At 37.6% G+C, this 373314-nt stretch carries 337 protein-coding genes, 8 tRNA genes, 5 pseudogenes and 6 riboswitches; of the genes and pseudogenes, 271 read left to right on the top strand and 79 right to left on the bottom strand.

Going from position 1 to position 373314, the window contains the following annotated elements:
• Window positions 1-48 precede the first annotated feature (48 nt).
• The 21 genes from BN999_RS19820 to rpiB all read left to right on the top strand — a co-directional run bounded on the left by BN999_RS19820 (window position 49) and on the right by rpiB (window position 14613).
• Window positions 49-125, top strand: a tRNA-Arg gene (locus tag BN999_RS19820).
• Window positions 126-131: 6 nt separating this feature from the next.
• A tRNA-Pro gene (locus BN999_RS19815) sits at window positions 132-208 on the top strand.
• Window positions 209-220: 12 nt separating this feature from the next.
• Window positions 221-293 (top strand) — tRNA-Ala (locus BN999_RS19810).
• A 15-nt stretch (window positions 294-308) separates the two neighbouring features.
• A tRNA-Ser gene (locus BN999_RS19805) sits at window positions 309-401 on the top strand.
• A gap of 474 nt (window positions 402-875) precedes the next feature.
• A tRNA-Phe gene (locus BN999_RS19800) sits at window positions 876-951 on the top strand.
• Between the two features lie 165 nt (window positions 952-1116).
• Window positions 1117-1190 (top strand) — tRNA-Gly (locus BN999_RS19795).
• A gap of 9 nt (window positions 1191-1199) precedes the next feature.
• Window positions 1200-1273, top strand: a tRNA-Ile gene (locus tag BN999_RS19790).
• Between the two features lie 69 nt (window positions 1274-1342).
• A tRNA-Arg gene (locus BN999_RS19785) sits at window positions 1343-1416 on the top strand.
• 297 nt (window positions 1417-1713) lie between these two features.
• Window positions 1714-4101, top strand: coding sequence for a penicillin acylase family protein (locus BN999_RS19780; RefSeq protein ID WP_096274411.1), 2388 nt, complete (start codon window positions 1714-1716; stop codon window positions 4099-4101).
• A gap of 267 nt (window positions 4102-4368) precedes the next feature.
• The gene (locus tag BN999_RS19775) at window positions 4369-4863 is read left to right on the top strand and encodes a PTS sugar transporter subunit IIA (RefSeq protein ID WP_096274409.1); all 495 of its coding nucleotides are present in this window, start codon (window positions 4369-4371) and stop codon (window positions 4861-4863) included.
• A 47-nt stretch (window positions 4864-4910) separates the two neighbouring features.
• The gene (locus BN999_RS19770) at window positions 4911-5735 is read left to right on the top strand and encodes a PRD domain-containing protein (protein WP_096274407.1); all 825 of its coding nucleotides are present in this window, start codon (window positions 4911-4913) and stop codon (window positions 5733-5735) included.
• A gap of 18 nt (window positions 5736-5753) precedes the next feature.
• Entirely contained in the window at window positions 5754-7202 is a 1449-nt protein-coding gene (gene nagE, locus BN999_RS19765; protein ID WP_096274405.1) for an N-acetylglucosamine-specific PTS transporter subunit IIBC, read from the top strand.
• Window positions 7203-7264: 62 nt separating this feature from the next.
• Window positions 7265-8185: a DUF7916 family protein gene (locus BN999_RS19760; protein ID WP_096274403.1), complete on the top strand. Its 921-nt coding sequence runs from the start codon at window positions 7265-7267 to the stop codon at window positions 8183-8185.
• Between the two features lie 21 nt (window positions 8186-8206).
• Entirely contained in the window at window positions 8207-8413 is a 207-nt protein-coding gene (locus BN999_RS19755; RefSeq protein WP_096274401.1) for a hypothetical protein, read from the top strand.
• Between the two features lie 372 nt (window positions 8414-8785).
• Window positions 8786-9091 (top strand): hypothetical protein, encoded by a 306-nt coding sequence (locus BN999_RS19750; RefSeq protein ID WP_096274399.1) that lies wholly within the window; start codon window positions 8786-8788, stop codon window positions 9089-9091.
• A gap of 300 nt (window positions 9092-9391) precedes the next feature.
• Window positions 9392-10426, top strand: coding sequence for a LacI family DNA-binding transcriptional regulator (locus BN999_RS19745; RefSeq protein ID WP_096274397.1), 1035 nt, complete (start codon window positions 9392-9394; stop codon window positions 10424-10426).
• Window positions 10395-11327, top strand: a complete 933-nt coding sequence (gene rbsK, locus BN999_RS19740) for a ribokinase (RefSeq protein ID WP_096274442.1) — start codon at window positions 10395-10397, stop codon at window positions 11325-11327. The genes BN999_RS19745 and rbsK overlap by 32 nt, the downstream gene beginning before the upstream one ends.
• Entirely contained in the window at window positions 11327-12304 is a 978-nt protein-coding gene (locus BN999_RS19735; protein ID WP_096274395.1) for a TRAP transporter substrate-binding protein, read from the top strand. Before rbsK ends, BN999_RS19735 begins: the two co-directional genes overlap by 1 nt.
• Before the next feature lie 43 nt (window positions 12305-12347).
• Entirely contained in the window at window positions 12348-12833 is a 486-nt protein-coding gene (locus BN999_RS19730; RefSeq protein WP_096274393.1) for a TRAP transporter small permease, read from the top strand.
• Window positions 12834-12859: 26 nt separating this feature from the next.
• Window positions 12860-14134: a TRAP transporter large permease gene (locus BN999_RS19725; protein WP_096274391.1), complete on the top strand. Its 1275-nt coding sequence runs from the start codon at window positions 12860-12862 to the stop codon at window positions 14132-14134.
• Between the two features lie 26 nt (window positions 14135-14160).
• Window positions 14161-14613, top strand: a complete 453-nt coding sequence (rpiB, locus tag BN999_RS19720; RefSeq protein WP_096274389.1) for a ribose 5-phosphate isomerase B — start codon at window positions 14161-14163, stop codon at window positions 14611-14613.
• A gap of 110 nt (window positions 14614-14723) precedes the next feature.
• On the opposite strand, the gene BN999_RS19715 is transcribed toward rpiB, so the two are convergent.
• Complete coding sequence (locus BN999_RS19715; protein ID WP_096274387.1) at window positions 14724-15179, bottom strand: hypothetical protein; 456 nt, start codon at window positions 15177-15179, stop codon at window positions 14724-14726.
• A gap of 204 nt (window positions 15180-15383) precedes the next feature.
• Between BN999_RS19715 and BN999_RS19710 the strand changes: the two genes are divergently transcribed.
• Together BN999_RS19710 and BN999_RS19705 are read left to right on the top strand one after the other, a co-directional pair.
• Complete coding sequence (locus BN999_RS19710) at window positions 15384-16568, top strand: DUF2628 domain-containing protein (RefSeq protein ID WP_096274385.1); 1185 nt, start codon at window positions 15384-15386, stop codon at window positions 16566-16568.
• 173 nt (window positions 16569-16741) lie between these two features.
• The gene (locus tag BN999_RS19705; protein ID WP_096274383.1) at window positions 16742-17428 is read left to right on the top strand and encodes a copper homeostasis protein CutC; all 687 of its coding nucleotides are present in this window, start codon (window positions 16742-16744) and stop codon (window positions 17426-17428) included.
• Window positions 17429-17645: 217 nt separating this feature from the next.
• Here BN999_RS19705 and BN999_RS19700 read toward each other — a convergent pair whose 3' ends face one another.
• Both BN999_RS19700 and BN999_RS19695 read right to left on the bottom strand, forming a co-directional pair.
• Window positions 17646-18470 carry a PucR family transcriptional regulator gene (locus BN999_RS19700; protein WP_096274381.1) on the bottom strand — a complete coding sequence of 275 codons (825 nt, stop codon included), beginning with the start codon at window positions 18468-18470 and terminating at the stop codon, window positions 17646-17648.
• A gap of 27 nt (window positions 18471-18497) precedes the next feature.
• The gene (locus BN999_RS19695) at window positions 18498-18854 is read right to left on the bottom strand and encodes a sugar diacid recognition domain-containing protein (protein WP_096274379.1); all 357 of its coding nucleotides are present in this window, start codon (window positions 18852-18854) and stop codon (window positions 18498-18500) included.
• Window positions 18855-19039: 185 nt separating this feature from the next.
• Here BN999_RS19695 and BN999_RS19690 point away from each other — a divergent pair, with 185 nt between their 5' ends.
• Window positions 19040-20206: an NAD(P)/FAD-dependent oxidoreductase gene (locus BN999_RS19690; RefSeq protein ID WP_096274377.1), complete on the top strand. Its 1167-nt coding sequence runs from the start codon at window positions 19040-19042 to the stop codon at window positions 20204-20206.
• A gap of 96 nt (window positions 20207-20302) precedes the next feature.
• Here BN999_RS19690 and BN999_RS19685 read toward each other — a convergent pair whose 3' ends face one another.
• Window positions 20303-20599: a hypothetical protein gene (locus tag BN999_RS19685; RefSeq protein WP_096274376.1), complete on the bottom strand. Its 297-nt coding sequence runs from the start codon at window positions 20597-20599 to the stop codon at window positions 20303-20305.
• A 305-nt stretch (window positions 20600-20904) separates the two neighbouring features.
• Between BN999_RS19685 and BN999_RS19680 the strand changes: the two genes are divergently transcribed.
• A complete protein-coding gene (locus BN999_RS19680) occupies window positions 20905-22578 on the top strand; it encodes a glycoside hydrolase family 13 protein (protein ID WP_096274374.1) in 1674 nt (557 codons plus the stop codon).
• Between the two features lie 53 nt (window positions 22579-22631).
• Here the strand turns inward: BN999_RS19680 and BN999_RS19675 are convergent, their stop codons facing one another.
• Both BN999_RS19675 and BN999_RS19670 read right to left on the bottom strand, forming a co-directional pair.
• A complete protein-coding gene (locus tag BN999_RS19675; RefSeq protein ID WP_096274372.1) occupies window positions 22632-23744 on the bottom strand; it encodes a C40 family peptidase in 1113 nt (370 codons plus the stop codon).
• A gap of 111 nt (window positions 23745-23855) precedes the next feature.
• Window positions 23856-24899 (bottom strand): YkvI family membrane protein, encoded by a 1044-nt coding sequence (locus tag BN999_RS19670; protein WP_096274370.1) that lies wholly within the window; start codon window positions 24897-24899, stop codon window positions 23856-23858.
• 163 nt (window positions 24900-25062) lie between these two features.
• A riboswitch (cyclic di-GMP riboswitch) is annotated at window positions 25063-25145 on the top strand.
• Window positions 25146-25831: 686 nt separating this feature from the next.
• Between BN999_RS19670 and BN999_RS19665 the strand changes: the two genes are divergently transcribed.
• Window positions 25832-27097 (top strand): cation:dicarboxylate symporter family transporter, encoded by a 1266-nt coding sequence (locus BN999_RS19665; protein WP_096274368.1) that lies wholly within the window; start codon window positions 25832-25834, stop codon window positions 27095-27097.
• A gap of 278 nt (window positions 27098-27375) precedes the next feature.
• On the top strand, window positions 27376-28119 hold the full coding sequence (locus tag BN999_RS19660) for a DUF4230 domain-containing protein (protein ID WP_096274362.1): 744 nt from the start codon (window positions 27376-27378) through the stop codon (window positions 28117-28119).
• Window positions 28120-28160: 41 nt separating this feature from the next.
• Here the strand turns inward: BN999_RS19660 and BN999_RS19655 are convergent, their stop codons facing one another.
• Entirely contained in the window at window positions 28161-28619 is a 459-nt protein-coding gene (locus BN999_RS19655) for an SRPBCC family protein (protein ID WP_096274440.1), read from the bottom strand.
• A gap of 271 nt (window positions 28620-28890) precedes the next feature.
• On the opposite strand from BN999_RS19655, the gene BN999_RS19650 reads away from it, so the two are divergent.
• From BN999_RS19650 to BN999_RS19640, 3 genes are read left to right on the top strand one after another with little or no spacing between them, the layout of a single operon-like run.
• The gene (locus tag BN999_RS19650; RefSeq protein ID WP_096274360.1) at window positions 28891-30417 is read left to right on the top strand and encodes an ABC transporter substrate-binding protein; all 1527 of its coding nucleotides are present in this window, start codon (window positions 28891-28893) and stop codon (window positions 30415-30417) included.
• Between the two features lie 14 nt (window positions 30418-30431).
• The gene (locus BN999_RS19645) at window positions 30432-31388 is read left to right on the top strand and encodes an ABC transporter permease (protein WP_096274358.1); all 957 of its coding nucleotides are present in this window, start codon (window positions 30432-30434) and stop codon (window positions 31386-31388) included.
• Window positions 31385-32209 carry an ABC transporter permease gene (locus BN999_RS19640; protein ID WP_096274356.1) on the top strand — a complete coding sequence of 275 codons (825 nt, stop codon included), beginning with the start codon at window positions 31385-31387 and terminating at the stop codon, window positions 32207-32209. The genes BN999_RS19645 and BN999_RS19640 overlap by 4 nt, the downstream gene beginning before the upstream one ends.
• Before the next feature lie 164 nt (window positions 32210-32373).
• Here BN999_RS19640 and BN999_RS19635 read toward each other — a convergent pair whose 3' ends face one another.
• The gene (locus BN999_RS19635; protein ID WP_096274354.1) at window positions 32374-33741 is read right to left on the bottom strand and encodes a DUF6880 family protein; all 1368 of its coding nucleotides are present in this window, start codon (window positions 33739-33741) and stop codon (window positions 32374-32376) included.
• 247 nt (window positions 33742-33988) lie between these two features.
• On the opposite strand from BN999_RS19635, the gene BN999_RS19630 reads away from it, so the two are divergent.
• From BN999_RS19630 to BN999_RS19595, 8 genes are all read left to right on the top strand, one after another.
• Window positions 33989-34366 carry an SET domain-containing protein gene (locus BN999_RS19630; RefSeq protein ID WP_096274352.1) on the top strand — a complete coding sequence of 126 codons (378 nt, stop codon included), beginning with the start codon at window positions 33989-33991 and terminating at the stop codon, window positions 34364-34366.
• Between the two features lie 69 nt (window positions 34367-34435).
• Window positions 34436-35161: a hypothetical protein gene (locus BN999_RS19625; protein WP_096274350.1), complete on the top strand. Its 726-nt coding sequence runs from the start codon at window positions 34436-34438 to the stop codon at window positions 35159-35161.
• 786 nt (window positions 35162-35947) lie between these two features.
• Window positions 35948-36916: an FHA domain-containing protein gene (locus tag BN999_RS19620; protein ID WP_096274348.1), complete on the top strand. Its 969-nt coding sequence runs from the start codon at window positions 35948-35950 to the stop codon at window positions 36914-36916.
• Between the two features lie 18 nt (window positions 36917-36934).
• Complete coding sequence (locus tag BN999_RS19615) at window positions 36935-37702, top strand: PP2C family protein-serine/threonine phosphatase (protein WP_096274347.1); 768 nt, start codon at window positions 36935-36937, stop codon at window positions 37700-37702.
• Complete coding sequence (locus tag BN999_RS19610) at window positions 37686-39416, top strand: serine/threonine protein kinase (RefSeq protein WP_255247537.1); 1731 nt, start codon at window positions 37686-37688, stop codon at window positions 39414-39416. Before BN999_RS19615 ends, BN999_RS19610 begins: the two co-directional genes overlap by 17 nt.
• Before the next feature lie 15 nt (window positions 39417-39431).
• Window positions 39432-40124, top strand: coding sequence for a hypothetical protein (locus BN999_RS19605; RefSeq protein ID WP_096274343.1), 693 nt, complete (start codon window positions 39432-39434; stop codon window positions 40122-40124).
• 74 nt (window positions 40125-40198) lie between these two features.
• A complete protein-coding gene (locus tag BN999_RS19600) occupies window positions 40199-46804 on the top strand; it encodes a hypothetical protein (RefSeq protein WP_096274341.1) in 6606 nt (2201 codons plus the stop codon).
• 12 nt (window positions 46805-46816) lie between these two features.
• Complete coding sequence (locus BN999_RS19595; protein WP_096274339.1) at window positions 46817-47071, top strand: hypothetical protein; 255 nt, start codon at window positions 46817-46819, stop codon at window positions 47069-47071.
• 135 nt (window positions 47072-47206) lie between these two features.
• Here BN999_RS19595 and BN999_RS19590 read toward each other — a convergent pair whose 3' ends face one another.
• Window positions 47207-47956, bottom strand: coding sequence for a CBS domain-containing protein (locus tag BN999_RS19590; protein ID WP_096274337.1), 750 nt, complete (start codon window positions 47954-47956; stop codon window positions 47207-47209).
• A 485-nt stretch (window positions 47957-48441) separates the two neighbouring features.
• On the bottom strand, window positions 48442-48741 hold the full coding sequence (locus tag BN999_RS19585) for a hypothetical protein (protein WP_217988507.1): 300 nt from the start codon (window positions 48739-48741) through the stop codon (window positions 48442-48444).
• A gap of 43 nt (window positions 48742-48784) precedes the next feature.
• On the opposite strand from BN999_RS19585, the gene BN999_RS20825 reads away from it, so the two are divergent.
• Both BN999_RS20825 and BN999_RS19580 read left to right on the top strand, forming a co-directional pair.
• Window positions 48785-48952, top strand: coding sequence for a hypothetical protein (locus tag BN999_RS20825; protein WP_176482050.1), 168 nt, complete (start codon window positions 48785-48787; stop codon window positions 48950-48952).
• 19 nt (window positions 48953-48971) lie between these two features.
• On the top strand, window positions 48972-49283 hold the full coding sequence (locus BN999_RS19580) for a PepSY domain-containing protein (protein ID WP_096274333.1): 312 nt from the start codon (window positions 48972-48974) through the stop codon (window positions 49281-49283).
• A 146-nt stretch (window positions 49284-49429) separates the two neighbouring features.
• On the opposite strand, the gene BN999_RS19575 is transcribed toward BN999_RS19580, so the two are convergent.
• The gene (locus BN999_RS19575; RefSeq protein WP_096274331.1) at window positions 49430-49855 is read right to left on the bottom strand and encodes a ribosomal maturation YjgA family protein; all 426 of its coding nucleotides are present in this window, start codon (window positions 49853-49855) and stop codon (window positions 49430-49432) included.
• A gap of 163 nt (window positions 49856-50018) precedes the next feature.
• A riboswitch (Lysine riboswitch) is annotated at window positions 50019-50199 on the top strand.
• Between the two features lie 198 nt (window positions 50200-50397).
• Between BN999_RS19575 and BN999_RS19570 the strand changes: the two genes are divergently transcribed.
• The 6 genes from BN999_RS19570 (at window position 50398) to BN999_RS19545 (ending at window position 58096) form a co-directional block, all read left to right on the top strand.
• Window positions 50398-51792, top strand: coding sequence for a YfcC family protein (locus BN999_RS19570; RefSeq protein ID WP_096274329.1), 1395 nt, complete (start codon window positions 50398-50400; stop codon window positions 51790-51792).
• 56 nt (window positions 51793-51848) lie between these two features.
• A complete protein-coding gene (locus tag BN999_RS19565) occupies window positions 51849-53009 on the top strand; it encodes a M20 metallopeptidase family protein (protein ID WP_096274327.1) in 1161 nt (386 codons plus the stop codon).
• A 298-nt stretch (window positions 53010-53307) separates the two neighbouring features.
• Window positions 53308-53874: an REP-associated tyrosine transposase gene (locus tag BN999_RS19560; RefSeq protein ID WP_096274325.1), complete on the top strand. Its 567-nt coding sequence runs from the start codon at window positions 53308-53310 to the stop codon at window positions 53872-53874.
• 279 nt (window positions 53875-54153) lie between these two features.
• Complete coding sequence (locus BN999_RS19555) at window positions 54154-54858, top strand: endonuclease/exonuclease/phosphatase family protein (RefSeq protein ID WP_096274323.1); 705 nt, start codon at window positions 54154-54156, stop codon at window positions 54856-54858.
• Window positions 54859-54869: 11 nt separating this feature from the next.
• A complete protein-coding gene (locus BN999_RS19550; protein WP_096274321.1) occupies window positions 54870-56504 on the top strand; it encodes an alpha-glucuronidase family glycosyl hydrolase in 1635 nt (544 codons plus the stop codon).
• A complete protein-coding gene (locus tag BN999_RS19545; RefSeq protein ID WP_096274319.1) occupies window positions 56501-58096 on the top strand; it encodes an FAD-dependent oxidoreductase in 1596 nt (531 codons plus the stop codon). The genes BN999_RS19550 and BN999_RS19545 overlap by 4 nt, the downstream gene beginning before the upstream one ends.
• A 59-nt stretch (window positions 58097-58155) precedes the next feature.
• Here the strand turns inward: BN999_RS19545 and BN999_RS19540 are convergent, their stop codons facing one another.
• The 3 genes from BN999_RS19540 to BN999_RS19530 all read right to left on the bottom strand — a co-directional run bounded on the left by BN999_RS19540 (window position 58156) and on the right by BN999_RS19530 (window position 60677).
• A complete protein-coding gene (locus BN999_RS19540; protein WP_096274317.1) occupies window positions 58156-59238 on the bottom strand; it encodes a DUF4030 domain-containing protein in 1083 nt (360 codons plus the stop codon).
• Window positions 59238-59810 (bottom strand): sigma-70 family RNA polymerase sigma factor, encoded by a 573-nt coding sequence (locus BN999_RS19535; protein ID WP_096274315.1) that lies wholly within the window; start codon window positions 59808-59810, stop codon window positions 59238-59240. The genes BN999_RS19540 and BN999_RS19535 overlap by 1 nt, the downstream gene beginning before the upstream one ends.
• Before the next feature lie 237 nt (window positions 59811-60047).
• Window positions 60048-60677, bottom strand: coding sequence for a YesL family protein (locus BN999_RS19530; protein WP_096274313.1), 630 nt, complete (start codon window positions 60675-60677; stop codon window positions 60048-60050).
• Window positions 60678-61026: 349 nt separating this feature from the next.
• Between BN999_RS19530 and BN999_RS19525 the strand changes: the two genes are divergently transcribed.
• From BN999_RS19525 to BN999_RS19510, 4 genes are all read left to right on the top strand, one after another.
• A complete protein-coding gene (locus tag BN999_RS19525; RefSeq protein ID WP_096274311.1) occupies window positions 61027-62268 on the top strand; it encodes a sugar ABC transporter substrate-binding protein in 1242 nt (413 codons plus the stop codon).
• A 70-nt stretch (window positions 62269-62338) separates the two neighbouring features.
• Window positions 62339-63271, top strand: a complete 933-nt coding sequence (locus BN999_RS19520; RefSeq protein ID WP_176482049.1) for a carbohydrate ABC transporter permease — start codon at window positions 62339-62341, stop codon at window positions 63269-63271.
• A 14-nt stretch (window positions 63272-63285) separates the two neighbouring features.
• The gene (locus BN999_RS19515; protein ID WP_096274309.1) at window positions 63286-64089 is read left to right on the top strand and encodes a carbohydrate ABC transporter permease; all 804 of its coding nucleotides are present in this window, start codon (window positions 63286-63288) and stop codon (window positions 64087-64089) included.
• 83 nt (window positions 64090-64172) lie between these two features.
• Window positions 64173-65075 (top strand): Gfo/Idh/MocA family protein, encoded by a 903-nt coding sequence (locus BN999_RS19510; protein WP_096274307.1) that lies wholly within the window; start codon window positions 64173-64175, stop codon window positions 65073-65075.
• A gap of 39 nt (window positions 65076-65114) precedes the next feature.
• Here the strand turns inward: BN999_RS19510 and BN999_RS19505 are convergent, their stop codons facing one another.
• A complete protein-coding gene (locus BN999_RS19505; protein ID WP_096274306.1) occupies window positions 65115-66473 on the bottom strand; it encodes a hypothetical protein in 1359 nt (452 codons plus the stop codon).
• A gap of 300 nt (window positions 66474-66773) precedes the next feature.
• Between BN999_RS19505 and BN999_RS19500 the strand changes: the two genes are divergently transcribed.
• Genes BN999_RS19500 through BN999_RS19445 form a run of 12 tightly spaced genes read left to right on the top strand, consistent with a single transcriptional unit; the run spans window position 66774 to window position 79415 of the window.
• A complete protein-coding gene (locus BN999_RS19500; RefSeq protein WP_096274304.1) occupies window positions 66774-67790 on the top strand; it encodes an NAD-dependent epimerase/dehydratase family protein in 1017 nt (338 codons plus the stop codon).
• Complete coding sequence (locus BN999_RS19495; protein WP_096274302.1) at window positions 67791-68846, top strand: dihydrodipicolinate synthase family protein; 1056 nt, start codon at window positions 67791-67793, stop codon at window positions 68844-68846.
• A gap of 17 nt (window positions 68847-68863) precedes the next feature.
• Window positions 68864-69865: a zinc-dependent alcohol dehydrogenase gene (locus BN999_RS19490; protein ID WP_096274300.1), complete on the top strand. Its 1002-nt coding sequence runs from the start codon at window positions 68864-68866 to the stop codon at window positions 69863-69865.
• Between the two features lie 13 nt (window positions 69866-69878).
• The gene (locus tag BN999_RS19485; RefSeq protein WP_096274298.1) at window positions 69879-70931 is read left to right on the top strand and encodes a Gfo/Idh/MocA family protein; all 1053 of its coding nucleotides are present in this window, start codon (window positions 69879-69881) and stop codon (window positions 70929-70931) included.
• Between the two features lie 35 nt (window positions 70932-70966).
• Window positions 70967-72019 carry a Gfo/Idh/MocA family protein gene (locus BN999_RS19480; protein ID WP_096274296.1) on the top strand — a complete coding sequence of 351 codons (1053 nt, stop codon included), beginning with the start codon at window positions 70967-70969 and terminating at the stop codon, window positions 72017-72019.
• The gene (locus BN999_RS19475; RefSeq protein WP_096274294.1) at window positions 72020-73585 is read left to right on the top strand and encodes an FAD-dependent oxidoreductase; all 1566 of its coding nucleotides are present in this window, start codon (window positions 72020-72022) and stop codon (window positions 73583-73585) included.
• 18 nt (window positions 73586-73603) lie between these two features.
• Entirely contained in the window at window positions 73604-74578 is a 975-nt protein-coding gene (locus tag BN999_RS19470) for an acetylxylan esterase (RefSeq protein WP_096274292.1), read from the top strand.
• Between the two features lie 35 nt (window positions 74579-74613).
• Window positions 74614-75447, top strand: coding sequence for a sugar phosphate isomerase/epimerase family protein (locus BN999_RS19465; RefSeq protein WP_096274290.1), 834 nt, complete (start codon window positions 74614-74616; stop codon window positions 75445-75447).
• A gap of 16 nt (window positions 75448-75463) precedes the next feature.
• The gene (locus BN999_RS19460; RefSeq protein ID WP_096274288.1) at window positions 75464-76156 is read left to right on the top strand and encodes a hypothetical protein; all 693 of its coding nucleotides are present in this window, start codon (window positions 75464-75466) and stop codon (window positions 76154-76156) included.
• Window positions 76153-77127: a Gfo/Idh/MocA family protein gene (locus BN999_RS19455; RefSeq protein WP_096274286.1), complete on the top strand. Its 975-nt coding sequence runs from the start codon at window positions 76153-76155 to the stop codon at window positions 77125-77127. Before BN999_RS19460 ends, BN999_RS19455 begins: the two co-directional genes overlap by 4 nt.
• 37 nt (window positions 77128-77164) lie before the next feature.
• Window positions 77165-78325 (top strand): N-acetylglucosamine-6-phosphate deacetylase, encoded by a 1161-nt coding sequence (gene nagA / locus BN999_RS19450; RefSeq protein WP_217988506.1) that lies wholly within the window; start codon window positions 77165-77167, stop codon window positions 78323-78325.
• 1 nt (window position 78326) lies between these two features.
• Window positions 78327-79415: a GNAT family N-acetyltransferase gene (locus tag BN999_RS19445; RefSeq protein WP_176482047.1), complete on the top strand. Its 1089-nt coding sequence runs from the start codon at window positions 78327-78329 to the stop codon at window positions 79413-79415.
• Window positions 79416-79483: 68 nt separating this feature from the next.
• Here the strand turns inward: BN999_RS19445 and speD are convergent, their stop codons facing one another.
• Window positions 79484-79897: an adenosylmethionine decarboxylase gene (speD, locus tag BN999_RS19440; protein ID WP_096274281.1), complete on the bottom strand. Its 414-nt coding sequence runs from the start codon at window positions 79895-79897 to the stop codon at window positions 79484-79486.
• A gap of 226 nt (window positions 79898-80123) precedes the next feature.
• Between speD and BN999_RS19435 the strand changes: the two genes are divergently transcribed.
• The 5 genes from BN999_RS19435 (at window position 80124) to BN999_RS19415 (ending at window position 84651) form a co-directional block, all read left to right on the top strand.
• Window positions 80124-80636 (top strand): DUF4178 domain-containing protein, encoded by a 513-nt coding sequence (locus tag BN999_RS19435; protein ID WP_096274279.1) that lies wholly within the window; start codon window positions 80124-80126, stop codon window positions 80634-80636.
• Window positions 80637-80701: 65 nt separating this feature from the next.
• The gene (locus tag BN999_RS19430) at window positions 80702-81370 is read left to right on the top strand and encodes a PspA/IM30 family protein (protein WP_096274277.1); all 669 of its coding nucleotides are present in this window, start codon (window positions 80702-80704) and stop codon (window positions 81368-81370) included.
• Window positions 81371-81432: 62 nt separating this feature from the next.
• Complete coding sequence (locus tag BN999_RS19425; RefSeq protein WP_096274275.1) at window positions 81433-82044, top strand: DUF4247 domain-containing protein; 612 nt, start codon at window positions 81433-81435, stop codon at window positions 82042-82044.
• Window positions 82045-82064: 20 nt separating this feature from the next.
• Window positions 82065-82460 carry a DUF350 domain-containing protein gene (locus BN999_RS19420; protein WP_096274273.1) on the top strand — a complete coding sequence of 132 codons (396 nt, stop codon included), beginning with the start codon at window positions 82065-82067 and terminating at the stop codon, window positions 82458-82460.
• Between the two features lie 640 nt (window positions 82461-83100).
• The gene (locus BN999_RS19415; protein WP_096274271.1) at window positions 83101-84651 is read left to right on the top strand and encodes a polyamine aminopropyltransferase; all 1551 of its coding nucleotides are present in this window, start codon (window positions 83101-83103) and stop codon (window positions 84649-84651) included.
• Window positions 84652-84927: 276 nt separating this feature from the next.
• Here the strand turns inward: BN999_RS19415 and BN999_RS19410 are convergent, their stop codons facing one another.
• Window positions 84928-85896 carry a sugar phosphate isomerase/epimerase family protein gene (locus BN999_RS19410; protein WP_096274270.1) on the bottom strand — a complete coding sequence of 323 codons (969 nt, stop codon included), beginning with the start codon at window positions 85894-85896 and terminating at the stop codon, window positions 84928-84930.
• Between the two features lie 178 nt (window positions 85897-86074).
• Here BN999_RS19410 and BN999_RS19405 point away from each other — a divergent pair, with 178 nt between their 5' ends.
• The 11 genes from BN999_RS19405 (at window position 86075) to BN999_RS19355 (ending at window position 98499) form a co-directional block, all read left to right on the top strand.
• The gene (locus tag BN999_RS19405) at window positions 86075-87061 is read left to right on the top strand and encodes a LacI family DNA-binding transcriptional regulator (protein WP_096274268.1); all 987 of its coding nucleotides are present in this window, start codon (window positions 86075-86077) and stop codon (window positions 87059-87061) included.
• A gap of 32 nt (window positions 87062-87093) precedes the next feature.
• The gene (locus BN999_RS19400) at window positions 87094-88104 is read left to right on the top strand and encodes a Gfo/Idh/MocA family protein (RefSeq protein WP_096274266.1); all 1011 of its coding nucleotides are present in this window, start codon (window positions 87094-87096) and stop codon (window positions 88102-88104) included.
• Between the two features lie 70 nt (window positions 88105-88174).
• On the top strand, window positions 88175-89161 hold the full coding sequence (locus BN999_RS19395; RefSeq protein WP_096274264.1) for a Gfo/Idh/MocA family protein: 987 nt from the start codon (window positions 88175-88177) through the stop codon (window positions 89159-89161).
• A 54-nt stretch (window positions 89162-89215) separates the two neighbouring features.
• On the top strand, window positions 89216-90190 hold the full coding sequence (locus BN999_RS19390; RefSeq protein ID WP_096274262.1) for an ABC transporter substrate-binding protein: 975 nt from the start codon (window positions 89216-89218) through the stop codon (window positions 90188-90190).
• Window positions 90191-90811: 621 nt separating this feature from the next.
• On the top strand, window positions 90812-92332 hold the full coding sequence (locus tag BN999_RS19385) for a sugar ABC transporter ATP-binding protein (RefSeq protein ID WP_096274437.1): 1521 nt from the start codon (window positions 90812-90814) through the stop codon (window positions 92330-92332).
• Window positions 92329-93396, top strand: coding sequence for an ABC transporter permease (locus BN999_RS19380; protein WP_096274260.1), 1068 nt, complete (start codon window positions 92329-92331; stop codon window positions 93394-93396). The genes BN999_RS19385 and BN999_RS19380 overlap by 4 nt, the downstream gene beginning before the upstream one ends.
• Window positions 93397-93579: 183 nt before the next feature.
• A complete protein-coding gene (gene murQ, locus BN999_RS19375; RefSeq protein ID WP_096274259.1) occupies window positions 93580-94473 on the top strand; it encodes an N-acetylmuramic acid 6-phosphate etherase in 894 nt (297 codons plus the stop codon).
• Between the two features lie 128 nt (window positions 94474-94601).
• Entirely contained in the window at window positions 94602-95879 is a 1278-nt protein-coding gene (locus BN999_RS19370) for an ABC transporter substrate-binding protein (RefSeq protein WP_096274257.1), read from the top strand.
• A gap of 78 nt (window positions 95880-95957) precedes the next feature.
• Window positions 95958-96899, top strand: coding sequence for a carbohydrate ABC transporter permease (locus BN999_RS19365; RefSeq protein ID WP_096274255.1), 942 nt, complete (start codon window positions 95958-95960; stop codon window positions 96897-96899).
• An 11-nt stretch (window positions 96900-96910) separates the two neighbouring features.
• Entirely contained in the window at window positions 96911-97735 is an 825-nt protein-coding gene (locus BN999_RS19360) for a carbohydrate ABC transporter permease (protein WP_096274253.1), read from the top strand.
• On the top strand, window positions 97735-98499 hold the full coding sequence (locus BN999_RS19355; RefSeq protein WP_096274251.1) for an HAD family hydrolase: 765 nt from the start codon (window positions 97735-97737) through the stop codon (window positions 98497-98499). Before BN999_RS19360 ends, BN999_RS19355 begins: the two co-directional genes overlap by 1 nt.
• 216 nt (window positions 98500-98715) lie before the next feature.
• On the opposite strand, the gene BN999_RS19350 is transcribed toward BN999_RS19355, so the two are convergent.
• The 4 genes from BN999_RS19350 to tkt all read right to left on the bottom strand — a co-directional run bounded on the left by BN999_RS19350 (window position 98716) and on the right by tkt (window position 103475).
• Window positions 98716-99465 (bottom strand): LamB/YcsF family protein, encoded by a 750-nt coding sequence (locus tag BN999_RS19350; protein WP_176482046.1) that lies wholly within the window; start codon window positions 99463-99465, stop codon window positions 98716-98718.
• Window positions 99465-100433, bottom strand: a complete 969-nt coding sequence (locus BN999_RS19345) for a biotin-dependent carboxyltransferase family protein (protein WP_255247536.1) — start codon at window positions 100431-100433, stop codon at window positions 99465-99467. Before BN999_RS19345 ends, BN999_RS19350 begins: the two co-directional genes overlap by 1 nt.
• Before the next feature lie 2 nt (window positions 100434-100435).
• Window positions 100436-101122 carry a 5-oxoprolinase subunit PxpB gene (pxpB, locus tag BN999_RS19340; RefSeq protein ID WP_096274247.1) on the bottom strand — a complete coding sequence of 229 codons (687 nt, stop codon included), beginning with the start codon at window positions 101120-101122 and terminating at the stop codon, window positions 100436-100438.
• Window positions 101123-101474: 352 nt separating this feature from the next.
• Window positions 101475-103475, bottom strand: a complete 2001-nt coding sequence (tkt, locus tag BN999_RS19335) for a transketolase (protein WP_096274245.1) — start codon at window positions 103473-103475, stop codon at window positions 101475-101477.
• A 244-nt stretch (window positions 103476-103719) separates the two neighbouring features.
• On the opposite strand from tkt, the gene BN999_RS19330 reads away from it, so the two are divergent.
• From BN999_RS19330 to BN999_RS19245, 19 genes are all read left to right on the top strand, one after another.
• Entirely contained in the window at window positions 103720-105777 is a 2058-nt protein-coding gene (locus BN999_RS19330; RefSeq protein ID WP_096274243.1) for a BglG family transcription antiterminator, read from the top strand.
• Between the two features lie 37 nt (window positions 105778-105814).
• Complete coding sequence (locus BN999_RS19325) at window positions 105815-106303, top strand: PTS sugar transporter subunit IIA (protein ID WP_096274241.1); 489 nt, start codon at window positions 105815-105817, stop codon at window positions 106301-106303.
• Window positions 106303-106587 (top strand): PTS sugar transporter subunit IIB, encoded by a 285-nt coding sequence (locus tag BN999_RS19320; RefSeq protein ID WP_096274239.1) that lies wholly within the window; start codon window positions 106303-106305, stop codon window positions 106585-106587. Before BN999_RS19325 ends, BN999_RS19320 begins: the two co-directional genes overlap by 1 nt.
• A gap of 98 nt (window positions 106588-106685) precedes the next feature.
• Window positions 106686-107945 carry a galactitol-specific PTS transporter subunit IIC gene (locus BN999_RS19315; protein ID WP_096274237.1) on the top strand — a complete coding sequence of 420 codons (1260 nt, stop codon included), beginning with the start codon at window positions 106686-106688 and terminating at the stop codon, window positions 107943-107945.
• An 82-nt stretch (window positions 107946-108027) separates the two neighbouring features.
• Window positions 108028-109059: a zinc-binding dehydrogenase gene (locus tag BN999_RS19310; protein ID WP_096274235.1), complete on the top strand. Its 1032-nt coding sequence runs from the start codon at window positions 108028-108030 to the stop codon at window positions 109057-109059.
• 30 nt (window positions 109060-109089) lie between these two features.
• On the top strand, window positions 109090-109761 hold the full coding sequence (gene deoC, locus BN999_RS19305) for a deoxyribose-phosphate aldolase (RefSeq protein ID WP_096274233.1): 672 nt from the start codon (window positions 109090-109092) through the stop codon (window positions 109759-109761).
• A gap of 133 nt (window positions 109762-109894) precedes the next feature.
• Window positions 109895-110053, top strand: a complete 159-nt coding sequence (locus BN999_RS20820) for a hypothetical protein (protein ID WP_176482045.1) — start codon at window positions 109895-109897, stop codon at window positions 110051-110053.
• 23 nt (window positions 110054-110076) lie between these two features.
• A complete protein-coding gene (locus tag BN999_RS19300) occupies window positions 110077-111123 on the top strand; it encodes a galactitol-1-phosphate 5-dehydrogenase (RefSeq protein ID WP_096274231.1) in 1047 nt (348 codons plus the stop codon).
• Window positions 111124-111243: 120 nt separating this feature from the next.
• On the top strand, window positions 111244-112182 hold the full coding sequence (locus tag BN999_RS19295; RefSeq protein WP_096274230.1) for a sugar-binding transcriptional regulator: 939 nt from the start codon (window positions 111244-111246) through the stop codon (window positions 112180-112182).
• Window positions 112183-112351: 169 nt separating this feature from the next.
• On the top strand, window positions 112352-112834 hold the full coding sequence (locus BN999_RS19290; RefSeq protein ID WP_096274228.1) for a PTS sugar transporter subunit IIA: 483 nt from the start codon (window positions 112352-112354) through the stop codon (window positions 112832-112834).
• A 37-nt stretch (window positions 112835-112871) separates the two neighbouring features.
• Window positions 112872-114221, top strand: coding sequence for a PTS galactitol transporter subunit IIC (locus BN999_RS19285; protein WP_096274226.1), 1350 nt, complete (start codon window positions 112872-112874; stop codon window positions 114219-114221).
• Window positions 114222-114223: 2 nt separating this feature from the next.
• Complete coding sequence (locus BN999_RS19280; RefSeq protein ID WP_096274224.1) at window positions 114224-114871, top strand: L-ribulose-5-phosphate 4-epimerase; 648 nt, start codon at window positions 114224-114226, stop codon at window positions 114869-114871.
• A gap of 21 nt (window positions 114872-114892) precedes the next feature.
• Window positions 114893-115177 (top strand): PTS sugar transporter subunit IIB, encoded by a 285-nt coding sequence (locus BN999_RS19275; protein WP_096274222.1) that lies wholly within the window; start codon window positions 114893-114895, stop codon window positions 115175-115177.
• 236 nt (window positions 115178-115413) lie between these two features.
• Window positions 115414-116403 carry a thiamine pyrophosphate-dependent dehydrogenase E1 component subunit alpha gene (locus tag BN999_RS19270; RefSeq protein WP_096274220.1) on the top strand — a complete coding sequence of 330 codons (990 nt, stop codon included), beginning with the start codon at window positions 115414-115416 and terminating at the stop codon, window positions 116401-116403.
• 12 nt (window positions 116404-116415) lie between these two features.
• Window positions 116416-117399, top strand: a complete 984-nt coding sequence (locus BN999_RS19265) for an alpha-ketoacid dehydrogenase subunit beta (protein WP_096274218.1) — start codon at window positions 116416-116418, stop codon at window positions 117397-117399.
• Window positions 117400-117411: 12 nt separating this feature from the next.
• A complete protein-coding gene (locus BN999_RS19260) occupies window positions 117412-118770 on the top strand; it encodes a dihydrolipoamide acetyltransferase family protein (protein ID WP_096274216.1) in 1359 nt (452 codons plus the stop codon).
• A gap of 12 nt (window positions 118771-118782) precedes the next feature.
• A complete protein-coding gene (gene lpdA, locus BN999_RS19255) occupies window positions 118783-120159 on the top strand; it encodes a dihydrolipoyl dehydrogenase (RefSeq protein WP_306419020.1) in 1377 nt (458 codons plus the stop codon).
• Window positions 120160-120319: 160 nt separating this feature from the next.
• Window positions 120320-121144 (top strand): aldo/keto reductase, encoded by an 825-nt coding sequence (locus BN999_RS19250; protein ID WP_096274212.1) that lies wholly within the window; start codon window positions 120320-120322, stop codon window positions 121142-121144.
• Window positions 121145-121584: 440 nt separating this feature from the next.
• A complete protein-coding gene (locus BN999_RS19245; RefSeq protein ID WP_096274210.1) occupies window positions 121585-121914 on the top strand; it encodes a hypothetical protein in 330 nt (109 codons plus the stop codon).
• Between the two features lie 62 nt (window positions 121915-121976).
• On the opposite strand, the gene BN999_RS19240 is transcribed toward BN999_RS19245, so the two are convergent.
• Window positions 121977-122462: a hypothetical protein gene (locus tag BN999_RS19240; RefSeq protein WP_096274208.1), complete on the bottom strand. Its 486-nt coding sequence runs from the start codon at window positions 122460-122462 to the stop codon at window positions 121977-121979.
• Between the two features lie 95 nt (window positions 122463-122557).
• On the opposite strand from BN999_RS19240, the gene BN999_RS19235 reads away from it, so the two are divergent.
• The 5 genes from BN999_RS19235 to BN999_RS19215 all read left to right on the top strand — a co-directional run bounded on the left by BN999_RS19235 (window position 122558) and on the right by BN999_RS19215 (window position 127535).
• Window positions 122558-123136: a vWA domain-containing protein gene (locus BN999_RS19235; protein WP_255247535.1), complete on the top strand. Its 579-nt coding sequence runs from the start codon at window positions 122558-122560 to the stop codon at window positions 123134-123136.
• A 306-nt stretch (window positions 123137-123442) separates the two neighbouring features.
• Window positions 123443-124483 carry a TRAP transporter substrate-binding protein gene (locus BN999_RS19230; protein ID WP_255247534.1) on the top strand — a complete coding sequence of 347 codons (1041 nt, stop codon included), beginning with the start codon at window positions 123443-123445 and terminating at the stop codon, window positions 124481-124483.
• A gap of 17 nt (window positions 124484-124500) precedes the next feature.
• A complete protein-coding gene (locus BN999_RS19225) occupies window positions 124501-125004 on the top strand; it encodes a TRAP transporter small permease (RefSeq protein ID WP_096274202.1) in 504 nt (167 codons plus the stop codon).
• The gene (locus BN999_RS19220; protein ID WP_096274200.1) at window positions 125001-126302 is read left to right on the top strand and encodes a TRAP transporter large permease; all 1302 of its coding nucleotides are present in this window, start codon (window positions 125001-125003) and stop codon (window positions 126300-126302) included. Before BN999_RS19225 ends, BN999_RS19220 begins: the two co-directional genes overlap by 4 nt.
• Before the next feature lie 246 nt (window positions 126303-126548).
• On the top strand, window positions 126549-127535 hold the full coding sequence (locus tag BN999_RS19215) for a M28 family peptidase (protein ID WP_096274197.1): 987 nt from the start codon (window positions 126549-126551) through the stop codon (window positions 127533-127535).
• Between the two features lie 73 nt (window positions 127536-127608).
• On the opposite strand, the gene BN999_RS19210 is transcribed toward BN999_RS19215, so the two are convergent.
• From BN999_RS19210 to BN999_RS19180, 7 genes are all read right to left on the bottom strand, one after another.
• Window positions 127609-129111 carry a tripartite tricarboxylate transporter permease gene (locus tag BN999_RS19210; RefSeq protein ID WP_217988505.1) on the bottom strand — a complete coding sequence of 501 codons (1503 nt, stop codon included), beginning with the start codon at window positions 129109-129111 and terminating at the stop codon, window positions 127609-127611.
• A gap of 27 nt (window positions 129112-129138) precedes the next feature.
• Window positions 129139-129621, bottom strand: a complete 483-nt coding sequence (locus tag BN999_RS19205; RefSeq protein WP_096274195.1) for a tripartite tricarboxylate transporter TctB family protein — start codon at window positions 129619-129621, stop codon at window positions 129139-129141.
• A gap of 57 nt (window positions 129622-129678) precedes the next feature.
• Window positions 129679-130647, bottom strand: coding sequence for a Bug family tripartite tricarboxylate transporter substrate binding protein (locus tag BN999_RS19200; RefSeq protein ID WP_096274193.1), 969 nt, complete (start codon window positions 130645-130647; stop codon window positions 129679-129681).
• Between the two features lie 296 nt (window positions 130648-130943).
• Window positions 130944-131261: a phage holin family protein gene (locus BN999_RS19195; protein WP_096274191.1), complete on the bottom strand. Its 318-nt coding sequence runs from the start codon at window positions 131259-131261 to the stop codon at window positions 130944-130946.
• 132 nt (window positions 131262-131393) lie between these two features.
• Window positions 131394-132566 (bottom strand): peptidase, encoded by a 1173-nt coding sequence (locus tag BN999_RS19190; protein WP_096274189.1) that lies wholly within the window; start codon window positions 132564-132566, stop codon window positions 131394-131396.
• 120 nt (window positions 132567-132686) lie between these two features.
• Entirely contained in the window at window positions 132687-133868 is a 1182-nt protein-coding gene (locus BN999_RS19185; protein WP_096274187.1) for an HD-GYP domain-containing protein, read from the bottom strand.
• Window positions 133869-133946: 78 nt separating this feature from the next.
• Window positions 133947-134585: a GGDEF domain-containing protein gene (locus tag BN999_RS19180; protein ID WP_096274185.1), complete on the bottom strand. Its 639-nt coding sequence runs from the start codon at window positions 134583-134585 to the stop codon at window positions 133947-133949.
• 204 nt (window positions 134586-134789) lie between these two features.
• Here BN999_RS19180 and BN999_RS19175 point away from each other — a divergent pair, with 204 nt between their 5' ends.
• Window positions 134790-135563: an HAD family hydrolase gene (locus tag BN999_RS19175; protein ID WP_096274183.1), complete on the top strand. Its 774-nt coding sequence runs from the start codon at window positions 134790-134792 to the stop codon at window positions 135561-135563.
• Window positions 135564-135591: 28 nt separating this feature from the next.
• Here BN999_RS19175 and BN999_RS19170 read toward each other — a convergent pair whose 3' ends face one another.
• Complete coding sequence (locus BN999_RS19170) at window positions 135592-136056, bottom strand: divergent PAP2 family protein (RefSeq protein ID WP_255247533.1); 465 nt, start codon at window positions 136054-136056, stop codon at window positions 135592-135594.
• Between the two features lie 185 nt (window positions 136057-136241).
• Between BN999_RS19170 and BN999_RS19165 the strand changes: the two genes are divergently transcribed.
• The 11 genes from BN999_RS19165 to BN999_RS19115 all read left to right on the top strand — a co-directional run bounded on the left by BN999_RS19165 (window position 136242) and on the right by BN999_RS19115 (window position 157047).
• The gene (locus BN999_RS19165) at window positions 136242-137066 is read left to right on the top strand and encodes a hypothetical protein (protein ID WP_096274179.1); all 825 of its coding nucleotides are present in this window, start codon (window positions 136242-136244) and stop codon (window positions 137064-137066) included.
• A gap of 81 nt (window positions 137067-137147) precedes the next feature.
• Window positions 137148-137588, top strand: coding sequence for a hypothetical protein (locus tag BN999_RS19160; RefSeq protein ID WP_096274177.1), 441 nt, complete (start codon window positions 137148-137150; stop codon window positions 137586-137588).
• A gap of 115 nt (window positions 137589-137703) precedes the next feature.
• The gene (locus tag BN999_RS19155; protein ID WP_096274175.1) at window positions 137704-138690 is read left to right on the top strand and encodes a LacI family DNA-binding transcriptional regulator; all 987 of its coding nucleotides are present in this window, start codon (window positions 137704-137706) and stop codon (window positions 138688-138690) included.
• Between the two features lie 207 nt (window positions 138691-138897).
• A complete protein-coding gene (locus BN999_RS19150) occupies window positions 138898-140298 on the top strand; it encodes a sucrose-specific PTS transporter subunit IIBC (RefSeq protein WP_096274173.1) in 1401 nt (466 codons plus the stop codon).
• Window positions 140299-140313: 15 nt separating this feature from the next.
• On the top strand, window positions 140314-141768 hold the full coding sequence (locus BN999_RS19145; RefSeq protein WP_096274171.1) for a glycoside hydrolase family 32 protein: 1455 nt from the start codon (window positions 140314-140316) through the stop codon (window positions 141766-141768).
• A 28-nt stretch (window positions 141769-141796) separates the two neighbouring features.
• Window positions 141797-142759: a carbohydrate kinase family protein gene (locus tag BN999_RS19140; protein ID WP_096274169.1), complete on the top strand. Its 963-nt coding sequence runs from the start codon at window positions 141797-141799 to the stop codon at window positions 142757-142759.
• A gap of 134 nt (window positions 142760-142893) precedes the next feature.
• A complete protein-coding gene (locus BN999_RS19135) occupies window positions 142894-143055 on the top strand; it encodes an aspartyl-phosphate phosphatase Spo0E family protein (protein ID WP_096274168.1) in 162 nt (53 codons plus the stop codon).
• Between the two features lie 722 nt (window positions 143056-143777).
• The gene (locus tag BN999_RS19130; RefSeq protein ID WP_096274166.1) at window positions 143778-145118 is read left to right on the top strand and encodes a short-chain fatty acid transporter; all 1341 of its coding nucleotides are present in this window, start codon (window positions 143778-143780) and stop codon (window positions 145116-145118) included.
• 62 nt (window positions 145119-145180) lie between these two features.
• Complete coding sequence (locus BN999_RS19125; protein WP_141249095.1) at window positions 145181-145618, top strand: hypothetical protein; 438 nt, start codon at window positions 145181-145183, stop codon at window positions 145616-145618.
• A gap of 127 nt (window positions 145619-145745) precedes the next feature.
• Window positions 145746-145831, top strand: a riboswitch (cyclic di-GMP riboswitch).
• A 225-nt stretch (window positions 145832-146056) separates the two neighbouring features.
• Entirely contained in the window at window positions 146057-151435 is a 5379-nt protein-coding gene (locus BN999_RS19120; protein ID WP_096274162.1) for a diguanylate cyclase, read from the top strand.
• 263 nt (window positions 151436-151698) lie between these two features.
• Entirely contained in the window at window positions 151699-157047 is a 5349-nt protein-coding gene (locus tag BN999_RS19115; protein ID WP_096274160.1) for a diguanylate cyclase, read from the top strand.
• Between the two features lie 713 nt (window positions 157048-157760).
• On the opposite strand, the gene BN999_RS19110 is transcribed toward BN999_RS19115, so the two are convergent.
• Window positions 157761-159005 (bottom strand): TraB/GumN family protein, encoded by a 1245-nt coding sequence (locus BN999_RS19110; protein WP_176482044.1) that lies wholly within the window; start codon window positions 159003-159005, stop codon window positions 157761-157763.
• Window positions 159006-159208: 203 nt separating this feature from the next.
• Here BN999_RS19110 and BN999_RS19105 point away from each other — a divergent pair, with 203 nt between their 5' ends.
• From BN999_RS19105 to cbpA, 3 genes are all read left to right on the top strand, one after another.
• On the top strand, window positions 159209-160147 hold the full coding sequence (locus BN999_RS19105) for a DMT family transporter (protein ID WP_255247532.1): 939 nt from the start codon (window positions 159209-159211) through the stop codon (window positions 160145-160147).
• A 273-nt stretch (window positions 160148-160420) separates the two neighbouring features.
• The gene (locus BN999_RS19100; RefSeq protein WP_096274154.1) at window positions 160421-160927 is read left to right on the top strand and encodes a hypothetical protein; all 507 of its coding nucleotides are present in this window, start codon (window positions 160421-160423) and stop codon (window positions 160925-160927) included.
• Window positions 160928-161206: 279 nt separating this feature from the next.
• On the top strand, window positions 161207-161833 hold the full coding sequence (gene cbpA / locus BN999_RS19095) for a cyclic di-AMP binding protein CbpA (protein WP_096274152.1): 627 nt from the start codon (window positions 161207-161209) through the stop codon (window positions 161831-161833).
• A 102-nt stretch (window positions 161834-161935) separates the two neighbouring features.
• Here cbpA and BN999_RS19090 read toward each other — a convergent pair whose 3' ends face one another.
• Window positions 161936-162328: a ribonuclease HI family protein gene (locus tag BN999_RS19090; protein ID WP_096274150.1), complete on the bottom strand. Its 393-nt coding sequence runs from the start codon at window positions 162326-162328 to the stop codon at window positions 161936-161938.
• A gap of 167 nt (window positions 162329-162495) precedes the next feature.
• Between BN999_RS19090 and BN999_RS19085 the strand changes: the two genes are divergently transcribed.
• From BN999_RS19085 to menC, 6 genes are all read left to right on the top strand, one after another.
• Window positions 162496-164097 (top strand): amidohydrolase, encoded by a 1602-nt coding sequence (locus BN999_RS19085; RefSeq protein WP_096274148.1) that lies wholly within the window; start codon window positions 162496-162498, stop codon window positions 164095-164097.
• Window positions 164098-165011: 914 nt separating this feature from the next.
• On the top strand, window positions 165012-167522 hold the full coding sequence (locus BN999_RS19080; RefSeq protein ID WP_096274147.1) for an ABC transporter permease: 2511 nt from the start codon (window positions 165012-165014) through the stop codon (window positions 167520-167522).
• Between the two features lie 22 nt (window positions 167523-167544).
• A complete protein-coding gene (locus BN999_RS19075; RefSeq protein WP_096274145.1) occupies window positions 167545-168237 on the top strand; it encodes an ABC transporter ATP-binding protein in 693 nt (230 codons plus the stop codon).
• Between the two features lie 153 nt (window positions 168238-168390).
• Entirely contained in the window at window positions 168391-169554 is a 1164-nt protein-coding gene (locus tag BN999_RS19070; protein WP_255247531.1) for a M20 peptidase aminoacylase family protein, read from the top strand.
• 9 nt (window positions 169555-169563) lie between these two features.
• The gene (locus tag BN999_RS19065; RefSeq protein ID WP_096274141.1) at window positions 169564-170337 is read left to right on the top strand and encodes a GNAT family N-acetyltransferase; all 774 of its coding nucleotides are present in this window, start codon (window positions 169564-169566) and stop codon (window positions 170335-170337) included.
• 22 nt (window positions 170338-170359) lie between these two features.
• On the top strand, window positions 170360-171469 hold the full coding sequence (gene menC, locus BN999_RS19060) for an o-succinylbenzoate synthase (RefSeq protein ID WP_096274431.1): 1110 nt from the start codon (window positions 170360-170362) through the stop codon (window positions 171467-171469).
• 103 nt (window positions 171470-171572) lie between these two features.
• On the opposite strand, the gene BN999_RS19055 is transcribed toward menC, so the two are convergent.
• Window positions 171573-172706: an N-acetylmuramoyl-L-alanine amidase gene (locus tag BN999_RS19055; RefSeq protein ID WP_096274139.1), complete on the bottom strand. Its 1134-nt coding sequence runs from the start codon at window positions 172704-172706 to the stop codon at window positions 171573-171575.
• Window positions 172707-173375: 669 nt separating this feature from the next.
• On the opposite strand from BN999_RS19055, the gene BN999_RS19050 reads away from it, so the two are divergent.
• The 7 genes from BN999_RS19050 (at window position 173376) to BN999_RS19020 (ending at window position 178367) form a co-directional block, all read left to right on the top strand.
• Window positions 173376-173789 carry a hypothetical protein gene (locus BN999_RS19050; RefSeq protein WP_096274137.1) on the top strand — a complete coding sequence of 138 codons (414 nt, stop codon included), beginning with the start codon at window positions 173376-173378 and terminating at the stop codon, window positions 173787-173789.
• Window positions 173790-173791: 2 nt separating this feature from the next.
• Window positions 173792-174571 (top strand): hypothetical protein, encoded by a 780-nt coding sequence (locus BN999_RS19045; protein WP_096274135.1) that lies wholly within the window; start codon window positions 173792-173794, stop codon window positions 174569-174571.
• Window positions 174572-174674: 103 nt separating this feature from the next.
• On the top strand, window positions 174675-175238 hold the full coding sequence (locus BN999_RS19040) for a hypothetical protein (RefSeq protein ID WP_096274133.1): 564 nt from the start codon (window positions 174675-174677) through the stop codon (window positions 175236-175238).
• Window positions 175239-175328: 90 nt separating this feature from the next.
• Window positions 175329-175865 carry a signal peptidase I gene (gene lepB, locus BN999_RS19035; RefSeq protein WP_096274131.1) on the top strand — a complete coding sequence of 179 codons (537 nt, stop codon included), beginning with the start codon at window positions 175329-175331 and terminating at the stop codon, window positions 175863-175865.
• Between the two features lie 228 nt (window positions 175866-176093).
• Window positions 176094-176867, top strand: coding sequence for a basic amino acid ABC transporter substrate-binding protein (locus BN999_RS19030; RefSeq protein WP_096274129.1), 774 nt, complete (start codon window positions 176094-176096; stop codon window positions 176865-176867).
• Between the two features lie 46 nt (window positions 176868-176913).
• A complete protein-coding gene (locus BN999_RS19025; protein ID WP_096274429.1) occupies window positions 176914-177642 on the top strand; it encodes an amino acid ABC transporter permease in 729 nt (242 codons plus the stop codon).
• A gap of 2 nt (window positions 177643-177644) precedes the next feature.
• Window positions 177645-178367, top strand: a complete 723-nt coding sequence (locus BN999_RS19020) for an amino acid ABC transporter ATP-binding protein (protein WP_096274127.1) — start codon at window positions 177645-177647, stop codon at window positions 178365-178367.
• A 634-nt stretch (window positions 178368-179001) separates the two neighbouring features.
• On the opposite strand, the gene BN999_RS19015 is transcribed toward BN999_RS19020, so the two are convergent.
• From BN999_RS19015 to BN999_RS19005, 3 genes are all read right to left on the bottom strand, one after another.
• A complete protein-coding gene (locus BN999_RS19015; protein ID WP_096274126.1) occupies window positions 179002-179976 on the bottom strand; it encodes a proline dehydrogenase family protein in 975 nt (324 codons plus the stop codon).
• Between the two features lie 86 nt (window positions 179977-180062).
• The gene (locus tag BN999_RS19010; RefSeq protein ID WP_096274124.1) at window positions 180063-180869 is read right to left on the bottom strand and encodes a cytochrome c oxidase assembly protein; all 807 of its coding nucleotides are present in this window, start codon (window positions 180867-180869) and stop codon (window positions 180063-180065) included.
• Window positions 180866-181327: a DUF2243 domain-containing protein gene (locus tag BN999_RS19005; RefSeq protein ID WP_096274122.1), complete on the bottom strand. Its 462-nt coding sequence runs from the start codon at window positions 181325-181327 to the stop codon at window positions 180866-180868. The genes BN999_RS19010 and BN999_RS19005 overlap by 4 nt, the downstream gene beginning before the upstream one ends.
• A gap of 166 nt (window positions 181328-181493) precedes the next feature.
• Between BN999_RS19005 and BN999_RS19000 the strand changes: the two genes are divergently transcribed.
• The 6 genes from BN999_RS19000 to lhgO all read left to right on the top strand — a co-directional run bounded on the left by BN999_RS19000 (window position 181494) and on the right by lhgO (window position 189126).
• Complete coding sequence (locus BN999_RS19000) at window positions 181494-182558, top strand: AbrB family transcriptional regulator (RefSeq protein WP_096274120.1); 1065 nt, start codon at window positions 181494-181496, stop codon at window positions 182556-182558.
• 335 nt (window positions 182559-182893) lie between these two features.
• Window positions 182894-183871 carry a TAXI family TRAP transporter solute-binding subunit gene (locus BN999_RS18995; RefSeq protein WP_176482043.1) on the top strand — a complete coding sequence of 326 codons (978 nt, stop codon included), beginning with the start codon at window positions 182894-182896 and terminating at the stop codon, window positions 183869-183871.
• A gap of 19 nt (window positions 183872-183890) precedes the next feature.
• Entirely contained in the window at window positions 183891-184382 is a 492-nt protein-coding gene (locus BN999_RS18990) for a DUF1850 domain-containing protein (RefSeq protein WP_096274116.1), read from the top strand.
• A gap of 18 nt (window positions 184383-184400) precedes the next feature.
• Window positions 184401-186377, top strand: a complete 1977-nt coding sequence (locus tag BN999_RS18985) for a TRAP transporter permease (RefSeq protein ID WP_096274115.1) — start codon at window positions 184401-184403, stop codon at window positions 186375-186377.
• Between the two features lie 88 nt (window positions 186378-186465).
• Complete coding sequence (locus tag BN999_RS18980) at window positions 186466-187911, top strand: SLC13 family permease (protein ID WP_096274113.1); 1446 nt, start codon at window positions 186466-186468, stop codon at window positions 187909-187911.
• Between the two features lie 18 nt (window positions 187912-187929).
• Entirely contained in the window at window positions 187930-189126 is a 1197-nt protein-coding gene (lhgO, locus tag BN999_RS18975; protein WP_096274111.1) for an L-2-hydroxyglutarate oxidase, read from the top strand.
• Window positions 189127-189648: 522 nt separating this feature from the next.
• On the opposite strand, the gene BN999_RS18970 is transcribed toward lhgO, so the two are convergent.
• The 4 genes from BN999_RS18970 to BN999_RS18955 form a co-directional block, all read right to left on the bottom strand.
• Window positions 189649-190575 carry a nuclease-related domain-containing protein gene (locus BN999_RS18970; protein ID WP_096274110.1) on the bottom strand — a complete coding sequence of 309 codons (927 nt, stop codon included), beginning with the start codon at window positions 190573-190575 and terminating at the stop codon, window positions 189649-189651.
• 94 nt (window positions 190576-190669) lie between these two features.
• Window positions 190670-191461: an SDR family oxidoreductase gene (locus BN999_RS18965; RefSeq protein ID WP_096274108.1), complete on the bottom strand. Its 792-nt coding sequence runs from the start codon at window positions 191459-191461 to the stop codon at window positions 190670-190672.
• Between the two features lie 124 nt (window positions 191462-191585).
• Window positions 191586-191846, bottom strand: a complete 261-nt coding sequence (locus BN999_RS18960; RefSeq protein ID WP_096274106.1) for a DUF3006 domain-containing protein — start codon at window positions 191844-191846, stop codon at window positions 191586-191588.
• Window positions 191847-191864: 18 nt separating this feature from the next.
• Window positions 191865-193136 carry an MBL fold metallo-hydrolase gene (locus BN999_RS18955; RefSeq protein WP_096274104.1) on the bottom strand — a complete coding sequence of 424 codons (1272 nt, stop codon included), beginning with the start codon at window positions 193134-193136 and terminating at the stop codon, window positions 191865-191867.
• 293 nt (window positions 193137-193429) lie between these two features.
• On the opposite strand from BN999_RS18955, the gene BN999_RS18950 reads away from it, so the two are divergent.
• On the top strand, window positions 193430-193795 hold the full coding sequence (locus tag BN999_RS18950; RefSeq protein ID WP_096274102.1) for a DUF3006 domain-containing protein: 366 nt from the start codon (window positions 193430-193432) through the stop codon (window positions 193793-193795).
• Between the two features lie 55 nt (window positions 193796-193850).
• On the opposite strand, the gene BN999_RS18945 is transcribed toward BN999_RS18950, so the two are convergent.
• Entirely contained in the window at window positions 193851-194717 is an 867-nt protein-coding gene (locus tag BN999_RS18945; RefSeq protein WP_096274100.1) for a YitT family protein, read from the bottom strand.
• Window positions 194718-194862: 145 nt separating this feature from the next.
• Between BN999_RS18945 and BN999_RS18940 the strand changes: the two genes are divergently transcribed.
• From BN999_RS18940 to BN999_RS18930, 3 genes are read left to right on the top strand one after another with little or no spacing between them, the layout of a single operon-like run.
• Window positions 194863-195351: an NUDIX hydrolase gene (locus BN999_RS18940; protein WP_096274098.1), complete on the top strand. Its 489-nt coding sequence runs from the start codon at window positions 194863-194865 to the stop codon at window positions 195349-195351.
• A 28-nt stretch (window positions 195352-195379) separates the two neighbouring features.
• Window positions 195380-195997 (top strand): hypothetical protein, encoded by a 618-nt coding sequence (locus BN999_RS18935; protein WP_096274096.1) that lies wholly within the window; start codon window positions 195380-195382, stop codon window positions 195995-195997.
• A gap of 19 nt (window positions 195998-196016) precedes the next feature.
• Window positions 196017-196274 carry a hypothetical protein gene (locus BN999_RS18930; protein ID WP_096274095.1) on the top strand — a complete coding sequence of 86 codons (258 nt, stop codon included), beginning with the start codon at window positions 196017-196019 and terminating at the stop codon, window positions 196272-196274.
• A gap of 42 nt (window positions 196275-196316) precedes the next feature.
• Here the strand turns inward: BN999_RS18930 and BN999_RS18925 are convergent, their stop codons facing one another.
• From BN999_RS18925 to BN999_RS18915, 3 genes are all read right to left on the bottom strand, one after another.
• The gene (locus BN999_RS18925; RefSeq protein ID WP_096274093.1) at window positions 196317-197093 is read right to left on the bottom strand and encodes a hypothetical protein; all 777 of its coding nucleotides are present in this window, start codon (window positions 197091-197093) and stop codon (window positions 196317-196319) included.
• Between the two features lie 854 nt (window positions 197094-197947).
• Window positions 197948-200422, bottom strand: coding sequence for a tetratricopeptide repeat protein (locus tag BN999_RS18920; RefSeq protein WP_096274091.1), 2475 nt, complete (start codon window positions 200420-200422; stop codon window positions 197948-197950).
• Window positions 200423-200563: 141 nt separating this feature from the next.
• The gene (locus BN999_RS18915; protein ID WP_255247530.1) at window positions 200564-202153 is read right to left on the bottom strand and encodes an esterase/lipase family protein; all 1590 of its coding nucleotides are present in this window, start codon (window positions 202151-202153) and stop codon (window positions 200564-200566) included.
• 270 nt (window positions 202154-202423) lie between these two features.
• On the opposite strand from BN999_RS18915, the gene glcT reads away from it, so the two are divergent.
• The 3 genes from glcT to BN999_RS18900 all read left to right on the top strand — a co-directional run bounded on the left by glcT (window position 202424) and on the right by BN999_RS18900 (window position 206061).
• Complete coding sequence (glcT, locus tag BN999_RS18910; protein ID WP_096274089.1) at window positions 202424-203266, top strand: glucose PTS transporter transcription antiterminator GlcT; 843 nt, start codon at window positions 202424-202426, stop codon at window positions 203264-203266.
• Window positions 203267-203523: 257 nt separating this feature from the next.
• A complete protein-coding gene (gene ptsG, locus BN999_RS18905; protein ID WP_096274087.1) occupies window positions 203524-205578 on the top strand; it encodes a glucose-specific PTS transporter subunit IIBC in 2055 nt (684 codons plus the stop codon).
• Window positions 205579-205818: 240 nt separating this feature from the next.
• Entirely contained in the window at window positions 205819-206061 is a 243-nt protein-coding gene (locus tag BN999_RS18900) for a hypothetical protein (protein ID WP_096274085.1), read from the top strand.
• 167 nt (window positions 206062-206228) lie between these two features.
• On the opposite strand, the gene BN999_RS18895 is transcribed toward BN999_RS18900, so the two are convergent.
• Complete coding sequence (locus BN999_RS18895) at window positions 206229-206690, bottom strand: YndM family protein (RefSeq protein ID WP_096274083.1); 462 nt, start codon at window positions 206688-206690, stop codon at window positions 206229-206231.
• A gap of 104 nt (window positions 206691-206794) precedes the next feature.
• On the opposite strand from BN999_RS18895, the gene BN999_RS18890 reads away from it, so the two are divergent.
• Window positions 206795-207058: a YciI family protein gene (locus tag BN999_RS18890; RefSeq protein ID WP_096274081.1), complete on the top strand. Its 264-nt coding sequence runs from the start codon at window positions 206795-206797 to the stop codon at window positions 207056-207058.
• 66 nt (window positions 207059-207124) lie between these two features.
• Here the strand turns inward: BN999_RS18890 and BN999_RS18885 are convergent, their stop codons facing one another.
• Window positions 207125-207589, bottom strand: a complete 465-nt coding sequence (locus BN999_RS18885; protein ID WP_096274079.1) for a CoxG family protein — start codon at window positions 207587-207589, stop codon at window positions 207125-207127.
• A gap of 349 nt (window positions 207590-207938) precedes the next feature.
• On the opposite strand from BN999_RS18885, the gene BN999_RS18880 reads away from it, so the two are divergent.
• From BN999_RS18880 to BN999_RS18870, 3 genes are all read left to right on the top strand, one after another.
• A complete protein-coding gene (locus BN999_RS18880; protein ID WP_096274078.1) occupies window positions 207939-208130 on the top strand; it encodes a hypothetical protein in 192 nt (63 codons plus the stop codon).
• Window positions 208131-208321: 191 nt separating this feature from the next.
• Window positions 208322-210175: an asparagine synthase (glutamine-hydrolyzing) gene (gene asnB / locus BN999_RS18875; RefSeq protein WP_096274076.1), complete on the top strand. Its 1854-nt coding sequence runs from the start codon at window positions 208322-208324 to the stop codon at window positions 210173-210175.
• Window positions 210176-210238: 63 nt separating this feature from the next.
• A complete protein-coding gene (locus BN999_RS18870) occupies window positions 210239-211282 on the top strand; it encodes a C39 family peptidase (protein WP_176482042.1) in 1044 nt (347 codons plus the stop codon).
• Window positions 211283-211890: 608 nt separating this feature from the next.
• On the opposite strand, the gene BN999_RS18865 is transcribed toward BN999_RS18870, so the two are convergent.
• Window positions 211891-212202, bottom strand: coding sequence for a hypothetical protein (locus BN999_RS18865; RefSeq protein ID WP_096274073.1), 312 nt, complete (start codon window positions 212200-212202; stop codon window positions 211891-211893).
• Window positions 212203-212425: 223 nt separating this feature from the next.
• On the opposite strand from BN999_RS18865, the gene BN999_RS18860 reads away from it, so the two are divergent.
• The 3 genes from BN999_RS18860 to BN999_RS18850 all read left to right on the top strand — a co-directional run bounded on the left by BN999_RS18860 (window position 212426) and on the right by BN999_RS18850 (window position 215469).
• Entirely contained in the window at window positions 212426-212923 is a 498-nt protein-coding gene (locus BN999_RS18860) for a hypothetical protein (protein WP_096274071.1), read from the top strand.
• 91 nt (window positions 212924-213014) lie between these two features.
• Window positions 213015-213881, top strand: coding sequence for a chemotaxis protein (locus BN999_RS18855; protein ID WP_096274070.1), 867 nt, complete (start codon window positions 213015-213017; stop codon window positions 213879-213881).
• A 247-nt stretch (window positions 213882-214128) separates the two neighbouring features.
• Window positions 214129-215469 carry an FAD-binding oxidoreductase gene (locus BN999_RS18850; RefSeq protein ID WP_096274068.1) on the top strand — a complete coding sequence of 447 codons (1341 nt, stop codon included), beginning with the start codon at window positions 214129-214131 and terminating at the stop codon, window positions 215467-215469.
• A gap of 20 nt (window positions 215470-215489) precedes the next feature.
• Here the strand turns inward: BN999_RS18850 and BN999_RS18845 are convergent, their stop codons facing one another.
• A complete protein-coding gene (locus BN999_RS18845; protein WP_096274066.1) occupies window positions 215490-217502 on the bottom strand; it encodes a helix-turn-helix domain-containing protein in 2013 nt (670 codons plus the stop codon).
• Between the two features lie 217 nt (window positions 217503-217719).
• Between BN999_RS18845 and BN999_RS18840 the strand changes: the two genes are divergently transcribed.
• The 9 genes from BN999_RS18840 to dhaM all read left to right on the top strand — a co-directional run bounded on the left by BN999_RS18840 (window position 217720) and on the right by dhaM (window position 225869).
• Window positions 217720-217920 (top strand): alpha/beta-type small acid-soluble spore protein, encoded by a 201-nt coding sequence (locus BN999_RS18840; protein WP_096274064.1) that lies wholly within the window; start codon window positions 217720-217722, stop codon window positions 217918-217920.
• Window positions 217921-218099: 179 nt separating this feature from the next.
• A complete protein-coding gene (locus BN999_RS18835) occupies window positions 218100-218810 on the top strand; it encodes a gamma-glutamyl-gamma-aminobutyrate hydrolase family protein (RefSeq protein ID WP_096274062.1) in 711 nt (236 codons plus the stop codon).
• 51 nt (window positions 218811-218861) lie between these two features.
• On the top strand, window positions 218862-219812 hold the full coding sequence (locus BN999_RS18830; protein WP_096274061.1) for a dipeptidase: 951 nt from the start codon (window positions 218862-218864) through the stop codon (window positions 219810-219812).
• A gap of 195 nt (window positions 219813-220007) precedes the next feature.
• A complete protein-coding gene (locus BN999_RS18825) occupies window positions 220008-220586 on the top strand; it encodes a hypothetical protein (RefSeq protein ID WP_176482041.1) in 579 nt (192 codons plus the stop codon).
• 856 nt (window positions 220587-221442) lie between these two features.
• Window positions 221443-222249: an MIP/aquaporin family protein gene (locus tag BN999_RS18820; protein ID WP_096274058.1), complete on the top strand. Its 807-nt coding sequence runs from the start codon at window positions 221443-221445 to the stop codon at window positions 222247-222249.
• 43 nt (window positions 222250-222292) lie between these two features.
• On the top strand, window positions 222293-223789 hold the full coding sequence (glpK, locus tag BN999_RS18815; protein WP_096274056.1) for a glycerol kinase GlpK: 1497 nt from the start codon (window positions 222293-222295) through the stop codon (window positions 223787-223789).
• An 84-nt stretch (window positions 223790-223873) separates the two neighbouring features.
• Window positions 223874-224863, top strand: coding sequence for a dihydroxyacetone kinase subunit DhaK (gene dhaK, locus BN999_RS18810; RefSeq protein WP_096274054.1), 990 nt, complete (start codon window positions 223874-223876; stop codon window positions 224861-224863).
• A gap of 15 nt (window positions 224864-224878) precedes the next feature.
• The gene (dhaL, locus tag BN999_RS18805) at window positions 224879-225496 is read left to right on the top strand and encodes a dihydroxyacetone kinase subunit DhaL (protein WP_096274052.1); all 618 of its coding nucleotides are present in this window, start codon (window positions 224879-224881) and stop codon (window positions 225494-225496) included.
• A 1-nt stretch (window position 225497) separates the two neighbouring features.
• Window positions 225498-225869 (top strand): dihydroxyacetone kinase phosphoryl donor subunit DhaM, encoded by a 372-nt coding sequence (gene dhaM, locus BN999_RS18800; protein WP_096274050.1) that lies wholly within the window; start codon window positions 225498-225500, stop codon window positions 225867-225869.
• Between the two features lie 584 nt (window positions 225870-226453).
• Here the strand turns inward: dhaM and BN999_RS18795 are convergent.
• The gene (locus BN999_RS18795) at window positions 226454-227800 is read right to left on the bottom strand and encodes a trypsin-like peptidase domain-containing protein (protein WP_096274048.1); all 1347 of its coding nucleotides are present in this window, start codon (window positions 227798-227800) and stop codon (window positions 226454-226456) included.
• Between the two features lie 167 nt (window positions 227801-227967).
• A complete protein-coding gene (locus BN999_RS18790; RefSeq protein ID WP_096274047.1) occupies window positions 227968-228417 on the bottom strand; it encodes an Lrp/AsnC family transcriptional regulator in 450 nt (149 codons plus the stop codon).
• A 198-nt stretch (window positions 228418-228615) separates the two neighbouring features.
• Here BN999_RS18790 and BN999_RS18785 point away from each other — a divergent pair, with 198 nt between their 5' ends.
• The 3 genes from BN999_RS18785 to BN999_RS18775 are packed head-to-tail and all read left to right on the top strand — an operon-like array spanning window position 228616 to window position 231350.
• The gene (locus BN999_RS18785; RefSeq protein WP_096274045.1) at window positions 228616-230229 is read left to right on the top strand and encodes a gamma-glutamyltransferase family protein; all 1614 of its coding nucleotides are present in this window, start codon (window positions 228616-228618) and stop codon (window positions 230227-230229) included.
• A gap of 30 nt (window positions 230230-230259) precedes the next feature.
• Window positions 230260-230820 carry a chromate transporter gene (locus BN999_RS18780; RefSeq protein ID WP_096274043.1) on the top strand — a complete coding sequence of 187 codons (561 nt, stop codon included), beginning with the start codon at window positions 230260-230262 and terminating at the stop codon, window positions 230818-230820.
• Window positions 230820-231350, top strand: coding sequence for a chromate transporter (locus BN999_RS18775; RefSeq protein WP_096274041.1), 531 nt, complete (start codon window positions 230820-230822; stop codon window positions 231348-231350). Before BN999_RS18780 ends, BN999_RS18775 begins: the two co-directional genes overlap by 1 nt.
• Before the next feature lie 63 nt (window positions 231351-231413).
• Here the strand turns inward: BN999_RS18775 and BN999_RS18770 are convergent, their stop codons facing one another.
• Window positions 231414-232205, bottom strand: coding sequence for an HAD family hydrolase (locus tag BN999_RS18770; protein WP_096274039.1), 792 nt, complete (start codon window positions 232203-232205; stop codon window positions 231414-231416).
• 223 nt (window positions 232206-232428) lie between these two features.
• On the opposite strand from BN999_RS18770, the gene BN999_RS18765 reads away from it, so the two are divergent.
• The 3 genes from BN999_RS18765 (at window position 232429) to BN999_RS18755 (ending at window position 234397) form a co-directional block, all read left to right on the top strand.
• Window positions 232429-232881 (top strand): GNAT family N-acetyltransferase, encoded by a 453-nt coding sequence (locus BN999_RS18765; protein WP_096274037.1) that lies wholly within the window; start codon window positions 232429-232431, stop codon window positions 232879-232881.
• 593 nt (window positions 232882-233474) lie between these two features.
• A complete protein-coding gene (locus BN999_RS18760; RefSeq protein ID WP_096274035.1) occupies window positions 233475-233762 on the top strand; it encodes a TIGR04104 family putative zinc finger protein in 288 nt (95 codons plus the stop codon).
• Between the two features lie 65 nt (window positions 233763-233827).
• On the top strand, window positions 233828-234397 hold the full coding sequence (locus tag BN999_RS18755) for a VanZ family protein (RefSeq protein ID WP_096274425.1): 570 nt from the start codon (window positions 233828-233830) through the stop codon (window positions 234395-234397).
• Window positions 234398-234443: 46 nt separating this feature from the next.
• Here BN999_RS18755 and BN999_RS18750 read toward each other — a convergent pair whose 3' ends face one another.
• A complete protein-coding gene (locus tag BN999_RS18750) occupies window positions 234444-236141 on the bottom strand; it encodes a M3 family oligoendopeptidase (RefSeq protein WP_096274033.1) in 1698 nt (565 codons plus the stop codon).
• Window positions 236142-236758: 617 nt separating this feature from the next.
• Window positions 236759-237961 carry a dicarboxylate/amino acid:cation symporter gene (locus tag BN999_RS18740; protein ID WP_096274029.1) on the bottom strand — a complete coding sequence of 401 codons (1203 nt, stop codon included), beginning with the start codon at window positions 237959-237961 and terminating at the stop codon, window positions 236759-236761.
• A gap of 199 nt (window positions 237962-238160) precedes the next feature.
• Here BN999_RS18740 and BN999_RS18735 point away from each other — a divergent pair, with 199 nt between their 5' ends.
• Complete coding sequence (locus BN999_RS18735; RefSeq protein ID WP_096274027.1) at window positions 238161-238457, top strand: hypothetical protein; 297 nt, start codon at window positions 238161-238163, stop codon at window positions 238455-238457.
• An 81-nt stretch (window positions 238458-238538) separates the two neighbouring features.
• Here the strand turns inward: BN999_RS18735 and BN999_RS18730 are convergent, their stop codons facing one another.
• The gene (locus BN999_RS18730) at window positions 238539-239387 is read right to left on the bottom strand and encodes a CvfB family protein (protein WP_096274025.1); all 849 of its coding nucleotides are present in this window, start codon (window positions 239385-239387) and stop codon (window positions 238539-238541) included.
• 626 nt (window positions 239388-240013) lie between these two features.
• On the opposite strand from BN999_RS18730, the gene BN999_RS18725 reads away from it, so the two are divergent.
• From BN999_RS18725 to BN999_RS18680, 10 genes are all read left to right on the top strand, one after another.
• The gene (locus BN999_RS18725) at window positions 240014-241015 is read left to right on the top strand and encodes a LacI family DNA-binding transcriptional regulator (protein ID WP_096274024.1); all 1002 of its coding nucleotides are present in this window, start codon (window positions 240014-240016) and stop codon (window positions 241013-241015) included.
• Between the two features lie 41 nt (window positions 241016-241056).
• The gene (gene hxlB / locus BN999_RS18720) at window positions 241057-241611 is read left to right on the top strand and encodes a 6-phospho-3-hexuloisomerase (RefSeq protein ID WP_096274022.1); all 555 of its coding nucleotides are present in this window, start codon (window positions 241057-241059) and stop codon (window positions 241609-241611) included.
• A 20-nt stretch (window positions 241612-241631) separates the two neighbouring features.
• The gene (locus tag BN999_RS18715) at window positions 241632-242267 is read left to right on the top strand and encodes a bifunctional 4-hydroxy-2-oxoglutarate aldolase/2-dehydro-3-deoxy-phosphogluconate aldolase (protein WP_096274020.1); all 636 of its coding nucleotides are present in this window, start codon (window positions 241632-241634) and stop codon (window positions 242265-242267) included.
• Window positions 242268-242297: 30 nt separating this feature from the next.
• Entirely contained in the window at window positions 242298-243329 is a 1032-nt protein-coding gene (locus BN999_RS18710) for a TRAP transporter substrate-binding protein (protein WP_096274018.1), read from the top strand.
• A gap of 75 nt (window positions 243330-243404) precedes the next feature.
• Window positions 243405-243884: a TRAP transporter small permease gene (locus BN999_RS18705; protein WP_096274016.1), complete on the top strand. Its 480-nt coding sequence runs from the start codon at window positions 243405-243407 to the stop codon at window positions 243882-243884.
• Window positions 243884-245170, top strand: a complete 1287-nt coding sequence (locus BN999_RS18700) for a TRAP transporter large permease (protein WP_096274014.1) — start codon at window positions 243884-243886, stop codon at window positions 245168-245170. The genes BN999_RS18705 and BN999_RS18700 overlap by 1 nt, the downstream gene beginning before the upstream one ends.
• Before the next feature lie 76 nt (window positions 245171-245246).
• Window positions 245247-245927: a ribose-5-phosphate isomerase RpiA gene (gene rpiA / locus BN999_RS18695; protein ID WP_096274012.1), complete on the top strand. Its 681-nt coding sequence runs from the start codon at window positions 245247-245249 to the stop codon at window positions 245925-245927.
• A 36-nt stretch (window positions 245928-245963) separates the two neighbouring features.
• The gene (locus BN999_RS18690) at window positions 245964-246914 is read left to right on the top strand and encodes a sugar kinase (protein ID WP_096274010.1); all 951 of its coding nucleotides are present in this window, start codon (window positions 245964-245966) and stop codon (window positions 246912-246914) included.
• Between the two features lie 15 nt (window positions 246915-246929).
• Window positions 246930-247565: a 3-hexulose-6-phosphate synthase gene (gene hxlA, locus BN999_RS18685; RefSeq protein WP_096274008.1), complete on the top strand. Its 636-nt coding sequence runs from the start codon at window positions 246930-246932 to the stop codon at window positions 247563-247565.
• A gap of 64 nt (window positions 247566-247629) precedes the next feature.
• Complete coding sequence (locus tag BN999_RS18680) at window positions 247630-248613, top strand: Gfo/Idh/MocA family protein (protein WP_096274006.1); 984 nt, start codon at window positions 247630-247632, stop codon at window positions 248611-248613.
• Window positions 248614-248710: 97 nt separating this feature from the next.
• Here BN999_RS18680 and BN999_RS18675 read toward each other — a convergent pair whose 3' ends face one another.
• The 4 genes from BN999_RS18675 to BN999_RS18660 form a co-directional block, all read right to left on the bottom strand.
• Window positions 248711-249373 (bottom strand): ABC-2 transporter permease, encoded by a 663-nt coding sequence (locus BN999_RS18675; protein ID WP_096274004.1) that lies wholly within the window; start codon window positions 249371-249373, stop codon window positions 248711-248713.
• A gap of 520 nt (window positions 249374-249893) precedes the next feature.
• Complete coding sequence (locus BN999_RS18670; protein ID WP_096274002.1) at window positions 249894-250535, bottom strand: ABC-2 transporter permease; 642 nt, start codon at window positions 250533-250535, stop codon at window positions 249894-249896.
• A gap of 1 nt (window position 250536) precedes the next feature.
• A complete protein-coding gene (locus tag BN999_RS18665; RefSeq protein WP_096274000.1) occupies window positions 250537-251388 on the bottom strand; it encodes an ABC transporter ATP-binding protein in 852 nt (283 codons plus the stop codon).
• The gene (locus tag BN999_RS18660) at window positions 251385-251765 is read right to left on the bottom strand and encodes a GntR family transcriptional regulator (RefSeq protein WP_096273999.1); all 381 of its coding nucleotides are present in this window, start codon (window positions 251763-251765) and stop codon (window positions 251385-251387) included. The genes BN999_RS18665 and BN999_RS18660 overlap by 4 nt, the downstream gene beginning before the upstream one ends.
• A 605-nt stretch (window positions 251766-252370) precedes the next feature.
• Between BN999_RS18660 and BN999_RS18655 the strand changes: the two genes are divergently transcribed.
• The 12 genes from BN999_RS18655 (at window position 252371) to ric (ending at window position 264711) form a co-directional block, all read left to right on the top strand.
• Window positions 252371-253051, top strand: coding sequence for a GntR family transcriptional regulator (locus tag BN999_RS18655; RefSeq protein ID WP_255247529.1), 681 nt, complete (start codon window positions 252371-252373; stop codon window positions 253049-253051).
• 364 nt (window positions 253052-253415) lie between these two features.
• Complete coding sequence (gene hpaI / locus BN999_RS18650) at window positions 253416-254336, top strand: 2,4-dihydroxyhept-2-ene-1,7-dioic acid aldolase (protein WP_096273995.1); 921 nt, start codon at window positions 253416-253418, stop codon at window positions 254334-254336.
• Between the two features lie 12 nt (window positions 254337-254348).
• Window positions 254349-255836 carry a 5-carboxymethyl-2-hydroxymuconate semialdehyde dehydrogenase gene (gene hpaE / locus BN999_RS18645; protein WP_096273993.1) on the top strand — a complete coding sequence of 496 codons (1488 nt, stop codon included), beginning with the start codon at window positions 254349-254351 and terminating at the stop codon, window positions 255834-255836.
• Between the two features lie 14 nt (window positions 255837-255850).
• Window positions 255851-257317, top strand: coding sequence for a 4-hydroxyphenylacetate 3-monooxygenase, oxygenase component (hpaB, locus tag BN999_RS18640; RefSeq protein ID WP_096273991.1), 1467 nt, complete (start codon window positions 255851-255853; stop codon window positions 257315-257317).
• A gap of 13 nt (window positions 257318-257330) precedes the next feature.
• Window positions 257331-258314, top strand: a complete 984-nt coding sequence (gene hpaD, locus BN999_RS18635) for a 3,4-dihydroxyphenylacetate 2,3-dioxygenase (protein WP_096273989.1) — start codon at window positions 257331-257333, stop codon at window positions 258312-258314.
• A gap of 602 nt (window positions 258315-258916) precedes the next feature.
• Entirely contained in the window at window positions 258917-259393 is a 477-nt protein-coding gene (locus BN999_RS18630; protein ID WP_096273987.1) for a flavin reductase family protein, read from the top strand.
• Between the two features lie 32 nt (window positions 259394-259425).
• Entirely contained in the window at window positions 259426-260574 is a 1149-nt protein-coding gene (locus tag BN999_RS18625) for a Leu/Phe/Val dehydrogenase (protein WP_096273985.1), read from the top strand.
• 3 nt (window positions 260575-260577) lie between these two features.
• Window positions 260578-261822: a dihydrolipoamide acetyltransferase family protein gene (locus BN999_RS18620; RefSeq protein ID WP_096273983.1), complete on the top strand. Its 1245-nt coding sequence runs from the start codon at window positions 260578-260580 to the stop codon at window positions 261820-261822.
• A 101-nt stretch (window positions 261823-261923) separates the two neighbouring features.
• Window positions 261924-262715 carry a fumarylacetoacetate hydrolase family protein gene (locus BN999_RS18615; RefSeq protein ID WP_096273981.1) on the top strand — a complete coding sequence of 264 codons (792 nt, stop codon included), beginning with the start codon at window positions 261924-261926 and terminating at the stop codon, window positions 262713-262715.
• Window positions 262712-263467, top strand: a complete 756-nt coding sequence (locus BN999_RS18610) for a fumarylacetoacetate hydrolase family protein (RefSeq protein WP_096273979.1) — start codon at window positions 262712-262714, stop codon at window positions 263465-263467. Before BN999_RS18615 ends, BN999_RS18610 begins: the two co-directional genes overlap by 4 nt.
• Window positions 263468-263480: 13 nt before the next feature.
• Window positions 263481-263855 (top strand): 5-carboxymethyl-2-hydroxymuconate Delta-isomerase, encoded by a 375-nt coding sequence (locus BN999_RS18605; RefSeq protein ID WP_096273977.1) that lies wholly within the window; start codon window positions 263481-263483, stop codon window positions 263853-263855.
• A 166-nt stretch (window positions 263856-264021) separates the two neighbouring features.
• On the top strand, window positions 264022-264711 hold the full coding sequence (gene ric, locus BN999_RS18600; RefSeq protein WP_255247528.1) for an iron-sulfur cluster repair di-iron protein: 690 nt from the start codon (window positions 264022-264024) through the stop codon (window positions 264709-264711).
• Between the two features lie 93 nt (window positions 264712-264804).
• On the opposite strand, the gene ytaF is transcribed toward ric, so the two are convergent.
• The gene (gene ytaF / locus BN999_RS18595) at window positions 264805-265428 is read right to left on the bottom strand and encodes a sporulation membrane protein YtaF (protein ID WP_096273973.1); all 624 of its coding nucleotides are present in this window, start codon (window positions 265426-265428) and stop codon (window positions 264805-264807) included.
• Between the two features lie 220 nt (window positions 265429-265648).
• Between ytaF and BN999_RS18590 the strand changes: the two genes are divergently transcribed.
• From BN999_RS18590 to BN999_RS18570, 5 genes are all read left to right on the top strand, one after another.
• A complete protein-coding gene (locus BN999_RS18590) occupies window positions 265649-266062 on the top strand; it encodes a hypothetical protein (protein ID WP_096273971.1) in 414 nt (137 codons plus the stop codon).
• A 134-nt stretch (window positions 266063-266196) separates the two neighbouring features.
• The gene (locus tag BN999_RS18585) at window positions 266197-268371 is read left to right on the top strand and encodes a DNA topoisomerase III (protein WP_096273969.1); all 2175 of its coding nucleotides are present in this window, start codon (window positions 266197-266199) and stop codon (window positions 268369-268371) included.
• Window positions 268372-269601: 1230 nt separating this feature from the next.
• Window positions 269602-270243: a hypothetical protein gene (locus tag BN999_RS18580; protein WP_096273967.1), complete on the top strand. Its 642-nt coding sequence runs from the start codon at window positions 269602-269604 to the stop codon at window positions 270241-270243.
• Between the two features lie 224 nt (window positions 270244-270467).
• Window positions 270468-270875: a hypothetical protein gene (locus BN999_RS18575; protein WP_096273965.1), complete on the top strand. Its 408-nt coding sequence runs from the start codon at window positions 270468-270470 to the stop codon at window positions 270873-270875.
• A gap of 173 nt (window positions 270876-271048) precedes the next feature.
• Window positions 271049-271288 (top strand): DUF362 domain-containing protein, encoded by a 240-nt coding sequence (locus BN999_RS18570; RefSeq protein WP_096273963.1) that lies wholly within the window; start codon window positions 271049-271051, stop codon window positions 271286-271288.
• Window positions 271289-271433: 145 nt separating this feature from the next.
• Here the strand turns inward: BN999_RS18570 and BN999_RS20815 are convergent, their stop codons facing one another.
• Window positions 271434-271574: a hypothetical protein gene (locus tag BN999_RS20815; protein ID WP_176482032.1), complete on the bottom strand. Its 141-nt coding sequence runs from the start codon at window positions 271572-271574 to the stop codon at window positions 271434-271436.
• Window positions 271575-271875: 301 nt separating this feature from the next.
• On the opposite strand from BN999_RS20815, the gene BN999_RS18565 reads away from it, so the two are divergent.
• The 8 genes from BN999_RS18565 to BN999_RS18530 are packed head-to-tail and all read left to right on the top strand — an operon-like array spanning window position 271876 to window position 279686.
• On the top strand, window positions 271876-272220 hold the full coding sequence (locus BN999_RS18565; RefSeq protein ID WP_096273961.1) for an SCP2 sterol-binding domain-containing protein: 345 nt from the start codon (window positions 271876-271878) through the stop codon (window positions 272218-272220).
• Window positions 272221-272259: 39 nt separating this feature from the next.
• On the top strand, window positions 272260-273399 hold the full coding sequence (locus BN999_RS18560) for an acyl-CoA dehydrogenase family protein (RefSeq protein WP_096273959.1): 1140 nt from the start codon (window positions 272260-272262) through the stop codon (window positions 273397-273399).
• Complete coding sequence (locus BN999_RS18555; protein WP_096273957.1) at window positions 273396-274601, top strand: acyl-CoA dehydrogenase family protein; 1206 nt, start codon at window positions 273396-273398, stop codon at window positions 274599-274601. Before BN999_RS18560 ends, BN999_RS18555 begins: the two co-directional genes overlap by 4 nt.
• 18 nt (window positions 274602-274619) lie before the next feature.
• A complete protein-coding gene (locus BN999_RS18550; protein WP_096273955.1) occupies window positions 274620-275423 on the top strand; it encodes an enoyl-CoA hydratase/isomerase family protein in 804 nt (267 codons plus the stop codon).
• A 16-nt stretch (window positions 275424-275439) separates the two neighbouring features.
• Window positions 275440-276282 carry an SDR family NAD(P)-dependent oxidoreductase gene (locus tag BN999_RS18545; RefSeq protein WP_096274423.1) on the top strand — a complete coding sequence of 281 codons (843 nt, stop codon included), beginning with the start codon at window positions 275440-275442 and terminating at the stop codon, window positions 276280-276282.
• A 15-nt stretch (window positions 276283-276297) separates the two neighbouring features.
• Window positions 276298-277431, top strand: coding sequence for a thiolase family protein (locus BN999_RS18540; RefSeq protein WP_096273953.1), 1134 nt, complete (start codon window positions 276298-276300; stop codon window positions 277429-277431).
• A gap of 15 nt (window positions 277432-277446) precedes the next feature.
• Complete coding sequence (locus BN999_RS18535) at window positions 277447-277794, top strand: SCP2 sterol-binding domain-containing protein (protein ID WP_096273951.1); 348 nt, start codon at window positions 277447-277449, stop codon at window positions 277792-277794.
• Window positions 277795-277847: 53 nt separating this feature from the next.
• A complete protein-coding gene (locus BN999_RS18530) occupies window positions 277848-279686 on the top strand; it encodes an AMP-dependent synthetase/ligase (RefSeq protein ID WP_096273949.1) in 1839 nt (612 codons plus the stop codon).
• Here BN999_RS18530 and BN999_RS18525 read toward each other — a convergent pair.
• Together BN999_RS18525 and BN999_RS18520 are read right to left on the bottom strand one after the other, a co-directional pair.
• Window positions 279677-280126: a hypothetical protein gene (locus BN999_RS18525; protein ID WP_141249094.1), complete on the bottom strand. Its 450-nt coding sequence runs from the start codon at window positions 280124-280126 to the stop codon at window positions 279677-279679. The two genes, BN999_RS18530 and BN999_RS18525, sit on opposite strands and share 10 nt — an antisense overlap.
• 73 nt (window positions 280127-280199) lie before the next feature.
• Window positions 280200-281681 (bottom strand): response regulator transcription factor, encoded by a 1482-nt coding sequence (locus BN999_RS18520; RefSeq protein ID WP_096273945.1) that lies wholly within the window; start codon window positions 281679-281681, stop codon window positions 280200-280202.
• Window positions 281682-282080: 399 nt separating this feature from the next.
• On the opposite strand from BN999_RS18520, the gene BN999_RS18515 reads away from it, so the two are divergent.
• Genes BN999_RS18515 through BN999_RS18505 form a run of 3 tightly spaced genes read left to right on the top strand, consistent with a single transcriptional unit; the run spans window position 282081 to window position 284978 of the window.
• Window positions 282081-282695: a DUF6230 family protein gene (locus BN999_RS18515; protein WP_176482040.1), complete on the top strand. Its 615-nt coding sequence runs from the start codon at window positions 282081-282083 to the stop codon at window positions 282693-282695.
• Between the two features lie 28 nt (window positions 282696-282723).
• Window positions 282724-283197: a DUF6114 domain-containing protein gene (locus tag BN999_RS18510; RefSeq protein ID WP_176482039.1), complete on the top strand. Its 474-nt coding sequence runs from the start codon at window positions 282724-282726 to the stop codon at window positions 283195-283197.
• 29 nt (window positions 283198-283226) lie between these two features.
• Window positions 283227-284978, top strand: a complete 1752-nt coding sequence (locus BN999_RS18505) for a hypothetical protein (RefSeq protein ID WP_096273941.1) — start codon at window positions 283227-283229, stop codon at window positions 284976-284978.
• Between the two features lie 37 nt (window positions 284979-285015).
• Here BN999_RS18505 and trpB read toward each other — a convergent pair whose 3' ends face one another.
• Window positions 285016-286188 (bottom strand): tryptophan synthase subunit beta, encoded by a 1173-nt coding sequence (trpB, locus tag BN999_RS18500; RefSeq protein ID WP_096273939.1) that lies wholly within the window; start codon window positions 286186-286188, stop codon window positions 285016-285018.
• A gap of 226 nt (window positions 286189-286414) precedes the next feature.
• Between trpB and BN999_RS18495 the strand changes: the two genes are divergently transcribed.
• Window positions 286415-286780: a carboxymuconolactone decarboxylase family protein gene (locus BN999_RS18495; RefSeq protein WP_096273937.1), complete on the top strand. Its 366-nt coding sequence runs from the start codon at window positions 286415-286417 to the stop codon at window positions 286778-286780.
• Between the two features lie 27 nt (window positions 286781-286807).
• Here the strand turns inward: BN999_RS18495 and BN999_RS18490 are convergent.
• Window positions 286808-288886, bottom strand: a pseudogene (locus BN999_RS18490) (thioredoxin domain-containing protein).
• A gap of 256 nt (window positions 288887-289142) precedes the next feature.
• On the opposite strand from BN999_RS18490, the gene BN999_RS18480 reads away from it, so the two are divergent.
• Together BN999_RS18480 and BN999_RS18475 are read left to right on the top strand one after the other, a co-directional pair.
• Complete coding sequence (locus BN999_RS18480) at window positions 289143-289436, top strand: YjcQ family protein (RefSeq protein WP_176482038.1); 294 nt, start codon at window positions 289143-289145, stop codon at window positions 289434-289436.
• An 80-nt stretch (window positions 289437-289516) separates the two neighbouring features.
• Window positions 289517-290389, top strand: a complete 873-nt coding sequence (locus BN999_RS18475) for an RNA helicase (protein WP_096273929.1) — start codon at window positions 289517-289519, stop codon at window positions 290387-290389.
• Window positions 290390-290580: 191 nt separating this feature from the next.
• Here BN999_RS18475 and BN999_RS18470 read toward each other — a convergent pair whose 3' ends face one another.
• Window positions 290581-290922, bottom strand: a complete 342-nt coding sequence (locus BN999_RS18470) for a hypothetical protein (RefSeq protein WP_096273927.1) — start codon at window positions 290920-290922, stop codon at window positions 290581-290583.
• Window positions 290923-291019: 97 nt separating this feature from the next.
• Between BN999_RS18470 and BN999_RS18465 the strand changes: the two genes are divergently transcribed.
• The gene (locus BN999_RS18465; RefSeq protein ID WP_096273925.1) at window positions 291020-291451 is read left to right on the top strand and encodes an SRPBCC family protein; all 432 of its coding nucleotides are present in this window, start codon (window positions 291020-291022) and stop codon (window positions 291449-291451) included.
• 18 nt (window positions 291452-291469) lie between these two features.
• Here BN999_RS18465 and BN999_RS18460 read toward each other — a convergent pair whose 3' ends face one another.
• Entirely contained in the window at window positions 291470-292474 is a 1005-nt protein-coding gene (locus BN999_RS18460) for a tetratricopeptide repeat protein (RefSeq protein ID WP_096274421.1), read from the bottom strand.
• A gap of 312 nt (window positions 292475-292786) precedes the next feature.
• Here BN999_RS18460 and BN999_RS18455 point away from each other — a divergent pair, with 312 nt between their 5' ends.
• From BN999_RS18455 to BN999_RS18445, 3 genes are all read left to right on the top strand, one after another.
• Window positions 292787-294283 (top strand): peptide MFS transporter, encoded by a 1497-nt coding sequence (locus tag BN999_RS18455; protein ID WP_096273923.1) that lies wholly within the window; start codon window positions 292787-292789, stop codon window positions 294281-294283.
• Between the two features lie 287 nt (window positions 294284-294570).
• Window positions 294571-294966, top strand: coding sequence for a hypothetical protein (locus BN999_RS18450; RefSeq protein ID WP_096273921.1), 396 nt, complete (start codon window positions 294571-294573; stop codon window positions 294964-294966).
• A gap of 38 nt (window positions 294967-295004) precedes the next feature.
• The gene (locus tag BN999_RS18445; RefSeq protein WP_096273919.1) at window positions 295005-295760 is read left to right on the top strand and encodes an acyl-[acyl-carrier-protein] thioesterase; all 756 of its coding nucleotides are present in this window, start codon (window positions 295005-295007) and stop codon (window positions 295758-295760) included.
• Window positions 295761-295797: 37 nt separating this feature from the next.
• Here BN999_RS18445 and BN999_RS18440 read toward each other — a convergent pair whose 3' ends face one another.
• Together BN999_RS18440 and BN999_RS18435 are read right to left on the bottom strand one after the other, a co-directional pair.
• Window positions 295798-297324, bottom strand: coding sequence for an alpha-amylase family glycosyl hydrolase (locus tag BN999_RS18440; RefSeq protein ID WP_096273917.1), 1527 nt, complete (start codon window positions 297322-297324; stop codon window positions 295798-295800).
• Window positions 297325-297356: 32 nt separating this feature from the next.
• Complete coding sequence (locus tag BN999_RS18435) at window positions 297357-299123, bottom strand: glycoside hydrolase family 13 protein (RefSeq protein WP_096273915.1); 1767 nt, start codon at window positions 299121-299123, stop codon at window positions 297357-297359.
• A 263-nt stretch (window positions 299124-299386) separates the two neighbouring features.
• Between BN999_RS18435 and BN999_RS18430 the strand changes: the two genes are divergently transcribed.
• The 6 genes from BN999_RS18430 (at window position 299387) to BN999_RS18405 (ending at window position 308435) form a co-directional block, all read left to right on the top strand.
• Window positions 299387-300670 (top strand): sugar ABC transporter substrate-binding protein, encoded by a 1284-nt coding sequence (locus tag BN999_RS18430; RefSeq protein WP_096273913.1) that lies wholly within the window; start codon window positions 299387-299389, stop codon window positions 300668-300670.
• 220 nt (window positions 300671-300890) lie between these two features.
• The gene (locus BN999_RS18425) at window positions 300891-302189 is read left to right on the top strand and encodes a carbohydrate ABC transporter permease (protein WP_096273911.1); all 1299 of its coding nucleotides are present in this window, start codon (window positions 300891-300893) and stop codon (window positions 302187-302189) included.
• Window positions 302190-302194: 5 nt separating this feature from the next.
• On the top strand, window positions 302195-303037 hold the full coding sequence (locus tag BN999_RS18420; RefSeq protein ID WP_096274419.1) for a sugar ABC transporter permease: 843 nt from the start codon (window positions 302195-302197) through the stop codon (window positions 303035-303037).
• Window positions 303038-303334: 297 nt separating this feature from the next.
• Window positions 303335-304987: a glycoside hydrolase family 13 protein gene (locus BN999_RS18415; RefSeq protein WP_096273909.1), complete on the top strand. Its 1653-nt coding sequence runs from the start codon at window positions 303335-303337 to the stop codon at window positions 304985-304987.
• Window positions 304988-305056: 69 nt separating this feature from the next.
• Window positions 305057-307390, top strand: a complete 2334-nt coding sequence (locus BN999_RS18410) for a glycoside hydrolase family 31 protein (protein ID WP_096273907.1) — start codon at window positions 305057-305059, stop codon at window positions 307388-307390.
• A 25-nt stretch (window positions 307391-307415) separates the two neighbouring features.
• Entirely contained in the window at window positions 307416-308435 is a 1020-nt protein-coding gene (locus BN999_RS18405) for a LacI family DNA-binding transcriptional regulator (protein ID WP_096273905.1), read from the top strand.
• Between the two features lie 279 nt (window positions 308436-308714).
• Here the strand turns inward: BN999_RS18405 and BN999_RS18400 are convergent, their stop codons facing one another.
• Window positions 308715-309443, bottom strand: a complete 729-nt coding sequence (locus tag BN999_RS18400) for a D-Ala-D-Ala carboxypeptidase family metallohydrolase (RefSeq protein ID WP_255247526.1) — start codon at window positions 309441-309443, stop codon at window positions 308715-308717.
• 522 nt (window positions 309444-309965) lie between these two features.
• On the opposite strand from BN999_RS18400, the gene BN999_RS18395 reads away from it, so the two are divergent.
• From BN999_RS18395 to BN999_RS18355, 9 genes are all read left to right on the top strand, one after another.
• Complete coding sequence (locus BN999_RS18395) at window positions 309966-310430, top strand: tetratricopeptide repeat protein (RefSeq protein ID WP_096273904.1); 465 nt, start codon at window positions 309966-309968, stop codon at window positions 310428-310430.
• 12 nt (window positions 310431-310442) lie between these two features.
• On the top strand, window positions 310443-310943 hold the full coding sequence (locus BN999_RS18390; protein WP_373453645.1) for a tetratricopeptide repeat protein: 501 nt from the start codon (window positions 310443-310445) through the stop codon (window positions 310941-310943).
• A 489-nt stretch (window positions 310944-311432) separates the two neighbouring features.
• Entirely contained in the window at window positions 311433-312737 is a 1305-nt protein-coding gene (locus BN999_RS18385; RefSeq protein WP_096273900.1) for an ABC transporter substrate-binding protein, read from the top strand.
• Between the two features lie 417 nt (window positions 312738-313154).
• Entirely contained in the window at window positions 313155-314021 is an 867-nt protein-coding gene (locus BN999_RS18380; protein WP_096273898.1) for a carbohydrate ABC transporter permease, read from the top strand.
• A gap of 11 nt (window positions 314022-314032) precedes the next feature.
• Window positions 314033-314884, top strand: coding sequence for a carbohydrate ABC transporter permease (locus BN999_RS18375; RefSeq protein ID WP_096273896.1), 852 nt, complete (start codon window positions 314033-314035; stop codon window positions 314882-314884).
• Between the two features lie 15 nt (window positions 314885-314899).
• Window positions 314900-316054, top strand: coding sequence for an exo-beta-N-acetylmuramidase NamZ family protein (locus BN999_RS18370; RefSeq protein WP_096273894.1), 1155 nt, complete (start codon window positions 314900-314902; stop codon window positions 316052-316054).
• 4 nt (window positions 316055-316058) lie between these two features.
• Entirely contained in the window at window positions 316059-316958 is a 900-nt protein-coding gene (gene murQ / locus BN999_RS18365) for an N-acetylmuramic acid 6-phosphate etherase (RefSeq protein ID WP_176482037.1), read from the top strand.
• Between the two features lie 6 nt (window positions 316959-316964).
• Window positions 316965-317939 carry an N-acetylglucosamine kinase gene (locus tag BN999_RS18360; protein ID WP_096273890.1) on the top strand — a complete coding sequence of 325 codons (975 nt, stop codon included), beginning with the start codon at window positions 316965-316967 and terminating at the stop codon, window positions 317937-317939.
• A gap of 22 nt (window positions 317940-317961) precedes the next feature.
• The gene (locus BN999_RS18355; protein WP_096273888.1) at window positions 317962-318837 is read left to right on the top strand and encodes a MurR/RpiR family transcriptional regulator; all 876 of its coding nucleotides are present in this window, start codon (window positions 317962-317964) and stop codon (window positions 318835-318837) included.
• Between the two features lie 153 nt (window positions 318838-318990).
• On the opposite strand, the gene BN999_RS18350 is transcribed toward BN999_RS18355, so the two are convergent.
• Window positions 318991-320532, bottom strand: a complete 1542-nt coding sequence (locus BN999_RS18350; protein WP_096273886.1) for a SpoIID/LytB domain-containing protein — start codon at window positions 320530-320532, stop codon at window positions 318991-318993.
• Window positions 320533-320876: 344 nt separating this feature from the next.
• On the opposite strand from BN999_RS18350, the gene BN999_RS18345 reads away from it, so the two are divergent.
• From BN999_RS18345 to BN999_RS20810, 16 genes are all read left to right on the top strand, one after another.
• Window positions 320877-321596, top strand: a complete 720-nt coding sequence (locus tag BN999_RS18345; RefSeq protein ID WP_096273884.1) for a PIG-L deacetylase family protein — start codon at window positions 320877-320879, stop codon at window positions 321594-321596.
• 20 nt (window positions 321597-321616) lie between these two features.
• A complete protein-coding gene (gene nagZ, locus BN999_RS18340; RefSeq protein ID WP_096273882.1) occupies window positions 321617-323209 on the top strand; it encodes a beta-N-acetylhexosaminidase in 1593 nt (530 codons plus the stop codon).
• Window positions 323210-323215: 6 nt separating this feature from the next.
• Window positions 323216-324421, top strand: coding sequence for an anhydro-N-acetylmuramic acid kinase (locus BN999_RS18335; RefSeq protein WP_096273880.1), 1206 nt, complete (start codon window positions 323216-323218; stop codon window positions 324419-324421).
• Between the two features lie 64 nt (window positions 324422-324485).
• A complete protein-coding gene (locus tag BN999_RS18330; RefSeq protein WP_096273878.1) occupies window positions 324486-325844 on the top strand; it encodes an extracellular solute-binding protein in 1359 nt (452 codons plus the stop codon).
• Window positions 325845-326035: 191 nt separating this feature from the next.
• A complete protein-coding gene (locus BN999_RS18325; RefSeq protein ID WP_096273876.1) occupies window positions 326036-326953 on the top strand; it encodes a carbohydrate ABC transporter permease in 918 nt (305 codons plus the stop codon).
• Window positions 326954-326964: 11 nt separating this feature from the next.
• A complete protein-coding gene (locus tag BN999_RS18320) occupies window positions 326965-327930 on the top strand; it encodes a carbohydrate ABC transporter permease (protein WP_096273874.1) in 966 nt (321 codons plus the stop codon).
• Window positions 327931-328786: 856 nt separating this feature from the next.
• Complete coding sequence (gene murQ / locus BN999_RS18310; RefSeq protein WP_373453644.1) at window positions 328787-329704, top strand: N-acetylmuramic acid 6-phosphate etherase; 918 nt, start codon at window positions 328787-328789, stop codon at window positions 329702-329704.
• 13 nt (window positions 329705-329717) lie between these two features.
• Window positions 329718-330665: a GNAT family N-acetyltransferase gene (locus tag BN999_RS18305; RefSeq protein WP_096273868.1), complete on the top strand. Its 948-nt coding sequence runs from the start codon at window positions 329718-329720 to the stop codon at window positions 330663-330665.
• Window positions 330666-330723: 58 nt separating this feature from the next.
• Window positions 330724-331566 (top strand): MurR/RpiR family transcriptional regulator, encoded by an 843-nt coding sequence (locus BN999_RS18300; protein ID WP_096273866.1) that lies wholly within the window; start codon window positions 330724-330726, stop codon window positions 331564-331566.
• Window positions 331567-331622: 56 nt separating this feature from the next.
• A complete protein-coding gene (locus BN999_RS18295; protein ID WP_096273864.1) occupies window positions 331623-332576 on the top strand; it encodes a GNAT family N-acetyltransferase in 954 nt (317 codons plus the stop codon).
• Window positions 332577-332578: 2 nt separating this feature from the next.
• Window positions 332579-333625 carry a serine hydrolase domain-containing protein gene (locus BN999_RS18290; protein ID WP_096273862.1) on the top strand — a complete coding sequence of 349 codons (1047 nt, stop codon included), beginning with the start codon at window positions 332579-332581 and terminating at the stop codon, window positions 333623-333625.
• An 18-nt stretch (window positions 333626-333643) separates the two neighbouring features.
• Window positions 333644-334195 carry a DUF402 domain-containing protein gene (locus tag BN999_RS18285; RefSeq protein WP_096273860.1) on the top strand — a complete coding sequence of 184 codons (552 nt, stop codon included), beginning with the start codon at window positions 333644-333646 and terminating at the stop codon, window positions 334193-334195.
• A 39-nt stretch (window positions 334196-334234) separates the two neighbouring features.
• Entirely contained in the window at window positions 334235-334858 is a 624-nt protein-coding gene (locus BN999_RS18280; protein ID WP_217988503.1) for a CPBP family intramembrane glutamic endopeptidase, read from the top strand.
• A 17-nt stretch (window positions 334859-334875) separates the two neighbouring features.
• Window positions 334876-335334, top strand: a complete 459-nt coding sequence (locus BN999_RS18275; RefSeq protein ID WP_096273850.1) for an ASCH domain-containing protein — start codon at window positions 334876-334878, stop codon at window positions 335332-335334.
• 173 nt (window positions 335335-335507) lie between these two features.
• Window positions 335508-336212, top strand: coding sequence for a hypothetical protein (locus tag BN999_RS18270; protein ID WP_096273848.1), 705 nt, complete (start codon window positions 335508-335510; stop codon window positions 336210-336212).
• 22 nt (window positions 336213-336234) lie between these two features.
• A complete protein-coding gene (locus tag BN999_RS20810) occupies window positions 336235-336408 on the top strand; it encodes a hypothetical protein (protein ID WP_096273846.1) in 174 nt (57 codons plus the stop codon).
• 51 nt (window positions 336409-336459) lie between these two features.
• Here BN999_RS20810 and BN999_RS18260 read toward each other — a convergent pair whose 3' ends face one another.
• Window positions 336460-337272: an alpha/beta fold hydrolase gene (locus BN999_RS18260; RefSeq protein ID WP_096273844.1), complete on the bottom strand. Its 813-nt coding sequence runs from the start codon at window positions 337270-337272 to the stop codon at window positions 336460-336462.
• A 1123-nt stretch (window positions 337273-338395) separates the two neighbouring features.
• Between BN999_RS18260 and BN999_RS18255 the strand changes: the two genes are divergently transcribed.
• The 3 genes from BN999_RS18255 to BN999_RS18245 all read left to right on the top strand — a co-directional run bounded on the left by BN999_RS18255 (window position 338396) and on the right by BN999_RS18245 (window position 341530).
• Complete coding sequence (locus tag BN999_RS18255; RefSeq protein WP_096274415.1) at window positions 338396-339715, top strand: ABC transporter substrate-binding protein; 1320 nt, start codon at window positions 338396-338398, stop codon at window positions 339713-339715.
• Window positions 339716-339781: 66 nt separating this feature from the next.
• Window positions 339782-340675: a carbohydrate ABC transporter permease gene (locus BN999_RS18250; protein WP_096273842.1), complete on the top strand. Its 894-nt coding sequence runs from the start codon at window positions 339782-339784 to the stop codon at window positions 340673-340675.
• A gap of 12 nt (window positions 340676-340687) precedes the next feature.
• A complete protein-coding gene (locus BN999_RS18245; RefSeq protein WP_096273840.1) occupies window positions 340688-341530 on the top strand; it encodes a carbohydrate ABC transporter permease in 843 nt (280 codons plus the stop codon).
• A 462-nt stretch (window positions 341531-341992) separates the two neighbouring features.
• Here the strand turns inward: BN999_RS18245 and BN999_RS18240 are convergent, their stop codons facing one another.
• Both BN999_RS18240 and BN999_RS18235 read right to left on the bottom strand, forming a co-directional pair.
• A complete protein-coding gene (locus BN999_RS18240) occupies window positions 341993-342313 on the bottom strand; it encodes a hypothetical protein (protein WP_096273838.1) in 321 nt (106 codons plus the stop codon).
• A gap of 24 nt (window positions 342314-342337) precedes the next feature.
• Window positions 342338-342814, bottom strand: coding sequence for a hypothetical protein (locus BN999_RS18235; protein ID WP_096273836.1), 477 nt, complete (start codon window positions 342812-342814; stop codon window positions 342338-342340).
• 103 nt (window positions 342815-342917) lie between these two features.
• Between BN999_RS18235 and BN999_RS21130 the strand changes: the two genes are divergently transcribed.
• Entirely contained in the window at window positions 342918-343661 is a 744-nt protein-coding gene (locus tag BN999_RS21130) for a TOTE conflict system archaeo-eukaryotic primase domain-containing protein (RefSeq protein WP_255247525.1), read from the top strand.
• 41 nt (window positions 343662-343702) lie between these two features.
• Complete coding sequence (locus BN999_RS21125) at window positions 343703-344956, top strand: DEAD/DEAH box helicase family protein (RefSeq protein WP_255247524.1); 1254 nt, start codon at window positions 343703-343705, stop codon at window positions 344954-344956.
• 266 nt (window positions 344957-345222) lie between these two features.
• Here the strand turns inward: BN999_RS21125 and BN999_RS18225 are convergent, their stop codons facing one another.
• From BN999_RS18225 to BN999_RS18210, 4 genes are read right to left on the bottom strand one after another with little or no spacing between them, the layout of a single operon-like run.
• A complete protein-coding gene (locus BN999_RS18225; protein WP_096273834.1) occupies window positions 345223-345633 on the bottom strand; it encodes a DUF3021 domain-containing protein in 411 nt (136 codons plus the stop codon).
• A complete protein-coding gene (locus BN999_RS18220; protein WP_255247523.1) occupies window positions 345626-346090 on the bottom strand; it encodes a LytTR family DNA-binding domain-containing protein in 465 nt (154 codons plus the stop codon). The genes BN999_RS18225 and BN999_RS18220 overlap by 8 nt, the downstream gene beginning before the upstream one ends.
• Before the next feature lie 30 nt (window positions 346091-346120).
• The gene (locus BN999_RS18215) at window positions 346121-346867 is read right to left on the bottom strand and encodes an ABC transporter permease (protein ID WP_096273832.1); all 747 of its coding nucleotides are present in this window, start codon (window positions 346865-346867) and stop codon (window positions 346121-346123) included.
• Window positions 346864-347808, bottom strand: coding sequence for an ABC transporter ATP-binding protein (locus BN999_RS18210; protein ID WP_096273830.1), 945 nt, complete (start codon window positions 347806-347808; stop codon window positions 346864-346866). Before BN999_RS18210 ends, BN999_RS18215 begins: the two co-directional genes overlap by 4 nt.
• Window positions 347809-348982: 1174 nt before the next feature.
• On the opposite strand from BN999_RS18210, the gene BN999_RS18205 reads away from it, so the two are divergent.
• The 15 genes and pseudogenes from BN999_RS18205 to BN999_RS18145 form a co-directional block, all read left to right on the top strand.
• Window positions 348983-350044, top strand: coding sequence for an ABC transporter ATP-binding protein (locus BN999_RS18205; protein WP_255247538.1), 1062 nt, complete (start codon window positions 348983-348985; stop codon window positions 350042-350044).
• Window positions 350045-350053: 9 nt separating this feature from the next.
• Window positions 350054-351145: an ABC transporter substrate-binding protein gene (locus BN999_RS18200; RefSeq protein ID WP_255247522.1), complete on the top strand. Its 1092-nt coding sequence runs from the start codon at window positions 350054-350056 to the stop codon at window positions 351143-351145.
• Window positions 351146-351248: 103 nt separating this feature from the next.
• Window positions 351249-352034 carry an ABC transporter permease gene (locus BN999_RS18195; RefSeq protein ID WP_096273825.1) on the top strand — a complete coding sequence of 262 codons (786 nt, stop codon included), beginning with the start codon at window positions 351249-351251 and terminating at the stop codon, window positions 352032-352034.
• Window positions 352031-352882 (top strand): ABC transporter permease, encoded by an 852-nt coding sequence (locus tag BN999_RS18190; RefSeq protein ID WP_096273823.1) that lies wholly within the window; start codon window positions 352031-352033, stop codon window positions 352880-352882. Before BN999_RS18195 ends, BN999_RS18190 begins: the two co-directional genes overlap by 4 nt.
• A 140-nt stretch (window positions 352883-353022) precedes the next feature.
• A riboswitch (cyclic di-GMP riboswitch) is annotated at window positions 353023-353107 on the top strand.
• Window positions 353108-353215: 108 nt separating this feature from the next.
• Window positions 353216-353779, top strand: coding sequence for a PilZ domain-containing protein (locus tag BN999_RS18185; RefSeq protein WP_096273821.1), 564 nt, complete (start codon window positions 353216-353218; stop codon window positions 353777-353779).
• A gap of 220 nt (window positions 353780-353999) precedes the next feature.
• On the top strand, window positions 354000-354782 hold the full coding sequence (hag, locus tag BN999_RS18180; protein WP_096273819.1) for a flagellin Hag: 783 nt from the start codon (window positions 354000-354002) through the stop codon (window positions 354780-354782).
• A 347-nt stretch (window positions 354783-355129) separates the two neighbouring features.
• Window positions 355130-355243 (top strand): annotated as a pseudogene (locus BN999_RS18175) (flagellin); the annotation flags it as partial.
• A gap of 225 nt (window positions 355244-355468) precedes the next feature.
• Entirely contained in the window at window positions 355469-356299 is an 831-nt protein-coding gene (hag, locus tag BN999_RS18170) for a flagellin Hag (RefSeq protein ID WP_096273817.1), read from the top strand.
• Window positions 356300-356646: 347 nt separating this feature from the next.
• Window positions 356647-356760, top strand: a pseudogene (locus BN999_RS18165) (flagellin); the annotation flags it as partial.
• Between the two features lie 224 nt (window positions 356761-356984).
• Window positions 356985-357800, top strand: coding sequence for a flagellin Hag (hag, locus tag BN999_RS18160; RefSeq protein ID WP_096273813.1), 816 nt, complete (start codon window positions 356985-356987; stop codon window positions 357798-357800).
• A gap of 78 nt (window positions 357801-357878) precedes the next feature.
• On the top strand, window positions 357879-358049 hold the full coding sequence (locus BN999_RS20805; RefSeq protein ID WP_176482035.1) for a hypothetical protein: 171 nt from the start codon (window positions 357879-357881) through the stop codon (window positions 358047-358049).
• A gap of 98 nt (window positions 358050-358147) precedes the next feature.
• Window positions 358148-358261 (top strand): annotated as a pseudogene (locus tag BN999_RS18155) (flagellin); the annotation flags it as partial.
• Window positions 358262-358468: 207 nt separating this feature from the next.
• Complete coding sequence (gene hag, locus BN999_RS18150; protein WP_096273811.1) at window positions 358469-359227, top strand: flagellin Hag; 759 nt, start codon at window positions 358469-358471, stop codon at window positions 359225-359227.
• Window positions 359228-359305: 78 nt separating this feature from the next.
• The gene (locus BN999_RS20800; RefSeq protein ID WP_176482034.1) at window positions 359306-359476 is read left to right on the top strand and encodes a hypothetical protein; all 171 of its coding nucleotides are present in this window, start codon (window positions 359306-359308) and stop codon (window positions 359474-359476) included.
• A gap of 98 nt (window positions 359477-359574) precedes the next feature.
• Window positions 359575-359688, top strand: a pseudogene (locus BN999_RS18145) (flagellin); the annotation flags it as partial.
• A gap of 79 nt (window positions 359689-359767) precedes the next feature.
• On the opposite strand, the gene BN999_RS18140 reads toward BN999_RS18145, so the two are convergent.
• Entirely contained in the window at window positions 359768-360703 is a 936-nt protein-coding gene (locus BN999_RS18140; RefSeq protein ID WP_096273809.1) for an endonuclease, read from the bottom strand.
• A 201-nt stretch (window positions 360704-360904) separates the two neighbouring features.
• A riboswitch (cyclic di-GMP riboswitch) is annotated at window positions 360905-360989 on the top strand.
• Window positions 360990-361063: 74 nt separating this feature from the next.
• Here BN999_RS18140 and motA point away from each other — a divergent pair.
• The 6 genes from motA to BN999_RS18110 all read left to right on the top strand — a co-directional run bounded on the left by motA (window position 361064) and on the right by BN999_RS18110 (window position 368601).
• Window positions 361064-361846: a flagellar motor stator protein MotA gene (gene motA, locus BN999_RS18135; RefSeq protein ID WP_096273808.1), complete on the top strand. Its 783-nt coding sequence runs from the start codon at window positions 361064-361066 to the stop codon at window positions 361844-361846.
• Window positions 361839-362600, top strand: coding sequence for a flagellar motor protein MotB (motB, locus tag BN999_RS18130; protein ID WP_096273806.1), 762 nt, complete (start codon window positions 361839-361841; stop codon window positions 362598-362600). Before motA ends, motB begins: the two co-directional genes overlap by 8 nt.
• 23 nt (window positions 362601-362623) lie before the next feature.
• Window positions 362624-364318, top strand: coding sequence for a methyl-accepting chemotaxis protein (locus BN999_RS18125; protein ID WP_096273804.1), 1695 nt, complete (start codon window positions 362624-362626; stop codon window positions 364316-364318).
• A 140-nt stretch (window positions 364319-364458) separates the two neighbouring features.
• Window positions 364459-364545: riboswitch (cyclic di-GMP riboswitch) on the top strand.
• 118 nt (window positions 364546-364663) lie between these two features.
• A complete protein-coding gene (locus BN999_RS18120) occupies window positions 364664-365296 on the top strand; it encodes a response regulator transcription factor (RefSeq protein ID WP_176482033.1) in 633 nt (210 codons plus the stop codon).
• Between the two features lie 254 nt (window positions 365297-365550).
• Window positions 365551-366540 carry a TAXI family TRAP transporter solute-binding subunit gene (locus BN999_RS18115; protein WP_255247521.1) on the top strand — a complete coding sequence of 330 codons (990 nt, stop codon included), beginning with the start codon at window positions 365551-365553 and terminating at the stop codon, window positions 366538-366540.
• 78 nt (window positions 366541-366618) lie between these two features.
• A complete protein-coding gene (locus BN999_RS18110; RefSeq protein ID WP_096273798.1) occupies window positions 366619-368601 on the top strand; it encodes a TRAP transporter permease in 1983 nt (660 codons plus the stop codon).
• Window positions 368602-368728: 127 nt separating this feature from the next.
• Here BN999_RS18110 and BN999_RS20915 read toward each other — a convergent pair whose 3' ends face one another.
• Window positions 368729-368890 (bottom strand): hypothetical protein, encoded by a 162-nt coding sequence (locus BN999_RS20915; protein ID WP_217988502.1) that lies wholly within the window; start codon window positions 368888-368890, stop codon window positions 368729-368731.
• A gap of 305 nt (window positions 368891-369195) precedes the next feature.
• Between BN999_RS20915 and BN999_RS18100 the strand changes: the two genes are divergently transcribed.
• The 3 genes from BN999_RS18100 to BN999_RS18090 all read left to right on the top strand — a co-directional run bounded on the left by BN999_RS18100 (window position 369196) and on the right by BN999_RS18090 (window position 373220).
• Window positions 369196-369729, top strand: coding sequence for a sigma-70 family RNA polymerase sigma factor (locus BN999_RS18100; protein ID WP_096273796.1), 534 nt, complete (start codon window positions 369196-369198; stop codon window positions 369727-369729).
• Complete coding sequence (locus BN999_RS18095) at window positions 369710-371041, top strand: DUF4179 domain-containing protein (RefSeq protein WP_096273794.1); 1332 nt, start codon at window positions 369710-369712, stop codon at window positions 371039-371041. Before BN999_RS18100 ends, BN999_RS18095 begins: the two co-directional genes overlap by 20 nt.
• 949 nt (window positions 371042-371990) lie before the next feature.
• Entirely contained in the window at window positions 371991-373220 is a 1230-nt protein-coding gene (locus tag BN999_RS18090; protein ID WP_096273792.1) for a CynX/NimT family MFS transporter, read from the top strand.
• Window positions 373221-373314 lie beyond the last annotated feature (94 nt).

Below are 373314 nucleotides of genomic sequence, written 5' to 3'. Positions count from 1 at the left end.
CGGTAGGTGACTACCGTACCGGTTCGATTCCGGTCCTCGGCACCATATGCGCCCGTAGCTCAATTGGATAGAGCGTTTGACTACGGATCAAGAGGTTAGGGGTTCGACTCCTCTCGGGCGCGCCATAATAACGGGAAGTAGCTCAGCTTGGTAGAGCACATGGTTTGGGACCATGGGGTCGCAGGTTCGAATCCTGTCTTCCCGACCAGTATTTTATAACGGGGCCTTAGCTCAGCTGGGAGAGCGCCTGCCTTGCACGCAGGAGGTCAGCGGTTCGATCCCGCTAGGCTCCATATTATTATATATTCGGAGGTATACCCAAGTCTGGCTGAAGGGATCGGTCTTGAAAACCGACAGGCGGGTCAAACCGCGCGGGGGTTCGAATCCCTCTACCTCCTCCATACATATAATAATTGGCTCGGTAGCTCAGTCGGTAGAGCAACGAGCATTACTTCCACCGAATAATCTGCGAGTAACCCCGAAGAATAAACATCTTCGAATATGCTTGTAGATGCAGGGGTCAGCACATGGCCTGAGATATTTGTTTTCTAATAGATATATTTTTGTATGGCTCGGTAGCTCAGTCGGTAGAGCAACGAGCATTACTTCCACCGAATAATCTGCGAGTAACCCCGAAGAATAAACATCTTCGAATATGCTTGTAGATGCAGGGGTCAGCACATGGCCTGGATATTTGTATTCTTATAATTATATTCTTGTATGGCTCGGTAGCTCAGTCGGTAGAGCAACGAGCATTACTTCCACCGAATAATCTGCGAGTAACCCCGAAGAATAAACATCTTCGAATATGCTTGTAGATGCAGGGGTCAGCACATGGCCTGGATAATTGTATTCTTATAATTATATTCTTGTATGGCTCGGTAGCTCAGTCGGTAGAGCAACGGACTGAAAATCCGTGTGTCGGCGGTTCGATTCCGTCCCGAGCCACCACTATATTTTGCGGGTGTAGTTTAATGGTAAAACTCCAGCCACGAGCGGTACTTCCACCGAATAAGCTACGAGTTGCCCTGAGAAATAAACTTCTTCGAATTAACTAGCAGACGCAGGGGGCATGTACTTGAGTGATTAAAATAATATATCAAATCTATATCTTATGCGGGTGTAGTTTAATGGTAAAACTCCAGCCTTCCAAGCTGATGTCGTGGGTTCGATTCCCATCACCCGCTCCATAATATTGTGGGCCTGTAGCTCAGCTGGTTAGAGCGCACGCCTGATAAGCGTGAGGTCGGTGGTTCGAGTCCACTCAGGCCCATTACATAGATAGAACTCTTTAAACTCATACAAATTCCATACCATTGTATGTTGATATATTTTCTGATTTGCGCCCTTAGCTCAGCAGGATAGAGCAACAGCCTTCTAAGCTGTGGGTCAGAGGTTCGAATCCTCTAGGGCGCGTTACTCCAAGAAAGATTAAAATTAGGTAAACCTAATTTTAATCTTTTTTTTATTTTTCTAACTAAATCTATACACTGTTTAGCTGTTACATTATATATCGAAAAATCTTGCTAAAAAGAGGCATTTCTGACTCCAAAATCATGCTTTTAACGAATATAGAAGTGAATCTTACATGTTCAGTGTAATAACAATAATAACTTCACAAATTTTAGACATGACACTCTTAACAATGGACCCTTTATGATAAAATAAAACTATCTGAATTTTAATAATACTCAAAAGGGGGGAAGTACATACATGCAGGAACCTATTCAAACAATAACTCTTCCACAAAAAAAGAAAAGAAACTGGAAGAAAATAAGCTTAATAGTTGTTGGGAGTTTCATATTACTCTGTGTTATTGCTTTATTTCTTGTAAATGCATACATAAATAAGTCACTTCCGCAAATAGAAGGAACGATTCAAATACCCGGATTACAAGAAGAAGTTGTGGTGACGACTGATGAACATGGGGTTCCTCATATTTATGCATCCAATGACCATGATTTATATATGGCTCAAGGGTATATGCAAGCGCAAAACCGGATGTTTCAAATGGAATTATCCAGGAGACAAGCATCGGGGACGTTGAGTGAAGTGGTTGGGGAAGCAGTTGTTGACCAGGATAAGTATTTCCGGACTCTTGGTTTACGACGGGCTGCAGAGAAGTCATATGATATTTATACAGAGGAAAGTAAACAGGTGTTGCAATGGTTTGCTGATGGGGTGAATGCCTACATAGATGAAGCAACAGAATCGAATTCGTTACCAATTGAATTTTTATTAATGGGAAGTAAGCCATCTGAGTGGACGCCGATTGACTCGCTAACGATTGGGAAGTTCATGGCATTTGACCTTGGTGGACACTGGGAAAGACAGGCATTTAATTATTATGTATTGAATGAATTTGATGAAGAAAAGGCATATGAGTTGTTTCCAGTATATCCAGAAGAAAGACCGACCATTATTCATGATGAAGAAGTGGTCGATGTTGTAGCTAGTTTTGAAAAAGCGGTAATTCCGCATGCTTTTAATGGGAGTAATAACTGGGTTGTGAGCGGGGAGAAAACAGAGTCAAGGTTACCACTACTCGCTGATGATCCACATTTAGGATTAGCAACACCGTCTATTTGGATGCAAATGCATCTGCAAACGGATGACTTGAATGTGAGTGGAGTAATTTTTGCTGGTGTTCCTGGTATTATCCTTGGCCATAATGACAAGGTTGCCTGGGGTGTAACCAATACTGGCCCGGATGTACAACAGCTATATTTAGAAAAAAGAAACCCGGATAATCCACAGGAGTTCCTATTTGATGATAAATGGGAAGAAGCGACGATTATTGATGAGCCCATTCATGTGAAGGATGGGGAGACGATTGACTATCAAGTAGTGGAAACGAGACATGGTCCGGTTGTATCGGAATTTGCGGAGGAAAGTGGGCAAGATACGGTGTTGTCATTACGGTGGCCAGCATTAGATGCAACGACAGAACTGGAAGCTATTCTAGAAATTAATCGTGCATCTAATTGGGAGGAGTTTGAGAAAGGATTAGAAAAATTCCTGGTCCCAGCGCAGAATTTTGTTTTTGCATCCGTTGATGGCACCATTGCCTATAAAGCCAATGGTAAAATACCGATTTATGACAATAGTGAGGATGCGTTATTACCACTTCCCGGCTGGGACTCTACGTATGTACTTAACGACTATATCCCATTTGATGAATTACCAACCGTAGTAAATCCTGAGAAAGGGTTTATTGCAACCGCTAATAATAAAGTGGTCGGTGATAATTATCCGTATCACATCAGTAATGTTTGGGCTCAGCCTTATCGTTATGAGAGGATTGCGGAGGTACTCGAGTCAAATGATTCCTTGTCTGCCGGGGATATGATGGACCTGCAGATGGATCAAACCAATTTACAAGCTAGGGAATTTGTACCGATTTTCTTAGAGGTACTGGAGCAGTCGAATTTAAGTCAAACGGAAGCAGTGGCAGTATCTCTATTAGAGGATTGGAATTATGTTGATGAAGTGAACATCGCACAACCACTTATCTTTCATCATTGGATGGATGAGATTGAGGCAATCTTATATCAGGAACTTCCTGATGGTGTGATGGATTTATTTAATAGCCGAGGACAGACGACAGATGAACTACTTCGACATGCGATAAGTGGTGATGGTTCTATTTGGGTTGAGGATAATGGAGGCATAGAAAGTGTGCTTCACCTCGCCTTACAGAATACGTTAAATAAACTTACCCTAGAGTATGGCGATGATATGTATACTTGGGAGTGGGGAGATTATCACCAAGTAGCATTCCCACACCCATTATCAGCGGTGCATCCCGTATTAGCGTACTTTTTTAACAATGAAGATTCGATGCCGGTAGGGGGAAGTTCTGTAACCCCGATGGCTGCAGCTTATGATACTGGTACTGGCGAGGTTGACCATGGTGCATCCTGGCGATTTGTGATTGATATGAATGATCCAAGTACAGGTTACCACATTGTCGGGCCGGGGCAAGAAGGACATTTTAAGAGTGATTGGTATCATAATCAGATAGATGATTGGGTAGAGGGAACCTATCATGAAACGAGTCTAAATGCAGATAAAGGGAAAACACTTTACTTGGTTCCATAAATAGGACAGAAAGACTCTTGCTGACATCGCTTACAAAAACTTATTGAAATAGACAAAATACTATGGTACGATATAGACAACATTGAATATGATCACATGTGACTGATACGATCAGGCATGGGGTAACCGGAGAATAGTTTATACTATTCTTAGTTCCTCATGCTCTTTTTGTTTTCTAGTTTTTAAAGTAAAGAAACACAAACTGGGAAACACTACTAACTAATTAATAATAACAACTTTGTTAGACCATACAAGGAGGAATTATATATGTTTAAAAAGCTTTTTAATAAATCAAACGATACTAGTGAATTACAAGTGTATGCACCACTTACAGGTAAGTTGGTAGCAATCGAAGAGGTACCAGATCCTGTTTTTGGTGAAAAGATGATGGGGGAAGGAGCAGCGATTATTCCAACGGATGGAAAAGTGGTTGCCCCAGTTAATGGTGAAATTATTTCAGTAGCTCCGACAAAGCATGCCATTGGTATAAAAGCGGAGGACGGTTCTGAGATTTTACTTCATATTGGCCTAGAAACGGTAGCTTTAAAAGGTGAAGGATTCACGGTGCATGTTAGTGAAGGGGATAAAGTCAGTGTTGGTGACCATTTACTAGACGTAGACCTGAACTATATTAAGGAACATGCGAAAGATATCATTACACCAATTGTGTTTACCGATAGTGGTAATTCGGGTAAAAGCTACACCAAAGGACAAGTAGAGGCTTGTAAGGCAGGAGAAACAATTATTTATAACGTCAAATAATGGCTCTCTCTACTTATCCCTAGAATTAGGAGAATAGAGGGTGGAACGTGAAGATAAAAAAGGTGCTAAATAATAACGCCGTGATTGTGATTGATCAAGGTCAAGAAAAGATTGCGATTGGTGCAGGTGTGGCCTTTCAAAAGGGAAAAAATGATCCGGTGAGCGTAGATAAAGTGGAAAAGTTATTTACGCTCACGGAAAATGATAAACTCCAGCAGCTATTGGAAAGAATTCCAGAGGAACATTTTATTTTGGCGGAAGAGATCATTGCTTATGCAGAGAAACAACTTGGTACTAAGCTAAATGACCATATTTATCTTGCATTAAGTGATCATATTTCCTATGCCCTTCAACGTTTTCAAGAAGGAATAGAAGTGAGAAATAAACTCCTACAGGAAATAAAGGTTCTGTATTCTACTGAATTCTCCATTGGGGTATGGGCTGTCCATTATATTCAGGAAAAAACTGGGGTAGCATTACCAATTGATGAGGCAGCGTTTATAGCACTGCATATTCATACCATGAAAATTCAAGGAGGTGATTTGCGCACAACCGTCCGGCAAACATCGATTCTAAAAGATATGGTCGAATCAATTCAGGACTATTTAAATCTTACCATTAATGAAGACCATCTTTCTTATGAACGGTTGATTACGCATCTACGTTTTGCTTTAACAAGGGCAGAACATGGCAATATGAGTACATTGGATGAGGAAATGTTTGTCATGATTAAAAGGAAATTCCATGATTCTTACCAATGTGCTTTGAAAGTGAGTAAAGAATTGGCGGATGTGCATGATATTCAGTTACCTGAGGAAGAATTAGGATATATCGCACTTCATATTGAACGTATTAAGAAAATGCATGATTAAGTTAGGAGGACAATTATTATGATGAAATATTTACAACGACTAGGTCGTTCATTAATGTTACCGGTTGCAGTATTACCTGCTGCGGCGATATTAATGGGTATTGGATATTGGATTGACCCAGAAGGCTGGGGAGCTGGGAATCCAATTGCAGCATTTTTAATTAAAGCCGGGGGATCCATTATTGATAATATCCCAATTCTATTTGCAGTGGGTGTTGCACTCGGAATGGCAAAGACAAAAGATGGATCGGCAGCTTTAAGTGGATTAGTCGGATTTCTGGTTGTTACAACCTTACTATCTCCTGAAACTGTTGCAATGCTTCAGGGTGTTGAGGTAGATGCAGTTGATGCTGGATTTTCAAATATTAAAAACGCATTTATTGGTATCATTTCTGGTCTTGTAGCTGCAAGTATGTTCAATCGCTTCAGTGAGGTTCAACTTCCAGATGCACTAGCTTTCTTTAGTGGTAAACGCTTAGTGCCGATTATGACATCTGCAGCAATGCTTATTGCATCCGCAATTCTATTCTTTGTATGGCCTATTGTATATGGTTGGTTAGTATCTTTTGCAGAAGCAATTGTAGGCCTAGGTGCTGGTGGAGCCGGTTTATATGGATTCTTTAACCGTTTACTAATACCTACAGGACTACATCACGCATTAAACTCTGTATTCTGGTTTGATGTTGCAGGTATTAATGATATCGGTAATTTCTGGTCAGGTAATGGGGAAAAAGGTGTAACTGGTATGTATCAAGCTGGTTTCTTCCCTATTATGATGTTTGGTTTACCTGCTGCAGCACTTGCTATGTACCATACGGCAAAAACTAAACGTAAAAAACAGGCTGCATCATTATTATTAGCAGCTGGGGTTGCAGCGTTCTTTACAGGGGTTACAGAACCACTTGAATTCTCATTCATGTTCTTAGCTCCAGCACTTTATGTAGTACACGCAGCACTTACTGGTATTTCACTATTTATCGCTGCAACATTCCAATGGACAGCAGGATTTGGCTTCAGTGCAGGTTTCGTTGACTTCTTCTTAAGTTCTCGTTTACCACTTGCGAATGAGCCTTACATGCTGTTAGTACAAGGTTTAGTATTTGCAGTAATTTACTACTTCTTATTCCGTTTCTTAATCACGAAGTTCAACTTAAAAACACCTGGTCGTGAAGATGATGAAATGATCGAAGAAGAAGGTAAAGAAGAAGCAGGTAACAAACAACAAAGATTTGCTACAATGGCTGCTGAGATTTACGAAGGTCTTGGTGGAGATGAAAACGTAACTTCTCTTGATAACTGTACAACACGTCTTCGTTTAGAAGTTCGTGATACAGATAAGGTAAACCAAGCGAAAATCAAAGCTACTGGTGTACCAGGTATCAATGTCATTGACAAAAATAATATTCAAGTAGTTGTTGGTACGAATGTACAATTCGTAGCCGATGAAATGGCGAAATTAAGAAAATAAATGGGGAGCATGGGGAGTAATTTCCTCATGCTTCTTTTCATATCGGAAGGGAGAATTTATGTATGAAACGTATATTAGATTGTACCGCATCTGATTTTCAACAAATGAATGGACAAGATTTGAAACAATCGATTCGAGCAAGTGAGGGGAGAGTCATGCTATCGGAGACGATAGCTTCTGTCGCACCATTATATCCAAGTGTTACGAATGCTGAACTCGCAGCTGCTTTCGGTGCTGATTTATTGTTAATAAATGTATTTGATGTATTTCATCCCGCCATTCAAGGTCTTGATGGTGGTGCGGAGAGTGAATCAGTTATTCAGAAAATAAAAGAATTAACGGGCCGACCTGTTGGTCTTAACTTAGAACCAGTCGATCTTCAAGCGGAACAACTGGAGAAGTTGGATACTGTTTCTCGAGGTAGATTGGCGACAGAAGAAGCATTGGCCGAAGCGAAAAAATTAGGTTTCGATTTTGTTTGTCTTACTGGGAATCCTAAAACTGGCGTGACCAATGAGGAAACAGTTGTTGCCATTCAGAAAGCACGTGAAGTCTTTGGTGAAGATGGCTTGATTATTGCTGGGAAAATGCATGGAGCCGGAGTTGCTAATGAAACGGGTAGCGGAATAATTTCAGAAGCAATTCTGTCTAGTTTTATTGAAGCGGGTGCGGATGTTATTTTAATGCCTGCACCAGGAACCGTTCCAGGAATTACATTGGAAGCGGCAGAGAAATACGTTCGTTTCGTTCATTCAAAAGGTGCTCTAGCTATGCTTACTATTGGGACAAGTCAAGAAGGTGCGGATGAATCAACGATCCGGCAAATTGCCTTGAATAGTAAAATGGCTGGTGCAGATATTTATCATATTGGGGATACTGGTTTTTATGGAATTGCTGTGCCTGAGAATATTATGACCTATTCAATCGCGATTAGGGGGAGAAGGCATACTTATGTGAGGATGGCTGCTTCGGTGAAGCGGTAGAAGGTTTTTGAGTTTTGGCGCATGGTTGAGGTTTTAGGTAACATGGTACTGAGGTTTGGGCTCATGGTTCTTGGTAATGGGCTGAAGCTTATGCATTTAGGTCACAAGGTCCAAGGTATTGGGGAGATGCTCGTGATTACTGGTCACAAGGTCCATAATATTAGTCAGATGCTCGTTAACTTCGGTCACATGTTTTTCAAATTCAAACCTATTATTTATATAAATTAAAGTAGTTTTTTATAAAAGGCTCATCTCTACTTGTGACTGTGAGGTAATGTCGTGGCAAGATATGCGGATCGATTAAATTTTGCGAGCCAAATGAAAAAAAGTCGCGTTGGATCTTGTATCTGGCGCGACTTTTTGATTTCCCCGGATGATTTCTTCTGGCGTAAATTATAGTAGAAATCACCCCAGATGAATTTAAGCAGCTTTATTGAGAAAGTAACGCAAAACTTCATCAGGCTAATTAATATGCACTAGATCCACCACCACTTTAAAGAAACTTCCAATAAATAGACAATTATATCGTGACAAGTAACGATTCAATTAAAAGAAAAATGAATATTGTACTGGTAAATAGTAAAAGGAGGAATAACAAATATGGGAAGAAGAAATATTGGTGGTGAAGTGCAAGGGATAAGAAATAACAGATGCAGAAGACGAAATAATAATGTTCTAGGAGCAATGGACGATAGGCGAAAGGAAAGAGATGATAATGACGTTTTAGGTGAAATGGATGATAGACGTAATAAACGAAGAGATGGCGATGTACTAGGTGTGAGAACTAACAGATGCCCAAGACGAAATAATAATGTCCTAGGAGCAATGGACGATAGGCGAAAGAATAGAAGTGATAATGATGTACTAGGGTTAGATGATTCTAGGAGAAGTAACAGAAGACACTAATTTGTGGGGAAGCATGGGGGCAAGTAGTTTTCCATGCTTTTTCTCTGAGCTGAGAAGTAGTGCGAGGACGGTAGAGTAAAGTGCATTAGAGTATTACGCGGAACTGGCCATTCTAAATATACTCAGAGGAATTGTCTTCTACCTTTAGTAAAAAATTAATATTATTTTTTGAAAATTATATATTGACAAATTTCGCAATAACAAATAAAATGGTAAACAGGATTATGAAACCGGTTACAGAAAAGGAGGTCTTTTTTTTAGAGGTAATATGGTACCGGTTACATGTTAAGGGGAATACATATGGTAACGATAAAAGAAGTAGCAAAAAAGGCAGGGGTTTCAGTAGCAACTGTCTCCCGTGTAATAAATAAGAATGGTTATGTTAAGGAAAGTACTTTTGAAAAAGTGCAGCATGCAATACAGGAGTTAAACTATAGACCAAGTGCTATAGCGGTTAGTTTAAATAATAAGAAAACGAAGACAATCGGTCTAATCTTGCCGGATATTACAAATCCTTTTTTCCCAGAACTAGCTAAGGCGGTAGAGGAAGTGGCAAATAGTAATGGTTATACCATGATCCTTTGTAACTCTTCTGGGACATTGAAGAATGAGATTGAGCAAATTGAAATGCTTCAAAGTAAATATGTAGATGGAATTATTTTAGCGTCAGATTCTTATGTAGAAGAGGATTATAAGCATGTCAATCTTCCTATGGTACTACTGGATCGTGGGGCAAATCCTAGAAATTCAAGTATCCGAGTTAATAATTATTATGGTGGGGTACTTGCTACTGAACATTTACTGGAGCAAGGATGTACCAAAATTGCACATCTGGCAGGACCGAAAGATGTGTTCACTGCCCAACAGCGTTTGGAAGGGTACCAATCTGTCGTGGAAGATATGGAATGGTTTGATAAGAAATTAGTGGCTTATGCTAATTACCAATTGGAGGATGCAATAACAGCTACTAAGGAGTTACTGAACCAGAACATAGGTATTGATGGCATTTTTGCTGGAAATGATTTAATGGCGATTGGTTGTTTAAAGGCTATTCATTCATTTGGATTAAGTGTTCCAGAAGATATAGCAGTCATTGGTTTCGATGGAATATCGTTAACCAATATGATTATTCCAGAGCTAAGTACTATCAAGCAACCAATCTATGAAATGGGAAAAGAAGCTACCAATCAAATTATTAAAGAAATTGAAGGCAATGAAACAGAGAGTAGAGATATAGAATTTGATGTGACGTTAATTCAGCGTGAGTCAACGAATAGAAAAAGGAGACCAGGATGCGAAGATGGTGCAAAATCCAAAGATAACGGTAATCGGTAGTGCCAATATCGATTTAGTAACAGAAACAAACCGATATCCAAAACTTGGTGAGACATTATTAGGTAAAAGATTTCATCAGTTTCCTGGTGGAAAAGGTGCAAACCAAGCTGTAGCTGCATCTAGATTGGGTGCAGAAGTAACATTTATTGGATGTGTAGGGCAAGATGACTATGGAAAACAAGTCATCGATAATTTAACCAAAGAAAGTGTCAATGTGAATCATGTGGTTGTTAATTCCAGAGTAGAGACTGGTATTGCTAATATTACGGTAGCTGAGGATGACAATGCGATTATTGTGGTTCCTGGGGCTAACTCCTCACTTAGACCAGAACATATACAGGCTTTAGAAGAGATAATACACAAATCAGATGTTGTGGTTCTGCAGTTGGAGATACCGATTGAAACAGTGGAAGCAGCAGTACATATTGCTTATCAAAAGGGAGTACCAATTATTTTAAATCCTGCTCCTGCAGCGAAGTTAACAAAGGAGATACTAAGGAAGATTACTTATATTACACCAAACGAGTCCGAGATTGCTTTTTTAACTTCTGAATCTGAGGAAGCAAGTCTGGAATCATTATTTACTAACATGTATAACCTTGGATCTAATTATGTCATTATGACTTGCGGAGAACGTGGTGTGTATTATGGAGATTCATCTAGTAGTCTACAGCATGTTGAAGCTTGTTCAGTTAAAACAATCGATACGACTGGAGCGGGAGACACTTTTAATGCAGCTTTTGCTGTATCGATTGCAATGGGTAATTCAATCCAGGATGCGATTGAATATGCCAATTCAGCAGCAGCTTTGTCTGTTACAAAACTAGGTGCGCAGACAGGAATGCCTACTATTGAAGAAGTTGAAAAGTTTATATCTAATAAAGAAAAGGGGAATTTTTAATGAAAAAGTTATTATTAATAGTTAGTTTAATTACTTTAATTGGGTTTCTTGCAGCCTGTGGTTCAGAATCATCAGGTGATGATGTAGTTGAAATTAAGTACTCGTTAGACCAGCCTGCGAGTCATATCTGGGTTGAAGCAACTAATAAGTTTGCTGAGTTAGTAGAAGAAAAGACAGATGGAAGTGTTGTTGTAGAGGTTCATGATTCCGCATCATTAGGAACACAAAGAGAAGCATTAGAAGGTATGAAAAATGGAACTATGGGCGGTACTGTAAGTTTAGAACCAGTATCTGCTTGGGTTGAAGAGATTGGTATTTTTGGGATTCCATACTTATTTGAAAATCAAGATCATTTAGGTGAATTTTTGGCAAGTGAGCATGGGGAAGAGCTCGATCAACTTATGATTGAAGAAGGTTTCCGACCACTTACGTATTTCATGCGCGCTCCAAGACAAATCTCTAGTAACGAGAAGATTGAATCAGTTGAAGATTTAGAGGGACTAAATATTCGTGTACCAGAGTCTCCAACAGCACCACCAGCATTTGAAGCAATGGGAGCAAGAGTTGTGACATTGCCGATTTCAGAAGTGTATTCAGCATTACAACAAAAAGTTATTGATGCACAAGAGAATCCATTAACACAAATTTATTCTGATAAATTCTATGAAGTGCAGGACTATATCACTCTTTCGAATCACCAATTCCAAGCTGCATACTTACTAGTAAGTGAAGATATCTATAGCAAGCTAACAGATGAACAAAAAGAGGCAATCCAAGAAGCGGCAGAAGAAACACAAGCATTTGAAAGTGAGCTTCATAAGAAGGAATTAGATGAAGCTATTCAAGGTCTAGAAGATGCTGGTGTTGAAATCACAGAAGTTAATACTGCAGAATTTGCTGAAAAAGCAGCTGAAGCATACACAGGTTACGATGATCTAATGCAAGAATGGATTGAAAAAGTAAACAGTATAAAATAGTGCGAGGGGGGATTTCCCCCTGCACTTGTAAGGAGGAACTAAGATGAAAGAAAAAATCAGCCTCATGAAGTTCCTAGAGGTTCTTGCTTTTATCATAGTAATTGCTTTAGTAGGCATCATGTTTGTTCAAGTTTTTTCAAGACAATTTTTAGATCGAATTCCAGTGTGGAGTGGGGAAGAAGTTGCCACACTTCTCTTAATTTGGTTAACCAATATTGGTGCTGCGATTGCTGCAGGTAATAATACTCATTTAAGTATGGATTACTTTTTTGAAAAATTACCAGAAAAATTTCGCTCTTATATTCAAGTTGTAGTTTATGGCATCATTTGTGTATTTTTAATTTTTATTGCTTATGTAAGTATTGACCTAGCATGGAGCGGACGAACTGCTTTTTCTGCTAGATTAGATATTTCAATGTTTTGGTATCAAAGTAGTATCTTTGTTGGGATGATCATTATGTTCTACTATTATACGAAACTATTTGTTCGATCCTTCCTGGAGATAAAAAATACGAAACGTACTACATAATCTATTAATAAAGGAGGGGGATTCAAATGGCATTAGCAGTCATGATCATTAGTTTTATAGTCCTTCTAATCTTAAGGTTTCCAATTTTTATTGTCATTGGTTTGTCGTCTTTACTATATATTCTATTAAATGATATCCCTTCAGTGCTGGTGGCACAGCGGATTACAACCCAGTTAACATCATTTTCCCTGTTAGCTATTCCATTTTATTTATTGCTAGCTGCAATCCTGAATTCGGGCAGTGCAACCCAACGTCTTATTACCTTTGTCGTTTCCATTGTCGGGTTTATTCGTGGTGGACTTGGTATCGCCAACGTTGGGATTAGTATGTTATTTGCAGGTATTTCTGGAACAGCTGTAGCGGATACGGCTGGATTAGGGAAAACATTAATTCCTGCTATGAAAAAAGAGGGCTATCCGGGCCCATATTCAGCAGCGGTTACTGGGGCTTCTTCGGTTGTAGGGCCGATAATTCCGCCAAGTATTAATATTATTATTGCCGGTGTAACGGCAGGTTTGTCAGTCTATGAACTGTTTCTAGCTGGAGTCATTCCAGGAATATTAATGGGTATTGCGATGATGGTTACGGCATACATAATAGCGGTTCGTCGTAAGTTTCCGAAGTCTAGTCGATTTGAGTTGCAAAAGGTTTGGGTAGCTTTTAAGAACTGTATTTGGGAACTGTTAGTTATAGCGTTTGTTTTATTTGGAATTCTTAGTGGTTTATTTACACCGACAGAAGCGGGTGCGATGGGTGTATTTGCCGCTTTAATATTAGGTTTTATTATCCGACGAGATGTAACATTCAAGGCTTTCTATAAATCTTGTATTGAGACGGCTACTTTTACCGGAACCGTTTTAGTAGTTGTAGGATTTGCTGCAACGTATGGCTGGATTATAGCAAATGAAAGAATTCCGCAGTTGGTATCCGAGTCTATCTTATTAATTACGGTTGTCCCAATCATTGCACTTTTATTAGTAAATCTAGTGTTATTTGTTGTTGGAGCAGTAATGGAAACTATCGCAGCCATTGTTATTGTATTACCAACGGTCTTAACATTAGGTGGAATGTTAGGTATTGATCCAATTCAGATGACCATGATTGTGGTTATTAATCTGACGCTTGGATTGTTAACACCGCCTATTGGAGTGGTCTTGTTTATCGTCACTTCGATAAGTAAAGAAAAAATAGGTGCAGTTATTAAAGAAACCATGCCGTTCTTCCTAGCGAATGTAGTTGTGTTATTACTAGTTATTCTAATTCCAAAGTTGACGTTATGGTTACCTGAAATACTAAGATAATAATAGATGAAAAAGGAGAGATTATGATGCGTATTTCGATTGGTTCAGATCACGCTGGTTTTCCATTAAAAAAACCTATTGTTGATTTTTTAGAGTCTCAAGGACATGAGGTGACAGATTTTGGTTCTTATAATCCAGAACCAGTTGACTTTCCAGTAATTACAAAGAAGGTATGTCAATCTATTCTGGACGGGGAAGCTGAAAGAGGAATTATGGTATGTGGTACTGGTGTTGGGGCTAGTATTGCAGCTAATAAGGTACCTGGAATCAGGGCTTCTGTATGTCATGATATCTATAGTGCCCACCAATGTGTAGAGCATGATAACGTGAATGTGATGGCTATTGGAGCGCAGATCGTAGGCGACAAGTTAGCCCTTGATTTAGTGAAAACATTCCTAACAGCAGAATTTAGTACAAAAGAAGAATTCAGACGTCGAGTTGAAATGCTAAATGAGATGGATGCTCAAAATAGCAAGTAGTTATAGGAAACAACTTGGGAAGTGTAGATGATAGTTAAGCGCTTACACAATAATTATTATAATGAAGCTCTAGTATGGAAGTTACTAGAGCTTTTTTTGTATCTGGAATTCTAACTACCTGCACCTCTCAACAATTCTGTTATATTCGTCGCTAGCCCATCTGCCTCATCATTCTTTGTCGTTTGTTTCATTGAATTAATCAATTTCCTTACTTCACTCTCCTGATTAAACTGTATTTGTCGACTAATACTTTCTAAATAAACTTGATAAATCATTGCTTCATAATAGAATGGGTTCTCCGAATGAATTATCTCATCTCTTAACCTATTGACTTCGCCTGCTTCCACTTCATTAAGCCAATCTCCTAGTTTCCATTTTTTCTTTTTATTTCGTTCAATTGCCATTAAATAAATATTTAATATTTCCTTTTCAAATTTAAGTTGTTCGCTTCTTTTTGTAGTGCTTGTGAATTTACTTTCCAGCTGCTTGATTCTGGTAATTTCAAGATCTGTTAAGAACTCTACTATTCTCTTATCTCCTGGATCTATTAGTGGGTTCCAATTCATGTCATTACTCCTTTATTTGCCTCTACTATACATATTCTAAAAAAAATCTCTGTTTCCTTCTTTATTTTAAAAATTGGCTTGGATGGATTTCGTTCGACAAAATTCGGGGAGTGACAGGCACCGTACTCACGGGCTGTTTACTTGCCATGCTATAATTATTAGGTACTAGTTCAAAAGTAGTGGTAACTAGATGGGGGTGGGTTTTTGTATTGTATTCATTGTGGGAAGAGGCAGAGTGAGGATGCTAGGTTTTGTTTCTCCTGTGGGAAAGAGTTATTTAATGGTGATACATATGAAGGGAGTAGACATGAGGTATTACATAGTGATGTGAATAGGGAAAAAGTGGTGCAGAGTACGAACGATGTTCCGATGACGGATGATGAGTTATTAGTAAATTATGTTGGAAAGTACAAAGCGGATTACTACTTAGGAAAATGGTTGAAGGGAGGAATTACTTGGAATTGGGCTGCTTTCTTTCTGACTATATTCTGGGTCGGTTACAGGAGAATGTATGGTTTTATTATCGGACTTTTTACGTTTTATATTTTAATAGATTTAACTGTGCAACTCTTGGCGATTGAAAGTATATTAATTGATGTGGGAATTGGAGCGGCTTTGTCTTTATTTCTAGGAATGAATGGAAATAACATGTATGAGAACCATGCGAAGCGGAAAGTGAAGAAGCTGAAGCAAAAATATGGGGATAAGGCTGGGGCAATATTAAAGATTAGTAGTGGTCCAAGCTGGGGTGGCTTTTGGCTAGGTGTTTTAGCATATGTGGTTTATGGAATTATCACGTTTGGCATTTTTTATATTCCTCCAATTGTCGAACCAGAACCGAAGGAATTTTATACAACTGTAGAAGAGTATGATGTATCAGAAGATGAAGTCACAGAAGCTGTGGTAGATGAAAGCGAAAGTTTTGATGAAAGTGCGGAAGTGGAAGATGCCGGATGGGACGATGCGCCTGATGGCTATTATTACGAACTGGTAGCTCCATCTGTATTTGATTTCTCTGTTTCTAAGGATGTTGATATTAACTTTGATGGTATTTATGAGATGGTTACCTTAAGTGGTGGGCCTGTCTTGGATGATCCGTATCTAAACAGTGAGGTATATATCACCCTTGAGTTTGAAGGAGTAGAGATGTATGAAAAATTCCTATTAGATGGTGAGTCTATTCTGATGTTATATGATATTAATGGAGACGGCTGGCTTGAACTGCTGTATGAGCATAGTGAAGGTGGCATCCTGGTCGATATTTTCCAGGTTAGAAACAATGAATTGGTATTCGTACGGGCTTTGCCAGGTGGAGTGGTTGAATTGGATTATAATCGGATTATGACGGAAGATGGCGAGTTTATATTTGAGGATTGGTGGTGGGAGTAGAGAAATATAATGGTTAATTATTCGCCTTTTTTTATAAAGACTCCTTCTCGATTGAGTGATACTCCATTAGATAATTTAACTGAGTATCCTTAAGTTAATAACCTATAATCTTTAGTTCAAGTAAAAGGTAGGATATAATAAAGGGATTAGAAAAATAAAGAGGTTGATTACATATGATAGTGGAATTGATTGTACAGAATAAGGAAGAAGCCATTCAGGCAGAACAATTAGGTGCAGGTCGGTTAGAGTTAGTCTCCGCCATGAAAGAGGGGGGACTCACGCCTAGTTACGGAACGATTAAGCAAGTATTGGGGAGTGTAGAAATCCCGGTACAAATTATGGTTCGGCCACATGGGTATCATTTTTTCTATTCGGATTCTGATTTTCAAGTAATTTGTAATGATATTCGGATGATTACGAAGCTTGGAGGTAATCGTATTGTCTTTGGTGCACTTCATGAGGATGGTACTATAAATGAAGAAATGCTACAGGAAATTATTCGACTTTTCCCGAGTATTGATATCACGTTTCACCGTGCTTTTGATGAGGTGAAGTCACAAGAAGAAGCATATCATACTTTACGCCAATACAAGAATGTGAAGAGGATCTTAACATCTGGTGGGGAGTCAACTTGTGAAAATGGTAAGGAGCAGTTGGCGAAATTAATCACCCTTTCGAAAGAGTATGATGGGCCAACGATTATGCCTGGATCCGGTTTATCCCCTGATAATATTGCGTCTATTCATCAAGTCGTTGGGGCAGAGCAGTATCATTTTGGGAGTGCAGTGAGAATGGGTGGATCGTTTGCCAATGGGTTTTCGGATAGTGCCATGGAGCGAGTTCTAACGGAATTGCAGTAGGCTGTGAGTGATCGCGCTGTAATTATTAAAATTCACGCGACAACAAGCAAAAGTTGCGCGATGTTGAGTGAATGTAGCGAGAACTTACCTGAGACTCGCACGGCAACGAAGAGTTCTCGCGACTTGTATTCATCGATGCGTGACAATGAAGATTCATCGCGTGACTTCACTAGGATTTTGCGCGATATATCTAGAAACCCTCGTAACCTAAAAAGGTTCAGTTATAATCAACTGAACCTTTTTCATATTCCACCATATCCATCCGTTTTAACGTAAGATAAAGCAAGGTGCAATCTTCAAACGAGTTTAAATCGAGATTGGTTAGCTTCTCTATTTTCTTCAATCGATAGATTAATGTATTGCGATGGATGTACAATTTTTCTGCGGTTTTGGTGATATTCATGTTGTTTTGACAATAATGAAGGAAGCTCTTTGCTATATCAGTAAACTGCTTTTCTTTGATGAGTGCTTTTATCCGAATTTTAACATTAGTGCATATGTCGTCATCTAGTTTGTATGGTAGTAGCGATGTGAGTATATTCCATTGATGATAGGAAAATATCGGTGGTTGTATGTTTAGTTCTTTTCCGTAATATAGAAGGGTTTCCGCCTCGTGATAGGAGGTATGCATGGATTCTAAATAGGATAAGCTGCCTGCTGCGATACCGATGGTTTCTTGGGCTGCTAGTTTCTCTAGTAATTTACTGCTTTGTTGATAGAATTGTTGAATTTGTTCCATATACTGTTCTTCGGTTGGTACAGCTTTGATTAAGAGAATTTTTTCTGTATTTAAAAAGGCAACAAGATCGTTTTTCTCTTTTTCAAAAGCAGTACTCACCATGTCGAGGAGTTCTTCTTTGAACTGGGCTGTCTTGGAGAGTTCGTCCTTTTGGTACATTCGACTGATGATGGCATCGCCTATATCGATTAAGATACAGTATCCTCGTAAATATGGGTTGATTTGAAGCATGCTGCAATAATCTCTAAACTTCTCTTGACCCCCACCTTTATCGATTAATATATAGTGAATAAAAGCATCCAACAGCGATGTCTCTAATTCACTAATTTGTTAGCGAACAGTATCTTCCCACATCATTTCTACATGTTGTTTAATTAATTTGGCATATGGTAACACTTCTTCTGGTTTTCCGATTATCCCTAGAACACCTTTTGTTTCTTTATCGAAACATAGTGGAATCGCCACTCCAGGTAGGACATTCTCCATGTTTTTCGTGGTTTCTTCATCAAATGACAATAAGCAATTCTTCTTCAGTACTTCAACAGATGGGGAGTGTAAGGTACCGATTCGGTTAGGATTACTATCACCTATGATATAGCCTTTTTCATCACTAATACTAATGGAGAACGGAGATATTTTTGAAACCGCTTTCACTATTCGTTGTATGAATTGCACAATATCCTTCATACCAATAACCTCGCCCTTTTTCGTATTTTATTATTTTCATTATAGCATTATAGATGCAAATGTTAACTTAAAATTATAAAAATTCATGATATTTTTGTGTAGGTTGACCATAGAATTGCGTTTTATTGGTGTGCTATAAAATAGTTAACTATTTGAAAGTATCAAATTTCGCTTGAGGTGATGGGATGAAACGTAAGGCAGACATTATCATTGTTGGTGGTGGCGTCATCGGATCGAGTATTGCGTACAATCTGATGAATGACGGTTATCAGGGTCAAATTACGGTATTTGAAAAAGATAATATATATGAGTATTCATCCACTGGAAGAAGTGCTGGAGGGATTCGCCAATTATTCACGACGAAGGTTAATATTGAAATCAGTCGTTTTGGGTTAAAGAAATATCAAACATTTGCTGAAGATATGGCTATTGATGATGAAAAAGCGGAAATCGATTTTAGGCAAAGAGGATATCTTTTCTTAGCTACACATAAAAATGTGGAAGGGCTAAAACAACAAAAAGAATTGCAAAATAGTTTAGGAGTACCGTCTGAATTCTTATCCAAAGAGGAATTAAAAACGATTATTCCTGAAATAAATACCGAAGACCTACAGGGTGGACTTTACTGTGGTGAGGATGGATATTTAGATCCCTATTCGGTAATGCAAGGCTATGCTAGGAAGGCGCGGCAATTTGGAGTGGAGTATATTTATGAGGAAGTAGATCGGATTTTAGAGAATGGTGGCAAGGTTACAGGGGTGCAATTAGTTAATGGGGATACATGGGAAGCACCTATTGTAATCAATTGTGGAGGTCCTTGGGCTGCTCAATTAAGTGAGCAAATGGGCTATTCTATTCCAGTTGTTCCATTAAAAAGACAAATCATTCAATTTGATATTGAACAACCACTTTTAAAACCCCTTCCATTGACAGTTGATCCAACAGGAGTCTATTTCAGACATGAAGGAAGCTCCCTAATTACTGGTTTTAGTGAAAAGGTGAAGCCAGGGATTAATTTTAATTGGAGTAGAGATTTCTTCCTAGAGCAATTATGGCCGGTTTTAGCAGAGCGGATTCCAAACTTTGAACGAGCAAAAATTGTACGAGGCTGGGCTGGGATATACAGTCATAATACAGTGGATCAAAATGCCATTGTTGGAGAACATCCTCTGGTGAATGGCTATTACCTAGCATGTGGATTTAGTGGCCATGGCATGCAGCAAGCGCCTGCCGTTGGAAAAGGATTATCGGAGTTAATTCGGACCGGGGAGTATGAGACACTGGATTTAGCACCGCTTAGGTTTGAGCGTTTTGCGGAGAAGGATTTGGTTATTGAGGGTGCAGTGGTTTAGAGCTAGTTGAAGTGTGATATGCAAAGTTAGATAAAAACCCGCAAGATATCAATCAAAGAAATTATTTGATATCTTGCGGGTTAAACTATAAGTTTATTACACCGTCTCCGTATCTTTTCTCCCTACAACCATTCGATATATCCCAATAACAAGCAACACATAAGCAGTTAAACGCAATAACCCATTGAAACTACTAATCAGTGTTACGGCATTATAAGTATCAAATGCCTGATTTTGAAATAAAAAGTTAGTCATCGCTGGCATAAACAATGAAAAGATTTGCGTAAAGAAAAGAAGTGAAAAAGCAATGATTGCGAGTACGAACTTTTTTAAAGAAGAAATTACAATACCTAAAACTAACACGATCATTTGTAAAACGCCAATTACAATCATTATAGCTTCCAATAGTATCAGCTCCGATTTAGAATTAATAAGCTATCAAATTTTATCACACTTTTCAAATTATTTATAGTCTTTTGGTAAGTGATAATGCTAACTTTGAAATACTTTAATGTAACTAGAAATCATGAAAATACAAAAAGATGTTCAGTGCTTCTTCTACTTGTCAATTCCCTCTAATCTATGATACGTTTTCCTAGGTAAAACTTTTCTTATAATAGATTTTTTGTAACCGTTTTATTTTTGGGGATTTAGTTAAATAGAATTGGATAACTATACGACTATAGGGAGTTGGCATGATGGAAAAGCAATGGTGGAAAGAAAGTGTGGTTTACCAGGTATATCCTCGTAGTTTTAATGATAGTAATGGGGATGGAATTGGTGATATTAAAGGGATTACGGAAAAACTAGATTACTTGAAAGAACTTGGTATAGATGTCATTTGGCTGTCTCCTGTTTATAAGTCACCAAATGATGATAATGGCTATGACATTAGTGATTATAAGGATATTATGGACGAGTTCGGAACCATGGCTGATTGGGAAGAGCTTCTTGCGGAGGTTCACAACCGTGATATGAAGCTCATTATGGATTTAGTGGTCAACCATTCTTCTGATGAGCATGCTTGGTTTGCGGAATCTCGCAAATCAAAAGATAATCCATATCGAGATTACTATATTTGGCGTCCGGGTAAGGATGGGCGAGAACCAAATAACTGGGAATCGACTTTTAGTGGATCTGCTTGGCAATATGACGAGGCTACGGATGAGTATTTCTTGCATATCTTCAGTAAAAAGCAGCCAGATTTAAACTGGGAGAATGAAACCTTACGTCATGAAGTATATGACATGATGAACTGGTGGTTGGATAAAGGAATTGATGGCTTCCGTATGGATGTTATTAATTTTATTTCGAAAGAGGAGGGCCTCCCAGACGCTCCAAATCCTGAAGGGAAAAAATATGCTGGTGGTGGACAATTCTATATTAATGGTCCTAAAATCCATGATTACTTGCAGGAGATGCACCAGGAAGTAATGGCTAAACATGATATTTTAACGGTTGGAGAAATGCCGGGTGCAAGTGTGGAGGATGCGAAGCTTTATACGGATCCGAATCGTAAGGAACTGAATATGGTATTTACGTTCGAACATATGGACTTGGATTCTGGTCCTGGAGGGAAATGGAATTTCAAGCCTCTTCGTTTACGTGATTTGAAAGAGAATATTACGAAATGGCAAACGGGCTTACATGGTATTGGTTGGAATAGCTTATACCTGAATAACCATGACCAGCCAAGGATGGTGTCTCGCTTTGGGGATGATACGAGATATCGTGTGGAATCAGCTAAGATGCTTGGAACGTTCTTACACATGTTGCAAGGAACTCCATACGTCTACCAAGGGGAAGAGATTGGTATGACGAATATTCGTTTTGATTCCATTGATGATTACCGGGATATTGAAATTCTGAATATGTATAAGGAAAAAGTGGTGGAAGGTAATGAGCCACATGACAAGGTGATGGAATCCATTCATGTGAAGGGCCGTGACAATGCAAGAACGCCAATGCAATGGGATGCTACTGAAAATGCAGGATTCACGACTGGAACACCATGGATTCAGGTGAATCCAAATTATACCGAAATTAATGCAGAACAAGCCGTTCAGGATGAGAATTCCATTTATCATTATTACCGTCAGCTTATTCAGTTACGGAAGAAAAATCCAACCATTGTATATGGGGATTATACGTTACTAGATGAGGAAAACGAGAAGGTTTATTCTTATTTGAGAACGTATCATGATCAAAAACTCCTTGTTGTAACCAACTTCAGTGCAGAGGAATTGAATTATGAAGTTCCTGCAGAGATTACTGAAGGTGAATTGTTGATTGGTAATTATATTGATGTAGAAGGCAAGCTTGAAAAGACGATTGCGCTCAGACCTTATGAATCGAGAGTCTATATTGGTTAAATGAGAAAAGGCATCATTAGCAGGGATATTGCTAATGATGCCTTTTATTATTTTTAATAAAAACGCTTAAACCCTTCAAAATGCTTCTTCCAATATGCATTATCTAAACTAGTAATCATGACACCGCCACTGGAACTTGCATGGATGAATTCATTATTTCCTACATAAATTCCAACATGAGAAATACCAGATTTATAGGTTCCTTCAAAGAAGACTAGATCGCCTACTTTCGGTGTATCGACGTAATAGGAACGCATATGGTAGCCTTCACTTGAATAGCGGTTAATATCCAGTCCGGCTTGTTTATAGGCGTAGAAGATAAACCCACTACAGTCGAATCCATTTGGTGTTGCACCGCCCCATGCATAGGCAACTCCGAATTGGTTTTTCGCAGTTTTAACCAGTTTATCAACATTGTAGCTAACATCCTTTGGTGGTGTTTCCACTTTTGGAGTTTCTACTTTTGCGCCGTCTCCAATGTTCAACTTCTGACCAATATAGATCATATCAGATGTTAAGTTGTTCCATTTTTTTAAGTTTGCAACGGTTACCTTATATTCGATTGCGATTCGAGATAAGGTATCCCCGGACTTAACTGTGTAAACAGAAGTAGTTGATGTCTTTTGTTCTTTAGGTTTTTCTGTTTTTGGTTTAGAAGTGTTTGCTGGTTTCTCGACTTTCTGTTCCGTTGTGTTATTTGGCTTCTCCGTTTTGACTGATTCAGGTTTGTTTACGACAAACACATTTCCAGGATAGATCAAGGTCGAATTTAAGTTATTCCATTTCATTAAATCCTGGAGAGAGACCTTGTGTTTAGAGGCAATACCACTTAATGTATCACCTGATTTAACCGTATATGTAGTAGCTTTAGTTGTATTTGGTTTTTTGACTTCTTTTGGTTTAGTTGTTTCGTTTTTAGTACTGGTATTTTGATTTGACGTACTTTTTTCTGTCTTTAAGATTTGGTTTGGGAAGATAATGTCACTTGTTAAATTATTTAGCGATTTCAATTGTGTCACACTTACATTATGTTCTTGTGCAATCTTCCAAAGGGAATCCCCACTCTGAACTTTGTACGAGCTTGCTTCTGCTTCATCTACACCGAATAATGCAGATGCTATAAAAGCAGTCGCGGTTACGGACATATAAATTTTCTTATTACCCAATACGATACCTCCTCATAAAAACTAGTATTCTATGAAGATAGTATACTATAGTTTTGTCGAGGATAGTAGATTAATGTGGAAATATAGGTAAAAATAGCCAGATGATAAGACCTAATTGCTTGGAATTCTCTTCCAAACTAACACCACAAGATAAATCAACCCAATATATCCAAACAACGGATATAGTATAGATAGTAATTGACCATATCCATACTGCTGACTAATCAAAAAAATAATCAGTAGAATACCTATTACGGCGTGATTATATTTTACCCCGAAACTCATCTTTATTTGGCGACTTATCCCATAAACATTCGCTGTTACGGTATTGAATATCTCACTAAAGATAATAAGTAAAAACATTACATGTATTAGACTGCCGAACTGCTTTACAATCTCTGCCATTGGAATTTCAAATGGGAATGTTGCTGGGTTGACTAGTAAGGAAAAGTGGCTTAATAGTAATAAAATAAGTAGACCGAGTCCACCTATGAAACCACCCCATCGCAATACCTTTTCATCTTTCATTTCCTTCCCTAAAGGGACAAGAACAACCATGGCAGTAATCACATTAAAGGATGCGTAGGTAAAAGGTGATATTGCCCAAAACGGATGTTCCGGAATACTGATGGATAAAAAAGGTGTGAGTAATTGTGCTGGATCCTCATCAAATATCGAAATAAATATAAAGAATCCAAACAGAATGATTAGTGGGACGATGTAAGAATTAATAGCAAATAATCCCTTCAAGCCTTTCATGACAACTAGATAAACAAGAAGAATTGTTGTTAATATCCCAACAAAATACGGAACTCCTATTTGTTCATGAAAAACAGCCCCTGCACCGGATAACATCACCGAGGTTACAGACATTACAATGATGAAGATCATGATATTGATCAGTTTTCCCCATGCTTTCCCAAACAAGTATTCATTGAATTCTTTATAGGAGTAGGCCTCGATTTGAGCAGAGATTAGCATGATCTTTGTTCCAAAATAGGTTAGGAGATAACAACTAACAATAATTCCTATTGTCCCAAGCGCTCCAAAGTTACTAAAGAATGTTACAATTTCCTTTCCCGTAGCAAAACCAGCACCAATCACGGTTCCAATATACGTTGCTGCTACAAGCAATATTGCTGTCGATTGTTTCATCTCAATACCTCCCGCTATCATATATATGATTTTTGCTGGGAGAATAGACAAGCTTTGTGGAAAGTACATCATGGAATTTATTGGTGGATACTGAGTACTTTTGCCTACTTTCACTTGACATTAACTTCGTACCATAGAATAATAGGACTTAATAACGAATAATCGTACGAAAGGGCAAATTCACTGAAAAGTGAAGACGCAAAGCTAAAGGGGCTAACGTTTATACTATGCCAGCCAGCTACCGAATACATTAACCTCCGTACGATTCATCAACTATACTGGAGGTATTTTTTATGCGATGGGTACATAGATTTTTGTATTCCTACTATTCTACCGTTAGTAAGGATTGTATTGATCCGGAATACAAGTTGGTCCTTAAAAAGCGAATGTTCTATCATGAATTAAAATTATAATGCCAAGGCGGTTTACTTGTTCTTTGAAACGAGTGGATCGTCTTTTTTTATAGGTGTGGGTGTTAGGAATGAACGTGAGAGACGGAGCATGATTAGCTCTCAGATATTTATGTGAAGGAGTTCACTATTTACAAAAATGGTGATTTTAGGTTAAAATAGGTAAGTATTTCAAAAATGTTTATCTCAATTTGTGTATCTTCATGTTAAATTATGTAGTTCTGCATAATGGAATGCACTCTTCTTTAGGGCTTATTTTTCCCCCACGGGCCCGATTATGTCATCGTTTGATTAAAAAGAAAACGAAATATGTGGAGAATATCAATCGACACTACTGGTTTGTCTTTTTTTTGCAAGGATTTTATAAGTTGTATTCTGCTTAGTAACGCACTGATATATTAGATGTTGCCGAACTTAAAGGCTAACGTCAAGTTTACTATTGCTTGTTTAAAATAGAATAGTCTTTTTTACCTTGCCAAAGCTCATTTTTACAAATACATCAAGAAGGTAGGGCGATTTTTTATGAAAAAATTCAAGATAAGTTTAGCAAGTCAAATTTTCATTGGGCTAATATTAGGGATTATCGTAGGTGGGATATTTTACGGAAGTGAAACGGCACAAAGTATCTTACAACCATTTGGTGACCTATTTATCCGTTTAATTAAGATGATTGTTGTTCCGATTGTTTTATCTAGTATCATCGTTGCAGTAGCTGGTGTTGGTGATATTAAATCCGTTGGGAAATTAGGAGCAAAATCATTAACATATTTCATTGGGATGACATTAGTAGCAATTGCTATTGGTCTTATCTCTGCTAATATATTCCAACCTGGTACTGGTTTAAATATGGACAACCTTGAGCAAACAGATATATCAGGCTATGTTACGACTTCAGAAGAACAAGAAGGTAAATCAATTGCCGATACACTACTTCATATCGTACCAACCAATCCTGTTCAGGCAATGGTAGAAGGCGATATGTTAGCTATTATCTTCTTCTCTGTCGTATTTGGTTTAGGAGTTGCTGCCATTGGTGAGCGAGGTAAACCAGTACTACGAGTCTTTGAAGGTGTGGCACATGCCATGTTCTATGTGACCAATTTATTTATGAAATATGCACCAATCGGGGTCTTTGCTTTAATTGGGGTAACCATTTCTAAATATGGATTTACCTCCCTAATTCCATTAGGGAAGTTAGCCATTACGGTTTATGGAACGATGATTTTCTTTGTGGTAGTTATCCTTGGATTAATGGCTAAGTTGATTGGTCTTAATATCTTTAAATTATTAAAGTTGATCAAGGAAGAATTACTATTAGCATTCTCGACTTCTAGTTCGGAGACAGTGCTACCAAGGATTATGGATAAAATAGAAAAAGCAGGTAGTCCGAAGCATATTGCATCGTTTGTTATACCGACTGGATACTCATTTAATTTGGATGGCTCGGTTTTATACCAGGCAATTGCATCACTATTTATTGCACAAATGTTTGGGATTGAACTGAGTATCTGGCAACAAATTACACTAATGCTAGTCTTAATGGTCACATCAAAAGGAATGGCCGGAGTTCCAGGTGTATCCTTTGTCGTACTACTAGCCACATTCAGTACCATCGGTTTACCTGCAGCGGGATTAGCCTTTATCGCCGGAATCGACCGTATCCTAGATATGGGACGCACCGCCGTAAACGTAGTAGGAAACTCCGTAGCAGCCCTAGTCATCGCCAAATGGGAAGGACAATACAACCCACCAACTGAAGAAATAGTAGAAGACGGAGTCACCGCTTAAGCTGAGTTTTTGAGGTGCCTGTCACTCCCCGAATAAGCTCGATATTTGTCGAATAAATTTATTGACAGATAGATAAAAATTTCTTAACCCGATTTGCTAATCACGGCTTAAAGCATTAAGCTGCTGTGTCAGCAAATCGGGTTTTTAAATCGACAAAATCTGCAGACAAAGTGAGAATTATTTAGTACTATTATAGAGGCACTAGGAATGACTAGTTAGATAGAGTTATAGAAGCCTATTATTCTATTGGAGAAGATAAAAACATTAGGGGGAATCCCATGAAAAATAATCAAGATGCGTTAAAAGAAATCGAGCGTATAATAGAGGAACTTAAAAGTGGCCAGGAAGAAAGTGCTGCCACAGCTATGGTCGGACAGAAGCGAGAAAAACATAATATTTCTGGGGCTATATTTAAGCTGTTTTTTAGATTTTGGGGTATCAAGTTTCTTGTAATCGCGCTTCTACTTATCGCGGCGACAGCGGGAAGTATTTGGGCTTTTTCCGGGAGTACGTTTAAACAAGAAAGTACAACCTTCGTGGAACAGGTTCAGGAGCTTGCGACACTTGCTACGGCTGAGGCTCATTTGAAAGTTGTCATAGAACAAGAGGATAATAAGCTGTTCGGTAAGGATATTTCGGTTAATTTTCCTGGTACGAAACGTGAGGTAATATTAATTGTTCCAACTACAGTGGTTGCTGGGGTTGATTTAAAACAACTAGATTCTAAGGATATTAAGGTGAACGATAAGGAAAATGAGATTAAGATCTCATTGCCAAAGGCAGCCTTGATACAGGAGCCGACCATTCAGATGGATAAGGTGAGAGCATTTTCCGATGAAGGATTATTCCGTGGGGATGTTAAATGGGGAGAGGGTTTTGACCTAGCTGCTGAAGCACAGAAGCTAGCAAAAGACGAAGCGATTGAAGTCGGTTTACTACAATCTGCTGAACAAAACGCTCAAAAAGTTCTTCAAGAATTTTTCTCAAGCCTTGGTTATCAAGCAGAGATTACGTTTAAATAGAGGAGGGTACTGTCTATAAGGACAGTACCCTCTTTTCTATATTAATCAAAATCTCTCATTTCTAAGTACTCTTTTAATCTTTGAACTTGTTCTTTATATAAGAACTTTCCTAGTCCTCCAAACAGTTTCATTATGATTCGATAGTAAAGATTGCTTGGAATAATACTGGATTCCATTACAAGCTTTGTCCCGTCATATTCTCGGTATAGAAAATATCTAGTAAATGCTTTACCTTCCTTGGAGTACCCTTCCATAATAATTTTATTAGGAGGATCGTACTCGGTTAACACAATTTCAGTTCTAATCGTTTTCTTTTCAATCCGTTGAACCGATGTGAATCTAGTACCTGGCACATTTTCTTGCTTACCATTTTCATAGATATTCTCCACAAAAAAATCATTCCATCGCCTAATCTTCTCATCATCATCCAAATAATCAAACACAACATCAATCGGTGCAGCAATAAACTCTTCCAAACGAAATAATAATTTTTCTTTCATCATGTTCCCTGTCTTTCTACCATATTATAGGGGGAAACGAAATCCCTTAGGAAGATTATACTTGGGAATTTGGTGCCTGTCACTCCCCGATATATGTCATATTCTGTCGACTGGATAGAATAATCGTACGCATGGGGGATGTTCGACAATATGATACAAAAATCGGGGAGTGACAGGCACCCACAAACAAGGGTATAATTATGGTTAGTTTGTTATGTGTTTTTCTGTAAACGGTATCAGTTTTGAACTTTGTTAGCAGAGGAGTTTTGGTATGCGAACTTTTTATAAGTTTTTGAGTTTAATAGGTATTTTAATGTTGATTGCTATTTTCGTTAGTGCTTGTTCTGATAATGAGGTTGGTGATCAGGCTGAGGATCGAAATGAAGTGAATGTTCGGATTAATAATGATCCAGATTTTTTGGATCCACATATGGCTGAAGCATCGATTACATTCCAAATGCTTCTTAATATCTATGATGGATTGTTAGTTGGGGATACGGATGGGTCTTTGAAACCAGCTCTTGCAGAAGATTATCGTATTTCTGATGATGGACTAACGTATACATTTACTATCCGTGGTGGAGTAACATTCCATAATGGTGATCCATTAACGGTGGAGGATATTCAGTATAGTTTTGACCGTTTAATGGGTACGGAAACTGGTGAGCCTTTATCATCTGATTTCGACAATATTGCTTCACTGGATACACCAGATGATAAGACGTTTGTTATCACTTTAAAGGAACCGAATTCAGCGTTTCTTTCTTATCTAACTGCATTAAATTCTGCTATTTTGCCAAAAAGCAATGATGGTAAACATAATGAACAGCCAATAGGGACTGGGGCATTTGCATTTAATAGCTATAACCCAGAAAACAACCTGGTGTTAGATAAAAACGAAAACTACTGGAAAGATGGTCTTCCTTATTTAGACAAGGTGACCTTTACATTCCAGCCAGACGATCAAACGGCACTGCTTTCGCTACAAGCGGGGGAAATGGATATTGTCGCAGTTGGATCGCACCGTGTTCCTGAGGTAGAGGATCAATTTAATCTGGAATATCAAGACAGTAATTCGGTATTACTTGTTGGCTATAACCAAGAGAGAGAACCATTCCAAGATGTTCGAGTTCGTCAGGCAATCAATTATGCAGTGAATAAAGATGATGTCATTGAGGCAGCGTTTTCTGGTTACGCTACAAAGCTTGGATCTAATATGAGTCCTGCTATGGGCGATGTTTTTAAGGCAGGCTTGGAAGATACATATAAGCGTGATGTAGAAAAAGCCAAGGCTTTACTAGCAGAAGCAGGATATGCAGACGGATTCAACACAACCATATCTATCTCTTCCCATGCAGCACTGTACACCAATGTTGCTCAAGTTGTAGTAGAGAACTTAAAAGAAGTGGGTATCCAAGCAGAAATTGAAGTAGTTGAGTGGGGCGTTTGGTTAGAGAGAGTTTACCAAGGAAGAGACTATGACCTGACTATTATTGATTTTACTGGGGTTCTTTCTCCATATGAGACAATTAATCGTTATGTGTCGGATGCGGGGAATAACTTCTTTAACTTCAGTCATGCAGAATATGACCAGTTGATGGATGAGGTTCTTACTGAATCAAACCCGGACCGTCAAAAGGAAATCTATTACCGATTACAGGAAATTTTAAGTGAAGAAGCTGCTGCGGTGTATTTAGCTGATTATCAAATTATCTGGGCGTTAAATCCTAAGCTGGAAGGATATAAGCTATACCCTTATTTCTATCATGATTTATCTGAAGTGAAGTACACCGAATAGAAGGGGATATCAACATGGCCTATTTCGTTCGAAGGTTAAGTTTGCTTATGGTAACGGTATTCCTTGTTTCATTCATTACCTTTGCCGTTTTTCAAATCATACCAGGGGATCCAATCCGAATAATGTTAGGTCCGGAAGCCGATGAAGCAAGGGTAGAAACCTTGGAACAACAACTCGGATTAGATCAGCCCCTTATTACCCAGTATGGAAACTGGATGAGTGGTGTTTTTACAGGTGATTTAGGGGATTCTATTCGGTTTTCCCGACCGGTTTCAGAGTTGATTGCGGACCGATTGCCGGTTACCCTTTATTTGGCATTTCTTTCAATTGCGATTGTCATTATGGTTACGATTCCATTAGGGATTTACATTGCAAAAAGACCGAACACCTTACAGGATCTAGTTCTTTCTTCTGTTACACAAGTTGGAATGGCGATTCCTTCTTTTTGGCTTGGGATGCTGTTAATGCTTGGATTGGGTATGACGTTTCAGTTTTTCTCAATTAGTGGCTATGTTCCTTGGTCTGAAAGTATAACTGGTGCGTTCGGGTCATTACTTTTACCAGCGATCACGATTGCCATTCCGCAAATCGCGATCTCTTTTCGATATATTCGTAATACAATTTTGGAGCAATTACAGCTAGATTATGTACGAACGATACGAAGTAAGGGGATCACGGAGCGGGCAGTAATGTATAAACATGTGTTACGAAATGCGATGATTCCGATACTTACTGTATTCGGTTTGATTTTTGCTGAGGTGGTTGCGGGAACCATTATCGTGGAGCAGGTTTTTGGACTTCCGGGGTTTGGTAGTCTCTTGATTACGAGCATTAGTTATCGTGATTTTCCATTGATACAGGGAATTGTCATGTATATTACCATTGTGGTGGTTGTGATTAATTTTGTAATTGATATGCTATATGCAATCTTGGATCCTCGCATTCGGTTAGGTGAGGGAGTAGGGCAATGAAACAAATTCAAAGACATGGGAAAAATATAAACCTTGTGATTGGTAGTTCTATCCTACTTGTTTTTCTACTCATGATGGTTGTAAGTTTTTTTTACACACCATATGATGTCAATGCCATGGATATTGCGAATAAATTGCAACCTCCAAGTGCAGAACATTGGTTTGGAACCGATGAGTTTGGTCGTGATATATTCAGTCGAATCATGGTCGGAACACAAACTGCATTTTTCGTTGGTACGGTTTCTGTTGGGATTGGCATGATTTTTGGAGTATTGATTGGTGGATTTTCAGGTTACTTTGGTGGATGGATTGACGAAATTATTATGCGAATCATTGATGCTCTCATGGCATTTCCGGGTATTATTTTGGCATTAATGCTAGTTGCCGTTTTTGGTTCTGGAATGGTAAATACATCGATCGCGCTTGGGTTGATGGCGATTCCAGGGATTGCGAGGATTGCGAGAAGTGGATTTTTACAGAGTAAGGATGCGGAGTATGTGCATGCTGCTCGGTTGATGGGGCAGTCTCAAGTCAGGATAATGACGAAGCATATCTTACCAAATGTTATGTCTCCATTGATTGTAGCTGCGTCCATTGCCTTTGCAGTTGCCTTGTTAGCGGAAGCGGGTTTAAGCTATTTAGGGTTGGGTGTTCAACCACCAGATCCAAGCTGGGGTAGAATGTTGAAGGATTCTCAAGGGTATCTAGCCAGTTCACCGTGGTATACCTATGCACCAGGTGTTGTAATTACATTGATGGTATTAGGGTTTTATATGTTGAGTAATGCGATACGGGATATTAGTGATCCAAGGTCGAGGTAGATATTTTGTTTTAAATCCATATTATATTAGAAAAGCCACTTTCCCTTAAGGCTTGGGGAAGTGGCTATTTTTGATTCTCAAAATGATTCATAAAGGAGTCTCACGATTCAGTTCAATTATGTCCTGCCTCTAAATAGTTTATTAGTCATTTAACCCCTACTCAATCACTTTTCAATCTTCTCCAATTCATTCACAAATGCAGGCTTACGCTCATACGTTTTCTTCAGTGCCATTACTAAGTCTTCAAACTTAGCTTCTCCAACTGCCTCTTTATAGATCTTTAACTTTCTACCAATATTCCGGTATTCCTTCCGATTGGTGGCAAGTTCTGCTTCAGATAAAATATAATGACGGAAAATTTCCTCCACTCTATCCTCATAATTATCCAATATGTAGGAATAGAGCTCTACAATAGTTGAGGGTGATTGTTCCACGTATTTTAGTACTTTATCACTTCTGCTTTCTGCTTTTGCAATATACTCATATACATGTGGAAGACCTGCACGCTCTTCCATTGAATGGAATATCTTTTCTAACGCATCTTCCCATTCTTCTTCAGAATACAATTCCTTCAATTTACTATAGGCTTCATACTCGTTATCCAATACAAACTCCATAAGTATTTCTTTTTGTTTTTCCAGATCCTCGATGGCCTCGTAAACTTGTAGTCTATATTCCTTCCATTTTTTCACCAGGCCAGGATATAAACTATCATTCTCTTCTCCATCTTCACAAAGTCTTAGAGCGGTTTCATAATTTTCATTTTCTATTTCTTTTTCGATAGCCATTTGTCGAAACTCATCATAGTTTAGATGCTTATTGACGAACTGATTAGCTGTATCCATTTCGCCATTTCGTTCTAAGATCTTCAATTGCAGTTGTAAAATAGCTTGTTTATCTCGTTCTGAGGACCATGTAGAAACTGTTGATACTTTACTTAATTGGTTCTCTAAGATTTCCTCCAGCTTCCGTCTAGCAGATGAAAGTGCAGAATAGATAGAACAAACATCTAATAATGCATAACGTGTATCATTCCATCCGTCATAACGCTTGTTCATTGCTTCCTTTAGGATTAAATCAAAGGTACTTTCTTGTACACGATGATCAGTGGAAAGTAATATGAGTGAAGATGCATCTTTCAGTAAGGTGATACTTTCATTAATGACGTACCCAATTTCGCCACCTGTATCATCTGTGTACTGTAGCATATCAATAACAATCGAGAGCACGGCAATTCCTAATTTGACCGCGGTCTCCTCTTCGCCATTGTTTAATTTATTTCTACCTTTATCAAGCACCATCTCAGCACCTTGGAGTGCTGTATGCACATTTCGCCACGAAATAAATCCTTGTCTCTTATTTTCATTTATATATTTTCTAATCAATTGCTTACTAGCTTTCACTTCGTCATTTGGGGTAACTAGTTTATACTCGACCTTCTTCTCTACATGTTGGTCACTTTCGACTAGTTCCATGACTAATTCAACTAATTCCTTTTTCGAAAGCTTTGTAACTTCTTTCTTTAAATCCACAGTTGGACTCCTCTCATCACATTCGTATTATTAAGTGTAGCATAACCTCATATGGCAATCGCAAGTGATTCGTGCACGCAGTGTATTAAGTTTCCTGTTAAAGTACACATTAAGAATTGCAATTAACACAATATAATTTATGAAATAGCAAGGTTACATAGACTTTTTTCCTTTGCAATTGTTCGCTCATTCTGGAGTTTCGTGTTACAGTTAGTAGACAATTTAAAGATAAGAGTAGGTGAAATTCTTGATCGAAATAAAAAAATCATTAATTAGTGAAGGGGAATTTAACAGAGGCGTCTTTGCTACGCAGGATATTAAAAAAGGTACACTGTTTCATGAAGCGCCTGTCATTCCCTATCCCAATGACCAGCATGAACATATCGAAAAAACGCTCCTTGCTGATTATACATTCGAGTATGGGATCAATCACTCTGCTATCCTACTTGGCTATGGCATGTTGTTTAACCATTCTTATGAACCAAATGCTAATTATAAAATTAACTTTGATAATCATACCTTTGAATTCTATGCGTACACCGATATAAAAGCGGGAGATGAGATTCTAATTAATTATAATGGGAATGTAGATAATGATGATCCGCTTTGGTTTAATGAAGACTAAGGTCATGATTGAATATCTCTATTGAATAATGCTCATACTAAAACCACTTAAATTAAGGAGGGATTTAGTATGGCTGAACATGATAAAAAGCCCTTTTATAAAAAATGGTGGTTTTGGTTAATTGTAATTATCGTATTATTGTTTGCACTATTCGGTGGTGGTGATGAGGAAGACGAACCACAAGAAACCGATACAGGGACAGAAGATGCCCAAAGTAAGGAAGAGGAGGAAAACACCGGTGATGAAGGTGCAGAAGAAGAGCCTGATGAAGAAGCACCTGAACGTGACAACTCTTCAGCTGAGGAGACAACCTTAAATGCTGGTACGTTCGCAGTGGGAACCGATATCCCAGTAGGACGTTATGTTATTACTGGAGAAGGAATGGGAAATCTATTTGTGTATGATGAAGCTGGATTGCCGGTTGTGAATGAGATCCTAGATAATAGTACAGAAATGGGCGTAGCTAGTGTGACAACGGATTTGGAAGATGGTCAAGAAATTGAGATTTCAGGCTTAGATGCTGTGAAATTCACACCTGCTGAAACCAACATGTCTAACACGTTATCTGCTGGTACATGGGAAGTCGGGTTAGATATTGAGCCAGGTAGATATGATGCTACAACACCTAGTGGAATGGGTAACTTTGTTATCTATAATGATATGGGATTACCAAGTACAAATGAAATACTGGACGCTTCTGGTGACATGGGGGTAAAAAAGGTAACTGTTACGTTAAAAGAAGGGCAACGAATATCCATCAGTGGATTAAATGAAGTAAATTTTGAAGCAAAATAATATATAGGTAAAAAGGACAGTCTCTCATCACTTTAATAAGTTCTGTTGATGAGGGACTGTCCTCTTCTTGTTTTTTCGACAAATTAACCTAAGACTTTAGTTTGGTTTTGGGTAAAAATGTAAAATTTTATAGTGATAATTTCACAAAAGATGAAAGGGGGAATGAGGCCTTTAGCCTCAGTGACAAATTTTGAACTAGCATGGTAGAATTTTACTATATCATGGTACCGTTATATTGGTTTAACATGGCGCAATACAAAGGAACTAAATTGTCATGATCTTGAAATAAACATATACCTTTTTGATTTTTATGATGTATAAAAAGGACTACATTGACATATATAACTATTTTAGTGCCTACTACCTACAGAAGAAAATGATTTCATTATTGATGCCCCGGATTAAAAGAATGGTTCATGCAACCTTTTGATAGACTCACCATCACTAGATGAATTCGGTGAAGAACTCCCTTAATGTTAGTATACGGTCCCATCAAGACAAAAGGAATGGGGCATTTATGAAAACCGCTATTGCGGCTTTGTATAAAGCCAAGAAAAAAGAGAACGTATAGAGGAAATCCTTGAATACGTGTTTTATAACTTTATATTAAGCAAATCCCCTAAGATATTACACCATATCCCAATCACACTATTTTGAAGACCACAGTACGGGTGATGAGCAGTCAAACGAGACTCAACTATTTATTATGCCTATCAAAAAGGGAAGTACATATGAATTTAAGACGAATAGTTTATTAGATTCAAATATTGATAGTAGGAGATACTCATGGGAAAAGCAGAAGAGGAACGTAATCAAAATCAATACGTTGTAGCCAAAAGGTTAGTCCAAAATGAGGCGATTAACAAACGTGAATTACGTGCTATTGCGAATGGATTATTTCCGAGTCTTCTTCCTGTTTATGTGGAGTATGAGAAGAGCAATGTTCTCTTAAAAAGCTCCATAAAAGGCATGTTGCCGTTGAATATATATTTTAGTGGTATTGTCCATAAGAAGATGTTTCTAGAAGTCATCTATAACATAGTGAGGATTGCCAAACATTGTGAAGTGAACTTAATGAATATGAACAACATGATGTTAGAGCTAGATTGTATCTTTCTAGACCCTGGGACGAAGGCAGTAAAATGTATATTTTGGCCAATTGTAAATAATCATAATCCGGTTTTCCCTTCTGAGTTTTTCAAAGATATTCCATTTCAACTCGTATTTAATAAGCACGAAGATCATCATTATGTCTCTACCTATTTACAGTATTTTAATGAACATACTTCTTTTTCCATTCATCACTTTGAGAAGTTCATCTTAGAATTGATGGGGAGAAGTGGGCGTGAAGAACATAGGATGGGGCAAGTTGAACAGAGAAACAGTCTAGAAACGACTGTGTTAGATGAAGAAGACCTAAGTGGGACGACGGTTATAGGTGTTGATTTGCAGAAAGAGCCATCTTTCCCTTATTTAATTAGAGAAAGTAATCAAGAAAGAATCTTGGTAAATAAGCCTTCATTTCGAATTGGTAAGGAAAGAAGGTATTGTGATTATTTTATCGCTAATAATCAAACGGTCAGTCGAAGTCATGCTGATATTATTACGCGCGGTGACCGCTATTATATCATCGATAATAATTCTACGAATAAGACATTCGTAGACCAGCGGGTTATCCCGGTACTGAAAGAGATCGAGATATTCTCAGGTACCAAAATCAGGCTTGCCGATGAAGACTTCGTATTTTACATATAGCAAGGGGGCCAATAAAAAATGGAAATTTTAACGGCCGTACATACTGATACGGGCTTAAAGAAAAAAAACAATGAAGACAGCATATGTATAAAGGTTGCCGATACCTCAATCGGAAAGGTTGTATTGGCTGTGATTTGTGATGGCATGGGTGGACTTTCCAAGGGAGAGGTTGCAAGTAGCAATGTCATTCATGCTTTCTCCGATTGGTTTGAAAACGAACTACCTATCCAACTTTCCCAATCAAACTGGGGGGATATTCAGTACCGTTGGGATCGTATAATTAAGGAACAAAATCAACGAATCGCCTCTTACGGGAAAAAGATAGGCAGTAATCTTGGCACAACATTAACAGCCATGTTAGTAGTTGGTTCTGAGTATATGCTCATCGCCCATGTAGGTGACACCAGATTATATCGTTTGGATTCTGGAATCCATCAATTAACAGAAGATCAGACGTTAGTTGCTAGGGAAATTAGAAAAGGGCGATTAAACCCAGAAGCGGTAAAGACGGACCCGAGAAGAAATGTCCTCTTACAATGTATTGGGGCATCGAGAATTGTGGAACCCGATTTTATCCAAGGTAGGGCTAAGCCTGGCGAGGTATACATACTTTGTTCGGATGGGTTTCGCCATATGATTACGGAAGAAGAAATGTATCATGCCTTTCTACCAGAAAGCATACAGGATGAGATAGAAATGGAGAAACAAGCAAAAAGACTGGTGGAGTTAAACAAAGAACGACAAGAAACGGATAATATATCGGTTGTCGTTGTCAAAATACAGTAAGGATGGGGAAGTTGTTTTGGCGGATATTGGTTCAGTAATAGATGGTAAATATGAAATATTAAAGATGATTGGAAAAGGCGGTATGTCCAAAGTATACCTGGCTATGGATCAACGCCTTAATAAGCAATGGGCAGTTAAAGAGATTGATAAAAGTGCAAGAGACAAAACGAATAATGAAGTGGTCATTCAAAGTGCCATTGCAGAAGCAAACTTAATTAAAAGGCTAGATCACCCGGCACTACCTCGAATTGTAGATATTATTGATAATGATGATGTCATTTATGTCATTATGGACTATATCGAAGGGGAGCCACTGAGTAAAGTAATTGATGAGTACGGGGCACAACCACAGGATGTTGTTATTGATTGGGCCATGCAATTATGTGATGTGCTGGACTACTTACATACATGTGATCCACCAATTATTTACCGAGATATGAAGCCTGCCAATGTCATGCTTAGACCAGACGGAAGTCTTAAGCTCATTGACTTCGGGATTGCAAGAGAATTTAAGGAAACGAATTTAGATGATACGGTAAGCCTTGGTACAAAAGGATATGCAGCACCAGAACAATTTGGCGGGAAGGGGCAAACAGATCCCCGTACAGATGTCTATTGTCTCGGTGTAACGATGTATCACCTTGTAACCGGACATAATCCAAGTGAACCACCATATGAGCTCTACCCAATTAGAAAGTGGAATTCGAATTTATCTGGTGGCCTGGAAAAGATTATTCAAAAATGTACGCAGTTAAATCCAGATGATCGTTATCAATCCTGTGCAGAGCTGTTATATGCATTAAATCATTATGAAGAGATTGATGATGCTTATCGGACAATGCAGAAATCCCAACTACGGAAATTTAGTGTGATGACTGGTTTAGCTTTCTTATGTTTGTTTGTTGGGATATTTGGTCAGGGGATGAAGGTACGTACGGATAATTCGGATTACGAGCATTATATGCAATTGGCAGAGACAGCAACGGATGAATCAAGTGAAATCGAAAATTATCTAAATGCCATCGACATTAAACCAAGTGATACAAAAGCTTACATAGAATTAATTAAAACCTTAAGAAGTGATACAGTTTTCACCACCGAAGAAGAAGCTAAATTAATGAAGAAAGTAAATCCTAATTTAGCAGTTCTAAAAGAACAAGAGAATTACGCCGAACTAGCTTTCGAATTAGGTAAAAACTACTGGTATTATTACGATTACGGTAAGTCTGAAACAACGGACAATCAGATTACTAGAATGACAAACTCCATTCGGTGGTTTGATGATGTCGCAGCTGTTGGGGTAAATGATAATGAAAATGTTGACCATCAAATGGCAGAGATTTATCGAAATATTGGAATCTTCAATGATGAGATAAATCTCCATATAGAAGAGGCATCTGATAAAGGTAAATATCAGGATTATTGGGCAGATTTGACTGGTTTACTGACAATGATTTCAGACGATGATCCAGATGAATATGAAATCGTAATACTAGAAGTCTATCGGTTGGCCATGAACTCCATTGAAATGTATGCTAGAAAGTTTAAAGCAGATGGGGTAGAAGAGGCAGATATTCGTTCTGTGTTTGAATTGATCACAGAAGGTACCGAACAAGTTTCCGTTACAACCGATAAGACGGAAGCAATGAAAGAAGATATTATGAACCGCATTCTAACAACTGAAAAGGCAATTGACAATGCATTTGAAAGGTAAATGGGAGGGGTATGGATGGACACAGCAACAGCATGGCAGATTGTTTCTATAGTTGGCTATTCCCTTTCAGGAATACTATTTATTATCGTTATTATTATGTTTTTCAAAATGAATATCCGGGCTATTTACGGGGATTTGACTGGTAAAAATGCAGAAAAACATATCCAGGCAATTAGAGAGCAATCTGGTAAGAGAGTATACAGACGCTATGAACCTAGTCCTTATAATCTAGAACGCGGTGAATTAACCGAGCCAATACCGAAATCTAAAAGACTATGGAAGTCTGGAAAGCTGAGAAAAACTGGTCCCATGACTAGTGAGAATTTAGATGAAAGAATTCAAACTGGAAACTTCGCAACTTCTCGGAAATTAGAACGGATGAAAGTAGGAGCAACTCCTGTTCCATCGACACCAATTGCAACTAAGCAGCAATTGGACGAAACCGAATTACTTGTGGATGAGACGGAACTTTTACTAGATGAAACCGAGCTGTTGGTAGATGAAACTCAGGTTTTAGCGGATGAAACTCAAGTTTTAGCTGAAGGTACACAAGTGTTAATAGATGACGATGAAACGGTGTTGTTAGGAAACACGGATGAGTTATCCCCAGAAGATCGTCCTAAGAGACGAGAGATTAGTTTCACGATGGTGAAGGATATGAAGATTACGCATACAGATGAAAATATTAATGATGATGTAAGAGATTAAGGGGTTAGAAGTTTATATAGATGAGTTGAGTCATATTTGTTATCACAAGTTTTTTAAATGGGGTGGAGAAACAAATGAAAGCGAAGAATAAGCGTAGGTTAAATCGTATGATGTCTATTATTCTAGTCTTTATGCTGATGTCTTATTATGTTCCGATAGGATTGGTGGTTGCGACTGCTGAGGGGGCTGGGGAAGACACTGGGGAGTCTGGTGTTTTTACATTGGAACTTTTGAATGACGGTAATCCTGTAGATGGAGCAACTGTAAATGGAACAAATGGAAATATTGATGTAAGTGGTACTACCAATCAAAGCGGTATAGTTTCGTTTGGGAATGTTACTATCGAGGATATAGAAGTAAATAATACATTTAATTTTGAAGTAGTATTACAAGATGGTAAATTGCATGAATTTAGTATTGTTGTAGATAATGGATTTACAGAACCTTACGTTTATGAAGTGCCGCTAGAAAAAGAGAAATTTAAAGTTACAATGAGTAATCTATCAAGTTCTGGTTCTGGTACAGTCAGGATTAATGGTAATGATTTTACCGAGGAAGATAATCCGCTGGAATTTGCGGAAGGCGAGAAAATAAAAGTTGAAGTAGAAGCATCGTCAGGATCAAAGATTAAATCTTTATCTATTGGTGGAGAAACTAAAACTACTATTCCCGAAGAAGGAAGCTACATAGAAACCGTTACTGTTGTTAAAGATACAGACATTATAGTCGAATTTACTAAGGTATACACCATTAACTTTACAAGTAACGAAAATGGAGAAATTGATGGTGATGGATATCAAGAGATTAATGCAACAGAAGGAAAGATTATTGCTAGTAAAGGCTCTTCTCCATCTTTTATAGCGACGCCAGCACTAGGTTACCTTATATCTGAAATTAAAATAGTTGGTAACGAATATAACGAATATATCGATTTATCAACTCTTTCAGACGGAGATAGTTATACTTATACCTTTGATGAAATAGATGATAATTATGAAGTATCTATAACATTTGCCAAGAGAAGTTATCAAATTACTACTAATGTAGTTGGAGAAAATAGTGATAAGGGAGATATTTCTAAAGGTGAATTAGTTGAACACGGTGGAAGTAGTACAATTATTATTACCCCTAGCGACAACTACAAAATCAAAACTTTAACTAATAACAGTGTTCGTGTAGAAGATGAAGTTATTCAAGAAGATGGCAATTACAAGTATGTACTGAAGAACATCATAGGAAAGCATGATATAAATGTTGAATTTGAAAAGGTACCTCCTGCTGAAAAAAGTTGGGATCATTATGTAACTATTGAAGTTGTGGATTCAACAGGAGAATTAATAGATTCAAACATAGAAGATAATATCCATATTTACTCTAAAGATACTAAGGTTAAAATTAAAGCAAAAGATTCATGGACTTGGATAAGATTCGGAGAAAAGTGGTGGAATAAGGAGATTATTATTGAAAACAATAGCAATACAACAATAGACGAAATACAACTTGGAAAGCTATGGGGGTCGGAGAGTATTACTATCGATCCTAATCTACAAATTCTCTTTGATACTAAAGGACCTGAATTAAGCGAAATACAATTTCAGGGAACAGGAGAAAAGTATACTGATGAAGATAAGAATTGGTATAGTGGCGGAGTTATAAGGGGCAATATTACAAACGTTGAGGAATTGCATAATGAGAGTCCATTTTCCACTGAAATTGAAGGTATTTATTATAAAAAGGAAAACTCCTCAGAAAAAATAAAGCTAGAAACATATAATTATCAAGACAATACTTTTGAAATTACACTACCTAAAGAGGATTATAGCGGTACTTATAGTATTTGGGCTGTCGATAAAGCAGGAAATTCATCTGAGGTAATACAGGTGAATGATGTAAATATTGATAATACAAGCCCAGTTATAAAGGGTATTTATATAAATTCAATCGGAGATGCTGGAGAAGGAAGTATCAGAGAAGATATAAAGGAAGATGAAATCGAGGAGTATGTTGAATTAGAAGAGTATGGTTATTTCTTTAAACAGCCACTTCGAGTAACTGTTGTTGCAAAAGATAAATCAATAGGTGGTAAAGATGGTACTGGTGTTGAATCCATGGTTGTTTATCTAAAAGACTATGAAAAAAATAAATATTATGCAGTTTTAAGTGATAATCCTGAACCGGTAGAAATAACTGAGGAAGGAATTAAGAGCATTATTCCTATCGAAACTGAAGGGGATGTAACATTTGACATCCCTAATTCCTTCAAGGGACAAATAGTTGCAAAAGCAACAGATAAAGTTGGGAATACTGGTCCTTTTGAAGCGCCAAAAGGTGCAATTCTTGAAACCCCAGAACAACATAGTCTTGAAGTTGATCATATAGTCTTTAGTAAAGAAGATGCACCTCATAAAGATACTAATGGTGGTGCTTTACATGCTGATGATGTTGACGTTGAGTTTACGGTAAAAGATACTTATTCTGGAATTGAAACAATTGAATGGTCTGTAGTGGCACCTAATGATAAAGAAGATGACCAGTTTGGTAGCTTAACCATTAACGAAAATGGGGAAATTGTGGATGGAAGTGACAATAATTGGGAAATTAAACAAAAAGATCGTAACCTTGTAACTGTGATGAGTAAAAAAATAACAGTTAATCATAACAGTAACGATATTGTGGTCAACGTCAGAATGACAGACAGATCAGGTAATACTTCTGAGGAACAAATTATGTTCAGTGTTGATAAAAAAGCTCCAAAACTTGAAGTTGAGTTTGATAGTAATTCACCAGATGATGAAAATGACTATATTTTTAAGAGTAATCGAACTGCAACCATCACAATTACAGAGCGTAACTTTAATCCAGATGATGTTACGTACAATGTAACTAAAGATGGAAAAAAATATCCAGTAGTTGGAGAATGGACGACAGTAACCCCTGAAGATGGTGAACATCCCGATTTAACAACCCATACAGCATTGATTATCTTTGAGGAAGACGGGGATTATACTTTTGATGTTAGTTATAAGGATAATGCAAAACATCCTGCACCAGACGTGGAAGCTCAAGAATTTACCATTGATCAAACTGCGCCTGTGGTGAATGTGACCTATAATAATGAAGATGTAGCAAATAAAAAGTATTATAATAAAAGTAGAAAAGCAAAGATTACAGTAAAAGAGCATAATTTTGATCCAAAGCGTGTTGAGATTAATGGAACAACTACAATAATTGGTAAAGGTGAAAAGGAGCTCCCAGCTTTGAGCGCGTGGTTGGAAAAAGAGGATGGTGTCTACGAAGCAACGATAGAATTTGAGGAAGATGCATTGTATCAATTCGATATCGTTGTAAGCGATAAAGCTGGTAATACATTTGAGGATTTTGAAGATGAATTCTATATAGATCAGACAAAGGCCGTATTAGCTGACGGAGAAGCTGTAACGTTTGAACAGGTAAACGATGGAAATCTTGCAAAAGTACTAAATTTCCTAACGTTTGGTACCTTCTTTAACAAGGAAGTTCATATTACGGCTCGGGCTTTAGATGGGACAGCCGGGATAGAAGAAATTCAATTAATAACAGATAATGGTGAGATAATTCCACTTGAGGAAATAACCATTGTTGAAGATAAATTAACAGGAGAAGCTGTATTCAAGCTTAATGAAGATAAATTTGAAGGTAAGTTTAAAGTTAGAATAATAGATCTGGCTGATAACAAAGAGACATATGATATCACAGCAGAAAACTCAAACATCAGTTCTGAAACAAACTTTATAATAGTAGTAGAAAAAGAAAAACCTAACGTTTCCATCAACGTAATACCAGATGAAGGCGTTAAATCCTATAAAAACCAATACAATGGTGACGTAACATTTGAAATTACAGCAGAGGATAACGATTCTGGTATCAACACCGTTATCATTGATGTCAATGGCAAGAAGTATGAATACGACTACTCAGACTTAGCTGAAATGCAGAAAAACCCTGATGCTTATCGTATTAATACAAATCACAAGGACATTGTAGGGAATGAAGATGGATCGTATCTCATTTCAGTTCATGTAGTAGATAATGCCGGAAATGAAAATGAAGCGGAAACTAAAATCTATATCGACAAAACGAATCCAATTATTACGAACTATGAATTCTCGATTAAAGGGAAAAATGGTTTTGTTAAAGTGGATGAAACTGATAAATTCAAGAAGTCCCTTGAACTGACCGAATATGGCTATTACTTTAAAGAGCCAACTCAGGTGAAAATCAGTGGGGAAGACCCGAAAGTAGATAAAGAGTTTACTAGTAATTTGAAGACTATTACCGTTTATTTGAAGGACCATGAAAATGGAAAATACTATGCTGCTCTTAAAAATGGTTCATTGAAAGAAATCAAAGAATCTGAGATTGGTAGTATTACTCCTATTCCAACTAAGAACAGTGTTACTGTCAATGTTCCGAAAGCATTTAAGGGACAGATTTTTGCTCAGGCTACAGACTATGTTCAGAATACAGGTGCCTATATTGCACCAAACGGCATGGTAGTGGAAAACAAAGCACAGCATAACAAAGAGACACATATCAAACTTGATCGTGCAAAAGCCCCATATAAAGATAACAATGGAGTAGATCTCTATTCGAACAATGTAAATGTTGAATTAACGGTAACTGATTCGTATTCTGGAATTGAGGAAATTGAATGGTCTGTCATTGCACCTTACGATACTGGTAACAACCAGGGTGGTAAGCTAAAACTAAATAATGATAAAACATACGCAGATGGTAGTAATACAAAGGGCTGGAAACAGACTAGAACACAATTGAATCTAGTAACAGAAATGAAGAAAACCATAACTGTAAATAACAATAGTAACGATATTAAGGTTAGAGTGAAAATGACGGATAGAGCGGGTCATACGTCAGAAGAGGAGATCACATTTAGTATTGATAAGACATCTCCTTCCATTAATGTAACGTATGATAATAATTCGCCAGATCCACAGAACCAAGATTATTATAAAGATAATCGAACGGCTACCATTATAATTACAGAACGAAACTTTAAACCAGAAGATGTAGTCCATGTGGTGACGAATACGGATAACGTTATTCCAGTTCTAAATGGTTGGTCAACTAGTAGAAACAGTAATAATCCAGACTTAACCACACATACTGCGACCATTACCTACAGTGCAGATGGAGACTATACATTCGATATTCAGTACACGGATAATGCTGGAAATAAAGCAGCACCGGTACCACAGGATTCCTTTACGATTGATAAAACAAAACCTGTGATTAATGTGTCTTATGATACGGATGATGCAGTGAATGGAAATTACTTTAATACTACAAGAACAGCTACGATTTCCATTACAGAGCATAACTTTGATCAAAGTCGTATTGAAGTGATTGGCACAGCATTCCATGACGGGGAAGTAGTGAACTTCCCATCCCTAAGTGGTTGGACTCGAAGTGGTGATGTTCATACTGCATCGATTGTCTATAGCAATGACGCCCTATATACCTTTGATATTGACTACACAGATATGGCAGGGAATGTTGCAGATGATTTTACACCACAGGAGTTCCATGTCGACCAAACAGAACCGGAGTTAACCATTGTAGGTGTTGAGAATATGTCTGCTAATAATGGTGAAGTCGCTCCAATTATTCGATATTCTGATACGAACTTTGATCCAGATTCGGTGGAGATTGAACTTACTGGATCCAATCGTGGAGATGTAGAACTGAAGGGAGAATATTCAGGCCGAAACAATGGTCAGGTGTTCATCTTTGATGACTTTGCAAGAACAAAAGAAAATGATGATCTATACACCTTATCAGTATCCTTAGTTGACTTGGCAGGTAATGAATCCACAGAAGAAATTCGATTCTCTGTAAACCGTTTTGGTTCTGTTTATGCCTTTGATGATTCTTTAGATGGATTAGTAGGTAAATATGTCCAAAATGAACAGGATATTATCATAACGGAAACCAATGTAAACAGTCTGGATAAGGATTCCATTAATTTAAAAATGACACATAATGGTTCACCATCTGACTTAAAAGCTGGAGAAGACTTTACGATTAGGGAGACTGGTGGAGAGGATACGTGGAGTCAATACACGTATACGATTCACAAAGAATTATTTGCTGGAGATGGTAGGTATACCATTACTCTTTACTCAGAAGATGCCGCCGGGAATACTAATGAAAACATCGATGAAAAGAAAAAAGCGGAGATTTCATTTGGTATTGATAAAACAAGTCCAGTTGTTGTTCCGATAGATATTGAAGAAGGGGAACAATATGCGGTTGATAGTAAAACGGCAACTATTTCCGTAAAGGATAATCTAGTATTAGAACAAGTCAAAATAAGCCTAAATAATGAAGAAATTGCCTTTGAAGAAAATGGTGAAAATTACACATTTGTTATTCCGAATTCTAACTCAACACAGGAAGTTACGATCCTTGCAACAGATGCTGCAGGAAACGAAATAACTGCTGAAGTGAGAGACTTCCTTGTAACAACGAACCTATTAGCTCGTTGGTATAATAATAAGCCATTATTCTTTGGATCACTTGGTGGAACTGGTGTCATTGGCGTAGCTTTAGCTGCATTCTTCCTTTACAGAAAGAGAAATAATGTTCCAGATGAAGTAGAAATGGAAGAGAAGGCAGGCTAAGGGGGAAGGCATATGTTTGAAGATTCAACATCACTGACAAACATACTTCTAATAGTAAGTTTAAGTGTGAATGTCATTACCTTACTTATTGTGTTACGTCTGCGCTCTAATGTGATAAAGAAAGAAGAGCCTGTTCCTGCACCGAATCGAGCAAAAGTGAATCCTATAAAACCAGCAGTAGATGTGGGTGTAGTGTTCTGCCGTAACTGTGGTAATCAATATGAATCAACGGAAGGATTATGTCCTAGTTGTGGAACACCTAGATAAGATTACTTTTTGAAAAAGATTGTTAGGAATAGAAAAGGGAGTTGCCTAGTCGCAACTCCCTTTTACTTTGTATATCTTTGAATAATATAGAAACTTACTGGGTTACAACTAGCTAGACCAAGTAAAGATAATCGTTTATACCTGACTTACAATCGACAATATCGTCTGATCAATTTGCACTAAATCCCAAGAAGTCACAATCCCAATAGGTTTTTGAGTTCTTTTTCCCGCTTGGGTAATGATGACAGCCTCTAACTTGTCATTATTGTCAAAAGCTTCTTCAAACACGTCTTCTAAGTCGTATATGGTACTTTCTCTGCTAATAAAGTGGACATTATGTTTCTTCTCACAAACCAGGATATCTTTAGCCACTACATTTTCTAAAGAAATAAAGTCACTAACAATATTCTTAGACATCCATTTGGCAATGCCACCTTCTGTCAATAACCCAACAAAGTTCGTTTCATCGTATATTGGAAATTGAGAAAAACCAGATCTCTCTACCTCATGTAGGATCTCCCTAATGGGTGTATCTGGATTAAAACAAACAACAGGTTGGGATGCAATGGATAATGCCAGTGGCGGCTTCATTAGTAATGTTTCCACTCGTTCGATTTCTTTTACCGTGTCTTCATGGGGAACTGCAATATAATGATCTTTATCGAACCTTTGATGTACAAGTGCATTACGTAAATGGCCAAATTGCTTCAGTAATTCATAATGATGACGAACTACATTATGGCGCACCCGGCTTTTGTATAATGCTTCACTATACGAAATATGATCACTTGTTCCGGTAGTTAGTTCTTTTAATTTCACATGGATTCTATTAAATGCTGCTTCAAATCGCGCTACTAGGCCTTTTTGGGTCATTAGATTATTCATATTAGTAGTTCCTTTTTTATATATTTACTATTAATTTACCATATTTATACTATCAAAGTTAGATGTTTTATCCGTATTTTAATAGACTTATTGTCCTATGTCTTCCTTGGAATTTTTGTCATAAAATGTCCGGAAGATAGGCATCATGCCCTTCTTGACCAACAGTATAGCGCTTACATAAAATAATAGTAAGTGTAATAAATAAATTCAGTACAACTCATTGTCCATGAAATGGAGGTACTTTTATGAAAACTATCCATAAATTTTTACACTCCTATTATTCAATGTTAGTCAAAGATTGTATTTGTCCAGAGTACCGGATAAAACTGCAGAGGCGAATACTGCATCATGGATCTAAATTCTAAGAGGGTTTGGTTAGGGTTAACAACTAGCAATATACTTATTATGGTAATAGAATTAAAGATTAGTATAAATGAAAAGGAGGGCAACTATCCATGCTATGCATAGTTGCCCTCCTTTTCGTATTAGAATTGACGTTTTCCTAAATCCAATTCCATCCAAACGGACATTCTACCTCCTTGTCCTGATGCTGACATTTTAACAATTCTAGCTCCTCCACGCTTGGCATAGGATTCAATCTCCTGTAGTTCTTCCTTACTGTACACTGACCGGCAAATTTCAATTGTTTTTCTACTTTGAAGACTTTGTACGTACATCGTTTTCCCCTCCGTAAAAGATTGTGGGCCAAATCCTTTAACAGTACCGTTATTAATTCTCTCTCTATGGACATTTTCTAACATAATCATAGAATGATATATACCCACTGAATTGATAGTATTTCTATTTTATGTAAGACCCGCCAATTTCATGAATACTAGGTTTGTAGGGTATTCGGACACACAACATGAGCTAGAAGCTTACTACTATTCGGTAGCAGAAGAAGTTAGTTGGAATATCACAAACAGTTGGTTACAGGCTTCGTCTAATTGTTTTTACGCATTTTCATACTATGTTAAAATGTATGAAAATGCATAAAAAAATTGAGGGATATATTTTGAAAACTGAATCAAGCAAATCGCCATGGATCATTGTACTTGTATTAACTGCTATTCTGGTAATTGGTTTACTACTTAATCAACCGATATCTAAAGATGAAGCAATTGAAATCGCAAAGGATTTAGCACCAAGTGAATATACAGAAGTTGGTTTTATTGAGTTCGTTCCAATGACTGAAACAGAATTTGGAGGAGATATCTGGCATATACAACTAGAAAACAAAAAAGCAGACAAGACCGTACTAAAGATAAACGCAAGAAACGGCAAACTAATTGAAAAAACAATGGAAGAAAGTGAAACCGGAGAATAAGGTGCCTGTGGAGAATAGGTGCCTGGCACTTCCCGAATTTTGTTCTTTTTTGTCGAACAGACAGTGGGAATATTTCTATCACATAATTCCAATAATAAAAAACTCCTCATGTAACCTGTCCCAAGGAGCAGATTATGTGAGGAGTTTTAATTTTTCCTACTGTTCAACCATGTTTGTAATACATTATCCAGAGCCACAGCAATAATAATTCCCAGAGAATACCGTACAAGATCAATCACTAAAAACCCTCTACCTAATATTAGCGCTCCAATAGAATGACTACGAATTTGATTGATCCATTCCGCCTGATACAATTGACTAAATTCGATTCCGAAGCTAAACAGGATGCTTAGGATAACTGAAAACACCATACCACGGCGACCTAGAAATAATCGAAATCCAAAATAGACCATCATGGCCCACAGTGCGTCACCAGAATGCTGTGCAAGAACTTCTGGAAGATGATGGCCATATCTTCTACTGGCTAAGCCGAGTAGGATCGTTATCACGATCGCTATTCCGTATACTAATTTCCCTGGGAATTCTTTCGTCGTTTTATGGTCAGTATTCATTGACATCACTCTTTAGCAAGTATTTATATGTCAACTATACAGGTAGCTTTTGGATAGGGCAAGAAGGGGATGAATTTCTAAGATTAATAGAATTTCTTGACATATTGATAGATTCTGCTAATATTAGTTACAATATTTCAATTTCATATTGAACCTTGTCATTCGATGAGGTAGAGGTGCGATTAATATGAGTAAGCAGTCGGAGTATGACATCGATGAGGATTGCTGAAAGGATTATTTGCCGAAGCGTAATAAAGGTCGACTTTATTACCGCTGGGATGCTTTCTGAATAAGGAGCATACTGTCATGCAGTTTTACAACGTGCATGGAGAACTACTGATCAGGATGGAGGATAACGTATTGTATCTAAAGACAATGTTAGGTTATTTTCCTATCGTTGTCTTTTTTTGTTTTCTTAAGTGTTCTAATACAATGGGCCCTGTATTGGAATGACTTGTTGAAACAAGGGATGTTCAACATACATACTTCTCCAAGTTTTCTATGCACACCCAAAAAGTTAAACACGGAAAGGGATGTGCATCATGAGTACACAAAAAGAAAATCGGAAAAAATTTGAATTTCCACATAGTTTTATTATTTTATTTGGATTAATGGTGATTACCGCAGTTTTAACGTATATCATACCGGCAGGACAATATGAACGAACGGTTGATGACCACGGTCGTTCCCTCGTTGTGGATGGAACCTATCAAACTATGGAAGCTAGCCCAACTGGGTTTATGCAACTATTTGAATCGTTGCATCTAGGTATGGTCGATGCGGCAGGTATTATATTCTTTATTTTTATCGTTGGTGGGGCCTTTGGTATTTTAACGGCAACGAAAACAATTGAAGCGGCTTTTGGCACGCTGACAAATAAATTAAATGGAAAAGAAATCTTAATTATACCGTTTATCATGGTGTTCTTGGCCATTTGTGGCGGAACATGGGGGATGGCAGAGGAAGTTATCCCGTTTATTCTAATCGCAGTTCCATTAGCAATGCGATTGGGATTTGACTCCATCACAGGAACAGCTATGATTATCGTTGGGGTATATGCTGGATTCGGAGCAGCATTTATGAATCCATTTACTGTCGGTGTGGCACAAGGAATTGCTGGACTACCGACATTCTCTGGGATGGGCGTTCGTTTTGTATTTTGGTTAATCTTTGTTGGAGTGACCATTGCTTATGTGATGCTATATGCTAGAAAAGTTAAAAAGGACCCAGCAAGAAGTATCATGTTTGCAGCTGATCAGAAGCGGGATATAAGAGTGGATGTTCAGCAGCAGACATTAACTAAAAGACAGATTATTATTTTAATAGTGCTAGGGCTTACCATTGTTGGATTGGCGCTAGGTGTAATTTTAGAAGGTTGGTATATCACGGAAATTGCTGCGTTATTCTTGATTATGGGAATAGTGGTAGGCTTAATAGCAAAATTTAGATTGAATGACATGGCTAATGCATTTATAAAGGGCTGCGAAGAAATGGTACAGGGTGCATTAATTGTTGGTTTTGCCTATGGTGTATTACGAATTTTACAAGACTCTAATACGATTGATACGGTTCTTTACCATATTTCTAATGCCGTTGCTGATTTACCGACAGCATTAGCTGCAATTGGCATGTTCGGTGTGCAAAGTCTGCTTAACTTTATTGTTCCGTCTGGAAGTGGACAAGCAGCGATTAGTATGCCGATTATGGCGCCACTTGGTGATTTAGTTGGGGTTAGTCGCCAAACAGCCGTACTTGCATTTCAGTATGGTGATGGGATTTCTAACACGTTCACACCAACGGCTGGAGTACTAATGGCTTCTCTTGCCCTTGCTAAAATCCCATGGATTAAATGGATGAAATGGATTCTTCCATTAGTATTGATTCAATATGCTTTGGGTGCCATTTTTGTAATGGTGGCACATCTATTTATTTGGTAAATTTACAGAAAGGGCAGTGCACCTGCCCTGATTCAAGTCACCGGAGGTAAAGTAGAATGTTAGAGAAATTGTTTAATAGATTAGAAAGTATCTATCCAGAGTTAGTAGAAATTCGTCGTGATTTTCATATGTATCCCGAGCTTTCAAATACAGAAGTACAAACACCGAAAAAGATTGCAGCGTACTTAGAAGATCTTGGATTGGAAGTACGGACTGAGGTTGGTGGTAGAGGAGTTGTGGCTACACTACGAGGCGGTAAGCCAGGAAAAACGGTTGCCTTACGTGCAGACTTCGATGCCTTGCCAATTCATGAGGAGACAGATGTTCCGTTTAAATCTCGTGTCCCTGGAGTGATGCATGCATGTGGTCATGACCTTCACACTGCAGCATTACTAGGAGTTGCCAAAGTCCTATCTGAGCATCGGGAAGAGATTCCTGGTACGGTTAAATTTATTCACCAATTTGCCGAGGAAGTGACTCCTGGTGGAGCAGAACCAATGATTAAAGATGGTGCACTAGATGGTGTGGATGTCATGTATGGAGCCCATGTTATGTCAACGGAGGCACTGGGTACGGTCAGTGTGAAAGAAGGGTATTTCTCTGCTGCTCAAGATGATTTTAACATTACGGTATATGGCAGAGGTGGACATGGGAATCAACCACATTTAACCATTGATCCTCTTGTAACTGGAAGTCAATTAGTAGTTAATTTACAGCAAATTGTAAGTCGTCGAGTTAATCCACTCCAAGGAGCAGCACTTACAGTCGGTTCCTTCCATAGTGGAGAGGGAAATAATATTATTCCCGATACAGCAGTAATTAAGGGAACCGTTCGTACCTTTGACGAGGAAGCGCGTACTGTAATTGAAGAAGCATTGAAAAATGTCACACAATCAACCTGTGCTGCGAACGGTGCAGGAGTGGATATCGAATATATTAAAGACTGTCCTTCCATTTATAACAATCCTGAAGAAACAAAACGAGTGATGGAAGTAGCCAAAAGATTATTTAGTGAGCAAAATGTATTAACCGACTCCCCAATGATGGGAAGCGAAGACTTTGCTTACTATACAAAAGAAGTACCAAGTGTCTACTTCACCGTAGGAGGCAGAAACAAAGAAATAAATGCAGTCTACCCACACCACCATCCCAAATTCAATATCGACGAAAGAGCAATATTGAATATAGGGAAGATGTTTATATCATTGGTGATGTAAGTTTGGGGTTTTGGTTTGGGGGTGCCTGTCACTCCCCGAAATAGCTCGAATTTTGTCGAATAAATAAATGAAGCTATTTGATTTATGAGTATGAATGTTTTCATGCTAAGTTAAATCAAATAGCTTTTTTTAACAAAATGTAATTTCTAGGGTATTATTCTGACTAAAGTTCTCACCACTGGACGCATATTTAGATAAATGTCCCCGTTTGAGAGGGCAATTCCTAATTTTAGAGTTTTGACGTGAAGATACCAATAGGCTATTTTAGGAATGAATAATCAAAAGGAGGAGTTCAATATTGCCAAGAAAGAAAAGAATATGGATGCCGAACGCGTTCTACCACATTGTTTGTAGAGGGAATAGACGAGATGACCTCTTTATGGATAAAGGTGATTATAAAACCTTTCTTTACTTACTTCAAACAATCCACCAGAAAACCCCTTTCGAACTTGCTTCCTACTGCCTCATGAGCAACCACTTTCACTTACAATTACGTTCCAAAGATCAACCAATATCAAAGGTGATGTCACTGATCAATAAAAGATACGCCGATTATTATAATACAAAATACAAACTTAGTGGTCATGTGTTTGAAAGACGGTATTATGATGAAATAGTCGAACCTGGTGCAGGAATGATAAAAGTTAGCAGGTACATACACCTAAATCCAGTTAAAGCAAAGATGGTGGAAAATCCTGAGCAATACCCCTGGAGTAGCTACCGGTATTTTTTGCACACGTTAGGGAATGAGATGTTGGCAATGGATGAAATTTTAGCATATTTCCCAGGTGATGGTATGGAGAAGCGAAGGAAGTATAAGGAATTTATGGAGAAACAAGAAGAAACAGAGGAGATTTCTGTATAAAGGTTTAGGAATAAATGTCGAATATTTCCGGGGAAATAATTTGTTATTTGTAGTATAAAGGGGAAATATGTCTTATCCACTTGATAGAGAGTATTGAGAAAATTTTTATGGTCCATTCCAATAACTGCTATTGGAATGGATTTTTTTCGACAAAAGTCGGGGAGTGACAGGCACCTCAGAACCAGGCGCCACTCTCTTAAAGACATTTAAAAGACTTTTGTTTCTGGTACATTTAAGGTAGGTGTTGGTTGGGGGGATGTTAGGTTGGAGGTTAGGGTTTTGACTTTTAATATTCATCATGGTGTTGGGATGGATGCTGTGTTAGATTTAGGTCGAATTGCGCGGGTTATTCAGGAGACGAATGCTGAGGTTGTTGCATTACAGGAGGTTGATCGTTACTTTAGTGTGCGAAGTGACTATCAGGATCAGGCGAAGATACTTGCTGAGTTACTTGGATATATATATTGCTACGGTGCGAACCTTAACTATGGACCTGAAGAGGGTCACACTGAAAACAGGCAATACGGTTTGGCGATTTTAAGTCGTTATCCAATTACCAACGTTAACCATTATTTACTTCCTAGTGTTCAGGAACAAAGAGGCTTACTCCACGCAAAAGTACAGATACACGGAAGACATGTTCACATATTTAATGTACATTTAGGCTTATCCACTTCGGAAAGATTAGAACAAATACAAACCATACATAGCATAATACAACATATCAAAGAACCTTTTGTGGTCATGGGAGATCTTAATGCAGAGCCAGGAAGTAACGAATTACTTTTACTGGAGAAAATGTCTTTATTGAATGTAGCGATGCATAAACCTTTCCATAGTTTTCCTACAAACAATCCAACGCAAAGAATAGATTATATTTTCACCTCAAAAGAGCTTAAGAAAATCCGGGAGCAAGCTATCCAATCCATGGCATCTGATCATCTCCTTGTATTAGCAAAGGTCAAAATTAAGGAATCACAATAGGAGTGCTAAACATGATCATTTACTTTTCTAACCATCAAACTATATTGTTTGCTGTAGCGGAACTAAGAAGATTACATATGAAATTGAATATAAATCTAGCTATTCAGTTTTCCAATAAAGTAAATTTACTTGTAAGTACGGAAAGACGTATCATACTCATGCTAGAAAAAGATTTCCAATTGGAGAAGTTGCAACTAGCTTCGGATGGCTTTTACATCACGCAGATTAATGAAGACGTGTATATTGTGGGGGAGTCTGAGCGTGCAATACTTTATGGTGTATATCAATATGCCGAGGAACAATTAGGTTATCGTTTTGTCGGATTAAAAGAAGTTGTCCAGGATGACTTCACTCCAACAGACATCCAAACGAAGGTCTATAATCCTAGACTAAAAAGAAGAGGAACAATAGTTGAGACCATTCGCGACCCACAATATATAATACAATTAATTGATTGGGGAACGAAGAATGGCTTGAATGAATTCTTTTTTACATTCTTCCTATGGGATGAAATTGGGACCTATTTATATCGAGAGTTGGAAAAACGAAATTTTAACATTACACTAGGTGGCCATAGTTTATCCTTTTTACTCGGAGAAAAGGTCCAGGAACTAGAGGAAGGAGCTGCATTCTTCTCTAAAGGAAGTGAACTTCAAGAATATGTGATTCAGCAAATTATTGCAAATTGCCAAAGAAACCCTATTGTTCGTCGTATCTCCTTATGGCCGGAGGATGTAGGAATAACTGAAAAGGATTATTCGACATTTATGCCGAATTATATTTCTTTTGTGGAAGATTTGAAAGAAGGACTTTCAACCAATCACTTAGATGTAGAAGTAGAGCATATCGTTTACAATGCAGGATTAGAATGGAATATGCTTGAACGTAATATGAACACACAGCCATCTTCAGAAGTGGATGTGCTTTATGCATTTTGGGGTAGAAATTATGGAGAGTCATTACTAACCCAAGAAGAAAACCAATCCAGAGCATACCAAGCATTAGAGGATTGGAAAGCACAAGTAGACCAAAAACACACTTCTTTAACCGTACTAGAATACTATAGTGACCACTTTATGCTAAGTGAATTATTCCCTCCACTCATGCAACGAATTGAAGCGGATATGAAGGTGTACGAGGACCTTGGTGTAGAAGGCGTATTGAATTTAATAGTTCCTGTTCATCAAAAACAAGATAGCTTAGAAGTCAGGTACGCATGGAAATGGGTACAAATGATGAACCATTACTTTTATGCAGGACTTAGTTGGGGAAAGGATTTCCATATATTATCTGATCGATTCTTTCACTCCTTTGGGGAACGTGCTAATTTCTATCGCGAGGTCTTACGTCAATTAGAAGGAAAACTAGCAAGCCATACAGCATACAATATTCCACTCTTTCCTGCTAGAGTAATCGACCCGGAAAAAGTAACGGAATTGAGTAATGTATCAGAAATAGTAAGTTATTTAGACGATGTATTAGGCATTATTAAAGAACAATCTATAAACTTAGATCCATCGTTAATACCAATTCAACAGAATGATAATTTTTCAAGCTTTACTCAAGAAGAGAATCTATTATTCTATTTGCACCATATTAAAGTGACATTAGAATTGATACGAGATAAATGGAGGAACAAGCAATGAGTGAACAGCATTTTCCAATATATTATGAAAAGCCTAAGCAAATATATTCAAGAAAATATGAAGCACAACTTATTATTTATGGCGCAACACCTGCAGGGATTACAGCTGCTATACAGGCAAAAAAACAGGGGTTAGATGTCATCATAGCGGAATTCAGTAACCATATTGGGGGAATTACCTCTAATGGATTAGGTGCCACGGATTTTGGTGCGAAGGAAGCCATTGGAGGATTATCTCGTGAATTTTACCGGAAAATTGGTGGCTATTACGGTAAGGACGAACAATGGACATTTGAACCAAAAGTTGCTAAACAAGTCTTCCAAGATTGGCTTTCTAGCTATGAAATACCCGTATACCTAAAACAACATCTACAAGATGTTCATGTGGAAGATGGTAGGATCAAAATAATTACGATGGAAGATGGCTCAACTTATCAAGGGGATTATTTTATCGATGCTAGTTATGAAGGAGACCTAATGGCAAAGGCAGGAATCACTTATACGGTTGGGCGTGAGTCGAATGCCACTTATGGTGAGACCTATAATGGTGTCCAGTTTGGTCATCCACATCATCAATTTAAGACGGAGATTGATCCTTATGTCATTCCTGGAAATCCAAATAGTGGACTTCTAGAAGGGATTACGGAGATAACTACTTCAGAAAAAGAAGTTCAAGGCTCTAGTGATCACCGGATTCAAGCTTATAATTTCCGCCTGTGTTTAACAAAGGATGAATCTAACCTGGTTCCATTTCCCAAGCCACCCAACTATCATCCAGGGAGATATGAGTTATTACTGCGCTATTTCGAAAGTGGTGTTTGGGATGCGATGAATTTACATACGATGCTTGTGAATGGGAAGACGGATTTGAATAATTATGGTGGTTTCTCAACGGATTATATTGGAATGAATCATGAGTGGCCAGAGGCAAGCTATGATGAGAGAGAGCGACTATTTCAGGATCATTTAAATTACCAATTGGGTATGCTTTATTTTCTTGCCAATGATCAACGAGTACCCCAGGAGATTCGCGATGAAGTAGCTGCTTGGGGTCTTAGTAAAGATGAGTTTGAAGAGACAGGTCATTGGCCAGAACAGCTCTATATACGAGAAAGTAGAAGGATGATTACGGACTATGTCATGACAGATCGAAACTGTTTGGGGGAGGTAGTGGTAGAGGATTCTATCGGACTTGCATCCTATCAAATGGATTCCCATCATTGTAGGCGAGTGGTTCTAGATGGAAAAGTAGTAAATGAGGGGGATGTGGAGATTCCGATTTCACCATATCCAATATCCTTCCGAGCTGTATTACCGAAAAGGGAAGAGTGTCAAAACTTAATTGTACCAGTATGTCTTTCAAGTTCCCATATCGCTTTTGGTTCAATTCGAATGGAACCTGTATTTATGATTCTTGGGCAATCGGTTGGTACCGCTTGTGCCTTGGCAGCTATGCAAGGGATTGCGGTTCAAGATGTGAGTTATTCAAAACTTAAACTGTTATTGCTCGAAGAAGGACAGGTACTAGAATGGGATTCTTCTATTGAGGATGACCCGTTGAAACGTATGGAGGAAACCTTTGGAAAAGAGTAATAATGTTTAGTAAAGCACTGCAGTTGATAGATTTCCATCAACATGCAGTGCTTTATACGTTACTTTATTTCTTTACCATCTTCATCCCGTACGACGACTTTGTAAGGAGTATCGCCAACAAGTTCTTTTAACTCATCAGATTGTAGGAAATCGTCGATGGCTGTTTCGATTCTATTTGCTAGTTCTAGTGCATCGTTGTCTGATTTATCGATGGATGTTTTGAAATACAAGTTCATCGTGCCATCCTTATAAGAGTACCCAACACCTTCTGTTTTGAATTCTTTATTACTCAATATACCTTCCCAAATTACTGGCAGTATTTCAGTGGTCCATTTCTGGTCAATTTCTCTTTCTTGTACATTAAACGGGTGGAACTTGATGGTGTAATCGACAGCAAGACCTTCCTTTTCTATCTCTTCAACGATTGCTGCTTCAATCTCTTCAGTTCGCTTTTCGGTATCTTCAATTTCCAAATCCAGTCTAAGCTCTTCTGAGTCAGGACTAGGAAAGCTTATGCCGTATGTGTCAATATTATATCCTTCTTGTTGTAAGTAAGGTATTACTTTATTTAATACCTCGTTTACTAATTGGCTCTGTTGATATTTAGGGTCATTTTCTGGATTGAAGTCGGCATCAGACTCTAGTTTTCGTACCATGTTCACGTCAACCTTAAAACTATCATAACCCCGTGCAGTAATAACCTCTTCTGCCAATCTCTTAATGTCATCTTTTACTTGGTTATAATATTCCTCTGACCCGGCTACCGTGATATGATATGTTTTACCTTGGACAGTATATCCAGTCCCAGCAATATCATAGCCCTTATTATTCAGTTCCTTTGTAAGAACTTCATGTATCGGCTCTTGTTCGAAAATTTTACTTAAAAATGGTATTTTAGAGGCAACCTCTGCCATTGCTGGTGAGACAAATGCAGACCCCACAAAAAGCCCGAACAATACAAGACAGGCTGCAGTTGCATAGATAAACTTTCTTGCAACACTAAGTTTTTGTTTCTTCATTGGCCCGTCTAGTTCCGAATTTCTTATCGTTTCCTGAACATTTTCTTTGATTCGATTCGCTATTTCATCATTAAAATAATTCTCACGGTAATATTCATAAATTTTTTTTGACTTCTTTTTCACTAAAATATCTCTCCTTCCTTGTCTTCAATTTTACGTTTCAATAAGTCTCTTCCTCTTGAGAGTCTGGTTTTTACCGTATCGTTATTCAATTTTAATACAGTAGAAAGCTCACTAACTTTTACATCATAAAAGTAATGGAGGATAATGACCTCTCGATATTTGATAGGCAAAGACAAAATAGCTTGTAGTAACTCCTCATTCCGGGATTCTTTAAGAAATGAAGTCTCCGTGCTTTCTGTTTTGTTGAAATTTTCCAGGATGCGCCCCTGTAATAGCATCTGTTTCAAGTTCTTTTTCTTCAAAAAGTCCTTAGATGTATTAACAGTAATCCGATATATCCAGGATGATATAGCGGCCTCTCCTCTAAAACGATCTAAATATTTATAAGTCTTTAGGAATACCTCTTGGGAAATGTCCTCAGCTAATCCGCGGTCCTTCACAAAGGAAAAGGCAAGGAGATAAACCTTTTCGGAGTATCGCTGCATTAGTATCTCTATTGTATTTTCTTTCTTAGTGATATCGATATCAATGTCATCCTTTGGGTAGATTGCATGCAAATCTTTGTTTCCCACTGTGTGCCTCCTTTCTTACACTTTTTAGACATAGCTATGTTGTTTTTGGTTTCACTTATTATTAAAAAAGTATTCACTTTAGTTTATTAGCTAGTAAAAATTATTTATATACTTCTTTCTAAAAAGGACAAGTCCCTACATGTGTCTCTAATTAGTCCATAAATGGTAGACAACCAAATTCCTCCAAAAGACATAGATTAATTTAGTCTAAAAGTAATAAAATAAAACAAGTGTAGACTATTCCACACTTGTTTCATCTACTGCTATTCCTTTTTTAATTGCAATTCTTTTAAATGCTCGTTGACTTAAAAATGTAATCGCAACTGCTAAAACACTTCCTGTAAATAGTGGAATGGTTCCTGGTAGAAGTACAACCATCCCATATAAAAGGAATATACTAGCAATCATCCCAACTAACTCTAAGATGGAGGAGATGCCAATAAGTAGTGCTTGTTTTATATATTGAAAGAATGATAGTTTAAAATGTACAAAGACCGGAAAGAAAAATAGCAATGTAATCATAGATCCTGTAAATATTAGAATAATAACAGGGATTAGGAATGAAAACTTTCCAGGATTCAACTGGATGAATGTAATGTCGTAATAAATAAAGTAGCCCACTAGTAGGAAAATCAACCCATATCCATTTTGCTTCAGAAAATCATGTTTGTAGGCAGTCCAAAACGTCTTGAATAACTTCAGATTCCGTTCTCCAAGAAAAATCCATTTCCTAGTAATCGTAAACATGGCGGAGGTTGCTGGAAATAATCCAAAGAAAACAAGCCCGACTAAAGTAAAGAATAGCCATAATATATTTAAATACGCTAAACGTAGCATCCATGTAGCTAGTATGTAAAATCTATCCATGTATTCACTCCTCTACGACACAACTATACACTGTATGCTAACTTTCATTCAAACATTTTTTACAAGATTCTACAATATTTCAATAAGTGAATTAAAGACAATTTATAGACTTGTCTATTGTTAGGAAAAGAAATAAGATAGTGATATAAGTAAATGAAAATTTCAGTCAAGTCAAACTTTTCTAATGATGCTTTCCGGTAATGGGCTATTTCGGAATTTATTTTTAATGTTAATTGTTAACGCTTACAACAAGTGTGTGCATGATCTGATCCAGTTTGAAAAAGGAATAGCAAGTACTTACTAGATTTGACTATGACTTGAAAACAAAAAGTTTGAGAGGGGATTCAATATGAAAAAGTTTAGTTTGCTTGTCTTACTACTAGGCTTCCTTCTTGTTATGGCAGCATGTTCTGATGATGCTAGTAATGAAGCAGAAGGAGAAGTTGGTGGGGAAATAACAGTTTGGGTTCATCCTTACACAGGTGATGCAGAGAAAGAAGAAGAAATGTGGGATACCATTGTAAAACGTTTCCAAGAAGAACATGATGCTGAGGTAAAGATTGAAGTTATTCCTTGGGCAAACCGAGACCAAAAGATACTAACAGCACTTGCAGCAAATAATGGTCCTGATGTTTTCTATGCAATTCCAGACCAAATGCCACAATATGCAAATGAAGGAATGCTCTTAGAACTTGATCCTTATCTAGAAGACTTTGATTTAAGCGATTTTGTTGATACGGCCTTAGTATCTACTAAATGGCAAGACAAGACTTATGGTCTACCAATCTTACAAGAAGCTTATACTTACTTTTATAATAAAGAAGTAATCGAAGCAATTGGAGAAGATCCTGAGAATCTACCAGAGACTTGGGATGAGTTTAAAGCTTGGGCAGAAAAAGCAAAAGCAAATGGCTTCTATGCAACAACTTTCCAAGGTGGGGGTTCCATGAATGGAACACTATATCCATACCTATGGCAAGCTGGTGGAGAAGTGTTAACACAGGATGATGAAGTATTAATCAATAACGAAGCTGGTGTAGAAGCATTTACCTTTGTTAACGATATGTATGAAAATGGATGGATTCCAGAAGATTCTATTACAGCAATGGAACATGATGCAATTTGGAATAGTGGAGACATGTTAGCTGTACTTGGATCTGGTATTACGTTAAGCAATCTGCAAAAGAATGGTGAGATTGATTTCGTAATTGGTTCACCATTAGAAAATAAAGAAAAAGTAACATATGGTACAGTTGGTATGTTTGTTATACCTTCTAACACGGATAACCCTGCCACTGCAGCTGAGTTTGTAAAAGTATTAACGAATGCTGACAACCAACGTACATTTAATGAAGTTACACAATACATTCCAACTAGAGAATCTGCGAAGGATATTTTTGATGAGCAGCCATACCTAGCTCAATTAGCATCGTATACACAATATGCACTTCCTGGTGTTATTCACCCTAAAGGACGTGACATCATGCCGATGATTCAAGCTGAATTACAGACGATGATGGAAGGTAAGAAAACACCACAAGAAGCAGCTGATTCTGCAGCAGAAGCAATCGAAGCTGCTGTAAGCCAATAATGTAGGAAAAGGACAGAGGGGGTAAAGTCAACATGCTCACTCTGTCTTATCTTATACAGGAAATAAGGTGATGACACTGAAGAAGAACAATCCAAACATAAACAAAAAGAAGAATAAATTACCTTTTAAAGAGCGTTTTCGTAAAAATGCCATCGTTTATCTGTTCTTATTTCCAATCTTAATCCACTTTGCGATATTTCAAGTTTTTCCCTTTTTATTTAGTTTTGTTCTTACTTTTATGGACTGGAAAATTATCGGAAACCATGAATGGGTTGGCTTGAAACATTGGATGCATTTCTTCCAGGATAAACTAGCGTGGAAAGCGCTTTGGAATACATTTATGTTTTCCGTTTACTATATTGTACCGACTATGGCTTTAGGGCTAATACTTGCGTTAATTATTAATTCCGGTGTGCGTTTTGCTGGGTTCTTTAAAGGAATTTTCTTTCTGCCAGTTGTTACATCCTTTGTTATCATTGCTGGATTATGGGGATGGTTATTCCGTGGTACAGAATCTGGTCTAATCAACTGGATTATCGGTTTTTTTGGCATAGAACCTCAATTATTTCTATCGGACTCTAGTCAAGCACTAATTGTACTTGCTGGACTTAGTATTTTAAAGGTAGCAGGGAGTACGATGATTTATTATTTTGCTGGGCTACAGTCGATCCCTAAGGAATTGTATGAAGCTGCAAAAATTGATGGAGCATCAAAGTCAAAGATTTTTTGGAAGATTACCTTTCCATTACTAAAGCCGATCCACTTCTATGTTGCTATTATTACAACAATCGGTTCGTTCCAAATCTTTGATTCTGCGTATCTATTAACCGGTGGTGGGCCGAACTATGCAACAACTACCATTGTGTTCTATCTCTATCAGCAAGGATTTACTAACTTGAACCTAAGTTATGCAGCTGTATTATCCTATGCCTTATTCTTTATTATCTTAATTGTTTCGTTAATTCAACGTAAATATATTGGCAAGGATACAGCAATCTACTAAGGGGGTTCAGAAGCATGAAAAAGATTATTAAATACTTATTATTATTTATACTTGCATTTAGTTTTCTGTTGCCATTTCTCATTATGCTACTTGGCTCACTGAAGGAAATTGAATATGCACTTCTGGACCCGTTTTTCTGGATTCCAGAAGATCCATCCTTAGGTAACTATTTGTACATTTTCCGGGATGGTGTGTTTATGCGCTGGATATTTAACTCGGTTGTAATAACAGTTATACCGGTATTTAGTCAGATGTTCTTATGTGCTATTTTGGGATATATATTTGCGAAGAAACAGTTCCCGGGTAGGGAGACTATTTTCTGGGTATTCATGGCCGTTATTATGATCCCACAGCAATTGTTAATCATCCCGAAATATATTATGTTTGCACAATTTGAGTGGATCAACACTTACTGGGCATTGATCGTACCGGAATTATGGGGAATTATGGGTGTGTTCCTTGTACGTCAATTCCTACAAGGTATTCCGAATGACTTTGAAGAAGCAGCATATATTGATGGTGCCAATGATGTTCAAATTTTCTTCAAGATTATTCTACCGCTATCATTACCGGTAGTCGCGACGGTTGGTACATTCTCATTTATTTCCAATTGGAATGACTTATTCCAACCACTTATCTTTATGACACAAGAAAAAATGTATCCGGTAACTGTCGGACTTGCGTCATTACTAGGTAAGGAAGGAAACTTTGGTATTGAGATGGCAGGTTCAACCTTGTCGTTTATACCTACATTTTTGATTTTCTTATTCTTCCAACGTTATTTCACGGAAGGGATCCAAATGTCTGGTCTTAAATAAGTGGACTAGGGTGGTGCCTCGTCCTAATAGGATGAGGTGCCTTTCTTTGCTTTCCCTGAATTTCTAGTTAGAGGGTGTATGGGATGTACGAAATAAAACTTGGCATAATTGGCTTAGATACTAGCCATGTTACGGCCTTTACTAAATTATTGCATCATCAAGACGAAAATTATCATATTGCTGGTGCTCGTGTTACGTTAGCATATCCCGGAGGATCCCCGCATCTTTCCCTTAGTAGCTCCCGGTTAAAAGGATTCACGGAGGAGATGAGGCAGACATATGGAGTGCCCATTACAGATTCCATACAAAAGGTTGCTGAGGAATGTGATGCTATTCTAATAGAGTCGGTAGATGGAGGTACTCATCTGGAACAACTTAAAGAGGTGGTGTCCTATCAAAAGCCGATTTTCGTGGATAAACCTTTTGCGCTGAACACCGAAGAGGCACAAGAGATGTTACGGCTTTGCAGGGAGTTTCAAACTCCGATAATGAGTACATCAGCGTTACGTTATGCAGAAGCATTAACAAGATTACTAGAAAAACATTCACACCGGAGAATAGTAGGGGCAGACTGTTTTGGTCCGATGGAGGTATTGGAAGAAATACCTGGCCTATTTTGGTATGGAATTCATACTGTGGAGATGCTTTATACGATTATGGGTCGAGGTGTAGATACGATACAGGCAGTTAAACTAGATGAACACGATAGTATAACAGCTGTATGGGAAGATGGCAGAGTTGGAACGATTCGAGGGAATAGGGTTGGTAATCATCAGTTTGGAGCGGTAATTCATTATGAGGATGGTACCGAGTTTGTTGTAATTAGGCCAGATGATAAACCATTCTATGCTAGTCTTTTGGAAGAGATTATTGGATTCTTTCGGGATGGAATAACCCGTGTACCGTTAGAAGAAACGGTGGAGATTATACGTTTTATTGAAGCGGCTAATGAAAGTCGGGAAACTAGGGAAGTTGTTCGTCTATAGAAGAGCCTCCATGGTGCGTGAGAGAGGCTCTACATGAGGTTAATTTTTTGCTAGATGCTCTTCTTGGATGAAGCTTAGGCGGTAAATACGTCGTGGTCTTCCTTTATATGTTACTTTTTCCTCGCCAACGATATCAACCAGCTCTGCGTCCATCCATTTAAGAAGAATTCGATGGGCACTACGAATGGTAATATTTAAGGTTGAGGCGAGTTCTTGTGCCGTATAATCTATTTTATTATGACGGGCAACACGAGCCATTAGTTTTGCCATATAGGCGGCAGACATTCCTGCTTTTTCGGCTCTGTCTAATAATTTTGCATCCGTAATCGATAACTCGTATTGCTCATATTGTTGGGTATTGTTTAAATCGACTGGTCCAATAACACTACGATCTTCTCGGACAATATAGCAGACGTCTCCACCTAGTTCTTTTGATTGGCGTAGGGCAAGTCGGGCATGGTTTCCTGCTTCTGATGCAGTCTGACCAAAGCCGACACCAAGACTTAAGGTAACTCCAATTTGATTTTTAGTATTTTCAAGTAAGGGCAGAAATTTATAGCCTCGGGTCTCCCGTTCGAAAATACCACGAGTGGTGATAAATAGATATTCCTCACCACCGATATTAACGAAGTGACCATCAAGCTGCTTAATAAAATCTAATAATCGTTGTTGGATTTGTAGATTTAATAACTGAACATCGTGCTCTGATGTAAAGCGCTCCGATAACTTTTGAAAGTTATCAATACTAATATAACCAAACACGATTTGCGATTCTTTGTTCCTTCTTGTTTCACTAGCGAGAAGGGCTCGTTCTAATGATACAATCATATCTTGGTTTGTTGGAGTTACCCATTCATGTGGGATATCCAATTCAATTAGTCGATTCGATACTTCTTGAATACCAGTTAGAGCGATTGCACCAGTTTCATGATAATTTTTGAGGTGAAATTGAACCACCGAATCAATATCAAATGTATCCGAACGGTATTCCATGATATGACAATTTTCCTCTTCAAGCTCATAAAGCACTTGATGCACATATTGTGGTGCTAATATATCAATCGATAACTGTTCCAGTCCATGACTGTTTTTAATTAATACTAATGAGCGGTATAGTCCAGTTCCCATAAGTGGTACATGATGCACGGGAATTTTAAAATCTACTTGCTGTTTGATTGTATAGTACAGATAGTAATCCGTAATCATTAGCACATCAACCATGTTGATTAAGTCTGTTACTATTTGGGTAGGATTCTGTAAGTTATCTAGTACGCGTATTACAGGTTTAAAATTTGGGAACGCTTTCAAAACTTTCTTTGTTTGATCGGAAAGTGCAGACGGGGCAATGACTCCAATCGTGATGACTGGTGATTGGTTGACACTTTGTTTTCCGGACATAAGACTTATCTCCTTTATGGATGATCGTTAGTAGGTATTGTCATATAGTAGTTGATCATTAAATAGTTAGTTAATAGACAACATAAAAGACATGTCTACTAATATTTTGAGTCTATCATACTGTGAATCTACTCTATTGTCAAAAGAGTTTGTGAGATTATATAGAAGATTGGATTAAAAGACAATTTTTAGACTTGTCTTTTAATAACCGTGTTTATACAATGAAATCAAGTAAGAACATAGATAAATAAGTACTCTTTTCAAAAAATGAAATGTCTTATTATTATTGGGAGTGATAAAATGAAAACGATTACGGAATTAGAAAATTACTTAACTACACCATCAGATGCATTGATGGAGGATCTAAAGAAAATAGATGGCGATATTTTAATTTTAGGTGTTGGCGGTAAAATGGGTCCAACGCTAGCCAAGTTAGCAAGACGTGCGCTTGATGAGGCAGGAATTGAGAAACGTGTTATCGGAGTATCCCGTTTTTCCTCAGGGAATTTACGTGAAGAATTAGAGGGTGCGGGGATTGAAACCATCGCATGTGACTTATTAGATGATACACAACTTCAAGCATTACCAAATGTGAAAAACATTATCTATATGGCTGGAAATAAGTTTGGAACGGTTGGAAACGAGCATTTCACATGGGCAATGAATGCGTATCTTCCGGGTAGAATTGCAGATAAGTTTAAAGACTCACGAATGGTTGCTTTTTCAACTGGAAATGTTTATCCATTAACCAATGTCTTAACCAATGGCTGTTCGGAAGACCATCCTGTCAATCCAGTCGGAGAATATGCTCAGTCATGCTTAGGGCGTGAGCGCGTATTAACGAACTTCTCGCATAAAAACAAAACACCGATGCTATTATTCCGATTGAATTATGCAATTGATCTGCGATATGGAGTGTTGCTTGAGATTGCGAAACAAGTTCAAGCAGGAAAATCAGTTGATCTGACAATGGGGAATGTCAATGTGATTTGGCAGGGGGATGCGAACGAATATGCAATCCGTTCCTTACTACATGTGGACCACCCACCAACCATTTTAAATGTAACCGGGCCAGAAACCTTATCTGTTCGTTGGTTGGCAAATGAATTAGCCAAACGCCTTGGTAAAGAAGCGCTATTTGTAAATGAAGAATCCGATAAAGCTTTATTGAATAACTCATCAAAAGCTCACCAACTATTTGGTTATCCAAGAGTATCAATTCAAGAAATGATTGATTTGGTTGCAGAGTGGGTGGCAAATGATGGGGAAACGATTAATAAACCGACTCATTTCCAGGAAAGAGAAGGAGCATTTTAAATGTTAAAGACAGAAGTGAAAAAAGCATTATTAGAAGGAACGGTTATACCAGCACACCCACTTGCTCTGACTGAAGATAGATTACTAGATACACAGGGACAACGAGCACTTACTCGCTATTATATAGATGCTGGTGTTGGGGGAATTGCGGTTGGGGTACATACGACACAGTTCGAAATACGTGACCCGCAATTTAATTTATTTGAAACGGTGTTAAAGCTAGCCATGGAAGAAATGGATCAAGCGGATGTTCCAGAGAACTTTATTAAGATTGCAGGGATCTGTGGTCCTGTCGACCAAGCTTTGGAAGAAGCAACACTTGCAAAAGAGATTGGGTATGATTTAGGTCTCTTGAGTATGGGAGGTCTATCTGATTTATCAGAGGAAGCTTTACTAGAGCGGACAAAGCAAGTTGCCGAGATTATTCCTGTTGTCGGTTTCTACTTACAACCAGCAGTTGGGGGGAGAGTATTCTCTTATGACTTTTGGCATGAACTTGCTGAGATACCAAATGTCCATGCGATTAAAATTGCCCCATTTAATCGTTATTTAACCATTGATGTTGTTAGGGCTGTTGTGAATTCTAGCCGAAATGAAGAGATTGCTTTATTTACAGGGAATGATGACAATATCATCGCCGATTTACTAACCACTTACCGAATTGATGTAAATGGGGAAAGAAAAGAAAAACGAATTGTTGGTGGATTACTTGGTCACTGGTCTGTTTGGACTAAACGTGTCGTGGAAACGTTTAGAGAGCTAAAGGTTGTGCGTGAATCCAAACAGATTCCGGCAGAACTTCTCACCCTCGGACAAGAAATTAGTGATGCTAATGCAGCATTCTTTGATGCTAAACATCAATTTAAAGGATCTATTGCAGGGATAAATGAAGTGTTGAGACGACAAGGAATTTTAAAAGGCAATTGGTGTTTACTTGACCGTGAAGTTTTAAGCCCAGGGCAATTACAGGAAATTGACCGCGTCTATGCAGCATACCCACATTTACATGATGATGATTTTGTGAAAGATAATTTAGATAAATGGCTAGATAACTAACGAAGGGAGGGTAAGGCATGAAAAAAATAGTAGCGCAACATAAGCAGGCACGCATTACCGAGGAAGAAATACCTAACGTAAAACCTAACTACATTTTAGTAAAAACAATGTATTCAGCCATTTCTCCTGGTACAGAAATTATGATGCTAGAAGCAAGTGGTGAACAGAAATTTGCTATGGGATATAATGCCATGGGTGTTGTAGTGGAGTGTGGAGAAGGAATTACAGATGTTCAAAAGGGTGAATTAGTAGCATGTTACGGGGCACCATATGTTCACCATGCAGAATATCTCTTAGTTCCTAAAACACTGTATGCTAAGGTTCCAAATCATGTCGATCCAAAGGAAGTGGCACTTTCTGGTTTAGGGGCAATTGCCATCCATGCCTTACGTATTGCGGATTTACAGTTTGGCGAAACAGCAGTAGTCGTTGGGCTAGGAGTATTAGGACAAATAATTGCCAAAATAGCCAATGCAGCTGCATATAATGTTATTGCTTGTGACATAAGCAAGGAGCGTGCTGGTATGCTAAATGAGCCCAATATTCATGCATTCTCCACTCTAGAAGAAATGGAAGAAGAAATTAATAAGCAAACAAATGGTAACGGGGCTGATGCAGTATTACTTTGCGCAGGCGGTAAGCGTTCCCCTCTCACTGGGAAGTGCCTAAACTGGATACGTAATAAGGGGAAAGTCGTAATTGTTGGAGATGTAGAGCCGGATTTCCCAAGGAATCAGATGTTTGCTAAAGAAGCGCAAATTCTCATCTCTCGAGCAGGTGGACCTGGTCGGTATGACAAGGTATATGAACAACAGGCTATTGATTATCCATATGGACATATCCGCTGGACAGAAGGTAGGAATATTGCAGAATATGTTCGTCTTGTTAGTGAAGAACGAATCAATGTGAAGCCACTTATACAGGAGGTCATTCGCTTTCAGGATGCACCGGCAGCCTATGAAGAACTTCGAGATAAACAATCGCCAGTCCTAACGAAAATAATAAATTATATGGAATAAGGTGTTGATTAGAATGAAGAAGGTTCGCGTAGCTATTATTGGAATTGGTGCCATTGCAGAATCCACCCATCTTCACTATTTAATGGAAAATGAACTCACTGAAGTAGTGGGCTTAGTGGATATGGATGTAAACAGAGCAGAAGCAGTGGCAAAAAAGAATGGGATATCTCATTGGTTTCAATCAGTTGAAGGGCTATTAGAGAGTATGGTGATTGATGCGGTGTTTATCTGTACTCCAAATTCTACCCATATTCCAATTGCAAAGAAGGCAGCGGAAAAAGGAGTCCATGTTTTTATTGAAAAGCCAATTGGTATTCAAATAGAAGAAGTTGAGGAATATATAGAGCTTGCAAGAGCGAATAAGGTGAAGACGATGGTAGGTATGACCCATCGTTTTCGTCGTGAAGCAAGCATTTTAAAATCGTATATCGACAAAGGAAAACTTGGGGATCTTTACTATGTGAAGGCAAAGTTGTTTCGTGGACGCGGAACTCCAATAGGGTGGTTTACGAATAAATCCCTTTCTGGTGGTGGCGCCTTAATGGATATTGGTGTACATGTGTTAGACCTTGCTTGGTGGCTAATGGGTTGTCCAGAGCCTCGTGCTATTTCTGGTAAAGCTATTGGTGCGTTAGGTAATTATCAAACCAAGTATACGAGTTCTTGGGCATCAAAGAATAATCAACTCAATGCCAATCATGTGTTTGATGTGGATGACTTTTCTAGTGGTTGGATTCGGTTTCGGAATGGAGCTGTTTTAAATATTGAAGTTGCTTGGGCAATGCATGGGGAACAAGATGAAGGGATTTCTATTGAGCTCTTCGGTGACCAAGGTGGTGCAAAGCTAAATCCACTGACAATCTATGGGGAAGAAAATGGCATTGTGACTAAGAATGAACCACATTTTGCAAAAAATGATGTGTTTCAAGATGAACTAAACCACTTTATTGATTGCTTGGTTGAACAGAAAGAGCCATTGATTGATGCTGAGCAGGGCTTATCTGTATTGAAGATGTTGCTTGCTTTGTATGAGTCATCAGAGGAAGAACGGGAAGTCATTCTGTAAATTTAAATTAAATCCATACATTAGGAGGAAACACAATGTTAAAAGTTGGTGTGATTGGGATTGGTTCGATTTCACAGTTTCATATTGAGCCTTATTTAGAAAATGAGCGTGTGGAGTTGGTTGCATTTTGTGATTTAAATGAAGAGCGCTTAGTAGAAAAAGGCAAATTGTATGGCGTGGAGAAGCTTTATACGGATTATAAAGAGCTTATTGGAGAAGCAGATATTGATGCGGTTAGTATTTGCACATGGAATAATACCCATGCTGAAATTGCTATCTATGCACTAGAAGCAGGAAAACATGTGTTAGTGGAGAAACCATTATGCATGACGGTTGAAGAAGCAGAAGCTGTAGAAGAAGCTCAAAAGAAATCTGGGAAGACCTTGCAGGTTGGATTTGTCCGACGTCATGGTGACAATGCCAAGCTTCTTAAGAAATTTATTGATCATGGGGAGCTCGGGGAGATCTATTATGCAAAAACATCCTGTCTAAGAAGACTAGGAAACCCAGGTGGTTGGTTCAGTGATGTAACTCGTTCTGGTGGTGGACCATTGATTGATTTAGGCGTTCATATGATTGATATTTGCTGGTATATGATGGGGAAACCTCGTCCAGTTTCTGTTAGCGGTAATACGTACAAAAAGTTAGGAAATAGAAGCCATATCGAGAATCTTTCATTCTACCAGGCTGCAGATTATGATCCTAATTTGAATGATGTAGAAGATCTAACAAATGCCATTATCCGTTTTGAAAATGGTGCATCGATTATGGTGGATGTCAGTTTTACCTTGCAATTAAAAGAAGATGAATTATATGTCAAACTATTTGGGGATAAAGGTGGGGCAGAGATGGAACCTGAATTAGCGATTGTTACCGAAAAGCACAATACCATCTTAAATGTTACCCCACAACTGGATAATTTAAGTTTTGATTTTAATAAAGCATTCCAGAATGAAATTAACCACTTTGTAGCTTGTTGCTTAGATGGTTCGGAAAATATTGCACCAGCAAGTGATGGTGTTCAAGTGATGAGAATGTTAACAGCAATCTATGAATCTGCTAGAACTGGAAAGGAAGTTACACTTTAAATGGAAACATGGCAGGTCGATGTTTTGATCGCAGGAGGTGGTTTAGGCGGTGTTGCTGCTGCTTTATCTGCCTGTAGTAAAGGGCTGAAAGTGCTTGTTACCGAGGAAACAGATTGGATTGGTGGTCAAATCACCTCTCAAGGGGTACCGCCAGACGAGCATCCTTGGATGGAAGAGTTCGGTAGCACAAAACGTTATCGAACCTACCGAGAAAAGGTACGAGATGCCTATCAACGTATTTTAACACATAAGGGGGAAATAGCCCCTATAAATCCAGGTAGTGGTCTTGTAAGTACGATATGCCATGATCCAAGGGTTACCTTACATGTGCTAGAGGAAATGATCATGCCTTATGTGCTAACTAATCAACTTACCATTTGTAAAAATGCGGTAATTGCATCTGTGAATCGAGAAGATCGTCAATTAACCGATGTGATAATCGAAAAAATAGACCATCATGATTCCTATCGTGTTGTCGCTCCGTTCTATATTGATGCGACAGAGGCTGGAGATATGCTACCACTGGCTGGTATGGAGTATGTCACTGGGGCTGAGGCGAAAGCAGAAACTAACGAACCACATGCGAGTGACGATAAGAATCCTTTCGATATTCAAGCCTTTACATATGTACTAGGGATGGAGTATCGGAGAGGAGAGAATCATGTAATTCCAAAGCCTGAGATGTATGATTTCTGGAAAGAATTCCAACCGGATTTTTGGCCTGACCGGTATTTAAGCTTCTTTGCGCCACATCCAATTACCAAGGAAAAAAGACAATACACCTTATTCCGAGAAGATACCGGTTTTCCACTGTGGGAATACCGGAGAATCCTCGATGTTAGTCAGTACCAATTTCCATTTCATGCAGGTGATATGACACTATTAAACTGGCCAATGAATGACTATTTCTTAGGAAATATTTACGATGTGTCCAAAGAAGAAAAGGAAAAGCATCTTTATCAAGCAAAACAATTAAGCCTTTCGTTATTATATTGGTTACAAACAGAGGCACCAAGACCAGATGGGGGGTTCGGGTATCCAGGTTTAATGCTCCGTTCGGATATATTTGAAACGAAAGATGGCTTAGCCAAAGCCCCCTATATTAGGGAGTCTCGTCGGATAAAAGCAGAGTATACCATTGTGGAGCAGGATGTTTCACCAGAATTCAATCAAAGTAAATCTGGAAAGAAGTATGTGGACCGTGTTGGGATTGGATCTTATAGTATTGACCTACATCCGAGTATGGCTGGTCGTAATTACTTGGATATTAAAGCACTACCATTTCATATTCCATTAGGAGCATTAATACCTAAAGAAATGGATAATGTGTTAGCGGGATGTAAAAACATTGGTACCACACATATTACAAACGGCTGTTACCGTCTACACCCAGTGGAGTGGAATATTGGGGAGGCGTGTGGAGCGTTAGTGGCATTTTGTATCCAGAATCAAGTAAAACCAAAGGAAGTTAGAAATAATTCGGTGTTGTTAAAACATTTCCAACAAAGCTTACGGGAGGATGGTTTTGAATTGGAATGGCCAGATGAATTTTATGAAGAAGCATGATAATGGGAGGTGAAGGCAATGGGACGTAAAATTGGTGATTTTTCCATTGAACAATTATGGACCTACCGTCCAGAACTAACGAATAAACCAGATGATTTCTGGGATTTTTGGGATCAAGAAAAGGAAAACATGTTTAAGGCTACTCCCAAAGTCCAGATTAACTGGAGAGACTATCCTGTGCCTACGGTTGATGTGGCTGATCTCGTACTAGATAGTTGGGATGGTACACCACTTAAGGGACTATTAGTAAGGCCAAAAGGGATGGAGGAAGGTCCGGTTATTCTTGGATTTCATGGCTATACCGGTACACGAGGACTACCTGTTGATTACTTAAAATGGGCTGCCTTAGGAGTGGCTATCGTTATTTTCGATGTTCGAGGTCAATCAGAGTCACCAGATTATGCTGTTTATGACAATGGTAGTCGGGTAGCAGGTTGGATGTTAAACGGGATATTTAATCCTAAGAAGTATTACTTTACTAATGTTTACCGAGACGTCTTAACACAGCTGAACTGGGTTCGTTCAACTGCATTCCCTATTGGAGTGACGCAATTAGGAGCCATGGGAGGATCTCAAGGAGGGGGTCTCGCACTTGTAGCAGCAGGATTGGATGAGAAGTTAGATTTTGTGTTATCTGATTATCCATTTTTGACCCATTTTGAACGAGCTCTAGACATTGCATTATCCGGACCTTATATGGAGTTTACCACTTATTTTAAATGGAATGATGCGCAATATTCCAATCATGAAAAGATAATGAAGACACTGGGGTATGTGGATAGTGTTCATTTTTGTGAACGTATTGTAGCCCCGACGCTTATGTCCATTGGATTGGAAGATGCTGTGACACCACCATCTACTGCATTTGCCGCATTTCAATATATAGCTTCTCAAGAGAAGAAGATAGAAGTCTATCCACAATTCGAACACGAGTTTAACGTATTTCATGAAGAAAAGAAACTTGCCTTTGTAGCAGAGAAAATAAGATTCTAAGTGTTCCACATAATGAGGAGAGGTGGATGTAAAGTATGAAAGTAAGTGTCAGTATGTACAGTTTAAATAAAGTAGTGCAAGCAGAAGGTTGGTCTGTAGTAGATTTTATTGCGTATGCCAAGGAGATAAACCTTGATGGGGTAGAACTTCTCGATTTTTATTGGAAAAATGAAGAGGGAGAAGTGGAGGAGGTACTAGCAGCCTTAAAAGAATATAACCTACCTGTTTCTGCCTATGATGTCACGAATAATTTTGTGAAAGAATCACCTGAGGAACGTGCATTAGAAGTAGAAAAAATAAATGATGGAATTCGAATGGCTAAAACGCTTGGTACGAATATTGTCCGTGTATTTTGTGGGGATTTATCTGGAGAGCTTACCTATGAAGACGGACAGGACTGGATTGTCGAAGGTCTAAAGAAAAGTGCAGTACTAGCAGAATCAGAAGGTATTTACCTTGCGATTGAGAATCATGGATTACTAGCAGGAAAAAGTGAGCAGGTAGAAGAAATTATACAAAAGGTAGATAGTCCATATGTCCGTTCTACTTTTGACACGGGGAACTTTTTATTAGTTCATGAAGAATCAGAAAAGGCATTTGAACGCTTGAAGGAAAACATTGTCCATGTACATTTTAAGGATTTCCGTGTGAAGGATGCCCAAGAACAAATAAATGGATTTCGCTCGACTCAAGGTGTGGAGTTAATTGGTACCATTCCTGGTGATGGTCAAGTTAATTTATCTTATATTGTGAACGGGCTAAAAGATAGTCATTATGATGGATGGTTATCAATAGAATATGAGGGCTTTGATGACCCGAAGAAAGCAAATGAAGAAGCCGTACGTCGATTACGGGAATTATTACAATAAAGGGGGAGAGGGATACATGGGAACCATAGTATTAGCTAATATGGAACGTATTGATTTTGTTACAACTACGATTGATGTAGATGTAGTAGATTCCGTAGCTAATGTAAGGAAAAACATTAGCCTAATGAATTTAAATACCGCATCTTTACTAGACTTTAACGATCATACTTTATTTATTCCAGCAACATTGCTTCCTAAAGAAAACTTTAACCATGTCAATGTATATCATGAGTTAGCACAATACCCATTTTTTCAGCAGGCACAGTCTGTTATCCAAGAGAATGGGGCAGCGAAAGGGGTATTTCGTTTACGTCGTGTCGTAAATGAGGAAAAGAATACCGCAATAATCGCAAGTGATCTTTGTGTACTTTCATCTTTATTTGGCGAACCGGCATTAATCCATGTCTTGCACAGTCAAGCTAATACTCATCCAAACCATGTGATTGTCATGCTTCATTTTGCTGGTGGAGTAATGGCACATGTGGATTATACGTTTTCTAATAAGGAATCTATTGAACTAGAATGGAGTGGCGTACAGCAGATTATTGAGTTTCATAGTGATGAGATGAACCCATTTGACCCGAAAAGCTTTACTACATTACCTCTCCAGTATAATGTGGACTCTATTTTACGAAATGCAGAACCTGCTGAACAGGTACTTCCTAAGTTTCAGGAATTCTTACAAGCGGTTGGAGGTGTAGTAGAATGAAAATTGGAATGATGAGCTTTGCACATATGCATGCCTATAGTTATGCCGATAGCCTAATGAAGTTGGATAACGTTGAGTTAGTTGGAATTTTTGATGATGATTTGACGCGTGGTAAAGAGGTAGCAGAAAAGTATCAAACGGCATATTACGATAGTCAGGATGCTTTTTTAGCATTGGATATGGATGCGGTTATTATTTGTAGTGAAAATATTCGGCATAAAGAGATGGTCCTGAATGCAGCTAAAGCAGGTAAGCATATTTTATGTGAGAAACCAATCGCTACGAATCTAGCTGATGCACAAGAAATGATCGATGTTTGTGAGGATAATGGTGTCATTCTGCAGATTGCCTTTCCGGTTCGTTTCAGTACACCTATTCAACAATTAAAGGAATTAATTGACCAAGGTGAACTAGGAGATATTGTTGCTTTTCGTACAACGAATCGAGGCCAGAATCCAGGTGGCTGGTTTATAGAAGAAGACCTAAGTGGTGGCGGTGCAGTACTGGATCATACCGTACATATGGTGGATATTATGCGTTGGTATTTAGGGCATGAGATTACGGAAGTACGAGCGATTGTTGATTCTTATTTTCATGGAGTAGATATAGATGATGCTGGACTTTTAACATTAGAGTTTGAAAATGGTGTTATTGCATCCCATGATGCAAGTTGGTCTCGGTTTAATGAGTACCCAACATGGGGGGATGTGACGATAGAAGTAGTTGGCACCAAGCAAACAGTAAAAGTGGATGCATTGAAAGAGCATTTCCGATTATTTACAAGTGGTCAGAAATCTTTATCGAATGTGTTTTATGGAAATGATATGGACTTTGGTTTAATTCGGGATTTCGTGGATTGTGTGGAGAAGCGTCGTGACCCATCGATTACCGGAATGGATGGATTAAAGGCACTTGAAGTGGCTCTTGCAGCATATGAATCTAGTGAAAAGAAAGCCAAAGTTTCACTTTAGTATGGTTGGGACAGGGATGAATACCTGTCCTTATTTTATGGAACGAGGTGATTCGGTGTTTTATTTATACGGTGACGTGGTCACGGAAGGAAAAGTGTTGCCTGGAAGGTATGTGGAAGTTTCGGGTGAGAAGATAACGGACATAAGTAGAGAAATGAATCATCAGGCACCGGTTCTATCTGTTGACGGGTATATTTGCCCCGGCTTTATAGATGTGCATATTCATGGAATTGATGGTGTCGATGTTATGGATGACAGGAGTGATGGGATAGAGGCGGTAGCAAGTAAACTCCCAACCTACGGGGTAACCTCATTTCTAGCAACAACAAGAACGGCATCCCTTCAAGACATTACTAGCATGTTAGAGAAGGCGAGGCAATTCCAACAGCATTATACTGGTTCACGTTTTCTCGGTGTACATTTAGAGGGACCGTGGATTAGTTCTGCGTATAAAGGTGCTCAACCAGAAGCTTTTATCCAAAAGCTTTCTTGGGAGGATGTTCATAGTTTACTAGAGCCGTACAAAAATGTAATTCGTAAAATAACACTTGCCCCAGAAGAGGTCTCGGATATTAATATTTTAGACTATATTAGGCAGTTTGGGTTTGAACTGTCTGCAGGCCATACGAATGCTACCATGGAAGAGTTGGAGAAAGCAATCAAGCATGGATTGAATCAGGTTACCCATATGTTTAATGCAATGAGTGGACTTCATCACCGGGAGCCTGGAGTAGTGGGAACTGCATTGTATCATCCAGAGCTATTTTGTGAATTGATTGCGGATGGGCTTCATGTTCATCCTAGAATGATAGAATTATTATATCGGATTAAGGGCAAAGAACGTCTCGTATTAATATCGGATTGTACCGGTTATAATCATCTTCTGGATGGTGATTACTACTTTAGGGGTAAGCATTTGGTAAAGGACGGTAATAAAGTCACCTTGAGAAATGGTCAACTTGCTGGCAGTGCCAGTACACTAAATGACTGTGTGCGATTTGTGGTTAATCATTGTCACATTCCATTAGAAGATGCGGTCTTCATGGCTACTGAGGCTCCTTTAAACATGATTGGGGAAACACGCTCTGTTGGTAAGGTGAAGATTGGTTATCAAGCAGATTTAGTTGTATTGGATCGAGATTTACATGTAGAGAGAACTTATATTGCTGGTGACTTATATTATGAAAGGGGGAAATAATATGGAAATACGTCATCTGACTGTAGCAGAATTAGAACTGGCTATCCAACTTTCAGATAAAACGTTTCGGAATGAGTTGCAGGTATCGATGTGGAAGGCATTTCCACTGGTGTTTTCTAGCAATTCCAATCTAGCATTTGGTGCTTTTGACAAGGAGAAGTTGGTGTGTTTTTTCGGTTTAGTTCCCTTTCGTTTGAAGATTGGTCCAGCATATGTCGATGCATTCTCGATAGGTTCCGTATGTACAGATCCTGAATACCGGGGGAAAGGAATTGCAAGTAAGATTCTAGCGAAGATAAATGACTTTACCAAAGATGTGGGTGCATCATTATTACTGGTATCCGGTGATAGGGGACTGTATACGAGGAATGGTTGTTTACCAGTTGGAAAGAGCTATACATACCACATTACAAATCATGGTGCTACTACTAAGAACGAGGGGAATATTCGTCGTGGTACAAATGCAGATTTAATGCGTGTATATGCTTTAAGTCAACAGACATACGTTCGTTATGAATCAAGTATCAATGAGTGGAAAACGCTTCTAGATGCTGGTGGATATGCTAGCATATTTAATCTGAGACAGTCCTTTTTTGTATCGGAACTAAATGGAGAAATTACTGGATATGTAGTTGTTGGTCTACCAGATAAGAGTGATCTGAAGCAACCTTCCATCATAACGGAATGGGGAGGGGATTCTAAATCTATTTTCTCTATCATAATGGGTATTCTTGAAGAGAAGGAAGTTGGCGCATTGAAGATAAAAGTTCCTTGGCATGATGCGTTAACGGAAACACTTGTTGACTATTTAGTAGAAGAAGGATCAATTGGTGGGACTGTTCGTGTTATTCATCCTGAAAGGTTAGTAGAACAAATAATGCCTTATTTGGCGAGCAAGGACCCGGCTATTCGAAGTAAGCTAAAGGTTCAGTGGAACAAGGATGGTACAGTAGTCTTAAAATATGATGGGGAGTCTTGGTTGTTACCTGAAGCGGAGTTTTCTAATATGTTATTCAATCCCATAGATAATTTACTTCCCACTTTATTTCCTATTCCGCTGCCTAGTACGGAAGGGATGTATTATGTTTGAGTTTTAGTGATCTGATTGGAGGGGTGTTAGGATTTGTAATATCAAAAGCTCCTTTAGAATGTAGAGTGTTATTCTGCAAAGGAGCTTTTATTCGACAAACTTCGGGGAGTGACAGGCACCGATTTTGGTCTGACTGGTCCCATTCCACGAGGGATTTCTAATATTTCACTGGTTTTTGCTTCTAGTGCTTCTATTATATAGTTTACTGCTATGGTAGGGTCTACTTTTTCTCCGCATGTATAGACATCAACACTTGCGTAGCCTTTTTCGGGGAAGCTGTGGATGGTTAAGTGTGATTCGGATATAATGACGACTCCACTTATGCCGTATGGTGCAAATTGGTGGAACACTACTTCTCGAATTTCTGCTCCTGCTTCAAGTGCTGCATCTACAAAGATTTGTTTGATTAACTCTATATTATTTAAAGTACTTATATTACAATCCCATAATTCTGCGATAACATGTCTTCCCAATACTTCCATCATAAAAACTCCTTAAAATGTATACTGATACAGTCAATTTTAGCATACCATATATTTATGTGTGTGAGGGTGAAATTTAGTAGACCTAAATGATGTGAAAATGAAAGAAAAAATATGAAACCAATGAAGGAAAATATTCGTATTACTAGTTGAGGCTAGCATCACTATGGGTTCGTTGTGATACAATAACTTTAAGCTAAGATTCTTAAAGACGCGAGGTGAAGTGATGGGGCTATTTTCTAAGATGTTTACTAAAAATAAAAATACAAAGCCTGCACCAAAGGAAAGAACCGTCCTAAACATTAAAGTTGGAGATATTATCAATTACGATCTCTTCGATTATGAGGTGGTAGGGAAAATCACCTATCGAGATGGAAATTATGAATGGTATGGGTACCAACTACTAGAAGGCCATGATACCATTTGGTTAGCAGCAGAAATGGATGATGAGTTGGAACTTGGGATTTATAAAAAGGTCCAACTACCTGTGTCGAAGCCATACCCGAAGAAACTGGAGTTGGAAGGAAAGACTTACTACCTAGAAGAATCAGGAACAGCTAGAGTAATTGGTGAAGGTAGAAGTAAAAATATACATGGTTCCTTAGTCGATTATGCTGATTATTCGGATGAAGATGAAGAACGTTTCTTAAGTATTGAAGGTTGGGGAACAGAAATTGAAGTAAGTGTTGGTTATCCAATTGAAAATTATGAAATTAAAATAATGGCAGGATCCAATTAGATCTTGTCGTACCATTTGAAATAAGTTCGAACATGAAATGAAACCAAAAACTAGGAGGAATAAATATGTTTAAATTTTTCAAACGAGTAAAAACGGTGGTAAGTTCAGAACTAAATGCAATGTTAGACAAAGCGGAAGATCCGGTGAAAATGTTAGATCAATTCATGCGTGATATGGCAGAGGATATTCGTGAAGTTGAAGCGGCTGTTGCTAAACAAATCGCCAATGAAAAAATGTTGAAGCGTAAAATGGACGATGCACAAGCAATGGTAGAGAAAAGACAAAAGCAAGCGGAGCAAGCAATTGTTGCTGGAAATGATGATTTAGCTCGTCGTGCTCTGGAGGACAAGAAACAACATGAGTCTACTGCGACTACATTAACAGAGTCTTGGCAACGAGCGAAGCAGGACTCAGAATTATTAAAGACTAAATTAGATGAAATGAAAAAAGAATACCAACAAATGAATCTTAAAAAGGATTCGTTAAAAGCACGTGCTGAATCTGCGAAGACTCGTACAAAGATTAATCGTACAATGTCAAATGTTGGCAATGATAAATCACGTCAAGGATTTGAACGAATGGAAGAAAAGGTACTTCGTTTTGAAGCAGAGGCGGAAACTAGTGAGGATTTATCTTTTGCAAGCCGAACACTTGATGATGAGTTTGAAGAATTAAGTAAGACTAGTGAAGTGGATGATGAATTAGCGAAACTGAAAGAGAAAATGGGTAAGTAGTAAGGTAAACATTAGTGGAGCAGCAAATTACGCTGCTCCTTCTAATGGAGAGGGGGATTGATTTGTGTAGGAAATGTATTTTACTAATAGGGTTATTGTTCCTAATCATTCTTTTATCTGCGTGTTCTTCAAGAGGGATGAGTGGGGATGCAATTACAGCCCAAGATATTCCCGATGAGCCTTCGAAAGATGAAATTACCTCCATTATAAAAAATTCTTCCAACTATGAGATGGATGATATCATAGAGGCTAACTTTCCATTGGTAGCAACCGTGGAGGGAGATTCTAGTAATGCAGATATCTTTGCAACCACCCGATTTAATTTATCCGAGCTAAGCTCCATTCTAACGGAAACTATTAAACCTACAGAGATAAGTGAGGTAAAGGATAATCAGCAGATTATGATTTATCCAGATGATTTTATTACCTTACGTGAAAGTAAAGCAGACTCTAATGTGCTTTTAATTGAGGTAGCAAGTGATGAGTTTGTCAGGAGAAATTACTCACCGAATTTCTTAAGTACATATTTTGCAATTAGGTTGTTAGATAACGTGTTAGGGGTAGATGACTGGGGGAGGAAGTACCGAGGTTCTTACTCCGGAATGGGTGGTATGGATACACCTAGTCGAGGGAACACAACATTCAGAGGCGGAGGCCCTGGTTCAGGTAAATAATATAAAGGGAGGCGACAAATTTGGAACCATTTATTTCAACATTTATCTATTTTGTAATTTCTATCGTTATTGTACTAACTGGTTTATTTGTTTTTGAAACTGTAACTCGGAAATATAAGGACTTAGAAGAAGTAAAAAATGGAAATATCGCAGTTTCTCTCTCCATTATTGGGAAGATAATCGGAATCTGTATTATTTTAGCTTTTGCAATTTATAATAGTGCTGTAATTTGGGAGACGATTATCTGGGGTGTATTCGGTGTCGTTTTACAGATGATTGCCTATTTCCTATTTGACTTATTCACTAGGAATTTTTCCGTAGAAGAGCAGCTTTCCAAAAATAATATTGCGGTTGGACTTATGTCCATGGGTGTATCGATTGGATTGGCTTTAGTAATTGGTGCTTCTATTACATAACATCAGCTAATGCGGCCAGGCTATTGCTTGGTCGTTTGTTTTTTCTAGACACTGTTTGTAATTATGGTAGTGGTACATAATTTGGGACGGCAGCCCATATATACTCTCTAGAATAGTTTCATGATTTCGTACAGATTGTTGATAGTTGATAGAAACTGTACGCCTTTAATTGGGAGCATCGTACCCGCTACGGAAATACACTTCGCTTTCCGCGGGCGGCTGGTGAGCCTCCTCGCGCTATCGCACTGCGGGGTCTCACCGATGCCTATCCTCCCGCAGGAGTCTCCGTGTATTTCCTTCGCTAGGTTAGTGTGAATAATTAACAGTGATTAATTCAAAAGAATAATTTAATTCCTAATCATAATTAGAAAACTAAACTAGCGCAGGCAGAATACGGAGACTCCTGCGGGAATAGCACGTGTCCGAAGACCCCGCAGAGGCGAACTTTCCTCGAGGAGGCTGAGGCCGGGCCCGCGGAAAGCGGAGTATTCTGCCGGAGCAGTAGTATACCACTATCCTCTTTAGTTGAGGGAATTAAACTGTTACCGAACAGATTTTAACATCCTATTTGCAAAACTAATTTACAAAAATAATAATTAAGCCTAGCTAAAAAACGTAGCAATAGTGGAGGGCATGGAGTTTGAACGATGCAGCAGTAAGAAAAAGTAAAATTATCTATTGGTCTTCGGGGATTGTGTCCATTTGTGGGATTGTCTTTGAAGTGTTATTTGGAGCATTAGGTTCCTACATATTAGGTGACGGTGTGAAACAGTATACGCTAACCATTTCTTTATTCCTGACAGGGATGGGGATCGGAGCTAGTTTAAGCGAGAAGTTTTTGAAGAACCTTATCATCACATTTGTCTGGATTGAATTCGGGGTCGCGATAATTGGTGGATTTTCTAGTTTTACCATGTTTGGAATTACCGCCTTTGCTCCAGAGGGAACAGATGCCCTTTTCCTTTATTCCATTACACTGATTGTTGGAGGATTAACTGGGGTGGAATTACCAATTTTAATCCGAAAAGCAAACGAAATTGGAGTAACATTAAACAAAAGTACGGCTAGGGTATTGTTTTCAGATTATGCTGGTGGATTAATTGGTGGGGTACTATTTGTATTCTTGTTCCGCCCTTATTTTGGCATGGTAAAGACGGCATTTTTAGTCGGTTGTATTAATTTATTGGTTGCCTTAATTGTCTTGTACCTATTCCGTAAAGAAATTCGGAACTTTATGGTACATGCTTGTATAGGGGGAGTTATTGGAATTCTCCTATTGATTGGATTGTTCTTTGGTGAAGAGATGGCATTTAGTTTTGAACAAAAGCTTTATAAGGATCCCATTATCCATACAGAGGAAACTAGCTATCAAAAGATCACCGTAACAAAAGATGAAGCAGATGTCCGGTTGTATTTAGATGGGCAATTACAGTTTAGTTCAACGGATGAACATCGTTATCATGAAGTACTTGTTCACCCTGCAATGGCTTATGCAGGTACTCCTCAGAATGTGTTGGTGCTTGGCGGTGGTGATGGGATTGCGGTGAGAGAAATCCTAAAGTATGACGAAGTAAATAAAATAACATTAGTGGACCTAGACCCAGCAGTCGTAGAATTAGCCAACACGAATGATTTACTATTGAAATTAAATGAAGGATCTTTAATGGATGAGAAGGTACATGTGGAAAATACTGATGCATTTAAGTTTTTAGAAGGAACCGATGAATGGTTTGATGTCATCATTGTGGATTTACCAGATCCAAATAATGAAAGTCTAAATAAATTATATACACGGGAATTCTACTCCTTAGTACGAAATCATTTAAACCCTGGAGGAGCAGTGATGATTCAGGCGACAAGCCCTGTATTCGCTACAGAAGTATACTGGACCATTTCAGAGACTGTTGCTGATACCGGTCTAACTGTTGAAAACTTACATGTTGATGTACCGAGCTTCGGAAACTGGGGATTTGTCATGGCTAGCCGTGACAAAATCAATCTGTCTGACCTAGATATCTTTGTTGAGACAGAATTTCTAACTAAAGACATGCTTCCAGCCTTAACTGTATTTGGAAAAGATGAAGACGAGGAAATTATAGATAAAAAAGGTAAATTGATAGAATTAAAACCAAATACACTGATAGACCCTCATTTGATAGAAATATATGGACGATCTTGGGTGAATTATTAGGAGAGTGCGGGCGTTAGTGTGTGTACGGTGCCTGTCACTTCCCGAAATTGCTCGAAATCTGTCGAAAAAAAGCTATATGGCCAGTTGAGTATATAGTACCCAACAAGCCATATAGCTTATTAGATTTTCTGTAATTATTTTTATGAGATTATATTCCGATATTTACAATTTACAGCTATTTTCACTTTCGACAAAATAGTACAAAATTCGGGTAGTGACAGGCACCTATAAACTCAAGCCAGGCTCCTTAACAACTCAAGCCAGGCAGCTCACCGTCTAAGCCCACCACATATCCCCTATTGATTCTTTCACCATTACTGGTTGTAGGTTTTGGACTGCTTTGGTGAAGCCTTCGTCTATGGACATTAGTCCGTCTTCGTGTTCGATGCTTACGACATAGTCATAGCCGTATAGTCTTAGGGTGCTGATCATGTCGGCCCATTCTTTTGCATCGTGTCCGAATCCTACTGTTCGGAAATACCAGGCGCGGTTCTGCATATCGGAGTAGGATGTCATATCCGTAAACCCATTTTTATTCACGTTTGGTTGATCAATAACCGTGTCTTTTGCATGAAAGTGATGGATGGCATTTTCTCTTCCTAGTATTTTAATAGATTCTACAGGGTCAATTCCTTGCCACCACATATGACTAGGATCTAGATTAGCACCGATTGCTGGTCCACATGCTTCGCGTAGTCGTAATAATGTCGCTGGTGTATGTACAGAAAAACCTCCATGTAATTCAAGGCCAATTTTTACATTATATTGCTCGGCAAGTTTTGCTTTTTCCTTCCAATACGGAATTATCTTTTCTTCCCATTGCCACTTTAGTATTTCTTGAAACTCATTTGGCCAAGGGGCAACAGGCCAGTTTGGATATTTAGCATCTTCATGGTCACCTGGACATCCAGAAAAAGTGTTCACTACAGGGATTCCCAGTTGACTTGCTAATTTTACCGTCTTCACAAACAATTCATCTGCAGCTTGTGCAATTTTTTTCTGTGGATGTAAAGGATTCGAATGACAACTTAAAGCGCTTACAATTAATCCGCGACTTTCAATCTTGTTCATGAATTCCTTCTGTTTTTCCTCGTTATCTAGTAACTCATCTACATTACAATGTGCATTTCCTGGATAACCACCAGTACCCAATTCGACAGCTTCAATTCCCTTAGCTGCAACATGATCGAGCATTTCATCTAGATTTTTGTCAGAATATAAAACCGTAAATACCCCTAATTTCATCAAAAACCCTCCTTAAAATGTAAACCGTTACATCTATTATACATAAAAAGATATAAAAGCAATATATTAAATTTATTATATTCTAAACAAATTAATAATTTGTTATTGACAAACAATTCGTTAAACTCTACAATCGAATTGTAATCGATTACATTTATTTCAAAAGGTAGGAATCTTCATGGCGAATATACAACAAATAGCTAAAAGGGCAGGTGTTTCGGTTGCGACGGTTTCCAGGGTGCTAAATCATGCAACCTCGGTAAGCCCAAAAACAAGAAGTAAGGTTGAAGAAGCGATAAAAGAACTGAATTATGAACCGAGTATGCTTGGTCGTAACTTGCGAAATTCAGAGAGTCGCCTTTTGTTGGTGCTTTTGCCCACCATCGCTAATCCCTTTTACACGGAAATCATAAATGGAATTCAGGATACGGCGATTGCAAGCGACTATAATATTCTTCTTTGTGAGACAGATTCAAAGCCTGAACGAGAAAATATTTACTTTAATATGGTGAAGAACAAACTTGCGGATGGCGTGATTTCTATGGATCCAACCGTGAATATGCAACGATTAAATGAACTTGCGGAGCATTATCCGGTCATTCTTTGTAGTGAATATGAAGAAAAAGGAGATATACCATACATAACAGTAGACAGTGAATTAGCTGCATACCAGGCGGTTAAGCACTTAATTAAATTAGGTAATGAAAAGATTGCTCTCATTACATCGGACGAGAAGTTTTTATATGCTAGAATGCGACGATTGGGATATGAAAGGGCATTAAAAGAGTTTGATTTACCAATCCGAGATGAGTGGATTTATCATACGAAGGGATTGGAATTCCAATACGGGGTCCATGCGATGAGAATGCTTCTAAAACAAGAGGATAAGCCGACAGCAGTATTTGCTGTTTCGGATACACTGGCAATAGGAGCACTGAAAGCAATTAATATGGAACGAGAAAGTTCAGATCCTATTGCGATTGTAGGTTTCGATAATATTAGTTTTTCAAGTATGACCAATCCTACATTAACAACGATTTCCCAACCAATGTATACGATGGGTTGTCAGGCAACGGAAATGCTCTTAGGTAGGATTAAGGGAGAAAAAGTAGAGAACATTGTGCTGGATCATGAACTAATCATTCGTGAATCCACTATGGTGTAGGAACTATCTACTTATAAAGGAGGCATCTGCTAATGGGGTTTCATGTAGGAATAATCGGCTGTGGGTCGATAACAAGATTCCGGCACGCTCCAGAATATAAAGCAAATCCTCACGTGGAGGAAATTGTATTCTATGACCGAAACGTTGAAAGAGCAAATAGATTGGCAGAAGAGTTTGGTGGTAGAGTCGCTGAAACCTTAGAAGACTTACTGAATGACCCTTCAATTATAGCCATAAGTGACTGCTCTTCTAATGATGCACACCATTTTTATACGACAAAGGCTTTACTAAAAGGAAAACATGTTCTTTGTGAAAAGCCTCTAGCAATCAATCTCCAACAGGCTGAGGAAATGGTGGAAGCAGAGCGACAATCTGGGAAGATCCTCATGGTTGATCATAACCAACGATTTACAAAGGCACATCAAAAAGCAAAAAAAATAATCGAGAGTCGGGAACTAGGAGATGTTCTGACGTTTAAGACTTCTTTTGGTCATGAGGGGCCAGAGAGTTGGGGCGTAACAAAATCAAATGCTACCTGGTTTTTCAAAAAGGAACGTTCCCATTCAGGTGTTGCTGGTGATTTAGGAATCCATAAGATTGATCTAATCCATTGGCTTTTGGATGATGAAATAGAAGATGTCCATGCATTTTCCGGTGCCCTTGATAAAGTGGATGAAAATGGGAATCCAATTGAAGTTCCTGATAATGTGGTTTGTGCATTTAGGACGAAGAAGGGGCGCCTTGGAACGGCTTCATTTTCTTGGACCTATTACGGTGCAGAAGATAATACCACCACCATTTATTGTCAAAAGGGTATCTTGAAACTCTATCATCAACCTGATGCACAATTAATTGTGGAGATGAATGATGGTTCTGTTATCAAATATGAATTAGAACAAATCCAGACAAATGATAATCAAACTAGCACTGGTGTGATAGATGCTTTTGTTGATTGTATTATTCATGAAAAGGCACCACCTGTCACAAGTGAAGAAGCGATGGCTTCCTTAAAAGTAGTTGAAAAAATACTAGCTCAGACATGATAAACAGTATGTACTGGATTACATACGAAATAGAATAGAACCAATTATAAAAAGAATTGGGGAAGATATTATGCAGAGAGTAGGGCTAGTTGGATTAGGTTTTATTGGAAAAGCCCATATAGAGGCTTACCAGAAAATATCGAATGCCAAGGTTGTTGCGATTTGTACTCGGAATAAGGTTAGGGATGAGGATAGCTTGTCCGATTATTCGTTTGTTTCGGATTATGACGAGCTTCTACTGCGAGATGATATTGATCTAGTAGATATCTGTCTCCCAACCTTTTTACACGAAGAGTACATCATCAAAGCAGCAAGAGCGAAGAAAAATATCATCTGTGAAAAGCCGATTTCTTTATCTGTAGAATCCGTAAAGCGAATTTTTAATGAAGTAGAGAAATGTGGAGTGAGACTTTTTGTGGGGCATGTACTTCGTTTTTGGCCAGAATATCAATCGATTAAGGCCTATAGCGAGACAGACATCTTAAAAGATATTGAGATTGTGCATGCGCAGCGATTAGGACAGCCAGCAACATGGAGTTCCTGGTTTCAGTATCCAGAAAAAAGTGGAGGAGCCTTATTTGATCTACACCTCCATGATATTGATTTTTTATACTATCTCTTGGGAGAGGTAAAGTATGTATATGCTCAAGGTTCTCAGAATAAGAACGGAGCATGGAATCATGTTTTGACAACGCTTACTTTTGAAAACGGCGCAAAGGCATTTGTAGAAGCTTCCAATCAAATGCCGCCAGGATACCCATTTACGATGGCGCTTCGAGCACAAACACATAAAAACACCTTAGATTTCCAATTGAAAGCCGGGCTAAATATCGAGAGTATTAATAACAGTAGTCTAATATTATATGAAAATGAAAAGATAATAGAGGTACCTGTGGAAAAGGCAGATCCTTTTGAAGCAGAGCTCTCCTATTTTGTAGACTGTTTGGAAAAGACTCAAGAGAATAAAGTAGTTCCATTAGAGGATGTTCTATATGTAATCCGATTATTGGAAGCTATTAATCTATCACTTGAGACTGGTCATGAAGTGTATATCTAACTATTGGTTTCATTATTTTTTTAATATATACCAAATCTAAGGGGGTTTTCAGTAATGAGTAAGTATTTAAAGGTGTTTGTTCTACTAGTTTTAATTATGGTGCCAGCACTTGCAGCATGCGGTTCAGACAATACTTCAGGTGATGGTGGAGACGGTGGCGATTCTGGTGACAAGTTTAAGGTCGGGATTTTAGCACCTGCTGTTACACACGGTTGGGTGGCCGCTGTTGCGTACCATGCAGAAGCTCGTGCAAAAGAATTATCTGATGAAATAGACTATCAAATCCATACAAGTAGTGATGCTTCTGAAATGACATCACAACTAGATGACCTAATAACTTGGGGAGCAGATGCAATTGTAGCATTCCCACAATGGGAAGGGATGGAAGTTCCGATTCAACGTGCTTTAGATGAAGGAATTGAAGTAGTTAACTTTGATATTGTGATTGACGTTGATGGTGTATACCGTGTAGCTGGAGATAACCATGACATGGGAGTACAAGGTGCAAAATATGTAGTAGATAAGATTGGTACAGAGGGAGAAGTTGTCCTATTAGAAGTACCTTCAGCAGGTTCAGTTTCCGAATTACGTAAAGGTGGATTCCTAGATACTGTAGCGGAAATTGCTCCAAATTTAAATATCCATACGTATGCAACTCAATTTACTAGAGAAGATGGATTAAAAGATTTTGCAGATATCCTTACTAGCCTAGATAAAATTGATGCTGTATTCTCACTTGATGATGAAACATCTATTGGTGTCCTGCAAGCTATAAGTGAAGCTGGAAGAACGGATATTCAAGTTGTAACTGGTGGTGGAGGTATGCAAGAATACTTCAAAATGATGCCAGAAAACGAAGATATCTGGATCCAATCCGCACTTTATAGCCCTGCAATGGTAAAAGATGCAGTGGACACTGCTGTTAAGATTCTAAAAGGTGAAGATGTTGAAATGGAAACCATCATACCTACAACAATCGTAGACAGAGACAACTACGAAGAATTCCTAGATGCAGAATCACCATACTAAATCGAATTGATGGGAAGTTTGTCCCTAAATCAGTAAACAAAAGGGGTTATGGCTAAGCTATAGCCTCTTTTTTTAAAAGATTATTCTTTAATAGATTATTATTTTTGACCATATTTTATTAATGAATAGTTTGTTAGAAACTGTGCGGGAAATGGCTTTTTTTGGGGGAGCACCATACCCGCTACGGAAATACACTCCGCTTTCCGCGGGCGGCTGGTGAGCCTCCTCGCGCTTACGCACTGCGGGGTCTCACCGAAGCCTATCCTCCCGCAGGAGTCTCCGTGTATTTCCTTCGCTAGTGTAGAGTGAAATAAATTAGAAGCAATCAAAACCAATCAAAAAATCATTTGCTACCTTAAATTTAGAAAGCTCAAACTAGCGCAGGCAGAATACGGAGACTCCTACGGGAATAGCACGTGTCCGATGACCCCGCAGAGGCGATCTTTCCTCGAGGAGGCTGAGGCCGTGCCCGTGGAAAGCGGAGTATTCTGCCGGAGCGGTATATTAATACTACACTCATTAATTGACAGTCGTTACCACACAGTTTCTATCAATAGAAAAGAGACGTTCAGAAAAAACTTTACAAGAATGAATTCACTTCTAAAAAGCTTGGGTGATTACATGAAAATAGAAATGAAAAATATACGAAAATCCTTTGGTAGTAATGATGTATTAAAGGATGTTACCTTATCTGTTCAAGGCGGAGAGATTTGTGCACTACTTGGGGAAAATGGTGCAGGGAAATCAACGCTAATGAACATCCTTGGTGGTGTCATCCCAATGGATTCAGGCTCTATTTTAATTGACGAGAAAGAAGTAGATTTTGAGACACCTGTTGATTCACAAGAAGCCGGCATTGCTTTTATCCATCAAGAATTGAATTTAATTAATGATCTTCCTATCTATGAGAATATGTTTCTAGGTCGTGAAATTAAGACAAAAAAAGGAAGCTTAGATTTAAAGCAAATGTATGATAAAACAGCAGAGATTTTCAAACAAATGAATGTAGACTTAGATCCTGGGAGAATGGTTCGGGACCTAGACGCTTCTTATAAACAAATCGTGGAAATTTGTCGAGCGATGATGACAAATGCCTCTATTATCATCATGGATGAGCCAACTACATCTTTAACCGATACCGAGATTGAACGCGTTTTTGCCATGATGAAGACATTAAAAGAGAATAATGTAGGAATCATTTTTATTTCTCACAAATTAAATGAAGTGAAAGAGATTTGCAATCGATACATTGTGTTACGGGATGGAAATCTAGTATCTGTCGGGAATGTAAGTGATGTGACGAAAAAAGATTTAGCTAGTTATATGGTTGGATTCGATGTTCGTACAGAATCATTACGTAGGGTCGCAGGAAACGAGGAAGTTGGAAATGAAATTCTACGTGTGGAAGGACTAACAGATAGTCGCCATTTCCGTGACATTAATTTTTCCATTAGAGCTGGTGAAATCGTTGGTATTACAGGGCTTCTTGGTGATGGACGTAGTGAACTTTTTCAAGCAATTTTTGGTGCGGATCATTATGAAACGGGGAAAATATTCTTAGAAGGTAAAGAAGTAACAATTAAAAGTACTTCTCAAGCAATAAAAAAAGGGATTGCTTACCTACCGCGTAACCGAAAAGAAAACGCCATTCTTAAAGATATGGATATCATCGAAAATGCTTCCGTTGTAACTTGGTCGATGTTTTCCAAGCGTGGTGTTATTGATAGTTCTAGGCATAGGAAATTATTTGAAGAACAGCGAGATTCTTTACGAATTAAAATGGGTGACATGACGGATAGCATTACCAGTCTATCAGGTGGAAACCAGCAAAAGGTAGTCTTATCAAAATGGTTAGCAGCTAATCCTAAGGTTTTGATTTTAGATAACCCTACTCAAGGTGTTGATGTAGGGGCGAAGGAAGATATTTACGATATTATTCTAAAACTAGCAGATGAAAATATCGCAATTATTGTGTTGTCTAGTGAGGCACAAGAAATTATCCGTGTGTGTGACCGGGCGCTGGTTATGTATCATGGGGTAATTCAAGGTGAGGTTCGAGATGAAATGATGAATGAACAAACCATCATGCGTTTAGCAACTGGTGGGGAGCTTGGCGAAGAGAAGGGAGTACACCAACTATGATACCAAATAAGCAACCTAATTTGGAAAATGCAAGCCCAGGAAAAAAGACTTTTGTAGGGTGGTTTAAACATAAATGGTCAAATGATCCATTATTTAGTATTTTAATAGCGCTTATTATTATGGTAATCTTACAGACATTAACCTTGGGCTTTGATTATAATTCATTTGGTGAATGGTTCCAGGCTTGGACGAATAACTGGATTAATATACTGCGGAATAATGCAGGTGTTGGAATCGTAGCTTTGGGGATGACGTTTGTTATTATGACAGGTGGAATTGACCTATCCGTGGGTTCAACCTTAGTTATTACTGGGGCTTTTGCGATGTATTTACTCGACACGGGAGCACAGGGGATTCTCAGCGCAGTTGGAATTACTGGTGTTCCGGCTATTATCTTAACCATTATTTTAGTGTTGGCATTTGGTTATATGCTTGGAGCATTAATTGGTGTTTCCATTACAAAAGGGATGGTTCCACCTTTTATCGCTACACTAGGTGCGATGATGATTTTCCGAAGTGTTACTCAACATTTTGCTCAAGGGTATAATACAAAGGTTCCGGTGGAGTTTTTGCAAATATCTAGCTTTAAAATTGGTAATCTCATGATTATGCCAATTATCTATTGGGCAATCATTGCGTGTATATTGTATTATGTTTCCAAACGAACGACTTTTGGAAGACAGATTATTGCGGTCGGATCGAATGAGCGAGCAGCAAAGCTTTCCGGTGTTAATATCAATAAGGTAAAGCTTCGTGTTTATGCCTTAATGGGGCTACTAGTATCTGTTGCAGCCATTATTCAAGTTTCTCGTATTGGTTCAATGGACTTTTCCAATGCTGGACGAGGTATGGAGATGGATGCCATCGCAGCAGCAGTTGTCGGCGGAACCAATATGCTAGGTGGCCGTGGATATATACTCGGAACCGTATATGGGATGTTAATCATTGCCGTAATGAATAACTTACTAAACCTATTCGGCGTACCACCATTCCTAAGAGAAGCGTTTAAAGGAGTAATTGTAATCGTAGCGGTGTTATTACAACGAAAAGAGAAAACGGCTTGAAATAGAAAGGAACGAGGTCATTACTTCGTTCCTTTCTATTATTTTGCAAGGATTTAATCCGTTTGGTGTGAATTGAAATATTATTACAAATATTTTTAAAATATATTGACAAAATAATTCAATAAATTTATAATTTCAATTAAATGGAAGCGCTTTACATACGGAGGGAGTGTTTTACATATAATGCTGACTTATCTTACAACAGAACAAAGAAATGAGAACAGCGTAAGACTAGACCAAATGCCTACTTTGGAAATAATACAGACGATAAATAATGAGGATAAATCTATCGCAGAAGCGGTTGAGGCTGTATTACCTAACATTACAATAGCAATCGATCAAATTTCCAAAGCGTTGATGGGCGGTGGTCGCTTATTCTATGTTGGGGCAGGTACAAGTGGGAGATTAGGGATACTTGACGCAGTAGAATGCCCCCCAACGTTTATGACTTCACCTAGTATGATTCAGCCTATTATCGCAGGGGGAAATGGTGCTGTTTATAAAGCGGTGGAGGGTGCTGAAGATGATGAAGCTCAAGGCAAAGAAGACATTAAGGGCAGGGATTTAACAGATAAAGATGTTGTTATTGGAATAACTGCTAGTGGTCGTACCCCATATGCAATAGGCGCATTAAAATATGCTAATGAAGTTGGGGCATATACAGTTTCTTTAACTTGTAATCATAATTCATTAATTAGTACCTTTGCAGATTGTTCTATTGAGGTAATAGTTGGTCCAGAAGTATTATCAGGATCAACACGTATGAAGGCTGCGACTGCACATAAAATGATACTTAATATGATCAGTACAACAACGATGATAAAACTTGGGAAAGTTTACGAGAATCTTATGGTTGATGTACGTGTTAGTAATTTCAAGTTGTTAGAAAGAGCTAAAAGTATACTAATGGAGATAACTGGTAGTTCTTATGAGGAAGCAACTCAACTTTTAACTGAAGCGAACAATGAAGTAAAACCAGCTATTGTCATGAAGAAATCTGGTGTTTCTTTTAAGGAGGCGAAGAAAAGATTAAAAGAAAGTAACGGTTATGTTAAAAAAGCAATTGATTCTAATTGAGATTGATTTATTACGAACTTGGTTTAATTATTAATTATTTTCATTACATCATCGAAAATACATACAAAGTTGTCGCTTTCTAAATATAGAGAGTGTAAAACACTACATATATATGGGAGGAAAATATTATGAAGTTTAAAAAGTTTATCCTGTTTATACTTTTGGTATTAACTAGTGGAATTTTGTTTGCTTGTAGTGATAAAGACACGTCAAGCAGTGGTGATTCAGGGGAAAAGGTTGATGCAGTAGAACTGGAGCTGTACAGTTGGAGACCAGAGGATAGAGAGGCATATGAAAAGTTTATTGAAGCTTTTGAAGCAGAGAATCCTGGTATTAAGATTAATTTTCAGCCATTCGAATCTACGGAATATAATACCATCCTAACTAATTCTCTAGTTTCTGGTTCTGGACCGGATATCATACAATTACGACCTTATTCTGGTACGAAATCTATTGCTGATAACGGGTATCTTACGCAGTTAAATGATGTTCCAGGTGTAATGGATATTGAAGATAGTTTCTTAGAAGCAGCAAAAGGTAGTGATGGGCAAGTTTATGGTGTACCAACTACACTCAATGCTGGAGTGATTTTCTATAACAAAGATATATTTGAAAAATATGGATTAGCTGCTCCTGAGACTTGGGACGAATTACTTGAGGTAAGTGAAGAACTGAAGAATAACGGAATTACTCCAATTGCTCAAGCTGGGCGTGCTGCATATCTTTTATCTATGTTACATGGGGTAGTAAGCCCATCAGCATATGGTGGAAATGATTATGTAGATGAAATTTTAGCTGGTAGCACCGATTTAACTGATCCTAGAATGATGGAAACTCTCGATAGACTGGAAGAAATAGAACAGTATTTACCGAAGGATTTTATTGCCTTAGATGATAATGATGCCCAAGCACTATTTTATGCAGGGGAAGCAGCAATGTATATCAATGGAGATTATCGTTTAGGAACATTCGAGAAAAATGCACCTGAAATGAATATTGGAGTAGTTCCTGGTCTAAAAGGAGAAGGCCAAAATGAACCATACGTTATGAACTGGGTAGATGGATCTTTTGGTGTTGTTGAAAAATCAGAGCATAAAGAAGAAGCTTTGAAATTCATAGAATTCATGGCAACAAAGGAATTTGGTCAATTATTTAGTGATGAGCTTAATCGCTTAAGTGCGATTAACGGAGTTGAACCGAAACATGAACTTGTAAAACAAATTACGAAAGCATCTGAAGCGAATACTACTCCGTACTTATTATTAGTTTACTTTGGAGAAGGTTCTCCAACAACCAAAACAGTTTTTGAAGACTCTCTGCAAGGTATGTTTCTGGGAGAAATAACTAAAGAACAGGTCTTAGAAGATGCTCAGAAAAACGCTGAGAGAGCAGCAGAAGAAAAGTAACAGTTTTATATGGTGAGTAAGTGAATACACAATCAATTTATCTTGATTGTGTATTCCAATTTTTAGGGAGGTGCAGCAATGTCTACACAGATCAAGGATCAAGGGTATTTTAAAAAAAGAAAACTAAGAAAAAATATGGTTCATTTGTTTTTACTACCTGCAGCAGTTTTGTATGGTGTTTTTCAGTTGTTTCCTTTGATTTCTGCTGCGTTAAATAGCTTTTATTCTTTTAATGGATTTGACAGAGATCAATTTATTGGATTAAAGAACTTTATTGTCCTTTTTACGGAAGAACCTTATAAAGGTACTTTTTTTAATGCTTTCAAACATAACTGGATATATTTTTTTGTTACTGTTTTTACTCAGTTAGTAATTGCCCTATTACTCGCGTTAATTATACATAGCAAAATTAAAGGAAAAGAGCTATTCAAAAGTATTTTCTTTCTTCCTAAACTGTTATCTGTAATTGTCATTGGTTTTCTTTTTAGTCTTGTTTTAAATCCCACTAGGGGTGCATTAAATAATTTATTGGAAGCTATTGGTCTTGAAGAATTGACTAGACCTTGGTTAGGGAGTATGGATACTGCTTTATTTAGTGTCATTTTCGTTGATAGTTGGGCATCCATTGGTTTCTCTATGTTAATCTTCTTAGCTGGATTACAAGCGATTGAACCAGAGATTTTTGAGGCAGCAAAAATAGATGGAGCAAATTGGTTTACAGTATTAAGAAAAATTACAATCCCAATGCTTGGGCCGTCCTTATTAGTTATGTCTGTGTTGGTCTTTATTGGTTCTTTTGAAACATTCGAGTATGTGTTTGCAATGCAAGGGTCTTCCGGGGGACCGTATTATTCAACAGATGTTTTAACTACATTTTTCTATCGATTGGCATTTGGTACTACTGACGGTGGTCAATCTATTGGGCTTGGCTCTGCTATTGCTGTTATTTTATTTGTTATTATCGGACTGGCTACGACATTCATGCTATTAATCTTCAAACGTAAAGACTTCGAGAGATAGGGGGATATTATATGAAAGCTAAGTGGTATGTTCAGACACTTAAATATTTAGTACTAGCTTTATTTACGTTTATTTTTGGATATCCAATATTCTTAATGATTTCTTCATCATTTAAATCAAACATAGAAATATTTACGTCACCATTAAGTCTGCCAAGTACTTTTTCATTTGAAAACTATGCAGAAGTATGGGAAGCAGTTGACTTCTCTAGTTATATATGGAATAGCATTATCGTTAGTGCAGCATCTGTATTTATTGTATTATTTGTTTCCTCAATGGCAGGTTACTATTTAGCAAGGTACAAATTTAGGTGGAATTCTTTTATTCTATTATTCTTCATGATTGGCTTAATGCTACCAATGAGGCTCGCGGTTATTCCTCTATACATGATGATGATGAATTTAGGGTTGTTAGATTCTCTATTCTCTTTAATATTCGTCTATGTTGCTGGGGGAATCCCTTTTGCAGTATTTCTGTTTTATGGATTTTTCCGTACTGTTCCACGGGCATTGGAGGATTCGGCAAGGCTAGATGGGTGTAATGATTTCCAAATATACTACAAGATTGTATTGCCTTTAATGAAACCTGCCATCTCTATCGTAGCGATTGTTAACTTGCTTAATGTATGGAATGACTTCTTTTATCCATTAATCTTTATTCGTACGGATGCTTTGAAAACTATTCCACTTGGCATGTTAACTTTGTTTGGTGAATTTGATACACAATGGAATTTATTATTTGCTGGTTTAACAATTTCATCATTACCAATGCTTATAGCATTTTTATTTGCATCTAGACAATTTATGGATGGATTAACAGAAGGGGCAGTTAAATAATGTTGAAAAAATGGATAACTTTTGACTTGGACGGTACGCTTATGCAAAATCCTTTTGGGAAGTGGGTTTTCCCTGAAATTGTGTCAATAATCAAGAAGGAGATTAATCAGGAATACGATATAATGTCTTTGATTTTAGGGGAGCATGAGAGAAGAATGAGTCAAAATCGGATCTTAGAGGCCTACGATTGGGATAATATCGTCGAAGATTTATTATTTGAATTAGGTAATTCATCATTAAAAATAGATATTGAAGAGCTAGTTCAAAAGCACAGTGTTTCGCCAAAAGTATATCTTCTGGAGGATAATATAATAGAAAGCCTAAAGTCATTAGAAGGTTATTCTTTGGCAGTTGCTACGAATGGATATCTAAAATATCAATTGCCAGTTATGAAAGAGATAGGATTAGATTTAGTTTTTGATGAAATAATAACACCTGAGCAATCTGGTTATGCAAAACCAAATTACAAAATATTAGATTCCCTCAATAAAGAGGAAATATACGGACATGTTGGTGACAGAATTGATCACGACATTGTCATGGCAAATAAAATGGGCATTACATCAATCTTTATAAATAGAAGCCTCCCTTTATCCGCGAGAAGTTTACCGATTGATGAAAGGAATAAAGATAAAGCAATCTTAGAATTATGTGAAGAAAAGTGGTACAAGGAAAACGCTGGAAGGCAAATTCCTTTTACTGAAGAATGTATTCCTGATAAGGTGGTTTGTTCTATTGAGGAATTGGTATTAAGCTTAGTGTAGGATGTACTGGACCTATTAAAAATCCTGTGCCTGTTAAAAATATAGCTATTCGCTACAGTGTTTTGTTTGGGGAATGCTCAAGTAGTGAATAGCTATTTTTTTAGTCTGTAGGTAAACGGATATTGAACGAGAAACCTCTTTCCTGACATTGTTTACATGCTAGTTTTTCGACAAATTAATACAAAATTCGGGAAGTGGCAGGCACCTATACCATATCTACAATATTTGTATGTTTTCTTTGTTGAGTTCTTGGTGGATGTGTTTAATCATTTCTAGGGCACTTTGTGTGTCTCCGTGTACGCAGATGCTTTGTCCTTCGATTTTTATATTTTCTCCGGTAATGCTGGTGATACGTTTTTCTTTTACCATTCGAACGACATTTTCAGCTACTTTATGTGGATCTGTGATGACTGCACCTTCTTGACGTCTTGATACTAATGTCATATCTGAGTTATATGCTCTATCTGCATATAACTCCAATACATAGGGATGTCCTTTTTCTTTCGAGATTCTTTCCAATTCAGAGTTTGGCTTTACATATAGAGGAAGGTCCGGATTAATCGATTGAACTGCCTCCACTATACTAGTCGCAATACCTGTGTCTGAATCCGCCATATTATTCAGGTTACCGTGTGGCTTTACATGCTGCATGATTACGTCATTTTTTTTACAAAATATGTCCAAAGCACCAATTTGATAGATAATTATATTGGTTAAGGTCTTGGGAGGAATATCCATATTCCAGCGGCCAAAGCCAAGTAAGTTAGGGAAACCAGGATGAGCTCCCACTCTAACCTTATATTGCTTGGCTAATTCTACGGTATGATCCATCACATCTGGATCACCACCATGAAAGCCACAGGCGATATTAACCGATGATACTAATGTAATAACCTCATCATCTTGTCCAATCGTATATGTCCCGAAACTCTCCCCCATATCACAATTTAAATCAATCACATTCATTATAGACCCCCTCCTTCTCCAATGCTGGCTTGTAAAAGTTTAAAGATATTTTCCTGTTTGTATAATAGTTCGTGAGCTTCATCAAGAGTCACTTTTTCAATCGACACACGGTCATTGGGTTTTAGTTGTGCTACTTTTGGGAGGTCGACTGTTATTACACCACCTATTTTGGTGTAGCCGCCAACACTTGGTCTGCCGGAAAGGAACAAGATTGGTTGTCCATTTTGAGGTACTTGTATAGCCCCCATAAACATTCCTTCAGAAAGGATATCGGCACCGTTTTTATGTTCAATTGTTGGACCTTCCAATCGGCAGCCCATCCGGTTTGAATCCTTCGTAACGGTATATTCTGATGAAAGGAAAGTTTCTATCCCTTTCGCAGTGAATGCATCGTCCTGTGGTCCTAAAATGATTCTTACTCGTACATGTTTAGTATATGTAGGTATAAGTTCAGTTGAAAGCCTTCTAGAAAGACATATCTTGTTGGTGTGAACAGCATTAGCTGTGATTGTATCGCCTTTAATTAGTCTTCTACCATGGTGCCCACCGATTTCACTAATGAGGTCAGTCGATTTACTTCCGAGTGTCTCCTCTACATCCAATCCACCTGCTACTGCTATGTAGGCCCTGCATCCAGAACGGTAACCTTGAAAGGAAAGGATGTCCCCTTCAGAAACAGTAAAAGAACGCCATAGTGGAACTGGGGAGTTATTTACATAAGGAGTAAGGTCGGCGCCTGTTATGGCAATCTTTCGAGTCTCTAATACTTTTAATGTCGGACCAATCATGGTCACTTCAAGTGTTGCTGCATTATCTTGATTGCCAACTAGAATATTAGCAATTCGGTGTGCGTAATAATCGACTGCACCAGAAACGGATAATCCGTATTTTTGATAACCTTTTCTGCCCAAGTCTTGAACAGTAGTGAGAAGGCCAGGTTTGATTACATTGAATATATGGATCACCACCTCTATATTTGACTATTGATAATTTCATCATACTCTATTTTAGTGATGGGTTTAAATGTAATGATATCACCAGGTGAAAGTAAAAATGGGTTATCATCACTAGGGTTAAATAGTGGTATTGGTGTATGACCAATGATTTGCCAGCCACCTGGACTAGTAACAGGATAGATCCCGGTTTGATGATTCGCGATTCCGACACTTCCAGCCTGAACTTTCTTACGTGGATTTTCTAAACGTGGGGTGGCTATTCTCTCATCTAACCCACCTAAAAAAGGAAATCCTGGACTGAAACCTAAGAAATATACGGTATAATCTGGTTCAGTATGAAGCTTGATCACTTCTTGTTCCGATAGATTATTTAACCTAGCGACATTAGCTAAATCCGGCCCTAATTCCTCACCGTATAGTACCGGTATTTCAATCGTGTTTCTTTCATCCGTTTTTGCTAGATCAACATCCATTATTATTGCCTTAATCGTGTTAATAAGTGTGTGAAATGAAATTCTAGTAGGTGCATAATGTATTAAGATTGTTGTGTAACCAAGGATCACTTCTTCTACACCAATGATGCCACTGGACTCAATTATATTCGATAGCTTTTGAACCGTTTGGCTAGTTTGCTTACTAATTTGCTCACCAAAATAAATGATGATGGATTGGTCACCAGCAGTTTTTACAGTGTAATGCATGGAACACCTCCTAGAATGTTTCTTCTTTCTTGTAACCCATACTATTATGTTAACATTTTTTATATTTTATGATTAGTGTATGATTTTACATAGACTTAACATTCTATTCATCAAACTATTACAATCGGTCCTTATAATAGAGGATGAAGGTTATCACTTATGTATTTTTCAGGTTCACCTTATACCCCCTATTTTTTGATAAAAAGACATGAATTGACCACTCCACATTGGTTAGTTGATGTCTTTTTATATAGAAAAAAACTCCCTAAAACAATTCGTTTTAGAGAGTTTTCGACAAAAATCGGGAAGTGACAGGCACCCCAAAACAGGCACCCCCAAAAATCTGGCTATTCTACAATACTTCTTCTACAGTTTTAACTACGTTTTCTACTGTGAATCCGTATTTTTCGATTACTTCGTCTCCTGGTGCGGATGCGCCGAAGCGGTCGATTCCTAGGACTTTTCCGTCTAGGCCGACATAGCGTTCCCATCCGAATGTTGATCCCATTTCGATTGCAACACGTGCTTTTACGTCAGATGGAATTACGCTGTTCTTGTATGCTGCGTCTTGTGCTTCGAAGCGGTCCCAAGATGGCATGCTTACAACGCGAACGTCGATGCCTTTTTCTTTTAATGCATCTTTAGCTTTTACAGCTAGTTGAACTTCGGATCCAGTTGCAAGTAGTAGTGCATCTGGTGTTTCTTTATCAGAATCGCTTACTACATAAGCACCTTTTTTAACACCTTCATATGCATGTTCTTTCGTACCTTCTAACGTTGGAAGTCCTTGTCTTGTAAGAACTAATGCAGTTGGTGTGTCAGTAGATTCTACTGCTAAGCGCCATGCTGCAGTTGTTTCGTTTGCATCTGCAGGACGAATGATAGAAAGTCCAGGCATTGCGCGTAATGCTGCAAGATGCTCGATTGGTTCGTGAGTAGGACCATCTTCTCCTACTGCGATGGAATCATGTGTTAGTACATAAGTAACCGGTTGATTCATAATTGCTGCAAGACGAATAGCAGGGCGTAGGTAATCGTTGAATACGAAGAATGTACCACCGAATACTTTTAATCCACCGTGAAGTGCCATACCGTTTAGGGCAGCACCCATTGCGAATTCACGTACACCGAACCAAATGTTGCGGCCAGTATAATCTTTACGAGAGAAATCATCTTCTCCGTTAATCGTTGTTTTGTTTGAACCAGCTAAGTCCGCACTACCACCAAGGAAGTTAGGAACTGATTTTGCAATAGCGTTCAATACTTTACCAGAAGCATCTCTAGTTGCTAGTTTATCGACACCAGCTTCGAATACTGGTAGTGATCTTTCCCAACCTTCAGGAAGCTTTCCGTCCATTGCTAGTTTAAGTTCTTGAGCTAGTTCTGGATATTTCTCTTCATAAGTAGTTAGAAGTTCATTCCACTTCGCTTCTTCTTTTTCACCTACTGCTACAATCTTCTCATTGAAGTCTGCATAAACTTCTTCTGGAACAGCAAATGGTTCATGATCCCAGCCATAGAATTCCTTCGTAAGTTTGGTTTCATCTTCTCCAAGTGGTGAACCATGAGAAGCAGATGAAGCGGATTTGTTTGGTGAACCATATCCAATTACAGTCTTGATTTCTACTAATGTAGGTTGGTCCGTATTTTCTTGAGCAGCTTTAATTGCGCTTCTAATTTCATCTAGGCTTGTACCATCTTCAACATATAATGTTTGCCAGCCGTATGCTTTGAAGCGGTCTTGGATATTTTCAGAGAAGGAACGATTTAAATCACCATCTAAGGAAATATCATTTGAATCGTATAATACAACTAATTTTCCTAGACCTAAGTGACCAGCTAAAGAAGCTGCTTCATGTGAAATTCCTTCCATTAAGTCACCGTCACCTACTAATGCGTAAGTGAAATGATTCACTACATCTAAATCTTCTTTATTATACTTCGCTGCAAGATGACGTTCTGCCATTGCCATACCAACTGCCATGGAAATACCTTGGCCTAGTGGACCAGTTGTTGCTTCCACACCATCTGTATGGTTCACTTCTGGGTGTCCAGGTGTTTTAGAATCCCATTGACGGAATGCTTTTAAATCATCAATTGTAACGTTGTATCCGGATAAATGAAGTAGGCTATATAAAAGCATGGAACCATGACCAGCAGAAAGTACAAAGCGATCGCGGTTAAACCATTTAGAGTTTTTCGGATTATGTTTCATGAAGTCTGTCCAAAGTGTATATGCCATTGGTGCTGCACCCATCGGTAATCCAGGGTGACCAGAATTTGCTTTTTCAATTGCATCAATTGATAATGTACGAATTGCATTTACAGATAACTGTTCCTGCGTTTTTGTCATATCTTGTAATCTCCTTTTCTATTAGAAAGTTCTATGAAATTGCTTTCACAATCTAATAGTATACCGAACAAAGTCGAAAAACAAGGATTTATTGTACATAACTGTGAACAAACAATGTAAATTCTTTGATTAATATTGTAAATCACAGTATTGTACAATGGATGTTCGACAAATTGTGATGAAATCGGATTCAAAAAGTGTATAATAGGTGTTAGAATAAATCTTGCAAGGGGAGATAACAGTCATGCTAAGTGGTCGAGATAAGATGATATTAGATGAGTTGACAAGTAATCCTAATGTTTCAAGTATGGACATTGAAAGAAAGTTTGACTTAACAAGAAGGCAACTTGGTTATAGCATTACAAAAATTAACGAATGGCTAATCACACACGATCTCCCGACAATTGAAAGAACAAGACAAGGCTATTTTGTAATAGACCAAGCTGTCATTACAAAAGTGAGCGGGGCTGAGAAGCCTGCACTGAGTAGTAATGAAAAACCAATTCTTCGGGAAGATGAACGAGTTCAATATATTCTAATGATGATTCTCAGTTCTGATGAAGAGTTGTCGCTAAATCATTTTACGTTTGAATTGGATGTAAGTAAAAACACCATCTTAAATGATTTGAAGCAAGCACAACATTATATAGACGATTATGAATTAACAATTCGTTATTCCAGGAAATATGGATATGTTCTGGAAGGGAAAGAGTTCCAGATTCGCAAATTGCTGATGCATATGACTTTCCATATCCTACAAATGGTTAATGGAGAAAGTCGACTGAAGAAAATAGCAGCAATTCAAGATGAAGAAGTGATTGAGTTCAAGAATCGGGTAGAAAAGGTCGAGAATCAACTCAACTTGAAATTCACCGATGAAAAACATCGTCTGATGCCTTACATCTTGATACTACTATTAAGGCGAATAACAAATGGCAATCAAATGGAAGCATTTTCTATTGAATATAAGGAGCTCTCTAACACGAAGGAATACCGAGCAACAGAAGAACTTCTTTATGATATGGAAGATATTCCGTTATCTGAGCGATTATTTATTACGCTTCACCTTCTAACGACGAACATCTTTTCATCGGAAATGTTGGAAGATGACCTAATGACGAACCTGTTACCGGCAGTAGATAATATGCTTAGACATTTTGAAAAAAGCGCTGTCATTCACCTACAGGATCGGAACCAATTAGTGGATAAGTTGATGCAACATTTAAAACCAGCTTATTACCGTATTAAATACCAGCTTACCGATACCATTGTATTTCAAGGTTCGCTAAGTAAAGAATTTAAGGAATTACATCACTTAGTTAAACGGTCAATCGGACCACTTCAGAAGTTGGTTGGTTCTGATATACCTGATAATGAAATTGCTTTCATCACCATGTTAATTGGTGGGTGGATGAACAAACACGGTGAAAGTATTGATAAAAAAGTAAAAGCCATTGTCGTTTGTCCACAGGGAGTATCTGTTTCAAGGCTTATGTACAATGAATTACGTGAGCTGTTTCCTGAATTTGTTTTCTTAGATTATTTATCTGTAAGAGAGTACTTAAAATATCCATTAGAATATGATGTGATTTTTTCACCAATTAATTTGGAAACGAATAAGAAATTGTTTGTGACCAAAGCATTTCTAGGAAGAGAAGAGAAATACCGTCTAAGAAAGCATGTCATGCTTGGTGTACATGGATTTGTTTCAGATGAAGTCGATGTTGAACAACTAATCGATTTAATTTCAAATCATGCAACAATCCACCAAGAAAAAGAATTAAGAGAAGCTTTATTGCAATATCTTGATCCCAAAAATGGTGGAAACTTTGTAACACACCAAGAGGGTCATGATTTGGATTTAGATGACTTGATCAACAAGAAGAGCATTACTCTAGTTGATGATGTGGATTCCTGGGAAGCGGCCATTCGTCTAAGTGCCAAACCACTTATAGACCATGGCAAGATTGAACCACAATATGTAGATGCGATGATTCGCTATTGTGAGGAGGATCCATATATCGTTATTGCACCGGGAGTTGCTATTCCACATGCTGCCCCAGAGGATGGAGCACGTGAGGTCGGAATGAGTTTACTGCGAATTAAGAATGGGGTTTCCTATACGAATGATTATGATATTCACTTAATCATTGCCATTTCAGCGGTAGATAAGCAACAACATATTCATGCTCTCATGCAATTAATGAACTTAGTAGGTTCTGAAAAAGAGTGTAATCAGTTAATTAATGCCGACTCGGTCGAAGATATTTATGCCATCATACAACATTATTCTAAAGACTAGGGTTTTCGGCTAATCATAATAATTAGGAGTGACAACTATGAGTAACTTAGTATTTGATGAATCTGTCATTCTACTAGATGTAGAAGCAGACACTAAGGAAGCAGTTTTAGAAACAGTAGCACAAAATCTAGTGGATAAGGGTCTGGTAAAGGAAAGTTTTGTTCCAGCAATCTTAAAACGTGAAAGCGAGTTTGCAACTGGCCTACCAACTGCTGGTGTTTCTGTAGCAATTCCGCATACAGATGTGGAGCATGTTAACCAAAAAACAATTAGTGTTGCTGTATTAAAGAACCCTGTTGATTTTGTCATCATGGGTGATGATAGTGAAACAACACCAGTTCAAATCATCTTTATGTTAGCGATGGATGAAGCTCATTCACAGTTAACACTGTTACAAAAGCTTATGCAAGTATTCCAAGATGAAACAACATTAACTACACTAGCAAATGCAACAGATCAAACAAGCATTAAAACACTTTTGGAAGAAAAGCTAGACTTAATGGCATTTGAAGGAGGTGAAAGATAATGGCGAAAAAGAACGTTTTAGTTGCATGTGGAGCAGGTATTGCTACTTCTACTGTTGTAAATAGTGCTATTGAAGAAATGGCAAAGGAACACAACATTCCTGTAAATTTAATTCAAATTAAAATTGCAGAAGTAGGTAGCTATGTGGACACAGCAGACTTACTAGTAACAACTGCGATGACAAAAACTGAATACCCATTCCCGGTTATTAATGCACGTAATTTCTTAACTGGTATTGGTATTGAAGATACAAAGAAACAGATTTTAGAAGAGCTTAAAAAATAACAAAGGGTTTAGTTCTCCAATCGAGGGCAGTATTCATCATGAAGCTACCCTCGCTTGGACAACCTTATAAATCTCTCTTCACTTAGGAGGAAACAAGAATGCAATCATTTGTTGATTTTATACAAGGATTTTTAGGATTAGGGGCAACTGTAATCCTACCTGTTGCGATATTTTTACTAGGTTTGTTCTTTGGACAAAAACCAGGTAAAGCATTCCGTTCAGGTTTAACAATTGGGGTAGCCTTTGTAGGTATATTCTTAGTAATTGATTTGTTAACGCTTAACTTAGGACCTGCTGCACAAGGCATGGTTGACCGTTTAGGCGTAGAATTAAACGTTATTGACGTGGGTTGGCCTGCAACATCTTCTATTGCTTGGGCATCTGTTGTAGCGGCATTTATTATCCCATTAGGTTTAGTAGTAAACGTAGTAATGTTACTTACAAAAACAACAAAAGTAATGAACGTAGATATTTGGAACTACTGGCACTACACATTCATGGCTGCAGTAGTATATGCGATTTCTGGAAGCATCATTCAAGGTTTAATCGCGGCTGTTCTATTCCAAATCGTCTGTCTTAAAATCGCTGACTGGACTACACCAATGGTGCGTGACTTCTATGAAATGCCTGGTGTATCCGTAGCAACTGGTAGTACTGTATCATACGCACCTTTTATCTTCTTAGTAAAAGGTTTACAAAGAATTCCTGGAATCAATAAATTAAATGCAGACTCTGAGTCTATCCAAAAACGTTTTGGTGTATTCGGTGACTCAATGGTTATTGGTTTAGTTCTAGGTGCTGCAATTGGAGCACTTGCTGGTTATGACATTGGTGAAATCATCAATATCGGTATGTCTATGGCAGCTGTTATGATCTTAATGCCTCGTATGGTTAAGATTCTAATGGAAGGTTTAATGCCTGTATCTGAATCAGCTCGTAACTGGTTGAACAAGAAATTCGGTGATAGTGATATCACAATCGGTCTAGATGCTGCGGTTCTTTTAGGACACCCATCTGTAATCGCGACTGCGTTAATCTTAACACCAATTACAGTTCTTATCGCTGTTATCTTACCAGGTAACAATGTATTACCATTCGGTGACTTAGCAACTATTCCATTTGTTATCGCATTTATCGTTGGTGCGGCACGTGGTAATATCATTCACTCTGTTATTGTTGGTACGATTATGATTGCTTTATCACTATATATGGCAACAGACATCGCTCCAGTATTTACACAAATGGCAGTGGATGCAAATATTAACATGCCAGAAGGATCTGCTTCGGTTTCAAGTATTGACCAAGGTGGTAACTTAATTAACTGGGTTATCTGGAGAGTATTTGATTTATTTAACTAATTGTTAATTGACTTTAGCGGTGGGGACGTGTAGTCCCCGCTGTATACTATATTGCACCTGTTAGGACAAGGAGGAATCATCTATGAAATCACTAGTGAAGACGGAATTAGGATTTGGTAATTTAGAAGTTCAAGAGAAAGCCGTACCATCACCTGGTGCAGATCAAGTGAAAATTGAGGTTAAGTACGCAGGTATTTGTGGTTCTGATATTCATACTTACGAAGGCCATTATAAAGTTGCAGTTCCTGTAACATTAGGGCATGAGTTTTCTGGAGAAGTTGTTGAAGTTGGTGAAAATGTAACCGAGTTTAAAGTTGGGGACCGTGTCACTTCTGAAACAACTTTTTATATTTGTGGAGAATGTGAATACTGTCAGTCTGGTGACTACAATCTATGTAACCACCGTAAAGGACTTGGTTCACAACAAGATGGCGGTTTCGCCAAATATCTAATTGCACGTAAAGAAAGTGTTCATCATCTTCCTGAACATGTGGACTATCAATCTGCAGCAATGACAGAGCCTTTAGCATGTACGTATCATGCAGTAGCTAAAACGGAAATCAATGAAGGCGATGTAGTACTTGTTACAGGTCCTGGACCTATTGGATTACTTGCAGCTCAAGTTGCAAAAAGTCATGGTGCTACAGTTATTATTACGGGATTAACAAATGACAAAGTACGCTTAGATAAAGCAAAAGAAGTTGGTATTGACTATACCGTGAATACACAAGAAGATGATTTACAAGAAGTTGTGAATCAATTAACAAATGGCTACGGGGTAGACGTTGTTTTAGAATGTTCTGGTGCTGTTCCAGCTGCTAAGCAAGCACTAGGTTTATTACGTAAAAAAGGTCAATATGCACAAGTTGGTCTATTTGCGAATGCCGAAGTTCCATTTGATCTAGAAAAAATCATTCAAAAAGAAATTCGCGTGGTAGGAAGCAGAAGCCAAAAGCCTGCTGACTGGGAACCATCACTTGCATTAATGAATGAAGGAAAAGTAAATGCAAAAGCACTTGTTACGCATGTATATGACATTACACAGTGGGATGAAGCTTATAACGCTATTAAGAGCGGTGAAGCTATTAAAGTATTACTAACTCCAGCAGATTAATAGTTTGCTAGATTACTAGGAGGCTTTTAAATGGATAAACAACAATTGATCGATATCATTGACTACACATTATTAACACCAACAGCTACAAAAGAGGAAATTAAAGCATTCTGTGAAGAAACAATTGAATATGGTTTTAAAACAGTGTTCGTAAATCCTTATTATGTATCTTATGCACATAGTTTACTAGATCCACATGGAATTAAAGTTGGGGTTCCAATTGGATTTTCCCTTGGTGGGGCAACAACACATGTGAAAGTAGAAGAAACAAAAGAAGCGATTAAAAACGGTGCAACCGAAATTGATATGCTAGTTAACTTAGGTGCACTTAAATCTGGTGAATATGATGTAGTACGTGATGACATTGCTGCAGTTGTAAAAGCTGCTGGTGGATTAACAACAAAAGTAATCATCGAAACAGCATTATTAACAGATGAAGAAAAAGTAAAAGTTACTGAATTAATTATCGAAGCAGGCGCTGACTTTGTCAAAACTGCAACTGGATTTAATGGTGGTGGAGCAACAGTAGAAGATGTCAAACTTCTTAAATCTGTTGCAGGAGACAAAATCCAAGTAAAAGCAGCAGGCGGAGTAAAAACATATGAAGATGCAGTGAAAATTGTAGAAGCAGGCGCAACACGAATCGGCGCAAGCGGAGCAGTCGCTATTATTAGCGGCGGAGTATCAACCGCATCTTATTAGGTGCTGAGGTTGGGTTTTGGGGTGCCTGTCACTTCCCGAATTTTGTCGATTATTTTGAGGTAACAGGTGCCCAGACATTGTGTCAGTTCATTCTGGGACTCGGATAAAAATTTTAATGGAATGGGGTAATTTTATGGTAAATTCACTTTTAGATTTTATGTTAGGACCATTTCGTGCCATTAGTCAGTTTTATTTTGAGCACCAAATGATTCTGAATACAATTGTCATTGGTTTTGCGGTGTATAAAATCTATACCAGAAGCAGAAAAACCGAAAGTAAGTCAGCTAGTTAATACAACAGGGAAGGGTGTTAGATTTGAAAGCATTGAATTTATATGGAGTAGAAGACCTCCGTTTTGAAGAGAACACTCCGAAACCAGTCATTGAAGATACAAATGAAGTAATTATCAAGGTGAAATCTGTAGGTATCTGTGGTTCGGATACTTCACGATACCGTAAACTTGGGCCATATGTTGAAGGGATGACATTTGGACATGAGTTTGCAGGTGAAGTAGTAGAAGTTGGTAAAGGTGTAACGAATGTGAAGATTGGTGACCGTGTTGCAGGATGCCCGGCATTTGTTTGTGGTGAATGTGAATATTGTCAGAAGGGTGAACCAGCACGTTGTGAAAAGCTATCTGTGATTGGTGCATATCGCCCTGGTGCCTATGCAGAGTACACGAAACTACCAGATACACATGTGATCCCATTACCGGATAATGTGGACTTTGATACAGCTGCAATGGTTGAACCATCTGCAGTAGTTGCACATGGTTTCTATCGTACAAAAATCCAACCAGGTGCTGAAGTAGCCGTTATGGGTGTTGGTAGTATCGGATTACTTGCAGTACAATGGGCTAAAATCTTTGGTGCGAAAAAAGTATATGCCATTGATATAGATGATAAAAAGTTAGCAATCGCAAAAGAATTAGGCGCTGACGTTACGATTAATTCATTAGAAAAAGCCCCACATGAGCAAATTCTAGAACATACAAATGGACGTGGTGTTGATTTAGCTGTGGAATCAGCTGGCTCACCTATTACTTCTGCACAAGTATTTGCACTACCACGTAAAGGTGGAGAAGTAGTATTTATGGGGATTCCTTATGCAGACATTAATATCGAACGCTTCTTCTTTGAGAAAATTGTTCGTAACGAACTAACTGTTTATGGTTCATGGAATGCTATTTCTGCTCCGTTCCCAGGTAAAGAGTGGAGCTCAACTGTTCATTATATGAGCACTGGCCAAATCAAATCAGAACCAATGATTTCGCATCGCCTGCCATTGGAGGAAGGTCCTGAGGCTTTCCGTAAAATGACGAATCGTGAGATGGATGCGGTTAAGGTTATTTTTAATCCATAAGTAAATAAATAGAGAGATTCGTATCAAGAGTAAATCCAAGAGGATTTACTCTTTTTGTTGCTATAGCCATATTTTTTATTTTATAGTGATAATACTATGTAGAAAAAAGGGGAGAACAATATGGTCGATTGGGAAGAAAGAAGGCAGCTAGTTAAAATAGCTAATCTGTATTACGGGGAAAACTGGACACAGGAACAAATTGCAAAGAAATTTTCTGTTTCAAGACCTATTATTTCAAAATCACTTCAAAAGGCGAGAGATATAGGAATTGTCGAAGTTTATATTAATGATCAAACCATACATACAGTCAGTCTAGAGCAAGATCTTGAAAAGGAATTTAATTTAATCGATGCAAAAGTCGTACCTTCCAGTTCCAAATCAGATATTACCTTACATGCAGTAGGACGAGCTGCAGCAAATTACCTATCTAAAAATTTAAAGGATGTAAAGAGTATTGGGATCTCTTGGGGAGAGACATTAACAACATTCGTTAATGAATACCCATTTCAGTTAAACGAGGATATCAAAATAGTACCACTTGAAGGTGGTATGGGTAGAAAAAAAGTAGAGATCCACGCTAACCAGCTAGCATATGAACTAGGTAAGAAGATGGGTGCGGAGTGTTCATTCTTATATGCGCCAGCAATTGTTGAATCAGAAGAATTGTTAAATCGCTTATTAAGCATGGATGATATTAATGCGGTCATTGAAGAAGGAAAAAATGTGGATATCGGTCTTATCAGTTTGGGAAATCCATTTGAAAACTCAACCCTAGAAAGCCTTGGTTACTTAGATGAAGGAGACTTAAGTAAGTTAAAAGAGTTAGGTGTAGTCGGGGATATAGGATTTCGCTTTTTTAATGAAATGGGTAACAAAGTAGACAACCCGTTCAGTAAAAAAATGGTCGGTCTATCATTAGAGGATTTAAAAAACATAAAGAAAGTCATTGCAGTTGTTTCTGGAGTTTATAAGGCAGATGCTTTATTAGCTATGTTAAGAGGTGGATATATAGATATTCTGGTTACAGATGAAGCTACTGCGAATGCGGTTTTGAAGTAAATAAATGACCACTATCCTGCAGTAGGTAAAATGTGGGAAAATATAAATTTTAAAATATATTGACAATACTAAAATTTGAAGGTATTATTTTTACAAAGGTAACACACTGTAACATTTGTAAAAGTAATACCTTTATTTGTAAGGGTTTACAAAAGAGGGGGGTCAAAGTTTGGAATTAAAGAACGTTATTTCAGAGAAGTTAGTATTTTTTCTAGATGTCCGAGATACAGATGAACTCTTTGAAACAATGGCAACGAGTTTACAGGAAAAAGGACTTGTCAAAAGTAGTTATCTTCAAGCTATAAAGCAGCGGGAAAAAGAATTTCCTACTGGACTAGCTACAGAGCAATTTGGTGTAGCATTACCACATACTGATGCTGAACATGTTAATGAAGAAGCAATTAGTATTGGGATACTTAGACAACCAGTTACGTTCCAGCACATGGGAATGGGAGTTCAAGATGTAGAAGTTAAATTAGTGTTCATGTTAGCTCTTCAAAAACCTGAGAATCAATTGGAAGTGCTACAAACAGTGATGAGTCTGATTCAAAATAAAGCATTTATGGAAGCGGTAACAAAATGTACTTCTGAAAAAGAGGTAATCGATACCGTTCTAAATTTTACTGAGGTATCTGTAAGTAATAATAAATAATAAATAATAGTTCCTAAATGGAGAGGGAGGAAAAAAGATGCAGTATTTACAATGGTTTGTAGATCTTGGAGCGAGTGTTATGCTCCCAATTATTATCTTTGTGTTTGCTCTAGTTTTAGGCTCTAAGCCAGCTAAAGCATTCCGATCTGGTTTGACAGTAGGGATTGGATTTATTGGATTAAATTTAGTAATTGGATTATTAACTGATAGTTTAGGACCTGCAGCACAAGCAATGGTTGAAAACTTTGGGTTTCAATTAAATACCATTGATGTTGGTTGGCCAGCAGCAGCAGCAATCTCTTATGGAACTGCATTAGGAAGTTTGGCTATTCCACTTGGTATCGCTGCTAACGTTATACTTCTTGGTATTGGATTAACTAGAACATTAAATGTGGATGTATGGGATTATTGGCATTGTGCATTTACAGGGTCATTAGTGTACGCATTAACTGGTAATTTCGGATTAGCAATTTTTACTATTATTGTTCATATTCTACTAATCTTCTTTTTGGGAGATGTTCTTGCAAAATATATTGAAAAGTTCTATGGCTTTAAAAACATTACATTCCCACACGGGGCATCTGCACCATCATTCTTAGTTGCTTTACCGTTTAACTGGTTGTTTGATAGAATCCCAGGTTTTAATAAACTTGAAGCAAATCCAGAAACAATCCAAAAGCGTATGGGGATCTTTGGGGATTCAACTGTAATGGGTGTTATGATTGGTATCGTTATCGGTTTCTTAGCTGGTTATAATGTCTCAGAGACTTTACAACTTTCTGTTCAAACCGGTGCTGTTATGATGCTAATGCCTAGAATGGTTGCATTATTAATGGAAGGTCTATCTCCTGTGTCTGAAGCAGCAGGAAACTTCGTTAAGAAACGCTTCCCAGGAAGAGACCTATACATTGGTATGGATAGTGCGTTATCTGTAGGACATCCTGCAGTACTATCAGCATCATTGATCATTGTTCCAGTTACTTTATTCTTAGCTGTAATCCTACCAGGAAATACAGTGCTACCATTTGGTGACTTGGCAACCATTCCATTCTTAATTTGTTTAATGGTTCCAGTATTCAGAGGGAACATCATTCGAACAGTAATCGCAGGTTCTGTTTATATAGCGGTTGGACTTTACATTGCAACATGGGTAGCACCTTTATTCACAGATTCTGCTATCGCAGCGAACTTCGATATGGGATCTAATGCAAGTATTTCTTCACTAGTTGACGGTGCAGTTTGGACAACATTTGTATTTGTATGGTTACCAAAAGTATTTAGCTGGTGGGGTATTGGATTATTAGGTCTAATCATTCTAGCTGGAATGGTTTATGTAAATAAGATTAAACCAAAGAAAGAACTTAGTGCTGATCAAGGAGTGGCATAAAAATGTACTTCGAGTTAAGAAGTGAGGTATGTCAAGCTAATAAAAAACTAAAAGAGAATAATCTAGTTCGTTGGACAAGTGGGAATGTTAGTTATCGCATTCCCGATACAGAACTTGTAATCATTAAACCTAGTGGAGTTGACTTTGATGATCTAACACCTGAGAATATGGTCATCGTTAACCTTGATGGGGATGTGGTGGAAGGTGACTTGAAGCCATCAGTTGATACAGAAAGTCATCTATACGTTTATAAACATAGGAAGAATATAAACAGTGTGATTCATACCCACTCACCTTTTGCTACAAGTTTTGCTATACAGGGAAAGAGCTTGCCAAGTTATACGACTACAGCTGCGAATGTATTTAGACATGGTGTTCCTTGTTCCGGATTTGCTTCGATTGGAAGTGAAGAAATCGGAAAGGAAATAGTTAAATATGTAGATGATTGTCCAGCAATCCTACTAAAGAATCATGGGGTATTCACAGTTGGAGATAGCATTAATAAAGCATTGAAAGCGGCAGTAATATTGGAAGAGACTGCTGAATATGCGCATTATGCTTTACTTCACAATCCAAACATTGAACCTCTTCCTAGTGAAGTAGTAGATATGTGTAATAATTTCTACGCAACATCTTATGGACAAAAATAACATTATCTGGGGGAATTAAACATGAAAAAATTATTAATTATGTGTGGTACTGGAATTGCTACATCTACAGTAGTAACGGGAAAAGTAAGAGATTGGTTAAAAGACAATAATCTAGAAGATAAAGTGCAATTATTCCAATCTAAAATCACAGATGAGTTAAATAGACTAGATGATTATGATATTGTTGTTTCAACAACTTTGGTTCCTGATAATGTAAGAGACAAAGTAATTGATGGTGTACCTTTATTAACAGGATTTGGAACGGAAGAAATGTATGGGAAAATTTTAGAATTGATAAATAGCTAGTGATTAAAGGAGGCTGTCTCAGGGATAAGGATCTATTATCTAAGAGGCAGCTTTTTATTTTCAAATATTACTAAGTTGGAAGGGCAAGTTGTAGCAAAGCTATTTAATTATCAATCTATAAAAATGCTGAAAGAAAACGCTTTATCTCTTGACGAAATAAGAAAATGAGTTTATGATAGTTACAAATGTAACACCAATGAACAAATGTAAAAAAACAATATAGGGGTGAGCATTAAATGCAATTAACAAAAGAAAAATTACTAATTCCAGATTTAAGTAATGACAAATTAATAGACCTATACAAACAAATGTGGCAAATTCGTCTATTTGATGAAAAAGTAGATGAGTTTTTCGCAAAAGGAATGATTCACGGTACCACTCACTTAGCGGTTGGTCAGGAAGCAAGTGCTGCTGGGGTATGTGCTCTACTTACAGTAGAAGATAAGATCACTAGTACACACCGTGGTCATGGACACTGTATTGCTAAAGGTGCAACTGCAGATAAAATGATGGCTGAGTTATTTGGTAGAACAACTGGTTATTGTAAAGGAAAAGGCGGCTCCATGCATATTGCAGATGTTGAAATGGGTAATCTTGGGGCGAATGGAATTGTTGCAGGAGGAATCCCGTTAGCTGTAGGTTCAGCACTTACTGCTAAGATGAAGAAACTGGATTATGTAACCGTTTGCTTCTTCGGAGATGGTGCAACGAATGAAGGAAGTTTCCATGAAGCGGTAAACCTTGCAGCTATTTGGGACCTACCAGTTATCTTTGTTTGTGAAAATAACCAATATGGTATGTCCGGACCAATTAAAGAAATGGCTAAAGTGGAGCATATTGCAGATCGTGCAGGAGCATATGGTATTCCTGGAGTTGTTGCGGATGGAAATGACATTATCGAAATGATTAATGTGACGGATGAAGCAATTAATCGTGCACGTAGTGGGAAAGGTCCTACACTAATTGAAGCAAAAACATATCGCTGGAAAGGTCATTCTAAGAGTGATGCGAAGAAATATCGTACACGTGAAGAGGAGCAAGAATGGCGTAAGAAAGATCCTATCAAACGTTATAAAGAAGTATTGATTGAAGCAGGACTATTGACTGAAGAAAAGGCGGAAGAAATTCGCTTAGCTGTAAAACAAGAAATTGAAGATGCTGTTAAGTTCGCAGAAGAAAGTCCAGCACCAACATTAGATGACTTACTAACAGATGTTTATGCGTAGGAGGGGTTAAAGATGAGAGAGATTACTTACTTAGAAGCAGTACGAGAAGCAATGAGTCAAGAAATGCGAAAAAATGACGATGTCTATATTTTAGGTGAAGATATCGGTGTATATGGTGGAGCTTTTGGTGTAACGCGTGGCATGATTGAGGAATTTGGTCCGGAACGTGTTCGTAATACACCTATTAGTGAAGCAGGTATTGCTGGAGCAGCGGTCGGTTCTGCACTAACTGGGATGAGACCAATACTAGAATTACAGTTTTCCGATTTTATTACGATAGCGCTAGATCAAATGGTTAACCAAGCAGCTAAAATCCGCTATATGTACGGTGGAAAAGGAAAAGTCCCAATGGTCTTAAGAACGCCAAGTGGTTCTGGAACAGGTGCTGCTGCACAACATTCCCAAAGCTTAGAGGCATGGGTTGCTCATATTCCAGGATTAAAAGTAGTTCAACCTTCTACAGCATATGATGCAAAAGGTCTCTTAAAGGCTGCGATGGATGATGATAACCCAGTAATATTTTATGAACATAAATTACTATACAAAACATCATCAGACGTACCGGAAGAAGAGTACAGTATACCGTTAGGGAAAGCAGATATTAAACGTGAAGGTACGGATGTAACCATTGTTGCAACTGCTATTATGGTTCATAAGTCATTAGAAGCGGCGAAAGAACTAGAAAAAGAAGGAATTAGTGTGGAAGTAGTTGATCCACGTACTATTGTCCCACTTGATGAGGAAACGATTGTAAATTCTGTGAAGAAAACAGGTAAGGTTATCGTTGTCCATGAAGCGGTTAAGCGAGGCGGAATTGGTGGAGAAATTGCTAGTATGATAGCAGAAAGTGAAGCGTTCGATTATCTTGATGCACCTATTAAACGTCTTGGTGGAGCGAATTCGCCAATTCCATACAATCCTGAACTGGAAAAGGCACATGTACCTCAAGTGCCAGACATTATTAAAGCTGTAAAAGAAACATTAAACCGAGCGTAAGGAGGGATCATCATGGCTAAAGAGGTTTTCATGCCTAAACTAAGTAGTACGATGGCAGTCGGCACGTTACTTCAATGGTTTAAAGAAGAAGGTGATCCCGTTGAAGTCGGGGAGCCAATATTTGAAATCATGACAGATAAAATAAACATCGAAGTAGAGGCATATGAAGAAGGAATTTTACTCAAGAAGTATTTCCAAGAGGATGATGAAATTCCGGTTAATACAATCATCGCCTATATTGGTAATGAAGGTGAAGAAGTTCCTTTAGAATCTCCTGGAATAAGTGGAGAGGATACGGATGATACAACTGCTGAGACAGAATCAGAGTCTAGTAAAGGTATAGAAGTAGCAGCAACAGAAGCGGTTGAATCTAGTAGCAAGACCGTTCCAGTTGATGGAAAAGTTCGTGCTACACCAGCTGCAAGAAGAGTCGCTCGTGAGAATGATTTTTCATTAAATACGGTTCCTGGCTCTGGACCTAAGGGACGTATTCACGAACAGGATGTTATTCAGGCTATTGCAGATAATACTGTATTAGTAACACCTTTAGCAGAGAAAATTGCAAAAGAAAATGGTGTTGATTTAACTCTTGTTACTGGCACTGGTGTACGAGGAAAAATTGAAAAAGCTGATGTACTTGCATATATAGAAGCACAAAAGGCACCAGTTAAAGAAACTGTGACAGGTGAGCGTGTGAAATTGAAGGGACTCAGAAAGGCTATCGCAGACAAGATGCTCGAAAGCGTTCGCTCGATTCCACATGTTACACTCACAAGTGATGTTGATATGACGAAAGCTATAGAGCTTCGTAAGGCTTTACTTCCTGTTGTGGAAAGTCAAACCGGATACCGGTTATCTTATACAGAAATCATTATGAAAACAGTTGCCCATGTACTTGGTAACCATCCAAAAGTGAATGCAGCTTTAATCGATAATGAGATTGTTTATAATAACGATGTAAATATTGGATTAGCTGTTGCAGTAGAAAATGGCTTAATTGTACCGTCTGTGAAACAGGCAAATAAAAAAGGCCTTGCTGAACTGACAGAAGCAAGTAAGACATTAGGTAAGAAAGCACGAGATAATAAGCTAACTCCAGATGAGATGCAAGGTAGTACATTTACTATTAGTAACCTAGGTATGTATGCTATTGATGGGTTTACACCGATTATCAATCCTCCTGAAACAGCAATTCTAGGTATAGGTCGAATTGTTGAAAAGCCAGTAGTGGTGAATGGTCAGATTGAAGTGCGTCCGATGATGGTATTAAGTTTATCATTTGATCACAGAGTAATTGACGGAGCACCAGCTGCTGAATTCTTAACGGAGCTAAAGGAAAGCCTAGAAGATCCATATAGCTTGTTGGTGTAGGGGGTATTGATGATGAAAAATTTTGATGTTGCCATTATTGGTGGAGGTCCTGGTGGTTATGTTGCCGCAATTCGCGCAGCAAAATCCGGCCTGTCCGTTGCTCTTGTTGAGGGACGGGACCTTGGTGGAACCTGTTTGAACAGAGGGTGTATACCTTCAAAAACCTTATTGAAACATGCTGAAGTGATTAATCAAATAAAAGAAGCGAAAACGTATGGTATTACCATAAATGATTTCTCTTTCTCTATCGAAGAGATGGTAAACCGAAAAAATCAGGATATTAAGCAGTTGCGAAATGGTATCAAAGGGTTACTAAGGCAAAATAAAATTACTCATTTTAATGGCTTTGGAACGGTTTTTTCTAATAAGAAGGTCGTCATTGAATCTGAAGACAGTAAAGAAGAGATTCAAGCGAAGAATATTATTCTAGCAAATGGTTCTAAACCGTTTGTCCCTGGTATACCGGGTCTTGAACATATTGAGTATCATACAAGTGATACTATCTTTGATATTACTGAAGTGCCAGAACGTCTTGTCATTATGGGAGGCGGAGTAATAGGACTGGAGATTGCTTGTGTGTTTAATAGTTTAGGAACTTCTGTTGAGATTGTCGAGATGGCAGATCGAGTCATTCCTTCAGAAGATCCGGATGCATCTGCATTTTTAACGAAGCAACTAGTGGCGAAGGGGATTTCTATTTATACAGGTGCGAAGGTTACAGGCTTTAAGAAGGATTCCCGGACTATTGTTGAATTGGAAAAACAAGGTGAAAAAGTATTATTAGAAACAGATAGTGTCCTAATATCTGTCGGACGTGAGCCTAATTTAAAGGGATTTAATGAACTAGGTGTAGCATTTGATGGAAGATTTGTAAAAGTGGATCAAAATATGCGTACTTCGCTTGATGGTATCTATGCGATTGGTGATTTAATTGGTGGTTTCCAATTAGCACATGCTGCAAGTGAAGAAGGGATTCATGCAGTAAACCATATACTAGGAAAGCCGAATAAGAAAGATCTCTCAATGCCACGTTGTGTGTATACATTCCCAGAGATAGCTAGTGTTGGATTAACAGAGGAACAAGCACGAGCAAAAGGGTATTCTGTTCGTACGAAAAAAGTAGACCTTGCAGGTAATGGAAAGGCAATTGCTGCAGGCGAGAATAGTGGATTTATGAAGATTATCGCGGATGAGAAATTTGGGGAGATTCTTGGAGTAATCATGGTTGGTGCACATGTGACCGAAATGATTAGCCAAGCAACTTCGTTTATCCATTTAGAAGGAACAGTAGAAGAAATAGAATCGATGATTTTCCCGCATCCAACCGTATCAGAAGCATTATTTGAAAGTGCTGCAGCTTGGATGGGGAAAGGGATTCATTATAGCTAGGACAGAGGGAATACCTTGTAAGATTCCAAATGTTCTAGCTGGCGTTGGTCCATTTGGGCTGACGCTTTTTACATTTTTATTGGTCGATTTCTACTACTAGTTCTTGTATGATTTAGTTAGGCTAATTTTAGAAGGTAAGCTAATGTTGGGAGGAATCAATATGATTACAAGTCTAAATGATAAGATCACCTTAAACAATGGTGTCAAAATGCCTGGGTTTGGCCTAGGTGTTTATAAAGTCGAAGATGGAGACACTGCAGTCCATGCTGTTCGTACTGCGATAGATGTAGGATATAGAAGTATTGATACAGCTTCTTTTTATGATAATGAACGTAGTGTGGGTTTAGCTGTACGAGAATCTGGTGTTCCACGGGAAGAATTATTTATTACTTCCAAGGTATGGAATGACCAGCAAGGATATGAATCAACTTTAAAGGCATTTGATGAAAGTTTAGAGAAGCTAGGAACGGCTTATTTAGATTTATATTTGATTCATTGGCCAGTTACAGGGAAGTATAAGGAAACATATCGTGCTTTAGAGACTCTGTATCAAGAAGGACGTGTCCGTGCAATTGGTGTAAGTAATTTTCATGTCCATCATTTAGAGAATCTACTAGCCGATTGCAAGGTGAAACCCGCAGTGAATCAGGTGGAGTATCATCCACATCTTTCACAAGTGGAGTTGAAAGCTTTTTGTGAAAAGGAGAATATTCAACTCGAAGCATGGTCCCCACTAAAACGTGGGCGCTTATTAGATGAACCTACTTTAGTTGAAATAGGAAATAAATACGGTAAATCTGCTGCCCAAGTAATTCTACGTTGGGATATCCAACATCACGTTATTACCATTCCAAAATCCATTACAGCAGAAAGAATCCAAGAAAACGCCAATATCTTTGATTTCACCCTAACCCAACAAGAAATGAACCAAATAGACAACCTAAACAAAAACGAAAGAGCAGGATCCAACCCAGACGATTTTTAGGGTACCCGTCTTTTAAGGTGCCTGTCACTTCCCGAAAATGCTCGAATCGTGTCGAATGAATTATTAGCTATACGTTTTAACCCTATTGGGCTAAAATGTATAGCTTATTTTATGTGCTAAAAATTTCTTTAAAACACTATAATAATTTCTTTTTTTCGCAAATTGTAGGGCTAATATTTATAAAACCCATCTAGCAAAATAGTAATTTTAAATGAAGTCACGTCTAAGTTTGCAATTTTACACTTTTGACTTTGAATGTTGGATACTTTATTTTTTATATGTAATTGTCCAATGAAAAAGAAAGGAGCTTGAAATAGACGTTAGATTTAAAACCCTCTTTCGAAATACCTCAAACCACCAGTGGTTAGTGCCATTTCACATAAGCGTATCTACTATTAATAGAATCATATTTTCAAACTAATATTAAAGGAGGCAACATTATGGGCCATGATATTTACGGATTTAATAAGGGAGGAGAAGAAATAGCGTATGCAAGATTCAGTATGGCAAATCCAAATGCACTAATTCTATACAACACCTTAGATGCAATTAAATATTACGCTGGGGTTAGTGGAACAGGAGAGGAGGAAACATTTTCCCTGCAACAAATTGAGAAAAGTTGGAAAGGAATTAAAGCCATCATGAATAATCACTCTGACAAGCCTGATGAAAAATCGATGCATTGGGACGAGAAACAAATCTATTCTTTTATCCAAAATTGTTTATTATCCGCCCGAAAAGAAGGAAGTATTAGAATATACTTCGGCTGATGTGAAGTTTATCAATAATATTTGGAAAGGGATAGATAATCTACCACCTTGAACTTCTTCTCTTAACTCAACGTTTTTACCTGAAAATAATCCAACATGTTATTCACTTCAAATCGATCATAAATCTCTTTTTCCAGACAAAATTGAATAATAAGGTCAAATGTATCACTATCTGATAATGAAAAACCTGCAGCTTGCAAGAGTTTATCGGTATCCTGCTTGGAAAGTTCTAAGGCTAATGCCAAAGAAAGAACAGTAGGTTTACTGGGATGATAATTAGTGTTGGAGCGTATCTTGGAAAAATGTTTTCTATCGATTTCAGCCTTTTTATAGACCTCTGAATCAGTAGCACCTGAACGATCAATAAACTTTAGTAGCAACTCTTGGAAAGTTGGTTGTCTTCTTTCACCAATAAATGCTTCTAAATCTACCTGACTTTCTAGGATATCCATTTCCTTGTAAACTTTTAGACTTTCTGAGAGTTTACTAGTATTTAAATGTCGCTCAATATAAATTTCCAATTCTAGTAATAGATGTTGATCAAGCAAGCCGTATCCCTCCAATGTCGCTTCACAGGCGACCATTTTATCCGTGAAATTAATTAATATTATAGCATGGTTAATTAAATTGGAGGGTGATAAGAATGAAAACTGAAATTATCTTTTTGCTAGACCGAAGCGGCTCGATGAGTGGACTGGAAGGAGATACGATTGGTGGATTCAATGCATTGGTTAATAAACAATGCAGGTTAAGAGGGGAAACCACGTTAACCACTGTATTGTTTGACCATCAGTATGAATTACTGTGGAATGGGATTGATGCTAGGGAAGTGAGATTGACGGAAAAAGACTATTTTGTTAGAGGATCCACTGCGCTTTTGGATGCGATTGGAAAGACAATAATGGATGTCAGTTACCGTTTATCAAACACCAAACCAGAGGACAGGGCAGATAATGTATTGTTTGTGATTACGACAGATGGATTTGAAAATGCCAGTCGGCAGTATAATTATAGGCAAGTGAAGAAGATGATTGTCGATCAACAGAAAAATCATGGTTGGGAATTTATTTTCCTCGGAGCTAATATTGATGCTGCAAGAGAGGCTGGAAGTTTAGGTATCCAAGTGGAGAACTCTTTTACATTTGAAGCAACAGATAGCGGTGTAGAAGCCATGTATGATGTTATTCATGAAGAACTATCAATGCGAAGAGTGGAGGAGTAAGGAAAGGAATAATGAAATAGCTGGTGTCGAAAAACACCCCTGTATCACGTAAAAGTGGTATGGGGGTGTTGTAGTTAGAACGTTATCAAGCCTATTGGTTCGACAATTTATGACAAAAGTCGGGAAGTGACAGGCACCTAAAACTCGGGCAGGCACCCAAAACACACGAACCTAATTACAAGGAGCATCAAAACTATTCATATTTTAAATATTTTATGATTATAAATAGACAAGGGGTTTTTATTATATTATGTAATCGTTTTCCTATTACTATTTTGGGGAGTGGTTGGTTTGAGGAAGTCTTTAGTGAAAAAGGGCAAGTTGTTTTTAGTACTAATGGTTGGGTTTTGTATCATGCTTCTTTTAGCGGCATGTGGTGGTGGGGATGATGCTGCTAGTTCGGATGAAAAAGTGCATGAACTGGATTTCTCACACTTTTTCCCTCCAACCCACTTTATGGAAGAAGAAGTAAAAGCATTTGCTGCTGACTTGGAAGAAAAGACAGATGGAAGAATCAAAATAACTTCATATCCTGGGGCGGCACTTGCAGCACCTAATGAGCATTTTGATGCGGCTGCAACAGGCTCTGTTGATTTTGCTTTAAGTGTTCATGGGTATACACCTGGTGAGTTTCCGTTGACATCTGTTATGGAGCTACCATTTATGGCGAAAACGGCTGTTTCCGGGTCTGAAAATCTGTGGAAATTGCTAAATGAGTTTGATGAGTTTGATGCGGAATATGAGGGGACTGTCCCGTTATGGCTATATACGACAGACCCAGGGCAACTTTTCACCGTGGATAAACCCGTTAAGAGTATTGAAGATTTAAAGGGTCTGAAAATCCGTTCACCATCTCCGGAAACAAGTGAATGGTTAGAGGCACTTGGTGCTACGCCTGTTTCTATGCCAATGAACGAAAACTTCGAGGCACTGGAGCGTGGCGTTGTGGATGGGACCATTGCTCCTTGGGAAGCGGTGAAGACTTGGGGGTTAGACGAGGTAATAAATTATGCTACAGTCGGAAACTTTTATTCTACTACGATGTTTGTTGTAATGAACGAAGATGCATTTAATAGTTTAAGTGAGGAAGATCAAACAACTATTATGGAGTTAGCAGGGGAGAACATGGCAAAGAAAACAGGTGAAGCATTTGATAAAGTTGGGGCTGAAGCGATAGAACAGGCGAAAGAAAAAGGTGTAGAAATCTATGAGTTGTCTGCTTCTGAATTAGCAGAGTGGAGTGAATTCATTAATCCAACGGTAGAAAACTGGATTAATAATGTAGAAGGGAAAGGTTTGCCAGGGCAAGATGTCTATGACCGTGCTGTTGAATTAAGTGGCAATTAATTAGGGGTGGAAAAGCGATGCCGAATCTTTTAGCAAAGCCGGAAAAAATACTTGCAAAACTAGTGGATATTCAACAGATGGTAGCAAATGCTATTCTGATCTTTATGATGGCTATCATTACCTTTGATGTGATTGGTCGGAATTTATTTAATAGTCCTTTGAAAGGAACCTATGAACTGACAGAGCTTAGCTCGGCACTACTTGTGTTTTTTGCCTTAGCTATTACACATCGAGTAGGTGATCACATCACAGTTGATTTTCTAACCGATCGATTCACGGAAAGGAATCGAAATCGTATTTTCGGTGTCATTGAGATTATGATTGCGGTTGTGTTGTTTTCGATGGCAAAACATATTTTGGATAATGGGATTCGAATGATGGAAAGGAATGCTACTACGACTGACTTAGCACTTCCAGTTCACCCGTTTATATTTATTATTGCTTTTACAATTCTAGTGTTCATGCTCACAGCCATCTTCAAAGCAATTGCTTATTTTAGATTGGCGGTGAATAACGAATGAGCCCCGAAATAATTGGTATAGTAGGGATTATCGCTTTGCTTGTATTATTTATGCTTCGAGTCCCAGTTGCATTCTCTCTAATTCTGGTCGGAGTTTTAGGACTTGCCTTGATCCGTGGGTGGGATTCCGCACTCGTTCAATTAGGGACGACACCATTTTCAACAGCAAGTTCATATTCGTTAAGCGTTATTCCGATGTTCATTTTAATGGGAATGTTTCTTTCTTATAGCGGATTTGGTAGAGATTTGTATACGGCAGTGGATGCTTGGATTGGCCACATAAAAGGTGGACTCGCCATGACAACGATAGGAACGAGTGCATTATTCTCTGCCATTTCAGGTTCCGTGAATGCCACGACCGCAACAATGGCAAGGATCTCACTACCAGAAATGAAAAAGTACCGTTATGATGATGCCCTTTCCACTTCTTGTGTAGCTGCAGGAGGAACACTTGGAATATTAATTCCACCAAGTGTCATCCTCGTGCTATATGGTATCTTGACGATGGAGCCTATAGGTAAATTGTTAATCGCTGGATTGGTACCAGGTATACTGCAGATGACATTGTTTATGCTCATGATTTATGTTCTAGTATGGAGAAAACCAGGAATTGCACCCGTTACAGAGAAGAAGTCGTTTACAGTTAAGATACGCACCTTAGCATATATTTGGCCCTTTGTTCTTTTATTCGCACTTAGTATTGGCGGAATATACTTCGGATATTTTACCCCAACTGAGGCAGGGGGAGTAGGGGCGTTTGGTGCTTTTCTATTAACCGTGATTACAAGAAGATTAAGCTTTGAGGATTTTAAAAAGTCATTAAGTGAGACAACACGTCTTACAGCAGCCATTTTCTTCATTATTATTGGAGCGGATATATTTAGTAAGTTTCTAGCATTAAGTACAATTCCGGTGAAAATTACACAGTTTGTATCTGGATTAGCGTTACCAGCAATGGCTATTCTAGCATTAATTTTGGTTGTATACGTCATCCTAGGACTATTCTTAGAAGGTATTGCTATTTTTGTACTTACATTACCTGTTGTATATCCTCTGATTACTATGCTCGGATTTGATGGGGTATGGTTCGGGGTTGTAATGATCTTAGTCATGAATATTGGCTTGCTTACCCCACCAATGGGGCTTAGTATCTATATCATTAGTGGTGTTGCGAAAGATATTCCAGCTCAGCGAATATTTAAAGGCGTCATTCCGATGTTATTCATGATGATTCTGTGTTTGGTGTTAATTGTCGTGTTTCCTAGTATCGTGACATTTCTGCCAGATTTAATGAGATAATCTAGTAATCTAAATCGATTTAAGCTGTGGTTCTAGTAACCACAGCTTTTTCTAGTTAGAAAGTCCTCTCATTAAGTTATTAAAGTTTCAGAAAAATGATACTATTACCCCATTTAACCTCATTGATAGGAATGCTAATATGTTCTGTAATACTTCGGGTAGTGGTCCATTCGGGCAGAAATTATTGTTCTGGAGGTGAAACTTAATAGATTTGTTTAATTACTATCATTTGAGGGGGAAATTGTGATGAAGAAGCATGTATTGGCCTTAGGTACAAGTATGTTAGCATTAAGTTTATTAGTAACACCGGTTACTGCAAATGAGTTAGAAACTCCAAACAATCCATCTGTACAAGCTTTTGATAACAAAATTGTTAAACGAATTGATGTTTCGAAAATCTATGATCATATTTCTCATTTAGCAGAAGATATTGGTCCACGTGTAGCTGGAACAGAAGGTGAATGGGCAGCTGTTCAATATATCGCTGACCAATACCGACAGCTTGGATTAGAAGTAGAAATACAGGAATTTCAATTTCAACGAGGGTCTTCTATGATAACATCTCATAACGTTATTGCCACTAAAAAGGCACATAAGAAACACGATACAGGTCAAATTATCTATGTTGGTTCTCACCATGATTCTGTTCCTGGTTCACCTGGAGCAAGTGATAATGCATCAGGAGTTGGGGTTAATTTAGAATTAGCTCGTGTCTTAAGTAATATGCAGACGGACACCGAAATTCGTTTTCTGACATTTGGAGGAGAAGAATTTGGGTTAAGAGGTTCGAGACACTATGTATCTACCTTATCAGAAGAAGAATTAAATAGTTCTGTTGGTATGTTCAATTTTGATATGGTTGGAAGTGCCAATGCTGGTGATATGATTATGTTCACTGTTGACGGAGAACGAAATACAATTACGAACCTTGCAGCATCTTCTAGCTTACGAGTTTTTGAGCCGCTGACATATGGTCGTGTTGGACGAAGTGATCACCAACCATTCCACGATGCTGGAATTGCATCAGCAGCCTTTAGTTACGCTCCTTTAGAACCTGAGTATCATCAACCAACTGATACCATTGAGAAATTAAGCGTGGAGAAATTGGAGAACATGGCTAATGTGGTAGGTTCAGCAGTATATCAGATTGCTAGAAAAGATACACCGGCACTAGAGAATGCTAGAGTTGCTCCACAACCTGTGGAACCTCCGTTTGAAAATAGACCGTTATAATTTAGGGTAGGAAATGTTCATATAAAATGTAAAAGGCAGTCTATCTGAATGACAACAGATAGACTGCCCTTTTTTAAGCGTTAGATCGTTTATTTTGCCATAAAGTAAAAATAATAGAAAGTATAGCCAATACTAAAAATGTAACGGAAATAGGACGAGTAAAGAATAATGTCCAATCTGGATCTGTCATCACTGCTCTTCGTAAGTTTACTTCTGCAATAGGGCCAAGTATTACTCCAATAATGATAGGCGCTAAAGCAAATTTATACTTCGTGAAAAAGTATCCGATAATTCCAATGATAAATAATAAATATAAATCTGAAAGACGATTGTTTAAGACAAATGCTCCCACAACACATAACACAAGAATAACAGGTACTAATATTCGATTTGGAACATCCGTTACCTTAACAAAGAAGCGCATGCCTAGAAACTGAGCAAATAACATGAAAAATGATGCGATTAAGAATGCAACGAAAATCCCACCGACAATGTTTGGCTCGTTCGTAATAAGTAATGGTCCTGGATTAATACCGTGAACCATTAGGGCTGATAATAGAACTGCTGTTACGGCGGATCCAGGAATACCTAGGGCGATTGTTGGGATTAAGTCACCACCAACAGTTGAGTTGTTTCCAGATTCTGAAGCAACAACTCCTTCATCATGACCAGTCCCAAATTTATCCTTATCCTTTGACCACTTTTTCGCTTGATCGTAAGCAATAATATTGGCAATACTACCACCTGCACCAGGAATAGCTCCAATTATGGATCCTATGAAGGAAGAGCGAATTAGGTTAACCGGTTTTTTTATGACGGTCTTAAAAGTTTCTATTGGATGCAATGCAAATTTTAACCCTTTAATTTTTTCCTCTTGTTTTTCAGATAAGTCTTTTTCTAATTCAGATTTTTCAACAGCATTAAACAATCGAGAAATCGCAAACATTCCAATTAAAACGACTAAGAATGGAATACCGGCTCTTAAGGTTTGAATATCAAACGAGAAACGGGAAATCCCTACAATGGGATCTGCTCCAACCGTTGCGATTAGAAGTCCAAATAATCCAGCAATCAATCCTTTCAAAAGGGATTCACCGGTAACACTTACGATAATGGTCAATGCTGCAACTATTAGAGAGAACATTTCCCAAGGACCAAATTCAAGTGCTAAACCCGCTATTTGTGGAGCAATCGAAATAAGTAAGAAGAAGCTAATGATCGAACCCAGAAATGAGGCCCATATCCCAAGTGACAATGCTTTACCAGGTTGTCCTTTTTTCGCCATAGGATAGGCATCAAAAGTCGTTGCTACTGCAGAGGGTGTTCCAGGAATTCCGAGTAATGCTGCCGTGATAAGTCCCCCAGACATACCACCTACAAGTACACCAATCATCGCTGCAATTCCCATCACTGGTTCCATTCCGAAAGTTAGGGGTAGTGTTAGCACGATGGCCATGGTCACGGTAAATCCAGGAATGAGCCCAGCTATGATTCCGACAACCACTCCTATTAAGATGACAATAAGAATATTGATTTGAAAAATCTCAGTAAAACCTAGCATTAATAGGTCCAACATGGTTTTATTCCTCCAATCATAGGCATTCTAAAATAGAATTCCATCAGGGAATCTGACATAAAGGACATTTTCGAAAAAGAAATACATGCCTAGTGTGACTGTAACTGAAATTACGCTCATCAGAACAATATCCTTTTTCTTCTTCGATCCAATGATCAGTCCTGATGCAATAATGAAAATAATACTGGAGATAATAAATCCAATTACATTCATTAAGATAATATATAAACCAAGAGAGACTGCTATTAAGAAGACAATTTTATGTTCTTTCCAAACATTTAGGAAAAATTTCTTCTTTCCCTCTTCAAAAATTGGTTTTTTCGTTTTAATAAGTTCAATCATTTTCTTGATCACCAGAATGATCGCAAGAAATCCAAGTAAGGCAGCGACCAATTTTGGATAGGAACCAGGGCCAAGAATGGAATCATTTACTTGCTGGAAATCCCCCGAGTTGAAATAGATAACTGCACTTAACAGGATTAAGAGAATCCCTATTATAATTTCCCCCATATTTTTCCCCTCACTTAACGGAAATGAAGTGAGGACGATTGCTCGTCCTCAAACTTTCTATTCTATATTTGCGATTGTTTCTGCAATAATTTTATCTTGATTATCTAAGTATTCCTTGTATTCCTCACTGTTCATGAAGTTTACACTACCACCTAGTTTTTCAACCTCAGCAATAAACTCTTCATTGTTTGCCACTTCCTCAAGCTTATCACTTAGAGCTTTGATGATTTCTGGGTCAGTTTCTGGTGGAGCGACATAACCACGATTAATCCCCATGGTAATGTCATACCCTTTTTCAATGAAGGTTGGTACATCAGGAAGTGTACTTGTTCTTTCTTTAGTACCAATAGCAATAAACTTCATATGACCTGCTTCCACGAATTCTGCTGCAGATGGATAATCTACAATAACTGCTTCCACATGGTTACCGGCGAGTGCTTGGATTGCTTCACCAAGACCTTCGTATCCCACAAGTTTATGGTCAATACCTAATTCTTTAGAGAATTGTTCTACCCAAACACGTGGAATACCACTAACTGTTCCACCGAAGATAACTTGGTTTTCTTTTCCATATTCTACAAATTCCTCTAACGTATCAATGCCAAGTTCACTTGAAACAGCTAAGATTTGGTTTGATGCAGTCATAGAAGCAATTGGGACAAAGTCATCATAATTTACTTCTGTTATTCCTGAGTGGTGAGCAACTAAATGTCCATCGTGAATTTGCCCAATGTGATAACCATTTGGGTCCTTTTGAAGTAATTCCTCTGCGCCGATTGTTCCTCCAACACCTGGAACATTGACAACAACAACGGATTGGCCGATTGCTTCTTCTGTATAATTAGCGACTAAACGTCCCTCAAGGTCACTTCCTCCCCCAGGATTCCATGGAATTACCATTTCTACCTCTCTTGAAGGATAATTCTCCACCGATTCTTCATCACCGGAGCAAGCTGCGAGGAGCATTGCAAGGGAAGTGATAATTACTAGTAGTGCTACTGGAGTATAAATCTTACTTTTACCCATATGTCCATCTCCTCTTTCGAAATTTTTAAAAAATTTTATTTCTGATGAGTTGTCCACAATTTAATCAATATGTAAGCAGAAACAATCATCTGAATATTTTATGATATTATAATTTATAAAACACTTACCGTCAATAAGGTTTTTTGGATAAAATAGCTTCATTTTGTTTGTAAGGGTTTTCATTGTTGGTGTGACCTCATTTTTAAAAAAATAATAAATAGAAAGGAGGATAGAAAAAGAAATTCTATCCTCCTTTAGAAAACTATTAAAACATATTAGAACGAAAAAATAGTGAATTATTCTCTTTTTTTACCATTTCTCTCATTATCTTTTGTACCGTTTTTCTTTTTCGTCTTTTCGTAGATACCAAAAAAAGTATTATGGGTTGTGTCCCTGAAAATCATCTCCACACCTGTCACTAATATCCCTTGAACTACAGATCTAATATCAACTCCAAAGTATAATAAACAGGATATAACTGCAAATGCCAACTTAATCCATGCTTGAGCCCATTTTGGAATGAAGGGAGTTTGATCTAAAATAATACCAATCACATATAATACCGGAATTAAGATAAAGGTCTCCGTCTTAATGTAAAAAAACACATCTTCCATAGACTGGCTCCTTTCAAAAAAGGATACATACAATCATGATATGTAGAAATTTTAGAAGGTGTGTGTAGAAAAGGTGAGGAGTTCCGAGGCAAATAAATAGGAAAAGACAGTCCCGCTAGAACTGCCTTTTGGTTAATTGTTATTCTTTTTCAGTTTAGCGTAGAAAAGTAGCCCTATCATTAGAATAGTTAGACCAAAGAAGACAACCGAATCCCAAAACAGCGGGTTGCTAGGAGATTCCAATAGGTGGGAAATTGAATTGGAATAGGCGTAAAATGCTTGTGGAAAGACATAAATACCAACCAATACAAACGTAGTCAAGATCCCAATAATATAAAACGTACTATAAATGCGAATTCCGAGCATTTCATTCTGATACGCTTCAGTAGAAGTATCCTGTTTTATAAATGGAAGCCATTTTCTTAAATGTTGTTGAACGTTTTCCATTAAATTGTAATGTCCGGAAATGTTTTCAATAATGTAATACATGTCTGTCTTCATATAAAAGCAGAATTGATAAATCGTTTTAATAAAGATATCAAAGATAACAATTCCAAGAATTCCTGCAAGTAAAGAATTATCCTCAACGAAAAACAGTGTAAGAATAAAGGAAATAAAAATAATCACTTGCTCAAATGACATTCCTGCAAAATATAGAGGATTTCTGTTTTTGGATGGAAGTTTCCAAGCAGCTGTCAAATCAGCCTCAAATACAACCAAAAATAACCTATTCCCGATGTCTAATTTAGCAGGCAAACGAAACGAACGAATAGCAAGAATATGGCCAAACTCATGTATTAGAATAAGTAAAAGTGAAATAGACACATATAAAAGCATATTGAACATCATGGAATCATATAAGAAAACATCTTTATAATTGGGTAAAAGTTCTGGATTGAGGATAATGAAAAGGACATTTAGAATAAACAACATGATATAAAGTTTATTCGATATTTTATTAAAGAAAAACAATGCAACTTTAGGTGATATCCATTCAAATCCATTCGATGCTCGGATTTGTTTGGTAGTCGTAACTTCTACACCATCCATTTCCTTCACCAAACCAAATTCTATTAATTGTTTAGTAAAAGCAATAATATCAACATCTTCTTCAGGATAATCTTTTTTTAGCACAGTCTCTATATCGCCTAAACTATGACCTTGATTTATTAATTCCATTGCATCAATACAAATCTTTGGCATTTCATAGAATTCGCCTGATGCATCTTCTACGATATAGTTCTTTTTGTCTGGACGAATTTGAACGTCGTAAAGGATTAGCATGGAATCAAGAGATAATTTCATAATGACATCACCACCATTTTGTCAAAATAATAGGATGCTAGATTACTAGCATCCTTTGGGTTTTACTTAAATGGAGGTACTAGAAAACACCACCAGCAAGTTGTTTTGATTTTTTTTAGCTTACGTACTTTCATGTTGGTGCACCTCCTTTCGACTATTATATTGATCATGTATTTTATTCCACTCAGGAAATACATCTTCAAACAATTCTACTAATTTAGGATCGAATTGTGAACCTTTACCATCAATAATACGGGAATAGGCCTCTTCTAAAGATAAAGCAGAACGATAGGACCTAGATGAGGTCATCGCATCAAATGCATCTGCAATTGCCGTTATTCTAGCTAAAATTGTTGTTTCCTCACCTTTTAACTTATCTGGATAGCCATTACCATCCCAACGCTCATGATGATGGCGTATTACTTCAATATTAGCTGATATTCCTTCGACCTCTTGGACTGCTTTCGCTCCAACTAGTGGATGCATCTTAATTATATCAAATTCTTCTTTTGTTAGCTTGCCAGGTTTGGTTAAGATAGCATCTGGTATATGAATTTTACCGATATCATGTAAGAGACAAGCATAATAAAAGTATTTTAACTCATCTTTATTAAATTCACCGGTCTTTGTTGCTAATGCCATCGCGTATTCTGCTACGCGTTCACTGTGACCTCTTGTATAAGGGTCTTTAAGTTCTAATGTTGCAATTACTCCTTTTACTATTCCTTCGATCTGCTTATCATAAGAATTTTTCACTGTATCTACATAACTAATAATTCTTAGTAAAATAATAAAAGCAATAATGGAAAACACAATAATAAGTAGTAATGGCCCTACTACGGCGTTATAATTCAATACATATCCAATTGTTAAGTACTTCAACATTGATCCAAGGAAAACGAAATAAAAGTATTTTTTATTTACGAAAATTGGTGAAAATAAAATAATGACTAATTCTACTATATTACCACTACTATATGAAGTATCGTTATTACTATAAAGCCAAATTTCACTAACAAGATTTATGAATGTGTAACTGATAAAGAGGATATATTTTATTGACCCTGGTTTATCCGACTTCATTAAATATATGGAAATAGGTATTATAACGATTAATACTAGATAAACCAAGTAATCAAAAAAGTTAGTAGTGTTAATTATTTCAACAACCCAAGGTAATGTCGACATTATATAGGAATAAATAATCTCATAAATGATAAAAATCCCATAAAACAATCCTAAAAACCATTTAGTAGCTTGTTTTTCTTCTTGAATTAGAGATAATTGAAGTGGCTTCTTCATATGTAACCCTCTTTGATAAAATTTTTAAAGACTTGTAAGATTAAAAAGGTATTCAATCTAAATAGTATACTAGATTATTTACCTGCTCTTCGACAATTCTTTTACTTCATACATATTATTATCGGCAACAGAAACCAATTTATCAAATGTTTGCCCGTCATCTGGAAAGATAGAGTAGCCGATTGATAGATTTACATCGATTTCTTTCATTGATTTCTTTAGCCCGCTGTTTACCGTTTCATTCAATCGCTTCGATAGTTTATCAGCAGCTTGTTGATCCGCATTTTGTAGAACTACAAGAAATTCATCTCCGCCCCAACGAAACAATTGATCACTTTTTCTTATACTGTGGAGAACAATATTGCTAAATTCTTGAAGGATTTGATCACCATATTCGTGACCATAATTGTCGTTCATCCATTTGAAATTATTAATATCTATGTTCAAAATCGCCAATGGCTCATTTCTTAGATTCGCTAATGATATTAATTTGGGAATGACTTTATACCCATACCTACGATTATATACTTTTGTCAAATAATCATTAAAGGATAGAAATTTATACTGATCATATAAACTCCCAAAAAGCCAAGCAATTCCTGCATTAACAACACTGAAAATAAGTAAATATGGATTATAGTTATTTCCAAATACTAGGAAAACACATGATGTAAGTAGTGATAATAATAATAGTGTAATTCTACCATTATATTTCATAGTAATATTCTCCTATTAAAACACGAATGAGAATAGTATAATTCTTTTTTTCTAAACTGTAAATTGAAAGAAAATTGTCATAACACCCTGGGATAGTTGGTTTTAAACGGTTTTAGCGTGAAATTATACGAAATAAAAAGTATGTACCATTATAAACTGATAGTAGTAGAACATTTATTACTCTAGGAAGGTGATTAATAAGGTATGGCTAAGAAATGGATTACGTTTGATTTAGATGGGACATTAATGCAAAATCCGTTTGGGGATTGGGTATTTCCAGAAATCGATAGGGTCGCTGAGAGATATTTAGATAATGGACAGAAAATTTTTCCTGAATTGGTTCTGGAGCATCGGATGCGAATGAGCAGTGGAAGAATCGTAGAAGCATATGATTGGGATAATATTGTACAGGAAGTCTTTGCTAAGAAGGGGATTCAAGTAAAAATCAATGTAGAGGAACTGGTTAGGAAACATTCCGTACCTCCTAAGGTATCTTTGTTGGAGGATAATCTTATTAAGGGTTTGCAAGGATTAAAGGAACATGGATATAGTTTGGGAGTAGTGACTAATGGATTCGAGAAGTACCAAAAGCCAGTTATGGATGCGCTTGGTTTGACGAAGATTTTTGATGTTGTGATTACACCTGAAAAAGTAGGGTATGGAAAGCCGCAAATGGAAATGGTCGAAGAATTGCTACACGGTGGCAATGAAATTATTGCACATGTCGGGGACCGATTGAATCATGATGTGGTGTTAGCAAATAAACTGGGTGTCCTTTCCGTTCTACTATTTCCAACTATGTCGGAGGCAATAAAACAAACCGCTATTTCTAAGCGAAGTGAGCGTAGGGATTGCCTGGATTGGTTAAGGGAAAAGTGGGGAAGTGAAACGAATGAAAATTCACTTCCAAATAACGCTATCCCCAAGCTAGTTATTCAATCTATTCATGAATTGAATGTTGAGACCCTCATACAGTAGTAAAAAGTGAGGGACTGCCCCTATTTACCTAATCATCATCTTCTAATAAATGGCTAACCGCACCAATTAATAATCCAAGTGCAGCCCCGCCAATCACTTCAATTGGCATATGACCTAGCATTTCTTTTAATTCCTTTTCCCGTTTTCGGTAGGAGACATCGGGGTGTTTCTCAGCAAACTTTTCTAATTCTTCATACATGTCGTTCACTGCAATAGCAGTCTGTCCAGCTTGCCAACGGATACCCATCGCATCATACATCACAATTAAGCTAAAAATGCTACTAATCCCAAAGTTCATCGATGAAACCCCATTTTTGAAGCCTATATAACTAGTAAGTGAAGTAACAGCAGCAGAATGGGAACTAGGCATATCCCCAGAACCGAACATCTTTTTCCAATCCCAGATACCAGTTTCATGATAATGAAGTGGTACTTTCAAAAACTGTGCTGCACCAATCCCAATTAATCCCGTAACTAATGCACGATTCAACATAATTTCACCTCACGTTATTCTTGTGCAAATGGAAAGAGATTATGTGACAATTTTTTACGATATGATGATCTTTTTCATTGTTTGAAAATTCCATTCATATAGGACCTAAGTAGGATTGTTATTTTTCAATGGTAGGATAAAATGGAAATATATAGAAATAAAGTGGGAGGTTCAACCACTGAATCATGAATCATTTTATTTGTAGGACTTGTGGTATTCAATATGAGCAATCCATACTACCGCCTGATTCCTGTTTGATTTGCAATGATGAAAGACAGTATGTACACCCCAAGGGCCAGTCCTGGACCACATTAGAAAGACTAATTCAAGATAACATATACAAAAATGACATTATACAAGACGAAGAAAACCTCTATAGTATACACACTAAACCAAACTTCGGAATTGGACAAACCGCTTATCTAGTGCAACAAAATGAGTTTAACGTGCTTTGGGATTGTATCACTTATTTAGATGACTTCACGGTTCAAGAAATCTCTAATCTGGGCGGTATTGATGCTATTGCACTTTCTCATCCACATTATTATGCAACGCAGGTGGAATGGGCGGAGACCTTCGATGCACTTATTTATATTCATGAGGATGATAAGGAATGGGTTACTAGACCCAGTGAACGGATCGTGTTTTGGTCTGGGGAAAAACACGAACTTAAATCTGGTCTCATCTTGCACCGATTAGGTGGTCATTTCCAGGGCAGGTCCGTACTGGAGTGGCAGCATGGTAACCAAGGACTTGGGATTTTGTTATCAGGGGACATTATCCAAGTCGTACAAGATCAAGATTGGGTTAGTTTCATGTATAGCTATCCTAACCTGATTCCATTACCAGCATCGAAAGTAGCAGAAATGGTGGAGAAAATTCGTCTAATGAAGTTTGACCGGATCTATAATGCATTTCATCGGATAGTGAAAAGAGATGGAATTGCTGCGGTAGAAAGGTCGGCAAACCGTTATATCAAAGCACTTAAAGGGAAATTATTTGAAACATAAATGTAATCCATTTTATAGGAAAAATGTAGTATGATTAGTGTTAGACTCGCTTCAGTTTATTACTTGCATAGGGTGATCATAATGGGATATTGGAAAAAAGATGAATTCCATCCTGAGGGCTTTACGGATGAAGTTGTCGAGGTTATACATCAGTTAGGTGAATTCAAGGATTTGCAACTAGAGAAATGTATAAGTAATATGATCAAACAGTCTTATGCTGTTTCTTTTGCTAAGGAAATTCTTCAATATCTTGAAGTCGTAAATGAAGATAGCCCGAAGATTGTAGATAAAGATAAGCAGAAAAATAGTTTGAAAATAAATCAGTTATATGAAAACCTAAGATCTAAAAATTTAACACCAATGGAAAAGCGTTTTATATATGAAGAAATAGCCGAACTAATCAAGGATATGGAATCCATTAGTAGGTATTGGTTTCAGAAATCCTTAACCAGTGTAAAGTATGTAGGAGCTGCTGGGGCGGTTTTCGCTGCCGCATTATTCTTCCGCAAAAAGAATAAATAGATAAAGTCCACACCATCTTATAGATGTGTGGATTTTTTGTTTTCAAAACAGTAATATATGGATATAGGTGCCTGGCACCCGTCGGACTTTGTCGAATGATTGAGGAGGGTTTCGGATGGTAACGATTAAGGAGATTGCAGAAATGGCTGGGGTTTCTCGAACTACAGTTTCCCGTGTGTTAAATAATTCGGGATATGTGAGTGAGGATGCTCGTAAGCGTGTAGAAAAGGTAATCGAGGAGACTGGTTACGTACCTAGTGAACAAGCAAAGTCCCTTCGAACCAAAAAGACGAAGGTTATCGGTGTTATTCTCCCAACTATCCAAACGGAAACTCCGAGTAGAATTGTCACTGGTGTTGGAAAAGAACTAAGTAAAAATGGGTATCAAATTCTACTAGCTAATACTAATTTAGATAAACAAAAAGAAGTTGATTATCTAGATTTATTACGACTACGTCAAGTGGATGGCATTATTCTTATTGCAACCAATACCGAACCTAAATTAATGGAAAAGATAAAAGAAATAAAAGTACCTGTGGTTATTGTAGGTCAAGAAGCAGAAGATATGATGTATGTTACATATGATGATTATCATGCTGCATTTGATTTAACATCTCTATTTATTGAAAGAGGACATCAAAACATTGCTTTTATTGGGGTGGATGAAACCGACAGGGCGGTTGGTCATTTGCGTAAGAAAGGATTTCTTGATGCAATGGAGTCGAATGGTTTAATGGTAGAGCCTGAGTGGATGCAAACTGGGGTGTTTGACATCGATTCTGGTCATGATGCAATGAAATCAATTCTTGAAAAATCGACTAAAAAACCTACAGCTACTATTGCAGTAACGGATCGTCTTGCAATCGGTGCGATGAGTTATTTAAAAGAAAAAGGAGTTAGAATCCCGGAACAAATGGCTTTAGCTGGTTTTGGAGCATCTGAAATAGCAAAATACTTAGAACCGCCATTAACAACGGTAGATTATCAAAATGAAAAAGCGGGGGAACAGGCAGCGAAACAACTACTTGCCAAAATTGAATCCAAGAACTACCAAAAACAAATTATTTTAGACTATAGACTTATTATCCGAAAAAGTGTATGATACGAAGTGAAATCGATTTCATAAAGTTTTTAACTAAAATGGAATCGATTCCATAGTATAGCATCTTCGAATAGACAAACTATAAAAAGGGATATCCATATTAGGGGAAGTTAGTGGGAGAAAAGAAAAAGCACTTATCACAATACTTCTATCTTTTACAAACTACAATATGGAATCGATTCCCTAAAAATATCGGGAGGAATTTTCATGTCGGAAAACAAAAGAATAGCAAGTGAAATTATCGATGCTGTCGGCGGACCTGAGAATATTAAATCGGTCACACATTGTGCTACGAGACTACGCTTTATCATTAAAGATGAGGAGAAAGTCAACAAGGAGCAAGTGGAAAATGTTGATAAAGTAAAAGGAGCATTCTTCAACTCTGGTCAATATCAAGTAATTCTAGGGACTGGGACCGTTAATAAGGTTTATGAGGAAGTAGAAAAGTTTGATCTTCAACAAATGACAAAAGAAGACCAGAAAGAAGAAGCGGCGAAGCAAAGGAACACATTCCAACGTGCTATTCGTACATTTGGTGATGTATTTGTACCAATCATTCCCGTACTAGTTGCAACTGGTCTGTTTATGGGGCTACGTGGGCTAGTTATGCAAGAAGAGATTCTAGGCCTATTTGGTCTTGTGCCTGAAGATATTTCTAGTAACTTCCTATTGTATACAGAAATACTAACTGATACAGCATTTATATTCTTACCTGCACTCATCGCTTGGTCTACTTTCAGAGTATTTGGTGGAACACCGATTATTGGGATGGTACTTGGATTAATGCTAGTAAGTCCGTCCTTACCTAATGCTTGGGGAGTTGCCTCAGGAGCGGAACCACTATATTTCTTTGATTTTATTCCAGTTGTAGGTTATCAAGGTGCAGTCTTACCTGCATTTATCGCTGGTATCATTGGGGCTAAATTAGAACGTGCTATTCGTAAACGTGTACCGGAAGCATTAGATTTAATTGTGACACCATTTTTAACTTTACTCATCATGAGTATTGCAGCATTATTTATCATCGGACCGATATTCCATACGGTGGAAGGTTATATTTTAGATGCAGCATTATGGGTACTTGATTTACCATTAGGTTTAGCAGGAATTCTACTTGGTGGGCTGAACCAGATTATAGTTATTACGGGTGTACACCATATTTTCAACTTACTAGAGGTTCAATTATTAGAGAATCTGGGTAACAATCCATATAATGCAATTGTAACTTGTGCTACAGCTGCACAAGGTGGAGCAGCACTTGCTGTTGGGTTGAAGACAAAGAGAACAAAGTTAAAAGCACTTGCGATGCCATCCTCTTTATCAGCGTTTTTAGGAATTACAGAACCTGCGATTTTCGGTATAAACCTTCGTTATGGTAAGCCATTTGTAATGGGCTTAATTGGTGGAGCAGTTGGCGGATTTATTGCAGCTATTTTCAAATTAGCAGGTACTGGTATGGCGATTACGGTTATTCCTGGTACATTATTATATCTAAATTCACAATTACCACTGTATATCTTATCAAACGTTGCGGCAATTGCCGTTGCCTTTGCGCTAACTTGGATGTTTGGTTATTCAGATAAAGCAGCAGAGAAATTTGAAAAATAAGAGTAGGAGTCTGTTATGAAACAAACAGCTTTAGACATGCAGAAGAAAGTGGATAGTCAGATTGAATCTTATAAAGAAGTGGTTGCAAGCGATCCATATCGCTTGCATTACCATTTAATGCCCCCTGTTGGCTTATTAAATGACCCGAATGGATTTGTGTGTTATCAAGGGAAATATCATATGTTTTATCAGTGGAATCCGTTTAAGACGGAGCATGGAGCGAAGTTTTGGGGCCATTATGTTTCGGATGATTTGGTTCATTGGGAGGAAGCGCCGTATGCTCTGGCACCTGACAGTTGGTTTGATAAAGATGGCTGTTATTCTGGTAGTGCAATTGTTCATGATGACAAGATGTTTCTTTTCTATACGGGAAATGTGAAGGACGAAGCAGGAAATCGTGAGTCCTACCAATGTTTAGCAGTCTCAGATGATGGCGTTACTTTTGAAAAAAAGGGTCCTGTTATTCAAGTTCCTAAAGGGTATACAGCTCATTTTCGCGATCCGAAAGTTTTTCATCAAGATAATCAGTGGTATATGGTACTAGGTGCTCAAACAGAGGCAGAAAAGGGCGAGGCAGTTCTGTATTCTTCTTCTAATCTCATGAGTTGGAATTTCAAAGGAACACTTACTGGAAGTAACCATAATGGGCTTGATGATTTTGGTTACATGTGGGAGTGTCCGGACTTACTTCAAGTGGACGGGAAAGATATTCTATTAGTTTGTCCACAAGGAATTCAACCAAAAGGATTTGAGTTTCAGAATATTTTTCAGTCCGGATATTTTGCTGGAAACGTCAATTTAGATAAGGCTACATTTGAACATGGAGAATTTGTTGAACTTGATCGTGGTTTTGATTTCTATGCTCCACAAACAACAATGGATGAGAATGGTCGACAACTTTTATTTGGTTGGATGGGAAATGCGGAAGAAGCAGATGTAATTCAACCAACTGTAAAACATGAATGGATCCACACTTTGACAATTCCAAGAGAATTAGAATGGAAAGATGGGTTACTTTTACAACATCCTGTCCACGAATTGAAAAAGCTACGTAAGGCTGAAATAGCCTACAAAGATGTCCTACTTGAAGTACAAGGGAAGACTTTCGAACATGTAAATGGTTCTGTATTCGAGCTACTAGTCGAACCAACTGAAATGAAAACGGAATACTTCTCTATTCAAATAGGAAATTCAACAACGATTTCTTTTGACCAAACTAAAGAAATACTCACGTTAGAAAGAGAAAAGTTTAATGGGAAAGAACTTGAACAAAGACATTATTCTTTGGCGAAACTTCACTCGCTCCACATTTTTAAAGATACGTCATCAATAGAATTATTTGTTAACGATGGTGAGGCAGTCTTTTCTGCTCGCATCTTTGATCAAGGTGAAGACATAGTATTTAATGCCGTTGGTCCAGTTAGGCTGGATGTTACTAAATGGGGTTTGAAGCGAACAACGGCATATTAATTTTGATACGATAAAGGTAGGTGGCTAAATGATAGATGTTACAGCATTAGGTGAAATACTTGTGGACTTTACACCACATGGGGTTAACGAGGAGGGGAATCCCAGTTTTGTTGCAAATCCAGGAGGGGCTCCAGGAAATGTGATGGTAGGCCTTGCTCGCTTAGGTAAACAAGCTTCCTTTATTGGAAGTGTAGGTCGTGACAAGTTTGGTTACATGTTAAAAGAAACGTTAAAGAATAAAGGGGTTAATGTGGAGGGAATGGTTGAAGTTTCAATTCCTACTACACTAGCCTTTGTTCATATTGCAGAACAGGGTGAGCGTTCCTTTAGTTTCTACAGAAAACCTGGCGCGGATATGATGCTAACGAAAGATGATCTGAAGCTTGATCTCATTTCTAATTCTAGGATTTTCCACGTTGGTTCTATTTCGTTGACGGATGAACCTGTACGAGAGGCTACACTGACGGCACTACAGCACGCAAAGGATCATGGAGTCGCTATTTCTTTTGATCCTAATTTGCGTCCTGCTCTTTGGGATAATTTACATGATGCAAAAAAATGGATGTTAGAAATCATGCCATTTGCTGATATTGTTAAGCTATCAGACGAAGAACTAGAATTTCTAACAGGGGAAGTTGATATCCAAAATGGAGTTGAAAGGCTAACCAATCAATTTGATATTCCAATTCTATTTGTAACAGTTGGTTCAAAAGGGAGCTATTGCTTCGCAAATGGAAAATCAGTAATGGTTCCAGGAAAAACAGTGTATGCGATTGATACAACCGGTTGTGGCGATGCATTCTTTGCCGGAGCATTGTATCAAATACTGGAAATGAATGTACTTGGAAAAGAAGTATCAACGGAAAAACTAAAGAATATCCTCGAATTTGGTAATGCGATGGGTGGCTATGTCGCAACCATTAAAGGTGCTATACCTGCCATGCCAACCTTAGAACAAATCCAAGGATTTATTAAATCAAAATCTATTTAATCTATCAGAATCAATTGTGCCATGCTATAGGAAATTTCAATGAAAAATCCGATAGCATGGCAATTGTATTTTTTACCTGTTTAGTTTTGTGACAAAAAAGGTATATAAGAGACAAGTTAAACAGGAGGTATGAGATGAAAAATACGAAACAAGAAATACAAAGGTTAATAGAAAGAAAGCGAGCAACCATGTTAGAAGATGCAAAAAGATATGGTATGCATAGTAAAGAAGTTCAAGAGAAAAGCGAAGAATTAGACCTGCTAATTATAAACTACATGAGGAAAGATAAAGAATAGACTAAATTATAAAGACACCTCGACTACTAACTCTTTTGAAACTACTAATAGATACGTGTAAGATCAATCTATTAAATTCCTCTATAATATTACTTCTCTGAAAAGATGCTTTTGAAATGTTTGTTGCTGGTGTTATCACAGTTTGTTAGAGACTGTGCGGTAACTAATTACTTGGATAGCGCAACATACCCGCTTCGGAAATACACTTCGCTTTCCGCGGGCCCGGCCTCAGCCTCCTCGAGGAAAGACCACCTCTCTAGGGGTCTTCGGACACGTGCTATTCCCGCAGGACAAGGAAGGCTTCGGCAGCATAATCATCGCACGAAGAAAATTGCTCTTTATTTTCGAGGAGTCTCCGTGTATTTCCTCCGCTAAATTGCGTAACGTAATTAGTTTAATATGATACGTTATCTAATAAAAATCACTTAGATGGAATTTATCACTAGCGGAGTATTCTGCCGAAGCGGTATCCTATCACTAATTCTTCAAGAAAGTAATTTTGTGGTAGTTACCGTACAGTTTCTATCTACTATTTGTTAGTTTAAGATTACTAGAACACTTTTTAAATATAAGCCAAGCCAATAAATAACAATAATGATTTTTCCTCTCAGACTTGGAATTTGTATGAAAAACTAATACACTATAAGAATGAAAAACAACCAGAATAAAACTAGCATCATCGAATAAGATATATTAATTCCAAAAAAGGAGGGTAAAAAGCTATGCTTGGTTCGATTACTAATTTCTTTGATCGAATGGTTCGTAGATATTTACCAGATGCATTTCTATTTGCTATTATTTTAACTTTTGTAGTGTTTCTACTTGGTATCATCTTCACGAACAACAACCCTGTAGATATGGTTGGGTATTGGGGTGGAGGCTTTTGGGGGCTTTTAGCTTTTGCGATGCAAATGGCCCTGATTGTTGTAACAGGATATATACTAGCAAATAGTCCAGTAGTGAAAAGGTTTCTAGGGAAGATTAGTAACCTAGCAAACACACCTGGACAAGCAGTAATTCTAGTTACATTGGTTGCTACAATTGCCTGCTTAATCAATTATGGATTTGGTCTAGTAGTTGGGGCATTACTTGCAATCCATGTAGCAAAGCGTGTGCCGTCAGCGGATTACCGTATACTGATGGCAAGTGCCTATAGTGGATTCCTAGTTTGGCATGGTGGACTTTCTGGGTCTGTTCCATTACTTATTGCAACAGAGGATCATTTCTTAGCGGATAAGATTGGTAGTATTCCTGTCGTAGACACGTTATTTGCTGGTCCAAACTTATTTATCGTTGGGACATTATTAGTAACACTCCCATTATTGAATAGATTAATTATGCAATCTACTCAAACTGTAGGAAAGATCGACCCAGCGTTATTAAACCTCCAACAAAGTACGATGGAAGACTCTGAACCAGAACTAACGTCTAAAGAGGAGTTAACACCTGCTGACCGCCTAGAAAACAGTAGAATTATTTCCTACCTAGTTGGATTACTTGGGTTAGCATTTGTTGTGTATCATTTTGTTACAAATGGATTTGATTTGAACCTTAATATTGTAAACTTTATATTTCTATTTCTTGGTATTATCTTCCACGGAACACCAAGACGTTTCTTAAACAGTGTTTCTGGTGCAGTAAAAAATGCCGGTGGGATTATTATTCAATTCCCTTTTTACGCCGGTATAATGGGTATGATGGAATCCTCAGGGCTGTCACATGAATTATCATTATGGTTTGTAAATATCTCTAATGAATTTACTTTACCTTGGTTAAGTTTTATAAGTGCAGGAATTCTGAATTTCTTCATTCCATCAGGTGGAGGACAATGGGCTATTCAAGGTCCAATTATGATTGACGCCGCCATGAGTTTAGGTGCTGATACCGCAAAAACCGCAATGGCTGTAGCATGGGGAGATGCATGGACAAACATGATTCAACCATTCTGGGCATTACCACTACTTGCAATTGCTGGTTTAAAAGTACGTGATATCATGGGATTCTGTGTCATGGTATTATTTTATAGCTTTATACCAATTTCAATTGGATTATTGTTTTTCTAGTAATTGTAAGTTAAGTGTAGACCTGTGGGATGTTCCCATGGGTCTATTTTTGTGTTTGAAGGTTGTGGTTTGGTGTATATCATACTCCTGGTAGGAGGAAGCATGTTCCTGAGAATGTCAAGGATGTGCCCAAGAAGAGAAAGCATGCTCCCGAGGCTGTGGAGCATGTGCCCAAGAGGAGGAAGTATGCTCCCGTGGAAGTCGAGCATGTGCCCAAGAGGAGAAAGCATGCACCCGAGGAAGTCGATCATGTACCCAAGAAGAGAAAGCATGCCCCCGAGGTTGTCGATTATGTGCCCAAGAAGAGAAAGCATGCTCCCGAGGCTGTGGAGCATGTGCCCAAGAGGAGAAAGCATGCTCCCGAGGTTGTGGAGCATGTGCCCAAAAGGAGAAAGCACGCTCCCGAGATTGTCAATCATGTACCCAATACAGATAACCATCCCCCAATAGAGCAAAAACAACCTCAAAAAAGGTTTCAAATCTACCAATTTCGGGTATAAAATCATAGTTAATCGATCATCTATTAAATTTTTTTCAAGAAACTGAAATTTATTCTCTCAAATTATTGAATTATCTTAAGATTGGTGTAGAATAGGTAATAAGTAATAGTAACTAAATACTGGAAAATTTGAAAAAAGGCAAACTATCTGAAAGGATAGGACGCAAAGCTTAGGGTCTAACGTACAAGTGACTATGATCGCCTGGCTACCAAATTTTATTTTGGCTATTCATGTGCATGAATAGCCATTTTTTATTTTAATAGGATAATAATGTACCGACGCGCCTTAATATGTGAGTATTTATTTTTCACTTATAATTGCAAGGTCATTCTAAAATAGTTTTTTAAAATATAGATTCAGTTGAAAAAAGTTGGTTACAGGTTTTGATTATAGGAAACATCTGTCAATTGGGCATGATTTTTCACAGGAGTGAAGCAAATGGAGATCATCAATAACAGGTATAGGCTAAAAGAACTATTATATCAAAAGAAGCATATTACTGTTTATCTGGCTTTTGATATGCGAAATGATAATAAAGTCGTTCTATTTAACTTGTTGAATTCAGAATATTTGCCTAAGTCGTTGATTGATTTTTATGTCAGTCGTTTTATTGAAATTAAGGGATTAACAAGTAATAGTATCGTTCGTAACCACAATTTTAATACCATTTCTTCTATTGATAATAAGTTGCAGTCGGACCCTCAATTCTTTTATACATCGGAATACATACCTGGTAAGAAAAAACTATTCGATATCGTGGAAAAAATGGATTTCAAACAAATAATAGATTGTTTTGTAGAGATTTCTACGGCAGTACATTACCTGCATTTGAAGGGGTTTATTCATGGTGCCTTAAATCGGAATGCGGTGTTTGTTAACACACGTATTGAGGGGATTCCTATTTTACTAGAGGATGTTGCTACCGTACAAATGGAAAGATTGACACATGCAGAACAAATGGAGGATGCAGCGTATAAATCTCCTAAAGTGTTAGCAGGGAGAATGGAAGATGTAGAATCCGATATTTATTCTTTAGGTGTTATCTTATTAGCAATGATAACCAAGCAACCTTCTCTTACTAGCCCTTTAGAAGAATTATCATTATTAAAGGAAAATACGTTAGACTCGGATGTTTTAAAGGTTATCCCCATCCTGGAAAAAATACTAGATACAGAGAAAAATCAGACGTACAAAAATTTATATGATCTAATTGTAGATCTTAATGAGGCATTAGACTCGAACTATACAATAGTGAAAATGGATGAATTCGATGGGCTTAATTTACATACAAAGCTTGTTGGTCGTGATGAACACATCCAAAATTTACTAAGAGCATATGACAAGATGATTTCCTATCAGCCTGGAAAAAGAATATTCTTTGTTCAAGGTGCCAATGGAATTGGGAAGACTCGTTTTCTTCAGGAGGTAAACTTCTTATTCAATCTGAGTAAAGCAAGTGTTTATACGAGTTATAGTTTAAATAATATTTCTGATGATAGTAAGAAAATGTGGGTGGATATTTTAAGGGAATTAATCATGGAAACCGATCGCCACACCGTTGAAAAATACAAAACGGAGCTAATGAAATATTTCCCGGAACTCATGGATAAAAACTATGTTACGTCAACAGATTATTCAAATGAACATAGCACGAAATATCGTTTGCTCAATAGAATAGCTGGATTTATTAGTGAGAGCATTCAAGACCGTCCAACAGTGTTTATTATCGATAATATCCACCTAGCAGATGATTTTACGATAGATACATTTAATTATTTATGTACGGAAGTCTTAGAAAATACGAATTTGACATTAATATTCTCTTGTGAAGACAGTGATGTTTCCCAAAATTCTGTTGCCTTTGATTTTATTAAGGATATGAAAAAACGGATGGATTCGGAAACGATTCGTTTGGAGTTGTTGGATGAGAAACAAACTGGTGAGATGATTCAGAGCATACTATCGATTTCCTTTACACCAAGAAATATTTCAAGAAGGATCTATTCTCAATCGTATGGGAATCCTCTGTTCATAACCGAAATTATGAAAGATCTGTATAGCCGTCAAATTATATTTGTTGGCGAAGATACTGGCAGGTGGAAAATTGATTTGCCAGAAGAGAGTAACTATAACACATTAGATCTTCCTAATAGTGTTGAACATGCCCTTGTTAACCAGTTGAAGGATTTGCATCCGGTTAGTTTGGATATATTGATGACAATTTCTATTTTTCCAAAGCCAGTTTCTTTGAGTATGATGGAAGAAATGTTAACGACTTCCGAAAATGTGGAAACTTATTTGGAGGACTTGGTGAAAAAAGGAGTATTACAGCGATTAATCGGTGATAACTCCTATCTATATGATTTCCGAAGTAAAGTATTGAAAGATATTGTCTATGATAAAATTCAACCAGATAGTAGACTTGCTTATCATCAAATGGCTGCTTCTATTTTAGAAGAACGCATCAATGTCATACAAACTAAGAATCTGGATGATTTAATTTTTCAATTTGTTCGCTCGAATAATCATGAAAAAGCGAAGATGTATTATCTTGAGAATGCAAAGAAGATGCAAGTTGCTAGAAATACAAGTGCGCAAATTGATAACTTGAAAAATGCGCTGGAACATACTGTATCACTTAGCGAAAAAACAGGATTGTATTTAGAAATAGGGGCTCTGTTATCTGATGCAGGAGATTTCACTTTAGCGCTTGAGTACTTAGAGGAGGCAGAGCGACTTGCAACGGAAGACAATCATAGTAGGCATATCCTCAGTGCGTGCGTGAATTTAGCGAATGCCTATGTACTCTTACGAAATAAAGATAAGGTGCTAAAATATATTGCTAAAGCAGAAAAAGAAATAGAACTTAATCCAGATGAAGAGGCACAACTTGAAATCAAGAGAATCTATGCTTTGCTCATCGTAGAAGAGAATCAAATCTTAGAAGCTGCCGATATGTTTTTAGAGATAATTAAAGAATGTGGGGACCGCTATAACAAAATTAGAGGGAATACATACCGCACTTTAGGCTTCATTTATGTTCATACTGGAAGAGCTGACCAAGCCCTAGAAGCTTATCATGAATCAGTACGTCTACTGGAAGAAGTTGATTATACGAGAGGTGCACTATTATCTTTAAACAATGTCGGTGCTGTATATGCAGATATTTATGAAGACTTAGATAAGGCAATGGAGTATCACTTACAAGTTAAACATTTAAGTGAGGAATACGGGATATTTACTAGTGAAGTATATGCACTAATTAATATTGGTGAATATTATCTGAATAAATATGACTTTGAAACGGCATATGATCATTTCAGTCATGCCTTAACAAAGGCAGAACGGTATAATATGCCAATGGAAAAATACATGGTTCTTAACTTCTTAACAAAAGTAAGTCTTGAAATGAATCATTATCCGGAAGCCCTTGAGTTATATCGACAGTTGAGAAAAGATATAACGGATAATCCTAATAAAGGGTTTGATATTGGAGACTACTACGACACGAGTGCAATGTTATATCGATTACTCGGAGACTATGAAAAAGCTGATGTTTATAATCAAAAAACGATTCAATTTCATAGTGAACATGAGAATATCTTGAAATACACGGCAACAGTACATGTGTTAATTAATCAGTTAAAACATGAGGACTTTGCAGAGTTTTTGACGAGACAAATTCTGGAGATTTCGGAAAAGATAACGAATAAATCTACCAATATTGAAAGTCTTTGTCAGGCAATTCATCAGCTTTGTACGAAGGGTGAGTATGTACTGGCAAAACAGTTACTGACTAAAGTACAACAGTATATTCAGGAGGATGCACCGAAGCGGTTAAAGGCTACATACCTACATGCTAAAGGTATCATTGAATTACATGTGGATCCAAACCAAACCATTGCTTTCTTAGAAGAAGCGTTAGAGTTAGCAAAAGGATCGAAGAGTAAGGAACTAATTACTCGTATTCAAGCAGATCTGGGAAATGCATATTATGCCTTAGAAAAGTATTATGAAGCAGCTAATTATTATTTAGAAAGCAGTGAAGGTATTAAAGTCCTAATTAGCCAAATTCCTAATAAATATAAGCTAGATTATTTTAATGGACGACAATTATCTACAGAGTTTTATCGATTAACCGAAATAAGAAGTTGGATTACATCACAGGATCTCATCCAGGAGTCTCTACCGGAAAACATTTCCACACTTGATGATTTACAAGCGCTATTACAAGCTAACCAGGTAGATACTTTTATTAACAATCAGGAATTTATGCAATATGTAAGTAGTCAATATATGGAAAAGATTTCTGGGGGAGATTTTCACCGCGAGGATTTCTTCTTTCAACATATCGATTCAGATGTGACTAGAAATTTAGATTCCATTGGCAAATTCTTAGCTGGTAAATTACTAGCAACGAAAGGGTATATTCTAGCAGAGGAAAAAGGACAAGAATTAACGGTTCTTTCTTCCACTGATGGAAACGTTAAAGGACCCGAAAATGCATCTATTTTTAATCGGGTACGCTCCACTATGAAGCCAGTACTATTATCAAAATGGGCTAACGAGGAAAAAGGAGATAACCATTTATTATTGGATGAATTAAAGGGTGTTATGTGTATACCAATTATTAAAAAGCTAGAATCACATGTTTCCTTTAATGATAGCAACCAAATTCTTGGGTTTATCTACCTAGAGACAGATAAGATTGTGAATAATTTTAATGAGCATGGATTAGAGAAGTGTATGGAATTGGTGAATTTCTTAGTATTACTATTAGAGAAACGTCAATTAACCATTACAGCATCAATTGATAAATTAACTGGAACTTTAACTAGAAAGTACCTTGAAGATGCGTTACAGAGTACGCTGGACTACTCAAGGAAAACGGGCAAGGATTTTAGTATTATCATGTTTGATTTGGATAAGTTTAAAGGTGTAAATGATCGTTATGGACATCAAATTGGTGACCGGATTCTAAGAGAAGTTTCACGTATTATCATGGATCATCTTGATCAAACAAATATAGTCGGACGATATGGTGGGGAGGAGTTCATCATCATTCTTCCGTCTGTACAACTTGAGGATGCTAAACTTATTGCAGAATCGCTTCGGAAGACAGTTCAGGGTCAAAGACTACTTGGAGATAAGCACGAAGTAACCTTAAGTATGGGGCTTGCTTCCTATCCAGAACAGGGACAAACAGTAAGAGAACTAGTTTTGAAGGCTGATCAAGCATTGTATGTGGCCAAAGAAAATGGGCGAAATAATTCGCAAGTATGGCATAAGGACTTTGAGAATAAAGTGAAGCCAGCCAATAAATTAACCGGAATTGTATCCGGAGACGAAATAAGAGACGCAAGAAACGTTTTGGCACTAGTAGAACTTATTCAATTAACGAATAAGAATCTATCCATAGAGGATAAGCTCTACCAATTCCTAGGTAGAATGATAGAAATTATTGAGGCGCAGTATGGGTATATCCTAATTTCAGATGGACATGAAGTAATGGAATCATACGGAAGGAAATCTCAAGAAGAAGAATGGCTTGAACAGTATACGTATAACGAGGAAATCGTCACTACCGTTATTACAGACCGTCTTGGTTTATATACGATAGACTGGGAAAACTCCGAAAGAATTAATGCTGTAAATGGTTTACCAGATTGGGATTCAATCATCACGGTACCCATTATCACAGACGGATGGGTGAAAGGTGTTATCTATCTTTCTGTTCCTGCTAGAGTAAAAGAATTTGGCGCAGATGAGCTTAATGTGCTAAATGTGTATAGTGAATTAGTGGCGAATATTATATAATGAAATTATCAACAATTTGAATTGTTAGATTACTAGAAACTTGCAAGTAAATGAATTCAATTTGTGCCAAACCACTGATAATTTCTACTAACAAGATTTTTGGCTATTCGTTTTTACGAATAGCCTGTTTTTTTATAAGATTATGTTAATATAAGGAAAAGATGTAAAAGAATGTTGCGTATTGTGAAAGTAGACCCCACTTAGGGTCCATTGACATTGCGTTCTTAACAACCCAATCATTACACGACGAAGAGGTGAAATCCGTGGAAATAATTAATAAACGTTATCGACTAATCGAACTCTTAGAACAGGATAAAATTCTATCAACGTACACTGCTGTTGACATACTTCAAGATAACCAGCTTATCAAACTAAACCTATTAAACTCGGAATACACACCAAAACCGTTAGTGGACTTTTTTGCGAAGAGATTTATATCGATTAAGAACGTAACCCATAAGCAAATTGCTAGAAACTATGAATTCGGTGTGGTCTCTTTCATTGATAATAGAGCACATTCTGATAAAATTTTTTATTTCACATCAGAATTTAATGAGGTTGTGGATGACTTTGAAGACTTTATCCAAAAACTAGAACTAGATGAAATTATCGAACGCTTTTTGGAGCTTAGTTCGCTGATTCATACTGTCCATTTAAATGGGTTTATTTACGGCGCTTTAAATCCTCGGGCAATCCAAAGTGTAACGATAGGTGATGAAGTAATTCTGGTGCTCAAAGATCTTGCTACAGCTGCGTTGGAAAAGTTTCGAGGTCATCAATTAGAAGACACTTATTTTCAATCGCCTAACGTACTCGCTGGACAAAAGGCTAGTAAGGAATCCGATATGTATTCACTTGGTGTGATGTTCCTTGCGATGATTCAACGTACATCATCTTTAGCTAATCCAAAAGTGGAATTAGAAAAGCTTAAAGATAATCTTAGAACGTATACCTACCATGAACAGCTTCTATTACAAAAAGTACTCCCAATTATAAAGAAACTACTTATGCCACTTGAAGAGTATCCATATGAACATGTACAAGCAATGTTAGATGAGCTAAGTGAGGCGGTTGATAAACGATATATTACAACGAAGATAGCAGAGTATGAAAAGCTCCAATTTCATACCGAAATTGTTGGCCGAGATATAGAAATAGAGCTTATATTACGAAACATGGAATCGATGATGGGGTATAAGCCAAGTAAGCGAATCTTCTTTATACAAGGCGATAATGGAATGGGAAAAACGCGACTATTGCAAGAGATTGAATTCTTAATTACTTTGCGGAAGGTACATGTCTTTTCAAGCTTCCAGTTAGAAAGTTCGGGTAGTAGGAATCTTTGGGTTGATATTTTACAAAAGGTCATTAGTCATTCAGACGATCATGTACTCAGGAAATATCAAGCCGAATTAGTTAAGTATCTACCAGAGCTAGAAAGAAAAGACAAAACAACATATATGGAGTTTTTACTAGATGGAAACAATAAATATCGATTATTAAATAGAATTGCTGCATTTATGAATGAAAGTCTTCAAGGGAAGACAGCGGTCTTTATTATCGATGATCTTCATCTAGCAGATACGTTTACAATGGATCTAATCAACTATTTGAGTACGAACGTGTTGCATCAAAGTAATCTGATGTTTATTTTATCTGGTGAGGTAAGAGAAGATAGTGATAATCAGGTGTATCTAGATAGTCTAGATTTGCTAAAAAAGCGGACCGATTCGAGTGTAATTCGCTTAAATCCGTTATCGATTGAACAATCGGGACAATTGATTCAGCATATCTTATCTTTATCCTACCAGCCGCTCAAACTTACCGAGAGGATATTTTCACGTTCATATGGAAATCCGTTGTTCATTCAAGAAGTATTAAAAGATTTGTATAGTAGGAAGCTTTTACAGGTTTCCCCTGAAAATGGAAAGTGGAGTATTCTTTTATCTTCTAATGATTATAATTCCCTTCAGGTACCGGAAAGTATTGAACAAGCACTGTTAAATCAGTTACAGGATTTAACATATGAAAGCCTAGATATATTAAAGACAGTAGCTGTATTTAATAAGCCTGTCTCTGCACGAGCAATTTGTCATGTTCTTCAACAAGTTGAACAGATTGTTACTTTAGAACTTCAAGATTTATTACGGAAAGGTATTCTGCAGGAACTCGTTTCCGATAATGGCTACTTATTTGATTTTGATAATAAAGTATTGAAGCGAATAGTCTATGATGCAATTGATACAGAAGTAAAGAAAGAGATGCATGCTAATATAGGTCTATATCTGGAAGAAAAACAAGAAAGTAAAATAGAAGAGCTAATATTTCATTATGAGGGTGCAGGGAACAAAGATAAAAGTATCCAATCATATCTGAAAATTGCCCACCAATTACATAAACAGCATGAAATAAAGGCTGAGATTCAATATCTAGAAAAGGCCGCTGTGATAATTGAGGATACAATAGAAAAAACTAATTTGTACATGAAGATTGGCGATCTATGCCTGGAAGTTAATCTGCCAGAAAAAGCTTTAGAATATTTAAATAGAGCGTTAGACCTTGCAACAGGAGAAAATCATCAGGAAAATAAATTAGCCATTTATCTAGCACTGGCAAACCTTCATGCAACGCTATATCAGGCTGAACAGGTCAAGGTGTATTTACAAAAGGTAGAAGAGCATTTTCCGGTCATTCATGATAAAGGAGCAAGGCTTGAGTTTAATCGACTTCAAGCATTTTTGTTAGGGCTTGAGAATCATATTGATGATGCAGAGAAAATTCTACATCGAATCATTGAGGAAAGTGGAGAAGAGTTTCCTCGTATTACAGGTAATGCTTATTTATTGCTCGGTTTTACTAGTGTGCAACATAATCGTGTCGAGGAAGCAATCGATTACTATCAAGTGGCCATGAATCTGCTAAGTGAAGCTGGGTATTTGAAAGGATATTTGGGGGCAGTTAATAATATTGGTGTTATTTATCAGGCATTTATGGATGAATTAGATACTGCAATGGAATATTTCATCAAGGTCAGAGACCTAAGTGAGGAATACGGTATTTTTGAAACAGAGATTCGTGCATTATCCAGTATCGGTAATATCTATGCCAATGCTCATAATTTTCAAGAGGCTTATAAACATTTTAAACATGCATTGCAGAAGGCTGAAATTGGTGGATCTAAGTGGGTCATGTATCATCTATACAATTTGATGTGTCTAGCTTGTGCAGAAATGGGTAATTATCAACAGGCCATCAGATATTATGATCTGGTTATTGACCTTTATGAGAAGGGCGATCTTAGCGACTTACAGACTTTTGACTTTCATAATACCAGCATGAACTTTTACCAATTGATAGGAAACTATGATCTGGCAAAAGAATTTAGTGATAAGGTTGTTGCATATAATCAGGGGAGAGAGAATATCTATTCCTATTCTGCGAAAATATACAAGAATATCAATATACTTAGAGAGGCTAAGGATGAACAAATTGATCTGTTAATCTCAGAAATACTAGAATTAGTCGAGAAAATTCCGAGGGAACAGTTTAATGTTAAGGCACTGACTATGGCTGCAACGGTGCTTAGTAGGCAAGGTAAACATGCCTATGCAAAGTCCCTAATAGATAAACTAGAAGACTATCTTTCTAACCAAACACCGGATACGTTATGGGCAGGATATTACTACCTTTTAGGATTGAAAGATAATTCATCTGAATCCATTTTCTATTTAAATCGCGGTTTGGAGTTTGCAAAAAAAGCGGGACATCGTGAAATGGTTGCAAAGATATTGCTATTACTAGGGGACTATGCCTTTGAAGAGAAAAAATTATACTATGCTGCACATTATTATTTAGAAGGTACAGAAGTTACCAAAAGTATTGTGAAAGATCTCCCTGAAAAGTATCAACTTTTATTTGTCAATAACCATCATTTTGCAAGAGGTTTCATTAGATTAGAGCGGATATATGAATGGATAATGGGAGAACAGATTTCGTTTGCATCTAGAGAAGTAATGGGGAGCGCCGTTTTATCAAAGGAAAAACTAGAACAAATTTTAGAACATGACTATTTGAGTGTATTTATTGAACATCAAGATTTTATCCAGTATATAAGCCATCATCACCTGAATAAACTATCTAAAGATATTCAAAGTTCTAACGATATACTCCAACATGTCACAGCAAATACGATGAAGAATATCAATATGGTGCTAAAGTTCTTTGCTGGTGTAACCATTGCATCGAGAGGACTTATTATTATAGAAAATCAGCATGAGGAATTAACTGTTGTCAGTTCGACAGACGATCAAGATGAACTACCTACCAGTCGGTATATGCTCAATCGAGCTCGAGATACGAAGGAAGCTTTCTTAGTGGATGATAGAAATAATCTTGACGTAAATTTATTATCAAAGGATTTACGTGGTGCGTTATATATTCCCATCTTACAAAAACAAGGAATGGCTAGTAAGCAAGATAGCATTCTTGGGTATGTTTACTTAGAGACTGATATGTATGTAAATAATTTTAATGAATCTGGACTGGAAAAATGTAATGAGCTCATGGGATTCTTAGCTGCTATGCTAGAAAAACATCAGTTAAGATTGTCTGCAACAATTGATAAGTTAACTGGAGCGCTAACAAGAAAGTATTTAGATGATGCTCTCGAATCTAATGTTAAGTTCGCTAAAGAGTCTGGGGATTCTATTAGTATTATTATGTTTGACTTAGACCGATTCAAGCAAGTTAATGACCGTTACGGACACCAGGTAGGGGATACAGTATTACGTAAGGTTTCCAAGCTTGTTATCGATACATTGGAAGAAAATCATATTCTCGGGCGATATGGTGGGGAAGAATTTATTATTATTTTACCTGAGGTGGAGCAAGAGGCAGCATTGGAGCTTGGGAATGTCATACGAAAGAAGGTAACATCCCAAAAATTGTTGGGAGATAAGTTTGAGATAACCTTAAGTCTGGGGATTGCAACCTATCCTGAACACGGTCAACAAGTTAGAGAATTAATTGACAAAGCAGATCAAGCATTATATATCGCAAAAGAAACAGGTAGAGATAATGCTAAAGTGTGGCAGAAGGAATTTATCACGAAATCTAAGCCACAAAATAAGCTCTCCGGTATTCTGTCCGGCGATGATATTAGAGATTCAAGGAATGTACTAGCCATGGTAGAGCTTATTCAATTAAATAATAGTCAAGTGACACTAGAAGAGAAACTCTTCCAATTTTTAGGAAGGGTTATCGAGATAAGTGAAGCACAATATGGCTATATCATACTTTACCATGCAAATGGTCAAAAGTATTATGGAAGAAAAGCCCAACAAGAGAATTGGTTACAGGACTTCGAAGTGGATGAGGAAATACTCAATTCGGTGTTAATTGAAGAACGTGGTCTTTATACAATTAATTGGGATGCCCCCGATAAGATTAATGGGTTACCAGATTGGGATTCTATTTTAACTGTTCCGATTATGGTGGAAGGTAATGTCCGAGGGGCTATTTATCTTTCAACTCCGACGAGGGTTAAGGAGTTTGGTGCAGAGGATTTGAATATGTTGAATGTGTATAGTAATCTATTGTCTGGAATGATATAGATAATCTGTACGGGAGTCTTGTGCTCCTGTGCAGATTTTTTATTGACTCGCTTATATTTAATTGTTGTTATTAACGTAATTGATAGAAACTGCGGGGTAAGTAAGTATTATGGATCGCGCAACTTACCCGCTTCGGAAATACACTCCGCTTTCCGCGGGCGGCTGGTGAGCCTCCTCGCGCATACGCACTGCGGGGTCTCACCGATGCCTATCCTCCCGCAGGAGTCTCCGTGTATTTCCTTCGCTAGTAAAGAGTGAAAGAATAATTTAAACACCACTTATCTCAAAAACATAGTATTATTCCTTATAATAATTAGAAATAAAAACTAGCGCAGGCAGAATACGGAGAGTCCTCGAAAATAAAGAACAATTTTCTTCGTGCGATGATTACGCTGCCGTAGCCTTCCTTGGGACTGCGATTACTCGCCCCACCGAAAACCATTGTCCTGCGGGAATAGCACGTGTCCGAAGACCCCGCAGAGGCGATCTATCCTCGAGGAGGCTGAGGCCGGGCCCGCGGAAAGCGGAGTATTCTGCCGGAGCGGTGTCGTACAGCTATACCCAATAACTAAATCTGTTGTAATTAAACTAGTTACCGCACAGTTTCTATCAACATTGCGTTTTTATTGCTTTACTTTTAATAGGGTGGACTAACAAAAAAAACAGCCACTAATTACAAGTAGCTGCTTTAGATATCTGCTATATATTTTACTTTATAACACCTGCTCTATCGTATATCCTTCTTCTTCGAGTATAGATCTTATATGTGGTTCAAGTAATAGATGGAGACTGCCGACGATAACAAAGTATGTATCTCCGCTGTCTTCTTCTAGAAAGTTGGCTATTTGTTCGGCCATATTATAATTTCGATTGTCATTTAGTGCTTGCATGTATGCTTGTTCTTCTGGAGATGGTTCTACATCTTCAACCATTAAATATTCAAGAAGTTTATCAGGATCTCCCTCCATATATAGGCTAAACATATCGTTCATTTGACTTTCAAATTCTTCGAGCTCTACCAATGACTCTTCTAGCATATCGGTTTGAAATTCAGGAGATGTATCAGCAAATATAGAAAGCTGTTCTTCCACTGTTTCTAAACCAATCACTTGTTTTTGATCTTGTTCTGCTCGATCTAAGAAGTAGGAGTCTACACCTTCTATGAAGCCGAGTTCTTCCGTCATTAAATTTTGTATTAACGTTGAGTGGAACCATGGTTTATAGTTTGCAAACATGCTAATTGAATATCCTAGGTCAGAATAAGTATTCACTAATTTAGCATAGAGTTCTGGAGAAAGATGATCCATTATAGTACTGCCGTCTGAATAGGTGGCTAACTCCATGGTCATGGCTTGAATTTCTAACATATTGATATTGTTCATGTCTATTTCCGGAACAATGATATCTGCTTTCGCATATGCTTCCTCAATTTTTCGATTTAATGGAAAGAAATCATCGTTTGCAAGGTGGATGGTACCTTGTAAATAAACGGTGGTATTGCCGTTTTCTACTTTCCAAAGAAACCCGCCAGGACCATCAGCAGTTCCTCGTACTTCAACCTCTACTTTTGTCAGAACGACTATGTCTCTATCTTCTAGTTTGGTGATAATGTCCGTTTCATAAGGATTTCCGCCGATACTTACTTCTTCTAAACGTTCCATTCCCTCTAATGGGGAAAAGTCTGAGATTTTATTGTTTTGTAGATTAAGAGTTTTAATATGATCTAGATTTTCCATTCCACTGATGGATTTAATTCGTTGTCCAGATAAATCTAACTCGGTAATGTTGTTTAAATCCTCTGGTACAATATCTCCTTCAGGAAGACGGAGCTCTTCGCGAATTATTTGTTCGAGTTGGTAATCTTCGAAATACACCACTTCTGCATTATTACCTAGCTGGCAAGAAGCAAGAAACAAAAGAGTCACTAGCAGTAAACCTATACGCAAGACACGATTCAAAAAAACTCCCCCAATGTTGTTCATATTAACAGTATTTTCCACCACTATAGCAACTCAAACCAAAAATGGCAAGGGTGCCTGTCACTACTAGGAGTATGCAGATTCATGTAGAATGTGGACAGTTTAAACGTTATTTTTCTTTCTTGCTAGGTTGCTAGTTTTGGCGTATGATATTCTTTTGTATGTAAGTTTCATTACAGGAGATGGAAATTTTGAGAAGTTTATTCCAAAAAAAGTGGTCTGTAGTTATTATTGCCGTTTTTTGTTCCATATTATGGGGTAGTGCTTTCCCAGTATTAAAGGTAAGCTATGAAGAACTTAAAATGGCACCAAATGATGTCATGGCGAAAATTGTTTTTGCAGGTGCTCGTTTCTTTGTTGCTGGGCTAATTGTACTCCTTGTTATAATAGTGAAAAACTGGAAACGGATTTTGGTTACAAAAAGACAGTTTTTCATACTTATTCTTTTAGGTATTATTCAAACGTCCTTACAATACTTTTTCTTTTATAATGGACTGGCTAATGTATCTGGGATGCAAGGTGCTATCCTCAGTTCAGCGGGTACATTTTTCACGGTCATCCTTGCACATTATTTTTACCGAAGTGACCGTATGAGTTGGAGGAAAACAATAGGTCTTCTTGCTGGGTTTATGGGAATTATTATTGCTAATTGGGGGCAAGAGTTAAAGCTTTCTTTTCAGTTGGACGGGGAAGGGTATATGATACTTTCTGGTTTAACTGCAGCGATAGCAACCATTATGGCGAAGGAGCTAGCAACCGGGATTCATCCTGTTGCGATTACTGGTTGGCAGTTAACTCTAGGTGGCGGCATAATGCTAGTGATTGGATTACCATTCTTGGATGAAGGTGCGATCACATTTACACCGTTTGGCTGGGGATTGTTTATCTATTCAGCATTACTCTCATCTACTGCCTTTACCCTTTGGTACTCTTTATTAAAGTTTAATAATGCTGGAGAACTAAGTATGTACAAGTTTCTTGTTCCAGTCTCAGGAGCTGTGATGTCTGCGATGTTTATTCCAGGAGAGAGTTTGAATTTATTTATATACTTTGCCATCGCTTTGGTTGCAGTTGGGATTATTGTGGTAAATTATCATGGGAAAAGACAACGTGGTGTTTGAGTAGTAGAGATGTCCTTCACTAAGTGGAGGGCATTTTTTTAAAAATATTATCAAAATGAATCATTTGAACTAAGTTATTTCCATAAAATGGTATTTATATAGACTTCTATTCCTTACAACAAGTGTCCTATTTGGTAACGAAAAGTTACTACTGTTGTCTACAAGCGAGACTTTATACCTAATTATATTGGATTAGAAAATGACATGTAATTGACAGTTCGGAGATTTGCTTTAAAATTGCTAGGAGTACATAAATAAAGGGGAAAAAACAAGATGAAAAAATTATTACTTTTACTAGTTGGATTAACATTAATGGTTGTTCTTGCAGCGTGTAGCTCACCAGAGGAGGATGAGGTGTTAGACTACCATAATGCAATGGTGGATGAAATTAATCCTAAATTAGAACAGGTTGATGGGCTTTATACAAAAATTGAAACAGTAGCAACTGACGAGGAAGCACTAGAAGTTTATGATAATGAATTACTTCCTTTACTTACCGAAATAAAGGAGTATTATGAGTCACAATCACTGGAACATGATGTTGCGAAAGACTACCATTCTCTACATATAGAGTTGGCAAATGCAATGTACGATGCAGTTGAAAAAGAGAGAGAATTTGTTGAAGCTTTTCTTGATACGACTAAGTCTGAAGAGGATCTATTAGCACTAGAAACAGAGTTAGTGGAACTAAATACGATTGCAGCGGAAAAGGATAAAGCTGTTACAGATCACTGGGAATCATTAAGAGAAGAATATGATTTTATTGAGGAAGAAGAATAGAGTCATATAATGGATTACGAGATTATCCCTCTCTATGAGATTATATTCATAATAACGAGACTGCTAGAGGCTTAGGTAATAGCTTCTAGCAGTCCTTTTTGTAGTGAAAAGTATAATCAGTATAAGATAACCTAACTCAATTGTAAAAGGATGAGTGAATGTGAGTTCCTTATAAAATTTGTCGAAGTAACCATGTTGCTATTTAACTGGTAATATAGGAAAATAGAGGTAAGGGATAAGGGTTAGTCATCCCAAGAATACTATCATGGAGGGGAATATATGCTAGTAAAAAATGATTATGTGAACAAAAAAGAAGTTGTCCATGTAAGGGAAAATGATAGCTTAGAATCCGTGATGAATACGATTGAAGAATCAGGTTATCGCTGTATTCCAGTTCTGGATGAGACTGGGGAAAAGTATGTCGGCAATATTTACAAGGTCGACTTACTGGAGTATGAAATTGATCATTCAATGGTCGGTACTTTATCAGAGTTAATCACTGACCGGGAAGGTTACATAAAAGAAGATGCCCCGTTCTTCAAAGTTTTCTCATCCATAAAGCAATTGCCTTATTTGGCCGTAGTAAATGACTCCATGGAATTTTTAGGGATACTAACGAACGGAAACGTTATACAAGTGTTAGAGAATGCATGGGGAGTTCATAATGGAAGCTATTCCTTCACCATTGGAACGATTGAATATGCAGGAGCATTACAAAAGATGTTGAAGGTTGTGAACAAACATTGTAATGTGCAAAGTGTTATTTCACTAAATAATAATTCCAATTACGTTAGAAGGGTATGTATCGTCTTACCTGAGGATGTAAATGAAGCACTTGCGGAGAAAATAAAAGCTGATTTGGATAAGAACAACTTTACCGTGACAGATGTAGAGAAATTGAATTAGTTGGAAAGAGCTACTGAACAGATTGGTGTTCAGTAGCTCTTTTTAATTTTCTATTCGACAAAATTCGGGAAGTGACAGGCACCTCAAAACCCGTGGAGGTGTTTAATTTTGGTCTTGGATTGCTTTTCGGGCTAGGCGGTCGGCGTTTCCGTTTTCTTTTTCGGGTATCCATTTGATGAAGAAGTATGGGAACTTGGTTACTTTTTCTCGTATGATTTCAAGTAATGGGAGGAAGGTTTTATTTTTAGTAAAGTCATTGTCCACGACACTCACCACTGTTTGAGAATCAGAGCGAAAGGATAGGATTTCATTAGGGAATTTCTCTTCACAGATCTCAAGTGCTTTAATGACGGCATGAAACTCGGCTTCATGATTCGTCATTTCATTTAGTGGGAAGCTAAATTCGAATCGCTCACCATGTGCTTTTATATATATACCAATTCCACTTATGCCTGGATTACCTTTAGATGCTCCATCTGTGTATACCTCGATCACATTAACGACTCTCCTTATAAACAAAAAATATTAGTTAAATAGTACCATAAAAACACATATTGTCCACGTGATTCATTGACTGTATTAAGAATGTTTTATATATTAGTGAAAATGAAGAAAATTGCAAGCGGAACAGAATCGGGAAGTCATGTAAAGGGGATAGAAGTATGAGAAAGATATTCACAAATGGTGCCTTTTATACATTTGATCCAATAAAGCCAAAGGTTGAAGCGGTCGTAGTTGAAAATGGCAGATTTATTGATAGTGGTTCTAAAGATGAAATCATGACGTATTGGAATGGACTGAATACAGAGGTAGTTAATCTGGATGGAAAGACAGTTACCCCTGGTTTAGTGGATAGTCACCTCCATATGTCTGCGATTGCCATAAATTTATTACATGTCGATGTAACAGGATTTACTTCAAAAGAAGAGATGCTACAAAAAATTAAATCGAAAGCAACAACATTATCCCCTGGTGAATGGTTACTAGGTAGAGGTTGGGATGAGAATCTATTTACGGATGGTGGGATTCCAACTATTTCCGAGTTAGATCATGTGGCTCCTCATAATCCATTATTTATCCCTAGGGTCTGTGGGCATGCTGCACTTGTTAATGGTAAAGCTCTAGAGGTAAGTGGTTATCATCCAGAAATGAGTATCCCTCAAGGTGGAGCAATTGTTGTAGATGATAGAACGAAACAGCCAACCGGACTCATACTAGAATCAGCATCAGAGATTTTTAAACAGTATATTCCAGAATACTCTCTGGGAGAATTAAAAGGGGCATTGCGTGAGACGATTCAGTTGGCGATACAAAAAGGATTAACCAGTGTTCATACCAATGATCCTAGTTTCTTAGGTGGCTTGCATCATACGTATCAATTATTTGATGAGTTATTAAATCAAGAGCAACTAGGACTCCGGTCAAATTTATTAATTGACCATGAGTATTTAGATGATTTAAAAGAAGCGGGCATGTATACAGGTTTTGGCAATGATACTTTACAAATAGGTGCAGTGAAGCTTTTTGCAGATGGTGCGTTTGGGAGAAGGACCGCTTTACTATCGGAACCATATCATGATGCGCCTAATCAATATGGAGAGGCAATGTATTCGAGTGAGGAATTATATGACATCATTCGAAAAGCGCGTGACTTATCCATGCCTATTGCGGTTCATACGATTGGAGATAAGGCATTAGAAATGGTCTTGAATGAATTAGATAAATTTCCAACCGTAGCTTATCGTGACCGATTGATTCATGTTCAAGCATTACGAAAAGATTTAATTTCAAGATTAGCTATTCCTAGTAGAATTGCAGATATTCAACCTAGATTCGTGGTTGGTGATTTTCCTTGGGTAGAAGATCGACTAGGTCCTAACAGACTCCCGCTTTCATATGCATGGAAAACATTAATCGACTCCAATGTCATTTGTGCAGGTGGCTCTGATTCACCAGTTGAGCCGATGGATCCACTACTTGGTATCCATGCAGCAGTAACTCGTAAGGCACCTGGAGATACCCATAAAGGATGGAATGTATCTGAAAAACTAACCATGAATGAGGCATTTCAATTATTTACGGAAATGGGAGCATATCCAACCAATGAAGAGACTGTAAAAGGAACTATTGCACGTGGAAAACTAGCGGATATGACCGTGTATTCCAAGAATCCATTTGATATAAAGGACCCAGATGAACTGTTACAGACGGATATAGATATGACGATCATTGGAGGGGATATTAAGTACATTAAATCCACCTGACCATGATAAATATAAAGGATAGAAAACAGAGGGGAACTCCGAAAGCCGGTGAATCCCCTCTTTTTTTAGGATAAATTCTGAAAGAGGTTGTTTTTCCAGTTAGATTAATCTACTAAATAGTATGTTAGAAACTGTGCGGTAACTAGTATAATTACAACATTAGCTATGGGTATAGCTGTATGATACCGCTCCGGCAGAATACTCCGCTTTTACTGTCAGCACAGGGGCGACATCTGCTCGAAAAGACCGTCTCAGTGTCTACCTTGCCGCGGGCACGGCCTCAGCCTCCTCGAGGAAAGATCGCCTCTGCGGGGTCTTCGGACACGTGCTATTCCCGCAGGACAATGGTTTTCGGTGGGGCGAGTAATCGCAGTCCCAAGGAAGGCTTCGGCAGCATAATCATCGCACGAAGAAAATTGTTCTTTATTTTCGAGGAGTCTACGTATTCTGCCTGCGCTAGTTTGGACTTTCTAAATTATGGTTAGTTTTAGATTTAAACAATAAGGTTAAAGGTTCGATGAGTTTCCAATAAATTAATCCAAATTAGCGTAGGAAATACACGGAGACTCCTGCGGGAGGATAGGCATAGGTGAGACCCCGCAAGAGCTTTAGCTCTGAGGAGGCTCACCAGCCGCCCGCGGAAAGCGGAGTGTATTTCCGAAGCGGGTATGTTGCGCTATCCAAGTAATTAGTTACCGCACAGTCTCTAGCAAATAGCAACAAACCATACAAAAATATCCTTTTACTAAAATGAGCAAGATGAATCATCTTTAAAAATAAGTAGCGTACTAGAACTCCCTGCATAGATGAAAGTAGTAGAAAGCTTTTTCATAAAATTAATTGAATCTTGTTTATTTTTTGCATATGGTTTATGGTAAGTATAAATACCTGGTTCTAATGGTGGAGGACTTGCGATGAAAATAATAATGAAACATGTAATAAAGAATATCTTTGAAAAAAAGCTTAGATCAGCAATTGTTCTCTTAACGATTCTTTTGTCAACACTTGTCTTGTTTATAGGACTTAGTTTAAATCCAATTATCAATGAGACGTATTCGAGTATGTTACAAGGCTCATACGGCAATGCGAATTTGGTTGTTAATAAGAATGCAGATGATGGGAGTCCATTCTATGAAACTAGTGAACTCGATTTAGGAGAGTTAACCCCCTTGAATCAACTAGATCTAATCCAAGCAAGTGGAAAAACCAAACTTCATGAAGATGAAAAAACGGTGTCTATATATGGACTGGATACCGAAATGGCAACAGAAATGGACTTAATTGATGTTATAACAGGGGAAGTTAAATTAGACCATGATACTGTCATCATTAGTCAAAGAGCTGCTTTGGATTATAGTCTGGAGATTGGGGATAGACTAGAAGTAACTCGTGGTAATGATACTTATGAATTTGTAGTTGGTGGGGTAAGTAAACCAGATGGCTTGTTTCATTCGGAAAAGGGGAATTTGCTCCTAATCACGGATTCACAGAAAGTAAACGATATGTATGGAATATCAAGTATGGTAGCTAGCACGCTATTACAGGTTCCTGCTGAGGAGCTAGATTCTGTAATTACTAGCTTAAGAGAAGGAAATAAGCATTTTGCCGTACAAAAGATTAATGATGCAGAAACAATCTTACGAGATGAGCAAACGTTTCAAATGGTCATGATGTTATCTATCATTATTATTGTGCTAATTAGTGCGTATGTTATATCTTCCCTAACCAAATTAATTATTACGGAACGGTTGCCGGTGATGGGGACTTTTCGGAGTGTTGGTGCTCATAAGGGGATGATGAATCGCGTTCTTTTCCTAGAATTCTTTGTATATGGTGTTATCGGATCTGTTTTTGGAATGGTTTTGGCTGTTATTTTGCTTCCATATGCTGCAGATGTGTTTAACGAATATAAGGAATATGGAGTAGAAACCATTGTTACATATGATGTAGTCTACTTATTGACTGCACTTCTATTCGGGATGTTATTCCCAGCTTTCATCAGCTTCTTTCGGATTTTGAAAGCTAACCGTAAACCGTTGAAGGAAGTGCTTTTCGACACGTCATTTACACCAGAAAAGCGTTCGAAATGGACCGTGATACTGGGTATTCTGTTCTTAGCTTTGTCCTTTTTATTATACTTTCTAAACAAATATGACGGCATCTTACTTGCGATTCTATCCTTATTACTCTTATTTATTTCCGTTGTGATGCTCATGCCTACTTTATTAAATGGAATTTCTAACATTATGCAAATGATCATGCGCTCTAGCTCATCTGGAGAGTTAAAACTAGGGATAAAAAACATCGCCGGTAATAAGATCGTTGCAAATAATGTAAGCATGATTATGGTCGTGTTTTTACTATTATTAATGGTTGGTATATCTAGTGCTGGTATTGACCGGTACGTAACGAATACACTGAAAAAAGACTTTGATATAACCTTATCCTTACCAAGTAATAATCAAGCAATTGCAAATGAAATAAAGGAAATGGACGGGGTTTCAGCAAGTTACGAGCAATTTATTAGTCTGGGAACTTCTACTTTGAATAATGTTGAAGCTTCGTTTGTTATTCAGGGTGTTCATGATTTTATGGAGATGGATGATTTTTTTGAGGGAATTACATATGTAGATATAGACAAAGACAAATTAACAAGTCATAAAAACGCCATTATTTTAGATGAATATATGACGAAGAAGTATAACCTTTCTATAGGAGATTCTATTGAAATTCAACCAGTTGATTTGAATAATGAACCAATTGAACATTCAAAACCAATGGAAATGATAGTGTCCGGAACAATGGATAGTTCTGGGTTTTCATCTAGCCGCAACTCTGCTTTTATTCCACAGCCATTCTTTGAAGCATATTTTGCTGGTATTTTTCATGAACTTATACTTAGAGTAGAAAATGGGTACACGGCAGATGAAGTAAAGGAGAGTATAACCGATACTTACATCAATCATGATCTCGAGGTGGTTACCTTTGACGAAATGCTTGGTTCACAAAAAGCCACGATTGATACATTAATTGATGGAATTACCATGATTATTGGGTTAGGAATGGTCGTAGGTATTTTAGGAATCTCCAATAATTTAATGGTTTCTTTTAATCAACGCAAAAAGGAATACGCTATTCTCTACTCGGTATGTATGAGCAAGGGGCAAATTGTAAGAATGCTATTATCCGAAATGCTTACCACTTTCCTTGCAGTAGTCATTATTGGTCTTTTTGGGGGCATCGCGTTAAATATCCTACTAACAAAGCTACTATATGCAATCGGAATGCAAACAGAATTCGATTTCACCTTTGGGCTGTTTGGGTTATTATGCCTGGTGGTTATCATCTTATTAAGCTTATCGAGCTTATCACTAGTTCGTAAAGTATTCAAATTAAATATGATCAAGGAATTACGATATGAATAGGGAATTAGGGAGGCATGAAGAAATGGCGAGTATGATACGGACAGAGAAGCTTTGTAAGAGTTTTAAGGTAGGGAGTAATGACATTGCCGTTATAAATGATGTTGACATTACAATTGATTCAGGTGATTTCGTTTCCATTATGGGGCCATCAGGCTCAGGAAAAAGTACGTTACTATATTTACTAGGCGGTATTGATGAGCCAACTTCAGGAAGGGTATTTTTTCAGGAAAAAGATATTAACCAAATGAAGGATAAGGAAAAAAGTAGGTTACGAAGGACCTCCATGGGATTTGTTTTTCAATTTTATAATTTGGTGCAAAATCTAACAGTGGAAGAAAATATTTTACTTCCTGTAACGATGGATAGGAAAAAGCCGGCAGATTACCATGAACAACTGAATGAGATTCTAGAAATCGTTGGATTGTCTGAACGAAGAAACTATACCCCAAGAGAGTTATCGGGTGGTCAACAACAACGAGTAGCGATAGCTAGAGCACTAATCCTCAATCCTGCATTAATATTAGCGGATGAACCAATTGGTAATTTAGATAGTAAGACAGGAACTGAAATTATGGAGCTTTTCTATCGAATCAATAAGGAAAAGGGTATTACCATCGTTCAAGTGACACATTCTGAAGAAGCGGCTGAGTATGGGAATCGATTAATTCGAATGAAGGACGGAATGGTGCAGGAGCCCGTTTTCATTAGCAAATAGTTTGTTTTGAGGAAGTGGGAGTTTTATTAAACCACTTCCTTTTTATTACGAATCAATGAGTTGACTCTGTCCTATTTTTCCCATAAGCTTTGAACATAGAAAAATGGTTGAAGCAATGAATTATTGGGTATAGAAAAAACAACTATATTGCATATGCTAGTAGTAGAAAGGGGTATTGGGGACACCATGGGAACATCATATGTTAAGCTTAGGCCATTATTAACGGATATTTTTAATCACTTACATGCCAATCCAGAGATTAGCTGGAAGGAATATAAAACAACGGAATATATAAAGGGTTTACTCGAAGAAAAGGAATGTACGATTCAAACGTTTGAGGATGCTCCGGGGCTAGTCGTAGAAATTGGGAGTGGAAAACCAGTAGTTGCATTGCGTGCAGATATTGACGCGTTATGGCAAGAAGTGAATGGTGAGTTTACAGCCAATCACTCATGTGGTCATGATGCCCACATGACGATTGTATTAGGTGTATTATTTACCTTGCTTGAGGATGGAATTCCAGAAAAAGGTACATTTCGATTTATTTTTCAACCAGGTGAAGAAAAAGGTGATGGAGCACTGACGCTGGTCGATAAAGGTGTTGTAGATCAGGTCGACTATCTATATGGTCTTCATTTACGTCCGATTCAGGAATTACGCCATGGCCAATTCTCACCTGCCATACGACATGGTGCTTCATGGTCTGTTGAAGGTGTTATAACTGGTGAAGATGCACATGGAGCAAGACCACATCTAAACGCCAATGCCATTCAGATTGGTAGTGAATTCTTTCAGCATTTAAATAATATTTATTTAGATCCGATGATTCCGCATTCCGTGAAAATGACAAGCTTCCATGCTGGTGGTGAGAGTACTAATATCATTCCAGGTAATGCTACCTTTTCTGTAGATATGCGTGCACAGACAAATGAAGCAATGGAAGAGTTAATGGGAAAAGTGGACCGCATAGCTAAGATGCTTTCTGACTATCATCAAGTAGATATTGAACTTACGATTAGTTCTAGTGTGGCTGCTGCAGTTATCAACGAGGAAGCAAGTAAGATTATGGAAGAGGCTATCGTGGATACGGTTGGGTCAGAGCATTTAGTGCCAATGATTACCACGACTGGTGGGGATGATTTTCACTTTTATACCATTAAAAGACCTAGCTTAAAAGCGACGATGCTTGCTGTGGGCTGTGATTTGGAGCCGGGATTGCATCATCCGAATATGGTTTTTAATCATGAAGCAATTGAGCCAAGTGTTGAAATTATTGTGAAGGCATTATTGAAAACAGTAGAGAAATATCAGGATTAGAGGGATTAAATGGAAATTGAAATTCGAGAACTTACAACTTTAGATGAACTAGAGGAAATGCAACGTGTGGAGAATGCGATTTGGGGAGATATGCCGACACCAATTCATCAAACGTACACCGCCTATCACAATGGTGGTGTTATGATTGGTGCTTTTCTTGATGGGAAGATGATCGGATTCCAATATAGTTTCCCTGGTTTTGATGGAAAAGAACCTTATTTAGTGTCACATACCCTAGGCGTGTTACCAGAATACCGAAAATCAGGTCTTGGTGGTAAGATAAAGATAAAGCAAGCCGAAGTGGCAGCGGAAAAAGGGTATAACATGATGGTATGGACTTTTGACCCGCTTGAAAGTGTGAATGCTTATTTAAACTTACATAAACTAGGCGGAGTTGCCGCTACTTATAAGGAGAACCACTATGGTGAACTGGAAGATGGGTTAAATAATGGACTTGCAACAGACCGTTTTCAAGTAGAGTGGTATTTTCTTAATGAAAAGAAACAACAAGAAAGTGTATTTAAATCTTCGAGATTGTTACTGGAAAAAGGTGAGAATGATGTGCCTAAGCGGACAAGCATTGCACTTCAACAGGATGGAAAACCTTGGTTTGTTGCTATTCCAGACAATTTTCAGGAGATAAAACAACGTGATATTAATTTGGCAATCGAATGGCGACTGGCAACAAGGAAAGTGTTCCAAATGTTGCTTAGAAATCACTATTTTGGTAAAGATGTCATTCGAGGTAATGGTGTAAGCTATTACTGTTTTTATAAATCATGAGGAAGAAGGGTTTAGGTTGGCAATTCCTTTTAAGAAAATAATTTTACACCGATTAAATATGCGAATGATTTTCCCTTTTACAACAAGCTTTGGAACGATGCAGGACAAGGAGTTCTTTATTGTAGAGGCAGTAGATACAGAGGGGAATCGTGGGTTTGGGGAGAGTGTATCTTTTCCAATTCCCTGGTATACAGAAGAAACTGTTAAGTCTAATAAAGATATAATGGAAGATTTCTTAATCCCTATATTACGTGAAAATCCAATCAACCATCCAGATGAAGTTTTTCCGCTTTTTGGCAGATTACGGGGAAACAATATGGCTAAGGCAGCTATTGAGGGCGCGGTTTGGGATCTATACGCAAAACGTCAGGGAGTTTCACTCGCCAAAGCACTTGGCGGAGAAAAGACTCAGATTGATGTTGGGATTAGTATTGGTATTCAACCGACCATAACGGAACTATTGGAGAAAATTGAGGGATTCTTGGACCAAGGTTATAAGCGAATAAAATTAAAAATTAAACCTGGTCATGATGTCGAGATGCTCCGCCAAGTACGAGCGGCATTCCCGGATACGAAAATTATGGCAGATGCCAACTCTGCTTATACCTTACGAGACATTGATTTGTTGAAGCAGTTAGATGATTTAGATTTAATGATGATTGAACAACCATTACAGCATCATGATATTATTGACCATGCGAAGCTCCAAAAAGAAATCCAAACACCAATTTGCTTAGATGAAAGTATTCATTCTCTTTATGATGCTCAAAAAGCAATTGAGCTTGGTAGTTGTAAAATCATCAATATTAAAGTTGGTCGAGTTGGAGGATTGTCTGAATCCGTAAAGATCCATGATTATTGTGAAGCCCATGGGATACCAGTATGGTGTGGTGGTATGCTAGAAGCTGGCGTAGGACGAGCTCATAATGTGGCGATTACAACACTTTCTAATTTCGTTATGCCTGGTGATACAGCTGGTTCCTCTCGCTACTGGGAAAAGGATATTATAAAACCAGAGGTGGTTGTAAAGAATGGCAGTATCCAAGTTCCGACAGGCCCAGGAATCGGTTACGAAATTGATGAAGAAGCATTAGAAGAATTTCGTTTTGAGAAAGTTGAATATGATATGTAACATTATGATTCTATCTAACATAAATCGAATTAAAAAAAGTGCACCAGAATCATTAGATTCTGGTGCCAGTTATATTAAGGGAGGGTCTAACTAACAAACTAACCTATTCAACAGATGCTTCATCAAAATAATTCAATAATCCTTCCGTAATAGCTATTGCGACAGACTCTTGGTATGAATCTGATTGCATCTTTTCAAGATCACCTGGATTGGTCATAAATCCTAACTCTAGTAGAACGGCAGGATTTTGGTTATGTGCTAGCACATAGTATCCTTCTTTCTTGATTCCTCGATCATGCATATCCAGGTTGTCAGTTAACGCTGTATGAATTGCTTTGGCAAGATTACCGCTTGTTGTGGCGTTGGAGTAGTACGTATTGATACCATTTACGGACGAATCACTAAAATAGTCATAATGAAGACTAATAAATACATCTGTTTTGTGGGTATTACTTTGCTTTACCCGATTTTGTAACGAGATAAACGTGTCATCTTTTCTTGTGAAATTTACAGTAGCCCCTTCTTCTTTTAGATACTCCGCAACCTTTTTAGCAGTTGAAAGTGCAATGTTTTTTTCATAAACTCCATTTTTAACAGCCCCGGCATCTTTGCCACCATGACCTGCATCGATTAAAATATTGTATCCATCTAATGTATTTTTTGTCACCACAATTGTATCTTCAGAAACTTGTACTTTATTTGGTTTATAAATGCCTACTGGTATTTCAACTTGTTCTTCTAAAGCATGTTCTGGTTGGTTCTTTTCGAAAAAGAAATCTTCATGTTGCTGTTCTGAGTGGTCGTTATCTTCTTCAGCCAGTTCAGAATGATTCTCCTCTACTTTAGTTTCTTCTTGCTCTTTTCCTTCTTGTTCTTTTTCTTCTGGTTTTTCTACTGGTTCTTCTTTATCTTCATTTGTCTCTGTTTCTTCTAGTACACTATTATCTTCCACTAATAATAACTCTTCTGAATAAACCCAAACTGGTTGTCCATTATAGAAGGTTTTCACCCAACCGTCTTTCTCTTCAAATGTTCGAAGTTTATCTCCTTCAATTAAGGTGCCAATTCTTTCTGCCTCTTCATTTGGTGCAGTTCGCATGATACTTTCCGTTTGAACTTCATATAGCTTATCGTGATTATTATCTAGTTCCTCTGCATAGGTGCTATTTATAGGAAAGAATGATACAAACACAACGAATAAACCTGTCCCCAGAAACATTTTTAAAACTTTACTCATATTCTCTCAATCCCTTTCTCTTAGATTATGAATCTATCAAAAAGGATGGACAGTAAATAATAGTTTTATACATGGACACGAGAAAATTTCATAGATTTAAAGGAAAATAGTTCTTTATTAGTAGATGACTTCGATTAGCTGCTAGGACAATTGTCCAGAACAAATAGGAGAGCTATATCTTTAGTTGGTAGTATCTTGTGAAAAACATTTAGTTATTCTATCCATTAATACAAGAAAGTTGTGGTCTTCATTTACGGAAACGTGTCGAAACGGATAATCAATGGATGTATTTATGACACCTTTTATCAGTAAGTGACTATTAAGTCGATTTGTAAACAAATCTTGCGGATGCTGAAGAGAGGGATTTAGGAGTAAGATGCCATTAGTTTTGACTTACAGATATTGATTAAATATTAATCTCTAGTAGTTAAAGCTCATGGTTTCAACAGGGTTAATGCTTTTTCGACGATGACAAACATTTACCCTTAGTATAGAAGGATTCTTTCTACATAATGTAACTATTTTAGCTAGTTTTTTAAATCTATTATCCCAGATAACAAATAGTAGATTCATAGGATTCTTTATTCTGAATTTCCTGTTAATATGGGCACAACGGTTGATGTTAATGTGAAAAGTTGGAAAAGTTATGATAGGAAGGTCGGGTGATAAATGAAAAAAGTACTGGTGGGTGTGATAGTAACTTCCTTATTGCTAGTCTTTCAACTAGCAACTGTGCATGGTAATAGTTTCTCCTATAAGGATAGGCTAATAAATATGATTAGTAGTGTTGAAGATTTCTTTAAATCCCATAATGAGAAACAGGAAAGACTTGAAGAAGATCTTGCACAGCTACATAAGGAAGTGTCAACAACTACTACTAACCATCTTGAACAGTATAAAAGAGAGTATTTATCGAACCTCGCTAAAAAAGAAGAGAGCATTAAACTCCAGGATCCTTTTGCAGAGTATACCAGACAAAAGAACAATGAAATCGAAATGGAGATCAGTGAAGACATTACGTCATATATCAGTGAACTTTTAGAACAGGATACTAATCAAATGAAGAATAGAAAGGGAGAATAGAGATGAAAAAAGGAAAAAGCTTAAAAACAAAAATTATTGCAGGTGTAGTAGCCGTAGGGGTTATTTCAGGTTCAGGAGTAGCATTTGCCAATACTGATGCAGGTGCGAATTTACGTGCATGGTATGAGGGGATGTTCGGTCAAACCGTTAGTTCCATTGAAGCAGATGTTACAGCTTATGGGGAAAGTAAGCTTCCAGAATTACAGGCTGAATATGAAGCATTAAAAGGGGAAGCACAGGTTGATATTGATTTATCTAGAGAATTGGCAACAGGTGAATCATTAGAAGAAATCATTAATGCAAAGTTAAGCCACTTGGATTCTCTTGATGCAGAAGAAAGAGCCATTTTAGAAAATATTGGAGCAGAGTTTTATAATGTATTCTTAGATGGGTACTTTGAGATCCAACGTCTTCAAGGTGAAGGGCTAGCATACGCTACGAATGACCTCACATCTTTCACAGGTAATATTAGTCAAGAAGCTCAAGATCAAATGACAACAGATATTAATGCAGCAAGGGATAATGCAGTACAAGAACTGGAGGATGCTATTCGCGAAGCACAAGAAGCTATTGGAGCAGAGCTTGCGAATCAAGAAGAGATTACAACACGTAATCTAAAGAACCAAATTAATTTTCACATCAATGACTTAAGATCTCAAGTGACAGAATTGCTTGAAGGATTAGTAGCAGAGCAAGAAGCAATTATTATTGCTAAGGCACAGGAACTAGAAGATGAGGCAAAAGCAGCACTTGATGATGTTGTAAATGGAATTAATGAATAATAGTCTTATAGTTTAAGTGGATGTCCTGGTAATGGGTCTGTTTCCCTCTAAAGTAAGGAACAGACCCTTTCAGGAGATCCCTTTCCATTAGGAGGGGAAATTCATGATGAATGGAAAGAGACCATCCCTAAAAGTAATAGGAACATTTCTCGTTATTATGATCATGATTAGTAGTGTTCGAGTCGTTTTTGCGGAACAGGATATTGCACAGATGTTATATAGTTGGATGGATAATAAAAGGTCCCAATCTATCCATGAATTAGATCAGAGCATAGCTTTAGAACAAGCTGAGCAGACAAACAGATTAAAGAGCGAAATCCAGCAGGCAATTACTTCAGCAGAGAAGCAACATCAGGAATTTCTTGAAAATGAAAAGTTAAAACGAATAAATAGCATAGAAGATTATGCTGATAAATTGATTGAAACATATGATGTGAAAGTGAATTCTAGTGAAGATGTTACGAAGAAGTTAGATTGTATCGCAAGAAATGCAGAAATAGAAATGGATATAGTCCTAGGGTTAACGGATAAAAGCGCATTAAAGGACTGCGGGGAATTAGCCTCAGTAAATGCAGGAAATCAAGTTGAAGAAAGTGTAGAGAATCCTGTTAATAAAGAAAATAAGAACGAATCAGGAGAGAACCCAGAGATGTCTGAAGAAGACTAACAAGAAGCAGTAATATGGAAGAAAAGGGTTTAGGTGATGATGTAGATTCAGCCTGAGTAAGCGAAATCCTTCTAGTGGTAGGTGTTATAGATGGAAACGAATGTAATGATGGATGGAACAAGGGTCAGAGAAGAAGAGGAAAAGAAAGCTAGTTTGCTTAGCTGGACTCTATTTATTATTAGTTTGGTATTGATATTTATTATTTTTCGTTTTGTTATTGGAGTAATCACCATTTCAGGTAATTCGATGAATCCTACGTTAGAAGATGGTGACATTCTATTAACTAGTAATCTTATTTTTACTGTAGAGCGCAATGATATGATTGTATTTCGGGATGATAATGGATTTAATGTAATAAAAAGAGTGATTGGATTACCAAATGATAGAATTGCCATACAGGATGGTAACGTTATGGTAAATGGTGAAGTAGTAAATGAAACATACACGACAGGACTATCAACTGATATGGAAGAAGTGATTGTACCGAGTCAAGCCTACTTTGTCCTAGGGGATAATCGAACACCTGGAGAGAGTTTGGATAGTAGGAATCAAAACGTGGGATCAATAGAGGAGAACAATATAATAGGCGAGGTAATGATTTCTTTGTTTCCCTTTTCGTTTAATTAAAGTGCCAGAACTGCGATGATTCTATCGTTCGTAGTGCCTGGTTTTTTATTTTTATATAGTTCTTATGACTGATAAAATCGAGTAGAATCGACAATATTCGTGTATTGATGGCACCTGATTGGTATTGATAATGCTCGTATCTTCGAATATAATTATAATAATCATCCCAATTATTTGACAATTGTAAATAGAGTGATGATAACAAAAAAGAGAGGGGATTCATTTTATATGAGGAATTTAAAGAAATACTGGTCAGTTGCCTTCTTATGTTTAACTTTAGGTTTGGTTTTAGCTGCTTGTGGCTCAAGCACAGGTTCAGATTCATCAGGAGATAAGTTAGTCGTTGCTACTGATGCTACATATGCACCAATGGAATATATGGATGATAATGGCAATATCGTCGGTATAGATATTGATATTGTTGATGCAATTGCAGAAGCTGCAGGATTTGAAGTGGAATATAAGAACTATGGTTGGGAGCCGTTGTTTGCTGCGGTAGAAAATGGTGAAGTCGATTTTGCGGTTTCGTCTATTACAATTACGGATGATCGAAAAGAATCCTTTGATTTTACTGACCCTTACTTTGTTGCGAATCAAGTAATTCTTGTTCCTGCTGATAGTGACGTGGAGAGTTTTGAAGATTTAAAGGATAAAAGGGTCTCTGTTCAGATTAATACAACAGGTCATGAGGTTGTGAAGGGACTACTAGGAAATACTAGTTCAGATATTGTTGCCACAGAAACCATGCCATTAGCCATTACAGAAATGTTAAATGGGAATGCTGATGCGTCAGTTGGAGATAACTCGGTAGTCTTAGAATATGTGAAAAACAATCCGGATGTTGAATTGAAAACAATTGAGGATGATAGCTTTGAAAAAGAATTCTATGGATTAATGGTTCAGAAGGGGAACTCAGAGATTTTGGACTTGTTAAATGAAGGAATTCAAAAGATTAAAGAGGATGGCACATTAAAAGAACTCACTGGTATAGATATCGAATAGATAGATGGAGAAGTAGCAGAGCGATATCATACTGGAGGTGGACATGATAGATTTTTTAGATGCTATTCGGTTTGACATGATTTGGAATTACAAAGAACTTTTTATACGAGGACTATGGATTACACTAAGTCTTACTGCGGTTGGCTATGTTGGTGGTATCATCCTTGGCCTATTCCTTGGAATAGGAAAGCTATCCAAGATTAAGTGGATCTATTATCCAGCCAAGTATTATGTGGATTTCTTTCGTGGAACACCACTTTTGGTACAAATTCTTCTTATTCACTTAGCAGTAATTCCAAGTATCTTTGGTCATTCCTTGGGTTACTTTGTATCTGGTGCTACAGCACTTATGTTAAACTGTGCGGCCTATAACGCGGAAATAATCCGTGCGGGAATACAGTCCATTGAAAAAGGGCAAATGGAAGCGGCTCGTTCTCTTGGGATGCCACAAGGGGAAGCCATGCGATTTATTATATTGCCACAGGCATTCAGGCGTATGATTCCACCACTCGGAAATGAGTTAATTGCACTACTCAAGGATTCTTCCTTAGTAACCGTAATTGCTGCAAATGACCTCTTGTATGCTGGAAAAGTAGTAGCAGGTGCTTATGCTCGTTTCTGGGAACCGTACATTACGGTTGCTATCCTATACTTATTATTGACATGGGTATTTACCAAAGTGATTGCATATGTCGAAAGACGCTATAGTAATAGTTATATTCCTTCACAAAGGCGCCGAATATTCACATTCGGACGCGCTTCGGCAGGAGGGTAAACATGATAAAAATACAAGGTTTGCATAAATCGTTTGGGAAATTAGAGGTCTTAAGAGGAATAGATTGTGAGATAAGTGAAAAGGAAGTAGTCTGTGTTATTGGTCCGAGTGGATCAGGTAAAAGCACATTTCTACGTTGCATCAATTTATTAGAAGAGGTTACTAAGGGATCTGTCTATATTGATGGGGTTAAGATTAATAGTAAGGATACGGATATTAATGAGATTCGGAAGGAAGTAGGGATGGTGTTTCAACAGTTTAACCTATTTCCACATATGAATGTTCTGGATAACATCACAATTGCTCCAAAACGGATTAGAAAAATGCATGAGGTAGAAGCGAATGATCTCGCATACCAACTGTTAGAGAAAGTTGGGCTAAGGGATAAGGCTAGTGCGTATCCTGAACAACTTTCAGGTGGACAAATGCAACGGGTAGCCATCGCTAGAGCTCTAGCAATGAAACCAAAGGTAATGCTATTTGATGAACCAACATCAGCTCTAGATCCAGAAATGGTTAAAGAAGTGCTTGATGTTATGAAACAACTAGCTAAGGAAGGTATGACAATGGTTGTAGTTACCCATGAAATGGGCTTTGCACGGGAGATGGGGGACAGAGTATTGTTTATGGATGAGGGTGTTATTATGGAAGAAGGAACACCTTCAGAAGTATTTGGTCAACCAAAGAGTGTGAGGACTCAGGACTTCTTGAGTAAGGTGTTGTAAAACATATATCATGAAAAAGCCCTTCTGATTGGAGGGCTTTTTCTAATAGGCTGTTTTTAAATGATTGTTGCTTTATTCTAACGGTTGATAGAAACTGCGAAGTAACAACTAATATATTTTCTTTCTTGAAGAATATAGTGGTATGATACCGCTCCGGCAGAATACTCCGCTTTCCGCGGGCGGCTGGTGAGCCTCCTCGTGCTTTCGCACTGCGGGGTCTCACCTATGCCTATCCTCCCGCAGGAGTCTCCGTATTCTGCCTACGCTAGTAGAAATTTCTATACAAATGCATTTGATTTAAATATATAAAATTAAATTTAATCTCTATACTAGCGCAGGAAATACACGGAGACTCCTACGGGAATAGCACGTGTCCGAAGACCCCGCAGAGGCGATCTTCCCTCGAGGAGGCTGAGGCCGTGCCCGTGGAAAGCGGAGTGTATTTCCGTAGCGGCTATGTTGCACCCAAAATAAATTATTAACTCCACAGTCTCTAACAAATTATGTAATTATCATTGATCTTCTAGAAAGTCATCTCCTTAAATAATAGGTGAAAAGTTGGATCTTTAGTATAGTAGAATTCCTCATAAAAAAATACTCCAGCTTGTATAATAGCTGGAGTATTTCCACATATTTATTTCTTTTTCTTAGTCAATCTACCTAAAACAAACGCACCTGCAGCAACTCCTAGAACAGTGTTTGTTTTCTTGTTAAATACTTGTTTCACCACTAAGTTAATGTTTTGTGGGCGTTCAGCTAGGCGGCGCATGTAGTAGCCATACCAGTCATCACCAAATGGTACGTAGGTACAGAAGTTATAACCTTCTTTTGCCAAATCCAGTTGCATATCTTTACGGAATCCGTAAAGCATTTGGAATTCAAATTTATCTAATGGAATATTGTTTTCTTTTACAAATTCCTTTACATGATTAATAACCCTGTGATCATGTGTTGCAATGGACGTGAATTTTCCACTAAGTAAGTGATACTCGATTAGCTTTAAGAAATTTTGATCAATATCTTTCTTATCTTGGAATGCAACAGATTCAGGTTCTTTATAAGCACCTTTAACAATACGAAGGCGGTAATCCTTATATTTTTCAATATTCTTCACTGATTCATAGAAATACGCTTGAATAACAGTTCCAATATTGTCGTAATCAACAGATAGCTCGTCAATTAAATCAAAAGAGGGCTTTAAATGGCCGTAATCTTCCATGTCGAAATTAATGAAAATATCATATTCTTTCGCTTTGGAAACGATTTCTTTTAAGTTCTGCTTACAAAACTCATAATCGATATCAAGCCCAAGTTGTGTTGGCTTTAAAGAAATATGAGCATCAGCATTATTAGTATGAATTGCTTCGATAACTTCTAAGATTTGGTTCTTTGCCTTTAGAGCTTCTGATTCCTCTAATACAAATTCCCCTAAGTTATCAATGGTTGCAGAGATACCATTGTTATTTAATTCTTTTACACTTTGAATCATATCTTGAATATTAGTACCCGCAACAACAGATTGGGCACCTAATTTCAAACCGTATTTTTTTGCAGTTGTATTTAAAAATTGATTCTGTGACATACCAATGAAGAAATCTTTTAAGTTCATTATGCATACCTCATTTGCTTTTTTCTTTTATTATAACGGAAAAAGATGATATCTGTCACTTGTTGTATATTGTCTACAATATATTGCTAGATTGATTTACTTTTAACCTCTCCTATGGATTGGTTATATCTTGGCTTCGTAGCTTTAAACCATTGATGGCAAAGGATAATAATTATTATTAAATCAACAGCATCTCCACCATAGTACATCAACATGCCACCTAATTCAGCTTTATTTGGTGGTACACCATCTGGTGGATAAGCATAAATGAATTTTGCTAGGATTGCATGTGACGCTAAAGCTATTATTAGTATAATAGAACGGTACATAAAGCTATGACGTAGTGGTATTGGATCCATGTATATTATAGATATGGTAAATAGATATCCTGCTAGAAAGACATGGATATGAATAAAAAGAAATAATAGAGTACTTTCATGCATAGTGGAATAGAGGTTCGTTGTATATAACAGCCACAACCCACCCATATTTAAGATGGAAGTTATAAAGGGATGGTGCAGCCATTGAATTGGCCTTCTCTTTAAAAATGTTGTTACTTTTCTTGCATGCTGTGTAGATAGGGCACGAAGAAAAATAGTCATTGGAGTACTTAATACGATTAGTAATGGTGCTAACATTCCAAGCAATAAATGAGTTATCATATGGACACCAAAATCGTGATGTGCAAGTCTTGCTATTGGACCTGTAACAGCAATCAATGCACTGATAATCCCAAGTATAAATAAAATAGTCCGATAGAAAGGCCATTTCTTAAACTTTCGATTGGAAACGTAAACTGCAAAAAGATAGCCGATTAATCCAACTATAAATGGAACTGCCAATAGTATTTCGATAGTTTGATTAATGGTGTAGGTTAGGTGTTGGTCGCTCACTTTTTATCCAATACCTTACGCCTAGATTTTAATACAATCGAAATACCAATAAGCATTAGTGATGCGGCAAGGAGATTCCAGATGACGTCATAGACGATTATGTTTTCCACATAACGGATTTGGTGGATACGCATGATTTTATGCTGAATAATTCCATCATATAGATTAAAGGCACCTCCACCGAATAACACACTTCCCTGCCATATCGGATAAAAAAACGCGTCTCTCCTTCTTAAATCGGCTACTAAGTATAGTCCCCCAACTGTTGCAAACCAGCTAAATACATGAAACACACCGTCAGAGATGAGTCCTACACTCGTTGTAGACTTGTCATAGAAATTGTGCCAATGAAGAATCTGGTGAAAAATTGCTTCATCTAAAAATGCAACCAGCCCTAGTCCAAACAAAACTCCAGAAATTATATTCCGATTGATAAAAGCTTTTTGTTGTTTATCCATAAGTTTATCCCTCTCATAATCAATTGCTTCGTATTCATTATGGACGGTAATAATCCTTGCTATTCAAAGGGCCCATCAGAGGTCTTTGGGAAACACGCTTGTTCAACTTTGGATGGCATGATAAGTTTAGATATATTGATTTGAACTAAAAGGAGTCTTTTACCTGATGTCATCTAAAGTTATTTTTTCATTAGTAGAAGCAGCAATTATCGCTATTATTGGTGGGTACATATTTTTCTTACTGACAACGCCGCTACCATGGATTTTAGGTCCTTTAACATTTGTCATGATTTGGCAGGGTGTAACGAAAAGAAGGTTGATCATCCCTCATTACATTCGCGACACTGGCTTTATTATTCTAGGAATCTATTTTGGTTTATATTTTACGAAGCAAACTCTTCAAACCGTTATCCCATATCTGCTACCATATATTGCCGTTACGTGCCTATTAATCTTAGCTTGTATCTTACTTGGTATGCTGGTAACAAGGTGGATTCGAGTGGACAAGGTTACGAGTGTATTCTCCTGTATCCCAGGGGGATTATCTGAAATGGCCATTGCTAGTGAGTCGTTAAAAGGAAATATATCGTTAGTAGTCATTTTTCAGACCATCCGTCTAGTAACGGTGCTATTTACCATACCACCAATAATGATCTATTTTCTTGGGGATACAGAAGGGATAAGGTTAAAACAAGAAGTAAGTATAACTTCCACAGATAATGTAAGTTACGTATGGTTTATACTTCCAGTGCTGGCTTCTGTATTTCTACGAAAGAAAATTCCTGCTGGGATTATTATTGGTGCTCTTGGGGTAACAGCAATACTTAATGTAAGCCCAATCGAACTTCATTCTATTCCTTCTATTCTGATGAATGCAGGACAGATAGCAGTTGGTGCAAGTCTTGGAAAAGATATTCTGTTTAAGGATTTAAAAATAGGAGGAAAATATACTTTTGTCTATTTCGGCCTATCTATTACTATTATCGGAATATCGTTTGGTTTAGGGGCATTGTTAGCAACATTTACATCATTAGATTTAGCAACCGCTATGCTAGGAATAGCTCCAGGTGGATTTTTTGAAATGGTATTAACTGCATATAATGTTGGAGGGGATCCCGCAGTTGTAAGTGCTCTACAACTTACAAGAATCTTGTTAATTGTATTACTTGTACCTGTAACCTTAAAATGGTGGTTTAATAGAAAAACAAAGCTTCAAAGTACACCAAATTGAATTTTTACGCATCTATAATAGGACAGAACAAACCTAAAACTAGATGCGTTTTATTTTTTGAAACAAGTTGGCAAAATATTATTTACAATTCCAAATAAATGTATTATTATGAACAGTATGAAATAAATATTAAAAGTTTTCCGAAAGTTTTTTGTAATTATTCGTTATGTTTTATAAAACACCGGGGTAAGACATCGAAAGAAAGTGTTCTTACTTTTTGGTGTTTTTTTTCTGTTCTAATATGAAAGCGTTTACGGATGGTTCTAACAACCTATTTTATTAAATCCTATACATATAGGATTTAAAATATCAATAAATTAATGGAGGGGAAATTAATGAAAAAGACATTATTTTTTAGCTTGTTTGTAGCACTAATTCTTGTATTAGGTGCATGTAGCGACAAAGCTGGTGGATCGGATGACGGTTCTTCTTTGGAAGGTGAATTCATTACCGTTCTAACTGGTGGTTCATCAGGAGTGTATTTTCCATTAGGTGGAGCAATGGCTAAAATCTACCAAGAGATGGGTGCGAATGCGAATAGTCAATCGACGGCTGCTTCTGCTGCCAATATTACAACATTAAATAAAGGGGACGCAGAGGTTGGATTCTCCATGGGGGATGCGGCTGAGGATGGATATAAAGGCATTGATAGTTTTGAAGAGCAAGGAGCACAAGAAAATGTTCGTTCCATTGCTTCCTTATATCCAAACTATCTTCAAATTGTAGCTACAGCGGATTCTGGAATTAAAACCATTGAAGACCTAAAAGATAAAAGTGTTGCTGTAGGTGCTCCTGCATCTGGTACAGAAATTAGTGCTAAACGTGTCCTTGAAGCCTATGGAATGAGCTATGACGATATCAATGAAGATTTCCTTTCATTTGCTGAAGGTGTAGAAGGAATTAAGAATGGCACAATTGATGCTGTTGTCATTTCTTCAGGACTACCAAATGCTGGTGTCATGGAACTTCAAACTACGAATGATATTGTAGTTGTTGAAATCGCAGAGGAAAAAGTGTTAGAGATGCAAGAGAACTACCCGTCATTCTTCCCAGCAACAGTTGGTGCGGATGTATATGGGTTAGATGCGGATACACCTACTATTGGGGTTAACAATGTACTGTTAACTCATAGTGAAGTCTCTGATGAAGTCGTGTATGAGTTAACAAAGGGATTTTTTGAAAATCTTGATACATTAAAGGATACACATAATGCTGCAAAGGATATCGATATTAAAAATGCTTTGAAGAACTTACCTGCACCACTTCATCCTGGTGCTAAGAAGTATTTTGATGAGCAAGGGATATCGGAATAACGTATAAGAAGGAATTTATATGCAGAGAAGAGTAATCATCATCGTGATTCTAATTCTGATTGCTACTGGAATCTTTCTGATTCCAGTGCAATCAGGGATTATATTAACCAATCTAGAAGGGAAGCCATATCACTTCTTTAGTTGGCAAGGAGATACTGTCACGGTTGGTTGGCGGCATTCTGTTGAACTTACACCGTGGAAGGAAACTTATGCAATATTGGATAATGATGCATTAACCTTAGAATCTACTATGTATAAATCCTATGGGGCTGGTACGCCAGATGCGGATGGTAAGGTTGACATTCTACAAAATGGGTTTATTCGAGTAACTGGAATAAAGCGAGAGGTACCATATTATTCCCTTTACTATGTACCGATTTCAGAGTACTACATTGAAGATGGTACTACGAAATATCCTCTAAAAAACTATGTTCCAGACTATAATCATGTTCAAATTAAATATGAAACATTATCCATTTTTGAATGGCTCCAATTCTCATTATTATCATAGCAGGGAGGGATAAACCCAATGAGTGAAGCTGTAAAACCAGTAGAAGAATTATCAGTTGAAGAGCAAAAGAAACTCCTCGAGAAATTTGATACAGAATCGCGATTCCGTCATTTCAATATTCCGTGGATGGTTCGACTTGTTACGTTTTTTGCCGTTGGATTAGCACTTTTTCATTTGTACACATCATTTGCAGGTCCTCTAGTCACCTTGAAACATCGTGCACTACATACTGGTGTCATTTTAGTTCTAGTATTCTTGCTTTATCCATCACGCAAGAAAGCTCCACAGAACCGGGCATCGGTCATTGACTTTATGCTTGCCGTTTTGGCCCTTTCAACCATTGCCTATATATTCATTGATTATATGGGAATTGTAAATCGAATGGGATTACCAAGTACCACTGATATTGTTTTTAGTTTATTAATGGTTATCCTCGTTCTTGAAGGAGGACGCCGTGTTGTAGGGATGGGATTAACTATTTTGAGTTCCTTATTCCTGTTATATGCCTATTTCGGTCCATATCTTCCTCGAATAATCGCACACCGTGGATATTCAATTGAAGATATTGCCACCTATATGTATACAACCACTGAAGGGATATTCGGGACAGCAATTGGTGTATCCGCTACTTTTATATTCTTATTTGTATTATTTGGTTCTTTCTTAAATCGTACCGGACTAGGGCAATTGTTTAATGATTCAGCTTTAGCTATTTCTGGTCATACTGCTGGAGGTCCGGCAAAGGTTGCTGTTTTATCTAGTGGATTTCTTGGTTCAATTAACGGATCTGCTATTGCTAATGTGGTGACCACTGGATCGTTTACCATTCCACTGATGAAACGTACCGGTTATTCTAAGGACTTTTCTGGAGCTGTTGAAGCAGCGGCTTCTGTTGGGGGACAAATCCTACCACCTGTTATGGGGGCAACAGCATTTATCATGGCTGAGACCTTGGGAATGCCATATAAAGATATTGCGATAGCAGCAATTCTACCAGGTATCCTTTATTATATGGGAGTAATTACCGTTGTTCATTTACGGGCTAAAAAGCGTGGATTAAAAGGTCTTTCGCGAAAAGAACTGCCTAATATTTTAGATGTATTAAAGGAAAGAGGACACCTACTAATTCCATTAGTTGTGTTAATTTACATGCTATTTGGTGGCTTTACACCTATCTATGCTGCGGCATGGGCAATCATTTCTACGGTTGTTGTTGCCATGTTACGGAAAAAAACTCGACTGAATTTAAAAGGAATCATTCAAGCACTTGAAGATGGAACGAGAAGTGCCGTTGGGGTGGCAATGGCTTGTGCAATGGTTGGAATTATTGTCGGAGTTGCCTCGTTAACTGGATTCGGTTTAAAAATGACTACGGCAATTTTAGTATTGGGTCAAGATACGTTAATCTTAACCCTATTCTTTACGATGATTGCTTCCATTATTTTAGGTATGGGACTACCATCTATCCCGACATATATCATTACATCTTCCATGGCTGCACCTGCACTGGTTCAATTTGGAATTGAACCATTTGTTTCTCATATGTTTGTATTCTACTTTGGTATTCTAGCAAACTTAACACCTCCTGTTGCGCTTGCAGCTTTTGCTGGGGCGGGAATATCAGGAGGGAATCCAAATCGAACTGGGTTTATATCCCTCAAACTTGCAGCAGCAGGGGTGTTGGTTCCGTATATATTCGTATACTCGCCAGAACTTTTAATGCAAAATGCAAGTGCAGGGGAGATTATATGGATAGCTACAACAGCTGCAATTGGAGTAATCGCACTCGGTTCTGGATTAGAAGGATATTTATTTACTGATATGGCTTGGCCAATACGAATTATTTCCATGGCTAGTGCCATCACACTAGTAATTCCTGGAACCATAACCGATGCGATTGGTATTGGACTACTGTCTGTTGTATTGATCATTCAATTTTTGGCGAAAAAACGTAACAAAAATTCCTATGAGCATGAAAAGATTGTTAATGGGTAGTTTGAGGTAAAAAAATGATGGGGTGCCTTTTAGGCATCCTTTCCTATTTTGAATATATGGTTTGACTGAATAAGGAGTAGAGTCAGCAATGAAAGAATCAGAGATTCATCGTTCTTTACATATAGACCAAGAGAAAATTAGAAAGTTCGTTAGCTTTCTTGCAGCAACTGCTGTGTTCTTCATACTGTTGTTTGGTTTACCTGATACCTTCTCTTATGAGGCTAAACTAATGACAGCGATTGTTACCTTTGGTGTTATCCTATGGGCGTTTGAACCGATTCCAATTGGTTTAACTTCCCTACTCATCTTGGTCCTCATATTAGTGTTTAATATTTTTGATACATCCATTGTTTATAGTGGCTTTGCCTCCCCTGCAACACATCTCGTTGTGGGAGGAATGATGATTGCTCAAGCAGTTAATGAAACATCTTTAGTCAAACGAGTCAGTTATTTTATTGTAAGAAAGTGGGGTGCAACTGCGAAGGGGTTACTTGGAAGTGTTATCATCGTGCAACAGATTCAAGCTTTATTTATCCCTTCTACTGCAGTACGCACAACATTAGTCCTACCAATCTCATCCTTAATTGTTAAAACAGTCGGTGCAAAACCTAATAGTAATCTACGAAAAATGATTATGATGGGGGTTGCATTTGGTGGAAATATCAGTGGTACAGCGATTTTACCAGCTGCGGTTGGAAATATATTAACAGTAGAATTATTGAATCGGTATGCAGGTATTAATATTACTTATTTTGAATGGTTCTTGTATACATTCCCATTATGGTTAATTTTGATTCCGGCAATATGGGTTCTTCTATATAAATATTACCCATTAAAAGATGAACAGAAGAGTTTTCCAAATATTAAGGGTGAAATGAATAAAAAAATGAAGGAATTAGGATCAGTAAGTAACAAGGAGATTCGTTGTCTACTTATTTTACTTGCTATTGTAGGATTATGGATTACCGAGCCATATCACGGGATGCATCCAAGTGTTCCTGGATTGATTGGAGCACTTATCATGACATTACCAGGTGTTGGCTTTGCAAAGTGGGAAAACGTGGTCAAAATCAATTATAATACGGTACTTCTAATCAGTGTGACATTATCAATGGGTTATGGGCTAATCGATTCAGGTGCAGTAGATAGAATAGGAGATTATTTAAGTGTTGGATGGTTCCTAGCAAGTATACAGAACCCCATACTCGCAGCAGTTTTAGTCATCATCTTAACGCAAATTTTTCATAAACTACTTTCTAATGTATCGGCAGCAGTTGTGACCTTAATACCAGTTATGATTAGTGTCGCGAATAATGCAGGGGTTGATCCATTGCCACTTGCATTTATTGCTGGGGTAACAAGTTTATATGGATTCTTGTTAGTGGTAGAAACCATGCCTAATTTATTAGTACACAGTACAGGCCTTATAGGGCAGCGAGATTTCTTAGTTCCAGGAATACTTGCTACTTTGGTAACAGTGGTCGCTACTATAATCGTGGCTCTAACCTGGTGGCAATTAATTGGGTTTATCTGATGTTGGGGGGATTAGTACATGTATGATTATTTAATTATTGGTGGGGGAATCGTTGGATTATCAGTTGGAATGACATTACTTGAGAAGCATCCAGGGGCAAAACTCGCCATCTTGGAGAAAGAGGAAGATATAGCACAGCATCAGACTGGACACAATAGTGGGGTCATTCATTCTGGAATCTATTATAACCCTGGTAGCTATAAGGCGCGATTCGCTAAGGCAGGCAATGAAAGTATGCGGAGATTTTGTGAGGAACATGAGATTCCTCATGATATTTGCGGGAAAGTGATTGTTGCCACAAATGAGGAAGAGATATCAGAGCTAGAAAAGTTATTTAAACGAGCATATCAAAATGGACTGAAGGCAACCTGGTTATCGCGGGAAGAACTAATGGAAAAAGAACCATTTGTCAATGGACTCGAAGCTATTTATTTACCTTCTACTGGAATAGTAGATTATAAGACAGTTTCCAGTGTCATGGCATGGAAGATTCGGTCTTTGGGTGGTACCGTTCTTACTAATTCAGAGGTAACGGCAATAGATGAACGTGAGGATGCGGTCATCGTTGATACAAAAGATAAAACATATGCTACTAAGTTTCTGGTGAATTGCGCGGGACTATATAGTGATCGAATTGCTAGAATGGCAGGATACCATGTTGATGTTAAGATTTTCCCATTCCGTGGCGAATACTATGAATTGCGACCAGAAAAGAGACATCTGGTGAATAACTTGATATATCCAGTTCCTAATCCTAACTTTCCTTTCTTAGGTGTTCATGCAACTAGAATGATCGATGGGAAAGTAGAAGTAGGTCCAAATGCAGTTCCGGGATTTAAGCGAGAAGCATATTGGAAGACTTCCTTTAATTGGAAAGATTTTAGTGAAATCATATCCTATCCGGGATTTTGGAAACTTGGGATTACATACGCAAAAGAAGGACTGGACGAAATGAGTCGTTCTTTTAGTAAGAAGCGGTTTACAGAAAACCTAAGGCAACTTATTCCAAGTATCGAGGAGGATGACTTGATGCCAGCGCCCGCAGGGGTCCGTGCGCAAGCATTGGGAAGTAACGGAGAATTGTTCGATGATTTCTTTATTATCAATGGACGGAATAGTGTTCATGTATGCAATGCACCTTCCCCAGCAGCAACAGCAAGTCTTGAGATTGGAAAAGAGATTGCAGGGAGAATTGGGATTAGATTGGGTGTGTAGCAGTTTGAAAAAGGGCCAGATGTGGTCCTTTTTTTAATTATGATGATGAGGGGAGGTAATTTTTATTTTCGGGGCGGGGGAGATGGTTGAAATGCAGAATAGGAGTGCTCTAATCTTCATTTTGGGGAGAAGAGCAGTATGTAATGCAGAATAGAAGTGCTCTAATCTTCATTTCAAGAGAGGCAAGCAAGTTGAAATGCAGAATAGAAGTGCTCTAATCTTCATTTCAGAGAAGCAAGCAAGTTGAAAAGCAGAATAGAAGTGCTCTAATCCTCATTTCAGTAGAGTAAGCAGTATGAAATGCAGAATAGAAGTACTCTAATCCTCATTTCAGTAGAGCAAGCAGGTTGAAATGCAGAATAGAAGAGTCCTAATCTACATTTTAACGGAGGAGCCAGATTAAAATGCAGAATAGGTGTACAGGACCAACAGTAATTTTCATTTTAATCATAGTAAAAAGACATAATGTAGATAAGGTATACTAGCTAATAGATTAACAACAGAAAAAGACCTAGTAAGCTATCACTTACCAGGCCCATTGTACTCAAAATAAGACCAACGTTTATTACTGATAAATCTGAACTGTTTCATTAGTATTCTCTGTAATCTTTGTGTGGAAGATATGCATGCACACCACTCATGTACCATACTTGTTGTTATTTTTTCTTTCGGAAATAAAAGAATTAATTCTCTAGTACTTCGTATAACGGCATCAGCTATTTTTTCTCTTTTTCCACAAGTTGTGCAATAACAGTAATGACCCTGTACGTTAATGGAGATAGAATCACAACTTTTGCATGTAATTCCCTTTTTTAATTGACTAAATGAATAGGGTGGTAATTTAGAGTAAGGAGAGTCTTTCTGGTGGAGGGAGATAAGCTTGTCTGCAATTAATTTATTTCGATTCGTGATGTTAGATTGATTGGTATTTAGCTTTTTGAGTAAGGTATTTATTTGACTAGGGAGGACGAAAGGTTTATTTACAGGGGCATTGTATAAAGTGAATTCTGGATTGACAAACACAATAGAAGAATCTATAGCATGATGGAGACCGTGATTACTGAGTAGCTGCCGAAATAATGTTTCTGCTCGATCTAATTGGTGTTCTGGGTTTGTTATTTTGTAATTGGGGTACTTATAAAAGTTATCTTTTTCGTAAATGTATTCCCCTTCGAAATTTTTTACTTCAAATAATTTTATAAGCGCTTGAAAGATGATTAGGGTATCAATCTGAAAGGTAGTGTTATTCATCGTGAGTAGTAAATCTTTTATGATGAGACAATCATTTTGAAGTTGATTATCTAGGATATTATCAAATAATAACTCTCCTTCATATCCTTTTTTTAGCTTGAAATAGTGCTGTTTAACTTCCTCAGATAAGTTGCCGCGAAGATATAGAATTTCTAAAATCTGTAACTCCCTGGATGGAGTTCTTTTTTTCACTTCCATTTTCCACTTCCTTTACAAGTTTAAGTAATAAATATTTTTAGCGGAATAAGGGAGTCCTTCCCTTATCCCGCAATATATGACTATAATATTTCTCCTATAAAGCCTTCACTAGCCCTCCATCAACCAACAATGTCTGTCCAGTTACATAAGTATTGGCGCTTGAGCAAAGGAAAACAGCCTGCTTAGCAAATTCTTCTGGCAATCCGTAACGCCCCATTGGAATACTAGCTTCAGTTGATGATTTTATTTCCTCATAGGAGACACCTAATTTATCTGCGCGTATACTGTCTAGGTGTCTAACCCGTTCAGTGTCAATTCTTCCTGGTCCTATGGTATTGATTAGGATATTATCCTTTGCAAGCTCTTGAGAAAGACTCTTGGCTAGTCCGACTACACCTGCACGAAATGTATTGGATAAAATTAGGTTATCTAAGGTTTGTTTGATTGATGATGAAGTAAAGTTAATGATGTGTCCGCTTTTTTGCTTTTGCATATATGGAAGGACTTCACGAATAGCTCTGACAAAACTAAGTAAATTCAGTTCAAACGCATTTTGCCATGCTGCATCATCGAAATTTTCAAAGCCACCAGCTGGAGGTCCGCCTGCATTGTTGACAAGAACATCGACTGTTCCGTATTTATCTGCAGCAAATTGAACAAGTTCTTTTATATCATTTGGATTGGTTACATCACAGGTCTTATACGTCACATTATCATTGGATGTGCTTTCTGTGATTTCCGCAACTACCACTTTTAAATCCTCTTCATTACGGCTAGAAACAACAACATTTGCGCCTTCTTTTGCAAATTGTTCCGCTGTTGCTTTACCTAAACCTTTACTTGCAGCCATAACAATTACTGATTTGCCTTTTAATCCTAGATCCATATGTATTACCTCCTTAAGATTTCCACTAAGAAGATTATAACATACTATCACAATAGTCAGAAAAAAATGTAATTTACAGAGACGAAAAAGCCAGACAACCTGTATTGGCTGTCTGGCATTTCTATTAATTCTTCTTAAATTTACTTCCATTACTTTTCGCCCTAAGTTTAGCAAGTAGATCTGCGGTAGTTTCTTTTGCATCCTTTTCGGCTTCCTGGTCAATGGCTAGGATTTGATAATCGTCTTTTTCTTTTGCTATTTTAAATACAGTATTGATCTCACTTCCCTCAGGAAGTTTTTCTTTTGAGATAATCAGTTCTGCTTTATCTGCTTCAATTAAAATTACTGCCTGATTGCCTTCAAATCTATCTAGTACACCTTTCATGGTTATCCCTCCGAACAATTAGTTAACACAAGCAATACCTTCTGCAACGATATCTTTTATTCTAGCTGGACCGATTCCCTTGATTCGGTCCAAATCTTCTACAGAGCTAAATGGTCGTAAGTCGATTAAATCATGTGCCCGTTCAGGGCCAATATGTTTAATTCGTTGAACTTCTTCCAATGAAGCGGTATTAATATTGACACAGCTACCATTTGATTGGTTAGTTGATGTGTCAGCATTAGAACTTGAATTTGAATCTGAACTTTCATTGGAATCAGATTGATTAGATGCTGTATTTTTTGGTGTTACGGTACCGTCTTTTTTTGTCTTTATCGAATAGTCTTTACCATCTGTTGTAACAATAATCGTTCCATGTACATCGGTACCATATAATTGAATTCCTAGATTCTGTATTAGAGAAACAACCTCGCGATGTGGATGTCCGTAACTATTTCCTGAACCAGCACTATAAATGGCAACTTCAGGACTTACTGCTTCTATAAAAGCCTGATTACTGGATGTACTAGACCCATGATGTCCTAACTGTAGAATGTCCGCATCCACACTGTTTCCGGAACTCATCATCCTTTTTTCAGCACTCTGGTCAGCATCTCCTGTAAATAGGAATGTTACTTCTCCATATGTGAAAAGTAACGAGATGGATTCTTCGTTGGAAGCACCAGTAATGGAGTTCGGGTACAACACTTTAATATTCATTGGTCCAATATCATATTCTTCACCAGCTCTTGGCTCGTGATAGTTTGCTCCACTTGTTAGAACTGCTTCTAAAGCACGTTGGAATGTGTTGGATGTACTTTCATTACCCGAAAGCCAAACTTCTGTAACAGAAAACTGGTTAATAACATCAGCTAACTGTCCAATATGGTCTGCATCAGGATGACTTCCGATGACTAAGTCTAGATTTGTAATTCCTTGTGATTGAAGATAATTTACAACTTCATTTCCACGCCAATCACCAGCATCGAATAGAATAGTATGTTCTCCATACTGAAGTAAGGTTGCATCTGCCTGCCCTACATCAATATAGTGAACTTGAAGGTCTCCAAGATTTTCTATCTGATTTGTTTTTTGTGAGCTTTCTTCGTTACCTGATTCACTTTGTTCTTCCGTGTTATCTTCAGCGTTTTCTTCCTCAAGTGATACTACCGATTCCTTTTGCTCTATCTCTACCTTATTCGTTAAATGGTCACTGCTTTCCTGTTCCACTCCTTGGCCGCATGCGACTAAGAATATGGCCATTAACATGGGTAGTATGAGTCTTTTAAACATGTATATTCCCCCATAAGTTGTATATAAATTCTTTATTAATCGTATCAAATTAGCAAGAGGATAGCTATATGAATCATCCTTTAAAGTTGAAGGGGATGAGGTAATAGAATTTAAATTTGGTTAATTTTAATCAAAATTTCATTTTCCATAGAAGAATGTTAAGTAAATACTAATCTTTCCACGCAGAATATCTATTTTTTCCAAAGTTTCTACTAGTAAAAGTTCATTTTGTAAAGATGACTTGTGATTAAAATATCGCCATACTAGACAAAAATGGGAGAGGACCGGTAAGTATGTATATAAGAAACCTAATTATATTCTTCTTATTCTTGTTAATGGCTTGTAGTAGCTTGGTTACCATCTTTGCCGAAAAAACTACACTGGAAAAGGAGGGAAGCTCCATAGATTTTCTTAGCGTGACAGGTGTTGTTGATCGTATAGAGAATGATGAGTTAGCTATCATATTAGTAGAAGAATTGGAGTTAGAATTTGTAGTGAAGAAAAGCGACTTCACGGAGAAATTAGCCCAGTATGATTGGGTCGATCTCATCATAGTTAGAAACGAGATTAAGGAGTTAACTATTAATCAGGAAAAGACCCAGGAGAGGGGGAAGGAAATTAAGGAACTAATGGAAGAGTTGAAGCAAGACATGGATTGAAATCCCCTTATGATGTTACGTTCAAAAAAACAGCCCCAAACTTGGAGCTGCAATTTTAATGTATAGCGTTTTTAAATTTCCCGCCGTGTGCTTCTTGAGCATCGACAATGGTGATAAATGCTTTCGGATCAGTTTCGTGGACAATGGATTTTAATTTTGCGATTTCTAAACGAGTTAAAACAACGAAAATAACTTCCTTGTCATTTTCTGCAAATCCGCCTTTTCCATAAAGATTGGTAATCATACGTCCAAGCCTATGCTGGATGGCTTCCCCTACTTCTTCATACTCATCTGTAACGATAAGGGCTGCCTTGGTATCACCGGTTAGTCCTTGTCCAACAAAGTCAATTGCTTTGGCTGCAATGAAATAAGTAATGATGGATAACATAGCTTGTTCCCATCCAAGCACAAATCCTGCCCAGGCGAAGATAAATATGTTGATGAACATTACGAATTCTCCCACGGAAAAAGGTAATTTTCTTGAAAGAAGAATACCTAAGATTTCCGTTCCATCTAAAGCACCACCATTACGTATAACGATCCCTACCCCAATACCTAAAATTAATCCACCGAAGACTGTGGCTAATAATGGCTCGTCTGTTGCAGGTAATAAGTCGTGAAGAGTTGGTTCAATAAGTGCCAGTGCAACAATACTGAAAAGTGATGCTAGTACAAAGCTCTTTCCAATATACTTGTACCCGGCAACTAAAAACGGAATGTTAAAGATGAAGATTAAAATACCAAAGTTTAGTCCTGTAAGATTATTGGTAAGTAAGGATACTCCAATAATTCCTCCATCAATAATGGTATTAGGTATTAAGAATAGTTCTAACGCAATTGCTGCTAGTGTTGCCCCAATGAGCATCATAATGTAACGTGTAATAATACTTCGAATAGGTTCCTTTTTATGCTGTTTTCCCATATAAATACACCTTCTCTTGAAAAAAATGAAAATAATGGTACTTTTAGATTATACATGAAAATGGTTATTCTATGTTGTGTTAATCTAGCTATTATCATACTTTTTTTAGTAAGACTTCCAGAGAATATAAAGGTGGGATGATGAAGTGGATATTTCGGTACCTATTGGGAATGGCATATTTAATTTTCGTTCAGGGGTAATTTTGATTGACGAAAATCGAGTGTTATTACATAAAAAGGAACATGACACTTTTTGGGCACTACCTGGTGGAAGGGTCTCGATGTTTGAAAGTAGTTCTGAGACGGCTGTGCGTGAGTTGAAAGAAGAGATAGGTGTGGATGTGGTTGTAGAACGGTTGCTATGGCATACGGAGAACTTTTTTCCTTTTGGAGAGAAGAAATTTCATGAAGTAGCAGATTATTATTTAGTGAGATTACAAGATTCTCATTCCATTTATCGTGGGGAAGGGGAATTTAAAGGTGTGGAAGGTGATGAAGTACTGATCTATAAGTGGGTAAATATATTAGACCTTCCAGAAACGGAACTATATCCGAAATTTTTAAGAAAAGATTTAAGAGATTTACCTGAACATCCGGTGTTCTTAACGATTAATCAAATGAAAGAGTTTGGATAATTCACTAATTTAGGAAGGAGCTTGTCAAATGGATGTCTGGTATGCAAGTTATGGTTCTAATATAATGGAAAAACGATTTATGGCATATATCGAAGGAGGAACAGTACCAGGTTCTAACCAACCGGAGCGTGGATGTCGTGAAAAAACTGCTCCTAAGAAGAGTGAACGATTTGATATTTCGTATCCCCTTTATTTTTCTAAAGTGAAATCCAAATGGGGGCAAGGAGGAGTTGCTTTTATTGGAACTGAGAGAACAGAAGCAGAAAACACAATTGGAAGAATGTACTTAATTTCAGGAGAACAATTCCGTGATGTCGTATCTCAAGAAAACAGTGGGATGGATGTTAATATTGACCTGGATGTAGTAGAAAAAGAAGGATATATTGATATACATAATGGATGGTATAACCGAGTGGTATTTCTAGGGAGAAAGAATGGTGCACCAATTTTTACGTTTACAAGTAGTTCTTCTATCAACTCTATTTTGTTTACGAAGCCTTCAACCGCATACTTGTCCGTTATTACAAAGGGATTAATGGAACTGGGTCTGACTAAGGCAGAGGCAATGGAGTATTTTCTAAGGAAGAAGGGTATCGAAGGGAACTTTACTAGTGAATCATTGAGGAATTATCTGATAGAATCCTAGTCAATAAGGGGGATTTATAATGAATTTAGGTAGATACAGTCTAATACTTTACACTCTTGCACTGCTATTGCTTGTTGTTCCTATACTTATTACTTTAGGGACGGATGAGAGTTATGGTTTATCATGGCATTTATTATATACTAACATCGCAATTGGGTTGCTTTTAGTAGGTAAAGTCTTATCTCTCATTCAAAAAAGAAAAGAAAACAAAAGTATTGTGGCAGATGCTAGTATTATATTAGTTTTATTAATAATCTTAGTTCCGAGGTTATACTAGAAAGGATGGAAGGAGTTTGGAAATTATTCCAAACTCCTTTTTTTACAAACGTACATTTATCTTTGAGTTTCTATCACCTTTATAATAAAAAACGCCTTCCATAATTTGTGTGTCCGGGAATTGTAAGTGATCCCAGTAAAATCTCAACGCTTCTTCATGATCTACTATCTTGTTAAAGTTATCAAGGGCGAGAATAGAGTTAACGTTGAGATCATAGCCAGCGTCTAGATAAGCTAAGAAGAGTCTTAGTTTTTGAAAGGTCAGCCGCTCTTTTCTTTGGAAAACAGCAGGATAAAGTACAGACCTATATTGTTGCAATAATGGGTTTTTGGCTATTTCGTTCACGATTTGGATGCGATTATGTTTCAATGCAAGATTCATATATTTCTCGGGTATTGTTTGATCAAATATTAGGCTGAAAATATCTTGTTTCGTACAACCAGTGTGTTTACAAATCATTGCTATATCGCGTTTTGTTTCCTTAAATAATAATGATACGTATTCGTACTTTAATTCGAGATTTACCCTTTCTTTCATGCAGGACTGAAATAATTGAAACATCCATTCAAGATTCGAAATATGTTCTCGATTGGAAATATAGACGGGAATGACTTTATTAGGATAATTTAATTGTAACTTGTTATATGCCTCAATGCCCTTATGTAAAAGCAATTCTCCGTGTTTATTTCGTATGACATGGATATAGGGAATGTTTGCAGTTGTATATTTGTGGAAGGAATTTCGAGTAAAGTATTCGGTAGTAGTGTGTGGGGCTTTTATTTTTCGAAGAGGAACCCATTCAATTCTAATAAAATCCAATCTTCTCAGTCCTTTCCGCTTGGTTTCTAAAGGGTATGATGAAAGTGAATTGTCCTATGCCATTGTTATATGTTTGTAATGATGTACCATTGTAAGTGTGGTTTCATTAAAAGGAAAGGTAGTTTTCTAAGAGAGTGTTTGCTTCACCAGTTAGCTGAATTAACAAATAGAGGATAGTAACTGTGCGGTAACTAGTTTAATTACAACAGATTAGTTATTGGATATAGCTGTCGACCCCGCTCCGGCAGAATACTCCGCTTTTACTGTCAGCACAGGGGCGACATCTGCTCGAAAAGACCGTCGCAGTGTCTACCTTGCCGCGGGCCCGGCCTCAGCCTCCTCGAGGAAAGATCGCCTCTCTAGGGGTCTTCGGACACGTGCTATTCCCGCAGGACAATTGTTTTCGGTGGGGCGAGTAATCGCAGTCCCAAGGAAGGCTTCGGCAGCGTAATCATCGCACGAAGAAAATTGTTCTCTATTTTCGAGGAGTCTCCGTATTCTGCCTGCGCTGGTTTAGTTTTCTAATTAATGTTAGAGGTTACATTACGTTTTTTATAATTAAATGCCATTAAATTTATTCATTTACTCAATACTAGCGAAGGAAATACACGGAGACTCCTGCGGGAGGATAGGCATAGGTGAGACCCCTAAAGAAGTAAGCGCGAGGAGGCTCACCAGCCGCTCAGCGAGTGCGGAGTGTAATTCCGTAGCGGGTATGATGCTCCCAAAATAAATTATTAGCCGCCGCACAGTTTCTATCAATTATGTAATAACAACAATCATAAATTAAACAATATTAGCTTAAAGAAAAAGGTGCTAAAGCTAAATAGATTAGCTCTAACACCTTAAGTTTTTTATAAAAATGGTAATGCAATGATATCTGCTTTTCCTAGACTTGTTTGTGCAGCTTGTTTTTCTTGTAACGTATAATTTAAACGGTTAGCTTGCTCCGCCCAGTGGCTGATTGGCTGTACTGAACCTGTGCCTCCTTTGATTCGGCACCGCTCTAGTCCAATGTTAGCTTGAATTAGTCCCCATTCTTGTTTAATGGTTTGATAGATATCAATTGCCAAGTTAAAGTAATGACCGGCTTCTTCTAACATTCCTCTTTGCAGGTTAAGTTCACCTTTTGATAGGTAGACATGTGCCTCCCATCCTTTGATGCCAACTTTCTTAATCTGCTTCATTGCTTCACTTAGCAAATCTTCAGCTAATGTGTAGTCTTCTTTCATACGATGAATATCAGCTAATGTACAAACGAGTATAGCTTCGTACCTGTCATATCCACCTTTACGAGCAATATCAATACCAATTTCACAACAGTCTATTGCCCATTTCAGATGTCCATTTACTTTAAGAATATCTGCATACTTTCTAAGTGCCCGTATCAAATAATTATTCAACCCTGTTTCGTTTGCATAACAGATAGAGCGTACTAACCATTCTCTACTAAATGTTAAATCCCCAGATAGAACTCCTAAATTACCACCAAGCATAAACAATAACTCATTATATTCTTCAGGCCATTTTTTCTCTCTTACTATATTTTCGTAGCTTAGTAGTTCGTTAATTAATGGTTTAACAGGCAATGAAAACATTTTATGATGAACTTTGCGAATGATCAAATGTGCTTTTTCTTTGGAAGCTAAAATTTCTTTTATATCTTGATTAGCGAACAATTCCTCAATCATCGTAATAGCAGAACCGTACTCCCCATTTAGGTGAACCATATCTATTAATATTTGCATTAAATGAATTCCGAGAGAACTAGCACCATGCTCAAGATATAGTTGTTCTAGTACTTGTCGAAGGAAATTTGTTTCTCCACGTAGTTGTAGTTTCCTAAGTGTTGGTAAACAGGTAGAAGAAAGCCAATGGAGAAATTCTTCTTTATCCATATAAGCCTGATGGTGAAATATCGATTCTTCAAGTGCTTGAATTTCCTTTTCAGTATTCAGGTTAGCTGTAGAATATTTCTGCACAAGTCCGTCAAAATATACGGCAAGAGACTGGTGAACTTTGGTTACTAGTGCTTGATTAGAATATTCCAATATGCCTTGACGCATCAATGCATGGATAAAGAGCTTCTCCTCTTCTTTTGATATAAAAGAGAATTTATTAAAATCATGGTATCTTGTCACCGCATAACCAGTTGGATGTTCGTTAAGTAAATAGCTAAACAATTCTTCCGTATAATATCTTGGAATGGTCATTATTTTTAATGTCTCGATTTCTTCGTCTGTTAAATATTGAAGGAACCGATCTAATATTTCCCGTTGATTGGAACCAAATTTACTAACTTCCATCGTTTCCCCGCGGTTTTTTATTTCAAAGTATGTATCTACTGATAAATCAAGATGATACGGATGTCCAACACTTGAAGAAATGATTTTACTTCTAATATCTTTTTCTTCAATTCCACAGTTTACTAGAAAACTCTCAGCGTCTTTTGAGGAAAGGTTTTCTATAATATGGTGATCCAAAATATCCTTCCAATCAGAATCGTATTTTTCCCATTCTAAATACTCTCTTCCACAGATAACAAATAGTACATTTGGTAATGAGCCAATTAGTTCGCGTACCCATTTGTCTTTTGAATGGACAGTTATTTTATTGGTCACGCTAGCCCACAATGCTTCGAACGTATCTAAGAAAATGACCGTGTTTTTTATGTTGTATTTCTCTATTGCTTGTTGTATATCATAGGCAAAAAATGCAATAAGTCTCTCTTCGATTTCTTGAATAGAGCAATTCTCTAATTCTATCAGTTGTTCTTTTACTTCCTTTTTAAGATTCCATCTTTTCCCTGAGTCATATAGCTTCCCAACAATGCCTGTGAGGGAGCCTGCGATTCCTAAACCATCTAACGTACCAATAATATTTCCAAGGATGGAAAGTTCATTTGCAAAGCGAAATTTTTTCTCATTGTATGTAGTATCCGGATTTCTTTTGTAAAAATATAGAGAATAGGCAAGCTCAAAATGTGGAAATGAAATCTTCTTTTGATACTTTATCTCTCTAACTAACTCAAGTAGTGCCCGTGCTGGAGAATGAAATGTTGTATCTCTAAAATCAATCGACGTATAAAGTGCATGAGAATCGTAGTCTGAAAGCTCTAATTTAAGTTGCTTTTGTAAACTAGTTTTTCCAATTCCTCCCACACCATAATATACGATCACATCATATTCCTCCGTGTGACTAGGTCGTTGATTAATACTGTTTAAATGATTAAAGAAGACTTCTCTCGGTAATTCACGGTCGGTAAAAGTTTTGGTTGCAAAATACCGACGTTCTTTTCGTCCAATCTGAAACTTTGGTTGAATTGGCATAGAAAAAACACCCCCATGGTAGTATTATAATCGGTCAAAGGTCCTAGCACCATAGTCAATATAGAAAAAAAGGTACCAAGCACCAATTTATATTATTTTGGAATTTCGGGCCTAGTACCTTGAGGGTGTTTGTTGATGTTCCTATTCCGGGATGAGAATAGAATCAATAATCGTTCGTTTAAATGGATGACCGTTTTTTGTCAATCCTTCTATTTGGATGGTGATATTATATACTTCGTTGGAGTAATCAAAAGTTAATACTTGTGATAGTTTACCTTCTGCAGTAGTGGTCTTGGTATTAGTTGGATTTCGAGATTGTGTAATCGTATAGGTAGCCTTAAGGGAATTCTCCTGAACAACGTTTTTATCCGGGGTAATGTTGTACGTGATTTTTGCAGCATCTTTGGTTGCTGATTTTGTACTATGTAGTGTAATAGGGGATTGATAGTTTGTAATTAATAAGTAGGCATCATCTTCATCAGGGGTTAGTTTTAATTTCCATTCACCCTCTTGAGGAGCGTCGAATGTAATGGAATGATTCAGTGCTCCAATAAAAACGCCTTCATCAATTTTATGTGAAGAGACTTTTGGTTTAACCATTTTTCCTTTGGGGGAAATTAGTTTTATTTCTTTTACATCACTAGTTGTCATTAGGTTAAGGTTAAGTTCTTGAACATGATCCTCCACTGTCACATTTATTACAGATTCTTTTTCAGCAAATAATGGTCCACCATCGACCCATTGATTATGGATGGGGTTGTTTTGAACTATAGGTTCCTCTCTTGTATTCATTAATTTATTGCCATAAAAAGTATTATCCGATAAATAGTCATCAAAAACAGAAAACGTAATGCCACTTCGAATCGACGTATGGTTCCAGTCTCCAATAGCAAGCTGGTATCCGCCTGGTAATCTACTACTAGCAGTTGTCACCACACCATCATTGGAACCATATTGCGACAAATACATGCCCCCAAACCAGGTCGAGGAAAATGCACTACCCCAGTCGGTGCCACCTAAAGTATAGTAATCATTATAATAAGCTCTAGGTTGTGTGTCAGTTTGAGAACGATAATTTGCCATATTAGCCATTTGCATCGAATAGGTTCCGTCTCCCTGTGCGCCAATTAAATCAGCAAGCCAACCAGCGGAGGAACTATAAGCCAAATCAGCTAATTGTGATCCATGATGTGGACTAGATAAGGTGATGACGTTTTGTACATAGGACCATGCTCCATAATAGGTTAGTGCTGTTTGGGTATCTACTCCACCTTTACTATAGGCAACAACCGTAACAGGTTTTCCAAAATGGTTGGAAATTTCTCGAATCTTATCAGCAAGTAATGCCCCATTATCCCACATGTCTCTAGAGGCACCACCGGCATCGTATAACTGAACAAAAGCCGTTTGATACCCTGCATTAACAGCTGTTTGATACATATCATTATCTTCCCAAAAAATTTGTGCAACATTATTTAAGCCGGGAACAAAAAGTAGTACTGGTGCATTAGGAATTAAATTAGAAGGTGTGGTGCCAATATACCATTCTCCGGGAGTTTCAGTATTACCGTTTCCTACTTTACCTGTTATTGAAAAGATGGGTCCAGATTGCTTAAATGGAATAGGATCTGGAATCGATGTGGAATCATTATCTTTTGCTGTTACAGACAACGGGATAGCCGAAACAAATACCAGTAAGGTAAACAAAAATATCATCCATATTTTTTTCAAGTTCTCTTCCTCCTCATTTTTAGTCCTTCCGATTTTATTCGGGTATAATAGTTTTCATGTGGAAATGAGATTGGGAAAGTTTAAAAATCGTTCAAAAGTAATACAAACATAAGGATAATATGATGTCTAAGCACAAAACCATATAATTAGTCGCATTTTTAAGACGCTACATTAAATTATCAAGTAGGTTTTCTTTTTGGACGGTGATATAATGTTTGAAGTACTTTTTTAGAATGGGATACATGGTAGGAGTAAAAGGAGTCGTCAGGTTTGAAGAAGTTTAGCGTATTAAAGGCATTAAACAATAATGTCATTATTGCTGTTAATGAGGAACAAGAAGAAGTAGTGTTAATTGGAAAGGGTATCGGTTTTAATAAAAAGCGTAAGGATGTCATACAGGAAGATACGGTAGAAAAGCTTTTTGTGCTTCGGGATAAGAAGGAACAAGAGAGTTATATCAAATTACTTCCGAATATTGATGAAACAACCCTTGCAACAATTATTACGGCTATAGAAATAATCAAGAAGAACTCAAATACATTATTAGACGAAAAGGTCCATGTTGCTTTAACGGATCATATTTTGTTTGCGATTACAAGACTTCAGCGAGGAATGGAAATTAAGAACCCTTTTTTGTCAGAAACAAAAGCATTATATCCAAAAGAATATGAAATAGCTGAAGAAGTTGTAGATTATATGAATCAAACATTAGCCATACAAATGCCGGTAGGGGAAGTTGGATTTATCGCCCTCCATGTCCATAGTGCTATTAGCCATACAACTATGTCTGAGATTAGTTCTTATTCAAATTTACTTTCTAGATTGGTAGATACAATTGAAGAACAACTACAGATTGTGATAGACCGTGAAGGTATTGATTATATTCGTTTGATCCGCCATATGCGATTTACGATTGAGCGTGTTCTAAAGGAAGAAAAAATGGAAGAACCAGCGAAATTTGCAATTCTATTGAAAAAAGAATATCCAGTGTGCTATAATCTTGCTTGGAAACTGATAAAAATAATGCAGCAAACATTAAGGAAACCTGTATATGATGCGGAAGCAGTTTACCTGACGATGCACTTACAGCGATTACTTGTTAAATTTAATTAAATAAACTACGTGTTACTGATTCGATCAGGCATGAGTAGAGGTTAATGAAAATGTGAGAATGGGGGAAAAATAACCCACATCCTTTTCATTACTCTATTCATGCCTTTTTTGCGTTATTTAAACGTAATTGTCTTTTTATACGTACGTAACAAGATAAAGAGAACAGGCTCATTTGCCAATGAGATTGGTAAATGCAAGTTTTCTAATGTTTCTTTTTGAACTTGCTGCAAGAAATACATTTTCAGAGGAGGATTTTTATGTTCAAGAAGGCTTTTGGTGTTTTACAAAAGATTGGTAAAGCTTTAATGCTTCCAGTTGCATTACTGCCTGCTGCAGGGTTATTACTTGGGCTAGGAAATGCAGCACAACAGGAAACAACGTTAGAATACTTACCTTTCCTAAGTGCTGATTGGATTCAACTTACTGCATCTGTTATGGAAGATGCTGGTAATATTATTTTTAGTAACTTAGCACTCATCTTTGCTGTTGGTGTCGCTATTGGATTAGCTGCTGATGGGGCTGCAGGACTTGCTGCTCTTGTTGGTTATTTAGTATTGAATCAGGTAATGGGTTCTTGGATGGGTGTTAATGCCGACATGGTTGCATCAGATCCAGGTTTTGCTAATGTGCTTGGGATTCCGACATTACAAACTGGGGTATTCGGGGGTATTATTGTCGGCCTGATTGCCGCCTTTGCCTATAATCGGTACCATGATATAGAGATGCCTTCATTCCTTGGATTCTTTGCTGGTAAACGATTTGTACCAATTGCAACAGCAGTATTTTCATTTATTGCTGGTTTATTATTAATGTTTATCTGGCCACCTGTTCAATCCGCAATGAACAGTGCATCTTATTGGTTAATTGAAGAAGGTACGTACTTAGCGGTATTTATGTTCGGGTTCATTAAACGATTATTAATACCATTTGGATTACATCATATTTTCCATGCACCATTCTGGTATGAATTTGGTACTTATACTACTGTTGCTGGAGAAATTGTACGTGGAGATATGACGATTTTCTTTGCCCAGCTACGTGATAATGTTGAAATCACTGCTGGTAACTTTATGGCAGGGGAATATCCAATTATGATGTTTGGTCTTCCAGCAGCAGCATTAGCAATGTACCATGCTGCTAGACCAGAACGGAAAAAGTTAGTTGCAGGATTATTAGCATCTGGTGCACTAACATCATTTTTAACTGGTATTACCGAACCACTTGAGTTCTCATTTATGTTTATCTCACCATTACTATTCTTAATCCATGCAATCTTAGATGGATTATCATTTATGATCATGACATTCTTAAGTGTTAATATTGGTTACACATTCTCTGGAGGGTTTATTGACTTTGCTTTATTTGGAATTCTTCCTGGTAAAGAACCTTGGTGGCTTGCAATTCTAGTAGGACTTGCATTTGGAGTTCTTTATTACTTCTTATTTAGATTCTTTATTAAGAAATTTAACTTAATGACTCCAGGTCGGGAGGAAGTTAAAGAAGAGGAAACACAAGGAAAAGGACAAGCTGGAGACTTAGCGTATAATGTTTTAGATGCAATGGGTGGACAAGAAAACATTGCTCACTTAGATGCTTGTATCACGAGACTTCGTGTGTCCGTTAATGATATTAAAAGTGTAAATAAACAGGAATTGAAGCAGTTAGGAGCTGCAGGTGTACTGGAGGTTGGTAATAATATTCAAGCTATCTTCGGTCCACGTTCAGAGATTATTAAAGGGCAGATGCAGGATATTATAGCTGGTAAAAAACCACGTCCAGTGAAAAGTGTCGATCAAGATGCAGAAGTAAAACAACAAATTGAGGAAGTAAATCCAGAAGTTTTACAAAATGAAATCATCAAAGAAGATATCTTTGCTCCAATGAAGGGTGAAGTTGTTCCAATAGCTGAAGTGCCTGACCAAGTTTTCTCAGAGAAAATGATGGGTGACGGGTTTGCCATTAAGCCAAAAGACGGGCTAGTTGTTTCACCGGTTAATGGTACAATCATTAATGCATTCCCAACGAAGCATGCACTTGGTATTAAGTCTGAAAGTGGAAGAGAAATCCTAATCCATGTGGGACTAGATACCGTTAACCTAAAGGGAGAAGGTTTCGAGTTATTCGTCGATGAAGGTGATGAAGTTAAAGTTGGCCAGACCTTGTTGAAAGTAGACCTAGATTATATTGGTAAGCATGCGAAGTCAACTATTACACCGGTTGTGTTTACTAACCTTCAGGCTGATGAGAAGATCGTAATTCAAAAGCAAGGTTTGGTTGAACGAGAAGAGAAAAGCATTGTTGAGATTCAATAATATGTATTAGTTTCTATGGCAAGAGTAGCAGGATATTTTGTTAGATATCCTGTTACTTTTTTTGTTTAGTTAAGTAAAGTAAATTTCTCCCTCAAGAATAATCTTCCGAATTTAGGTAATGATTTAATTAAAACTACATAAGGTCTGGTGATTAAGATTAAATCAATTAGTAGAATTTTGGGGATATTCCTTATAACCACTCTCCTTGGAAGTGGAATAGCTTTTGCAACAACAGATAGCATGGAAAGAACACCATCCACCACTGAGGAACACAATTGGAAGCAAACAAGCATAGATTACCATATTATTGAAGTAGGAGAACATGAATTTAGTTACTGGAAGAATTTTATGAAACACTCTCGTACTTGTCATATATCTCACCGAGTTAAGACAGTAGTTTATTACTGTGATATTCATGGCCATACGAAATCAGAAACGATATTAGATGAGATTATTCATAGTGTAAAACACGACCATGATTAATCTAAAAATACTACCTGGAGTTGGACTTCCTAGGTAGTATTTTTTATGGATACTATTCATCCTGGATTTGGATTGCCAGGAAAACAATTACGTAATGATAAAAGAAAGGCTATCACTTCATAGTGAAATGCCTTTGTTAATTTTTACATTATTAGCTATGTGTGCATTTATTTTGTATTATCCCTTTTCGGATCATTTTTCCTATTAATCGATTGTGCTTCTGTTTCCTCAGAAATTTCAAACTGGAGATCACCAATAGGAGGTGTACGATATTCCTTATGACCACTAGATACATCTTGTTCCTGCATATAAGCGTGTAAGAAAGGTTCTACTAACGACATGAAAAATGCGGAAAACAATGACGCCACAATAATTGGCATGGTTGTTTCAATGAAAAAGTAACCAAGTGTTGCGACAGTTATAAATGCTAAAAAGAAATCAGAAATACTAGCAACTACATTTCCGAAGCGACCTAAAATAAATAAGTCACCAATAACATAGGAAATGGCAGTGGTTAAGATACTGACTAAGAATAAATTGAAAAAGGAAACATCATAGAAAATACCAAAAATAGAGAAGATAATAATGGTGGTGGCAATAAACTTTATGCCAAGTGCTTTTAGGTTCATGCTTATTATTCATCCTTTCAGAGAAGACCATTTTCCTTAGTATTTGTTATTCCTTGTAAAATATGATATTTATACATTGGACAAATTAATAAGGGGTTGGGCTTATGAAGTACTTTGCCGTATTTTTACCAATGAAGGATGAAGAGAAAAGCAAAAAATATCGTCCGGAACATCTATCGTTTTTACAAGAAAAGCTAGAAGATGGATATATTTTTGCAAAAGGTCCATTTGTGGATGGATCTGGAGGGTTAGTTATTTATACTGCTAACAATTTTGAACAAGTAGAGACAATGGTAAGGCAGGATCCGTATGTCATAAATGGTGCTAGGGGTTATGAGATTCACGAATGGGGAATGACAGTAGGGTAAGAAGAAAGGACCAAAGCTGAGGAGCTTATGGTCCTTTTCTCTTTTATATATATAAAATTTTCTCAGTTAATATCCCCTCGCGATAACACGCTGATTCTCTATTATTTTAGAAACCACTGCCTCCGTTAAACGTTTGGCTGTTTTTGGAAGGACTGTCTTTAACACTGGATTAACAACTGGACCCATAATTCCTCTTGCCGTCATATCCAGGTTTCCGGTCATTTTCGTTTGATAGTCAGTAATGCTTTTCGCTTCAAAAGAACCTTTCCCGGAAACCTTTTCACTAATACCTGTTAAGGTAAACCTCACACTGGTTGGTTCTTTCCATTCGGTAATATCGATTCGCATATTAATTGTCTTTTGAATTTTTCCTACATCTCCTTTAAATTTCCAGGTGGATTGTCTGTCATTTAGAATTTGATGATCTAGATATCCAGGGACTAGTGGTGCCCAATTGTTCATATCACTAACAAAATTCCAAATGGTCTCAATCGGTAAATCCACTTCTTTTGAAAATGTACCTCCAGGCATGCAAAAACCTCCTTTTACTCATGTTAAAAAGTATATTAGGGAAATCATTCTTTATACGTTAATAATTGATGAATTTCGTATGAAAAGTACCAGTACTTTGTATTAAATTCATATTACTATTCACGTCTTTTTGAAGAGATGTTGAAAATTGTCGAACAAAAGAAAGTTATTGCCTTTTGTCCTTGTATTTTGCTTAATATTAGCGCTTTTATATAAAAAATGTTCCGTTTTTTCTATTATTGCTCATTTTTCATGTCGAATTTGGTCTAAAATCATAAAAATGTGGATTGGATTTAATCGTTCTATGCGATTATGATAGAAGCAACTAGTAAGAAGGAGGGAAAAATTATTGAATAAAAATGAAATAATGGAATTAAAAAGGAAGGTGGATCAACATGAGAAGACGATTGTTCAACTTATGGAAATATTAGCTGCTACTAACCGTTTATTATCAGACATGAAATCAACTACTGAACCTCCTACCCTACATATAACAACAAAATCCCTCAAGTTTCCTCGTAAGGCGTCCTCTCCCCGTTAACAAATATAAGGATCTGTTCATCCCCGGACAGATCCTTATTCCACTTTTAAAGAAAAAAGTTGAAAATTGATGAATGTTGTCGTGATTTCTTCTTGTGATTGTTCTATTAAATTGATAAAATTAGTAAGTATGAATTTTTATAGTAAGTTAATAGAATTGTAATTTAAACCTAATTAAGAGGAGATCATGCTATGTGTGGTTTTGTTGGCTTTTCAACAAATTCAATTGATATAGATAAACAGAGTGTAATACAAGAAATGATGAATACAATTGGTCATAGGGGACCTGATAGTGACGGTTATTTTGTTGATGATAATGTCACACTAGGATTTAGAAGACTACAAATTATCGATTTAACAACAGATGCTAGTCAGCCAATGTTCAATGAGGATCATAATATTTCCTTGATTTTCAATGGTGAAATTTATAATTATCAATCCTTAATGGATGATTTAAAGGAAAAGGGCCATGTATTTAAAAGTCAAAGTGATACAGAAGTAATCATTCACGGCTACGAAGAATATGGCGTTGACATTTTACAGAAACTTCGTGGAATGTTTGCATTTGCACTGTGGGATAAAAAAGAAGAGTCGTTATTTATCGCAAGAGATTTCTTTGGTATCAAACCACTTTACTATACACATAATACGACTGACAATTCATTCCTTTTTGGATCTGAAATAAAATCATTCTTACAATTTCCTGGATTCCAAAAAGAATTAAATAAGAAGGCACTTAAGCCATATTTAACCTTCCAATATTCTGCTTTAGATGAAACATTCTTTAAAGGTGTTTATAAGTTAAGACCAGGGCACTATATGATTTACAAAAATGGTGAGATTGACATCAAACAATATTGGGATGTTCAATTTGATACAGAAGAAAATAGCCTGGAATTTTATGTGCAAAAAATTAAAGAAACCATGGAAGAGTCTGTAAAATACCACCGAATTAGTGATGTGAAAGTTGGTTCTTTCTTATCAGGCGGTGTTGACTCTAGTTATATTACTGCGTTGTTGAAGCCAGATAAGACATTCTCAGTTGGTTTTGAAGATTATGAAGGTATTTTCAATGAAACTAACATTGCTGCGGATCTTTCCAAACAACTTGGAATTGAGAACCACAAGAAAATTATTAGTGCAGATGAATTCTTTAATGTCATTCCAACAGTTCAATACCATATGGATGAACCACAATCAAACCTTTCATCTGTACCACTATACTTCTTAGCAGAACTTGCGAGTAAACATGCAACTGTACTTCTTTCCGGTGAAGGTGCGGATGAAATCTTTGGTGGATATGCATGGTATGAAACATCAAAAGAGATGCGTATATATGAGAAAGCTCCATTTTTCATGCGTCGGATCGTTTCTAATGTAGCGAAGAAACTTCCTGAAAATCGTATCACGACTTTCTTTGTAAAAGGTGGTCAAAAGGTAGAAGAGAAGTTTATTGGTCAGGCGAAAATCTTTGATTTGAAAGATGCTACAAAAGTATTGAAAGATGAATACCAAGATGCGCCAACACCTGAGGAAATTGTTAGGGAATCCTACGATAGGGTTGCTGGCAAAGATAATGTTTCTAAAATGCAATACGTAGATATGAAGCATTGGTTACCAGGGGATATCCTGTTGAAGGCAGATAAAATGAGTTCTGCGCATTCCATCGAACTTCGTGTCCCATTCTTGGATAAAGAAGTAATGGAAATGGCTGGCAAAATTCCAGCTCATTTAAAAGTGAATGATATTGACACAAAATATGTACTACGTAAAGCAGCAAATGAAGTATTACCAGATGAATGGGCAAATCGTCCGAAAGTTGGTTTTCCTGTTCCATTCCGTGATTGGATCAAAAAGGAAAAATATTATACTTTAGTTCGTGAAGTCTTTGAATCTGATATTGCGAAAGAATTCTTCAACGTAGATGAGCTTCTAAAGTATTTAGAAGAACATTATCAAGGACAAGCAAACCATGCCCGTTATGTTTGGACAGTTTACGTGTTCTTAGTTTGGTATAAACGTTTCTTTGTGGATATGGAAGACTAGGTATTGCCATTATACGATTCTCTTATAAGATGTAAGTGAATCATGATAGGGAGTAGCTCAAAGGTGAAATTAATTATACGAAACTCAATATTATTTTCCCTTATATTCATTACCACCATTCTTATTACAACAAATCATGATAGAATCTATGCGTTTGTTTATGAAATGTTCGAAAAGAATGAAGGTGTACTTTCTATTGTTAGTGTTGACGCAAAAGCCGGATATCCTATTAGTGAGGCAACATATCAGTTGATTGATATGGAAACGAATGAGATAGTTCAAGATAATCTTGTTACAAATCAAGATGGAATGGTTCAAGTTGAAAGCATTCCACGAAATAAAACGTATCAGGTTATTCAAAAGGGTATAAAAACACCCTACCAAGTTACAACTGAACCTAAAACAATTGAGTTACTTGCAGAACATGAGCAAGTTACATTTGAAAATACTGTGTATCCATCGATCATGACTTATAAGAGAACAGATGAACATGGTGTATTTGCGACAGAAATGAATCTTCCGGTGGAAGCCGTCATGCAGAAGCCTGAGTTACCGAACGGTTGTGAGGTAACGGCTCTGGCTTCTGTTTTACACTATAATGGGTATGATGTTGAGAAGACGGTACTTGCAGATAAGTATCTAAGTAAAGTACCATTTGAGGTTATTAATGGTAATCTATACGGTGCCGATCCAAGCAAAGCATATGCTGGGGATCCTAGAAGCAAAAATCAAGGATTTTTCAGTTATGTCCCACCAATAATAGAGGCTGCTAATAAGTATCTGGATGAAGTAAGTGGAAGTCTAACACCCAAAGATTTAACGGGGAGTTCACCAACAGAACTATTAGATTATGTGCGTGAAGGTATACCGGTAATTATTTGGACAACCATTGATCAACAAGAACCGAATTTTAATTATTCTTGGATCGTGACCGGTTCAGAAGAAAAATTAGATATTATTAGAAACTCACACACAGTAGTCTTAACTGGCTTTAGCGAGAATGAGGTTTATGTTATGGACCCTTTAAAAGGGAATGTTGCATATCCTAAGGAAAGATTCTTCGAAATATATGAAAAAGCCGGCAGTCATGCTATGATTGTTCAATAATTAAACCACAAACAGGAAAATTTTCTTGTTTGTGGTTTTTTTGTCTTTGTAATTAGGGTTGTTTGCTAAAAGGTTGTTGTTGGTTTGGTTAGTTTAATCTTACAAATAGTTGATAGAAACTGTACGGTAACCACTGTCAAATAATGAGTGTAGTATTAATATACCGCTCCGGCAGAATACTCCGCTTTCCGCGGGCCCGGCCTCAGCCTCCTCGAGGAAAGTTCGCCTCTGCGGGGTCTTCGGACACGCGCTATTCCCGCAGGAGTCTCCGTATTCTGCCTGCGCTGGTTTTTATTTCTAATTATTATAAGGAATAATCTATGTTTTTGAGATAAGTGGTGTTTAAATTATTCTTTCACTCTATACTAGCGAAGGAAATACACGGAGACTCCTGCGGGAGGATAGGCATCGGTGAGACCCCGCAGTGCGTAAGCGCGAGGAGGCTCACCAGCCGCCCGCGGAAAGCGGAGTGTATTTCCGTAGCGGGTATGGTGCTCCCCAAAAAGAATACTAGCCGCACAGTTTCTATTAAATTAGCGACAAGCAATACAAAAAATAGCCCAAAAGAAAAAAGACTCCTATTGAAGTCTTTTTTCATGAAATAATTATTAAGCTACAACACCGTTTGAAGGATTATCTTCTTTTGCAGCATTTACCATTAGGAAGACTGCAGAAAGAATATGCATAATCATACCTACAACTGGAATCCAGCCAATACATGAAGTAACGATACCTAGAATACTTCCTGTAGATGCTCCACCATCTTTTTTAGTTAGGACTAAAGTAATAATATGTAAGATAAGCATAATTAAAAGTGGAGTCCAAAGTAAACCTACGATAATCATTCCACCTAAGACAGGAATACCTAATAATGCTTCTAAAGCACCAGTTACCCACTTCAGAATTCTTGAAGTTGACATTAATTTCACCTCCGGCATTACATATATGTATGTTGAAATAAAATATTATTGCATTAAAATAATGGCGCAACTTTTGACCTATATCGACATAATTTTGTAAAAATTCTGTGGAAGGTGTCTAATTTTGTGAGTTTAAATTTGACAGATGGAGTGATTTTATTATATTTATAAGATTTATGAATATTTATATAGTAGTCCAACTATTTAGGAGGAGGATTACTCCATGAAACGAACAAATCGTAGGCCAATGTTTATATTACTTATTCTAATAATTATTAGTTTACTAAGCTGTTATTTGTTTTATACCTTTTTCCTTAATACACCTTCCAATCAAGCAGAGAACGCGGTAGAGGAGTTTTATTCCTATGAACAGGAAGGTGCCTTTTCCGACTCATGGGAAATGTTCCACCCGTTCATGAAGGAACGTTTTGAAAAAGGACATTATTTACAGGATCGTGCTCATGTGTTCTTAAACCATTTTGGTGTTAATACATTTACATTTTCAATTGAGGATGCGGAAGTAGTCCATGATTGGCAAATTGAAGAGGATGCTGAAACCATAGATGAAGTTTATCACATTCCGGTTACACAGTATTACCAAGGAAAGTATGGAAATTTTTCCATTGTGCAAGATGTTTATGTAACCAACTTAGATGAGGAATGGACCATACTTTGGGATTATAAAAAATCAGAAACTTCACTAGAATTAGAAGAAAATTAGGTAATCTTCACCTTATATTTCTATCGACTTTCCCGTATGATAATGACAACACTTGTCCATAAGATCGATTATTAATGAAGGGGGAAGGGTCATGAGTCAAAAAATTGCAATTTTGATTCTACATGGTGCGGGTACTCCTGAGGAAGATTTTGCAGATAAGTTGATTGATAGGGTTAAAGTGGGTTTTGATAAAAAGTTATCAAAGGGAAAATCAGAAACAGAGCTTGTTTTTGAGCCTGTATTCTGGTCAACTGTTTTTGCTCCCGAACAGGTTAAATTATGGGAACAGCTTCGGGAATATAGAGATCTGGATTTTGGTAGATTGAGACGTTTTGTGCTAGAGTTTCTCGCAGATGCGGTTGCCTATCAACCTACTAGAATTGGAAACCAAAATTATGATAAAGTACATTCTCTTGTAGCAAAATCCATTCAAGAATTACGGGTAAAGGCAGGGGAAGATGCGCCACTTTGTGTGATTAGCCATAGCCTTGGCACCATCATAGCGAGTAATTACTTTTATGACTTACAATATAAACAGGAGAATATTGGTACCGAGACTCTTGCGTGTAAGAGTAATAGTCCAATTGAACAAGGTAAGACCCTTACACTCTTTTATACGTTGGGTAGCCCAATGGCGATGTGGTCTCTTCGCTATATTGATTTTGGATCCCCAATAGATGTCCCATCTCCATCCTTACAAACCCTGTATCCTAATCTGGAAGGTGAATGGTTAAACTTTTATGACAAGGATGATGTGCTAGCATTCCCATTACAAGGTATAAATAATGCCTATCAAGAGGCTGTTACAGAAGATATTGAGGTGAATGCAGGTGGTATGGTTACGAGCTGGAACCCACTTTCCCATCTAAAGTATGATACAGATAAGGAAGTTATTAAACCGATTGTAGATGGGATAGAACGAACCTGGAAAACTATTAATTCAGTCGGGCAACGATAAGTGTTACTAATAAGGAATAAAAAGATCATGAGAAATTATGATCTTTTTTTGCTTTTCTCAAAATAGCGCATAGCAAGAAAAGATACCATATTTAAAAGGAAAGATACTGATAGATGTATACCTACGTATACATTACAAAATGCCTAGCCTATGATAAACTTACTATAATTCAGATGGTAGATTAAATAGTGAAAAAATAGAAAGGTTAGTTGTTCCCCACCAATTTCTTAATAATGGAGGGATTTTCATGGGTCATGAGGTAAAACGTCAAATGTATGGCCAGAAAATTGAATGTAATCATCCGTTGTATCATTTTAAACGGCAGGTATGGAATTCAAATGTGGACAGGGATCCAGCTGTTATATTTGAATGTAAGAATGATGAAGATGTCATAAGAGCTGTTCATTATGCTAATAAGAATGGATTAAAGATTACTGTACGTGGTGGAGGATTTCATCCTGCAGGGAAGTCTGTTAAAGATGGGGCAGTTCTCATCGACTTATCCCAAATGAATGATGTTCATGTGGATGAGATAAGTAAGACTGTAACAGTAGGTGCAGGAGCGAAAATATATGAAGTAGATACCATTACACAGGAGTATGGATTAGCTGTTCCATTAGGAATGGTTTCTAATATTGGCGTTTCAGGACTTGCTCTGGGTGGTGGTTTAGGTTATCTACGAGGAAAATATGGACTAACATGTGAAAATGTAGTCGGAGTTCATGTGGTAACAGGAGAAGGGAAGTTACTCTATGTTAACCGTTTTGAACATGCAGAATTATTCTGGTCCATACGTGGTGCAGGTGAAAACTTTGGAATTGTAACCAAATTAGAGATGAACTTGCATCCTGTTGGTCGCCATGTTTTAGGCATTGATGTCCTATATGATTTCAAAGATTTACAGAAAATTATAAAAAGGGTTGAGGAGTACCGTCAATCTGCAGTTGATGAAGTATCCTTTAACATTGCCATTTCTAAAGGGGATAACGGTGAAGTACATATTCGTCTCATTGGAATGTATGTCGGGGAATTGAATTTGCTTGTAGAGCGGGAAATTATTCAACCATTGCTAGAATTCGCTACGCCAATTATTGATAACACAGAAATATTGTTATACACCGATATGCAGAAAAAGTTCGACTCCTTAGTTGGTAACAGTTTTGCAATTGAAGGAATCTCGCTTTTCTTTGAAGAGTTAGGTGACGAAGTTGTACAGATGTTAATTAGTGGGTTGGAGAAAGCAAATGGGAATGTCGTTGTTCATTTACTAGAAATTCATGGTAAAGTTAATCGAATTTCGAAATATGAAACAGCTTTTGCTATTCGTGATGCTAGCTATTTATTAGTCATTGATGCTGATATTGGAAGTGATCCAGTTCATACAAAGCTATGGGTACAAGAGATGTATGATATGCTTCTACCTTATTCTTATAAACAAGTTTCCTATTTAAACAGTTCTAAAGTCTCGGAAGAGGTTATTCAAAACTCTTACAGTTGTATTATCAGTCAATTAGTAAAACTAAAATTAGAATATGATCCAGATAATCTTTTCTGTTCTGAACATAAATTACTAGATAGAAAAAGGTAAGCTCTTAAAGCTTACCTTTCTCACGTAATTTCCATTATTCGTTTCATCAACTGAATTCTATTTTTAACGTTTGCCTTTTGATAGATACGACTTAGAGCTTTTTTAACCGTAATCTCAGCGATATACAATTCTTTGGCAATATCAAGGATTGGTTTATCTTCTATTAACAGAGTGATGATATCTTGCTCTCTTGGTGTTAGAGAAAATTCTTTCGTCAATATTTCCATTTTATCTGTGTTTAGACCAGCTATAAATTGTTTCAAGTAAGGTATTAGTTTAGGGCCGCTTAAGTCTAATAGAAAAGTAGGTGTAGGTACTTCCTCATGATAATCATGGTGTGACGCCCCGTCTACGGTCTGGAACCCAAACTTATATAACAAATCTTGGAACAACTTTAATGGTGTTGAGGCAACTAATTTTCCACCAGAGAAAATTAAAGGAAATAAACTATACAATATATAAGCACGTGCTGCGTTATCGGTTGGATCTTTGTACTCTTGGTAGCGTATAAAGTAGCCTGCTGTTTCCTCAACAGGGACATTATAGTATTGTTTTTCTTCTTTGGATAGATTAGAAAAATATGCCCTCGAAACAGGCTCACTCTCAAGGAGTGGAAGTGTCTTTTCGTTAATAGGAACATTAACAGATATCCCAATCGCTTCCCCATTCTTTTTAAGCAGACTTGAACCTTGGTAGCCCATCTTTTTAATGTAATCAGGTCCTATTAATTCATATTCTAGTAGATTATGTTCTAATGATGCATTCAATGTAATGGATGTATTGCTAGTTCGGCTGTAAAAATTAGTTCTGCTTATGCTTGGATTGTCTATTAGATATTTGAAAAATTCTTCTACCTCATGGTAATTATATTCTTCTATTGGCTCAAGATACATAGAATGATCGATTGAGGTATCTTGAAAGAAAACAGACTGAATAACCTCGTCACCAAGGTGGTAGAAGAAAGAAGCAATATCTTCTTTGTTCGGTTGAGTAATGATTCGAGTATAATAGTAATGTGTGATTTGGTTAGTTAATGATTGATATCGTTCATAGTTTCTTTGCTTTAGTTCAATTCGAATTGCGTCTCGAATTAGTTCATGAATACTCCATCCCTCCTGAGTTTTTCGAATGAAAGAGAAGGAAGTTAATTCATGAAATGTATTAGTTGAGATTTCTATATTAAGTATTTCGGATATCGTATGTTGATCAAAATGATTTAATAGAGCAGCAACCTCAATTAAATTGATTAATCTTTCATTCTTTACTTCACTTAACCATCTACTGGTTAAAGCACTTAATACTTCTGTGTTACCCTTGAAGCATGAACTATCTTCCTCTACCAGACCATTACTTATCGTTGCTAGTGATAGCAACAAGGGATGTCCTTTTGTGAATTGCCATATTTTTTGAATGGAAGCTTCACTTGTTATTCCATTTTTATGTAAGAAATCATATGTATCCTGAAAATTAAAAGACGTAACCTCTATTTGTTTTGTAACGGTCCTCCAGGCTGGTGCCTCTTGCCATTCCCCTGTTAATTCTTTCCTTCCAGCAAGTATAATGGAAACTCTGGGGTGGAGTTTGCGAATAAATACATTGCGGAACCACCGATCAAGATTATCCATTTGTTCATAGGTATCAACAGCAATAATCACTTTATTCTTTTTCCCAAGATTATTAATGAGTTGAATACAATCCTGTAACGTTTTTGGTATGGTTACACCGCTATCTATATGAGTAGATAGCATGGAATGTAAGTAGTCTGTGAATCCTGTAATAGTTTGGTTGAAATCCTGCGTATCCAAATGGAGAAAAGGGATATTTTGCTTTTCAGCAATGATGGTAAACTCATATAGTAAATAGGTCTTACCAATACCACCTTTGCCATGAAAATGAATTACTTTATACGCTGGATTTTCATCTTGAATGAGATTGTAAAACAACATTAATTCGTTATTCCTACCATAGAAAGATGATTCTTCTACTTCTTGTATAACCTGATTAATACGCTTATCTGATCTGAATAACTTCAACTACTTACCCCCTAACATTAAAAAATTCTGAAAAATCCTATCATTTAAAATATAAATTAGTACTTAAGACCTGTCAAGACACAAGTTAATAATACTATTGGGGATTTTTAGCAATATATTATTAAGTTATTATTTCAATTGAATAGAAAACATATAGAATTCGCAACCTACGAGAGAACAGATAAATCTGTTCAATACCCACTAGGAGTGATCAGCTGTGGCGAATAACAATAGAAATAAGTTGTTAGTGCCAGGTGCAAAGAGTGCAATGAATCAAATGAAAGAAGAAATTGCAAATGAACTTGGTGTTCAGCCAGGAGCTGACACAACTGCACGTGAGAACGGGTCTGTGGGTGGCGAGATGGTTAAACGAATGATCAGAATCGCCGAACAAAGCATGCAAAATGGTAAAAAGTAGCATGCTCAGAAGGGAGGAGCTCATTTTTAGGGCTCCTCTTTTCTATACTGGGTTTAGTTCCTGAATCAAAATTCAAATAGAGAAAACATAATGTCTTTATCATAAAACCTTCCCATATTGATTGTAAAAAGTGTATCATAATCTAAAGAGAGTAAAGAATATTCTGAGGAGGATTCTTGATGAAACCGTTAATTGGTATTGTAACCTCAACCGAGTTAGAACAGGATTATTATTTTACATCTACTGATAATGTAAACGCGATTATAATGGCGGGTGGAATACCTGTACTATTACCTTATTACCAAGATCAAGAGACAGTGGAAGAGATTGCTAGAAAAATAGATGGTCTATATGCAACGGGTGGATATGATATTGATCCAACTTTGTTTGGAGAGGAACCACATCCTAAATTAGGGACGATTATTCCGGAGAGAGATCAATTTGAAATTGCTTTGATGAGAAAAGTATTGGAGTTGGATAAACCACTTTTAGGTGTTTGTCGAGGGAGTCAGACCTTGAATATTGCACTTGGTGGAGATATGTATCAGGACATATATGCGCAAATTCCGAACCAACTATTGCAACATCAACAAAAAGCCCCGAATAAACATGGATCTCATTTTGTGGCTGTAAAAGAAGGTTCCCTATTGAATCAACTAACCGGAAAAGCTAGACTTAGAGTAAATAGTCGCCATCATCAAGCAAATCGCAGTGTTATAGAACCACTTCAAATATGTGCACAGGCAAGTGATGGGGTAATTGAAGCAATTGAAAGTACTGCACATCGGTTTGTATTGGCTCTTCAATGGCACCCGGAAAATATGCTAGAAGTAAAAGACGAAGATTCTGAAGCCATCTTCAACGGTTTTATCAAAGCTTGTACGCGATAGATAATAGAGAGGCTCATAACTTCTAATCCCATAAAAGAAAGGATCTTTAAGTTGAAAATAATTGATACACACTGTGACGCCCTATTGAAACTTCAATATTCAAAACGCATTCCATTTAATAAAACACAACTCCGATTCAACGATTCACCAGAGCTAAATACCAATCTTCAATTCTTAAAAAAAGGAAACATCAACGTACAGTTCTTTGCGATTTTTATGATGCCCGATGTCCCAACTAATGAAAAATGGCAACATGCCCTAGAACAAATCGATATTTTTTATCATGAGATTATCAGAAAGAATCCTGAGATGAAGCATATCAAAAAGTGGCAGGATATTAAAGATTTAAAAGAAGGGGAAATAGGTGCCGTATTAACGTTGGAAGGTGCAGATGCATTTGGGAATGACCTAGCAAAGTTACGTATGTTATATCAACTTGGTGTTCTTTCTATTGGGTTAACATGGAATAACGCAAATCTATGTGCAGATGGTGTGGAAGAGCCGAGAGGTGCTGGTTTAACGTCGTTTGGTAAAGAAGTCGTCCAACTAAATAATGAACATGGCGTTCTAACAGATGTTTCCCATCTTTCCGTAAAAGCCTTTTGGGATGTAATGGAAATTGCAAAATATCCAATTGCAAGTCACTCCAATGCATTTACATTGTGCGAACATCCCCGTAATTTGAACGACGAACAAATAAAAGCAATGTTTGAACGTAATGCTATGATTCACGTGGTCTTCTGGCCACCTTTTATTAATCATGAGCGAAATGATGCTACTATCAATGACTTAATTCGCCATATTGATTATTTATGTGAGCTTGGTGGAGTTCGCCATATTGGACTTGGATCAGACTTTGATGGAATTTCTTCCTTTGTTACGGATTTAGAGAATGCTTCCAAGTATCAAAATCTGATTAATCAACTTCTTAAACATTACTCAGAAGAAGAAGTTAAAGGATTTGCACATCAGAATTTTATCAATCACTATGTAAAATCGTAATTGTTGAGATTAGAGATGTATTTATTGCTATCAAGTCCATAAAAAAATGCATAGAAAAAGTTTCCAGTCATATACTGTTATGTTATTTGGAATGCCTACTCACTAAGTTGCATATGATGAATAAAGCATTTTTTCCTATACAGGGGAATGCCGGTAAAGTCATTTCACAACTTGTGTGAGGAGGATTATGCAATCATGTGTGGAATAACCGGTATTGTTGATTTGAATAATTATGTAAGAAAAAATCGGAAAGCATTTTTAGAATTAACGGATTCATTAACAACAAACGGAACATCAAATGTATGGTTTAGTACATTCGTAGGGTTTGGAAGTAAATATGCTGGTAAAGATCAACGGATCATGCAAACAAAAGCAAATGGAGATATGTATTCAATCGTTTTTGGTGGTTTTTTATCTGATATGGGGCGTGTTCAATCTTTGCTTTTCGAAAAAGGGCACTCATTTCAAACGCCGTCCGAGGCTGAGATGGTGTTACATGCATTTATAGAATGGAGAGAAAAATGCCTGGAAGTACTAAATGGCAGTTTTATTTTTGCGATATGGGATGAGGCTTACCAACAGTTATTTATTACACGTAGTCCATCTGCTGATGAACCTGTTTTTTATGTGCATGACTCCCAGTTTATCATTTTTGGGACCAAGGTAGATCCAATCGTTAACTATCTTCAAGAAGAAAGCAACAATATAAAAGAATTACCACAAGGTCATTCCTTGCTTTTCTCAGGAGGTCATACTAAGCTCAGGAAATATTGAAAAACATGAAAAAGCAGTGGCATCGTAACCACTGCTTTTTATAATGAATTCGAATGAACATATCTCTAGGAATATACTTAAAAATTGGTTGTATTCGAAGAGTTTGTCGCTTTTTTAATAGAAACTGCGCAGTACATACTGTTAACCCCCATAATTAAGTCGGGATAGTGGTATGTTACCGCTCCGGCAGAATACTCCGCTTTTACTGTCAGCACAGTGGCGACATCTGCTCGAAAAGACCGTCGCAGTGTCTACCTTGCCGCGGGCCCGGCCTCAGCCTCCTCGAGGAAAGTTCGCCTCTCTAGGGGTCTTCGGACACGTGCTAATCCCGCAGGACAAGGAAGTCTACGGCAGCGTAATCATCGCACGAAGAAAATTGTTCTTTATTTTCGAGGAGTCTCCGTATTCTGCCTGCGCTAGTTTAAGCTTTCTAATTGAAGGTAGCAAATGATTTTTGTATTGGTTTTAATTTCATTTGTTTTAATTTATTTCACTCAACACTAGCGCAGGAAATACACGGAGACTCCTGCGGGAGGATAGGCATCGGTGAGACCCCGCAGTGCGATAGCGCGAGGAGGCTCACCAGCCGCCCGCGGAAAGCGGAGTGTATTTCCGTAGCGGGTATGATGCGCTATACAAAAATGCTTATTTACCGCATAGTTTCTATCTACTAATTGTTAAATTAATGTGAGCTGAAAAACAACAGTCTTTTAGATGTTAGCAAAAAAATTATAAAGCAACTAACAAAATAGGCATGTATTAGTTTCATATGAATATATTGTAATAGAAAAATTGGTACATGCATCGATATGCCAATTTTCCTAATTCATATTCTATGAAAAGGGGTGTTGTTAAGATGTCTGAATTTATGGCAGAATTGGTTGGCACAATGATTTTGATTATCTTTGGTGGCGGTGTGGTAGGTGGAGTTGTGTTGAAGAACTCCAAAGCAGAAGGGGCCGGATGGATTGTAATTACCGTCGGATGGGGTCTCGCGGTGGCAATGGCAGTTTATGCTGTAGGTGGGATTTCTGGAGCGCATGTTAACCCAGCGGTTACGGTCGGTTTTGCTGCAGTAGGTGAGTTTGCATGGGCAAAAGTACCATTATATATTGCGGCACAAATGCTTGGTGCTATAATTGGGGGAGCAGTAGTATACTTAACCTACTTAGCCCATTGGCGTAAGACTGATGACCCAGCCACAAAGCTTGCCGTATTTTCAACTGCTCCAGCAGAGCGCAGCACGTTTGCAAATTTCTTGACGGAGACAATTGGGACTTTCGTGTTATTACTAGGTCTAATGTTTATTGGAACAAATGAATTTACAGAAGGCCTAAATCCCTTAATTGTCGGTTTACTTATTGTAGCTATTGGGGTTTCTTTAGGTGGACCTACTGGGTATGCAATTAACCCTGCTCGTGATTTAGGACCAAGAATTGCACATGCATTGCTACCGATTCCAGGTAAAGGCGGAAATGACTGGGGGTACTCATGGATACCAGTTGCTGGACCTATCTTTGGTGGAATTTATGGTGCGGTATTCTTTAAGGCATTTTTCGAAGGTAATTTTTCGGCATTATTCTGGATTATGAGTGTGTTGGTGTTATTAGTTATTATTGGAGCAGTTAATGAAGATTTTAAAAAACAAGGTGTAAGTGCATAACAAGTATTAATAAGTAATTTTTAAATATGAGAGGGGTGTCTTCATGGAAGAGAAATTTATTATGGCGTTAGACCAAGGAACAACAAGTTCTAGAGCTATATTATTTGACCATCAAGGACAAATTGTAGAAACGGCTCAAAGAGAGTTTGAGCAATTCTTTCCAAAACCTGGTTGGGTAGAGCATGACGCGAATGAAATTTGGACATCAGTTCTAGCATGTATTGCGGAAGTCCTAAGGAAAGCAGATGTGAATCCAAGCCAAGTTGCTGGTATCGGAATTACTAACCAGCGTGAAACTACAGTAGTTTGGGATAAAAATACGGGCAGACCAGTTTATAAAGCAATTGTTTGGCAATCACGGCAAACGGCAGATATTTGTAATGAATTAAATGAAAAGGGTTACAATGATTTATTCCGAGATAAAACGGGACTGTTGATTGATGCGTATTTCTCTGGAACAAAAGTAAAATGGATTCTAGATAATGTTGAGGGTGCACGTGAAAAGGCGGAGAATGGTGATCTTCTGTTCGGAACCATTGATACATGGTTAGTTTATAAGCTATCTGGCGGAAAAGCTCATGTAACCGATTATTCTAATGCTTCCCGTACATTAATGTTCAATATCTATGATTTAAAATGGGATGATGAATTATTAGATATCTTAACGGTACCTAAGAGTATGCTTCCTGAAGTTCGTCAATCATCAGAAATATATGCTAATACAGTGGACTATCATTTCTTTGGTCATGAAGTGCCAATTGCGGGGATTGCTGGTGACCAACAAGCAGCATTATTCGGTCAGGCTTGCTTTGAAACAGGAATGGCGAAAAACACGTACGGCACTGGTTGCTTCATGCTAATGAACACTGGGGATAAAGGTGTGAAATCAGAGCATGGTCTACTAACCACCTTAGCATGGGGTGTTGATGGAAAAGTAGAATACGCACTGGAAGGTAGTATATTTGTTGCAGGATCAGCTATTCAATGGCTTCGTGATGGTTTACGAATCATTAATAGTGCACCGGAAAGTGAAGGGTATGCTACAAAGGTAGAATCAACAGATGGCGTGTACTTAGTACCGGCATTCGTTGGACTAGGAACACCGTACTGGGATAGTGATGCCCGTGGTGCTGTATTTGGTATAACTCGTGGTACCTCTAAAGAGCATTTCATTCGTGCAACACTGGAGTCTCTTGCCTACCAAACAAGAGATGTTTTAGACGCGATGATTGCGGATTCAGGAATTGACTTAAAAACACTACGCGTGGATGGTGGGGCTGTAAAGAATGACTTCTTAATGCAGTTCCAAAGTGACATTCTTGGTGTACCTGTTGATCGCCCTGTAGTTCAGGAAACAACTGCGCTCGGTGCAGCATACTTAGCAGGTTTAGCTGTTGGTTATTGGGAGAATAAAGAGGAAATTGCACAGCAATGGCAAAATGACAAAACATTCGAAAACACGATGGATGCTAGTGTTAAGGATGATTTATATGCTGGCTGGCAAAAGGCTGTTGAAGCAACACGAGCATTTAAACGCTAATTAAATATATCAAACAGAGACCAATGGACCCTAACGACAAGATGACGCTAGGGTCCTTTTTAAAATAAATCGGGGGGATTTTGGATGAAAAAAATTATTAATGATCCAAATCAAGTAGTACAGGACATGATTGATGGCTTGGTTGCAGCAAATCCTAAGCACATAAAACAAGTACCGGACACATTTGTAGTAGCGCGAAAAGATGCACCAGTAAGCGGAAAGGTTGCACTGATAAGTGGTGGTGGAAGTGGACATGAACCAGCACATGCAGGCTATATTGGAAAAGGAATGCTTGATGCAGCGGTTTGTGGAGAGGTTTTTACATCGCCAACTCCTGACCAAGTCTATGAAGCTATTAAAGCTGTAGACGGTGGTGCAGGTGTATTCCTTGTAATCAAGAATTATACTGGGGATGTAATGAACTTTGAAATGGCTAGAGAGCTTGCTGAAGCAGATGGGATTCAAGTTGAGACTGTTATTGTCAATGATGATGTAGCGGTAGAGGATAGCTCCTTTACAACTGGACGCCGTGGAATTGCTGGGACAGTATTTGTCCATAAAATTGCAGGTGCAATGGCAGATAGCGGTGCAAGTTTAGAAGAAGTAAAAGCAGTCGCGGAAAAAGTAGTTACTAATGTGCGCTCAATGGGAATGGCACTCACACCATGTACTGTTCCGGCAGCAGGTGAACCAAGCTTTGAACTTGCAGAGAATGAAATGGAAATTGGCATGGGAATCCATGGAGAACCAGGTATTAATCGAGGGACAATTGCAACCGCTGATGAAATAGCCACTACGTTAACAGAAAAAATATTGGAAGACCGTGATTTCACTGGGGATGTTGCTGTATTAGTCAATGGGTTAGGGGCTACTCCTGAGATGGAATTATATATCATGAATAAAAAGGTTCATGAATTGTTAACTAACAAGGGGATTAATGTCTATAAAACATTCGTTGGCGAATATATGACATCTCTCGAAATGGCAGGATGTTCCGTCACCATCCTTCAGTTAGATGATGAACTAAAGGAATTATTAGACAGAGAATCAGCTGCTCCAGCATTTCGTATATAGAGAAGGGGAGATTTCATGGAATTAGGCGTTCCAGATATCATAAAGTGGTTTGAGTTGGCAAACGAAAAAATTCAACATCATAAGGATTATTTAACTGCACTCGACCGACCAATTGGGGATGGTGATCATGGGATTAACATGGCTAGAGGCTACCAAGAAGCAGTGAATAAAATTATGGCCAAGAGTTATACCGAGCCATCAGAGGTATTAAAAGATGCATCTATGGCATTATTAGCAAAGGTTGGCGGAGCTTCCGGACCATTATATGGAACAGCTTTCTTGAAAATGTCAGTAGCGGTGAAGGGGCATGAGGTACTTAGTTTGGCTACACTTGCAAAGGGGGTAGAAGCAGGTCTTACAGGATTAAAACAACGTGGGAAATCTGATGTTGGGGAAAAAACACTAGTAGATGTTTGGAATCCAGTGGTTGAGTATATAACCGGAGAAGAGTTCCGTTCAGATGGTTTAATTGAAATTATCAGGGAAGCTTTAGAGTCATCAAAAGATACGATGGCAACAAAAGGTAGGGCAGCATATTTCAAGGAAAAGTCCATTGGTCATATAGACCCTGGATCAGCATCTTCCTTCTATATTTTCGAGGCTCTAGCTGAAGTGATGAAGGAGAAAGAATAAGATGGATTATGTAGGGATTGTACTAGTGTCACATAGTTCAAAAATAGTCGAGGGATTATCCGAAATCATTAGGCAAGTAATTCATGATGTACCAATAGCAATAGCAGGTGGAACAGATGAATATGAGATCGGTACAAACGTTGAAATGATCATGTCCGCCATAACAACCGCTAACACTGGTAAGGGAGTTCTCGTATTCTATGACCTTGGCAGTGCCAAAATGAATGCTGAAATTGCAGGAGAAATGCTAGATTCAATAGAGATAAAAATAGTAGATGCTCCATTAATAGAAGGAGCGTATGTTGCTGCAGTCGAGTCTAACATGGGCAAGACACTTGATGAAGTTTATGAAGCGGTTATAAAAGAATTTTAATCAAAAGGGTTAGCGTCCTTATCTAAGGACGCTAGACCCTTTATAACTCCAATATTTAATACGTCCCGTTAGTTAATCTAGCGAATAGTTGATAGAAACTGTGTGGTAACATTATTAGATATGGTGAAGCTCGATGCTACCGCTCCGGCAGAATACTCCGCTTTCCACGGGCACGGCCTCAGCCTCCTCGAGGAAAGATCGCCTCTGCGGGGTCTTCGGACACGTGCTATTCCCGTAGGAGTCTCCGTATTCTGCCTGCGCTAGTTTAGTTTTCTAATTAATGTTAGAAGTAAAATTATGTAATTACATAATTAGATGCCATTAATTTTATTCTTTTACTTCATACTAGCGAAGGAAATACACGGAGACTCCTTGAAAAAGAAAATCACTTTTTCTGCGTGCGATGTATCGCTTCGTAGCGTTCCTTGTCCTGCGGGAGGAAAGGCATCGGTGAGACCCCTAAAGAAGTAAGCACGAGGAGGCTCACCAGCCGCCCGCGGAAAGCGGAGTGTATTTCCGAAGCGAGTATGATGCTCCCAAATATTATCAGTGCACTTTGTAATTAGCAACAAATTGTACGAAAGTTAAAATGGGAAATATTCTTCTAGTTCTTCATCATAGTAGTACCATAGACCATCGTATTCATCAAAGTATGTCCAAGCCTGTAAATACTCATCATAGTAATACCACTGGTCCTCGACTTCGTCATAATAACTCCATTCCCCGGTTTCCTCATCGTAATGCATATTAGGGTCAGTATTTGGATCAACATACCCTTCATCAGTAAAGGAATCTATACTCTCTTCCTCAGACCAATATTCTTCATGGTACTCATTTCCCTCGTCATACCAGTTGTCATAGTTAGAATTTTCATCTTCAAAGTATTCCCAAAGCGCATCACCAAACTCTGCCCAGAAGTCCTCATAATCATACTCCCAGTAATTATAGTAATCCTCATCCTCGGAATACTCACCACCATCAAAGTAGCCTTCACTCCATGATTCCTCGTTGTACGTATCTCCATAAAATTGTGCGAGAATATCCTCTTCATTCATCGGTTGATTAATCCAGGACTCAATTAGAGAATGGACGGTATAGAGTGGAATGCTAAATCCGATGGAAGCTTCCTCAATACTTTCTGCTGAGTTAATAGCCACAATTTTTTCCGACACCTTATTTATTAAGGGACCACCACTACTTCCGGGTGATATTGGAGCCGAAATTTGATACAAGTTTTCATAAACGTAAGGATCAATTACAAAGCTACGATTCTTCCCGGTAATGTAACCCATTGTGGCAGTGTTTTCTAGTCCAAGCGGGCTACCAAGAGCAATGATTTCTTCACCTATTTTAGAAGAGTCCGAGATTTCTAGTTCGAAAGGTTCAATACCTACTAAGTCTGGAACATGTATAACGGCAACATCAGTTTCGTTCGAATAACCAATAACCGTTCCAGGATACTCGGTACCGTTAATGGTTTTGATGAATACCTTGGTTTCCCCCTCGACTACATGAGCATTCGTAACAACGGCACCATTATCATTATATAGAAAACCAGACCCTTGGCTGTACTGTGTAAAAACGGTATAGACGGTTTCCTGTGCAGTTGCGATAATATCCGTTAGTTCTCGTTTTTGCTCATCTTGTAATTCTTGTTTCTCCGTAGTAGGTGCAGTAGTTTCCACAACTTCAGGCTCTTGTTCTGGTTCAGGTACCTGAGAAGTAACGTTCTCTGATGCCAAGTTTTCCGGTACGTTTGAATAAAAAGTAGTCACAACAAAAACACTTAGTGCTATGGAACCGACTAATAAAAGGGATAAGAATATAATAGTAAATGGATTCAACTTCTGCTTAATTTTCTGTTTAGCTCCACAATGAGGACAAAAATTTGAATTAGGCCGCCGCTCTCTTCCACACGATTGACAGAACATAATCGAACCTCTTTCCATGTAGTAAGTACTATAATTATAGCACGAAAAGTCTAGTTTTAAGCGTGGTGTAACGGATTTTGTGGTAGGTTTTTAGGTTGGTAATATACTAGTTTAACTTGTAGGGTGGGGAACAATCCGTCCCAACCCTACAAACCTATGAAAGTCAACTACAATTTATAACCTGTCCTACTCTTAAATCGCTTCAAAATAACCGAACTCTCAACTCTTGTTATTCCCTCAACAGAGTAAAGTTGATCATTAATAAAGGTTTCAAGCTTTTGAAAATCCTCCACCAATACATGGGTATGGAGTGTACTAGGTCCTGTCATTTGATAGATACTTGCGACATTTGGATTGTTAGCTAAATTCTGTGCTACCTTTTGTAATTGTCTAGGTTCCACATCGACTTCAAAAAATGCGGACACCTTCATTCCTATTTTTTCAGAATTAATAACAACAGAAAACTTCTCTATGATTCCTTTATCTTTCAGGTTTTTAACGCGATCCTTTACTGCAACGCGTGAAAGTCCAACTTTTTCTGCTAGTTCCACATAGGATAACCGACCATCTTCTGATAAAAGCGATAGTAACTGTTTATCAATTTCATCGATTTTCATATTCATTCATCTCCATGTCATATATTGGTATTATTATAGGTTAAATATGACCAAAAAGAAAGTAATTGAAAGAAAATGGCTTTAAAAGTTAAGGGTGTATTCGTATATGCTTAATTTTTGAAGAATATTAGATTGACAGAATACTATATCTTTCGTAATATGATATATAATTTCGAAGATTCTTAGGGAGGGTATTAAATGCTTACGTTTAATCATCAATCTTATCCACATTCTAATACTAGACATTCTACATATGGAAAAAAGGGTATGGTAGCCACATCCCAACCACTAGCAGCACAAGCTGGGCTAGAAATCTTAAAAAAAGGCGGAAATGCTATTGATGCAGCAATTGCAACAGCTGCATGCTTAACCGTTGTAGAACCAACATCTAATGGCATTGGTGGAGATGCATTTGCATTGGTTTGGACAAAAGATGAATTACATGGATTAAACTCCAGTGGGAAAGCGCCAAAGGCTATTTCAATTGATGCAGTCAAAGAAGCCGGACATGATGAAATTCCAACTCATGGTTGGATCCCTGTTACCGTACCAGGTGTCCCTGGTGCATGGGCGGAGCTTTCAGAGAAGTTTGGGAGACTACCACTTGAAGAAGTGTTAGAGCCTGCTATTCAGTATGCTCAAGAGGGGTATCCGGTTTCTCCAACGTTAGGGAAGTACTGGAACTTTGCCTATAAATCTTTTAAGGAAAAATTAACGGACGATGTGTTCAAGCACTGGTTTGATACTTTTGCACCAAATGGAAGAGCACCTAAGGTAGGGGAAGTATGGTCATCAAAAGGCCATGCAGAAACCCTAAGGTCCATTGGCAAAACAAATGCGAAATCCTTTTATCATGGGGAATTAGCAGAAAAAATTTCTCAATTCTCAAATGAAACGGGTGGCTATTTAACGGCAGAGGACCTAGCAGAGTTTCAACCAGAATGGGTGAAGCCAATCAACGTCAATTATCGTGGTTATGATGTTTGGGAAATACCACCAAATGGTCAAGGTATTGTTGCACTACAAGCTTTAAACATCCTAAAAGGTTTTGAATTTCCAGAGCGTGACTCTGTAAATACATTCCATAAGCAGATAGAAGCATTAAAATTAGCATTTGCTGACGCTGGAAAACATGTAACCGATGAAGGGCATATGAAGGTAAAAGCTGAACAACTACTTAGTGATGACTATGGTGAGCTGCGCAGAAAACTTATTGGAGAGGAAGCATTATTACCTGAAGCGGGTGACCCGTCATTAAGTGGAACAGTATATTTAGCAGCTGCTGATGGTGAAGGCAATATGATTTCCTATATTCAGAGTAACTACATGGGATTTGGTTCTGGTCTAGTAGTTCCTGGCACTGGAATTGCTTTACAAAACCGTGGGCATAACTTTTCAATGGACCCAGAACACGTCAATGCACTAGCTGGTGGAAAGCGTACGTATCATACCATTATCCCTGGATTTATGACAAAGGGAGATCAACCAGTTGGTCCATTTGGTGTCATGGGAGGTTTTATGCAACCACAGGGACATGTCCAAGTCGTGATGAATACGATTGATTTTGGAATGAATCCACAAGCAGCTCTGGATGCACCACGTTGGCAATGGATGAAGGAGAAAGTTGTGGAGGTAGAAAATCGCTTTCCACACCATTTAGCACAAGGTTTAGCTGAAAAAGGGCATCATATAAAAATAGCATTAGAGCCAAATAGCTTTGGTCGGGGACAAATTATCTGGCGGAATCCCGAAACAGGTGTATTAGTTGGTGGGACGGAATCAAGAACGGATGGTACTGTTGCAGCTTGGTAAGACGTCTAACTGAAAGGTGAATATACATTTATGAGAACACAATGGAATTTATTCTTAGCTTTCTTTCGGGTAGGAATCTTGGGCTACGGTGGTGGCCCTGCTTCGATTCCTCTCATTCATAAAGAAGTGGTTTCAACGTATAAGTGGATGAAAGACGAAGAATTTGGTGACATGCTAGCACTAGCTAACACCCTTCCAGGTCCAATCGCCACTAAACTAGCGGGTTATATAGGGTATCGAGTATCTGGTGTACTTGGTTTGATTAATGCTGTATTAGCAACAATTCTACCTACTATTGTATTATTAATTATCTTACTTTCGACGCTTGCCTCTTTTAAAGATATTGATTGGGTGAAGGGAATGACAGCAGCAGTAATCCCTGTTGTAGGGATGATGATGGCCACCTTGACCTGGCAGTTTTTTGATAAAGCAAGAAAAGGGATGGGATGGCTCCAAACGATTATCATGACAGCTGCTGTCTTTATATTCCTTTTCTTCTTGGATATACATCCTGGAATCATAATAGCTGTCTTAATCACTTCTGCACTCGTAATCCGGGATAAAAAACGTGAAAAAGGAGTGAAAGCCTAATGCTAACGTATTGGGAAATATTCTTGGCCTTTTTCATTCCAGGGATACTTGGCTATGGTGGTGGACCTGCCTCGATTCCACTAGTTGAAAATGAGGTAGTAGGTAGATATGGTTGGATGTCTGTTCAAGAATTTAGTGAAGTATTAGCAGTAGCAAACTCCCTTCCAGGACCAATCGCTACTAAAATGGCAGGTTACATTGGGTTCGAAGTAGGAGGAATTCCAGGAGCGATAATCGGAGTATTTGCAACCGTTGCACCATCACTAATTATTCTGATTGCATTACTTGGACTGTTATACAAATATAAGGAATCTCCGAAAGTAAAACGAATCACATTATTTGTTCGTCCGGTAATAGCAATCCTGTTAGGACTAATGGCTTGGAGATTTTTCTCAGAATCTTATGTAGGGATAGGACTATTACACACCGCAATTATTGGCGTTCTAAGCTATGTATTAATTGAACGGATTAAGGTACATCCAGCATTTGTAATTTTAGGTGCATTTGTATATGGTGGATTATTATTATAATAAAAATGCTACGTATCTGGTGGGTACGTAGCATTTTTGGTATAGCATTTTAAATGTAACCAATTACTTAACTAACCCGAGCTGCTTCAATCCCTGATAAACTCCAGCCTCTTCCACATTGGTTGTGGTATACTTCGCAAATTGAAATACATCTGGATGAGCATTTCCCATAGCAAAACTCGCACCGACTGTCTCGAACATTTCTTTATCATTCATTCCATCTCCAAAAGCAATTGCCTCTTGAGGTGAAATATCTAAGTGTTTTAGTGCAACTTTAACTGCCTCCCCCTTGTTGGCGGACAATCGAATAACATCATAACAGTTATTTAACCCATTAACATTTACATCAGCAAGTCGAATATCATCATCTATTTGATATAAATAAGCTTCTTCTGGACGTACATTAATCAATGAAGCTCCAAGTACATAGTTGGTCATCTCTTCCTGAATAGCGTAAAGAGCCTTATTTGTTACTTGAAATAGTTCTGTAAAATGCTTAACAATTGGAGAATCGACATTTATTGTATAATTACTTTCGCTAGTATAAAGGATTAGTTCATGGTTATGCTCTTTAGCTATTTTTATATAATCTAATACGATGTCTTTTTTCATTGGTGCATCCAATATATTGCTACCTTGGTAAACAGCATAAGCGCCATTATAACCTATGTAAGATTGAATGTTTAGATCCTCCGCTAGTTCACTTAGTTCATGGGCAGGTCTCCCAGTAGCTAAGAAAACTTCCATACCCTGTTCCTGAATCTGTTTAATAGCTTCCTTTGTTTTCGGGTGGTATGTATGATCTGGTTTTAAAATAGTGCCATCAATATCTAAGAATAAAATCTTGTATGTCATATGCATCTCCTCAACATCTCATGATGAAGCTAGTTTATCATAGAAAACAAAAGTAATCGAACAAGATGGATTATACAAATTAACCGAAAACAGTAGTAAAAACGGTATATATTTATGTTAAGATAAGGGAAGAGGTAGTATAATATTTATAGATTTTTGAATTTATACTAAAGTAAAAAAGTAATCGTATTCACTCTATTTACTGATAAGGCAGGAGAAATATATGGACATAAGAAAACTTAGCAAAGAGGAAGTACCACCAATTGAATTATTGTTATTAGCAGATCCTTCAGAAGAGATGATTATGGGTTATCTTCAACGCGGAGATTGTTATGTTGGTGAATTGAATAATGAGATTGTTGGCGTCTATGTATTACTCCCAACAAGACCAGGAACGATGGAAATTGTGAATGTAGCCGTGGCAGATGACCACCGCGGTAAAGGGATTGGTAAAAAGCTAGTTTCTGATGCCATTCGCAAAGCAAGGTTGGGTGGATACAATGCCATCGAGATTGGTACAGGTAATTCTAGTATTAATCAACTAGCACTTTATCAGAAATGTGGCTTTAGAATTATTGGAATAGATACAGACTTCTTCATTCGAAATTACTCAGAAGAGATTATTGAATTTGGTATTCCATGTAGGGATATGATTCGATTGAAACTAGATTTGTAATTGATTAGAAGTTTTTCTTCTGCATTTTGGATAGAAACTGTGCGGTAACTAAGTATTATGGATAGCGCAACATACCCGCTACGGAAATACACTCCGCTTTTACTGCTAGCACAGGGGCGACATCTGCTCGAAAGAACCGTCGCAGTGTCTACCTTGCCGCGGGCGGCTGGTGAGCCTCCCGCATGTGTCTCCGTGTATTTCCTTCGCTAGTAAGAAGTAAATGAATAAAATTCATGGCAACTAATTATTATTAAACATAATTTAAACTCTAACTTTGATTAGAAAACTAAACTAGCGCAGGCAGAATACGGAGACTCCTCGAAAATAAAGAACAATTTTCTTCGTGCGATGATTACGCTGACGAAGCATTCCTTGTCCTACGGGAATTGCACGTGTCCGAAGACCCCGCAGAGGCGGTTTTTCCTCGAGGAGGCTGAGGCCGTGCCCGTGGAAAGCGGAGTATTCTGCCGGAGCGGTAGCATAAATCCTCACCTGATCTAATAAGAATTACCGCACAGTTTCTATTAATTGTATGTTGACTAAAAAAACAGCCTTCATCTAAGAGGAAATAATTTTAGTGAGGGGGAAGACAATTGCCAACTTGTCAAAATTGTAATCGTCAATGGACATGGAAACAAACAATGAGAACGATGTTTCGCCTAAAGTGCCCATATTGTGGAGTTAAGCAATATGAGTCTGCAGCATCTAGGAAAAAGACATGGGTGATATCAGCACTCCCAGCTGTTCTATTACCGTTGTATTGGTTTACGGACACTTCTATATTACCCGCAATCATCATACTCCTTGTGCTATATCTACTTGTATTCAGTTACTATCCATTTGTCATGAAACTTTCTAATGAACAAGAACCTTTTTGGTGAGTCGAAAGTAAGGGTGTGGATCCGTGTATTATTATATTGATGGAAATGTATTCGTAGTACTAGCAATGGTAATTTATGTAGCTCTTCGATTCATAGTTGCCATTAGAAAGAAACCCATACACATAAATTGGACGAGAGAGATTATTTATTTTCTCTTTGTGTTATATATGTCCATGGTAATATCCGTAACCTTATTTCCTTTACCTTTGGGGCAGTTTTATACCGTGGAAAGTATTTTTAGAAATGTAAATGTGATCCCATTCAAGTCGATAGTGATGGATATAAGTCAGATAGGTATTGCATATGGTGGGGATACACTTTTCATGATTGGCCTAATCGCCAGGAATGTACTTGGTAATATTTTATTATTACTGCCTTTTGGTTTTTTAGCTCCGATATTATGGGGGAAATTAAGGTCGCTCCGATATACTTTACTTGCCGGATTCATTATTTCTTTAGGAATAGAGTCCTTACAACTACTAGAATCCTCCTTGGGTACGGTAGGAAGGATTACTGACATTGATGACCTAATTTGTAATGTTATAGGTACTGCATTGGGATTTTATCTATATAAAGGGTTTATTTATCTGATTTGTAAACTAAATATAAAGATACTACAAAAGTTAGTAGCATAAAAAAAAGGATTAGGGTATTTGCGCCCTAATCCTTTTTATATTGTCTTTATAATGATTTGTCATCCACAGATTCAAGCCATTCTTCAATAGCTTGAACAGTTGATTCTACTGTGCCATCTTCAAATGGTGACTGAAGATTAGCTGCTTCTACTAAGCCTAGGAAGGATTTAGAACCTCCAAGTTTACATAGATTTAAATAATCATTCCATGCAGCTTCTCGATCTTCCCTAGAACGTTTCCAGAACTGGAATGCACAAATTTGTGCAAGTGTATAATCAATATAATAGAATGGTGATTCATAAATATGACCTTGACGTTGCCAGATGGCACCAGTTCCCCAATATGGCATATCACCATAATCACGATGTGGTAAATATTTCTCTTCTAATTGTTTCCATGCAGCTTTACGCTCTTCAGGAGACCATTCAGGATTTTCATAAACCAGATGCTGAAACTCGTCAACAGCTACGCCATATGGTAGGAATCGAAGTCCACTTGCTAAGTGAGAATACTTATATTTATCCGTATCCTCCTGGAAGAATAACTCCATCCATGGCCATGTTAAGAATTCCATACTCATGGAATGAATTTCTGCGGCTTCATGTGTTGGCCAAATATATTCTGGAATTCCAATACCACGGCTTTGATACACTTGGAAAGCATGACCAGCTTCATGGGTAAGCACGTCAATATCGTCTGAAGTACCATTGAAATTAGAGAAAATAAATGGAGACTGATAATCCTCGATAAAGGTGCAATATCCACCGGATTCTTTACCTTTTTTCGCTTCTAAATCCATCAAATTACGATCCAGCATGTAATGGAAGAATTCATTTGTTTCTGGTGAAAGTTCTTCATACATCTTCTTACCATTTTCAATAATCCACTCTGGTGAACCTTTTGGAGTTGCATTACCAGTTTTATATTCAATGCTTTCATCGTAAAACTTCAAGGAATCAATACCAATACGCTCCGCTTGTTTCTTATAAAGTTTCGATACTAATGGAACAATGGATTCCTGAACTTGTTTTCGGTAGTTAGCAACCATATCCGCATTATAATCAATTCGCATCATACGAATATAACCTAGTTCAACAAAATTCTTATATCCAAGTGTTGTTGCAATTTCATGACGTAATTTCACTAATTGATCGTAGATAGCATCAAACTTTTCTGCGTTTGCTTCAAAGAATCCAGAAGCAGCAGAAGCAGCTTTTTTACGAACATCACGGTCTTTATCCTGCATGAAAGGTCCAAGTTGTGCTAATGTATATGTTTCCCCATTAAACTCAACTTGAGCAGATGCAACCAATCTAGAGTACTCAGAAGTAAGCTTGTTCTCTTTTTGAAGTAATCCAATTACCTCTGGAGCAAATGCTTTAATGGAGTAATCTGCAATCTCAAATAGTTGTGTTCCCCATTTTTTCTCTAATTCAGAACGAAATGGGGTTTTGATTAATTCCTTATAAAAATCAGTATCTAGCTTTTGTACCTCAGGAGCAATCTCATCCATGTAATCACGTTCTTTTTGATAATACTCATCATTAGTATCAATGGAAGCACGAATATACACTAGGTTGAATAATGTTGAAAAATGAGCACGAAACGCATTAATCTGTTCAATTGCCTCATTTTGCTCATCCGCTGACGTAGCATTTTTAAAAGCATCAAGCAATACTGCAAATTTTTCTTTACTCTGTTCAAGATCAGGACGCTCGTATGTATAATTTTCAAATGTCTGCATGACTGTTCCCCCTAAATGAAAAATTCTTACTTTTCTAGTGTACACTATTTTTGGGAAAAATAAGATATTTTTAATTCACATTTTATCGACATTCTATGGCCTTCAGAATTCCCGGGCCCAAGGTTCTCAACTAAGGGTACAAGGTGTTTCACTCGGGCTCAAGGTTCTCAATTAAGGGTACAAGGTGTTTCACCCCGGGCTCAAGGTTCTCAATTAAGGACACAAGGTGCACGCCCATGGGCACAAGTAACCCATTCAAGGTCACAAGGTCCACTCCAATGGGTACAAGTATCCCATCCGCGGTCACAAGGTGCACGCCCATGGTCACAAGTATCCCATCCAAGGTCACAAGGTGTACTCCAATGGTCACAAGATTCCCATCCGCGGTCACAAGTATCCCATCCAAGGTCACAAGGTGTACTCCAATGGTCCCAAGATTCCCATCTGCGGTTACAAGATGCAGTCCCATGGTCACAAGTATCCCATCCGCGGTCACAAGGTGTACTCCAATGGTCCCAAGATTCCCATCCGCGGTCACAAGGTGCACCCCCAAGTTCACAAGCACACAATTAAATAAAAGAACCGACCTCCCCAAGGTCGGTTCTCTACACCATAAATCAAGCCGCCTTTACATCAGCTTTCCTCTCAGATCTTTCAATCACAACACTTGCTGCAGCATCTCCCATAATATTAACCGAAGTACGCATCATATCTAATATACGGTCAATTCCAGCAATCAAGGCAATTGCTTCAAGAGGTAAATTAACTGCTGCTAATGTCATGGTAAGCATTACCATTCCTGCGCCTGGTACGCCTGCTGCACCAATGGATGCTAAGGTTGCAACCAGGGCAACAATGATGAGTTGGCTAATGGACAGGGATTGGCCAAAGTATTGTGCGGTAAACATAACAGCTATTCCCTGATAGATTGCTGTTCCGTCCATGTTAATGGTTGCGCCTAATGGTAAAACAAAACTGGAAGTTTCTTTGGAGACACCAAGATTCTCTTGTGTGTTTTTCATGGTTACTGGTAGTGTTCCAGAACTACTACAGGTTGTGAATGCAACGGTTGCTGCGGGTAAGATACCTTTAAAGAAGTGCATTGGGCTCATTTTTCCGAGGGACTTTAGTGCAATGGAGTAAACGACTAGTACTTGAATTAGACAAGCAATTAGTACGGCTAGAATTAATTTCATTAATGGCATTAGTACGTCCAATCCATATTGACCGACTATCGGTGCTAGTAATCCGAAGATCCCAAGCGGGACAAGTGTCATGACGACAGATGTAATTTTATACATTATTTCAGCCAGTCCATCAAAGAAACGTTGGACAGGTGCTGCTTTTTCTCCTACCATCGTAATTCCAAGTCCAAGGAAAATAGCAAAAAAGATAATTTGTAGTACATTTGCCGTTGCGAGGGATTCAATAGGATTTGTAGGTACTATGTTGAGTAGGGTATCAACAACACTTTGTGTTTCACCTGATGGAATGTTTTCTTCATTCAACTGTACATCAACACCTGTGCCTGGTGAAAGTATGGATGCAACCGTTAATCCGATTGCAACAGCAAGGAAACTGGTAGCTAAGTAAAATATAATTGTTTTTCCACCGAGTCTTCCAAGTTTTTTAAGATCACCAGCACTGGTAACACCAACGACTATGGTTGCTAAAATTAAAGGTACAATAATAAACTTAATTAATCGTAGAAACAAATCTCCAAGTGGCTGAACAAACGTTGCGCGTTCTCCGAAAATTAAACCAACAATAATAGCTAATACAAAAGCGGCAAGTATTTGCCATAAAAAACTCTTTTTCATAGATAATTCTCCTTTCTTTTGGTATGATAAAAATAATTATGTCATAAAATCATAGTCACATCCTTTCTATAATAGGGATGGAAGCACTTTCTTAAAAAGTGTTTGTTAATTTGTATTCAAACAATTCAGAAATTATATTAGTATATCAAAAAAACTTTTGATATTTACTATAAATACATCATAAAAGTGAGGTGTAAGCATGTTAGTTCAAGCGGTTATAACAATAGCTGCCGTCTTAGCAGTAGTAGCTATTATCTTAGGATTTATTTTCTTGAAAGCTTCGGGTGGCAATGGTTATTTAGCATATTTCCCAAGTGCTATTCTATTCTTTGGCGGTATCATCGTTGTTTGCGCAGCTACTCCACAGAAGATCATGATTTGGGAAGCTGGACTAGGTGGATGGGGAATTGCATGCCTATTCGCTGCTGGTATCAGTTTCTTAGTGACTAGTATTAGTCATGCATATCAAGTCCATGATGATAAAGCAAAGGCATAAGCAAAAAATGATTTGGAACTTTTTCCACATAGTAAAAAAACATCGTACAGTTGTTACACTGTGCGATGTTTTTGTTTTAGCTTATTTTAAATACGTATTTCCATCACGCTGCTCGATTTTTCCTTCTTTCATCAGTTTCCCTAAAGCCCGTTTAAATGCGGCCTTACTTATATTAAATGTTCCGCGGATATCTTCAGGGTCGCTTTTATCACTAAAAGGTATCATCCCATCATGATCTTCTAAATGTTCTAATATCATATCCGAATCCTCAACCATACCGTGTTGCTTTAATGGACGAAGGGAAATATTTAATGTCCCGTCATATTTAACTTCTATAACTCGGCCTTGGACTAGCTCGCCTAAACGGGGCTCTGTTTTTCTTTCAGTATGGTGAATAAATCCGCGATAATTCTCATCTGAAATGATTGCAGTACCTTCCCTGCTCGTATGGTAAACGCGTCCGGAAACGGTTTGATTTAATAAAGAATCAGGAGCAAGTTCAATTTCTCGAGCAATGACGCCTTCAGTAGCAGGGATAGCAAGTAGTCTACCTTTGCGATCCTTGCCTAATGTTACATAAAGCATATCATTTTCTTTTGGCCAAACATCTTCAAATAATGGTAAATCATCTTTGGAAACTAAGAATTCTTTTGTAGTTCCAATGTCTACAAATGCTCCTAAGTGCGGAAGTACATTCACAACTGTTCCCCAACCATAGTGATCCATCATCGCATTAGGGAGTTTCATAGTAGCTGTTAAATTTCCTTTTTTATCTTGGTATAAAAACACGTCAACTTCCTGTTCAATCTCTAACTCACCATCAGCCTCATTATAATGAAGTAATGCTTCTGTTGTATCCTTTTTTAACACATATCCATTATCAATTTTACGATCAACTGACATCGATTGAATTGTACCTAATTCGTTCATACTTAACCCTCATTTCTTATGTATTGGAAAAGGGATACCCTAGTATTTAGGGTACCCCTTATATTTCTAAAGTAACACATCGTTTATATATATCCCGATATAATTCGGGTGGGAAATTCAAATTAATTTTATTTATCAAAAGTTGTTATCTCGGTAACGCTTCCCGAGTTCTTTCTAGAATTTCACTTTAACCGCGGTAAACTTTCCACCTTGATTAATATCATTCCGATCTCAGTGGTGAAAGGAAGTTACTGAAATTAATCCGATGTCTTCTAACTTAAGCAACGCAAGCCCAACCTTCTCTTACGTCCTTGCGACCCCTTAGTCGCGCCAGTGTGAATAAGCATCAACAAAAACATTGTAGACTGCCAGATTCGTATGTTACTTTAGGTAACTTTATGATTATCGCATGTGGAGATGATTTTGTCAAGATTATTAAGTATCCGCTTTCTTGAGTTATCGATACCAATAGTGTAAGTGTAAATTTGAAAAAATAAAACGAAATAAAAAAATAAAAAAAACTATTGTAAAGCGTTTACATTTGTTTTATACTTACACTAAATCGGTTTAGTAAACCGGTTTAGTAAATCGGTTTAGTGATAAACCGCGTAGGAGTAATAGAAGTTATGAAAACGGTGACAATCACAGATGTAGCAAGGCAGGCTGGGGTTTCCAAAAGTACCGTTTCCCAGTATTTAAATAAACGTTATGATTATATGGCTGATAAGACGAAAAAAAAGATAGAACAGGCAATTGATGAACTAGGTTATCATCCAAATTATATTGCTAGAAGTTTAAAGCAAAAGTCGACTACAACCATTGGGGTCATTACGGCGAACATACTACATGTATTTTCAACCCAAGTCATCCGTGCTATCGAGGATTTTTGCAATCAGCAAGATTTCCATGTCATTCTCTGTAATGCAGATGACGATCCTGAAAAAGAAAAAAAATACATTGATATGCTTCGAGCTAAACAAGTTGATGGAATTATTATTTTTCCAACAGGTAGTAACGTCCAGTCTTATCAACAAATGATTAAAGAGAATTTTCCAATCGTCTTTGTTGACCGTCATGTTCCGGGGATTAAGGCAAGTGCTATCTTATTAGATAATGTGAAAGCGGCTACACTTGCTGTGGATGAATTAGTAAGTAAGGGATATGACCGGATTGGGGTAATGATGCCGGAAAAAGCTGAAAGTATTACACCTCGGAAAGAGCGTATTGAAGGATATAAAAGTGCTTTACAAGAAAATGGGCTAACCTTTTATCCGGAATATATCAGGAGTGTAGAAGTTCAAGGGATGCAAGAGGGACTTAAAGAAATGTTGACATTACCTGAACCTCCTAACGCAATTATAGCAGGAAATGACTTGACTTTATATGAAGTACTTAAGTATACGAAACAACAAGGGATACGAATTCCAGAAGACTTGGCTCTAGTTGCAATAGATGATGTACCCTTTGCAAATATTTACTATCCAACCATTACATCGATCGCTCAACCAGCTTTTGAAATGGGAACGAAAGCAGCCAATCTTTTATTTGAGAAAATCAAAAACAAAACGAGTCCAAGTGAGGAGATATTTCGTTTTGAACCAAAACTAATTATTCGTACATCCAGTTAATCCTAGAATTTATATCTATAAAGATAGAAGGAGTTAGTGTTATGAAAACAATAATTAAAACGGTTTCAAATGAAATTTCCGAGGTGTTGGACCGGATAAAAGAAGAGGAAGTCGTTCAATTACATGATGTAATCACAACTTCCAATCGTGTATTTATCGCTGGTACAGGCCGTTCGGGGCTGATTGGAAAAGTATTCGGTATGCGATTAATGCACAATGGTTTTAATGTGTTTATTGTCGGTGAAACAACAACTCCAAGTATTCAGAACGGGGACACTTTACTACTTATTTCTGGTTCAGGAAATACAGCCACACTTGTCAACTTTGCAAAGAAGGCAAATGAAGTGGGAGCTAAGCTTGCTTTGGTCACAACTAATCCACAGTCAGCTATAGCAGAAATGAGTGATTGTGTAGTAACTATTCCGGCAGCGACTAAGAAACGTAACCCAGAGGAACCAAAAACTATCCAGCCACTTGGTAGCCAATTTGATCAGTCCGCTCATTTATTATTAGACGCATTAATCGTCTACAACATGAAAACTAGTGGAGAGAAAGATCATGAAGAACTAAAGAGTAGACATGCCAATTTGGAATAGATCAGAAAGAAGGATTGTAGATGAATGCACTAGATCAATTAAAGAAAAATCCAATAGTAGCAGTAATACGAAAAGCAGATGAAACGAATATTATCCCGATAATAAAAGCGTTATCTGAAGGTGGGGTGAAGGCTGTTGAGATTACCGCTGAAACACCAAGAGTAACCAACTTAATAGAGATGGCGGTGGGTGAATTTGAGGGAGACGTGTTAATCGGAGTTGGTACCGTCTTAGATCCTGAAACTGCACGAGCTACTATTATTGCGGGAGCGAAATTCATTGTTTCACCAACGGTCAATGTGGATACCATCCGTCTAACTAGTAGATACGGAGTATTAAATGTTTCGGGAGCACTTACTCCGACAGAAATCTTAACTGCTTATGAAAACGGCGCCCAGATGGTGAAAGTATTTCCAGCAAATGTATTTGGCCCTGATTATATTAAGAGTGTACATGGTCCACTACCACATATCCCATTAATGGTAACAGGCGGGATTACACTGGAGAACATGAATGAATATTTCACTAAAGGAGGTGTCGCAGTAGGTATAGGTAGTAATTTGGTTAATGTAAGTAAATTAAACAATGATGAAGATTATCAGCAATTGACCAATACAGCAAGACAATATGTAAACAAATATAGGGAATTAAACTAAATTAAGAAAACAATATTGGGGGATAACCAAATGACAAAGAAGTTGAAATTTCTATCATTAGCATTAGTATTTATAGCATTTACCTTATTAGCAGCATGTGGAAATGATGAAGGTAATAAATCTGGAAGTGAAGATGGGAAAATCAAGATTATCGCTGCACATAACCAAACTGACCAAGAAAATCCATATCAAGCAGGTTTATTAAAGTTTAAAGAAGTTGCTGAAGCGGAGTCTAACGGAAGCATTGAAGTAGAGGTTCATGCAGGTACAATTGGTACTGAAGAATCAGAGCTTGTTGAAAAGCTAAAACTTGGTGCTGCTGATGTCGTTCTTGTATCACCTGGTTTCATGTCTTCTACAGGAATTAAAGAAGTTGACCTATTTGCACTACCTTATTTGTTTGAAAGCTATGACCATTGGGAAACCGTTGTAGATGGAGAAGTTGGTCAAAAAATGGCTGACATGATCAATGAAGGATCTAATAACGACTTTAAATTACTTGGTTACTGGTCTGCTGGTGTTCGTCATTTCTACGGAAACAAGCCACTTGAATCAATGGATGACTTAAAAGGTTTAACAATTAGAACACAAACATCTGGTGTTGTTGCTGATTATTGGAAACAAGCAGGTGCTGTTCCAACTGACGTAGCATGGGGTGAATTGTATCAAGCACTACAACAAGACGTTGTTGCATCAGCTGAAAACGCTTACCCTTACTTTGTGCAACAAAATCACCATACAACGAAAAATGGTAAATATATTACAGAAACAGGTCATGACTATACAACTAGATTCCTACTTGTAAATGGTAAGAAGTTTGATTCTTTCACAAAAGAACAACAAGAAGTACTTCTAGCAGCAGCGGAAGCATCTGTTGAAGCGGAAAGAGAAGCAGTTTATAAGCAAGAGGAAGAATATAAACAAAAAGCACTTGATGAAGGTGCAGAAGTGAATGAAATTGACAGAGCTCCATTCATTGAGTTAGCAAAACCATTACAAGATCAAGCTGCTAAAGATATGGGTGCAGAAGATCTATTAAAACAGATTAGAGAAACAGAATAATCAGTTATGATTATTTGGCTAGTGAGTTGGGGCAAATCTGCCCCCTCTCTTTAGCTTTTATATAGGAGGATTACTATGAACCGCTTTGTTAAAGTACTTGAGAAAATACAAATTACGATAGGGATAGCATTTTTATCCATCTTCTTTCTAGTTATTTTGTACCAAATAATCACGAGGCATTTAGGCATCTCAGCTATTTGGACAGTAGAAATGGCTTCCAATTCATTTATTTGGGCAATGTTTATGGGGGCAGCCGTTATGGTGAACCGTAAAGAACACTTCAATTTTGATATCCTTCTGAAAAAACTTACAGGTAAAAAGAGATTTATGTTAAACATCTTTAATGATTTAGTCCTCATACTTTTCAATATTGCTATTTTTATTTATGGTATTCAAGTATGTCAACAGTTCTGGGATTACAATTGGACATCCCTTCCAGATCTAAAGATGGGCTATGTTTGGATTGCCATTCCCATAATGGGAGGAACCATGATTATTTATTCTGTTAACCATATTATCAACCATCTAAAAGCATGGAAAGGGGGACAAGCATAATGGGCTTTATTTTATTAGCATTATTCGTCATATTAATGCTTATCGGGATTCCGATTGCCTTTGTTATTGGAATTGTTGCGTTACTTGGTATCATGAATATTCCGTATGTACCAGAAGTAACCGTTCCGATGAAGATGTTAAATGGACTAGACTCCTTCGTACTACTAGCCGTGCCATTGTTTATATTGGCAGCTAATCTCATGAATTCTGGTAAAATTTCTACCAAACTAATTGAACTAGCCCTTGCGCTTGTTGGCCCTATTCGTGGTGGCTTAGCTCACGCAAACATTCTTGTTTCCATGCTTTTTGCTGGTGTATCCGGTGCATCCCAAGCAGACACTGCTGGTGTAGGTAAAATATTAATCCCAAGCATGAAGAAGAATGGTTATGATACGGAAACGGCAGTTGCTGTAACGGCAGCATCATCCACAATTGGTGTTGTTATACCACCGAGTATTCCAATGATTATCTTTGCAGGTATCGCGAATGCGTCTGTGGGTGCACTATTCCTAGGCGGAATTGTTCCTGGTATTCTAATAGGTTTAGGGATGATGCTTTTCATTTATATTATTTCATTAAAACGAAATTATCCAAAATCCAAGCGTACAGAGTTCAAGAAACTGATCAAGTTAATCCTTGAATCTGCTCCGGCACTATTTACCATTATCATCATTATTGGTGGGATCACTACCGGATTTTTCACTGCTACAGAAGCAGCAGCAATTGCTTCACTTTACACATTATTAATTAGCATGTTTTACTATAGAACATTAAAACTAAAAGACTTACCGAAAATACTATTTGATACGTTAGCACTTAGTTCGTTATCTCTATTCGCATTGGCAGCAGCTAGTGCACTTGGGGAATTAATGAGTTATTACCAATTAAGTACTATTGCTCAGAACTTCTTTGCTAACAATATTGGTTCAACAGCAGTATTCTTAATTATCATTATCGTATTCTTCCTATTTATTGGTACATTTATGGATGCAATACCTGCTATGATTCTATTCGTTCCGGTTATCTTACCGACTGCAACAGCGTTTGGTATCGATCCAGTTCACTTAGGATTAATCGTAGTTATTACTCTGGCAATTGGTCTAATTACACCACCATACGGCTTATGTTTATTACTAGCATCCAAGATTGGTGAAATGTCAATAGAGAGATCGTTTATAGCTGTTATTCCATATATTGCTATTATCCTAGTTGTCCTGTTATTTATCGCTTTCTTCCCGGACATCGCATTCTATATTCCAAAATTAATTAATCCAAGTCTATTTTAGATAGGAAATGTGATATAGATGACTCCAGTAGAAATGCTGGAGTCGTTTACTTAGTAGAGATGAAAGGAGATTTAAAATGGACAAATTAGAACGTTATAAAAGAGCAGCTGGTGAAAAGGCTGTGGATTTTATTGAAAATGGTATGATACTTGGCTTAGGGTCAGGGTCCACGGTTTATTGGATGATGAAAAGACTAGCGGAACTTGTGCAACAGGGAATGGATATAAAAGGGGTACCGTCATCAAAACGTACTGAGGGATGGGCGAAGGAATTCGGAATTCCATTAGTAGATTTTTCCCAAGTAGATAAGATTGATCTAGCTATTGACGGTGCAGATGAGATTGATCCTGAATTTCAACTTACCAAAGGCGGTGGGGGTTCTCTTGTTCGAGAAAAAATAGTCGATGCTTTAGCAGAAAAACTTATTATCATTGCAGATAAAACCAAAGTGGTAGAAACACTTGGCACATTTCCATTACCGGTGGAGGTTGTTCCGTTTGGGTATCAAGCTACTGCGAAACGTATTGAAAAATTAGGAGCAATTCCAACTCTAAGGATTAAAGATGGAGATGTTTTTGTATCCAACAACGGAAATTATATTCTGGATTGTCAATTTACGTCCATTAACAATCCAGAACAGCTCCATGAAAAAATCAAAGCCCTTGTTGGTGTTGTTGAAACGGGATTGTTTGTCAATATGGTTGATACTGTCATTATAGGCAATGAAAAAGGTACAGAAATCATAACTAAGAAATAGCTATAACACCTAAGAAGTATAATTGGGGGAAGAATAATGAATGATATCATTACGATCGGCGAGGCTATGATTGTTTTCGACCCATCAGCAACAGGGCCGATGAGATTTGTTAATAACTTCGAGAAAAAAGTTGGTGGAGCAGAGTTAAACTTTGCAATAGGTTGTACAAGACTTGGTCTGAATGCAGGTTGGATTAGTCGATTGGGAAACGATGAGTTTGGTAAACATATTCGCAATTTTGCTAGAGGTGAGGGAGTTGATGTATCACAGGTTGACTTCATTGATGGCTACCCGACCTCGTTAAACTTTAAAGAAATTATGGAAGATGGTTCTGTCCGAACGTTTTACTATCGAGACAAATCACCGACATTAACTATCAAACCAGATGACTTGGATGAGTCTTATTTTAAACATGCCAAGATATTGCATTTGACTGGAATATACCCAGCAATAGACCCTGTAAATAGACAAGTGTTTGAAAAGGCAATTAGTCTGGCTAAAAAGCACGGGGTAAAAATCTCATTGGATCCAAATATTCGCTTGAAGTTATGGAGCAAAGAAGAGGCGCGAAACTACTTATCTGAAATCCTGCCACAGGTTGATATATTGCTTGCAGGTGATGAAGAGATGGAAATCATCTGGGGCTTAAAAGACCCAGAAGCCATCATTAATAAAGCAAAGGAAATTGGTATTCCATATGTAGCCATTAAACAAGGGGAAAAAGGTTCGGTTGGCTATCATAATGGTGAAGTTGTCACAGTCGAAGCCTTCAAAGCAAGAAAAGTAGTTGACACGGTAGGTGCTGGAGACGGTTTTAATGCCGGTTTTATTTATGGATTAGTAAATGGCTGGTCTTTACGAAAATCACTTGAACTAGGTAATACGGTGGGTTCCATGGTTGTCAGTGTAAAAGGTGATAACGAAGGACTGCCTTACATGGACGATGTGAAAATTCGTTTAGGTGAAAAGGAAAATATAGAAAGATAATAGAGGTGTTTGTTCATGAATTTACAATTAGCTTTAGATCGACTAACGAGAGAAGAATGCTTTAGAATTATAGATGAAACAAGGGAATCTATTGATTGGATTGAAGTTGGAACTAGTGTTATTAAAGAATATGGAATGGCTATCGTACGTGAAATAAAAGAGAAATATCCTGAAAAAGTTATTGTTACTGACATGAAGACCATGGATGCTGGTGGTCATGAGGCCATCCAGGCTTTTAAAGCAGGTGCAGATATTACTACGGTAATGGCTTTAGCATCTGATTTAACGATTGTGGATTCCTTAAAAGTAGCTAAAGAATACGGTGGACGTATTATGGTAGACCTCCTTGAAGTGTCTAACAAGGAACGAGTAAAGGAACTGGAAGCACTTGGCGTAGACTTGGTAAGTATTCATATTGGAAAAGATAAACAACGAGAAGGAAAGTTTGATGTAAAATACTTCTCCCTTGTTGAAGATAGTAATGTTGAAGTAACCGTTGCTGGTGGAATTGATTTAAATACTATTTCAGATGTCGTAGAAAAAGGACCAGATACACTAATTATTGGAAGTGCAATTTCTAAGGCTGATCATCCAGCAGAAGTAGCAGCGGAAATGAAGAAAATAATGAATGATGCTGTAGGGAATAATTAAACCAAAAGTAAGCGGCTTTCCATATTTTGTAGAGAACAGGTAGTCTTGGAAGTGAGGATGAAAAATGAGATTCGGTACAATTGGAACAAGTTGGATAACATCATCATTTATTGATGCATCACGTAAAGCAACTGATTTTATACTCAAAGCAGTTTATTCCCGATCAGAAATGAAGGCAAAAGCATTTGCTGAAAAACATCAGGCAGCATTTATTTATACTGAACTAGAAGAAATGGCGAAGAGTGAAGAGATTGACTGCGTTTATATAGCTTCACCAAACTCCTTACATTTTGAACATGCTCTGTTATTTTTAAAAAATAAGAAGCATGTCATTTGTGAAAAGCCTATTTTTTCGAACATGGAAGAGCTAAAAGAGGCATTCCAAGTGGCAGAGGAAAACGGGGTCTATTTATTCGAAGCTATCCGCAATCTGCATTCACCAAATTTTAAAGCATTAAAGAATGTAATTGAAAAAATCGGACCAGTAAGGGCTGCTAATTTACACAGAAGCCGCTATTCGTCTAAGTATAATGAATACTTATCTGGTGGTAGACCAAATGTATTCTCTCCAGAGTTCTCAGGCGGAGCATTAACAGATTTGGGGATATATCCCTTATACATTTCCACAGGATTGTTTGGTAACCCTACACAAATCGATTATTCTGCGAATGTGTTGGACTCAGGAATTGATGGAAGTGGAACACTAACATTAGGATACGATGGTTTTATCTCGACAATCATGTGTTCGAAAATCTCCACTTCTTATATCCCATGTGAAATTCAAGGTGAAAAAGGCACTGTAGTATTTGAAGATGCTGGGACTATTAAAGACTTAAGATGGGTTGATAATGAAACAGGCCAAGTGACACTTATTGAGACCTATAATATGGATGATGATATGAAGTTTGAAATCAATAATTTTATGCGAATCATATCCAGTAATAATAAGGAAGAATATCAAGAATTAAAGGAACTAAGTTTACTAACACTTTCCATTACGGAAGAAGCAAGAAGACAGAATGGTATTATTTATGGTTGTGAGAGGTAGTATCACTGAAGCGAGTCTATTATAAGAGGCTCGTTTTTTCTATTATGAAAAAGTGTGAGTCACGGAAATGTGACTCACAATATATCAGAATATCAATTTATATCATACTCTTTCTTTTTATTATTTTCATAGAAAACTTCATGGATAAAAAATATAAACCAAATCCAAGAAGGGTTAATAGGAAAAATGGTTGAAAGGATATGCTAGATTCAACCAGTGGAACAACCCACTGATCTAAATTATTAAAAATAATTTCTGTTTTCATACCTGATATGGTAACTAAAGCATCAATAGCGAAAAGAAATACTACAAAGTAACAAATAAATATAATCATCGTCGGTAAAACAAAAGAGTTAAATAAGTAGTACAGTGGGACATAAATAGCTAGAGTAATTAATCCCAAATTTAGTAATGTAATCAGTTCTTTCCAACCAAATACAAAAACAGAATATGGTACAAAGTAATCAAAGAAATATCCGAGTAGGAATTGATACGTGATGGTACCTATCCAGAAAATGAATATGGATAAGTATCTACTAGATGCTAGTTTGCTTTTATCTATGGGTAAACTGACCATGAAGCGGTTTACAGATGAGTGATGCTCAGAGAAAAATACTCCAATGACCAATGAAAGTAGTACCAAAAATAAGCTTATTACATAGGGTGGCATGGATAAGATAAATCCGATTGGTATTAATATCGCTGCTGTTATAGCTATATTAATATAATTAATAAAATCCCTCTTTAAAAGGCTTTTCATGATTGCACCTCCTGATTAATTTCTTTCTTATAGGTTGTTTCTGAAAGGTTTTGTTGGTTTTAATTTCACATTTGATAGAAACTGGGCGGTAACTGTACTATTAACCCTCATATTTAAAAGGGGATAGTGGAACGATTACCGCTCCGGCAGAATACTCCGCTTTCCGCGGGCGGCTGGTGAGCCTCCTCATGCTATCGCACTGCGGGGTCTCACCTATGCCTATCCTCCCGCAGGAGTCTCCGTATTCTGCCTACGCTAGTGAATTCTTCTATTGAGAGGTGTCTGCTATTAGTTGATTATCTATATTAAATATTCGCAGTAATAAATTGACACACATGCTAGCGAAGGGAAAACACGAAGACTCCTGCGGGAATAGCACGTGTCCGAAGACCCCGCAGAGGTGAACTTTCCTCGAGGAGGCTGAGGCCGTGCCCGCGGAAAGCGTAGTGTTTTTCCGTAGCGGGTATGATGCTCTATCCAAAATGCTTATTTACCGCATAGTTTCTATCAATTGAGTAGTTTAGAAAACATCCTTCTTATAACTCAATCCGACTGATACAAAGTAAGATCCTGCTAGAAATAAACCAGAAATTATTAGTTGCATGACTACTGGCTGTATATTGATGACAGGTTGTATAATGGAAAACAATTTGTCATCAAACCTTATATATTCATTCGAAGTGATTAAAGTATAAGCATACACTAGAAAAACTTGAAAAATCATAAACACTGAAATCCCATGGTTGAAACTGCGAAAGAAATAAAAAATGGGTATGGATATGGCTAATAGAATAGTTAGGATTGTAAAGTTTAGCACGATACTGCTAAAAGTAAGGTAACTAAAGTTTCCTAGAAATGTTAACTGATGAAATGCAAGGTATTCGATAATCCCGATAAAAATAAACGAACTGATCAGAAAGAACATTAGATACAAATACCTAGCCAAGACAATTTTCCCCCGTTTAAATGGCATACTAACAAGAAATGTATTAACCCGATTGTGACTATCGAAATAAAATAACAATACCGGAAAACCGATCATCAAAGCCATAAAGATAGTGATATTGTTTACATGAAAAATATAGGTTACTAGAATAAATAAGAAGAATAATAACAAATAGAGTCTTGTTATAGTGAAATCTTTTCTTAGTAATTGCAGCATCTTACTCTTCCTTTCTAGTCATGAGAAACATAATATCCTCCAAAGTAGCTTTCTCAATCACTACTTCATCTCCAAATGTTTCAAATATGGTTGGATTACCTTCATATAAACCTTGAAACCCCACTTCAGTAATCTGTAACCCAATAAATAAATCTTTTGTATCCTCATCTATCATGTTCTTTGCACCTTTTATAACATGAAAGCTCTCCCTAATGTCATCCATGCTTTTCTGAAAAAGTATCTTTCCTTGATAAATAAACACGATATAATCAGCAATACGGTCTAAATCATTTGTTATGTGTGTAGATAGGAAGATTGTTTGATTTTCATTAACCATTAACTCCTGTAATATATCTAGCAGCTCTCTACGGAAAATGGGATCCAGACCAGATGTTGGTTCATCCATTACGATAAATTCTGGTTCATGGCTTAATGCAAACAGAAGGGAGGTTTTCATTTTCATTCCTTTGGAAAACTTTTTGATTTTCTTTCGTAAAGGGAGCCCAAATTTCACTAGATACTTTTGAAATAAGTCTTCGTTCCAGGTTTCATAGATTGGTGCTATAAAAGACTTCATGTGTTGGATTGTAAAATCCTCATACATGAATAGTTCATCATATACAAATCCTATTCTTTGTTTAATTTTATGGTCTTTGTGTGAGTTACCGAAAACAGTAATACTCCCTTTGTCAATTTGTAAAATATCCATTAACATTTGAATCGTTGAAGTCTTTCCACTCCCATTTGGTCCAATAAATCCTGTAATAAAACCTCTAGGTATAGTAAATGTTAAATCCTCAATGGGAAAATCTTTTCGGAGCTTAGTAACTTTTTGGAATTCTACTGTATTCATCCATTTTCCTCCTCATAATAAATCAACATCATTTCAGTCAAATCTTCCTTGGTTAGTCCCAAGTGTCTTCCAGCTTTCACTATCTTTTCCAATTCATTCTCTAATTCACGAATCTGCCATTCTCTCAATACATGTGGTTGTTGGCCAGCGACAAAAGTACCTTTTCCAACTGCTGATACTAAGTACCCTTCCTTTTCCAGCTCCTCATATGCTCGTTTAGTAGTGATGACACTTACCTTTAATTCCTTTGCAAGAACCCTCATAGAAGGAAGAGCATCCCCTTCATTAAGTTCGCCCGAAAATATATGCTGCTTAATTTGTTCTTTTATTTGTAGAAAGAGTGGATCTTTGTTGTTGGTGGAAATTGTTATATTCACATTGACACCTCCTGGTGAAAATAATTGTGTATAGTTTATATATACAATATATACATTATGTACAATGTTGTGTCAAGGATAAATATAAAAAACATTTCTTCGCCAAAGTTCTACAAAAAATTTCCTGGGAAATATCTAGTGCAAAAGAAGGGGAGGGGAAGCAATTGGTTCTAACGGAAAATTATACTGTGGAAGTTTAAAATAAATAAAAACTGCACCTAGTATAGTAGAATCTATCCTAGCGTGCAGCTTATTTCTTTATAGAAGAGGTCAAGTCTAAAAGTAATAAGTGGTATAAAAATGAGAGGTATATAATAGTTCTCTGCACCTATACAATAAGGGTATAGTTAAACAAAATGATCATTTCACTATTGAAAATATATACGGTGATTTTTGGAAAATATCCAGTCTTAAGCAACGCCAAAAAATATTCCTACCTAATAAACTCCATATGATATCCCACGTTTCATTAAGTTACATTCTTTTGTATAGATAATCTTAATGACGTCCAAAACCTATTAGCCAAATATGTATTGATTAAAATGCTATAATTTAAAATAATCATTTTCTGAATATTGACATTATATATTATTTCCTATACTATAATGAGTACTATGATAAAAGAAAACAAACAACAAAAAGTGTATCGAATTGTAAAAGGTAGAATTATAGAGCGGGAATATGTACCAGGACAGAGAATTGTTATTGATCAAATTGCAAAGGAGTTAGAGACAAGTTCTATCCCAGTCCGGGAAGCGCTGCGTCAATTGGAAGCAGAGAGGTTAGTGGTCTACAAACGAAATGTTGGCCCAGTTGTTGCTGAAGTAAATGAATCCGATTATTTGGACACGGTACATGTCTTGGCATTACTGGAAGGATATGCTGCATCATTAGCTGCAGAAAACTTTCCAGAGGAGAAATTAAATGAGTTAATCGAACTTAATCAATTAATGGAGGAGGCACTAGAAGAGTTTGATATTATCCTGTTCAGTAGATTAAATGCAACATTCCACCGAATTATATGTGAGGAATCAGGAAATAACTTTTTATTGGAATCCATTCAGAATGCTTGGAATCGAATTGATTCTATACGAGGAACAGGATCAACCTTATACTCGAAACGGGTAAAGGAATCAATTGAAGAGCATAAGGAAATTATTGCATTATTGCAATCAGGAGCAACAAAAGAAATCGAAAGAGTAGCACGTGCTCATAAAATAAGGACAGCGGAGAACTTTGAAAAGAGACGAAAGAATTTAATCCAAACCAATACAATTACTTCATAAGAAGAGAACTGGAATTTTTATCTAGTTCTTTTTTTATTGGGAGGGTCTGTTTCGAAAACTTGTTTAGGTTGATTATTTTGGATTTTGAGCACATGGTTATATTAATTGGTCACATGAATTATTCTAATGGTCTTAAGCTTGTGAAAAACGGTCTTATGGCTAATTATGTAGGGACTATGCTATGAAAGTTTGGGTAGATGGTTATTCCAAATGGGTACATAGCAAGGGCATCTAACAGATTAATTCCGGGTGCGAACCAAGCATATATTCCTGTTGACATGACATATGAAATCATATATGATTTAATTGTTCAGAAAATTTATAGTTATTCAATTTATTAGAATCTAGAGTTGGAGGTAATCAAATGGCTTTTGAAGAAGCAAAAGAAAGATTCCGAGGCTCGATAGCACCTGTGATAACACCATTTCATGAGGACGAGCGAATTGATTTTGATAAGTTTAAGGAATTAATCAATTGGCAAATTGAAAGTGGCAGTCATGGTATATCCGTTACAGGAACTTCAGGAGAACCAAGCTCCATGTCAATTGAGGAACGAATTCAAGTAATGGAAGTCGCATGTAAAACAGTAAAAGGAAGGGTTCCATTCATCCCAGGAACCGGATCAACTAACCACCAAGAAACACTCCGCATGACCAAGGCTGCACAAGAAATGGGAGCAGATGGTGCCATGGTCATTGTCCCATACTACAATAAACCTAACCAACACGCTTTATACAAACACTTCAAGGCAATTGCAGATTCAGTAGATATTCCAATCATTCTATACAATATTCCAGGTCGAACAGCGATAAATTTGGAAGCGGTTACAATTGCTAGATTAGCAGAGGATTGTCCAAATATTATCGGAGTCAAAGAATCGAATAAAGATTTCGAACATGTTAATAAGGTATTACTTCATTGTGGCCGTGATTTCAATCTATACTCAGGCATTGAGGTACTCTGTTATCCTATGTTAGCCATTGGAGGAGCAGGACATATTAGTGCGACGGCAAACGTTGCTCCGCGAGAAGTAGCAGAAGTATATAATCGCTGGGCGAAAGGGGATGTGCAGGGTGCTCAAGACTTGCATTATGAATTAATGCCATTAAACGATGTGCTTTTCCGTGATACGAACCCAGCACCAGCAAAGGCTGCTCTTGGAATGATGGGTAAGATTAAACCGATCTTAAGAAAGCCTTTAGATGTTCCATCGTCAGAGATTCAAGCTGAGATACGAGAAGTATTACTAGATTATCAATTAATAACAGAAGATATAAGTCTATAGGAGGGACAGAATTTGGCTGAGAAGATTGAGGATGTAAAACTCTACATAAATGGAGAATTTGTAGATGCAGATGATGGGAGCACCTTTGAAAATGTTAATCCTTTTACCAATGAGGTTATAAACGTTGTTGCAAAAGGTGATTGTGCTGATATTGAACAGGCAGTAAATGCAGCTAATAAAGCTTTTCATAATGGACCATGGGGTTCGATGAAACTGAAAGAACGTATGAAATATATAGAAAGAATAGCAGATTTAATTGAAGAAGAGGCAGAAACCATTGCCCATCTAGAATCACTAGATTCTGGTCTACCAATCAGCCAAACTCGTAAAATGGCAGCGCGTGGGGCGGAGAATTTCCGTTTCTATTCACGAATGGTTCAAGCGAGAATGCATGGGGATGCCTATCAGGTTGATGCAGAATTTATCAATTACACAGTCTATCAGCCGCTTGGAGTTGTTGGGCTAATTACTCCATGGAATGCTCCATTTATGTTATTAACATGGAAGGTTGCACCCGCTCTAGCAACTGGAAATACAGTTGTGCTAAAGCCTGCGGAATTGTCTCCATTATCGGCCAATATTTTAGCGAATGTTATTCAGAAAGCAGAATTGCCTAAAGGGGTATTTAATGTTGTTCACGGTTTTGGAGAAACAGCGGGGGAATCGCTTGTTAAACATCCAACTGTAAAAGCTATTTCATTTACTGGAGAAACAACGACAGGGAAACGGATTATTAAAAATAGTGCAGACTCCTTAAAGAAAACTTCCATGGAATTAGGGGGTAAGTCGCCACTAATTGTTTTTGAAGATGCAGATTTTGAAAAAGCTCTGGATGCTGCTGTCTGGGGGATATTCTCTTTTAACGGGGAACGTTGTACTGCAAATTCAAGAGTGTTTGTCCACAAGAATATAAAGGAAAGGTTTTCTACTGCATTAAAAGAACGTGTTCAAAATATTGTGGTAGGAGATCCAAAAAATAATGCGACTGAGATTGGTCCATTAATTGATAAAGGACATTTTAACAAGGTTAAAGGATATATTGAGCTTGCAAAAGAAGAAGGCTGTGAGGTATTTCAAGGAACTGTTCCAGAAGAATTTTCTTCGGGCAATTATGTTCCACCAACATTATTATTGAATGCAAAAAACGAAATGAGAGTTTGTCAGGAAGAGATTTTTGGTCCCGTGATGGCAGTCATCGAATTTGAAACAGAAGAGGAAGTAGTTCAGTTAGCAAACGATGTGGAATACGGTCTTGCGGGCTATGTTTGGACGAATGATATAAAGCGGGCTCACCGTGTAGCTCAAGCAGTGGATTCGGGTATGATTTGGGTGAATTCTCAGAATGTACGCGACTTACGAATTCCATTTGGGGGAATGAAAGCTAGTGGCATTGGACGTGAAGGTGGACATTTTGCCATCTTTGAATTCTATACGGAACCAAAAGCAATTCATGTCGCAATCGGCGACCATCCTATACCAAAATTCGGAAGAGGAAAATAAGGAGGGACTTTAACATGCCAGCGAAAACAGGAAGAGATTATATTGATGGATTAAAAAAAGCAAATAACAATATCTATATTCATGGAGAAAGAGTAGATGATGTGACCGAACATCCTGCTTTTAAAAATGTCATTAAATCAATGGCAAACTTATATGATTTACAGTATGAAAAACCTGAGAAAATGCTTTATACTTCTCCGACTTCGGGACATAAGGTAGGGATGACTTTCTTGCAGCCACGTTCTGTTGATGACTTGATCAAGAGACGGGAAGCTATGCAGGAGTGGGCTAGAACTTCTGGTGGGATGATGGGACGTTCACCAGACTACTTAAATGCAGAAGTGATGGCAATGGGTGTGAACAATAGCTTATTTGCAGAAGGGGATCCTCGTTTTGCAGAGAATGCTCGTAATTATTATGAATATGCTCGTGAAAATGATATCAGTTTAACCCATACATTAATTCATCCACAAGTAAACCGTGCCAAAATGCAGCACCAACAAAAAGATGCGAATGTTGCCCTTCATTTAGTGGAAGAGCGTCCAGACGGAATTATTGTTGATGGGATTCGATTGTTAGCGACGCAAGGTGGAATTACCGATGAAATTCTTGTATTCCCATCAACGGTTAAAAAAGCAGGAGAACTTGACGACCCATACTCGCTTGCTTTTGCTATTCCAAATAACACACCAGGCTTGAAATTTATTAGCCGTGAGTCCTTTGATTATGGGAAAAATGAATGGGATCATCCACTTGGTTCACGTTTTGAAGAAGGAGATGCCATTGTTTCGTTTGAAAATGTGTTTGTACCATGGGAGCGCGTATTTGTATGTGGGAACTCCTCTGTATGTAACCGTACATTTAAGGAAACAAATGCAGTGGTTCACATGGCCCACCAAGTTCTTGCCAAAAACATTGTAAAGACGGAATTTGTTTTAGGGGTAGCGCTTAGCATGATGGATGCAATTGGTATTGATGGTTTCCAGCATGTACAGGATAAGGGTTCTGAAATTATGCTGACACTAGAAACAATGAAATCCCACTTATATCGTGCAGAGCATAATGCAAAGCTAGATAACTCTGGAACAATGACCCCTGACTTTGCAGCTCTAGATGCAGCACGTAACTGGTATCCAAGAGTCTACCCTAGGTTAACGGAAATTGTCCGTATTTTAGGAGCATCTGGGTTAATGGGCATACCAACGGAAGCAGACTTTAATCATGCTGAAATTGGACCAATTATCCATCGCGGCTTACAAGGGAAAAATCTAGAAGGATATGAGCGTGTCCAATTATTCCGTTTAGCATGGGATATGACATTAAGTGCATTTGGAAGTCGTCAAACACATTATGAGTACTACTTCTTTGGGGACCCCATACGGATGGGAATGACGTATTTTGATGGGTATGATAAAGAACCGTTTAAGCAATATGTGCAGGATTTCTTGAAAAAATCTAATGGCGTAAAAGCCCCTAATTAAGGAGGGGAACTTAATGGATTTTAATGTGATTCGATGTGCCAGAGCAATATTACATGTCAGAGATCTAGATGTCTCAAGAAAGTTTTATGTGGATGCACTTGGATTCATTGAAACAGAGTCCGATGATGAGCATATCTATCTTCGCGGATTGGAAGAACATAACCACCATAGCTTAGTTTTGAAAAAGGGAGATACCCCCGTTGTAGAAGCTTTAGGCTATAAGGTATCTTCCAATAGTGATTTAGAAGCACTTGCCCTTATGTTTGAAGAGGAGGGTTGTAGTACAAGATGGTTGGAAAAGGGAGAACAACATGCCCTTGGCCGTGCTTTACGAGTAAATGACCCTTCAGGTTTACCTTTAGAGTTTTTTGCTGAAATGGATACTGTAGAGAGACTTCTGCAGCGCTACGATTTATACAAGGGTTCTAGAATGCAACGAATCGATCATTTTAACTGCGCCGTGACCGATGTAGAAGCAGCATATGCCTTTTATAAGGAGAAACTCGGCTTTCAGTGCTCAGAATATACTGATACACCAGAAGGGAATATTTGGGCTGCATGGTTACATCGTAAACAAAATGTCCATGATGTTGCCTTCATGAATGGAAAGGGTCCAAGGCTACATCATATTGGATTTTGGTTACCAGATCAATTAGCACTGATTCATACATGTGATGTACTTGCTTCGATGGGATATGGAGAAGCATTAGAACGTGGACCAGGAAGACACGGACTATCCAACGCCTTTTTCCTTTATTTACGTGACCCAGATGGACACCGCATTGAATTATATAGTGGAGATTACCTAACAAGTGATCCTGACTTTAAACCAATTCGCTGGGATATTAATGATCCAATGCGCCAGACTTTCTGGGGCCACGAAGCGCCTGATAGATGGTTTACAGAAGCTTCGACTGTATTAAATGTGCATACAGGAAAAATAGTAGAGCCACAGGATGCAAAGCTCAAGCAGCATAAGCCTACCTTTGTGATATAGACGGAAGGTAAGTAGGTTCTAATAGCCATTTTACAGAAACTGTGCGGTAACCTAAGGATTTTGGATAGAGCATCATACCCGCTACGGAAATACACTCCGCTTTCCGCGGGCGGCTGGTGAGCCTCCTCAGAGCTAAAGCTCTTGCGGGGTCTCACCGATGCCTATCCTCCCGCAGGAGTCTCCGTGTATTTCCTTCGCTAGTATAGAGTGAAAAAGATGTTAGTATCAATATCTAAGACATGATTCAATTACTAACAATAATTAGAAAATCAAAACTAGCGTAGGCAGAATACGGAGACTCCTGCGGGAATAGCACGTGTCCGAAGACCCCGCAGAGGCGAACTTTCCTCGAGGAGGCTGAGGCCGGGCCCGCGGAAAGCGGAGTATTCAGCCGGAGCGGTAGTCTACCACTATTCTCTTTAATTATGCATGTAAGTAAAGTACAGTTGTTACGGCGCAGTTTCTATCTAGATTGCAGTAAAAGTCCAGAGAAGGACACACATAGACACTTCAATAAGTTAATAGTTCGAAATGCTCGTGTTAGAACCACTCTCCACAAGGAATAGTGGTTCAACACAAAATAGTGAAAAGGGGGTCAAATAATGGATGATCGTATGTTCCGTAACGCGATGGGGAAATTCGCAACTGGTGTTACGGTGGTTACGACCAAGTTAGGTGAAGAAATCCATGGCATGACCGCAAATGCTTTTATGTCTGTATCGTTAAATCCAAAATTGGTAGTAGTTTCGGTTGATCATAAAGCGACCATGAAGCGTTATATCTCTCACTCAGGTAAGTTTGCCATTAGCATCTTAAAGCAAGACCAGAAAGATTTATCTGCTTATTTTGCTGGCCAAATTAATGAGACTAGAAAGATTGACTTTCATTGGCTACAAGAGCTACCAACAATAAAAGAAGCCCTAGTTAATATGGTTTGTGAGTTACACGACGTAGTGGATGCAGGGGATCACACCCTTTTTATAGGAAAGGTAACAGATTTAGTTATCAGAGAAGGTGATCCACTAGCATTCTATGAGGGAAAGTATCGAGAATTGGAAAATAATGAACGGGTCAAATAATAGATTTTTATATGCTGATTGGGGGTAAGACCATGAAACAGCAATTAGATCAATCATCCGGGATGACAATGGATATTTTTGAAAAGATAAGTGGGCATGAACAGGTCGTATTTTGTAATGATCCTAGTACAGGCTTACAGGCAATAATTGCCATTCACAATACTACACTAGGCCCTGCACTTGGGGGTACAAGGATGTATCCATATGCTAGTTTAGATGATGCATTGGATGATGTCCTTCGACTATCAGAAGGGATGACTTATAAATGTGCCGCTGCCGACATTGATTTTGGTGGGGGAAAGGGTGTTATTATTGGTGATCCTAAAACAGATAAAAGCCCAGCCATGTTCCGAGCTTATGGACAATTTGTAGATTCTTTGAATGGTAGATTTTTCACTGGAACTGATATGGGGACAACAATGGACGATTTTGTGCAAGCATCCAGGGAAACCCCTTTTATTAATGGTATTCCTGTTGAGTTTGGTGGTGGCGGGGATTCCTCTGTTCCTACTGCACAAGGTGTTATTTATGGCTTGAAAGCAACTGCTCAATATCTTTTCGGTGATGAGACCTTGGCAGGTAAAACTTTTGCGATCCAAGGACTAGGGAAAGTCGGGTATAAAGTTGGCCAACAACTATTAGAAATGGGTGCTAACTTGGTTGTAACCGATATTAATAATGACGCAATAGCGGCCATTCAAACTCAAGCGGAGTCTCATCCAGGCAATGTAACAGTAGTAGAGAGTGAAGAAATCTACCATGCAGATGCCGATATTTTTATCCCATGTGCTATGGGAGGAATTCTTAACGACAATACAATTGATAAATTAAAAGTTAGAGCGGTTGTTGGTTCTGCAAATAACCAGCTAAAGACAGAACAGGATGCGAAATTACTGCATGAAAAGGGCATTCTATACGCACCTGATTATATTGTGAATTCTGGTGGGCTAATTCAGGTGGCAGATGAATTATATGGAGCAAATAAGGCTCGTGTTCTAATGAAGACGAAAGCAATCTATCAATCTATTTTGGAAGTGTATAAGCAATCAGAACTTGATGCGATTTCGACACTAGAAGCGGCTAACCGTAAGTGTCGCGAGCGTCTAGAAGAGCAGCGTGTACGTAATAACTTTTATCGAAGACAGAAGAGCCCTAAGTGGACATTTATAAATGAGGTGTAACCAATGGTTGAAGTAAAATTTCATGATATTGGGGAAGGCATGACAGAGGGCGAAGTAGTAAATTATTTCGTCAAGGTTGGGGATACCGTTAAAGTTGACCAACCACTTGTTGAAATGCAAACCGATAAAATGGTTGCGGAGATTCCTTCACCAACTTCCGGGACAGTTAAAAAAATTAATGTTGATGTGGGATCCACGATTACAATTGGATCGGTATTACTAGAAATCGACGATGGTAAGAATGGGACAGTATCGTCACCTAGTTCTGAACAGGAAGTATCGGCAGCCGTATTGATTCCAGAGAAGAAGGAAAAGAAGAATGTTGCACCAGAGGTCAAGACGCCCCCTAAGCGGATTATTGCTGCACCACATACAAGAAGAATTGCTCGAGAGAATGATGTTGATATTGAGCAAGTTATTGGTACTGGGTCTGCTGGAAGAGTGACAGATGAAGATATTTTTCGATTTGTCCGTGAAAGAGAAGGCAAGGCGGAGCCGAAAGTAGAAATAACAGTGGAACCAACTGTAAAAGAAGTAGAAGGATCGAACTTATCTTCAGATGATACGATTCCGTACACAGGCATTCGTAAGCAAATTGCAATGAAGATGACAGAATCTTTATCTACGATACCTCATGTAACACATTTTGATGAAGCGGATTTAACGAACTTACTAGAATTTAGGAAGGAATTAAAAGAATCTGGAGAAAATATCTCCGTTGTTGCCTTTTTCTTAAAAGCTTTAGTCTTAACTCTAAAAGAGTTTCCGGTATTTAATGCACGTTTAGATGAAGCGAATCAGGTTATTAGATTGTTAAAAGAGTATCATATTGGACTTGCAACTAATACGGATAAGGGGCTTCTTGTTCCTGTTCTTCGTGATGCCGATAAAAAGTCCTTAAAAGAATTACATGACGAGATGAAAGCTCTAACTAAAAAGGCTCAAGAACAGAAATTAGCTGTTTCTGAAATGAAGGATGGTACCTTTACGATTAGTAATGTTGGACCACTTGGTGGAACAGCTGCCACACCAATCATTAACCATCCACAAACAAGTATCATTGCATTCCATAAGACAAAAAGAAAACCTGTCGTGATGGAAAATGATGATATAGTTATTCGTTCAATCATGACAATGTCTCTATCCTTTGATCACCGGATTATTGATGGGGCAGATTCTGTTATGTTCACCAATCGATTTATAGAATTAATTGAACAACCGAAAAAACTCTTATTATATTTGCGCTAAAGAGAGGAATACGGGCAGCTAGTATCCGAAAGTGGTTCTACTGCCCGTTAACCTATGAATATAGTAAACGTATATTTATTGAAATAGGAGTGATGGCACTCATGGTTATTCATGCGAAAGCAAGATTTTCTTCCACGATAGGGCTTGAGGATATTGTTGTAGGACATTCTCATATTGAATGGAAAGGTGAGAAACTCACAGAGGATGCTTTTGACTGGCAATCTCCTGTCACAGGTACTATTTACGGTACTTTATTAAATTTAGGCGAGCAGGTAGATGCTTTAAGTGGTGAATTTAATCAAGCTCCATATAATAATCCACCTAATCGTCCAATACTATATATTAAACCGCGAAATACAATTAATACTCATCTTAAGGAAGTTGCCATACCTAAGGGGATTGAAGCGGTCGAAATCAATGCCACATTAGGCGTAATAATTGGCCATACAGCTACCAATGTGAAGGAAGAAAATGCATTAGAATATGTCCAAGGTTATACGATAGTTAATGATGTAACCATTCCACATGATAGTTATTATCGGCCTGCCATCAAACAAAAAGCACGAGACGGATTTTGTCCAATTGGTCCATGGATGGTTACGAAGGAGAATCTATCTAATCCCGATAGCTTGATGATTTGGACCTTTAAAAATGAAGAATTAATTCAAGTTACAAGTGTTAAAGATTTGGTTCGTTCCATTCCACGACTTATCCAGGATGTAACGGAATATATGACCTTATCACGAGGGGATGTCTTACTTGTAGGTGTGCCACATAATCCCCCGTTGGCAGTAGCCGGAGATACTATTCGAATTGAAATCGATGAAATCGGAAGTTTGGAAAACCGATTTGTCTATGAAGATGTTCAGGTTGCCGGGGGTGAGAAAGTATGAAACATGCTAGAATAGCTTGCCATGGTGCCATTCATGAAGCAACAGAAGTAAATAGTAGAATTAAGCTTTCAGATGGTAGATTTGTAAATGAAAAGGAAGTAGTATGGCTACCACCGGTAGAGCCGGGAACTATTTTCGCATTAGGTTTAAATTATGCAGATCATGCAAGTGAAATCAGTTTTAAAGCCCCAGATGAACCACTTGTATTCTTGAAAGGACCCAATACATTAATAGGTCATAATGGAGAGACACGTAGACCTAAAGATGTTGACATGATGCATTATGAGTGTGAACTTGCCGTAGTAATTGGAAAGAAAGCACGAAATGTAAAACGTGAGGATGCCTATGACTTTGTTTCCGGTTATACGGTAGCAAATGACTATGCAATTCGTGATTATCTTGAAAACTATTATCGACCAAATTTAGCAGTTAAAAACCGTGATACATTAACTCCAATAGGCCCTTGGTTTGTTGATAAGGTAGATATCAGTGATCCGATGAACTTGAAACTTTATACCTATGTGAATGGAGAATTAAAGCAAGAGGGATCCACGAAGGATATGGTATTTGATATTCCTTTTCTTATAGAGTATTTAAGTAGTTTTATGACCCTAAATGAAAATGACATCATTTTGACAGGTACTCCTAAAGGTACAGTAAATGTTGTAGAAGGTGATGAAGTTGTCGTAGGGATTGAAGGAATTGGTGAGTTAAGAAATACGATTGTTGGCGATACCGTGTTTGCAAGATAAGAGGTGAATTAAAATGCCACATATTACGGTAGAATATACGGATAACCTTCGAGATGATAGTAATATAAAGGGATTATTAAAGAAAATAAATGAAGTGTTAATTGCAGAGGGATTTCCAGTTGGAGGAATTCGCTCCCGTGCAATTGAGCTGAAAGACTATGTCATTGCTGATGGAACTGGTGATGATGCATTTGTGCATGTAACCCTAAAAATAGGGAGTGGACGGTCAGAAGTAGTAAAGAAAACTGCATGTGACCGATTATTTGAAGTGGTAGAAAACCATTTTGAAGAGCACTTCACCAATCGTTATTTAGCATTATCCATGGAACTTTATGAATTCATGCACCCGACGTATAAAAAGAATAATATTCATCGACGATATCGTTAGCATAAAGGACCTGAAATCTTTAATAGATTTTGGGTTTTATTTTGTAATTTAGTTGTTAACTTTATAGAAATGTAATGAATCTCATATTCAAGTGATTTCCATCACAGAAGAATCTCTCCTATAACAGTACAATGAAATCAAGCTTACAATACTAGGAGGGATTTTAGTGAAATTTACTACAGAACATACACCTGCAAATATCGTAAAGGTTTATCCAAAGTCTAGTGACATATTTAAAAAATACAGAATTGACTTCTGTTGTGGTGGTAATCAACCATTGAAGGAAAGCTTTGTTGAAAAGGATTTGGATGAATCCATCGTAATAGAAGAATTGAATACATCCTATGAACAGTGGAATCAAGAAGACCATAATATTGTTGATTGGGATGCAAAATCATTATCTGAGCTAATTGACCATATTAGACACACTTATCATGCACCACTTATGGAGGAACTGCCTGCTCTAGGTCAGTTTGTGACAAAGGTATACTCTAGACACGGTGGTACTCATCCAGAATTGAAAGAATTATATCAAATCTACAATGATTTTAAAGTGGAGATGGAAGAGCATACTATTAAAGAGGAAAATGAAGTCTTTCCATTAATAAAGGAATATGAAGTGAATCCTAGTGTGGAACTACTGGAAAGGATTCGTATAGCAAATGGTGGACTTGAAGATGATCATAATGAAGTTGGAAATATGTTGAAAGAAATGAGAAGAATCACTGGTGACTTCATTCCACCGGTAGATGCTTGCGGTTCTTATCGTATCACATATGCAAGACTTGCGGAATTAGAAGAGGATACATTCCAACATATTCATTTAGAAAATAATATTCTATTTGCAAAGTTATAAGATAATTGAGGGGTACTGACCATAGAAATCGTAAAGTCAATCCGCCTCAACTATACGAAACCCGGAATCTCTGAGAAGATTTCGGGTTACTTTTTATATTAGATTAAATACACCTAATGCAATTAATAAAACAGGGGGCAAAAAGTTCATTCGCTCTAATCGTTTATTTCGAGATAGCACAATACCAACCTTAATCCCATAATGAACAAATGCACCACTCATAACAGCAATTAAAAGTGGGGTATATATTGGCGAATAACCTAAGATTGCTGCTCCAATTCCTGCCCCAAAAGCATCTAATGCTAAGGCGGTACCTAACAATATTGCTTCTCCAATCGAAATAGTACCTGAGCGGTCTAGGTCTGCTTTGTCTGGTGTCGTAATGACAGTTCGCAGGCTTTGAAAATTAGGTGAGGAGGGGTGTTCTTTTTCATCTGTTCTTTTTATTTGACTACGAATGGTGTTAATGAGGGAAAAAATCCCAATAAAGATTAGGATCGATCCTCCAATTACTTTTGCAAAACTAACTGATAAAAATGCATGCATCATTGTACCAACCATCATGGAAACGAGAACAACAATTCCTGAACAAACCATGATTACAGCTAGAGCGCTTTTCGGTACAAGGATTTTTCGCATTCCATAAGAGACTCCAACACCAAATCCATCCAAACTTACCGCAATTACTAGGAAGAATAGCCCAGTGAAAAATAGCATAGCACCATATCCTTTACTTGTTCTAGGGTATTCTATGGGATTTGAGAAAGTTATGTGCTTTGCCAATTTTTTCTGTTAAGGAGTATTGCAGAAAGTTCAACAAGTATCTTAGTTGTAACTATTGGAATATCCATTAACAAAATCCTGTTCTTGTCCGTAAGCTTTTGGTATGGTTGGAATAGGAAGATTCGCTTTGTACGAAAAATGTGGAGGAAAAGAAATGTTAAAAAGAGTGCTTACTGCAATCATATCAACTTTATTATTTGGAACACTAATGGGATTCATAAATTACATGACGTCTACAAGTGGTAGTTTTTGGGAAACCATGTTCTTTTTTGCAATTTATGCTGCACCTGTTTACTTAATAGGTGGTATACCAATTTCATACCTAATTGACAAACTAATGAAAAGAATGAACTTTTCATCTCAACTAGCTAGCCACTACACAAGATATGGCCTTTATATATTAGTAGGTATTCTAATTGCGGTGGTTTACAAAGCAATTCTATCCATAGCAGAGGATGGAGTTCAGTTTCTTTCACAAGATCTTATTACATATATTGTGGGGGGAATCCTTGCTTCACTAATCTTTTATTATGTATCTCTAATTATGAATAAAAAAGAAACTAGATAAACTATGTTATAGTTAGAGGATAGATTTTTTAGTAGTAGGAACGTATAGCAATCCTTTCCTGCTAGCATAAGAAGGACGAACACATACGTCAGTGATAAGCGAATGTGAGCTTCTCTAAGAAAGGAAATACAAATATGAGTAAAACACTAGTATTAGCAGAAAAACCATCCGTCGGTCGTGATATTGCAAGGGTGCTTAATTGTACTAAAAAAGGAAACGGCTATCTGGAAGGTTCTACCTATATTGTCACCTGGGCACTGGGTCATTTAGTAACTTTAGCAGACCCAGAAACTTATGATGAGAAGTATAAAACATGGAATTTAGAAGACTTACCAATGCTTCCTTCAGACCTTAAGTTAGTGGTCATGAAGAAAACAGGGAAGCAATTTAGTGCTGTGAAAACACAGATGAATCGTAAAGATGTTGGCGAAATTGTAATCGCAACAGATGCTGGTCGTGAAGGTGAACTTGTTGCAAGATGGATTATTGAAAAAGCACGAGTACAAAAACCAGTAAAAAGACTTTGGATTTCATCCGTTACAGATAAAGCAATTCGTGACGGCTTTAAACAATTAAAGCCTGGTAAAAACTACGAAAACTTGTATGCCTCAGCTGTTGCACGTTCAGAAGCCGATTGGTATGTAGGGCTTAATGCTACAAGGGCACTAACAACTAAATTTAATGCACAATTATCCAGTGGCCGTGTTCAAACACCAACCTTAGGGATGGTGGCCGCAAGAGAACAAGAAATAAAGAACTTTAAACCTCAGGAATATTTCGGACTTAAAGCAAAAACTAAAAATGGAATTACATTTACTTGGCAAGATAACAAAAACAATACACGCATATTCTCAAAGGAAAAAGCAGAGTCTTTACTTGGGAAATTAAAAAGTCAGCCTCTTATCGTGAATAAAATTGATACCGTAGCAAAGAAGAAATTTGCTCCACAGTTGTATGACTTAACTGAGTTACAAAGGGACGCAAACCGGATATTTGGCTTTTCAGGGAAACAAACCCTATCCATCATGCAAAAGCTTTATGAACGACATAAGGTGTTAACTTATCCAAGAACAGATTCTCGAGTTATTTCAACCGATATCGTGCCAACCTTAAAGGATCGTTTGAAAGCTTGCGGTGTGGACCAATATGCTCGTTTTGCACAAACAATCCTTAATAAAGGTATTGGTAAACTACCAAAATCGGTAGTAGATAATGCGAAGGTTAGTGACCACCATGCTATTATCCCTACTGAAGAGTCCGTTATTTTGGAAGACTTAGATGATAAAGAGAGAAGAATTTATGATTTGGTTGTTAAGCGTTTCTTATCTGTCTTAATGGATCCTTATGAATATGAACAGACTACCATTCACGCTGCAATTAGCTCTGAGGCATTTACTGCTAAAGGAAAAGTTGTAAAGAAACAAGGATGGAAGGCTATTTATGATCGTCATTTTGATGAAGAAGAGACTGATGACCAACGTTTACCTGTCATCAAACAAGGGGAAGAGTTCACCCCGGTTACTGTTTCCTTAACTAAAGGAGAAACAAAACCACCAGAACGCCTAACAGAGGGTGCATTACTTCAAGCAATGGAGAATCCAACTAGGTACATGAATCCAGATGAAAAGCATTTGGCAGGCACCCTACAGAAGTCGGGTGGTATTGGAACGGTAGCAACCCGCGCGGACATCATTGATAAGCTTTTCAATGGTGGATATATGGAGCTTAAAGGGAAACATATTTTCATTACATCTAAAGGAAAACAGTTATTAGATTTAGCTCCAGAAGATTTACGTTCCCCTGCACTAACTGCGGAATGGGAACAAAAATTAGGCCTTATTGCAGAAGGTAAACTAAATAAGAATAAATTCATCTCGGAAATTAAAGACTATACGAAAACGATTATCCAGGAAATTAAAAGTAAGGATAGTAAGTTTAAGCATGATAACATGACTGGTACAAAGTGTCCAGATTGTGGGAAGCTCATGCTTGAAATCAATAATAAACATGGTCGGATGCTAGTTTGTCAGGACCGTTCTTGTGGTCATAAGAAAAATATAGCAAGAAAGACCAATGCTCGCTGTCCGAATTGTCACAAACGATTAGAGCTACGTGGTGAAGGAGAAGGACAAATGTTTACGTGCTCTTGTGGACATCGCGAAAAGTTGTCTACTTTCAATAAACGAAAAGAGCAAGAGAAAAAGGGAAAAGTTTCGAAAAAAGATGTGAATAAGTACCTGAAGAAGCAAGATGATGGATTTACCAATAATGCATTGGCTGAAGCACTTGCTAAGTTAAAGAATAAGTAATCAGAACACCCCCCTTTGAGTGTATGGACATTCTCAGGAGGGGTTTATTTTGTTCTGTGTCAAAATACTTTTTGATTGTTAAAGTATAAAGATATGGTGGGAATGTTAATACCTTATTTTATTATGGTAATATCAATAAAGTATTAAATGCCTGTCTGGACAAATAGCTAAATTTAAATAAAAATATTAGAATAAATTAAGTTATACGTATTTATTTATCCTTTTATAAAGAAATTGGATTATTCATATTACGTTAAGATTTATGCTTATGGTTATGAGCAATGTTCAAAGAAGAGCCAAAAGGGTATGGTTCCCTATCTTTTATCAGAGGTGATGAAGCGATTGTTAGAATAAGCAAGAATATTGTTCTTCAGTTTCGAAATTATTTAACCACAGACTCCCACCTAAACGGCTAACCATCAGAGTATTTCATTAATAAGGAACAAAACAAAACAAAATTAACTATAATTGGTAATTACAAAGATGAAAGTTCCGATGAGTTGGATAACTATATTAGTAAATTAAAAACACAAGCCAGGGTGGAAAAGATTTTTCATTCTTATCAGGTATACGAAAATATAAAAAGATAATTAAAATATGGGGGGAAGAAAGTTATCAATTATTTATTATTTGATAGAATAATTAATGCAGTTTCAGACTGCGAAAAATAAATAGAATGTTAATTAAATATACGATTAAAAATAATCCCGAGTTTTTGTGAGGTTGCATTCCAGGTAACCACGGACATTGAAGTAAGTATAACTAGGTATTAAAGGGAGTAACCTTCTTGATATGTATTCAGTTTTCATGGAAAAATTATCCAAAACAGTAAATGTAGTTGTGATAACCCCTATAGAGTTTCGCACTACATTTTTTGTTATTAACTTCATTAACCATTATAGTGGATAATCTCTCTTCTTGACTATTAATTAATTTTGTTTGGATCGTAAAAAGGTTGACAAATCAGTTGAGCATTGGAGGAAAACAGGAAAGTTTTTATGGCTTTATTAGTACTTTTTACCCTTTAGTTTCCCAAGTTCTTGCAATGATATTTTTGGTACAATTACTATGCTAGATATTTTTTAATTGGTTAAATGTTAAGAACACTAGTTATAGAATACTAGAACCAATTAAAACCTAAAGAGGAAAGGAGAGATGAAATAATCTAAACGGACATGACTAAAACTAACGACTTGGGACTAAATTATATTAAAAGGGGATTAGAGGACGATGAAAAAAATCAGGACACTATCTGTAATTATAATTACAATGATTCTTACAATTACGTCATTTTCAAATGTTACTGCAGCAACAAACGTTATATCCGATAAAAATGATGGGGTGACCATATATTACAATAATGATGACCCAGAATCACTTACCGATAGCTCATATGAAGAGCCAAAGGAGAGAAAATTCGTAACTGAAGAATTTGCTAAATCTCAACAAAGTAATGAAATAGGTATTCAAAATGATTATGGCGTACGTGAATATTCTACTGTAAAGAAAACGGAATATCATACAAAAATTACAACACCCACAGGGCAAAATCCAGGTGGTATGAAATTTAGTACTGGCGGTGGGTTTTATGTTAATCTAGATGGAGGGTACAATACAAGCTTTACCCTAGGCTCAAGTTGGGGACCTATTGATTACAGTGTTAGTGTAGGATATGCTAAAACGTATAATATTGGTGGTGTTTTAGTTCTAGCTCCTAGCACAAAGTATTATTATAAAGCTATGATTGACAGGACTATAAGATTACGTCATGTTTTAGTTGATCGCTATCAATATGGTTCATATAAATATTCTTACTGGACTACTTGGAAAGATGTTTATAGAGAGCGTGCATATGCACAAAGGGTTAACTAGTTTATATACTAAATAATTAACATTATAGAGGTACAGAAAGAAAAATTATTCTGGACCTCTATAATTATTTATTGGATTTTATCGTATAATTATAGAAGAACTTATTATAAATTGTAAAACAATTACTTGATTTTAGCCGGAAAGAGTTGATTCCTTGGCTATTTAATCTCTTTTTTTAGAAGTAATGTTTGTGCAGCTTAGTCCATATATAGAGGAGGTAAATTATGAAGAAGATATTTATTACCTTAACTTTGATAGTTGGTTTACTTTTGGGAGGATGTACATCTAACGCAGAACCTACTTTAGAGGGTACTTACCAGAGTGAACTACAAGGAATAAATTATGTTATTCAAATGATTTTTCAACCAGAAGATAACAGCTTTGTTGAATATATTAATAATAGGGAAGTCGATAAGGGAACCTATGAAAAAATAAATAATGTGTATAAGATAAAAAGTGAACTGCAAGATTTTGAAATCACATTAGATTCAAACAACTCTTTTGATATAATAATTGATAAAATTAATGACGGAAAACCAATTAAACTAGATAATATAGATGATACTCCTATATATAATTCAACGAAATTTGATGACATAGAAAAATATAAAGAGTTATTAAATAAAAATTGATAAAAATCGGTCATTAATTGTGCGATGTCGAATCCTAATTATGAATATTTATACCAACCTCCTTTTCAGCCATCTAACTGTGAACATCCTGTGAAGCAGTTTACTTGAATCAATAGAAGATGTATCATTAAAATGGAAGTGTACCTTGAATACATTAGGGAGGGTTAATATAGATGGCTTTCGTAATTTTAGACCCATGCAGACAAGAAAAAGCAGCTGAATGTGTCAGTGTCTGCCCGGTTGACTGTATAGAAGAAGGTCCAGATCAATTCTACATAGATCCAGATATTTGCATTGACTGTGGAGCTTGTAAAGCAGCATGCCCAGTTGCAGCGATTGAGGAAGAATATGATTTGACACCAGAACAAGAAATTTTCTTAGAAAAAGCAGAAGCATTTTTTGCTGATCGTTAATAAATATAGTAGAAAATCCCGTTAGCCAATTGCTAACGGGATTTTTTATGTATGATGTAGAATTCCCTGTGTGTTATTCCGGAGTATTAGAATGAAGATAATTTAATTAAGTACTCTCAGGGATGATAATAGAAAATAAATAATACTATTCTTCTTCAATAGCTACTGCTAGTTTACTAGCAATCCAACGCTTTGCCGTTGCTTCATCAACCTCGTATACTTTTCCAGCACGAAATAGCTCTCCATGGTAGGCAGTTTGAACATTCATTTTTACTTTAATCATCATAGTTAAAAACTCCTTCCTTACTCTATTATAACGAAAAATAGTAGTTATTTCTAATAGTTTTTTGATAATAGTCTCTTTTATGAAAATAGGCTACGTAAAACGTCACCCCTTACCGGTTGAAAGTTAAGCCATTTTGATTAGGAGAATAGATTTCTACAAGTGCTTACTCTTACATACTAATGTAGGTATAGTATGCAAACCCTGAGAAGTTTGCCCCTACATAAAACGGAATTCTCAGGCGCGCTCTGGAACCGTACACTAAAAGTAAGCCTAACAACTTGATTTTTTGGGAGGAATAAAAATGGAAGAGGTAAAACAATTATTTCAAGAAATTGATTTGGCATTGAAAGAGGATCCACAAAAAGCAAAAGGTGTTCATGCTGTTTATCAATTTAATTTTCATCATGATAATACCCATACATTTCAACTTGTATTAAAAGGTGACAATAGCTATGCAGCTGAAGGAGTGCAAGAAAAACCTGACTGTACGCTTGTCATGGTAAAAGAAGACTTCCTATCCATGGCAAGAGTAGATCTGAATGGAACAAAAGCTTTTATGAGTGGCCGCTTGAAAATTAAAGGTAATATGGGGCTTGCATTGAAATTACAAGAAATCCTCGCATCTTATAATACAACGAAAAATTAGGGGGAGATTAGCTCCCTCTTTTTGAAGGGGTGATAAATAGTGATATCATTTCAACCTACAAATGATGAAACTGCATTTGTTGAAGTTGCTAGAGATTTTGCTAAGGAAAGAATTCGAAAGCTGGCTAGGCAGTCTGAAATAGAACGTAAAGTACATGATGATTTGGTTGAAGAAGCAAAGGAATTGGGGTTTTTATCTCTAGAATTACCGGAAGAATGGGGTGGGTTAGAATTACCATTACTGACACAAGTACAGCTTATGAAGGCCTTAAGCAAGGGTGATCTAGGAATTGTTCAAGGTTTAACCAGTCCAGGAGATGCAGCAACAGTATTTCGATTACTTCCAAATCATGCGGATTTACAAGCAACAAAAGAAAGAGTTGTATCAGAAGCAAATTATCCCGTGGCATTAGTAGATTTAACAGATTCTAGAGAACCATTTCGTAAGTCCATCTCGGTTCGAAAAGATGGAAAATACTATGTCATAAATGGAGAAACAGAACCAGTACGTTTCGCACAATTTGCGGAGATAGTAGTTGTATTTGCTAGAGTCGAGGAAGGTGAACCTATCGTACTTCTACTTCATGACCAAGAATGGGAAGTGGCTGAAGGAGACTATCGTTTAGGACTCCTAGCATCTGGGTTAGGAAAGCTAAAGTTTGAAAATATTGTAGCGGGTAAAGTCCTGGCAATTGGGGTAGAAGCAGCAAGTCTCATAGAAAAGGTACAAACTCGCAACTATATTCTGCAAGCTGCCAAACAAAATGGTCTAATGGAAGCAGCACTTGATTATGCAACACAGTATACAGCAGAACGTAAGGCATTTGGACAGGAAATTGCCAAGTTTCAAGGGGTATCCTTTAAGATTGCCAAGATGGTGATGGAAACTCGAATTGTAAATCACTTAACATGGGATGCAGCAATCAAAGCTGATGAAAATTCTAAGGCTGCATTTGGTTTAGCTTTAAGCGCGTTACACCGTGCACATAAGGGAGTTCGTTTTGTAACAGATGCAGCGGTACAGCTTCTAGGTGGTCATGGATTTGTTCAAGAATTCCCAGTGGAAAAGTGGATGCGTGATGCACAGGCACAAGTTTCGCTTTATGGTCGCGAACGTAATTTGTTAATAAAACGTGGTGAGGAATTATGGAAAGATGAAGGGTGGGTGACAGTAGAATGATTTCATTTAAACTGTCCGAACAACAAATGCAAATCAAAGAAATGACCCATTGGTTCGCAGAAAAAGAAATCCGACCCATTGCCTTAGTGGCCGATGAACTTGGCAAAGTTCCAGATGAATGGTTACACCAAGTGAATCAAATGGGGATTCAATTAAATACATCTTCTTTTGGTGGAGGAAAAGGATCATCCAAAGGGAAGAAGAAGCGTGAGCGAGAAGGAAATCGGATGGGTGTTCTAGCAACAGAAGAAATGGCTTGGGGGGATCCTGCAATCACGCTCTCACTACCCGGAGCAGGACTCGGCGGTCCACCAATAGAAAGTAGTGGAACACCAGAACAAAAAGAACGATTTCTATCCATATTTACTACGGATATACCGCGTTGGGGAGCATATGCGTTAACAGAGCCTGAAGCTGGTTCCGATGCGTCGGGTGTCCGTACGACGGCCAAAAAAGTTGAGGGTGGCTATATTCTAAACGGGCAAAAAATATTTATTACAAATGGTGGCCGTGCTTCATGGGTAGTAGTATTTGCAACGGTTGATGCAAAGCTTGGTCGCGCGGGACAAAGAGCTTTTGTGGTGGAAAAAGGAACACCAGGGTTTAGTTGTACAAAGTTAGTTAAGAAAATGGGCTTAAGAGCAAATGAAACGGCAGAGTTATTATTAGAGGATTGTTTCGTACCTACGGAGAATTTGCTAGGTGGAGAGGAACTTTATGAAACAAGTGGAACCAAGCCATCTGGGTTTCAGGTTGCCATGAAGACCTTTGATTCTACTCGTCCAATTGTAGCTTCGATGGCTATTGGTATCGCTAGAGCAGCTTATGAATATACGTTAGATATCGTAAGAAGAGAATATCCAAGTCATGGGAAGTTCTATTATTTGGCATCTGAGATATTAGCCGAAGCAGAGCAGGATATTCAGGCAGCAAGACTTCTTACTTGGGAAGCTGCATGGATGGCTGACCTTGGAATCGCCAATGCAAAGGAAGCAGCAATGTGTAAAGCATATGCAGGACAAATGGCGCTAGATGTGTGTTCTAAAGCTCTTGAATTATTGGGACCTACCGGACTGGAAGGACACCTAGTAGAAAAGCTTTATCGTGATGTGAAGGTATTTGATATTTTTGAGGGCACGAATGAAATACAGCATTTAGTTATTGCACGTAGACAATATGCACCATACGATATTCGAGTGTAATGGGGGAGGAGGTAGACGTTGGCTTATCAACTGATTGAGATTGAACGACGAGATAAAGGTGTGACATGGATTCAAATAGATAATCCACCAGCAAATGCTATCGGCAAAGAATTGATGCAGGAGCTAGAGGAGGCTGTGGAAGAATTAACGCACGATAGCAAAACAAGGGTTGTTGTCGTCGCTTCTAAGAACTCTAAGATTTTCTTAGCGGGGGCTGATCTTAAGGGGATGATTTCCGGTAGTAGTGATCTGGTAGAAGATTCTATCGCTGATAATTTTATAGAAAAAGAGAGTGCTAGAATGCAAAGCTGTTTCCAAAAGTTTCAAAACATGCCGAAGCCCGTTATTGCTGCAATTAATGGATATGCCCTAGGTGGAGGCTGTGAACTAGCATTAGCCTGTGATTTTCGCTTAATGGGCGGTGGGAAAATTGGATTGACGGAAGTTTCTCTTGGGTTAATTCCAGGTGCAGGAGGAACGCAAAGAATGACACAAATTCTTGGCAGGGCCAAGGCAATGGAGATGATTTTTCTAGCCAAAAAAATAGAGGCAAAGGAAGCGGAAAAAATTGGTTTAATTCACCGCGCTATAGACCGAGATAATTTTGAGGAGGAAGTGACATCTTTTTCAGAGAAGCTAGCAATAGGAGCAGTCAAAGCTATGGGATTGGCAAAAAAGGCTATCAATGCAACCGATAAGAGTTTGTCTGAAGGCTTAAAAGTGGAAGCCAGAGCTTTTGCAGAAACCTTTTCTTCTGATGAACCAAGTATTGGCCTAGCTGCTTTTTTTCTAAAGCAAAAAGCAAATTTCCTAGAAGGTTAATAGATTAGGAGGGATGATATTGTCTTGGAATGATTTGTTAAAAGGGAAAGTAGCTGTTGTAACAGGTGCCTCAAGAGGCTTGGGACGTGCTGATGCACTGGCATTAGCAGCATCTGGAGCAGATGTTGTGATAACAGATATTTTAATAGAATCAGACGAAACCAATGAGAAAGAAGCCGAAAAGTATGGTCCAATAGCACAAATTATGCAAAGCACGAATGTGATGTATGCGGACAAAACGGCGAAAGAAATTGAAAATATGGGCCGGAGATCGTTCGCAATGAAAATGGATGTAACTGATCGTAACCAAGTAAAACAAGTATTTGCAAAGGTGAAAGAAGAGTTTGGTCGGATTGATATATTGATTAATAATGCCGGTACATTGGATCACGTCTCACAAATTGAAGATCAAAATGATGATTACTGGGAACGGGATCTGAATGTGAATTTAACAGGAGCATATAACTGCACAAAGGCAGTTTGGCCGTATATGAAGGAACAAGGATATGGAAAAATCATTAATATGGCTTCTGTAGCTGGTACCCTTGGTGGGTTTGGTCAAGCAAGTTATTCCACAACAAAGTCAGGATTATTAGGATTTACGAAAAGTATGGCGCTAGAAGGTGCTCGGTTTGGGATAAATGTAAATGCAATTATTCCAGGTATTATCGGGACAGAGGCTTTTCATTTTGGCAACCCGAAGATGAATGAGCGGATGATTAAAAGAACTGCTTTTAAACGACCAGGTGAACCAGAAGATATAGCCAATGCGATTACGTTCTTAGTTTCCGATAAAGCGAAATATATTACTGGAGTTGGACTAAATGTTTCAGGTGGTATTGAATTATTTACGTTTTAACATGGAGGTGTTCATATGCATGAAGTAGTGATTGTGGATGCGATTCGGACTGCTGTAGGGAAGAAAAATGGATCTTTATCAAGTGTTCATCCAGTTGATTTACTAGCACCTGTTCTTACATCACTGATTGACCGTAACAAGTTAGACCCTTCTATGGTGGAAGATGTAGCATGTGGTTGTGTCACTATGACAGAAGAGCAAGGTGGGAATATCGGTCGAATGGCGGTCCTTGCTGCTGGATTTCCAGTTGATGTCCCTGCCTATTCGATTAATCGCATGTGTGGCTCGAGCCAGCAGGCTGTACATAATGCAGCGCAAGCAATTCTTGCAGGGGATGCCGACATTGCCATTGCCTGTGGTGTAGAAAATATGAGTCAAGTACCGATGGGGAGTGACTTAGGTGCATTTAGTAATATGTTAATTGAACAGTACAATATCGTCCCTCAGGGGTTTTCTGCAGAAATGATAGCTTCCCAGTGGGGAATTTCTCGAGAGGAACTGGATGAATTCTCGCTTGAAAGCCACCAAAAGGCTGCAAATGCAAGGGAGAAAGGGTTATTTGATCGAGAGATTTTACCAATCAAGCTTAGGAATGGTGAGGTGTTTTCAAGAGATGAAGGCATTCGAACAAACACATCAATGGAAAAGCTTTCCGGACTAATTCCATCGTTTAACCCGGATGGTGGTGTTGTTACAGCAGGTAATTCAAGTCAGATTAGTGATGGTGCAGCGGGGTTATTACTTATGTCTCGTGAGAAAGCGGAAGAGCTAGGCTTTAGCCCAAGGGCGAGAATCGTAGCAAGAACAGTCGTTGGGGTTGACCCGGTTATGATGCTCACCGGTGTTATCCCAGCAACCAAGCAAGTACTTGAAAAGGCAGGATTAACGTTTGAACAAATGGATGTGATTGAAATTAACGAGGCATTTGCTTCTGTAGTGAAGGCTTGGGAGAAGGAACTAAAGCCAGATATGTCGAAAGTGAATAGTAGAGGAGGAGCAATTGCACTCGGCCACCCATTAGGTGCTAGTGGAGCAAGAATTATGACCACATTGCTCCATACACTGGAGGATACGAACGGAAGATATGGACTTCAAGTTATGTGTATAGGATTTGGAATGGCGACTGCCACGATTATTGAAAAAATGTGATTAGGAGGATGCTAAATGGAATTTGTAAAGCCAAAAACAGAGGATGTGTTCCAAATGATTGATGCGGCATTACATTATGATCCTGCTGCTTTGAAAGGAAAGGAGGGCGTTTATCAATTTAATTTAACAGGTGATGATGGTGGAACATTCCAAATGATTATTGATCCCAGGGAGGCAAGAGCGATAAAAGGGGAAGAGAAAACCCCTAGTGTTGTACTGACCATGAAGGCGGATGATTTTAAAGATTTGGTTGCAGGTTCACTAAACCCTACAGCAGCATTTATGAGTGGCAAACTGAAAATTAAAGGAAATATGGGGCTTGCCTTAAAACTACAAACAGTTCTTAATTCGTTTTCTTTTTAATATATGTTTCTTAAAGGGGTATCGCTTATAAGACGATAAAAGGAGGTTTTTAGATGAAGCCTAATAATCTAGTAGAAATGCTTTATAGGACTGTCATGAAATATGGTGAGAAAGATGCCTATATGTGGAAAGTGAACGGCATCTACCAGCATATGACCTATGGTGTCTTTTGGGAAAAGATACACTATGCTGCCTCAGCCTTTAAGGCTCTTGGAATCAACCCAGGCGATAAAGTTGCAATTCTGTCCAATAGTAATCCAATGTGGGGGATAACAGACTTTGCATTAGCAAGTATAGGGGCAGTAAGTGTCCCTGTCTACCCAACCTTGCCATTTGATCAGGTTGCCTATGTATTAGAGAATTCAGATGCACGAGCAATTATAGTCGAAAATGAGGTACAGAGGCAAAAGGTTATTACAGGTGGTACAAAGCTTGATTATATCATTACCATCTACCCAGAAGAAGAGTTTTCATCAGGCGGAGAATTATCTTATGAAAACTTTGAAAGAATCGGTAAGGAAAGTCTACTTACCAATTGGGAGGATATATGGCGTGAGATTGATAGGGAACAGCTAGTAACCATTATTTATACATCTGGAACAACAGGGAACCCCAAAGGAACAATGCTAACACATGGGAACTTTTTATCGAATGTGGAAACAGTTAAGTTCTGGTTTATCGAGTTGCGTCCAGAAGACCTTGCTTTATCCTATTTGCCTTTGTCCCATGTTTTTGAACGAATGGCAGGGCATTACACATTGTTATCGATAGGAACAACCATTGCTTATGCAGAGAGTATTGAAACTATCCAGGATAATTTAGTCGAAATAAAACCAACCATTATGACGAGTGTGCCACGCCTATTTGAAAAGGTATATGCAAGAGTAATGGATGAAATCAATGGTGGACCACCATTAAAAAAGAAAATCTTCCATTGGGCTGTTGAAGTAGGAAACGAACGATATGAACGCTATTTAGATTCCACTGTTCAAGATTTAGTTCTTGGAGATGCCATGCCGAAAAGTTTCACGAGGAAATGGAATCTAGCAAATCGACTCGTTTATAAGAAAGTAAAAGAAAAACTAGGTGGTAGATTACGGGGCCTTGTTTCTGGTGGAGGCACATTAAACCCGGATATTGCTAGATTTTTCTGGTCTCTAGATATGCCGATTTTAGAAGGGTATGGATTGACAGAAACTTCACCTGTAATCACGTTAAATCCAATGGCACGTTCTAAAGTAGGTACGGTTGGAAAGGTACTTCCTAATTTAGAGGTAAAACTTCTAGATGATGGGGAAGTACTTGTAAAAGGACCAAGTGTTATGAAAGGCTACTATAAAAATGAAAAAGCCACAACCGAAACCTTTATAGATGATTGGTTTAAAACCGGTGATATCGGAGAATGGACAGATGACGGCTATTTAAAAATAATTGATCGTAAGAAACGTATCCTAGTACTATCCACTGGTAAGAATGTCGCACCACAACCAATTGAAAACGCTATCAATGAAAGTCCGTATATTGCGCAATCATTAGTTGTGGGGGATAACCGAAAATTTATCATGTGTCTGATCAACCCAGATTATGATAATTTACTTCCATGGGCGAAGAAAAATGGCGTACGTACAGATTCGGCTGAGGAAATCACCAGTTACAAGGTTGTGAAAGAGTTTTTAGAGCAGGAAGTAAAGGACAGAACCGAAAAATTTGCAAATTTTGAGCAACCAAAAAAGATACTAATCATTAGTGAACCATGGACAGTTGATAGTGGAGAATTAACACCTAAGTTATCACTTCGGATTAATGTGATCATGGAGAAGTATCAGGACTTGATTGAGGAGTCCTATCGAGAGGGGGAGGTTGGGAATAGGGAAGTGGTTGGTCAGAAGTAGGCCTTTGTAGGGGGGAGTATGCACCTTGTACTCTGAAGCATGTGCTTGAATTCTAGTAAAATGCGCCCGAACCCAGTGACGTTGCGCCCAAGTATGAGTATAATGTGCCCGAACTGGAGCGTTATGCGCCCAAGCGTGAGGAGCATGTGCCCGAACCCAGGGAAGATGTACCCAAGTATGAGTATAATGTGCCCGAACTGGAGCGTCATGCGCCCAAGCATGAGGAGCATGTGCCCTAATCCAGTGACGATGTGCCCGAACCCAGGGACGTTGAGCCCAAGTATGAGTATAATGTACCCGAACTGGAGCGTCATGCGCCCAAGCGTGAGGAGCATGTTCCCGAACCCAGTGACGTTGCGCCCAAGTAAGAGTAAAATGCTCCCGAACTGGAGCATCATGCGCCCAAATGTGAGGAGCATATGCCCAAAACCCAGCACCATACACCCAAATCCAAAACAAATACCCAAATACACAAATACACAAATAAAATAAGGAGCCCTCAAGCTCCTTATTTTATTCAATCAACCCTTCACGTAATGCTCTAGCAACTGCTTCTGTTCGATTTCTTGCATCCATCTTTTGCATGATAGCAGATACATAGTCGCGCACGGTGTATTCACTTAAGTTTAAGAAGCTAGCGGCTTCGGTGGTAGAGTATCCTTCTGCCATTAATTGAAGTACTTCTATTTCTCGTGGTGTAAGATTGATGTCAGATTGGGGTCTTGTGTCCTGTTCTGATGAAAATTTTGCTAGTATTTCTCCGGCGCTTTGACCGAATTTGATAAGTGCAGAGAAGATTTCCTGTCCGACTTTAAAGTGTTTTCCTGGGCCTTGATCAAGAATCGCGGCACCCAATAGTTTATTGTTAGAGCTTAGAAAGATAGGGGCGATGATGACGGTTTGTAAATTAAATTGTTTAATATATTCATTTGGGAAACCGACCTTTGCATCTGCAATATAGATTGGTTGGACGTAATCTAAACTTTTTCCAAATAACTCCAAGATTTGTAGATTGTTTTGGATGATTGGGAGATTACTAATATCCTCGGTTATGTTCTGGATCGCTTGGTTATCTAGGTGATGACCAAAGAGACCAAATCCCATTTGCTTATCGACCGAATAAGAAAATAAAGCACAGCGCTCAAAAGGTAGATAATTCACAAATCCAGCAGAGATATTTTCAACGGCTTCATGATGATTTTGTGATCGCATGATGGTTTCATTAAACATAATCACAGAGTCTTTCCATTGTTGGTCCTGTTTCGTTACATGAAAGGATTCTTTTCCATTTTGGAAGACCTGAAGTGCATAAGAAACAAATGGAACAACATGGGTACTGTCTTCTTTTTGAACACAAATTAAGATGGTAATGTCTTCGTATGGAACTGGGAATACGGTATATTTTCGTTTTTCCTCTGGGGACATTTGATTTAATAATCGTTCAGATAATCCATAAATTGTGCTTTCCTTCACATCATCATTACCATGTAATAAATCTTGGCTCATATGATTAAACCATTTTTCAACTAGAAAATAATGATTCCGTTTTAGAACGATGGCAGTCCAAATGATCGGTAATTGATTAGATGCAACAAGGTTTTGAAGGAAGGAATCAATGGCAAAATATTGCTGATATGGTTGAGCTAGGACGTCTTCACTAAGTTTGATAAAGACATATTGAATAGCCTGATGATCTTTATGGGAGAAAGCATTATTTTGTTGAATTACTTTATGTACTGCATTTTCAAGCAATGTGATGATAAATTTGTTTGTTTGAAGAGATAGAGTTAACGCATTTCTGTTAGTGGTATGAAATAATCGATCAGAGAAGTATTGAATGGTGTCTTCTATATTTTTAGGTGAACGATTTCTGTTCAGGTTAAGACGAGCAGTAACCGTATTCCATTCCTCCAAGATCTCCTCCTTATGACTTTGAATAATGTTGAGTCCATTTTGGAATATGGTATTCATTTGTTCATTTAATGTATATGTCATGGAATTCACTCCTTTCACAATCAATTTTATCTTGTTAGAAAAACAATATAGATTACTAATAAATATTCACCCAAGCTATGGATTATCCCAATCTTGAAATGAATAACCATTCATAAAATAGTTCGATAGAGTCCTACGATTTGAGGGAGTCCTATAGTTAAATTAGAAGAAAATTAAGATAAATAGGGTAGATGGAACTAGTAGTTATTTTGAAAATGCCTAGATTTGTAGGGTACTATAATTGAAAATTCTGAATTAAAATAGAAGCAATAGTTAGTTTAATGTAATCTTACCATTTATTGTTTGTAAGCGGTATCAATTTCTTTGGGGGGTGTCAAACTTCTAGTTCTATTTGAAACGTGTAAAGCTATCTTTTTTTATAATAAAACATAGAGGTGAATGTCTTTGAATAAGGAACAGAAGATTATTGTAGGAAAAACCATGAAGAAGAAATTCTTTACAGCGTTAATGGCTGGTTTTTTAGCTTTTGGTGGTTTAATAGCTGCCTTTGGGTTTACAGGAACAGCATTTGCTTTACCTCTCGGTGGTATTGGGGATTTCTATGTTGAATTTGATGAATTGCAAGGTACAAATTTTCAACTCTTACCACATGTAGGAGAAACAGGGAACTCGGATGCAGAGCCTATGGTTCGAAATAAGATGGATGAAGTGGTCATTACCAACTTGCATATCTATAAGGACCTAGAATTACCGGGAATCGGTTGGGTTAGATTCCATATTCGATCAACAGGTCCAACGAATATTACTGGATTAATTCATGATGCTCGTTTAATCGAAGCGGATTTAAGCTTTAATGAGCTGGAAATTGAAGAAAAGAACACGACTGAGTTTTCTCAAAACTGGTCTCAAAATGCAGCCACAATCAATATTAAGGGTGCCAAAATTGTAACAGATTATTTATTCCAGACAGTGGTTAGTTTAGATGGAGCAAAGATTTCTGCCGAAAGAATCGATGGGCCAGATATGACGACCTTCCCTGGAAGCGGAAAGTAATGTTCATGATTTCAGAAAGGGGATTGTCATGAATCGAAAAGAACAAAAGGCACTTAAAAAACAAGCAAAGCAAGATAGGAAGTTTGAAAAGGTAGTGGATGGAAGTCGATTTAAACAATGGAGAAGCAGACGACCTTTTTGGGGTGCTACACTCACCGTTCTAGCAGGACTAATGATACTTTATATTCCTTTACATCTCTATGCTATTGCATTTATTCCAGGCAGTTTAGTTTTTGTGGGATTTATCTTTGGTGGACTTGTCTTAATTATTGGGCTGTGTGAATACTTTTATCCACAGCTATCAACCTTTTTTGGGATTGCTACCATATTTTTATCCGTTCTTTCCATCATGGGAGCACTAGGAGGATTCTTAATCGGAACACTACTTGGTATCGTTGCAGGAGCTCTAAATATTGCCTGGGATAAGGAAGAAATTGACATGGATACATGGGAACGAAACCGAAAACAGGAGAAATTAGAACAGGTGAATGAAGCGGTATAAGGTGAGTCTGGTAAACGAGGAGAGTTTTAATGAAAACCAAACGAAAGCAACAACTATCGGTTAGTTTGATTTTCATATTGGTTATTTCCACAGTACTTGTACCAATGAGTCACATATTTGCTAGTAGTTCATCACAAGACCCTTCTGGAAATAGTGGTGGGTTTATAATCGAAACGGCAAAAGTGGATGGCTCTATGGATTTAATTGGTGCATTAACTGGCAATATTACCATATATGAAGGGGAAATCCATGGGCTAACGATAACAAAAGTAATGGAGCGAGGGAATGGTCTTGAGCCATTGGTGGTAAGGATCTCTGCGCCGGGTCCAATACCTGTTAAAAACTTGAATGCCCAAACCATGAACAATGAGCTGCCTAATATTGGTGGGCTTTGTAAACCAGGTCAGCCTAGTTGGATTTGTATGGAGAATGTTGTCATGAATGTAGAAGAGCAATTTGTAGAAAGCATCTCCCTAACCAATGCAAATGTTCATACATGTTATCTAAGTGAATGTGGTTCCTTACCTAACTATAATCCGTTAATTAGTCTGGAACAGTTGGAAGAACTTTTAAATGGAAGTGATCAGGAATCTGAGGAAGAAATCCAAGATATTATGGATTTGATTGACGATCAAGAAGAGCTAGTTGAACAACTGGAAGGGCTCTTGGGTCATGTTTCTGACATCATAAATGAATTATTAAATCAGGACTTAGTTGGAAATGTAATCCAACTCGTCACAGAAGTTGAAGATGCTATTACGAGTAAATTAGGATTAGATGATCTGCTGCCATCAATTCATGATATACCATCCATAATGGCATACGTTGATACACAACTTACTACTTCCGCAGAGTTCATAAATGAAGGCGGAACGATGATTGAGGATATTGAGGCTAGCCTACCAACTATCGAGAAATTATTAGCGGATTATGAGAAGAACCATGAAGAATTAATTAAACTACAGGGGCAGAATGGTGTATATGCGACGCTAATTGAACTGGCTAAACTTCAGAAAGCTGGTAAAGAAATTGAATATTCATTAGAAGAAATTCTGGAAGAGAAAACAGAAAATGAGAACGGAATTCAAGCTTTACGTGACAGATACGATAATTTGAAAGCTAAGTTTGAAAAACAAAAGAAGCGGTTTGGAAAATTAAGCTCGGATGTGGAAACATTAGAAGCTGAGCGGGAAATAGCGGAAGAAGACATAAAAGAGTTACAGGCATTACTGGAGCAACTTGGCTTAGGTTCTGATGGTGGTGACTCTGAGGATGGATTGTTGGATCCGGTTCTAGATCCTGTTGAAGAAAATGTGTTAGACCCAATTAAGGAAGAAGTATTAGATCCTGTACTAGACCCGATAAAAGATAATGTTCTAGATCCAGTCTTAGATCCCGTAAAAGATAATGTCCTCGATCCAGTAAAGGAAAATGTATTAGATCCTGTTCTGGAGCCAGTTGAGGATAATGTTCTAGACCCTGTTAAAGAGGAGGTACTAGAGCCAATACTAGACCCGATAACCGGCAAACTATTAGAACCAATTACCGGTGAAGTAATTGATTTAATTCTTGATCCTATATCAGAGAATTTATTAGACCCAATAACAGGGAAGGTGATCATACCAATTCTAAATCCACTAACTGGTAAAATCATAAATCCTCTTACTGGTGAAATCGTAGATCGAGTGTTTAACCAGGAAACTGGTGAATTACTGAATCCTTATAAAGATAGTTTCTTAAAACGGCTATTGGAAAAGATATTAAATCCATTCAATTGGTAGTTAAAAATCCCCCCACGAGTGTGGGGGGATAGTTTCGTTATTGAACATTATCTAACATGTCAAAGACTTGGTTAACGTCCTTATCTCCTCTGCCGGATAGATTGACGATTATACAATCATCTTTGGATAAAGACTTGGCGAGTTTAATCGCATGTGCAACTGCATGGGAGCTTTCTAAAGCGGGAATTATACCTTCTGTTTTAGATAGGACTTGAAAGGCTTCTAAGGCCTCTTCTCCCGTTACACTAACATATTCAGCTCTACCAATCGTTTTTAGATAGCTGTGTTCTGGACCAACCCCAGGATAATCTAATCCAGCAGCTATTGAGTAAGTTGGTTGGGGATTACCAAGCTCATCAAGTAGAGTTAAACATTTGAACCCATGAATGATAGCTGGAACACCTTCTGCCATAGTGGGCGCCTCTTTTGGTTCTACACCAATGAGACGAACTTCTTGTTCATCTAAATAATGAGCAAATGAGCCAATGGCATTACTGCCACCACCAACACAAGCAATGACTGCTTTTGGAAGTTTACCTTCTTTTTCCATGATTTGTCTTTTTGACTCTTCACTAATAACAGCTTGGAAATGTTTCACAATCGATGGATACGGATGTGGTCCAACAGCTGATCCTAATAAGTAAAATGTGTTTTGATAGTTTGCCACCAGGTCTTCTAGGGCAGCATCAACCGCATCTTTTAAGCGTCCTTGACCTTTTTCAACAGGTATGACTTTAGCTCCTAAAAGCTCCATTCGGAATACATTTAGTGCTTGCCTTTTGGTGTCTACCTTACCCATATAAACTGTACACGGAATATCAAACATGGCACAAGCAGTAGCAGTTGCTACACCATGCTGACCTGCTCCAGTTTCAGCAATAATTCGCGTTGCACCCATTCTTTTTGCTAATAGAATTTGCCCGATTACATTATTGATCTTATGGGCACCGGTATGATTGAGGTCCTCACGTTTAAGGTAGATTTTGGCTCCACCTAATTTGTTTGTTAAATTTCTGGCAAAGGTTAATGGATTTTCTCGACCTACATATTCCCTTAAATAATAGCGAAATTCCTCTTGAAAATCCGGGTCATCCTTGTACTTTTCAAATTCAGCATCAAGAATACCTAACACCTTTTGTAAATCCTCTGGGATGAAACTTCCTCCGAACTCACCATAAAAACCTTTCTCAACTACACTCTGCTCTCTCATCTCTCTAAACTCACCTCTTATAAAATTTTGTATTCATTCAGAATACTTGTACAATATTTTAACATGGTGAGCAAATATTGCAATAAGAAGTTAGCTTAATTTTATGAGTAGATAGATACGAAGAAAGGATTTTACATTTAATTATTACTTGTTAAGAGTACTCTCTCTTGTTTTGTTCATACTAACTTTAGATTTGTAAAAAAATAATGGAAGGAGATGAATAGACTTGGAAATGGAAGCTAGAAATCTTACAGAAGAAGTATTACTTGATTATAAAGCTGGATTAGGCACATTTACTAAGAAAATGCCAAAGTTAGCAGAGCAGTATAACGCGTTTACGCAAGAGTGTTTCAAAGAGGGGGTATTGTCCCAAAAGGAAAAGCAGCTTATTGCATTAGGGATAAGTTTGTTTGCCCAAGATGAATATTGCATTATTTATCATCTAAAAGGCTGTCTGGACCAAGGGTGCTCAGAAGAAGAAATTCTAGAGGCTGTTGGAGTGACTGCAGCATTTGGTGGAGGGGCAGCAATGAGTCAGGCGGTTACACTAGTGCAAGAGAGTATAGAAGATCTAAATGAGTTAAAACAATAAAAATGAGAGGTGCACTAAGGCACCTCTCTATTTATTTGTTATCAGTTTTGAAATTGCCTCATGAAGTTTTGTAGTTGGCTGCTGACATGCAAAATTTTCGCAAACATATATTGTAGGCTTGTCTTCTAACATCTTATATTCTGAAGCGAAAGATGCTACGTCGCTAAATATACTCGGATCTTCTGCGATAAGTAAAGAAATGTCCGGTGTGAATGCTTCAGCTAGGGAGCGGAACAACTCATTAGATGTATTACTTCCCCTTAAGATAACCACTTCTTTAGTCGGATTCTCCGTTAGTAGTATACTCTGCATAAAGAAAGTCCCTGCGGATGCTTGTCTGTTTATATCCTCAAAGAAGGTATAGTACATGTCATCTACTTTATCCAGAAATTCAGTCTCACCAGTCAAATACCCCATCTGAACAAGGGCAATTGCAGCAACACTATTTCCAGAAGGAGTAGCACTGTCATAAATTTCCTTATCATTAGAAATTAGTTTCTCATTATCTTTACCACTAAAGAAATACCCGCCATTTTCATCGTCCCAGAATAGAGCGTTCATATCTCTAACAAGTGATTTTCCTCTTATTAAGTAATCCACTTTATAGGTCGTTTGATAAAGTTCAAGATAAGCCAAGATGAGATAAGCATAATCATCTAAGTAACCTTTATACTTGGTTTCACCATCCCGGTAGCGAGCCATTACGCGATTATCCTCAACCAGCTTGGATTCAATGAACTGAATAGCTTTCTCTGCCATATGTAAATAGTCTTCTGATTGAAATACACTACTTGCTTTAGCCAATCCAGCAATCATCATCGCATTCCAGGAGGTTAATATCTTATCATCCACATGAGGATATATTCTCTTTTCACGTTCTGTTAAAAGTTTTCCCCTAGCTTTCTCTAACTGTTTATTTAATTCAGATAATGTGAGATTAAATTCTTCAGCAACACTTTCTAAATTGGCTTTAATTAGATTTGGAATGTTTTTACCCTCAAAGTTACCATAAGGTGTGATCCCATAGGCGATCGTATAAATCTCACCTAAATCCTCGCCAAGTATGTCGTAAATTTCTTCATCTTCCCAAACATAATATTTCCCTTCGACACCTTCAGAATCGGCATCAATAGCAGAATAGAATGATCCTTCTTTGCTGGTCATCTCCCGCTTAATGAAATCCACAATCTGTTCGGCGATTTGTTTATAGAACGGATTTTTAGTAATTTGATAGCATTCTGTATACACCGAAAGTAATAGTGCATTATCATAAAGCATTTTCTCAAAGTGTGGGACAAGCCACTTTTCATCGGTTGAATACCTCGCAAAACCATACCCTACATGGTCCCAAATACCACCTGCAGCCATATGCTGCAATGTACTTTCAACCATTTTTAAGGCAGCAATTTTACCTGTGAAATGGTAATAGCGAAGTAAGAACATTAGATTTTGGGGTTGAGGAAACTTTGGTGCTTCCCAGAAACCACCATATGAAAAGTCAAACCCTCGACCTAATTGTTGAAAGGCTTTGTCTGTGGTTTCAATTGTTAATCGCTCTTTACTTTTTTCACGAGTAGTACCTTCTAATGCTTGCTTTACACTTTCGGTTACCTCAGCGATATGTTCCGGATCAGTAGAATATTTTTTATGTAGTTGTTCTATTGCTTCAATTAATCCAGGTCTTCCATATTTACTTTCTTTAGGGAAATAGGTACCGGCATAGAAAGGGATTTTATCTGGTGTCATAAAAATAGTGAGTGGCCAACCACCATGTCCGGCCATCATCTGGCATACTTTCATATAGATGGAATCAATATCTGGTCTTTCTTCACGGTCTACCTTTATCGATATATAGTGTTCATTTAATAATCTAGCGACTTCTGCATCTTCAAACGATTCATGTGCCATAACGTGACACCAGTGGCAAGTGCGTTAGAATAACCACTAACTATACCCAATAGATAAGAAGATTGGTTTACCTTCTCTTTTTGCTTTATCAAATGCTTCATCTTCCCATGCATACCATTTCACTGGATTATATGCATGTTGAAGTAAATAAGGCGATTTTTCAGCAATTAATCTATTGGGTTTTCTGTTAGTTGTCATAGGGCATCACCTACCTTTTCATTTAACTATATACGGTTACTTTACCACAACTCACCAATTTAATTCCAAAAAATAGGATTAGAAGTAAAGTCAAACCAATATAAATTGGGAAATATTGAATAAGGACTCAATATTAAAATAGAACAGTGGATGCAGGATTTATTTAATGGGTCTAGGAAGCATTATAACAAAATAAAGGAATTTCTTTCTTTTTGTCGAAATAAAGAAATATAGAAAATAAAGGGGGAACATATCAGTGAATAGAAAGAAGATTATTTATAGCATTCTGAAAGAAATAGACAAAGGTAATGAACCAAAAAAAGAAGATTATGAACTTGAAATGGAACAATGGGGTGAAATTGCTTCACTTATTAAAAATGAAGGATATGCAACTGGTATTAATGTTTTATATGCAGATGATAATGTTTATTTAGTTATATATTCTTCACCAAAACTAACAATTAAAGGTATAGACTTTTTAGAAGAAAACAGTGGCTGGGCAAAGACTTATAAAGGATTAAAAGAAGTAAGGGATTGGATTAAACCATAAATGGATTTTTATGTTATATATATTTTAATAACATTGTAGAACTATGGTAAAATTATGTAAAAGTGGGGAAGGGTGGTTAAATGGTAGAAGCAGTTAAAGAAGTGGTTAAAGATGTTGCTGAAGAAGTGTCAGCTAATACTAAAGAGTGTGGGATTATTATGCCTATCGCAGCTATGAACAACTATTCAGCTGAACATTGGGTTGAAGTTAAAAATATAATTGTACAAGCTACTGAATCTATTGATGGAATAAAATTTAACACCAAATTGGTTAGTAATTCTGACGGTGAAGTAGATGTAATACATAAAAGAATAATACAAAACATTTATAATTCCGATATAGTTGTTTGTGATATTAGTGGAAGAAATCCGAATGTATTGTTTGAATTAGGTATGAGATTAACGTTCGATAAGCCAACAATTCTAATAAAAGATGATGTTACAGATTTTATTTTCGATACTGGAGTTATTGAACACATAACTTATCCACGGGACTTACGTTATGGAAGTATAGTAAAATTTAAAAAAGAATTATCTAATAGAATTAAGTTAACATATGAGAAAGCTAAAAGTGACAATAATTTTTCTACTTTTCTTGGTAATTTTGGAGAATTTAAAGTACCAAGTCTAAATCAAACCACTGTTTCAGATGTTAATCAATTAATACTTGATGAGTTGGGTTCAGTACGGAAAGAAATCAGCAATATAAAAAAAGAATCTCTATATAATAAGAACCGAAATAGTAGAGGTTTTATTCCAGTTAATTTGAAAAACATAATAAAGGAGTATTTTAATAATATAAACCCATTTGACTTTGATAAACCTAGTATAATCATTCAGAAAGAGGAATTTAATTCATTTTTAAAAGATAAGAATATTGACCCATATGCTATACAGAATGATGTTCTTATAAAGTATATAGAAGATGCACAAAGTGATGATTTACCGTTTTGATTCAATTTAATTATAATTAAGAATAAAAAAATCCCTTAACATCAATAGAAAATCTTTCCAACAAGAGATGAGTAACAGAGTTGAGTTTTTTTTTCGTACAGAAAAAGCAACTAATAACTAAAAGACCGAAAAAGAAAGGGAACATCTTCCCTTATCTGTATAGTACTATGCATACAAAGTATGACCATTAGTTATTTACGCTTTTCTTTATGATTCTTTACAATAGCTTTTTCTGTATCTGGAAACATTTCAAGAAGTGAAGTGTTTGGTGCTTTTGCACTTCTACCAGCTACAAAAGGATTAACATAGATACGTGTGTATTTTTTTCTGTCTTTCATGCCTTCACCAATAAAGAAAACGTTAGTATTATAAAGTTTACACTGCATCAACTTATTTTTAATTATTGAATGCCGGGGATAACAAAACACTTCAGATAAATTTGTTAATTCAAGTGGTTCAGCACCTTCTTCAAGTTCTACTAAAGGCTGGTTACATAATACACTTGATTCTTTATTGATGAATGGTAGAGCCATAAATAAATTATAAAGGATTTTAGGTGTGTTAATGTAAATTACTATTTTTATCTTTAGCTTTATATAATTCCTAATTTGCTAGTAGGAGGGAGAAAAAATGATTGAAATTAAAAATAGCGTAATTATTCATTCTAATAAGGATCAAGTATTTAATTACTTATGTGACTTTGAAAACTTTCCTTATTGGAATTATTCAGTCTCAAAAGTAGAAAAATTAAATAAGACTAATAATAATGGGTATGAACTATATGGTATTTATAGAAACTCAAGTGGCCCCCGCTATGAAGAAGGATTTATAAAGAATCTAAAGAGGGGGGAGAGAATTGTATTCACAATAAATGGCGGATGGTTTCCATATGAGGTGGAATACAATCTCAGTGGGAAAGAGAATAAAATAGAACTAACTAATCTTGCTCGATTATACCCAAATCTAATTAAGTATGTGCCATTGCTTTTGGCTAAGAATCAATTGAAAAGGGCAGTTGGTCAGAATTTAAATGTTCTAAAAGAAACTTTGGAACAAGCCTAAAAAAAATTATAAGGGCTTTTATAACTCTTTTAACCTAACTTTAGCTTGTTTATCCCCTTTTAATGCCGCTTTTTGATACCATGTTTTCGCTCTTTTTAGGTTTACCGGTGTCCCTATCCCATTCTCGTAACAATGCCCCAGATTAAATTCTCCATAAGAGTCTCCATGATCAGCGGCCATTTTATACCAGGAAATGGCTTCCTCCCCTAGTCCATGTTCTACTGCTTCATGCCCAAGTTTATTGGCTGCGAATACATCACCAGCTAAAGCTGATTTTGTATACCAATCTCTTGATTTGGTAAGGTCCATCTTTGTCCCAACCCCATTTTCATACATATACCCTAGTGTATACATGGCTTCGGGAACTCCTTTTTTAGCTGCCTGTTTAAATAGTTCCAATGCGCGAGTTAAATCTTTTTCGATATATTCGCCACGTAAATACATATCGGCATAGTTATTGATTGCGTCAGGAAATCCTTTCTCAGCTGCCTCTTTATAACTGAGATAAGTCTTTTTTAAATCTTTATCTACAACGTTTCCCATGTAATAATAATTACCCACCCAATAAAGTGCCTCTGCATTCCCAGCTTTTCCTAATGCTTCAAACCAAGGAAATGCCCAATCATCACGTTCAATGTCTTTATATAAGTGGCTAAGTTCTAATTGCGCCTGTACATCTCCGAGAACTGCATTTTGATATAGTATGATAGCTTCTTCTAATTCTTCATCTTCCATGTAAATAACCGATAATCCGTTTGTTGGGGTGACGATTTCCATTAGAATTTCCTGTAAGTTTCGTGTAATTATGAATCTATATTCCTCACTAAAATTTGTTAAATTAGATAATTGGTTGTATAACAAATTAATATCATCCGGAAGATAAAGTGTAGGAGAAATACACTCCTTAAGAATGGACTGGAGTACATCAATATTAACGTCGCTTTTTATAACATTTTCTAATTGGACGGCAGTATATGTAAATCCTTTGTTATTCAATTCCTTTCGTAAATCTTGCAATTCCACCAATAAACAGTCACCTTTCTTCATCATTTTTATAGAGTATCTCATATTTTAAAAGGTGTTGCACGAAATTGAAAATAGAAAATATTAATCCCATTTCCATATTCTTACTACTACTCAAAAGCGAAAACGTGGAAACAATAGTAAATGAAACGATTACATATAAATGATTCATCATATTACTACTTTTTTGAACAATTTCACTTCTTGATAAACCCTTTACGTGACCAGATATTTATTTTACACTGTTCAAGTCAACTACTTGAAAGTTTTCAGTTTATTTACGAAATTTAAACATCAGGAGGCTATTCTTCAATGAAATCACATGATAAGGAGTCCATTTTAAAAACCATTCCTCAAAAAGGTTTTTTTGGTCATCCGAAAGGTTTATCAACGCTATTTTTCACTGAGTTCTGGGAACGTTTCTCGTACTATGGAATGCGTGCCATCTTACTATTCTATATGTACTATGAAGTTAAAGATGGTGGACTTGGTATTGAGCAAACTACAGCTAATTCCATTATGGCGATTTATGGATCGCTTGTTTATATGTCCGGTATTATCGGTGGATGGATTGCTGACCGAATCTTAGGAACAGCCCGGACCGTATTCCATGGTGGAGTACTCATTATGGTTGGTCACATTATTCTAGCTTTACCGCTAGGTGCACCAGGATTATTTATCTCTATGTTCTTTATTATTATCGGTACTGGATTACTAAAGCCAAACGTTGGTGGTATGGTTGGGGATCTTTATAGCATGAAAGACCCACGCCGTGATTCAGGTTTTAGTATCTATTATATGGGTATTAACATGGGTGCTTTTATCGCTCCATATATTGTTGGAACACTAGGTGAAGGAGTTAACTTCCACTTAGGATTTGGTGTTGCAGCAATTGGAATGGCTATTGGGTTAATTGTGTATGTTATCACGCGTAAAAAGTTTCTTGGACTAGCAGGTACTGTAGTTCCAAATCCATTAACGAAACCTGAAAAAGGTCGTATTACGAAGATTATTCTTCTTGTACTTGTTGTCTTAGGTATAGTTGGCTGGGCTGGAATTTCTGGTGGATGGTTAACTGTTGAACGTGTTATCTTTTCAATTAGTATTCTAGGTATTATTATACCAACTGCATACTTTATCTTTATGTATCGTAGTCCTAAAACAACAAAAGATGAAAAATCTCGTCTGTTAGCATATATTCCTTTGTTCGTAGCAGCAATGGTATTCTGGGCAATTGCAGAACAGCAGTCTAGTATCCTTGCGACATTTGCTAATGAGCGTACAGACTTAAACTTCATGGGAATTGAGTTACACGCATCATGGTTCCAGTCACTGAACCCATTGTTCATTATTATGTTTGCACCTTTATTTGCGGGACTATGGACTAAACTCGGAGACAAGCAACCATCTGTTGCTCAAAAATTCTCATTTGGTCTTGTTTTTGCCGGTTTAGCATTTATTGTCATGATGCTACCAGCATATTTAAACGGTGGTACAGGTACATTAGTAAGTCCATTGTGGTTAGTACTATGTTTCTTCCTAATTGTAATGGGTGAATTACTAATATCACCAGTAGGATTATCTGCTTCAACCAAACTTGCACCTGCAGCTTTTGCAGCACAGATGATGAGTCTCTGGAACCTTTCCAATTCATCCGCGCAAGCTATTAACGCACAGGTTGTACGTTTCTATACAGAAGAAACAGAAATCATGTACTTCGGTGTTATTGGTGGTATTGCCATCGTACTAGGAATTGTATTATTTATGTTCTCGCCAAAACTAAAAGAGTTTATGAAAGGCTTGAATTAAGCTTTCAGAAAAGCTGACCCCGAATCGGGATATCCTGATTCGGGGGTCAGCTTTTTTTTATGAAGGCTGTTTTTGAAATGCAGGCTGAGGTCGGGGCCTCAGGAAAGCGGAGTGATCTGCCGGAGCTGTATCATTCCTCCATACTAATTAATTTTAGAGGGTATTTACCGCACAGTTTCTATTAAATTACACGTTAGGATATTAGTCTATTCATAGCATATATCAAAGACAAAGTTAACGGAGAACTGATAACTCTGTCTAATAGAGGGGTTCTAAAAGACAAAGTTTTGAAAAAAGCAGTAACTCTGTCAAATAGAAGGATTCTAAAAGACAAAGTTTTGAAAAAAGCAGTAACTCTGTCTAATAGAGGGGTTCTAAAAGACAAAGTTTTGAAAAAAGCAGTAACTCTGTCAAATAGAAGGATTCTAAAGGACAAAGTTTTGAGAAAATCAGTAACTATGTCCAATAGATGGATTCTAAAAGACAAATTTCTGAGAAAAGCAGAAACTCTGTCTAATAGATGGGTTCTAAAAGACAAAGTTAAAGAAAAAGCAACAGACATGTCTATTAGAATAGCTCTAACAGACAAACTCCAATACATGCCAGGAAATCTGTCCATTAGAGAACAACATCCCAATCAAAACCTCAAACAACCATTCCAAGCCTATAATATGATAAAGTAATTGTTATAATATGGAATACACCAACTAGGAGAGATAGCATGGAACGCCTGACGAAATATAAGAAAAACTATCATATCGATCTCAATGATGTAGATTTTAAAAAGGAATTAAAACTTAGCTCACTATTTGGTTATTTTCAAGATGTTGCTAATTTAGCTGCAGAAAACTTAGGAGTAGGAATTAATCAATTAGTTGAAAATTATGGGGTTGCCTTTGTGCTAATGCGAATTCGTATTGATATAATTCGAAATCTAGAATTTGATGAGGAAATCACCATCGAAACTTGGCCACTAAAACCAGGAAAGCTCGAATTTGAACGGGATTATATTGTCTATGATCAAAGCGGGGAAGCAATTGCTAGAGCTGTTTCAGTTTGGGTAATTATGGATTTAAAGAGGCGTAGACTAAAGCGTAGTGAAGCTATTAATTTAGAATACCCTGAGTTAATTACAGAAAAGGCTATCGATGTGGACCTAGGAAAATTAAAAGCATCTGAGAATCTGGAAACTGTTTATCATAAAACGATTGGCTACAGCGATATTGATTTTAATGGACATTTAAATAACTCACGATATGTGGACTTCATTATGGATTGTTTTCCATTAGAAGAGCATCAAAACTACTATACAAGTTCTATTGAGGTTAATTATTTAAATGAGGCACTGCCTGGGGATACGTTGATTCTTAGAAAAGATGTGTCTCAATTAGAAGATAATCTTGTATATGTAGAGGGAATTCGGGCAGAAGATGATAAAACGGTATTTCGTTCACAAGTAAGGATAGAGAAAAACTAAGAGAAAAGGAATTGGAAGCTAATCCAATTCCTTTTCTTTATTGGTGTTTTTTCCTAATGATCAAGAATCCAATAACACCTACTGCAATAAGACCTAAAACAAGGTACCAATAAGGAAACGTTACTTCATTAGTATTATCATTGTCTTCTTCCAGTATAAATATCTCCGAAGATTCTTTTGGTAATGTGATGACATAGCCATCCTTCTCTTTCTTGATTACCTTATCTCCAAAAACGGGGATAAGTTGAGAATCTCCTGTAAGCATATCATCTGTTAGAATGATTTCTTGATCTTCGGTTGTATTATTCATAGCGACAATTACATTATTCTTTTCATATGTTCTACTAAAGACCGTCGTTCCTACCTTATCTACTAATACTTCTAGGTCACCATGGGTTAGTGCGGGGTGATCTTTTCTTATATCACCTAAAGTTGAGATATAAGATACTAATTCATGATCGGTGAAGTCCATCATTCTCCTATTGTCCGGGTCATTCCCACCGTCCATAGCAATCTCGGTTCCGTAATAAACGATTGGTATTCCTGGAGCAGTATACATATACGTTAGTGCCAATTTTAATCTTGTAACGGGGTCCTGCTTATTTTCAATCGCTAAACGTACAAATCGTTGATTATCATGATTGTCGATAAAATTCCCCAACACATAGGGGTTTTCATATAAGGATTTATTTCGTTCCCAGATTCCTTGCATATACTTACCAATACGCTGATCGGGTCTACTAAAGATTCTGGTTGCCTCATTATAGAATGGGTAATCTACAAACGAGTCAATTCCAGTTTCAGCATAATCTGCAACATAAGTAGGGTCATTATGCCACACCTCACCAATTAGGAAAAAGTTATCTTTAACTGATTTTACTTCTCTTGCGAACTCCTCCCAAAAATCTTTTGGTACATGTTTAACGGTATCTAATCGGTAACCGTCTACATCGGTCTCTTGAATCCACCATTTTGCCATGTCCAACAAATACTCTCGCACTTCTGGGTTCTCCTGGGCAAGGTCTGGTAATCCTGCTAAACGGCCATTCTCCACATTTTCTTGATTATCCCAATCGAGAATGGCTTCATCCTCATGAAACCAATCTTGTTTATCCGGGTCATCTAACCATGGATGTTGATAGCCAGTATGATTCACAACTAAATCCAAGATAATCTTAATATCTCGATTATGTGCTTCTTGGACAAGTGTTTTAAATTCTTCCATAGTCCCAAAATGTTCTTCCACTTCGTAGAAATCTTCTGTCCAGTATCCGTGGTAGCCCTTTGGTTCATTTTTTACAATAGGAGTTAACCAAATAGCGGTAAAACCCATTTCTTTTATATAATCCAACTTATCAATAATACCTTGGAAATCTCCTCCATGATATGCAGCCGGGTCATTTAAGTCAACTTCATAATCATTAGATGTGTCTCCATTTGCAAAACGGTCCACCATAATAAAATAAATAGTTTCGTCCTGCCATGTATGGTCATCAGCATGAATGATAGCTTTTCCGGTTAAACAAAATATCATGATAAGGCAAGCAATCGATATTTTTTTCATTGTAATTTCTCCCTTTGTATAAATCCAATTAGCTAAATTGTTTGTTCCAGAATCCGGTAGCCCATACTGCTAACATGAACTTGGTCATTGGTTAGTTCTGTCTTAGAATCACTAGCTAACAAGACTTCCTTAATTGGATTATTCGTTTTAAAGATTTTTCCAATAGGGACTTGTATTTCTTGAGTACTATTATTCAAAATGAAGACCATACGCTTCTCATGATTAAACTTCTCATAGATTGCATAGTTGTACTTGTCATCTGCATGTATAAAACGAAATTCGGCATCATTACCGAATACTGGGTCTTTCTTGCGCCATTCGATTAACTTCTTTATATAAGTAAACAATTCTCGATTTTGGTTTTCTTCTTCCCATTCCATACATGCACGACAACCAGGATCTTGTCCGCCACTCATACCAATCTCATCCCCGTAGTAAATACAAGGGGAGCCAATAAAGCTTAATTGGAATAAGTATAAGAGTTTAACGCGGTCTATATTTTCATTTGCTAAGGTAAGAACTCTAGGCGTGTCATGACTACCGAGCAAATTAAATGCTACTTCATTCACATTTTTGGGGTACATATGCTGAACCTTTACGAGTGAGTCTTGGAATTTCTGAGCACTAATTTCCTCTTTGGCAAAGAAGTTGATAGCACTATTGGTAAATGGATAATTCATTACAGCATCAAACTGGTCCCCTTGTAGCCAAGGCATGGAATCATGCCAAATCTCTCCTAATATATAAGCATCTGGTTTTACTTCTTTAACAGTTCTTCTAAAATCTCTCCAAAAAGCATGGTCAACCTCGTTTGCCACATCAAGTCGCCAGCCATCAATATCAAATTCCTCAACCCAGTAGCGAGCAACTTGTAATAGGTATTCCCGCACTTCCGGGTTTTCTGTATTTAATTTTGGCATTGCTGAAACAAAAGCAAATGTATCATAATTCGGTTTTGGTTCTGTTACAACTGGGAAATCCCATAGATGGAACCACTCTTTATACCTAGATTTCTCTTGGTTTTTTAAAACATCTTGGAACGGTGCAAAATAATAGCCGCTATGGTTAAACACGGCGTCTAACATTACGCGAATACCTCGTTTATGGCATTCTTTTACGAGACGGCGGAATGTTTCTTTATCACCAAACTGTGGGTCTATTTCCATATAATCAATGGTGTCATACTTGTGGTTTGAATGGGCCTTGAAAATTGGAGTAAAATATATTCCACCTATTCCTAGGTCTTCTAAATGATCTAGGTGGTCGATTACTCCTTGAAAATCTCCGCCAAAGAAGTTATTGGGTTTTGGTTCTGCGCTCCCCCATGGCAAAACCCCCTTAGGGTTAATGCTAGGATCTCCATTCCCAAAGCGTTCGGGAAAAATCTGATACCAAATTGTATCTTTGACCCAAGATGGTGCTGTGAAAACATCTACTTTATTTACGTATGGGAAACAAAAGAAGTTAGCGATATCAGTAGGTTGTTCATCAAAGATTCCACCTTCTGTGTAAAAACAAACTTCCTCTATACTCTCTAGTCGAAAACCATACCGCATTCTACGGAATTCAGGCTTTACGGCAACAGACCAATAATCTAATTGGGATGTAGAACCAGTTCTTTCCATCGATAATGTTTTGGTTTGCCAAAGGTCATTCTCCCATTCATATGGATCACCATAAATTAATTCTACATGGTTTACATCTCCTGCTTTTGTTTGCAGCATGATATGTAATGTATCTTCATCATAGGCATAAGCAAAGTTATTTTTAGGCCGATGATAGATGGCTTCTCTTAACATATTAAACACTCCTCTTTGTACAATCGTTTGCATAAACATTTGCAATTTCATAGATATAACTGTTAAATCTTTAAAAATAGTATAACAGAAATACGAAACTATGAAAGCGTTAACGTAACTTAAATAAATAGAAAAATATTTAAGTGAAAGGGGTTGCAAAAAACTAGTAACCTTGTATAATGAAATAGAAATGGTTGTGCAAACGTTTTCCTAAATTGTGTTGTGCAAACGTTATCACTACATCCTCTGGGGGGTAAATTATAATGAAAAAATGGTTAGGATTATTTGTTGCTTTAGTACTTTTTGCCGTACTTGCAGCATGTGGACCAGATGAAGCGAAAGATTCAGATAAGAAGGATTCGACTTCAAATAGCGGTGAATCTGCAGAAAGCAGTATGCCTGAAAAACCAGAAAGTCTAACTATCTGGGTAAATGCGGAAGAAAAACAAGAACAAGCGGTAAAACAAATTACTGATAAATATACCGAAGAAACTGGTATCGCAGTTGAGCTTGTTCCAATTAACATGCTTGACCAAGTTGAAAAATTAGATGTGGAAGGCCCTGCGGGTAACGGTCCAGACATTATCTTCCAACCACATGACCGTATTGGTGACCTTGCAATGCGTGGATTGGTAGATCCAGTTGATTTAAGTGATGTTGAATCTGAGTATACAGATATCGCATTAAAAGCTGTAACATATGATGGCGACTACTGGGGTGCTCCAGCAGTTATGGAAACATATGCAATGTACTACAATAAATCGTTAACTGATGCTCCTGAAACAATGGAAGATATTATGGCAGTAGCAGCAGACTTTACAGATGCTAGCCAAGACAAATATGGTTTCCTAATGGAAGCTGCTAACTTCTACTTCGTATATCCATTCTTCTCTGGATATGGTGCTTATGTATTTGCTAACGATGGTGAAAACTATGACATCGCTGATGTTGGTTTAGCTAATGATGGTGCAAAAGAAGGTGGAGACTTAGTTCAATCTTGGTTCAATAATGGATATATTCCACAAGATTTAACACCTGATATTATGAATGGTCTATTTAAAGAAGGTAAAGTTGCAACAGTATTAAACGGTCCTTGGATGGTTCGTGAATACCAAGAAGCACTTGGTGAAGACTTAGGCGTTGTGCCTCTTCCACTTCTTGATAACGGTGAAAATCCAAAGTCATTTGTAGGGGTAAAATCTTACATGCTTTCTTACTACTCAGATAACAAAGAGTGGGCAACTGATCTATTGAAATATATTACAAACGAAGAAAACTCAATGGTTTACTATGAAGTTGCAGGAGAAATCCCGCCACGTTATGACGCTATTGAAAACCCAATCATCGCTGATGATGAAATCTACTCTGCATTTGCTGAGCAAACAAACTATGGTGAACCAATGCCTAACGTACCAGCAATGCAACAAGTATGGGAGCCAATCAACAACGCACTGAACTTTATTTCTAAGGGTGAGCCTGTTGATGAAGTAATGGAAGAAGCTGTTGAAATGATTCTAAGCAATATTGAAGCTTCTGGTGCTAACTAATTATAAATGTTAAGGAATATGGGGGCTTCGTGCTCCCATATCCTATTTCACTACCTTTTCAGAAAATACTAGTTTATTAGATTTATAATAGGATTTTAGATTGAGTACGTGAAGGAATTAGAATCGATAGCGTTAAAATTTTGCGTATGAAGTATAGAGAAAACTAATCGATTCGCCAAAGAGAGGTGAATATCAAGTTTTCTAAGGAGGAAACAAAAACATGGCACAGAATCAAGATAAGAGGAAAACCGGATTAAGCCAACCTCGAAATATTGCTACACTGTTATCTGTCCTTGTTCCAGGTTTAGGGCAGTTTTACAATCGTAGAATACTAAAAGGATTTATTTTTCTACTCGTAGCGGTATCCTTTCTAGTCGCGACATGGGACTACTTAGATATCGGTATTTGGGGATTGTTTACATTAGGAACAATTCCACGTGAACACCATTCCATACAACTGTTGTTACAAGGACTTATCTCATTAATTGTATTGTTCTTTGGAATTATCGTTTATATCTATAATATTCGAGATGCAAGGAAGGATGCAATTGCAAGAGAAGAGGGAAGGAAGAAACCAACTCTTCTAAAAGGAATGCTAGATTTTTATGATGGTGGATTTCCATATTTTATGATTATTCCTGGTTTAATCATGCTAGTATTTATCGTAGTTTTACCACTACTATTTATGCTTGCATTAGCATTTACCGATTATAACCAGTACAATGCACCACCTCGTAATCTACTTTCTTGGGTAGGCTTTGATAACTTTGTAGATTTAGTGAATATTGGTGTTTGGAAAGATACCTTCTTTAGTGTGTTTACTTGGACGATTGTATGGACAGTTGTTGCTACCACATTACAAATTGTCCTCGGATTTTTCTTAGCCTTGTTAGTGAATGACAAGCGCGTTAAGTTTAAACGTACTATCCGTACAGTGCTAATTTTACCTTGGGCTGTACCGGCGTTTGTTTCTATCTTAATTTTCTCTGCACTATTTAATCCGACGTTTGGGGCGATTAACCGTGATATCCTAAGTCAGTTTGAGATTATGATTCCATGGTTATCTGATCCATTCTGGGCTAAGATTGCACTGATTATGATTCAAACTTGGCTAGGTTTCCCGTTTGTGTTTGCCTTGTTTACTGGAGTACTCCAAAGTGTTCCAGCCGATATGTATGAAGCAGCTGATGTAGACGGTGGTTCCCGTTGGCAAAAATTACGCCACATTACATTACCACACGTGCTTTATGCAACAGCACCTCTATTAATCATGCAATATGCTGGTAACTTTAATAACTTTAATATTATCTATCTATTTAATGAAGGTAACCCTGCCGTCCGCGGACAAAATGCAGGGGGAACAGACATCCTTATCTCGTGGGTGTACAAATTGACATTTGAAACAAATAACTACAATATGGCAGCTGCAATTACCATTATTATGGGGCTTCTCGTTATGGGATTTGCTTTCTTCCAATTCAGAAAAACTGCTGCATTTAAAGAGGAGGGACGTTACTAATGGCTATGGGACGTAAAACAAAATCGAAAATTGAGGTAGCGTTCATCTATATCTTTTTCTTAATTATGTTTGTTATCATTGGTTATCCTTTGTTCTGGGCAGTTATGATGAGTGTAAACCCAGGTACGAATATGTTAGTAACCGATTTATTTCCGGATAATCCTACATTAGAGCATTATAAGTGGTTATTCACTGATCCAAATAGTAATTATTTAACATGGTATAAAAATAGTTTGTTTGTAGCTGTATTAAATGCTGTTGGTTCTGTTGTAATCACATCTTTAATTGCGTACGCATTCTCACGTTATAAGTTTATTGGACGTAAGTACGGTTTATATATGTTCTTACTACTTCAAATGTTCCCAGCACTTATGGGAATGGTAGCTCTATATATTCTATTAAATACAATAGGCCTAACTGATTCCTTATGGGGATTATTATTAATCTACCTAGGTGGACAAATTCCATTTAATGCTTGGTTAGTAAAAGGGTACTTTGACACGATTCCTAAAGAATTAGATGAAGCAGCTAAAATCGATGGTGCTGGTCACCTACGAATTTTTTGGACAATCATGCTTCCGTTAGCGAAGCCTATCTTGGCAGTTGTAGCGTTATTTAACTTCATGGCACCATTCATGGACTTCCTACTACCAAGAATTGTTTTAACAAGTCCAGAGAATTATACACTAGCACTAGGTCTGTATAACTTTATAAATGATCAGTTCTCGACTAACTTTACACGATTCGCAGCTGGTGCAATCCTTATAGCATTGCCAATTGCACTTGTATTCTTAGTACTACAACGTTACCTGATATCTGGATTAACATCTGGAGCGACTAAGGGGTAATGGATTAATTGATGGGGACTTGGACAACGACTATTTTACTCACTTAAAAGATGAAATTCAGCTACACTAGCTCCGGGAATATACGAAGACTCCAGCCGCACGCGGCAAGGTAGACACTGCGAAGGTTCTTTCGAGCAGATGTCGCCCCTGTGCTGGAAGTAAAAGCGAAGTATATTTCCGGAGCGGGTTTGGTGCTCTGTTTGAAGATTTACTCTAATCTTTTTTTAGTAAGTATTTATTGGATCCGGTCTCTATTTCTAATAGCAACCAGAATAATGATGAGCAAGGAGAATTATGATGAAACAAGTATGGTGGAAGGAAGCAGTTGCATATCAAGTTTATCCACGTAGTTTTATGGATTCAAATGGAGATGGAATTGGGGATATTAAAGGTGTGGTCTCTAAACTAGACTACCTGAAAGACCTAGGTATTGATGTTATTTGGATTAGCCCAATCTACAAATCTCCTAATGATGATAATGGCTACGATATTAGTGACTATCAAGATATTATGGATGAGTTTGGTACAATGGAAGACTTCGATTTACTTCTTTCTGAGGTACATCGTAGAGATATGAAATTAATTATGGATTTAGTTATAAATCATACTTCCGATGAACATCCATGGTTCATTGAATCACGTAAGTCCAAAGATAATCCATACAGAGATTATTATATTTGGCACCCAGGGAAAGATGGAAAAGAACCTAATAATTGGGAATCCATCTTTGGTGGTTCTGCATGGAAATACGATGAGAAAACAAAAGAATATTTTATGCATGTTTTCTCTAGTAAACAACCAGATTTAAACTGGGAAAATCCAAAGGTCCGTAATGAATTATACAAAATGGTCAACTGGTGGCTAGATAAAGGGATTGATGGATTCCGAGTGGATGCAATCTCTCATATTAAGAAAATTGCTGGTTTTCCAGATATGCCTAATCCGGACAACTTAAAATATGTACCTTCCTATGAAGGGCATATGAACCGTGATGGTATCCAGGTTTTCATGGAAGAGTTAAAACAAAACACTTTCGCAAACTATGACATCATGACAGTTGGAGAAGCGAATGGTGTTAGCCTTGAACAAGCTGATGAATGGGTTGGAGAAACGAACGGCAAGTTTGATATGATTTTCCAATTTGAACACTTAGGTCTTTGGAGAAAAGAAACCGAAAATGGAATCGATTTACCAGCGTTGAAGAAGACGTTAACAAAGTGGCAAAAAGGCTTAGATGGAACGGGATGGAATGCATTATTCTTAGAAAACCATGATCAACCGCGTTCCGTATCGACCTGGGGTAATGATGGAAAGTACCGTGTGGAGTCTGCTAAAGCATTAGCAACCATGTACTTCTTAATGCATGGAACTCCTTTTATCTATCAAGGCCAAGAGATTGGAATGACTAATGTACAATTCCCATCAATTGATGATTATGATGATGTAGGAATGAGGAATTATTATTATAATGAATTGGAAAAAGGAACACCTGTGGAAGAGATAATGGAGGTAATTTGGAAAACAGGTCGTGACAATTCAAGAACACCAATGCAGTGGACAACGGAGAGAAATGGTGGATTTAGTACGGGTAGTCCATGGATGAAAGTAAATCCGAATTACACGGAAATTAATGTGGAAGCGGAAATGAAAAATCCAAATTCTATCTATCACTATTATAAAAAACTCATCCAATTACGAAAAGAGTATGAGGTTCTTGTTTATGGTAGCTATGACATTACATTGGAAGAGCATGATCAAATTTATGCGTATACCAGAACACTAGGGGATGAGAAAGCCCTAATTGTGGCTAATTTGTTTGCAAAAGAAACAGGATTTGTTTTACCAGAAGAATTAGATGTTAGGAACAAAGAGTTATTGCTTAGCAACTACGACAGCAATGATGAAAATATACTGAAACCTTATGAAGCTCGAGTTTACAAACTAGTTTAATAGATTATTATACGGAAAATACCGAATTGTTATAGACCTAAACAAAAACTATTCTATAGGAGGTATAACATGCTTGGAGATACGAGTTTTGCCATACACCCAGGTAAAGAGAAAAAAGATAATGCGGTAATTTACCGGGATATAGGTGACCTAGTCCATGTTGAAAAAGCTGGTACAACCTATTTGTTTCAGTGTACTAATGGTAAGGTAGCTATCCAATTTTATACAGATTCAATTGTCCGCGTAACGATGAACCAAAAACAGAATCCAGAATTGAATCATTCCAAAGCTGTTATCGTGAACCCGGAAGTAGTGGCTGTTGAAGAAGAAGATACAAAGGAAACATTTAATGTAAAGTCTTCGAAATTAGTTCTACATGTCCAGAAGAAACCATTTCGAATAAACATTATTGATCAGAATGGCAGAGTAATTGTTTCAGAGGATAAACATGGAATGGCTTATCGCGAAAATGGGGAAGTAATTGCATTTAAACAAATGGAAGAAAATGATCACTTCTATGGTTTTGGAGAGAAATCTGGTCATTTAAATAAACGCGGTGAAAGATTAGAAATGTGGAACACAGATGTATATGCACCACATAACCCGGAAACAAATGCACTATACGAATCTATTCCATATTTCATGACATTACGAGATGGCAAGGCACATGGAATTTTCTTTGATAATACATTCCGAACTTTCTTTGACATGAAAACATCAGAAGACTATTACTCCTTCTCTGCGGAAGGTGGCCAGTTAGATTATTATGTGATGGCAGGACCACATCCTAAAATGGTGCTGGAGCAATATACGTACTTAACTGGAAGAATGCCGCTACCACCAAAATGGTCACTGGGCTATCACCAATCCCGTTATAGCTATGAAACAGAGGTGGAAGTTAGAGAATTAGCGAAAAACTTCATTGATAAGGATATTCCAGTTGATGTCATCCATTTAGATATCCACTATATGAATGGCTACCGCGTCTTTACATTTGATAAAGAACGCTTTCCTAATCCAGAAAAGCTTATTTCTGATTTGAAGGAGATGGGAATTCGTGTCGTACCAATTGTTGACCCTGGGGTGAAAAAGGATTCAGAGTATCCAATTTATCAAGAGGGTGTATCAGAAGATAATTTCTGTAAATACATCGAGGGAGATATTTACTATGGTGAAGTTTGGCCTGGTATAAGTTCATTCCCTGATTTTACAGAGGAGCGTGTTCGTAAATGGTGGGGTGAAAAGCATGCATTCTATACCTCCATGGGGATTGAAGGTATCTGGAATGATATGAATGAGCCTGCTGTATTTAATGAAACAAAGACAATGGATGTTGAAGTGATGCACCGTAATGACGGTAACCCAACCACACACCGGGAATTACACAATGTCTATGGATTATTAATGGGGAAAGCGACATATGAGGGGATGAAAGAAAACCTTCAAGGAAAGCGGCCATTCTTATTAACACGTGCAGGCTTTGCTGGTGTGCAACGATATGGTTCGGTTTGGACTGGAGATAACCGTAGTTTCTGGGAACATCTCCAAATGTCTCTTCCGATGGTCATGAACCTTGGATTATCTGGTGTAGCGTTCACTGGACCTGATGTCGGTGGGTTTGCCCATGATACGAATGCAGAACTATTAACACGTTGGACTCAAGTCGGAGCATTTACCCCATTTTTCCGTAACCATTCTGCAATTGGTTTCCGTTATCAAGAGCCATGGCAGTTTGGGGAAAAGTATGAAGCGATTATGAAGAAATATATCCAAATGCGCTATGTATGGATGCCACAACTTTATAGTTTGTTTTACCAAGCGAGTAAGCAAGGCTTACCTGTTATGCGCCCATTATTAATGGAGTACCCTGATGATGAGAAAACCTATAACTTAAATGATCAATTTATGATAGGTGATAATGTGATTATGTCACCAATTTTAGCTCCATCGCTGACGGATCGCGTGGTATACTTACCTAAAGGTGAATGGGTATCATATGCTACAGGAGAAAGCTATGAAGGTGAAAAAGTTCACCTTGTGCATGCAGAACTAGAAGATTTACCGATTTTTGTTCGTAAAGGTTCAGCTGTTATGCAAGGAGAATGGAATTCCAATCAGGATAAAGCAACGAAATCATTAACGATGAAGATTTATGCTTCGAATCCAGATGAGAATTACCGTTTCACTTTCTATGATGATGATGGCGAAACATTTTCCTATGAGAATGGTGAATATTTGAAAGTTGATTTAGAAATTAAATCTTCTGAGGATAGCATTGAAGTAGTTGTATTAGATATGGAGGGGAACTATAAACCTTCGTATCAGGAAATTCGAGTTGAAGTAATTGGGTCTAACAATCCTGTCTTAATAAATGGAAAAGAAAGCACTGTAATCAAGTTATAAAATTGTGAGGGTAGAGGGTGAGGATATGGTAACTATTAAAGACGTGGCAAAAGTAAGTGGGGTTTCACCCTCTACAGTATCTCGAGTCATCGCTAATAATCCAAGAATTAGTGAAGAAACGAAGAAGAAAGTTAGAAAAGCGATGAAGGAATTAGGTTATCATCCTAATATCAGTGCTCGAAATCTAGTTGCGAAATCAACTAAAGCAATTGGGGTAATCTTACCATCATCCGCTAATAAAGCATTACAAAATCCATTTTTTCCTGAGATTTTACGAGGGATTATGTCTGTCATTCATGAAGTAGAGTATTCCATGTCCTTATCAACAGGCGAGACTGAGGAAGAAATTTTCCATGAAGTACAGCGTATGGTTTATGGTAGTTATGTAGATGGAGTTATTTTGCTTTACTCACGTATTAATGACAAAGTAACTAATTTCTTACGAGAACAGGACTTTCCATTTGTGATTGTAGGTAAACCATACGACTTTGAAACAGAAATTACTCATGTGGACAATGATAACTTTAAAGCTGGAAAAGAGATTACCGGGCATTTGATTAGCTTGGGGCATAAACAAATTGGGTTTATTGGTGGTTCAAGGGATTTGTTCGTGACTCGTGACCGTGAAAGTGGATACTTGGCAGCACTACAAGAAGCTGGTATTGAAGACCGTGAATCATTCATGATTCATACGGAATTCTTAAAATCTGGTGGTCGGGAAGCGGTAGAACACTTGATGTCGCTGGATACACCTCCAACCGGATTAGTTGTCAGTGATGACCTTATCAGTTTAGGGATGCTAAGCATGTTAGAAGAGTATGGTGTTCGGGTACCACAAGATGTATCCATGGTGAGTTTTAACAACGTCTACCTTTCAGAAATCACTCGACCGGCACTAACAACGGTTGATATTCAAATTTATGATCTAGGAGCGCAATCAGCAAAGGTGTTGATTGAAAAAACCAAGAACAAAAACGAGCCAGCCAAAAGGATTATCATACCTCATAAAATTGTATATCGCGATTCAGTTAGTGAAAATTCATAGAATAAGAAAACAATTTAATTAGTTGTTCAGATTACGTGGAGAAAAAGCAAAATATAGGTTAAAGTCATATCGAATTAACCGACATGAACACCTTAAATAACACAAAACGTTTGGAAAAAAATCCAAACGTTTTTTAGTTCTTCTTTCTATTTTACTTGTTCAACGATTGTTATTGAGTTTCAAAAAAAATGAAAAAAGAACGTTGAAAGAATTTAAATGGGGGATTGCCCCTCTGTAAATTAATTCACAGAGGGGTAATCCCCATTTTAGATGGACTAATTAAGGCCAATACCAGAACTGTGCTCCATATGGGTATTCTATTCCGCTATCTACGTGAATATAGGTACCACCATTATAGGAACCACTAAATCCGGAAGATCTAGTCGCATTTAACACAGTATTTAAGGAAACACCTGGAGCTTTAATATCGGCTGCAACTCCATATGTGTGCTGACTGTTCGGATGAGAATTTGAAAGGCTATCATTAAAGGCAATACTTCTAAATCCAGAGTTGACTACAATTGGTTTATTACCAATCTTAACACGAACAGCTTCTAGTTTATACATCTGCCTACGCACATTTTCTTTAACCGTTGTTGCTGACACTCTACCACCATTAAATACCTGCCCATCACCGGAATAAAATTCACTATACGTAAAGTTTTTGGTTCCAGTTGAACTTTCTAATGAATTTAACTTTGCTTGTGTAGCAGTACCGACAATTCCATCAGCTACTAATCCATATGCTCGTTGAAACCGTTTTACGGCTGCCTTTGTTGCAGCACCAAAATGTCCATCAACAACAAGATATGTTTTTGTAGGGGAATCAGCAGCCCAACCGGCTACCCTTATTTGTAATTCTCGCACATCGGTACCGCTGGAACCTTCTTGTAATGTACGAGTCCAATTATAAGCAGATGCTTCATCCGAATTCATAACAGTCATACCTAAAGTGATTAACAAAGTAAAACCAATAACACTAATCAACATTTTAAACGCTCTTTTCACACCACATACCTCCAAAGGATAAAATTTTGGGTATATCTTATCAGCTACTCACAAGATGGTATCTTCAGTTTTTCTTATAAAGCTTCCTTGATCTCCTAGTATTACTGAATCTTGACATCAATCTATCATGTAAAGCTTTACTGGCAAGTAGTAATTTGTTACGGCAATTAAGCTAAAAATATTCACCTAGAAAAATGAAGATAAAAAACCCCCTTTATCATTAACACCTCCTAAAATTTACATAAAATTCATAATTATATAATTTCCATTCTCGCAATCATATTATCATTTCGGGGTATCGTTAGATATTCGCCAAATGGTCTATTTTTGCGTAAGGACTTTTGTATGAGGATAGACTTTAACTCTATAGACAAGATAATCCCGAAAATTAATTACACTCGTCCCCACAAAATAGTTGAATATGCTATTCTATAAATAATGTGAATGTTGAATAAAGCAATTGGGTGACAAGGTACTATTTAAGATTTTTGAACTATTATCTATCATAAGGGGATAACTAGAATGAAAAAAATATCTATACTAATTCTATTTTTAGGAGCTTCATTATTATTTGGTTGTAGTCCAGCAACTTTGTTTCAGGTTGACATGAATTTCGATAGTGAGAAGGTACAAGCTTACTATGAAAATGGTGAATTTGAAGAGGCGTTATTGTATATCGATGAAAGAATTGAAAAATATCCAAATGATGCAAGTCTACATGGAGAGCGCGGATATCTCTTACTTGAACTTGGACGTGCTGATGAAGCATTAGTTTCATTAGATAAGTCATTGGAGTTAGACCCAGACTTTGAAGCATCGCTCAGTAATAAATCTTGGGCTTTAAATGAGTTAGGTAGATTTGAAGAGGCAATTGACTTTGCCAAAGAAGCAATTAATTTAAAACCAGACGATGATTCGGAATTTATTAATATGGGAAATGCACTGTCAGCAATGAATCGAGATCAAGAAGCATTGACTTACTATTAAGAGGCGTTAAAAATTAACCCCAATAGTGCATATGCCTTTTATGGAAAAGGGATTGCAAATTATTTTATCGGTGAATATGAAACAGCATTAGAAGCGCTTAACAAATATAACGAAAAGAATCCTGGAGATATTGATGCATTGTGGTATTTGATGTATATCCATGATGAGATTGGAAATTTTGAAGAAGTAGTTTCGTTTAGTGATCAAATTATTGCCTTAGACCCATCACAAATTGATGCCTACTATTATAAAGGTTCTGTCTTAGTTGATTTAGATAAGGTAGAGGAAGCTATTAACGTGTACGACACAATGATAGAAAAGTTTCCTGAGTCCCCATATGGATATTATGGGAAAAGCCTTACGTTAATGTACATGGAACAAAAAGAAGAAGCACTCAAGCTGTTAGCCAAAACGATAGAGATTGATCCAAGCTATAAGGATTGGGCATACGAAGACCCCATGTTCCATAACTTAATCGAAGATGACGAATTCCTAGAGATTATCGGATACTAATGTTGTCGTAGCGGGACAGGTTCCCTATCCCAATTAGCCGATAGTGTATTATCTTAACGTTTTATTTAAGAATACGAAACCCTAAATAATAGTTAGAAGAACAGATGAAACCCCATATGGTTTCATCTGTTCTTTTTTCTGTAATTGATATTAAAATAAATTTTAAAAAATACAAAACATAATAAAATAAAATTATTCTAAATTTTAGTACGTTATTGTAGTATGCTTGCTTGAGTTAGTAATATAAGGGGCTTGATGAATTTATATTGAAATATTATTTCAAAAAATATAGTTGACTAGTGGAATATTATTTAATATACTTGGTTTGGGTAAAAGAATAACCCAAATAATTTTTTTCTCTAATTGAAAGGGTTTACATATAAACAGGCTCTAAGTCTACTAGATTTTTAGATTAAGCCAGTTTATGGGGGTATTAGGGAAAGGTTATTGCTTCGTAAGAACAATCAAAAGGTTGAAAGGGGAATAATGATGAACAAGAAATTAGGTTTTGTAGCCTTTGTACTTGTTATAACGATGCTTCTACTTGCAGCATGTGGTAACGATGACAAAAAAGGCTCAGATGAAAGTAAGGGGTCTTCAAATAGTGATGAACAAGTCACAATTGAATTCTGGACTATGCAATTACAACCAACATTCACTGATTACATCAACGGTATTATTGAGGATTTCGAAGCTGAAAATCCAAATATTAAAGTAGACTGGTTAGATGTACCAGCAGCAGATTTAAGTAAAAAAATTCTTACTGCAGTAAGTACAGATACAGCTCCTGATGTGGTGAACCTTAACCCAACATTCGCATCTCAGCTTGCTGAATTGGATGCACTTGTAAATATGGAAGAAGCTGTATCAGAAGAAGATAAAGCTCTATATGTTAAAGGTGCATGGGAAGCAAACCAAATCGATGGTAAAACATTCGCTATTCCTTGGTATCTTTCTACATCTGTAACATTAAATAACAAATTAATTTTTGAAGAAGCAGGATTAGATCCTGAAAAACCTGCAACTACTTATGAAGAAGCAGCAGAATATGCAAAAATTATTAAAGAAGAAACTGGTAAATACGGTTACTTCCCATCTATGGATTTATCTTTAGTACTTCAACATATGGTAATGATGGGTGCTGAATTAACAAACGAAGACGGAACACAAGCTGCATTCAACACAGCTGAAGGGCTATATGCGTTTGAATATTTCACTAAATTATACCAAGATGGATTAATTCCAAGAGAAGCATTAACTGGTGACCAACGTTCTACAATTGATATGTATCAAGCAGGTCAAGTTGCTTTCTTTGACGGTTCACAATTCATTGTACAAGTTAAAGAAAACTCACCAGAAATCTATGAAAATACATTACCTTCAGAAGCAATCACAGGTAAGTCTGGTAAGAAAACAATGTCTGTACAAAACGTTGTTGTTCCAAGTCAAACAGAACATGAAGAAGCAGCAGTTAAATTCGCTTTATTCTTAACAAACGGTGAAAATCAATTAGAATTCTCTAAATTAACACCAATTCTACCATCTAACGTAGAAGCATTAGCAGATCCATTCTTCACAGAAGCAGGAGAAGATGCTGAAGCAACTGACTTAGTACGTATCGTATCTGCATCTCAATTAGAGTCAGCAGAACTACTAGTACCACCAATGGAAAACTATGACGAACTAAGACAAGCAATGTACGATGCAATCTCAGCATCTATGCTAGGGGAAATGGAACCACAAGAAGCCCTAGACCAAGCAGAACAAGCATGGAATGAGATCCTAGCAAAATAATAGGAACTAAAGATTAGGGAATTCTATTATTCCAGTGAAACTTTACTGTTAAGTTATTTTGTTGAGTATTGACTGAATTAATAGATTTAGAAAACTAATTTAGATTGAAGCACTGAGCGGCCCGAATACACGGAGACTCCTTGAAAAAGAAGAGCGCTTTTTCTGCGTGCGATGTTACGCTGACGAAGCGCTCCTAGTCCTATGGGAGGACAGGCATAGGTGAGACCCCACAGCAGGAAATGGGGGTTCAAAGGCTAAGAACGCCACGTCCTGTGGCAACGCCTTTGTGACCAACATCCTGTTGGCCCGAGGCTCACCAGCCGCCCATGGAAAGCGGAGTGTATTCGGGCCGCGGTCTTCATTAGGAAGCATAAAATAAATTTTTATCAAAACCTCCAAAAGAACGGGGTGGAATCCTTGAGAACAAATAAGCTTACACCATACTTATTTTTATTACCAGGCTGCATCATACTAGGAGCCTTCATCTTCTATCCAATGCTACAAGCAATCTGGATGAGCTTCACCGACTACAATATGATCACCGATCCATCATTTGTACAATTTGATAACTACAAGCAGCTTTTCCAAGATGACCTATTCTGGAAAACACTAACCAATACATTAATCTACTTAGTTGGCGTAGTGCCAGCACTAGTAATAATACCAATCTTTTTAGCTGTATTAGTAAACCAAAAGCTAAAAGGAATTGCATTCTTCCGTAGTGCATTTTATATTCCAGTAGTAACTTCCCTAGTCGTAGCAGGTATTGCTTGGGACTGGGTTTATAAAGAAAATGGACTTTTAAACTATGTACTTGATCTATTGAATATAATTTCTGAACCAATCCCATGGCTAACATCTACCAATACTGCGTTATTTGCAGTTATGGTTGTAACCGTTTGGAAGGGTTTAGGTTACTATATGATTATTTATCTAGCAGGCTTACAATCTATTCCTGATAGTTTATATGAAGCAGCAGATATTGATGGTGCAAACTGGTGGCAGAAGATGACCCGTATTACGATTCCAATGTTAATGCCATTTGTGCTGATTGTAACGATTATGTCTTCCATTGCTGCTATGAAAGTTTTTGAAGAAATATATGTGATGACTGGTGGGGGACCACTTCATAGTTCAGAAACACTAGTATTTTACATTTATACAGAAGCATTTGACCGTTTGAATATGGGATATGCAAGTGCGGCTGGTGTTATTTTATTCATATTAACTCTAGTATTCTCACTCATTAACTTAAAAGTTATGGGTAAGGATAATTCGGAATAGGGGGAATCATGATGGCTAAACAAAAGAATCAAGCACCTTATCGGAAAATAGTTAAGAAGATATCCCTATATATTCTATTAATTGTTGTGACTCTATTTATGATTGGACCTTTTCTCTGGTTATTATCAACAGCATTAAAATCTGGTGGTGAAAATATCTTTCAATACCCACCAAAATTATTACCAGAAGAGCCAACTTTCAAGAACTTCGGTACGGTAATGGAAGTATTTCCTTTTTGGCGATACCTATTCAATAGTGCAGTCGTAGCCGTATTAACCGTTGTATTAAACGTACTATTCTGTTCTCTTGCTGCGTATCCATTAGCAAGAATGAACTTTAAAGGGAAAAATATTATTTTCGTACTGATTATTGCAACCATGATGATTCCATTCCAATTATTAATGATTCCGGTTTATATCATTTCATTAAAGCTAGGCTTACAGAATACCTATCTTGGAATGGTATTACCACATGTGACTACTGCATTTGGTGTATTCCTTATGCGTCAAGCATTCATGACGGTACCAAAATCATTGGACGAATCAGCGAGAATGGATGGAGCAAACAGTTTCCAAATTTGGCTACGTGTCTTAATGCCATTGGTAAAACCAGCAATGGTAACGTTAACCATCTTTACCTTTGTATCGGCATGGGGAGATTTCTTATGGCCATTAATTATTGTAAATGACAATGATATGTACACATTACCACTTGGACTAAACATGTTATCTGGTACCTTTACATCAGATTGGCGTTTAATTGCAGCTGGAGCGATCATTTCTATGATTCCAATCATAACCATTTTCCTTTTACTGCAACGCTTCTTTATCGGTGGTGCAATGAAAGGTGCAATCAAAGGTTAAGCAGGAGGAATGACAATGAAACTCGGCTTAGAAGTATTTTTAGAAAACAATACAGAAGAATACATTGGGAAGAAGATTGGTCTGTTAACAAATCTAACTGGAGTCAACCACGACTTAGAATCAACTATTGATCTGTTTTATAAACATCCTAATATTCAATTAACAGCTCTCTTTGGACCTGAGCATGGTTTAAGAGGAGAAGTGCAAGAAGGAAAGTTAATAGACTCCAGTGTAGATGCGTATACCGGAGTCCCTGTATATAGCTTATATAACAAAGAGAAAAAGCCCAATGTAGAAATGCTGAAAAATGTAGATGTTGTGTTTTGTGATTTACAAGACATCGGAACTCGTTACTATACGTTTATATACTCATTAGCCAATACGATGCAAATTTGCGGTCGAGAAGGCAAGAAGGTGGTCGTACTAGACCGTCCGAACCCGATCAATGGGGTAACGATGGAAGGGAATCTAGTAGACGAAGACTTTCGTTCTTTTGTTGGTAAATTTCCAATTCCAGTAAGGCATGGGATGACAATTGGTGAGTTAGCACATTTGTTTAAGAATGAGTTTTCCATTGATTGTGACTTAGAAGTTGTTCCAATGGAAGGATGGTCAAGGGATATGTACTTTGATCAGACAGATCTCTTCTGGGTTTCCCCGACACCTAATACAACGACAATGGATATGTGTGTCTTATATCCAGGAACATGTTTAATAGAAGGAACTAATCTATCCGAGGGAAGAGGTACAACAAAGCCATTCGAGGTAATTGGTGCTCCTTTTATCGATGGAAGAGAATTAGCCGATGAGATGAACGCACTAAACTTAAAGGGAGTACGTTTTCGGCAGGCTGTTTTTAAACCCATGTATTCCAAGCATGAGGGGGAGGTTTGTGAAGGGGTTCAAGTCCATGTATCAGACCGACATAATCTTCATGCATTTGAAATTGGTATTTCGTTATTAGAAACGATCTACCGCCTTTATCCGGATAAGGTTGAATTTATTCAAGCAGGTAAGAGAAACCAATACTTCTTGGATTTATTAGCAGGTACCGACCAATTACGTAAACAAATTGAGCTAGGCAACACAAGTGCAATAAGGACTCAATCCAGAGAACAAACACAACAATTTGAAGCGATTAGAAAGAACTATTTACTATATACAACATAAGACAATGCGTAAAGGAGAGGTGAAAATGACACAACACTTAGATCAAATGGCTGTGGAGGATTTACTTACGGCGATGAATAATCAAGACAAATCCGTTCCATTAGCTGTAGAAAACGCATTAACTCAAATAAAACCTGTCATTGATGCATGTGTCGAAGCAATTAGAAATGGTGGAAAAGTAATCTATATGGGATCAGGGACTAGTGGTAGATTAGGTGTTCTCGATGCATCAGAATGCCCACCAACCTTTGGAGTAAGTCCTGATGTATTTAAAGGGATTATTGCTGGTGGCGATCATGCTATTCGCTTTGCAGTTGAAAATGCAGAGGATAATCAATTTCAAGGGGCAATTGATGTTGAAAATATCTTGACCGACAAAGATGTATTAATCGGAATTGCTGCGAGTGGTAGAACGCCATATGTTATTGGTGGAATTGAAAAAGCAAAGGAACTAGGAGTGTTTACGGCAGGGATTGTCTGCAAGCCGGATACTAAGATTGCGGAAATTGTGGATGGGCCAATTGAATTATTGGTCGGAGAAGAAATCGTACGTGGTTCAACACGTTTAAAAGCTGGAACTGCTCAAAAACTAGTACTGAATATGATTTCGACTATCACGATGATTAAACTAGGAAAAGTTTACGAGGATTATATGGTCGATGTTCGAGCATCCAATCATAAATTAAGAAAAAGAACCATTGGGATTATCTGTGAGATTGCTGAAGTCAGTGAGGATACTGCCAAAGAAGCACTTCAAGCTTGTGATAATCGTTTGAAAGCTGCTGTACTAGTAAGCAAGTTTAATATATCCTCTGAAGAAGCTTTCGAAATTTTAACAGACTACGAAGATAATTTACGAGAATCAATAACGTATCTAGAAACAAAAAGTGCTGTTTTAGGGTGATGTGATATGAATTATGTAATTGGAATAGATGGTGGCGGAACAAAAACACAAGTAGTTTTAGCGGATAGAGATGGGAATGTCGTTACGAATAAAGTATACGGATCGACTAATCCTAATGCTGTCTCTAAGGAAGCACTAATGGAAATATTCAATCAAGTGTTTCAAGATATCGAAGGTGAAGTGCCAAATAGTTTACAGTATGTTACTAGTGTTTTTGCTGGGATAGCCGGAGCCGGTACGACAGAATCTGCATTACATATTGCGGATATCCTAACCCCTTACTTTTCCCAGGAAACAACAATTAAAGTTGAACCTGATTCTATTAATGCGCTTTATTCTGGAACATTTGGTAAGCCTGGAATTGTTCAAATTTCAGGAACCGGATCCATTACGTATGGAATAAATCGTAACCAAGAACAAGGACGTGTCGGTGGTTGGGGCTACCTGCTAGGAGACGAAGGAAGCGGTTATGATGTCGGTAAAAAAGGAATTCAGGCTGTATTACAATTTGTAGATGGTCGTGGACCCAATACGTTATTACTAGAGATGCTATTTGATTTATATAATGTTCGTACAGGTAGAGAACTTATCGATAAAATTTATCATTCGGATAGTCCAAAACTCGAAATATCTCGACTTTCAAAACTAGTATTTAAAGCGTTTGAGAAAAAGGATGCTGTTGCCGTTTCTATTTTAAGAGAAGTTGCAAAGGAGATAGCGCAAAGTATCATTACACTCGATCAGAAGCTCTTTACAGAGGAAGAAAAAGTTGCCGTTATTTTATGTGGTGGATTATTTGCAAATTCCAGTATTCTTTCGACTCTACTTCAAGATGCGCTAATTGATTATCCGAAGAGAATGTCCTTGGTCACTCCGGAATTTCCACCGGTGGTTGGCTCGTTGGTCGGTGCTTATTTACAGATTGGTATCGATGTAACAGCTGATGTTGAAAGGAATCTTCGTAGGTTGGCCACTATTTAATCATAAGGTAGGTGAATAGCGTATGTCCCATTTAAAGGGCGGATTAACCATCATAAAAGAAATGATCGAAAGCCTACCGAAATCGGAAAGGAAAATCGCACAATTTATCCTGGAACATCCGAAAGAAGCGGTATTACTCACTGCCCAAGCTTTGGGGCAGGAGAGCAACACAAGTGGGGCAGCGGTGATACGTTTATGTAAGTCCTTAGGTTTTAGTGGTTTCCAGGAATTAAAGCTACGTGTTGCTGGTGATCTTCAGGAAGGTAGCAATGCTGAATTTCGTGATATAGAACCTCATGAAGATTATTTGAAGATTATTGAAAAAGTTACAGCAAACACGATGCAAACCTTAAAAGATACAGTAAATATGGTAAATATTTCGCGTTTGAAGGAAGCTGTGAAAACATTAATCCATGCAGATTCTATCACCTTTATAGGATTTGGAGCCTCTTTTATAACGGCGAAAGATGCTGAGCAGAAGTTCATTCGTATTAATAAACATGTTCATGCTTATTCTGATTTGCATATGGCATCAACGGCTATAGCGAATAAAGGCCCGAATGATGTGGTGGTTGGTATTTCCTTTTCTGGTAATACGTTAGAGGTTGCCAAGCTATTGGAACTTGCCAAAAAGAAGGATACTAAAACCATCAGTATCACCAAATATGGAAATACGATGTTAACTAATTATGCAGATATTAATCTATTCACTTCCTCTGCCAGAGAAGCAGTAAATCGAAGTGGTGCAACTTCATCTAGAATAGCGCAGCTTCACTTGATTGATATTCTATTTATGTGTGTTGCTTCAGAGGAATATGAGAAGACCGTAGAACGTCTTGATGCGACTCGTGAAGCGGTGGAATATTTTAAAGGGCAAATGAATGCGAAAAATAAATAACAAGTATATCCTGACAGGAGGATCTAATTGCTAAAGGCAATGGGATATTATGTCAGGATATTTTTTGTTCACATGTTTTGAGGTAGAATGGGAATTATTCTAGGTGAATAATCAAGGAAGGGCCAGTTTAATACTGGCCCTCCAAATTTATTGTTAATAACGTTCCTCTAATTCAATTCCTGTATAAAAGTGTTTCAATATCTCTTCATACGAATACCCATAAACTGCCATTCCCATTGCACCTACCTGGGACATTCCTACACCGTGTCCCCAGCCACCACCTTCTGCCGAAAACCCGGTGACAGTATCTGTTTCTTCATCGATGATAGGCTCAATCTGGAAGAATGTACTTCGTAAAACACTCAGTGTCCCATTGTCATTTACATACTTTAGAGCCCATCGAATTTGATCTTTGTATTCATAGAAGGTTCCGTTATCTGTTACAAACTCGATTTCCATCACTCTACCATTAGAGTAGTCTAATGCATTTACTTCATAGACTTCATTTACCTCTACATTAAAGTGATCATTAACTACTTGACTCATCTCTTCGTTAGTCCATTCATGATTCCATCGATAATAACGGGACCATTCTTTTTCAAACTCTAGTACTCTATTAATTTGTTGAGAATTTCTGCCTTCTTTTTTATCAGCAGAGATGACTCTTTCACTAACAGGAACAGAGCGTAGATAAGGAACCGGACCTGATGACCAGACATCCTCATTGTTTGCCGTAATACCCCCACTAGTAGAATGATAGACAGCATTAATTAACTGCCCGTTATAAGTAGCAACAACCCCATTTGTTTCTTGAACAGCCTGTGTAGAGATAGGGTGCTCTGCATCATACCCTCCATACACTTGGTCAGAAGTGGTAGGTAATAAGTCATATCCATCTGCATTGCGTTTTCCTAATCCAGAAATGGCATACGTTCTAGCGGCAACTGCCTGTGACTTCTGAGCTTCTAGTTCTTCATAAGGAACAGGTGGTAATTCTAACGGTACAACTCCATATAAGTATTCTTCTAGTGGCAATTCATTAATACCTGCTAGAGTACCACTACTATTAAAACCAACTTCCCCGATTCCACGATATTGCTTACCATTAATCTTAATTAATCCATTTTCAGAACTAATTTGGACAGCTGCAGTTACAATCTCTTCAAATCCGTCAGCAACTACCCGTATCTCAGATTCACCAGAAGAAATGGTAATTAATCGCCAATAAGAGTCATTTCCAGCAAGTCCTAATGCAATCACTTCTTGCCGAAATGCTTCTCGCTCTCCCCAACCAGCATCCTGAGGAAACTTCCCTATTAATAAGCGCCAACCACCATTATAGTCTTCAATGTAAGTCTCATAACCTGCTGCTTCAGCTCTAGTCATCCAATCTAGCATATTAGCCTCATCAGAAGTCCAGGCTGTTTGAAGACGATAGTTGGTTTCAACAGTGGACGATGAGGATAATTCTACTGAAACTACTTCGGCTTCCCCGCTGTAAATGATTTCCCCAGTATCCTTATTTGTGATTGTAAAATCCTCATCACTTCCAATACTTACAGAGTCACTGGAAGGAACAACACCAATACGAATCAATTGTGTCTCACTTTCGGCATGAGTAATAATCGCTTGTGTAAGCAAGGTGAGAAATGCTAGTAAACTCACTAGAAGTATTTTCTTTATTCCCTTCGACATAACGAACACCTCCGTTTTTTATAAAGTACTATATATAATTACTATTCAACAAATACTCAAATAACCCTGCTAATTTCTTGTAGGTAGATATTACCTTTTTATGAATCAAATAGGTAAATTGGTGTATTTTGTTGAAATAAGAAAACAATTTTTTATAAAAAATTGTGAATTAGTATTTCAATTACATTATATTCATGTATAATAATAGTGAATTATGAGTGAAAAAATATTAGTATTCTCAAAGGAGTTTTCTGAATTACGGATAATTTCTTATTTTTAATAGTAAAATGTAAGCGATATCAAAGATTTATAAGATATAGAAATCAAAAGGTGAGGTGTGACAGATGAACGAAAAGAAACATCATGTAATGGTAGTTGGAGCACATTGTGGAGATGGGGAAATCCAAGCAGGTGCAATTGCTCATAAATATGCGAAGGCTGGTCATGAAGTAACATTTCTACATTTAACTGCAGGTGAAAAAGGAAATCCACCTCACATACATCCTAATAAATATCGAGAACAGAAGATCAAAGAAGCGGAAAAGGCTGCTGCTATTTTAGGTGGAAAAAGTATAACACTAGATTACAAGGATGCCGAATTAAAAGAGGATGAGGAAACTGTAACGAGAGTTGCAAAGATTTTCAGAGAACTAAAACCAAACATTGTCATTACGCATTGGGAGAACAGTATGCATCCGGATCATGCACTTTGCCCTAGAATTGTTCAGGCAGCATGGTTAAAAGCGGCCCTCCCTGGATTTGATATAGATGGGTTAGCTCCACACTCTCTTACTAGAATGTTTCATAGTGAAAACTGGGAGGACATGGAAGGGTATGTACCCGATATCTTTGTAGATGTATCGGAAGAATTCGATACCTATTTAGAAGCATTATCCCAATATTGGTTCATTATGAATTCTAGTGATTTTCGCTACTATGACTATTATAAAGCACTTGGCACGGTAAGGGGATGTGTGGCCAGAACAACATATGCTCAGACATTAAAATTCCCAGTGGGAATGAATACAAGAAAAGGAAAATCTATTCCTGGATTTGAATTATAGATAAACATGGAGTGATACATATGGATAAAACAATAGAACAGAAAATAGGACAGTTGATGGTGTTCGGATTTAAAGGAAAGAAAGCGACACCGGAGATTAAAAAACTAATTCGAGAACATCATGTTGGTGGGGTTATTTTATTTGCTAGAAACATTGGAACACCAGAAGAGGTTCTTGCTCTAACAACGGAATTACAGCGAGAAGCAAAAAATGCCGGACATGAAAAACCATTATTAATCTGTATTGACCAAGAAAATGGAGTTGTTCGTAGGCTAGGAGAAGGTGCAACTATTTTTCCTGGTTCTATGTTACTGGGAGCAACTGGTAGAAGTGAAAATGCCTATATTACAGGACTTCTTACTGGGCGTGAATTAAAAGCGTTAGGCGTAAATTGGAATTTGGCTCCAGTACTAGACGTTAATAATAATCCGGACAATCCAGTAATAGGTGTTCGTTCTTACGGAGAATCTGCTTCGGTAGTTTCGGAATTTGGTAAGCAGGCTGTGAAAGGGATGCAGGATGCTGGGGTGATTACGACATTAAAACACTTCCCCGGACATGGAGATACAAATGTAGATTCCCATTTGGATCTACCAACCATTGCCCATGATATGGACCGATTGAAAGAGATTGAGTTAAAACCATTCATTGATGTCATTGAACAAGGTGCAGACACGATTATGTCAGCACATGTCTATTTTCCTGCAATTGAAACAGAGGAAAATGTACCAGCGACATTGTCCAAGAAGGTCATCACGGGATTACTACGCGAGGAAATTGGGTACAATGGCGTTGTGACGACTGACTGTATGGAAATGAATGCGATATCAGAAGGAATTGGAACGGCAGAAGGGGCAGTGGAGGCACTAAAGGCCGGCGTAGATTTAATTATGATTTCCCATCTTCAATCCAGACAATATGAGGCGATTAGTTACGTAAAAGAATCGCTGTTGTCTGGTGAAATTTCAGAGGATACGATAAATGATGCTTATCAGCGTGTTATGGTACTGAAAGAAAACTACTTAGATTGGAATGATATTCCGCTAGATTCAGAGCCAGTTGTTGCTAGTGTTGTAGGTTCTAAGCTTCATGAGGTGGAAGCTTATGAAATTTACAAACAAGGAATTACCGTTGTGAAAAATGACTCTATCCTTCCATTAGCTGTGGAGGAATCAGACCGTGTATTAGTTGTTTATCCAAAGAATAACTATGCCATGCAAGTGGAAGATAAACGTTATGCCACCTTTTCTTTAGGTGAAACCGTTCAACGTTTGCATGACAATACAGAGGTATTTGAACTATCAAACCCGCCAACCGCGTCTGAAATAGCGAGTGTATCAGTGCTTGCAAAAGATTATAAAGCAGTGATTGTTGGAACATTATCCGTTAAACCGGGTGATCAACAAGCAAAAATGGTAGAAGAACTCTATCAGGCAAACCCACAAGTAATTGTTATCGCAACAAGAAGTCCATATGATATTGCGTATTTACCAGAAGTGCCAGGCTATCTTGCAACCTATGAATTTACAGCACCAGCATTACAAGCGGCTGTAGAAGCGATATTTGGAAGAGTGAAAGTTAAAGGGAGATTACCAGTTACACTTCCACAATAAGAAGGGATGGTGACCAAGTTGTTAAAGAATGGTTTTTGTTATGCGGTCGGTATCATGTCAGGAACTTCCTTAGATGGAATTGATGTTGCTGTAGTGAAGATTTCTGAAGAGAAGGAGAACGTCCAATTGGAATTGAAACATTTCGATTCCATTTCTTACTCGGATGAGGTGAAGCAGGCAATATTAGCACTATGTGATCCTAATCAAGCAACCATACAAATGATTTCAAGCATGAATATGTTGCTTGGAAGATTATATGGGGATGCAGCATTGACAGTGATTAAAGATGCAGGTCTACGTCCAGAGGAAATAGCCTTCATTAGTTCACATGGTCAAACGATATTCCATCAACCGGAAGCAATAACGATTGGTGGTCATCATATAACATCAACTCTGCAAATTGGCGATATTAGTACGATTGCGGAACAGACAAGAATTACAACTGTTGGCGATTTCCGAACTAGAGATATGGCTGTTGGTGGCCAAGGGGCACCACTTGTTCCTTACGCTGATTATCTACTTTTCCGTGATAAAGAGATAGGTAGAGTACTAGTTAATATTGGCGGAATTACGAATCTAACCATCTTACCAGCAAATGGGGAAGAGAATCAGGTTAAGGCTTATGACACTGGTCCTGGAAACATGATTATGGATTACTTCGCAAATAGAATTACAAATGGAAAACATAGTTATGACAAGGACGGTGCAATCGCAGCTAGTGGCAAGGTGATCGACGATTGGTTAGAAGATCTATTAAATGAACCGTATTATGCACTAGCACCACCTAAATCAACTGGGAGAGAGCTTTTTGGTGAGGACTACGCAAGTAAGCTTTGGGATACTGCAGATAAACTTTCGATAAGTTTACCAGATAGAATGGCAACGGTGACTAAGTTAACGGCTATAACATTAACCGATCAAATAAAGGCTCATTTACCGTCAGCATCAATTCAAGAAGTATTTATAAGTGGTGGAGGATGTTACAATCCATCACTAATGAAAGAAATTGAAAGCGGTTTACCGACCGATGTCAGGCTCCGTAAGATGGATGAGATTGGTATGCCTGCTGATGCCAAAGAAGCAATGGTCTTTGCGTTACTGGGGTATCAGTATTTGAATAAAAGAACGAATAATTTTCCACCAGCTACAGGAGCTAAACGGAAAGTCATGATGGGCAAAGTAGCTTGGGGAAACGTTAAGGAGGTGAAATGACTTTTAGCATTCATACATTAGTTTTTACTTATTATCTCAAAAAATAGTTAGGGGGAAGTTAATCATGAAAGGAAAAATGAAGTTATTTGTCATGATGCTACTTGCAATCAGCTTTGTACTAGTACTTAGCGCATGTGGTGACGATTCAGACGGTGAAACAGGGGAAGATGGCGAATGGACTGGTAAGATCACAATCTGGGATGGTCCTCGTTGGGCAAAAGAAGGGGACACTTCTGGTGAAGAAGGTAAAGGTAACCAATACTTCTGGTTAGAAGAAAAAATTGAGGAATTTGAAAAGGATCATCCAGGAGTAGAAATTGAATTAGTTCAAGTACCTTGGGCTGAAATGCCTGACAAATTAGGTGTAAACATTGCAGGTCAATCTTGGCCGGATATCGCACCAGTAGACATTAGTGGTAGTGCAGTAAGTATTGATCACATCGACCAAGGTGTTATTGAGCCTCTAAATGATTTCTTCACAGAAGAAGAACTTGGTGATTTCTATGAGAATGCATTAGATGCTTATACGTATAATGACAAACTATACGGTATTCCAAACTCTATTACGGTTCACTCTATGCTATTAAACTTAGACCTATTTGAAGAAGCTGGTGCAACAGTACCTGAAAATGGCGAATGGACTTGGGATGAGTTTGTTGAAGCGGCAGAGAAATTAACATTTGATCGTGATGGCGATGGAGAAATTGATGTATATGGATTCTCTACTTATATCCTACCTGGATATTATGAAGCATGGCCGTTCTTCTACATGAATGGTGGTCAGCCATTAAGTGACGATCTAACAGAGTTCACATTCGATTCACCTGAAGCAATTGAAGCTATTCAAGCATTAGCAGATATCAAACTAAAACATGAAGCAGCTCCAGTATCCATGGGTGGTGCTGATGTAGGTGGTACATTCCAAGCTTGGGCTAGTGAAGAACAACGTACAGTAGCAATGGAGCCATGGGCAACATGGGCAATTTCTTCTGCTCAAACAGCATACCCAACTAACTTCATGGTTGCTAACTACCCAACAGGTTCAAGTGGTGAGCCTGTGACAATCGGTGGAGTTGGTGGTTGGACTATGTTCAAACAAGATAGCGACGCTAAGAAAGAAGTAGTAGCAGAGTTCATGAAATCTATCTCTGATACTGATGAGCAATTCTTAATGTCTCAGTCTTATGGAATCTTCCCTGCACGTATCAGTGCTGCAGAAATGGATCCATTTGCTGAAAACCCAGAAATGGCTCGTGCACAAGAAATGTCAGAACAAGTTGTGATGCTTCCTCGTCATCCAGAATGGAAGAAAATCGACGAAATCATCCAACGTGAACTACAACTAGTATTCAACGGTGAGAAAACAGCTGAAGAAGCAATGGCAACAGCCAAACCAGAAGTTGAAGCATTACTAGGAGAATAATTAGTAGTCTGGTAGACTTCGGCTCGTTCCGGAGTCTACCGGATTTTAATCTGAGTGTTGGATATGGGGTACTTCAAGTAAGGTTCCGCCTCTCCAACACGTTTTACACTGAAAGTTGAATGAAGATACCGGTCATTTCAGACGAAAGTAAAGTATTACATACCCAGGAAAGACAACGGGGAGGGAGAAAATTGCAATTATCAGCTCGATTTAAAAATGCTGGAGAGAGTTTAAAAAGAACAGGAAAACAAATGCGTAAAAACTATGCGGCATACCTCTTTTTACTCCCGAAGTTGATTTTATTCACATTGTTTATTGCCATACCAGTAGTGTGGGCATTTCTATTATCTTTCCAGGAATATCAGATTATAGAAGCCAATACATTTGCTGGAATTGATAATTACCTGAAAGTTTTTCAAAGTGAAGCATTTAGACAGGCATTACTTAATACAACGATTTATACCGTAGTAACCGTACCTTTTAACGTTATCACGGCATTAATCGCAGCATCATTAATCCATTCATTAGGAAGGTTTGCTCAGAACTTTTTCCGAGCAGCATTTTATTTACCAACCGTTACATCCATGGTAATTATCGCGATGGTTTGGCGTTGGATGTACAACTATGAGTTTGGTTTATTTAACCATGTTATGGGTTGGTTTGGAATGGAGCCGATAAACTGGCTCGGTCAGACGGATTCAGCTTTATGGGCAATTATCATTATGCAAATGTTAATTCCATTTGGTGTTGGAATTATTCTATATATGGCTTCTATGAGTTCTATTTCAGACTCACTATATGAAGCGGCTACGATTGATGGTGCCAATGCATTTCAAAAATGGCTTAAAATCACCATCCCAATGCTAACACCTTCAACTGTATACTTAACACTTCTAAGTACGATTGGATCCTTCCAAGTGTTTACACAGATTATCTTAATGACTGGTGGAGGACCAGGTTATGCAACGGAAACATTAGTACACTTAATCTACAAAACTGGTTTTAGAGACTTTGAATTTGGATTAGCTGCAGCACAATCTGTTGTACTATTCGTAATTATTTTCATCATATCCGTACTACAATACAAAGTCTTGAATCGGAATAAATAGGAGGGAAATACATGAAGAAGCGATTTAAAGTAAATAAGCTAATTACTTACTTGTTGTTATCAGTAGCAGCTGTTATTTCCCTTTTACCACTTTATTGGGTGTTTAGTACATCTTTACAGCTTAAAAGTTTTCAGGATGAAGAATTGGAGCGCCCAACCTCCTATGTAAATGCCAACCCACCAAAAATGTATCCGATTGGGATTACGGAATACTTGGAGCATTGGGGAAAAGCAAGAGATGCTGAGAAAGCAGGAGACGCTGAACAAGAAGCCTATCATCGTGAAGTCATGAGCATGATTGTAAAGGATACTTTCTCAGGATTTAAAAACTTATTCGAGAAAAATCAAATGGGAATGTGGTTCTTTAACAGTCTCTATATCGGAATTGTTGTTACCATCGGAATCCTGTTACTTGATTCAATGGCAGGCTATGTTCTCGCCAAAAAGCGATTTCCAGGACGGAATCTCATCTTCTGGTTAATCATTTCAACTATGATGATTCCTTCACAAGTAACACTTGTTCCAATGTTCATTATGATTCGAGATCTAGGATTAATGGATACACACTGGGCACTCATCTTACCAGATCTATCCATGGTATTTGGGGTATTCCTCATGCGGCAATTTATGTTATCCATTCCAGATGAATTAATAGAAGCCGCCAAAATTGACGGAGCAAGTGAATGGAAAACATATTGGAAAATTGTCCTACCACTAGCAAGGCCAGGTCTAGCAGCACTAGGAATATTCACATTTATGAACGTGTGGAACTCATTCCTATGGCCAATTATCGTATTAAACAGTGCAAAGCTTTACACATTACCAGTTGGTTTGAAAACTTTACAAGATGCAAACTTAGCCGATTTCAAACTACTAATGAGTGGTGCAGCAATAGCAGCAATACCAATGATTATTGTATTTTTAATCTTCCAACGTCACTTTGTAAAAGGATTGACCCTGGGAGGCGTGAAAGAGTAGAGGGATTGTTGTTGGGATAGTGGAGTTGTTTTATAGTTTGGTGGAGTATGTGGGGGGATGTGCTCGTGAGTATGGATCATGCGCCCAAATGGGAGTAGGATGTGCCTGAAAAACTGGAACATGTGCCCAAACGAGCGCAGGATGAGCCCGGAAATCTGGACTATGCGCCCAAACGAGAGCAGGATGAGCCCGGAAATCTTGAGTATACGCCCAAACGCGAGTAGGATGAGCCCGGAAATCTGGAGCATACGCCCAAACGCGAGTAGGATGAGCCCGGAAATCTGGACTATGCGCCCAAATGAGCGCACCATGTGCCCGGAAATCTGGCCCATACGCCCAAATGAGAGTAGGATGAGCCCGGAACTCTGGAGCATGCGCCCAAACGAGAGCAGGATGAGCCCGGAACTCTGGAGCATGCGCCCAAACGAGCGCAGGATGTACCCGGAAATCTGGAACATGCGCCCAAACGAGCGCAGGATGAGCCCGGAACTCTGGAGCATGCACCCAAACGCGAGTAGGATGAGCCCAGAAATCTGGACTATGCTCCCAAATGAGCGCATCATGTGCCCGGAAATCTGGCCCATGCGCCCAAACGCGAGTAGGATGAGCCCGGAACTCTAGAGCATGCGCCCAAACGAGCGCACCATGCGCCCGGAACTCTGGAGCATGCGCCCAAACGCGAGTAGGATGTACCCGGAAATCTGGCCCATGCGCCCAAACGAGTGCACCATGTGCCCGGAACTCTGGAGCATGTGCCCAAACGAGACCATATGCCCAAACTCAAGCATCATGCACCCACTAATCTCAAAACAATCAACCCTCTACCCAACTACTAAAAGAAATAAAATAGGATGGTATGCGAATGAATAAACTTTCAGCTTTGGTTACGGAAATGAGAAATGAACATTCGATGGCTATTGATAATATGTCTACTGGTGAGATATTGTCGGTTATTAATAATGAAGATTTTAAAGTGGCTCAGGCCGTTCAACAAGTGTTACCGCAAGTGGAGCAGGCTGTGGAGAAAATCTATCATTCTTTGAAAAATGGTGGGAGATTATTTTATGTTGGTGCTGGTACCAGTGGTAGACTTGGAATCCTTGATGCGGTGGAATGTCCGCCAACTTATAGTACGCCACCTGACCTTGTGCAAGGTGTTATGGCTGGTGGGATGAAAGCAATTGAAAAGGCAGTTGAAGGTGCTGAGGACAGTGAAGAGCTAGGTGCCCATGATTTAGAAGAAAGAGGATTAACCGAAATTGATGTAGTAGTTGGAATCGCTGCAAGCGGTCGGACTCCTTTTGTTGCGGGGGCACTAAAATATGCTCAGAAAATTGGAGCTGCGACAATCAGTTTAACAAGTAATGCCAATGCTATTATCAGTCAATTTGCGGATGTGAAAATTGAGGTGGTTACTGGGCCAGAAGTGATCACTGGTTCTACCAGAATGAAAGCAGCCACAGCTCATAAACTTATTCTTAATATGTTGACTACGACTACGATGATCAAGATTGGTAAGGTTTATGAGAACCTTATGGTGGATGTGAAAGTAAGCAATCATAAATTAAAAGAACGTGCTATTAATATTGTATCTACTATTACAAATGTCTCCTATGAGAAAGCAAAAGAAACTTTAGAGCAGTCGAATAATGAAGTGAAGCCGGCAATCGTGATGATTAAGGCGAAAGTTACGTTAGAAGAAGCTAAGAATGCAATTGACCAAGCAAATGGATTTGTTCGAAAAGCAATCGAAATCGCAAGTACTGGCAACTGAAGGGGGATTCCACATGATAACATATCGAAGCTATCAATCTGGGGATGAGGTACAGATCGTCAACCTTTGGAATAATAGTCTACCACGAGATCCAATCACAGCTAAAAGATTTCGTAATTTAGTATTATTAGATGCAAACTTTGATCCGAAAGGACTTTCTTTAGCATTTGATGAGGATAAATTAGTCGGAGTGGTTTACGGTTTACGCCGTCTTCTACCGATGATTGGAACAGAGTTAGAAGAAGAGAATGGTTGGATTACGTTCTTCTTCGTTGATCCAGAATACCATCGTAAAGGGATTGGTTCTGAATTATTGAACCAAGTCGATGCGTTCTTTAAGGAGAATAATCGTACCAGTATATTCTTTGCCTCTTATGCGCCAAACTATATATTACCTGGTTTGGATGAGGAGAGTTATCCGGAAGCATATGAGTTTTTATTAAACCATGGTTTCCAGAAACTGTATTCACCTGTAGCTATGGACCGCAATTTATTAGATTTTAAGCTTTCAGATGAAATCCTTGAACTGAAAAAGAAGCGTGAGGCAGAAGGCTATACCATTTCTATTGCAGAAGATAAGGATTTATATGAAGTTATCCAATTTGCGAATCATGTATTTAACCCAGATTGGGGAAGAGCAATTCGTGAGGGACTTCTTCAGGTCTTACCAATGGAGAGGGTTTTAATTGCCAGACACCACCAAGAATTGGTAGGATTTTGTTTATATGGTGGATATGAAGGAATACCAGAGCGATTCGGCCCATTTGGAGTCGATCCTAATCAACAAGGTAAAGGTTTGGGGAAACTTTTACTTCAAGAGTGTTTATTCCAAATGAAGGCAGAGGGGCTTCACAATGCTTGGTTCTTATGGACTGGTGAGAAGAGTGCAGCTGGCCATTTGTATTTAAAAACTGGATTCCATATCACAAGAAAATTTCATGTAATGAAAAAGGATATATAGGTAGTATAGAAAGAAGAAAAGAGTTGATCTCATGTCTTACATGACAGGAGGTTTAACGATGCTAACAGAGATGTTACCGTCGTTACCTCCCTCAGAGAGGAAAATAGCAGCTTTTATCATTGAACAACCAGAAGAGGCGATCAAGTTAACAGCGCAAGAGTTAGGAAAAAGAAGCGATACGAGTGGGGCTGCGGTCATTCGGCTTTGTAAATCTTTAGACTTAAAGGGATTCCAAGATTTAAAGTTCCGGATTGCAGGGGATTTACAAAAAACAACAAATGAAGGTTTTCGTGATATTAGACCGGATGAGGGATTACAATCCATTATTGAGAAGATGACAACGAATAGCATACAAACGATTAAAGAAACAGCGGAACTTCTACAAATCGATGAATTGGAGAAGGCTGTACAATTGTTATTGAATGCGAAGAAGATCCATTTTATTGGTGTCGGTGCATCTGGCATTATTGCTAAAGATGCTCAACAGAAATTTTTACGAATCAATAAAACGGTGCATGCCTTTTCAGATATCCATATGGCGGCAACGCTAGTCGCTAATGGGGATGAAGATGAAGTTGTTGTTGGGATATCGTTCTCAGGTGAAACCAATGAAGTTGCTAAAGTGCTTGAACTAGCAAAGCAAAAGAATATGAAGACCATTAGCTTAACGCGATACGGGAGCTCAAAAGTGACCGAACAAGCAGATATTAGGCTATACACATCGGCAACTAGAGAGCCAACTTTTAGAAGTGGTGCTACTTCTTCACGTATTGGGCAATTACAAGTTATTGATATTCTATTCATGCGAGTAGCAACATTAAAATATGATGAAACAGTGGAGTATATTGATGTCACGAGAGACGCGATTGACTTCATTACACAGAATGGTAAGAAAAAGTAAGAAAATAGGCTAACTCATTTGAGGGTTGGCTTATTTTACTTAAGGAGGAAAAAGTCATGCGGTATATGCCTTGGCACATAGAACGATTGGATGAATTAGTAGCTTTATGGAATAAGGAATTGCAAGAACGATTTCCAATGCGGACAGAGCTTTTTAGACAGAATAGTTTTCTAGATAAAAATATCTCGTATGAAGGGTCACGTATTGTTGTGAATGATGAGGACGAGGTAATTGGCTTTGTCATTGTGAAAGTTCTAAAAGAAGAAACAGAAGTGAAAATGCGTGATGATATTGGTTGGATTCAAGCTATTTTAGTAGATTCTCAATATCGTAACAAGGGAATTGGATCTGAACTTCTTAAACATGCAGAAGCAATTATTAAACAGAGAGGGCTTAAGACTATCTTCTTAGGGCGGGATATGTATCATTATCTTCCAGGAATACCGCAAGAAGATCAGCACACCATATCCTGGTTTGAAAAAAAGGGTTATCAACATGACCAGTCTAATGTAGATATGACTCGTTCCTATGACCAGGCCGAGGAAATTGATTGGCCAAGTAAACCAGATGCGGAGTTTAGTATTTTACAAGAATCCGAGAAAGAAGAATTTCTAGGCTTTCTTCATCGCTGTTTCCCTGGGAGATGGGAGCATGAGGCAGTACTTTATTTTCAAGAAGGTGGAACTGGCCGTGAATTTGTAGTGTTGAAAGAGAATGGGGAGATGGTTGGATTTTGTCGGATAAATGATCCAGATTCTCCGATTATTATGGGGAATATTAACTGGGCTCCGCTATTTGATGATAAACTTGGTGGTGTAGGTCCGCTTGGCGTGGATGCCAAGAAGCGAAAAAAGGGTTACGGTCTTGCTATTGTTCAAGCAGGTATTGCTTTTCTTAGAGAAAGAGGAATTAACCAGATTGTCATTGATTGGACGGGATTAATTGATTTCTACGGTAAATTAGGCTATGAAGTTTGGAAAAGCTATGAAGGCTATCAAAAGGAGATTTAACCATGCGCGATAAAGTAATTGATTTTTTACAAAAAGAAGTAGAGTTGAACCATATTCCAGGAGCAGTTATCCATGTTTCGCATAAAGGAAATGTGATTTTGCAAGAAGCGGTTGGAAATCGAGTCGTGTTCCCAGAAAAGGCTCCGATGCAGCTAGATACTGTGTTTGACCTAGCTTCCCTGACCAAGGTAGTGGCAACGTTACCTGCGTTGTTAGAACTAATGGATGATGGGGAAATTAGACTGGATGACCGGGTTTCCTTTTTCCTACCTGAATTTGGTCAACAAGGAAAAGAAGAGTTAACGATAAGGCATTTATTAACACATACTTCTGGATTACCATCACATATTGAATATTTTAAAGAAAATTTGAATACCGAACAGATTCTGAATCGTATTTATAACCAGGAACTTGTCTATCCAACAGGGGAAAAAGTGGTGTACAGTGATCTGGGATTAATTACACTATACAAAATTGTTGAGACCGTGACGGGTGAGAAGTTTACTGACTTTGTCGGGCGTGAGATTTTTGTCCCGCTAGAAATGCATGAAACTGGGTTTAACCCAAGCTTTGAACAGAATCGTTATGCAGTTACAGAGTTTAGTGAAACACTTCAAGTCTATAAATCTGGTATTGTTCATGACGAGAATACAGAGTCTATGGGTGGTATTAGTGGTCATGCTGGGCTGTTTTCTACGGTTGGTGACCTTGCTAAGTATACCCAAATGATTGAGAATAATGGTGTATATAATGGGAAGCGTATCTTATCGGAGGTAGCCCTCCATCTATCTCGAAAAAACTATACCGGATTTGATGCGGAACATCGTGGACTTGGTTGGATATTAAAGGGTCCGACATACTCTTCTTGTGGTGATTATTTCTCAGAAAGTTCTTATGGTCATACAGGTTTTACTGGTACTAGTATCTGGTTCGACCCCGAGGTAGATTTACACGTGATTCTACTAACGAACAGAGTACATTTTGGTAGAAAACCACCAATACTAAGATTACGTCCGAGACTGCATAATATTATTCGTTCAAACTTTTGATAGAAAGGAAGAGATGGCTTGCTGAAGCGTAAGTATGGGAACCGTCATGATTGGCAGCGGATTACGAAGAGACGATATGCTCAATCCTATTTAGATGCTGAATCGTTTAAGGGTTATATTACCTTAATTGATATGGTTAAAGTAAGGGAGCCCCTCTGGATCACATATGAAAATAGAGAGTTATGTTTAGTCGATGATGGTTACATGTGGCTTCAGCAATTTCCTTTTGGTAAGAATCACATGGTAACCACCACATTCGACCAGAATGGAAATATCGTGCAGTGGTACATTGATATTTGTCAGGCATATGGAACAGATAATGGAATCCCAACTATAGATGATTTGTTTCTGGATATTGTTGCACTGCCAACGGGAGAAGTCTATTTATTAGACGAAGATGAGTTGGAAGAAGCTCTTACTACAGATGTCATCGATCAAAAGATTTATGATTTGGCTTGGACAGAAGCCAAGCGTTTATTGAAAGAAATAAAGGAAGGCATATTCGACCTTTTCAATTTAGCTGATTTACATAAGAAAACGCTAGAAAAGACATTGGAAAGTCCTGTTTAAGGGGTGATGACGATTCTTTTACATAAACATTATCTTTGGGTGTATTTTATCCTCTTTTATCTGATATGGACAATCCGTGAGCTTTGGTTGGTAGATTTTATAAATACAATGGATCCTACTGTAGCTTCGATTGTTGGAGCGGTGATTAAATTACTCGTATGGGTTGCGCCTATCATCATACTAGTTAAACTAGTTGAAAAGAAGGAACCATTAAAATTCTTAGGATTAAGGGAGAACTTAAGTAAGGGCTTTGGTTGGGCAACGTGGGTTTCATTTGCATTGGTCATTTTTTTCATAATGGCAAATCTACTATTCTCGCAAACAGAAATAAATCTTAATTTGGGGCTTCATACTTGGCTAAATACGGTCATTCTAGTTGGTATTACAGAAGAAATTGTTTTCCGTGGCTTTATCTTGAGAAAACTCATGCAACAATTCACTTTTTGGAAGGCGAATTCCATAACGGCATTGCTATTCTTAACAATTCATTTTCCAATCTGGTTTCATCATGAATTGTTTGAACGTCCTGGAATCCTATTCACATTCATTCAGGTCTTTATTATAGGATTTATTTTTGGACTTATTTATCGAAAATCTAACTCCTTGTGGTCTGTTATTATCATTCATTCCGTCTACAACCTTGGAGTATCCATTTTTATTTAGAAAGCTAGGTGTTTTAATTGAACAAAGAATCTGTCCTAGAAATCTGGGAAGCGTACAAGAAAACAAATCCGAATGCTCCGGATAAATATGAAGCGTGGGCGTTTGGTAATTCTAAAGAATTAGCTGATAAACTACTTGGACTAGTCCTTGAAGGAACCAAAACAGCGACTGCATCAAATTATAATTATTTTGGTGGAGATAACGAACCATTACCACAGGTCGGTGATTTAAGCATTATCCTTAACGGAGATGGAGAAGCAGTAGCCATTATCGAAACAACATCAATCGACATCGTTCCATTTGATGAAGTGACAGAGGAATTTGCTTATTTAGAAGGAGAAGGAGACCGTTCACTACGATATTGGCGAGAAGTTCATGAATGGTTCTTCAAAACAGAATTAGAAGGAACAGATGAAGAGTTTCATGATAAACTCCCTATTGTTTGTGAGGAGTTTAGGGTAGTATATAAAAAATAATGTTATCTTCTTTAGATACGGAAAAGTTGAATAGGTTATTAAAGAATTTGATGCAAGTGAGATTGAGCATTTTAATTTCTACTGTTTAGTTAAGCTAATTCCAGTATTAGTGTTTATTCCTATATTGTTTGATATTGTAAGAAAACGAAAAGCAAGGTAAGGAAGGGTTTATTATGAGAAGTAAAATAAGTATGCTATTGTTGGCCGGACTAGTCGCATTAGTCGGGGTTTTTGCCTTCAAACAAACACAGGAAAACAAGCGATATGAGGAATATTTGTCACTACAGGTGTTTAATGATTACTCAGAAATGGCTTTTAATATTTTACAAGGTCACAAGTATTACAATGAGATTTTGGAAACAGGTAGAATTAGCGCCGAGCATTTGCGCTTTCTGATTGAGAGTAATAGTAATATTAAGATGAATGCACAAGATTATCAACTTTTTGCGATTGATATAAATCGATTAGATGGTGAAGAAGTTTCTAATCTAACCTCTAATAATGCTGCTAGTACGGGTATTTACTTTTTTCGCTTAGCAAGTCAATTTGCTGAAGAACTAGGAGTATATAATGAAGAGACTTACGGAATCTACCCAGTCGATTTACTGTCGAACGAGTCCTTTAAGTTAGATGATGATATGATAAAAAACATTACAATGATTCGAGATTTGAATCAAGAATGGGTAGATGTGTTAGTTGAAAATATGGAAGGTGTGAGTGAACATAGTCCTATTGACCATAGTTCCTATACTGACGCATATTTTGAAAAAACGATAGAAAAAGATTTCTGGGTCGAGGTCTTGGTTGGGCTAGAAAAAGCAACAGAGAAATTTCTTAAAGAGCAACATATTGTTCAGGATATTGGTACACTTAACTAATAGAGAATGGAGTGAGGAATAGATGGAGGCTTTTGGACTTATTGGTTTGTTATTTTCTTTAGTTGGTTTAATTATTCCAATTGCGGTTACAGTTTTTCTTTTGGTATGGATCCATGGAATTAAGGCAAATAGTGAAGTACAAGTTCAACAAAATCAAAAAATCATTGAACTTTTAGAGGAAATAAATAATAAATAGGAGAGTGCCATTTCTGCTCATGAACAGGGCGAGAAATGGCACTCTTATTAATTAGTTAGATTTAATAAAGTCCTCTAGTATTCTATTAAACTTCTCGGCATGTTCCCAAAACATCATATGACCACCAAGAATTTCAACTCTAGTATCTAGAGATAGAAATTTTGTGAATTCAACGGCAGTCTCTGCCCAATGATCCGCTACAACCGTTAATGTTGGAAGTGTCTCATACGCTTGCTTGGCCTCTTTTCGATAGTCCGCAAACATTCCCGATGCAAAAAGATTACCAGCAATGTAATATGGTGTTTTCATAGACTGCTCAACCAGCCAAGTCAACTCAGCCTCACTCATATCCCGCTGTACCATCACCCCGGTTATGTAGGCTTTTATAAATTCACGCTGCCCTTGTGGGGTCCTAAGAGAGTTATTGTAGATAGCTGCAATATCATCAAGTGCCCCTTCAACCCAATCTTCCGGATCAGCGGATAGTGACTTCGGTGGCATATCCACCAAAACCATCGATTTAATACCATCTGTACCATATTCCTTGAAATATTCCCAAGCTGTCAGACAGCCAAAGGACCATCCCACAAGTGTTGCATCTCTTACTTCTAATTGCTGCAGAACACTAGCCAAATCTGCACCATGTGTAACATAATCATTCCCATGTACCGTTATCGTAGACCTCCCGTGACTTCTTGGGTCGATAACAATTACCCGATTCGTTTTGGAAAAGTACTCCACTTGTTTATCAAATACCTCGGTCGTAAACGTAAACCCTGGTATAAACACAATGGGATCACCTTCCCCAACATCTTGAACAAAAAGCTCTACACCGGAATCTACTTCAATATATTTACCAGACATAAAGAATCCCCCTTTCTATTAGTTAAAATATATTTTCCTGGTAGGCATAATAGAACAAGTTGCTCGGGTTATTGTTCATTTTGATGTTAGTTTTGTGTTGAAGTGAAGATTGATAGAATTTCTTGCAACATTTGGTGAGAGATTTGGAGATGAAATGAAGAATGAGAGACTCTCGCACATCATTTTAGATTGGAACTGGAGATGAAATGAAGAATGAGAGACTCTCGCACATCATTTTGGATTGGAACTGGAGATGAAATGAAGAATGAGAGACTCTCGCACATCATTTTAGATTGGAACTGGAGATGAAATGAAGAATGAGAGACCCTCGCACATCATTTTAGATTGGAACTGGAGATGAAAAGAAGAATGAGAGACTCTCGCACATCATTTTAGATTGGAACTGGAGATGAAATGAAGAATGAGAGACTCTCGCACATCATTTTGGATTGGAACTGGAGATGAAATGAAGAATGAGAGACTCTCGCACATCATTTTAGTTTGGAACTGGAGATGAAATGAAGAATGAGAGACTCTCGCACATCATTTTAGATTGGAACTGGAGATGAAATGAAGAATGAGAGACTCTCGCACATCATTTTGGATTGGAACTGGAGATGAAATGAAGAATGAGAGACTCTCGCACATCATTTCGGAAAGGGACTGATGATGAAATGAAGAATGAGAGACTCTCGCACATCATTTCGGAAAGGGACTGATGTTGAAATGAAGAATAAGAGACTCTCGCACATCATTTCGGAATAGAACTGGTGTTAAAAGAAGAATGAGAGACTCTCGCACATCATTTCGGAAAGGGACTGATGTTGAAATGAAGAATAAGAGACTCTCGCACATCATTTCAGAATAAAACTTGTTATGAAAAGAATAATGAACGAACTTAGCACATCATTATTAAACAGAATCACTCTTGAAATGAAGAATAAAGCCCTATCCTCCCCCTAACTCCCAAGAAACCAAAATCCGCCATAATAGCTTTTTAGAAGGAATTTTTTTCAAGCATGAATTTCTAAGTTGTACATATATTTTTAAGAAGAAAGAGGGGTGGATTACCTAAATGCCACCAGCTCTTGAGAGTAAGCATAAAAAGGGGGTTAAACAGAAAATGAAGAGGAATATTTGGTTAACATTAATCATGGCATTTCTGCTAGCTTTTGTAGTTGCTTGTTCCGATGATAAGGATTCTGGTTCAAATGTTGGAAAAGATGGTGAAATAGCGGGGGATTTGGAGATTCAATATTTTGTTGGTGGTTATGGTGATTCCTGGTGGAAGGAAGTAATTGCCGATTTTAAAGAAGCCTATCCTGATGTCAATATCATTGAACATGCTGGTCCAAATATCAATGAAGAAATGCGTTCGAGATGGGTATCCAATGATCCACCTGATGTCGTGTACATTGATGGGGCAGGATCTAGTGAAACACAGATGGTTGAAGATGGCCAACTAATGGATTTGACTGATTGGGTAGCGGGGGTTGAACTCGAAGGTGGTGATAAGCTTGCGGATAGTTTTATTGTAAAGCCGGCTAATTATGACGGGAAAATTTATTCACTACCGCTTGTCTTTGATACATGGGGTACATGGTATGACAAAGCATTATTTGAAGAAAATGGCTATACCGTACCAACGAATTTTGATGAGTTTATGGAATCGATGAGTGAGATTAAAGCTGGTGAAGGAATTGATCCGTTTGTAACGACTGGTCAACATCCATATTACTTCCTACGCGGAATGCTTTATCCAGCATTTGCAGCAGCAGGCGGGGAAGAGTTACTAGCTGATGTGATTACTGGAAAAGAGGGTGCTTGGTCTAGTGAGCAAGTATTAGAAATTATGCAACGGGTTGAAAAAATGGTAGAGGAAGGTATGTTTGATTCTGGTCTAGGGGCATTGAACCATACCCAGTCTCAAATGAACTTCTTGCTTCATGAGAATGCGTTCATCCCAGTTGGATTCTGGTTACCAAATGAGATGAAAAATGATATTCCAGATGGATTTGATTTTGGATTTATTCCATCACCAATGAATGCAGCAGATGAGAAGTATGCGATTGTTCCGGATTTACGACCGTTAGCCATAGCGCAGGAAGCGGAAAATCCAGATGCAGCGAAAGCTTTCGTGGAGTTTGTATTCACTAGAGAATATGCTAGTTCTTTCTCGGAACATACAGGGGCCATTATGAACCTCAATGGGGTGGACTTAACACAGAATGAAAATGTACCAGAATACTTGATGGAAGCAAATGCGATGATAAATGATCCGGACGTGGTACAGATTTATGAAAAACCACATCCAATGAGTGCTGATTTAGAAACTCCTATTGGCAATGCGCTAATCTCTTTAATGCTAGGGAACATGACAGCAGAAGAATTCGTAGCAGAAGCAGAAAAAGCAGCTGAAGAATATCGTGCAGGACTAGAATAAGAATGATGGGGACAGTCACTCGTGTTAATAATGAGGGTTTGTCCCCAATAGAAATGAGTGATTCGAATGGTGCAGTCTAAAAAGCAAAAATATATTTTTTTAGCTTTCTGCTTAGTTCCTACTTTCATATTGTTTTCTATTTTTACCTTGTATCCCTTGTTTAGTGGGCTATATTTTTCATTTTTTGATTGGTCTGGATCGTCTAGTGTTAAGGAATTTGTCGGTTTTGCAAATTATATTAAATTATTTAAAGATAGCATTATTCCCGATACGATTATGCATGATTACTTTCTAGTGGTGACCAAGATATTGGGAATTATGGTTCTAGCCATGTTCTTTGCGGTTGCACTTACTCAATTGAAAATAAAAGAAGCACCGTTCTATCGAATAGTGTTCTTCTTTCCAAATATCATGTCCGTGGTAGTAATCGGTATTTTGTGGACATTTATTTATAATCCTAGCTTAGGATTAGTAAATTCAGGTCTAGAGTTTTTAGGGTTAGAAGAGTGGGCAAAACCTTGGCTTGGAGATGAGAAGTGGGCACTCCCAAGTATTGTTTTACCTGCTGTATGGGCTGGGATAGGATTATTTATGTTGATGTTAATGGGAGGTATTGCGAATATCTCGAAAAGTTTTTATGAAGCGGCTAAGATTGATGGGGCTTCGGAATGGCAACAGTTTTGGAAAATCACATTACCGCTAGTTTGGCCACAGGTGAAAGTTTCTATTTTATACATTGTCATTACCACATTAAATGGATCCTTCATCCTGGTTCAAGTCATGACAGGTGGTGGACCAAATAATTCCACACATGTGATGGGTTCCTACCTATATCAACAGGCCTTTAAGCAATATAATTTCGGTTATGGTGCCACGATTGGTGTGATGATTTTGGTATTGTCTTTGATAACCGTATTATTCTTACAGTTTCTTATGAGACGTGAGAAAGTAGAGTACTAAGGAGGGGTGGACATGAAGCGGAGTGTTGGACAAATTATGGGTAGGACGGGCATTCGAATACCGCTCATATTGTGGACCATTGCTGTACTGTATCCAATTTTTTGGATGTTTCTGGGGTCGTTTAAATCCAATGCAGAGATTTACCGGAATCCTTGGGGATGGCCAGAAACGTTTAACATTGCGAACTTTAGCCAGGCATGGACGAATTATAATATTGATGTCAGTGTGTTTAATAGTTTACTAGTTACGTTGCTTGGTGCTGTTTTGACACTTGTATTAGCGATTCCTACAGCCTATGCTATTGAACGAATGAATTTCCGAGGAAGTAAAGTGCTTTTCACTGTTTACATATCTGCTATGATGATTCCAATGGTATTAGGCTGGATCCCGTTGTTTTTCCTCCTAGACGATTTGAATTTGCTTGATAATATTTTTGGTCTAGCTATTGTCTATGCAGTCAGTCAATTACCTTTTAGCATTTTTGTCCTCACGAGCTTTATGAGCACCATCCCGAAGTCATTGGAAGAGTCTGCTGCAATAGATGGCCTGTCTCCATATGGAATTTTATTTAAGATCGTAACGCCACTTTCCATGTCAGGCATTATAACCGTCACGATTATGAATTGTATTCAATTTTGGAATGAGTATTTTATGGCGCTCATCTTCCTCCAAACCAAAACCAATTATACGCTGGCTCTAGCAATCGATTATATTAGTAATGAAGCGCAATATACAAATGCTTGGGGCACTTTATTTGCGAGTCTTGTGATTGCGATTGTACCGGTGATTATTCTTTATGGGATCTTCCAGAGGAGAATTGCGAAGGGGATGACGGAAGGGGCAATTAAGGGATAGTTATTACTCGGAATTTTATAGAAAAAACTACTACAGAATGTATGTTCTTGTCAGATTGGTAATATACTATAATAAAAATAGCAATTATATAAGCATGGTGGGCGGTTGATCATCTCCTTTAAAAGGAGGTGGTAATATGACGATTTTCGAAGCACTAACTCTATCAGTACAAGTTATTGTAGCATTTATTGCGACTTTGACATTGATAGTAACTCTGATCGTCATTTTAAATAGAAAATAACCGCCCCACTTGACCAAAGGATGTGGCGGTTATTCCCATCTTAGAATATACATAATGCTTTTTCCGAGGTCAACCGCTCTTTATGCGGTTTGTAATTGTGTTTGCCGGGTGGTTGCAGCCACTCGGTTTTCTATCTTCATTATAGCACATTCTGAAAGGAATTATGATAAAAACGTTATTCTTTTGTAATCTCTTTCGTACGAAGTCTTGTTAAATGACACTTACATTGTGTCATAAAAATGCATCCATCTTTGATATAGCTCATTCTGCAAATCTTTTTCATTAAACATATTTAAATCTCTTTTAGCATGAAAAATCAAATTCTCCCTATCGAGACCGGTACAATTAAAAGTAGACCATATTTTTTGATTTTTCTTATGAAATTCATGAATAAATTCAGTAAGTTCGTAGTATGCTAACTCTCCTGATTTCCATTGATTAAAGTGTTGAAAAAGTGGCTCGAGCTCTTTTTCCGTTAAATGTTGATGATACTTATCCAAAATTTCTATATCACGTTTACGTTCTTCTTTAGGTTTCTTCATAGAACATCCTTCTTTCATTCGGTTTCAAAACGGTAAATTTTCATCATGAACGTCTATTTTTGCGGAATTCTTTCCATTCTCCTGATTCTCATTATTATTAGAGTCAAACAGTTCTTGCATAGTACCTTCCTCTTCCCATGTAAAACCGTATGGAACTCCCCCTGCAGTATAACCTGCAATGTGTGCAAAGGTTTCATCACTATCAAAAAATAAATCATCTTTCTGTTGCTTCTTCTTAGCCTCTTTACGTTTTTCAGCATCTCGTTGTTTTTGAATCTCTGAATCTTTTAATTTTTGCTTGTAGGTTTCTTTAAAAGTATAACCAAGGAACCCCAGTTCAGATACTGCACAAAATTTATTTACAGCAAAATGTTTACTATATCCGTGAACAAGATTCTTACCTTCGTATTTTGGTATCCAAAGTCTCGCAGATTGGATTCTGCTCTGGCGATTTAATCGCTTATGCTTTGGGGTATCTTTCTTTTTCTTCTTCTTAGCCATACTGATAACACTCCAATTATGAAGACTTATATATTGGTTGAATCAACATATTTTTGGTTAGTATAATAATAACAAATATGTATAGAATTCGGGGAGTTATAAGGTGACTACTGAAAAACAAATACAATCTTTATTAAAAAGGATTACCCAATTAGAAAAAGAAAATAGTACTTTGAAGCAACTATTAAATATACATAATATTCCTATAAATCTACCGAAGGAATCTTTCGATAACCGTGAAATTAAAATAAGGAAAAGAATGCAAATTTTTAGAAGCCTATTTAGGGGAAGAGAAGATGTTTATGCGTATCATTGGACGGATAAAAAGGGTCAAACAAATTATTCACCGGCTAAAGTTGGAAAATCACCAACTAAACACTACCTTCCTTTAACGGATCAAGTTATTTATGATCATCTGTCCGGTAAACAAACCATAGGCATTTATCCCCTTTTAAAAGATAACACTAGTTGGTTTCTAGCCGTTGATTTTGATAAAGGTGCTTGGCAAGAAGAGGCTAGAATGTTTTTAGATGTTTGCAAAGAGCATAGCATTCCTGCTTATACAGAGATATCTCGGTCAGGAAACGGTTGTCATGTTTGGATATTTTTTAAGGAGCCAATACCTGCTGTGCTTACTAGAAAATTAGGAAAACAATTATTATCTAAAGTTATGGAAAAGGGAAAGAATATTGATTCCTTTGACCGAATGTTTCCGAACCAGGATACACTTCGGGAGGGCGGCATCGGTAATTTGATCGCACTTCCACTTCAATACAATCCAAGAAAAAATGGTCATAGTGTTTTTGTAGATGAAAATTTCAAAGTCTGTCCTGAACAATGGGAATAGCTAGCGTTAAAAAATTAGATATAAATGATATTAAAAGATTAATGATATCAACAATCGAGCAGGAACCAACAATAAAAATAATCGATGAAAACGCTGATTCAAATCCAAATAAGATTACAGCTATTTTTCGTAATGAAATTTATATTGCTAAGAAGGGAATCCCTTCTGAATTAATTCTTAAGCTAACAAAACTTGCATCATTTTCTAATCCAGCTTACTACAAAGCAAAGGCACAAAGACTATCGCTTAATAATATACCTAGGAATATTAAGGGATTTGAAGATGATGGAGAATATTTAATATTTCCCCGTGGGTGCCTAAGTGAGATTGAAAGTCTATTAATAGACGAGTCAATTGAATTTTCATTAGTCAACCACTCTAATAGTGGGAAGGCAATAAATGTAGAATTTAAAGGGAAACTACTTTCAACGCAAGAGGAAGCAGTAATACAAAGTCTAAATTCTGGTGGAGAAGTGAAAGACATTGTAAAACAGTACGGTCAAGTGATTGTTGATGAATGTCATCATATCTCAGCATTTAGTTTTGAAAGTGTATTAAAGGAAGTTGAAGCAAAATACGTGCACGGTCTAACTGCAACACCTACAAGGAAAGATGGGCTCCACCCGCTTATGACCATGCAATGTGGGCCTATTCGATATAAAGTTAGTGCAAAGGAACAAGCAAAAGTTCGGCCTTTTAGACATGTATTAATACCGAGGTTTACAGAGTTTAAATCTAAGGATGAAAATATACATGATTTATACACCGCATTAGTAGAAGATAAGAAGCGAAATGAAATGATATTCAACGATGTTCTTCTTGAGTTAGGGAAAGGTTCTACACCTATTATTCTTACCGAAAGAAGAGAACATGTTTTAGAACTTCAATCTATGTTTACTGGTTTTGCAAGAAATATCGTAATCCTTATGGGCAATTTGACTAAACAAGAAGAAGAAAGTGCCTTAAAGGAATTAAGTACATTACCAGAGGAAGAAGAGCTTTTGATTATCGCGACAGGAAAATATATAGGTGAGGGATTTGACTTTGCACGCTTAGATACCATGTTCTTAACTTTCCCATTTTCATGGAAGGGTACACTTCAACAATATATCGGTAGACTTCATCGGCTGGATGAAAACAAACATGAGGTTAGAGTATATGATTATGTAGATAGTCATTGTGAAATGTTACAGAAAATGTATGAAAAAAGGAAAAAAGAGTATAAGGCTTTAGGATATGTTGTTGAGGATAATTCATCTATATTAGAAGACACCCAACAAATGCAATTGTTTTAGAAAAAAATGCAATGTTCGTTCGTTTCTTGCTAGTTGAGTTCAATGCGTCATGGTAAATAGAAAATAACCGCCCCCTCGACCAAAGGATTAGGCGGTTACATCTATGACATACACATTGCTTTTTCTCGAGGTCAACCGCTCTTTATGCGGTTTATCATTGTTCTACCGAGTGGTTACCGCCACTCGGTTTTCTTACTTTATTATACCATAAAACCTGATGAAATATAACAATACTTAGCTCCGTAACCATGAGTTAGCTATAGGCTTTATCCCTTTTGATTCAATTGTTTATTCATAGAAGCCTCCACCCTTTTAAAGTAAAGAAGGAATCCAATCCAATATAGACTATACAAAACAGTAAATAACAAAATACCTACCCCAACCGATAGTGGAGTAAAAGGGATCCAGCCGACAGGAAGAGCAATTAAGAAGTAAGCAGAAATCGAAAGTCCGAAATGGATGATTGTTTTTTTCAATGGATTCCATTTATCCGTTTCATATATTAAAGATGCTATACCGAAGTATACACCTAAAAGCATGCTTGCTAACATATGATTCCAAACCTCTGCTGCACTTTGTTCAATATGGGAAAATTTAATAATAGTGAGGGCAATAAATGTCGCAATACCACCAAATGCAATACCCACCAGACTACGTTTCAATATTTCCTTAATCATTTGTTTGCCCTCCCATAAATAGTTTTTCTTTAACTTTTGCCACATTGTTACGCGTGATATATTCTTTGTTTCCGGAATGAAAGTAAACACAAAGATTCCCATTAAACGATAATTCAAAACGCTGAATATGATTTAAATTGCCGATTACTGATTTGGAAAATCGCATAAAATCATGAGGTATCAAAATTTCTTCCACTTCGTAAAGTTTCATTTTTATTTCGATGTTCAGATTAGAAAGCGCAGCAAATACTTTTCGGTTCTCTGCATAAATATAATCAATGTCCCCAGGCTCTAGCAAAACAGTTTGATCGTTTTCCATGCCGAATAGGCGCTTAGATTTTCGCTTTTGGAGTACTTGGATGATTTCCTCCAGCTCCTCTGACCACTGCTTTGCTTGAATCGTAATGGTTGTTTCATCATGCTTATCATCAATATCAATGTTTACCTTCATCTTCATCTTCATCCCCCTTACCCCTGAAGAACTCCATTAGCCTCGTGCTTGTTTCAAAAAGTGCGGATACCGTAATATGGCAACAATAAATGCCCCAAAGCCGAATGCCAAAATGATAAGTACAGCTAGAAAGAGATCTTTTTCTATTAGTGTACCATTTAATGCATCTTGAAAGGCTTGATGTGCCCAAAATTGTGGGAGAAAGTGGGCAATAGTTTGGATGAATTTGGGCATGAGCTCCAGTGGTACCCAAAGTCCGCCTAACATCGCGCCGCCAAGTCCAATTACCTGCGTGATAGCAATGCCCATGTTTTCTGTTTGGACAAATAATCCTAGTGCAAGCCCGAGCCCTGTTGCAGTGAAGGATAGCGCAATTGCTAAGATAACTAGAAATATAGGCTGTTCGATTGGTACTTGGTATACAAGTTTGCCGAAAACTATTAGAATTACAATTTGTATGAACACGATAAGCGTGTATGGTATCCATTTGCCAAGTAAATACAGTTTAGGGGAAAGGGGTGTACTGGCTATTCTTGCTGTCATTCCAAGGTCTCTATCTTTTAGAAAAGCAGAGACCATTGAAATCATGATGAAAAACACAAACATGACTGCGTATCCCGGAATAATGGACAATATTATATCTTGTTTGGAAGCTTCCTCCGTTCCAGATGCGAAAATACTAACTGCTAGAACGATAAAAGCAATTGGGAGAATTACCATCCAAAAAAGTAATCCTCGATCTTGTAGGTTCTTCTTCATTTCTAAAATAAGCATCGCACTCATTGATAAACCTCCTGTTTGATCGTATTTTCTGGACGTATGGATGGATTTCCCTCTCGAAGCTCACTACCCGTCAATGTAAAGAACACATCCTCTAGCCGGGGTTGGACAAGTTCCAAACGCTCTAGGTCTTTAGGGTTTGTTTTATAGCATGTTAGTATTTCCTCCATCACTTCTAGTGGAGTGTCAGTTTTGATTAGGTGTCCATCCTTTCGTTTTGTGATCTTGCCAAACTCGCCAATCTTATTGGGGAAATGATTTTTTGCTTTAGCAAAAACGGAAGGAATGGCATACTTTTGCAGTAAACTAGGAATTGATCCGGTTTCAATAATTTTTCCTCGATCAATAAAAGCAATTTGATCACAAAGCTGTTCCACCTCTTCCATGTAATGCGTAGCGTATATAACAGTACAACCTTTACTCTGCAACCCTTGGATCATCTGGAAAATATACCTTCTCGATTGCGGGTCTATCCCGACAGTCGGTTCATCCATGATGATTAGCTCCGGATTATGCATGAGTGCACAACCAATGTTTAAACGACGTTTCATGCCACCCGAGAAATGCATTACTTTGTCTTTTGATCGGTTCGATAGTCCAATATCGTGTAATACTTCCGTCGCTCGCTTCTTTAATTCCTTCCCACTAAGTCCATACAATTTTCCGAAAAAATATAAATTGTCAATGGTTGATAGTGTTTGTTCAAGGCATAACTCCTGAGGTACATAACCAGTTATCCTTTTTAGTTGATCATTCTTCTTAGTTAGTTGTATATCACCATGATAATCTTGGATAATAGAAGCCAAAATCTTTAATAAGGTGGATTTTCCAGCACCATTAGGACCCACTAACCCAAAGCAAGAGCCTGTTGGAATCGTGAGTGAAACATGGTCAAGGGCTACCTCTTTTCTATAGTGCTTTTTAACATTTTTTATTTCCAACAAAAAAAATCACCGCCTTTTTCTTCATTATGGCAGTGATTTGAGTATAAATATGGTGTGTATGTATAACTTGTTGTTTTTAGAGTATGAGATAACAGAAGTGGTGAATGACAGTATTCGCGAACTTTCTTTATCGAATGGGTGTTTGGCTATATAGATAAGAAGAATTAGATCCGAGGGTTTGGAATGAAGAAACGTGAAGTAATTCGTAAGCTGGATTAGAACGTTTGTTCTTAAATAACTGGCGATTAACAGTGTTACAATTAAGATAACAATTATATAAGCATGGTGGGCGGTTGACCATCTCCTTTTAAGGGAGGTGGTAACATGACGATTTACGAGGCGTTAAGCTTATTGGTACAATACAATATTGCTTTAATTTCAGCTATAACCCTGGTTGTAACGGTAATCGTCTTTATAAACAGAAAATAACCGCCCCCTGACCAAAGGATGTGGCGGTTATTTCCATCCTAGACTATACATAATGCTTTTCCCGAGGTCAACCGCTCTTTATGCGGTTTATAATTGTTACTACCGAGTGGTTACCGCCACTCGGTTTTCTTACTTTATTATATCATAAATCTTGTTAATATATAACAAAACAAGCGTTACTCTTTCTAAAAGTTACCTACTTTCTCTAACACGAACATAAAACAAATAAATTATTAAAAAAAACTATTGAATTACGGAACAAAAACTGCTATATTTTTTTTAGCAAATAGGAAAGTTATATAATCTTTCCTACTAGCAGAAGTAGTTGAAATGAGAATTAACTATAAATAGAGCAAAAAAGTGATATGTACTAGTTGACTTACATACATTAATGGGGAAAGGACAGAAAGCCTCTTTTTAGAGAAATTTAATTTATTGATTTCGTAATCTTATATCTTATAGTTTTACCGAACAGTACGCACCCAACGGGTAAGGACAGCTTGCGTGATGCAATGCCTTTGCCTGGTAGAGAAGGGTGTATTTTTAATGCCAAAAATTATGACTGATTGTCATTCTTTTTCATGAAGCGCATGAAATAGCAGGCTTATATTGTCGATTTATCGGGCATTAGTATAGTTATACGCCATAAGGAAAAAGTAATTGTTATGGTAGTGACTCGTGAAGCATAGAGGGTTGTCCACCTCTAGTGAAAGATTAAAGGAGGGATGGAAGTTTGAGTGTTCAGATGGTGCAATTAGAACATGTAACGAAAGAGTTTGATGAAGCAAATGTAGTGGATGATATCAATCTAGATATTCGAGCTGGGGAGTTTTTAACTTTGCTAGGTCCGTCTGGATGTGGGAAGACAACAACACTTCGTATGATTGCTGGTTTTGAAAAACCAACATCAGGAAAGATTCTACTTAATGGCAAGCAAGTCGATGACATGGAGCCATACAAACGAGAAGTTAATACAGTGTTTCAAAGCTATTCTTTATTTCCACATATGAATGTATACGATAATGTGGCATTCGGATTAAAGATGAAAAAAGTAGGTAAAGACGAAATAAGAGAGCGTGTGACAAAGGCACTGAAGCTTGTTCAATTAGAGGAATACGGTAATCGTAAACCGAAGCAACTAAGTGGTGGACAGCAACAACGAATCGCCATTGCCCGTGCTATCGTGAACAATCCCAAGGTCCTTCTATTGGATGAACCACTAGGAGCACTCGACTTAAAACTACGTAAACAAATGCAGTTGGAATTAAAACACCTCCAACAAACATTGGGCATTACGTTTATCTATGTAACCCACGATCAGGAAGAAGCATTAACGATGTCTGACAGAATCGTGGTCATGAATAAAGGAAAAATCGAGCAGATCGGTCTGCCTCGTGAAATATATGAAAATCCAACAACACGATTTGTGGCTGACTTTATTGGTCAAACCAATATCATCGAAGGGACAGTCACCGCGATCAATGGTGACAAGGCTACCATGGAATTCTCAGGTCAAACGATTGAAATCCCGAATAGCCAGAATGTCGCACTAAACGAAGAAGCATTTATTTCGGTACGACCGGAAAAGATGAAGGCTAGCGCAGTTCCGTTTGAAGGGACTATCAATCTAAAAGGTACCTTTAAAGAGAGAATTTATGTTGGATCAGTGACGAAAATAGTAGTCACCATGCCAAATGGGAAAGAGCTTACGATTCATGAATCCCATGATAATATCGAGGAATTAACCAATACTAATGATGTGTATGTAAGCTGGAATCCGAAAAATACGGTAGTTCTAAAAAAATAATATAAAAAAATGGATTGGAGATGGGAAGTATTGAAAAAGTTTCTTGTATTTGCACTTTTAAGTATGTTAATCGTTTTTCTAGCAGCATGTGGTTCTGATAATGAGGACGCGGATAACGCTGGTGGAGATAAGGAATTAAGTGATGAGCTGATCGTTTTTAACTGGAGTGAATATATTCCACAGGAAGTACTAGATGGTTTTGAAGATGAGTTCGGGGTAGATGTTGTGTACTCTACATACAACTCAAACCATGAAATGCTTACAAAAGTTCAAAGTGGTACTGTTGCTTATGATTTAGTTTTTCCATCTGACTATTATGTAAAGCAGATGGCTGATAATGACTTGCTATTAGAAATTGATTTTGATAGCATTCCAAACTACGAAAATATCGGGGATGCATGGCATAACCTACCTTTTGATCCTGACAATAAATACTCTGTTCCATTTATGGGTGGATATGACGGGATTGCTTATAATAAAGAATTCGTAAAAGAAGCGCCTACTAGCTGGGAAGACCTTTGGAATCCTGAATATGCTGGAAAAGTTCTTTTACTAGAAGAATCAAAAGAAATATCCAATATGCTTCAACAATTATTAGGAAATGATATGAATGATCCTACTGAAGAACAACTTCAAGAAGGATTCGATAAACTGAAAGAGTTAGTACCAAATGTATTAGCATTTGATGGAACACCATCTGACCGCTTAGTTAGCGGGGAAGCTTGGATTGCACATGGTTATTCTGGTGCAGCTGCAACAGCTTGGTTAGAAAATGAGAATATTGACTTTGTACTACCTGAAGAGGGTGGTGTTGCTTGGATGGATATGATGGTTATTCCTAAAACATCCAAGAACAAGTACACTGCCGAAGTATTTATTGACTACCTGCTTCGCCCAGAGGTAAGTAAACAATTATCTGAATTCATTCCTTATGGAAATCCGAATGAAGAAGCAGTGAAAATTTTACCAGACAATATTAAAAACAGCCCTGGCTTAAACTTCCCTGAAGAAGTGATTAAGCGTGCTGAGTGGAACCTTCCACTTGATGCAGACCGTACACAATTAATGAACCGTTTGTTCCAAGAAACAAAGGTTGAATAGTTAAATGTTAGGGGGACAGTCCCTCACCACGTTAAAGCGTTTTTGTGCTAGAACGATGATGGACTGTCCCTATCAGTATTCTTAAGAAGGTAGGTGGAAAATGATGAGACCTAGAACGAAGAAGATTTTGTTTTCGTTTTCCCTACTCGTCTTTTTATTCTTTTATATTCCTATTATATTCGTCGTTATATTCTCATTTAATGATTCTAAGCTTGGTACTGTATGGACGGGATTCACACTGGAATGGTACGGATCCATTCTGCAAAATAAACAATTGATAAGCGCTACGATGAACAGTATTTACTTAGCGGTTATTACAACGATTATCTCAACGATTTTAGGAACGCTCGCAGCACTAGCACTGCATCGTTACACATTTATTGGGAAAAAGTCAGTGGAGTTTCTATTCTATATACCCGTGGTAATTCCGGATATCGTTGTTGCGGTTGCGTTGCTTGCGATTTATGGATTGTTGAATATGTCACTGGGGCTAAATACGGCTGTCCCAGGGCATGTGGCAATTACGATTTCGTATGTGATGTTGGTTGTGCTTGCTAGATTGTCATCGTTTGATAATTCATTGGAGGAAGCGGCTAAGGATCTAGGAGCAAATGAGTGGCAAACGTTCTGGAAGGTTACATTCCCATTGATTTTCCCAGGGGTTCTTGCTGGAGCACTTCTAGCATTTACAATTTCACTTGATGAGTTTGTTATTTCATTCTTTACCTTGGGGCCTGGAGATAATACCCTTCCAGTACTCGTTTACTCAATGGTTCGTCTAGGAGTATCACCAGAAGTTAACGTACTTTCTACTATTATAATAGCGATTATGTTTATTGTAGTATTTGTGGTTGGATTGAGGATGCGAAAAGGGGGAGAAGCGAAATGAGAAGAAGTTTTAAGAAAGCTTATTTATTGTTATCCCCAAGTTTATTCTGGCTTACGCTTTTCTTAGTCATTCCGGTTCTCTTTATTGCGGTGATTAGTTTTACAACGAATGGTGACTTTGGCGCAATTATTTACGAGTTTAGTACAGAAGCCTATACGTCAGCATTCAGTTCATTGTATGCGAAAGTAATATGGCAGTCAGTATGGTGGGCATTTGTTGCAACATTGGTTTGTTTGGTTATTGCTTATCCATTTGCGTATTTCATTGCTAATGCTGGTAAATGGAAGAACATATTGTTGTTATTAGTGATGGTACCGTTTTGGACCAACTTACTGATTCGTTTGTATGCTTGGATTATTTTATTAAATAATCAGGGTGTCGTAAATAACTTCTTAATGGACCTTGGCTTTATCGAGGAACCATTGCAGTTGATGTATTCTCCTGGTGGAGTTATCCTAGGCCTTGTATACGGGTTCCTTCCATTTATGATATTGCCGATATATTCTTCTATTGAACAGTTGGATAAAACGTATTTGGATGCTGCAGAGGATTTAGGGGCAGGACCGGTGAGGACTTTCTTAAATGTAACGCTACCTTTGACTTTCCCTGGAATTCTTGCAGGATTTATTATTACGTTTGTCCCGGCTATTAGTGTGTTCGTTGTGACAGACTTGTTCACAGGTGGAAAACTGTTGATGGTTGGTAATGTGATTCGGGATGCATTCTTAGTGGAGATGAATTGGCAGCTTGGTGCGGCACTTTCACTTCTACTTATGATATTGGTGCTATTGTCGTTGATGATCTTTATGAGATTTACTAGTCGGAAGGATCGGAAGTTATTAGTTTAATATTATAGATGAAAAGCGTGCTTCGGCATGCTTTTTTTTGTTGGCGAAATTTAAATAATGAAAAATATTAATACTTTCTTATCAAATTTTGTCGAATTATGGAAATATTTATAGTATAATGGCACTAAATAAATAGGTTTTACCGAAAATGGCAAACTTACTGAAAGGTAAGGACGCAAAGCCAAGGGCCTAAAGCACTATTGTTATGGCAGCCTAGCTACCGAAGAAAACTGGGACTGGAGTTTAATGGAGGACCATTTCTTTGGTTCTCCCTTTTTTGTTGCGAGGACCTAACTTTTCGGATACCACCTTTGGGGATAGGAGGTGCAAGATTTGGATTACAAGGTATGGGTATATATTCTTATTGGAATTATTCTTGTAGTAATTTTGTCCTTATATTTAATAATGAAGCGATCTTTTAGAAAAAATGAAAAAGAACCAGTAGTTAGTAGTGAAAAAAGAGAAACTCCTAAATATCCTTCCTTTACAGGGGTAAATCTTAGAGAAAACTTCCGAGTTAACTTGGAGGATGTTAACTGCTTTATTGAATTTCTAGATGTCGATAATGAGGAATTAAATCCTAAGTTCTTTAATGCAGAATTGAAGAATATTAGTCTTGGTGGAGTGAAATTTGTCTGTGAACATGAATATCCAATGACGGATGACTTGATGATTAAGGTCAGATTCTCTCTGAAGAATAGTATGTTTATCTTAAAAGGGAGAATTATTAGGAAGGAACTTTATACTGAAAGGGACATATTTGGTTATGGAGTGCAGTTTACAAATTTGTTTGATGAGGATCGGGAGTTGTTGTATCAGATTTTGAATCGGGTAATGGTTGATAGACGGCGGAAGTTGGTGTCTAATAGTTTGGTTGGTGAGGAGTCTATGGGGTAGTGCCATGGGCTTTTTTGATTTTAAAACTATTAAAAGGAGTCTTGATACATATTGCTTCTAAAAGATTAATTTTTTACCAAAAAGATTAAACTTCTTTTTTTTATGTCGATATAATAGGTACAACATCATAGATGTTAGTAAATGTTTTGGCCAAACATTTAAGAAGTGAGACACAAGGACGTGACTCACAAAAAGTACAATACATGGAGGTAAGGAAAATATGATTATCAATCACAATATTTCAGCACTTAACGCACACCGTCAATTAGGCGTTAACACTGGTGCAACTCAAAATTCTTTAGAAAAACTTTCTTCAGGTCTTCGTATTAACAAAGCAGGAGATGACGCTGCGGGTCTAGCAATCTCTGAAAAAATGCGTGGACAAATCCGCGGGTTAGAAATGGCTTCGAAGAATGCACAAGACGGAATTTCATTAATACAAACTGCTGAAGGTGCTTTAAATGAAACTCATGCAATTTTACAGCGTATGCGTGAACTCACTGTACAAGCTGGTAATACTGGTACTCAAGGTGGAGATGAATTAAAAGCTATTCAGGATGAAATTGACAATTTAGTTAATGAACTTGGGACCGCAAATGGAAATGGTATTGCTAATAGAACACAATTCAATGGAAAGAACTTACTTGATGGTTCAGCAGGAGCACTTACTTTCCAAATTGGAGCAAATGAAGGTCAACAATTAAGCATAACAATAAATGATATGCAAGCAAGTAATTTAGGAACAGCTGGTCATACAGTAAATTCTATTGACGTCGAGCTATTCTCAACTACTGCTGGTTTTGATAACGCAACAACAGGCTTCGATGCATCATTGAAATCAATTGATGCGGCTATCAAATCTGTATCATCTGAAAGGTCTTCATTGGGAGCGGTACAAAACCGCCTAGAACATACCATTAATAACCTAGGTGCATCTTCAGAAAACCTAACAGCTGCAGAATCACGTATCCGTGACGTGGATTATGACTTAGCTGCTGCTTAAGCAGTAACAGTCACAGTCGTCCTAACTGGTAACGGTTAGCGATTACGACCGGGTGAATTGCTGGGAAATCCTTAGAGCTTTGTTCCCCACAACGCAGCTGGAAACGGCAGACGTGAAGGGTTTAAAAGAAGGAAGATTGGATAATCAGCAGCCAAGCGCCTGTGGTGAAAACCTGGCGAAGGTTCAACGACTAGAATAGACCACCTAATGCAAAATGCTATGGTGATGAAATTCGTAGGTGCAAGATGAAGCCGCAAATTCATCTGAATCCGAAGTGCCCGGCCCTTACTAGAAAACTAGAGGGTGAAGATATAGTCTAGTCATTTATGAAAGTAAATGTTCGCACGATGGCAAAAGAAATGATGGAATTCACAAAGAATAACATCTTAACTCAAGCGGCTCAAAGTATGTTGGCTCAAGCAAATCAACAACCTCAAGGAGTTTTACAACTTCTTCGTTAATAAAGTAAAGAGTTTCCCATAAATGTGGAAACTCTTTTTTTCTTTAAACGAAGTATTAATAAATAAAAAATATTGTCGATATAAGTGGTATACATCATGATGATGTATATATGTTTTGGCCAAACATTTATCAGCTAGGTAATAACTCCGAAATGAGTTGTTATAGTGTGGGACACAAGGATGTGACTCACGAAAAAAATTACATTACATGGAGGTAAGGAAATTATGATAATCAATCACAATATTTCTGCATTAAATGCACACCGTCAATTAGGTGTTAACACAGGTGCAACTCAAAACTCTTTAGAAAAACTTTCTTCAGGTCTTCGTATCAACAAAGCTGGAGATGACGCAGCAGGTCTAGCAATCTCTGAAAAAATGCGTGGACAAATTCGTGGATTAGAAATGGCTTCTAAAAATGCTCAAGACGGTATTTCGCTTATCCAAACTGCAGAAGGGGCTTTAAATGAAACTCATGCAATTTTACAACGTATGCGTGAATTGACTGTGCAAGCAGGTAATACAGGAACACAGGAAGCTGAAGATTTATCGGCTATTCAGGATGAATTAGATTCGTTAGTTGAGGAACTTGGTGGAGTTTCTGATGGTAGTTCGGGGATATCTGACAGAACACAGTTTAATGGAAAAGACTTATTAACTGGTGACTTTGCTAGTGGGACTGCCAATTTAGTATTCCAAATAGGTGCTAATGACGGACAACAACTAGAAATTAATATTGATAATATGTCTGCTTCAGCGCTATTTGGAGTGACTGGGGCAGCTGCAGACGGAACTGCTACTAAAGCTGAAATAAAAGCTGTAATAGATGTTACTGCGTTTGTAGATGGTAATGGTGCACCTGTAGCAGATGCTTTTGATGATCAATTAACTCTTATAGATGGAGCAATTACTAAGGTATCTGAGCAAAGATCATCGTTAGGAGCAGTACAAAACCGCCTAGAACATACCATTAATAACCTAGGTGCTTCTGCTGAAAACCTAACAGCTGCAGAATCACGTATCCGTGACGTGGATTATGACTTAGCTGCTGCTTAAGCAGTAACAGTCACAGTCGTCCTAACTGGTAACGGTTAGCGATTACGACCGGGTGAATTGCTGGGAAATCCTTAGAGCTTTGTTCCCCACAACGCAGCTGGAAACGGCAGACGTGAAGGGTTTAAAAGAAGGAAGATTGGATAATCAGCAGCCAAGCGCCTGTGGTGAAAACCTGGCGAAGGTTCAACGACTAGAATAGACCACCTAATGCAAAATGCTATGGTGATGAAATTCGTAGGTGCAAGATGAAGCCGCAAATTCATCTGAATCCGAAGTGCCCGGCCCTTACTAGAAAACTAGAGGGTGAAGATATAGTCTAGTCATTTATGAAAGTAAATGTTCGCACGATGGCGAAAGAAATGATGGAATTCACAAAGAATAACATCTTAACTCAAGCGGCTCAAAGTATGTTGGCTCAAGCAAATCAACAACCTCAAGGAGTTTTACAACTTCTTCGTTAATAAAGTAAAGAGTTTCCCATAAATGTGGAAACTCTTTTTTCTTTAAACGAAGTATTAATAAATAAAAAATATTGTCGATATAAGTGGTATACATCATGATGATGTATATATGTTTTGGCCAAACATTTATCAGCTAGGTAATAACTCCGAAATGAGTTGTTATAGTGTGGGACACAAGGATGTGACTCACGAAAAAAATTACATTACATGGAGGTAAGGAAATTATGATAATCAATCACAATATTTCTGCATTAAATGCACACCGTCAATTAGGTGTTAACACAGGTGCAACTCAAAACTCTTTAGAAAAACTTTCTTCAGGTCTTCGTATCAACAAAGCTGGAGATGACGCAGCAGGTCTAGCAATCTCTGAAAAAATGCGTGGACAAATTCGTGGATTAGAAATGGCTTCTAAAAATGCTCAAGACGGTATTTCGCTTATCCAAACTGCAGAAGGCGCTTTAAATGAAACTCATGCAATTTTACAACGTATGCGCGAATTAACTGTTCAGGCTGGTAATACAGGAACACAAGATGTAGATGATTTACAAGCTATACAGGATGAGGTAGACGCTTTAAAAGAGGAATTAGGTGGTATGGGTACTAGTAGTGGTATTTCAGATCGTACACAGTTTAATGGTAAGACTTTACTAAATGGTACGTTCGGAACTGCGGGTACACCTGGTACCGATGGAACAACTGATATTACTACTGCTGTTTCCCTTACTTTCCAAATAGGAGCAAATGAAAAGCAACAAATGTCAATTAATATTGATAATATGAGTGCAGTTGCACTAGGAGTATCCGATATTGCATTTGTTGACGATACTGTTGATCCTCCTGTAGCCGATGTTGATTTTAATGCAGACATTCAATTAATCGATACGGCTATTGAGAAGGTTTCATCACAACGATCATCATTAGGAGCAGTACAAAACCGCCTAGAACATACAATTAACAACCTAGGTGCATCTTCAGAAAACCTAACAGCTGCAGAATCACGTATCCGTGACGTGGATTATGACTTAGCTGCTGCTTAAGCAGTAACAGTCACAGTCGTCCTAACTGGTAACGGTTAGCGATTACTACCGGGTGAATTGCTGGAAAACCCTTAGAGCTTGTCTCACCACAACGTAGCTGGAAACAGCAACCGTGAAGGTTTGAAAAAAGGCAAGATTGGGCAATCAGCAGCCAAGCTCCTACGAGGAAACTCTGGAGAAGGTTCAACGACTAGAATAGACCACCTAAAGCGTAATGCAATGGTGATGAAATTCGTAGGTGCAAGATGAAGCCGCACATTCATCGGAATCCGAAGTGCCCGGCCCTTACTAGATAGCTAGAGGGTGAAGATATAGTCTGGTCATTTATGAAAGTAAATGTTCGCACGATGGCGAAAGAAATGATGGAATTCACAAAGAATAACATCTTAACTCAAGCAGCTCAAAGTATGTTGGCTCAAGCAAATCAACAGCCACAAGGAGTATTACAATTACTTCGTTAATTAATTTATTAATATATTATTTTTGTTGAATTCTCCCATATTTATATTGATTGATTCGAATGAAAATTGTACGAAAATAAATTAAATTAGTATTTTTTTGGCCAAGCATATAATAACGAATTTTTAAATAATAATTTTTTAGAGTTGTTATAGAAGCGAGACATAGGGATGTGACTCGCAAAAGAAATTACATGGAGGTAATATATAATGATTATCAATCACAATATTTCAGCACTTAACGCACACCGTCAACTTGGTGCAAATCAAGGCGCAACACAAAATTCTTTAGAAAAGCTATCTTCTGGACTTCGTATCAATAAAGCTGGGGATGACGCTGCGGGTCTAGCTATCTCTGAAAAAATGCGTGGGCAAATCCGTGGATTAGAGATGGCTTCTAAAAATGCTCAAGATGGCATTTCTTTAATCCAAACAGCTGAAGGTGCTTTAAATGAAACTCATGCTATCCTTCAAAGAATGCGTGAATTAACTGTTCAAGCTGGTAATACTGGTACTCAAGGCGATGATGAACTTAGCGCTATCCAAAATGAAATCGATGAATTAGTAAAAGAATTAGGAACTACTGATGGTAATGGTATTGCAAACCGTACACAATTTAACGGTAAGGAATTACTTGATGGAACGGCAACTGATTTAACCTTCCAAATTGGAGCTAATGAAAGTCAACAATTAACTCTTAATATTGGTAACATGCAAGCAAGTGCATTGGGATCTGCTACGATTAAGATGTCTGATATTGATGTTGAGGACTTTGCAAATAAAACATTTGATAATCAATTAATTGCAATTGATGAAGCTATCAAATCTGTATCATCTGAAAGGTCTTCATTAGGAGCAGTACAAAACCGCCTAGAACATACAATTAACAACCTAGGTGCATCTTCAGAAAACCTAACAGCTGCAGAATCACGTATCCGTGACGTGGATTATGACTTAGCTGCTGCTTAAGCAGTGACAGTCACAGTCGTCCTAACTGGTAACGGTTAGCGATTACGACCGGGTGAATTGCTGGAAAACCCTTAGAGCTTGTCTTACCACAACGTAGCTGGAAACAGCAACCGTGAAGGTTTGAAAAAAGACAAGATTGGGCAATCAGCAGCCAAGCTCCTACGAGGAAACTCTGGAGAAGGTTCAACGACTAGAATAGACCACCTAAAGCATAATGCAATGGTGATGAAATTCGTAGGTGAAAGGTGAAGCCGCATATTCATCTGAATCCGAAGTGCCCGGCCCTTACTAGATAACTAGAGGGTGAAGATATAGTCTGGTCATTTATGAAAGTAAATGTTCGCACGATGGCGAAAGAAATGATGGAGTTCACTAAGAACAACATTCTTCAACAAGCGGCTCAAAGCATGTTAGCGCAAGCTAACCAACAACCGCAAGGAGTTCTACAACTTCTTCGTTAATTTTATTCAGTTAGAAAGGCTCTAGTTTCTCTAGGGTCTTTTCTTTTTTTATATTTAAGTGAGAGGACTTACTAGATTATTAGCATTCCGAATTCTTAAGAAAAATACATAAAAAAGCTAGCTGACTATATGTAAGTCCAGTAGTTTCATAAAGAAATTGGAGATTACTAGAGACTTTACTCGATAAAACTATCTGATAACCTCTTAAACTAATTAATGAATGAGATAATACAGGGGTCAACCATTTATCATAAAACTTTCCATTTTTATAGTCTAGAATAAGTGAATTAAGACTACTCAGTAAAAGATTTATTTCTTTTGTGGGTGATGTAAACTGCGTTGTTTCAGGCAGATATAGAGTGGATCTTCTACTAGGTAATTCATGTATGAAATCGCACCTGGTCGGTAATTTTCTCCACATACTATTATGCATATAAGGTGAAACAAAAGATAGGAAATGTAATATCTGGAATTGATCATATAAAATAATACGATTCTGCTTATCACCTCGAAATTGTAAATTGTAGCGGTCCTTTAAGAACTCTATAAGCCATATATTTTCTTGTTTTGTAAAACCCTCAGTTGAGAGAATAACTTTTTGAGGTTTATTATTATGTGTTTTAAGGTGACCATCGTCCATATACCACCATGCTAGGGTTTCTTCATTAAAGAAATGATTAAGCAGATTATTTGGAATCACTTTTTGGCCGTTGTTATACCATTCTGTGCGTAGATAAGTGTTAATTGGCGAAGTTCTTGATTGGACTGAATATGCAAGACTAAAACCTTTCTTTAGTCTGGGGTCTATGGTCTTTTTAAATTTAGGTGGATTTAATGGAATATATTCTTTTAACATATTATAACTATATTTGCTCCAGCCAATATCAGTTGATGTATGGGTAAATTGAAATCTTGGTTTCCTCCCTTTCTGTATGGTAATACTACCATCTCCAAGCAACTTTCCAATGATTCTTGCTTTGAAAGAATTATCAGTATCTAGCCATTCCTTATCCATGAATAAATCTCCTCCCAACTAACAGAACGTATGTTTGTTTCGTTCTAGTATAACACATAAAAAATATTTGTATTAAAAAATTTATATTACTTACCTTTATTGACTACTTAAAAGGATTTACTTTATATCATTTATAAATTTCCTCTCAACTTATCCCGAATTCGTACGATATATATAATAGGTCTAAAGTTACAACCACATAACAGACAAAGGCAAACTTACTGAAAGGTAAGGACGCAAAGCCATGGATCTAAGGTTTTTACACTATGATTGCCAGGCTACCAATGATAGATATGGATATCTAATTGGCTATTCTTTCGTAAGGATAGGCTTTTTTTATTTTAAATTGGAGGTTTACACATGGATAAATCATCACTAATCGGAATTATATTGGGGATTCTTGCCGTTGGAGTTGGAATGGTGTTAAAAGGTGTTGGGCTCGGTGCACTTATCAACCCAGCTGCTATTATCATTATCTTAGTTGGAACTGTAGCATCTGTTATGATTGCATTCCCAACTAGCACATTGAAAAAAATTCCAGCACTTTTTAGAATTCTATTCACTGATAAACAAGAACAAAGTGTAGAAGACTTAATTCATCAGTTCTCAGACATGGCTGACATTGCACGTAAAGAGGGAATTCTATCTTTGGAGCCTAAAATAGAAAGCATGAATGATCCATTTTTAGCATCCGGAATTCAGCTTGCAGTAGATGGGCAGACTCCGGAGTTCATTCGCGATGTTATGTTAGAAAAAATTGAAGCAATGGAAAGCCGCCATCAAGAGGGCGCAGCAATTTTCTCACAAGCTGGTACATATGCTCCGACACTTGGAGTGCTTGGTGCGGTTATTGGGTTAATTGCGGCACTTGCTGATATGGCTGATATTACGGCATTAGGAAAAGCAATTTCTGCTGCCTTTGTCGCGACATTACTCGGTATCTTTACTGGTTATGTGTTATGGCATCCATTTGCAAACAAGTTAAGACAAAAGTCTAAAAAAGAAGTAGAAATCAAGGAAATCATTATCGAAGGTGTTGTTTCCATCACAGCAGGGGAGTCTGCAAAGGTTGTGCAGGACAAGCTTGGTTCTTATTTAACTACTAAAGAATTGGAACGCTTGAAGGAACAAGAAAATGCGTAAAAATAGGCGCAAAAAAGAAGACCATCATGTTGATGAATCATGGTTACTCCCCTATTCTGATTTATTAACCTTGCTCGTGGCTTTATTTATTGTCCTATTTGCAATGAGTGAGATTGATGTTCAAAAGTATGAAGAAATGTCGGCGTTTTTTAAGAGTGAATTTTCAAGTGGAGATAAAGGGATTATGGAACACCCCATACCAGTTCCTGAAGTAGAAGAACAAGAAAACGAAGAAAAAGAGAAAAAAGAAAAGCCGGATAAGGGGCAAGAGGAATTATTAAATTTACAGGAGCTCCAAAAGAAAATTAATAACTATATTGCTAAAAATAATCTTACTGAATCCCTAGAAACGAAATTGTCCGACGAAGGGTTAATGATTTCTATTAAGAATGATATTTCCTTTGACCCGGGAACTGCTGAAGTGAATGATGAAGGAAGTGAAATTGCGAGTGAGATATCAAAACTTCTCATTACCGACCCGCCACATCAAATTATAATCAGTGGGCATACAGATGATGTGCCACAGAATAGTGCAAGGTTCGGTTCAAATTGGGAACTAAGTGTTATGCGAGCAGTTAATTTCATGAGTTTAGTTTTAGAGAACGACAGGCTAGATCCGGCTAAATTCAGTGCTAAAGGATTTGGAGAACATCAACCTATCGTACCAAATGATAGTGATGCGAATCGATCGAAAAACCGACGTGTGGAAGTATTGATTCTACCAAACTACGATATCGGAAACCATATAGACTAGAATACAACAAAGAGGGGAACATAATGAAAAATTTACTTAATTTTAGAACAATACGTGCGAAATTGTTACTAGCATTTTCGTTCGTCATGATTTTAGTTATTTTATTTTCTGCTTTTACACTATACTCATTAGATAAAATGAACAAAAATGCGGAGGAAATGATCAATAAACAAATACCGTTACTGATTGCTGATGAGGAAATTACCTTTGACATGGCAAATCGAGCTGGGTTATTGAGAGCTTACTTTTTATATGAAGAAAATAAGTACAGAACGTTATTTGAAGAACAAACAGAAAACAGTATTGCATTAGAAAATCAACTACTAGAAATAAGTGATTCTGAAAAAACGAAAGAATTAATCGATAAAAAATTCCAATGGGGCACTTTAACAGATGAAGCATTTGCAGCGTATGATCGTGGAGATACGGGTGCCTTGGAAATGATTTTGGCAGACCAGATGGGGCCGTTAGAAGATGAGATTATTAATGGTTTCTCAGAAAATGCCAAACATCGTGAAGAAATTATTAACGAAATGGGACAATCAATAATTGAAAATGGACTGTCGACCGTTAGAGTTAGCTTTTATCTAAGCATCGCCGTAATTGCCCTAGGGATTTTCCTATCATTCTTCTCAGCTAACCTAATGACGAAATCCATTCATAAAGTATTGGCAAAAATGAAGGCAATTGCAGCTGGTGATCTAAGCCAAGAGCCAATTCAAACAAAAGACCGTGATGAAATTGCACAACTAGTGCATGCCTCTAATGAAATGAATGACAGTATCCGTCAATTATTAAATGAGATTCAAGATGTGTCAGAAACCGTATCCAGCCAATCTGAGGAGCTTACGCAGTCTGCAAGTGAAGTTCGTACAGGTGCAGAACAAATCGCGATGACGATGGAAGAACTGGCTACAGGTACAGAAACTCAAGCAAATAGCGCAGGAGACCTATCATCCGCAATGAGTTCTTTTACAGGTAAAACACAAGAGGCAAATGATAGTGGCGATCAAATTGTTAACGATTCAAATGATGTATTACGTTTAACAAACGAAGGTAGTAATTTAATGAAAACATCCACAACGCAAATGCGGAAGATTGATCAAATTGTCCAAGATGCTGTAGGTAAAGTGGAAGGGCTTGATTCCCATACTAAGAAGATTACGAACCTAGTATCGGTTATAAGGGATATCGCAGATCAAACTAATTTACTTGCTTTAAATGCAGCCATTGAAGCTGCAAGAGCTGGGGAGCATGGTAAAGGATTTGCAGTCGTGGCAGATGAAGTTAGAAAGCTGGCAGAACAAGTATCCTTATCTGTTAATGATATTACTGGAATTGTAACTAGTATCCAACGGGAATCTAGCAATGTCACGGAATCCCTTCAAGAGGGGTATAAAGAAGTCCAAATCGGTACAGAGAAAATTGAATCAACCGATGAAACGTTTACTCATATCAGTACTGCCGTTTCCAATATGGTGAAAAACATTCAAACAATTACAAGCAATCTTTCTAGTATTGCGGCAAGTAGCCAGGAAATGAATAGTTCCATTGAAGAGATTGCAGCAATTTCAGAAGAATCCGCTGCAGGAGTGGAACAAACATCAGCATCAGCACAACAAGTGAGTGGATCCATGGAAGAAGTTGCTGGAAGTTCAGAACAATTGGCTAAATTGGCAGAAGAGTTAAATGGATTAGTAGCAAAATTTAAGTTGTAAATATAGTATACGATCAATAGAATTTGGCTGTCTTCCTTCGTTACCATATTTTGTTGTAATCTATATTATGTATTTTTAGTTGCTTTTTTTACTAGATATGGTTTACTATAGTCTATAGGAAAAAAGTTATATAACAAACAAATTGATAAAGGCAAACTATCTGAAAGGGTAGGACGCAAAGCTAAGGGTCTAAGGTTTAATAAAACTATGATCGCCTGGTTGCCAAAATGGATTGAATTATTTTGGCTATTCTATTATAGAATAGCCATTTTCTATGGGATAATTCATATTGGCGATTTCTACCATTAAGACAAAGAAAAAAACGATGGGATGGGAGAATCTGCTATGACTGAGATTATACTTATTAAGGAAAAAGATTTAGTACGTGATATTATAGTGGAAAAACTGGAAGAAAATTTACCAGAAAATACATGGAATGCTTTAGATTCAACTGAATTCAATGCACTAGAAAATAAGATTACTAGTAACTTGGTAATTATAGACTTAAATACCAAAATTGACATCATAGAAACAATTGAGAACTTCTTAGAAAATAATGTCCGTGTTGCAGTATGGACGTCAGAAATCGATAGTCCTTTATTACGGGAACTTTTCCGATACGGTCTTCATGGTTACTTTTTTAATGGGATGGAATTAAGTGAACTAATACTTGCAACCAAGATGATGCTTAATGATCAACAGTACATCCATCCGAAGCTTTCAACCGTTCTATTGAATGATTATGTAAAATTAACAAGCAAAGAGCCAAACAGACCAGCAGGAATTCTAACTGAGCAAGAATGGAATGTGTTGGAGGAGCTGGGCAGAGGTTTAAATAATGGAAGTATAGCGAAAGAGCTTTACATTTCAACTAGAACCGTAAATAATCATGTAAGTTCTATCTTGAAAAAATTACATGTGTCAGACCGTACCAATGCTGTAATAAAGGCCATTAAAAATAATTGGATTACATTATAAAATTAGAGGGTTTAGACTTATTGTGAGTTAATTTCACAGTAGGCTAAACCCTTTTTAATTTATTGAAATAGCATTGTAGAAAATTTTACCTATGTCCTAATACTCAGAAAATACTAAATAAACTGTTGAATTTTCATTAAAAACAAGTATACTTATAGTAAGCTTCTAAAATTTCGTTCATGACATACACACGTACTTTCATAGTTGAAAACGTTACCATGGGAGCTAAATCTACATATAAAAGGGGTATGTACATGAGAAAACTGAGGGTAATAGGTTTTATTGGAATTTTATTGAGTATGGTCCTAGTTCTTGTAGCTTGTGGTGGAGAGGCGAAGAATATTGCAATTGGACCGGCTGGAAGTGCGACAAATACAGTCTCCAAGCTTATCTTAGATGCATATGGTATTGAAGATTACAATGCCTATGAAGAAGGATTTGGAGATGCTGCAGATGGCGTACAGGATGGAAATATTGATATTTCGATTGGGATTCTAGGGTTACCTGCTGCGAGTATTTCTAACTTACAAGCATCAGCAGGTGATGTAAAGATGCTTAGCCTTTCGAAAGATGCCATTGCACATATTGAGAAAAATAGTGCCTACAGAGAATTTATTATCCCGAAAGAGTCTTATGATTTCCTAGAGGAAGATGTGACGACTGTTACAGCATATGCCATTCTAATGGGGAATACGGATACGATTAGTGAAGAGTTAGGCTATGAATTAGCAAAGGTTATGATTGAGAATTCTAGCGAGATTAGCCATGCACAAGGTGCGCAAATGACACTTGATAATGCATTAAATGGATTAGAAGATTTACCAATCCATCCAGGAGCAGCTAAGTATTATCAAGAACAAGGATTAGAATTCGATAATCCGATAGCTGAATTAAATGTCTCCGAACAACCATCTGAATTAGTATTAGGAACTGGTAGCTCCGGTGGAACTTACTACCCACTAGGGGGAGAAATGGCAACCGTTTGGAATAATAATATTGATGGAATAAACGTAACGAATAGAGAAACAAGTGCATCATTAGAAAACCTAGCAGCAATGCGTGATGGCAATATGGACTTAGGAATGACAGTTCATGGACCAGCAATCGACGCTGTAAATGGTGAGGGAGACTTCGATGCACCAATTGAAAACGTTGCATTCATCGGTCATATCTACCCAGAAATCATCCAAATCGTTACACGAGAAGCAACAGGTATTGAAAGCTTTGATGATTTAGCGAAATAAGTTGTTTGTCAATACGAAAGGGGTCTTTTTAAAAGGAGATCCCTTTCTTTCTAATGAAACATGATAGGATGTGGTTGGATGAAAGAAAATCATGAAAACAAGCACGTTCCAAACGAGCAAATTGATGCCAAAGAGATACTAGAAAAATACGACAAAGAAAGTAATTTTCGCATAAAGCTTGGTAAATGGGCATGGGTAGTAACATTCTTGGGTGTTTCACTAACCGTCTTTCATTTATATACTGCTTTCACTAGTGTTCTACCCTCACAACAACAAGGAGCCATTCACTTAGGTACGGCACTTGGAATTATCTTTTTATTATTTCCGGCAAAGAAGGGGTTACAAAAAAAGCAAAGGACCGTTCCATGGTACGATGTTCTCTTAGCTTTTGTTGCCATGTATGCAGGTTACCACAAGATTATCTTTTATGATGACCTTACACTAGCAACTATAAACGGCTACACCACTCTAGATGTTATCGTATCTATTATCGGTATCTTATTATTGCTAGAAGCTACACGTCGTACGGTTGGGGTTCCAATTGTAATTGTAGCAAGTATTATGATTCTGTATACGATATTTGGAAATTTAATTCCTACAAAGGTGTTATCCCACGCAGGGTTTGCAGTGAATGATATGTCTACGAATCTATGGTTCCGTAGTAGTGGTGTTTTTGGAACACCGATCCAAATATCCGCAAAGTTCATTTTCCTCTTCCTATTCTTTGGCGTTATTCTGGTGCACACGAAGATCGGGCAATTCTTTAATGACCTTGCATTATCTCTAACCGGAAGATACACAGGAGGTACGGCGAAGACCGCTGTAGTTGCAAGTGCAATGACTGGTATGGTCTCAGGAAGCTCTGTAGGTAACACGGTATCATCAGGTTCATTTACGATACCAATGATGAAAAAGTCTGGGTTTAAACCAGAGTTCGCGGCTGCAACGGAAGCTTCAGCCTCTACTGGGGGCCAAATCATGCCACCGCTCATGGGAGCAGCAGCATTTATCATGATGGAATACCTTTCAGTAGATTATTCAACCATTATGTTAGCAGCGATCATACCGGCAATTCTTTACTTTACTGGTATTTTCATTGGAACACACTTTGAAGCCAAGAAACTTAAAATTCATGGACTACCAAAATCAGAGCTTCCAAGTTTCCGAAAATTAATGATGAAAAATGGATTCATGCTTCTCCCATTAATCATTATTGTCGGCACCATATTAGCAGGCTTTACCCCACAACGTGCAGCATTAATGGGAGTTGTTTCTGCATTTCTAATTAGTTTTATTCGTAGAGAAACACGAATGAATCTCAGACAAATTGTTGAGGTTTTTGAGCAAGGTGCGCGAGTTGCACTTCCGGTTATTGCTGCCTGTGCGACTGCAGGTATTATAGCTGGTGTTGTTAGTATTACAGGATTGGGTACGAAATTCGCAGCTGGTATTATTGCGTTATCAGGTGGAATCTTACCATTTGCTTTGTTCTTTACGATGATTGCTTGTATTATACTTGGCATGGGATTACCAACAACAGCAAACTATGTTGTAACAGCAACCATTGCTGCGCCAGTTCTTATCAATGAATTTGGTGTTGCAGCAATCGCAGCCCATATGTTTGTTTTCTACTTCGGAATTGTAGCTGATATTACACCACCAGTTTGCTTAGCAGCTTATGCTGGTGCAGGTATAGCCAGGGCGAATCCATTTAAGTCTGGAGTAACGGCTGTCAAACTCGCCATAGCTGCCTTTATCATTCCGTATATATTTATCTTTAATCCAATATTAGTGCTGGTTGATGTGACACCATTGAAGTTGATTTTTGCACTGACTACCTCACTAATAGGAATGATAGCGGTAAGTAGTGCAGTAATTGGTTTCCTAGTTCGTAATTCAAGAATTTGGGAACGTCTTGTCTTATTTGTAGGTGGATTATTAATGATATATCCAGAATTAGTCACAACTGTTATTGGAGTTGTGATGATGGGGGCTATTTGGTTCATCCAAAAACAACGTATTGATGATGGTGGTGAAATGGAGTTAAGAGCTACGGTATAAAATAATGGGACGAAGAGAATCTTGCTCCTCGTCCCTTTTTGTTGATAAAATAGTTTTAAAAACACCTCTACTGACTTCAGTAAGAAGTGTGTTGAATAAGCTAGCCTACAATGCGCTCAGAGAATATTTATCTCTCAAGATGTTTTTCCGCAATTGCTTTCTTCATCAAATTATCAACTTCAGTTACAAGGTACCCCTTTTTACCAGCCAATCTTTCTTTTTCAACTGAAACTAATTTTCCTCTTAGATTTATCATTTTTTCACCACGATTGGAAGATTCAATGTTCATATAACTAGCTCCCTTCACCATTTTTAGTTAAATAAATAGGTTCACCGGATTCTATACATAGCATAGAGATTCCATTGTTATTATTACGGAGTGAAGTCGGTGGTTTAAAATACATAACTACTTCCAAAGTAGTACTATATTACGTTGTATCTATAACTCTACTATTTGTATTAATGTAAATCAACTCAATGTCAAATCTAAATTTTTAATGGAACGAAATGCATTTTTTCAATGTCTAATAAGCAGAAGTATTTACAAAGTTGGCCAACTTTTGTAGTAAAATGAAATGCGAGAGGAGGGAGCATATGTCTATATTTAAACCTGATAACAAAAGAATAGACGAGCAGACCTTTGAGACCTTGGTAGTTAGTGAACAGAAAAAGTTATATAGAATTGCGTATACATACGTAAAGAATGAACAAACTGCCTTAGATATAGTTCAGGAAACGATCATTAAAGCGTACAAAGCTTTTCATAAATTAAAAGATATTAGTGTGTTTTCTACTTGGATAACAAGAATTCTAATTAATACCTCCCTCGATTATATAAAACGTTCAATTGATGTTATTCCATTGGATGTTGAATGGTATCGAACAGGAAATAATGAGGAAAACAATGCCATTATGTCAATGGACTTAGCTTCAGCATTTGAAAATTTACGACCTAATCAAAAGACAATACTTTTACTTCGCTTTTATTATGGATATTCTATTCCAGAAATTGCTGAAATAATAGGAAAACCTGAGGGGACAGTAAAATCCCAATTACATAGAACACTCCAAGTCCTCAGGAAAAAGTTAACGAATGGAGGAGATGTTTATGGAAAAGCTTCGACATGAGATTAATAGTATGGTAGATAACATTCCTATCCCTGATATAAAGCTAGATGAGACCGTTCAGGCTGCTTTAATCAAGGCTAAAAAACAGGGAAAACAAACCATGTTTAGAAAACAAAATATAATTGCAAGTCTTGCATCGGTATTTGTAGTGGCTTTCGGAATAATGTTGTTACAATCTTTTCAGGAAACGGCGAGCGGAGATATTGGAAATAAAAGTATTCTATACCAGCAAGGTGATGTAGGACTACAAAGAATGGTGATAGAGGGGCATACTCAAGCACTTGGATTGGAAGTGGAAAATGAAGGGTTAAAAATAATACTAGAAGAGAGTTATGTAGATAATCATCAAATGGCTGTTTCCTTTCGATTGGAAACAGAAGCTGCGATAGAATCCTTACCCAAACTTACGCAAATTGCATATGAGTTGTTTGTGGATGGGAAGCCCCAAGGTGAGGGAATTAGTCTTTTTGATACGAAAGAATTATTAGCAAATGGAGGTAGGTTTACTTTTGAACATACAAAAGAGATCGAAGCACATTCAGAATTAATGCTTCAAATAACAGAAATTAATGGTGTACAAGAAGAATGGAGCTTTATATTTGATTCGGAAAAACAAACAGAATATCTTGTGATTAAGGACATACCTAGTAAAAAGGATGACCAAGGAAATTCGTTCGATATGAAAAATGTGGAAATGACTCCAACTACGTTAAAATTTATTGTAAGTACTGATTTATTAGTTGATAAATCTATAAGTGGTAATAAAACGTTTCAGATTGAAGTAATTGGAATTGGTGAAGATGGTGAAATGTTTCTACCAGAGTCGGTTAGTATATCAAGTTATCTTGATCCAAAAGTGGGTTATAATCGAGTTGAAAGGTTTTATGATTCGATTAAAGTTTCACGAGACGTAAACGTTTATTCTTATAAGATCATTCCCTATATCGTAACCCTGCAAGGAGTAGAAGTTAAAGAGGAGCATGGTGAAGGATTCATTGCAAATGAACATACCACGCCATTTAAAGAAGGAGAAATAATTGGATCCAATGAGGAATTTAGGGTTGAGAATATTAAACATGAGAAAGATGCTACAATTGTAACTTATGAAACGAACGTCTTAATACCTAATTTTCCAAGTATAGTAAATAAAGAAAAAGATGAGTATACTTATGCAGTTTCATTTAAGAATAATGGAGACAAGGTAGAAGTTACGTATCCTAAAGTATCAGTAAATAGTAAAACTAAATTCTTATTGTATGAAGCAAGTTATCAAGTCTTTCCGGAGTTGGAGACACGAATAGATCTGAAGTAATCGTTTGAAGATGTGGATGAGTATGCTCCGCATCTTCTTTTTTAATGCTATGAAGAAGCATGATAGGATTAAGTAAAGTGAACACTCCAATTCTTTATTTTGCTTTGCATACAATGTCAGCATGAAATGATTTATAAAGTCACCCTATTCCTCACTTCAGCGGCAAAACCAGCATGAAAAGATTCATAGTCTCCTCCCATACTTCATTTCACCTGGAAATTCAGCATGAAAAGATTCATAGCGTCCTTCTATTCATCATTTCACCCGTAAATTTAGAATGAAAAGATTCATAGCGTCCTTCTATTCATCATTTGACCCATAAACACAGTATGAAAAGATTCATAGAGTCCTTCTATTCATCATTTGACCCATAAACACAGTATGAAAAGATTCATAGCGTCCTCCAATTCATCATTTCACCCGTAAACTCAGTATGAAAAGATTCATAGAGTCCTTCTATTCATCATTTCACCCGTAAACTCAGCATGAAAAGATTCATAGCACCCTCCAATTCATCATTTCACCGGCAAAATCAGTGTGAAAAGATTCATAGCACCCTCCAATTCATCATTTCACCCACAAATTCAGTATGAAAAGACTCATAGCGCACTCCTATTCATCATTTCAACCCCAATCTCAACACTGAATGATGTATAGAACACTCCCATTCATCACTTCAACCCAAATCCCAACGCCAAATGATATATAGCCCAAAAGTATGACATCTCAAACTACTAATTCGACAAGATTAGATTATTTCCGAGGAAATAATAGGATAAAAGTAATCATGAATTCGTATTAAAAAGCCTTCACACCCATCATAAGAAGGTTCAAAGTAGTCTGATTTCCCCAATTACCTAACTGCCCAAACAACGAATACTAACATTTTCCCTCCCGACCTGAGTTATGCTATAGTTATGTCAGTAAGCATTCGGAAGGGGCAACAGCTTTGGGGTTAGATCAACATGTAGACAAAGAAAATCAATTACATAAATTTTTATTAATATCAGGAATTATACTGATAGCATTTAACCTTCGACCTGCAATTACGTCTGTTGGTCCATTAATGAGTACGATTCGGGATGATATTGGATTATCGAATTGGAGTGTTGGGTTGTTAACCAGCTTACCTTTGATTGCCTTTGCAATTATGTCTCCAATTGCAGCAAAACTTGGTAATCGGTTTACGAATGAGCGGGTGATGTTATGGGGATTGTTTTTCCTTTTAATTGGAATTTCGGTTCGCTCGATATCGATGATGATTTTGTTGTTTGCTGGAACGTTATTGGTGGGTATTGGGATTGCGATTTGTAATGTTCTTTTGCCTGGAGTAATTAAAGATAAGTTTCCATTAAAAGTAGGATTAATGACAAGCGTGTATTCTACAGCGATGAATATTTTTGCTGCGACGGCATCTGGTGTTAGTGTTCCACTTGCTAGTGGATTGGGGTTAGGGTGGCAACTTGCCTTATTTGTCTGGATAACGCCGGCCATACTTGGTATAGTCGTTTGGGTACTTGTGATCAATAAGAATAAGTCAACTGCTAAAGAGACACCATTCTTAACGAATCATAATACAAATCTTTGGCGTTCTGCATTAGCATGGCAAATAGCTTTATATATGGGATTACAGTCATTTTTATTTTATGTGACGGTCTCCTGGTTGCCTGAGATTCTACATTCAACAGGAATGAGTATGGAGTCGGCAGGGTGGATGTTATCTTTCACCCAGTTTATTGGGTTACCAGCGAGCTTCATTGTTCCCATGTTAGCTGGGAAGTTCGCTTCTCAACGGCTGATAGTTATTGCGCTAGGAGTGTGTTCCGTTTTAGGATTTAGTGGGTTATTACTAGGTACCTCACCTGTCATGTTGTTTATTAGTATTACGCTTATCGGATTAGCTCTAAGTGGAACTTTTGCCTTGGCGCTCACATTCTTGGGATTACGTGCAAGAGATGCAAAGCAAGCTGCTGCACTATCTGGTATGGCTCAAGCTCTTGGTTATATCCTGGCAGCTGTGGGACCAATGTTTATCGGATTTTTATATGATGTGACACATGCTTGGACAGTTCCGTTAATCACGGTAATTATTGTAGCGATATTAGTTGTACTGTTTGGTTTAGGAGCAGGTAGAAATAAATTAGTTGGTAGTGTAAAAAGTTCTATGAAAAGCCCATAAAAATAAAATACCCACACTTTTGATGGTGGAAATCTTACCGCCATCGCTCTTGACAAACACGACAATGGTTTACGGGTGTGGTGTCAAGGGCGAA

It is taken from the genome of Paucisalibacillus globulus (assembly GCF_900184735.1).
Classification (GTDB): Bacteria; Bacillota; Bacilli; order Bacillales; family Amphibacillaceae; genus Ornithinibacillus; species Ornithinibacillus globulus_B.
The sequence above is the reverse complement of the archived record's forward strand: the minus strand, read 5'-3'. Positions and strand labels throughout refer to the sequence as shown.

Excerpts from the sequence above, each read along its gene's own strand:
- BN999_RS18860 (WP_096274071.1), top strand. The coding sequence starts at position 212,426 with ATGAAACGAACAAATCGTAGGCCAATGTTTATATTACTTATTCTAATA.
- BN999_RS19715 (WP_096274387.1), bottom strand. The coding sequence starts at position 15,179 with ATGAATTGGAACCCACTAATAGATCCAGGAGATAAGAGAATAGTAGAG.
- BN999_RS18190 (WP_096273823.1), top strand. The coding sequence starts at position 352,031 with ATGAGAAGAAGTTTTAAGAAAGCTTATTTATTGTTATCCCCAAGTTTA.
- murQ (WP_176482037.1), top strand. The coding sequence starts at position 316,059 with ATGCGTAAAGGAGAGGTGAAAATGACACAACACTTAGATCAAATGGCT.
- dhaK (WP_096274054.1), top strand. The coding sequence starts at position 223,874 with ATGAAAAAAATTATTAATGATCCAAATCAAGTAGTACAGGACATGATT.
- BN999_RS18835 (WP_096274062.1), top strand. The coding sequence starts at position 218,100 with ATGAAACCGTTAATTGGTATTGTAACCTCAACCGAGTTAGAACAGGAT.
- BN999_RS18245 (WP_096273840.1), top strand. The coding sequence starts at position 340,688 with ATGAAGCGGAGTGTTGGACAAATTATGGGTAGGACGGGCATTCGAATA.
- BN999_RS19120 (WP_096274162.1), top strand. The coding sequence starts at position 146,057 with ATGGAGATCATCAATAACAGGTATAGGCTAAAAGAACTATTATATCAA.
- BN999_RS19150 (WP_096274173.1), top strand. The coding sequence starts at position 138,898 with ATGTCGGAAAACAAAAGAATAGCAAGTGAAATTATCGATGCTGTCGGC.
- BN999_RS19265 (WP_096274218.1), top strand. The coding sequence starts at position 116,416 with ATGAGAGAGATTACTTACTTAGAAGCAGTACGAGAAGCAATGAGTCAA.
- BN999_RS18790 (WP_096274047.1), bottom strand. The coding sequence starts at position 228,417 with ATGAAAATCGATGAAATTGATAAACAGTTACTATCGCTTTTATCAGAA.
- BN999_RS19620 (WP_096274348.1), top strand. The coding sequence starts at position 35,948 with ATGGGAAAAGCAGAAGAGGAACGTAATCAAAATCAATACGTTGTAGCC.
- hpaD (WP_096273989.1), top strand. The coding sequence starts at position 257,331 with ATGGATTTTAATGTGATTCGATGTGCCAGAGCAATATTACATGTCAGA.
- BN999_RS19080 (WP_096274147.1), top strand. The coding sequence starts at position 165,012 with ATGAAAATAATAATGAAACATGTAATAAAGAATATCTTTGAAAAAAAG.
- BN999_RS18505 (WP_096273941.1), top strand. The coding sequence starts at position 283,227 with ATGAAAACCAAACGAAAGCAACAACTATCGGTTAGTTTGATTTTCATA.
- BN999_RS19645 (WP_096274358.1), top strand. The coding sequence starts at position 30,432 with ATGGCCTATTTCGTTCGAAGGTTAAGTTTGCTTATGGTAACGGTATTC.
- BN999_RS19370 (WP_096274257.1), top strand. The coding sequence starts at position 94,602 with ATGAAGTTTAAAAAGTTTATCCTGTTTATACTTTTGGTATTAACTAGT.
- BN999_RS18965 (WP_096274108.1), bottom strand. The coding sequence starts at position 191,461 with ATGGATCTAGGATTAAAAGGCAAATCAGTAATTGTTATGGCTGCAAGT.
- BN999_RS18455 (WP_096273923.1), top strand. The coding sequence starts at position 292,787 with ATGAAATCACATGATAAGGAGTCCATTTTAAAAACCATTCCTCAAAAA.
- motB (WP_096273806.1), top strand. The coding sequence starts at position 361,839 with ATGCGTAAAAATAGGCGCAAAAAAGAAGACCATCATGTTGATGAATCA.
- BN999_RS19220 (WP_096274200.1), top strand. The coding sequence starts at position 125,001 with ATGAGCCCCGAAATAATTGGTATAGTAGGGATTATCGCTTTGCTTGTA.
- hxlB (WP_096274022.1), top strand. The coding sequence starts at position 241,057 with ATGAAAACAATAATTAAAACGGTTTCAAATGAAATTTCCGAGGTGTTG.
- BN999_RS18705 (WP_096274016.1), top strand. The coding sequence starts at position 243,405 with ATGAACCGCTTTGTTAAAGTACTTGAGAAAATACAAATTACGATAGGG.
- BN999_RS19050 (WP_096274137.1), top strand. The coding sequence starts at position 173,376 with ATGAAAAAAGTACTGGTGGGTGTGATAGTAACTTCCTTATTGCTAGTC.
- BN999_RS19685 (WP_096274376.1), bottom strand. The coding sequence starts at position 20,599 with ATGATTGTAATTGGCGTTTTACAAATGATCGTGTTAGTTTTAGGTATT.
- BN999_RS19395 (WP_096274264.1), top strand. The coding sequence starts at position 88,175 with ATGCAGAGAGTAGGGCTAGTTGGATTAGGTTTTATTGGAAAAGCCCAT.
- BN999_RS18890 (WP_096274081.1), top strand. The coding sequence starts at position 206,795 with ATGAAGTACTTTGCCGTATTTTTACCAATGAAGGATGAAGAGAAAAGC.
- BN999_RS19385 (WP_096274437.1), top strand. The coding sequence starts at position 90,812 with ATGAAAATAGAAATGAAAAATATACGAAAATCCTTTGGTAGTAATGAT.
- BN999_RS18585 (WP_096273969.1), top strand. The coding sequence starts at position 266,197 with ATGAGTAAAACACTAGTATTAGCAGAAAAACCATCCGTCGGTCGTGAT.
- BN999_RS19260 (WP_096274216.1), top strand. The coding sequence starts at position 117,412 with ATGGCTAAAGAGGTTTTCATGCCTAAACTAAGTAGTACGATGGCAGTC.
- BN999_RS19760 (WP_096274403.1), top strand. The coding sequence starts at position 7,265 with ATGAAACGTATATTAGATTGTACCGCATCTGATTTTCAACAAATGAAT.
- BN999_RS18115 (WP_255247521.1), top strand. The coding sequence starts at position 365,551 with ATGAGAAAACTGAGGGTAATAGGTTTTATTGGAATTTTATTGAGTATG.
- BN999_RS19210 (WP_217988505.1), bottom strand. The coding sequence starts at position 129,111 with ATGTTGGACCTATTAATGCTAGGTTTTACTGAGATTTTTCAAATCAAT.
- BN999_RS20915 (WP_217988502.1), bottom strand. The coding sequence starts at position 368,890 with ATGAACATTGAATCTTCCAATCGTGGTGAAAAAATGATAAATCTAAGA.
- BN999_RS18295 (WP_096273864.1), top strand. The coding sequence starts at position 331,623 with ATGCGGTATATGCCTTGGCACATAGAACGATTGGATGAATTAGTAGCT.
- BN999_RS18425 (WP_096273911.1), top strand. The coding sequence starts at position 300,891 with ATGGCACAGAATCAAGATAAGAGGAAAACCGGATTAAGCCAACCTCGA.
- BN999_RS18225 (WP_096273834.1), bottom strand. The coding sequence starts at position 345,633 with ATGATTAAGGAAATATTGAAACGTAGTCTGGTGGGTATTGCATTTGGT.
- murQ (WP_096274259.1), top strand. The coding sequence starts at position 93,580 with ATGCTGACTTATCTTACAACAGAACAAAGAAATGAGAACAGCGTAAGA.
- BN999_RS19040 (WP_096274133.1), top strand. The coding sequence starts at position 174,675 with ATGATGAATGGAAAGAGACCATCCCTAAAAGTAATAGGAACATTTCTC.
- BN999_RS18535 (WP_096273951.1), top strand. The coding sequence starts at position 277,447 with ATGGAATTTGTAAAGCCAAAAACAGAGGATGTGTTCCAAATGATTGAT.
- BN999_RS19465 (WP_096274290.1), top strand. The coding sequence starts at position 74,614 with ATGAAAGTAAGTGTCAGTATGTACAGTTTAAATAAAGTAGTGCAAGCA.
- BN999_RS19155 (WP_096274175.1), top strand. The coding sequence starts at position 137,704 with ATGGTAACGATTAAGGAGATTGCAGAAATGGCTGGGGTTTCTCGAACT.
- BN999_RS19530 (WP_096274313.1), bottom strand. The coding sequence starts at position 60,677 with ATGGATAGATTTTACATACTAGCTACATGGATGCTACGTTTAGCGTAT.
- BN999_RS19500 (WP_096274304.1), top strand. The coding sequence starts at position 66,774 with ATGAAAACGATTACGGAATTAGAAAATTACTTAACTACACCATCAGAT.
- BN999_RS18110 (WP_096273798.1), top strand. The coding sequence starts at position 366,619 with ATGAAAGAAAATCATGAAAACAAGCACGTTCCAAACGAGCAAATTGAT.
- BN999_RS19485 (WP_096274298.1), top strand. The coding sequence starts at position 69,879 with ATGAAGAAGGTTCGCGTAGCTATTATTGGAATTGGTGCCATTGCAGAA.
- BN999_RS18855 (WP_096274070.1), top strand. The coding sequence starts at position 213,015 with ATGAGTCAAAAAATTGCAATTTTGATTCTACATGGTGCGGGTACTCCT.
- BN999_RS19515 (WP_096274309.1), top strand. The coding sequence starts at position 63,286 with ATGAAAAAGATTATTAAATACTTATTATTATTTATACTTGCATTTAGT.
- BN999_RS19455 (WP_096274286.1), top strand. The coding sequence starts at position 76,153 with ATGAAAATTGGAATGATGAGCTTTGCACATATGCATGCCTATAGTTAT.
- BN999_RS20810 (WP_096273846.1), top strand. The coding sequence starts at position 336,235 with ATGGAGGCTTTTGGACTTATTGGTTTGTTATTTTCTTTAGTTGGTTTA.
- BN999_RS18320 (WP_096273874.1), top strand. The coding sequence starts at position 326,965 with ATGAAGAAGCGATTTAAAGTAAATAAGCTAATTACTTACTTGTTGTTA.
- BN999_RS19140 (WP_096274169.1), top strand. The coding sequence starts at position 141,797 with ATGATAGATGTTACAGCATTAGGTGAAATACTTGTGGACTTTACACCA.
- hpaB (WP_096273991.1), top strand. The coding sequence starts at position 255,851 with ATGCCAGCGAAAACAGGAAGAGATTATATTGATGGATTAAAAAAAGCA.
- BN999_RS19745 (WP_096274397.1), top strand. The coding sequence starts at position 9,392 with ATGGTAACGATAAAAGAAGTAGCAAAAAAGGCAGGGGTTTCAGTAGCA.
- BN999_RS18615 (WP_096273981.1), top strand. The coding sequence starts at position 261,924 with ATGGTTATTCATGCGAAAGCAAGATTTTCTTCCACGATAGGGCTTGAG.
- BN999_RS19690 (WP_096274377.1), top strand. The coding sequence starts at position 19,040 with ATGAAACGTAAGGCAGACATTATCATTGTTGGTGGTGGCGTCATCGGA.
- BN999_RS18680 (WP_096274006.1), top strand. The coding sequence starts at position 247,630 with ATGAGATTCGGTACAATTGGAACAAGTTGGATAACATCATCATTTATT.
- BN999_RS19005 (WP_096274122.1), bottom strand. The coding sequence starts at position 181,327 with ATGGATAAACAACAAAAAGCTTTTATCAATCGGAATATAATTTCTGGA.
- BN999_RS18935 (WP_096274096.1), top strand. The coding sequence starts at position 195,380 with ATGGATGTCTGGTATGCAAGTTATGGTTCTAATATAATGGAAAAACGA.
- BN999_RS19410 (WP_096274270.1), bottom strand. The coding sequence starts at position 85,896 with ATGAAATTAGGGGTATTTACGGTTTTATATTCTGACAAAAATCTAGAT.
- BN999_RS18575 (WP_096273965.1), top strand. The coding sequence starts at position 270,468 with ATGAAGAAGATATTTATTACCTTAACTTTGATAGTTGGTTTACTTTTG.
- BN999_RS19650 (WP_096274360.1), top strand. The coding sequence starts at position 28,891 with ATGCGAACTTTTTATAAGTTTTTGAGTTTAATAGGTATTTTAATGTTG.
- BN999_RS18945 (WP_096274100.1), bottom strand. The coding sequence starts at position 194,717 with ATGGGAAAACAGCATAAAAAGGAACCTATTCGAAGTATTATTACACGT.
- BN999_RS18250 (WP_096273842.1), top strand. The coding sequence starts at position 339,782 with ATGGTGCAGTCTAAAAAGCAAAAATATATTTTTTTAGCTTTCTGCTTA.
- BN999_RS19165 (WP_096274179.1), top strand. The coding sequence starts at position 136,242 with ATGAATCATTTTATTTGTAGGACTTGTGGTATTCAATATGAGCAATCC.
- BN999_RS18675 (WP_096274004.1), bottom strand. The coding sequence starts at position 249,373 with ATGAAAAGCCTTTTAAAGAGGGATTTTATTAATTATATTAATATAGCT.
- BN999_RS18710 (WP_096274018.1), top strand. The coding sequence starts at position 242,298 with ATGACAAAGAAGTTGAAATTTCTATCATTAGCATTAGTATTTATAGCA.
- BN999_RS18580 (WP_096273967.1), top strand. The coding sequence starts at position 269,602 with ATGAAAAAAATCAGGACACTATCTGTAATTATAATTACAATGATTCTT.
- BN999_RS19400 (WP_096274266.1), top strand. The coding sequence starts at position 87,094 with ATGGGGTTTCATGTAGGAATAATCGGCTGTGGGTCGATAACAAGATTC.
- BN999_RS18715 (WP_096274020.1), top strand. The coding sequence starts at position 241,632 with ATGAATGCACTAGATCAATTAAAGAAAAATCCAATAGTAGCAGTAATA.
- BN999_RS19725 (WP_096274391.1), top strand. The coding sequence starts at position 12,860 with ATGGCATTAGCAGTCATGATCATTAGTTTTATAGTCCTTCTAATCTTA.
- speD (WP_096274281.1), bottom strand. The coding sequence starts at position 79,897 with ATGGAAGTATTGGGAAGACATGTTATCGCAGAATTATGGGATTGTAAT.
- BN999_RS18970 (WP_096274110.1), bottom strand. The coding sequence starts at position 190,575 with ATGGAAGTGAAAAAAAGAACTCCATCCAGGGAGTTACAGATTTTAGAA.
- BN999_RS18565 (WP_096273961.1), top strand. The coding sequence starts at position 271,876 with ATGGAAGAGGTAAAACAATTATTTCAAGAAATTGATTTGGCATTGAAA.
- BN999_RS18235 (WP_096273836.1), bottom strand. The coding sequence starts at position 342,814 with ATGGCTAAGAAGAAGAAAAAGAAAGATACCCCAAAGCATAAGCGATTA.
- asnB (WP_096274076.1), top strand. The coding sequence starts at position 208,322 with ATGTGTGGTTTTGTTGGCTTTTCAACAAATTCAATTGATATAGATAAA.
- BN999_RS18735 (WP_096274027.1), top strand. The coding sequence starts at position 238,161 with ATGTTAGTTCAAGCGGTTATAACAATAGCTGCCGTCTTAGCAGTAGTA.
- lhgO (WP_096274111.1), top strand. The coding sequence starts at position 187,930 with ATGTATGATTATTTAATTATTGGTGGGGGAATCGTTGGATTATCAGTT.
- BN999_RS19135 (WP_096274168.1), top strand. The coding sequence starts at position 142,894 with ATGAAAAATACGAAACAAGAAATACAAAGGTTAATAGAAAGAAAGCGA.
- BN999_RS18125 (WP_096273804.1), top strand. The coding sequence starts at position 362,624 with ATGAAAAATTTACTTAATTTTAGAACAATACGTGCGAAATTGTTACTA.
- BN999_RS19695 (WP_096274379.1), bottom strand. The coding sequence starts at position 18,854 with ATGAAGGATATTGTGCAATTCATACAACGAATAGTGAAAGCGGTTTCA.
- BN999_RS18960 (WP_096274106.1), bottom strand. The coding sequence starts at position 191,846 with ATGAAAGGTGTACTAGATAGATTTGAAGGCAATCAGGCAGTAATTTTA.
- BN999_RS19750 (WP_096274399.1), top strand. The coding sequence starts at position 8,786 with ATGGGAAGAAGAAATATTGGTGGTGAAGTGCAAGGGATAAGAAATAAC.
- BN999_RS19660 (WP_096274362.1), top strand. The coding sequence starts at position 27,376 with ATGAAAAATAATCAAGATGCGTTAAAAGAAATCGAGCGTATAATAGAG.
- BN999_RS19330 (WP_096274243.1), top strand. The coding sequence starts at position 103,720 with ATGCTAAGTGGTCGAGATAAGATGATATTAGATGAGTTGACAAGTAAT.
- BN999_RS18980 (WP_096274113.1), top strand. The coding sequence starts at position 186,466 with ATGAAAGAATCAGAGATTCATCGTTCTTTACATATAGACCAAGAGAAA.
- BN999_RS18950 (WP_096274102.1), top strand. The coding sequence starts at position 193,430 with ATGTATATAAGAAACCTAATTATATTCTTCTTATTCTTGTTAATGGCT.
- BN999_RS19200 (WP_096274193.1), bottom strand. The coding sequence starts at position 130,647 with ATGGGTAAAAGTAAGATTTATACTCCAGTAGCACTACTAGTAATTATC.
- BN999_RS18345 (WP_096273884.1), top strand. The coding sequence starts at position 320,877 with ATGAACGAAAAGAAACATCATGTAATGGTAGTTGGAGCACATTGTGGA.
- BN999_RS19365 (WP_096274255.1), top strand. The coding sequence starts at position 95,958 with ATGTCTACACAGATCAAGGATCAAGGGTATTTTAAAAAAAGAAAACTA.
- BN999_RS18270 (WP_096273848.1), top strand. The coding sequence starts at position 335,508 with ATGAGAAGTAAAATAAGTATGCTATTGTTGGCCGGACTAGTCGCATTA.
- BN999_RS19445 (WP_176482047.1), top strand. The coding sequence starts at position 78,327 with ATGGAAATACGTCATCTGACTGTAGCAGAATTAGAACTGGCTATCCAA.
- BN999_RS18540 (WP_096273953.1), top strand. The coding sequence starts at position 276,298 with ATGCATGAAGTAGTGATTGTGGATGCGATTCGGACTGCTGTAGGGAAG.
- pxpB (WP_096274247.1), bottom strand. The coding sequence starts at position 101,122 with ATGCATTACACTGTAAAAACTGCTGGTGACCAATCCATCATCATTTAT.
- BN999_RS18415 (WP_096273909.1), top strand. The coding sequence starts at position 303,335 with ATGAAACAAGTATGGTGGAAGGAAGCAGTTGCATATCAAGTTTATCCA.
- BN999_RS19505 (WP_096274306.1), bottom strand. The coding sequence starts at position 66,473 with ATGTCCGGAAAACAAAGTGTCAACCAATCACCAGTCATCACGATTGGA.
- BN999_RS19270 (WP_096274220.1), top strand. The coding sequence starts at position 115,414 with ATGCAATTAACAAAAGAAAAATTACTAATTCCAGATTTAAGTAATGAC.
- nagA (WP_217988506.1), top strand. The coding sequence starts at position 77,165 with ATGGAACGAGGTGATTCGGTGTTTTATTTATACGGTGACGTGGTCACG.
- BN999_RS18590 (WP_096273971.1), top strand. The coding sequence starts at position 265,649 with ATGTTAAAAAGAGTGCTTACTGCAATCATATCAACTTTATTATTTGGA.
- BN999_RS18700 (WP_096274014.1), top strand. The coding sequence starts at position 243,884 with ATGGGCTTTATTTTATTAGCATTATTCGTCATATTAATGCTTATCGGG.
- BN999_RS19735 (WP_096274395.1), top strand. The coding sequence starts at position 11,327 with ATGAAAAAGTTATTATTAATAGTTAGTTTAATTACTTTAATTGGGTTT.
- BN999_RS18530 (WP_096273949.1), top strand. The coding sequence starts at position 277,848 with ATGAAGCCTAATAATCTAGTAGAAATGCTTTATAGGACTGTCATGAAA.
- BN999_RS19195 (WP_096274191.1), bottom strand. The coding sequence starts at position 131,261 with ATGGAAGATGTGTTTTTTTACATTAAGACGGAGACCTTTATCTTAATT.
- BN999_RS18140 (WP_096273809.1), bottom strand. The coding sequence starts at position 360,703 with ATGGATAAGGAATGGCTAGATACTGATAATTCTTTCAAAGCAAGAATC.
- BN999_RS19225 (WP_096274202.1), top strand. The coding sequence starts at position 124,501 with ATGCCGAATCTTTTAGCAAAGCCGGAAAAAATACTTGCAAAACTAGTG.
- BN999_RS19145 (WP_096274171.1), top strand. The coding sequence starts at position 140,314 with ATGAAACAAACAGCTTTAGACATGCAGAAGAAAGTGGATAGTCAGATT.
- BN999_RS18725 (WP_096274024.1), top strand. The coding sequence starts at position 240,014 with ATGAAAACGGTGACAATCACAGATGTAGCAAGGCAGGCTGGGGTTTCC.
- BN999_RS18095 (WP_096273794.1), top strand. The coding sequence starts at position 369,710 with ATGGAAAAGCTTCGACATGAGATTAATAGTATGGTAGATAACATTCCT.
- BN999_RS19520 (WP_176482049.1), top strand. The coding sequence starts at position 62,339 with ATGACACTGAAGAAGAACAATCCAAACATAAACAAAAAGAAGAATAAA.
- BN999_RS19590 (WP_096274337.1), bottom strand. The coding sequence starts at position 47,956 with ATGAATAATCTAATGACCCAAAAAGGCCTAGTAGCGCGATTTGAAGCA.
- BN999_RS19000 (WP_096274120.1), top strand. The coding sequence starts at position 181,494 with ATGTCATCTAAAGTTATTTTTTCATTAGTAGAAGCAGCAATTATCGCT.
- BN999_RS18470 (WP_096273927.1), bottom strand. The coding sequence starts at position 290,922 with ATGGCTCTACCATTCATCAATAAAGAATCAAGTGTATTATGTAACCAG.
- BN999_RS18670 (WP_096274002.1), bottom strand. The coding sequence starts at position 250,535 with ATGCTGCAATTACTAAGAAAAGATTTCACTATAACAAGACTCTATTTG.
- BN999_RS19730 (WP_096274393.1), top strand. The coding sequence starts at position 12,348 with ATGAAAGAAAAAATCAGCCTCATGAAGTTCCTAGAGGTTCTTGCTTTT.
- BN999_RS19600 (WP_096274341.1), top strand. The coding sequence starts at position 40,199 with ATGAAAGCGAAGAATAAGCGTAGGTTAAATCGTATGATGTCTATTATT.
- BN999_RS18395 (WP_096273904.1), top strand. The coding sequence starts at position 309,966 with ATGAAAAAAATATCTATACTAATTCTATTTTTAGGAGCTTCATTATTA.
- BN999_RS18765 (WP_096274037.1), top strand. The coding sequence starts at position 232,429 with ATGGACATAAGAAAACTTAGCAAAGAGGAAGTACCACCAATTGAATTA.
- BN999_RS18605 (WP_096273977.1), top strand. The coding sequence starts at position 263,481 with ATGCCACATATTACGGTAGAATATACGGATAACCTTCGAGATGATAGT.
- deoC (WP_096274233.1), top strand. The coding sequence starts at position 109,090 with ATGGATAAACAACAATTGATCGATATCATTGACTACACATTATTAACA.
- BN999_RS19510 (WP_096274307.1), top strand. The coding sequence starts at position 64,173 with ATGTACGAAATAAAACTTGGCATAATTGGCTTAGATACTAGCCATGTT.
- BN999_RS18350 (WP_096273886.1), bottom strand. The coding sequence starts at position 320,532 with ATGTCGAAGGGAATAAAGAAAATACTTCTAGTGAGTTTACTAGCATTT.
- BN999_RS19045 (WP_096274135.1), top strand. The coding sequence starts at position 173,792 with ATGAAAAAAGGAAAAAGCTTAAAAACAAAAATTATTGCAGGTGTAGTA.
- nagZ (WP_096273882.1), top strand. The coding sequence starts at position 321,617 with ATGGATAAAACAATAGAACAGAAAATAGGACAGTTGATGGTGTTCGGA.
- BN999_RS19175 (WP_096274183.1), top strand. The coding sequence starts at position 134,790 with ATGGCTAAGAAATGGATTACGTTTGATTTAGATGGGACATTAATGCAA.
- rpiA (WP_096274012.1), top strand. The coding sequence starts at position 245,247 with ATGGACAAATTAGAACGTTATAAAAGAGCAGCTGGTGAAAAGGCTGTG.
- glpK (WP_096274056.1), top strand. The coding sequence starts at position 222,293 with ATGGAAGAGAAATTTATTATGGCGTTAGACCAAGGAACAACAAGTTCT.
- hag (WP_096273813.1), top strand. The coding sequence starts at position 356,985 with ATGATAATCAATCACAATATTTCTGCATTAAATGCACACCGTCAATTA.
- BN999_RS18630 (WP_096273987.1), top strand. The coding sequence starts at position 258,917 with ATGGATGATCGTATGTTCCGTAACGCGATGGGGAAATTCGCAACTGGT.
- BN999_RS19460 (WP_096274288.1), top strand. The coding sequence starts at position 75,464 with ATGGGAACCATAGTATTAGCTAATATGGAACGTATTGATTTTGTTACA.
- BN999_RS19170 (WP_255247533.1), bottom strand. The coding sequence starts at position 136,056 with ATGTTGAATCGTGCATTAGTTACGGGATTAATTGGGATTGGTGCAGCA.
- BN999_RS19550 (WP_096274321.1), top strand. The coding sequence starts at position 54,870 with ATGATCATTTACTTTTCTAACCATCAAACTATATTGTTTGCTGTAGCG.
- BN999_RS19475 (WP_096274294.1), top strand. The coding sequence starts at position 72,020 with ATGGAAACATGGCAGGTCGATGTTTTGATCGCAGGAGGTGGTTTAGGC.
- BN999_RS19755 (WP_096274401.1), top strand. The coding sequence starts at position 8,207 with ATGGTTGAGGTTTTAGGTAACATGGTACTGAGGTTTGGGCTCATGGTT.
- hxlA (WP_096274008.1), top strand. The coding sequence starts at position 246,930 with ATGAATTTACAATTAGCTTTAGATCGACTAACGAGAGAAGAATGCTTT.
- BN999_RS18440 (WP_096273917.1), bottom strand. The coding sequence starts at position 297,324 with ATGAAAAAAATATCGATTGCTTGCCTTATCATGATATTTTGTTTAACC.
- BN999_RS19065 (WP_096274141.1), top strand. The coding sequence starts at position 169,564 with ATGGAAATTGAAATTCGAGAACTTACAACTTTAGATGAACTAGAGGAA.
- BN999_RS19190 (WP_096274189.1), bottom strand. The coding sequence starts at position 132,566 with ATGAAATTATCTCTTGATTCCATGCTAATCCTTTACGACGTTCAAATT.
- lepB (WP_096274131.1), top strand. The coding sequence starts at position 175,329 with ATGGAAACGAATGTAATGATGGATGGAACAAGGGTCAGAGAAGAAGAG.
- BN999_RS18570 (WP_096273963.1), top strand. The coding sequence starts at position 271,049 with ATGGCTTTCGTAATTTTAGACCCATGCAGACAAGAAAAAGCAGCTGAA.
- BN999_RS18900 (WP_096274085.1), top strand. The coding sequence starts at position 205,819 with ATGGAAAGAACACCATCCACCACTGAGGAACACAATTGGAAGCAAACA.
- BN999_RS19405 (WP_096274268.1), top strand. The coding sequence starts at position 86,075 with ATGGCGAATATACAACAAATAGCTAAAAGGGCAGGTGTTTCGGTTGCG.
- BN999_RS18620 (WP_096273983.1), top strand. The coding sequence starts at position 260,578 with ATGGTTGAAGTAAAATTTCATGATATTGGGGAAGGCATGACAGAGGGC.
- BN999_RS19295 (WP_096274230.1), top strand. The coding sequence starts at position 111,244 with ATGGTCGATTGGGAAGAAAGAAGGCAGCTAGTTAAAATAGCTAATCTG.
- BN999_RS18785 (WP_096274045.1), top strand. The coding sequence starts at position 228,616 with ATGCTTACGTTTAATCATCAATCTTATCCACATTCTAATACTAGACAT.
- BN999_RS19205 (WP_096274195.1), bottom strand. The coding sequence starts at position 129,621 with ATGGGGGAAATTATAATAGGGATTCTCTTAATCCTGTTAAGTGCAGTT.
- ytaF (WP_096273973.1), bottom strand. The coding sequence starts at position 265,428 with ATGCTATTTTTCACTGGGCTATTCTTCCTAGTAATTGCGGTAAGTTTG.
- BN999_RS19775 (WP_096274409.1), top strand. The coding sequence starts at position 4,369 with ATGTTTAAAAAGCTTTTTAATAAATCAAACGATACTAGTGAATTACAA.
- BN999_RS19250 (WP_096274212.1), top strand. The coding sequence starts at position 120,320 with ATGATTACAAGTCTAAATGATAAGATCACCTTAAACAATGGTGTCAAA.
- BN999_RS18525 (WP_141249094.1), bottom strand. The coding sequence starts at position 280,126 with ATGGTGCTGGGTTTTGGGCATATGCTCCTCACATTTGGGCGCATGATG.
- hag (WP_096273811.1), top strand. The coding sequence starts at position 358,469 with ATGATTATCAATCACAATATTTCAGCACTTAACGCACACCGTCAACTT.
- BN999_RS18690 (WP_096274010.1), top strand. The coding sequence starts at position 245,964 with ATGAATGATATCATTACGATCGGCGAGGCTATGATTGTTTTCGACCCA.
- BN999_RS19390 (WP_096274262.1), top strand. The coding sequence starts at position 89,216 with ATGAGTAAGTATTTAAAGGTGTTTGTTCTACTAGTTTTAATTATGGTG.
- BN999_RS19575 (WP_096274331.1), bottom strand. The coding sequence starts at position 49,855 with ATGAATACTGACCATAAAACGACGAAAGAATTCCCAGGGAAATTAGTA.
- BN999_RS18435 (WP_096273915.1), bottom strand. The coding sequence starts at position 299,123 with ATGTTAAGAGAAGCCATCTATCATCGGCCTAAAAATAACTTTGCTTAT.
- BN999_RS19640 (WP_096274356.1), top strand. The coding sequence starts at position 31,385 with ATGAAACAAATTCAAAGACATGGGAAAAATATAAACCTTGTGATTGGT.
- BN999_RS21125 (WP_255247524.1), top strand. The coding sequence starts at position 343,703 with ATGATATCAACAATCGAGCAGGAACCAACAATAAAAATAATCGATGAA.
- BN999_RS19280 (WP_096274224.1), top strand. The coding sequence starts at position 114,224 with ATGTACTTCGAGTTAAGAAGTGAGGTATGTCAAGCTAATAAAAAACTA.
- BN999_RS18625 (WP_096273985.1), top strand. The coding sequence starts at position 259,426 with ATGAAACAGCAATTAGATCAATCATCCGGGATGACAATGGATATTTTT.
- BN999_RS19130 (WP_096274166.1), top strand. The coding sequence starts at position 143,778 with ATGCTTGGTTCGATTACTAATTTCTTTGATCGAATGGTTCGTAGATAT.
- BN999_RS18405 (WP_096273905.1), top strand. The coding sequence starts at position 307,416 with ATGGTAACTATTAAAGACGTGGCAAAAGTAAGTGGGGTTTCACCCTCT.
- BN999_RS20820 (WP_176482045.1), top strand. The coding sequence starts at position 109,895 with ATGGTAAATTCACTTTTAGATTTTATGTTAGGACCATTTCGTGCCATT.
- BN999_RS19430 (WP_096274277.1), top strand. The coding sequence starts at position 80,702 with ATGTTTAAATTTTTCAAACGAGTAAAAACGGTGGTAAGTTCAGAACTA.
- BN999_RS18665 (WP_096274000.1), bottom strand. The coding sequence starts at position 251,388 with ATGAATACAGTAGAATTCCAAAAAGTTACTAAGCTCCGAAAAGATTTT.
- BN999_RS18755 (WP_096274425.1), top strand. The coding sequence starts at position 233,828 with ATGGTAATTTATGTAGCTCTTCGATTCATAGTTGCCATTAGAAAGAAA.
- BN999_RS19030 (WP_096274129.1), top strand. The coding sequence starts at position 176,094 with ATGAGGAATTTAAAGAAATACTGGTCAGTTGCCTTCTTATGTTTAACT.
- BN999_RS18360 (WP_096273890.1), top strand. The coding sequence starts at position 316,965 with ATGAATTATGTAATTGGAATAGATGGTGGCGGAACAAAAACACAAGTA.
- BN999_RS18510 (WP_176482039.1), top strand. The coding sequence starts at position 282,724 with ATGAATCGAAAAGAACAAAAGGCACTTAAAAAACAAGCAAAGCAAGAT.
- hag (WP_096273819.1), top strand. The coding sequence starts at position 354,000 with ATGATTATCAATCACAATATTTCAGCACTTAACGCACACCGTCAATTA.
- BN999_RS18335 (WP_096273880.1), top strand. The coding sequence starts at position 323,216 with ATGGTGACCAAGTTGTTAAAGAATGGTTTTTGTTATGCGGTCGGTATC.
- BN999_RS18305 (WP_096273868.1), top strand. The coding sequence starts at position 329,718 with ATGATAACATATCGAAGCTATCAATCTGGGGATGAGGTACAGATCGTC.
- BN999_RS19625 (WP_096274350.1), top strand. The coding sequence starts at position 34,436 with ATGGCTGAACATGATAAAAAGCCCTTTTATAAAAAATGGTGGTTTTGG.
- BN999_RS18985 (WP_096274115.1), top strand. The coding sequence starts at position 184,401 with ATGAGTGAAGCTGTAAAACCAGTAGAAGAATTATCAGTTGAAGAGCAA.
- BN999_RS19360 (WP_096274253.1), top strand. The coding sequence starts at position 96,911 with ATGAAAGCTAAGTGGTATGTTCAGACACTTAAATATTTAGTACTAGCT.
- murQ (WP_373453644.1), top strand. The coding sequence starts at position 328,787 with ATGCGAATGAATAAACTTTCAGCTTTGGTTACGGAAATGAGAAATGAA.
- BN999_RS19235 (WP_255247535.1), top strand. The coding sequence starts at position 122,558 with ATGAAAACTGAAATTATCTTTTTGCTAGACCGAAGCGGCTCGATGAGT.
- BN999_RS18430 (WP_096273913.1), top strand. The coding sequence starts at position 299,387 with ATGAAAAAATGGTTAGGATTATTTGTTGCTTTAGTACTTTTTGCCGTA.
- BN999_RS19180 (WP_096274185.1), bottom strand. The coding sequence starts at position 134,585 with ATGAAATATAATGGTAGAATTACACTATTATTATTATCACTACTTACA.
- tkt (WP_096274245.1), bottom strand. The coding sequence starts at position 103,475 with ATGACAAAAACGCAGGAACAGTTATCTGTAAATGCAATTCGTACATTA.
- lpdA (WP_306419020.1), top strand. The coding sequence starts at position 118,783 with ATGAAAAATTTTGATGTTGCCATTATTGGTGGAGGTCCTGGTGGTTAT.
- BN999_RS18770 (WP_096274039.1), bottom strand. The coding sequence starts at position 232,205 with ATGACATACAAGATTTTATTCTTAGATATTGATGGCACTATTTTAAAA.
- BN999_RS19495 (WP_096274302.1), top strand. The coding sequence starts at position 67,791 with ATGTTAAAGACAGAAGTGAAAAAAGCATTATTAGAAGGAACGGTTATA.
- BN999_RS18100 (WP_096273796.1), top strand. The coding sequence starts at position 369,196 with ATGTCTATATTTAAACCTGATAACAAAAGAATAGACGAGCAGACCTTT.
- BN999_RS19275 (WP_096274222.1), top strand. The coding sequence starts at position 114,893 with ATGAAAAAATTATTAATTATGTGTGGTACTGGAATTGCTACATCTACA.
- BN999_RS19075 (WP_096274145.1), top strand. The coding sequence starts at position 167,545 with ATGGCGAGTATGATACGGACAGAGAAGCTTTGTAAGAGTTTTAAGGTA.
- BN999_RS18260 (WP_096273844.1), bottom strand. The coding sequence starts at position 337,272 with ATGTCTGGTAAATATATTGAAGTAGATTCCGGTGTAGAGCTTTTTGTT.
- BN999_RS19320 (WP_096274239.1), top strand. The coding sequence starts at position 106,303 with ATGGCGAAAAAGAACGTTTTAGTTGCATGTGGAGCAGGTATTGCTACT.
- BN999_RS19350 (WP_176482046.1), bottom strand. The coding sequence starts at position 99,465 with ATGAATGTGATTGATTTAAATTGTGATATGGGGGAGAGTTTCGGGACA.
- BN999_RS19480 (WP_096274296.1), top strand. The coding sequence starts at position 70,967 with ATGTTAAAAGTTGGTGTGATTGGGATTGGTTCGATTTCACAGTTTCAT.
- BN999_RS18995 (WP_176482043.1), top strand. The coding sequence starts at position 182,894 with ATGAAAAAGACATTATTTTTTAGCTTGTTTGTAGCACTAATTCTTGTA.
- BN999_RS19780 (WP_096274411.1), top strand. The coding sequence starts at position 1,714 with ATGCAGGAACCTATTCAAACAATAACTCTTCCACAAAAAAAGAAAAGA.
- BN999_RS19055 (WP_096274139.1), bottom strand. The coding sequence starts at position 172,706 with ATGAGTAAAGTTTTAAAAATGTTTCTGGGGACAGGTTTATTCGTTGTG.
- ptsG (WP_096274087.1), top strand. The coding sequence starts at position 203,524 with ATGTTCAAGAAGGCTTTTGGTGTTTTACAAAAGATTGGTAAAGCTTTA.
- BN999_RS18795 (WP_096274048.1), bottom strand. The coding sequence starts at position 227,800 with ATGTTCTGTCAATCGTGTGGAAGAGAGCGGCGGCCTAATTCAAATTTT.
- BN999_RS20825 (WP_176482050.1), top strand. The coding sequence starts at position 48,785 with ATGAATACTAGGTTTGTAGGGTATTCGGACACACAACATGAGCTAGAA.
- BN999_RS19490 (WP_096274300.1), top strand. The coding sequence starts at position 68,864 with ATGAAAAAAATAGTAGCGCAACATAAGCAGGCACGCATTACCGAGGAA.
- BN999_RS19020 (WP_096274127.1), top strand. The coding sequence starts at position 177,645 with ATGATAAAAATACAAGGTTTGCATAAATCGTTTGGGAAATTAGAGGTC.
- BN999_RS19565 (WP_096274327.1), top strand. The coding sequence starts at position 51,849 with ATGTTAGAGAAATTGTTTAATAGATTAGAAAGTATCTATCCAGAGTTA.
- BN999_RS19285 (WP_096274226.1), top strand. The coding sequence starts at position 112,872 with ATGCAGTATTTACAATGGTTTGTAGATCTTGGAGCGAGTGTTATGCTC.
- cbpA (WP_096274152.1), top strand. The coding sequence starts at position 161,207 with ATGCTAGTAAAAAATGATTATGTGAACAAAAAAGAAGTTGTCCATGTA.
- BN999_RS18355 (WP_096273888.1), top strand. The coding sequence starts at position 317,962 with ATGTCCCATTTAAAGGGCGGATTAACCATCATAAAAGAAATGATCGAA.
- BN999_RS19355 (WP_096274251.1), top strand. The coding sequence starts at position 97,735 with ATGTTGAAAAAATGGATAACTTTTGACTTGGACGGTACGCTTATGCAA.
- BN999_RS19310 (WP_096274235.1), top strand. The coding sequence starts at position 108,028 with ATGAAATCACTAGTGAAGACGGAATTAGGATTTGGTAATTTAGAAGTT.
- BN999_RS18385 (WP_096273900.1), top strand. The coding sequence starts at position 311,433 with ATGAACAAGAAATTAGGTTTTGTAGCCTTTGTACTTGTTATAACGATG.
- BN999_RS19470 (WP_096274292.1), top strand. The coding sequence starts at position 73,604 with ATGGGACGTAAAATTGGTGATTTTTCCATTGAACAATTATGGACCTAC.
- BN999_RS18775 (WP_096274041.1), top strand. The coding sequence starts at position 230,820 with ATGCTAACGTATTGGGAAATATTCTTGGCCTTTTTCATTCCAGGGATA.
- BN999_RS19105 (WP_255247532.1), top strand. The coding sequence starts at position 159,209 with ATGGAAATTTTGAGAAGTTTATTCCAAAAAAAGTGGTCTGTAGTTATT.
- BN999_RS18820 (WP_096274058.1), top strand. The coding sequence starts at position 221,443 with ATGTCTGAATTTATGGCAGAATTGGTTGGCACAATGATTTTGATTATC.
- BN999_RS19015 (WP_096274126.1), bottom strand. The coding sequence starts at position 179,976 with ATGAACTTAAAAGATTTCTTCATTGGTATGTCACAGAATCAATTTTTA.
- BN999_RS18420 (WP_096274419.1), top strand. The coding sequence starts at position 302,195 with ATGGGACGTAAAACAAAATCGAAAATTGAGGTAGCGTTCATCTATATC.
- BN999_RS19380 (WP_096274260.1), top strand. The coding sequence starts at position 92,329 with ATGATACCAAATAAGCAACCTAATTTGGAAAATGCAAGCCCAGGAAAA.
- BN999_RS19525 (WP_096274311.1), top strand. The coding sequence starts at position 61,027 with ATGAAAAAGTTTAGTTTGCTTGTCTTACTACTAGGCTTCCTTCTTGTT.
- rpiB (WP_096274389.1), top strand. The coding sequence starts at position 14,161 with ATGCGTATTTCGATTGGTTCAGATCACGCTGGTTTTCCATTAAAAAAA.
- BN999_RS18825 (WP_176482041.1), top strand. The coding sequence starts at position 220,008 with ATGTGTGGAATAACCGGTATTGTTGATTTGAATAATTATGTAAGAAAA.
- BN999_RS18865 (WP_096274073.1), bottom strand. The coding sequence starts at position 212,202 with ATGTCAACTTCAAGAATTCTGAAGTGGGTAACTGGTGCTTTAGAAGCA.
- BN999_RS19680 (WP_096274374.1), top strand. The coding sequence starts at position 20,905 with ATGGAAAAGCAATGGTGGAAAGAAAGTGTGGTTTACCAGGTATATCCT.
- BN999_RS19570 (WP_096274329.1), top strand. The coding sequence starts at position 50,398 with ATGAGTACACAAAAAGAAAATCGGAAAAAATTTGAATTTCCACATAGT.
- BN999_RS18375 (WP_096273896.1), top strand. The coding sequence starts at position 314,033 with ATGGCTAAACAAAAGAATCAAGCACCTTATCGGAAAATAGTTAAGAAG.
- BN999_RS18205 (WP_255247538.1), top strand. The coding sequence starts at position 348,983 with ATGGTGCAATTAGAACATGTAACGAAAGAGTTTGATGAAGCAAATGTA.
- BN999_RS18740 (WP_096274029.1), bottom strand. The coding sequence starts at position 237,961 with ATGAAAAAGAGTTTTTTATGGCAAATACTTGCCGCTTTTGTATTAGCT.
- BN999_RS18290 (WP_096273862.1), top strand. The coding sequence starts at position 332,579 with ATGCGCGATAAAGTAATTGATTTTTTACAAAAAGAAGTAGAGTTGAAC.
- BN999_RS19670 (WP_096274370.1), bottom strand. The coding sequence starts at position 24,899 with ATGAAACAATCGACAGCAATATTGCTTGTAGCAGCAACGTATATTGGA.
- hpaI (WP_096273995.1), top strand. The coding sequence starts at position 253,416 with ATGGCTTTTGAAGAAGCAAAAGAAAGATTCCGAGGCTCGATAGCACCT.
- BN999_RS18215 (WP_096273832.1), bottom strand. The coding sequence starts at position 346,867 with ATGAGTGCGATGCTTATTTTAGAAATGAAGAAGAACCTACAAGATCGA.
- BN999_RS18920 (WP_096274091.1), bottom strand. The coding sequence starts at position 200,422 with ATGCCAATTCAACCAAAGTTTCAGATTGGACGAAAAGAACGTCGGTAT.
- BN999_RS18610 (WP_096273979.1), top strand. The coding sequence starts at position 262,712 with ATGAAACATGCTAGAATAGCTTGCCATGGTGCCATTCATGAAGCAACA.
- BN999_RS18410 (WP_096273907.1), top strand. The coding sequence starts at position 305,057 with ATGCTTGGAGATACGAGTTTTGCCATACACCCAGGTAAAGAGAAAAAA.
- BN999_RS18370 (WP_096273894.1), top strand. The coding sequence starts at position 314,900 with ATGAAACTCGGCTTAGAAGTATTTTTAGAAAACAATACAGAAGAATAC.
- BN999_RS18750 (WP_096274033.1), bottom strand. The coding sequence starts at position 236,141 with ATGCAGACATTTGAAAATTATACATACGAGCGTCCTGATCTTGAACAG.
- BN999_RS18465 (WP_096273925.1), top strand. The coding sequence starts at position 291,020 with ATGATTGAAATTAAAAATAGCGTAATTATTCATTCTAATAAGGATCAA.
- BN999_RS19070 (WP_255247531.1), top strand. The coding sequence starts at position 168,391 with ATGCTAGTAGTAGAAAGGGGTATTGGGGACACCATGGGAACATCATAT.
- dhaM (WP_096274050.1), top strand. The coding sequence starts at position 225,498 with ATGGATTATGTAGGGATTGTACTAGTGTCACATAGTTCAAAAATAGTC.
- BN999_RS18885 (WP_096274079.1), bottom strand. The coding sequence starts at position 207,589 with ATGCCTGGAGGTACATTTTCAAAAGAAGTGGATTTACCGATTGAGACC.
- BN999_RS18780 (WP_096274043.1), top strand. The coding sequence starts at position 230,260 with ATGAGAACACAATGGAATTTATTCTTAGCTTTCTTTCGGGTAGGAATC.
- hag (WP_096273817.1), top strand. The coding sequence starts at position 355,469 with ATGATAATCAATCACAATATTTCTGCATTAAATGCACACCGTCAATTA.
- BN999_RS18730 (WP_096274025.1), bottom strand. The coding sequence starts at position 239,387 with ATGAACGAATTAGGTACAATTCAATCGATGTCAGTTGATCGTAAAATT.
- BN999_RS19085 (WP_096274148.1), top strand. The coding sequence starts at position 162,496 with ATGAGAAAGATATTCACAAATGGTGCCTTTTATACATTTGATCCAATA.
- BN999_RS19545 (WP_096274319.1), top strand. The coding sequence starts at position 56,501 with ATGAGTGAACAGCATTTTCCAATATATTATGAAAAGCCTAAGCAAATA.
- BN999_RS18850 (WP_096274068.1), top strand. The coding sequence starts at position 214,129 with ATGGGTCATGAGGTAAAACGTCAAATGTATGGCCAGAAAATTGAATGT.
- BN999_RS18220 (WP_255247523.1), bottom strand. The coding sequence starts at position 346,090 with ATGAAGATGAAGGTAAACATTGATATTGATGATAAGCATGATGAAACA.
- BN999_RS18990 (WP_096274116.1), top strand. The coding sequence starts at position 183,891 with ATGCAGAGAAGAGTAATCATCATCGTGATTCTAATTCTGATTGCTACT.
- BN999_RS19595 (WP_096274339.1), top strand. The coding sequence starts at position 46,817 with ATGTTTGAAGATTCAACATCACTGACAAACATACTTCTAATAGTAAGT.
- BN999_RS18655 (WP_255247529.1), top strand. The coding sequence starts at position 252,371 with ATGAGTACTATGATAAAAGAAAACAAACAACAAAAAGTGTATCGAATT.
- BN999_RS18300 (WP_096273866.1), top strand. The coding sequence starts at position 330,724 with ATGCTAACAGAGATGTTACCGTCGTTACCTCCCTCAGAGAGGAAAATA.
- BN999_RS19315 (WP_096274237.1), top strand. The coding sequence starts at position 106,686 with ATGCAATCATTTGTTGATTTTATACAAGGATTTTTAGGATTAGGGGCA.
- trpB (WP_096273939.1), bottom strand. The coding sequence starts at position 286,188 with ATGAGAGAGCAGAGTGTAGTTGAGAAAGGTTTTTATGGTGAGTTCGGA.
- BN999_RS18240 (WP_096273838.1), bottom strand. The coding sequence starts at position 342,313 with ATGAAGAAACCTAAAGAAGAACGTAAACGTGATATAGAAATTTTGGAT.
- BN999_RS18200 (WP_255247522.1), top strand. The coding sequence starts at position 350,054 with ATGGATTGGAGATGGGAAGTATTGAAAAAGTTTCTTGTATTTGCACTT.
- BN999_RS18445 (WP_096273919.1), top strand. The coding sequence starts at position 295,005 with ATGGAACGCCTGACGAAATATAAGAAAAACTATCATATCGATCTCAAT.
- BN999_RS18475 (WP_096273929.1), top strand. The coding sequence starts at position 289,517 with ATGGTAGAAGCAGTTAAAGAAGTGGTTAAAGATGTTGCTGAAGAAGTG.
- BN999_RS18120 (WP_176482033.1), top strand. The coding sequence starts at position 364,664 with ATGACTGAGATTATACTTATTAAGGAAAAAGATTTAGTACGTGATATT.
- BN999_RS19245 (WP_096274210.1), top strand. The coding sequence starts at position 121,585 with ATGGGCCATGATATTTACGGATTTAATAAGGGAGGAGAAGAAATAGCG.
- BN999_RS19605 (WP_096274343.1), top strand. The coding sequence starts at position 39,432 with ATGGACACAGCAACAGCATGGCAGATTGTTTCTATAGTTGGCTATTCC.
- BN999_RS19325 (WP_096274241.1), top strand. The coding sequence starts at position 105,815 with ATGAGTAACTTAGTATTTGATGAATCTGTCATTCTACTAGATGTAGAA.
- BN999_RS18555 (WP_096273957.1), top strand. The coding sequence starts at position 273,396 with ATGATTTCATTTAAACTGTCCGAACAACAAATGCAAATCAAAGAAATG.
- BN999_RS18930 (WP_096274095.1), top strand. The coding sequence starts at position 196,017 with ATGAATTTAGGTAGATACAGTCTAATACTTTACACTCTTGCACTGCTA.
- BN999_RS18195 (WP_096273825.1), top strand. The coding sequence starts at position 351,249 with ATGAGACCTAGAACGAAGAAGATTTTGTTTTCGTTTTCCCTACTCGTC.
- BN999_RS19185 (WP_096274187.1), bottom strand. The coding sequence starts at position 133,868 with ATGAAGAAGCCACTTCAATTATCTCTAATTCAAGAAGAAAAACAAGCT.
- BN999_RS19615 (WP_096274347.1), top strand. The coding sequence starts at position 36,935 with ATGGAAATTTTAACGGCCGTACATACTGATACGGGCTTAAAGAAAAAA.
- motA (WP_096273808.1), top strand. The coding sequence starts at position 361,064 with ATGGATAAATCATCACTAATCGGAATTATATTGGGGATTCTTGCCGTT.
- BN999_RS18255 (WP_096274415.1), top strand. The coding sequence starts at position 338,396 with ATGAAGAGGAATATTTGGTTAACATTAATCATGGCATTTCTGCTAGCT.
- BN999_RS18520 (WP_096273945.1), bottom strand. The coding sequence starts at position 281,681 with ATGACATATACATTAAATGAACAAATGAATACCATATTCCAAAATGGA.
- BN999_RS19705 (WP_096274383.1), top strand. The coding sequence starts at position 16,742 with ATGATAGTGGAATTGATTGTACAGAATAAGGAAGAAGCCATTCAGGCA.
- BN999_RS19655 (WP_096274440.1), bottom strand. The coding sequence starts at position 28,619 with ATGAAAGAAAAATTATTATTTCGTTTGGAAGAGTTTATTGCTGCACCG.
- BN999_RS18330 (WP_096273878.1), top strand. The coding sequence starts at position 324,486 with ATGAAAGGAAAAATGAAGTTATTTGTCATGATGCTACTTGCAATCAGC.
- dhaL (WP_096274052.1), top strand. The coding sequence starts at position 224,879 with ATGGAATTAGGCGTTCCAGATATCATAAAGTGGTTTGAGTTGGCAAAC.
- BN999_RS19435 (WP_096274279.1), top strand. The coding sequence starts at position 80,124 with ATGGGGCTATTTTCTAAGATGTTTACTAAAAATAAAAATACAAAGCCT.
- BN999_RS18515 (WP_176482040.1), top strand. The coding sequence starts at position 282,081 with ATGTCTTTGAATAAGGAACAGAAGATTATTGTAGGAAAAACCATGAAG.
- BN999_RS18955 (WP_096274104.1), bottom strand. The coding sequence starts at position 193,136 with ATGTTTAAAAGACTCATACTACCCATGTTAATGGCCATATTCTTAGTC.
- BN999_RS19100 (WP_096274154.1), top strand. The coding sequence starts at position 160,421 with ATGAAAAAATTATTACTTTTACTAGTTGGATTAACATTAATGGTTGTT.
- BN999_RS19215 (WP_096274197.1), top strand. The coding sequence starts at position 126,549 with ATGAAGAAGCATGTATTGGCCTTAGGTACAAGTATGTTAGCATTAAGT.
- nagE (WP_096274405.1), top strand. The coding sequence starts at position 5,754 with ATGATGAAATATTTACAACGACTAGGTCGTTCATTAATGTTACCGGTT.
- BN999_RS18895 (WP_096274083.1), bottom strand. The coding sequence starts at position 206,690 with ATGAACCTAAAAGCACTTGGCATAAAGTTTATTGCCACCACCATTATT.
- BN999_RS20815 (WP_176482032.1), bottom strand. The coding sequence starts at position 271,574 with ATGATGATTAAAGTAAAAATGAATGTTCAAACTGCCTACCATGGAGAG.
- BN999_RS19160 (WP_096274177.1), top strand. The coding sequence starts at position 137,148 with ATGGGATATTGGAAAAAAGATGAATTCCATCCTGAGGGCTTTACGGAT.
- BN999_RS19665 (WP_096274368.1), top strand. The coding sequence starts at position 25,832 with ATGAAAAAATTCAAGATAAGTTTAGCAAGTCAAATTTTCATTGGGCTA.